Genomic DNA, 459073 nt, shown 5'->3' with positions numbered 1-459073 from the left:
TCGCCTGGCGGGGTCGGAGCAAGTCTCTCGGCGATGGTGTTGCTCACACTTCCGGCAGCCGTGTCCGACGCCTACGCGCCCGGCTCCGGACGCAGAATGCGGTGGTTGCATTCATTCTCGGCAGTGGATTCATTCTGGGTCTCTATTCGTTGCGTGTCGGCGGCGACTTCATGCACGGGCGCGTTCTCCTTCCCGTGCTGTTCTGTTTCCTCGTCCCGGTCGCCGTTATTCCGGTGCGAATTCCCGAGAAGGTGTCGTGGGGGAGAAATCGCGCAACCTCAGTGTTCTTCGCGATGGCATTCCTGTGGGTGGGCACGGTGGTGTGGGCATTCTTCGCGTCCAATACCACCGGAATGCCGGAAGGCGCCGTCGTCGGGCGATCCGGAATTGTCGACGAGCGCGCGTTCTACGTGCTCAATACCGGTCACGCCCATCCCATTCGTGCCGACGATTATCTGGATTACCCCCGGATGCGGGCCATGGCGGAAACCATTGCGGGCACCCCGGACGGTGGCCTGCTCATCCCGGCGCCCGACTACACGTACTGGTTCGTCGTTCCTCCGCCCCTTCCGATCCCAGAGGACGGTGCAGGCCACACGGTCTATTTCCTCAACCTCGGCATGACGAGCATGAATGTCGGGCTCGATGTGAAGGTTCTCGACCAGATGGGCCTCGCGTATCCGCTCGCGGCCCACACCGAACGTCTGGACGACGGCCGCATCGGACACGACAAGAACCTTTATCCCGACTGGGTCGTCGTCGACACTGGAATGATCGACAAGCACCCGTGGATGCCCGGATTCCTCGACGAGGAATGGGTGACGGAAGCGCGCGTGGCGCTGTCCTGCCCCGAGACACAGGAACTGTTGACCTCGTATAGGTCCGAACTGACCTGGCCGCGTTTCAAGCAGAATTTCAAGGATGCGTTGGATTTCGCGAGTTACCGTTTCGAGCGTGTGCCTGCGTACGAAATTCAGCGGTGCAATCTCGAGCCACCTTTTCCGGAACCGGTGAAATAGGCCGAATCGGGCAGGCGCGGTCTCCGGTAGCCGACCTGCAGATCTCGATGCCAGAACGTCACATCTCGTTTGTGTAACGCCGGGCGCTTCGGTCACGATGTACGTCGATGATGAGTCATCGGTGACGGTGGTCTAGAAAGTGCCCCGGCAAATGCTCCGCGAGCGTTTGTCAGGGAACTTTGTGTGACATACAGTCCACCGAGCGCAGTGTGACTTGGAAGAGGTCCGCTGCCGATCTGGAGTCGATCCGGGCCGGCAGGTCGCCTGTTCCCCGACGGAATCCGCCGGAACCGCCCCTTGGCGGAGTCCGCAGACGAAGAGAGAGAGCAGTATCCATGCGTTTTGCCAGAACGAGGTTGTCTCAGCGCCTCAAGCAGCGTGCGATGGCAGTAGGTGCCGCCGCACTTGTACTGCCTGTGGCCGCAGGAGTCGCTGGTGGAGCCGTCGCCGTGGCAGCACCCGCTCACGCCGCCCCCGTCCACACCGCACCGTCGGGTGGATACGAGGAGCTGTGGGTTCCTTCGTCGATGGGGAACATCAAGGTCCAGGTGCAGTGGGCAGCTCGTGGTGGTAGCGCCGCGCTCTACCTGCTCGACGGACTGCGTGCCCGCAACGACCGCAACGCGTGGAGCTTCGAGACCAACGCGCTGGACCAGTACCGCAACGACAACGTCACCCTGGTCATGCCGGTCGGTGGCGAGTCGAGCTTCTACTCCGACTGGTACGCGCCCAGCAACTTCAACGGCCAGCCCGTCACGTACAAGTGGGAGACCTTCCTGACTCAGGAGCTTCCCAACTTCCTCGCGAACTACGGTGTCTCCCGCACCAACAACGCGGTTCTCGGCCTGTCGATGGGTGGCAGCGCCGCTCTGACGCTCGCCGCATACCACCGCGACCAATTCAAGTTCGCCGGTTCGCTCTCCGGGTACCTGAACATCTCCGCTCCCGGCATGCGTGAAGCCATCCGGGTCGCGATGCTCGACGCCGGCCGGTTCAACGTCGACGCGATGTGGGGCCCGCCGTGGAACCCGGCGTGGCTGCGCAACGACCCGTTCGTGTTCGCTCCGCGTCTGCAGGGCCTGTCGATGTACATCTCGGCCGCCAGCGGTCTGCCCGGTGAGTTCGACCACCCGCGTGCACCGATCGACTACTACAACACCGCCAACGGCATGGGACTCGAGGCGCTCGCGCTGGCCAACACCCGCGCCTTCCAGGTTCGCCTGGCCACCCTCGGTGTTCCCGCCCACTTCAGCTTCCCCGCCAACGGCACACACTCGTGGCCGTACTGGAGCTCGGAGCTGTGGAAGGCCCGCGGACAGATCCTGGACACGCTCGGCGCCTGGTGATCTGAGCTCGACATCGATGCCGTCCCACCTTCCGGGTGGGACGGCACTCGTCGTTCGGACCGGGTCTGTCAGAAGTAGTCCCGAACCGGGGGAACGGTCGGAATTCGCGTACCCGGGAGTGCGCAACGACATGTTTTGTCAGTAAGGTGATCCCGTCGAGACGCCACCCGCGCAGCGATCGCTGCGCGGGTGGCGTCTGTACGTGAGATTTTCACGAGAGTTCGAGTGGTTGCCGCGTCCGCGGCGCGCGAGGGATCAACCGAAGGGAAGACGATTTCATGCGAGTTGGGGGTTCGACGAGAACGAGCGGGTGGGCCAGACGCACCGCCGCCGCGATTGCTCTGGCAGTAGCACTGCCGCTGGGCGTGACCATGGTGGGCGGCGGCGCGACCGCATCCGCGGCCTTCGACCCTGCAGCCCAGGACTTCTGGGTCGACTCGAGCATGGGCCCGGTCAAGAGCCGCATCTGGCGTGCAGCTGACGGCAACACCAGCCGCGTGGTGTACCTGCTCGACGGCCTCCGCGCCCAGGACGACCTCAGCGGCTGGGAAATCAACACCGACGCCGGGCCGTTCCTCGCCGCGCAGAACATCAACGTCGTGCAGCCGGTCGGCGGCCAGTCCAGCTTCTACTCCGACTGGTTGTCGAACTCGACCTTCAACGGTCAGAAGACCACCTACAAGTGGGAGACCTTCCTCACGCAGGAACTCCGCAACGCGCTCGCGGACCGCCTCGGGTTCCAGTCCACCCGCAACGGTGTCATCGGCTTGTCGATGGGTGGCAGCGCCGCTCTGACCCTCGCCGCGTACCACCCGGACCAGTTCAACTACGCCGGTTCGCTCTCCGGGTACCTGAACATCTCCGCTCCCGGCATGCGTGAAGCCATCCGGGTCGCGATGCTCGACGCCGGCCGGTTCAACGTCGACGCGATGTGGGGCCCGCCGTGGAACCCGGCGTGGCTGCGTAACGACCCGTTCGTCTTCGCCAACAAGCTCCGCGACAACGGCACCCGCGTCTGGGTTTCCGCCGCGAACGGCATCCCCGCCCCCGGCGGCGCCGCCCCCACCGGGGTCATGGACGTGTTCAACGCCACTACCGGCGCGAGCCTCGAGGCGTTGTCGCTGGCCAACACCCGTGCCTTCCAGGTGCGGATGGCGACCATCGGCGCCAAGAACGTCACCTACAGCTTCCCGCCCCGCGGCATCCACAGCTGGCGGTACTGGCAGCAGCAGATCCATGATCTGGCACCGGATCTCAGCAACACCATCGGCTAGCCGGAAATAGCTCGGAAGTAACAATTGCACCAGCGGTAACAGCGCGGCGCCCCCACTCGTCAGTTGATTGCGTGTAGAAAGAACCGGAACGTGAGGCAGTGTTCCGTGTTGTGGCCTCGACGCGCAGAGAGAGAGTGAACGCCATGCGAGTAGGCCTGCTCAGGGCAGAACGTCAGCGTGTGTCGGCCGGAGTGGTCCGCAGAAGGGTCCTCACCTCGCTCGCCGCTGTGCTCGTGGTGCCGGTGGCGGTCGGGTTCACCTCGACCGCCACCGCGTCCGCTGCGCCGGTTGCCGTGCATGCGGCTCCGGTGGCTACGCAGGCGCCGAGTGGCGCGACCATTCATCACGTCGACTGGCTGTCCGACCGCCGGGTCGCGCTGTGGGTCAACTCTCCGTCCATGGGTGTGCCGATTCAGGTCCAGTTGCTGCTCGCCCGCGATTGGAATTCCAAGCCGACCGAGAAGTTCCCGTCGGTCTGGATGCTCGACGGCCTGCGGGCGCAGGACAACGAGAACGGCTGGACACTCGAAACGGACGCCGAATCGTTCTTCGCGGACAAGAACATCAACGTCGTCCTTCCCGTGGGCGGTCAGTCCAGCTTCTACTCCGACTGGGTGGCGCAGGACAACGGCCAGAATTACCAGTGGGAGACGTTCCTCACCAAGGAACTGCCGCCGATCCTCCAGAGCGACTGGCGCACCACCCAGACGCGTGGAGTGGTCGGGTTGTCCATGGGCGGGACGTCGGCAATGTTCCTCGCCGCTCGAAACCAGGGATTCTTCGACTTCGCCGCGTCGCTGTCGGGCATGCTGACCACCACGGCGCTCGGAATGCCGCAGGCCGTCGCGTACGCCATGAGTGATGCCGGCGGGTTCGACGCGAACGCCATGTGGGGACCTCCGACCAGCTCGGCGTGGGAAGAGCACGACCCGTACCTCCTGGCCGACAAGCTCAAGGGTGTCAGCCTGTACATCTCCAGCGGCAGCGGAACCACCGGCCCGTACGACCAGCCGTCGGGCATTCCGGGCGTGAGCACCAATTACGCGGGCATGGGTCTGGAAATTCTTTCGCGTCTCACCTCGCAGACGTTCGCCACCAAGCTCAACAAGCTGGGCATTCCCGCGCAGGTCAATTACCGCCCGTCCGGGACACACTCGTGGCCGTACTGGCAGTTCGAGCTGCACCAGCTGTGGCCGCAGCTCGCCGCCGCCGTGGGCATCGAGGCAGACAAGCCGGTGTGCGGGACGGGTGGCTCCATTGCCGGGGTCGCGGCGGCCAGCCCGTGGATCGGGGACTGCCTCACACCCGAGTACAGCCTCGCGGGCGGCACGGTGCAGGACTTCCGCTTCGGCAGGATCTTCGCCAAGTCCGACACGGGCACGCATCCGGTTGCCGGGGTCATCGGCGGCGCCTACCAGGCGGCGGGCGGTCCGGCAGGGCCACTCGGCTACCCGACCACACCCGAGCTGGGCACACCGGACGGTCGCGGTCGTTTCAATCACTTCGAGCACGGGTCCATCTACTGGACACCGCAAACCGGTGCGCATGCCATCCGCGGGGCCATTCTCGCCGAGTGGGCACGCCAGGGCTGGGAAGGCGGGCCGCTCGGTTACCCGGTGGCCGACGAGGTGCCCACCCCCGGCAAGGACGGTGTCGTGCAGGGCTTCGAGATCGGCGCCATGTATTACAGCCCCGTCCACGGCACGCACCGCGTGCAGGGGATGATCATGGGCAAGTACGCCGAGTTCGGGTATGAAGGCGGATGGCTCGGGTTCCCGAAGACGAGCGAGATCGCCGTCAAGGACGGCGGCCGGTTCAACGAGTTCGAGGGCGGCAACATCTACTGGAGCCCGTTGTCCGGCGCCTGGGCTATCGAGAATGGCCCGATCTTCGACGCCTGGAAGAGCGTCGGCTACGAAGCCGGCCGGATCGGCTTCCCGATCAGTGACAAATTCGTCATCCCCGGCGGTGTGCAGCAGAACTTCCAGACCGGCTACATCACCCTGATCGACGGTAAGGCCGAAGTGCACTGATGTGCGTAGTGCAGCGGGCGGGACCGGTCCAGCGGACCGGGTTCCCGCCCGATCTGCGTCTGTACCCTGTCGAGAGACAACGACTTGGAAAACTAGGACGGAAATAGATGCCGCAGCATTCACGTATCAGCACCACCTTCGCACGAGCACTGGCGACCGGCGCGATTGCAGTTGCAGCAAGCGGATTGCTCGTCGGATGCGGCAGCGACGACTCCACGGCGACGTCCACTCCGTCCGCGACCACCACCACGGCAGCGGCCACGTCCAGTGCCACCGAGAGTTCGGCGCCTGCTCCCAGTGGAAGTGCCACCTCGTCGGCGCCGGTGACGAGCCCCGGCCAGGCGGCGACCGCGCCGCCGGAGCAGCCCGAAGAAGTTCCCGGTGACTTCCCCGGGCCCAGTGAGGTTCCTGTCAGCGCGGACGGTCAGCGGTTCCTCGCCGCGCTGAAGGACAAGGGCATCGAGCCGGCGGCCGACGGCACCATGGCCGTGAGCACCGCCGACTTCATCTGCCAGTCGAAGGCAGAAGGCAAGAGCGACGCCGACACGATGGTGTTCGTCACGGCGATGGTGGGCTCCGAGGCTGCTGCGGCGGGCAAGGAACTCAGCCAGGAGCAGGCGATAGCCGACGCGCAGACCTACGTGGACGTCGCGCACGCCACCTACTGCAAGTAAACGCCGATGACGGGGACCGGGCGCGGAACGCGGAAGAAGAAGAGCAGCCTCCTGCGCAAGCTCGTACTGCTGGCGGCCTTCCTGCTGGTGGTTCTGCTGGCACTGATCGCACTCTGGTATCTCCTTGCGGGGCGGCTCCCCGAACCCATCCCGAGCCCGCCCGGTCCGGATCGGCCCGATTCGCAATCCGCGAGCTGCCCGGACGTCCAGGTCGTCGTCGTCCCGGGAACGTGGGAGTCCAGCCCCACCGACGATCCGTACAACCCGTCCGCGAACCCGGCGTCGCTGATGCTCAACGTGTCCCGGCCGTTGCAGCAACAGTTTCCGCCGTCGCGGGCCGACGTCTACACGGTTCCGTACGTCGCCCAGTTCTCCAATCCGGTCGCGTTCCCGCCGGACGGCCAGCAGTCGTACAACAACAGCCGGGCCGCAGGGATGGCAGCCGCCAACGACATTCTCATCCGTCGCCACGCCGAATGCCCGCTGACGAGCTTCCTGCTGACCGGTTTCTCGCAGGGTGCGGTGATCGCAGGCGACATCGCGTCGAGCATCGGCGCCGATGACGGTCCGGTCCCGGAAGACCTCGTTCTCGGTGTCGGCCTCATCGCCGACGGCCGCCGCGACCCCTCGGCCGCCACGAATATCGGTGCTCCGGTCGTCGGTGTCGGCGCCGAGTTGTCGCTCGCCGGGTTGCAGATTCCGGGCATCACGATGACCGGTCCGCGTCCCGGTGGGTTCGGGGAACTTGCCGACCGCACGGTCGAGATCTGCGCACCGTCGGACGGCATCTGCGACGCGCCCGCCCGGGCTTTGGCGCCGGGCAATTGGATCGGCAGCGCGCTGCGCCTGCTCGAGTACAACAACAACCCCGTCCACGCGCTGTACAACTCGTACGTCGTGGACGGAAACGGCACCACGGCCACCCAGTGGATGGCGCGATGGGCAGCGGAGAAGATCGCCGCGGCGCCGACACCGCCGCACAGTTGAGTTTGTGACTGGTGGGTATGCCGGGGTCCCTGATCCGGAAATCGTCCCAAACAGAGACGCACGCCTCGTACTCGCCGGTAGTGTGCGTTTCTCGGCACCGGTAGAGTGCTGCACTGTTGCGGCACCACCCGTGCCCATCCCACCGATGTTCACGTCCTGTTGCGCGGGCGTTTCACCACAGGAGAAGCGATACATGAGTTCCGAGGCCAGCCCGCCCCGTAAGTTCCGATTCGCGGCCGGCGGCGAGGGCAACGCAGACGAGGGCGGCGCGCGCCGGTTCGTCAAACTGGCCCAGAAAGCCGAAGAACTCGGGTTCGACAGCTTCATGATCCCTGATCACCTCGGCAATCAGGTGGGGCCGATCGCCGCGCTCGGTGCGCTGGCCATAGCTACCGACAAGATCCGTTTGGGCACCGCGGTGCTCGCCAACGGCTTCCGGCACCCGGCGATCCTCGCCAAGGATGCGGCCACCATCGACGTGTTGTCGGGTGGACGCCTCGAGCTCGGTATCGGCGCCGGGTGGATGAAAGAGGAGTTCGACAAGGGTGGCATCGACTACGAGCGACCCGGCGTGCGCATCGCGAAGCTCGAGGAGTCGCTGCAGATTCTCGACACGCTGCTGCGCGGCCAGGAATGCAACTTCGACGGCAAGTACTACCAGATCAAGGGCCTGACCGGCAGTCCACGGCCCCGCCAGGGCCCGCGCCCGCCGATCGCCGTCGGCGGTGGCGGCCCCAAGATGCTGGCTCTTGCCGCCAAGTACGCGGACATCATCTCCGTCGCCACCCCCACCAGCAAGGAAGGCAAGTTGCTGCTGTCGGGGGTCACGCTCGAGAAGACGATGGAACGGGTCGAGCGGATCCGCGAAGCGGCCGGAGAGCGATTCGACGACATCGAGCTGAACTGGACGATCACGACCATCGTCATCACCGACGACCGGGAGCAGACGGCCGAGATGGCACTCTCGGCGCTCGATCAGGGCTTCCCACCCAACATCGAGGTGGACGCCAAGCTCTCGGTCGAGGACATCCTCAACTCGCCCTACCTGGCAATCGGCAGTTTCGACGAGATCGCCGATCAGATCCGGATGGTGCGCGAGAAGACGACAATGTCCTACGTCGGCGTGTTCCCCACACAGATGGATGCGTTCGCGCCGATCATCTCGCAACTGAAGGGCGAGTAGACGCAGCGTAGCGAGGGCGGCGATGCCAATCTGTAACATATCGATGGTTTGGAATCGATGCACTTATTCGGGTGAGTCGCGTTTCGCGTGATTCCCCACGAGTTGTACAAGATCCGATTCGGCGAAGGAAGTCTGGGGCGCAGGCATGCCGGTGGCGTGCCTGTGTGATCGCTTCGGAGGAGATGGAATGAACGCGAAGTTCGATGATTTTATCGACGAGAAGGGCCATATCCGGCTCGACTCGGACAGTACGTTGGTCGACTATGTCCAGCGTCACACGCGAGAGAACTCGGACGAGTTGGCGTACCGCTACATCGACTATTCGCGGGACCGTGACGGCGAAGCCCACGAGCTGACCTGGGAACAGTTCGGTCATCGCCTGCGTGCTGTCGCCGCCCGCCTCCAGCAGGTCACCAAGCCGGGCGACCGTGTCGCCGTCCTCGCGCCGCAGGGTCTCGACTACGTCATCTCGTTCTTCGCCGCAATCCACGCCGGCACCATTGCGGTGCCGCTGTTCGATCCCGACGAGCCCGGTCACACCGACCGCCTCCACGCCGTCCTCGGTGACTGCAAGCCCTCCGCGATCCTCACGGCCACCTCCTCCGCCGCGGGTGTTCGCCAGTTCTTCCGGTCACTTCCCGCAGCCGAACGCCCTCGCATCATCGCGGTCGACGCCATTCCCGACAGCGTCGGCGACAGCTGGGTTCGCCCCGAGATCGACCTCGACGACATCGCCTACCTGCAGTACACGTCCGGGTCCACGCGTGTTCCCGCCGGTGTCGAGATCACCCACCGTGCGGTGGGCACCAATGCCCTGCAGATGGTCGACTCCATCGAGCTCAACGAGAACTCGCGCGGCGTCACGTGGCTGCCCCTGTTCCACGACATGGGCCTGCTGACGGTCATCCTGCCTGCGCTGGGCGGCAAGTACATCACCATCATGAGTCCGCGTGCCTTCGTGCAGCGTCCGTACCGCTGGATCAAGGAGCTTGCCGCGGTTTCGGACGGCGCGGGCACCTTCGCCGCTGCCCCCAACTTCGCCTTCGAGCACGCGGCCGCCCGCGGTCTGCCGAAGAACGGCGAGAGCCTCGACCTGAGCAACGTGATCGGCCTCATCAACGGCAGCGAGCCGGTGACGACGTCGTCGATGCGCAAGTTCAACGAGGCGTTCGCGCCCTACGGTCTGCCCAAGACGGCGATCAAGCCGTCGTACGGCATGGCCGAGGCCACCTTGTTCGTGTCGGCTACCCGGCACTCGGACGAGGCCCGGGTCATCTACGTCGACCGCAACGAACTCAATGCGGGACGCGTCGTCAAGGTCGATCAGGACGCCGAGAACGCGATCCCGCAGGTGTCCTGCGGATACGTGGCGCGCAGCCAGTGGGCGGCGATCGTCGATCCGGAGACGGGCATCGAGCAGCCCGACGACCGGGTCGGGGAGATCTGGCTGCACGGTGAGAACATCGGCACCGGCTATTGGGGGCGCACCGACGAGACCGCGGAAACGTTCCACAACAAGCTGACCAACCGGCTCGTCGAGGGCAGCCACGCCGAGGGCACACCCGAGGATGCCAATTGGATGCGGACCGGGGACTTCGGCGTCTACATCGACGGTGAGCTGTTCATCACGGGCCGCGTGAAGGACCTCGTGATCGTCGACGGCCGCAACCACTACCCGCAGGATCTCGAATTCTCCGCGCAGGAGGCGAGTAACGCCCTGCGACCCGGTTTCGTGGCCGCGTTCGCCGTCCCGGCCAACCAGTTGCCGTCGGTCGTGTTCGAAAACACACAATCGGGGCTGTCGTTCGATCCCGACGATTCCTCGGAGCAGCTCGTCATCGTCGCCGAGCGTGCTCCCGGCGCCGGCAAGGCCGATCCCCAGCCCATCTCCGACACGGTGCGGGCAGCCATCTCGAGCAGGCACGGTGTGACCGCACGGGACATTCTATTGGTTCCGGCGGGATCGATTCCGCGTACGTCGAGCGGCAAGATCGCCCGCCGCGCGTGCAAGGCGAGCTACATCGAAGGGACCCTGCGTGGCGGATACACGCAGACGGCGTTCCCCGATAGCGTTTCCGACTAGTCCACTTTCTGACGGGTAGCTTGGTGAGTTGATGGCTGAATTGAATGAAGACCGGGGTAGCAGCGCGAGTGCGACCACGAGCGATGCGGACCGGGCGTCGGAGTCTGCCGGCGACATGACGGTTGCGCAGCTGCGTGAGTGGCTCCGTAACTGGGTCGCCGACGCCACCGGCCAGCCGGTCGCCCAGATCACCGACGACCGCCCGATGGAAGAGTTTGGCCTCTCGTCCCGCGATGCCGTCGCCTTGAGCGGCGAGATCGAGGAACTGGTCGGCGTGACGCTCACCGCGACGGTCGCCTATCAGCATCCGACCATTGCCTCGCTCGCCACGCGCATCATCGAGGGTGAGCCCGAGCAGATCGACGATTCGGCCGATGCTGCGTACTACGCGTCCGCGCCGACGTCGGACTCGCACGACATCGCGATCGTGGGACTCTCGACCCGGTTCCCGGGAGCGGGGGAGACCCCCGTCGAGATGTGGGAGATGCTCGCGCAGGGCCGCGACGGCATCACCGACCTCCCCGAGGGACGGTGGGAGGAATTCACCGCCGACCCGCAGATCAAGGCGGCGGTCGAGAAGGCCAACACACTGGGTGGCTACCTCGATGACGTGAAGGGTTTCGACGCGGAATTCTTCGCCATGTCTCCGCTCGAGGTCGTCAACGTCGATCCGCAGCAGCGCCTCGCGATGGAGTTGACCTGGGAGGCTCTCGAGCACGCCCGCATTCCCGCGAGCGATCTCAAGGGCGAGCAGGTCGGTGTGTTCATCGGCAGCTCGGCCAACGATTATCAGATGCTGGCGGTCAGTGCCGAGGGCGGCGCCCACCCGTATGCGCTGACCGGCACGTCGACGGCGATCGTCGCGAACCGTGTCTCCTACTTCTACGACTTCCGCGGGCCTTCCGTCGCGCTCGACACGGCGTGCTCCTCCTCGCTGGTCGCCGTGCACCAGGCGGTGCGTTCGCTGCGGACCGGTGAATCCGACGTCGCGCTTGCCGGTGGCGTCAACATGCTCATCGCGCCCCCCGGGACCCTCGGGTTCGACCAGCTCGGTGTGATGGCCGCCAACGGCCGCATCAAGGCATTCTCCGCTGACGCCGACGGCATGATCCGGGCAGAAGGCGGCGGACTCGTCGTTCTGAAGCGCCTCGAAGATGCCGAACGCGACGGTGACAAGGTTCTGGCCGTGATCGCCGGTAGCGCGGTCAACCAGGACGGCCGCTCCAATGGTCTCGCGGCCCCGAACCCGGACGCTCAGGCCGATGTGCTGCGACACGCGTACCGGGACGCCGGCATCAATCCTTCGGCTGTCGACTACATCGAAGCTCACGGCACCGGCACCATCCTCGGTGATCCGATCGAGGCCGACGCGCTCGGTCGCATCGTCGGGCGTGGGCGTGCCGACGACAAGCCTGCGCTCCTCGGGTCCGCCAAGACCAACTTCGGCCATCTCGAGGCAGCCGCCGGTGCGGCGGGGCTCATCAAGGTCGTGCTGGCAATGCAGGAAGACACCCTGCCGCCCACCCTGAACTATGCGGGACCCAACCCGTACATCGCGTTCGACAAGGCACACCTGCAGGTCATCCCGGAAGGTGCGGCCTGGCCGCGCTACTCGGGCGCCGCGGTGGCCGGTGTCTCCGGATTCGGATTCGGTGGCACCAATGCTCATGTCGTCGTGCGGGAATACACCGGGCCGGTTGCGGACGAGGAAACCACCGGCGCCGACAGCGCCGACGCGACAGACGTCGCCGCGCAGGTCGATGAGACCGCGGCTGTGGAAGAGACTGCGGCTGTGGAGCAGACCGTCGTCCTTCCGGTGTCGGGCGCGCTGCCTTCCCGACGTCGCCGTGCCGCCGCCGATCTCGCCGACTGGTTCGAGACGGAAGAGGGCAGCACCACGCCCCTCGCCGATGTCGCTCGTGCCCTCGCGCGCCGCAATCACGGTCGTTCCCGGGCCGTGGTGCTGGCGAAGACGCGTTCCGAGGCGATCACCGGATTGCGTGCGGTCGCCGCGGGTAAGCCGGGACATGGTGTGTTCTCGGCTGATTCACCGTCGTCGAAGGGCCCGGTGTGGGTGTTGTCGGGCTTCGGTTCACAGCACCGCAAGATGGCCAAGCAGCTGTATCTCGAGAATGCTGTGTTCGCTGCGGCCATCGACGAAGTGGACGCGCTGATCGAGGACGAGGCCGGCTACTCCATGAAGGAGAAGTTCCTCGACGACAGCGTCGACTACGACGTCGAGACGTCGCAGGTGGGCATCTTCACGATCCAGATCGGCCTGGCGGCGTTGCTCCGCCATCACGGCGCCGAGCCGGAGGCCGTGGTCGGTCACTCCATGGGCGAGGCCGCGGCGGCATTCATCTCCGGTGGTTTGCCGCTGGAGGATGCAGTCCGGGTGATCTGCGCCCGTTCGCGTCTGATGGGTGAGGCCGAGGCCACGCTCGAGGGCGACGACATCCGCCTGATGGCGCTCGTCGAGTACAGCGCGGCCGAGATCGAGACCGTTCTCCCGGACTTCCCGCACCTCGAGGTCTGCGTGTACGCGGCCCCGACCCACACGGTGATCGGCGGACCCGAGTCCGAGGTCAACGCAATCGTCGCGCGGGCCGAGGGTGAAGAGAAGATGGCCAGGGTCCTTCAGACGAAGGGCGCGAGCCACACCTCACAGGTGGACCCGCTGCTGGGCGAGCTGGCCGCCGAACTGGCCGGAATCGAACCCACCAAGCTGAAGTGCGGCGTGTACTCGTCGGTCGATCAGGACACCTTCTACCGCGCCGGCCATGAGCCGATCCACCGCGAGGAGTACTGGACCAAGGGTCTGCGGCACAGCGTGTACTTCACCAACGCCGTGCGCCTCGCCGTCGGAAGCGGGCACACCACGTTCGTGGAGCTCGCCCCGAACCCGGTGGCCTTGATGTCGGTGGCTGCCACGGCCTTCGACGCCGGTCTGCACGACATGCAGCTCATCCAGACGCTCAAGCGCAAAGAAGACGAGCCGCTCGGTGTGCTCGCCGCGCTGGCGCAGCTGTACGTCCACGGACACGCGGTCGACCTGTCGTCGTTGCTGCCCGCCGGCGACTACGCGTCCGTGCCGCGCACGGCGTGGCTCCGGAAGCCGTACTGGGTGCACAGCCGCATCACGTCGAGCGGCAACAACCGAGTTCCCGGTGCGCACGTGTCGTTGCCCGACGGTCGCCACGTGTGGGAAGTCCAGGCCGATGCGGTCACCGACCTGCCCGCGTTGGTCACCGCCGCCGCGGCCCAGGTGCTGTCGGATGTCGCTCTGACTGCGTCGATTTCCCATGCCGACGTTCCGGCGGACGGAACCCTCACCACCACGCTCACCACCCATCCCGGTGGTGCGTCCGTTCAGGTGCATGCCCGGACCGCGTCCGGTTTCACGCTGCTGTTCGATGCTGCGGTCTCCTCGGGAGCGGTGCTTCCGGAGCCTGTCGCTACCGCGGCGCCGGCGGCCGAGCCGGTGGAGGAACTGCCCGAAGTCGTCGAAGACATCGGGGACAAATGGGACCCGAACGGTTCGCAGTCGCTGGATGATCGCCTGGCGCTGATCGTTGCGGAGTCGATGGGTTACTCACCCGAGGATCTGCCTGCCGAGATCCCGCTCATCGAACTGGGCCTCGACTCGCTGATGGCGGTGCGCATCAAGAACCGCGTCGAGTACGAGTTCGACATCCCGCAGCTTCAGTTGCAAGCCGTCAAGGACGCGAACCTCATGGAGGTGGGCAAATACCTGCGATACGCGGTGGAGAACCGTGAAGAGGTGCAGGCGCTCGCCGACAAGCAGAAGGCCGAGAGGGAGGCCGCCGAGGCCGCTGAGGCTGCGGAGGCCGCCAATGATGCGGAGGCCGCGGAGGCCGCCAATGATTTGGAGGCCGCCAACGTTTCGGAGGCTGTGACCGAAGCCGCCGCTCCGGTGTCCGCGGCTGTGCCCGAACCCGCCCGACCGGAAAGCGTTGTCGCGAACGGCAATTCGATGGACAGCAAGGAAGCGTTCGCCGATGCGACGGGTTCGGACGTCCCACCGCGTGATGCGGCCGAGCGACTGACCTTCGCGACGTGGGCCGTTGTCACCGGTGAGTCCGCGAAAGGCATCTTCAACACGTTGCCGATCGTCGGTGACGAGGTGGCGGAGAAGCTGGCCGCACGCCTGTCCGAGCGTGCGAATGGGGACATCACGTTCGACGACGTCCTCGATGCCACCACCATCGAGGAGCTGGCCAATGTGGTCCGCGGATTCCTCGAGGATTCCGGCAAGATCGACGGGTTGGTGCGCACACTGCGTGCGCGTCCCGAAGGGTCCACTGCCGTACCGGTATTCGTGTTCCATCCGGCCGGTGGTTCGACCGTCGTGTACGAGCCGCTGCTCAAGCGACTGCCCGAGGGCACGCCGATGTACGGGTTCGAGCGCACGGAAGGTCCGATCGAGAAGCGGGCCGCCGAGTACCTTCCCTTGATCCGTGAGATCCAGGGCAACGGGCCGTACGTGCTGTACGGCTGGTCGCTCGGTGGTGTGCTGGCGTACGCGGTGGCGAAGCTGCTGCGGGCCGAGGGTGCCGACGTCCGGATCGTCGGCCTGATCGATACCGTCATGGCGGGTGAAGAGGTGCCGGAGACTCCGGACGAAATCCGGAAGCGCTGGCAGCGTTACGCGGCGTTCGCGAAGAAGACCTACAACGTCGACTACCCGCTGCCGTACGACAAGCTCGCGGCGGCGGGCAGCGACGAGGAACAGGTCAAGATCCTCACCGAGCTGCTGAAGCTGAGCGGCACCAAGATCCCCGGCGGCATCATCGAGCACCAGCGCACGTCGTGGCTCGACAATCGGGCCATCCAGACTGCCGAACTGGAGCAGTACGACGGCGAGGTGGTCCTGTACATGGCCGACCGCTATCACGACGACGTCATGCAGCTCGAGCCCGCTTTCAAGACTCGTAAGCCCGACGGCGGCTGGGGTGACGCGGTGGAGAACCTGGAGATCATCCACGTCGGTGGCGACCACCTGCAGATCGTCGACGAGCCGTACATCGCGAAGGTCGGGGCCGATCTCACCAAGAAGCTGGCGGCCATCCACGCCGTCGGAATCGGAGCACAGTAGTGACCACGACCACCGCAGAGAAGCTGGCGGAGCTGCGCGAAAAGCTCGACGTCGCCAAGGAACCGGCGGGAGAGCAGGCGATCGCCAAACGTGCGAAGAAGGGCATTCCCAGCGCACGGGACCGCATCGACATGCTCCTCGACCCCGGGAGCTTCATCGAGGTGGGCGCGCTGATGCGCCAGCCCGGTGACCCCAACGCCCTGTACAGCGACGGTGTGGTCACCGGCCACGGCACCGTCGACGGACGCCCGGTCGCAGTGTTCTCGCACGACCAGACCGTGTTCGGTGGTTCGGTCGGTGAGATGTTCGGCCGGAAGGTCGCGGCGATCATGGAATTCGCGGCCAAGATCGGCTGCCCCTGCGTGGGCATCAACGATTCCGGCGGCGCCCGAGTGCAGGACGCGGTCACCTCGCTGGCGTGGTACGCCGAGCTCGGCCGCCGGCAGGAGCCGCTGTCCGGGATGTGCCCGCAGATCTCGATGATCCTCGGTAAGTGTGCCGGTGGGGCCGTGTACGCGCCCATCAACACCGACATCCTGGTGGCCACCGAGGAGTCGTACATGTTCGTGACCGGACCCGACGTGGTCCGGAAGATCACGGGCGAGGACGTCAGCCTCGAAGAACTCGGTGGCGCCCGGAACCAGGCGCAGTACGGCAACCTGCACCATGTCGCGGCCGACGAGAAGGCCGCGTTCGAGTGGGTGCGCAAGTACCTCAGCTTCCTGCCGTCGAGCTGCATGGAGCAGCCGCCGGTGGTCAACCCGGGTCTCGAACCGGAGATCACGGACTCGGACCGCGATCTGGACACCTTCATTCCCGACGCCGACAACGCCGGCTACGACATGCACGACATCCTGCTGCGGATTTTCGACGACGGCGAGTTCCACGAGATCGGCGGGCAGGTCGCGCTCAACATCATTACCGGCTTCGCCCGCGTGGACGGACGCACGGTCGGCGTGATCGCGAACCAGCCGCTGGTCGCGGCGGGCGCCCTGGATGCCCAGGCCTCGGACAAGGCCGCGCATTTCATCCGCATCTGCGACGCCTTCGACATCCCGCTGGTGTTCGCCGTCGACACCCCGGGATTCCTTCCAGGTCTCGAGCAGGAGCGGATCGGCGTCATCAAGCGGGGCGGCCGGTTCATCTTCGCGTTCGTGACGGCGACGGTGCCGAAGGTGACCGTCGTGATCCGCAAGGCGTACGGCGGCGCGTACGCGGTCATGGGGTCCAAGCAGCTCGGTGCCGACATCAACTTTGCGTGGCCCACCGCCCGCATCGCCGTCATGGGCGCCGAGGGTGCCGTCGATCTCATCGGCCGCCGTCAGATCGAGGCCGCCGGCGAGAACGCACCCGCGGTCCGGCGTCAGCTGATCAACTTCTACAACGAGAACATCGCAACGCCGTACATCGCCGCCGAGCGCGGCTACATCGACGCGGTGATCGAGCCCTCCACGACCAGGCTCGAGATCCGTAAGGCGCTGACGATGCTGCGCGACAAGACGGTGCAGCGCAATCCGCGCAAGCACGATCTGATGCCTCTCTAGCTGATCCGCGGCGATCAAGGCCGATGTCACACAGTCCGATTCGATTGCTGTGACATCGGTTCGGCGCCGTCGCCACCGCCGAACCCTGCGGGAAGTCCCGGCGACCGCTGAGTGTGCCCGGTGACGGCGAACACCGAGGGACGCGGACGAGAAGCTGCGAGCGACCGGGCGGCGCGAAGGTCTGCCAGCACCGTCGCCGGTGCCGCCGAAATCTGCTCGGGCGAGTGACTGACCACGACGATGCCCTCCCGCTGCATGCGCGCCCGCCGAATGATGGTGGCCTCGTGCAGTTCCGGGGAGAAGTGATACCTCGGCGAGTCGAGCTCCCATGCCAGGGCCACGTCGTCGAGCCACCCCTCCGGGCGGGCGAGCCACTGCCCCGTCGCAGAGAGCACGTCGACGCCCTGCTGCAGTGGCGGAAGATCACTCGAGCCGTACAACATTCGGGCGTGAACCTCGGCGACGGAGTGCGCGTCTTCGCTGAGCTCCCGCAGTACCGCGCGCGGCACATGGCTTCCGCGGTGGCTGCCCGACGCCAGTTCGCGCGCCAGGTCGTCGACGGTGACGTCGCCGCGCTGGATTCCGTCGGCGAGCAGCGCACGACACCTGTCGGGTAGCAGGGTCCGCCGCGCCGCATCCAGGAGGCTGCGTTCGGGAGGTGCGAGCCGGAGCAGTCCACGCCGGACCGGGGTGGGCATCCGCCACGTCCGCTCGACCTTCACATACGCCCAGTCACGTCGATAGCAGACAGACGGAACGAGCAGCAGCACATCGTTTCTCGACGCCGACCGGTTGTACCCGAGAGCGGTGAGCGCCGCGTGCCCGGACAGCATCGAGTCGGGCCCGCCGTACTCGAGCGCCGCCAGGTTCCGTTGCAGCGTCGTCGGCGGCCCGCTGTGCAGCAGGATCACGCCGGGCAGGATGCGCTGCCACGGGCCACGCTCACCGCAGCGGGCGGAGATGGTTCCCTTCGCGATGCCCAGCCGTTCCAGCTCGGCCGTCCGCACCACCGCGTCCCGGCTGATCGAGGTGATGGCAGAAAGGTCGTCGGCCCACGTTCCACGTCGCATGGATCAGAGCATGCCGGGCCCTGCCGGTGTCACCTCCGGGAAAGTGCAGGTGGCACTTTTGCCCTGTGGATGAACCGGAAGTTGTGGATAACTCGCGCTACGGGCTGTCGTACACCCGCAGGGTGCCGGGCGACCACAGTCCGGACCTGGTGCTGGTGGCGGTGTCGACCGTGGCCGCGGTGGCGTCCGGGTAGTAACGGTCGAAACGCTCGAGCGAGCCCCAGTCCCGACCCCAGTCGTCCCGCATGTAGGTGGGGATGGCGGTGGCGCCTGCCAGCAGTCCGGTGAACCCGAGCGGGCCACCGTTCTCGGCGGACTGCCAGGTGTCGGTGGAGCTGACGGCGAGTGGCCGGTCGGGGAGGATGCGATAGTTCGGCATCTCCGCGACCCCGTTCTGGTGGTCGAACGGTCGCTGGCACGGGAATTGAAGCCCCACGGCCCAGTCGAGGAGAACCGGCTGCGTGCTGCCGATCGTCGAGTTGAGCGTGTCGAGCGTCGGAACCCGCGGCGGGGTGAACGCGAGCCACTGGTCGCCGGTGAGGTTGGGATCGTTCGCGATGATCCGGACCGCGTCGGTGTCGGGGGCGAGCTCGTCGATGGGGACCCGCAGGTTCCGCCACGACGGCGCGGGCCCGATGTCCTTGGGCAGGTAGGTGCCCTGGATCTGCACGGTGCCGTCGGGCTGACGCTTGCCGTACTCGACGAGGAGGGACTGCCCGTAGGTGGTGGCGCCGGTCGGGTCGACCGACCAGATACGTCCGGCGGCCGACATGACGACGAGCGGGGAGTTCTCGCTGCGCTCGGGAAGCGCGTACCAGCTGGACGACAATGTGGCCGGTTCCTGGACGCCTTCCTGGTAGCTGCCCATGACCGGGGTGGTGCTGGGGTCGAGTCCGAACGGCAGCTTGGCGGTGCTGCCGTTGACACCGGTGCGGCCGGTGCCGCCGCTGGTGCCGGCGCTGCCGCCGGTCTCGAAGCTGGGGCCGACGCTCTGGTTGTCGGTGTTGCCCATGCCCTGTTTGACCTCGACGTAATCGGCGGTGAGGTCGGCGGGCACACCGTTGGGGGAGAAGCCGGTGGGCGCAGCGCCGCCGAGTGGATCGGCGGGGTCGGCCAGCGGCGTCGTGGGGTCGGGGATGGGTGCGAGATTGCCACCGTTGGTGTCGCCTTCGACGAGGACGTCCTCGGCGAGGCCGCACGTCTGACCGGCAACGGAGTCGAAGTTGGATCGTGCCAGCGAATACGCCGGGTATTGGGACACCGCGCCCTTGAGCAGGGAGACCATCTCGAACAGCACCATGACCCCGGCAATGACGGTGAGCGGTGCGGCAGCGAACTTCCTGATGCGCCTGCCCTTTTCGGTGTTGGGCCGGACGGGCGGCGCGGCGAAACCTTCACGCAGGTACTGCCAGGCGGCGAGGGCCACCGCGAGTCCGAAGAGGACGAGGAATAGGGTGTTCGACTCGCGGCCACCCAGCGACACCGTCTTGTCGAACCACGGCACCCCGAAGCTCGACACATACCAGTACCCGTTGATGCCGGCGAAGGTCAGCGCGAGCATCAACAGCAGTCCGGCGAGGAAGATGGTGCGGTTGCGGCGCGACCGCAGCGCGGACGCCGACACCGCCACGGCGGTGAGCGCAGCGAGTGAACCGGCGATGCCCGCGTACGCCCCGAAGTGGTGGGTCCACTTGGTGGGGTTGAACATCATGAAGAAGATCGTTCCGAACACCACTCCGAGCAGGCGCCACGACGGTCCGGTTGCGGCACCGGGAATTCGCCTGCGCCGCAACAGAATGAACAGTGTGGTGAGCAGACACAGGATCATGGTGAGGAACGCGAACCGGCGAGCGACGGATCCGTCGACGGTCGGCACGAACAGGTAGTAGTAGCGCAGGAAGTCCTTGTACCACTCGAGGTTGGGGCCGATCAGAGTGCGGACCCGGGTGGCTTCGAGGACGGCCGCCAGGGTCTGATCGGCGAACACCACGACCAGGACGATGGTGCCGGCGGCGGCGATCGGCGCCAGCAACGGCAGCGTCCCCACCTGTCGGTGACGTTTGACGATGATGCGGACCAGCGGCCGGGTGCCGGCGAGGAGGGCGGCCACACACATCAGGCCGGTCGGGGCTGCCGCGAGTGTGAAGGCACCGATGAGCACGGCAACGGCTGCGGGCAGGAGCCGCCCGGTCGCGATCGCGCGCTCGATGGAGCACCAGGTGAGCAGCGCACCGAGGGCGACGATGGGTTCGGGACGCAGGCCGTTGTTGTAGGGCAGCCAGAACGCGAGGAAGACGAGTCCTCCGGTCCACAGTGCCACCTTGTTGCGGCGCACGGAGCGTCCGAGGCGGGGAGCCACCTCGCGGCTGATCACGAGCCAGCAGAGAATTCCGGCGATCAGGGCGGGCAGACGAATGAAGGGGCTGGCCGTCGAGATCTTCGCCATCGCGGCCAGGACGTCGTAGTACCAGCCGAACGGGGCCTCGGGGACACCGAACCAGCGGAAATAGTTGGCCATGTATCCGGCGTGGTCGGACACCCGCGCCATGGTGAGCAGATATCCGTCGTCCGACGTGTTGGCACCGATGAAGTGCCAGACGACGAGGGTGCCGACGACGAGGGTGTCGAGGCCGGTGAACTTCCACCAATGCGACGGGAAGAAGTTGCGGTGCCCCCGTCCGTCCGTGCCGTCGAGTCTGCCGAGGGCGACCATGGCGATGGCCGTGGTGAGGAGCGCCACGATCATGGCGACGAGCTTGATCAGCGTGGGGCTCGACGAGAACCGGGAATCGACGTCCATCGTGAACGAGAGGCCGGCCGGGGCCGCGCCGTTCGGGAGATCACTGAAGACCCCGACCACCTGCGGCCGCAGGTCGCCGGTCAGCTGACCGGCGATGGGAACCCCGGTGGGGGTGCGGAGGCCGACGAACTCCGCCGAGGTGGTGTCGATGTCGGACGTGATGCGGATCTCCGAGCAGGCGCCCGACTGCACCTGTTCGCGCGGTGCCGTCGCGATGGTGACGTTGCGGTCGAGGACGTCGACGGACTTGTCCGACACGCGCACGAACATCGCGTTCAACGCGGCGCCGTCACCCTGCGCGGGTGCGGTCGAGAGCAGGATGCCGCCCCGCTCGGGCAGCTCCGCGACGGCGGAGCACGGGATCGTGGCCGACAGGGCGACCGGTACCTGCGACATCAGCGGTGCCTCGAGGTCGCTGACCTGGCCGTTCTCCGGCCAGTTGACCGTTGCGGTGCTCTGCTCCACGGGCATGAACGGGGTGGCCAACGCCAGCACCAACCCGATGAGGCCGGTGACGACGGCGACCAGACGAGCGGTCCGGTACTCGCCCCGTCGGTCCTGCCGGGCAGGCGGCGGGGCAGCTGCGGGTTCGGACACAGGGATTGTCACGGCGTCGGGCACGGTTGTCGATGGTATGTCAGGAACCTGAGGAGTCATATCGGCGGTTCCCTACGCCAAGCAAGAACTTACCCGTCGGTAACGAGTGTGCAAACTAGTAGCGAACGGGTCCTGCCGACCAGGTGCCGGACCTGGTGACCTCTTCCGTGTCCACCTGTGCCGGGGTCGTGACAGCATCGCGCGGCGTGAACCGCTCGAGGGAGCCCCAGTCGCGGTCCCAGTCGTTCGACAGGTAGGTCGCGAGGGTGCTCGCCGACAGCAGCTGGTCGGTCCACCCCAGCGGGCCACCGCCGATTCTGTCCTGCCACGCGTTCGTGGACTCGGCGCCGATGCGGTCGGGCAGAACCCGCCACTGCGGCACCTCCGCGACGCCGTACCGGTGGTCGAAGGGGCGCTGGCAGGGGAATGCGAGCCCGACCGCCCAGTCCAGCAGCACCGGATCGGTCGATCCGACCACCGTCTGCAGTGTCTGCATCTTCGGCACCCGCGGTGGAGTGACGGCGAGCCACTGGCCGGGGTCGGTATCCGGGTCCTCGGCGACGAGCCGGACGGCATTCGCGTCGGCGGGCAGCAACTCGAGCGGCACACGCAGGTTTCGCCAGGACGGCGACGGTCCGATGTCGATCGGATCGATGCTGCCCAGTGTGGTGACGGATCCGTCGGGGCCGGTGGAGCCGTACTCCACCTTCAGGATCTGCCCGGGCGTGACGACACCGTCCGCATCGACCGACCGGATGCGTCCGGCAGCGGACAGGGTCACGATCGGTGCGTCGTCGGTGCGCTCGGGAAGGCCGTACCACCCCGTCGTCAGGGCGGCAGGCTGCTGTTCACCGGTCTGGAAGCTACCGAGGACGGGCGTGCGGGCGGGGTCGAGACCGAACGGCAGCGTGACGGTGCTCCCGTTGACGCCGGCGGTGGCCTCGGTGCCGCCGCCGGTACCGGAACTCGTGCCGGTGGTCGTCTCATCGGTGTCGGAATCGACGGTGTTGGCCCCGCCCTTGCTGATCTTCTCGGAGTCGGCGGTGAGGTCGCGGGCGATGCCGTTGGCCGTGAAACCGTCGGCGGCGGTGGCAGCGAAGGCGCCGGCTCCGTCCGGGTCGGTGATCGGGGCCAGCGGACGCAGAAGTGCCGCGTTGGGGTCGGTCTCCACGAGTACCTCGTCGGCGAGGGCGCAGGTGCCGCCCGTCATCGACTCGATGTTCGCCTTCCCGATGGAGTAGCCGGGGTACTGGGCGACCACTCCCTTCAGCAGCGACAACACCTCGAACAGGACAACGGCACCGGCGGCGATGGTCAGCGGTGACGGAGCCAGTACGCGGGCACGTTTCCCATCGGGCTCGGTGTCTTTCCTGTAAGGCTCTCGGACGTGGTACCAGGCGGCGAGGAGCAACGCGAGCACGGTGAGACCGAGGAACAGGGTGGAGAAACCCTTCCCGGCCAGCATCGGCGGCTTGTCCCACCACGGGACTCCGTAGCTCGAGACGTACCACCAGCCGTTGGATCCGGTGAAGGCGACGGCGAGGATGAAGAGGATGCCCGCGGCGAACAGGGTGCGGTTGCGTTTGGAGCGGATGCTTCGGGCCCCGACGCCCACCGCGGCGAGCACGGCCACCGATCCGGCCAGCCCCGCGTACACGCCGAAGTGGTGGGTCCACTTGGTCGGCGTGAACATCATGAGCAGGAGCGATGCGAAGACGATGCCGAGAATGCGGCGTGACGGGCCGATAGCCGTGCCCGGCACCTTGCCCTTGCGCAGGATGAGCATCACGCAGAGGACGACGCAGAGCAGCATGACGAACACACCGAACCGGCGTGCGAGCGAGCCGTCGGGGGAGATGCCGAGCAACGCGTCCCAGCGCACCCGTTCGTCGAACCAGGCAACGTTGGGGCCCACGGCTGTCCGCACGCGGGTCGACTCGAGCACGGTCGCCAGTGTCTGATCGGCGAAGACGGCTACGAGCACAACGGTGCCCGCAGCGAGGACGGGCAAGATCTGCGACGCGAACCCCACGCGGTGACCCCGCGCGATGACGATGCGCAGGATGGGCCTCGCACCCGCGATCAGTGCGGCGATGCAGATCAGACCCGACGGACCCGCGGCGAGGGAAAAGGCCGCGATCAGCACGGCCACCGCGCCGGGAAGCAGTCGTCCGGTCGCGATGGCGCGTTCGATGGAACACCAGGTGAGTAAGGCGCCGAGCGCGATCACCGGTTCGGGGCGCAGGCCGTTGTCGTAGGGCAGCCAGAACGCGAGGAAGACCAGCCCGCCCGTCCAGAGGGCAGTCCTGTTGCGCCGCACCGCGACACCGAGGCGGGGAATGACTTCCCGGCTGATCACCATCCAGCACAGCAGCGCCGCGAGGAGAGTGGGGAGCCGCATCCACATGCTCGCCGTGCTCACCTTGACGAGCGCCGCGAGAAGCTCGTACGACCAGCCGAACGGTGCTTCCGGCACCCCGAACCAGCGGAAGTAGTTGGCCATGTAACCCGACTGCTCGGACACCCGGGCCATCCCCAGCAGGTAACCGTCGTCGGACGTGTTGGCTCCGATCACGTGCCACAGCAGCAACGTCCCGATCACCACGGCATCGACGCCGGTGAATTTCCACCAGTGGGCAGGCAGGAAGCGGCGGGCGCGCCTGCCATCGATGCCGTCCACCCGGTGCAGCGCGTACAGCGACGACAGGGTCGCGAGGACGCACACGATCATCGCGAGAAGTTTCAGCAGAGTCGGGCTCGACGAGAACCGGGAGTCGAGGTCGACGTGCACGTTCAACCCGTCCGGGATGCTGCCGCGCAGGTCGGTGAAGATACCGACCATCTGCGGGCGGGCGTCTCCCTCGACCGACCCTGCAACGGGATCCGCGGTACCCGTCACCTCGGCGGACGTGCGCTGGTGGTCGGAGGTGACTTCGATCATGTCGCAGCCCTGCACCTCGGCGCCGGTCGCGGAGATCAGCGTGTTGCCCCGGGTGATGACCTTCACCGTGCCGTCGGCGGCCGCCCGCACCACCAGGCCGGCCGACTCGAAGTCGGGCGCGCCGTTCGGCAGCGTCGAGACGAGGGTGCCGCCCCCCTCGCCGAGCTGTGCCACAGCCGAACAGGGCACGGAGATTTGCATGTTCAGCGGCGCGTAGGACACCAGTGGGGCGTCGACGCTGCCGAGAACACCGTTCTGCGGCCAGTCGATCGAGGCGGCGTCCTGCTCGACCGGCAGCAACGGGATGGCGAGTGCCAGCACGAAACCGAGCAGGCCGGTGACGATCGCGATGAGCCGGGAAGTGCGGATGCTTCGAATGTCGGGCAGCGGCCGCCGCTCCGACGGCGAACGTGTGGGCTTCTCTGCTACTTCGGACGGCACACGACGATGGTAGGCGGTGACTCCCGGCGGGTGCTCCGTCCCCACGGCGTACCGGCCTCACGTCGTGCGGTGCACCGGAGACCCGAGTCCGCGGCCGACCGGCGTCAGGACGCGGCTATGCCTCCGGTCACCGAAGGGGTGAGGGAATCGGCCACCTCGTCGAGCGACAGGCCGAGGACCCGGGCCACTGCTGCGATGGTGAAGAATGCGGGAGTGGCGATGCGTCCGGTCTCGATCTTGCGCAGCGTTTCGACCGAGATGCCCGCGTCGAGCGCGACGGTGACCATGCTTCTGTCTCCCCGGGTGGCGCGCAGCAGCTCGCCCAGTCTCTGCCCGCGTTCGAGTTCTTCGGCTGTCAACGGCACACGCACCATGTGCCATATAGTAATACCGGTATAAAAATTGCACACAGGTAAGGGTGGGTCGTGGTCGAGCTGAAGACGTCAGCCGAGGTGCAGACGATGCGCGCGGCGGGGCAGGTGGTTGCTGCGGCACTGGCCGCGGTACGGAAGTCGGCCGCGGTCGGGGTGAGCCTGCTCGACCTCGACGCCCTGGCCGCCGACCTGATCGTCGGGGCGGGAGCGGTGCCGCTGTTTCGCGACTACCACCCGAGCTGGGCGCCCTCTCCCTTCCCTGGATCTCTGTGCACGAGTGTGAATGATGCTGTCGTGCACGGCATCCCGGATCCATATAGACTCCGCGACGGTGATCTGATCAGCGTGGACTGCGGGGCGCGGCTGGACGGATGGTGTGGTGACGCCGCGATCAGTTTCGTCGTGGGCACGGCGGACCTGGCGGACATCGCACTGGTCGCGGCCACCGAAGCGGCACTGGCTCATGGGATTGCGGCTGCGCGCCCCGGAAACCGGTTGGGTGACATCGGTGCGGCCATCGGACTGTATGCGCGCGGCGCCGGTTACGGAATGCTCGCCGATCACGGTGGGCACGGCATCGGCAGGCGTATGCACGAGGATCCACACGTGCCCAACGAGGGTCGCGCGGGCAAGGGTCTGCTGCTGCGCCCCGGAATGGTTCTCGCGATCGAACCGATGCTCATCGCGGACGGCAGTGACGACTACCGCTGCGACGCCGACGGATGGACGCTGCGCACCGTGACGGGAGCCCGCGCCGCTCACAGCGAGCACACGGTGGCGATCGGCGAAGACGGACCGGAAGTGCTGACCCGCTAACCGCTTTCCCGCGTCAGGGCGCGGACGTCCCACACCCAGACGCCGTCCACAGGCGTCGCCGGCTCGCCGATGAGCAGGCGGACCGTCTCACGCAGAACGCGATCGTTGCGGGTGTGTGGGAGCACCAGGACGTCGGCGTTCCAGAAGCGCAGATCCGCCAGCGCCTGGGTCCGCGTCTGCCCTTCGATGTCGGGCACCTTGCCGGACTTCTGCGCCGACGCCAGCAGCAGTGCGGTCGGGCGGTCGTCCGGCCCGTACTTACCCTTCGCATCACTGCCGGCGGGGCCGACGAAGTACCCCCCGGCGATGGGGAAGGCGAGGTCCTGCTCGGTCTGCCAGCGCAGCATTCGCGCATTCTCCGGTGACGGGAGCGGCACGGTCACCACCGATCCGTCGGTGACGTACTGCTTCCACGTTCCTTCGGCGAAGAAGTCGGGTGCGGTGTCCCGTTGCACGACGGCAAGGGGTGTGGGCGCCAACGGAAGCAGGGCGACGGCGAGCCAGCCGATCCACAGCAGAGTTATGGTTCGCTCCCCGGCCCGAGCGGACGCGAGGGCGCGGTCGGTGCCGAGTGCGAGGAGGAGCGCCGCAGCCGGGAGGCAGCCCATGGCGAAGCGTGACTCCAGAACGGATTCGAGGAGGGGAAGATGCGACACGTACTTCCACGGGAGTGGAATTCCCGTATCGGTTCCGCCGATGGTGAGGGTGGACCCGAGCGACAGGACGGCCATCGCCGCAACGGTCACGGTGGCTGCGCGCGCGAGCGGCATCCGCCACAACCACAATCCCGACAGCGTGAGAAGAATCAGGAGCGGCCAGCCGAAGTAGGCGTTCTCTTCGGTGGAGTTCATGCTGAACTCGGCTGTTCCCGGGGCTCCCGCCAGTGAGGAAGTGGGGAAACCGGTGAACGCCTCCGTGTCGTTGCCCACCGGACCGTGCTCGAGCGCGCGGTAACTGTCCGGCCCGAAGAACTGCCACCACAGGGGCAGGGCGGCGATGGACAGGGCGACGCCGCCTGCGATGGCAAAACCCTTGCTGCCCTTGCGTACCGACGTCACAGCGGCGCGGGGACGGGTCGCTGCGAACGCGAGTCCGAACACCGTGAAGGCCAGTGCATAGATCAGAAGTGGTTCTTCGCCCAGAAAGATCTGGTACGCGATCAGCAGGCCGAGGACGACACCGTCCCGCACCGGACGTCGTCCACTGCCGAGCCGGATCACGCCGAGTGCGATGAAAGGAAGGAGGAACAGGGCGACGAAGTTGGGGTGTCCGTTGCTGTGCGAGATGAGGGCGGGGGCGAATCCGCAGACGACGCCGCCGACGGCCGCAGCGAACCGCGAGGCGACGACGTGGCGCGAGAACAGCCAGTACCAGGCGATGGCCGTGCCGGACAGCCCCAGCGTGAGCGCGAGGGTGAACGTGACACCGGGGCCGAACAACAGGGTGACGGGTGCCAGGGGGATGCTGATGCCGAACATCGCCGTGTTGCCCATGAGGTTCACGCCGAGGGGATAGTTCTGGAGGTCGCTCGACAGTGGATTCTCCAGGTGCACCACCGAGTGCGCCGCGACGGCGAAGAACCATTCCCACATGGTCTGGTCCTGGCCACTGCGGACGAGGTAGCCGGTCCCGAGATGTTTCCACTGTCGAACCAGTACGAACACCGCCAGGCCGACGAAGAATGCCACCGCAGCGACATCGGCGGGGTGGGGGCGAATTCGAGAGCGTACGGGGCCGGGGGTCTCGGTGGGAGTGCTCAGGGACCGCTGCGGCGTTCCGACGTCGGTGAGTATCTCAGTCACGCAGGCGCGCCTCCGAATATCCGGGGTCGATGTCGATCGACCGAGGGTACCGGAGGGTCTGATGGGGTATTCGGGGCGTGACGGCAGAAGTGTTGCCCATGTCACAGGAAGTTCATTTGTGAACTTCTGATCAATACGGGGATATTGTTCGCTTCCTGTGGTTACGCTCAGCTTGCTTTTTCGTATCGGTTGCAGTGCACTCTGAATGGGGTCGGCATGACGGACATCACCACATCTCGGTATGGATACAAACGGTTCACGCGCGCAGTGGCTGTTGCAGGAATTGCAGTGCTCGGCATGGTCATGGGCAATGGGACTGCCTCGGCAGGGGTCGACAATTCCAGCTCCGTCGTCGACGCCGGTGGCAATCGCATCGAAGTCCTCCAGGGAGATACCTCCTATCACACGGTTCCCCCGCTCGACGGCGTGCCGACGTCGGTCGAGTTCTTCCACGACGGCTACGCCGCGGTGAACATCACCGGGCCGAACGCCGCGGAGTTCGAAGACACGCAGCTCACTCTCGGCTATCAGATCGGCTACCCGGTGGCGCTCGCCGGTGCGACGATCGTCCTCAACACGCCCAACCTCGACTGGTTCATCGAATCGAACAACGGGATCGATCTCGGGCTGGTTCCCGAGCTGGAACTCGGACTGAATGCCGGTACGGCCGCCGGTATCGGTGGCTCCATCATCCCGTCGCAGGAACTCGACATCGACCTCGAGCCGGGCGGCATCACCACCGTCCCGTTCCTCGAAGGCCAGGAGTTCGACGGACCTTCCGCTCTCGTGCGGATGCAGGGTATGCACGGGTTCATCTCCGGTGCGATCGGTCCGGTCACCATCCGGCCGTATGCGATGGCCGTCACCGCGAACGGTGACTCGGTCATGACCTACGGTGTGCCGCAGAAGCTCAACTAGGCAGCACGCTCGATCGAGTGACTGTGGGAGGCCGCCGGACCGACGTCCGGCGGCCTCTGCCGTGTGGTCTGGACGACGACACCACTGGTGATCCACAACGACACCCCGATCAGTGCGAGGACGAACAGCGCCCAGTGCCCCACGTAGACACCCAGGATCGCCCCGATCGTCAATGCGAGTCCGGCGTGCACCGCAACCTCACCACCCCCGGTGCCGAGCACATGATCTTCGGGACCGGAGAGGTCGCGCGGCGGCCTTCCTGCATCGGGCATGACCGCTCCTCGCCGCAACCTGCATTCCCCTCGAAGGGCGGATGCTTCCGCTCCTGGACTGGGTGCGGAGTTCCCTCGCTCGAGCCGGGATAAACGCGGACCGACCGATCAGTTTCGGGTGACCACCACGAAGGGTCCGGTCTCGGACACCGTGAATCGGGGGTCGTCGAACAGTTCCTTCGGAAACGTCACCGTGTAGCGGCGAACGTTCGGATCGTTGGGGTAGACATCCTCCGCGAGGCGCAAGGTATACCCGTCGGCGCCCTGGCGGAAGACGAAAGCGTCGGGCGCGCGCCACGGCGATGCGTCGAGGGCCGATACCAATTGGTCGGGCGTGTCGAGTTCACTCCAGTCGGCGATGGTCTGTGCGCGACCGGCGAAGTCGGCCAACGGGTTCGAATAGTGGGACGTCAGTGCCTGGAACCCGAGATACGGGTAGAAGCTGAGGAAGGTGGTGTCGGCGGTCAGGACCACCGTGTCGTCACGTTCGCGCGGGATCTGCTCCTGCACGAGTTCGTCCACCTCGGCGAAATGCGCGGCCGCACCGGGCGGACGTTTGTCGGCGCGCTCACCGTTGCCGTCGGTGTCGGTGTAGGCGACGGCGATGTCGGAATCGAGGTGCCGGGGAATGTTCTGGACGAAGGAGAGCCCGCCCAGCACGCCGATCACCAGAATCGCGCCGCGGACTCGGGGATTGTCGCTCGTGGCCAGCAGGAGCCAGCCGGCGAACTCGACGAATCCGAACACACCTGCCGCACCGAGCAGGACGATCAACACCGGCTCGAGCCGGAAGGACAGGAGGGTGTTGCCGAGAGCGGCGAGAGCCATCGACATCATCGACCACACGTAGATGGCCACCACCCCGACCCCGAGCGCCTGCGCGCGACGCGACGTGGTTGCCCGGCCGACCAGCCAGATGGTCCCGAGTAGGCACAGGGCGCCCGTCAGCGAGAAGTGGATCATCGGCAGTGGGAGACGCGCCCCCGCTTCGGGCAGGTAGTGCAGCGCAGTTCCCGACGCGGCAGGCGAGCCGTGGATCACTTCGAGGAGATACGGACCCCAGACCAGGAGGGCAATGAGCCCGGACACCACCGCCACCACGGCCAACCGGAGAAGCGGGTCGATCGCCCCCCGCCACGTCTTCTGCGATCGCACCCGGAGTGCGGCGGCGAGCACCGCAAGCAGGGTCACCGCGAAGGCGGCCAGGCCGAGGTAGAGCGTGTAGAACGTTGCGGCGAGACCGAGGAAGAGTCCGGTGCCGATCACCGCGCCCCAGCCGCCGCGCCCGGACACCCGGTGCAGCCCACCCCAAGCCAGAACGAGGGCGGGCCCGATCAGGAGTGCGATGATCGCCCCGTAGGGCTCGGGAGAACCGTATGCCACGACCAGCGCTGCGGTCGCGAGTGAGACGACGATCGCCAGGTCGTGCCGGATCAGGTTGCTCCACAACACGAGTGCCACCACGGCAGCCACGGCCAGCGACCCGATGGCGTAGGGCTTGAACGCCTCCCAGCCGTCCATACCGAGGAGGTCCGCGACCCGTCCACCGACCCAGAACCACCCCGCCGGGTAGTACGGCGGCAGGTCCGCGTACGTCATGTCGCGCAACGCGGGGGAGTCGGTGAGCCGTGTCAGGTACTCGGTGCGGAATTCCTGATCGACGGAGACACCGTGGAGGTACAGCCGGGTTGCGGCGAGCGGGAGGCCGAGCGTCACCGTCACGAACCCGGACAGGCTCGCCCACGACAGCAGCCTCGCGAACCGCACTGCCCGGTGGCGCCGCACGAGCAGCACCGATACGGCGATACCGGCGACGGCCAGTACCTGGCCGACGGTGGTGACGGCCTGCGTCACATTGGACGAGCTGAAGGCCGGCCACTGCACTCGCGCGAACGCGACGAGTCCGACCGCCGCGACCACTGCGGCGACGACCGCCGCCGAAAACATCTCGGCGGCGGTCGACAGTGCCCGACGGGCGGGGGCTACGCGTGCTTCCGTCACGAGGGCGAAGCTTAGATGGGCAGCTTCTTGAAGATCGGTCGCGGGATGTGCCGCAGGATCATCATCACGTACCGGAAGGCGCCCGGCGCCCAGACCAGCTCCTTGCCCTTCTCCGCCGACGCGACGGCCAGCTTGGCCACGTCTTCCTTGTTCACGGTGAGCGGGGCTTCCTTCACATCCGCGGACATCCGGGTGCGGACCTGACCGGGACGGATCACGAGGACGCGGGGCCCGAACTCGCGCAGTGCTTCACCGAGGCCCAGGTAGAAGCCGTCGAGTCCGGCCTTGGTGGAGCCGTACACGAAGTTCGACCGGCGTACACGCTCGCCTGCGGCGGACGACATGGCGATGATCTGGCCGTAGCCCTGCGCCTTCATCTTCTCGCCGACCAGCACGCCCACCGACACCGCTGCCGTGTAGTTGACCTCGGCGATCTGGACGGCCTTGCGCTGGTTCTGCCACAGTTCCTCGGCGTCACCGAGCAGGCCGAACGCGACGATGGCGACGTCGACGTCCCCCTTCGCCCAGGCTTCGTCGATGACTTTCGGGTGGCTCTCGGTGTCGACGGCGTCGAAGTCGATGACGTCGACGGCGTTCGCTCCTGCAGCCGTCAATTGCGCCACTGCGGCGTCCCGGCCGGGGTCGCCGGGCAGAGCGGCGAGGATCACCCGCATCGGAGCCTTCTTCAGGTACTCCTCGCAGATGGCGAGACCGATCTCGGAGGTGCCACCGAGGAGCAGGAGGGTTTGCGGGTTCCCGACGGCGTTGATCACAGTTCCAACCTTCTGGACATATCGGAGGCGAAGACATTGGTGGGGTCGTACTTGCGGCGGGTGGCGATCCACTCGTCGATCCGCGGGTACATGGAGTGGAAGGTCTCGGCGGTAGTCCGCGAATCCTTGGCGGTGTAAAGGCGTCCACCGAACTTCAGCACGCGCTTGTCGAGCTCGGTGACGAACTCGTTCAAGCCCGGCTTGATCCGGAAGTCGACGCAGATGTTCCAACCGGGGATCGGGAAACTCAGCGGCGCCTGGTTGCCCTCACCGAAGAGCTTGAACACGTTGAGGAAGGAGTGATGCCCCGACTTCTGGATGTCGCGGATAATCGCCTTGAACTCGTCGACTGCCTCCGGCGGCACCACGAACTGGTACTGCAGGAAGCCGTTGGAACCGTACGCACGGTTCCACTCCCCGAACATGTCGAGCGGGTGATAGAACTGCGTCAAGTTCTGCACCTTGCCGCGGTAGGTCCCGGACTTACGGAACCACAGCTCGCCGATCAGCGAGAAGTTGAACTTGTTGGCCAGCCCGTTCGGGAAGATATCCGGGAACGTCATCAACTGCGGTGCGTCGAACGCCAGCGGATTCTTCTGCAGCTTCTCCGGCAGCTGGTCGAGCTTGGCCAGGGAACCGCGGGAGATTGCAGCGCGGCCGAGCTTCGGCGGCGCCGCGATGGCGTCGAACCACGCGCTCGAGTACTCGTAGTTCGCCTCGCTGCCGTCGCTGTGCAGGGCGATCGTCTCGTCGAGGCTGCCCGTGACGTCGCCGTCGGCGATGAAGTACGCCGTCTCGGTGGGCGTCATCTTGATGGTCGCCCGGAGGATGATGCCCGTCAGGCCCATGCCGCCGATCGTCGCCCAGAACAGCGCGCCCTTGGGGTCGTTGCGGCCGCCCTTCGGCGTGAGCTTGCGCACCTGACCGTCGGCGGTGAGCAGATCCAGCGACACGACGTGGTTGCCGAAGCTACCCGCGCTGTGATGGTTCTTCCCGTGGATATCGGAGCCGATGGCGCCGCCGATGGTGACCTGGCGGGTGCCGGGGAGCACCGGGACCCACAGGCCGAACGGCAGGGCGGCCTTCATCAGCTGGTCCAGATTGACGCCGGCATCGACGTCCACCAGATGGGTCTCGCGGTCGATGCGGTGAATGCGGTTGAGCGCATTCATGTCGATGACCAGGCCGCCGGCATTCTGCGCTGGGTCGCCGTACGAGCGGCCGAGGCCGCGGGCGATCACCCCGCGCTGCAGGTGAGAGGGCTTCGACTCGTTCTTCTCCGCGACCTGGGCGACCGCTCGAGCGATCACGTCGACATCGGGAGTGGACAGCACCTGCGCCGTGGTGGGCGCGGTGCGTCCCCAGCCGGTGAGGGTGCGGGTCTGTGTGGGGAGCGCCTGGGTGGGCGTCTCTTCTGCTGTCGTGGACATCGAGATAGAGGCTACCTGGCGGTAGGACCCACCGGCCCTGTGCGTACTTATCAACAGTGGGGGGTTAACAAGTACGCACGGGTGGTTACTCTCGTCGTCGTGTCAGAAACCCAGCCGAGTCACGAGCACGAACATCACGTTCCCCTCCCGGTCGAGATTCCCGTCACCGAGAACATCGCGGACGACGCACTGGACCTGAAGACGCAGATCGTGCGGTTCGTCCTGACCGGCGGGTTGTCGGCGATCGTCGACTTCGGCCTGTACTGGCTGCTCCTCGAAGTGGTGGGACTGCCCGTCAACGTGGCCAAGTCGATCAGCTTCATCGCCGGCACCACCACGGCGTATCTCATCAACCGCCGGTGGACGTTCAAAGCGGAACCCAGCCGGGCCCGTTTCGTCGCGGTCGTGATCCTCTATGCGGTGACCTTCGCGGTGCAGGTCGGTCTCAACTGGGTCATGTACCAGGCATTCCCCGACGAGTGGTGGCGCTTGCCGTTGGCGTTCGTCATAGCGCAGGGAACGGCAACGGTCATCAACTTCGTCGTCCAGCGCGCGGTGATCTTCAAGATCCGCTGACCGCCCGGCCTCGAGACAGTTCCTGCGATGCTCTCGTCGTGATCGAGCCTGCGGTGCTTTCGTCGTGATCGAGATTGCATAACGACCCGGCGACAGCGGCTGCGCGGGTGGGATTCTCCTGCACAATCGGGCAATGCTCATCGTTCTCGATACATCGGCGGTCACGCGAGATTCGCGTTTCGAGACTTTCGTGCGCACGGCCGTGGACCGGGGTGTCCGGGTCGCAGTTCCCCGGCTCGTTCTCGTCGAGATCGCCGACCGGTACCAGCGGGAGTCAGCGGCGATGATCGAAGCGCTCACCGTCCAGGCCAGGATGTACGACCGGCTCGGACTGCGGGACGACCTGTCCCTGTTCGTCGATGTGGCCCGTGCGAAGGCCGGTGGGTACGTGGTCGCCCTCGCCCGCGAATTGGAGAAGATCGGCGTCGAGGTGGTCGAGCCGGTGGGGTGCTCGCACGTGGAGATTGCCCAGCGCGCCGTCCAGCGCCGCCGCCCCTACTGGGAGAAGAAGCGGTACGACGGCTACGCGGCGACGGTGAACTGGCTGACTGTCCTCGATCTGGCCGATCGTCACCCGGACGGTGTCGTGTGGGTCAGTGCCAACACCCGATCTTTCGGGGGCGGTGAACCCTCGGTATGGCACGACGACCTCGCAGCCGAACTACGGGAACGCCGACTGGACGGGCGTGTGTGGTGGGCCACGAGCCTGGCCGACGTGGACCTCCGCACCGAGGACCTACCCAGCCCGGAGCCCGAACCGGTCATCCTCGACAGTTCGGTGCAACCTCTGGTGCTGCCGGCGGAACAGTGGGTGCCGGCGGAACAGGAGCGCCCGGTGGTACCGAGCCCGCCGCCGGTCACCGTGCCGCGCCCACGCGCCGCACCTCAGCGCATTCCGCCGTCCGGGAAGGCAGACAACGGTGGGCGTCGCGGCCTCGGGAAGATGATCGGGGGGCGCACCCGGCGCGTGAGCATCGTCGAGGAACTCGACGACGTCGATTTCGGCTGATCCGGCTCGCTACCCGGCTGGTCACGACTCGATGCCGATGCGCCGATGTGGGACAAACGCGGCGCCCGATACTTCTACCGTGGAGAGACGCCCGTCAACGAAGACGGGCGTCGGCGACGAGGGAGCGGGCATGGATTCTGTGCCGAACGACCGCCACACACCTGCGGAACAGCGGATCGGGAAACCGACGGTGCAGTACCGGCCCGGTGCCCGACTCGCCGGGCCGAGTATGGAATCCCAGCTCCTCTACCAGGCCTGTCGCTGGTTTCTCCGCCCTGTCGTCCGAATGGCCCCGATCAACGAGTCCGCCATCCGCCGTGCGGCACTGCTCGACCTCGCCGCGGGAATGCGGCCCGCGTCCGGCATTCGCCGCCAGAAGGTTCGACTGCCCGGCTTCGACGCCGAGGTCGTGCGGGCTCCCGGAGTCTCGCCGGACCTGAGTGAGGGCGTCGTTCTCTACCTTCACGGGGGTGGATTCCTGTGTTGTGGCCTGAACACGCACCGGCCGGTGGTGGCGACCATCGCGAAACTCACCGGACTGCCGGTGATGCACGTGGGCTACCGGCAGTTGCCCGATACGAACATCAGCGGATCGGTCGACGACTGCCTGACGGCGTACAAGTGGCTGCTCGAGAACGGTGCCCGGGCGGGCGGGACGGTCTTTGCCGGTGATTCCGCAGGTGGGTTCCTGGTGTTCGCGACCGCGTTGAAAGCCCGTGAGGAGGGCGTCGATCTGCCTGCCGGACTCATCGGGTTGTCCCCGTTGCTCGATCTGGACTGCGCGGAGAAGTCGGTACACGTCAACGCGGCCAAGGACGTGTTCGCACCGATCGAGGCGCTGGTCACCATCGGGAAGCTCGGAGCCGAGGTCGACGGCGTGCTCGACCCCGCGTTGTCGCCGGTGAACGGCAATCTGGTGGGAATGCCGCCGTCGTTGCTGATCGCCGCGGAAGGTGAAGTGCTACGGTCTGATTCGGAGTTGATGGCGCACCGGCTCAGCGCCGCGGGGGTGGCGACCACGTTGCAGATCTGGGACGGGCAGGTGCATGCATTTCCGGCGCTGTGGCCGGGGCTGCCGGAAAGTCGTGCGGTGCTGCGGCGGATCGCCAGATTCGTGGCTGTCCGTGTCCGGCGTGACGACGGGATGGTGCAGGGCGCCACGGCGTGACGGTCAGCGCGGCGGACCCTCGTCGAGGACGATGGTGGCTGCCTGCGACTGCCCGTGGTCGTCGAGCCAGAGCACCGACACCGTGTCGCCGGGGTGTTTTGCGTTCATGCGTTCGCTCAGTTCTGTCGACGAGCGGACGGGTGCTCCATCGAAATCGGTAATGATGCTGCCGATCTCGAGCCCCGCGTCGTCTGCCGGGGTCCCGATGCCGACCCACAGCACTTCGGCGCCGCGCTCGTTGTTCGTGACGTTGATGCCGAGAAGTGCTGTGTCGCCGACGTGTACGGTGGATGACGTCCTGCCGGCACGGACCTGATCGACGACGGCCATCGCGGTGGTGATGGGGACGGCATACGAACGTGGTTGCGCGGGTGGAGGGGTCGACGGATCGGAGTCCGCGTTGCCCGCGGTGTTGACGCCGATCACGGTGGCGGTGGCGTCGACGAGGGGACCGCCCGAGTCGCCCGGGCGCACTGCGGCGTCCACTTCGATCAGGCCGCTCAACCGGTTCCGGGAACCGTCCGTCGAGCTTCTCGCGGTGATCGACTGGCCCACGTCGGTGACGAAGCCCCTTGCCGGCACCGGATATCCGTTGCCCTCGGCGTTGCCCACAGCTGTCACGGGGTCACCGATCCGGGTGGCGGGTGACGTCGCCAGCGTTGCCGTGGGCAGCGAATCCGCGCCTTGGAGTTGGAGCACCGCGATGTCGCGCGAGCTGTCGTAGCCAAGGACGTCCGTCACATATTCCGCACCGTCGGCGAGGGTGACCGCGCTGATGTCGAGTGCGCCGTCGATCACATGATGATTGGTGAGAACGACGCCGTCGGGTGTCACCACGATGCCCGTACCTGCGGTGTCGACGAGTCCCGAATCCGCGACGAGCGTGACGATGACCGGTACGACGCGTGCCTCGATCTCCTCGGGGGTGAGGACGACCGGCGGAGGTGGGGCGGGGGCGGGGGCGGCGGGCTGAGCCACGCTCACCGTGGGCACGCCCGCCTCCCGAACCGGCAGCGGGTTCAGGAGGACACCGCCGGCCACCGCCACCGCCACGGCGACGACCGATGCGGTGCGGGAGCTCGGCATGCCCGGCTACCTCCGTCGAGGGGTGCGGCTCACGACTGTTTCAGAGATCCCCAACCGTGCCAGGTGTCGATGTCGATCCACGCGCTTACCCGTGCCCGGTCCCGGACCGGATACGGGTTGCCGGTGTAGTGCCGGGCGATGCGGTCGATGTCGTCGAGATTCTCGTCGTCGACCAGCTTGACTACCCGGCCCTGGATGCTGACGTGGGTGATCCAGTCCTGTGGGTCCATCGCAGTGAGACTCACCCGCGGATCGTGGCGCAGATAATCGAGCCGCTTGCGCCCCGAATCCATGTTGACCAGTACTTTCCCGTCCTCGTAGAGGTACCAGGTGGCCACCGACACGGGCTGCCCGTCCGGTCGGACGGCGGTGATGGTGGCGTAATTGGGCCGCGCGAACATCTCCGCGGCTTCCTGCGGGAGGGGAGGCTTCGGCATGGTGACCTCTCGTCGGGTGGTGCGCTCACGTTCCAGTGCGAAAGATACCCCGACTACCCCGCGCTCACCCGCGGACCGGGAACCGACGTTCACCCCCCATCAGCGCAGCGCCGCGCATGTCCCGCGCCTAGCGGGTGTCGCGGAACCGGGGAGTGCGGTCCTCCTTGCGTGCGGCGGTGGCTTCCTCGAAGTTGTCGGTGAGCAGCCGCACGAGGAGTTGCCCGAGACCTTCCTGGTGGATGTGGGACTCCAGCGATGCCGCGTCGAGTCCCGACCACAGGGTGCGCTTGGTCAGCTCCAGGCCCGGCCGGGAGAACGTCGCCATCCGATCGGCCAGGTCGAAGCACGCGCCCAGTAGGTCGTCGGCAGGCACACACCGCGACACCAAGCCGATCCGCTCGGCTTCCTCGGCGTGGACGTCTCGGCCCGACAGCATGATCTCGAAGGCACGGGACGAGCCGATCGCGCGAGGAAGTAGGTAGCTGAGTCCCAACTCGCTCGCGGTGAGCCCGTTGTTGATCCCGGCGGCCCGGAAATAGGCGGCGTCCGAGGCGATCCGGACGTCCGATGCGAGCGCCAGGCACAGCCCACCGCCGATGGCGGCACCGTTGACTGCGCTGATCACCGGCTGGTGCATGCGGCGAAGCGCAAGTACGACGTTGTCCAGCATCTCCATCGCGCGCAGGGCGACGGTCGGCCGGGTCAGGCCGTCGATGTGCGGCGGGCTGCCCGCGGACGTCTGGTCGGCGCCGGAAGAGAACCCCTTTCCGGCGCCGGTGACCACGACCGCTCGTATCGCGTTGTCGTGGCTGATCCGTTCCAGCGTTTCGCGAAACGGCACCATGACATCGAACGCCATTGCATTCATGCGTTCCGGGCGATTGAGCGTCACCAGGGCGACGCCCGGCCGTGGATGGTCGACGAGAACGAAGCTCACAGCGTCTCCTTGGCGGGCGATACCGGTGTCCGGTCGCCTTCCATACTAGAACGCGTTTCAGTTATTGGGGCTCCGCTGCGACTTTTCCCGATACGCGTTCATGGTGACGGTGAGTGGTCGACCTCCGATGTCGCTGACAGCGCCGCCACCGAGCGCATCACCGGCCGCCACACTTCCTCGAGAACGGCGGGGTCGACGATCAAGCTCAGGTGCCCACCGTTCGCGAGACGCCGCGTGATGTGCTCCGGTGGGGTGGAGATGTGGCGTTCCAGCGCCCACACCTGCTCGGGTGGTGTGAACTCGTCCTCGGAGCCCGCTATCAAGAAGACGGGACACGAAATAGACTCGAGCGTAACGTTTCCCGTTTTCACGCGGAGCTCGTTCGAGATCAGCCGATTCGTCAGGAACAGCTCCTCGATCATCCAGTCGCGGAATCGGTCCGGTAACTGCTGCGACCATGCGAACCACCGTCTACGCTCGAGATAGCGTTCCACGGACTCCGGTTCATCAATGTGCGCAAGCAGCGTCATGGCGTGTTCGAACTCCGCAGTAGGTCTCCCCAGAGGGACGCCGGCCGCTTCACCGAGTCGATACTGCAATCCGGCGATTGCCACGGCGCACGTTCGCAACCATGCGGCGCTCGGATCACGCAACCAGCTGCCCATCACCTCGACGACGTGCGGTCGTCCGGCGTGGAAATCGATCGGCGCACCTGCGATGACGAGTGAGTGGGCCGCAGCGGGATGAAGAGCCGCAAAAATCGTGGCAAGCCATCCACCCTGGCTGAAGCCGACCAGGTTGATCCTGCCGCCCAAGAACTCGGTTGTCTCGGTGAGCAAGTCAAGGTAGTCGTCGATCGACGCGTTGATGTTGTCGGGACTGCGGCCGTGCCAGTCGAGGCAATAGAGGTTGTCGATTCCGGCCTCGCGGAGCGTGTGCATCAGACTCCGTCCGTCCGCGTAGTCCACGATCGAGGACGCGCGACCCGAGTGGGGTGGGATCACCAAGGTCGGGATCTGGTCGGTGGGTCCTTCGGTGGAGTAGTTCCGGCAATCGGCCAATCGACCCCGACGAGCAACGTCACTGTGATGCGCCCACTTCGGGTATTCGCGCGAGCTCACCGCTATCCAGAACGAAAGAACGTCGTCGGCGATGTCGAACGGATTCGCCCTTCGTCGACAGAGTCCTGCCCAGTACCCCGACCATCCCTCGACTGCCGCAGCCCCCACCTCGAGCGGGAGAAGAGCGAGGTCTCTCCAGTGCCTATTCCCTGCTGTCGTCATGCAGCTGGCTCCTGTCGGGTGCATGTGCGCGCTCTCACTGGCAGACGACGATGGCCGGGATGTGTCATCCCGGCCATCGCTGCTGTCACGTTATTTCAGCACTGAGCGTGCGGCGTCGGTGAACGCCGTGCTGAGCCCGTTGACGAGGGACACCTGTGCCTTCGTGAGGCTACTGATCCACTCGACGTTGCTGCTGGTGCCGATCTTCTCCTGGAATTCGAGGACACTGCCGAGGGCCTTCTCGTAGGTGTCGAGCGAGAGGTTTCCGCTCTGCTTCGCGGCGTCGACCACTTTCTCGTTGAGGGATGAGATCCGCTCGGTCGATTCGTCGAGTGCCTTGCTGAGGCCGGCAGCCGCTGCGGTGGTGGCGTCGGTGACTGTCTTGGCTGTGGTCACGTTCTTACTCCTTGGGTGGGGGTAACGTCAGTAAGCACATTAGCAGGTTAGCAAGCTGATTGCTAACGCACCTGTCGTCTGATTACTGAGAGACGTACGTCCCCGGGGCCTCGGCAAGGACGGGATGCTTGGCATTGCCCATTGCCGGCGGTGCCACCATGTCGCCCGCGCGAGAAGCTGACCACTGTGTCCAGTCCTCCCACCACGAGCCGGAATGCTTCTCGGACAAAATCTGCCAGTCCGCCGGATTTGCGGGCATGGTCCGGCGTTCGCTCGAGTCGGGTGCGCCGACGGTATGGAAGAAGCACCGGTTGTTCGGTGGATTGACCGCACCGGCGATGTGGCCCCCGTTGGTGAGGACGAAACGCACGTCTCCACCGAGTAGATGCACACTCTTATACGACGAGGTCCACGGCACGATGTGGTCGTTGACGGCACCGACGATGTAGGAATCGCACGTTACCTTCGTCAGATCCAGCCGCTGACCGTCCAATACGTATTCCCCAGAGGATAATTCGTTTCGGCCGTAGAGGGATCGCAGGTACTGGGAGTGCATCGTGGCGGGCATCCTGGTCTTGTCCTCGTTCCACGCGAGGATGTCGAACGCGGCCGGCTTTTCGCCCTTCATCCAGCGCGAGACCCAGTAGCTGAAGATCAACTCTTTGGCCTTGATCAGGTCGAAGGTGCCACTCATCTCTTCGCCGGACAGAAAGCCCTGCCGCCGCATACGCATCTCGACACGATCGAGGGTGTCTGGATCGACCAGAAGCTTCAGCTCGCCGACCTCGCTGTAATCGAGCAGCGTGTTCAACATCGTCAGTGAGTTGATGCGGTCGTCCCCGGTTGCAGCGAGACGGGCCGCTCCCATCGCGGCCATAGCGCCACCGAGGCAGATGGAGAGGATGTCGATCTTCCCCGAACCGGTGACCTCTTCGACGACGTCCATGGCGGCAGCGAACCCGCGAAGGTAGTAGTCGTCCATCGTGATGTCCATCATGGACCGGTCGGGATTGCGGTAGGAAATCGCAAAGACTGTGCGCCCGTGCGCGACCGCCCACTCGATGAGGCTGCGTTTCGGCGCGAGATCGAGTATGTAGTACTTGTTGATCCACGGTGGGGAGACAAGGATCGGGACCGCATGCACGGAGGGGGTCTGCGGTTGGTACTGGATCACTTCGATCAAGTCGTTGCGAAAAACGACTTTGCCCGGCGTGGCTGCAAGGTTGTCACCGAGAGTGAAGGCGGCCCGATCGACTTTCACCGGCTGCCCCTTCCGCTTGATGACGTCCTCGGCAGCGAAAAGGGCACCGCGAACGAGGCTCGCCCCGCCGGTGTCGAACGCGCGCGTCAGTACACCCGGATTGGTGAGCGGGAAATTGGTGGGCGACAGGGCGTCGAGCATCAAGTTCACGATTTGCCGTGCCTTGGCGTCCTGTAGTTCGTCTCCCGCGCCCGCCTCTGTGAGGTCTTCCGCGAGTTCACGAGTCGCGAGATAGCTTTGGTGCAGAGAGAAGAACGCGGGATTCTCGCGCCACGCCGCGTCTGCGAACCTCTTGTCGCTCGGGTCGACCGGGACGGGAGGTTGGGCGTCGACGTCGTTGAACACTCGAACAGCAGCCGCCGGAATGTGGGCGAGGTGAGTGGCGTAGTTCGTCGACGCGGCGACGACGGCCTGAGGATTCTTTGCTGCACGGCCGGCGACGGACGCCACCGCGGGGCCCCAGCCGATGGGGTCGATCCGCGAGGCGATCTTCTTGTGCAGGTTGTCGATCACACGTTGCTCCCCAAAAATCGAATCGTCATATCCGCCACGCACGCCGGACGTTCGGAGCCGTCGACGGACATGGTCAGGGCCGACGTCACCTGATAGCCGCCCCTACAGGCTTTCACGGTGGTGACCTCAGCGGTCAAACGCAGGTGAGAACCGACGGGAACGGGCGCCGTGAACCGTGCATTGCCTATACCGCAATTGATCACCTGCTCGCTGTCGACGACATCGATCAGTTGCCAGAATAAACTGGGTGCCAACGACAATGTGAGAAATCCGTGCGCAATTGTCGTCCCGAGCGGACCTTCCTTCGCGCGCTCGGGATCGGTGTGGATCCATTGGTGATCATTCGTCGCATCGGCGAACATGTTGATCTGTTGCTGAGTGATCTGTACGGCACTCGACGTGCCGAGTTCGGTACCGACGAGGGTGGGGAGGTCTTCGAGTGCGACGGCGCGCGCGGTGGTGTGTTCTGTCTGCACGGTATTCCTGTGAGGTGATCTTGCTGCGGATCCCGCAGAGGCGAAGAGTGGGACGGCGCCGGTGGCGCCCGATCACACGTTGACACAGGAACGTTTGAACTGCATATTACCGAGGGGTATACTGCACGGTCAGTTGCGTCGGCGTACTTTCATGGCTGCACGAGCTGGTCCATACGGCGTCTCTATCTGCGGGGACTCGTCGTCACACCTATGTTTACCAGTCCATGTGACATGCAACACAGTCGTGGGTGGTCGGTGATGTGCGAGACGCACTCAGTCTTGTGGTCCGGTGCTCGGACGCTTCCGTTTGGCGATGGTGAGCTGCCGGAAGGCCTCGTACATTTCCTCGATCGCCTTACGCTGCGCATTGGTGAGGTCCGGGTCCTCCCGGATCGCCGTTATCACTGCCGAGGCGGAGTCCTTCTGGGCTCGCGACGCTTCCGACACCAGCATGTCAGCGGACAGATGAAGCTGATCGGCGATGGCCTGCAGGACGCGGTCGCTCGGCTCCCGGAGGTTCCGTTCGATTTGTGACAGGTACGGATTCGAAATTCCCACCATCGCAGCCAACTGACGCATCGGGAGCTCGGCCATCTCCCGCTGGCGCCTGATCAACTCACCGAGCGTCAGTCCGCGCGGAGCCTCTCGATCCATGAGTGCATTCTAGGCCTTCGGCCTCGTGCGCCTTTCTGGTAGCTGGGACTACCAGAAAGGCGCACGGGCGCGGAGCGCCTAGAGCGTGCGAGAGATGAGCTCCTTCATGACCTCGTTGGATCCGGCGTAGATGCGCTGGATCCGGGCGTCGGCGTACATCTGGGCGATGGGGTATTCGAGGATGTAGCCGTATCCCCCGAAAAGCTGTACGCAGCGGTCGATCACGGAGCACTGCTGGTCGGTGAGCCAGTATTTGGCCATTGCGGCGGTGGCGACGTCGAGCTCACCGCGGAGATGCTTGACGATGCAGTCGTCGAGGAAGGTGCGCGACACCCGGGCGATTGTGGCGCATTCGGCCAGTTCGAAGCGGGTGTTCTGCAGGTCGAACAGGGTCTTGCCGAACATCGTCCGGGACTTCGCGTACTCCACGGTGAGGGCGACCGCTCGTTCGATCGCAGCGACTGCGGCAACACCGCAGATCAATCGTTCCTGGGGAAGCTGCTGCATCAGTTGGACGAAGCCGGCACCCTCGGTCGGACCGAGGAGATTCTCGGCGGGCACTCGGACGCCGTCGAAGAACAGTTCGGTGGTGTCCTGCCCTTTCTGTCCCACCTTGTCGAAGATTCGTCCCCGCGTAAAACCCGGAGTGTTGTCGTCGACTTCGGCGACGATCAGCGACACTCCTTTCGCGCCGAGTGCGGTGTCGGTCTTGGCGGCGACGATCACCAGATCACAGTTGTAGCCGTTCGAGATGAAGGTTTTGGTACCGGTGAGGAGGTAGTCGTCGCCGTCCCGCACCGCTTTGGTCGTGATGCTCTGGAGGTCAGATCCGGTTCCGGGTTCGGTCATGGCGATCGCACCCACCCATTCGCCACTCGTGAGGCGGGGCAACCACCGCAATTTCTGGTCTTCGGTCCCGTAGGCGTTCAGGTAGTGCGGGACTATTCCCGAATGCACGCCCAGCTGAAGCGAATGGTCACCGGCCAGAACCTGTTCATGGAACAGAACAGCGTCGTGCGCGAAAGTGCCCCCGCCACCCCCGTATTCGGCGGGAATCGACATGCCCGACAGGCCCAGGTCACCAAGAGTGCGGTAGACCTCCCGGTCGGGAAAGCCTTGCTGCGCGAAGCGGGATTGGTGCGGAGTCACCTCCCTGGCGAAAAAGTTGCGTGCGAGTTCGGCTACGGCGCCGAGGTCCTCGTCGATCCAGGCGGAGTTCGTCAGTGTGGAAGCGGGAGAGATGGTCATCGTCTTCTTTCGACATCGGTGGAGAGTTGCCCTCAGCCTGCGACTGCGGGCACAGCGTCCGCCCGGTGCAGCGCGGCTACCTGGACGCCCTCAGGCACGGGCTGGGCGTAGAGGTTTTCGATCTCGGGCGCGTATTTTGCGGCGATGGGCGTGCGTCGCAGCTTCATGGTGAGAGTCAATTCGTCACTGCCGGGCTCCCAGAAAGAGGGCAGAACAATGAACTTCTTGATCTGCTCTACCCGTGAGAGGCGGCTGTTTCCTGCCGCGACCGCGTCGGCAACCACGGCAATGACAGCGGGGTGTGCTGCCAGAGTCGCGGCATCCGCCTCCACGTGAAGCTGTGCCGCGTAGCCGGCTGCGCCGTCGGGGTCCAACGTGATCAGCGCGGTGTTGTACGGCCGCGCGTCACCGATGGTGGACACGTTCCCGATGAGCGAGGATTGGGCCTTGATTGCATTCTCGATCCCGGCCGGCGACATGTTCTTGCCCGATGAGTTGATGATCAACTCCTTCTTCCGGTCGATGATGGTGAGATATCCGTCGTCGTCGACGGTCACCACATCTCCCGTGGACAGCCAGCCGTCCGCGTCGACTGCCTCCGCTGTTTTCCCCGGCTCACCCCGGTAGCCCTTCATGACCAGCGGGCCTCGGACGAGGAGTTCGCCGTCGTCGGCGATCCGCATCTCCATGCCGGGGATGATTCTGCCGACCGTTCCCAGTCTGGTGGGGTCCGCCGCGGCGGCGCTCGCGATGCACGTCAGTTCCGACATGCCCCAGATTTCCGAGATGTTGAGACCGAGAGAGCCGAAGAATGCCAGGGTGTCAGCGGGGATGGGGGCCGCGCCCGATACGGCCCACCGGAGGGCGTCGAATCCGAGTTGCGCCCGCAGAGGTGCCAGCACTCGCGTTTCTGCAGAAACGAATTCGGCTTCGAGTTCCTCGGGTACGGGTTGGCCTGCCCGCAGCATTGCAAACCGGCGGGCGCCCACCGCGAGGCCCCATTGCAATCCCTGGCGCCGAGTTTCCTCCGGCTCGTCGGCTACCGCCCGCTCCACTGCGACCTGGAGCTTTTCCCAGACGCGTGGGACTGCACCCCAGATGGTCGGCCGGCAATCGGGGAGGGCGGCGGCGATCTGCGAGATGTCCTCGACAACGGTGATTTCGGTGCCGAAGACCATCTGGAAGTAGAGGCAGGTCATCCGGTCGGCGATGTGCGCGGAGGGCATGAACGAGGTGATCCGGTCGCCGAATTCGATCGGCAGGATCTCGCGCACTGCGCCGGCCTCGAACAGTAATGCGGCGTGGGTCGATTCGACGCCCTTGGGCTTTCCGGTGGTCCCCGAGGTGTAGATGAGCGTGGCAACGTCGTCCGGTTGCACGGCTCGCCAGGCCGAGGCGAAGTCGAAGTCAGCGGGACGCAGAGTTTTCATCTGGTCCAGCGAGAGGGTTCCGGTGGGTGCGCTCCCCGAGTCGACATCGACGACGACGATCCGCGAGGGCTGCACGCCGGATTCTCTGATCCGTTCGACGTACTGCGCCTCGCACACGACCACTTTCGCTCCCGCGTTGCGGAGGACATGGGCGATGGCGTCCGGCGGTGAGGTGTTGTAGATCGAGAACGAGGTGGCACCGACGTGTTGGGCACCCACGTCCACCGGGTAGAAGTCGAGGCGGTTTCCCATCATGAGTGCCACGGTGTCCCCGCGTCCGACGCCGAGCCCGGCGAACCCGGCCGCCACGTCCCGTACCTGTTCCGCGTAGTCCCGCCAGGTGAGTACTTCGTTGCCGCCCACGGTCCGGAGTGCGACCGAGTCGGGGGCGATGGCTGCGACGCGTTGGAAGGCCTCGCACAGGGTGATCGGAGCTCGAGTCGGGGTCATGGCATCTTCCTGCTGGCGGTGGGTGATCCGGGAGTGGTGGAGGTGGCGGGTCGGGCGTCGAGTTCACGGATGAGTTCGTGGCAGTCGCGGTCGGCGACGAGGTAACCGTCGGCGAGGACATTCACCAGTCCGCGTCCGAGCGCCCACGGTTGCCAGGCCGCGGGTGCCAGGGTGCGGCCGGCACGGCGGGCGATGGCGTCGGCGATGACGGTCGCGGCGTCCTCGGCACTGATGCGGCGGCGCAACGGCCGCGGCAGGCGGGCGTCGAGTTTTCGGCCGAGCTCGTCGTCGTCCAGGGTTGCGCGTGCCAGTTGGGTGTCGACCATGCCGAAGTAGGCGACACCGGCGGAGGCGCCGTAACCTGCGAGTTCGAGGCGCAGGGCGCGGCCGAGTTGCTCGACGGCGGCCTTGCTGATCATGTACGACGCCCCGCCGAGGCCGGGCGCGAACGCGGCCGCGGACGACACCACGACGATGTGACCACGTCGTTCGATCACTTCGTCGACGGCCGGACGAATGGTGTTGAACACTCCGGTGATGTTGATGTCGATGACCCGGTCGAAAGCGGCGGGGTCGATTCGGCGGAGAGTGCCCGGTGGCGGTGTCACACCGGCGTTCGCGACGACGACGTCGAGCCGCCCGGTCTGTTCGATCACGTCCCGCACGGCTGCGTTCATGCCGGCCCGGTCGCGGACGTCGGCCATGAGAGTCAGGACCCGTTCCTGTCCCAGTGCGCAGTCGGCGTCGGTGAGGGCCGCTGGATTGTTATCGATCAGTGCGACGGTTGCGCCGCGGGCGTGCAGCGCGCGCGCCGAGGCCAGTCCGATGCCGTCGCCCCCGCCGGTGATCAGGACGACCTTGCCGGCGACGTCGTACTCAGCCCCCTTCCCGGGTAACGGCAGGCCCAGGTCGCGCAACGTGCGAGCGTATGCAGTTCGTTTCTCGAAGATCGCCATCGTCAGTTCCTTCCGTGAAGCACGGTGATGAGGACGCGGACGAGAGAGTCCACCAGGCGTGTACGCCGAAATGTCGTGAGCGGCAGCACGGACGGGAATCGCTGTCTGGTCATCGCCCGTGGGAAAGTGAATTCCCTCAGGCCGTCCGCGCCGTGGACCCGACCGAATCCGGAATCATCGACACCGCCCAGGGGCAGACCGGGAACGGCCGCGTAGAGAACGTAGGAATTGACGGAGACGGCGCCGGTGCGAATTCGCCGTGCGATGTCCTCGCCGTGCTTCCGGGAGAAAACGCTGACACCCAGGCCGTATCGGCTCGCGTTGGCCCGTTCCACAGCCTCGTCCATGTTTCGGACCCTCGACACGACAAAGGTGGGGCCGAAGGTTTCCTCGGTGACCGCGATGCTGTCCTCCGGCACGTCCACGAGAACGGTGGGTTGCACGAACCGGCCCTCCACGGCGTCGGGCCCGCCGAGAACCGCCCGCCCGCCCTTGTCGAGCGCATCGTCGATGTGGCGACGGATCACGTCGACCTGCGAGGGCATCGTCATCGGGCCGATGTGCGCATCCGTGTCGGAACCGGCGCGAATGCGGGAGGCGAGGGTAACGACCTGATCGACGAACTCGTCGAATACCTTGTCGTGCACGTATACCCGCTCGACCCCGAGGCAGGTTTGCCCGGCATTGGACAGCCCGCCCCACACAGCGGCGTCAGCGGCAGAATCGACGTCTGCGTCGGCGTTGACGATCAGGGCGTCCTTGCCGCCGCATTCCATCAGGACGGGGGTGAGCGATTCGGCGCACGCGGCCATTACTTTCTTGCCGGTCGCAGTGGATCCGGTGAATCCGATCTTGTTCACCTTTGACCGGCACAGCGCGGCGCCGGTCGAACCATCTCCGGTAACGACCTGCAGCACTGGAAATTCCGGTACCGCTTCGGTGAAAGCCTCGATCAGCCACACGCCTACGCCCGGGGTGTACTCGCTGGGCTTGTAGACCACCGTGTTTCCGGCTGCGAGGGCGAACGACAGCGACCCGAGTGGAGTGAAGACGGGGTAGTTCCACGGCCCGATCACACCGACCACGCCGAGGGGAAGGTATTCGACGCTGGCCGATTGGTTGACGGTGAGCGCGCTCGAGCGTACCGAGCGACGCCCCAGTACCTTGCCGGAATTCTTCGCCGCCCACGCGAGGTGCTCCAACGCCATCGCGATCTCGAGCATCGCGTCTGCGGGTGGCTTCCCCATCTCCCGGTGGACGAGGTCTGCGAGTTCCGTTGCCCGCCGGGCGATGATGCCACGCCAGGCATCGAGCCTGCGGGCCCGTTCAGCGAATCCCAGTGATGCCCACCAGTCGGCGGCGCCACGCGCACGGGCTACGGCGTCCTCGACGTCGCGGGTCGAGCCGAGGGGGTGAACGCCTACCACCTGTCCCGTGGCCGGACTGGTCACCTCGAATGTGGCAGGTGCCGGCGTGGTAGTGGTCATCGGGTCGCGCCCTTCGGGTGGTCGAGTGCCTTGTGGGCGAGGCCGCGCGCCCATCCGCGCGTCACCCGGCGCAGCAGTGGCAGGGACAGCGCGAGGAAGGGCGTGAGCCCGGGTGCGGCCTCCATCGCGAAGGTCCAGGTGAGCCGGGTGCCGTCGGGGTGCGCGTCGAGGCTGATGTCTTCGGCGAACCGCCGGAATCCGGGCCTGGACGCGCTTTCGGCGGTGAACGTGATGCGTCTGCCCTCCTCCCAGCGGTAGAAGCGTTCTCTCAGGGCGGCGGCCCCGTGTCCGAGCGTCACGGTTCTGGTGGTGCCGATACCGAAGGGCCGATGCGAGGTCCAGTCGCTCGCCGTGATCAGCCGCGACCAGGACACCAGTGCGTCGTGGGCGGTGAGGACACTCCACACGTGCGCAGGGTCCGTCGACAGGTAGGCGACGTGCACGATGCGGAATCTGGCGGTCTGCAGGAACTCGTCGTCGGCGGCGGCGAGTGGGTACCAGCGCGTCACAGGTCGATCACCAGAGATCCACCGGCCGAGCGTGACAGGCAGATCAGCATCGAGTCCTGTCGCTCGGCGTCCGTCAGCGTGCGGTCGCGGTGCTCGACATCTCCGGCCAGAACCCGCACTCGACAGGTACCGCAGAAGCCCTGCTGGCACGAGTAGGCGACACCCGGTACTTCCCGGCGGATCGCGGCCAGCGCGGTTTCGTCGGCGCCCACCGACACAGTCGTTCCCCGCTGGGCGAGGTGTACGTCGAACTCCTGCCCGCCGACCACCGGCAGAGCCGAAAACCGTTCGGTGTGAAGGGAACCGGTGGGATTGAGCTGACCCATCACACGACGCGCGGTGCTCGTCAGCGGCGGTGGTCCACACAGGTAGACGGCTGCGCCAGGGGCTGCGGTGGTGAGGATCTCGGTGATATCGGGTTGACCGTTCTCGTCGTCGGGCCGGACCTCCACACAACCGGCATACCGCGCGAGTTCGTCGAGAAACGGCATGGTGTCGCGCGAGCGGCCCAGATAAACAAGCCGCCAGGGTCGTCCGCGCGCGTGGCACTTTTTCACCATCGGCAGGATCGGCGTGATGCCGATTCCGCCCGCGACGAACAGGTACGAGTCCGCAGCAACCAACGGAAAGGCGTTGCGCGGACCGCGTACGGTGACGACATCCCCGGCCTCGAGCGAATCGTGGACCTCCGCCGAACCGCCCAGTCCGCCGTCGATGCGGCGGACGGCGATGCGGTACGACGACAGATCGTCGGGGTCACCGCACAAGGAGTACTGACGCTGCCGGCCGGACGGTAGGAAGAGGTCGAGGTGCGCGCCCGGAATCCAGGACGGCAACGCATGTCCTTCCGGCGACGCCAAGGTCACGCCGATGACGCCCTCCGCCTCGGCTCTCACCTGCTCGATCACGAGACTCATGTCGAAACCTGTGTTGCGCACCGGCTTCGGACGCGACAGCCACGAGGCGGCGCGACTGGCCGCGAAGACGGTCCGGTAGGCGACGGTTGCCCGAGCCGCCAACCGGAGTGCGCGGGTGGGCTCGAACTCGCGGGCGGGGGAGTCCGGCCCCGATGCCCGTTCCGAGGTGGTCATCATGATGAGTGGTCTTTCTCGCTAGGAGCGGTTGGCGGCAGGGGACTGCGCGAGGTAGCGCATCGCGACGTCCATGTCGCCGATCTGCGACGGGTGGAAGCTGGGGCGCAGGTACGGCGGAATCTCCGTCACCAGGAAGGTGATGTTGGGTACCAATCCGCGTCTGATCGCGCTGATCAGCTGCAACGGCCAGAAACGGCCCTTGTCCGTCGACGGGTCCGCGCGGAACAGGTAGTTCATCGAGGTCAGGAAGAGCAGGATCAAGGTAAAACTGGCAATCAGGGCGGTGCGCACCCGCCGGGCGTAGCTGCCGTCCACGTACATGAAGGCGTCGAAGGCGACATTGCGATGCTCGACCTCTTCTGCTCCGTGCCACCGGACCATGTCCAGCATCACCGGGTGCATCCCTGCCCTCTCGAGCGCGGGGTCGGTCAGCAACCACTCACCGACGACGGCGGTGTAGTGCTCCATCGCAGCGAACAGGCCCAGGCGCTCGCACAACCATGCCCGCTTCGCCCGGCCGGACAACCCACGGTCACCCAGAATTCGATCGACGAGCCAGTCCATTTTGCGCGCCATCGGCCCGATGTCCATGCCGAGTTCCGCGAGATGCTCGCGCGCGCCCTTGTGCGAGGTGGCGTGGGTTGCCTCCTGGCCGATGAAACCCACCACTTCCTCGTGGAGTCGTTCGTCCTCGATCAGGGGCAGTGCCTCGGCAAGGGTCGCGGACATCGCCCGCTCACCTTCTGGAAGGACCAGGTGCATGAAGTTGATGACGTGCGTGGTCATCGGCTCGCCGGGAACGTAGTGCAAAGGCACTCCCTCCCAGGTGAATTCGACGTCGCGGGCGGTGATCGCGTGAGACTCGTCGGTGTACCGGCGCGCGCCCGCGGGGTCGACCACCGGTTTCCGGCCGATTCGGGGAAAAGTCATCATCCTGCTGTCCTCACGGTCGGGTGTGACGGGGTTCCTGCTCTTCGGGTGACGTATTGGGCGAGGTCCGCCCGCCGGGTGCGCGCCCGGAAGCTGTGGTTGAACCCCGGATAGAAGGTGAAGTTGCGGCCCGCACCGCTCAGGTAGTAGCTGGTACAGCCGCCGACATTCCACACCGACTTCTGCAAACGCCTGTCCACGTCGTCGACGAACGCCTGCTGCACCTCGGGGCGGATGTCGATGCTCGTCATGCCCTGCGCGTCCATCTGCCGGAGAGCGCTGAGGATGTACTCCACCTGGGCCTCGATTGTCACCACTTGCGAGGTGTATGTGACGGAATTGGGGCCGAGAAGCATGAAGAAGTTGGGGAAGCCGCTGATCGTCGTGCCGAGATATGCGCGGGCATTGCCGTTCCAGGCCTCGGCCAACGTGCGGCCGTCCCGCCCGCGGACCACGTCGAAGGCCGGGTTGTCGGTCAGCTTGAAGCCGGTGCCCATCACGATCGTGTCGAGTTCGTGCAGTGTGCCGTCGGCGGTCACGATTCCGCCCGGTCGCACTTCCCGTATTCCCGCGGTGACCACGTCGACGTTCGGTTGTGCCAGAGCGGGGTAGTAGGCGTTGGAGAATGTCGGACGTTTACACCCGAAGGCATACGTGGGAGTGAGTGCGCGTCGCAGTTCCGGGTCTCGGACCTGGCGATTCAAGTGCGCGCGACCGAGCGCAGCCAGACCTTTCAGCAGTGCGGGCCGGTAGACGAACCCCGGAACCATCGCCTCCTGCACCAGATCGAGTCCAGTCCGTGCCAGTCGCTGCGAGAGCGGTACACGTTCGAAAAGTCTTCGCGGCCAACCGGTCATCGGCTGGTCGGGATGCGGGAGTATCCAGGTCGGAGTCCGCTGGAACACCGTCATCGACCGGGCGATCGGCTGAATCCGGGGGACGATCTGCACTGCCGACGCGCCCGTTCCGACGACGGCAACTCTCTCGCCGGCCAGATCGTGCCCGTGATCCCAGGCTGCCGAGTGGAACACCGCGCCGTCGAAGCTGTCGAGTCCGGGTAGGTCCGGGACCGCCGGTTCACTGAAGGGTCCCATGGCCCCCACCAGAATGCGGGCCTCCCAGCGGCCTTGATTCGTCGCCACGTGCCAGACCTGGGCAGCATCGTCCCAGGTCGCCTCCCGTACCTCGTGGTTCAGGCGCAGGTGCGGCACTATTCCGAAGTCCTCGGCGCAGGCACGCAGGTAGTCGTGGATCTCGGGCTGCAATGGGTAGAGCCTCGTCCAGTTCGGATTCGGCGCGAACGAGAACGAGTACAGGATCGACGGGATGTCGCACTGTGCGCCCGGGTAGGTGTTGACCTGCCAGGTTCCACCGATCTCGCTCGCTCGCTCGAGCACGACGAAATCGTCGATACCGGCTTGTTTCAGCTTCATCGCCGTTCCCAGGCCACCGAAGCCTGCGCCGATGACGAGTACGTGGACCTTCTCGCGAGCGTCGTCGTCGACCGGGCTGGAAATCGATTGTGCAGAGCTGACCATGTGCCGCGTCCTCCTCGTCGATGCCGCCGTGTGACCTGACAGTAGAAGTGACATCAACCAATGTCAACAGCAGCTGATGTCAACATTGTGTTCGAGCGATCCCGTCGAAAGGTTCCCGGGTGCGCGGTAATGAGACGATGGAGGCATGACCGAGACCGAGACCGCTCGCGGCGCGCCCCGGAAATGGCGGGGCCGCGAGCCCGAGGATCGCCGGGCCGCACGTCATGAGCAGCTGATCGAGGCCGGTCTGGACATCATGGGCACGGAGGGTGCTGCCGCGACGACGATGCGCGCCACCTGCCGTCGAGCCGGTCTCACCGAGAGATACTTCTACGAGAGCTTCAAGAACAGAGACGAACTGCTGGTCGCCGTCCTGGATCGGGTCGTCCTCGGGGCCCGGGACACCTTGATCGCCGCACTACGCACGTCCCCGTCGGAACCCCGGGATCTCATCAGACACGTCGTGCGGTCCTTCACCGACTACGTGGCCACCGACCGACGTCGGGGACGGATCATGTTCGTCGAGTCCCAGAGCGTTCCGGAGCTTGCGCAGCGCGGCGAGCAGCTGGTGAAGGAGTTCACCGCGCCGATCGCGGCGTCGCTGGAAACGTTGGCCGGCGGCGCCGAACACGACTCCACCACGATCGCGCTCAACTCGATCGCCATCTTCGGTGCTCTCGCGTTCCTGTATCAGCACTGGCTCACCGGAAGTTCACGAATCTCCAAGCGGCGCATAGTCGAGCACGTCTCGCGGGTGATCGAGGCGCAGATCGGCGTCGACAGCACGCCGGCAGGGCGCCCGTAATTCAGGACTCGGTGTAGGTTGCTATCGCGTCCGCGCCGGAAACGTCGTGAAAGCGCCTGAACGGTATGGCATCCTCACGGGGTGCGGCGGTGCAGAGGTGAGAGTGGGGTAGCCGGTACGCCGGCTGCGACCACGTCAGGGGTAACCCCTGGCTCGGCATTGTTCACCGGAGGCACCGTCCGACGCACGACCGCACGCTCCGCGTGCTTCGGCGCGCCGCAGACGACAGGTATCGGTCGCCTCTCACCGTCGCACGCATGACAGGGCGTCGCGCCCTGTCCCCGGCTGTGGCGCGTCGCCTCGCCGCGGTGGCGACGTCGGGTTCCTGGACGCGAGCCGGGATTGCCCAGCGGTTCGAGGAGATCGGCACCCCGGACGCCGACCGGATCGCAACACGATTGTTCGACCTTCTGCCCACTCCTCCGGTGGAGGGGGTCGACAGCGTGTACCGGTTGCTGTCGGAACTGCCGCACATCGACGAGCCCGCTCCGGTGGTAGAGCAACCTGACCGCGAATGGAGGTTCGACGTTCCGAAGTGGACCCACACGGTCGCGGTGGCGCAGGCGGTCGGTCTCACCCCGGCGGAATTGGATTGGTTCGCCGATTCGGGTGAGTGGCTGCGGAACAAGGCGCCTACCCTGCAGCACTACCGCTACCGAATACGGTCGGATCACCGACTGCTCGAAGCACCCAAGGAACGGCTCCGCGAGGTGCAGCGCCGAATCCTGCGGGGTCTCCTCGATCGAGTACCTCCGCATGCCGCCGCGCACGGCTTCGTGCCCGGGCGCAGCGTTCACACGTTCGCGGCCCCGCATACGGGTCGAGATGTGGTGGTGCGGATCGATCTGCGCGCGTTCTTTCCGTCGATTTGCCAGGCTCGCGTGCGGGCGGTTTTCGACTCCCTCGGATATCCGCCACGGGTGTCGCGTGTGCTGACGGGACTCTGCACCACCTCCACTCCACCGGACGTTCTCGCGCGGCTGCCGTTCGACACGGCGAGCCGATTACGGGGGTCACACCTGCCGCAGGGGGCGCCGACGTCGCCGGCCCTCGCGAATCTCGTCGCGTATCGGCTCGATCGACGGCTGACCGGGCTGGCGCGATCGTCCCGAGCTGAATACACGCGGTACGCCGACGATCTCGCGTTTTCCGGCGTCGACCTCTCGGCGGACCGCCTGATCTCCGCCGTCGGCCGGATAGCAGCGGACGAAGGGTTCTCGGTACATCTGCGTAAGACGCGGATCATGCGAGCGCACCGACGGCAGCACCTGGCGGGACTCGTGGTCAACTCGCACGCGCAGGCCGCCCGCACGGAGTACGACCAACTGCGTGCGCTGCTCTTCAACTCCCTGCGCACCGGCCCCTATCTGCAGAACCGGGACGGGCGCTCGCACTTTCGTGAATACGTCTACGGGCGCATCGCCTGGATCGGGGAATCGAACCCGAACCGCAAGCGTGCGCTGCTCGCCCTCGCTGACCGGATCGAGTGGACGGGGTGAACCGACCCTTGCGGTGACAACCCGGCAGTTGTTCGATGGAGGGAGGCGCACCATGTGTTCGGGCGTGCCGGCGAGGAGAACGCTGATGCTGTACGTCGCGCTGTTCGGATTCATCCTCTGGGTCCTCTGTTTCGCCGATGCGATCACCACCGACGAAAACGAGGTCCGGAATCTGTCGAAAGACGGCTGGCTGGTGGTGGTGTTGCTCCTGCCGATCGTCGGCTCGATCCTCTGGCTGGTAGCGGGGCGGCCCGAGAAGTACCCCGGCGAGCGCCTGCCCGAAGACCCGGAGGAGGCCGAGTTCGTGCGCCGATGCCGTGAACGTGCCGAGGAGCAACGCCGAGAGTACCGGCGGCCTCCGCAGGAGTAACCTCGCCGCCCACCGGAACTCCGGCTACAGCGGCCGGGGCAACCCGGGTGCGACGGTGCGGGCGAGGATCCCCAGAGTGGCGCGCAGAGCAGTCTCGGAAATCACCGGGAAGATTCCGGCGTCCCGCCAGACGGGGTCGATGGACGACCAGTCGTAGAACGAGGTGACCATCGTGCCCTCCTCGATCGGCTCGAGGCGGTAGCCGTACACGTGGCCGATCTGCGGGCGAATCCGGCCGAGGACCTTCCACGAGATCTCGCGGTCGGGAACGAAGGTCTCGATCGTCACGGTCACGTCGTACAGACCGAGATCCACGTCGTTCAGCGCATCACGGTCCATGTGGACGACGAAGCTGTCACCTGCCGCGGTCACGGGTTCGCCCTCGGCGGACATCAACATGCCGGAACTGTCGATGGCCACGTGCCCGTTCGGGTCGCACAGCACGCTGAAGATGTCCGCCGGCTTCGCCGCGATCGCCCGCTGAACTTCCAGTCGTTCGCGTACCGGGGCGGTCTCGTTCGTGTCGCTGGTCATCCAGGCATCTTCCCACCCCTGGTCGGTGCCGCGCTGCGCCCGGCGCAGGGCCCGGTTACCCCACGTGCGCTTTGAGAGTCTCCAACACCTTCCGGGCCGCGGTCGGGCCGGTGTTGAGGTAGAAGACGTCGTCGTCCACCGGTATCGCCCGGCCCGACCGCACGGCCTCGAGCTGCGACCACAATGGTGCGTTCGTCAGGGTGGCGGCGTCGCCCTGCACCCCGTAGAACAGCCAGTCGGCGTCCGCGACGGTCAGTTCCTCCTCGCTGATGTCACGGGAGGTGTCGTCGAACTGTTGCGACTGCGGGCGGCCGAGACCGGCGTCCTCGCCGATGCTGCCGGTGAACGACGGAATGCCGAAGATCCGCAACCGGTTGCCGTTCTGGCGTGTGAAGGACACTGTCGGGGCAGTTCCGAGTGAGCGGCCGAATTCAGCTGTCTCAGCGTGATATCCGTCGAGCAGGGTCTGTGCCTGTTCTGTACGTCCGAGAGCATCGGCGGCGAGAAGGAAGTCCTGTTTCCAGTACACCCCGGTGCCCTGGGTGGCGACCGTCGGGGCGACGGCCGACAACTGGCCGTACAGCGTTTCGGCGTCCTTGCCTGCGGTGTTCATCAGGATCAGGTCGGGTTCGAGACGTGCGATGGCCTCGAAGTCGGGGGTGAACCGGGCACCGACGTCGACGACGGAGTCGAGCGCGACCCGGTGCTGTGGATAAGCCTCCTTCAGGTATTCCGGGACGAGTTCGGCGCCGTCCGCTCGCGTGGATGCCGTGGGCACGACACCCAGGGAGAGCAGGGCATCGGCCTGACCGGTGGAAATCACGACGACGCGCCGCGGTTCCGAGTCGACGGCGGTCTCCCCGGCGAAGTGGGTCACCGTCCGCGGGAATTCGCCGTCCGATGCGCCGCTGCCCATACCGTCCGGAAGGGTCCGGGGTGCGGCCACCTCACCGGCCACCTCACCGACCTCCGCATGGCCGGTTGTGGGCGACGTCGACGGTGCTGCCGTGTCCCCGCCGCCCGAACACCCCACCAGGGTGAGCGACACCGCGCCGATCATCAGTGCGCTCGCGTAGTGCTTGCCTCGACCGGCGAACATGGCAACTCCTGGAGGTAGTTAGGGAACCCTATCCTCGGGAGGGTAGACCAGTGCCGATCCGGCTGCGGACCCGACCTCAGGAGCTCACATAGACCGGCAGGACCCCGGCCTCGGCTGCCTGCATCAGCGTCGGCGCGGCCGAGTCCTTGCCGGACAGCTGGAAGTTCAGCGGCGAACCGTCACGTCCGACGGCGGGCCAGTCGATGGCGAGTTCGGGGTCGAGCGGATGGACGTCGTGGTCGAGTTCGGGAGTGTACTCGAGGGAGCACAAGTACATCACTGTGGACGCGTCCGCGAGCGACAGAATCGCGTGGCCCAGACCCGCCGGGAGATACACGGCGCGACGGTCCACATCGTCGATCAACACGGAATCCCACTGCCCGAAGGTGGGGGAGCCCACGCGCACGTCGACGATGACGTCGAGGAACGCACCTGTGACGCAGGTGACGTATTTCGCCTGACCGGGTGGGGTGTCGGTGAAGTGGATGCCGCGCAGCACGCCGGCAGCGGACACCGAGCAGTTGGCCTGCGCGAGGTCGAGTCGGTGCCCGACAGCCGCCTCGAACTCGGAGCCCTTGAACCACTCCAGGAACACGCCGCGGTCGTCACCGAACTGTCGTGGCGTGATCTCCCACGCCCCGGGGATCGTCAGCTCCCGATATTCCACGTCACCAGTCCTTGCCGCGTTCGAGGATTTCGAGGAGATAGTCGCCGTAGCCCGACTTGCCGAGAGTAGCTGCACGCTCGGCCAATTCGGTGTCGGTGATGAACCCGCGCCGCCAGGCGACCTCCTCGGGAACGCCGATCTTCAGTCCTTGCCGGTGCTCGAGCGTGCGGACGAAGTTCGAAGCCTCGAGGAGGGAGTCGACGGTGCCGGTGTCGAGCCAGGCGGTTCCGCGGGGCAGGACCTCCACCTGTAACCGCCCGGCCTGCAGGTACGCCTGGTTGACGTCGGTGATCTCGTACTCGCCGCGATCCGACGGGGTGAGGCCCCGCGCGATGGCGACGACGTCGTTGTCGTAGAAGTACAGCCCGGGAATCGAGTAGTTCGACTTCGGGGTGGCCGGTTTCTCCTCGATAGAGGTGGCACTGCCGCGCTCGTCGAACTCCACCACACCGTACGAACTGGGGTCGGAGACCCAATAGGCGAACACTGCCCCGCCGTCGATGTTCTCGAACCGGTTCAAACGGGAACCGAGACCGGGTCCGTAAAAGATATTGTCCCCGAGAATCAGGGAGACCGGCTGGTCACCGATGTGATCGGCGCCGAGGACGAAGGCTTGGGCGAGGCCGTTCGGCTCCTTCTGAACAAGGTACGAGAGGTTGACACCGAACTGGGAGCCGTCGCCCAGAAGCCGACGGAACTGCTCTTCGTCGTGAGGGGTGGTGATGATCAGGATGTCCCGGATGTTGGCCAGCATCAGCGTGGAGAGCGGGTAGTAGATCATCGGCTTGTCGTAGACAGGTACCAGCTGCTTACTTACCCCGAGAGTGATGGGATGCAGCCGCGACCCCGTGCCACCGGCCAGAATGATTCCGCGCATGTGCGCAGTGTTCCAGTGTTCGCCGCGGATGAAAACTCGGCGTCGCCGCTACCCTTGGTGCCCATGAGGCTTCTCGTGACCGGCGGGGCGGGGTTCATCGGCGCCAATTTCGTACATCTGACGGTGGCCGAGCGGCCCGACGTGCAGGTGACCGTGCTCGACGCCCTGACGTACGCCGGCAACCGACGCTCACTCGACCCGGTCGCCGATCGGATCGAATTCGTCCACGGTGACATCGCCGACGGTGCGCTGGTGAACAGCCTGGTCGCGGCGTCGGACGCGGTGGTCCATTTCGCGGCCGAATCACACAACGACAACTCGCTGGCCGACCCCACGCCGTTCCTGCACACCAACGTGATGGGGACGTTCAGCCTGCTCGAGGCGGTGCGTGCCCACGACGTCCGCTATCACCACATATCCACGGACGAGGTATACGGCGACCTCGAGCTCGACGACCCACAGCGGTTCACCGAATCGACGGCCTACAACCCGTCCAGCCCGTACTCCGCCACGAAGGCGTCGAGCGACATGCTGGTGCGGGCCTGGACACGATCGTTCGGCGTGCGGGCCACGCTCTCGAACTGCTCGAACAATTACGGCCCGTACCAGCACGTCGAGAAGTTCATTCCGCGGCAGATCACCAACCTCATCGACGGGGCTCGCCCGCGTCTGTACGGCAGCGGCCGCAACGTGCGCGACTGGATTCACGTAGACGACCACAACTCGGCTGTGTGGACGATCCTCGAGAAGGGCAGCATCGGCCAGACGTACCTGATCGGTGCGGACGGTGAACTAGACAACCGGACCGTCGTCGAAACACTGCTCGAGCTGTTCGGCCGCGATATCGACGACCTCGACTTCGTCACCGACCGCCCCGGGCACGACCTCCGCTACGCCATCGACTCGACGCGGCTCCGCACCGAGCTGGGGTGGACACCTCAATACGCCGATTTCCGCGGCGGACTCGAAGCCACCGTGCGCTGGTACCGCGACAACGAACCGTGGTGGCGGGCGCAGAAGGTATTCGCCGAGAAGGCGTACGCGGCTACGGAGTCTGTGATCGGCTGATCCTTCGTTGCGACCTCCGCACGGGCGGATCCCGGGGAACACCGCCGAAGATTCCCACCTCTGGTGATTGAGCGTCCAGCAAGTGGGGTAGACCCGAAGGGCGCACCCCTAACGCGCACGGCCCTCCGACACACAATTGCCGAAGCTGGCGTCGAGGTGCGTGTGGCTACGTGGACTAAGGGGTCGACGATGAAGGCAAAAGGTCAGGTTGCATTGGCCGTCGGCGCGGGCTACATGCTCGGCCGCACACACAAGATGAAGATGGCATTGATGCTCGCAGCCGCGGGCGCGACCGGACGCTTTCCGGGAGGGCCGCGAGTTCTGCTCGAACGCGGCACCAAGATGCTCGCCAGCTCCCCGGAAGTCGCCAAAATCGGGGAATCGGTGCGAGGGGAACTGCTCAACGCCGCGAGGGCTGCGGCGGTCACGGCGGCCAGTCAGCGGATCGATTCGCTGAACAGCCGCCTGCAATCGAGCGGTCAGGGTGTCACCGACACCGTGGGCGGCGTCGCGGACGTTGCCGGTGTGGGGGATGTCGTTCGCAAGAGGGGGCGGCGTTCCCGGAAGAACGACGTCGATGCAGCGACCGTCGACGCGGAGCTCGAGGACGAGTACGCCGACGAGGAAGCTGAGATCGAGGACGAGCAGGACGAGCCGAAGCCCGAGCCCGAGCCCGCCGTCCGCCGTCCGACCGCACGTCGCCGGGCGACAAGTGGAGCCGGCTCTCGAAACGGCGAGTCTCGTTCCGAGTCGGCCGCCGATGAGGGCGACGAGCCTGCGCCGCGCCGTCGTAAGACGAGGGCCCAGGCCCCCACCGATGCGGCGCCGGTTCGCCGCGGGCGGAGGTAAATCGATGACTACGAATCTGACTGACAAGGTGAAGGACACGGCGTCGTCCGGCGGGAAGAAAGGCGCCTCTTTGTCGTCCCCACTGCAGGATGCGGTGCAGAAGCTGGTCGGCACTATGGCGGAACGGGCGCTGACGTCCGTGTCGAGCAAGGTGCTGTCCACCTCCGGGCGGCTCAATGAGTACGCCGAAGGCGGCGGTGGCGGGCTCCTCGCGGCAGTCACCGGCTCCGAGAAACTGGCCGGGGGTGAATCCCCGGTCAAGTCCGCTGCCTCTGGCGCCACACAGTTCGTCAAGGACAAGGCGTCCGACCTGAAGGAAGCGCTCACGGGTGGTGGCGGTGGCGGCGGGAAAGGCAAAAAGCTCAAACTCACCAACATCATCGAAGAAATCGATGTCGGTGTTCCGGTGCAGCTCGCCTACGACCAGTGGACTCGGTTCACCGACTTCCCGCAGTTCATGAAGAAGCTCGAACAAGTGGAGCAGGTATCGGACGAGAAGCTCGAGTGGAAGGCGAAAGTCTTCTGGTCGCGGCGGACGTGGGAATCGACCATCATCGAACAGGTCCCCGCTGAGCGCATCATCTGGCGCTCGAAGGGCGCCAAGGGTTACATCGACGGTGCCGTGACCTTCCACGAGCTGACGCCGGACCTCACCCGCATCCTCGTCGTTCTCGAATACCATCCCAAGGGTCTGTTCGAGAAGACCGGGAACATCTGGCGTGCACAGGGTCGGCGAGTGCGATTGGAACTCAAACACTTCCGGCGTCACGTCATGACCCAGACGGTGCTGCACCCGGATGAAGTCGAGGGCTGGCCCGGAGAGATCCGCGACAGCCAGGTGGTCGAGCCGGAGGAATCCGAGGAAGAGGAACCGGACGACACAGGGCGAGACGAGGCGGAAGCCGACGAGTTCGACTTCGACGAGGACGAGCTCGAGGCGGAAGAATCTGAACCGGACGAGCCGGAACCGGAAGAGGCGGACGCGGGCGACACCGAGCAGGACGAAGTCGAAGAAGAACCCGAACCGGAGCCCGAGGAAGAGGAGGCGCCGCCGCCGAAGCGGCGAGCCCGCAGGCGCTCGACAGCCCCGGTCGGTAAGAAGCAAGGAGCGACCCGATGACCACGGCGATCCAACCGGCCGGTGGCGGCGGCGGTGGAGTGGGCGGTGGACCCAGTTCGAGCAGCCTCGCCGACGTCGTCGACACCATCCTCGACAAGGGCCTCGTGATCGATGCCTACGTCCGTGTGTCATTGGTCGGCATCGAGTTGCTGACCATCGACGCACGTGTCGTGGTCGCGAGCGTCGACACCTATTTGCGGTTCGCCGAGGCGGTCAATCGGCTCGAGATCGGTGACAACGAGCCGAAAGGCCTGCCGGACCTCGTCCAGGACGTCACGGAGGGAGGCGCCAAGTCGAAGACCCGCGGCGCTCTCGAGGCCGCCGGCGAGAAACTCGGTGATCTCCTCGGAGGTGAACAGGAACAACCGGAGCGAGTGACGCGAAAATCGAGTCGGGGAGACCGGTGATGACTACTTCGGATCAGACTACTGACGCGCCGGAACGGGAAGGCACGAAAGGTGTCTACGTGTACGGCATCGTCCCGGCAGACGTGGAGCCGGAAGCAGATGCCGTCGGTATGTGCGATGCGAAGGTCGATGTCGTGAAGCAGGGGGATATCGCGGCGCTCGTCAGCGAGGTGTCGGTGGATCGGCCGCTCGGCAAACCGGAAGATCTGCGAGTGCACGCACATATCCTCGACGGCACTTCTCGTGTGGCGCCGGTACTTCCGCTGAGGTTCGGCGCGGTCCTGACGGACGCCGACGCAGTGAAGGAGGAACTGCTCGGCGAGCACGCGGACGAGTTCGCGGCGGCGCTGCAGGAGCTCGAGGGCAAGGCGCAGTACGTCGTGAAGGGACGGTATGTCGAGAAGGCGATCCTTCGTGAGGTGATCAGCGAGAACCAGCAGGCCAGCGACCTCCGCGACACCATCCGTAATCAGCCGGAGGACGCCACCCGTGACGCCCGGATGGCTCTGGGTGAAATCGTCAACAACTCCATCGCGGCCAAACGGGAGCAGGACACCCGCACCGTGGTGGACGCACTCACGCCGCTGGCCGATTCGGTCAACGTCCGGGAACCGACGCACGAGGAAGATGCCGCGCAAGTGGCGGTGCTCGTCGAAGTCGAGAGGCAGGGTGAATTGGAAGAGGCCGTCGGAGAACTCGCCAAACAGTGGGAAGGCCGGGTCGAGATGCGCGTGCTCGGCCCGCTCGCACCGTACGACTTCGTGGTGACGCAGACACCGGAAGGCTGAGCGATGGGCCTGCTGTCGTTCGTGTTCACTCTGCCACTGGCGCCGGTGCGGGGCGTGATCTCGCTGGCCGAGGTGATTCAACGTCAGGTCGAACAGGAGATGCACAACCCGGCGACGGCCCGCCGCGAACTCGAAGAGTTGGAGGAAGCCCGGGAACGTGGCGACATCACAGCCGAGGAAGAAGAACACGCACAGCAGGCGATCCTCGATCGAATGACCTCCGGAGCCGCAACCCGCCCGGAGAACCCGCAGGAGGAGTGACCGATCATGACCGAGGATCAGCCGCCACCGTTGCCGGCGCCCGAGATCGCCCAGGTCGCTCTGCGGGATATCACGAAGCTGACCGGGAAACAGCCTCTCGGTGCCACCTCCGTCATGCCCAGCGACGACGGGTGGACCGTCGAGGTCGAGGTGGTCGAAGACCGGCGCATTCCGTCGTCCGCGGACATGCTCGCGCTGTACGAGGTGGTGTTGGATCTTGACGGACAACTGTTGTCCTACCGCCGGACTCGGCGCTACATGCGGGGCAGCACCGATAACGGGGGCGCAGCCTCATGACCGTCGCGGGGGGTGGGTCGGGGCCCATGTCGCAGGGCGGCGGCCTCGGCGGCGGCCATCAATCGACGAACCTGGGCGACATCCTCGAGCGGGTCCTCGACAAGGGTTTGGTGATCGCCGGCGACATTCAGGTGAATCTCCTCGATATCGAACTGCTGACCATCAAGGTGCGGTTGGTCATCGCGTCGCTGGAAACGGCGAAGGAGGTGGGCATCGACTGGTGGGAACACGATCCCTGGCTGACGGGCTCGAAGAGCAGCATCGAGATCGAGAACGCTCGGCTGCGTGAACGGATCGCCGAACTCGAGTCCGACCGTTCGGTGTCGCCCGCATTGGGAGGTGCCGAGTCGATCGAGGTGGAGGGGCAACGTCAGGACACCGACGATGACGCGCAGTGACGGGGTTTGGCTCTACGGCATCACTTTCGACGGCGTCGGTGATGCCCAACTGGCGGGCGTCACGGGCGTGGCCGGTGAACCGGTGCGGGCGGTCGCCTCGGAGGGGCTGGTCGCGGTGGTGGGGTCGGTCAGTCTCAGCGAGTTCGGGGAGGACTCCCTGCAACGGAATCTCGAGGACCTCGATTGGCTGGCGGCCACGGCAAGGGCACACGACCGCGTGGTGGCCGCGGTGTTGCGTTGCGGTCCCACCGTTCCGCTGCGACTGGCAACCCTGTATCTCGACGACGACCGGGTTCGTGGCCTGCTCGCTGATCGGCGGGAGGAATTCGCTGCCGCACTCGAGCGAGTGACCGGTCGCAGCGAGTGGGGCGTCAAGGCGTACGGGGACGCCGACGTGCTGGCTCAGGCGGCGACGGAGGAGCGCGTTGCGCAGGGCGCCGCCGGCAAGGGAACGGCGTATCTGCTGCGCCGGCGTGCGGAACTGGCCGCGCGGCAGAACGTCGAACGGCAGGCTGCCGAGCATGCCGCGAAAATCCATGCCGCGCTCGTCGAGAAGGCTGTCGACGGCCGGCGACAGCGGGTCACCGATCCGGCGCTGACCGGGAAGCGTGCGTGGATGATCTTCAACGGCACCTACCTCGTCGACGACGAGCGGGCGCAGGACTTCGGTGCCCTCGTCACCCGACTCGACGCCGAACATCCGGGTATCACCCTGGAGCTCACCGGCCCGTGGCCGCCGTACTCCTTCGCCACCATCGAGCAGGTGAACCCATGAGCGAGATGGTTCCTGCCGACGACACGCGGCAGATCGCCCTAGTCGACCTCCTCGATCGAGTGCTCGGCGGTGGGGTGGTGATCACCGGTGAGATCACGCTGTCGCTCGCCGACGTCGACATGGTCCGCATCTCGCTGCGCACGCTGATCGCCTCGGTGAGTGCCCTGGTGCCGGAAGTGCAGGAAGCCGGCGATGAGTGACACCCCACCTGGAAGCGACACCACGCCGCCTGCCGAGCTCGACGCGCTGACGGGCGAGGGGCGTCGGGTCTTGCCGCAGCGTATCGACGCCGACCCGGAGTCGGTCGAACGCGGCCTCGTCACCCTGGTGCTCACTCTCGTGGAACTGCTCCGTCAGCTGATGGAACGCCAGGCACTGCGCCGGGTGGACAACGGTGACCTGAGCGACGAGCAGATCGAGCGGATCGGCACGACGCTGATGCTCCTCGAGGAGCGGATGGCCGAACTGCGCGAGCACTTCGGCTTGACGCCCGAAGACCTCAACATCGATCTCGGGCCGCTGGGACCGCTGCTGTCCCACGAGTGACGGGACGCCCGTCCGGCTACCGCCCGGCTCTCGCTGCGACGGCGAGGCGGGTGTCCTCCGCGATCAGATCGGCATTGAGGGCCGCCGCAGCGTTGAGTCCCGCTGCAGCGGAAGCGATTACCTGTCCCTTGAGGTCCGCCACGTTTCCCGCGACCCACACGCCCGGAATGGCCGTGGCGCCCATGGCATCCGAGGCGATATAGGTGCCCACCACGTGTCCGCCCATCTGCTGCTCCACGGGCTCCAGCCCGAGTGTGGTCAGTACGTCGGCGCGCGCGGTGAAGACAGGCGCGACCACCACTGCGGCGCAGGCGAATTCCTCACCGGAATGCAACCGGACACCGGTGAGGCGGTCCTCGGCCACCGTGAGGCCCGACAGCTTTCCGTCGACCACGGAGATGTCCCGGGCGGCGAGTTGCTCGTACTCCTCACCGGTTGGCTCGATCGCGTCGTTGAGGAACAGCGTCACCTTGTCGGTCCATTGCCGCCACATCAGTGCCTGGTGAATCGAGAAGGGGCTGCTCGCCAGAATGCCGATCGGCTGGTCCCGCACCTCCCACCCGTGGCAGTACGGGCAGTGGAGCACATCGCGGCCCCAACGTTCGGACACGCCGGAAATGTCGGGCAGCTCGTCCACCAACCCCGTGGTCACCAGCAGTCGCCGGGCCGAGACCGAACGTCCGTCGGCAAGGGTGACCCGGAAGCCGTCGTCCTCGGCGGTCTCGGCGGAGGTGACGGTGCCGGTCACCACCTCGCCTCCGTAGGAAACGACCTCGCCGCGGCCGATGCCGAGCAATTCGGCCGGGGGAGTGCTCTCGCGGCCCAGGTAATTGTGGATGTGCCCCGCCGGGGCGTTGCGCGGGGCGCCGGCATCGATCACCAGCACCGACCGCCGCGCCCGGGACAGGGCCAGCGCACCACTCAGTCCTGCTGCGCCACCACCGACGATCACTACGTCGTATTTGTCCTTCACTGCGTCCTCCTTCGTTCGGGCTTCGTAATCGAACTGTCCAGCACTCCGTGCAGCACTGACAAACTCTTTTGCCGGGATGGCAAGATGAGGGTATGGGCGACGACATTCCCGACCTCGGCGGTGTCCTCGACGCCGTCGGTCCACGACTGAAGGCACTCCGTCAGCAGCGCGGCGCAACGTTGGCGCAGCTGTCGGACGCCACCGGCATCTCGGTGAGCACCCTGTCCCGCCTCGAGTCCGGTCAGCGCAAACCCACACTCGAGCTGATGCTGCTCCTCGCCCGAGCGCACCAGCTTCCACTCGACGAACTCGTCGACGCGCCCGCCACCGGTGACCCGCGGGTCCACCTGCGGCCGATCGAGCGTTTCGGCACGAAGATCATTCCCCTCACCCGCAGACCGGGCGGAATCCAGGCGTTCAAGCATGTCATCCCGGCGCGGGAGCCGTCGCCGAGCGAACCGCAGTTGCAAGTCCACGAGGGATACGAATGGCTCTACGTCCTCTCCGGGCGGCTTCGCCTACTGCTCGGAGAACACGACGTGATCCTCACCGCGGGCGAGGTGGCCGAGTTCGACACGCATGTACCGCACTGGTTCGGCAACCCTGGCCCCGAGCCGGTCGAAATCCTGAGCCTTTTCGGGCCGCAGGGGGAGCGGGCCCACGTCCGGGCCCGGCCCGCAGGTGATGCGGCGCTCTGACCGGCACGACCGCGCGCACCACCCCAGCAGGAAAGGCGGGCTGAGCCGCGGCGAAGGTCTCGATCGCGATACCCTGCCCGGGTGGATACAGCGAACGCTTCCGTTTCCGACGTCGAGCTGACCGAGCACCGGGCGGTGTCCGATCGACTCGTCGCGCAGCGAGGACCGTTCACGGGCACCTCACCGATCGTCAACGACGACCTGTACGCAGTGGTCAAGCGCGGCGGGTCGACCCGCACCCGATTCGCACTGCATCTGCACGCCGGCGCCACCGTCCACACCAACACCTTCTTCGGCCGGTTCCCGGCCAGCTACTGGCAGCGATGGACCACTGCGGCCGAGGTCACGGCCACAGCGCGGATCGACGCCGTAGACCACTGCCGGGCGCAGCTCCTGGCCTCCGACATCGGCGGGCACCGACGCATCATCGCCGCCGAGGTGATCACCGGCTCCGGCACCGTCACCCTCACCGCGAAACTCGACAAGTTCGCCGACGGCGGCGCCTTGTGGCTGCAGTTCGATGCGCTCGAGGGCGGCGTCACCGTTGCCGACATCGAATGGACGGTGGCCTCGCCCGAGACCGTCCGGCCGGTGGCCATTGCGATCTGTACCTTCAACCGGGCCGACGACTGCGCCAACACCGTGGCCGCTCTCGCGTCCGACGAGCGGGTGCTCTCTTCCCTCGACGCGGTGTACGTCGTCGACCAGGGCACCGATCCGGTGGAGACCCGCGAACTGTTCCAGCAGGTCGCCCCGAAGTTCGGCGACCGGTTGCACTACCTCCGCCAGGCCAACCTCGGTGGCGCGGGCGGGTTCAGTCGGGGACTCTACGAGGCGTCCGCCGCGGGTCCCCATGCCGATGTCCTTCTGATGGACGACGACGTTCTGTGTGAGCCGGAGAGCGTGCTGCGACTGAGCGCCTTCGCGAACATGACCACCGACCCGGCGCTGATCGGCGCCCAGATGCTGTTCCTGTACAACCCCAACTACCTCTTGGCGTCCGGGGAACGCGCCGATCTGACGACGCTGCGGCGCGGGCTACCGACCGACAAATACGGAGTCCGGAACAGCAACGTTCTGAAGAAGCTGCCCGAGCGCCGCATCGATGCCGAGTACAACGGCTGGTGGTCGTGTCTCATCCCGGCCGAAGTGGTCCGGCAGATCGGGATGCCACTGCCCGTCTTCTTCCAGTGGGACGACGTCGAATACAGCTTGCGGGCCGGCCGGGCGGGCATCCCGACGATCACACTGCCGTCGACCGGAGTCTGGCACGCCGATTTCTATTGGAAAGATGTCGACGGCTTCGCGCATTACTTCAGTACCCGCAACGGGCTGATCACCGCTGCCCTCGACCCCGGCTTCGCGCCGACATCCCTGGCCAAGCAGCTCAGCCGGGAAATCAGTCATTCGATCGTGAGCTTGCAATACGGCCTTGCGCACACGCAGCTGCGGGCGATCGAGGGCTTCCTCGAAGGCCCGAATGCCCTCGCGGATGGTGGGCAGGCAGCTCTCGCCATGATCAACAAGGAGCGCACCCGGTTCCCGGAGACCATCACCAGACCGGTGTCCGAGTTGCCGGCGGACGTCCGGTTCCGTCGAGCCGATCCGCCTCCGAAGGAGGGCTGGGACGATCTGGTGCTCGCGAAACGGGCGGCCGCCCACCTTCGTGGACGCCTCGAGCGTGGGCCCGTCGCGATCTCCTACGAGGACGCGCGGTGGTGGCATGTCGGACGGTTCGACCACGTGTATGTCACGGACGCGTCGCAAGCCGGTGTGCGCGAACGCAAATACGACAGGGAGCTCGCTGCCGAGATGGGTGGCCGCCTCGCCGGAGTGATGAAACGATTCCGCGCGGAGGCGCCGACCGTCGCGGAGGCGTTCCGTGCCGAGATGCCCACCCTCACCAGCCGTGAAAACTGGACCCGGCTCTACGAGCAGATGAACCAGGCGTCATCGTGATATCGGTTCGGTGATGCGCACGACCACCTGCTCGTGGTTGGCCGTGTAACCGAGGTACTCGAAACCGATTCCCGTGCGGTCGACGAATTCCTTCCACGCCCGGTATTCGTGTTCCTGCCAACCCGGATAGTTGAAGAATTCGTCGAAGACGATCACCGTTCCGGCGACAAGCCGGAGGCCGATCCGGTCCAGCACCGTCTTGGTCGACGAATACAGGTCGGCGTCGAGGTGCACGAAAGCCACCGGATCCGGATGTGTGTCGAGGAAATCGGCGAGCGTGTCCTCGAAGAGTCCCGGGACCAGCTGGGCGCCGCGTACCTGGGGCATCTTCTCCTGGGCGAACTCGCCCGCTGGGAAACCGGTACGCCAGGTCTGCGGCAGTCCCGAGAACACGTCGAAGCCGAAAACCTCGTGCTGGGCATCCTTGAGCTGTTCGACGATGATCCGCAGGGTGGTTCCCGACGCGACACCGAACTCGAGCGCCATTCCGGGAATCTGCACCTGGGACAGTCCGTACCGCAGCGTGTCGTGGGGATTCCAGAACACGGGAGCTTTCGGCATGTGCTCGAGCACGAACGCCGCCGACTGGTTGGTGGCTCCGACATCGAGGGCCTGCGTGATGTCGCGACGAGCCTGCTGTTCGAGTTCGCCGAGTCTTTGCTGAACGTCGGATACCTCCATCCGGGCATCCGACAGTTCCGACAGGACGCGCGAGAGTTCCTTATTGGTGGCGGACAGCTCGGCCAGCGTCTGATCGTGCTGGTTCTCGTGCAACTCGCGAGAACGCCGATCCGATTCGGCCACCACCTCATACACGGCGCGCTGAAGCTTGAGTCTGGCCTTTCGCCGAAATCCCTCGAACATGTATCCATGCTGCCAGGTCGCATCCCGGCTCAGGGCCGAACCGGGATGCGAGTTGGGCAGGTGTCAGTGACCGCGCGTTCGATACATCCGGCGATGCCCACGGGCGATGATCTTCCACTCCCGTTCCCGCTCGGCGCGTAGCCGGGCATCGGCCCGTGACGCGATCCGACCGTTCTCGCGAATCAACTTGCGGTAGCTCACAAGTCGTCGTTCGCGAAGATCGCCGCGCTCGACCGCGGCCAGCACCGCACAACCCGGCTCCGCCTCGTGTGAACAATCCCGGAACCGGCACTGCGCGGCCCAGTCGTCGATCTCGGGGAACGCCTTGTCGATGCCGTCCGCCGCGTCCCACATGCCGACACCGCGCAGGCCCGGCGTATCGATCAGGGCGCCACCCTGCGGAAGCGGCAGCAGTTCCCGGTGCGAGGTGGTGTGCCTACCCTTGTGATCGCCCTCGCGAACACGGCCCGTGGCGAGCAGATCCGCGCCGAGCAACGCGTTGGCGAGCGTCGACTTGCCCGCACCGGACGGTCCGATCAGAGCGATGGTGCCGTCGATCATTGCGGTCAGAGCAGCGACGCCGTCGCCGGTCTCGGCGCTCACCGCCAGCACCGCCGAACCGGGCGAGACCGCAGTCCCGGCGGTGACTGCGGTGGAAAGATCCTCGGCAGCATCGGCTTTGGTGAGAGCGACCACCGGCGTCGCGCCGCTCTCCCAGGCCAGTGCCAGCAGTCGTTCGATGCGGCCGAGATCGAGGTCGGTGTCGAGAGCGGAGGCGATCACCACCGTGTCGACGTTCGCGGCGAGCACGTGGCCGTCGGATCTGCCAGAGGCGGCGGACCGGACTATGGCGCTGCGCCGCGGGAGCAGGTCGGCGACAACGACGGTGTCACCGCTCGTACGGACAGTGACCCAGTCGCCGGTGCAGAGCGCATGCTCACCGTTCTCGGCACGAATGATGTCCGAAGACGTTGCGACGTCGCAACGTCCGCGGTCGACGCGGATCACGCGCCCGGGCTCGGAACCCCCGGTCGTGTAGTCGTCGAAGGGAAGGGTGTCGTTCCAGCCGTAAGCCAGGAGTTGTCCAGGGTTGAACATGATGAGTGGAATCCTCGGGTCGGTGAAGTGCCGACCGGACCACGATCAGGGTTCGGTCAGGCGAAGGAAGGGGGAGTGTGGACGCACGCGGCGTCGACCGACGAGACAATCATCGGACACTCACTCCTTCACGACACTTTCCGGACCGTTCGGGAATCAGGATCCCACCCGACAGAACGTCGGGCAACCGATTTTACGGCCGCTCGAAACGCTCCCGGCGTCCCAGCTTCCGCAGTCGCATCCATTCGCGCAGTCCCTGCACGTCACGCCGTGTGACGAGGAAGTACCACCCGAACCGCACCCATTCCTGGGGAACCAGCTTCCGCATTCCCGGCTGGGACAGCAGGTATCCCCGGTTGCGGTAGGTGAAGTAGCGCTTGACCTCGTTGTCCGGGTACTGCGTATGCATCCGGCCGCCGAGGATCGGTTTGAACTCCTCAGCGCCGTTCGGGTGCACGTACGCCGTCTGCAGGCACGTTCCGAAGGGCAGCCCGGACCGCACCAGCCGGCGATGCACCTCCACCTCGTCGCCGCGTACGAACAGGCGCAAATCGGGAACCCCGACCGCGTCGATCGTGGACGCACGGAACAGCGCGCCGTTGAACAGGGAGGCGATGCCCGGCAGCAGATCGGCGGAGTCGTCACCGTCCTTGTGTAGTTCCGACCGAAGCCGCCGCCATTCCACCCCGCGTCTCAGCGGAAACGCCAGGCGGTCGGGGTCGTCGATGTCACACACGACGGGCGACACTTCGGCCAGCCCGTGCCGGGTCGCGCAGTCGAGCAGGGTCTCGAGCACCTTGTCGCCCTCGGGGCGGCCGTCGTCGTCGGCCAGCCACACCCAGTCGGCGCCCAGCGACAACGCATAGAGGATGCCGAGTGCGAAGCCTCCCGCACCACCGAGGTTGTGCCGCGACCCCAGGTAGCTGGTCGGTATACCCGCAGACTCGACGAGGGTTCGCACCTCGTCCTCGGCGGCATTGTCGACGACCACCAGATGGTCGAGCGGCCGCGTCTGCGACGCCAGCACCTTCAGCGACTGCGCGAGCAGTTCCCGGCGCTTGTGCGTGACGACGACGCCGATGATCCGCTCGGCGGGAGCGCTCACGCGGACTCCGCCTCCGTGCCGGTGCTCGTGCCCGCACTTGTCCCCGTAGGAACGGAACGTTCGCTCGGTCCAGCGCTACCAGCGTCCCGTTTGTACGAACGCGAGGGAGCAGTCAAGCCGGCCTTCTCCCGCTCGAGCTCGTAGATCACGTGCCGGACGTGGTCGGCCGCGTCGTCCCCCTCGTACGCCCGGACGACGTCCTCGATGCCACCCTGCTGGCGAATCCGGCCGTGATCGATCCACATCGCGGTGTCGCAGAGCTGGGCGAGGAACTCGTTGGAATGGCTGGCGAACACCAGAATCCCGGACCGTTCGACGAGCGCCTGCAACCGGACGCGGGCCTTCTTCATGAACTCCGCGTCGACGGCGCCGATACCCTCGTCGAGGAGAAGGATTTCGGGGTCGATGCTGGTCACCACGCCCATCGCGACACGCACGCGCATCCCGGTGGAGTAGGTGCGCAGCGGCATCGACAGGTACTCGCCCAGCTCCGTGAACTCGGCGATCTCATCCATCTTCGCGAGCATCTGCTTACGGGTCTGACCGAGGAACAGTCCGCGGATGATGATGTTCTCGTAGCCGGAGATCTCGGGGTCCATGCCGACACCGAGGTCGAAGACCGGCGCCACGCGGCCGCGGATGCTCGCGCTGCCCCTGGTGGGCTCGTAAATGCCCGACAGCAGTCGCAACAGCGTCGACTTTCCGGCACCGTTGTGACCGACCAGCCCGATCCGATCACCCTCCTTCAGCGACAACGTGATGTCGCGCAGGGCCTCGACCACCACCACGTCGGAACTGTTCCGGCCGATGGAGCCGCCGGCCTTGCCGAGGAAGGCTTTCTTCAGCGACCGCGACTTGGCGTCGAAAATGGGGAAGTCGACACAGGCATCCCGCGTCTCGATACTCACATGTTCTGTCATAGCGGAACCCCTAAACCCAGTAGGGCACGCGGGCCCGGTACTTGCGAAGCGCGAGGATGGCGGCGGCCCACCCGGCAACGGTGATGGCCAGCACGATGTACCAGTGGTACGCCTGCTGGTCCTGTCCGATCATCGGCGCCCGGACGATGTCGAGATAGTGGAACAACGGGTTCAGTTCGGCGAGCTTGACCCGCTCGGCGGCCTGACCGCCCTGCGCCTCGAGGCTCTGGGTGGTCCACATGATCGGGGTCAGCACGAACAGCAGCAGCGTCAGGCTGGAGAGAATCGGCGCGATGTCCCGGTATCGGGTGGAGAAGATGCCGAACATGATCGACACCCACGCCGCGTTGAGAACGATCAGCGCCAGGGCCGGGATCGCGGCCAGCGAAGTCCACGTCAAGTCGCGCCACACGCCGAATGCCACGAGCATGATCACGTAGATCAACAGGTTGTGGGCGAACAGCAGCAACTGTCGCCACACCAGCCGATACACGTGCACGCTCAGTGCCGACGGCAACTGCTTGATCAGGCCCTCGTTGGCGATGAAGACCTCGGAGCCCTCGAGGATGCTGGCACTGATCAGGTTCCAGACGATCAGTCCCACCGTCACGTACGGAAGGAACTCCGGCAGCGGGATGTCCAGGAGCGCGGCGTACAGAATTCCGATGGCCGCAGCCTGCACGCCGGTGGCGATCGTGATCCAGAACGGGCCGATCACCGACCGGCGGTACCGCTGCTTGATGTCCTGCCAGCCGAGGCTCAGCCACAGCTCTCGCTGAGCGAAGCCGTCCCGGAGGTCCTTGAACGCACGACGGAAGGTCTGCGAGTCGGACACCGGGTGCGGAACGCCTGCGGCCTCGGATTCGATAGCGGATGCTGACACGGGCACCGAGCCTACCGGGAGTCGACTTCCACGCTGCGCCGCCCGTTGCTACAGGTACTGGCCGGTACCGCTCGATTGGTGTCCCTCGCCGTGGTTCTGCGGCGGGTGCGGGTTGCCGATGCTGATGCCCGGTGGGAGGGCGCCCTGACGCATCATCTCCAGCTGCGAGCGTGCGGCCATCTGCTGGGCGAAGAGCGCGGTCTGGATTCCGTGGAACAAGCCCTCCAGCCAGCCGACCAGCTGGGCCTGCGCAATGCGGAGCTCCGCGTCCGACGGGACGGTGTCGTCGGTGAAGGGCAACGTGAGGCGCTCGAGCTCGTCCCGCAACTCGGGGGCGAGCCCCTGCTCGAGCTCGCTGATCGACGACTTGTGGATGTCTTTGAGCCGGGTGCGGCTGGCGTCGTCGAGAGGTGCCGCCCGCACCTCCTCGAGGAGCTGCTTGATCATCGTCCCGATCCGCATGACCTTGGCAGGCTGCTCGACCATGTCGGCCACCGACTCCGGTTTCGCGTTGTCTTCGGCGCCGGCGTCGGCGTCGGCGGATCGCTTCGCGGCCTCTTCGACGGGTACGGCCACAGGCTGACCGTCGGGGCCGATCACGAGGACGTGTTCATTCTCCGAGTTCGTCATGACTCCATCTTGTCTGTTCGCGCTCGGGCATGCGCGGGTGCGTCCGATTTCTCCACATTCAGGGTTTGTTGCACACCACAACAAGAGGCGGCTGGCTTCGACCGTATTGACTCAGGGTCTTAGAGTGTCGGGCATGGCTTACGACGTTGCCCGCGTACGGGGACTGATCCCGTCACTCGGCGACGGTTGGATCCATCTCGATCCTCAGGCCGGCATGCAGATCCCCGACGCGGTGTCGCGCACCGTTTCGACGGCGTTCCGGGCGTCCGCCTCCTCGTCGACCGGCCGTCACGTGTCCAGCCGGCGGAGCGCTGCAGTGCTCGACGCTGCCCGCGCCGCCGTCGCCGACCTGGTCGGTGGTGATCCTGCCGGGGTGGTCCTCGGCCCCGACCGCGCCGTCCTGCTCGCCTGGCTGGCCGAGTCGTTGAGCACACGACTCGGACTCGGAACCGGGCTGGTTCTCTCCCGTCTCGACGAAGAAGCGAACGTGGCGCCCTGGCTCCGCGTGGCCGGCCGCTACGGCGCCCAGGTGCGCTGGGCCGAGGTCGAGATCGAGACCTGCGAACTCCCCAGCTGGCAGTTCCAGGACCTCATCACCACCACAACGCGGCTCGTCGCCCTCACTGCGGCATCCCCGATCGTCGGCTCCGCGCCCGACGTCCGAGTCGCCGCAGATCGCGTCCACGAGGTGGGCGGCCTGATGGTCGTCGATGCCATCGGCGCCGCTCCCTACGCCCACGTCGACATCAACGAACTCGGAGCCGATGTCGTCGCTGTCGGAGCCACCTCCTGGGGTGGGCCGCAGGTCGGCGCCCTTGTCTTCCGCGACCCCACCCTCCTCGACCGCATTCCCGCCGTCTCGCTCAACCCCTATGCGCGCGGCGTCGAACGACTCGAGGTCGGGGGACACCAGTTCGCCCTGCTCGCCGGGCTCACCACCTCGATCGACTTTCTCGCCGGACTCGACGAATCCGCCACGGGATCACGCCGGGAAAAGCTCGAGACGTCCATCAGCTCGTTGCAGAACTACCAGGACACCCTCTTCGACCACCTCATGTCGTCGCTCAAGAGACTCCCGCAGATCATGGTCATCGGCCGGTCACCCAGCCGGGTACCCACTCTCAGCTTCACCGTCGCCGGAGTCTCCGCCGACAAGGTGGCGTCTCACCTCGCCGACAAACGCATCGCCACAGTCAGCGGCGTCCACGGTGGATCCCGACTCCTCGACGCCCTCGGCGTCAACGACGAAGGCGGCGCGGTCACCATCGGCCTCGCCCCGTACACCACGCGGTACGAGATCGATCAGCTCGTCGGCGAACTCGCTTCGCTGGGCTGACGTACGCCCTGCCCTTGCACCGCCCCGGTCCGCCCCGCCGCTGACCCGATGGGGTACTCGGTCAGCGGGAGGCGGCGCGAGGGTGTCAGTGCCGCGGAATGGTGAGAATCACTTTGCCGACGGTCTCCGGCGAGTCGAGCAGCTCGTGGCCGCGCGGCGCCTCGGTGATCGGCAGTTCGGCCGACACCACGGGTTGTATCGCGCCCTCGGTGATCAGTGGCCACAGGCGGTTTCGGACGTCGGCGACGATTTCCGCCTTGCTCTCGCGCCCGTTTTCTGGACGGCCGCGTAGTCCGGTGGCAGTGATGTTGCCGCGCTTCGCGAACAGTCGGGTGAGATCGAGCTCGCCTTTGCGTCCGCCCTGGAAGCCGATGATGACGAGCCGTCCGTCCGACGCCAGCGCGTCGATGTTGCGGCCGAGGTACGAGCCGCCCATGTTGTCGAGAATCACATCGGCGCCGTGTCCGTCCGTCGCCTTCTTCACTTCTTCGGCGAACTCGGCTTCGCGGTAGTTGACGAGGATGTCGGCACCCAGCTCGCGGCAGCGTTCCAGTTTTGCCTCGGATCCCGCAGTGACTGCCACCCGCGCGCCCAACGCGACACCCACCTGGATGGCATGGGTGCCGATGCCGCCGCCACCGCCGTGCACCAGCAGGACGTCACCGCGCGACAACCCGGCCCGCATCACCACGTTCGACCACACCGTGCAGGCAACCTCGGGTAGGGAAGCGGCGACGAGGAGATCGACGCCCTTCGGCACCGGTAGTAGCTGGGTCGCGGGGACGGCCACCCGTTCGGCGTAACCACCGCCCGCGAGCAGGGCGCACACGTGGTCGCCGACGGACCACTCCGAGACGCCGTCGCCGACCTCAGCGACGATGCCGGAACATTCGAGGCCGAGAATGTCGCTGGCACCGGGCGGCGGCGGGTAGAACCCCTGGCGCTGGGTGAGATCTGCGCGGTTGACGGCGGTAGCCGCCACATCGATGAGAACGTGGCCGGGTAGCAGTTCGGGATCGGGCTGCTCCGCCCATCGCATGACTTCCGGACCACCCGGCTGATCGATCGTGATCGCATACATGAAGGACGACGTTAGCGAATCGAGGCGACGCACGGTCCCTGCGAGCGATCCCGCTTGTCACATCGAGGGATTGGGACCCGACGCTACTGGAAAGTAACGTCACGCTACTAGAATATGAACCTGTGACAGCAGAAACCTCCGACGCCGAAGTCGAGACCAATTGGTTGACCCCGGCCGAGATGCGCGCATGGCGCGGCTATATGGACGGCAACCAGCGGCTCATGGACGTCCTCAACAGGGATCTGCAGGAAAAGCACGATCTGTCGCTCGCCGACTACCGAATTCTCGTGCTGCTGTCCGAATCGCCCGACGGATCGCTACGGATGTCCGATCTCGCCGACGGGGTGCTGTCCTCGCGCAGTCGGCTCACGCATCAGATCCGGCGCATGGAGGCGCAAGGCATGGTCACCCGGGACACCTGCCTGGAGGACGGCCGGGGTGTTCTCGCCGTCATCACAGACGAGGGTCGGGCGCGACTGGCCGAGGCGGCACCCACCCACGTAGCCGGGGTCCGGCGCAACCTCGTCGACCAGCTCACCAAATCGCAGCTCAAAGTACTCGCCGAGGTGTTCGAGCGGGTAGACAAAGCCATCGGCGACCGCTGACCGGTTGCAATCGTCGACACCGTTACCGATAGGATCGCGCACGGAAGCGTGGCAGAGCGGCCGAATGCACTCGCCTTGAAAGCGAGCGTGGCGTTAAACCCACCGGGGGTTCAAATCCCTCCGCTTCCGCCGATGAAGCGGCCCCGGCCCGGCACCACACGTGCCGGGTCGGGGCCGCCTCTCATTCCTCTACCCGCCGGGGCGTGCAGTCTTCCGGGCTTTGGGCGCCTTCGGCGGCAGTTCCGCTACCTCCGCGAGCGCGCGTTCGAGCCACCGCCTGGCCTGATCGGGGGTGTCGCGCCACTGGTCCGGCAGGGCGAGGTATTCGTGCATCGGCTTTTCTCCGGGTCCGAACGGGCCGACGCCGTCCGCAGACGACAGCTCGTCGTTCGCCTGCTCGCTGAGGAGCCGGACCCCGACGCTCGGTCCGAGAAGTCCCGCGAACATGTTGCCGTTGACGAAGGCGCCGAGGTTGCCGAACATCGGCTTCACTCGGACACCGGGTCGGTCGGGAATCAGCGACCGGAAGAATTCCTTGTCCGCTTCGGTTGGCTTCGGCATCTCCATGGACAGTCCTTTCGCAGCGTCCGGATCTACTGTTCCGGGCGCTCTTCGGGGGTCATGATGCTGAAGACGGCGCCCTGGGGGTCGGCGACTCCGGCCATCCGTCCGACCGTCGGAATGTCCATGGCCTCTTCGACGATCGCGCCGCCGAGTTCGACCACTTTTGCGGCGCTGGCGTCGACGTCCTCCACTGCGAAATACACGCGCCAATGGTTCGGTGTATTCGGATGGAGCGGTGCACCGGCGCCGCCGACCTGCTCGTCACCGACCTGGAACAGGGTGTAGGTGTAGTCGGGTCCCATGGACATCTGTGTGGTGGTGGTCCCGAGGATGCTGTTGTAGAAGCGGACCGCCGTGTCGACGTCGGTGGTGTTCAGTTCGTTCCAGAGGCAGGCCCCCGGGTCTCCGACGAGGCCGGCACCGATGTGCTGTTTCGCTTGCCACAGCCCGACGCTCGCCCCGGTCGGGTCGGTGACGAAGGTCATGCGGCCGGCTTCCCCCACGTCGAACGCCGGCATCAGAACCTGGCCGCCGGCGCCGGCAACCTTCGCGACCGTCTCGTCGACGTCGTCGACTGCGATGTAGGTGTTCCAATTCGCCGGCGCCCCGGCCTGGGCCGCGTCGGGTTGTAGTGGCGCAATGGCGGCGACGTTCTCACCGCGCACGGTCGCCATCGAGTAGACGGGGCCTTCGGGCATCGGCCGGTCGTCGTATTTCCAGCCGAGCAGTTCCGCGTAGAACTTCTTGGCCGCGTCCTGATCGCTGGTCTGGAGATCTACCCAGCTCGGTGTTCCTTGAGGGTATTTCGTTTTGATCGGCATGGCGGTTCCTTTCGGTGAGGAGATCAGGCCGTCGGGAGTGGGCGACCGGTGAAGGCGATCAAACGCTCGAAGGGGTCGGCGGTGTGTTCGGCAGGTACCGGGTCGGCGAATCCGACGGCACCCCGGGCTTCCGGCCGGATGATGGTGTGTGCCAGTCCGAGTACGTACTCGGACAGTGCAGGATCGACATTGACATTCCGGTCGACGGCTGCTGCGAAATCCCAGGCGTGCACCAAGAATTCGATGGACAATATTCCTACGGCGATAGGTGCCGGGACGGTGTTTCCCCCGATGATCACGGTCCCGTCCAGTCCGCGGCGCCGCCACGCTTCCAATGCCTGTTGGGCTTCGTCGGCGATTCTGGTTTCTACCGGTTTTCCCGGTTCGTCGTCGATCTTCGGACCGGCGGCGGAGCCGATGGTCATGATCGATCCGGCGAGGTGGTCGGCGAGCTGCGCGACGGTGAACTCGGTGCACACCGTCTGGGCGGACATGTCGTCGGCAGTGAGATCGCGTAGCGCCCGCTGCACGACCGCCAGAGTTGCCTCTGCGCTCGACAATTCGTCGAGAGGCTGCGGGAGCGCCGCCCATTCGTCGGGTCCGGCGTCGCCCACGACGGCAGCTGCGGCGAGGCGATCGAGGTAGTGGGTCCAGCCCTCGGCGTGGCGGGCTGCCTGTTCGTCGCTCAGTCCTTCGTGAACCAGTCGCACCTCGGTTCCGCCTGCGGTAGGAGTGAGGGTCACGGTGACGGTCGAGGTGCCGGGCGGAAGGTCTTCGCTCTCTTCCCAACCCCACGTGAAGACAATTCGCCGACCGGGGTCAACCTCCTTGAATGTTCCCGCGGCCGAGTGTCCGGGCACGACGGTCCAGCGGTATCCGCCACCCGTTCGGAGATCGACCCGCGCTGCGACCGTCTGCCACCTGCGTAACCGTTCGGGCTCGGTGACGAGTGCGAAGGTGGCGTCCGGGTCGAGCGGAACGACAACGGTTTTGTCGAATGGCATCAGCGGTCTCCTTTGGAAGCTGCTTCCTCGGTGGCGTCCGCGACGAGCCGGTCGAGTTCGTCGATCCAGAACGAATCGAACAGCGTGCGGAGTTGGGCAAGGCCCTGTGGATCGAGCCGGTAGTACCTGAAACGTCCGTCTTTACGTGCGGTGACCAGCCCCGCGTCCATGAGCACCCGAAGGTGTTGAGAAATGGCCGACCGGCTCGCGGAAAAGTGCGCCGCAAGCGTGTTGACGGTCTGTTCCCCAGATGTCAGCAGATGCATCAAGCGTCTCCGGGTTGGCTCGGCTGCAACTTCCAACTGGTCGAGCACGTCCAATACGTTAGTCGCGACTAACGCGTTGTGCAATGGGTCACACGGTGCTGATGTCGCCACGAGTCGACCGGATCACCGGTCGGTCGCGGGCTCGTGCACCTCGATTCCGAACTCGCCGAACAGTGCGCTGGTGGCGCCGTCGGTGGCTCCCGTGATCAGCGAGTTCGTGAGCATGCCGACGTCGAATCCGTTCCGGCCACCGGTCACGATCTGCAGTGACTGGATTCCGCCGTCGAGCGCGACGCTCTGTGCTGCAGCGACTGCGGCTTGTTCGAGAACCGCAATGATCAGATCCCGAATGATCATGCGGATGGTGACCTGCGTTGCTGCTTCCGCCGCCATTGCACCTGCAGCGCTCACGCCGAGTGTCGGAACCGCTGCGGCGGCCATCGCCACGAGCTCCGCGAGCAATATGGCCAGTGCCGCGATGATCGACAATTTCGCGTATTCGACCTCGGTCGCCGTCGACTCGCACATCGCGGACAGGTTCTCGCACAGTGCCGCGAGGTCGTGGAGGGCGCCGGCGTCTCCGCCGTACTTCTGCCAGTGCAGCGACATGGCAGTGGCGACGTCGCCTTCGACGGCGGACAACGCGTCGCGCAGTGCGGCGTCACCGTCCGCCGTGAGGTTCTTCAGCCCCGTGGAGACTGTGCCCCAGGCGTCGGCGAGTCGGCGCAGTGACGTCTCGTCGGCCGCGGGCCAACTGGAACCGGACGCCAGCCAGGCCACCGGCTTCACGACCTCGGGAAGTTCGATGCCCATCAGAAAGCCTCGCCCAGTCGCCGGGAGAACCGCGTATCCGTTGCTTCGAAGGATTCGGCCGTCGCTCGCATCCCGTCACCGATCGCGGAGAATAGCGCGACGAGAGACAAGGCGGCGTGGACCGCTGACTCCGCCCCGGGAACGTAGTGCCGGGCGAATGCCGTCCCACCCTCGTCGGAGCCCCACGCAGTTCTTTCGGCGTCGAGCGTGCTCGTCAGCTCGGTCAGCAGGGCGTCGGCTGTGTCCGCGAGCGCATCGAATTGTGGCGCCACGGTCCGGAGATGGTGAGGGTCGACCCACAGTGCTCGACTCATCGGTCCGCTCCGCGCAGGATCGAGGCATTCCATCCGGGTTCGTCGGCGGAAGGCGGCGGGTCACCCGGGCCCGGAGCATCCGGAATCAGCTCTGAGAGGGCAGGCAGGTCGGCGCGGGCGTCGAATACGGGTGCCAGGACCTGGGCGGTTCGCTCGCGCACGTCCGCCAAGGCCAGACGTGCCGCTTCTGCCGTCGAGGACGCCAGCGCCTCGGGGCTGGTGCGCTTGAACGCGTCCGGCGACAGTTCGACCGCCGTCACGTTTCCGCCGGCATCGACGCAGACCCGGACCAGTCCGTTGCCCGAGGTACCCGAGCCCCTCGTGCGCTCGACCTCGGACTTCGCCCGGGCCAGGCTGTCGGCCTGCCGTCGCACGGCGTCCAGCATCGAATCGATCTGGTGACGCAATTCTTTGTTGCGGGCACGCAGTTCGTGGCGTGCGGCCTGGTCGACCATCGAGTTCCTCCCCCATGCGGTCAGCTCGGCGTCAGTGCCTGCTCACGGGGTTGGACGCAGCAATCCCGCAATCGGTTCCCCTCGGTCTCATATCGGTCTGGCCACAAGCGCACGCACCCGAATCACACAGCAATCACAAAACCTTTAAGCTCTGCTTGACCGGCCGCACTTTGTACTGTGCAATCGGGATTCACACGGTCCGGGAAGAGGGATTTCTTTATGCGTCGCCTAGCATTCGCTGCTGTCGGAGTGGCAGTGTCACTGACCCTGTCTGGGCCGGCGTTCACTGCTACGGCCGATCCGACGCCTTCTCCGGCGGCCCCCCGGGCGAGCAGTGCTGCCAGTGTCGACAAAATTGTGAAGATCACCCCTACCCGCAGTGCGATCTTCGTGAACTCGCCCGCCATGAACCGGGTGGTTCAGGTGCAGGTGCTGCATCCGGCTGGTGGCGCTGCGCGCCCGTCGCTGTATCTGCTCGACGGGGTGAGCGCAGGCGCCGAGTCCGACTTCCGGGAAAGTACCTGGACGCAGAAGACGGACGTGGTCCAGTTCTTCGCCGACAAGAAGGTGAACGTGGTCCTGCCGGTGGGCGGCACCGCGAGCTACTACACCGACTGGCATTTGCCGGACCCCACCCTCGGCGTCAACAAGTGGGAAACCTTCCTCGCCGACGAACTGCCACCGATCATCGATGCCCAGTTCAGCGGAAACGGAACCAACGCAGTTGCCGGCGTGTCCATGGGTGCCATGGGTGCGGCCAACCTCATGACCCGCCACCCGCACCTCTACCGTGGCCTCGCCGCCTACAGCGGCTGCCTCGACAACACTCAGCCCACTTCACGTGATTCGGTCCGCGGCACGGTCGCTTTCAAGGGCGGTAACCCGGCCAACATGTGGGGACCGGACTTCGACCCGGCCTGGGCGGCCCACGACCCGACGGTCAATGCCGAAGCCCTGCGCGGCAAGCAGGTCTACATCTCGACGGGTAATGGCCTTCCGGGACCGTACGAGATGGCGACGGGGGGAGACCTGGCCTCGACCATCGCGGTCGGCGGGCCCCTCGAAGCGGCGGCGAACCTCTGCACGCAGACGTTCCAGCAGCGGCTGAACGCGCTCGCCATTCCCGCCACCTTCGTCTACCGCAACTCGGGCACGCATTCGTGGCCGTACTGGCAGGACGAGCTCCGCACGTCGTGGCCGGTGCTCAGGGGCGCGCTCGGCATCTGATCAGGGCCGGCCGACCACCGCGATCCGATCGGTTCTCGGAGGTGACACGGGCGAGCCCGCGCCGAGGTAGGTGATCAAGGCGTCGAGATCGCAACCCGCGTGGACAGCCTCCGTGTGGGTGCGGAAGGCATCGAAGCCGTCCCCGCCGTCGGCGAGGAACTTGTTGACCGCGACACGGTAGACACCCTCCGGCGACACCGGTTCTCCGTTCACGCGGATATCCGAGATGCGGTTGCCGACAGTCGCCGACCGATCGATCGTGTACGTCAGCGAACTCGACGGCGACAGGATTCGCTCGGTGACGCTGCCATCCCCGCGGGGCTGGAACTGTTGCTCGAGCACGCTGCGGAGGGTGGCGCCCGGAAGCGTCAGAACCTCGAGGGAGTTCCCGAAGGGCTGGACGGCATACACCTGACCATAGGTGACGGTGTCTCCGACCAGGTCTGCGCGGAGACCGCCGGGATTGGTGAGTGCAACCTGAGCACCGAACGCTGTTCCGGCGGCCAGCTGGGCATCGGCCACAGCGTTGCCCAGCGCAGACTCGCCGCTGTCCGTCGTCTCCCGAGTGAGGTCGTGCTGCAGTGACGCCACCCACGTTCGGCTGACCTCGCCCGCCAGTTCTCCCGCTCGGTCGACAAGCAACCGAGTGTCGGGGTCGGGAGGTATGTCGTGCGTGACGACCTGATTGAACGAGGACGTGCGTTCCCGCAGGAGGTCGCGGGTGGTGCGATCGATCGCCACATCGACCACCGAGACGATACGGCCGTGCGAGGCGCCCTGCATCAGCACCCGCGGGTTTCCGGCCGGGTCGGGAAAGGTGCAGTTGTACTGCTGGTGCCCGTCGGCCGTGAAGATGACGTCCACCTTCGGGGAGGCGCGCAAGGCCACGTCGTGGGTGCGGCGGGATTCCACGTCGCACTCGTCCGGCCGATTGTCCTGGTCGACTTCGGTCTCTCGGTGCATGAGGAGGGCGACGGCCCGCACCCCGAAGAAGTCGAGTAGATCTGCCGTCCGGTTCACGGCCGCGAGCTCGTCCGTGAACCGCAGCCCGTCCGCACCGCCCGACGTCACCATGTGTGCGGTATCGGCGGGCATCGTAGCGATCACCCCGATCGGGATGCCCTCGACGTAGTTCACCGCGAAGGGCAACGTCGCGGGTGCGCCGTCCTCGAACTGCAGGTTCGCAGCCAACAGCGGGAAATCGGCGCCCTCGAACGTGTCGTCGAAACGGCAACCGTCCACGGGGTGACAGCCGCCGCGCTGGAGTCGTAGGAACTCGGCGTACCCCTCGTCGAGCTCGTGATTGCCGATGGCGGAGGCGTCGACGCCCATCCGGTTGAGCAGTTGCACCGTCGGCTCGTCGTGAAAGGCAGCTGATTCGAGAGCTGACGATCCCCAGTTGTCGCCCACCGAGTACAGCAAGGAGTGCGGGGATTGACCACGGAGTTGATCGACGTATGCCGCGAGATACGCGGCGCCGCCCGCGGGCACCCCTGATCCGTCAGCCTGCTTCACCTCGCTACGAGCGCCGAGGGGAGGTGTGAGACTGCCGTGCAGGTCGTTGAAGGCGAGGAACCGCAACGACACCGGCGGCTCCTGCGCCTGCACGTCGGGAAGGCCGGCGGTCACGGAGGTGGCGAGTGCCAACGACACCGCGGCGGCCACGACAGCACTCCGGGCCGCGACGCGATGGCGCATTGTGGGTGGCTCCCTTCGGCAAACCGCACTGAGTCTGCCAAGGGAGCATCACGGGAGCTATACCTGGACGTAACGTTTACATCTCAGGACTTACGCGCGAACACCGACCTTTGCGATCGAGCGGGCCTCTGCGCTCGTCGCAAAGGTAAGGAATGCGTCGTTCTCGTGCGGGTCGCCGATAGTGATCCGCACCCCGTCGTCGCCGTAAGGCCGAAGCAGAACACCCGCTTCTGCGCTGGCAGCGCCGAACGGTCGGGATTCGGTTCCCAGCGGAAGATAGACGAAGTTGGCCGCAGACTCCGGCACGTCGTATCCGGCGTCGAGGAGGGCGTCGCGGACGCGGTTTCGTTCGGCGACGACGCTGTCGGTGCGGGCGAGCAATTCGTCGGCGGCGGCCAACGATGCGATGGCGGCGGCCTGCGCGACGGTGTTGACGGCGAAAGCGATGTGCACCTTGCCGAGCGCGGTGACGATGGTCGGATCGGCCACGGCGTAGCCCACGCGGAGACCCGCCAGCCCGTAGGCCTTCGAGAATGTGCGCAGCACGACGACGTTGGGGCGTCCACGAAACAGCTCGATGCCGTCTGCGTCGGATCTGTTGTACTCGAAGTAGGCCTCGTCGAGTGCCACGACGACACGATCGGGTACGGCGTCGAGGAACCGTTCGAGCTCGGCCTTCGTCAGGGCGTTACCCGTCGGGTTGTTCGGGTTGCAGACGAAGATCAGCCGCGTGCGTTCGGTGACGGCGGCGGCCATGGCGTCGAGGTCGTGGCCGAAGTCGGCGGTCAGTGGAACCGTCACGGGAACGGCGCCGGCTACCTGGGTCACCACGGGGTACGCCTCGAAGGAGCGCCACGCGAAGATCACCTCGTCACCATCCTGGCAGGTGACCTGAACGAGTTCCTGGCACAGGCTGACCGAACCATTGCCTGCGGCGATGTTGTCGGTGGGGACGCCGAGGTGGCCTGCCAGCGCCTCGATCAAGGCCACGTGACCGTTGTCCGGATACCTGTTGGCGTTGCCCGCTGCTGCCGCGATGGCGTCCCGGACACTCGGCAGCGGACCGAGAGTGGTCTCGTTGCTCGCCAGCTTGATCGCACCCGGAAAGTTCTTGCCGGGTACGTAGGCCGGAATCGTGTCGAGGTCTGCCCTTGTTCGCGGAGTCACCAGGCGATTATGCGCCTCCGATCCGGTGCGTCGACGGCCAGTCCGTGCCAAGGTGGGGACATGTCGGGAATCTTCAGGGACACCGCGGTCCTGCAGGCGGTCGGCGGCGCACCGGCCGATCCGCAGGCGCGGGTTCCACTCACCGTGGCAGAGCCGGACGGCCCCGCACGTGGCGCGATTGTGGTGCTGCACGAGTCGCGTGTGTTCAGCGAGCCGCTCCTCGAGTTGATGCGCTCACTGGCCGAGGAAGGGTGGGTGGCGGCGGCCCCGCACCTCTTCCACGGTCGTCCCGCGCACAACGCAACCGAGGTCTTCGGCGAGTCGCTGTTCGCGGACTTCGACGCCACCGTGCACTGGCTGACGAGCCGCGGCGTCCTCTCCGATTGTGTCGGGGTTCTCGGTTTCGACGACGCCGGAACCGCCGCGCTGCTCGTCGCCACCAACCGGCCGATCGGAGCCGCTGTCAGCGTCTCCGCCCGCGGAATCGTCGAGCCGTTGTCCGACGATGCCCCCGCCCTGATCGACGCGGCGCCGTTGCTGCAGGCTCCGTGGCTCGGTCTGTACGGCGAGGACGATCCGTCCACCCCGCCGGAGCACGTCGAGCAGCTGCGGGATGCGACGGGAAAGGCATCGGTCGGGGCCCTCGTCATTAGCTACGCCGGACTGGCGCACCGGGCGGACGAACCACTCCAGGTGCCTGACGAGCAGGACGACGCCCCCGGCGTCGAGAACATCGTCGACGCTCAGCGCAGAATCTTCGACTGGTTCGACAGCAACCTGAGATAGCCCGCCCGCCGCTCTGACCAGCCGTTTTGTCTTGTCGTGGAAAGGTGTGTAATCTTTCGCTCCGGCGGTCCGAAGGGATCGGAACCACCCCAGGGAGGCGTGCCAGAGCGGCCGAATGGGACTCACTGCTAATGAGTTGTCCCTTTTACGAGGGACCGGAGGTTCAAATCCTCTCGCCTCCGCCACGCCGGTGCTAGTTGGCCGGTGCAGTTATAACTGAAGACTTGCGCCCGTAGCTCAACGGATAGAGCACTTGACTACGGATCAAGAGGTTAGGGGTTCGAATCCCTTCGGGCGCACAGATAAGCCCCAGGTGAGACACCGTTTACTCGGTCGAATCACCTGGGGTTTTTTTCGTGCAATCACCCCGAAACCACCCCTATTCGATTGGGGGTGCCAGCTTCCCGAGTACGTCCGCGACCTCCGGGCCGACGTCCGGCCGGTCGATGTAGTGCCGCTCGGTCACCGCGGTACCCGAGTGCCCGAGCTGTTGCGACGCGGCCTCGACACCGAGCGCGCGGTCGACCGTCGTCGCCGCGAGCCTGCGCAGCGACCGCAACGTGACGTCCGCGAGGTCGTCCGGCCGCGCTTCTCGGAGCTGCCTGTCGAGGTTCGCGCGACTCCGAACCGTTCCGGTCGCCGACGGGAACACCAACCCGGTCAGCTCGACGACCGGATCCTCGAGCCTGCGCCGAATCGCCTCGACGACGAACGCCGGCAACTTCACCGTCCGATGCCCCTTTCGTGTCTTCGGCGTCGGCTGCCGCTCACTGCCGACGACCGTCCCGGCCACCGTCAGCGTCCCGGCATCCACGTCGACGTCCTGCACCCGTAGTGCCAGCACCTCACCCGGCCGCAACCCGGTACCGAGCACGACGTCGACGACCTCGACGAGACCTTGCCCACGAGGCTTCCCCATCCTGTTCGCCCCGGACCATTCCACGATCGCTGCGCGGTATCTGTGCACGTCTGCGAGCTTGGGCACCTCTACGCCGTTCGACCGCTTCCGCACCGTGGTCGTGTCGCGCACTGGGTTCGCCGCAACGAGGTCCAGTCGTGCGGCGTACCCGAATGCCAGCGACAGCACCGTCCGCGTCCGCTTCCGGATTCCGTCGCCCTTGATACCGCGGAGGAACCTGTCGATCGTGCCGACCGTCGCCTCACGGATTCGAACCTGTCCAATGCCCGGCTTGATGTGCCCATCGACGGCGGATCGGTAGTCGGTGAGGGTCTGCGGTCGTCGACTGCCGTCGTCGGCGTTCCGTAGCCAGTCGTCGAGCAGGTCCGACACCTTTGAGTCCGGCGTCAGGGTGTCGCCGCCCGACTGTCGCCGTCGGTCCCGCAGGTACGTCGTCAGCGCGGTCTCGGCCTTCGCGCCGGTCGGTCCGAACCGCTCGAACCGCCGTGTCACGCCGTCAAGATCGCGGTACTTTGCGCGTGCTCGAAAGCGACCCGGTTCGACCTCGGATCGGGTGATGCGTCCCCAGGTTCCGAGGGGGAGAGGCTGCCTAGGCATCGGGGTCCATCAGCTTCGTGATGGCCGTACGCACCTCATCGCGTTCCTTGCGCGTGTTCTCCAACCTCTTTGTGTACGACTGTCCCGGCAGAAGGTTGTCCATCACCTCGTCGTCTTCATCGCCCGCGAGTGACTGAGCGTGCTCCAGCGCAGCCACATCGGCAACGAGAGCTCGCCACCGACGAGCAAGTCGAAGCAGCGCGATGCTCTCGCGCGTCTCGTCCACTACGGAACGTTCGCCCGCGAAAGCCTGCACGGCGTCGATGCTGCACAGCTCCTTTCCGGGGAGGTACTCGATCGCGGCGTCTGGTTGTCCAGGGTAGAGAAGTAGCGCCGGCGGCACGTTCAGTGCTCGCGCAATAACCACCAGATCACTGACTGGCATTGTCTTCCGCTTACCGGTCTCGTATTCCGAGATTGCCGTCCGGGATATGGGGTGTCCGAGCTCTTGGGTTCGATCGGCCACCCATTGCGCCGTTCGTGAGTTGCCTCGCGCCTCCTTAATGGCAGTGCCAATGCGTTGCGCGGTTCCGTCGGCCCATGTCGTCATTTCAGTCACTGTAGGCAAGTTCTTGCATTATTTCCAGACCGCGGCTAGGGTTGCGGATATTCCAGTCACAAAACCTAGATCGGTGACTGGAAAAGCCACAAAGGAGCTTGATGTGAACCGCGAAGAGTTCGAAACCCTGGGTGTCGCGACTGACTTGAGGACCGCGAATCGAGCGCTGGGAATCGGCGACTCGACCGGCTACGCGCTCGCGAGCAAGGGGGAGTATCCCGTCCCCGTAATCAGGGCAGGGAGTCGCTACATCGTCCCGACCAAGGGACTGCGCGAAGCCCTTGGCATCGGAGCTGCCTGATGGCCAGCTACTTCGGTGACGAGCCGACGTGCACGCGGTGTGACTACCCGGCGCGACTGCACCACCTGCTGAACATGGCCCACGAGTACACGCCTGGATCCAGGGACACCAAAACCAGCAACGGCACCGGTCACGCGGCTGCAACCGCATTTGTGACCAGTGCCGTTGAGAACACCCGTTCAGCGCCTTGAAGAGGAGCCCTACATGAACATCCTGACATATACCTCAGTCTTCGCGGGAACCGTCGTGCTCGGTAAGCGATCTGATGGCCGTTCGGTGCAGGTCAGCGTCACCGAGTCGGGCCGCATCGAGGTCACGTTCCCGCAGGCTGACCACCTTGACGGCGGCGACAACGTGGCAGGTCAGCATCATCTTGGCGATGCCAACAAGATGACCCTGACGTTCGATGAGGCCGAGCACCTGGCCCAGCTGCTGAACGACTCCGCTCTGATCGTGCGCGTCTCGCACGGTGCCGGATTCGAGGTGGCGTGATGAGCGGCTACCTCTGCAAGGTCTGCGACTTCCACATCGACGGCCCGCACGACGAGATTGCCGACGATATCGCCGATCACGAGGAATGGCACCGCGACCGGGAGGTACGGACGCCGACGCCTGCACCCCTGCGGATGCTCCGCATGCGGGCCGCCGCGACGAAGAACGCCGCACGCGTTGGCATCAACGATCTGACGGCGCGCGGTTGCCCGACGCCCCCGCCGGTCTGGGCTGAGTCCGTCGACGGCCAACTCCACCTCGGGTCGTCGACCTATCGATCGGCGCACGTCACGATCCCGCTCCGCGGCTACGAGGCGTGGTTCGACCACAGCACCGACCAGGACGACCGCATCCACATGGCCACACTCACCGCACAGCTTCAGCAGCGCGGCAACAGGTCCCATCCCTGCATCGCGTTCGAGCGCAACAGCGGTGAGGACGGCGATCCGAAGTGGCGGGGCGTCGCCAAATACGAACTGTCGATCGACGAGGCCGTGAGCCTGGCTCACACCCTCCTACTCCTCGTCGACGTCGCAACAGGGGTCACCGACGAGAGCAGCGAGGACTGACCCTGTGACTGAAGATCACCAGATTCCGGGCGTCGAGGAGGTTGCGTCGCCGTCACCCGATGGTTCGTTCCTCCTCGTGCGCCCGGAACTGGTGCGCCGAGTCGGCGCGAATGGTGCCCTCGTTCTCTCGGCGATCGAGTTCCGCTGCCGCGTCCCCGGTGCCGACCGAATCGAGGACGAGGCGGGCCGGTGGTGGCGGGCCTCTCAGCTCGCTCTGTCCGACGCGACGGGACTGTCTCGTCAGACGGTCGGTCGAGAGCTCCGCAAGCTGGAGCGCATTGACGAGATCGACGCGACGAAGCACAACCTCGGCGGCATCAGCGATCACACCCGCTCGTACCGAGTATCCGCGCGACCTGCCATTGTTCGGAATCGCCCAATCGATAGTTCGGAATCGAACAATGGCAGGTCAGAGTCTGTCCGGAATCGAACAATCGAATGGGCGGAATCGAACAATCATCATTGTTCGGAATCGAACAATCTTCCTTCTATAGAAGAAGGTAAAGAAGGGGGGTGGGTTCCCGAGGTCAGCTCACCTGATCCCGCGGAACCATCCCCCCACTGCCCTCAGCATCCCCAGGGAACCGATGCCCCGTGCCGCGCCTGCGGCGACGCACGACAGGCCTACGCGGCGTGGGAGATCAAGCAACGACGTCGCGACGCTGAGGCGCAATCGGCCGAAGCCCGTGAGCGGGCCCACATTCGAGCACAGGCGATCGCCGACTGCGACCTCTGCGACGACGACGGCTACAACCGGCTCGCCCTATGCAGCCACAACCCACACCAGGCCGAAACCAACCGCCGCGGCGCGGCACTCGCCCGCGCCGCACTGGAGAAAGCGAGGACAGCATGACCCTCGACCGCACGGGCGAACCGATCGACGACGAAACCAACCGTGTCGATCATCGTCACGGTTGCCGCGGCTGGCTCGGCGAGGACCAGGACGGGCGTCTCATCCCGTGCCTGATCTGCAAGCCGCACCTTGCCGGCGCATCACACGTCAACGACTGCGATCCGGAGATCCGGTGAGCAACACAGGCGGACGGCCGCCGTCCACCCCCCCGCTGATCGGTGGTCTCGTCGACCCACGCCTCACCGGGGCAGCCTGCCGCGGCCGCGCACCGTGGTTCGACGACTACGTCGAAGGCGAAAGCATCGGGGCCCGATCTGAACGCCTCGCAGCCGCGGAACGCATCTGCATCGGCTGCCCCGTCCGATCCGCCTGCCACACCGCCGCGGGCGAACACCAAGCCACCGGCGTATGGGCCGGACGCATCCGCGAGACACCAACCAAATTCGACAGCACGCGAAAGAAGGCTGCCTCATGACCGACAACATCCGCCACCTGCACGCCGTCACCGCAACCGTGGCCGCGACGCCCACTGACGTCCAGGTGTGGCGTGAGCTGCCCGACGACCCAGAGCACCCCACCTACGAGGGCGCGCCACGCCTGCTGATCGAACGCCACGACCACCAGCTGCACCACGACCGGGCGGACGAATGGCAGTCCGCGCCACTCACCGCGGTCTATGTCGACGACGGACTCAGCGGTGCACGCATCGAGTTCGGGCCATGGTCCCTCGAGGCGAGCGAGGCCCGCCTCCTGGCAGTCAGCCTCAACACCCTCGCCGATGCCTGCGACCCCAGCGGCAACCGGAGAGCCAAGTGACCCTCACCGAAGACTGCGTCAACTGACCTCGAAGGGACTGCAATGCGCCTACACCCGCACACCGTCGGCATCGACGTCACCCGAGGACCCGACCGCCGCCGCCCGATTCTGCTCATGTTCGCGGGACTGGCCGTGACCATGAGCAGCACCGAAGCACGCACCCTCGCAGACCAACTCGTCGACGCCACCGAGCAGACCTGACCGCCGCTACCCCTACCCGATTTTCTGGAGGGGTGGGGGGTCCATGACTCCTTCGGCCCAGTCAGGGGATTTTTTACAGGGGCCGAAACTCACGGGCGAAACCCGCCCCGGAAGGACAGCAATGATCTACGAAACACCTGATCAGGCCAAGTATCACCGCCGCGCGGCCGCCCTGGTGGTGCACATGATCGACGACAACGACGACGGCATTCGAGCGGTCATGGACGACACTCTCGCCGAAGGTACCTACGGCGCCGTGCGGTTCCCGATGGCCGTGGTCACACTGCTGACCGACGAATTTCCCCAGCTGTGGGGAAGTCGCGAGAAGCTGCGCGAACGGTTGCTCGAGTACGCCAGGATCGAGGCGACGGGTGGGTGAGATTCAGCGTCTCGACGGGGTGTTCCTGTCCCGGGCCGACGCGCGTACCCTGGTCGAGGCGCTGACCCTATTCCGGGACCTGTTGCCGCGGATGGGTTCACGCCCGACAGCGCGACTCGACCAACTGCGAATCCAGCTCGCATCTGCCGTCCGCGCAAGCGATTCTGACGCCCGCGTAAGCGATTCGGCCGACAACGCCGATCCTCGTGCATGGTTCGGACATGAGTTCATCGACACCGCCGCCGCGGCAACACTTCTCGGATGCTCCGCCGCGAACGTCCGAGACCTCGCCCGCCGCGGCACCCTCCCGGCCGTCCACGTCGGCGGCCGCTGGCTCGTCGCCGCTGACGCCGTCCGCACCCGCGCCGCATGACCGGATGGTGCGCAGATGACCGTGGATCTGCGCACCATTCCCGGCGTCGAGCTCGTCAAGGCCGGCACGTGGGACGCGTCGACCGGCAAGTGCGAGATCACCCGCGAGCGCTTGGCCTCAATGAAGGCTGCGCACGACTCCGGGCGCTTCCACAAGCCGCCCATCAAACTCGGACACCTCGACGCCCGATTCGACGGCGAACCGTCACTCGGAATCGTCGACAACCTGACCCTCACGGACGAAGGCGACACGCTCGTCGGGGATCTGGTGGGAGTTCCGGCATGGCTCGCCGAGATCGCACCATCCGCCTACCCGAACCGGTCGATCGAGGCCCTGTTCAACCTCAAGCTCGACGACGGCACCACCTACCCCGGCTTGCTGACCGGGCTGGCCCTCTTGGGCGTTGTCGATCCAGCCTGCAAGACCATCGCCTCACTCGAGGACGTCCGCGATCTGTACCAGGTCGCCGCGTCGGCCGGCACTCCCGTCGTCATCGCCACCCGCACCGCCGAACGCGTCTCCACGCTGCACACCCTGCCGCCCCGCGAACGCGTGAAGGTTCGTGTCGCCGCCGCCCGGCGTCGGCACCGCACCGCCGAACACCTACTCACCGCCCTCATCGAAGGAGACCCGAAGTGAAGTCCATCGACGTCTACAACCCCGGCCGCGACCTCACCGCAGCCGCCACCGCCCCTGTCACCGCCAAGCGGTTTGTCCGGATCACCGGCGACCGCAACAGCGACGGCAACCTCGTCGTCGATCACGCCACCGCCGGCGGCCGCGTCGCTGGCGTCGCCGCCGCCGACGCCGCCGCCGGCGCACTCGTCCCGATCGCCCGCGGCAAGGACCGCGTCGTCAAGGTCACCGCCGGTGCCGCGATCGCCGCGTTCGCCGAGGTCGAAGTCGGCACCGACGGCAAGGTCATCACCGCCGACACCGGCAATGTCGTCGGCTACGCCGTCACGGCCGCCGCACCCAACGCCGACGCCCACATCTCCCTCGCCTGAAAGGCACACCATGACCTACTCCCTGCTCCCCACCCTCCAGGGCCGCAGCCTCACCGTCGACGTCGCACTCAAGCAGCCGACCATCCTGCGCAACCGAATCGCCGAGCTGGCCGACCCTCAGCTCGTCTTGGACAAGTTCTTCACCAGCTCCGGAACACCCGTCGAGGGTGGCGGCATCCTGTACTCCGTCATCCGGGCCAGCGACTTCTACACTGCCGGTGACGTCGAGAAGCGCGCACCCGGCCGCGAGTACGCCGTCGTCGACGGCGTCGACCCCGAGCCCAAGCTCGCCACCGTCGACGACTGGGGAGGCAAGTTCCAGGTCCTCGACGAGCAGGTAACCCGCAACGATGTCTCGTACATCGACCAGCAGACCACCCAGCTCACGAATACGATCATCCGCAAGCTCAACGATGCCGCGCTCGCCGCGATCGAGGACAACCTCGGCGCTGAGAACACCCTGAGCGGCCACAGCTGGGATGACGTCATCACCGTGGGCCCAGATACGTCGCTGACCCCGAACGCCGAACGGCCCTCCGCGGACCTGTCCGCCGCACAGCTCGCCGCCACCCTGCAGGAACTCGGTGTCGTGCATGACCTGCTCGTCATGCATCCGAACCAGGAGCACGCTCTGAACGTGGCCTACGGCGACAAGCTCGCCGACATGCTCACCTCGGCCGGGGTCACCAAGTTCGTCAGCGCCCGCGTCGCTCCCGGTGTCGCATACGCGCTGCAGAAGGGTGCGGCCGGCGTCGTCGGTTTCGAGACCCCGCTGACCGTGGAGAGCTACGACGACCGCTCCACTCGCTCGAAGTGGGTGCAGGGGTACGCCGTCCCCGCGTTCGCCGTCGAGAAGCCCTACGCGGTCAAGAAGATCACCGGACTGGCGGGCTGACGATGCCCACACGCACCGTCGCCCACGCCCTCGTGCGGTGGACCGATCCGGACGGAAGGCACCGTATCGCCGCCCACGGCCAGACCATCGACGTCGACGAGCGAACCGCCGCAGAGCTCGACGCCGCAGGGGCAACCACGGTCGTCACTACCGTGGTGGAAATTGACACGGTTGCCGAAGGTGAGAGCCGCGAGGACAAGCGCGGCCGCATCGCCGCAGCGCTCAAAGCCGCACCCGAGCTGTCCAACCGTCGCCACGCCGACGCCATCGGTGTCGACCACAAGACCGTGGGCACCATCCGCAAGGCACTCGAGGACAGTGGGGAAATCCCCACACCCGACCGAACTTCCCCACCCACGCCGGTTGGGGACACCCCGAACCGCCCACGCATGACAGCCACCACCGAGAAGTGGATCACCTACGCCATCGCCCGCGGCATCGACCCCGGCGACGCCGCAGCGCTGCCAAAGGACCAGCTCATCGCCGCCATCAACCAACTCGACGAACAGGACACCAGCCATGACTGACACCACCATCCCCGAAGCACTCTGGACCCGACTGCTCGAAGCCCTCGGCCTCGACGCCGACACCGAGATCGAGACCGTCGTCGTGGCCGTCGAGGAGCTCACCGTCGCTCCCGGCAGCCAGAACGCCGTCGCCGCCGCCGCATCGCTCGCCGCCGCGGGCCGTGATGCACTCGACCAGCTCAAGGCCGACGCCGAACAGGGCCGCGTCCTCGCCGCGGCCGCCAAGAAGCGTGACATCGACGACCTGGTCACCGACTCCGTCCGCCGCGGCAAGATCCCACCGTCCCGCGCCCAGCACTGGACCAACCTCATCGCCGCCGATCCCACGATGGCCGCCACACTCTCCTCCATCGCCGACAACACGCTGCCGATCAAGGAACTCGGCTACGCCGGAAGCCAGGACGACAAGGACGAACTCGTCGAACCCGCAGCCTGGTTCCGCTGACCCCCATAGTCTTCGGCGTCAAACTCACCCACCGCAGGGGCTTCTGCTTTCCTTCCTGCCTGCGGACCGGGAATGCATGGCCTTAACAGAACAACCATCGGAACGGCCAGCGCCGAACACAGAACGCCCCGACCTCACCCGAGGCCGGGGCGTTCTGCCATACCTGCATGGCCATGAGAACCGCACAGACCCCTACCCGAAAATATCGAGGGGGTGGGGGTCTCCTGACTCACCGTCCCAGTCAGGCGTATCTCTCTCTGGCGTTTTTTCCACACCGCCCGCCCCGACCAGCCACGTTGCCGACGCCGACAAATTCGCAGGTCACTATCTCACCTCCGGAGGTCGGGGCATCGGGGATTGGTCAGAGGGCAGTGATAGTCGTGAATTCAAACTCCTGATCGAACGGAACGTGCCAGCGGTCGTCGTACCTCGGCCTACCGTCGATCTCCCCATGTCGGATCCACATGGTCACGCCCGGGGCGGAGCCCTCATTCACCACACGGAAGTTCAGCAGCTTGATCAGGTAGTTCACGCCGCTTTCGGGGTCGGAGTTTCCGATGAACTTGCCGACGTGGCTCGGCGTGAAATTTTCGGCGCGGACCATGACGGTCTCCGTCATGCCGTTCTCGTGCTCCCCGCTCTGCGTCAGCTTGGTCCAGCGCGTTGTGGAAATGTCGCCGCGGCGACTCTCCGCCTCGCTACCGTCTCCTGCCAGTTCGGCGGCTGCGGTGCCGGGGATCGGTGCAGCGGTTGAACTGTCGGTCAGTGTCACGGTGTCCGCGAACTTCACCTTCAGGCCCTTGACCTCTCCCTGGTCGACCGGGGTATCCACCCATTCGACAGTGAGAAGCCAGCTGCCTTCGGGGTCTGTGATAACCGGAATCAGGTCGAGTATCTTGCCGGGCCGGTGGTATCCGTTCAGCTCGCGGAGGATGTACCGCCCCACGTCTGTCTTACTGAGACCCTCACCGCGGACTTTACTGGCACCGTCGCTCAATGTTCCTCCAGGATGTATTCGGAGCTGGAACTGTCAGAATGCCCAACGCAAGCTTCGGGCAAATCGTTCCCATCGCGGAGCTGTCCGACCTGCCGGATAGGTTGTCTCCTCATGAGCGAATACACAGGCCCCGTTCCGATCTCTACCACAGACGGGCAATGGAAGGTCGGCGTCGCAGGGTCAGAGACTGGCGAGCAGATCGACGTCGAACTGTCGCTGTACCGGACCGACGACAACGGAGGCTTCCTCGAGCGCCAGGTCTTCGAGTTCCTTCCGTCAGCGGCACGAGCGATCGGCGAGATGCTGATCGGGTCAGCGGACGCCAAGGATTCCGAGTACCCCAATCAGCCGAATCGGTAGCTTCTCAACTCCAGGAGGACCGCACCGCCGAGCACCCCTTTACCACCCCGAATCTCCCGTAATTGACTGTGAACGGCCGGATCTGGCACTGATCGAACATGCTCTGGCCAGCAACGGAAGGAATCGCGAGGATTCTGAGTAAGCCCTTCAGCTTTCAAGAGGTTAGGGGTTCGAATCCCTTCGGGCGCACAACAGAAACCCCTCACCACAGTGGTGAGGGGTTTCTTCTGTCTGCGGTCGCACTCGAGGCGGCGTCAGGCGGTCGGCGGCACGAACTCCGGCTGGTCGAGCAGGCGAAGCCACGACCCGTCGGGCTGGCGACGCACCACCTGGGCGCGCGCCCCCGAACCGTCCTTCGGCGGGGTGGCGGTGAGAGCGATGTCCTCGCTGACGAGCGTGGGGAGGGGAGTTTCCGGCTCGAAGTGCGGCGCATGGGCGAGGACGGATTCCCACAACTGCCGGATCGCCTCGCGGCCGACGGTCCGACTTCCGGGCGGGTAGGCCATAACAGCGTTCTCTTCGTACAGTGCCGCGACTCCGGCTGCGTCGCCGGCGTTGCTCCGCTCGACGAACAGGCGGGTCAGGTCCTCGGGTTTCATGGCCTTCTCGTACACAGCAGTCCTCTCGTTCGAATCGTTCGAGTAAACCCAGCGTCGTACCCGAGCGAGCAGAAGTCCAACAGATAGTTCTGCTCACTTCTAGAATCAGAGGTTATGGAACTGCGTCAGCTCGAGTACTTCGTCGCCGTGGCAGAAGAGGCCAACTTCACCCGGGCCGCGTTGCGTGTGCACATCAGTCAGTCGGGTATCAGCGCGCAGATTCGCCAACTCGAGCACGACCTCGGGGCCACGCTCATCGACCGCTCGACTCGGACGGCCACGTTGACGGCGGCGGGAGAGGCCGCGCTCGTTCATGCCAGGGAGGCACTGGCCGCCGCCGCCGCGGTGCGCGACGCCGTCGACGCCGTGAACCAGCTGGTCCGTGGACGCCTGGTGGTCGGCATGGTCACCGCCTGCACCGTCACCGGTCTGTTCGACGCGTTGGCGACGTTCCACGACGCGCACCCCGGCGTCGAGATCACCCTTCTCGAAGAGAGCTCCGATCAGCTCGTCGACCAAGTCCGTGGCGGCGACATCGACCTGGCACTCGTCGGCACGGCCACCGCACCGCCCGACGGGCTCGAGGCGTTTCCGATCATTCGCGAACGGTTGGTGGCGGCCGTGCCGCCGAATCACCCACTCGCGGGTCGAACCAGCGTGGCACTGGCCGAACTCTGCGACCATGCGATCGTATGTATGCCCGCCGGAACAGGAATCCGCACCGTGTTCGACCAGGCGTGTGCCGCGTCGGATATCCGGCCCGGTATCGCATTGCAGGCCAGTGCCCCGGACACGGTCGCGGATCTCGCGCTCCGCGGACTCGGGGTCGCGATCCTCAGCGAATCGATGACCGCCGCCTTCGATGGGCTGACGGCGCTCGTCCTCGACGACGTCGACATCCCGGCGGTGCTGGCACTGGTGTGGAAAAGCGCTGCGAGTCCTGCAGTTCGCGAACTGGTCAGGCACACCCGACGTGCGTTCGCTGATGCGGAAGCGCCGCAGATTCCCGTGCCGCGGTAGCGGCTGGGCTCACGAGCCCAGAAGCTTCGCCTTCGCTGCGGCGAACTCTTCGTCGGTGAGAACGCCGGCGTCCTTCAAGCGCGCGAGTTCCTGAATACGCGACACGAGGTCGTCGCCGCCCGCGGAGGTGGGGGCCGGTGGCGGTGCCTGCGCCGCCTGCTGTTCGGCGTACGCCTGGTCGGCGCGAGCCTGTTGCTCCGCATCCTTGTCGGCTGCGCGGCGGTTCATCGCGTTGGACGTCGCCCGTGCAGTGCCGGTGATCACCGCGGTCCTGGCCACCACACCGAGCAGGCCGGGCCGTCCCACACGACGTGGACCTCGAAACACCATGTGAGTACTCCGTTCTCTGGGATGTCAGGTCGCCGCGGCGATCGCGGTCTCGACCACTTCGCGGGGAATGTGCAGATGGAGCGCCACCTCGCCGCCGGCTTCACGGGAAGCGGCGGCCAGCTTGCGCGCCCACGTCTGCTCGTACACCAGGGCCACCGCCGACGTGCCCGGTTCGAGTGATTCGCGGACCACATCGAGGTCTTCGTCGCTGATGAGCTCCTTGGCTTCGATGGACAATGCGGCGAGACCGACATTGTCGAGCTCTTCGTCCACCTCCACCTGTCGCAGCGTCCCGTCCTCCGACTTGGCGAGGAAGACGAGGTCGAGGATGGTGACGGTGCCCCGCTCGACGAGCTCTCGGAACGACTCGATCACCGCGGGGTCGGCGCGGTCACCAGGGAATGTCAGGAACAGGAACGCGACCGGTCCGACGTCAACAGCTGTATTCGTCATGTCTCTCCCTGTGCCGGGGATGTTCTGATGTCGATGTTCGCGACAGGCGGCAGGGTGCGCATCATCCACGACGGGTGATGTCGGCAGGCCCGGCCTCTGCGAAGCTCGTCGACAGCGCTGTTAGATGAAATGCCGGAAGAGACGGGGTGGTGTATGCCTTCACTCGATGCCTCAGGCACCGGACTGCCCGTGATCGTGGCCGTCACCTGGGTAGCCGTCGAATCGGGTGACATGACCGCGGCGAATGCGTCGGTGCTCGTCGCTGCGGGTGCGACCGACAGTGCAGCGACGAGCGACGACAAACGGAGGAGCTGACCGGTGACCAGAACCGCATCGACACAGGCGCCGGCCCGGGCAACGCTTATCCTGGCGACGCTGATACTCGTTGCCGCCGTAGCGAACTTGAATCTTTCGGTGGCCAATGTCGCGTTGCCCGACATCGGTCGCGCCTTCGATGCGAGTCAAACCCAGCTGAACCTGGTCGCGGTGGCGTACTCCTTGGGTCTGGCGGCCTCGGTGCTCTATCTCGGTGCGCTCGGCGATCGGTACGGGCGCAAGCAGATGCTGGTGCTGGGAATGGCGCTGTCGTTGCCGGCGTCGGCGATTGCCGGGTTCGCGGGCAGTGTCGAAATACTTTTTCTCGCACGCGTTCTCGGAGGAATCTCCGCGGGCCTCGCCTTCCCCACCACGCTGGCCATCATCACTGCCCTGTGGTCGGGTCCACCGCGCACCAAGGCCATCGCATTGTGGTCGGCTCTCGGCGGGGCGATCTCGTCGCTCGGCCCGATCGTGTCGGGTGCGCTCCTCGAGCACTTTCACTGGGGCTCGGTATTTTTCGTGACGCTGCCCCTCGCCGGTCTCGCTCTCGTCTGCGCCGCCGTCTGGGTGCCCGCCCACGTCAACGAGACCACCGACCCGGTCGACAACCTCGGCGGTGTCATTTCGGTGGTCTTCATCGCAGCGCTCATCCTCGCGATCAACTTCGCGCCGGTCGACGGCGCGGGGGCGACGGCCATCGGGCTGGGCGTGATCGCCTTGGCGGCCGGTGCGGCGTTCTTCCTGCAGCAGCGTCGCGCGGCGCACCCGTTGTTCGACCTCCATGTGGCGGCGAGGCCCACATTCTGGGTCGCCGCCGTGGGCGGGGTGATCGTGTTCGGTGCGCTGATGGGGGCCATGTTCATCGGACAGCAGTTCCTGCAGAATGTGCTCGGCTACTCCACGCTGGCTGCGGGATCTGCGATCATTCCGGCGGCGGTCGCAATGGTGATCGTCGCGCCTCGTTCCGCGAAGCTCGTCGAATCGCGTGGTGCGCGCTTCACTCTCCTGCTCGGATACCTGTTCGTGGTCCTCGGGTTACTCGTCGCGTTGCTGTTGTGGAACGAGAACGCTCATTACCTCGAGGTGGGGGTGGCGTACGCGTTCGTCGGAATCGGAGTCGGGTTCGCGGGTACACCGGCGTCGCGTTCGCTCACCGGATCGGTGCCGGTGTCGCGGGCGGGGATGGCGTCCGGCACCTCCGACCTTCAGCGTGACCTCGGCGGTGCGATCATGCAGTCGATCCTCGGCGCGGTACTCACCGCCGGGTACGCCAAGTCGCTGTCGTCGGCGATCGCGGAATCGCCTGAGGCGAGTCAGGTGACGCCCGAAACGCAAGCGGCGCTGACGAAGTCGTATTCCAGTGCAGAAGTGCTGGCCGAACGGTATCCCCAATACGCGGACCAGATCATCGCTGCCGCGCGCAATGCCTTTCTCGACGGGGACACCAAGGCGTACCTCGCCGCAATCCTGGTGGTGGGCGCGGGCGCTGTGGTGGTGTTCTTCTTCTATCCGCACCGGGAGGAGGAGAAGCGATTGATGGCGGAGTACGCGGAACAGCGCGGCACATAGGACGCATGTACCTTTCGGCGCGGTGGAAGCGTCGAAAGGTACATTCGCCCGGTGGCGGCGGGGTAAATTCCCGACAATCGGCACATCGACGAGGGGACCAGCACGATGACAGCTCGGGTCGTGACCAAGGCGAATCGTAAGCGAGGGCTGGTCGCGGCCGCAGCGGCTGTGCTGCTGGTCGCCACGGCAGCGTGTTCGGACGACTCCTCCACCGGATCGACCACGTCGGTGACACAGACAACGCAGGCGGGCACGTCGGCGGCCGGAGATGGCACGCAGATCGATTCCGCTGTCGCGCAGCGTCTCGACGAGGCCATCGTGAATACGATGGCGAGGGCCTCGATTCCCGGGGTGATGGTGGGAGTATGGGGCGCGGACGGCAACTACGTGAAAGCGTTCGGTGTTGCCGACAAGTCATCGGGCGCCCCGATGGAAACCGACTTCTACAGCAGGATCGGCAGCGTGACAAAGACTTTCACCGTCACCGGCGTGCTGCAGTTGGTCGACGAGGGAAAGGTCGGCCTCGACGACCCCATCGGGAAGTATATCGACGGTGTTCCCCTGGGTGATCAAATAACGATCCGCCAGCTGGCGCGGATGCAGAGCGGATTGGCCAACTACTCGGCCAACGAGGACTTCCAGAAGGCCCTGATCGCCGACCCGAAAGCGAACTTCACTCCCCAGCAGCTGCTCGGCTACGCATACGCACAGCCCGCGACCTTCCCGCCGGGGCAGGGATTCGAGTACTCCAACACCAACACGACGTTGCTGGGACTGGTCGTCGAAAAGGTCAGTGGAGTGTCGCTTGCCGACTATGTGACGCAGAAGATCATCGACCCGCTCGAGATGGCCGACACGAGCTTCCCGAACTCGAACGCCATCCCCGAACCGCATCCGCAGGGTTACACCGAGCAAACGGCGGACGGCAAGGAAACAACGGCCACCGACTGGAACCCGTCCTGGGGGTGGGCCGCGGGTGCCATGATCTCCACCCTCGAGGACCTGCACATCTGGGCCCCGGCGTTGGCCACGGGAACGCTGCTGCAACCGGCGACCCAGGAGCAGCGACTGCAGACGGTGACCGCGCCGGGTCTGTCGACCGATGTCGGGTACGGCCTGGGCATCTTCGACATCGCCGGCTGGATCGGACACAACGGAAGCATCCCCGGCTATCAGACGGTCAGCGTGTATCTGCCGGAGAAGGAGATGACGCTCGCGATCATGATCAACACCGACGTTCCCTACGAGGGCAGCGAGCCGAGTACAGCGCTGGCTACTGCCATTACGGAGATCATCTCACCCGATCACGTCTACCGGTTGCGCGCCGACGTGCAGGATCCCAGTGCCACGTCTGCGCCCTCGACTACGCCGGGGACGCCGCAGCCGTCGACGTCCGCCCCGGCTCCCACCAGCTGATCGCAACCACGACATTGAGATCTCCGGAACCCACGTCCGCCGGCGCGTACGGTGGTGCCGTGACGATTCTGGTGACCGGTGCTACCGGGAATATCGGCAGGATGCTCGTCGATCATCTTCTCGCGCGGGGTGCGACCGATGTCCGGGCACTCACCAACCATCCAGAGAAGGCGCACCTGCCCGCGGGAGTCGAGGTCGTGCACGGCTATCTCCGTAGGCTCGACACCCTTCCGGCCGCATTCGATGGCGTCGAGTCCATGTATCTGGCACCGACGCCCGACACGGTCGAGGATGTGCTCGCCGTGGCAACGCGTGCAGGAGTCCGTCACCTCGTCGACCTGTCCGGTCCGCACGACGGACACTGGGGTGACGTGGCGCGGGCGGTCGAGGCGTCCGGCATACCGTGGACCCATCTGTGGCCCGGCGAATTCATGGAAAACGCAGGAATACTTGCACCGCAGATCAAGGACGCCGGGGTGGTTCGCGAGCCGTTCCCGACGGCAGGCAATGCCCCCATCGCCATGGACGACATCGCCGAGGTGGCGGCGGTGACGCTGCTCGAGGACGGACACATCGGCAAGTCGTACGAGCTGACGGGGCCGGAGACGTTGCTTCGTGCGGAGCTGGTTCGCCGGCTGGGTGCGGCCCTCGGCCGCAACATCGAGTACCGGCAGGTCTCGTTCGAGGAGGCGGTCGAGGTCCTCACCCCCGCGATGGGTGAGTACGCGCGGTGGTATCTCGAAGGCATGGCGACCCTCGTCGATCATCCCCAGCAGGCCAATTCTGTATTCGAGGACATCGTCGGCCGACCGGCCACCACCTTCACCCGGTGGGCAGCGGAGCACGTCCACGAGTTCGGCGGATAAATTATCCGGGATCCCGATTGGTTGTCCCGTCACCAGATCAGCGCGAGGGGGTAAGAGCCGCAACGGGTATCGGGCACGGCGTCTATTTCTGGCAGTCGCTGTAGCGGCGTTCATGGTGGCCCACATGCGGTCGTAGCCAGGATCCCCGGGCAGATAGTGCGACCTACCGTGTGCAACAACGGAGTCGGCACACCGAACAGCAGACGATGGCCGGGCCATCCGCCGCATTGACGAACAGATCGGCCATCGTTCCTCGTTCCGGGGCAAGGGAGCTACGTATTGCCCCACCGTAGAGGCACGGTGGTCAGTGACGCCGGACCGCGTGCAGGACCGCGTCCTTGATGGTGACGAGGTTTCCGTCCGGGTCGGTGATCTCGCGCGCCGGGGCCGCGCACACGAGAATCTCCCAGTTCTCGGGGTCCAGTACGGCGGCCACCTGTTCGGCGGTGAACATGATGTCCGGCACATCGGGCCTGCCCACCGAGGCGTGCATATCGGTGGGGTGATGACCCACGATCAGCAGGTGCCCGCCTGGCCGCACGGCCGCGGCCAGGCGACGGTGCAGCTCGCCGCGCGCCGGCTCCGGCAGTTGCATGAACTGCGCGGATACCAGATCGAACTGTTCGGTGGGCGGCTCCCACGATCGAATGTCGACCTGCTGCCAAGTGGTGTGGTCCGCGATCGCAGCGCCGGCCGCTGCTGCCCGTGCGGCGGCGCGCTCGAGCGCCACCGTCGACACGTCGACTCCGGTGGCGTCCCAGCCGTTCGAGGCCAGCCAGATGACGTCCGCCCCCTCGCCGCAGCCGACGTCCAGAGCGCGGCCCGGGATCAGCGTCGCTGTCTGTTCCACCAGGCGCTGGTTGGGGTTCCCGCTCCACACCGCGCCGGTCGAGCTGTACCGCTCGTCCCAGAACTCTTGGCTGTAGAAATCGCTGGGGTCGTGCTCATGTACGTGCGTCATGGCTCCACTGTGCGGGCACCCGGCGCAAGAGGAAAGTTCTGTTGCCGAATCGGCAATGTGCGGCGACTACGAGGCCTGGAACGTGAAGATGCGGCAACCGCTCATGTTCGCCGAAGAGGCGACCCCGTCGGCGCGCGCGTAGTCGCCCTTGGCCGACAGATTGTTGGCGAGTGCTGCCTGATCGTCACAGAACGCCTGATCCGCCGGGTCGGTCACGGGATTGCTGATGTAGGTGTCTCCCGGTGCGGCCGCCGCGAACGGACCGACACCGAGCAAAGGTACGGCAGCCGCTGCGAGCGCAATGGAGGCCGCCGCGAAGAACTGGCGGATCATGATGCTCCTCCGGGAGTAAGGCGTGGGATTTTTCCGATGACCCCATCCTGCACCGAACTTTCCCGGGCAGCCATACCCCCGAGGGTGCAAAATTTCGCATCGAGCGGTTCAGGGCAGTTCGACGGTGCCCAAAGCCTCTTGCACACGGTCGGCGGCCTCGATGGGGTTCTCGTGCTCCCAGATGCGCACCACCGTCCAGCCGGACTCGATGAGTCGAGCGTCGGTATCTCGGTCGCGGGTGACGTTCCCGGCGAGTTTGTCGGCCCACCACTGGGCGTTGTTCTTCGGGAAGGTGGCGTGCTTCGGGCAGCTGTGCCAGAAACAGCCGTCCACGTACACCGCCACCTTGCGGCGTGGAAACACCAGATCGGCGCGTCGCCTGATGCCCTTCATCGGAGCCCGGTCCACGAAGTATCGGACCCCGCGGCGGTGCAGCTCCCGCCGCAACCCCAATTCGGGAGCGGTATCTCGCCGCCGCTGCGCCCGCATCCGGGCGCTGGTGGCGGGATCGGTGGACGGCATGGCGAACGCTTGGTGTCCGTCAGGCCGCAGCCTGCGGAAACCCGCCCATACGGTCGAGATGACTTTCGACGTCGTCGATGAAGCCCGGAATGAAACGCAGGTTGCCCATCCGCGCCCGTTTGAGGAAACCTGCAGTCGCGCGGGCGGACAACAGCCGGGTGTCCTCGAGGAACCCGCTGAGATCCTCGTAGGGTTCTTGGACCGGCCACGTCGACATGTGCACCCGAAATGCCTGCCGGTTCATCCCCCACGCCGCAGCGGGCCACGCGTCGCCGGGATTCAGGGGAGTCTCGACGCTGCGCTCGTAGGCGTCCGGCGCCACCAGACGTCCACCCACCCACGACGCCATCCGCACGCTCACGGCGTTGCCGACGAGTTTCCACCGATGGCTGTTGCGCAGGCCGGGGACGAGCGCGGCCGGAGCGGTCCAGTCGGGATCGAATCCCTGGAGCCGTTCGGCGTCGATCAGCCCCGGAGTGACGATTTCGCCCGACGGCAACCGCACGGCCGGCGGACTGGCGATCCCGACGGAAGAGCCACCTTTGAGCGTCGGGACCGCATTGACCGCCCAGCCGAGCCCACGGGTGCCCTCGGTCCAGTAGAAGCCGCAGGGATAGTCGGCCGGATCACCCACCGGGCGTTCCCCGGCATCCTCACCGAACAGCACCGGACGAGGGTCGTCGGTCCGCGAAGCGAGCATCAGGACCCGCTGACGTCGCTGCGGAAGTCCGAAGGCTCGGGCATCGACCACCCGGTACGCCCACATGTACCCGAGGTCCTCGAGGGCGTCGGTGATATGCCTCATAGCGGCGCCCCGACCGAGCTGCAACATGAACGGCACGTTCTCGATGAGCAGCCAACGGGGACCCTTGCGGCGTTTGACCAGTCGGAACACCTCGTCCACCAGACTCGAACGCGAGCCGGTGATCCCGGCCGTCCGCCCCGCCTGGGACAGGTCCTGGCAGGGGAAACCGGCGGCGACCAATTCGATGTCCTGGGGGAGGGACCGCAGCTTCGTGACGTCGGAATGCACCGGCACGTCCTGGAATCGGGTACGCAGAACCGCCTGGGCGCCCGGATCGATCTCACAGAGCAGTTCGGTGTTCCAGCCGTGCTCTCGGAGACCCAACTCGAGCCCGCCGATACCGGCGAACAGGCCCACCATGCTCCCGGTTGACGTCACGGCACCCTTCCTCACGAACCAGTCACCCGAGAACGTTACTCGAGATCTGCACCGACTTTGACCAACGACCCGTGAGTACTTGTTAACAGCGGGGCGTTAACAAGTACTCACGGGTGGCGGAGCCACCTAGACTTCGGGAGGGTGGGTACGCAGGGAGGCGCGATGATTCCCGGGTTTCGCGAGAGGTCGCTGTTTGTGCGCGACGCCCAGGGCAGCGGGCTCGTCGAGGCGTTCGTCATCATCGGCATCCTCACGATCCTGCTCACCCGCGCCTACCTGCACCTGACGGGCTATCCCCAGGTCGGCGGGTCTTCTCTGCACATCGCGCATGTGCTCTGGGGCGGGCTCGGCATGATCGTGGCTCTGGTGACGGTGTTCTCGTTCCTCGGCCGGAAACCGCGCGTGGTGGCCGTCGTCGTCGGCGGCATCGGTTTCGGCTTGTTCCTCGACGAGATCGGCAAGTTCGTCACCAAGACCAACGACTACTTCTACCGCCCGTCCGTCGCCATCATGTACGTGGTGATCGTGGTGTTACTGCTGCTCAATCGGTGGCTGCACGACGTGCGCCCGCCCACCGTCACAGAGGACGTCGCCAACGCTGCCGCCATCGCCCTGGGCGGCCTCGACCGCGGGCTGGACCGGGTGCGGCGAGAGCAGGCCATCGCTCAACTCCGCCGCGCGGGGGAGGCGGGAGCGGATGCGTCGACAGTCGCGTGCGTTGCCGATCTGCTCGACCGCTGTCCCGATCGGCAAGGCCGGGTAATGCCGTCGGTGCGCGAACTCGCGCGGCGTGCCACACCCGAGTTCGCGAGGGGCCCGGGAATGCTGTGGACGGCTGCCGTCGGGCTGACCGTCTTCTCCACGCTCGGTCTGATCAGCGCCGTCACCACCCTCGACGACGACCTGCGCGGCGCAGGAGCGGACATCACCACCGTCGGTCAGCTCGTCGGTTCGGCCATCGCATTCGTGCTGTGCTGGAGCGCGACGGTGCGGCTGCGCAACGGCAAGATGTGGCCGTTGCAGTTCCTGCGGTCCGCGGCGCTGGTCACCGTGCTGCTCACGGAGGTGTTCGATTTCGTGGCCCAGGAATTCGGCGCGCTGCTCAACGTGGCCGTCGGACTGGGCGCCCTGATCGTGTTCTCCGCGCGCATCGCGGCGATGGATCGGGCCCGTGCAGCCGATCTCGGCAACTCTGCTGCAACGAAACTCGGCCCATTGCCACCCCGCGAGCCGTCGTCGATTACCGTAGACAGGTGAGCATCCAAGACTCCGGTGCCCCGTCCTGGCCTGCAGTACTGACGTGGCGGGCGGAAAACGCACCCCGTATGGAATCTGTGCGTGTCCAGCTCAGCGGTGACCGCATCAAGGCTGCCGGCCGCATCATCGGCGGCACATGTCCCGAGCACCCCGCGTTCAGCGCCTCCTACGACCTCGTCACCGACGAAAGCGGCGTCACCCGCCGGTTGTCGCTGCGCACCTCGGTCGCCGCAGGTGAGCGGCAGATGTCGATCAGCCGCGACGAGGAAGGCACTTGGATGGTGCAGCACGGTGCCCACCATCAGCGCTCCACATTCGACGGTGCCCTCGACGTGGACATGGTGCTCAGCCCCTTCTTCAACACTCTGCCGATCCGGCGGTACGGGATGCACCTCGGCTCCGAGGACATTCAGGTGCCCGTCGTCTACGTCAACCTCCTCGACCTCCGGGTCGAGGGCGCCATCCTCACCTACAGCAGCGGTCCGGACGGGATTCACGTCCTGTCTCCGGTGTCCAGCTCGTCGGTCACCGTCGACGCCGAAGGGTTCATCCTCAACTACCCGGGGCTGGCGGAACGGATTTAGGCGCTTCGCGCCCGTGCGCCTTTCTGGTAGCTCTGGCAACCAGAAAGGCTCACAGGCGGCGGAGCCGCCCCCCGCGGCGGCCCGCGTCGCGCATCGCCTCGATCCAGCCCTCGTCGCCGGGCACGATGCCGGTGATGTCCCAGGTCTCCTGATTGTCGTATCGGGTGCGGGCGGCATGTCCGGCGTCGACGAGCGTCGCCGTGGACGACTCCTCGGCCAGTTCGGTCCGCGCGCTCTGCAGCAGTTCCAGCGCCTCGTCGAGGGCGATGAGCAGCGCACTCCGGTTTCCCTCGCACATGGCCCGGACCAGGCCGGGTGCGCTTCCGGCGACGCGAGTGCCGTCCCGGAACGACCCCGCAGCCAGCCCCAGTGCCAGCGGCCCACCTGCCGCACCGGTCACGGCCAGGGTTTCGGCGAGCAGATGCGGGAGGTGCGAGATCCGGGCCACCGCCCGATCGTGTTCGGCGGATTCGGCGGGCACGACGACGGAACCGCAGTCCAAGGCGAGCTGCGCCACCTGCATCCAGATTCCGGGGTCGACGCCGTCGTCGGTGCCGACCACCCACACCGCCTCCCGGAACAGGTCGGCGCTGCCGACGCTCCACCCCGACGCCGACGTTCCGGCCATCGGGTGCCCGCCCACGTACCGGTCGGCGAGTCCTTGACGGGCCGCCGCGGCCGCGACTTCAGCTTTGACACTGACCACATCGGTGATCGGGCAGTTCGGGGCGTAGAGGGCGATTGCGGTCAGGGTGGCTGCCACGGCGGGGACGGGTACGGCGATCACGATGAGCGCCGATTCCGCCGACGCCCTCTGGAGCACCGCGACCAGATCGGTGTCGGCGTCGAATCCGTCTGCCCGCGCGGCCTCGACGGACTGCGCGGAGCGATTGTGGCCCCACGCGTCGCGTCCCGCCCGTACTGCGGCACGGAGGAGGGATCCGCCGATCAAACCGAGGCCCAGGACGCACACCGGAGGTGCGGAAGCGGTATCTGACACCTGCTCAGGTTGGCACATTCGTGTACGGACTTCATTTACCGGCACCCCGCGGGCTACCGTTGCGCTCATGGGTGCACAGCGCGCGGGAAACAACAGCGCCTCGTCGGATCGGGCTGAGGATCTGGAGGGCTTCGGTGTCGCGGTAGTACACGAGGACGGCCGATGGAAGGTCAAGGCCCTCAGCTCGGCTGCTCTGACCAGTTTGAGCGCCGCGGAGGAGGAATTACGGTCCCTCCGCAGCGCGGGCGCGTTCTTCGGTCTGCTGGACGTGGACGACGAATTCTTCATCATTCTGCGGCCGGCGCCGTCGGGCACGCGACTGCTGCTGTCCGACGCGACCGCGGCCATCGATTACGACATCGCAGCGGATGTCCTGGATGCGCTGAACATCGAGGTGCCGGACATCGACCCGGACGACCTCGACGACGTCGAGCCGTGGGAGGAGGGTGATCTCTCGCTCCTCGCCGACCTCGGGCTCCCCGAACCGGTGCTGGCCGTGATCACCGCCGAAACCGACCTGTACCCGGACGAGCAGCTGGGCATGATCGCTCAGCGGCTCGGCTTCACCACGGAGCTGTCGGGGGTTCTCGACAAACTTCCGCGATAGTTCTCGTCCGGTGACACTCCAGGACGACGAGCGGATGATCCGCGTGGCAATCGAGGCTGCGCGCGCCGCCACCGACGCCGATGTACCAGTGGGCGCCGTGGTGTTCGACGCCGACGGGGTCGAGGTGTCGCGTGCGGTGAACTCACGCGAGGCGATGTCGGACCCGACAGCACACGCGGAGATCATGGCGCTCCGGGAGGCTGCCAGGGTCTACGGCGACGGGTGGCGCCTCGAGGGCACGACGCTGGCCGTAACCCTCGAACCGTGCACGATGTGCGCCGGAGCGCTCGTGCTCGCGCGGGTGTCGCGTGTCGTCTTCGGCGCGTGGGAACCGAAAACGGGAGCAGTCGGCTCCCTCTGGGACGTCGTCCGCGACCGCCGGCTCACCCATCGGCCGCAGGTCCGTGGGGGTGTTCTCGAAGACGAGTGTGCTGGAATTCTCGAGGATTTCTTCCGAGAACGGCGCTGACCGGTTTCAAACGTTTTCGTGGGGTACTCGACAGTGTGTAGCCGGGTCGCCACGATCCGTGCTTCTCTGGAGACAGGCGCCGAACGAGGCGCCGCCGGGCCCGGCACCGGGTCCGAAACGGATTCACGGAGGTATCTCATGGGAATCGCAGACAAAGCATCGAACAAGGCCGAAGACCTCAAGGGTCAGGCGAAGGAAACCACCGGCAAGGCCACCAACGACAAGGACCTGCGCGACGAGGGCAAGGCCGATCAGGCGTCGTCCGCGGTCAAGGACGCCGGCGAGAAGGTCAAGGACGCCGCGTCGAACCTCAAGGACAAGCTCACGTAAAGCGGCTCCACCTGGCGATTTCAGGCTCGGGCGTCACATCCGGTAAAGTCACCGGCGGTGGCGTGTCCGAGCGGCCTAAGGAGCACGCCTCGAAAGCGTGTGACGGGTAACCCCCGTCCGAGGGTTCAAATCCCTCCGCCACCGCCAAGGGCAAAGCCCCTGATCCGGTCCTCGAGACCGGGTCAGGGGCTTTCTCGCGTTTACGGGCCTGTTGCGGCGGGTGCGCCGGCGGAAGCAGTGTCGCTCCCTGCGGTATTTCTGCGCGGCACGGTGAAGGTGGCGACGAGGCACAGGACCGCGACGGTGAAGCAGGCGAGTGTGTACCAGAGGTTGCCCACCGGGTCGCCGTTGTCCGTGACGCCGTCGACCGCCCCGAAGTAGTCGGGCAACGCCGTGGCCCAGAGCAGCGCCATCACGCTCAGGTACACCACGCTGTAGCGCTGGACGAAGTGGTTGGTGTATGCGGGACCATCCGTGTTCTCCCCACGCAGCCGCATCCATTGACGGACGAGAATCCAGATCGCGACGACGGTGACGACGAGAAGTTCCGCTGCGTAGAGAACGGCGCGGGCGGTGGTGCTGCCCATTCCGAAGACCGTCGCCGGGAGCGGCAGGATGAACGTGCCCAGCGACGCCAGGACACCGATGACGACTGTGCGCCACACTAGTTCGGGACCGGAGAAGCGCCGGCCCTCGTCGACGTGACGGCCGACGAAGAATTGCACGCAGAACGCAAGCGACATCGGCCACAACGCAGCGAACACGACGACACTCGGCAGTGGCACGGAATCGAACAGCGGTTGATTGATCGGATTCTCGGTCGACCACTCCCACCACCGCAGTTGCGGGCCGAGATGGTCGAAGATCTCGTAGAAGGCGTGGTGGACGAAGCCCACGCAGACCGCGCCGGCGAGCACTCCGTACCGGCGGAAGACACCGAGCATTCTGACGATCTCGAAGGCCATCGTGGCCATCAGCGGGTAGATCGCGATGATGTACAGCGGGAGTCGGCCCCAGAGGAACTCCACGGTGAACACGTTGTGCGCGAACATCGTGTCCACGTGGTCCTCGATGCCGAAGGCGGCGGGGAAGTACAGCGGCGGCTCGATGATGAACAGGTAAGCGGTTGCGCCGAACCAGAGCACCAGGTTGGTGGGATCGCCCATCCGTCGCAAGCGCACGATCGCGACGACGAGCGCGAGCACAGAGCCGAGAACGATGGTGAGCTCGAGGACAGGCAGTGTCCAGTTTTCCAACGCCAGTGGGTTACGGACCTCGACGAGCCCACCGGCTTCCTCGCACGAGAAGCCGAGCGCCGATGCGAGTTGGTCGAATGTGGGTGAGCAATGATCGGCCATCAGCGCGCCTCCGAAGACGCGGCCGTGTCGGCGGAATACCAGTGCGTGACATCGTAGCCGGCCTCGTAGCGCTCGAACCACACGTCGGCGAGTGCGGGCAGCTTCTCGTGATCCGGGTTGTGCCGCGGCAGCTGGCTGCGGATGATGCCCACCAACGCGGTGAGTTGCTTGCCGAGCGGGAGATCGTCGAACGCGCGCATCATCGGGCCGTTGTCCTCGACGCGCAGCAGGGGCAACCGCTTGCGCAGGTTCTGCTGACGCCGGTACGAGGCGAACATCGACAGCGCATCGACCTTGCGATCCTCGAGCGGGACGTGCCGATTGAAGCCTTCGCAGGCGATCCGGATCACTTTCAGCACGTGCCGGAAGATCGACGGGGCCATCCGCATCCGGTACATGTCACTCCCGACGACGGAATCGAAGATGATGAGCGCAGAACTTCGGTGTTCCACTTCCTCGACGAAGTGCCAGATGAACAGGGACGCGACCCGGTCGTCTCCGGGCCGGAACAGAGTGGAATCGTTGTCGAGCATCAGCTTGAACACCGGAGTGAAGGTCGCTTCCAAGTCGGCGGTGTACGCCAGTCGATAGTTGAGCGAGGTCTGGGCGGTGAGCCGGTCGAATTCTCCGATCACCTCGTCCAGGGTCTCCTGAAGTCCCGGGTATCGATCGATCAGTGCCTTGACGTGCTGGCGGTGAGCCGTCGAGTGCTGCCCTTCCTGCCGCATGAAGGCGTCCGCCTCCTCGGCAACTGCAGAATCGGTGATGAGCGGCTTGGTTTGGAGAATCATTTTCACGATCATCTTCTCGAAGCCGATCGCCAGGAACGAGACCGCGTTGGCCATGCTCGAGAAGGCCGGATTCTCCTCGTTCCACACGAACGGCACGTCGTAATCCGCGAACGCGAAGCGCATCTTTCGGACTTGTAGATCGGTCACGGTGCGATACCTCGTCTTTCGAAACGGGCTGGATGGAAGCCTCAGTGGCGACGATCATACATACGGCGGCGTATCTGTATGATTACTTTCGAAGCTCGAGTTCGAAATGGCGACGGGGCTCTGTGGTAGCGTCGCCGTTCATCTGGATGGGCGCGCTCCCGCCGTGGGTTCTGCGCGCCCGACGGACAGAACTCGATCCGAGGAAGCGGCAGTGGCACGAAGGCGCGGCTGGGGCGGTAGTCCACCCGGTGACGATGACGAAGCGTCCCGCCGAATCGTTGCCGCCGCAGTCGAATTGATCGGACAAACGGGTTCGGCGATCAGCATCGCGGATGTGGCGGAGTCGCTCGGCGTCATCCGCCAGACGGTCTACCGATACTTTCCCAGCGCCGACGCACTGATGAGGGCGGCCGCCATCGCGTCCGTCGACGGATTTCTCGATCGCCTGACCCGGCAGGTGAAAGGCATCGAGGATCCGGTCGACGCGATGATCGAGGCAGTGGTGTACACACTGACCGAGGTGCGTCGCACACCCCACCTCGGCATACTGCTGTCGAGCTCGTACTCGAACGTCGATCCCGAGGGCATCACCTCGCACGAGGCGCGCACCTTCGGGATGACGATGATCAAGCGCTTCGACGTCGACTGGGAGGGCTGCGGGTACGACGACCCCGCTCTCGCGGATCTCGTCGAGTACGTCCTACGAACCATGCAGTCGTTCTTCGTTTCCCCGGGGAATCCGCCGAGGAGCGACGATGAGATGCGGCGATATCTCAGACGCTGGATGGGGCCTGCGATCGCCCCGCAGCAGCCCGTCGCACCGACTCGACGTGCTGCCGACAGCACTGCCCGCGGCGGCTCTCAGTTCCTGCAGTAGCAAGCGTGGCTACTTCGTGCGCGTTGCCGAGTTCGACGCCGCATGATCTCACCTTTCGCCGGTGAATTCTCTGTACGCCGACATATTTCCCGAGATCCTGGATCGATGTGCCGCTGCCTGTTTCGGGTCGATGGTGTGGGGTAACTGCAACAACACGTCCGCTTCGGACGGACCGACGCGTACACACGTTCACGCAGGAGGCAGGGCCAACACATGACTATTCCCGGTGGTAACCCCACACAAGACCAAGCGGGTGCGTGGGCCGGTCCCACGACGCACACGCCCACAACGCGCACACAGGACGAGTCGACGACGGACGTCGCGAAGCAGCAGGCGAGTGAGGTCGCGAGTGATGCGGCCGGGGCGGGTAAGCACGTCGCCGGTGTCGCAGGTGAACAAGCGCAGAATGTCGCCGGCGAGGCGACACAGCAGGCTAAAGACCTTCTGCAGCAAACACGGAGCGAATTGACTGATCAGGCGGCTACGCAGCAGAAGCGAGTGGCGTCGGGTCTTCGGGCCCTCGGTGACGAGTTCGGATCGATGGCGAGGAACTCGGACCAGTCCGGGATGGCGACCGATCTCACGAAGCAGGTCGCCGAAAAAACACACGCCATCGCCTCGTGGCTGGACGACCGCGAACCCGGGCACGTTCTCGATGAAGTGACACGTTTCGCGCGGCGCAAACCGGGCACCTTCCTCGCTCTCGCCGCCGGCGCCGGGTTGCTCGCCGGTCGACTGGGCCGCTCGTTGATGGCGGCGAACGACGATAGTGGTGCCGCCGCGCCGAACCGTGCCCGCGCAGGTCAGGGTGAACAGTGGCCGCCGGAGGTTCCGGATGCGGGAGCACTCCCTCCGGAGCCGCAGCGTCTGTACGACGCGCCGCCGCAGTACCCGCCCTCCCAATATCCACCTTCACCACAGCCCGGCTACACCCAGCAGCCGGGTTACTCGCAGCAGCCCGGATACACGGAACCGGGGTACGCCCAACCCGGATACACCGGGCAGCCCGGCTACACCCAGCAGCCCGGATACACGCAGGAATCCGGCTACCCCGAGACCGGGTACCCGCCGGCCGGCCCGGACGTGACGCGATGAGCGCACCCTACGGATCCCACACCGAAGGAAACGGCACAGAGCCGCCCTCCATCGGCGAGTTGCTGTCGAACGTCAGCGAAGATCTCACCGTCCTGATGCGTCAAGAAGTGGCGCTCGCGAAAGCCGAAGCGACGCAGACCGCCAATCGCGTCGGTAAGGGCGCGGGCATGCTGGCCGGCGCCGCGGTAGCCGCGCACTTTGCGGTGCTCTTCCTGTCCATTGCCGCATGGTGGAGCCTCGGCAATGCGATCGGACGCGGCTGGTCCGCGCTGGTTGTCATGCTCGTGTGGGCGATCATCGCCGCCGTTCTGGCCGTACTCGGCCGCGCGGCACTGAAGAAGGCGCGGGGCCTCCCGCAGACCACCGACACCGCCAAGAAAATTCCCGACGCGCTCACCCCTCACCCCCAGGAGTCGCCATGACCACCAGCCAGGACCCCGACCGTATCCGCGCCGACATCGAACGCACGCGCCGTAATCTCAGCGCCGACGTGGACACCCTCGCTCGGGAAGCGAACCCCACCACCATTGCGAAGAGAAAGGTGGGCAGGATGACCAGCGCGGTCGGCGGGGTGCGCGACCGCGTGATGGGGTCCGCGCAGGACGCCGGCTCCAGCCTCGCCGACGCGCAGAGTTCCGCCGCCGACGCCGCTCAGTCAGCTCCGCGCGCGGTGCGCCAGCACACGCAGGGCAACCCGTTGGCGGCCGGACTGATCGCCTTCGGTGCCGGGTTGCTGGTGGCATCGATGCTTCCCGCGAGTGAGCGCGAACAGGAGGCCGCTCTCGCGGTGAAAGAGAAGGCCGAGCCCCTTACGCAGGAACTGACCGACGTCGCGAAGGACGCGGCCCAGAACCTGAAGGAACCCGCCCAGAACGCCACCCAAGCGGTCAAGGAGACGGTGGCCGATGCCGCGGACACCGTGAAGTCGGAGGGAACGTCCGCCGCCCAGGACGTGCAGGGCCGTGCGGCCGATGCGAAGGACACGGTCCGAGAACAGCAACGCTGACCCGGAATACCGTCGCCCCGTTCGGGTTCCCACCCGAGCGGGGCACGCGTATGTCCCGGTGGGTTCGGCGATGCACCAGCGACTCCAACGCGCGAACCGAGTGACAGCCATTGAAGCTGCAACTACCCTGTCTGCATGAAGAAGCTGTGGTGGGCCATCGGCGGAGTCGTTGCCGTTCTCGTGCTCGCGGTCCTGGTCGGCCCGTGGGCATACGGTCAGTTCATCGCCGAGGACGACGCGCCGGCGGCATCGGTGTCGACCGAGGGCGCCGAGGCGGCTTCCGCGTCGGTCGACGGGCAGTGGACGGTCGTACCCGGTGAGGCACCGAACCAGACCGCCGCGGGATACACCGTCCACGAAATCCTCAACGGCGCGAGCGTGACGGTGGTCGGTTCCACAGGTGAGGTCGCCGGTTCGGCCACCGTCGAGGGCGAGAAGCTGACCGCCGGAGAGGTGAACGTGCAGGTCGCCGGTATCACCACCGATCAGTCGCGTCGGGACGATCAGTTCCGCGGCAACGTGATGGACACCGACACCCATCCGACAGCCACATTCACCGTCGACGAGCCGGTCGACCTGTCCGGTCTTCCCGAAGACGGTTCGGTGGGGACGGTGACCGCCCAGGGCACCCTGACGCTCAAGGGACAATCGCGCCCGGTCACGGTGGACATCGAGGTTCTGCGTTCCGGCGACGACCTCATCGCCTCAGGCAGCATCCCGGTCACCTGGACCGACTTCGGAGTGCAGCCACCGTCACTGGGCTTCGTGACCGTGGACGGCCGCGGCACGGTGGACTTCCTGATCAGCCTGGCGCGATCCTGACGGCGCCCATCCGGGCGGCCCGAACACGTAGCCGAGTTTGTCTCGCCACGACCGCGCGTTGCGCCAGTCCCGCCCGATCGCGGCGTACTCATTGGTCTGCAGCTTCCAGATGTTGTACGTCCCGACCGGCTTGGTGAGCTCATAAGTGGGGCAGTGGGTTTCGGCCCGGAAGGTGCCGAACATCCTGTCCCACACGATGAGGATTCCGGCGTAGTTGCGGTCGAGATACTCGGGTCGCAGCCGTGGCACGTTTGCTCCTTTTCATACTCAGGTGATAGGAATTCGGTGTGCACATCACCGCCAAGGTGGACTACGCCGTGCGGACCCTCATCGAATTGGCCGCGGCCGGGCCGTCACCGTCCAAAGCCGAGTTCCTCGCGCATGCGCAGACCATTCCGCACAAATTCCTCGAAGCCGTGCTCGCCGACCTCCGGCGCGGGGGGCTCGTGAACAGCAGGCGCGGACCCGACGGCGGCTACTGGCTGGCCCGTCCGGCGTCGGACATCTCCATCGCCGACGTGATTCGTACCGTCGAGGGGCCTCTGGCCTCGGTGCGCGGCGAGAGGCCCGAGGACGTGGAATACGGCGGGCCGGCGGCCAAGCTGCAAGACGTGTGGATCGCCGTGCGAGTGAACCTGCGTGCGGTACTCGAGAACGTGAGTGTCGCCGACATCGCGGAGCAGCGGCTCCCGGACTTCCTCACCGCACTCACCGCGGATCCCGGCGCGTGGGAGCGCCGCCCCCGTGTGGCTGCACCGGCGGCCGAGGACGCACAGCGCGGCTGATCGTGTGGGCTCAGGGCTTGCGTGCGAGGTACCCGAACATCGTCACGGACATGTGAAAGTCGCCGGTGTGGGCGCCGGACTCCAGCTGCTCGAGAAGGGCTCTCCGTTCGGCGGGGGAGATCGCACCTTCGGCCACCGCCGCATCCATCATCATCGTGACCAGTGGACCCGTGGCGTCGCCGGGTTCCTGCATCAGTGCCTGCGAACCTGTGTCCTCGACGACGAGTCCGGCCCGCGTCAACTGACCCGGCAGAAGCCGGCCCGAATACGGATTCGCGGTGTTCGTCAGCATCACGTCGGTGATGCGTGCGAGAACGTCGGGATCACCCGGGTGCAGTATCGCCGTTCCCCAGTCGCTGTCGAGGATCACGGCTCTTCCGCCCGGTTTCACGACGCGCGCCACTTCCGCTGCCGCTCGCTCCGGCTCGGTCAAATGCTGGAAGACCCGCTCGCAGCGCACGGCGTCCAGACTGCTCGTTGCAAAGGGTAGGGAATAGGCGGTGCCGACGACGAACTGCGCCGTCGACCGCGCGGCCTCCGTCCGTTCGCGCGCGAGGAGCACCATTCCGGGATTCGGGTCCAGCCCGATCGCTCGCCCCGCCGCACCGACGGCATAAGCCATTGCCCGCGTCTCCGATCCGGTTCCGGAGCCGATGTCGAGCGTGTGTTCACCCGGTTCGAGATGGAGGGCGTCGTGGGACCAGGCGCGCAGACGTCGGATTCCCGGCCGCTCGGCCTGGATGTCGAGGACGGAGGCGAGTTGTTCGAGGGCGTTTCGGTCAATTTCGTCGGACCGGAACGACAGCGGCACGGCCGAATCTGCCATGAATCCACGGTAGTTCAGCGGTGACGGCGAGCACAGCCGAACGGTCGAGTGGTCAACGTCATAGAAATTGCACTCCTCTGCAAAATTGCAGAGCTCTGCAAGTTCTGTACGGTGGATGGGGTGATTTCGGAAATGGGACTGCGGGACCGTAAGAAAGCCGCTACTCGCGCGGCTCTCAGCGGTGCCGCCGCGCGCCTGGCCCGGGCGCTGGGCATCGAATGCGTCACCGCCGACGCCATCGCGTCCGAGGCGGGTGTGTCGACTCGGACGTTTCACAACTACTTCTCCAGCAAGGAAGAGGCGGTACTGGCGCATTTCGAGGAGTCCGTTCACGACTGGGTGAACCTGCTCCGCGCTCGTCCGGAAGACGAGCCGATCTGGGATTCCCTCGAACACGTGGTGGTCCAGATCGTCACCGATCCCGCGAAACCCCTCGAAGAGACCGTCGTGATGATGGAGCTCGTCGAGACCAGCCCCGCGCTGCTCGCGAAGAAGCTCGAGGTGCATCTTCGGGTGACCCGCCTGGTCGGTGAGGTGATCGCCGAACGGACGGGCACCAATATCGACACCGACCTCTACCCCAACCTGCTGCACATGGCAGTCGGCTCGGCATGCAAGGTGTCGCTCGATCTGTGGATGAGCGGCAAATCGGGTGCGAGCGGACCCGAAGAGCTGGTCCGCGACGCCATGCGTCAACTCCGTCAGGGAATCCCGCAGCCGTAACCGGTTGCGCCCGAACCCCTCGTTCCACCGACTCAGAAGGAGCCTCCAGTGGCCACCTATCTCTATCGGATCGGCAGATTCGCCTACCGGCGAAAAGGTGCGGTCATCAGCGTCTGGTTGGTGATCCTCGTCCTCATGGGTGTCGGGGCGGCAACCCTGTCGGGTCCCACCAAGGACTCGTTCTCCATTCCCGGCACCCCCGCGCAGCAGGCGCAGGACTTGATGGCCGAGCGCTTCCCCGAAGCGGCAGGCAACAACCCCATGGAAGCGGTGAGCGCCAGGTTCGTCTTTGCCGCACCCGAGGGGCAGACCCTGGAGAGTGAACAGAGCCGGCAGGCGATGGACGCCGTGCTCGCCAAGGTGCGGGGAATCGAACAGGTCCAGGATGCAGCCAAGGTCGATCCCGCAGTCGCTTCGGGAGCCGACGCCGCGCAGGCACTGGTCAACCCGGTCGAGGCGAACACGCAGCTCCTCGACATGGCGAAGTCCTCCGCCGCGGACAAGGGGATCAGCGAGGAGACGGCCGTCGCGAACGCACAGGCGCTGTCACCGCTGAACGCGGACAGGACCGTCGGCTACGTCGAGGTGCCCTTCAAGGGCGACATGGGCGACGTGGACAAGGCTCTGCGCGAACAGATCTCGTCGGCGGCTGACGCCGGCCGCAACGCCGGCCTGACCGTCGAGATCAGTGGATCGGCCGCCAACGATGCCGAACCGCCGGGCGGCGCCACCGAGCTCGTCGGAATCGGTGTGGCGGCCGTGGTTCTGGCCTTGACGTTCGGCTCGCTCGTCGCAGCCGGTCTCCCCTTGATCACCGCGATCATCGGAATCATGATCGGCAGCCTGGGAATCACCGTGGCCACCGGGTTCACCGACCTGAGTTCGATGACGCCCACCCTGGCCATCATGATCGGCCTCGCGGTCGCCATCGACTACTCACTGTTCATCGTGTCCCGTTTCCGACACGAACTCTCCCTCACCTCGGATCGCTCGGAAGCGGCAGGACGTGCGGTCGGCACCGCCGGTTCCGCCGTGGTGTTCGCCGGTCTCACGGTCATCATCGCGCTGATCGCGCTGCGCGTCGTCGGAATCCCGTTCCTCACGGACATGGGTGCGGCTGCCGCGTTCACGGTGCTCATCGCCGTCATGATCGCGCTCACACTGCTGCCTGCCATCCTCGGGTTGTTCGGACGCAAGGCATTTGCCGGAAAGATTCCCTTTCTGCAGAGTCGTGACCTCGAAGACGACGAGGGTAAGCCGAGCTTCGCGCTGCGGTACATCAGCGCAGTGGTGCGCAGACCCGCCATTCCGTTGATCGCCGGTGTCGTGCTGCTGGGCGCACTCGCCATTCCCGCGACGGGACTCAGCCTCGCTCTTCCGAGTGAGGGCACAGGCGACCCCGCCACCAGCTCACGGCAGGCCTACGACCTGGTCGGCGAAGGATTCGGTCCCGGCAAGAACGGTCCCCTGCTCGTCGTCGTCGACGCCAAGGACCTCACCTCCGGCACACCGGCTGCCGCGTTCGACGAAGTGGTGAACACCATCTCGGCGCAGGACGATGTGTCGAACGCTCAGATCGTGGGCGTGAACCGGGCGGGTGACACCGCGCAAATCCTGGTGACACCGACCAGTGCACCCAGTGACCCGGCAACGATGGACCTGGTCAACAACATTCGCGGTGCGGAAACCGCACTGCACGATTCGATCGGCGTCAACTACGGCGTCACCGGGCAGACCGCCCTCGAAGGTGACGTGTCCGAGACGCTGCAGGATGCGCTGATTCCGTACCTCGCCGTGGTCGTGGGTCTCGCCTTCCTCCTGCTGCTGCTGGTGTTCCGCTCGATACTGGTGCCGCTGACGGCAACGCTCGGCTTCCTGCTCAGCGTCGCCGCGACCTTCGGTGCCACGGTCGCCGTATTCCAGGAAGGCTGGGGAGGCCTCATCGCCAACCCGCAACCGATCGTGAGCTTCATGCCGATCTTCCTGATCGGAGTGGTGTTCGGGCTCGCGATGGACTACCAGGTGTTCCTGGTGACCCGGATGCGCGAGGAGTACGTCCACGGTGCGACCGCGAAGCAGGCCGTCACCGTCGGCTTCAACCACGGCGCCCGCGTCGTCAGCGCAGCGGCCGTCATCATGATGTCGGTGTTCGCCGCCTTCATCGCCGAACCCAACTCGTTCATCAAGTCGATCGGCTTCGCCCTGGCGGTGGCCGTGTTCTTCGACGCCTTCGTGGTCAGGATGGTGATCATCCCGTCGGTCATGGCGCTGCTCGGCGACAAGGCCTGGTGGCTGCCCAAGTGGCTCGACAAGATCCTGCCCAACGTCGACATCGAGGGCGAGAAGCTGCGCCAGGCGCTCCCCGAGTCGGACGACGCGCTCCAGCCCACGCGGTAGGCGCTCCGCGCCCGTGCGCCTTTCTGGTAGCCCCAACTACCAGAAAGGCGCACGAGGCCGTAGGCCCGGTAACCTTCGAAGATCATGATGACGCGTCAGGATCGCAGCCCATGCTGAACCGTTTGCTCTCCACCTACCTTCGCCCGTACAAGCGGGAACTGATGCTGGTGGTCCTGTTCCAACTGGTCGCGACGGCGGCCGCGCTCTACCTCCCCAGCCTCAATGCCGACCTCATCGACAACGGGGTCACGAAGGGCGACACCGGTTACATCCTGTGGACGGGTGGGGTCATGTTGCTCGTCACCGTCGTCCAGATTGTGTGTTCCATCGGTTCCGTGTACTTCGGTGCGCGCGCGGCCATGGGCTTCGGGCGTGACGTGCGCCGGGCGGTGATGCATCAGGTCGGTAGCTTCTCGTCCCGTGAATTCGGCCGCTTCGGTGCACCGTCGCTGATCACCCGGAACACCAACGACGTGCAGCAGGTGCAGATGCTCGTCGTGATGAGCTGCACCATTCTGGTGATGGCCCCGATCATGTGTATCGGCGGCATTGCGATGTCGATACGCGAGGACGTCGGGCTCGCCTGGATTCTCGCCGTCACCGTGCCGGTCCTCGGATTGTCCATGGGGTTCGTGATCTCGCGGATGGTGCCCGCCTTCCGTGAGATGCAGACCCGGATCGACGGTGTCAACCGAGTTCTGCGCGAGCAGATCACCGGCATCCGCGTGGTCCGGGCGTTCGTCCGTGAACGCTCCGAGATCGAACGTTTCGAGACGGCCAACGAACAACTCACCCAGACCGCCCTGCGCGTCGGCCGCCTCACCGCGATCATGTTTCCCCTGGTCATGGTGATCGCCAATATCACCAGCGTGGCCGTCATCTGGTTCGGCGGGCACGAAATCGACAGCGGCAGTATGCAGATCGGTTCGCTGACGGCGATGCTCAGCTACATCATGCAGATCCTGATGTCGGTGATGATGGCCTCGTTCATCGCGATGATGGCACCGCGGGCGACGGTGTGTGCAGAACGCATCGGTGAGGTTCTGGCCACCGAGTCGACCGTGGTCCCGCCGGCCGAACCTGTCACCCGGATCGAGCATCCGGGGGTGGTGGAGCTGCGCGACGCGCAATTCAAGTTCCCCGGCGCCGACGAACCGGTGCTCCGCGACATCAGCTTCCGGGCAGAACCGGGCAAAACCACCGCGATCATCGGCGGCACCGGATCGGGTAAGACCACGCTGCTCTCGCTGATCCCCCGCCTCATCGACGCCACGGCCGGCACCGTCACCGTCTCCGATATCGACGTCCGGCGCCTCGACCTCGACGTTCTGCGGTCGGGGATCGGTTTGGTTCCGCAACGGCCGTATCTGTTCTCGGGCACCGTCGCCACCAATCTGCGGTACGGCAAACCTGACGCGAGCGACGAGGAGTTGTGGCACGCGCTGGAGATCGCGCAGGCCGCCGATTTCGTCCGGGCGATGCCGGAGGGCCTGGACACCCCCATCGCGCAGGGGGGCACCACCGTGTCGGGTGGGCAGCGACAGCGACTGGCCATCGCGCGGGCTCTGGTACGCCGCCCGTCGATCTATCTCTTCGACGATTCGTTCTCCGCTCTCGACCTCACCACCGACGCCCGCCTGCGCGCCGCACTCGAACCGGAAACGGCGGACGCCTGCGTGATCCTTGTGGCGCAACGGGTGTCGACCATCGTGGAGGCCGACCAGATCGTGGTGCTCGAGGACGGCGCCATCGTCGGAATCGGTACCCACGACCACCTGCTCGACACCTGCCCCTGTTACGTCGAAATCGTCGAATCCCAACGATCGATTCAGGAAGCCCTATGAGCGATCGCACGAGCACCGCCACCGCCGAGAAGCCGGCGGGCCCCCGGATCCCGGGGCCGGTCGCGCCGGGAGCGCCCGGCTCCAAGCCGCACGCTCTGTGGCCGTCCACCAAGAGGTTGCTGGGGCGGATGCGGCCGCATCGCATCGCCGTGAGCACCGTCATTCTGGTCGCCGGGGTGGCGGTGGTGCTCACCTCCATCGCGCCGCGCCTGCTCGGTCAGGGCACCAACATCATCTTCGACGGCATCGTCGGCAAGCAGTTGCCGGCGGGAATGTCGAAGGACCAGGCCGTCGCCGCACTGCGGGCCGACGGGCAGGGCACGTTCGCGGACATGGTGTCCGGCATGGCCGTGATACCCGGAGTCGGTATCGACTTCGGTGCACTCGGTCGTGTTCTCGCGATCGTCCTCGCGTTGTACGTCGGGTCGTCCGTATTCATGTGGCTGTCCGGGTACCTCCTCAACATCGTCGTGCAGGGAGTGGTGAAGAACCTGCGCGCCGAGGTGGAACGCAAGATCCACCGGCTTCCGCTGCGCTACTTCGATTCCCATTCCCGCGGTGACCTACTCAGTCGCGTCACCAACGACATCGACAACGTGTCGCAGTCGTTGCAGCAGACGATGAGCCAGCTGATCGTGTCGGCCATGACCGTGATCGGCATCCTGGTGATGATGATCGTGATCTCGCCGTTGCTCGCACTCATCGCCGTACTCACCGTCCCGCTGTCGGTGCTGGTGACAGCGCAGATCGCGAAACGGTCCAAGACGCATTTCGTCGCGCAGTGGAAATCGACCGGTGCGCTCAACGCCGAGGTCGAAGAGGCGTTCACCGGCCATGAACTGGTCACCGTGTTCGGCCGCAGCCGGGAGGTGGAGGCCCGGTTCGAGGAACAGAACGAAAACCTGTACCAAGCGAGTTACCGGGCGCAGTTCATCTCGGGCCTCATCATGCCCGCGATCATGTTCCTCGGAAACCTCAACTTCGTGGCCATCGCCGTCCTCGGCGGCATGCGGGTGGCGTCCGGCACGATGAGCCTCGGTGACGTGCAGGCGTTCATCCAGTACTCCCGCCAGTTCACGCAGCCGCTCACCCAGATCGGTGCCATGGTCAACCTCATGCAGTCGGGGGTGGCCTCCGCCGAACGGGTGTTCGCGATCCTCGACGAGGACGAGGAAGAGCCGGATTTGCTCGACGCCCGGACCCCCGAGCTGGCGAAGGGACACGTGGAGTTCTCGAACGTCTCCTTCAGTTACTCGCCGGAGAAGCCGCTGATCGAAAACCTGTCACTGGTGGCCGAGCCGGGACAGATGGTCGCGATCGTGGGGCCGACCGGCGCGGGAAAGACCACGCTGGTCAACCTCATTCTGCGGTTCTACGACCTCGACGGCGGCAGGATCCTCCTCGACGGTGTCGACATCGCCGAGATGTCTCGGGACGACCTGCGGTCCCGGATCGGCATGGTGTTGCAGGACGCCTGGTTGTTCGGGGGCACCATCCGCGACAACATCGCCTACGGCCGGCCCGATGCCACGGAGGAGGAGATTCTTGCGGCGGCACGGATCACCTACGTCGACCGTTTCGTCCACTCGCTGCCCGACGGCTACGACACCGTCATCGACGAGGAAGGTAGCAACATCAGCGCGGGTGAGAAGCAGCTGATCACGATTGCGCGCGCCTTCATCTCGCAGCCGTCGATCCTGATCCTCGACGAGGCGACGAGTTCGGTGGACACCCGTACCGAACTGCTGGTGCAGCATGCCACGGCGGTCCTGCGCAGCGACCGCACCAGCTTCGTGATCGCACACCGGCTGTCGACGATTCGCGACGCCGATCTGATCGTCGTCATGGAGGACGGACGCATCGTCGAGCAAGGCAGCCACGAAGATCTGCTGATCGCCCGCGGCGCGTACTACCGGCTGTACAACAGCCAGTTCGTGGGTGCCGACGTCTGACCGGTCTCCCTATTTGACGAGGGTGAACTGCATGACGTCGATGTGCCCGGACCGGAAATGGGCGGCGCAGCCGAGAAGATACTTCATGAACCGTTCATACATTTCCGATGAGGACAGCTCGATCGCCTCGGCGCGACGTGCCGTCAGAGCGTCGGCCCAGTGCTCGAGCGTCCGCACGTAGTGCTGCTGCAAGGATTGAATCCGCTCGATCCGGAAGTTCGCCTTGTCGACGGCTTCTTCGATCCACTGTGGTTGGGGCAGTTGGCCACCGGGGAAGATCTGCCGCTTGATGAAGATGTGGAAGAGGGCGTTCTCGCGGGTCACCGGGATACCCATCTCCTTCAGGGCCGACAGGGGATGGCCGATGATCGTGTGCAGGAGCATCCGGCCGTCGTCCGGCAGCATGTCGTGGCAGTTGGAGAAGAAGGTGTCGTACCGTTCGCGCCGGAAGTGTTCGAAGGCGCCGATGCTGACGATGCGGTCCACCTTTTCGTGGTATTCCTCCCATCCCCGGAGATGGACTCGGCCCGTCCGGGGACCAGGATGGTCCGCCAGCAGCCTGCTCACGTGGTCGTACTGATTACGGCTGAGCGTGAGGCCTTCGACGTTGACGTCGTACTTCTCCATCGCCCGCAACATCGCCGCGCCCCAGCCGCACCCGATGTCGAGAAGGGTCATTCCGGGGTGCAGATCGCACTTGCCCAGTGACAGATCGATCTTCGCGCGCTGAGCCTCCTCCAGAGTCATGTCCTCGCGTTCGAAGTACGCGCAGCTGTACGTCATGGTCGGGTCGAGGAACAGTGCGAAAAAGTCGTCCGAAAGGTCGTAGTGCGACTGCACCTGCCGATAGAAGGGTTTCAACGCTGTGTGCGACATACCTGACCCCTTGTCTCCTCGGGCCGGCCGCCTCCCGGGCGATCCGGAGGACTCCTCGCGCCGACTCTGCCGAGGGGATACCCAAACTTTCCCGGCTGACTCACCCGCGCATACCGGAGGTGAGGAAGTACGCACGGCCGGCCGTGATTGGATACACCAGTGAATGCTGTAGTCCCCACCCCGCCCGATCCGTTCTTCACCGTAGGCACGCGACTCGAGGGCCGGCTGGGCCGGACCGGGACCATTCACACGCCGCACGGGGACATCGCGACACCCTCGTTCGTCGCCGTCGGCACCAAGGCCACGGTGAAGGCGGTGCTGCCCGAAAGCATGCAGGACCTCGGCGCGCAGTCCGTGCTCGCCAATGCCTATCACCTGTACCTGCAGCCGGGACCGGACATCGTCGACGAGGCCGGGGGCCTGGGCAAGTTCATGAACTGGGACGGCCCCACCTTCACCGACAGCGGTGGCTTCCAGGTGATGTCGCTGGGGGTGGGTTTCAAGAAAGTCCTCGCCATGGAGGCCGTCGGCGTGCGATCCGACGACGTGATCGCGAAGGGCAAGGAACGTCTGGCCACCGTCGACGACGACGGCGTCACCTTCAAATCGCACCTGGACGGGTCGCGGCATCGGTTCACGCCCGAGGTGTCGATGCAGATCCAGCATCAGCTCGGCGCCGACATCATGTTCGCGTTCGACGAGCTCACCACCCTGCTGAACACCCGCGGCTATCAGGAGAGGTCCGTGGAGCGCACCCAGGCGTGGGCGGTGCGGTGCATCGCCGAACACGAGAAGCTCACGGCCGAGCGGGCGCACCGTCCCTATCAGGCCCTCTTCGGTGTGGTTCAGGGCGCTCAGTACGAGGATCTACGCAGGCTGGCCTGCCGCGGACTCGAGTCGATTCGCGGGGAAAGCGGACGCGGATTCGACGGGTACGGCATCGGCGGCGCTTTGGAGAAGCAGAACCTCGGCACCATCGTCCGCTGGTGCAACGAGGAACTGCCCGAGCACAAGCCCCGGCACCTGCTCGGCATCAGCGAACCCGACGACTTCTTCGTGGCCATCGAGAACGGCGCCGATACCTTCGACTGCGTCAACCCGTCACGCGTGGCACGCAATGCGGCGATCTATCACCCGGACGGCCGCTTCAATATCAACACCAGCAAGAACCGTCGCGACTTCACGCCGATCGACGAGAACTGCGACTGCTACACCTGCGCCAACTACACGCGGGCGTACCTCCATCACCTGTTCAAGGCCAAGGAGATGCTGGCGTCGACCCTCTGCACCATCCACAACGAACGGTTCACCGTGCGGCTGGTCGACCAGATCCGGGGAAGCATCGAGGGCGGCTACTTCGACGAGTTCAAGGCCGACACCCTGGGCCGCTTCTACGCCGCGAGGACGTAGGTCGGTTCGCGCTTCTTCACGTAGGCGATGACCCGATAGGTGATGGGCATGACCAGCACCTCCACCAAGGTCTTCCACAGGAAACCGACGATCACGTAGTTGACGAAGTCGGTCCACGTCGTGATGCCGATGGCGCCGGCTGCGATGGAGCAGAAGATCAGCGTGTCGGCGAATTCCCCGACGACGGTGGAGCCGATCAGCCGCGCCCACAGGTGCTTTTCCTTGGTGCGCTCCTTGATGAGGACCAGCGTCGCCGAGTTCAGCATCTGGCCCACCAGGTAACCGGCCAGTCCGGCGAGCAACAGTCGGGGATAGACACCGACGACGGCGCTGAGGGCGTCCTGGTTTTCGTAGAAATCGGCGGCGGGGAGCTCGATGAGGAGCCAGAAGCAGAACGCGGCGAGAATCAGGGCGCCGAATCCCAGATAGATGGCCCGACGCGTCGACTTGAACCCGTATACCTCGCTGAGGACGTCGCCGACGATGTAGGCGAGCGGGAAGAGGAAGAAGCCGCCGTCGGTGATGACGGGCAGGATCTGCAGCGGACCGAGGGTCAGCGACGAATCACTGAAGAATGCGACCCCCTTGGTCGCGCAGATATTCGAGATCAGCAGCGTCGCGGTGAACAATGCGACGAACGTGGGGTAGTACCCGCGACTGACGTGCGCGAACGTCGCATGGTCGGCTTGCTCTACGTGCTGATCTGAGGCTGTCACGCCGCAATCCAAGCACTTGCGGGTGGAGTGGCGCGAATCAGGATCGGATGAACGTACCTTTTGTCCGATCTGAAGCGACGAAAGGTACGTTCACCCGCAGGCGCGACACCAGTGGCAGCGCTCAGCCCTGAACGACGCGAGTACCGCCGGCGAGCTCGTCGTGCTTGCCCTGTTTCGTGGGGCTGCTGTTGATCGTCACACCGATGACGATGGCCGCGACCGTGCCGAGGAGTCCGAACACGAGCCCGATCAGGGGCAGACCGCCGAGCGCCGAAAGGACGTAGAAGCTGTTCCGGATCAGCGACTGCTGCTGTGTGGGCAGTCCACCGTTCGGTCCTACCACCCGAAGGCCGAAGAGCTGCTTTCCCGGGGTCTGCCCGCGCGTGGTCTCCAGCAGCACGAAGTACCCGATCACTGCGGCAGCGGTGAGAAGGGCACCGACGACACTACCGAGAACCGAACCGAGTGCCAGCGAGATGATCGTCGTGACGATGGCGGTGGGAATCCCCACGATCAGGCCGTCGATTACGCGCGCACCCAGGCGTGGAAGCAGCTCGCCCGGGCGGGACGTGTCGAACCCGAAATCGGGCTGGGCGAACGGTGCAGTACCAAAAGCCTGCCCCGAATCGAACTGCTGCTCACTGGATTGCTGCCCGTACCGGTGCTCCCCCTGCGGCTGGGCACCGAACGGTTGGTGCCCCTGGTTCGGATCGAATCCGCCAGTAGTCATATCTCCCCCTCGAATCTCGAGTCTGTGTGTCTCGGATGACGCCGAGCACATTACGCATGGGGAGAGTGGGGTTCCTGTGACGGATAGTGAAACGGGTGAGCGCGCTTGCCGTCCGGGTGGACGGGAAGCACGCTCACCCGCGGTGAGTTCAGGCCGTCAGGCCGAGACGTAACGACCGGTGAGCACGCGGTATGCGTACGTCGAGGCGATGATCGTGAGGGGAATCGTGACGAGCAGTCCGAGTCCGCACGGAATCGCGCCGAGAATGTTGATACCGACCAAGGCGAGAGCCAGCAGGAGAAGCGGTCCCACGTTCTGGGAAATGATTCCGAAGCTGGACTTGATACCAGTGACGGCGTCCTGATTCTGGTCGATCACGAACTGCAGCGTCCACCACGTGAGGAAGACGACGATCAGACCCGGTATGACGAGCAGGATGAAACCGATGGTGGACAGCACACCGACGATCAGGCTCGCGATGATGATCGCACCGATATTCGTGAACTGAAAGAACGATCCGAAGGCAGGCTTGTTGCCGTCCACCTCGTGAAGCGCTCCCCGCACGAGGGCGGCATTGATCAGGTAACCGACCACCGTGGTGACGAGCGTTCCGATGATTCGCCACACCGTGAAGGTGTCGGAGAGGTCGGAGGACGTGCTGAAACCGCCGAAAATCAGGTTCAAGACGACCTGGATGACCGCCGCGACCAGCATGATCCCGATCCAGATGAGCGCGTTGTCCTTGAACTTGTTCCAGCCGTAGCTGATCGCGTTGCCCACCGACAGCTGTCCCGGTGTCTGGCCGGGGGCGCCGTAACCCGTTACGGGCGGAGGCGGCGGATATCCACCCGGCGGCGGACCCTGCGGAGGCGGTGGGTAATTACCCTGCGGCGGTGGGTAATTTCCGCCCTGTTGGGGTGGATAATTTCCCCCCTGCTGCGGAGGTGGGTAATTCCCGGGAGGCGGCGGATATCCGCCGGGAGGTGGTCCCTGCGGCGGCGGTGGGTAATTCCCGGGGGGCGGCGGATATCCGCCGGGAGGTGGTGGGGGATTGCCCTGCGGAGGGTATCCGCCCTGATCACCGCCCTCTGGTTTGTCGTTCGGGTCGTATCCACCAGTCGTCATGTGTTCCCCTCAGCAAGAATTGAGTGCTTGCGTATGACAGTGCGAATAGACACTACGTGGACGAACCTTTACTTGCCCACCTTTGGACCGCTTCTTCTCGAGGCGATTTCATGCCTTACGCTGGTAAACGTGACTAATTCTGGGGGATCGGACAACTCGAATCCGGACGGCGGCCAATACCCGCCCGGCTACGGCGAGGTACCGGGTTTGCCGCGGGACGGATACGGGGTCGACGCCTCCGGCAACCCCACGTATTCGGCGCCCACCGAGAAGTATCCCGACTATCAGCAGCCGGGCGCCTACGGAACGTCGCCGGCGCCGGAGAGCCAGGGGCAGTACGGAAGCCCCAATCCCCCTGCCACGCCGAACCAGTACGGTGGCACCGATCAGTACGGCGGTTCGCCTCAGCCGTACGGGACACCAAACCCGTACGCGGCACCTAACCAGTACGGCGGCCAGGCACAGTACGGCGGGCAGAATCAGTATGCCGCCCCGAACCAGTACGGTGCCCCGACTCCGGGGTACGGGCCCCCGAATGCGTATGGCGCGCCGTATGCGCAGCAGCCTGGAACCAACGGGCTGGCGATCGCCGCACTGGTCGTCTCGATCGTCGGCGGCTGCGTCTACGGTCTCGGCGCCATCGTCGGCATCATTCTCGGGGTCGTTGCACTCGGTCAGATCAAGCGGTCCGGGGAACAGGGTCGGGGACTCGCGATCGCCGGTATCGCCCTCGGCGCGGCGTACATCCTCGGGTGGATTCTGTTCTTCCTCGTCATGGTGATTGCGGCGGCGTCGTCGGGAGTGTGATCACCCACGGCTCGCGCGGCAGCCGAGCCGGTTCGAAGCGGTCGAGCAGCCCGGCCAGGTCCACTTCCTCGTCGGGCGCGGTGAGTCGCAACGAGGTGGCCAGCATGGCGAGTACCTGACGAGGTGTGCGCCCCAAAGCCTTTTGGTCGCCGAGCGTGACGGCACCGGCGCGCTTGGCTAGTCTCCGGCCTTCCTGGTCGAGGGCCAGGGGGACGTGGGCGTACTGGGGCGCCGTCAGTCCGAGTAGTCCGGCCAGGTAGGCCTGACGGGGCGCCGACGACAGCAGATCGTCGCCGCGCACCACCTGGTCGACGCCCTGGGCCGCGTCGTCGACCACCACCGCGAGGTTGTACGCGGGCGTGCCGTCACCGCGCCGCAGCACGAGGTCGTCGACCATCCCGGAATAGCTGCCGTGCAGCAGATCGTCGATCGTGAACGACCCGACCTCGGCGCGCAGGCGCAGGGCGGGGGGACGGCCACCGGCTCGCCGCGCGTCGCGTTCTTCTCGCGTCAGGTTTCGGCAGATGCCGGGATACGCACCGTGCGGTGCGTGGGGTGCGGACGGGGCCTTCAGGATTTCCCTTCTCGTGCAGAAGCACTCGTAGGTGAGGCCGGCCGACTCGAGTCGGGTGACCGCGTCCCGGTAGTGCTCGAGCCGGTCCGACTGCACCATGAGGTCCTCGTCCCAGTCGAGGCCGAGTTCGCGGAGATCTGCCAGTTGCTGCTCGCGGGCGCCCGGGCGGACGCGGTCGAGGTCTTCGACGCGCATCAGGAAACGACGGCCGGTCGACCGCGCGAACAGCCACGCCAACAGGGCAGTGCGGAGGTTCCCGAGGTGCAGGTCTCCTGACGGGCTGGGCGCGAATCGGCCCGCACCGACGGTGGCGTTGTTCGGCTCCGCCTGGGAGGGCGGCGTTATCGGGTGCGGCGACTGGGACATCGGCGAGGCGGTGGGGTCAGCTGGCCAGTTCGATCGACGACGTCGTCGGCACGACCTCGGCGCCTTGCAGAACCATGGCAATCTGGATGTCGAGGGCGTGCTCGAGGTACTCCGGCGGGTACAGGGCGGGGCTGCCGAGCGCGTGGAGCGCGAGGCCGTCGACGGCGGCGAGCAGCAACGCCGCGCGTGTTTCGGCCTCGTGGACGCCCATGCCGATCAACACCGCGGACAGCTTGGTACGGATGGTGAACAGGGTCGTGCGGCGAATCTCGGCGAGCGAGGCCGAGGTGGCCGCACGGACGGCGAACCCGGCCATGACGTGGGCCTCGCGGGACCTGGCCGCGTCGAGCGGAAGTAGCTGCGACAAGGCCGAGAACAGGCCGCGGGCGGGGTCGCCGCCCTGATCCACGTCCGCCAGACGGGTGAGCAATTTGTCGACGAGAGTCCTCAGGGCGAAGGCGAACATCTCGTCCTTGGTGGAGAAATGATGCTGCACGGCGCCGATGGACACGCCGGCCCGCTTGGCCACCTCGCGAACGCTGGCACCCTCGAGGCCTGCCTGGGCCGCGACATCGAACAGGGCTGCCGCGAGGTGCTCTGGACTGGTCGAGGAGTATCGGCGTTCGCGCATGGATAGAACATTACTTGCGTATTGAATCAATACACGTGTCAGGTGCCCCTGTGTCGCAAAGTGTCGCGTGTGGCCAGTGGGTTCAGCGTTACTCGCAGGCCGGAAACGTGGGCCGCACGGTCACGCGGCAGCACATTTTCCGGTTCGCCGGCAACGATGACAAGGGTTAGTTTCTTCACGAGACTCATGCTACGGTTGCCGAGTTGCGTGAAACAACTCACATTGATGTGGAGCAGACCCTGATGGATACGACGACAACACCGCTTCTGGTCCGGCGAGGACAGCACCGGATACACGCGGAAATCACGGACGGACCGGGAGCACCACTGGTGCTCATGCACGGCTTTCCCGACAGCATGCACCTCTACGACCGCCTCATGCCGCACCTTGTCGGTCGCCGGCGCGTGGTGCGATTCGACTTCCTCGGGTGGGGCGAATCGGACAAACCGTCCGGCTACCCGTACACCGCGACCAACCAGGTCGGCGACATCGACGCGGTGGTCAACAGCTTGCCGGACGAGCGAGTCGTGCTGGTCGCGCACGACGCGTCCGGTCCGCCGGCCATCGACTGGGCGCTGCGGAACCCCGAGCGGGTCGAGGAGCTCGTCCTGCTCAACACCTACTACGAGTGGACGATCGGCCTTCGCCGGCCACATGCCATCGTGCTGTACTCGACGCCCGGGCTCAACGCGATCCCCCGTCGGCTTTCGGCGATGCGACCCGACCTCGAGCGGCGCCTCTTCCACTACCAGGTGGGCTCATTCATCCGCGACGGCGACGCACGCGCTGAACTCGTCCCGCAGCTGTTCGAGCAGTTTCGCGCGTCACGTCCGGCGTTCTGGCGGCACACCTCCGGCATGCTCGGCCAGGTGGTTTCCCGGCGGTTCAAGGCCCGCCAGCTGCAGCATTTCCACCGTCCCGTGCGGATCATCTTCGGCGTCAGCGACCCGTTCCTCAATCCGCGGTTGGCGAAGCGATTCGCCGGCCAGTTCCCCGACAACAACCTGCATCTGGTCGAAAACTCCGGGCATTACGTACAGGTCGACGAGCCCGAGCTGGTCGCCGACCTCATGACGGGCGAGTATCGTCACGCAACCTTGTCGGCGTAGAATCGGCGGATGCTCAACCGCACGTACGACGGCCAGGTGTGCTCCATCGCTCGCACGCTCGAAGTTCTCGGCGAGCGATGGACACTCCTGATAGTGCGCGACGCGATGCTCGGCCTGCGCCGCTTCGACGAGTTCCAGCACAGCCTGGGCGTCGCCCGCAACGTGCTCACCGACCGGCTCAAGCGGTTGGTGGAGGCGGGTGTGCTGGAGCGCGTCGAGTATCAGCAGCGTCCGCCTCGCTTCGAGTACCGGCTCACCGCGGTCGGCCTCGAACTCTGCACGCCGGTGGTCGGACTCATGCATTGGGGCGACCGGCACCGGTCGGGGCCGGACGGCCTACCGCGGCTGACCCGGCACCGTGAGTGCGGTGGTCAGCTGCACGCCGAGCTGGTGTGCGAGCAGTGCGGCGAGACTGTTTCCGGCACGGAACTGGAACTGCCGCCGGGGCCCGGACTACGAACAGACCCCCTCTCTGCCGGTTAGCTTGCGCGAAAGGGGTAGGAGAGGGACAGGATGATCGACGTGCGCCTCGAGTCAGACGTGCACGTCAGGTGGCCGGAATGACGGCGCGGGGCATGTCGGCCCGCAACTCCACATCGGTGACGAAATCACCGTCACCGGGCTCGTAGCGTCTTTGCGGGTCGAAATCTTCCACGCGGAAACTGTTCAACGCGGGGGAGTGCGTGGTCACCGCGAGGGTGCCGCCGTCGAGGTCGAATTGGAGCAGCCGCTGGAAGCCGGTCTCCCGACGGTTGTCGACCCGGAAGTTCTGGTAGTCGGCGAGCAATTCCACCACGGTGCGGTCGGTGTCCCCGACCTTTCTGTCGGTGACCGTCGTCTGCCCGTCGACATGTCCGGCGAGGACGAGGAACACCGTGTCGAACGGCGCGACGAGCCGGTTCCAGATCTGCTGTCCGGCGCTTCCGCCGATGTCGCCGAAGCCGCTCATCCGCAGGGAGCCGTCCTCGTCGAGGTAGTAGTGGCTGCCGATCATCACATTGCGATCCGGATGCGCGGCGAGAACGTCCTCCGCCCACTGCAGTACCCGCTCGGGCGGGTTGTAGCCGATGTACAGCATCAAGAACTTCGCACCTGCGAGGTCGAGCAGGTCGTAATGAGCCGAGTTGTCGGTGTCCGTCACCGACCCACCCCAATACGGCCTGTCCCGGTATCGCCACGGGCCGAAGAACTCGTTGTAGAGGGCGTGGTTCTTCTCATGCTCGCCCGGGATCAGGCGGCCGCCGACATTCCACAGATTGTCGTGATTGCCGGGCAGGACGCCGTGCGGAATGCCGGCGTCTTCCAAAGTCGACATCGCCTTGTCCGCCACTTCGAATTCGGGGCGGGCGCGAGTGTCGGGCGCCCCCGGCCGAATCCAGCTCTGGACCAGGTCACCGGTGTGCATCGAGTACGCGATCTTCCGGTCCGCGGCATTGTCGACCGTCCAGCGGGTCATGCTGTCGAACACCGCGGGATTGTCCCGGGACACGTACTGGGTGTCGGTGATGTGCTGAATCGCAAAGTCGTAGGACGCCGGATCTGCGAATTGCTGGTCGGCCTCGGAGTTGGCATCGCGGAAGGAACGGTCGCGGCGAGGACTGTCGATGACGAGGATCTGGGCCGAATCGGCACCCTCGATGCGGGTGCTCAGCCTCACCGGACCGCCCGGATTGTCGGGTCGCGCGGTGGCCACCGGCTCACCCCAGCTGTCCGCCTGCTCATCCCAGACATGCAGTGCCACGTCGTCGAGGTTGACCGAACGGCCTTCCCAGACCACCTCGTTGGCAAGAGTGCCCGGCGCGAACGTGACCTCGTATCGCATGTACGGGTACTCGTCGAAGCGGTGGGTGGTGGCCGATGTGCGGTCCGATTCGTCGCCGGGCACACGACCGGACGGCGTGAGATCGTCGGTGATGCCGGCGAACATGACCGCGGAGTGCAGTGGAGTCGAACTCAGCAGCCCGCGCGACGCCAGGCCCTGGGCGCCGCGCGGCTCCGGTTCTGCGCCGGCAACCCCGTCGCTGCTGAGCACACCGGCAACCAGCGACACGGCCATCAACGTGGCTAACCTGCCCGGCACACCCATGACCTGAGGTTACAAGTGTGGCCGGGACGGCGCCGATCGTCAGGCCTTGCGACCGAGGAAGCCCAGAAGTCGGGTCTGCTCGTCCGCGTCCGCAGGCACTTCGACGGCCGGCCCGCACACGCCTGCCATGCGAATGTTGTCGCCGAGTTGCTCGGCGACGGTGCGTACCCACGCGAGGTCATCGGCGGGGATCGTCTCGTCGAGGCCGGTGGCCCGCGCGAGGTCCCATCCGTGGACCACCAGGTCGAAGCAGTAGAAGCTGCCGACCGTGTCGGCGAGGGTGGTGCGGCCGAAGTGTCCTTCGTATTCGCGGCTTCCGCGCTCGGGGTCGTCGAGGATGTCCTGCATGCCGTCGCGGGTGGCCGCCCACGCGGCGGCCGGATCCTCGTCGACGGAAGGGCCGGCGGGCAGCTCGAGGTCGACCACGGTGACGATGTACCGCTGGGTGTCGATTACGTGGCGCAGGAGGTCGCGGGCGGTCCAGCCCTCGCACGGCGACACATTGTTCCAGCGGTCGGCGGGCACGGATTCGACGCGAGCGGTGAACTTCTCGGCCAGATCTCGGTAATGGGCGGCGGGGGTGTCCGTTGTCGAAGTCATGCTGCCGATTCTTCCCCTCCGAAGCGGTCGAGGGCTTGAACATTTCCGACATCGACGACGGAGGCGCTGCCGTGCCAGCCGGGTGCCTCGCTCGCAAGCAGGTCGGAGGGGGTCAGTGAGGAGATCCGGCGGCACTCGCGGGACAGATGCGCCTGATCGCTGTACCCCGAGGTGGCGGCGAGTTCGGCCAGGCTCCTTCGCTTTCCGGACTGGGCCAGCGCCATGAACCGCTGAAGCCGCAGGATTCCGCGCAGGGTCGCCGGGCCGTATCCGAACGAGTCGTTGCACCGCCGCTGTAGTTGCCGTTCGGTGACTGACGTGGCGTCGGCGAGCGCGCCCACGTTCCAGGAGTGACGAGCCAGCGCCCGGCGCACGTGGCCGATCAGCGGATCCGCTTCGCGTCGGCTGCCGCGCAAGGATCGCACGGCGTTCTCGAACAACGTGATTCGCTCGTCGCTTCCCGCCGCGTTGTCCAGCCGGTCGGTGAGTGTTCGTTCCCAGCTCGAGCCGAGGACGTCGCCCAGCCCGACGCGGATGTTACGTACCTCGGACGCCGGGGTTCGAAACAGTGGCGAAGCAGCGCCCGGCCGGAAACGCACGCCCACCGATTCGGTGCCCGGCGGCAGGGTGAACGACCAGGCCGATGTTTCGGGACCGCAGAGCCGGATGCCGATCCCGCGAATCCACAGAAGGTCCATGCAACCGTCCGGCACCAGCAGGTGCTCGCCCTCGGTTCGCGCCGACCAACCGCACACCAGGGTGTCGGTGAGATCGGACGACGGTGAGGTCGGCGTGTACCAGCCCATGACAGGGAGCGTAGTCACGCGCACCGACATCTGCCGCTGTCGCGGCATCACGCGAAACTGCCCGCACCGGCGGACAACTCGAGGTGAACTGTAGGCACGGGTCCGTCGAGGTTCCCCGGAGGCCCGCCATACCGCCGTCACAGAGAACGAGGACTCCATGAGACGAACATGGGCGCTGGCCGCAATCGCCGCCGTCAGCCTGGCTTTCTCGAGTTGCGCGTACGACAGCACCGACTCCGGCGATACGGGCGGAAACGCACCCGTGTCACCGACTCCGACGTCGCCACCTGCGTCCCCCGGTGAACCCGTTCTGAAGATGGGCCCGACGACCATCGGTGAAGTGGTCGTCGATACCGGTGGTATGACGGTGTATGTGTACGACAACGACGAGGTCGGGTCCGGTGCGAGTTCGTGCCGTGGCCCCTGCCTCGAATCGTGGCCGCCGGTCACCAGCGTCACCGAGAATCCTGTCGTCCAGGGTTTGCAGGAGGTCGTCGTCGACACCATCCCGGCAGCGGACGGTACCCACCAGCTGACCGTCAACGGGCGGCCGGTGTACCGCTACAAGGACGACAACGAGCCCGGGGACGCGTTCGGACAGGCTGTGGGCAGTGTCTGGTGGACCCTCGACTCCTCGGGTAACCCCGTCACGACGACCGCCGGCGGCGAGTAGCGCGGTCCACCGTCCGGTGGACGAGGACGGTCAGCGCAGTGGCCGGCACCGCCGCGAACCACAGGGCGTCCAATCCGACCCAGCGGTGGGCGAGGGTGCCCGTCACCGCGCCCACCACCAGCCCGACCCACAACGCGAAGTGACGTAGCCACGCCCAGCGGGAGCCGCCGAACATGACGGCCGCGAGTCGGTGGCCCATCTTCACGAGGGCACCGGTCATGTACGTGAGTCCGACGCTCACCTCGCCGTCGCGCTGGAAGAAGGAGTTCTCGGCCCCCATCGCGAGCAGCATGGCGCCGACCGCCACCGTGCTCGCATCGAGGCTCGCGGCGACAGACCCTGCGAGGAGCAGGCCCGACACCGCCGCGAGCACGGTGCTCTTCACCGGCAGGTTCCGCCGGTCGGCGAGGTGGACGATTGTTGCACCCAGCACGGTCCCCAGGACGAACACGCCGATGACGGCTGCGGCCGTCAGCGCATGCGCCCAGGTTCCTTCGGCGAATCCGACGCTGAAGCGGGTGAGATTGCCGCTCATGAACGCGACGAAGAACCCACCGAGGGTGATGAACCCGAGAGCGTCGACGTATCCGGCCAGGACGGACAGAACGACGGCGAGGGTGAGCATCCGCCTGCTGTCGTCGATCGGCACAGCACTATCCAACACCGTGCAGAAACACCGTGGCTGAGAAACACCGTGGCTGAGAAACACCGTGGCCTGAAATCACAGTGGCCTGAAATCACAGTGGCCCCCGATCCGAGATCGGGGGCCACTGTGGTGGAAGGTCAGGCGAGGGGAACGCTCGGCTCAGGAGGTGCCGAGGGCGGGCGCGATCGTGCCGGCCCAGGACTCGTGCAGCCGTTCCTGCCAGTAGTTCCAGGTGTGGAGGCCTTCATCGGTGATGCGCGTCTGCACCTTGGCGCCGGCGCGCTGCGCGGCGGGGACGAAGGTCCGGCTGCTCAGACCGGCGGCGGTCTCGAGGGGAACGGTCTGCGAGAACTTCACCGGGTCGAAGTGATCGCTGTCCGGGTCGACGGTGGGATCGCTCGCCGCGCCTGCACCGGAGGAGATGTAGACGGACTTGCCGCGCAGGGCGCCGACGTTGAGCAGCGGGTCGTTGCGAATCCACGCCGGTGACGGCCAGAAGCCCCACATGTTCGATGCGTTGCCGCCCATCTGGGCGACGGAAACCTGAATACCCTGGGCGAAGCCGGGGGAGCTGGCCGTCGGGTATCCGCTGTAGGAGGCGACCGCTTTGTAGAAGTCGGGACGATGGATGGCGAGGTTCAGCGCGGAGGTGCCGCTCATCGACAGACCGGCCACGGCGTTGTTCACCCCGTCGCTGCCGAACTGCGACGCCATCACCGGGGGCAGCTCGTTGGTGAGGAAGGTCTCCCACTTGACGCGGCCGAGCTTGGGATCGTCGCGCTGCCAATCCGAGTAGAAGGTGCCGCCGCCGCCGAACGGAATGACCACGTTGACGTGCTTGCCGGCGAAGAAGCTCTCCACGTCGGTCTCGATCAGCCAGCCGTTGTTGTTGTCCGGCGCCCGCAACCCGTCGAGCAGGTACAGGGTAGGGGCAGGACCACCGCCCGCGGCCTTCAGCACCTTCACGGAAATGTGCTTGTCCATCGAGGGTGAATACACCGAGATCAGGGCCGAGTCGGCATGGGCGATGCCGGCTCCGGTCAAAGCGGATGCGAGGCCCGACGCCAACACTGCGACGAGGCCCACGATCAACGCGCGGGTGCGACGAATCGCCATGGAATTGTCCCTTTATCTCGTACCGACACACACTGCGCCACGAACGATAACAGGAAGATAACTACTCTGCGTATTCAAGAAGGCGTGGATGCGAAGCGGAAAGAACCCCTGTGAACCGCTTTTCAGCAGTTCACAGGGGTTCCTGTGGCGGAGGATAGGGGATTTGAACCCCTGAGGGCGTTAACCCAACCCGCGTTCCAGGCGAGCGCCATAGGCCACTAGGCGAATCCTCCGTGGAGGAGCATACCCAACGACCCCGCCTCGGTGTTAAACGGCCAGGTGAAAGCGCGGTTCTACGCCCAATGCAGCACGGTCAGCGAGTGTTCGGCCAGCGGCACCGACCGGTTGCACGAGGTGTCCGGGTCCGCGACGGCGTCCAGGCCGAAAGTCGTGTCGATCAGGAGGGTGCCCGAGTCGGTGGTGAACTCGAGGATGCACTGGTACTTGCTCTCGGCAAGGGCGCGACCTTCTTTTCCGAGCACCTCGATTATGCGCAGGGGCTTGTCGGGGGCGGCGGTGTCTGTCGTGGTGACCGTGACGGTGTTCAGCGTCTCGGGCCGGCCCCACGTGCAGCTGCGACGCTCGTCGGCCTCGACCGGCGTGCCGTTGCCGACGTCGGCCCTCAGCAACGGGTCCAGCGTTGCCTCGTCGGCCAACGTGCACGGGTCCACCGCATCCCAACGCGCTGCGTCGTCCGAGGTCGGCTCGTCGTCGCCCCCTCCGCACGCCGACAGCGCCGCCACGACGCTGCCGAGTGCCACCGCCCGCGCGGCCCTTCTCCGATACATCCCTCAAATCCCATCGGTCTTTCGGCCCGAGGTGGCCGAATGCGGTGGCGACCGTAGCACCGGGCCCCGGTTCCGGGGTGGATCCCTGCGGCGGTTCGGGGCCGTCTACACTCTGTGGTGGATCCCGCGCGGCGCGCATCCTGTGAACTCCCCCAGGGCCGGAAGGCAGCAAGGGTCAACGGGCTCTGCCGGGTGCGCGGGGTCCCCTATCTTTCGCATACCCGACTCATCACGTCGGTGAAAGGCCGCTCCTGATGCCCAACCAGACCCAGATCGGGTTGATGAGCCATGAGGAACTACTTTCCGAGCACGAGCGTCAAACTGCGAATTATGCGCAGTTGAAGACCGAGAAGCTCACGCTCGATCTCACCCGTGGCAAACCCTCTCCCGAACAGCTGGACCTGTCGGCGGAGCTTCTGACGCTGCCGGGTGACGGCGACTTCCGGGACGGCAACGGCACCGACTGCCGCAACTACGGCGGCCTCGCCGGCCTGCCCGAACTGCGGGCCATCTTCGGCGAGTTGCTTGGCATTCCCGTCGAAAATCTCCTCGCCGGAAACAACGCGAGCCTCGAGATCATGCACGACGCGGTGGTGTTCTCGCTGCTGCACGGAAATCCGGATTCCCCGCGACCGTGGTCGCAGGAGCCCAAGGTCCGGTTTCTCTGCCCGGCGCCCGGATACGATCGCCACTTCGCGATCACCGAGTCCTACGGCATCGAGATGATTCCGGTGCCGATGCGACCGGACGGCCCGGATGCGGACCTCGTCGCCAAGCTTGTGGCAGGAGACCCGCAGATCAAGGGCTTGTGGGCGGTCCCCAACTATTCCAACCCCACCGGTGTCGTGTACTCGGAGGAAGTGGCGCGGACGTTGGCCACGATGCCCACCGCAGCTCCGGATTTCCGGTTGTTCTGGGACAACGCCTACGCGGTGCATCCGCTGTTCGGGGAGACGGCGCCGTCGCTGGACATCCTGGGCATGGCCGCCGAGGCCGGCCACCCGAACCGTCCGCTGGTGTTCGCGTCGACCTCGAAGATCACGTTTGCGGGCGCCGGTGTCAGCTTCTTCGGTGCCTCTACCGAGAACCTGGCGTGGTATCAGAAGTACTTCGGCAAGAAGAGTATCGGTCCCGACAAGCTCAACCAGCTTCGTCACCTGCGATTCTTCGGCAACGCGGACGGTGTCCGGGCGCACATGGAGAAGCACCGTGAGCTCCTCGCACCGAAGTTCGCGTTGGTGCTGAAGATCCTCGAGGACCGTCTGGGGGCGTCGAAGGTGGCGTCGTGGACGGAGCCGAAGGGTGGTTACTTCGTGAGCCTCGACGTCGTGGAGGGCACGGCCAAGCGGGTGATCGCCCTGGCGAAGGAAGCGGGTATCGCGCTCACCGCTGCCGGATCCGCGTTTCCGTACGGCATCGACCCCGAGGACAAGAACATTCGGCTCGCGCCGAGCTTCCCGTCCACCGAGGAGTTGGGCAAGGCGATGAACGGCGTCGCGACCTGCGTTCTCCTCGCGGCCACCGAGGCGCGTCTCGACGGAACGCACCCCTAGTCATTGCTGTACTAGGGGTGCGCCCGGCTACATCCGGGCATTGCGCGCCATCACGAAGCTGTACACACCGTAGGCGGCGATGCCCAGTGCGGCGAGGACGAGAAGCACCTGACCGTACGGCGCCGAGCCGAGGGTTTTGACTGCGCCGTCGAGGCCGGTGGCCTTGGAAGGGTCGGACTTCAGCACGGCCACGATCACGAGGACGCCCGCACCGGCGATCACCAGCCCCTTCGCGACGTACCCGATGACGCCGAGCGGCTCCACGAGCTTCGAGGGCTGCCCTTTCAGATCGTCGCAGAAATTCTTCGACGCCCCCTTGTAGATGTGATACCCGCCGATCGCGATGGCCACCAGCGCGACCACGATGAGAAGTGCCTTGCCTGCCCCGGACTCCATGAGCCGAGCGCTGAGTCCCGCATTCTGCTGACCGCTCGACTTCCCGGCGCCGCGGGCGAACTGGACCGCAGAGAAGGCGAAAGCGAAGTAGACCAAGGCCAAGCCGAACGCCTTCGCGCGGTCCATCAACGACGGACCTTCCGGATCACCCTGCGATCCCTCGGTGACATGCGGTCCGAGCACGGTCTCGGCCAGCCGCCACAGAGCCATTGCGACGAACGCCACCGCGGCTACCCACAGGACGAACCGGCCACCCGGTTTGGAAGCGAGAGTGCCCAGCGCCCCGGACTGGTCGGCGTCGCCACCGCTTCCGAACGCCAGCTGAATGATGATGTACGCAACGAGGAGATGGACGAATCCGCTCATCACGTGGCCGGCGCGGGCAACCCGTTCGAACGTGGTGCTGTCTGTCGCCCGATCGACTGCTCCACTGAATCCGCTGGCTCGGTTGGCTTCGTTCTGGGCCATCGGGTGTCCTTCGGGTCGCGCGAATGGACCGTAGTCCCTGGAACCTAGAGGTACCCGGCAACGGCCGCGCCGACACGCGGTGTGGTCAGCGGCGTGGAGGCTGCGTCCCGGATTGGGGTGCGCCGGGATCGATGGTGAGGTCGTCGGTGTCGGCGAAAACCAGGCGTCCGTCGTCGAGGGCGATGGCCCATCGATGCACAGGCGCCCATTCGTGCCCACGTTCGACGTCGGTCAACGCGGCGTAGTCCTCGATGACATGACCGGTCTGTGCCTCCTCGGACTGCCGGCGTACTAGCACCCGCACACCCACAGCGACGTTTGCGGGCGCCGGTTTCTTCTCGCTCGTGTTTTCGGGCATTGTCCTCACCCTCTCGCTCGGCGGATACCTCGGATCATATGCACATTTCCGCATGAGCGACGCTGTCTGTCGAGACGCGGGACGGTCCGGTTCACGGAAATACCCCCGCAGTCTCGAGGGTCTGCGGGGGTATCCCCATAAAGTCATACCGGGTCAGGCCATTCAGCGACCGCGCCCGGCGAGCGTTTACTCGGCGAGTTTCGCGACTGCCTGCGCCCAGAGAAAGTACTTGTTGGTACCCAGGTCGGCGACGGTCTTGATGTTGAACGCCGCCGCGAGATGTTCGGCGTCGGACTCGCTCACCCCCTCGAGCGCGGCGACCGGGGCCTGTGCGAGTTCCTCGATCGGAAGGGTTTCGTAGGCCTTGTCGAACTTCGACGCTATACCTGCCATGTGCTGACCTCCACTACTCGTTTTGGTTCCATGGTTGAGGCCGCGCACCCTTGCGTTGCGCCGACCCGTAGGCCAGTTAATCGTGCTCCCACACACGAGCGCACGGTTTTGGGCACGGCGAGTCGTCCACCGGCCCCAGTCGACGGTTGCGCGTCGGCCACCTTTCCGGCGCAGTCACGGCTCGATCAGCCCGGCGCGGATCGCGTAACGAGTCAACGCGAGTCGGTCCCGCAGTCCGAGCTTCTGCAGAATGTTCGCGCGGTGCCGGTCGACTGTCTTGGCACTGATGCTCAAGGTGTTCGCGATCTCCCGGGTGGTGTCGCCCTCCGCGATCAGTTTCAGAATTTCCTCCTCACGGGGCGTCAAAATGGTGGCCGGCAGTGATTCTCCGGTCCGGTCCCGGTGGAGGTAGTCGCGGATGAGGGCGGTCACCGCACCGGGGTAGAGGAATGGCTCCCCTCGCAGGGTGGCCCTGCAGGCCTCGAGGAGGTCGCGGTCGGCCACAGATTTGAGCACGTAACCGGACGCGCCGGCCTTGAGTGCTTCGAAGAAGTACTGCTCGTTGTCGTACATCGACAAAATGAGGATCCGAACCTGCGGGTGGGACCGGTTGATCTCTCGCGCTCCTTGCAGCCCCGTCATCCGGGGCATCGCGATGTCCAGAATCGCAAGGTCGACCAGGGTGTCGTCGAGCGCACCGATTGCCTCATAACCATTTGCGGCCTCGACCACCACCTGGAGGTCCGGCTCGGCATCGAGGATCATCCGCAGACCGCTCCGCACCATCGCATGATCGTCGGCGAGCAGTATGCGAGCACCTCGACAATTCATCGCACGCTCGATTCCACGCGCAAGGGGACGACCAGCCGAACCTTCGTGCCCTCACCGGACGGCGAGTCGATGCCGAGCGTGGCGCCGACCAGCAGGGCACGTTCGCGCATCCCCTTGATCCCTGCCCCGTCGGCGACGACGCCGCCCTTGCCGTCGTCCACGATGCACAACGTCAGGTGATCGTCGGCGACGTGCAGGTCCAGGTGCACTTCCTGGGCCCCGGCGTGGCGGGCGATATTGGTCAAGGCCTCCTGCGCGACGCGGTAGCAGACCAGCTCGATGTTCGGATTCAGGCGGGCGAGCCTGGGGTAGATGTGTCTGACGACATCAATCCGCGTCGCCTGCGTGAACTCACTGCACAGGGCGTTGAGTGCGCTGTGCAGTCCGAGGTCCTCGAGCACGTCGGGGCGCAACCGGCTGGCGATGCCCCGGACCTCGTCGAGGCTGGCGCGCACCGCCTCCTGGGCGTGGTGAAGGTCGCCGCGCAGCTCGATCGGCGCCTTGTCGACCGCGCGTTTGAGGGCGAGTAGAGCCACGGTGAGGCTTTGGCCGATCTCATCGTGCAGCTCCCGCGCAATCCGCGCTCGCTCACCTTCCTGCGCTGCGAGTGCCGACCCGGTCGCCGAACTCCGTTCGGTTTCGAGCCGGTCCAGCATGGCGTTGAACGAGGCGATGAGATCGTGCAGATCGCCGTTCCCGCGATCGTCGAGGCGGTCGCTACGGTGTGGCGGATCCACCCGGCTCATCGAGCGGGCGAGGTTGTCCAACGGGGCGAGGCTCGAGCGCAACAGAAACGCGTTGGCAGCGAGGATCACAGCCAGCCCCACCACGAGCACCGGTATCTCGGTCAACCTGATGCGGGCCGACACCGTCGCCGGTGACAGCGCGAGCGCGAGGGTTCCGAGGGTGAAGACCAGTCCGTTGATCACGAAGAGTCGCCGGAACAGCGCCCCGGCGGGTGTCCGTGTCCGCCCCCGACACCTGCTCACGACCGATACGCGACGGTTCACCCCACCAGAGTGACCGCACAACGACGGCATTGTCCATACATGTCATTCACCCACAGAAATGGGTGTCGCGGCCGATTGTGGCGGGATCGGTAGTCGGAGAACACTCGAGACCATCTCCAGCAGGGAGGCGTTATGCACATCAATCGGACGACGATCGCGCATCGACTCGCCGCGGTGGAACGACAGGTCCGCGAACTGATTCGAGAACGAGGACGATGATGATGACGACCACTCCAGCCTGCACGCAACGGAACGAAGCCATGCAAGCACACGAGATCGCGGTGAGCCCACCCACCGTTCGGACGAATGATCCGGTGTCGAATGCGGTCCGGCTCATGGTCGTCAACCGGCTGCCGGGGCTGATCGTCGTCGACGACGCGGACCGTCCGATCGCCGTTCTACCGGGTACACAGGTGCTGCGGCTCGCCATTCCCGAGTCGTATCAGGACGACCCCGCGCTGGTCCGCACCATCGACGAAATGCACGCCGACCTGTTCTGGCGGGAGGCCGGCCGGCTGACCGTCGGTGACTGCCTGCCCAATCCCATTGCCAAGCCGACCAGTGTGCCTCCGGAGGCGACGCTGCTCGAGATCGCCACCGTCATGGCGAAGAAGCACAGCCCCCTGATTGCCGTGGTGGACCAGACCGGCAAGCTGGTCGGCGCGGTAACGCTGGAGCGGCTTTTGACCAGCCTGGCGGTCGCCGGGCCCGGTGACTGATCCCGAACCAGCAGACCCGGTCGCGACGACAGGTTGAGCGATGGCCCCCGTACTCGCATTGTTGATCTTCGTCGGGTCTCTCTGGTTCATCGCGACCGAGCGTGCACACAAGGTCAAAACGGTCCTCGTCGCCGCGGCCCTGATGGCCGTGCTCGGGCTGATTCCCGGCGAGCAGGTGTTCTACTCCGAGCACGAAGGGATCGCCTGGAACGTCATCTTCCTTCTACTCGGGATGATGATCATCGTCGGCGTCATCAAACAAACCGGCGTGTTCGACTACCTCGGGATCTGGGCGGCGAAACGTTCCCGCGGCAAACCCTTCCGGCTCATGGTCATGCTGATGTTGATCACGGCCATCGCATCGCCGGTCCTCGACAACGTCACCATCATCATGCTCATTGCACCGGTGACCATCGTCGTGTGCGCGCGCCTGCGCATCGCCCCGCAGCCCTATCTGATCGCCGAAGTGCTCGCCTCGAACATCGGCGGCGCCGCCACCTTGATCGGAGACCCGCCGAACATCATCATCGGAAGCCGGGCAGGCCTCACGTTCAACGACTTTCTCATTCACATGGCTCCTGCCGTGATCGTGATCTTTGCCCTGTTCGTGGTTTCCACCAGGGTGCTGTTCCGCTCCGCGCTACACACCGACGAGGTGCAGGTGGGTCAGGTGATGGCGCTGAAGGAACGACGCGCGATCAAAGACACTCGGCTGCTGATGCGGTCGCTGGCGGTGCTCGGTCTCGTCATCATCGGATTCGGGCTGCACTCGGTGCTGCATGTCGAGCCGTCGATCGTTGCTCTCGTCGGGGCCGGCGCAATGCTGGTGGTGACCGATATCGACGTGGCCGAAGTACTGCCCGAAGTGGACTGGGCGACCCTGGTCTTCTTCATCGGATTGTTCGTGATGGTCGCCGGCCTGGTGCACACCGGCATTGTCGAAGCCGTCGGCACTGCCGCCGTCTCAGCGTTCGGCGACAACTATTTTTCGGCTGCCACCTCGCTGATCTTCGGATCCGCGATCCTCGGCGCGTTCATCGACAACATCCCCTACACCCGCGACAATGGCCCCCGTCGTCGAGGGCATGGCCGGTCAGGCGCCGGACGCCGAAACCGGCCGTGCGCTGTGGTGGGCCTTCGCTCTCGGCGCATGCTTCGGCGGCAACGGCACGGCAGTCGCCGCCAGTGCCAACGTCGTCGCTATCGGTATTGCGCACCGCGCAGGGCATCCCATCACCTTCTGGCATTTCACCAAGTACGGAATAATCGTCACCCTGCTGAGTACCACCCTGGCATGGGGGTACGTGTGGCTCCGCTACTTCTGACCACGGGGGCGCACGCCAGCCTGGAGTAGGGGCAACCTCAAACCCTACGCGCGAGTAATGCAGTGCTGTGGACAACTCTGTGGACAACTCTTGTATCGAACCTGTTGACTCCCGGCCGAATGGGCGTGGTGGCAGGATCGACCTCATGGCACGCACGTTGAATCTCGTCGGTGATCCGGAGGCGGACGCTCTTCTGGCGAGTGACCCCCTTGCCCTGCTGATCGGAATGCTGCTCGATCAGCAGGTTCCGATGGAGACGGCGTTCGCGGGCCCGAAGAAGCTTGCGGATCGTCTCGGCGGGCTCGAGGTGCATCGCATCGCGGAGATGGATCCGGAAGAATTCGCCGCCGTCTGTGCACAGACTCCCGCGGTGCATCGGTTCCCCGGTTCCATGGCCACGCGCATCCAGTCGCTGTGCGCGTTTCTCGTCGAGAACTACGACGGCAGCGTCGAAGCGCTGTGGACCGACGGCGATCCGGACGGCAAAGAGGTTCTGAAACGGTTGAAGGCGCTGCCCGGCTACGGCGACCAGAAGGCGCGGATCTTCCTGGCACTGCTCGGCAAGCAGATCGGGGTGGAACCCCAGGGCTGGCGGGAAGCCGCCGGTGACTACGGTACGGACGGTTCCCGCCGGTCGATCGCAGACGTCGTCGACGAGAAGAGTCTGCACGAGGTCCGGGAGTTCAAGAAGGCCGCCAAGGCCGAGGCGAAGAAGGAAGCCGCCGCGAAGAAGAAGTAGCCGCTACTCGGAATCCTTCCGTTCCTCGTCCAGGTGGCGACGGCGTTCGCTCTCGTGCATCCACGGGAACACACTGTTGCCCTGGCCGCCGCCGACAGGTCCGTGGCCGAGGACGCCGTGCTCGTACGCCGATTCGGCGTGCAGGGCCAGGTCGATTCCCGAGGATTCGTCCTCCGCACTCACCCGGAACCCGAAGGCGCGGTCGATGAGCTTGCCCAGCGCGTAGGTGACACCGAAGGCGTAGAGGGCGACGACGACCACGGCTACTACCTGCTTGCCGAGTTGCGCGAACCCGCCGCCGTACAAGAGGCCCTCCGCACCGCCAGTCATCACTTCGGTGGCGAGCAGGCCGATCAGGATCGTGCCGACGATGCCGCCGACCAAGTGGACGCCCACCACGTCGAGGGAGTCGTCGTAGCCGAGGCGGAACTTCCATCCGACGGCGAACGAACAGACCACACCGGCGACCGCCCCGACGACGGACGCGCCGAGCATGCTCACCGTTCCGCACGAGGGCGTGATCGCGACCAGGCCGGCGACGACACCGGACGCGGCGCCGAATGTGGTGGGGTGTCCGTCTCGCTTCTGTTCCACGAGGAGCCAGCCGAGCAGGCCGGTGCAGCCGGCGACGAGGGTGTTGAGGAAGATTGCGGCCGCGGTGCCGTCGGCGGCGAGGGCGGAGCCTGCGTTGAAGCCGAACCAGCCGAACCACAGCAGCCCAACACCCAGCAGCACCAGGGGCAGGTTGTGCGGGCGCATCGATTCCGAGCGGAAGCCGAGGCGCGGGCCCAGAACCAGGGCCAACGCGAGGCCGGACGCGCCGGAGACGATCTCGACGACCAGCCCGCCCGCGTAGTCGAGGGCGCCGAACTGCGCGATCCAGCCCTCCGGGTTCCACACCCAGTGGGCGACGGGCGCATACACGAGAAGGGCCCAGATCGGGACGAAAACCATCCATGCCGAGAACTTGGCGCGGTCGGCGATCGCTCCGCTGATCAGCGCGGCGGTGATGATGGCGAACGTCAGCTGGAACGTCGCGAACAGGATCTCGGGAACCTGCCCGTGAACCGTGGTGGGGTCGATGCCCACCATCCCCAGATGCTCGAAGCCGCCGATCAGGCCGCCGCCGATGTCGTCACCGAAGATCAGGGAGTACCCCGCCACCAGCCATGCCACGGTGACCAGGGCGATCGACACGAAACTCATCATGATCATGTTCAGGACACCGGTGGATCTCACCATCCCGCCGTAGAACAGGGCGAGACCCGGGGTCATCAACAGGACCAGCGCGGTACTGATCAGCAGCCAGGCGGTTGCTCCGGCGTCGATTGCAGGCACGACATTCTCCTCACACGCTCGGACGGAACCGTGCGCGGAAAGTCACGATGACCGTGACCCGTTTCAGGTGTGCTGCCGACGCGTTGCGAACGTGTTACGCAATTCACTCATTCGACGAGTCCCGGGTGTGAAGTGACTGGTGTGACGACGACCGATCGGGCATGGCTGTGGACCCGACCACCCGCACCTGACCTGTCGGGGTCCGCCGGTAGTCTTTCCGCGTGGCCCTGTACCGGAAGTACCGACCCGCATCCTTCGCCGAGGTGGTGGGGCAGGAGCACGTCACCGAACCACTGAGCACCGCACTCGATGCCGGACGGATCAACCACGCCTATCTGTTCTCCGGTCCTCGTGGCTGCGGCAAGACGTCCTCTGCCCGCATCCTCGCGCGCTCGCTCAACTGCGTCGAAGGCCCGACGTCCACCCCGTGTGGTCAGTGCCCCTCCTGTGTGGCTCTGGGACCGGGCGGTTCCGGCAACCTCGACGTCACCGAACTCGACGCCGCCAGCCACGGTGGTGTCGACGACACGCGTGAGCTGCGCGACCGCGCGTTCTACGCACCCGCGGAGTCGCGGTACCGGGTGTTCATCGTGGACGAGGCCCACATGGTCACGACGGCCGGATTCAATGCCCTCCTCAAGATCGTCGAGGAACCGCCGGAGCACCTCATCTTCATCTTCGCCACCACCGAGCCGGACAAGGTGCTGCCGACCATTCGTTCGCGTACTCACCACTATCCGTTCCGGCTACTGGCGCCGTCGACCATGCGTGGACTGCTCGAGAAGATTTGCCGGCAGGAAAACGTTCCGGTGGCGGATCCCGTATATCCGCTGGTCATCCGTGCGGGCGGCGGTTCCCCGCGAGACTCGCTGAGCATCCTCGACCAGTTGCTGGCCGGTGCGGGCGACGACGGGGTGACCTACCCGCGTGCGCTTGCGCTCCTCGGTGTCACCGACGTGGCACTCATCGACGACGCAGTCGACGCACTGGCCACCGGTGACGGCGCTGCACTGTTCGGAACCGTGGATCGTGTCATCGACGCCGGCCACGATCCGCGGCGGTTCGCCGTCGACCTGCTCGAGCGTCTGCGTGACCTGATCCTCATGCAGGCGGTGCCGGACGCCGCCGAGCGCGGCCTGGTCGACGCACCCGGCGATGTGCTCGAGCACATGCGCGCACAGGTGAAGCGGATCGGACCGGCAACGCTCACCCGATACGCGGAGGTGATCCACGCCGGACTCGGCGAAATGCGCGGCGCCACTGCACCGCGTCTGTTGCTCGAAGTGATGTGCGCCCGCATGCTTCTGCCGTCGGCGTCCGACGCGGAGTCCGCGGTATTGCAGCGGCTCGAGCGAGTCGAACGGGGACTGCCCCCGGCCGGTGCGGCACCGGCGACTGCGGCGGCCGGACATCCGGCCCAGGCGCCCGCGGCGCCGAACACTTCCACGGCAGATCCTGCGGCGCAAGCCAATTCGTCCCCGCAGCCCGAACTCAAGTTCCAGCGGCCCTCGATGATGACGGCCGAGACAGTGCCTGCGCCATCCGAACCCGAACCGGCGCCACACCCGGTTCCGAAGCCCGAGCCGGCGCCCGAGCCTGCCCCCGTGCCGGAGCCGACACCTGAGCCCGCCCCGGTTCCGGCGCCCGAGCCTGCTCCCGTGCCGGAGCCGACGCCGGAGCCCGCCCCGGTTCCGGCGCCCGAGCCTGCTCCCGTGCCGGAGCCGACACCCGAGCCCGCCCCGGTTCCGGCGCCCGAACCGGCTCCCGTCCCCGAGCCGGAACCGACGCCGCAACCGGTAACCGAACCTGATGCGGCCCCGGCTCGCGAGGTCGCGGCGCAACCGGACGCGTCCGGCGGCCCCGACGTCGCTGCGTTGCGAGAGGCATGGAACAGCCTGCGCGAGAAGGTGAGCCAGCGGAACAAGATTCTTCCGGCGATGCTGTCGGCGGCGACGGTGCACGACGTGCAGGGCAATCGCTTGATCCTCGCGCATCCCGTTCCCAATCTGGGCGCACGCATCGCCTCACCCCACAACGCGCAGGTCATCGCGGAGGTGCTCGCCGAGATATTCGGCGGCGACTGGGAAGTGGAGTATCAGGCGGGCGCCCCGGCACCCCCGCCGCCGCCGGTCACGAAGGTCACCTCGGCACCTACCCGGCCGGCCGGCACACCGCGATTCTCGCGGCCCAGCCAGGACAAGACCGCGCAGCGTGCAACTTCACCATCGTCGGAGCCGCGAGCTGCAGGCGCAGAAACCGCCCGGCCGCAGCCTCGTTCGTCGTCCGTACCGGACGACGACATTCCGCCGCCGGAGGCACCCGACTATCCCGACGATCCTGCACCCCCGATCGACTACGAATCCGCGACCCCTCCTGTCACCACCCCGGAAGACGAAGAGGAGATGTTCGCCGAGGCGGCGGAACCCGCTGATCCGTCCACACGTCGTGACCCGGAAGTCGTGGCGTTCGAATTGCTCAAGGACATGCTCGGGGCGAAGAAACTCGAGGGCTGATCGTCCCGCCGGTTCGGGACTCCGGCCCCTGGTGCCCGGGACGCAGGGTAACCGATTCTCTTTCCATGAGCACAGTGAATGTTCCTGAAGGCGTGCAGAACGAGGTCCCGGCGGCTGCACGACGTGGCCGGTGGTGGGCGTATGTCGGAATTCTCGCGGGGGCGGCCGGCATTCTCGGCATCCAGGCGAGCATGTCGATCGACGCGGTCTATGCGGAGTCGTCGGCAGGCGACGCGGTAGCGATCATGAACCACCTCGCCGGACAGCGAACCAGCATCCTCGTGATGCACGTGTCCATCATGACCACGGCGCTGCTCCTGCTCGTCTTCGCAGCCGGGTTGGCTCAACGGCTGCGGGCGGCGCTACCCACGGACAGCATTCTCCCGTCGGTTGCGGCGTTCGGGCTGGTCCTGACGTCGGCGGCGTGCCTGCTGGGGACCGGCCTGACGACGGAGCTGGTGTTCGGCCTCGGTGAGACGGATCAGCTGGTGCCGGAGTTCGCGGTGATCGGAGCCCACTGGATGGGCACGATCCCGTGGTTGTGGGCGGGCGCGGGCGTCAGCGCGCTGGCGGTGGCTGCCGCGCTGCTACGCGGACACGCCGGGCCCCGGTGGATCGGCTGGGTCAGTCTGGTCCTCGGTCTGGTGACTGCCCTCATCGGCGTGTCACCCCTGCAGTACATGGCCGGGTTCACCGGACCGCTGTGGGTGTTGGTCAGTGCGGTGGGATTCGCGTTCGCACCCTCCCCGCGTGAGTGATACTCGTTCGCACGATGAGCGAGACGAGGGCATGTCGAATGATCGAGGGGTCGGCGGGTACCGGCGGTGCGCCGGTACCCGCCGCAGTCATGGCGGTGTCGTCGTGGGTGCTGGTCGTTCTGTCCGTTGTGGCGTTCGTCGGCGCAGACCCGGGCATCGATTCGAACCAGCTGTTCTTCTTGGTAGATGTCGTCGGCGCTGCGGTGTACGGGACCGTGGGCGGGGTCGTCCTCGCTCGGCGTGTGCACCCGGTACCGATCCTCCTCGGCCTCACCGCGATCGGAGTGGGCGTCGCCGCGCTGAGCTACAGCTACTCGCAGCTCGCGCTGGTCCGTCCCGGGCTTCCGGGAGTCGTTGTGCTGGAACCGCTGCAGAACACGGCGTGGATTCCGGGCACACTCAGCCTCTTCCTTATCGTCCCGTGGCTGATCCGCGACCATCCGCTGGGGCCGATCGCGAAGGCAGGAGTCGTGGCGGGTGTCGGCGCGACCGCGTGGTACTTCTGGTCGCGGACCTTCACCGACATTGCACCGATCTGGGTGCTTCTTCCCGTCCTCGTCGTCGGGGCGCTTGCGTCGGCGGATTGTGGTTGGCGGTGGCGACACGGTCCGCAGGCCGAGCGGGTAGGTCTCGGATGGATGTGTCTGGGCACCGGTCTGATGACGGCCGCGTACATTCCTCTCGCGCTGCCGGCGTCGCTACCCGGGCTGTGGGTGCTCAATCCATTGGTGCACCTCGCCGTGCAGGCGTTCTACCCGGTCGCGATTCTGGTGTGCGTTCTGCGGCAGCACATGTGGGGGATGAACCTGGCGGTCAGCCGTGCGACGGTGGCCGGGACGCTCACCGTCCTACTGCTGGTGTTGTACGTCGTGGTGGCGACGCTCGTGTCGGCGCTGCTCCCCGCGGGTGAATCGGTGGGTGCGCAGGTGGTGGCGGCGGGAGTCGTCGCTGTCGCTGTGCAGCCCGCGCGGTTGTGGCTCCAGCGGCGAGTGCACCACCTGGTGTACGGCGAGGGCGCAGATCCGGCCCGAGCGGTCCGCACACTGGGGCGGCGATTCGGCAGTGCCGAGTCACCAGAGGAACTACTCGCGGAACTCGCCGCCGGTGTGGGTGTCGCGTTGCGACTCGAATCGGTATCCATTCGCCGTGGCAGCGGTGTTGCCGCAGTGTGGGGTCACGCGACGGGACCCACAGAGTCGGTGGAGTTGGTACATCATGGAGCGGTGTTCGGCACGATGATCGTCACCGCCCCTCCCGGGGAGACGCTCGGTTCGCGGACGCGCAGATCGCTCACCGAGCTGTCTGCCGTGGTCACTGCGGGCCTCGTGGTCATGCAGTCGGCCGACGACCTGCGGGAGGCCCGGCGGCAGCTGGCGTCGGTTCGCCTCGAGGAGCGCCAGATGATCCGCCGTGAACTGCACGACGGCCTGGGACCGTCGCTGGCAGGCATCCGACTCGGCCTGCAAGGGGCCCGGAACCTGCTCACCAGCGATCCCGATTCGGCAGCGGCGCTCATCGATTCGCTGCAGGGGGAACTCGACCACCAGGTCGAGGGTGTCCGGCAGCTGTCCCGCAGCATGTTTCCGCCGGTGCTCGACGAACTCGGCCTTCTCCCCGCTCTGCAAGAATTGGCGGAAACACACTCCCGCAGTGGTTTCACGCTGCACATTCGAGCAGACCCGCCGGCCGGTCTCGGTACGCAGATCAGCGCCGCTGCGTACGGAATCATCGTCGAGGCCGTGACCAACGCACGACGGCACAGTGGCGCCGACGGTTGCCGTGTCGACGCCACACTCGGTCAGGATCCGGAAGCCGGCGACGTCCTCGAAGTGATGATCCGGGACGACGGCTGTGGGTTCGATCCCACGGGAGGTGCCGGGGTGGGGACCCGGTCGATGCGTGAGCGCGCCCGCGAACTCGGCGGCACCCTCGACGTCGAATCGGGGAGTCCGACAGGCACAGTGGTCACCGCCCGGCTACCGTTGTCACCACTATGAGCGCGAGTATTGCCAGTCCTTCACCCTCGCCCATCCGGGTCGTCGTCGTCGACGATCACCCGGTGTTCCGGCTCGGAATGGTGGCGCTGCTCTCGACACTCGACGGCATGGAGGTGGCTGCTCAGGCCAGCTCCGTCGCCGAAGCGCTCGACGTCGTCGACGCCGAAGTCGATGTGGTGCTCATGGACCTCGAACTCGGTGACGGGTCGGGCGTGGACGCCACCCGCCGGTTGGTCCAGGCGTATCCGGCGTTGCGGGTGCTCGTGGTCACGATGCACGAGGACGACGAGTCGCTCGTCGCTTCGGTGCGTGCCGGGGCGAGGGGTTATCTCGTCAAGGGCGCCGATCCCGCCGAAGTGGAACGTGCTGTGCGAGCCGTCGCGAACGGCGAAATGATCTTGGGCGCCGCGGTCGCCGCCCGGGCGATGACCTTCATGGCGGCCTCACACCGGGTGCGCTCGACGGTGTTTCCCGAGTTGACCGACCGGGAACGTGAGGTTTTGGACCTCGTGGCTCGCGGGCACGACAACGCGAGCATCTCCCGGCGACTGGTGCTGAGCCCGAAGACCGTGCGCAACCATGTGTCAAATGTGCTGGCCAAGCTCGGTGTGCCGGACCGTTCCGCCGCCATCGTGCGCGCGCGGGACGCCGGGCTCGGACTCGATGCGTGAGTGTGGCAGCTAGACGGCCGCGGTGGACGTCGTCGGCACGAATCTGAACCCGGGGCCGGAGTCGTCCGTGTTCGTGGGACTCGGCCCGGGCCCGGGGCGGGAGGCGCGGACGTCGGGAATCCGGCGAGGAGACGAGACGAGTGGCGGGGTGTCGCGCCACACCGGATCTGCTTCCTGCAGTTCGAGTGCCGTCGAGATCAGCGACTCCTCGGCCCACGGGAGACCACCGAGTTGCACGCCGAACGGAATGCCGGTGGCGGCGGACCGGCCGGCGGGAACGCAGATCACGGGTGCCCCGGTGTAATTGGCCCAGAAGTAGTTTTCCCTGGCGCCGGCGAACACGCTCGTATCAGCCAGTGTGTCGCGGCGGATTCCGTCGGTCAGGGCCCCGGGTCGCAGAACCCCGTCCAAGGCGTGCTCGGCGAACATGCGGTTGTACTCGTGCTGGTAACGCCGTCGTTCGCGTTCGAGCGAGAAGTAGTCTGCCACCGGCACGCCGAGACTCGCGACAGCCGCAGCCGCGGCAACAGCCGAATCCGGCCTGTACGACGGGAGCCGATCGACGAACTGCTGGTGGTACAAACCGAATTCGGCCAGGTCACCGGTGAGAAGTCCGGTGGGAACCGTCGGCATCCGGACGTCGACGATCACCCCGCCGAGACGACGGATCAGGTCGAGAAATGCCGAGAACAACACTCCCACAGACTCGGGCAGCTCCTCGGTTGCCGTGCTCGGCAGGCCGAAGCGTATGCCGGACAACGGCTGTGGGCCGCCTACGGCGGAGAGTGGGTACCCGTTCGCGGGTACGTCGGGTCCCACCGACGTGCTGGGGTCGTCGACGTCGACGCCCGCCATGTAACTGAGCAGAAGGGACGCGTCGGCGACACTGCGCCCCATCGGTCCGGTGTGATCACGCGTCCACGTCAGCGGGATCACCCCGCTGGTGCTGCACCGGCCGAACGTCGGCTTGATGGCGGTGATCCCGCACGCGCTCGCGGGGATGCGCAATGATCCGCCGGTGTCCGTCCCGACAGCGCACGGAGTGAACCGGGCGGCGAGTGCGGCGGCACTGCCGCCCGAGGAACCGCCCGGCGAGTACTCGGTGCCCCAGGGGTTGCCGACCTGGGGTGTGGCGGTCCCGATAGCGAACTCATGCGTGTGCAGGTGTCCCATGAGGACCATTCCCGCATCGCGGAGCCGCCGCCATACGCCCGAATCGCCGGCGGCGATGTTGCCGGCGAGGGCGCCGCTCGACGCCGTCAGCGGCAACCCGGCCACGGCGAAGACATCTTTCATGCCGATCGGCAATCCGCAGACGAGTGGTGCCGATCCGGTAGCCAGTCGCTGCGCTGCCAGGTCAGCCGCGGCGTATGCCTGCTCCGAATAGATCCGGATCCACGCCTCGACCGAGCCGTCGTGTTCCGCGCTGCGAGCGAGGCACGCGTCGAGCAGATCCCGCGGGTGCAGGGCACGCGACTGCAGAAGAGTCGCCGCCTCGATCGCACTCAGCAGAGCGGGGTCGGTCTCCGTGACGGACGTCGGCGGCGGAAGACGCCGACGGGCCGAGGCGGATCGGCCGCCGAACCCGGCTGCAGTCACGGCGCCCACCGCCGCGGCCCCGAAGAGACGTCGCCGGGACAGCGGGGTCGGCACGAGGGGTCTCTTCTCTTGTCGCGGGACTGCGGGCGCGCGTCATTACAGCACGAAATTGTTGCCTCGGCGCGATGAGAAGGGGAGCCGTGATCGCCTGGGTCACGATCCTGGATCGCTTCGGTCCTTCCTCCGGTTTTGCAACAGGTTCTAAGGTGAAGTTGACGGGGTATGCCCCGCGCAGAGCGCCGTGTGCACTGTCGGCGTCGACGCAGATAAGGAAGGAACACCCGAAGTGACCACAGAGGCATTCATTTATGAAGCCATCCGCACCCCGCGTGGCCGCGGAAAGAAGACCGGTTCGCTCCATTCGGTCAAGCCGATCTCGCTGGTCACCGGCCTGATCGACGAGCTCCGCGTCCGCTTCCCCGACCTCGACGAGGACCGCATCTCGGATCTGATCCTCGGTGTCGTCACCCCGGTGGGCGACCAGGGCATGGACATTGCACGCATCGCCGTCAACGACGCCGGGCTGCCCGACACCGTTGGTGGTGTCCAGCTCAACCGGTTCTGCGCGTCGGGCCTCGAGGCCGTCAACACCGCCGCCCAGAAGGTGCGGTCGGGCTGGGACGAACTGGTGATCGCCGGTGGCGTCGAATCGATGTCCCGCGTGCCGATGGGCTCCGACGGCGGACCGTGGGCACTCGACCCGGCCACCAACTACGACAACTACTTCGTGCCGCAGGGTGTGGGCGCCGACCTGATCGCCACCATCGAGGGCTTCTCCCGCGAAGACGTTGACGCGTACGCCGTCCGCTCGCAGGATCTCGCCGCGAAGGCGTGGGCGGGCGGGTACTTCACCAAGTCCGTCGTCCCGGTGAAGGACATCAACGGCATCACCGTCCTCGACCACGACGAGCACATGCGTCCCGGCACCACGGTGGAGAATCTCGCCGGCCTCAACCCGTCGTTCGCCGGTGTCGGTGAGATGGGCGGCTTCGACGCGGTGTCGCTGCAGAAGTACCACTGGGTCGAGAAGATCAACCACGTCCACCACGGGGGTAACAGCTCCGGCATCGTCGACGGCGCCGCGCTGGTGCTCGTCGGGTCGGAGCAGGCCGGCAAGGACATGGGTCTGCGGCCGCGTGCCCGCGTCGTCGCCACCGCCACCTCCGGCGCCGACTCCACGATCATGCTCACCGGTCCGACCCCGGCGTCTAAGAAGGTCCTCGCCGCAGCCGGACTGACCGTCGACGACATCGACCTGTTCGAGATCAACGAGGCGTTCGCATCGGTGGTGCTGAAGTTCCAGAAGGACCTGAAGATTCCCGACGAGAAGCTCAACGTCAACGGTGGTGCCATCGCGATGGGTCACCCGCTGGGTGCTACGGGGGCCATGATCACCGGCACCATGCTCGACGAACTCGAGCGGCGGAACGCCCGGTACGCCCTCATCACCTTGTGTATCGGCGGCGGTATGGGTGTCGCCACCATCATCGAGCGCGTCTGACGCCCGGATCAACAGGAGACTTGAAGCAGTGAGCGAGCAGAACATCATCAACTGGGAGCAGGACGCCGACGGCATCGTCGTGCTCACCATCGACGACCCCAACCAGGGTGCTAACACCATGAACGACGCCTACATCTCCTCGATGAAGGCGACCGTCGACCGCCTCGTCGACGAGAAGGACTCCATCACGGGCGTCGTCATCACGTCCGGCAAGAAGACCTTCTTCGCCGGCGGCGACCTGAAGAACATGATCAAGGTCGGGCCCGAGAACGCCCAGGAAATCTACGACCACAGCGTCGCGATCAAGTCGGACCTGCGTCGCCTCGAAACCCTCGGCAAGCCCGTCGTCGCCGCAATCAACGGTGCCGCACTCGGCGGCGGACTCGAGATCGCCCTCGCCACCCACCACCGCATCGCCGCGGACGTGAAGGGCGTCAAGATCGGCCTCCCCGAGGTGACCCTCGGCCTGCTGCCCGGTGGTGGCGGAGTCGTGCGCACGGTCCGGATGCTCGGTCTGCAGAACGCGCTCATGCAGGTTCTGCTGCAGGGTCAGCAGCGTGGACCGGTCCAGGCCAAGGAGGTCGGACTGATCGACGAGGTCGTATCCTCCGTCGAGGAACTGGTACCCGCTGCGAAGGCGTGGATCAAGGCCAACCCAGAGGGCGGCGTGCAGCCGTGGGACAAGAAGGGCTACCGAATTCCGGGCGGAACCCCGTCCACCCCCGCGTTCGCCGCCAACCTGCCCGCCTTCCCCGCGAACCTGCGCAAGCAGCTCAAGGGCGCCCCCATGCCCGCGCCGCGCGCGATCATGGCGGCCGCTGTCGAGGGCTCGCAGGTCGACATAGACAACGCGCTGCTCATCGAGGCGCGGTACTTCACGTCGCTGGTCACCGGCCAGGTCGCGAAGAACATGATCCAGGCCTTCTTCTTCGACCTGCAGGCCATCAACTCCGGGGCCTCGCGTCCCGAAGGCATCGAGAAGACCCCGATCACCAAGGTCGGTGTACTCGGCGCCGGAATGATGGGCGCTGGCATCGCCTACGTGTCCGCGAAGGCCGGCTTCGACGTCGTCCTGAAGGACGTCAGCATCGAGGCCGCGAACAAGGGCAAGGCGTACTCCGAGGGCATCGAGGCCAAGGCGCTGTCGCGTGGCAAGACCACCGAGGAGAAGTCGAAGGCGTTGCTCGACCGGATCAAGCCGACCGCCGACCCGGCCGACTTCGCCGGTGTCGACTTCGTCGTCGAGGCCGTGTTCGAGAGCCAGGAACTCAAGCACAAGGTGTTCCAGGAGATCGAAGACATCGTCGACCCGAATGCGCTGCTCGGCTCCAACACTTCGACCCTGCCGATCACCGGCCTGGCCACGGGTGTGAAGCGGCAGGAAGACTTCATCGGCATCCACTTCTTCTCACCCGTCGACAAGATGCCGCTCGTGGAGATCATCCGCGGCGAGAAGACGTCCGACGAGGCCCTCGCCCGCGTCTTCGACTACGTGCAGGCCATCCGCAAGACACCGATCGTCGTCAACGACTCGCGCGGCTTCTTCACCTCACGCGTCATCGGCACGTTCATCAACGAGGCCATCGCCATGCTCGCCGAGGGCATCGAACCGGCCACCATCGAGCAGGCAGGTCTGCAGGCCGGCTACCCCGCCGCGCCGCTCCAGCTGTCGGACGAGCTGAACCTCACGCTGATGCAGAAGATCCGCAAGGAAACCGCGGAAGCTGCAAAGGCCGAAGGCAAGGAACTGCCCGCCGATCCGGCAGGCGACGTCATCAACACGATGGTCGACAAATTCGACCGCAAGGGCAAGCTCGGCGGCGCCGGCTTCTACGACTACACCGACGGCAAGCGCACCGGCCTGTGGCCCGGCCTGCGGGAGAACTTCGGTTCCAAGGAACTCGACGTCCCGTTCCAGGACCTCATCGAACGCATGCTGTTCATCGAGGCCATCGAAACCCAGAAGTGCTTCGACGAGGGTGTTCTCATGACCACCGCCGACGCCAACATCGGCTCCATCATGGGTATCGGCTTCCCTGCCTGGACCGGCGGTGTGTCGCAGTACATCCAGGGCTACACAGGCGGCCAGGCCGGCTTCGTCAAGCGCGCTGAAGAACTCGCCGCCAAGTACGGTGAGCGCTTCACCCCGCCGGCGTCGCTGAAGTAGGCGGCTCCGCCGCCCGTGCGCCTTTTTGGTAGCTGGGACTACCAAAAAGGCGCACGGGGCGGGTTATCCACAACCTGGCGGTTATCCACAGGCGACGTGGATAACCGCGTTTTTGTCGGGTCGGCGTCGTATACCCGGCACACGATGTGCCGCATGACCGACATCGATCTCACCGATTTTCAGCGACTTGTCGACACCCAGTTCGGGATTGTCACGCGACCCCAGCTTGAGCCGTTCGGCTTCTCTCGCGGCCGTGTTCGCCATCTTCTCGACTCCGGGCAGTGGCGCCGTGTTCTGCAAGGCGTCTACGCCATCACTAACGGCCCACTCACCCGAGACATGCTCCTGTCCGCCGCAGTGCTCTACGGAGGTGGCCACTCGATGCTCAGTCATGCGACGGCAGCCGAGGAGTGGGGGATGGCTCTTCCCTGCGACGGCGAGCCGATCCACATCACGGTGCCGTACGGCAAATCGTCGCGGTGCCAAAGCCACACGGGCATGCGGCCCTCGAGGAAGCCCGGCAATCCGATCGCTCTGTCCTCAACGCTGCATCCGGGCGTCGTCGTCCATAGGTCCCGCGCGCACGATTACATCGCGGTCGACACCGACCCGCCTCGGACAAGTCGCGCCGACACTGCGCTGGACCTTGCGATCGCCGAACCCACGGCACGGGACGCCTACACCCGGCTCATCGCTCTCGTGACCAATGGCCGGATCCCTCTGCGCGACATCCGACGACGTATGGAGGAGCGACGGCCACGCCGATACCGCAAGGCACTCGCGGACGCGGTGCGACTCCTGGCCGACGGCGTCCAGTCGATCCTCGAGTACCGCTACGCCACCGACGTCGAGGATGCGCACGGTTTGCCGCGCGCCCGACGGCAGTCGCCGGTGGTTGTGGACGGACGCACCCTGTTCGAGGACTGTGATTACTCCGATCACGGTGTGCCGCTCATCGTGCGACTCGACGGTCGCCGTGCACACGCCATGGCGGAGGTCGCCTTCCGGGATCGTCGACGCGACAACGCAGCAGAACTGCAGGGAAGGCCGCGGCTTGTCTACGGGTTCGACGAGGTGACGAAGAGTGCGTGCGTGGTGGCCCGCGAAGTGGAGACCGTCCTGGTGCGTGAGGGGTGGGTGAGGTCCGGCGAGAGGCCCTGCCGGGCTTGTGCGCCTTTCTGGTTGCTCTAGCTACCAAAAAGGCGCACGGGCGGCGGAGCCGCCTAGGACCACCACGGGCGGAGCGGGACATGCGCTTCACCCTTCGGCCCGAGCTTGACTGCGAGGACCTGGTGCAGCTGCACGACGTTGCGTTCGAACCCGAGACGCGACCCGGCCATGTAGAGGCCCCACACGCGTGCGGTTCCTTCGCCCACGTCGGCGACGCAGGCGTCCCAGTTGTCGACGAGGTTCTGACACCACCCGGCGAGGGTGAGTGCGTAGTGTTCGCGCAGGTTCTCCTCGTGCCGGACTTCGAGGCCCACGTTCTGGATCTCGGAGATGATGCGTCCGGAGCCGGTGAGTTCGCCGTCGGGGAAGACGTACCGGTCGATGAAGCCACCGGCGCGCGCCTGACTGCGATTGTCGGGACGGGTGATGCAGTGGTTGAGAAGCCGCCCGCCCTCCCGCAGTTTGTCTTTCAGCAGGGTGAAGTAGGCAGGATAGTTGCCGACGCCGATGTGCTCGGTGAGGCCGATCGACGAGATGGCGTCGAAGCCGGTTTCGGGCACGTCCCGGTAGTCGGAGAACCGGACTTCGGCAAGGTCGGACAGGCCCTCTTCGGCGATGGCTTTCTGCGCCCACTCGGCTTGCTCGCGCGACAGGGTGGCGCCGATGACTTTGACGCCGCGCCGGGCCGCATATCGAACCATCGAACCCCAGCCGCACCCGATGTCGAGCAGCCGGTCACCGGGCTGGAGGCCGAGCTTCTCGAACACCAGCCGGTACTTGTTGTCCTGCGCTTCTTCCAGGGTCTGCTCGGTGTTCTCGTAGCACGCGCACGTGTACGTCATGGAGGGACCGAGGACGTACTCGTAGAAGGTGTTCGAGACGTCGTAATGGTGGTGGATCACTTCAGCGTCGCGCGCCTTGGAGTGCCGCAGGCCTTCGGCGACGCGACGCCACCGCGGGAGATGCTCCTGCGGGGGAGGGGCGATGGGCCGTAGGAGGTCCCAACCGAGCGAACGGGTGATGGCCGCGAGCGTCAGCGCCGACGGACGACGGAAATGCAGTTCGTCACCCATAACCCGGAGAATTTCGTAGGGGTCGCCGGGGTGGACGCCGCGTGCTTCGAGGTCGCCGGACACGTAGGCCCGGGCCATCCCGAGATCACCGGGTGCGGTTGCAAGGTAGGTGGTTCCGCGGGTGGACTTGAGGTGCAGGCCGTAGGGCGCATCCTCGGGTCCGGCGGCACTGCCGTCGTATGCGGTGAACCGCAACGGGAGCATGCCGTCGGAGAGAGTCTCGAGAATCTCCGCGATGGTCAGCTTCCGGTCTTGTGTGCGGGGAGCTTTCAGAGTTGTCATCGACGTTGCACCGCCTTGGAGAAGAGGTCCAGTAACCGGGAATCGGGATCGTAGTGCTTTTTCAGTTCGGTGTATCGATCGCCGCCGTAGTAGAGGCGCTCGAAATCCGCTCGTGAGTAATAGGAATCAGAGTAGAGGGACTTGTGTCCGTCGAAGTCACTGACCTTGTCCTCGATGAGCCGGTTGGCCGCCCCCTCGGGCTCTCCGGGCCGGATGGGCACCGACGACCAGAAGCCGATGTTCACATAGGTGCGTTTCGGTTCGAGAGGATAGAGAGGCCACGGTCGCTGCGACGACGCTCCGGCGGGCGCAGGCTCACGCAAGCGCAACGGGCACAACCACAACGGTTCGATGGGGATCTCGTCGAGAAACCATCGAACGAAGTCGGCGGTGCGCTCGATGGGTACTTCCACGTCCTGCACGACCCGCTCACGTGGGGGATTGCCCTTCCGCTTCTCGAGACGGTCACCGATGTCGTACTTGTGGTCGAGCGCGATGAGCTTCCAGTAGAAGCTGCTACGGAGAAGCTTTTTCGGCCACAACCTGCGGATCGTCGGGTTCTGGGCGCCGAACGCACGCGAGCACCAGAACCAGTCGGTATCCCACCGCCACAAGTAATCTCGGGTGGTCAATTTGTCCGTTTTGGGATGGTTCACCGAAGCGTGCTGAATGGACCGGTAGAAGATGTTGCGACCGGTGTAATCGCTGACCGCACCGCCCTCGTCGGTCTGGTTGCCCAGCGTCAGATAGCTTTCGGATGCGGTGAACACCACGCCGTCCACGTAGTCGACGGGGATTCCGTCGTAGGTCCGGTCGCCGACGATCCGGTCCATCGTCGACTGCAGCTCGTCGAGTGAGTCGAAACGCAGGTGTCGCAGTGCCACATACCGTTTGACGGGCTCGAGCTGGATCCGCAGGCGGGTCGAATATCCCAGTGTGCCGTACGAATTGGGGAAACCCCAGAACAGATCGGAGTGCCGGCCCTCCGGCGTGGCGGTGATGATGTCGCCGCTGCCGGTCAGAACATCGATCTCGAGCACGGACTCGTGGGGCAGACCGTTGCGGAACGACGTCGACTCGATCCCGAGCCCGGTTACCGCGCCCCCCAGTGTGATTGTCTTGAGCTGCGGAACCACCAGCGGTGCCAGCCCGTACGGCAGGGTGGCGTCCACGAGGTCCTCGTACGTGCACATCCCCGCGACATCTGCTGTCTGCGCCTGCGGATCGACGGAGATGACCCCGCCGAGGCCGGAGACGTCGAGTCCTGGGGCGGTGGTGTGTGCGCGAGCCCGAAACAGATTGGACGTCTTCTTGGCGAGTCGTACGTCGGCGTCCGAGGGGATCGCGCGGTACGACGCGAGTAACCGTTCGACACCGGCGCGGTGAGCATCGATCCCGGTCAGGGGCGATGTGCGATGCGCACGGGAGGGGCGTCCACCCTCCCGCATGCTTTTCAGTAGTTCAACCGAAGAGGCAGCCACACCCTGACGCTATCCCTCTCCGGGGATTGAAGCCACGCATATCGCCGCGGCGGGCCGAAGATTCACACAAATGTCTCACCAACGCGCGGGTCGTGACAGCGATCCGGTGACCTAGCTCACAATCGATTGCTGCGCCGTCACCGATGTCCGCATTCGAGAGGCAGGATGGTGAGGGAAGATGCCGTACGAACCGTACTAGAGGAGTCAAACAGTGGGCCAGGTCAGCGCGAGCAGTTCGATTACCGTCGCAGCCACGCCGGAAAAGGTGCTTGCGGCCTTGTCGGACTACGAGACGGTGCGTCCCCGCATCCTGTCGGAGCACTACCGGGACTACCGCGTTCTCGAAGGCGGGCAGGGCACCGGCACCGTGGCGCAGTGGACGTTGAAGGCCACCGAGAAGCGGTCGCGTGACATCAAGGCGACCGTCACCGTGGCAGGCGACACGATCACGGAGACGGATGCCAATTCCTCGCTCGTCACCACCTGGGTGGTCGCACCGAGCGGGTCCGGCTCGACCGTCACGACCACCACGCAATGGAAGGGTGCGGGCGGCATCGGCGGCTTCTTCGAGAAGACCTTCGCCCCGCTGGGCCTGAAGAAGATCCAGGCAACGGTACTCGCCAACCTGGAGCGTGAACTCGCCTGACCGTCCCTTCCTGCCCGGCGCCTGCCGGGCAGGGGGATGAGGCCGCCGTGCGCGCTGTCTGGTTCGTCGGCGTGGCGCCACGCCGACGGCGACCGTCTACGCTGGCAGGGTAACCGCAGAAAGGACCACGTCAGTGCAACCAGGTGGACAGCCCGACATGTCGCAGCTTCTGGCGCAGGCACAGCAGATGCAGCAGCAGCTGATGGCCGCGCAACAGGAGATGGCCGAAGCCGAGGTCACCGGGCAGGCCGGTGGTGGACTCGTCACTGCGACCGTCAAAGGCACGGGTGAAGTAGTCGGTCTGAGGATCGACCCCAAGGTCGTCGATCCCGACGACGTCGAAACGTTGCAGGACCTGGTGATCGGCGCCATCGAGGACGCGTCGAACAAGGCGCAGCAGATCGCGGCGGAGAAGCTCGGTCCGCTGGCAGGTGGATTGGGTGGAGGCCTGCCCGGTCTTCCCGGCTTCTAGAGGTCCGGCGTGTACGAGGGGCCGGTCCAGGACCTGATCGACGAACTCGGCAAGCTGCCCGGTGTCGGGCCGAAGAGTGCCCAACGCATCGCGTTTCACCTGCTCAGCGTCGAACCTTCCGAGATTCAGCGGCTCGAGAACGCCTTGGAGCGGGTCCGTGACGGCGTTCAGTTCTGCGTGGTGTGCGGCACCGTTTCCGACAAGGAGTACTGCCGGATCTGCGCCGACCCCCGCCGGGACCGCACGGTGATCTGTGTGGTGGAGGAACCGAAGGACGTGCAGGCGGTGGAGCGGACCCGTGAGTTCAAGGGTCGGTATCACGTGCTCGGGGGTGCCCTCGACCCACTGTCGGGTATCGGCCCCGACCAGCTCCGTATTCGAGAGTTGCTGGGGCGCATCGCGAATCAGGAGGACGGGGTCGACGTCTCCGAGGTCATCATCGCCACCGATCCCAACACCGAGGGTGAGGCCACCGCCACGTATCTGGTCCGCATGCTTCGGGACTTTCCGGGGCTGACGGTCAGCCGGCTCGCATCGGGGCTGCCGATGGGCGGCGACCTCGAGTTCGCCGACGAACTGACCCTGGGCCGAGCGTTGTCCGGAAGACGCACACTGTGACGTCCGAGCCGACCGCGATGCCCGAACGCGCTGCGACCGCACCTGCGAAACGCACAGCCGAGCAGTCGAGGTCGCTCATCGTCGATGCGGCGGGGCGGGCATTCGCCACCAGGCCCTATCGGGAGATCACACTCAAGGACATTGCCGACGATGCGGGGGTCAGTGCCCCGCTCATCATCAAATACTTCGGGTCCAAAGAGCAGTTGTTCGACACCCTCGTCGATTTCCGGGGGGCCGCCGACATGGCATTCAATGGCCCACTGGACGGGCTGGGCGAGCGGATGGTGTCGATGTTCGCGCGCCCGATGGAATCGTACAAACCGCTGTCGTTGAACATTCTGTTCATGAGCGGGGCCAGCGAGGAGCGGGGCCGCAAGCTGCGTGCCAACTACTCGTCGCAGATGATCGATGCGCTGGCGACACGCTTGACCGGCCCGGATGCGCGGCTGCGCGCGGAACTGGTGATGTCGATGTTGACCGGTCTCGCGGTTATGCGCCGCAAAATGATGCAGGAGTATGCCTCCGGTTCGCCGGAGGAGGTGGTGGCGCACTACGCCCCCCTGGTGCAGCAGCTGCTCGACCCCTGAGAGTTCAGCTTGCGTGGTAAATGACTGTTCACCTAGAGTGGTGAACAGCCATTTACCAACTGTGCGGGGGTGACGCGTGACGATTTCGTTGCCACGGCCACTGTCTTCGTTGCCGCGGGCGTTGTCGGCACGCACGACGGCCAAGCCGCAGTCCCCTCCACTCCCGGTCGGATCGAGGTTCCTTCTCCCCATTCTCGCCTTCGCCGGAGTGTTCCAAGCTGTACTGCAGACGGTGATGGTGCCGCTCCTCCCGAGCATGCCGGCGTTCACCGGCGCCGGGACGACGTCGGTGTCCTGGCTGATCACGGCGACTCTGCTCGTCGGCGCGGTGGTCACTCCCATTTTCGGGCGCCTCGCGGACATGTATGGAAAGAAGCGAATGCTGATGGTGGCGTTCGTCATCATGACGTTGGGCGCAGTGCTGTGCGCGGTGACCTCCGACATCGGTCTGCTGATCTTCGCGCGCGGACTGCAGGGCGTCGGCGGCGCGGTGATCCCGATCGGTATTTCGATCCTCCGCGACGAACTGCCGCCGGAGAAGGTGCACCGCGCAATCGCGATGATGAGTTCCACACTCGGCATCGGCACGGCCCTGGGCCTGCCGTTCGCGGCTGCCATCGCCGAATACTCCCATTGGCACGTTCTCTTCTGGGTGATCGCAGCGATCGGGTTGGCGGTCACCACGGCGGCGGCGTTGTTCATCCGCGAATCGGCGGTGCGCTCAGGCGGACGCTTCGACGGGGTCGGCGCGGTCGGGCTGACGGCCGCACTGGTCAGCTTGCTGGTGCCGATCACACAGGGCAGTTCGTGGGGCTGGTCGAGTCCCGCGGTGCTGGGCATGTTCGCGTCTTCGGTGTTTCTGTTCGCGTTGTGGGGCTACCAGCAGTTGCGTAACCGGAATCCGCTGATAGACCTGCGAGTCTCTGCGCGCCGGTCCGTTCTCCTGCCGCACGGAACCGCACTTCTCGTCGGGTTCGCCTTCTATGGCAACGCGCTCATCACGACACAGTTGCTACAGGCGCCGCGGAGTGGAGCCGGATACGGGCTGACGATCCTGCAGGCTGCGGTGTGCCAGCTGCCCACCAGTCTGTCGATGATCGTTTTCGCCCAGGTCGGGGCGAGTGTGACCGCGCGGTTCGGGTCGAAGGTGACGATCCTCGCCGGCGCCGTGTGTCTCGTTGCCGGTTACTCGCTGCATGCTGTGCCGGGTAAGGAGTTGTGGTTGGTGATCACGGCGTTGGGTGTCGCGGCCATCGGCACGGCACTGGTCTACAGCACGCTGCCGATGCTGATCGTGCGCGCCGCACCCGCGACGCAGATGGCCGCGGCCAATGGTGTGAACGTCCTGCTGCGGACGATGGGCACCACCATGTGCAGCGCAGTGGTCGCGTCGGTTCTCGCGGCCGGCGTGGTGGGCGGGTCCGCCACTTCAGGGTCGTTCTCGCTGGCGTACGGGGTGTGTGCGGTGTTGGCCGTCTTGGTGTTCGCCGTCTCGCTCGCGTTGCCGGGTCATGACCGGGCGCAAAAAAATGTAATGGAACCTCTTGTGACGTAGATCACTCGGGGGTATCGTAAGTAGTGCGGATCGAGGAAATGTACCTGTGAGCAGAGAAAACTCGTGAAGCAGAGATCCGGCCGAGAATGCAGAAGCATTCCCGGCCGAACCCCTGTCTGGGGTCCTTACATCGATTCTGCGATGTTCTTGATAGCTGCCAGCCGTCGGTCCCACTCGGCACCGATTCGCTCCAACGTCCGGGCCGTCTTGCCGAGTTCGGCGCCGAGCGCCCGATAGCGAACCTCCCGACCCACCTTCACCGATTCGACCAACCCACAGGCCTGCAGGGCGGTGAGATGCTTGGCGATCGCCTGTCTCGACACCGGCAGTCGGGTGGCGAGGGACGACGCGGAATGATCTGCCCGTCCGAGCTCGGTCAGGATCTCCCAGCGGGTTTCGTCGGACAGGGCCGCGAACACCGAAGCGAGTTCGGTATAGGTGCCCACGGTCATGCCTTCACGCCATGCAGGTAGGCGACCAGTTCGTCGAGTTCGGCGTGCCAACCCTGGATGTTGCCTTCGCGCTGCTGGTTCCGTGCGTCCGCGTCGCGGTCGAGGGTGTCGAATCCAGTCTCGGTCACCGTCAGCTCGGTTCCCGACTCGTGCTCGGCGAGGGTGAACCGGACCAGCGTCGAATTGCCTTCTACAGGATCGGTGTCTCTGTCGGCCGCCCAGCGGAAACCGAAGCAGTTCGGCTCGTCGACTTCGGTCACGATCGCACGGGACGTTCCGTGCCCGTCCCAGGTGAACTCTGCTCTGCCGCCCACGGCGAGGTCGATCTCGGCCTGCTGTCCGAACCATTGGGCGACCTTGTCGGCGTCGGTGATGGCAGCCCAGACTGTCGATCGCGGGGCGCTGATCACAACGCTTCGGGTGATGCTCGTCGAATCCATGTCGATTACCTTCCTTCGCGTGGCTCTGCAACTCAATGGTTGCACGCACACCCGACTTCTGCAACCCCGCGGTTGCATCAAGTGGCATCACGAACGGTTATCCACAGCCTGTGGAGAGGCTGTGTGTGATTTCTGCCGCCCGAGCGCGCCGTAGATCGGCGGGATCGTCGCAGTGCAGAACGGCGAATGAATGGCATCGTCGGCACAGGGAACCGCCCTCGGACCCGTCCCGGGTCAGAGGGTTCGATCGGCGCAGCGTGGGACTACTCCCGCTGGACTACACGCGCAGGCGTTCCCGGCGCAGCTGTTCGACTTCGGGGAGGTCGAGGGTGGGGAGTTCGTCGACTCCGAGGGCTCGCTTCAAGATGAGGTCGGCGAGTTCGGGATTGCGGGCCAGCGCCGGTCCGTGCATGTACGTGCCGATCACGGAACCCTGGACGACGCCCTCTTGTCCATCTCCGACCCCGTTGCCGACGCCGTGGGTCACGCGGGCGAGGCCGCGCGCGTCGGCGCCGAGAGTCGTTCCGCCGCGGTGATTTTCGAATCCTGTGAGCGGCAGAGTCAGGCCGTCGAGGTGGGGCTTGGTGATCACCTCGCCGATGGACCGGGTGGCCTGCGGAGAGGTGGTGACGTCGAGCATCGACACACCGTCGACGCGTTCACCGCTCGATGTCTCGTACCAGTTGCCCAGTACCTGGATGGCGGCGCAGATCGCGAGCACGGGGGCACCGCGTTCGGCGGCCTTCTGGAGTCCGGGATATTTGGTGAGGTGGCGGGTCGCGAGCCGCTGGGCCGAGTCCTCGGCGCCGCCGAGGGTGTAGGCGTCGAGCGATTCGGGGACCGGGTCGTTCAGGGTGATGTCGACGATTTCGGCGTCGTATCCGCGCATGCGCAGTCGCTGCCGCAGGATGAGAGCGTTGCCGCCGTCGCCGTAGGTGCCCATGACGTCGGGGAGTACCAGTCCGATGCGCACGGTGGAGTCAGACATTGCGCGCCTCCTTCGCGATGGCGTTGTTCAGGTCGCGGAATGCGGTGTAGTTGGCGAGCACCTCGACACGTCCCGGCGGGCAGGAAGCGATGGCGCGCAGGGGATTCGGTTCGAGGGTGTGGTCGACGCCCGCGTAGGTGAGGCGCACGGCGAGGTCGGTACCGCGTTCACCGGCGGCCACCACCTTGACGCCTTCGAAGTGCTCGAAACGCACGTCCCACAACCACGAGAGGTCTTCACCGTCGGGCACCTGACCGTTGACCGCGATCACCAGTCCGTCGACGGTGGGGTCGATCATCGACAGCGCCTCTTGCCAGCCGGCCGGGTTCTTGGCGAGCAGCATGTGGACCGAATGGGGCCCGACTTCGACGGTGCTGTAGCGGCCGGCCACTTCTTGCACGGTGGCTGCGGCGGCGACCGCGTCCTCCGCTTTCGCGCCCATTGCGACTGCGGCGGCCACTGCCTGGGCCGCGTTGCCTCGGTTCGCGCGGCCGGGTAATGCCAGCGTCATGGGAATCTTCAGGCCCTCCGGCCCGTAGAGGTTCTCCTCGTCCAGCCACCAGTCGGGGGTGGGGCGCGCGAAGTCGGAACCGGTACTGCGCCAGTGCGGTCCTTCCCAGACGATCGGTTCACCGGTGCGCGGACAGCTGGCGGCGTCGCTGGCCCAGCCGCCGCCCGCGGCCACCCAGACGACGTTCTTCGCGTCGTAGGCCACCGACGTGACGAGAACGTCGTCGCAGTTGGCGATGACGGTGGCCTCGGGATGCGCGGCGACGCAGGCGCGGAGTTTGCGCTCGATCATGTTGATCTCGCCGACGCGGTCGAGCTGGTCGCGGCTCAGATTGAGGAACACCAGGACTTCGGGATCGACCGCGTCACTGACATGGGGGACGTGCAGTTCGTCGACCTCGAGCGCGGCGAGGGGTGCGTGCACCCGGTTGCTCAGGGCCGCGACGATCCCGGCGTCCATGTTGGCGCCGTCGGCCTGGCTGGCCACCTCGCCGAGGGTGGAGAGCGCGGCGGCCGTCATCCGGGTGGTGGTCGACTTGCCGTTGGTGCCGGTGATCACCGCGGTGCGGCGGCTACGGCCGAGCTGTTCCATCAGCGTGGGGTCGATCTTCAGGGCGATCAATCCGCCGATCATCGAGCCCTTGCCGCGTCCCGCCTTCTGCGATGCCCAGGAGGCGGCCGCTGCTGCCCGGAGGGCGACCTTGCCGCGTGTCGTGATCCCAGTTCCAGTACTCACTCCGCGAGTTTTGCACAGGGTCCGGTCAGACGCCGACTCGCGCCGGTGGACGGACGTGCGGAAATGGTCCCTGGCGTGCCTTGCCGCTCACCTGGGTGGCTGCCGCACCGGCGATGACCACCGCTCCACCGATCAGCGACACGACGCTCGGTTCCTCGTGCAGCACCAGCCACGCTGCCCCGATGCCGACAACGGGAACGAGGAGGGACAACGGCGCGACGGTGCCCGCCGGATAGCGGCTGAGCAGAGCCGTCCAGAGGCCGGAGCCGACGATGGTGCCGAGGATCACGATGTAGGCGAGTCCGGCGAGCGCCAGCGGGCCGTTGCCGTGAAGCGAAGACGTCAGCGCGTTCCAGCCGGACGAGGGTCCTTCGACCGCGAACGAGAGTGCGAGCATGGGCAGCGGGGGAATGACGCACATCCACAGCATCAGGCGCATCGGCTGGTCGGAGGCCGCCTTCCGGTTTCCGAGGTTGCCCAGCGCCCACGACAGGCCGGCGAGCAACGTCAGAACCACGGGGAGGAGGGCGGCGTGCTGGGACCGGTCCCAGCCGATGAGCGCCATCCCCGACATCGCCACGAGGAGCCCACCCACCTGCACCGGCCGCAGTCGCTCGCGGAGCAGGATTGCGCCCAGTACGACGGTGAACGGCGCCGACGACTGCAAGACCAGTGACGCCAGCCCGGTGGGCATCCCGACGTGCATGGCCCAGAACAGGAACGTGAATTGCCCGACTCCGAAGCCGGTGCCGTAGAGGAGCAGCCACGTGGTGGGGACCTGCGGCCGCGGAACGAACCAGACCACCGGGATCGCGATGAGAAGAAAGCGCACTGCCGCGAAGAAGAACGGCGGGAAGTGATCGAGACCGGCGCGAATGGCGAGAAAGTTCAGACCCCACAACACGACGACGGTAAGTCCGAGGAGCCGATCGCGGGTGGTCATGTGCTCCATCGTGAGCCTGCCGAACCATCAGGACAAGCACTTTATAGTGCATTGTCCATGTAGTTTTACTTCATGGATGCGACCCGCCTGCGAGTCCTGCGTGAGCTGGCGGACCGAGGGACGGTGGCCGCCACTGCTGCGGCATTGTCGATGACCCCGTCCGCCGTATCGCAGCAATTGAAGATCCTGGGTCGGGAAGCAGGCGTGACCCTGCTCGAACCCGACGGCCGGCGCCTGCGGCTCACCGACGCCGGACAGGCCCTCGTGGTGCGGGCCGACGACGTCCTGGCCGCCCTGGACCGGGCAGCAGCGGAGATGGACGCCTACCGGGGGTCGCCGCGAGGCCGCGTCCGGGTGGCGCTGTTTCCCTCCGGCGCCGCGTTGCTGCTGCCCCGGCTGCTCGACGTCCTCGCCGGAAGCGGCGTGGACGTGCAGCCGCGGGACGAGGATCTGCCCTCGTCGGCAGTGCCGACGCTGCTCGCCGACTACGACGTGGTTCTCACTCACCGGGATGAGCGTGCCGCCGACACGTCGTCACCGCGGGTGACCGCCGAACCGCTCATGCGTGAGCCGATCGATCTGATCCTGCCGCCCGGGCATCGCTTCGCGGGGCAGAAGTCGGTGCGACCGGAACAGTTGGCCGACGAGAGCTGGATCAGCGTGCGCGGAGGATTCCCCGTCGATGACGTTCTGCTGTCGGTGGCCGCGGCAACCGGAGTGCAGCCGCGTGTGGTGATGCGTATCAACGATTTCCGGGTCATCGAGGAACTTGTGGCCGGCGGGCACGGCGTCGCGCTGCTGGCCCGCCATGCCGTGACCCACCCGTCGGTGGTCCGGTTGCCCCTCGCCGGTGTCCGGGCGGCGCGCATGTACGAACTGGCGCGTCGTCCGGCGGCCGATGCCATTCCTGCCGTCGCAACGGTGCTCCAGGCGTTCCGCGACGTCGCGGCGGAGCTCACGGACTGACACGGCACAGGGACCCGCACGAAAGCGGGTCCCCTCGGGAAGTGGCCAGTGGTCAGCCCAACGCCTTCGCCTTCAACGTCTCGTACTCCTGTTGATTGATGGTTCCGGCATCGAGCAGAGTTTTCGCGTCCGCGATCTGCTCCGCTGACGACTTGCCCGCGACCTCGCGAATGTAGCTGTCCTGGGCCTGTTTGACCTGCTGAGCCGCGGCCATCGACCGCTGAGCCATGCCGTCGCTCCTGACGATCAGGTACACCAGCGCGGTCAGGAAGGGGACGATGAACAGGAAGATGATCCAGATGGCCTTGACCCAGCCCGACGACTTATGGTCGCGGAACAGGTCGGTGATGATGGAGAACAGCAGGATCAGGTAGGCCACGAAGGCGAACGTGGTGATGATTACCCAGAGGAAGTCCCAGAACGAGTCCATTGCAGCGCTCCATTTCACACAGTCGAAGGAAGTCTGCGCCGACTATCGCAGCTTCCGGCACCGCCCGCGTCATCCGAAACAGGTGAAATGGGTATGGCCCAGTACACGAAACGGCCGCGACACCCGAAGGTGCCGCGGCCGTGTCGCGTCGTTCTAGCTCGCTGATTCCACCGCTCGTCGCATACCGCGCTCGACGGCACCGATGATGTAGGGGCGGAGTTCGACGGCGGGGATGACCGCGTCGACGGAGCCGACCTGCTGCGCGCGCTGGATGTTGTGCACGGCCTCGAACTCGGCGGCGACTTCACCGAGCTTCTCGTTGCGGACCGCAGCCTGCTGGGCGGCCAGCTCGACGCGCAGGTGAGCCTGCTGGGCGTCGGTCTGGGCGCCGGCCAGGTTGGCCTCGAGTTCCCGGATCGTCGGGTCGGCGGCCACCCGCGAGTTGACCTCGCGGGTGAACACCACGGCCGCGGCGGGCGCGCCACCGAGCACCGACGCGAAGGAACCCTCGACCGCGAGAACTTCCATGTTGTCGTTGAGCGCCCCGGAGAACACGACGAACGCGCCGCCGTGGTAGCGGGAGATGACGCAGAACACGATCGGGCCGTCGAAATTGACGATGGCGCGGCCGATTTCGGCGCCGTACTCGAGCTGGATGTGCCGCAGCGAGTCGGGGGACCCGTCGAAGCCGGACAGGTTGGCCAGCACGACGAGGGGACGGCTTCCGCTGGCGGCGTTGATTGCCCGCGCCGTCTTCTTCGACGACTGCGGGAACAACGTTCCGGCGGTCCACTGGTCGGGGCCGTTGGCCGGCGACCATCCCTTACGAGCGATGGCCCGCGACTCGATGCCGATGACACTCACCGGGTAACCGCCCAGGTGCGCATCCATGACGACGGACGTGTCCGCGTCCGCCATGTCGGCCCACCGCTCCAGCACCTGGTGGTCCTGGTCGACGAGCGCCCGCATCACGGTGCGAATGTCGAACGGCTTCTTGCGTTCCGGGTTCGTCTCTGCCGAGAAGATGTCACCGACCGTGGTGAAGTCGCTCGACGGGTGGACGTGCGGGAAGGTGCGCACGTCGCGGCCGATGGGGTCGGCGGTGTGGGCCCGACGCGGGAACCGTTCCCCGGCAACCACATACGCATGGTCGTAGTGGGCGAACAGGATCTGGCAGGCCGCGGGCAGGTTGGGAGCCCAGTACTGCGCCTCGCCGTTGGGTCCCATGACGCGGTCGTAGCCACCGATACCGAAGTTGTCCTCGGCCGAGACACCACCCGAGTAGTCGAGCGAGTTCTTACCGGTGAGCACCATGGCGCTGTCGGGCGTCATCACGAGGATGCCCTTGGTGTGCATCAGCATCGTGGCTTCGGCGTTCCAGTAGGGCTGCGCGCCGACGTTGATACCGGCCACGATCACGTTGACCTCGCCACCGTTCTGCGTGAACGTGATGATGCGACGCAAGCCGCGGGACACCCAGTCCATGTTCTCGGTGCCGCTGTCCATGGAGATCGTCGCCCCGGACGACAACGCGAACCACTCGACCGGCACACCCAGCTCCTCGGCCAGGTCGACGCCCGCCACGAGACGCGCGCACTCGGCTTCGGCGACGGTGCCCAGCGCCTTGGTCGGATCGCCGAAGAGCGCGACCCGGGTCATGCCCTCAGGGTGCCGTTCGGTGCGGGCGGTGACCAGACCGACGATGAGGCCCGCGCGGTTCTGTCCGTACGGACGGTCCACCGGAACCAGTCGGCCCGACTCGTCCAGGTCGTGCTCGACGAAGGTTCCGTCGCGACCGGTGAGCAGGGGAATCAGCTCGTACGGGTAGACGGTGCCGCGGGCGCGGGAACTGCGGACCTTCTGGGTGTACGCGTCGAGCGGCTGCAGCGGCTCGGTCGGCGGGTCGGTGACCTTGACGACGACGCCGCTGCCGGTGCGGTAGGAGAATCGCAGTGCCTTCTCCTGCGACTCCGTTCCGGCCGGGCCCTGGAGCCGGGCGATCACGGTGATCTCCTCGAGTCCGGCGCCCGCGGTGAGTGGGGCCGCGACCCGCGCGAATTCCTGCAGGTCTTCCACCGGAGCGTCGATCTTCGGCCACACGTACAGCACGACGCGGTTGGCGTCGAGCTTGCGCTTGCTGCCACGGGCCGCCTGAGCTCGCCGGATGCCGTCGAGGCAGGACTGGAGCACGCGCTCGGCAGCGGGAACGCCGATCACCTGGCCGTCCTCGTTGCGGACGGGGGTGATGTCGCGGATTTCGGCGAGTGCGATGAGGCGCTCGTCGGTGGGGTTCTCGGGCGACACCAGGTGGAACAGGAACGTGTCCGCCGCCGCGGGCAGGCGGGTGCCTTCGAAGTTCTTCAGGCGCCACAGATCGAAACGCTGACCGGTGAGCGGGTGCATGTCCCGGATCAGTGTCTCTTCCGCGAGTACACCAGCGTCCGGCCGGTAGGTGAACTTGCGGACGTCGATGCCGACGCCACCGAAGACGGACACCGTGACACGGCGGCAGGAGGCGATCAGGGGCAGCGTCGCCAGCGTCTTGCGCAGGTCCTCCGACATCGTGTCGGGATCAGCCGGCGGCTCGGACCACGACAGGTACAGGTCGAGGACGAGATTGTCGGGGGTCTCCGAGGCGACGTCACCGATTTCGGTGAGCGCACCGGGCAGTTCGGCGTAGTCTGCGACGGCCGACACGAGGTGCAGACGCTCCCCGAGCAGGTCGAAGTTGCCGGTGACGAAGTGCCGTCCGCCACGATCGAACGCTGCGACGTCTTCGAGCGTGCGGATGTCGTAGTAGCGGCGGGTGACCACCTCGAGCAGCGGGCCCACGGTGGCGCTCTTGCGGGCGATGCGCTGTCCGAGCAGCTCGGTCAGCGACTGCGGGGTGGCGACCAGCGCTTCGAGACGTTCCTGGTAGTCGTCGGCGCCGGGATGCTCGGCGAGGTACTCGAGGCTGCCGCGGACACCGTCGTACACCTGTTCGCGGGCCTTGCGGATCTGCGGCTCGTCGAAGAAGCGGAAGCGGACGTTGCGGGCGACGTTGCCGATCACCGGGTAGCGGACCTGGGTGGCGACGATCAACCGGTCCAGGACCTCACCGAGTCCGCTCGGGGCGCGGCCGGGTGCGTTGCCGTCGTTGAGCCAGCGGTCGAGCAGTGCGGCGATGACGGGAACCTGATTGTCCATCCGCTGCTGCGCGAGGAAGAGGCGGTAGACCGCTTCCTCGAGCTCGGCGGTGCGCTCGAGATCGGTGACGTCGTAGTGGCGCAGAGCGCGCGACAACCGGGTCTGGAAGGACTCCGGAAGCCCCTCGAGCTCGACGTCCAGGGTGTGGAGATAGGTGTGGAAATGCTCGCGCGGGCTGTGCACCCGCTCGTCGCCGTCTTCCTCGGCCACCGTCGGACGGTTACGGCCGATCTCGCAGATGTCGGCGAACGTGGTGAGCAGCGCCAGCTCGGCCTGCACGAGGTCGGGATCGCCGGCGATCTGTGCCCGCAGCTTCTCGTACTGGGCGAGCAGCACGCCGGCCCGCTTCGCGCTGACGTCGTACCCGGTGAGCAGCGCGCCGAGCGCATCGATCTGCGCAAGGGCATCGAGGCGCGCGTCACCGTGGGGTGCGGGGGCGCCGAGGTCGAATTCGACGCGGGGCGACTGCTGCGCCGTGGACTCGTCGGAGCTTTCCTCCACCCGCAGCAGCGCCGTTCCGGCGTCCACCTGCGAGTTGACCATGGCCAGCACTTCCCGGACACGGCCGGCGACGGGCGCGCGGACCGCGGTTTCCATCTTCATGCTCTCGAGGACGACCAAGGTGGCGCCGACCTCGACCTCGTCACCGACGGACACCGGCACCGCGACCACGACTGCCGGGGCGGGGGCGCGCACGACACCGGCCTCGTCCTGGCTGATCTGGTGGCTGATGCCGTCGACCTCGACGAGGTACTGGGCGCGTCCAGCGACGGAGACGACGTGGTGGCGGCGGTCGCCGATCACCAGGCGGCTCTCGAACTCGCTGAGCCGGTCCACCTCGACCTCGGTCTCGGGGGCGTCCCCGTCGACGCGGTAGCGGTGGGCGCCGACCTGGGTGACCGTGAGTCCGTATGCCTGACCCTGGTAGCTGAGCTCGACCTTGCGGCCGATGGCGTGTCCGGCGCGGGGCCGCCCACCGCGGGCAGACGAGAGGAATGCCTGACGCTCGAGCTTCTCCTCGGCGTCGTAGACGTCGATGGCGGCGGCGATCAGCGCGACATCAGCGGTGCGGGACGGCACGTTGGACGTGCCCGCGTCGGTGCGGTCCAGCCAGCCGGTGTCGGCGGACGCCGTGATGACCTCTTCGCGGTCGAGCAGATCGAGCAGGAAGGACTTGGTGGTGGTGCCGCCGCGCAGCACGACCGTGGTCTCCCGCAGCGCCGTGCGCAGCCGGGCCAGTGCCTCGGAGCGGTCGCGGCCCCAGGCGATGACCTTGGCGACCATGGAGTCGTAGTCGGGCGGGATGACGTCGCCCTGCGCGATGCCGGTGTCGACGCGCAGGCCGCTGCCGAGCGGGAACTTGAGCAGTTGCACCGCGCCGGGGGCGGGTGCGAATCCGTTGGCGGCGTCTTCCGCGTTGAGTCGGGCTTCGACGGCGTGGCCGAACTCGGGCGGGCAGTCACCCACGAGGGGTTCGCCGCTGGCCACGAGGATCTGCAACTTCACCAGGTCGATTCCCGTGGTGGCCTCGGTGATGGGGTGCTCCACCTGCAACCGGGTGTTCACCTCGAGGAAGGTGAAGGTCTTCTGCTCCGGCTGGTAGAGGTACTCCACAGTGCCTGCGCCGCGGTATCCGGCTGCACGCACGAGTTCGCTCGACACGGTGCGGAGGTGATTCGACTGCTCTGCGGTGAGGAGCGGCGAGCTGGACTCCTCGATGACCTTCTGGTTCTTGCGCTGGATGGAGCAGTCACGCACACCAGGAGCCCAGACGTTGCCGAAGTTGTCGGCAATGACCTGTACCTCGACGTGGCGCGCATCGGTGACCAGCCGTTCGATGAAGACGACGGGGTCGCCGAACGACCGCTGGGCCTCACCCTGGGTCCGCTCGAGCGCGAGTTCGAGTTCGTCCTCGGACCACACCTTGCGGATGCCGCGGCCACCGCCACCACTGCGGGCTTTGATGATGAGCGGGTAGCCGATCGCCTGGGCGTGGCGACGTGCGTCGGCGCGGGTGGCGACGGGTCCGCCACTCCACGGTGCGACCGGGACGTCGACCTTCTCCGCGAGGAGCTTGGCCTCCACCTTGTCACCGAGCAGACGCATCGCTTCAGCGGGCGGACCGATGAAGGTGATTCCCAGCTGTTCGCACACCTCGACGAAAGCGGGATCCTCGGCCACGAAGCCCCAGCCCACCCACACGGCGTCGGCCTTGCTCTCACGCAGGGCGCGGGCCAGCTCGGCGTGGTCGAGGTAGGCCGTTCCGCTCTTGACTGTGCGCAAGCACACACCTTCGTCGGCCTGGCGCACGAACATCGCGCGGCGCTCCGCCTCGGTGTGCAGTGCAACCGTCGTGATGCCGTAGTTGTGCTCGGCATTCAGTTCACGCACGGCTCGAATCAGGCGGACCGCAGCCTCGCCGCGATTGACAATCGCTATTCGCTTGAACATCAGTTAGCGCTCCGTTTCCGTAAAACTCATTGATCCGCAGAGTGTTTCGATGGCCAAGGCCATATCCGCCGTGGACTGGGTGCCGCCTTCGCGGACACACGCACCCCTGCACAACCCACTTGTCCCCTCCAGAGGTGCCCCGAATGCGATCATCGGGTCCTGCCACTCTGCAGGACCCGATGCCCGGGAACTGGAGCATAACGTCGATTTTTTGTACCCGCGCGTAACTTCAGCGCGGGTCACGTTCGGTTTGTCAAGTGTTCAAGAAGTTACCTGTAACGCATTGTCACGTCGTGAGTTTCGGGGCGAACAACGAAAACGTCACGCCGCAGCGCACTTTCACCTCAAGTTACCGAGCGGTTCGGTCCGCCGGCGCAGAGGCCCGGAAAAACGCGAACGCCGCGAGCACGCACGGGGCGCACTCGCGGCGATACGGACGAATCGGTCAGTGAGCGCGATTGACTGCCGAGACGACGGCGCGCAGCGACGCCGTGGTGATCGACGTGGCGATACCGACACCCCACACCACCGTGCTCCGGCCGTCGGGCGCAGTAACGGCGCACTCGACGTACGCAGCGGCCTGGGCGTCGTCACCCGCCGACATCGCGTGCTCGGAGTAGTCGAGCACCCGGACATCGAAGTCGATGGTGGCGAGCGCGTCGACGAACGCGGCGAGCGGGCCGTTGCCCGAACCCGAGATCTCCTGTTCCTTGCCGTTCACCTTGACCGTTGCGGTGATGGAGTCGGTGCCGCCGTCCTCTTCGGACGCGGTGACCTTCTGCTTCATCCGCTCGAGTGGGGTGATCGGAGCGAGGTACTCCTCGTGGAAGACGTCCCACATTTCCTTCGGGGACACCTCGCCGCCCTCGCCGTCAGTGATCCGCTGGACCGCCTGGGAGAACTCGATCTGCAGCCGGCGCGGCAGCACCAGCCCGTGGTCGGCCTTCATGATGTACGCGACGCCACCCTTGCCCGACTGCGAGTTGACGCGGATGACCGCCTCGTAGGTGCGGCCCACATCCTTGGGATCGATCGGCAGGTAGGGAACCGCCCACTGAATGTCGTCGACGTCGGCATCCTGGGAGTCGGCGTCGATCTTCATGGCGTCGAGGCCCTTGTTGATGGCGTCCTGGTGGCTGCCGGAGAAGGCGGTGTACACGAGGTCGCCGCCGTACGGGTGGCGTTCGTGGACAGGCAGCTGGTTGCAGTACTCCACCGTGCGGCGGATCTCGTCGATGTTCGAGAAATCGATCTGCGGGTCGACCCCGCGGGTGAACAGGTTCAGACCCAGCGTGACCAGGCAGACGTTGCCGGTGCGCTCGCCGTTGCCGAACAGGCATCCCTCGATGCGGTCGGCGCCCGCCTGATAGCCCAGTTCCGCGGCCGCGACACCCGTGCCGCGGTCGTTGTGGGGGTGGAGCGAGAGGATGACGGAGTCGCGTCGGGCCAGGTTGCGGTGCATCCACTCGATCGAGTCGGCGTACACGTTGGGCGTAGCCATCTCGACGGTGGCCGGCAGGTTCAGGATGACCGGGTTCTCGGGGGTGGGCTGCAAGACCTCGGTGACGGCGTCGCACACCTCCTTGGCGTACTCGAGTTCCGTGCCGGTGTACGACTCGGGCGAGTACTCCCAGCGCCACTGCGTGTCCGGGTACTTCTTCGCCTCTTCCAGGGCCAGAGCGGCCGCATCGGTGGCGATCTTCTTGATGACGTCGCGCTCGGCCTTGAACACCACTCGGCGTTGCAGGATGGAGGTGGAGTTGTAGAAGTGCACGATCACCTTCTCGGCACCCTCGCACGCCTCGAATGTGCGCTTGATCAGCTCGGGGCGCGACTGCGTGAGCACCTGGATGGTGACGTCAGCCGGGATGGCGCCGTCTTCGATGATCTCGCGGACGAAGTCGAAGTCCGTCTGGCTGGCCGACGGGAATCCGACCTCGATCTCCTTGTAGCCCATCCGCACGAGCAATTCGAACATGCGCCGCTTGCGGGCCGGGCTCATGGGATCGATCAGAGCCTGGTTGCCGTCGCGGAGATCGACCGCACACCATTGCGGGGCGCGGTCGATGGTCTTGTCGGGCCAGGTGCGGTCCGGCAGCGACACCGGTTCCACTTCTTCGGCGAACGAGCGATACCGGAACGTCGGCATCGACGAGTTCCTCTGGGTGTTCCACGCCGGCTGGTCGGCGGGAGCAGGCTTGGAAGGCGGCGTGATGGTGCGCGTTCCGGTGGTGAAAGCGTCAGCGGGGGACATGGGATTGATCTCCAGATTCGTTGCGGACTTTGTGAGCCCAACGGCTGTGTCGACCGGCGCACGAGAACCCCGCGACGGGAAGCCAGTCTGGATCAGACCCCGTCGCGGCAACCAAGGAGAAGCGCGCGATGCATAACGAGCACTCTACTCCTGAGCCTATTCTCCGTGTGTAGGGGTTCGGCACGTTTCCGGATGTGCCGCCGTTCGACACGTCGAGCGAGGGAGGTGCAGTGCGTCACATCTCGCGGGTCACTCCGGTGGTTCTCGCCATCGTTTTCGCAGCGTGTGCCCTGTCCTGCGGGGTGAACGTGGACGGCTCGCCGCGTGTCGTCGGGGTGGGTGCACCGGTCTACGGCCGGCCTGTCAGCGACTTCGTCCGTGCAGAGCTCGCGGTGGCTGCGGCGGCCAGAGCCGTCGAACCGTGCGGACTGCTCGATGCAGCCGGGGTGGCGTCGTTCGGCGTCCTCACCGCATACGGTCCGGCAGGCGACCTGTCGACGTGCCATGCCGAGGTGATCCCGCCCGGCGGTACACCGGTCGATCCGTCCTGGATCGAGGTCGTGGTGGGGGAGCGTGAACCGTCCGAGGGAGTCGGCCGCGGCCGCGCCGCCGGTGGCATCGAGGTGCGCCCGGCGCTGTCGCCGCTACCCGGTACATGCACGCTCTACTTCTCGCTGCCACCGGTTCCGGGAGGCGCCGCGCCGGAGCGCTGGGGTCACGTCTCCTATCTCGACGGAACTGCCGGTGTGGTGAGGGATGCCGGTGACGACTGCGCGGAGGCGAGAGCCGTCCTCGGGGCGGTGACGGCCAGGCTGCATTCGGCTCCGCGGGGTACCGCGAATATCCCACTGGCGCAGCAAGACCCGTGCCGGGTGGTCGAAAAGGTGACCGAACCCGAGATCGCGACGTTCGCCCCGGGCAGTCGGCCGTACGAGTGCCGCCTGACCCTCGGACGCGGTGACGAGGCGTCCGTGCGGTTCGCCCTGTCCACCCCACCGCCGCGGACCGGGGGACCGGAGGTGGTCGAGATCGACGGAGAGTCGTTCGCCTTCTTCGAGGACGGGCTCGAATGCCATTACTACTTCTATCCCGGAGAAATTGTCGACACCAACGTGCCGCACAGCCCGATGAGCGAAATTGCCCGACGCGGCAACAGACTGACCGCCTCGGTGGCGGCAACGGCGCGTGATTGCGAAGACGCGCAAATGCTGGTGCTCGCCGCGGCAGAAATGTTCGACTACTGACATGAACACTCAGGTCGAGGTGGCCCAGGCGTACCTGGATGCGTTGGTCAGTCACGATGGGAACGCGGTGCCCTTCGATCCCCGGGCCGTCCGCTACGAGGCGGGAATCAAGACGGCGTTCTCCGGAAACCATCTGCGGCGCAGTCTCTCCCGAGGTCCGCAGTTCCGTCTGATCCGCGCCGTTCGTGAGGTGGCGTGGTCGGTGGCCGGGGACGACGTCACAGCCGATTATCTTTTGGACGCCGGACTGTTCGGCCGAACTTTCGTGACCGTGCGGGTGATCGAGACCTTCCGCATACCGCAGAACGATCTCCGAATCCGCCGCATCGACGCGAAGATCCGGCGTCCCTGAAGACGTGGTGAACACCGCAGTCCGGCGTTCACCTGCCTCGATCGCCGCGACGGGCCGGAACTAGCCCAGCGTCTCGTGCGCCGCGGGAATGGATCCCAGGCGACCGGCCTGAAAGTCCTCGAACGCCTGCATTACCTCGGCCTTCGTGTTCATCACGAACGGTCCGGCCATGGCCACCGGCTCGCGGATCGGCTTGCCGCCGAGGACGAACACCTCCAGCGAGGAGGTACGCGAGTCCTGGGTGTCTGCCGCGGAGATGGTCAGGGTGTCGCCGCGCCCGAAGACGGCGGTCTGCCCCATCCGGAACGGCCTGCGCTCCGAACCGACCAGACCCTCACCGGCGAGGACGTACGCAAGGGCGTTGAATTCCGGATTCCACGGCAGCGTCAGGCTCGCCCCGGGGGCAACGGTCGCGTGAACCAGGCTGATCGGGGTGTATGTCGAGCCGGGGCCGGAGTGTCCGTCCACCTCGCCCGCGATGACCCGCACCAGGGCGCCGCCGTCGGGGGAGGACAGCAGGGCCACCTTCTGCCCGGTGATGTCCTGGTAGCGGGGTGCGGCCATCTTGTTGTCGCGGGGCAGGTTCACCCACAATTGGACGCCGTGGAATAGCCCACCGCTCATGACCAGGTGCTCGGGCGGGGTCTCGATGTGGAGGATGCCTCCACCGGCCGTCATCCATTGCGTGTCGCCGCCGCCGATGGTGCCGCCGCCGCCGTTGGAGTCCTGGTGTTCCATGATTCCGTCGATCATGTAGGTCACGGTCTCGAACCCGCGATGCGGGTGCCACGGCGTTCCCTTGGGCTCGCCGGGCGCGTAGTTCACCTCACCCATCTGGTCCATGTGGATGAAGGGGTCGAGCGCGGCCAGATCGATGCCGGCGAAGGCGCGGCGAACGGGGAAGCCCTCGCCCTCGTACCCGACCGGAGCCGTGGTCAGGGAGCGGACCGGCCGGTCGACGGCGTTTGGGGTAGCGGCGTCTATACGCGGCAGGGCAAGGATGTTGTCGACAGTCACGGCAGGCATCGGGTATCTCCTCGAACTCGTGTAATTGATTCTTCAACTACCTTACGAGGTGTAACACCGGAGCTGTGCAGGTATTCCCGCTTAGGCGGCTCCGCCGCCCGTGCGCCTTTCTGGTAGCTGGAGCAACCAGAAAGGCGCACGGGCGCGAAGCGCCCTCAGTTGAGGACGCCCTCGTGGTCGGGGCAGTACCGGGTGATCGCACCGATGATGTAGTAGTAGACGCCGTCGGCGGTGAGCATGGGCGTCCACTCCTCGCGCACCCGGTCGAGGGGTTTGCCGGCGTCGAGGGCGGTGCAGATTTCGCCGGCCTGGTGCACCGCGGTCTCGTCGTTGGTGACGTTCTGATTCATCGACCTCAGGTAGGTCAGGTAATCGGCGGCGGCGGCGGGGTCGTCGGCGACTGCGAAGATGCGCTTCCCCGGTGCGGAGGCGGCGGTGGTCCTGGCAGCGGCGGAGGTCGTGCTCGACTCCGGTGCCGCGGAATCGGCGCTGTCCCCACCGCAGGCGGCCAGGAATGTCGCGGAGCAGAGGGTGAGGGCGGTCAGAGCAAGAGTGCGGCGCATGTGGTGACGGAGTCCTTTCGAGGCTGGTGCGGCGACGATCGTATCGCCCGTGGGGCGAGAGCACGCGGTGTGTGTTCGCGGCGTTCGCCTGTTCGCCCGAGTGCCCGGCAGGTAGTGTTGCCCTCTCCAGTTGGAGTGGTTCGAGGAGGTGAGACCCGTGTTCGTCAGTTCAGTCCGGGTGCTCTCACCCCGCGACCGCGCGGTGGTGCCGACCTAAGGTGGCCGAGAGAGCGCCCATCGGCAATCCGAAAGGCACTCTCATGTCAGTTTCCGTCGAAGATGCTCTCGTTCATGAATTGCGCTCTGCCGGCTGCATTTTCGCCGAAGATGAAGCACGGTTGATCCTCGCGGCCGCGAGTGATCGGACGAACCTCGTGTCGATGGTCCAGCGGCGCGTTTCCGGTGTGCCACTGGAACACGTGCTCGGCTGGGCAGAGTTCTGCGGTCTGCGAATAGCGGTCGACGCCGAGGTTTTCGTGCCTCGCCGGCGTACCGAATTCCTCGTCGACCGGGCGGCGGCTTTGATGCGTGAAGGCGCTGTCGTGGTCGACCTGTGCTGTGGGTCGGGAGCGGTCGGGGTTGCGCTCGCCGCCCTCATCGACTCCCCCGAGTTGTATGCGGTCGATATCGACCCCGCCGCGGTCTGCTGCGCTCGTCGTAACATGCCCGCGGAGCGCGTGTTCGAGGGCGACCTCTACGACCCGTTGCCTGCTTCCTTGCGCGGACAGGTCCATGTTCTGGTGGCCAACGCCCCGTATGTGCCGACCGAGGCGATTCGGTTGATGCCCCCCGAGGCGCGACTGCACGAGCCGCGTGTGTCACTCGACGGTGGTGCCGACGGCCTGCACATTCAGCGGCGAGTGGCGGCCGGGGCGCAGCACTGGCTCGCCCCCGGCGGTCACCTTCTGATCGAAACAAGTGAGAGCCAGGCAACGCGGACAGTCCAGGCCTTCACCGACGCGGGGTTGAGCGCGCGAGTCGAGTCCTCCGCCGAGCTCGGCGCCACCGTCGTCGTCGGAACGCGGGCGTGAGCGCCTCGACACAATGCTGGACCGACCTCGCGGGGCGCAGCTGCGTTCTGCTCTCCCGAGGCCGGAGTTTTCGTTAGGGTCTCGAGATGGGTCGTGGCACAGGAGTCGGCATCGGAATCCGGGCAACGCTGGCGGCAGCACTCTGCGCCGGCATGGTGGCGGCGTGTTCGTCGGACGAGGCGCCACCGAGCGACCCCGCGGCCACCTGTGCCGATGTTCCCAACGGCACGACGGTCGCAGCGCCGCCCGCCGGGCAAGCTCCGCCGCCGGCAGGCACGCCGCCGACCACTCAGAACCTCGCGACCAATCCGGAGATCGCGACGGTCTACCGCTCCGGGATGGTGCCCGTCGACACCGCGTCGTATGCGGTGTCGACCGCCAACCCGATTTCGACACAAGCGGCTTGCGACGTTCTGCGCGAAGGGGGAACCGCGGCCGACGCGTTGATCGTCGCGCAAACGGTGCTCGGCATCGTCGAACCGCAGTCGTCGGGAATCGGTGGTGGTGCTTTCCTCCTCTACTACGACGCGGAGAAGAACAGTGTCGAGGCGTACGACGGACGCGAGGTCGCACCGATGGCGGCGACGGAGAATTATCTCCGCTGGATCAGCGACACGGACCGCACCGAACCGAAGCCCGACGCGCGTGCGAGTGGACGGTCGATCGGAGTGCCCGGCGTCGTCCGGATGCTCGAGCTGGCACATCGCGAACATGGCAGGAATGAGTGGCGGGAACTGTTCGATCCCGCAGTCTTCCTGGCGGATCAGGGTTTCGAGATCAGCCCCCGCATGGCCGGGCAGATCGCCGCGTCGGCTCCCGACCTGGCAATCGACGAGGCGTCGAAGGCGTACTTTCTGAACCCGGACGGCAGCCCCAAGGCGGCGGGCACCAAGCTGACCAATCCCGCGATGGCCAAAACGCTCGGGGCCATCGCTTCGGGCGGAGCCGATGCCTTCTACACCGGCGCGATCGCCCAGAGCATCGTCGACTCCACGGCGACGACCTCGGGAGGACGGACCCCGGGGCAGATCACGCTCGACGACCTCGCGAACTACCAGGCGAAGAAGCGCACGGCCCTGTGTACGCCGTACCGTGACCACGAAGTCTGCGGTATGCCGAACCCGTCGTCCGGGGGAACGGCGGTGGCGGCGACCCTCGGCATTCTGGAGAACTTCGACCTGTCCGCCGTGGGGCCGACGAACCTCGACGCCAATGGTGGAAAACCGACCGCGGAGGCCGTGCATCTCATCGCCGAGGCGGAGCGGTTGGCGTATGCGGACCGGGACAAGTACGTGGCCGACTCGGATTTCGTTCCGCTGCCCGGTAATTCGGTGGACACCCTGCTGAACGACGACTACCTGAAGCAACGTGCCGACCTCATCGATCCCGGCAAGAGCATGGGCACCGCGAAGCCGGGTGACTTCGGTCCGGTGCCGCTCGGGGTGCAGCCGCAGGACAAGGAGCACGGGACCAGTCATATTTCGATCGCGGACAAGTACGGCAACGTCGCGTCGATGACCACCACGGTGGAGTCGGCGTTCGGAGCTTTCCACATGACCGAAGGTTTCGTGCTCAACAACCAGCTCACCGATTTCTCGGCGCAGCCCGTCGGTCCGGATGGTACGCCGCTGGCCAACCGGGTGGAGCCGGGGAAGCGGCCCCGCAGTTCGATGGCCCCGACACTGGTCTTCGGTCTCGGCGAGGACGGCGCGCGAGGTGACCTCGAATTCGTGACGGGCTCACCCGGTGGCTCGGTCATCATCCAGTTCGTCGTGAAAACACTGGTGGGCATGCTCGATTGGGGTATGAACCCGCAGCAGGCTGTCTCGGGCGTCGACTTCGGCGCCGCCAACACCCCGGTGACCGGGGTGGGCGGTGAACATCCGAACATCAATGCTGCCCGGGACGGCGCCGATGACCCGCTGATCGCCCAGTTGCGGGCGATGGGCCACCAGGTCTCGGTTGCTCCGCAGTCGAGCGGGCTCAGTGCACTGCAACGCGTCGACTCCGGGTGGGTCGGCGGCGCCGATCCCCGACGCGAGGGTGCAGTGATGGGTGACGGTACCGGCTAGCTCACGTCACGCCTGTTCGGCGAGTGGCGCAACTTTGGTTCCGAGGAGTTCGATGGCGCGCATCACCTTGTCGTGCGGCAACGGCCCGACGCTGGGGTGCAGCATGAACCGCTCGATGCCGAGGGTCTCGCGCATGTCGACGATCTTCTCCGCCACCTGCTCGGGGTTCCCGAGGACCAGTGAGCCGCCGGGGCCCTGCATGGCGTCGAAGGACTGGCGATCCATCGGCGCCCACCCGCGTTCGCGACCGAGTCCGGTCATGGCCGCAGCATAGGACGGGTAGAAGTCGTCGGCGGCTTGCTCGGCCGTGTCGGCGACATAACCGTGGGCGTGGACGGCGATCGGCTGCGGTTCGTGACCGCCCTCCGAGACCGCACGCCTGTGGAGGTCGGCGAGCGGGGCAAAGCGTGCCGGGCGGCCTCCGATGATCGCGAGCGCCATCGGGAGACCGAGCAGCCCGGCACGGACCACGGACTCCGGGTTGCCGCCGACTCCGACCCACACAGGCAGGGGACGCTCGGGCCTCGGGTACACCGGCTGATCGGTCAAGGCCGGCCGGAATCGTCCTGACCACGACACCGATTCGGAGTCGCGGAGTGCGAGGAGCAGCCCGAGCTTCTCGACGAACAGGTCGTCGTAGTCGGCGAGGTCGTACCCGAACAAGGGGAACGATTCGGTGAAGGATCCGCGACCGGCCATTACCTCGGCGCGACCGTCGGAGATGAGGTCGAGGGTGGCGAACTCCTCGAACACCCGCACCGGGTCATCGGAGCTGAGCACGGTGACCGCGCTGGTCAACGCGATGCGGGAAGTTTTCGCTGCTGCGGCGGCGAGTACGACGGCGGGCGCGGACGCGGCGAAGTCGGCTCGGTGGTGCTCCCCGACGCCGTAGACGTCGAGACCGACCTGCTCGGCGAGCACGACCTCCTCGAGCAGGTTCTTCAGGCGCTGCCGTGGTGAGACGGTTCCGGTCTCACCGGGGCCGACCTCGGCGAATGTCGTCAACCCGAGTTCCATGGCTGCACTCCTTCTAGATAGTTGAACTATCAATCAGTGTGGTAACCGTGGAAGCCTGCTGGATATTCCGACGTTGGTTCGGATCGGCGCGCTCGGGGAATACCGACACCATGGCGACTTATCGAGTAATCGACCCCAAAGGTGACGTGGTAGAGACCCGAGAAATCGACGCAGCCGACGACGCGCACGCGTGGTTCGTCGATGTCCGGGCCGACAACAGCGAACTCGGGTGGCGGATGGAAGTCGAGCACGACGGCGAATGGTCGTTCTTCGATGACACCGAGGGCGTATCGAAGCAGTAGAGACCCCACCGTGCTCGCCAGCAGCCCAAGGAAATTGGGCGTCGAGGAAGAATTTCACCTCATCGACTTGAAGACCCGGCGCCTGACGACCCGTGCGCCGGAACTGCTGGCGCGACTGCCCGACGACGCCTACGTCGACGAGCTGCAGCGGTGTGTGGTGGAGGTCAACAGTGGTGTGTTCACCGACCTCGCCGACCTCAGGTCCGACCTGGCCTGGCACCGCTCGCTGCTCGTCGACGCGGCCGAGGGGCTCGGTGTCGGGGTGGCGGCCGCCGGATCGATGCCACTCGCCCTTCCGACGGAGATGCAGGTGACAGGGTCACTGCGCTACCAGCGCATGCTGGCCGACTATCAGATGCTCGCCCGCGAACAACTGATTTGCGGCACCCAGGTGCATGTCGATGTGCCCGACCGGGACGAGGCCGTCCAGGTGGCCAACCGCATCGCTCCCTACCTGCCGGTTTTCCTGGCGCTCAGTGTGAGTTCCCCGTTCCGGGCCGACGGTTCGGACACCGGTTACGCGAGCGCGCGGACCCTGCTGTGGTTGCGGTGGCCGAGTACCGGTCCGGCGGCGCCCGTCTCCTCGGCCGCCGAGTACGACACCCTGATCGACGACCTGGTGTCGAGCGGCGTGATCAGCGACCCCGGCATGGCGTACTTCGACATCCGTCCCTCGGCCAAGCTTCCGACGCTGGAACTGCGGGTGTGTGACAGCTGCCCGCGACTCGACACAGTCATCCTTGTTGCGGCCCTCTTCCGCGCCCTCGTCGAACGGGAGGTCCAAGGTCTGCGGGCCGGCGACAAGGGTCTGAAGATCGTCTCGACGATGACTCGGGCGGCGCTCTGGCGGGCTGCGCGTTCCGGTCTGGAAGCGGACTTGGTAGACGTCACGGTTCCACGCTCGCGGCCCGCTGCGGACATCGTCGAGGACTTCGTGCGCTCCTTGAGGCCCCAGCTCGAGGAGACAGGTGACTGGGACACCGTCCTCGAACTGTCTACCGCCGCCCTCGCGACGGGAAGCTCGGCTGCGCGTCAGCGTCAAGCATTCCAACGACGGAATCGGTTGACCGACGTCGTCGACCAGCTTCTCGCCGAGACGGCCGACCGGGTGTCACCGCTTCCCGAGGGCGAAACCCTGGTGCCGAGCGTGCACGCGGGACGCTCGCACTCGAGCGTGGCGACCCGCCCGCGGAGGCACTGGGCCGCGCGATTCGCCCGGCGTGACAGCGAATCCGAGCTGACCTGGACCGGGTCGGGAGAACTCGACGGACAGCAGCTGCTCGCGTGGCGTAGAGATCTCCACGCCCATCCCGAGCTGTCGTTCGAGGAGCGACGAACCACTCGGGTCGTGCGCGATCACCTCGAGAGTCTCGGTGTGGAGCCCGTCCTCATGCCCGGTGGAACCGGACTGTGGTGCGATATCGGACCCGAGACGGAACACTGCATCGCCCTGCGCGCCGATCTGGATGCCTTGCCGATCACCGAGGCGACCGGTCTCGAATTCCAATCCACGGTGCCCGGGGTTTCACACGCCTGCGGCCACGACGCGCACACCGCAATGCTGATGGGCGCCGCCGCCGTCCTCGTCAAGTACCCACCGACGTGCCGTGTGCGATTGATCTTCCAGCCGGGGGAGGAAACCACACCAGGCGGTTCGGTCGACACGATCGCCGCCGGCGCACTGGAGGGTGTCTCCAAGATCTACGCCCTGCACTGCGACCCCAACCTCGAAGTCGGGAAGCTCGCCACCCGGAGCGGTCCCATCACCTCGTCGAACGCATCGGTGACCGTGCGCCTCTGGTCGCAGGGTGGACACACCGCGCGCCCGCACCTGACGGGCGATCTCATCCACGCCGGTGCGGTACTCATCACCGGGCTGGCCTCTGTGCTCGACCGCCGCATCGACGCCCGTACAGCGACGGTCCTCACCTGGGGGAAGGTCTCCGCCGGTCAGGTGGGCAATTCCGTGCCGGAGTCGGGGGAACTCGTCGGGACCCTCCGCAGTGCGTCCCACGAAACCTGGGCCAACCTCGAGCCCCTGGTCACCGACACGATCGGGGAACTACTCGCTCCCTACCACGTGCGCTACGAGCTCTCCTACCTGCAAGGCGTGCCACCCGTGGTCAACGACCCCGACTGCACGGCGGATCTACGGGAAGCGATCGAGTCCGTGGTCGGGTTCGATCACCTCGCGGAAGCCGAGCAGTCGAGCGGCGGGGAGGACTTCGCGTGGTACCTCGAGCAGGTTCCCGGTGCGATGGCCCGCCTCGGCGTCTGGGACGGCGTCGGCGAACGTCATGAACTGCACCAGCCCGGTTTCCGGCTCGACGAACGCGCGATGATTCACGGTTTGCGCACGCTGGTGGCGCTCACACGGCTCGGCGATCAGACCGAGTGAGACCTACATCTGCGGCGGGTACGGCGGCATCGGGTCGGGTGGCTGGGGTCCGGGTGGTTGGGGTCCTGGCGGTTGCGGTCCGGGTCCGGGTTCGGGTGGCCGCTCGGGTTCGGGCGGACGTTCCGGTCCGGGCTCCGGCGGGAACGGATGAGGCGGCGTCGGAGTGGGCGGTATCGGCGGCTGCGGTTCCGGCTCGGGAGGTTCGGGCCCCGGTGGCACCGGTCCCGGGTCGCGGTTCAGGGGCTCGTCACGGTGGCTCGTCATCGCCTCGATCACTTTCCTGTCGGCTGATTGAGGAGTACCCCGATCGGGCATACCACAAGCGGCATGACATAGACCGGTGGTTGGGGAACAAAATCGGGAGCCGGTGCGTTGTCTAGCAACCATGCCCCGCAAGCGCGGGAATGTCCGGCAGGGGAGACCCGAGCCGAAGGGAGGAAGTCATGGCAACCGACTACGACGCACCACGGGTTACCGTCGACGACGAACTCGCGGAGGACTCGCTCGAAGAACTGAAGACGAGAAGGAACGAGTCGCAATCTTCCGTCGTCGACGTGGAAGAGGCCGACACCGCGGAGTCCTTCGAACTGCCCGGCGCAGACTTGTCCGGCGAGGAACTCACGGTACGGGTCGTTCCGAAACGGGCCGACGAATTCACCTGTAGTAGCTGCTTCCTGGTGCACCATCGTTCCCGACTCGCCTCGGACGAGGGTGGCCAGCTGATCTGCCGCGACTGCGCGTGAGACAGGTGAGTGCCGAAGTGCCGTACTTCGGCACTCACGTCCGTCGTTCGCGCGGGCACAGCGCCTACGGCTGATCGAACTGTCGCCGCTTGTGGTCACCGAACGGTTCGTCCCGTTCCCTAACAGCCTCGCGGAATCCCGCGGTGGCCGAACGCAACTGAAACGCGTATCCCTCACGGGTGTGCCGGGAGACGCCGTCGAACACGGTGCTGATCATGCCCGAATTGGCCACCCCCTGGGCGAGGAGAGCGCTGTTCAAGGCGAGCTTGACCATCATCAGCTGATTGATCGGCATCTGAGCGATCCGGCCGATGAGGTCCTCGGTGCGCTGGTCCAATTCCTCGGCGGGCGCAGACTCCACCGCCAGCCCCCACTCGGCTGCCTGCTTTCCGCTCAGGCAATCACCGGTCAGCAGTAATCGCTTGGCCCGTTGATCGCCGAGGCGGTGCGCCCACATCCCGGCGGCAGGCACCCCCCACACCCTGGTCGGGGGGTAGCCGATCTTCGTGTCGTCGGCCGCGATGATCTGGTCGCAGTAGAGGGCGATGTCGGTGCCGCCCGCCACGCAGAAGCCGTGCAATTTCGCGACGGTCGGTTTGTTCGAATGCAGCAGACTCGCGAACCCACGATTGAAACGGCTCATCATCGCGTAATCCGCCATCGGATCCCAGTGGCCGAACGGATTGTGATTGCGCGCCTGCACCATCGGATCGAGCACCGTGCCGGTGGTCCTGTCCGGTCCGTCTCCCGGATTGCCGCCGCTCTCGGCGAACACTCCGAGGTCGTATCCGCCGCAGAACCCCTTCCCTCGTCCAGACAGCAGGATGACGTGGACGCGGGGATCGAGGTCGGCCCGTTCGACGGTAGCGGCGAGCTCGAGCGGGGTGTCCGCGGTGATGGCATTGCCGTGCTCCGGCCGGTTGAAGGTGATCCGCGCAATCCGCCCGGTCACCTCGTAGGTGAGTGTGCGGTACTCGGTGTGGTCCTCGGCCTGTTCCCGGTCCGCGAACAGCGAATCGGCTCCCTCGTCCCAGCCTTCCCGCCACGCGCCGGGACGCATGCCGGCGTGGTTCTCGTAGTCGGTCACGACCCCACCTTGGGGGTGGCGCGGTCGATGATCGCCGCGGTGTCGATGCCCGTCGGGAGTGTCCCGAACACGGTGCCCCAGTCTCCGGACAACCTGCTGACGCAGAAGGCGTCGGCCACCGCCGGATGTCCGCGGCGGACGAGGAGTGAACCCTGCAGGGCGAGTGCCATGTCGCCGACGACCCGGCGGGCGCGGTGCTCGAGGCTGTCGAGGTCGCCGAAGCTCGACTTCAGCTCGGCGACCGCGGTATCGAGCCGGGAATCGACTCCGGCAGTGGAGTCGAGTTCGTCGAAGAACACCTGCAGCGACTCCGGTTGTTTCGCCATCGCCCGTAGGGTGTCGAGGGCGGCGACGTTGCCGGAGCCCTCCCACACCGACAACAGGGGCGCCTCCCGATAGAGCCGCGGCATCCGCGACTCCTCGACGTAACCGTTGCCGCCGAGGCATTCCAGGGCTTCCGCCGCATGGATCGGCCCGCGTTTGCAGACGAAGTATTTGCTCACCGACAGGGAAATCCGGCGCAGCATCGTCGCCTGTTCGTCACCGGCCGTCGCGCGGTCGGTGAGTGCGGCCAGCCACAGTGCGACCGTGGTGGACGCCTCCGACTCCACCGCCAGGTCAGCGAGCACATTTCGCATCAGGGGCTGATCGACCAGGTGGGCGCCGAACGCGCTGCGGTGCACGGCGTGGTGCGCTGCCTGCGCTGTGCCGACCCGCATGCCGGTGGCAGTCCCGATCGTGCAGTCGAGGCGGGTCATGTTGACCATCTCGATGATGGTCCGAACACCACGGCCTTCCTCACCGACGAGCCACGCCACGGCCTCGTCGTACTCCACCTCACTGCTCGCGTTCGAGTGGTTGCCGAGCTTGTCCTTGAGGCGCTGCAGGTGCATTCGGTTCCGGCCACCGTCCGGGAGGACGCGGGGAAGCAGGAAACACGACAGTCCGCCCGGGGCCTGCGCGAGGACCAGGAACAGGTCCGACATCGGCGCGGAGGTGAACCACTTGTGCCCGGTCAGCAGGTAGCTGCCGTCGGACTGTGGCACCGCGCGGGTGGTGCCCGCGCGGACGTCGGAGCCGCCCTGCTTCTCCGTCATCGACATTCCGGCGATCAGCCCGGCCTTGGTGAGGGGCGGACGCAACACCGGGTCGTAGACGCGGGAGGTGAGCAGGGGTTCGTATCGTGCGGCGAGTTCGGGGTTGTGACGCAACGCGGGAACGACGGCGTAGGTCATGGAGATCGGGCAGCCGTGCCCGGCGTCGACCTGTCCCCACACCGCCATCTTCGCCGCTCTGATCAGGTGAGCATGCGGATTCGGATCCGCCCACGGACTGCCGTGTAACCCCATCTCGACTGCGGTGGTCATCAGCCGGTGATACGACGGGTCGTACTCCACCTCGTCGATGCGGTGACCGTAACGATCGTGCGTCCGCAGCACGGGTGGGTGCGCTTCGGCGAGGTCGCCCCACCGCTGGGCTTCCTCGCTGCCCGCCAGCCGCCCGAGGTCGTGCAGTTCCTCGAGCGCGTCGTGTGCGCCCTCCCGTTGCAGCGCTTCGAGTATCGGCGGGTAGTAGGCCGCGTCGAAGTCGGTGAGGGGTGGCACCTGATTGAAAACCTCGTGCGTGGCGGTCATGTCGGGCTCCCGAGAGATCGAAGGGTGAAGGTGAGCAGGGCGGGGATGATGGCGGAGTCGCCGGCTCCGCGGGCCAGCGGCAGGATCAAGGCCTCACCGATGGCCCCGACGATGCAGGCTGCGGTCACCGACGCATCCTGATCCGGGATTTCCCCGGCCTCGACGGCGGCGGCGATGGCGACTGCCAGCGCATCGCGGAACGATTCACGGAACAGCAGTCGCTCCGTGTCCACCTGGGGGTCGACGGGTTCGACGAGCAGTGCGTAGGCGAGTGTCGGTGCGCGCAGGGCGCGTTCGGCGAAGGTGTGCACAGAGGCCGACACGGCTGCGACATAGCGCCCTTCGGTGGATTGCGCGGAGTTGCCGGCCTGGACCGCAGCGCTCACCTCGCGGCTGCACACGATTCGGAAGACCTCGGCGAACAGTTCGCCCTTGTTCGCGAAGTGGCGGTAGACGGTGCCGGTGCCCACTCCTGCCTCGGCTGCGACGGCCGAGATGGAGCACCCTGCGTAGCCGTGCCGGGCGATCAACCCGAGTGCGGAGTCGATCAGGGTGGTACGGAGGGCGTCCAGTCTTTCCTGAACGGCAGGAGTGCGCCGATAGGCCATATCAAAGAAGTGAACACCCGTTCCGTTCTTCCGTCAAGGGTGCTAACGTCGGCCGGACCAGCGAGGAAAGGCGCATCCGATGGCTTCCGACGTGGTACTCGTCCGACGGGACGGCCCGGTCACGACGATCAGTCTCAATCGGCCGGAAGTGCGCAACGCGGTAGACAGGCCCACCGCCGAGGCGCTCGCCGACGCCTTCTGCGAGTTCGACCGCGACGAAGACGCCTCCGTCGCAGTTCTGCACGGTGAGGGCGGGACGTTCTGCGCAGGGGCAGACCTGAAGGCGATCAGCGCAGGCCGGGGTAACCGGGTCGCCCCGGACGGAGACGCCCCGATGGGGGTGTCCCGCATGAGGCTGTCCAAGCCCGTCGTCGCCGCGGTCGCGGGTCATGCGGTGGCCGGTGGACTCGAATTGGCACTGTGGGCCGACCTGCGGGTCGCCGACGAGAACGCGATCTTCGGGGTCTACTGCCGTCGTTGGGGTGTCCCCCTGATCGACGGGGGGACCGTTCGCCTCCCGCGGCTCATCGGTGAGAGTCGCGCGATGGATCTGATTCTCACCGGCCGTTCCGTCGACGCCGACGAAGCCCTCCTGATCGGGCTGATCAACCGGAAGGTCCCGGCCGGTGACGCGCTTTCGGCGGCGCAGCAACTCGCCGCCGACATCGCTGCCTTCCCGCAGGTGTGCATGCGGCAAGACCGGCTGTCGGTCCTCGAACAGCACGGCCTGTCCGAGGAGATCGCGCTCCTGGCGGAACTACGCCACGGCGCAACCTCGTTGGCGAACGGAACAGTCGAGGGTGCGTCGCGGTTCGCCGCCGGTGCGGGGCGGCACGGATCGTTCGACACGCCCGACGCGGATCGCTCCTGACCGAGCCCGGTGACGATGACAGGTGCGTAGCATCGATTAACCGGGCTCGAAGGTGGGGTGCACGTGAACGACTGGGTAAAGGAGCAGTTCTTCCGGGCCGCACCGACCGAGACCGAGGAAACGTCGCGGCGCAGGATCCGACTGCGGCAGGTGGTGTGGTTCTCGTACCTGTCGGCGCTGGTGCTGGTGATCTGGTTCGTCGGCCTGCCCACCGATCGTCTTTATCAGGCCGCCTGGATCATCGCCGGGCTGATTGCCTTCACCATCGACCGCAGCTGGCGTGAACACCTGAAGGTACTGACCGATTGGCTCCCGCTCATTGCCGCGCTGGTGGTGTACGACCTCAGCCGGGGAGTCGCCGACGAACTCGGAATGCCCATCCGCGTCACGGAACTGGTCACCGCGGAGAGCTGGCTGTTCGGCGGCGCGATCCCGACGGTCTGGTTGCAGGACCAGCTGCTCGGGCCGCACGGTGTGCCGCCGTGGTGGACTCTGCTCACCGGCATCGTCTACACCAGTCATTTCCTCGTGCCGTGGCTGGTCGCGGCGGTCTTCTACGCGTACTCCCGGCCGATCTGGGCGAAATACATGAGGCGGGTGCTGGTGCTCTCGTACCTCGGGTTGACCACCTACATCCTGCTGCCGGCCGCGCCGCCGTGGTTTGCGGCCGAGGTGGGCGCGATCGATGATCCCGTGGGCCGTGTCGCCGGCTTCGGATTCGGCATCGTCCCGCTGGACGTGAGCACGCGGTGGCTGGAGGCACAAGGCAATCCGGTGGCGGCAATGCCCTCCCTGCATGCCGGTTTCGCTTTCCTGGTCGCGATCGCGTTGTGGCCGCTGACCACCAGGTGGTGGCTGCGTATTCCACTCGTGCTGTACCCACTGGCGATGGCGTTCGCGCTCGTCTACGGCGGCGAACACTATGTGGTGGACGTGCTCGCCGGCTGGGCCTGCGTCGGACTCGCCATCGTCCTGTGCAGGATGTGGGAGGGGCGGGCCGGACTGCGCGGGGAAGGGGAACGCACGGACGTCTCCCTCGCTGCGTGACCACCGTAGAAAACCGGCACGCGTACCGTCGGAAGAGATGCAACAGTACGTCCCTCGCCCCCCGTCCACCGTCGGCGACTGGAGTGATGCCCGACGGAAAATGCAGTTGCGCCGAACCCGCCCGGGACACTCGTGGCGCCGCTTCGGCCGCACCCGCCGAATGCTGATGTGGCTCGGACTGTCGATGGTGCCCGTGCTCATCGTCGGTGGGCAATATTGGGTCCAGGACGTGCAACCCGAGAGGGAGCGGCTGGCCCAGACCCTGCCCGCCGTCCACGAGGTCTACGAGGCGAAAGATCCGGCCGATCAGAAAACAGCAGTGGTCGACATGGTCGGGCTCGGCAACGTCGACGCCACGGATACGGCACGGTCGCTCGCGGCCTACACCGACCTCGGGCAGGTGTGGGCAGTGGAATATGACAACAGCGGTATCGACACCAAGGTGATCAGCGACCTGATCGTCGACCATGCTGCCGCCACGGGAACCGACAACATCATCCTGTCGGGGCACAGCATGGGTGGGGTGGTCGCGCTGGAGGTGGCTCAGCACATCTACGAGGACACCGACACCGTGTTGGCAGGGGTCGTTCTCGACTGCACGCCCGTCGATCTGCACGCCGTGCGGGGAGATGCGCGCGACGCCGGGGAGGACATGCTGCGGTGGATCGGCTGGTTGCCGGGCGCGCGGGAGAGCAGGAGCCTTCGCGTGCTCGTCGAAACAGCCGCCCGCAAGGACCGCTTCCTCGACAGCAACTCGTGGTACCCGCGCGTCGATCTGTCCGCTCTCGGCAGCGTCGTCGAGGAGGTCCTGCACGACAAGGTGTTCTCGGATGATGCCGCCAGTAACGGGTTGATCGAGTCCCAGTTCAAGGTAATTGTCGCCTCCGGTGCCATCGACAATTTGAAGTCGCTTGCCGTGGAGCGGGATGGGAAACCCCTGCCGGCAGTCGTTTTCGTTCGCCCGCGGGACGGTCGATTCGATCCCGTGGTCGACGTCGACTACACCCAACGCATACTCGTCGAGCAGTCCGGCGGCGTGGACGGCACGCTGCTCGTCGCGAAGCTGGATGGGATCGGGCACGCCAATCCCATCCAGCAACCGGCCGCCTACAACGCGGCTATCGAGAACCGAATCGCACCGTTCCTCCGGCCGCTCCTCCCGTCCCCACCCGTGCGTACTTATTAACCGCGGAATGTTAATAAGTACTCACAGGTGCGGAAGCGGCTTCCCAGTGCACACTGCGCCGCGACTGGTCCGAGATCGGCGGCGTGATCGACGTCGCGCAAGGTCGGTAGCAGGCGCACCGACGCGCCCGCGGCGATCAGCGCCTCGTAGGTCTGCCGACCGGTTTCGGAACTCGACGTCGGCACCGGGAGGATCGCCTCCGCGACCCCGGGGTCGGGTACGCCCAGAGCCCACCAGCCGCCGTCCTCGGCAGGCCCGAGCACACACGTCGGTGCCTCGTCGGCAAGTAGTGCGGCCGCATCGCCGAGCAGATGCGCGGTGACCTGCGGCGTGTCCATCCCGATCTGCAGAACCGGTGATTTGGTCATCGTGAAGGTGTCGGCGTGGGCATTGACCAGGCGTTCCCCAAAATTGCCGCCGCGCTGTTCGAGGACGGTGACGCCCTTCAGTGCTGCCGTGATCTCTCTGCTCCGCGTCGCCCGCGCGAGATCACCGGTCAGGGCCACGACACGATGGGCAACTCCGGTCGAGGTGACCGCGTCGAGAGTGTCCAGCAGTGACGCCGCCGCCAGATCTGCGGCCGCGCCGTTCCCGATCTCCCGGGCGAGGCGAGTCTTCGCGAACCCCGGCACCGGAACCTTCGCGACCACGAGAACGGCCACGCCGATGCTCACCGCATCACCCTCCAGAAGTCGTGGACGGCGCGCAGCGTCCCCTTGACCGACCCCGACACCTTCGACGACCCCGCGGTGCGCGGTCGGTAGGTGATGTCACATTCGGTGATCCGCCAGTGCGCGCGGCCGGCGAGAATGAGGAGCTGCAGTGGGTAACCCGAACGCCGGTCGCCGACACCGAGGTCGAGAAGGGCCTGCCGCCGAACCACTCTCATCGCACCGAGGTCGTGGATGGGGATACCGTAGCGGCGTCGGAGGCGGGCAGCGACGACGGCGTTGCCGATCCGGCTGTGCAGGGGCCAGGTGCTGCGTTCGACCGGGCGGCGGCGGCCGACGGCGAGATCCGCACCGGATTCCACGGCAGCGACGAGTGCGGGGAGCTCGCGGGGGTCCATCGAACCGTCGCCGTCGAGCACACACACCACCGGCGTCCGTGCGGCCTCCACGCCCGCGTGGACGGCGCTGCCGTACCCGGGCCTGGCCTCTGCCGCGACGGACGCACCGTGCGCCCGGGCGACGTCAGCGGTGCCGTCGGTGGAATTGTTGTCCACCACCAGCACTCGGTAGCCCGGCGGGATCCCGGCGAGTACACCCGGCAACGATCCCGCCTCGTTCATGCAGGGAATCACCACGGTGACGTCCGCGGGAGAGATGGTGACGCCCTCAGGCATGAGGAGAACCCATCGATCGGGCGTTGCGCAGCGGTGCGTGGGCAAAGGCGGTGAGTCCGTCGTGCGGCCGGATCCGGGCCCGGAATCCCAAGAACTGTTCGGCTCTTCGTGGATCGGCCACGATGTGCCGGACGTCGCCGGGGCGATATTTCCCGGTGACGACAGGCTCGGGCCCGCCGCAGGAACGTGCCAGTGTCGTGGCCACCTCACCGATCGTGATCGGCTGACCCGAACACACGTTGAACGCCGCAAATTCCGGTAACTCCGCGTCGAGTGCGGCAATGTTCGCCGCCGCGACATCCCGGACATGGACGAAGTCCCGTGTCTGCCGTCCGTCCTCGAACACCCGAGGTGGCTCGCCGTCGTCGAGAGACGACCGGAACATCGCCGCGACACCGGAATACGGTGTGTTGCGAGGCATTCCGTCGCCGTACACGTTGTGGTAGCGCAGCGCGGTGACGGATCCGCCCGTGGCCAGCGACCAGGCGAGTGCGTAATTCTCCTGAGCCACCTTGCCGGCGGCATAGAAGCTACGCGGACGCAGCGGCGCATCCTCGTCCACGAGGGCCCACTCGAGCGGCTCCCCGGTGTCGGGCTCGATGTGGTCGAACACTCCCGCGTCGAGATCGGTCCTACGGCGTGGTGCCGGTTCGACGTCATCGCCGCGCCGGTTGCGATAGCGCCCGACGCCGTACACCACCATCGACGACGCGACTATCATTCGGGTGCACTTGGTTGCGTACATCGCGGCCAGGAGTACTGCTGTTCCGAAGTCGTTGTGACTGGCGTATGCGGGGGTGTCGCTCGCGTCCACTCCTGCCCCCACGACAGCGGCCTGGTGGCACACCACGTCGATGCCGTTCAGCAGTCGGGTGATGGCTTCCTGGTCGCGGACATCGATGTGCCGAACACCGTCCGGAATGTCCGCGTCGGCGCCGTGCGCGGACGGCAGCAGTGCGTCCACCGCCACGACCTCGTGTCCCGCATCCTGCAGAGCCGTGAAGACGTGGCTGCCGATGAATCCTGCTGCGCCCGTGAGCAGCACTCGTCGAGAAGTCATGGCAGTTCGATGGGCAAGGTCGCGCCCTCGTGCACGCGACAGGTGTCGCACGGACCTTCCGGCGCCGCGGCGATCGCCTTGTGAACCAGTGATGTCAGGGAACCGAGGTTGCGTTCGAACTCCGCGAACACATCTACGGCGCGCACACCGTCCCCTGCATCGATCCCGGCGTCGAGGTCGGTGACCAGAGCGATGGTGGCGTAACACATCTCGAGCTCCCGGGCCAGAACGGCCTCAGGGTGTCCGGTCATGTTCACCAGTGACCAGCCCTGCCGTGCGAACCACTGGCTTTCCGCCCGGGTCGAGAAGCGTGGGCCCTCGACCACCACCAGCGTCCCGCCGTCTACCGTGCCGGTCCGCAGGGCCGCCTTGCGCAGGTCGGCGCAGTACGGATCGGCGAACTGCACGTGAATGCCGCCGCCATCGAAGTACGTCTGGGTGCGGCCACTGGTGCGGTCGACCAGCTGGTCCGGGATCACCAGCGTTCCGGGACCCCAGTCGGTGACGAGGCTCCCGGCGGCGCACGGTGCGAACACCCGCTGCACACCCAGTGTGCGCAGCGCCCACAGATTGGCGCGATACGGGATCGTGTGGGGAGCGAACTCGTGACGCCGACCGTGCCGCGGCAGGAAGGCAACGCGCCTGCCGTCCACTTCGCCTACCGTGATGGGGGCGCTCGGGCTGCCATAGGGGGTGACGAGCTCGACCTCCGCTGCTCCTTCGTCGAAAAAGGAATAGAAGCCACTCCCGCCGATGACGGCAACCTCCGCACGGGGGCGTTCGGTGGAACTCATTGCGGCCATAGAGACATCCTCCGTCGTTATGCTGGGCGCGAGTGCGACTTTCGCCGAAGGAGATGACGTCATCGGACCCGAGCAGCGAGCAGCGGGACGGCGCTTCGCGTACCGGGATCTGACGGCTGCCGGGCTCGCGCTGCTTCTCGTCGCCGCGGCGTTCGTCGTCCCGCGCCTGGGCAACGAGACGATGACAGCGATTGTTCACCGGGCGGCGGAGAGCGTGCGAGACTTCGCGGATGCCGCTCCGCTGTTCGGGTTCCGCGACGTGCACGTCGGCTGGGGGACCCCGGTCGCGATCGTGCTCGCGGTGGCGGTCACGGTGTGGGGTCCCGGCCTGGCCTCGCGGCTGTCGTGGCGGCACCTCACGCTGGGAGCGTGGCTCGTCTCCGCCGCATGGGCGATGTCGCTGGCGATGGTGGACGGCTGGCAGCGCGGGTTCGTTCGCAGATTGACGTCCGAGGACGAGTATCTGCACGAGGTTCCCCGGATCACCGACATCCCGACGACGCTGCGCGGCTTCACCGAACGGATTCTGGACAACCAACCGGAATCGTGGACCACCCACGTGTCGGGGCATCCGCCGGGTGCGCTCCTGACGTTCGTCTGGCTCGACCGGATCGGCCTCGGCGGCGGCACCTGGGCCTCGGCATTGTGTGTCGTGGTCGGGGCGAGCGCGGCCGCTGCCGTGATCGTCACCATCCGGGCGCTGGGCGACGAGTCGATGGCGCGGCGCGCGGCCCCATTCCTCGTGCTCGCGCCCACCGCGATCTGGGTGGCGGTGTCCGCGGACGCCTTGTTCGCGGGAGTGGTGGCGTGGGGGATCGCCTTGCTCGCCCTGTCCGCCCGTCGCGCGGTCCGGTGTCCGACCACAGCCGCGGTCGGTGGTGGCGTGCTGCTCGGATTCGGGATCTATCTCAGCTATGGCCTGGTTCTGATGGCATTGCCCGCGGTGGCCGTCCTGGTGATCGCCCGCACGGCGAGGCCGCTGGCCGGCGCCATGGTCGGTGCCCTTGCGGTGGCGGCAGTGTTCACTGCGTACGGCTTCTGGTGGTTCGACGGCTATGTGTTGGTGCAGGAACGCTACTACCAGGGCATCGCGTCGGATCGGCCGTTCCGGTACTGGGCATGGGCGAACTTCGCCTCCCTCGTGTGCGCCGTCGGAGTGGCGGTACCTGCGGCCCTCCCTCGGGTGTTCACGTGGCCGCGGCTGAAGGAGCTGTCCCCGGTCAACGTGCTGGTGGTCGCCGCCCTGCTTGCCGTGGTGATCGCGGACCTCAGCGCGCTGAGCAAAGCCGAAACCGAACGCATCTGGCTGCCGTTCGCGGTGTGGCTGCTCGCCGCTCCTGCGCTGTTGCCGCGGCCAAGTCACCGGTTCTGGCTTGCACTACAGGCTTTCGGCGCACTGGCCGTCAATCATCTGTTCTTCACGAACTGGTGACAGCCCGTGCGTACATATCCACCGCGGAGTGTTAACAAGTGCTCACGGGTGGGCGTGACGAATCTGGTCGCGGGGCTCGTCGTAGCGGATCGTTTCGAAACCTATCAGCGCGAGGAGGACCGCAGTGAGAATCCCCAGCGTCGCGAGGGCGGGAACGTGCCAGACGAGCGGGATCAGTGCGAGCAGGATGACCGCCGCCACCACCCGGGGCACCGTCACGGACCCGGTGGCGTACGCCTTGAACCACACCAGTGCGAGCAGATAGAGCCCGGCGCCACCGAACAGTGCGATCAGCGGCCAGCCGTACAGAGGATCTGTCAGCCGGTGATCGTTACCGTCGCCGACATACGACAGGATCTTCTTCAGTCCCAGCGACAGCATCACGACACCGATCACCATCGGAAGATGCAGGAAGCTGTAGCAGTTGCGGGCGATCCGGATCTGACGGGCACCTGTGGCTCGTTCGAACGCGTGCTCCACGGCCAGGGACGTCACGTCGAAATACGACCACCACAGCAGCCCCGACACCGCGAGGCCGAGCAGCGACGCCACGATGATGGCCCAGGAGATCGGGAGGTCCGCGACGCCGATGCCGATGGACACGATCGACTCACCCAGGGCGACGATGATGATGAGTCCGTGCCGCTCCGCGAAATGGGTGACCGATCGCAGCCGCCACCCGGTCCCCCCGATGAGGGTGCCGATGTAGTCACCGGCGAGGGCCAGGAACCACATCACGGTCTGTGCGTTTCCAGTGAGCTGGGAGGCGATCAAGAGGAAGGTCGTGCCGATCAACATGCTCGGCGTGAACCGGAGAACCTGGCCGCGCAGCTGCGGATCGTCGCGGCTGATCACCCAGAACATCAGCAGATGTAGGGACCGCACCACGAAGTAGCCGAGGGCGAAGACGACTGGGCCGTCCAGCCCACCGGCTAGATCGTCGAATGCTTCGGGGATGGTCAGCGCGGTGATGAAGACGCCACCCATCGCACCGAACATCACCACCCGCACGACTCCTTCGTCGGCGCGCACGAGGTTGCAGATCCACGCGTATCCCACCCAGCTCCACCACAGAACGGCGATCACCAGCGAGCCACGCAGCAGATTGACGCCCGTGGGGTCGTCTGCCATGAAACCGGTGACGCCCGTGATCGCAAAGACGAACACGAGGTCGAAGAACAGCTCGAGCGTCGAAACCGACTCGCGCTCCTGGACGAGGCGCGGACGCAGACGATGGGCGAAGGTCACGGATGAATGGTGCCACCTCGTAGCACACCGCGGAAGTCGGGCCAGATCGGCTTTGTTCGTAAAAAGACGGAAGTATGTATTGATGTCGGTCTTAAGTTGCTCTACTGTCAGCGTGACACCGCTCACTCGTATGGAGGACAAAAACCATGGCTCTGACGATCGGCATCGACGTGGGTGGCACCAAAATCGCGGCCGGAGTCGTGGACGGCGACGGAGTCATCCATCGGATGGAGCGCCGGCACACCCCGTCCCACGATGCGCGGGAGGTCGAGAACGCCATCGCCGAGCTCGTGCGTGAATTGGCGGCCACGTATCCCGTGCAGGCGGTCGGTATCGGCGCAGCCGGTTTCGTGGCTGCCGACCTCAGCACCGTGCTCTTCGCCCCGAACCTCGCCTGGCGCAACGAGCCTCTGGGTGAAGTCGTCCAGGCCTCCTGCGGACTGCCGACCATCGTCGAGAACGACGCCAACGCCGCAGCCTGGGGCGAGGCGCGATTCGGGGCCGGACGCACCGGTCGCACCGTTGTCGTGCTCACGGTCGGAACCGGAATCGGCGGTGGCATCGTCGTGGACGGCGTTCTGCACCGCGGGCGCTTCGGAGTGGCTGCGGAATTCGGTCACCTCAATGTCGAACCGCACGGCCGCCGCTGCGGTTGCGGGAACAACGGATGCTGGGAGCGCTACGCCAGCGGACGCGCGCTCGTGCGGGAGGCGCAGGACCTCGCGGTGGTCTCGCCCGCATTCGCCGCGGAACTCCTGGCCCGCGCAGGTGGACGCGCCGAGGCCATCACCGGACACCACGTGACCGCCGCAGCACAGCACGGCGACGCAGCGGCGCTCGAGTGTTTTCGGGAGATCGGTTCCTGGCTCGGACACGGCATGGCGGACATCGCCGCGTTCTTCGATCCCGACCTCTTCATCATCGGCGGAGGGGTGTGTGAAGCGGGCGAACTGCTTCGGGCCCCTGCCGCCGCCGCGTTCGAGAACCGCCTCACCGGACGCGCACACCGGCCGGTCGCCGAAGTCCGGCTGGCCGAACTCGGCGCGAACGTCGGCATCGTCGGCGCCGCCGACCTGGCTCGCGAGCACCTGCTCGGGCTCGCTCATGACGGCTCACAAGTATCTGGAGGAGTGCAATGTCCAATCGGCTGAGTCTTCCCGTTCCGGTCGCCGAAGTGTGGGACTGGCAACGAGACGCCGCGTGCCGCGGCTACGAATCGTCACACTTCTTCCACCCCGACCGCGAACGCGGCCGGGCACGCGAACTGCGTGACTTCCGCGCCAAACAGACCTGCCGAGGCTGTCCCGTGCTGGTCGAGTGCCGCGAGCATGCACTCAGGGTGGGCGAACCGTATGGAATCTGGGGTGGGCTCGCCGCGCACGAACGCGAAGAACTCCTCGCCAACCACCAGGGCCGGGTGGACGACGCCGTCGCAGAATCGTTCGGCCTCGATCTGGCACGCCACGCCTGACGCCGTTCGATCTAACGCGCCGCGCCTGACGCCGTTCGATCTGGCACTCCACGCCTGACGCTGTTCGGCATCAGTTACCGGCCGGAAGCATGAGCACCCGGCCGTTGTCGGTATCCGCGACATAGACGTCGCCACGGTTCGACACGGCGATGCCCTCGGGTTCGCTGAGTCCGGTGAACGGCAGAACTTCCTGTTCGTCCGAGCCGGCCCGAAGTCGCAGCACGCGGTGATGGTTCTGGTCGATGGCGTACACCGTCCCGTTGTCGTCGACGGCCACCCCGCCCACGCTCTGCAGGTCGGTGAGGGGCAGAAAGCTCTGCGCACGTGTCGCCGCGTTCCACGCCAGAACCTTGTTCGGGGTGCCTACATATAGGTCGCCCTGCTTGTCGACGGCCACGGTGAACGGGCCGATCACCGTCAGCGGTACGTCGACGGGGGTCGCCGTGACGTCGTGCAGGGACACCACCCGGTTGTTCAGCGTGTCGGCGACATACACGGTTCCGTCCGGCCCCACCGCGACGCCGAACGGCTGGTTCAGACCGGTGAACGGCAGTGGCAACGCGGTGTCGTCGTGCAGCAGTGTCACCGTGTTGGTCACCAGATCGGAGACGTACACGTCACCGGAAGCACTGACGGCCACGCCCTGCGGCACCGCGAGTCCGGTGAACGGGAGAACGGTCTGCTGTCCGGAGCCGGCGTGCACCCGCACAACCTGCTTGGCCGAGCTGTCCGCGATGTAGAGGTCCCCGGCGTCGCTGACCGCGAGTCCCGCAGGACTCGCCAGGCCGGTGATCGGAAGGACCACCTGCTCGCTTGTCGGCTGTTCGTCCGGCCATGCGAAGAAGGCGACACCGGCCAGGATCACGGCGCCGGTCAGGGCCGCGGTCACCGCCACCGGTGTGCGCCACCACGGCCGGCGCCGCGGCGCCGGGACGGTCTCGGTGAGAGTCCCGCCGCTGACATGGGTGGTTGCCGCGGGATCGACGGGCCGGGACGGGCCGGGGGCGGGTGCGCTGCGTGACGCGGCGTCGATCGCGTCGCTGAACTCACGGCAACTCGAATACCGGTCGTCACGGTCCTTGGCCATCGCCCGCGCGACGACATCGTCGAATCCGGCGGGCAGATCCGGCCGCACCCTGCTCGGCTTCGGGATCGGACCGTTCAGATGACCGTGCATCACTGCGGAGGCCGTGGTGCCCGGATACGGCGGTTCGTTGGTCAGAAGGTGAAAGAACGTGCATCCCAGCGCGTAGATGTCGACCCGGTGATCGAGTGTCGCACCCTCGATCTGCTCGGGTGCGGCGTAATGCAACGTCGCGACGAGCATCCCCGTCCGGGTCAGTTGATGTGTTTCGTCCAGCGCCTTCGCGGTGCCGAAATCGGCCAGCAGGATCCGTTCGGGATCACCCTCGGCAAGCAGGATGTTGGCGGGCTTCACATCGCGATGCAAAATGCCGGCCCTGTGTGCATGGTCGAGGGCGTTCCCGGTCTCGGACACGATGCGCATCGCCCGCGCGACATCCAGTCCGCCGGACGCGAGGGCTTTCCGCGCGTCGACGCCGGGAACGTACTGCATCGCGATCCACAACCGGCCACGCTCCCGGCCGCGGTCGTGGATCGTCACGATGTTGGGGTGTTCGAGTTTCGCGGCGTGGTCGGCCTCCGACTCGAAGCGTGAGCGGACGTACTCGTCGCTCGCCCACACCGAGTCCAGCAATTTGAGGGCGACCTTGCGTGGCAGGTTCGGATGCTGAGCGAGGTACACGGTGCCCATGCCGCCTCGTCCCAGAACCCGTTCGATCACGTAGCCGGCAAACACCGTGCCCGGTTCGAACTCGCCACTCACACCGGCTTCACCGCCTCCCGGGTCCCTCCACCCATTGAACCCCGACCCCGGGTCAGTCCGGTAGCCGCCGCATCTCGATGACGGTCAATCCCAGCGCGTCGAAACGGGCCAGCATCCCTCGCAGGTCCGTCGGGCTGTCGACCCGGCCGTACAGCGTGGTGTCACCGGTTGTCACACCCGACACGTCCAACTCGGGGAAAGCCGCAATGACCCGCTCGGACAAGGTGCCGCTGATCAGGAAGGCGTACCTGACATTGTCGGGCCAGGTCGATTGCTCCACGGCGGCTCCTTCATTCGCGGATGGGCAGTCCTTCGACAAGCGGTCAGCCAATGAATCAAGGGTGACTCGAAAGACGGCGGCGCGCCTCACCCGCAAGTGGTGAATCGCGCTCAGAGCAAGCCGGCCTGTTGCGCCGCCGCGATGGCGTCACGTCGGGAGGTGACCCCGAATTTGCGGTAGATCCCGCGCAGGTGCGTCTTCACGGTGTTCACGGACACGCACAGGTCGGTAGCGATCTGCTCCGCCGTGCGCCACGACGGAAGCTCCACGAGCAGTTCCAGTTCGCGGGGAGTCAGCATGTCGGACGCCGCGGTTCCGGACCGTGGAAACGACGCGCGTAGCCGCTCCGCGAAAGTCTCGAGCACCCCGAACCGGCCGGTGCTCCGGATCAGTAATTCTCGGATCTGCGGTCCGCAGTCGTGGAACGGACGCAGCACCGAATCGGGCTCGGCCAGGCGGAGCGCCTCGGTGAGGGCACTGTGCGCCCGCGAATCATGCTTGCGTGCAAGCGCTATTGCCGTGTCGACCAGCCACGCCGCAATCAGATTGGTGCCCGCCGCGCACACCACTGTGCCGTCCAGCACGGGTTGCAGGGTTTTGCGGGCCTGATCGAGACGGTGGGCGTGGACGGAAACGATGGCGTCGAGGACCGCCGTGTCACCGGTCGATCCGATCAGGGTCCGCGCGTCCGCCGCGAGTTCGTGTGCCCACCCGACCTCGCCGGCGGTGAGGTACGCGTACTGGATCGCCGGCAGCAACACCGCCCGGATACCCGGCGGCACGGGAATCGACGACGAGACAGGGCTGTGCGCATGGAGCGTGGTCACCGCACTGTGCCGATGGTCCGACCCGTCCAGTCCGAACAACACCGCGGCGCCGTCCGCGAGCGTTGCGGTTCCGGCGTTCTCACGGTGCAGAACTACGGCCGATTCGGCGGCGATCTGCGCGGCGTCGTCGTCGAGACGGACGTACCGGCACCACGAATCGACCAATCGCACCAGGTGGAACGTCGGATTGTCCGTGGCGGACTGCTCCGCTCCGATTTTGAGCGACTCGCTCACGAGGGTGGCGGCGCGAACTACCTCGCCTCTCGACATGGCGAGGGCCGCGAGAGAGCCGAGGCAGTACATGACGGTGAGCGACGCATCGGCGAGGCGGGCATGAGCCAACGCCCTCCCGAGCACGTGCTCCGACTCCTCGGTTCGGCCGAGGAACAGTAGCGCCCTGCCTTCCTGAAGAAGTACGAACGCGTCCAGTTCGGATTCGCCGGTCGATTCCGGTCCCACCGACCGCAGCCGGGTCAGCGCGTCGTCGATGTCGCCGGTCTGAACGGCGGTCTGCACGCGGAGCGACTCCCGAAGCAGCAGGTGCCGTCGCGGATCCATTTCGTCGATCGCGGTCTCTGTCCGTGTGCGGTCGAGAACGTCGAGCGTAGACCGCGCCACGGGAACGTTGCCCGCGGCCAGCGCCGCCGCCGCGCGGATCAAGCGCGCCGACGGATGCTCCTGGGTGGTTCGCGGCGCCCGGGTGAGGAGACGATCGACCGCCTCACCGTGACCCCCGACGATCAACGACAGCGACGTCCGGGAGAGCAGCGCGACGATCGCATCGTGGTCGCCCGAGTTGACCGCATGTTCGAGCGCCACCAGCGCATCCCCGAATTCCGCGTGCCAGTGCGCGGCGGTGAGTTCGAGATGCTCCACCTCGACGTGCCCGACGCGGCTGATCTCCGCCCGCAGATAGCTACGCAGCAGCGGGTGGTACCGGTACTCCGTCGGGGAGCCGTCGATTCGGTTGATCAGAAAATTGTGGTGTTCGAGCCAATCCACCTTGTCGTGCGCGTCGGTGCAGCCGGTGAGAATCTCCGCGAAGTGGGTTGTGAACGATGCGGGCACGGAGGTGCGGAGAAGGAAGTCGCGCATCTCGTCGGTCTGGCCGGCGAGAACTTCCTCGATGAGATAGTCGGCGACCGCTCGTCGATTACCGGAGAACTCGGCGATCAACCGACTGGGATCGGAATGACCTTCCAAAGACATTCCTGCCAAACGGATTCCGGCTGCCCAACCCTCGGTGCGCTCCATCAGGGCGTCGAGGTCGCCGGAATCGAGCCGCACATCGTGCTCGGTGAGCATCGCGGCAGCCTCCTCGGCGGTGAAGGCGAGATCGCGGGCCGTGACGGTGAACAGCTTGCCGTCCAGCCGAAGTCGCTGCAACGCGAGTGGCGGCTCGAATCGTCCGCAAATGATTGTCCGGAGCATCGGCGGTTGCCAACGCATGAACGACTCGAGGTCGTTCAGTATGTCGGTGTCGAGGAGTAGGTGAGCGTCGTCGATCACCATCCAAAGGTTCTCCCCGAGTTCACCCAGCTCCGCGGACATGTGCGCACCGAGGTCGGGGGAATCGGGGTCGAGGCGGTCACACAACGCACGCAGCCGAGGATTTCCGGTTTCGTTCAGTGCCCGCAGAATGGCGCGGTGTATGACGCCGATGTCGTTGTAGCGTTCTTCGATCGTGATCCATGCGATGGTCGGTGAATCCGCGCCCGCCAGAACTTCGGATGCCCAGTCGGCGGCCAGTCGGGTCTTGCCCGACCCGGCGGGCGCGCACACGAGGACGACAGGATAGGGGTGATCTTCGCTGGTCAGGGCATCGGTAAGGAGGTTGTGCAATCTGGTGCGGGTGACCGTTCGGCCCACCGCATCCGAAGGTATTCGGATACTCGAATGAAACTCGCCGAAATGTACTGCCGTCACGCCGACCCCCAATTCTCGCTGCACCGAGAAACGATCTTCGACAAACGCCAATCTCCGACGCCGTGGGCCGGTGCGGTGATTTTAGCGAGAAAGCGCTGTTCGTGTCGGTGAACGGCAGGGCGCTCCGCGCCTCCGTGCGCCTTTCTGGTTGCCCCAGCTACCAGAAAGGCGCACGAGCCCGAAGGGCCTATGCGGCCGGTTCTGGGGGCGGGGGAGCGTCGCTGAGAATTGTGTTCACCCACCTCGTGGACGGGTCGATATCGATCAGCAGCGCCTTCGCCATCAGTGTCAACGGAATCGCGAGAATCGCGCCCAGAGGACCGAGTATCCACGTCCAGAAGACCAGCGACAGGAAGGTGAAGGTCACGGACAGGCCGACGGCGTCGCCGACGAACTTCGGTTGGATCACCGACTGGATGATGACGTTGATGACGCTGTACACGACGATGACCGTCAGCATCAGTCCCGGACCGCCCTCGAGCAACGCGAGCAGAGCCGGTGGAACGAGCCCGAGGACGAAGCCGACGTTCGGAACGTAATTGGTGATGAACGACAGCAGTCCCCACAGGATCGGCAGCGGAATCCCCAACGCCCACAGCGCCGCGGTGTCGATGACCGCGACGATCAATCCGAACACCGTGGACACGATCAGATACTTGCGCGTACCGGCCGAGAAGGCGGTGAGGGCGGTAGCGATGTCGGGGCGCATCTGCGTGACGATGGACATCCGCGAACCGTAGGAGCTGCCGTCGACGGCCATGAACAGCAGGAGTGCGAGGACGAACAGCAGGTTCGAGAAGACACCCAGCATCGCCTGCAGAATTCCCTCGACCAGTCCGAAGACCTTGCCGTAATCCACCTGGGACAGCAGCGTCTGGGCGTCGGTGGAGTTCACCCCGTTGCTGTTCAGGAAACTCTGGGCGTCATCGATCAGGCCGGTGAAGTCGTCCGCGTATTCCGGTAGGAGCGTGGCGAGTCGCGCGACGGACAAGGCCAACGACAGCACGAGGACGAGAAGAATGCTGTTGACCACCACGATCGCCGCGATTGTCGCGAGCCAACCCGGGACACCCTTTCTGTAGAGCCATACGGGCAGCGGGTGGACTGCGACGGTCAGCATGAGAGCGAGGAAGATGGGGCCGACGATCGACGCAGCCACCTGGATCCCCGCCACGGTGACGACGAGCGCGGCCAGCCCGAGAATGACGATCAGACCACGCGGCATCGACCATTGGGTGTCTGCCGGTTTACCGGACCGGTCCTGAGGTTCCGTCATCTCGTGTCCCCTTCGCAAAGGTCGGCCGCATCGACTCTCGCATTCGGTGCGCCGACGCACATCATCCGTTGCAGATGAGGATCACCCGGCGCGGATGATGTCCACGACCGAACGAGGCCGGACCATTCACTTGTTCGCAAACACACTTTCGAGAAGGGCATGGACATGACGACCAATCCCGAGTCCAGAACGAACAGCCCTGTAAAGCAGGGTTTTGCAGCAGGAACGTCTCTGGCAGCGGCGATTCTGCTGCTGACAGTCGGCGTGATTTCGTTCTTCCAGGGAATTGCCGCAGTCGCTTCCGACGACCTGCTGGTCATCGGCGTCGAATACACTTATCAGTTCGACACCACCACGTGGGGGTGGATTCACATCGTTCTGGGCCTCGTCCTGATCGCTAGTGCCGTAGGTCTGATGACGGGTGCCACCTGGGCGCGAATCGTGGCCGTCTGTATTGCCGCACTGTCCATCCTCGCGAACTTCCTGTGGCTTCCCTACTACCCGCTGTGGTCGATTCTCATCATCGCCCTCGACGTGGTCGTGATCTGGGCAGTCACCACTTGGGACACCAGCAAGTACGACACCGCCACGTACTAGGACGAGGGAGTGGTGAGTCCCCGGGCGGGCGCTTGGCCGGTTTTCGGCTCACTGCGGGAGTATCGAAAGGGATGGGTCAGGCCCGATGTGCTCGCGGGCCTGACCGTCTGGGCTGTTCTGGTCCCCGAGGCCCTGGCCTACGCGACCATCGCGGGTGTGCCGCCCGTCGTCGGCCTGTATGCGGCGGTCCCCGCGCTGATTCTCTATGCGGCGGCGGGTAGTTCGCGGCACCTGGTGGTGGGGCCGATGTCTGCGACGGCCGCGCTGTCTGCGGCCATCGTCGCACCCGTCGCCGCCGCCGACGGCGGGAAATATGCAGCACTGTCGGCGGTCCTGGCGATCGCGACCGGAGTCGCGGGACTGCTCGCCGCCCTGCTCCGTCTCGGCTTCATCGCGTCATTCATCTCCGAACCCGTGCTCAAAGGCTTCATAGTCGGTCTCGCCCTCACCATCATCGTCGGGCAGGTGCCGGCGATCTTCGGGATCGAGAAGACGACGGGCAACTTCTTCGAACAGACCTGGGGGGGGTGATCGCTCACCTCGGGGACACGGACTGGGGCACCCTCGTCGTCGGCGGGCTCAGTCTCGCCGTGGTGCTGGGGCTCAGGCGCTGGGTGCCGGTCGTCCCCGGCTCGCTGCTCGTCGTCCTTCTCGGAATCGCCGCGGTCTCGCTGTTCGACCTGGATGGCAAGGGCGTCGACATCGTCGGACCCATTGATTCCGGTCTGCCGACGCTCGGGTTACCGGAAGGCGTCGGATTCGACGACTTCCTCGATCTGATGGGCCCGGCTGTGGGTGTGTTGCTGATCGGGTTCGCGGAAGGACTGGGCGCCGCGAAGACATATGCGACGAAAGAGGGCTACGAGGTCGACCCGAATCGAGAGTTGTTCGGTCTCGGCGCCGCGAATCTCGGCTCCGGTCTCTGCTCGGGAATGGTGGTCAACGGCAGCTTGTCCAAGACCGCCGTGAATGGTGGGGCAGGGGCGAAATCGCAGGTGAGCGGCCTGGTAGTGGCCGCGTTGACCATCGTCACGCTGCTGTTCCTCACCGGACTCTTCGAGAAGCTGCCGGAGGCGACGTTGTCGGCGGTGGTGATCGCGGCCGTCATCGAGCTCGTCGACATTCGAGCGCTGCGCCGGCTCTACGGCGTGTGGACCGAAAGGCTCGGCAACATCTACGGATACGCCGCGCGTGCCGATTTCGCGGCCGCGCTCGCCGCGATGGTCGGGGTGCTCCTGTTCGACACTCTTCCCGGACTCGTCATAGGAATCGGCGTGTCCATGCTGCTGCTTCTCTACCGAGCGTCGCGTCCCCACGTCGCAGCGCTGGCGAAGGAAGGATCGCTGTGGGTGGACGCGGAGCGTCACCCCGGCCTTCCGACCGCACCGCACGTGGTGGTGGTGCGCGTGGAGGCGGGACTGTTCTTCGCCAATGCCGAGCACGTCAAGGACCGCATCGAGGACCTGTGCGCCGACGACACACGGGTGGTGGTTCTCGACGCCGAGACGTCACCTTTTGTCGACGTCACTGCCGCGCAGATGCTCGGACAATTGCGGAGTGTGCTCGCACGCAGGGGAATCGAACTCCGAGTCGCGCACGACATCGGACAGTTCCGGGACACGCTCCGGCTGTCCGGCTCTGATGCGACACCCGTCAACCTGTACGCCACCGTGCAGGACGCGCTCGACGCAGGCGCTTCGCGCCCGTGAGTGGTTGACGAGTGCAGGGACTCCTCAACCACTCACGGGTGGCGGAGCCGCCGGTAGTGTTCGGGCGGATTCGAGGGGGGTCGAGTGAAGAGAATTGCCGGGGCGCTCCTGTGCGCCGTCATCACGTCCGGGTGTGCGCACAACGTGTCGGGGACTGCGGGGGCGTCTCCGCTGGACGAGTCGAGTCCAGGGCAGCAACGTCACATCGACGTCGAGGACGCCCTACGCGCCGCCGATCCGTGCGGACTTCTGGACGAGGCTGTGGTGCGGCAGTTCGGGACGGTTCAGCAATTCGGATCCGCTGTGCAGTTGCCGGTGTGTTCGGCGCTGATTGCAAGGCCCGGCGGCGCGAAGACCTATGTGGACGTGTCTCTGCTGCCATCGATGCTGTCGGACGCAGCGCTGACCCGGCCGGACACGGTCGACGGGGTCACTGTCTACCGCGGCCCGGGCGCGGACCTCGCGCGCGGGACGTGTGAACGCGTCTTCCAGCTGAACCTCGGAACGCTGGAGGAACGCGCGAAGCCCCAGTTCGCGACTGTCCGCGTCGGAACCGTCGCCGGGGAGGACGCCTGCCCGCTGGCCGACGCGGTGCTGGACTCCGCGATCGACAGCATGCGGCCGGGACTGCCCGCCCGTGACGCCGCGGCCCGGAATCAGGTGGCACTCGCGGTCCACGACCCGTGCGAAGTCCTCGACGTGCTGGGCAACGCCGGCGGACGCGTCGTCGATCCGGACGCACCGCCGACACCGTTCGACTGCGTCCTGTTTCCGGACCCGTATCGGGCGCCAGGAAGTGAGGTGACCGTGTCGTTCACCGTGTCGCCGGTCAAGGAAAACCGACCAACCGTTCCCACCGGACCGGAGACGATCGGCGACCGGTGCCGCTGGACGAGCCCGATGGGTGAGCCGATCGACATCACGCGACCCGGAGCCGAGGTCGACCAGTTCACCCGCAGGCTCGGTTTCACTGGTGCAGTCGTCACTGTTCACGGGCCGAACTGCACCGCAGTCGCGAGGGTCGTGGAGGCCGCGACCACGGTGTTCGGATAGGCGGCCCGACGGACTCACCCGGGATCACATTGGACTGCGCCGGTAAGCTCGACAGCTGGACCAGTACAGATTCTTCGACCTGGAGGTAGAAACGCGTGGCTCTCGTCGTCCAGAAGTACGGCGGATCCTCGGTGGCAACCGCCGAGCGAATCCGACGAGTGGCTGAACGGATCGTCGAGACCAAGAAGGCCGGCAACGATGTCGTCGTCGTGGTTTCAGCGATGGGGGACACCACCGATGAGCTGCTCGATCTGGCTCAGCAGGTGTGCCCAGCCCCACCCGCCCGCGAAATGGACATGCTGCTGACCTCCGGTGAGCGCATCTCCAACTCTCTCGTCGCGATGGCGATCCATTCGCTCGGTGCCGAAGCCCGTTCGTTCACGGGCTCGCAGGCAGGTGTCATCACCACCGGTGCGCACGGCAACGCCAAAATTATCGACGTCACACCCGGTCGCGTTCGCGACGCGCTCGACGAGGGTTCGATCGTCCTCGTCGCCGGATTCCAGGGCGTCAGCCAGGACAGCAAGGATGTGACGACGCTCGGACGCGGCGGTTCCGACACCACCGCTGTGGCTCTCGCGGCTGCCTTGAAAGCGGACGTCTGCGAGATCTACACCGACGTCGACGGCATCTTCAGCGCGGACCCGCGCATCGTTCCCGACGCGCAGCGTCTCGAGACGGTGTCGTTCGAGGAGATGCTCGAACTCGCGGCGTGCGGCGCAAAGGTGCTGATGCTGCGCTGCGTCGAGTACGCCCGCCGTTACAACGTGCCTGTGCACGTCCGCTCGTCATACACGACCAAGCCGGGCACCATCGTGTCCGGATCGATGGAGGACATCCCCGTGGAAGAAGCAATTCTCACCGGAGTCGCGCACGACCGCAGCGAGTCCAAGGTCACCGTCGTCGGCCTCCCCGACACCCCGGGCTACGCCGCGCAGATCTTCCGGGCGGTCGCCGACGCGGAGATCAACATCGACATGGTGCTGCAGAACATTTCCAAGGTCGAGACCGGGAAGACGGACATCACGTTCACCCTGCCGACGGCCGACGGGCCGCGCGCCGTCGAGAAGCTGTCCAAGCTGCAGGGCGAGATCGGTTTCACCCAGATCGTCTTCGACGATCACATCGGCAAGGTGTCGCTCGTCGGAGCCGGCATGAAGAGCCACCCCGGCGTCACCGCCACCTTCTGTGAGGCGCTCGCCGAGGCCGGGATCAACATCGACCTCATCTCCACGTCCGAAATTCGCATCTCGGTGCTCGTCAAGGACACCGATCTGGACAAGGCTGTGAAGGCGATCCACGACGCATTCGAACTCGGCGGCGACGAAGAAGCTGTCGTGCACGCAGGAACGGGACGGTAAATCATGACCACCATCGCTGTCGTCGGTGCCACCGGTCAGGTCGGCATCGTCATGCGTACTCTCCTCGAGGAACGAAACTTTCCGGCGGACACGGTGCGGTTCTTCGCGTCGGCGCGGTCGGCGGGCAAGAAGCTGCCGTTCCGCGGTGAGGAAATCGTCGTCGAAGATGCGTCCGCCACCTCCGACGAGGACTTGAAGGGCATCGACATCGCCCTCTTCTCGGCCGGTGCGACGCTCTCTCGCGAGCAGGCCCCACGGTTCGCCGCTGCCGGCGCCGTCGTGGTCGACAACTCGTCCGCGTTCCGCAAGGACCCCGACGTTCCCCTGGTCGTCAGCGAGGTCAACCCGGAGCAGGCGAAGAACCCGCCGAAGGGCATCATCGCCAACCCCAACTGCACCACGATGGCCGCGATGCCGGTCCTGAAGGTGCTGCACGACGAGGCCGGACTGCAGCGACTCATCGTGTCCAGTTACCAGGCGGTGTCGGGCAGCGGTATCGCCGGCGTCGAGGAACTGGTGAGCCAGGCGCGCGCCGTCATCGACAATGCGGAGAAGCTGGTCCACGACGGCAGCGCCGTCGATTTCCCGGCCCCGAACAAGTACGTCGCGCCCATCGCGTTCAACGTGCTCCCGCTCGCCGGCTCTCTCGTCGACGACGGCAGCGGTGAGACGGACGAGGATCAGAAGCTTCGCAACGAGAGCCGCAAGATCCTCGGCCTGCCGGACCTCCTGGTGTCGGGTACGTGTGTCCGCGTCCCCGTCGTCACGGGGCATTCGCTGTCGATCAACGCCGAGTTCGAGCGTCCGCTGTCGGTGGAACGCGCGCAGGAGATTCTGTCGAAGGCTCCCGGGGTGCAGCTCGTCGACGTGCCCACCCCGCTGCAGGCCGCGGGCAGCGATCCGTCGCTGGTCGGGCGCATCCGCCAGGATCCGGGTGTCCCCGAGGGCCGCGGTCTGGCGCTGTTCGTGTCGGGCGACAACCTGCGTAAGGGTGCCGCGCTCAACACCATTCAGATCGCCGAACTGCTGGTGTGATCTCCCCACGTGAGTGGTAGGGCACGCTCTGCCACTCACGTGCGATTCACCCGGCACGTGCGAGGCGCACACGAGTTCACCGACCCTAGGGTTCGGACATGGGCTCAGTTCTCGGAGAAATGCTCCCGCTCGCAGTCGGTGTCGCCATTTCACCGATCCCGATCATCGCGGTCATCCTGATGTTGTTGTCGAAGCGCGCCGGCGGTGCGAGTGCGGGCTTCGGTGTGGGGTGGCTCGCCGGAATCCTTGTGGCTACCGGCATCGTCGTGCTCTTCGCCGGCGGTATCGACACCACCGACTCCGACGGTCCGTCGGCGACCACGTCATGGATCAAGATCGTCCTCGGCGTGCTCCTGCTCGTGCTCGCCGGACGGCAGTGGAGAAGTCGCAATGCCGACGCGGAACAACCGAAGTGGATGCGGGCAATCGATGACCTGAACATCGTCAAGTCGATCGGACTCGGATTCGTCCTGGCGGCAATCAATCCGAAGAACCTTCTGCTGTGTGTCTCCGCGGGCGTGGTGATCGGCTCGTCCGGTGTGAGTGGCGGTGAGCAGGCGATCGCGCTGGCGGTGTTCACCGTGCTGGCCGGGTCGACGGTGATCGTTCCCGTGGTCGCCTACGCAGTCGCCGCCGACAAGATGCGCGGCTCCCTTGACAACCTGAAGGTCTGGCTGCAGGCCAACAACGCCGCGGTGATGAGCGTGCTCTTACTCGTGATGGGAGCCGTCGTTCTCGGGAAGGGACTCGGCGGAGCGTTCTGAGGCGACCGCGTCCGGCCCGCGGAGGTACCGACCGATGTAGGCCTCGTCCAGCGCGAGCGCCTTGGTGATCACCGCTGCCCCCACGATGACGACGGACATCACGAAGAGCCAGCTGATCGCGGTGAACACCAGGCCGAGTGACCCGAATTGATGCTGTGCCGAGGCGGTGATCCGGGGGAGAAGGATACGTCCGCCGACGTGGAGAGTGGTCAGTGCTGCGGCGGTCAACGCCCCAGTGGCCCAGAGCACGCGGCCCTCGAGGGTGCCCATCGTCAGCAGGTACGGGCTGAGAGTCCAGACGGCCATCCACACCGCGAACTCCCCGGCGACTGCGAGCGGTGGTCCGATGAACCGGACGCTCGTGAGCTCACTCGCCAGGCCGATCGCTGTACTCGACAACGCAACGGCGAACAGGACCACCAGCCACCGCCAGGCGTCCCGGAGATTGATCGACGGGACGTTCCAGATCTTCCCGTAGATCCGGGCGAGGGCCCGGGCAAACGACGTGCCGCTGATCGCGATCATCAGCAGGCCGACCACCCCGAAGGCCGCGAACGACGGGTCCGTGGTGTCCACGGTGCCGGACGTGGAGGACAACTCCGCGGGGTCGAAACCGAACTGGGTCTTGATGGTGCGGGCGGTCAGGTGCCAACTGCTCAACGTCGAGGCCGCAATCATCACGGGGAGCACCGACGTGAAGATCCGCGCGGCAAGTGTCATCGACCGGTCGACGAGTTCGATCTCGATCAGCCCGTCTATGACCCGTCGAACCGTGCGGCCCGGAGGAGTGCCCTGCATCCAGCCGTTGGCCGATTCGGTCCGCGCCGCGAGAGCTTCCCGAGCCAGCATCACTGACAACTTGGTCGACCGCACCTTACTTACTCAACCGCAGTGAACGCGGTCTGTCTTCATCCGCGTCAGGTGAGTCCGGCCCGCGTTCACTCGCGGACGACGCATCGGAAACCGATGTGGCAGGTCGACGTCTCCTCGGTGTCGCCTTGCCGAGCCGACGGCCGGTAACGGAGGCAGTAATTCGGTGCGCAGAGGTGTGAACCCCCCTTGATCACTCGCCGCGCATAGGGTTCGCCGGGGTTCTCGGCGCGCGCGGTGTCGACGCGCGGGTTGGTCGGAATGCAGCAGGAACTGGTCGGCGCGACATCTTTCCCGCTCGCGGAATGATTAGCGGTGAAGTGGTCGGTGGTCCACTCCCACACGTTGCCGGCCATGTCGGTGAGCTCGTATCCGTTGGGCCGGAAGTGACCCACCGGCGACGTGCGGGCGAAGCCGTCCGCGAGCAGGTTCTCCCAGGGGAACCGGCCCTGCCAGACATTTCCGCCGGGCCTGCCACCCGGCTCGTGCTCGTCACCCCACACGAACGGTTGCCGGTCCAGTCCGCCGCGCGCCGCGAATTCCCACTCCGCTTCCGTGGGCAGATCTTTGCCTGCCCACTCCGCGTACGCGCGGGCATCGAACCACGACACATGGGTGACGGGATGGCGTTCACGTCCGCCGACGTTGCTGCCCGGACCCTCCGGATGACGCCAGTCCGCCCCCGGCGTGAACGACCACCAGCGGGTGTAGTCGTCGAGCGGCACCGGTCCCGGTGTCGGGGTGAACACGAGGGAGCCGGGGACCAGCAACGACGGGTCCGCGTCCGGGTACTGTGCGGGGTCGGGGGCGACCTCGGCGGTGGTGACGTGACCGGTGTCTTTCACGAACCGCCGGAACTCGGCGACGGTTACCGGGTGCGAGTCCATCCAGAACCCGTCGACCGTCACCTGGTGGACCGGGCGCTCCTCGGGATAGAAGTCCTCCGATCCCATCCAGAACGTGCCACCCGGAATCCATGCCATGTTCTTCGGTACCGCTCGAGTCATGAGGCCAGCGTGGCATGGTCGGCGCGCGGGTGCGACAGAATCCCCGGTGCCGAAACCGGGCTGAGGGGTACCCCACTCGAGGTACCGTCGGCTTTCCGAGTCGCAACAGGATATTCATCGTGCAGGGGGCGCCGGCGAATGGATGGACGAATTCCGCGCAGGTCGTTCGTTCGTGGACTGGCACTGACGGCCGGGCTGGGCGCCGTAGGGGTCGGCTCGGCAAGCGCCTTTCCCTTCGGCATCGACCCCCTGCGGCCCTTCGTTTTCCGGTCACCGCCACTCGAACCGTTTCGGGACCCACTTCCCCTGCTGCCGACACTCGGTGGCACTTCCGTCGAGGTGCACGCGAGCAGCACGATGCACACGTTCCACTCCGAGCTTCCCGCCTCCCCGGCGCTCGCGTACGGCGGTGTCGACTACCTGGGACCGACGATCGAGGCCCGGGTCGGCGAACGGACATCGCTCGTCTACCACAACGACATCGCGAGCAATCCCCTCGCCGCCGATGTGGACACCAGACTGCACGGCGTGACCGAAGCGGACCGCACCGACGTGGCGACCGCGCTGCACCTGCACGGGGGGTCCAATCCGCCCGAGTTCGACGGGCACCCCGAGCACACGCTGCGGCGCGGGCAAGGGCTGGTGTACGAGTTCCCGAATCAGCAGGACGCGTGCACACTCTGGTATCACGACCACGCAATGGGGGTTACCCGGCTCAACATTTTCGCTGGACTGGCCGGTCTGTACCTGCTCCGCGACGAGTTCGACACCGGTACCGTGGGCAACCCGCTCGGGCTGCCCGCCGGCGAGTTCGAGGTTCCGCTGATTCTGCAGGACAAGAATTTCACGGAGGACGGCAGGCAGAGCGTTCGCTCCAACCCGCTGAACCCGCAGGGCAGCTGGGAAGCGGCGACCCCCGGCGACACCGGCGTGGTGAACGGCAAGGTGTGGCCGGAGATGGCCGTGGCGCGCGGGCTGTACCGCCTGCGCATGGTGAACGCCGCCTCGTTCAGCGTGTGGAACCTCTTCTTCGACAATCGAATGCGGTTCTGGGTCATCGGCGCCGAAGGCGGATTGTTCGATGCCCCGGTCCCCGTCGACCATGTTCGCCTCGGACCGGGTGAGCGCGCCGACCTGCTCGTCGACTTCGGTGCTCTGGCGCCCGGCACGACCGTCGAGCTGCGCAACGACGAAGCGATTCCCGACCAGGTGGCTCAGCGCGGGGTCCTACCCATGCCGCGTTTCTGCCGTTTCCGCGTGGGAGCTGCGGCGGGGTTCACCGGCCCGGTGCCGCAGACCCTGCGCGGCGGCCGCCGGCAACCGCCGCTGCTGGCGCCGGTCGCGCAACCTCAGATTGTCCGCAACGTCTCGGTACTGCAGATCGGCCAGGGCCTCGGGCAACCGTCACCGCTGATGTCGCTCAATAACCTGCGCTACACCACCGACGACATCGAAATGCCGCGCCAGGGCGCGGTCGAACAGTGGAACATCGTCAATGCCACCCCGGAGCCGCACCCGATCCATCTGCATCTGGTGAGGTTCCGCGTACTCGGGCGGCAGGCGGTCGATACGGCCGCATTGATGTCGGCGTCGCCGCTCCCCGCGGTCGGGACACGGTGGACGCCGTCTCCGGATCCGTTCACCCGGGGACCGGTGCTGTCACCCCAGCCGTGGGAGTCCGGTTTCAAGGACACTGTGATCGCTGACGCCAATTCCGTCACCCGGGTGGTTGTGCGGTTTCCGACAGCCGAGGAACTGGGTTTCGATCCCGACGCGACCTTCGGCATGTCGGCCCATGCCACGGATCACTCGGGTGGACACACCGGGCAGGCACCCCAACCTCTGCGGGGCTACGTCTGGCACTGCCACATGCTCGATCACGAGGACCACGACATGATGCTGAAGTACCGCCTCGTCCCGTGAGTACTTCTTAACCTCCCGTTGTTTGTGCTGTCTACGTTGATATGAGACACGGGTGTCTACGTAGATGCGAGACAGATTTTAGGCGGGTTGGAGTTGTCCTTGGTAGCGCTTGGTGTGGTCGAGGTGTAGGTGTCCGATCACGTTGCCGTCGGCGGTGTAGGCGGTGACGTGGTCGTCGTCGTGGAGCAGGGTGATGGTCTGCCCGGCTCTGCGCCGGCCGACGCTCAGTCGGGTGTGGGAGTCGATGCACACGGTGCCGGCGGAGGAGACGATCAGGGCGTGCACGGTGGCGTCGTGTTGGATCGGAAGTGCTTGTGGCCCACCGAGGAGTGGCGCGTTCTGCCAGGCCTGCAGTGGCGGCATCTTGACCGCACTGTGCGGGCGGTCGGTGTTGTAGAACCGCTGGTAGGTGTCGCAGAGCTGCTGCAGTTCGATCAGAGTGGTCGGTTGGGTGGGGTGAGTGGCCAACCATTGCTTGAAGGTGCGGTGGTGGCGTTCGACCTTCCCGCAGGTCTGTGGGTGGTATGGGGTGGAGTGGATCAGCCGCGCCCCGGCCCGCTTCACGACTCGGGTGAAGCCCGAGGTGCCGCCCTTGGTGCGGCGGGAGGTGAACGCGCTGCCGTTGTCGGCGAGTACCAGTGCCGGAACCCCGAAGTCGGTGAACGCGGCGGTGATCGCCGCGATCGCCCCGGCGGCGGTCTCGGCGTCCGCGACCCGGGTGGCGACCAGGGTGCGGGTGCAGTCGTCGAGGACCTCGAAGACGGTGGCCTTGGCTCCGGTCGCCAACCGAACTTCGGTGGCGTCGATCTGATAGCAGTCGCGGGGTTTGCGGTAGCAGAACCGGCGGTAGGACGATTTCGGGCGTTTCTTCGGCTCGGGGACGACCAGGTGGTAGCGGGTGAGGATCTTGTTGATCGTGGCCCGGGACGGGATGGTCCAGCCCTGCTCGGACCAGTGTTGTTTCTCGGCGACCGCGTTCAGGTGGTAGGCGATGGTGTCGGCGCCGCGCTCGTGATGGGGCAGGTTGAGGCGAAGCCGCACGATCTCGGCCTCCACCTCCCACGCGGTGGCGTGTGGGCAGGAGGTGGGCCGGCGGGACCGGGCGGTCCACCGGCCGTCCTCCTCGATCCGTTTCTTGTGCCGGTAGGCGGTGGCGCGGGAGATCCCGTGGTCGGTGCACCAGCGGGCGAAGTTCCCGTCGAACATGTCGGCGCCGGTGGTCTGAGAGACCACCAGCAGGGCGTGGAGCAGTTCCATGACGGCTTCCGTTCCGGTCATGAACCAAGTCCACGACCAGTCAGGTGCCTCATACCTCAATCGACAGCAGCGTGTCTCACATCTGGGTGGACATCATCTGTCTCACATGTCCCCAGACTCAACAAACCTCCCGTTGTTGACAAGCACTCACAGGCGCTTGTGCAAATTAAAAGCAGTCTGGACTGTTTTGATTTTTCGGCCTACAGTGCAGATGTGACCAGTGCAGATGTGACCTCCGACATAGCAGTCGCCAAACCGACCCGCACCCAGGCCGAGCGCACCGCCGCGATGCGCACACGATTGCTCGAGGCTGCGGTCGACTCGCTGGTCGAGCTCGGCTACGCGGGCACCACCACCCAGGGCATCGCCCGCCGGGCGGGTGTGTCGCGGGGAGCCCAGCTGCACCATTTCCCCACCAAGGAGTCGCTGGTGGTGGCGGCAGTGGAGTACCTCGTCGACAAGCGGATGGCGGAGATTCTCGCCGCCGAGGTGGACACCGACCGTGGCATCGACGTGCTGGCCGACGCCTTCTCCGGCCCGTTGTTCTATGCGGCACTCGAGTTGTGGGTGGCCGCGCGCACCGACCCCGCGTTGTTCGAGGCGATGGTTCCGCTGGAGCGGAAGGTCACCGAGGCCCTGCGACACGGGTCTGCGGAGGTGTTCGGCGATCGGTACGACGCCGACACCATTGAGATCGGTATCGAATTGGTTCGCGGTCTCGCAGTGTCGGCATTGTTCCGGACACCCGAGGCCGATCGCTCACTACGCGCGCGGCTGCTGCCGGCGTGGGAATCGAAGGTGAAGAAGTCGTGAGTCTTCCGCAACATGTACACACACTGGTCGTGGGAGCCGGTTTCGCAGGAATGGGTCTCGCTGCGCGGATTCTGCGGTCCCGTCCGGAGGCCGACGTCCTGATCATCGAGCGCGGCCACGATGTCGGCGGAACGTGGCGCGACAACACCTACCCGGGGTGTGCGTGCGATGTCCCGACGTCGCTGTACTCGTTCTCCTTCGCGCCCAGCGCCGACTGGAGTCACACCTTCGCCCGGCAACCGGAGATCTACCGGTACCTGAAGAAGGTCGCGGCCGACACCGGCATCCTGTCCCGGGTCGTGACCGACTGCGCCTTGGAGCAGGCAGACTGGGACGACGACAAGGCGGTGTGGCATGTGCGCACGAGCCGTGGTTCGTTGACCGCCGATGTGGTGGTGGCGGCCACCGGTGCCCTGTCGACCCCGAGCATCCCGGATATGCCGGGACTCGACACGTTCGGCGGCACCACCTTTCACTCCGCGACGTGGAATCACGATCACGACCTCACCGGTGAGCGGGTGGCCGTCATCGGCACGGGTGCCTCGGCGGTGCAGTTCGTTCCGGAAATCGCGCCCCGCGCGAAGCATGTGACGGTCTTTCAGCGCACGCCGGCGTGGGTCATCCCGCGGCTCGACCGAGTGCTCTCCGATCCCGAAAAGCGTCTGTATCGGCGAATGCCTCTGGTGCAGAAGGCTGTCCGTGGTTCTGTCTACAGTTTCCGGGAAGCGCTCGGCGGAGTCCTGGCCCATGCCACCGGACTGCTGCCGTTGTTCGAAATGGTGGCCAAGGCACATCTGCGTCGGCAGGTGCGCGACCCGGAACTGCGACGGAAGCTCACCCCCGATTTCACTATCGGCTGCAAGCGGATGCTGTTGTCGAACGACTGGTTGCGGACGCTCGACCGGCCGGACGTCACGCTCGTCGACGCAGGCCTGGCGGGTATCACCGAGGATGGTGTGGTCGACGCGGTCGGCAACGAACACAAGGTCGACACCATCATCTTCGCCACCGGTTTCACTCCTACGGAACCTCCTGTCGCGCATGCGCTCCGGGGCACCGACGGGCACACGCTGGCCGAGCACTGGAAGGGCAGTCCGCACGCCTACAAGGGGACCACGGTCGCCGGATTCCCCAACCTCTTCCTGATGTACGGACCCAACACCAACCTTGGGCACAGCTCCATCGTCTACATGCTCGAATCGCAGTCTGCGTACATCACCGATGCGCTCGATGCCATGCGCAACAACGACATCGCGGCATTCGAGGTCGCAGAGGAGGCGCAGCGACGGTACAACACGCGGATTCAATCGGGCTTGCAGAGCACCGTCTGGAACAAGGGTGGTTGTTCGAGCTGGTACTACGATGCGGAGGGCCGTAACTCGGTGCAGTGGCCGACGTTCACCTTCAGATTCCGCTCGCAACTTCAGCGCTTCGACAGGGAGAATTACGTGGCGCGCCGGAAGTCGGAGAAGGAGGCCGTCGCGTGACCCACTACGACGTGGTGGTGGTCGGCTCAGGTTTCGGCGGCAGTGTGGCTGCGCTGCGGCTCACCGAGAAGGGCTACAAGGTCGGAGTGCTGGAGGCGGGACGGCGTTTCGCCGACGACGAAATGCCGGAGACCAGCTGGAGATTGCGACGCTATCTGTGGGCTCCGTGGATGGGTTGCTATGGCATGCAACGTATCCATTTACTTCCCGATGTGCTCGTGATGGCGGGTGCCGGTGTCGGCGGTGGATCGCTCAATTACGCCAACACCTTGTATCAGCCGCCCCGGCGCTTTTTCGAAGACAAGCAGTGGGCGCACATCACCGACTGGCAGTCGGAGTTGGCGCCGTATTACGAGCAGGCCAAGAGGATGCTGGGCGTGCGGACCAACCCGCTGTTCACCCCGGCCGACGCGATCATGCGCGAGGTGGCGGAAGAGATGGGGGTCGGTGAGACGTTCACATCCACGCCGGTCGGTGTCTTCTTCGGCGAGCCCGGAGTCGCGGTCGCGGACCCGTACTTCGGTGGCAAGGGGCCTGATCGGGCCGGCTGCACCGAGTGCGGTGGCTGCATGACCGGCTGCCGCGTGGGCGCCAAGAACACACTGGTCAAGAACTACCTGTATCTGGCGGAACAGGCCGGTGCGCAGATCCATCCGCTCACGACGGTGAAGGAACTGCGTCCAGGTCAGGGCGGCGGATACGAGGTGCGTACTCGTCGAACGAACGGTATCCGTAAGCGGGAGAGCACCTTCACCGCCGACCAGGTGGTCGTGGCTGCCGGCACGTACGGAACGGCCCGGCTGTTACTCGCGATGAAGGAGGCCGGAACCTTGGCGCGGTTGTCGCCGCGGCTCGGAACGGTCGTCCGGACCAATTCGGAGGCCGTACTCGCGGCCACCGCGAAGAACCGGAGCACGGACTTCACGCGCGGCATCGCCATCACGTCCTCGTTCCATCCCGACGACCACACCCACATCGAACCTGTCCGATACGGCAAGGGCAGCAATGCGATCGGGCTGCTGCAGACGGTCCTCAGTGATGGCGGCGGCCGGACACCTCGACTGCTGAAGACCGTCGGTGTCGCACTGCGCCGACCCGACGCCTTCCTGCGCAGTCTGTCGGTGCGGCACTGGTCCGAGCGGACGGTCATTGCGCTGGTGATGCAGACCGACGACAATTCGTTGGAACTCACCAAGGGGCGGGGACGCTTCGGGCGTGCGGTCACCAGTCGGCCCGGTCCCGGCGCTCCGCCGCCGGAGTGGATACCTCAAGGGCACACGGCCATCCGCAAGGTCGCCGACAAGATCGACGGAGACCCCGGTGGCTCGCTGGGCGACGTGGTGAACATCCCGATGACCGCCCATTTCCTGGGTGGCTGCGCGATCGGCGACTCGCCCGACACCGGAGTTGTCGACCCGTACCTGCGGGCCTACGGGCACGCCGGACTCCACGTGGCGGACGGATCCGTGGTCAGCGCGAACCTGGGCGTCAATCCGTCGCTCACCATCACGGCGCAAGCGGAGCGGGCATTCGCGTTGTGGCCGAACAAAGGAGAGCTGGACCCCAGACCTGATCCGGGCGAGCCATACGTACGTATCGACCCGACGCCGCCGCGCTTCCCGGTAGTACCGGCCGACGCGCCGGGAGGCCTGCGACTTCCCCTCACTGTGACGACCCGAAAGGAGGCCGTCGATGTGGAGCGTGCCTGAATCGACCACCGACCGCACCGAATGGCCCGAGAGTGCGCCGCCGCCGTGGCCTGCCGGGGTGCGTGCAACGCTGTGGTGGCATCGCGCGACCGCCGCCGCCCGTGAACTCGGACCCGAGGGTGCGGTGCTGCCGGTGACCCTCGCCATGATGGTCGACTACCTCGACTCGCCCGTCGGGCCGTATCGCGAGATCCTGGCCAGCCCGGTGCTGCGGGCGCCCGGGCGTCGCAGCGGTCCCTTGCCGCGCATGGCCGTGCCGTTCATCGCGGTCGACTCGGAACAGTCCGTCCACGGCGGACGCGTGCACTGGAGCCTGCCCAAGGTCCTCGCCGCGTTCGACGGCGACGTCCACGGTGTGTTCGAGGCGTCAGCCGGGCCGTCCGCGTCGTCATCGGAAGGCCAGTGGCGTGTGTCGACCACGGCGCACCCGCGCGGTCCGCGGCTGCCGATCGCGGGCGCCTTGGGGTTCGCCCAGCCCGCAGAGTCGGGCGGACGCCTGGTGGCGGCGTCGGCCCGGCTGCGCGGGCACTTCCGGTATGCCCGTGTGAGCGTTCGGGCAGAGGGTCCCACTCTGGCCGACTGGCTGGTGGCCGGAACTCATCATGGTGTCGTGATCACAGATGGCCGTATGACCACCGGGCCTGCAGAGCTGCGCTGAGCAATCGCTTTTCTTGACTAATTCCAAAAAAGGGCCATACTGGAACACATGCGACACGACCACGATCCCCGAGCGCAATTGCGTGACGTGGGCCTCCGTGTCACTGCACCCCGGGTGGCGGTGTTGAATGCGGTTGCCGCGCAGCCGCATTCCGACGTCGACGACATCGCTGCCGTGGTGCGCGACCAGCTGGGTTCGGTGTCCACGCAAGCCGTGTACGACGTGCTGAAAGCGTGTACGGCCGCCGGTCTCCTTCGCCGTATCGAACCCGCGGGGTCACCCGCACGGTTCGAGACACGAACCGGAGACAATCACCACCACCTCGTGTGTCGATCGTGCGGCACCGTTGCAGACGTCGATTGCGCCGTCGGTGAGGCGCCGTGCCTGGAGCCGTCGCAGTCGCACGGTTTCCAGATCGACGAGGCCGAAGTCGTCTTCTGGGGTCTGTGCGAACAGTGCCGGCCCGGGCCGACGGCATCCCAGTCCTGACCCGTCTTCATCTACCACCCTCACAATGAAGCACTCTGGAGGCTTTGCCATGCCTGAAACACAGCGCGCTACCACCACCAACGCCGGAATTCCTGTCGTCAGCGACAACGAATCGCTCACCGCGGGACCGCAGGGCCCCATCCTTCTGCACGACCACTACCTCGTCGAAAAGCTCGCCCAGTTCAACCGCGAGCGTGTCCCGGAGCGGGTGGTCCATGCCAAGGGTGGCGGTGCCTTCGGTGAGCTGGTCGTCACGCACGACGTGAGCCGGTACACGAAGGCCAAGCTCTTCCAGCCGGGAGCGAAGACCGAGTCGCTCGTGCGCTTCTCCACGGTGGCGGGCGAGCAGGGCAGTCCCGACACGTGGCGTGACCCCCGCGGATTCGCGGTGAAGTTCTACACCGAGGACGGCAACTACGACCTCGTCGGCAACAACACGCCGGTCTTCTTCATCAAGGACCCCATCAAGTTCCCCGACTTCATCCACTCGCAGAAGCGCCTGCCGGGTTCCGGCCTGCGCGACCACAACATGCAGTGGGACTTCTGGACCCTGCGGCCCGAGTCGGCACACCAGGTCACCTGGCTGATGGGTGATCGCGGGATTCCGAAGACGTGGCGTCACATGGACGGATTCGGCTCCCACACCTATCAGTGGGTGAACGCCGAGGGTGAGCGGTTCTGGGTGAAGTACCACTTCAAGACCGACCAGGGCATCGAATTCCTCACCCAAGCGGAGGCCGACGAGCTGGCCGGCACGTCGCCCGACCACCACCGCGCCGACCTGTACGACTCGATCACCCGCGGCGAGTTCCCCAGCTGGACGCTGAAAGTGCAGGTCATGCCGGTCGCCGAGGCGGAGGGGTACCGATTCAACCCGTTCGATCTCACCAAGGTGTGGTCCCAGAAGGACTACCCGCTGATCGAGGTCGGCAAGTGGACTCTGAACCGCAACCCCGACAACTTCTTCGCGCAGATCGAGCAGGCCTCGTTCGAGCCGTCGAATGTGGTTCCGGGGATCGGCTTCTCGCCCGACAAGATGCTGCTCGGGCGTGTCTTCTCCTACGCCGACGCACACAGGTACCGGATCGGCGCGAACTACGCCCAATTGCCGGTCAACGCACCGAAGAACCAGGTCAACTCCTACTCGCAGGACGGGGCGATGCGGTACGCGACCAACTCGCCGGAAACGCCGGTGTACGCGCCCAACTCGTACGGCGGTCCCCACGCGGACGCGTCCCTCGCCGGGGACGAGGGCCTGTGGGCCTTCGACGGAGAGTCGGTGCGCGCCGGCTACATCCAGCACTCCGAGGACGGCGACTTCACCCAGGCCGGCACGCTCGTACGTGAGGTTCTCGGCGACGACGAACGCGAGCGCTTGGTGAACAACATCGTCGGGCACGCGCTCGATGGCGTCAGCGAGCCGGTTCTGCTGCGCGTCTTCGAGTACTGGAAGAATGTCGACGCCGACCTCGGCAAGCGCGTGGAAATCGGTGTCCGCGAAGGACAGAACAAGGCCTGAGGCGCACCACCGGCGTCGGTGTCGATGCGCCCGCAACGAAACACGACCACTGAGGAAATACATCATGACTAATCCCATTACCAGCACGTTGGATCCCGCTCAGCAGAAGACCGCCGGCGACGCACTACAGGCCACCGTCGTGGATCTGATCGACCTCACCCTCATCGCCAAACAGGCGCACTGGAATGTGATCGGCCAGAACTTCCGATCGGTGCATCTCGCGCTCGACGAGCTCGTGAGCGCGGCCCGCGACTTCACCGACGAGGCGGCGGAACGCGCGACCGCGATCGGCGTCAGTCCCGACGGCCGCGCAGCCACGGTCGCACGGGATTCCGGGGCCAAGGGCATCGGCGAAGGGTGGACCAAGGATGCGGAGATCACCGCGTCGATCGTCGGTAACCTCGCCGCCCTGATCGACCGACTCCGTGAGCGTATCGCGGCCACCGAAACGGCCGACCCGGTGACGCAGGACCTGCTGATCTCCATCACCGCGCGGCTCGAGCAGTTGCATTGGATGTGGCAGGCGCAGGGCGTCTGAGCACTTCGGGTCCGGACGTACTTCGTCGCCGCCGACGGTGCCGGAGTACGTCCGGCGTGTGACTGGAGTGTCGGATGGTGTTGCTAGGTTGAGCGGTGTCAGGACACCGGCTCGGATGACCGTGTCCCGGGTCGGGTTCGAAAGGTGCGTTCTTCCATGGTGATGGGTCCCACCCACGCAATGTCCGGTGCTGCCGTCGGTTTGGCGACGGCAGATCTGCTCCCGCTGGAATGGGGTGGGCCTACCTCGACGGCCGAGACGTTCACGTTCGCGGCCGTATGCGCAGGCGCGGCGTTGCTACCCGACCTCGATACCAGCCAGTCGACCGTTTCGCGGTCCTTCGGCCCCGTGAGCAGCATTGCTGCCAAGGGCGTCGACGCGGTGTCGCTCGGCTTCTACACGGTGACCAAGGGCAAACGAGACGGTAAGCGCCGCGGCGGGCACCGCACGCTCACGCACACAGCATTGTTCGCCGCCGGGCTCGGAGCAGGCGTGTCGGCGCTCGTAGTGCAGTTCGGCAAGCCGGCCATCATCGCCACGCTGTTTCTCTGTCTGGGGCTGGCACTCCGCGGCCTCGCCGGTGAGTTCGCCAAAGAAAAAGGCTGGCTCGCCGTTTCGGCCGTGGCCGCGGTGCTGTCGGCGCTCACCTGGCAGTCATATCCCACGGAGGCCGGTTCCACCGGGCTCGGAGTCGCGGTGGCGCTCGGCTGCGCCACCCACTGCCTCGGCGATGCCATCACCAAGGAAGGCGTGCCCTTCCTCGCCCCGTTCCTGCCGCTGGGCAGAGAGCGGTGGTGGGAGTTCCGCCTGCCGTCCTTCCTCTCCATCCGGGCGGGCGGGCCCTTCGAGAAACTCGTTCTCGGGCCCGCCCTCACCATCACCGTCGGGCTGATGATGATCTGGGCAGTCGACGGTGCACCGGAGGCGATCTACGACGCGTTCATGCCCGTAACCCAGTAGGACGCGTCACGCGGCGAGCATCTTCTCGAGGTCGTCGAGTACCAGCATGGCACCGGTGGGACCGAGGGCCAGGAACCAAGTTTCGTCGCTGACGTGCACGGCGTGGCCGTCCTTGACCGCCTGAAGCTGGTTCCACAGCGGTCCACCGACCACAGCGGACTCGTCGGTCGTCTCGGGTGCGCCATAGCTGGAGTAGAAGATTCGGTCGCCATCGGCCTGCGAGATGGTCTCCTGGCTGACCTCGACCGCGAGTTCGTCGACGTCCTGCACCTGCGGGCGGGGCAGCCCCACATCCTCGAGAATGACGCCGATGAACGACAGGTTGCCGTACAGCCGGATCTTTCCGGACATGAAGCGCACCAACGAAATCGTGGGCTCGCCGGTGATCGCGTCCCGGACCTCCCCGGCCCGGGTCTGATATGCGTTGAGCACCTCTTCGGCCTTCGCTTCCTCACCGAGCGCGTCGGCGGCCAGGAGAAAGTTCTCCTTCCACGGGAAGCCGGGACGGATACTGAACACCGTCGGTGCGATCGAGGAGAGCTGCGGGTAGAGCTTGTCGGCCCGCAGCTTGCTGCCGAGGATCAGATCAGGCTGCAATGCGGTGATCGCTTCGATGTTCAGGTTGTTGGTCGTTCCCACGTCGGGCACACCCGCCAGCTTGTCGGCAAGATACGACGGCTGACCCGCCGCGCTCTCCGGACTCGCCAATCCCACGGGCGTGATTCCCAGCGACAGGACGTCGTCGAGTTCGCCGCCGTCGAGGACGACGACCCGTTCCGGCTTCTTCTCGATGACCGTCTCGCCCAGTGCGTGCGTGACGGTGCGCGGGAATGCGCCGGGTTCGGCATCACTGCCCAGTTTGGCGGTCTCCTCGTCGGCGGTGGCGAACAGCCGTCCGCCCGTGGCGACGTCGGTGTTGCCGGAACTGGACCCGGTGTCGGTGGTGCCGCAGGCGGCGAGAAAGACGGTGGCCAGGGCGACGAGCCCGGCCTTCAGGGGAGACCTCGTAGACATGAGGGCAGGCTAGCCTACCGACCTGGCGGCGGGCGTCCGGGAGTCGTTGGCCCCGGGTGCGGGGAAAGAGAAAGACCCCCTCCGCCTGAGCGGAAGGGGTCTCACATCAATCCCACACTGTCGGGGTGGCGGGATTTGAACCCACGACCTCTTCGTCCCGAACGAAGCGCGCTACCAAGCTGCGCCACACCCCGTGTCGAACCTCGGCTAGCTTACAGCACAGAGTCAGCCGCGATTAAATCCGCAGTTCAGCGGCGTATAACCGAGCTTTCCGACGGCTGCGTCCGACCTTCGCCCGCACCGCTGTCCGAGCCACCACGCTTGGCTGGTACCAACGTCAGCAGCGTCGCCTCGGGGCGGCAGCAGAAGCGTGCCGGAGCCCACGGCGACGTGCCGATTCCAGCGGACACGTGCAATCGGGTGTGGGCACCCCACTTCGACGGACCCTTGACCCGAGAACGGTCGATCTGGCAATTGGTGACCAGTGCCCCGTAGAACGGCAGGCACAGCTGACCGCCGTGGGTGTGGCCCGCCAGCACTAGGTCGTACCCGTCGTCCGCGAACCGGTCGAGCACCCGCGGTTCGGGGGAGTGGGTGAGGCCCAGACGTAGATCCGCTAACGGATTCGGCGGCCCGGCGATGGTGTCGTAACGGTCGCGTTGCAAGTGGGGATCGTCCACCCCGGCCGACGCGATCCGGACCCCCGACACCTCGAGGTCGCGGCGCACATGTGTGACGTCGAACCAGCCCCGCTCGGTGAAGGCAGCGCGGAGATCACCCCACGGCAAGGGGTCACCCAGGACGCGCTTGTGCTCCCTGCTGAAGTACTTCAGCGGGTTCTTCGGCTTGGGCGCGAAGTAGTCGTTGCTGCCGAACACGAACAGGCCCGGGCGCGCGAGCAGATTCCCCAGCGCCTGGACCACTGCGGGGACGGCCCGCTGATGGGACAGATTGTCGCCGGTGTTCACCACCAGGTCGGGTTCGAGGTTGTCCAGCTCACGCAGCCAGTTCTGCTTCAGGCGCTGTCCGGGCATCATGTGCAGGTCGCTGATGTGCAGCACCCGCAGCGTGGACGACCCGGGCGCCAGCACCGGCATCGTGACCTCACGGAGCGCAAACGCATTGCGTTCGATGAGGGAGGCGTAGCCGACACCGAGGGCGGCGGCGCCCGCTGTACCCAGCGCGGCACGGGTCAGGGTGGTGCGGAACTCGTTGGACACCCTTTCAGGATACGGGTGCGCGCGATCGAGGTGCAGGGTACAAATTGATGCTCCGCATTCCCGTGCGTGGGACGCGGCATTCCCGTGCGTGCGAGCGCGTAGCGTTTCGGCCATGCCAGATTCACTGAAAGCAAGACTGCGCTCCGACATGACGGCCGCCATGAAGGCGAAGGACTCGCTGCGCACCGCCACTATTCGCATGCTCATGGCCGCCGTGCAGACCGAGGAGGTCTCCGGCAAGGCAGCCCGTGAACTCACCGACGACGAGGTGCTGAAGGTCCTTGCGAAGGAGTCGAAGAAGCGCGGAGAGTCCGCCGAGATCTACACCGAGAACGGCCGCGGGGAACTGGCGGCGCAAGAACGCGCCGAAGCCCAGATCATCGACGAATATCTGCCGACCCCGCTCAACGATGCGGAACTCGTGGACGTCGTGGACACGGCCATCGCTCAGGTGGCGGAGGAGATCGGGGAGCGCCCCGGCATGCGCCAGATGGGTCAGGTCATGAAGGCGGCCACCGCACTCGCCGGCGGCAAGGCCGATGGCTCGAGGTTGTCCCACGCCGTCAAGTCCCGCCTCTGAATCGACGTGCGTGGGAAGTGTGTGTGCGCACTTCCCCCGCACGGATGGTCAGCGCGGTATGGGCGGCAGCTGGATCGGCGGCAGACCGGGCAACTGGATGGGCGGTAGGGGGATGCCCTGGCCGGGTACCTGCTGCGGCGCCGCCCGCACCGATCCGTCGCTGACGTAGATCGTGATGGTCGAACCGGGGATGGCCGATCCGGAGGGCGAGGCGCCCGTCACCGTTCCCTTGGCCGCCTGAGCCTGCGTGGTCACTGCGTTGACGGTGAAGCCTGCTGCCTGCAGCCGCGAGGTGGCGGCCGACTGGCTGAGTCCGACGACATCCGGAACCTGGCCGTTCTGGGATCCCCGCACATATTTCTGGTCGATCGGCGGCAGGGTCGTCGGGCCGAAGTTGTTGACGATCGGGTTGATCGCCGCGTACCACGTGCGGGCCGGTTCGTTACCACCGAAGAGGTTGCCGTCACCGCAGGGGCGTAGCGGGCTCGAGCAGATCTCGCCCGGTGTGGGGGAGTCACCGAACACGTATACGGCTGCCGCGAGGTTGTTCGTGAACCCGAGGAAGCCCGAGGACATGTGCGACTCGGTGGTGCCGGTCTTGCCGGCCATGGGGAGCGTCCAGCCGACGCTGCCCGCCGCGGCCGCCGAGGTGCCACCGGGCTTGTCGTCCTTGCTCATCGCGTTGGTGAGGGTATCGGCCAGTCCTGGCTCGACAACTTGCTCACAGGCCTGCTGGGTCACCGAAACGGGCTTGCCTTCGCGGTCGAACACCGAGTCGATCGGGGTGGGCGGGCACCACTTGCCGTGCGAGGCCAGCGTGGCGGCGACATTCGACAGTTCGAGGGGGTTGATCCAGGTGGGCCCCAGTGTGAACGACCCGAGATTCTGATCCTTCTGGAAATCGGCCATGCTGCGCTCGTCGAAGCCGGAAGTGCCGGGCTGGGCGTAGGAGCGCAGCCCCAGGCGTACCGCCATGTCGACGGTCGGGGCAACGCCGGTGGCCTGGATCAACTTCACGAACGCCGTGTTCGGCGACTGCGCCAGCGCATCGGTCACCGACAGTGCCGCCGGATACCGGCCGGCATTTTCGACGCAGTAGGTGGCCGCAGGGCATCCTCGCGCGCCACCGCTACCCATGCCGCGGGCCTCGAATCGACCGGGAACGTCCAGGACGGCGCTGGTGCCGAGGCCCTTCTCCATGGCGGCGGCCGTCGTGAAGATCTTGAAGATCGATCCGGCGCCGTGACCGGCCAGTGAGTACGGCTGCGCCTGGACGGTCTCACTGGCGTTTGCGTCGAGTCCGTAGGTGCGGCTACTACCCATCGCCAGGATCCGATGCGAGTCCTGTCCGGGCTGGACGACGTTCATCACGTTGGCGATGCCGTCGAGGTTCGGCCTGGCATTCGCGGTGAGCGCTGCCTTGGTCGACGCCTGCACGGCCGGGTCGAGCGTGGTCTTGATCAGGTAGCCGCCCTTGTCGATCTGCTCGCGACTGATTCCGGCGTTGGCCAGATACTGCAGGGCGTAATCGCAGAAGAAGCCGCGATCACCCGCGGCGATGCACCCCCGCGGCAACCGGTTGGGCTCGGGCAGCACCCCGAGCGGGGTCTCCTTGAGGGCCCGGAACTCCGAGGCGCGGTCGGGGATGTTCGCGATCATCGTGTCGAGGACGACGTTGCGGCGCTCGAGTACGCCCTCCGGATTGGTGTACGGGTTGAGCGCCGAGCTCGACTGCACCATGCCCGCGAGCATCGCGGCTTGGCCGGCGTTCAGTTCGGACGCGTCGATGCCGAAGTACGTCTGCGCGGCGTCCTGAATGCCGAACGAGGCGTTGCCGAAGGGGACCAGGTTGAGATACCGGGTGAGGATCTCGTCCTTGGTGAGCTCCTTGTCGAGCGTGAGCGCCATCCGGATCTCCCGGATCTTGCGCGCCGGAGTGGTCTCGATCGCCGCGCGGCGTTCGGCGTCGGTCTTCGCGACGACGAGCAGCTGGTAGTTCTTCACATACTGCTGGTCGAGCGTGGACGCGCCCTGCTGCACCTCACCACTGGTCGTGTTGGTGAGGAACGCGCGCATGGTGCCCTGCCAGTCGACGCCCTTGTGCTCGGGGAATCGGCGGTCCTCGACCGAGACGATCGCGAGTTTCATCTCGTTGGAGATCTTCTCGCTCGGGACTTCGAACCGTCGCTGCTCGTACAGCCAGGCGATGGGGTTGCCCGCGGAGTCGACCATCGTCGAGACGGCCGGCACGGTGCCCTCGACCAATTCGGCGGAGACGTTGTCGACGGTGTCAGCCGCTCGGTTGGACATGAAACCGAAGCCGCCGGCGAGCGGAAACATCACGCCGGCGAGCAGTACACCTGCCAGGGCGGAGGATCCGGCGAGCTTCCCCACTGTTTTTGCAATCGACACGATCTACAGACTACGTGGGCTCCGCGGGTGCCCTGGTTGGGCGCGGATTTCGACGAAGAAACTGCCCTGAGCACGGGGTATGGACGGGCGTACCAAAAAAGCGTCTTCCCCGTCTTGCGCGTTGCGGTTTCTTTACTTAAGTTGTTGGAACAGTGTGATGGAGGTAACACTCTATTGCGAATGTGGTGCAGCTCTTCCGTGATAAGTGCTGGGCTGCGCAGACTCGAAAAGGGGAAACGAATGCATATGACCACCCCAACCAGCCGTCTGGACGTCGAGCAAGCAGAAGCCCGAATCGCCTGGGTTACGCAGGCCCGTTGCCGGGAAGTCGATCCCGATCAACTTTTTGTACGTGGCGCAGCGCAGCGCAAGGCTGCGACGATTTGCCGGCATTGCCCGGTGTTGATGCAGTGTGGAGCCGATGCTCTCGACAATCGGGTCGAGTTCGGGGTGTGGGGCGGCATGACGGAACGTCAGCGTCGGGCGTTGCTCAAGCAGCATCCCGAGGTCGAGTCGTGGTCCGACTTCTTCGAAGCGCAGCGGCAGCACCAGTCCGCCGTCTGACCTCCCACTTCGGGTGGGCTGACGGAAGAATTTCGCTAGGTGGGTGAGCCGTTTCTCCGGCGGAGCTGATCAGCTCCTGCGGGTGAGCTGATCACCCACCGCTCTCAGCGCCTCGAGATCCGACACCTCGAACGGCAATGAGGGAACGCCGACGATCGGCACCCGAGGGTGGGCGGCCGTGAACCGGCTCAGTAGTTGTACCTCTCGCTTCGCTATCACTGCTCGGTGGGCATGAATCCGCAGGACAGCGGAGGTGAGGGGATCCTGTTCCCCCAGTTGATCGGCGGCTGTGGCCGCGTGATCGGCGGGCAGGGAACTGAGGGTGGGATGCGTCCGATTCAAGACCAGGCCCGCGAGCGGCATGCCGTCGCTCGCGAGCCGGTCCACGAAGAACGCCGCCTCCCGCAGGGCATCCGGCTCGGCCGCTGCGATCACCAGAAAACTGGTGCCGGGCTGTCGGAGCAACTCGTAAGTACGCGTTGCCCTTTCGCGGAAACCGCCGAACATGGAGTCGAGTGATTGCACGAAACTCGATGCGTCGGACAGCATCTGACTACCGACGATGGTGGACACGCCGCGTAGCGCCAGGCCCATCGCGCCGGTCACCAGCCGGGTGAGGCCGCGTCCGGGCGCGGTCAGCAACCGGATCATGCGACCGTCGAGGAAGGTGCCGAGACGCTGTGGGGCGTCGAGGAAGTCCAGCGCGTTGCGGGACGGGGGGGTGTCGACCACCACGAGGTCCCATTCCTTGCTGGACGCGAGCTGGCCCAGCTTCTCCATCGCCATGTACTCCTGCGTTCCCGAGAACGAGGTGGCGACGGTCTGATAGAAGGGATTGGCGAGAATCTGCTGCGCCTTTTCCGGCGTGGAATGCTCGATCACCATCTCGTCGAACGTGCGGCGCATGTTGAGCATCATCGCGTGGAGTTCGCCGGTGGCACCGGGTCCGAGCTGCACCGGCTGCGGCGAGTTGTCGAGTTCCTGGACGCCGAGAGCCTGGGCGAGCCTGCGGGCCGGATCGATGGTCAGCACGACCACCTTCCTTCCGCGTTCCGCCGCCCGCAGCGCCAGCGACGCAGCCGTCGTCGTCTTGCCGACCCCACCGGCTCCGCAGCACACCACGATCCGGGTGGCCGGGCTCTCCAGAATGCCGGCCATGTCGAGGGCGGGAGCGGTTCGACGCCGCTCGTGTTCCATCGTCTGGGTCATCGGACACCCTGTTCCGTCAGAATTTCCGCGAGTTCGTACAACCCGCCCAGGTCCACACCGTCGGCGAGGGAGGGAAGGTGCAGCCGCGCCCCGTCCACTTCGCTGAGCTGTCCGGCACTCTCCTGCTGGGCTTCGAGTACCGAGGCGTGCTCGATGGTCTCGGTCAGCAGTCCGGCAAAGTCCTCGTCGGTCACCGTAATTCCGCTCTTCTCCAGCCCCGCACGAACGGCGTCCGCGTCGATGCGTCCCTTCGCGACCTCGGCCAGGGTCTCGTCCGGAAGGAACTGCGGGCTCGTCCGGTTCACGATGATGGTTCCCAAGCGGAGATCGGCCCGGGCGAGTTCTTCAGCCGCGTCCGCCGTCTCCTGCACAGGCAGTGCCTCGAGCAGTGCGACCAGATGCACCACGGTGTCGTCCGAATGAAGCAGCCGCACCACGCCTTCGCTCTGCGAGCGAACCGGGCCGCCCTTGGCTAGGTCCGCCATAGCCTTGGTGACGTCGAGGAAATTGCTGATGCGACCCGTCGGGGGAGCGTCGACGACCACGGCGTCGTAGACCTGCCGTCCGGACTTGTCGGTGCGCACGACGCATTCCTTGATCTTGCCCGTCAGCAGCACGTCGCGAAGTCCGGGCGCGATGGTGGTGGCAAATTCGATGGCACCGAATCTGCGCATCGCCCTGCCCGCGAAGCCGAGGTTGTAGAACATTTCGAGATACTCGAGGAAGGCGGTCTCGATGTCGATGGCCAGCGCCATCACCTCGCCGCCTCCTTCGGCCGCCGCGACCTTCGTCTCCTGCGGCGGCAGTGGAGGCACGTCGAAGAGCTGGGCGATGCCCTGCCTGCCCTCGACTTCGACCAACAGCACACGACGCCCGCCCTCCGCCAGTGCGAGGGCCAACGCGGCGGCGACCGTGGACTTTCCGGTGCCACCTTTTCCGGACACGAAGTGCAGCCGCGCGCGCGCCGCCTTCTCTGGCCATGTCGGGGTGAACCGCTCTGGGGATGCAACCACGCGTCGAGCCTATAAGTCTGGGAGCCGGGATGTGCGGGGGATAGGCTCACCGGCATGAGTGAATTGACTTCCTGGGAGTACGCCACCGTTCCGCTGCTCACACACGCCACCAAGCAGATCCTCGACCAGTGGGGAACCGACGGCTGGGAACTGGTCACAGTTCTCCCCGGACCCACCGGTGAGCAGCACGTTGCATACCTGAAGCGTCCGAAGGGCTGAGAGCGTGACGGAAACACAGAACTGGTCGGCCCGCCTGACCGAGCTGGGTGTGACGCTGCCGCCCGTCGTGCCACCGGTCGCCGCCTACGTCCCGGCCCTGCGCACCGGCAACTACGTGTACACCTCGGGACAGCTGCCGATCGTCGACGGCAAGCTCACCACCAAGGGCAAGGTCGGCGCCGACGTGTCGGAAGACGACGCCAAAGCGGGAGCGCGCACGTGTGCACTCAATGCGCTGGCGGCAATCGACGCGCTGGTGGGCATCGACTCCGTGGTGCGCATCATCAAGGTCGTCGGCTTCGTCGCGTCCGCCGAGGGATTCACCGGTCAGCCCGGCGTCGTGAACGGCGCATCCGAGTTCTTCGGTGAGATCTTCGGTGAGGCCGGCGCGCACGCCCGGTCCGCTGTCGGTGTCGCGGAACTGCCCCTCGGTGCACCCGTCGAGGTGGAAGTCATCGCCGAAGTGCGGACGGAAGCGTAAAGCGATGACGCTTGCCCATCCCGCCTACGGGCAGGTCCGTGCGGTCACCCCGATCGTCTCGGTCGTGCTCGAGAACAATCCCGGCATGATGACGCTCGACGGCACCAACACCTGGATCCTGCGAGCACCGGGTCGGGACGAGTGCGTGGTGGTGGATCCGGGCGATCAGGACGAAGAGCACCTCGCCCGGGTCGCCGCCCTCGGTCCCGTCGCCGTGACGTTGATCACCCATCGTCACGTCGATCACACCGGCGGGGTGCAGCGTTTCTTCGAACTGACCGGAGCCCCGGTGCGTTCGGTCGACCCCGAGTTCCTCCGCGGAGGCGGGGAGCCGCTCGTCGACGGCGAGATCATCGACGTCGCCGGGCTCACCATCAGGGTTGTCGCGACACCGGGTCATACCCGTGACTCGGTGTCCTTCACGGTCGAATGCGAAGGCACGGTCCTCACTGGGGACACGATCCTCGGGCGCGGCACCACAGTCCTCGACGACTCGGACGGCGACCTCGGCGACTATCTGTCTTCACTGCGTCGTCTACTCGCGCTCGGGCCCGGTCACCGCGTCATGCCCGGGCACGGACCCGAGTTGCCCGACTTGCACACCGTCGCCCGGCAGTACCTCGATCATCGTGAGGAGCGTCTCGCTCAGGTTCAGGCAGCGATCGCGGACCTGGGCGAGGAAGCCACGGCCAGGGAGGTGGTCGAGCACGTGTACTCGGACGTCGATCCGCAGCTGTGGCCGGCGGCCGAGAAGTCGGTCAACGTGCAGCTCGCCTACTTGCGGGCACCCAACTGAGAAACGCTTCGGCCACCCCTGATCGCAGGGGTGGCCGAAGCGTTGTCGAGCGTGAAAGCTACCGGGCGCGACGCGCCAGACGCTCGGAGTCGGAGATCAGCACGCTCTTGCCTTCGAGGCGCAGCCAGCCGCGGTGAGCGAAGTCTGCAAGCGCCTTGTTGACCGTCTCGCGGGAGGCGCCGACGAGCTGGGCGATCTCCTCCTGCGTGAGGTCGTGCGTGACGCGCAGCGAACCGGCTTCCTGCGTGCCGAACCGCTGAGCGAGCTGCAGCAGGGCCTTGGCGACACGGCCGGGAACGTCCGTGAAGATCAGGTCGGCAAGGTTGTTGTTGGTGCGCCGCAGACGGCGCGCGAGCACCCGGAGGAGCTGTTCGGCGATCTCGGGACGATGGTCGATCCACGCCTTGAGTGCTTCGCGATCCATGCTCACGGCGCGAACCTCGGTCACCGTCGTCGCGGTGGACGTACGCGGGCCGGGGTCGAAGATGGACAGTTCGCCGAACATGTCCGACGGCCCCATGATCGTGAGCAGGTTTTCGCGGCCGTCCGGTGAGCGGCGGCCGATCTTCACCTTGCCCGAGACGATGATGTACAGGCGGTCACCGGGCTCACCTTCGTTGAAGATGACATGTCCGCGGGGGAAGTCGACAGGCTGCAGCTGCTTTGTCAGCGCCGCTACTGCTGAGGGCTCGACTCCTTGGAAGATGCCGGCTCTTGCCAGGACGTCGTCCACGTGCGCTCCTTGGGAATATTCGTTCGTCTGTAGTCATATTGTGCGCGATTTGCTGCACGGCGACGGCGCCCCGGTCATCGGCGGCGTGTCGCTGTGCAACAGGTACGGCTCTGAAGTCTACGTTGAGACGGCTCGGTCTGAGTGACCGATACCACGCAAGTCGGAAAAGTTGACCGTACGTACGTGCTCCGAAACACATTCTCCGGTGGTCAGCTGGCGCGACGTGAGCCGACTTCCGTCACCGCAGCGTCGTCGCTGTCGAACCGCGAGTGCCCTCTGCGCCGCCGGTGGAAGCGGGCAAGGGCATGCGGGAATCCCTCATGTGCCAGGGTGGCCACTTCGTCGTGACTTGCCTGGTCGAGAAACTCTTCCACCTCTTGCTGCCGAACGGTGAGCCGGCGGAGCCGGAACTCCACACGTTCCATGGCCAGCGCAAACAGCATCAGCAGCACTGGGAAGAGGACCACAGCGAGACCTTGCATACCGGGTAGTAAACACTGCGAATGTCTCAGATGCGACACAGCGGCGATTCGGATTGCGGCCATGTCCGTAGAGTTGGACCCGTGCATGTGACCCCCAGTGACGGCTCCAGTCTGCGTGGACGCGCCCGTTCCCGGGCCGCGAATCAGGAGGAATCCCGGCTCGGCCTCGTGCGACGCGCCCGGAGGATGAACCGCCGCCTCGCGGAGGCTTTCCCGCACGTCTATTGCGAGCTCGACTTCACCACTCCACTGGAACTCGCGGTCGCGACCATCCTCTCCGCGCAGTGCACCGATGTGCGGGTCAACATGACGACGCCGGCGTTGTTCGCCCGCTACCCGGACGCGAAGGCGTATGCGGAAGCCGACCGCACGGAGCTCGAGGAGTACATCCGGTCCACCGGTTTCTACCGCAACAAGGCGACGTCGCTGATCGGGCTCGGGCAGGCTCTGCTCGAGCATCACGACGGAGAGGTTCCGAACACCCTGAAGGAACTGGTGAAGCTTCCCGGTATCGGCCGCAAGACCGCCAACGTGATTCTGGGCAACGCCTTCGATGTCCCGGGCATCACCGTCGACACTCACTTCGGTCGGCTGGTCCGGCGCTGGCAATGGACCGACGAGGAGGATCCCGTCAAGGTCGAGCACGCGGTCGGGGCAATCATCGAACGCAAGGAATGGACTCTGCTGTCCCACCGGGTGATTTTCCACGGTCGGCGCGTCTGCCATGCCCGCAAGCCGGCATGTGGCGTGTGTGTACTGGCCAAGGACTGTCCGTCGTACGGTCTGGGCCCGGTCGACCCCGACGTCGCTGCCGAGCTGGTGCGCGGACCGGAGACCGAGCATCTGCTTCGTCTGGCCGGCCGGTGAGGATCGATACGAGTGTCTAGTGCAGCGCGGTGGAGTGTGGCCGCCCTCGTCGTTGTTGCAGCTCTCGTCGTCGCGATCTGGCCGCGCGGGAACGATGCGCAGGCGCCGTCGTACGAGGACCGTTTCGGTCCGGGCGGAAGTCCGCCGATGTCCGTTGGCGCCGATCCCGGCGCGCTCTCCGCGCTGCGTTCGGATGCGGCGCTCGAGCCCTGTCCCGCACCCTCCTCGGCGCCCGCTGCCGACTCGGTATTGGCCGGCATCACGCTCGAATGCATGGGTGACGGCAGCGGGGTCGATCTCGCATCCGCTCTCGCCGGCCGGCCTGCGCTATTGAACCTGTGGGCGTACTGGTGTGGTCCCTGCGCGGAGGAGCTGCCCTACATGCAGCAGTTTTCCGATCGGGCCGGTGACGCCGTTACCGTCCTTACCGTGCACACCGATCCCCAGCAGGCCAGCGCATTGTCGCGGCTCGTCGACTACTCCGTCACCTTGCCCGGTGTGCAGGACGCTGACGGGCGGGTCGCCGCTGCGGCGGGGGCGCCCGCGGTCCTGCCTGTGTCCGTGCTGATCCGGCCCGACGGCAGCGTGGCGAAAATCCTGCCGCAGCCGTTCCGCAGTGTCGAGGAGATCGCCGTCGCCGTCGAGCAGAACCTGGGGGTTGCGGCATGACCGCGTCCGTCGACGGCGCAGCCGTTCCGACCTGGTTGCGTGAGGTCGTGCGGCGCACACCGGCCGACCCGCATCGCATCAATCCGGTCCTGAATCGGCGTGCCCCCAGCGGGGCAGCCACGCGCGAGGCTGCGGTACTCGTGTTGTTCGGCGGTCCTGCCGAGGCAGACCCCCTGATGTCCGGGGGACTGCCCGCGGGCGCCGACGTTCTGCTCACCCAGCGCGCGGCCACCATGCGTCAGCACAGTGGGCAAGTCGCGTTTCCGGGCGGTGCCAGCGATCCCGGCGACGACGGTCCCATCGCGACAGCTCTGCGCGAGGCGCAGGAGGAGACGGGGCTGGATCCGGCCGGGGTGCAGCCGCTCGCCGTTCTGGAACAGATTTTCGTCCCGCCGTCCGGCTTCGAGGTCACCCCGGTTCTTGCGTACTGGGAGAAGCCGAGCGCAGTGGGAGTCGTCGATCCGGCGGAGGCGGCGCGGGTGGCACGGGTTCCGCTGCACACCCTGATCGACCCGCGGAACCGGTTCCAGGTGCGTCACCCCGCCGGTTACCAGGGTCCGGCATTTTCGGCCGACGGCATGCTGGTGTGGGGATTCACGGCGGGCATCCTGGCGGCGTTGTTCGCGATCTCGGGCTGGGAACAGGAGTGGGACCGCCGGGACATCCGGGACCTCGACACCGTCCTGGCCGAAATGGAGAACGACATCGACGACGACCATCTGCCTCACAAGCACGGACATCGGGTGGGTGAGCGATGACGGGGTCGCGCTGGATCGATTTGGCGATCGTGTTGATCGCGTTCATAGCGGCCAGCTCCGGTTGGAGGCAGGGTGCGGTGGCGTCGGTACTCGCCTTCGTCGGTGTGCTGCTCGGTGCGGTCGCGGGCATCCTCATCGCCCCGCACGTGCTGGTGCACGTCGACGAGGGACGCGGCCGGGTGCTCGTCGGCATTGCGTTGATCGTGGTGCTGGTGATCATCGGGGAAGTGGCGGGCATGGTCCTGGGCCGAGCCGCCCGCGGGAGTATGCACAGTCCGGCGGCGCGCTCCGTCGACAGCGTCATCGGTGCCTGTGTGCAGGCGGTCGCGGTATTCGTGGCGGCGTGGCTGTTGGCCATTCCGCTGACGTCCTCGTCTCAACCGCAACTCGCAGCCGCGGTGCGCGGCTCGAGCGTGCTCGAGACCGTCGACAACCTTGCACCGGCGTGGATGCGCCAACTCCCCACCGAGTTCTCCGCGCTACTCGATACCTCCGGCCTCCCGGACGTCATCGGTCCGTTCGGACGCACCCCGATCACCACGGTCGATCCGCCCGACGCCGGTGTTCTCGAGAGTCCGGTGGCGTCCTCCCTGCAGTCCAGCGTGCTCCGTATCCGGGGTGTGGCGCCCAGTTGTCAGCGTGCGCTCGAGGGATCCGGCTTCGTCGTCGCGCCGGAACGGGTGATGACCAACGCGCACGTCGTGGCGGGCACGGCGGGAATCGTCGTGGACACCGCAGACGGACCTCTGGACGCCGAGGTGGTGCTGTTCGACCCGTCGACTGACGTGGCCGTTCTCGAGGTACCGGGTCTCGACGCTCCCGTGCTGAACTTCGCGCCGGAGCCGGGACGAACAGGTGACAGTGCGCTGGTTCTCGGATACCCGGGCGGCGGGTCCTACACGGCCAGTGCCGCGCGGATACGCGAGATACTCGACCTCAGCGGTCCCGACATCTACCGGGCCGGAACGGTTCAGCGCGAGGTGTACACGGTGCGCGGGTCCATCCGGCAGGGCAACTCGGGTGGACCGCTCGTCGACGGTGAGGGCATGGTGCTCGGGGTGGTCTTCGGCGCCGCGGTAGACAACAGTGACACCGGCTTCGTTCTCACCGCCGCCGAGGTATCGCGTCAGCTGGAGACGGCGTCCGGCGCGACCGCCGCTGTGGACACCGGAAGCTGCATCCTCTGAGCGAGCCCTACACGCGGCGCGTCGAGACCAGCCCCTGCAGGGCGGAGTTCACTCGCTCGGGCGCTTCCCAGTGCGCGTAGTGCCCGACACCGGGAATCGTGTCGAGCTGCTGTGTGGGGGCGAAGCGACGGCTGCGCCGCACGGTGTCGGCGAGCACGTAGGGGTCGAGGTCACCGTGGAGGTGGAGTACGGGTATCCGCAGCGTTTGATCCATCGAGGCCATGAACCGGCGGCCGTCCGGGCGGAACTGGCTACGGAACGCCCATCGCTGATATTCCAGCGTGCAGTGCGCGGTGCCGGCAATCTGGATCGCCGACCGCATCCGGGACATCACGAGGTCGAATTCCGGAGACTTCGGCCACGCCGGCCCCGACCGTTCGACGATCACACGCTCGACTTCGGCCCCACCGTCACGCGTGAGCCGCCGTTCGGGCCGCCACGGCAACTGGTAGGACACGAACGGGGGCAGAACGGCCTTGCGTTGGTGACGGTCGCGGAGAACCGCCTGCTTCAGGGCGATCGGGTGTGGGGAGCTGATCAGTGCGATCGACCGCACCAGACGCGCGTGGAGCACCGCGGTAGCCCAGCAGACCAAGCCGCCGTCGGCGTGTCCCACCAGCGTGGCCTCGCTGTAGCCCATCGCCCGGATCAGGCCCGCGATGTCACCGGCCAGGGTCCAGCCGTCATAGCCGCGGGGAGGTTTGTCGGAGTCGCCGTAACCGCGGAGGTCGACGGCCACGGCGCGGACACCCTCGTCGGACAAGGCGATCAGCTGATGTCGCCACGACCACCAGAAGTCCGCGAATCCGTGCAGCAGGACGACGAGCGGCGCATCCGGGGCGGATGCGCCGACCTCGACGGTGTGGAAACGGATTCCGTTGGCATGGATGTCACGGTGAATCCACGGGCCGTCGAAACGGACGGTTGACGGATCGGGTCGTGCCACCGGACGGAACTATCGTGCGTGTCGTCCGCTGGGAGACGCGAGGTGGGCCTCCGCATCGGAGTACGACGTCGGGAGCACGGATCTGGCCTGCTTGAGGGAATCGATCGTCTTTTCCGGTGCACGTAGTTTGCGGACCCGCAGATAGCCGAGCAGACCCAGAATCGCCGTGACGACGACCATGATCAGGAAGACGATGAGGAAGGCCAGCCAGCGTGCAATCCAGACGTCGAGGAGTTCGGCGAGGAAAAAGAAGAAGAAGAACGAGCTGAACAGCAGCACGGTGAACGCGAGAATGAAGAACAGACTGCCCTGCAGACCCTTCTTGACCTCGCCGGTCACCTCGGCCTTCGCGAGCTCCACCTCGGCGCGCACGAGCGTGGAGACCTGCGCGGTTGCGTGCTTGACCAGTGTGCCGAGGGTCACCTCGCCGGACGGTGAAATGTCCGCGTCGGTGAGCGGGATCGACGACACCGTGTTCGGCACCCCGTCTCCCGTGTAACGCGGGCTGTCTCCCTTGCCGTGAGTGATGCTCACTTGTCGACCCCTCCAGGTAGCTCTTGCACGTCCGAGTCTTCGTTCTGGCCATGTGTGCCCGACACCGTCGTCACAGTAACTGCCGACGATGTCACGAGCAGCCCGACCTTCATCGCGTCGGCCGTGCTGCCGTCACCGATTCCCGCGTTTGCGAGATTCGCTACGAGAAGGCTAGCGGTCAGTGGGCTGCCCGGGTGTAGGCGGCTCCGCCGCCCGTGCGCCTTTCTGGTAGTGGGAGCTACCAAAAAGGCGCACGGGGCGCGAAGCGCCCTACTTGCCGCGGATGGCGTCGAAGACCTTGGGGTCGACGAGGGTGGAGGTGTCGCCGAGGTCGCGGCCTTCGGCGATGTCCTTGAGCAGGCGACGCATGATCTTGCCGGAGCGGGTCTTGGGTAGTTCCGGGACGACGGTGATCTGCCGCGGCTTCGCGATGGGGCTGATTTCTCGCGCGACCTCGGCTTTGAGTTCGGCGATCAGGTCGTCGCCGGTGTTCTCGACACCTTCGCGGAGGATGACGAACGCGACGATGCCCTGGCCGGTGGTCTCGTCGGCGGCTCCGACGACGGCGGCTTCGGCGACTCCGTGGTGTCCGACGAGGGCGGATTCGACCTCGGAGGTGGAGATGCGGTGGCCGGAAACGTTCATGACGTCGTCGACGCGGCCGAGGACCCACAGGGCGCCGTCTTCGTCGTACTTGGCGCCGTCACCGGCGAAGTACCAGCCCTGATCGGGGTAGCGGGACCAGTAGGTGTCGCGGTAGCGGTCCATGTCGCCCCAGATACCGCGCAGCATCGCCGGCCACGGCTTGTCGAGCACCAGGTAGCCGGATTCGCCGTTGCCGAGTTCCTTGGCGTCGTCGTCGACGATCTTGGCGGAGATGCCGGGCAGCGGTGCCATGGCGGATCCGGGTTTGGTGGCGGTGATGCCGGGGAGCGGGGAGATCATGATCGCCCCGGTCTCGGTCTGCCACCAGGTGTCGACGATCGGTGCCGTGTTTCCGCCGATCACCTCACGGAACCACTTCCACGCCTCGGGGTTGATGGGTTCGCCGACGCTGCCGAGGAGCCGGATCGAGGACAGGTCGTGGGCGTCGGGGATCTCCCGGCCCCATTTCATGAAGGTGCGCACCAGGGTGGGAGCGGTGTAGTAGATGCTGACACCGTACTTTTCGATGATCTGGAAGTGGCGGTGCTCGTCGGGGGAGTTGGGGGTGCCTTCGTAGACCACCTGGGTGACGCCGTTGGACAGCGGTCCGTAGACGATGTAGGTGTGCCCGGTGACCCAGCCGATGTCGGCGGTGCACCAGTACACGTCCTGTCCGACTTTGTGGTCGAAGACGTTGTGGTGGGTGTAGGAGGCCTGGGTGAGGTAGCCGCCGGAGGTGTGGATGATGCCCTTGGGCTTTCCGGTGGTGCCGGAGGTGTAGAGGATGAACAGGGGATGTTCGGAGTCGAACGGCTTCGGCTCGTGGGTGTCGGAGGCTTTCTCGACGGTGTCGTGCCACCACAGGTCCCGGCCCTCGGCCATGTCGACGTCGATGCCGGTGCGTTTGACGACGAGCACATTCCTGACGGATTCGGCGCCGTCGACAGCGTCGTCGACCGAGGGTTTGAGGGGGGCCGCCTGGCCTCGGCGCCATTGGCCGTCGACGGTGACGACGAGTTTGGCTTCGGCGTCGTCGATGCGGGAGCGCAGGGCGCTGGCGGAGAAACCGGCGAAGACGACGGAGTGGGTCAGGCCCAGGCGTGCACAGGCGAGCATGGTGACGATGGCCTCGGGGATCATCGGCATGTAGATGGCGACGCGGTCGCCGGGGACCAGTCCGAGGTCGCTGAAGGTGTTGGCCGCCTTGCTCACTTCGGTGAGGAGGTCGTGGTAGGTGAGGTCGCGGGTGTCGCCGGGTTCGCCCTCGAAGTGGATGGCGACGCGGTCGCCGTTGCCTTCGAGGACGTGGCGGTCGACGCAGTTGAATGCGACGTTGAGCCGGCCGCCGACGAACCACTTCGCGACTGGGGCATCGGACCAGTCGAGGACTTCGGTGAATGGTGCGTGCCAGTGCAGTCGCTGCGCCTGTTTCGCCCAGAATGCGAGGCGATCGGCATCTGCCTCGGCCTGGAGTTCGGGTCCGGCGTTCGCGGTCGCGGTGAACTCGGGGCTCGGCGGGTACACCTGCGGGACGGCATCCGGCTGTGCGGATTTCTCCGTCGATCCGTTCGCCTGTGCTGCACTGGTCATTGTGGCCCGGCCTTCTTTCCAGTCTCGAAAACGGCAGTTCTAGCACGTGTGAGGGTAGTCACAAGGGCTCGGGAGCGCACCGTTGCACGAGGTTGCATGCGCGTGTTCTGCGACGATCGGTCCTTTCGGCGCGCCGGACGGTATTCCTCGGCGGCCGAACGGCCGAACTGTCCCGGTCGAAGATTCGCCGAGACGGCATTTCGACGAGATTCTGCGTCTCCGGCCCCGCGGAGCCGTAACGTGACTATCGTCGTCCCATCATTCCACCGGGGCTGGAGGACCGTTGTGCGTAGGACACGCGTGGCAACTGCTGTTCTGGCGGTGGGCATTGCAGCGGGAATGCTGTCCGCCTGCTCGTCCGGTGAATCCTCGGGCGGAGGAGGAAGCGGGATCGTCAATGCGTGGGCGGGTGAGCCGCAGAATCCTCTGATCCCCACCAATACGAGTGAGAACCAGGGCGGCCGTGTCATCGATGCCCTGTTCGCCGGCCTCGTCTCGTACGATGCCCACGGTGCAATTACCAACGAAGTGGCCGAGTCCATCGACACCACGGACGGTAAGACATTCACTGTGACGCTGAAGGACGGCTGGACCTTCACGGATGGGTCACCCGTCACGGCATCGTCGTTCGTCGACGCATGGAACTACGGCGCGCTGTCCACCAATGCGCAGCTCCAGGCATCCTTCTTCGACCCGATCCAGGGCTACGACGAGGTGGCGGCCGAGAACCCGACGGCCCAGACGATGTCCGGACTGAAGGTGGTGGACGACACCACCTTCACGATCGAGCTGAAGCAACCGGAGTCGGCGTTCCCCGATCGACTCGGATTCGCCGCGTACTTCCCCCTGCCCCAGGTGGCGTTCGAGGACATGGCAGCGTTCGGCGAGAACCCGGTCGGAAACGGGCCGTACAAGCTGGCCGGACCCGGTGCTTGGCAGCACAACGTGCGGATCGACACCGTCACCAACCCCGATTACGACGGCAATCGGAAGCCGAAGAACGACGGTGTCGACTTCATCATGTACAACAGCCTCGACACCGCCTACACCGATCTGCTGGCCGGCAACGTCGATGTTCTCGACCAGGTTCCGCCGAGCGCAGTCACCACCTTCGAGTCGGATCTGCCGGGTCGCACCGTGAACCAGCCGTCCGCGACCATCGAGACCTTCACCATTCCGGGGCGTCTGCCGCACTTCAGTGGTGAGGAAGGCACCCTCCGTCGTCAGGCCATCTCGATGGCGATCAACCGCGACCAGATCACGGAACAGATCTACAACAACACCCGTACTCCGGCTCTCGACTTCACCAGTCCGGCCATCGAGGGTTGGTCGGATTCGCTCGCCGGTAACGGCAATCTGAAGTTCGACCCCGAGGCTGCGAAAAGACTGTGGGCGCAGGCCGACGCCATTGCGCCGTGGACCGGCAGTTTCGAGATCGCGTACAACGGCGACGGCGGGCACAGGGAATGGGTGGATGCCACGGCCAACAGCATCCGCAACACGCTGGGCATCGACGCGAAGGGCAAGGAATACCCGACCTTCGCTCAAATCCGGACCGAGGCCACCAACCGCACGATCCCGTCCGCATTCCGTTCGGGATGGCAGGGCGACTACCCACAGCAGTACGGCTTCCTTGCGCAGAACTACCAGACAGGCGGCAGCTCGAACGACGGCGACTACTCCAATCCGGAGTTCGACCGGCTGCTGCGCGCATCGGCCGGCGAGGTCGATCCGGGTAAGGCTCAAGATCTGCTCGACCAGGCGCAGGAAGTTCTACTGAGGGATCTTCCCGCTGTTCCCACGTGGTACCGCAATGCCGCGAGCGGCTGGTCGGAGAACGTGTCGAACGTGACGATCGACTGGAAGGGTATCCCGATGTATTCGGACATCGAGAAGAACTGACACCGGAGTCGCCGACGGGGTGGGGCGAGCTTCCGCCGTCACCGGCCTGCGGAGAGGAAGGGACCCGATGCTCTGGTACATCGGCCGCCGTGTGCTCCAGATGATTCCTGTGTTCCTCGGGTCGACCTTCCTGATCTACGCGATGGTGTTTCTCCTGCCCGGTGACCCGATCGCCGCGCTCGCCGGTGACAAGGCGCTGAGTCCCGCCGTCACAGCCCAGCTCCGCGCCCGGTACCACCTCGATCAACCGTTCCTGATGCAGTACTTCCTCTATCTCGAAGGCATCTTCACGCTCGACTTCGGCACATCCTTCTCGGGTCGTCCGGTCAGTGAGGTTCTGGCGCAGGCGTTTCCGATCACCATCAAGCTGTCTCTGATGGCACTTGCCATCGAAGGGGTCTTCGGAATCGGGTTCGGGCTGTTTGCGGGACTGCACAAGGGCGGCCTCTTCGACAGCACCGTGTTGCTGGTCAGCCTCGTGATCATCGCGGTCCCGATCTTCGTCATCGGGTTCCTTGCCCAGTTCTTCATCGGGGTGAAGTGGGGATGGGTACCGCCGACGGTGGGGGGCAATACCAGCTTCGTCAATCTTCTGCTCCCGGCCTTCGTCCTCGGGTCGGTGTCTTTCGCGTACGTGCTGCGGCTCACCCGCACCTCGGTGGCCGAGAATCTGACGGCCGACTACGTGAGAACAGCCACCGCCAAGGGGCTTTCGCGGCGCAGAGTCGTGCAGGTGCATGTATTGCGGAATTCGCTCATCCCCGTCGTGACCTTCCTGGGTGCCGACCTCGCCACCTTGATGGGTGGGGCGATCGTCACCGAGGGCATCTTCAACATCAACGGAGTCGGCGGCACGATTTACCAGGCGGTCACCCGGGGGGAGGCGCCCACGGTCGTTTCGTTCGTCACCGTCTTGATCGTCATCTACCTGCTGGCCAACCTGATCGTCGATCTCCTGTACGCCGCACTCGATCCGAGGATCCGTTATGTCTGAGAAAGTGGTCAACGACGAGTCGCCCCGGACCGGAGACCGGAAGATTCGCCAATCACACTTCGTCGCTCCCGAGGAGGTCGCGCCGCCGGGGGAGACCGACACCGTGTCCCTCGATCAGCCGCCCACGAGTGTGTGGTCGGATGCCTGGCGCGATCTTCGTCGACGTCCCCTGTTCGTCGTCGCGTCCGTTATCATTCTCGTCGTCATCGCCGTAGCCGCCTTCCCGAGCCTGTTCACCGGCACCGACCCACGGTTCTGCGACCTTGCGTTCAGCATGCGCGGCCCGTCCTCCGGCCACTGGTTCGGTTTCGACAAGCAGGGATGTGACATCTATTCCCGCACCATCTACGGGGCCCGCGCGTCGGTGCTGGTCGGCGTGGGGGTCACCACGATCGTCTTACTTGTCGGCGTCGTATTCGGCTCCCTCGCCGGATATTACGGAGGCTGGGCCGATTCGTTGCTGTCGCGGGTAGCCGACATCTTCTTCGGTGTCCCGCTCATTCTCGCTGCTATCGTTCTCATGCAGTTGTTCGCGAATCGCAGTATCTGGACGCTGATCGTCGTACTCGCCCTCTTCGGCTGGCCCCAGATGGCGAGAATCGCTCGCGGGGCGGTCCTCTCGGCCAAGAACAACGACTATGTCATGGCGTCGAGGGCGCTCGGCGTCTCGAACTTCCGGACGCTGCTGCGTCACATCCTGCCGAATTCCCTGGCGTCGATCATTGTCATCGCGACCATCTCGCTGGGTGTCTACATCGTGGCCGAGGCGACGCTGTCGTTCCTGGGTATCGGCCTCCCGTCCTCCGAGATCTCGTGGGGCGGAGATATCAGCACTGCGCAGGTGACACTCCGTCAAGGGTCGGCGATTTTGTTCTACCCGGCTGCCGCGCTGGCGATTACGGTGCTCGGCTTCATCATGATGGGCGACGCTCTCCGGGATGCGCTCGACCCCAGGGCGCGGAAGCGGTGAGCGTGATGTCCCCGAACGAAACCACCGGACCGATGGCTACGGCCGACGAGGCGCCGCTGCTCGATATCCGAGACCTGGAGGTCACCTTCGCGTCCCGTTCGGGTTCGGTTCCGGCGGTGCGGGGGGTGAGTCTCACCGTGTATCCAGGGCAGACGGTGGCGATCGTCGGTGAGTCGGGGTCGGGAAAGTCCACGATTGCGCACGCCGTCATCGATCTGCTGCCCGGTACGGGGAAGGTCACCGGCGGTCGGATTCTCTTCGCAGGACGTGACCTGGCGGGTGCCCCGGAGCGAGACTTCGTCGCCTTGCGTGGACAGAAGATCGGCCTCGTTCCGCAGGACCCGATGTCCAACCTCAATCCGGTGTGGAAAGTGGGCTTCCAGATCCGGGAAGCGCTGTCGGCCAACGGGATCGCGGAGGGGAAGGCCGCGAGGATCCGCGCGGCCGAACTCCTCGAAGAGGCCGGGCTCGCCGATGCCGAAGACCGGTTGGGGCAGTATCCACACGAGTTCTCGGGTGGCATGCGACAGCGGGCGCTCATCGCCATCGGACTGTCGGCCCGCCCGCAGTTGCTCATCGCCGACGAACCGACGTCTGCCCTCGACGTCACCGTCCAGCGACAGATACTCGATCACCTGGACGGGCTCACCAGTGAGCTGGGGACGGCAGTACTCCTCATCACCCACGACCTCGGTCTCGCGGCCGAGCGGGCGGAGCATCTCGTCGTGATGAGCAAGGGCCGCGTCGTGGAGTCCGGGCCCGCCCTCGAGATCCTGCAGCGCCCGCAACACCCCTATACGCAGAGACTCGTCACCGCAGCGCCCTCGCTGGCCTCCCAGCGACGCAGCTCTTCGCTCGCGCGGGCCGACATCCGGGATCAGGCACTCGAGGTGGTCGGTGAGGCGGAGCAGCACAGTGCGCTCGAGGGCGAGTTCGGTGAGGTCACCGATGATGTGGTGGTGGTGACCCGACTGAACAAAGTCTTCACCATCCGTCACGGCTTACGGAGATCCACCGAGTTCAAGGCCGTCGACGACGTCTCGTTCGCGGTCCGCCGGGGAACGACGACCGCACTCGTCGGTGAGTCCGGGTCGGGCAAGTCGACCGTGGCGCACATGGTGCTCGGACTGTTGGCCCCGACGTCGGGCCACGTGGTCTTCGACGGTAAGGATGTCGCGACACTCGACCGGAGGGAGACGCTGGCTTTCCGGCGCCGCGTACAACCCATCTTCCAGAATCCGTACGGCACCCTCGACCCGATGTACTCCATCTTCCGCACCATCGAAGAACCTCTGCGCACGCACAAGGTGGGTACCCGCAAGGAGCGGGAGGCCCGGGTGCGGGACCTGCTGGACAAGGTCGCGTTGCCTGCGTCGGTGATGCGGAGATTCCCGAACGAGCTTTCCGGCGGGCAGCGCCAGCGTGTGGCGATCGCCCGTGCGCTGGCGCTGCAACCCGAGATGGTGGTGTGTGACGAGGCGGTGTCGGCGCTGGACGTGCTGGTACAGGATCAGATCCTCACCCTGCTCAACGACCTGCAGGCAGAACTGGGGTTGACGTACCTGTTCATCACTCACGACCTCGCGGTGGTGCGGCAGATCGCCGACGACGTCGTGGTCATGTCGGCGGGCGCCATCGTAGAGAAGGCCACTACCGACGAGGTGTTTCGCTCGCCCAAGGCGGCCTATACGCGGAAACTGCTCGCGGCCATCCCGGGTGGATCGATCCGGCTCGGCGCCTGAGGACGACTCGGCGCCGGGTAGCGTTCTCAGACGTGAGTGACCCGTTGCAACCCCTCGTCGACCTTCCCGGTGTCCGCGACGCCGCCGACCGTGCGCGCGACGCGCTCGGGGAGGTGCATCGCCACAAGACCAACCGCCGTGGTTGGCCGACCACGGCGGCGGAGGCAGCCGTCCGGGCTGCTCGCGCGTCGGCCTCACTCGACGGTGGACGCACGGAACTGCCGGCGCCGGGCGAGGTCGCGGATCCGATCCTGTCGGGTGCACTGCGTGTCGGTCAGGCGCTCGACGGGGATGCGCTGGGTCTACTGCAGTCGACGTGGCAGCGCGCTCCGCTGCAAGCGCTCGCGAGGCTTCACCTCCTCGCCGCCGCAGACCTCGTGGAGGATCCGGAGCTGCTGGGCAGGCCCCGCCCGGCCGCCGGGGTGGCCGAGCGGTTGGATGGTCTCGCGCAACTCGTCACCGGAGAGACAACGGCACCGGCACCGGTCCTTGCCGCGGTGGTGCACGGCGAACTGTTGGCGTTGAAGCCCTTCGGTGTCGGCGACGGTGTCGTCGCCCGAGCGGCATCACGGTTGGTGTGCGTGTCCAGCGGCCTCGACCCCCACAACCTCGGTGTGCCGGAAGTGAGCTGGTTTCGCCGCCAGCAGGCGTACCGCAACGGGATCGGCGCCTTCGCATCCGGTGCCGCGGAGGGGGTCGGCAGCTGGGTGATTCTGTGCTGTGGGGCGCTGGAGGCAGGTGCGCGGGAGGCGATGTCCATCGCCGAGGCGGCAGCGACCTGACCCGAGCGTCACACGAAACGGGCGGCGCTGCCGACTCTCGTCGACTTCGCCGCCCGTCAGCGCGGACTACCGGTTACCAAGCGTGCTCGGTGGGTTGTGTGGGTGGCCTCGGCGAGAGTTCGACGATCGTCGGGTCGTCCCTGCAACCGGTGCAGGGTCCTTGCCGATGAAACGCGAGTCTCGCAGGCCCACAACGCTTCTGCCCTTATAGTGGCTTGTGCTCCGCGTGGGTACCTAGTGCCCGTGCCGGGAATCGCGGTCGGGAGATCGATCCTTCTCTTCCGGGTCGATCTTGGCCTTCCGTTCTTCCGTAACTCCTTTGTACCCCGTGACCCACCTCACAGCAAGTGTCAAATTCGGTTTGTGGCCGTGTCGGGTGTTGTCACCCGTCAGCGCTTGCGGCGCATTACTCCGTAGGTGAATGCGCCAGCGACGAGGGCGCCGATGCTGACCGCTGCGGTGGTGGCGACCGTCGTCGCCGACGGGGACTGGAGGCGTGCTCGGAGGGACACCGGATTGGAGAAAGTCAGTATGGGCCAACCGTTTCCGGACGCTACTTTTCGTAGGGCACGGTCGGGATTGACCGCGGTCGGGTGCCCCACTGACGTCAACATGGGGAGGTCGGTGACGGAGTCGGAATAGGCATAACAGGACGACAGGTCGTAGCCGTTCTTCTCGGCCAGTTCGACGATGGCTTCCACTTTTCCTTCGCCGTAGCAGTAGAACTCCACCTCGCCCGTGTAGAGCCCTTCCTTCACGGCCATGCGCGTGGCGATGCTGCGGGTAGCTCCCAACGCTTCGGCGATCGGTGTCACCACCTCCTCGCCCGACGCCGACACCACGACCACGTCGTGGCCCCGCAGCTTGTGATCCGCCATGAGGTCGGCGGCCTCGGCGAACACGAGGGGGTCGACGATGTCGTGCAGTGTCTCGGCGACGACGGCCCGGACCTGTTCCACATTCCACCCCGTGCACATGCTCGTCAGGTAGGCACGCATGCGCTCCATCTGATCGTGGTCGGCCCCGGACAGAAGGAACAGGAACTGGGCGTAGCTGCTCTTGAGGACGGACCGCCGGTTGATGAGACCTTGGTCGAAGAACGGCCTGCTGAACGCGAGGGTGCTCGATTTGGCGATGATCGTTTTGTCGAGGTCGAAAAATGCGGCCACGCGACCCGTCTCGGTGTGTCGACCTGTCTTTGCACTTATCTGTGGCTTCACGGTCACAGCTGCCAGGATATGCGCTGTTCGGGAGGGAAGCTGTGTTCCGGACGCCACCGCGAGTGGCCTCGAAACATTCGTGCGACACGGCACAATCGTTCGACAGTTGAACTTGCAAATACACATCCGGGGAGGTGTACTATCAAAGATGTCCGGATTTGATTCGGACATGTTCAGCCCGACCCCCCGGGGCTGAACGCCGACGACCCTCGCCTCCTCCCCCCCTGGCGAGGGTCGTCCTCTGTCTGCAGCAGGTATGGCTTTCGCGGCCGCTGTGGCCAGGATTCTCTGATATGTCCATACCTCGAAATGGTACGGACGTACCTATTTCTATCCACAGGGCCGAAGTTGTCCACAGATCGTTTCGTGCCCCTTTCGCGCATATGCGGTGCCGGGCACGCTCACTGCATGGACACGGACATCGGTGGCGAAGTGCTGGTTCTGATCGAAGACCCTGCACTGCTGCACAGCATTCGACGGGTCGCCGCCGCGGCGGACCGCAGGATCGACGAAGCCGAGGTCGCCGATGCGCACCACACCTGGGGGAATGCTCCCCTCGTCGTACTCGACACCCGGGCCGCCATCGCGTGTCACCGCCTCCCTCGCCGACGTCGGGTGGTGTTGCTGTGTGACGGAACGCCGGGGATCGACGAATGGCGGATCGCGACCGCGATCGGTGCGGAGCACGTCCTCGCGGTACCGGAGGACGAAGCCACTCTGGTCACGGTGCTCGGTGAGCAGCCTCAAAAGCCGGAGGCGGACGGCAGCGTCGTCGCTGTCGTCGGAGGCTGCGGTGGTGCCGGCGCGTCCACCATGGCAACGGCGGTAGCCCTGTGTGCCGCCACCGGTGCGCAAGCGGAAACGACACTGCTGGTGGACACCGACGCGTGGGGGTCGGGTCTGGACGTGCTCCTCGGCCTCGAGGACGTCCCCGGCCTGAGGTGGTCGGGCCTGTCGATCGAGGGTGGACGGATTTCGTCCGACGCACTCCGAGACGCGCTCCCCGCACGCGGCGAGCACTTACGGGTTCTGTCCTGCAGTCGCAGCGGCCCCGGAAGCTCGGGGCCCACACCGGCAGCGGCACGCGCAGTGATCGAGGCGAGTCGGTACGCCGGGAATCTCGTCGTATGCGACGCGTCGAGATTTCCGGGACCGGTCACCGAAACGGTCCTCGAACTGGCGGATCTGGTAGTCCTCGTCGTGCCGGCGACCGTCCGTGCCTGCATCGCTGCCGGCAAGGTCGCGCAGTGGATTGCCGAGCGAAACCCGAACCAGGGCGTCGTGGTGCGCGGCCCGGCGCCGGGAGGTCTGCGGGGCGCGGATGTGGCGGAGGTGCTCGAACTGCCTCTGATCGCGTCCATGCGCGCCGAGCGCTCCCTCACCGCAATGCTCGAACACGGCGGCTTGAAGCCCGGCCGGCGCTCAGCGCTCATCGCTGCGGCATCGGCGATCCTCGAGACGGCGGCCGAGAGGCCGCGTTCGCGGGAGTGGGCGGCGTGAGTTCCCTCGTCACGCCCGACCTCCTCGACCGGGTCCGCGAACGCCTCGCCCACACCTCGGGGGAGCCGACCCCGGCAACGGTCGCTGCCGCCATCCGGACCGAGTCCGGTGGTGTGCTGGGTGACACGGATCTTCTCGGTGCGTTGCGCGTGCTGATGACCGAGCTGACGGGTGCCGGTCCCCTCGAGTCCCTGCTCACGCGTCCCGGCGTCGCGGATGTCCTCGTCACTGCTCCCGACGAGGTGTGGGTCGATCAGGGTCGCGGTCTCGAACGCACCGACGTACGATTCGCCGACGAGGCGGCGGTACGCAGACTCGCTCAACGCCTCGCCCTGTCAGCCGGTCGCCGGCTCGACGACGCGCAGCCCTGGGTCGACGGGCGCCTGCGCGGGGTGGGCAATGGCTCGTTCGGAGTGCGGCTCCACGCCGTGCTCGCCCCCGTGGCGCACGGTGGAACCTGCCTGTCGCTGCGTGTGCTGCGGCCGGCCACTCAGGGCCTCGACGCGCTGCTGTCGGGCGGTGCGCTCACCGAAGAAGCCCACGCGCTGCTCGGAACAGTGGTGCGCGCGCGGCTCGCCTTTCTGGTCACCGGGGGCACGGGCGCCGGAAAGACCACGCTGCTCGCCGCGCTGCTCGGCGCCGTCGATCCGGCCGAACGCATCATCTGTGTCGAAGACGCCGCCGAGCTGGCGCCCAGACATCCGCACGTGGTCCGGCTGGTGGCGCGGGCGGCCAACGTCGAAGGAGTCGGCGAGGTGACCGTCCGGGATCTGGTGCGCCAGTCCCTGCGCATGCGTCCTGATCGAATAGTTGTGGGGGAGGTGCGCGGCGCGGAGGTCGTCGACCTTCTCACGGCTCTCAATACCGGCCACGACGGCGGTGCGGGAACCGTCCATGCCAACTCGCCCGAGGAAGTGCCCGCCCGGCTCGAAGCCCTCGCCGCGCTGGGCGGAATGGACCGCAGCGCCCTGCACAGTCAGCTGGCCGCTGCGGTCCAAGTGATCTTGCACGTGCATCGGTCCTCGAATGGAACTCGGAAGCTGATGCAGATCGGTGTGGTCACCAGTGACGACCGGGGATACGTCTCCATCGTCCCGGCTTGGACTTTCGGCACCGGGTCGGACGCGGGCGCCGCGGTCCTGCAGCAACTCTGCGCCCGCCGCATCGGAGAAGAATCTGCCGAACGTGTGGTGGCGACGTGATCGCAAGTCTCGTGGTGCTGGCCGGCGCTGTCCTCGCGATGCCCTCGGCGTTGTCCCGTACTCGGTTGCTCGCGGTTGTCGGGCGACGGCCACCGCGGAGGCGCGCCAGGGTGTCCGGCATAATTCCGGCTGCTCTCCTCGTCCTTCCCGTTTCCTACGAACTGGGCGGTGTCGCCGTCGTACTCGCGGCGATGATTGCGTGCGCCACAGTTCGTTTCAGATATGTGCGGCGGCGAGCGGCTCGGGCGAGAGATGCCGACCTGCGCGTGATCCTGTCGAGTCTCGAGGTGGTGACTGCCGAACTTCGCGTCGGTGCGCATCCTGCGACGGCGTGCGACACGGCCGCAGACGAGGGTTCCGGTGTCGTGTCGGTGGCCTTCCGATCCGCATCGGCACGCGCGCGTCTCGGGGGTACCGCAGCAGATGGACTGCGTATCAACGACTCCCGAGTCGGAGTGGAGCTGGCGCGCATTGCCGACATCTGGGACGTCGCGGAGAAGCACGGTCTTGCGCTCGCCGAGTTACTCGAGGCGGCGCGCGCTGATCTGCTCGGTCGACGGCGATTTCGTGGGCGCACCGAGGCGGGGCTGGCGGGCGCGAGGGCAACGGCGAGCGTGCTGGCTGCTCTTCCGGTCCTGGGCATCGGCCTCGGCCACATGATGGGTGCTGCGCCACTCGAAGTGTTGCTCGGCGGCGGACTGGGCGGTGGTCTGGCCGTGCTGGGGACGGGCTTGGTGTGTGCGGGACTGCTGTGGACCGATCGCATCACCGCGCAGGTAACACAATGACCTGGATCACGCTGTCGCTCATGGCCGGAGCACTTCTCATCCTTCCGGGTCGCCGGCCTTCACGGGCGCGCCTGCAAGGCGAGCGTGGCCAGGTCGTGCAGAACGACGGCGAGGATCTACACCGGCGCGAGGATCCGCTCGCCGTCGCTGCCACCTTCGACCTGCTGGCCGCGTGCCTACGCTCGGGGCTCCCTGTCGCGGTCGCTGCCGAGGCGGTGTCGCTCACGGCTCCAGCACCGCTGTCGGAGTCGTTGCGCCGAGCGGCGGATCTACTGTCCCTGGGAGCGGACGCGGCCACCGCATGGGAGTCGGCGGCGTCGGATCCGGCCACTGAATCACTTGCCCGAATGGCTCGACGCTCGGCCATGTCAGGATCGTCGTTGGCAGGCTCGATGACCGAGTTGGCTACAGAAAGTCGCTCCCAGGCCGAGGATTCGGCGGCGGCTTCGGCCGAACGCGCCGGTGTGCTGATCAGCGGTCCGCTGGGTCTGTGCTTCCTGCCTGCCTTCATCTGCCTCGGGATCATTCCCGTCGTCGTCGGTCTCGCCTCCCGGGTTCTCGATGGCGGACTGCTCTGACTTCGCACTCCCGGTGCAGATCCACTGCGCCGGTACAACAAGGGGGAAACATGATGGTAAACACGATGCGTGCTCTGACGGCTCGCCTGACACTGCTCGCGGTCGAGGAGGAGGGGATGTCGACCGCCGAGTACGCAATCGGCACGATCGCCGCGGCGGCGTTCGGTGCGGTGCTCTATTCGGTGGTCACCGGTGACAGCATTGTGACCGCGCTGACGAATATCATCGACAAAGCGCTGAGTACCACGGTCTGATGACACAGTCGAGGGGGCTGCGGCGTTCGGATGCGGGGGCGGTCACGGTGGAGGCGGCCATCGCAATCGCGTCCATCGTGGTGGTGGTCGTCCTGTGCATCGGAGCGATCACGGCGGCGACGCTCCATGTTCGCTGTGTCGACTCGGCCCGTGAAGCGGCTCGTCTCGCTGCTCGCGGGGATCGGGAGTCGGCGATGTCCGCAGCGGCGAGGGTGGCTCCTGAGGGCGCCGACGTGGTGTTGCGCGAGGAGGGGGATCTCGTCGTCGCCACCGTACGCGCCCGCAGTCCGCTCCTTCCGCTCGTGCATATCTCGGCGGAAGCGGTCGCGGTACGCGAGCCCACCGCCGCTGGGTGGGGTGGGCGATGAATGCTCGCGACGAGCGTGGTTCCGCCACAGTGCTCGCGTGTTTCGGGCTCGCGGCGCTGGTGGTGATAACGGCGACTCTGCTGCACCTCGGTTCGGCGGTGTCGGTGCGGCATCGGGCTCAGTCCGCGGCGGATCTTGCGGCCCTGGCCGCTGGAGTGGGACTCGACCGGGGCAGCGAGTCCGCGTGCGCTGCCGCGCGTGCCGTGGCGGAGCGGATGCACGCCGAGGTGGTCGACTGCACAGTCGACGACTGGGATGTGGTGGTGACGGTCACGGCCCCGATGTTGCTGTCCTCGCTGGGCATTCGAGATGCCCGGGCAGTGGCTCGGGCCGGACCTGCGGAATGAGACGGCCGCTCATCCGAGCGCGTCGAGCACCGCCGCGAGGACTCGGATAGCACCGTCCTTGTCGAGGGGGTCGTTTCCGTTTCCACACTTCGGTGAGTACACACAGGAAGGGCAACCGGAGGTGCACTCGCAGGAAGTGATCGCGTCCCGGGTCGCGCCCAGCCACCGCGCGAGCTCGGCGTGGCCCCGGTCGGCGAATCCGGCACCGCCGGCGTGTCCGTCGTAGACGAACACGGTGGGCAAGCCGGTGTCGGCATGCAACGCCGTCGAGACGCCGCCGACGTCCTCGCGATCGCACACCGCGACCAGGGGCAGGAGTCCGATGGCTGCGTGCTCAGCGGCGTGGAGAGATCCGGGCACTCGTTCGGCCGCGACACCGGCTCGGGAGAGCAGCTCCGGGGTCATCGTGTACATCACGGCACGGGTACAGAGGGTCTGCTCCGGCATGTCCAACTCCACCGAGTCGAGTACTTCACCGGACGGCAGTCGGCGCAGGTACCCGATCACCTGGTGCGTTACCTCTACCTCGGCGAGCGCCACTTCGACGTCACCGAAAAGTTTCTGCTCCAGCACAGCCGTCACGGTGATCTCGGTGGTTTCCCGGGCCGAGGTCGTCCAATCGGGGTCCTCGGCGTGAACCAGGGCAAGACCCTGATCGAGATCGAGTTCGTCGATGACATACGACTCCCCCTGATGGATGTGTACGGCGCCGGGATGGACGGTCGCCGGGGCGCGACCGGTGTCGACGGTTCCCAGCAGACGTCCGGTTTCCGACACCACTATTGCTACTTGCGTACCGATTCCACCCCGGATATCCAGTGCGCCATGCGGATTTGTTCCCGCAGTCACGAACCAACCGTGGGCGCGCCTGCGAATCAGGCCCTGTTCGGACAGCTTTGCGAGGACGTCGAGACCGCCGAATTTTTCTGCTTCGGCATCGGAAAGCGGCAATTCCATTGCTGCGCAGAGCAATTGTGGACCGAGGACGTACGGATTGGACGGGTCGGTGACGGTGGCCTCCACCGGCTTGTCCAAGAGTGCGGACGGGTGGTGCACGAGGTAGGTGTCCAGCGGATCGTCGCGGGCTACCAGGACGACGAGCGATCCTTCACCACGCCGGCCGGAGCGGCCTCCCTGCTGCCAGAACGAGGCGACCGTCCCGGGAAATCCCGCCACCACCACGGCGTCGAGTCCGGCGATGTCGACACCGAGTTCGAGCGCGTTCGTCGTTGCCGCACCGAGCAGTGTGCCGTCGGCGAGGGCTGCCTCGAGTTCGCGTCTGTCTTCGGCCAGGTAGCCGGCGCGGTACGACGCGACCCGTGTGGCAAGGTCGGGATCAACCTCCGCGAGTAGGCGTTTGGTGGCCATGGCAGTCAGCTCGGCGCCGCGCCGCGAACGGACGAAGGTGAGAGTACGTGCCCCCTCGGTCATCAGGGTGGCCATGATGCGTGCGGCCTCCGAACCTGCAGGCCTGCGGACCGGACTCCCGTTCTCTCCCGTCACCTCCCGCATGAGGGGTGGCTCCCAGAGGGCGATGGTCCGCGGGCCGTGGGGCGACCCGTCGTCCACTATCTCGGCGCACGGGGCCCCGATGAGGCGGGACGCGGCGGAGCCGGGTTCGGCGGTGGTGGCGGAGGCGAGGATGAAGACAGGGTCGGCCCCGTATCGCGCCGCGATGCGTCGGAGTCGGCGCACGACGAGAGCCACATTGGAGCCGAAGACACCACGGTAGGAGTGGCATTCGTCGATTACGACAAACGCCAGATTGCGGAAGAAGTGCGACCACCGTTGATGGGTCCGGAGAAGGGAGATGTGCAGCATATCGGGGTTGGTGAAGAGCCACCGTGAGTTCTCGCGCGCCCACTGACGCACCTCAGACGGTGTGTCACCGTCGAACATGCAAGGGCAAGCGCCCCGAAGGTCGTCCGTAGCGTCGATGATCGAGGTCACCGCCCGCAACTGGTCTGCGCCCAGGGCTTTGGTCGGTGACAGGTAGAGGGCAGTCGCCCGCGGATCCATTGCCAGAGTGGTGAGTACCGGTAGCTGGTAGGCGAGCGACTTTCCCGATGCCGTTCCGGTCGACACCACCACGTTCGTGCCCTGGTGGGCAAAATCGGCGGCAGCCGTTTGATGGCTCCACGGGCGGGCGATCCCGTTCTGCTGGAGGGCCGAGACGACCGAGGGGTGCGCCCACGTGGGCCAATCCGTCAGTGCCGACGTCCGAGCAGGCATTTCGGCGGCGAATGTCAATGGCGTTTCGCTCGGCGGGACGCCATCGAGCACCCTGTCGAGCAACTCGCGACCGTATGTTTCGCCAGTATTTCCACTGTCGTCACGGGGCGAAAACGGTGTGCTCACTGATCTCTCCGGGCTGTCGATGGAGCGGGGCGAGGAGCTTCTACACCGCCACGACCTGCATATATGATGATAGCGAGTCGACTCCTCAGGATGTTTCCGGGGGTACGGCACGTGCCGACCGGATACGTCGATTCGCGGCTGTTCGCTACAAGATCAACATTTTGTGTGAATTGTTCCGTTTTCGACTGTTGCGTTCGCGGAGTTCATGGTTGACTACATCTTGGTCGCAGCTTCTGTGTTCGTGGGCTTGAAAGAGTGAGCGTTCGCAGGATCGATGTTGCGAACGCGGTGCTCTGCTTTTCCTGAGGGGGAAATCAAGAAGTACAGCGGTCGGAACCGGCCCGGCGGACTGTACGTGCTGTCCGCCGAATCCGGTGGTTAGAAAGAGAAGGAAAAGCATGGCACAGGGCACTGTGAAGTGGTTCAACGCGGAAAAGGGCTTCGGCTTCATCGCACCCGAGGACGGCTCCGCTGACGTCTTCGTTCACTACTCCGAGATCCAGGGCAGCGGTTTCCGCACCCTCGAGGAGAACCAGCGCGTGGAGTTCGAGGTCGGCCAGGGCACCAAGGGCCCCCAGGCAACCGGCGTTCGCGCAGTCTGATTCTGCCGTCCATTCCGTGGACACGAAAATCAGATAGGCGGGATCTCGCGATTCCGTCCGAATCGTCCCCCATCGCCCGAGGCGGTGGGGGACGATTCGTTTTCCATGCTGGTGGCCACAGTGACGTGGCAGAAGGGGGTAGGTCGATGAGTCAGCTCTCCTTCTTCTCTGCGGAGGCACTTCCACCGGCGGTTGCGGATCTGGGTGGGCTTCTCGCAGCGTCGGGCCAGGTGGTCTCCGGCGGCGGCCGCGCGCGGATTTCCATCGTGGTGGATGCGCTGTGGCGCGCGGAAGGAATCGCCGAGCTGATCGCCGAGGCGGGGCTGGAAGCCGAGATCACCCGGAGCGACGAGGGCAGCCCGCTCGTGCGCACCGCTTCGGTAGTCGACTTGCGGCCCCTCGCGGAGCAGTGGACGAGGGGCGCGGTGAAGGCGGTGCCGCCGGGCTGGGTGCCGTCCGGGAGGCAGCTGCGGTTCTGGGCTCTGGCTGCGGGCCACGGCGAAGCGGACGGAGAACGCTTCGTTCTCGGACTCGATTCGCACGCCCCGGACACCCACGCGCCACTGGCTCAGGCCTTGATGAGGGCGGGTATGGCGCCGACGTTGATAGGCACGCGCGGGTCAGGTCCCGGCCTTCGAATATCGGGTCGGCGTAGGCTCGGCAGACTCGTCGAGAGTATCGGCGAAGCACCCGGAAATATGGACGACCGTACCGGTTGGCCCCACATGTAGGACCGCGTAGGCAGTACTGATCTGCGAGGACGGCTCCCCGGTATGTCACTCTAGTAATAGGCGAACCCGGTATAAACGGTTTGTCTGCACAACTGTCGGGTGGCAGCGATCGACTTCAGGAAGGTTCGGGCAACAGGTGGCAAAAGGTGACAACGGCAGTGCGCAGGATGCGGCGGGAGCGTCCGGCCAGCCTCGCCGCCTCGTGATCGTCGAGTCGCCGACCAAGGCCCGCAAGATTGCTCCTTACCTCGGAAAGAACTACGTCGTCGAGGCGTCGGTGGGGCACATTCGTGACCTTCCTCGCGGCGCCGCCGATGTTCCGGCCAAGTACAAAGGTGAGCCGTGGGCCCGACTCGGTGTCGATGTCGATCATGATTTCGAGCCGCTGTATGTGGTCAGTCCGGAGAAGAAGTCCAAGGTCACCGAACTGAAGGGCCTCCTCAAGGACGCCGACGAACTGTTCCTCGCCACCGACCCCGACCGTGAGGGCGAGGCCATCGCCTGGCACCTGCTCGAAACTCTCAAGCCGAAGATTCCGGTTCGGCGGATGGTCTTCCACGAGATCACCGAGCCGGCCATCCGAGCGGCCGCCGACGACACCCGCGAACTCGACACCGACCTGGTCGACGCGCAGGAAACTCGGCGCATCCTCGACCGTCTCTACGGTTACGAGGTCAGCCCGGTCCTGTGGAAGAAGGTCATGCCGAAGTTGTCGGCGGGCCGTGTGCAGTCCGTCGCCACCCGTGTCATCGTTCAGCGTGAACGCGAGCGGATGGCATTCCGGTCCGCGTCCTACTGGGACATCTCGGCCACCCTCGACGCAGGCGCCGACGCGAGCCCGCGCAGCTTCGGGGCCCGTCTGGTGAGTGTCGACGGTTCACGAGTCGCGTCGGGTCGCGATTTCGGCTCGGACGGCCAGCTGAAGACCGGCACGGTCACGGTGCTCGACGAGGCCCGTGCACAGAGGCTCGCCGAATCCCTCGCCGGTGTCGACCTCACCGTGTCGTCCGCGGAGAGCAAGCCGTACACGCGCAAGCCCTACCCACCGTTCATGACGTCGACCCTCCAGCAGGAAGCGGGACGCAAGCTTCGATTCACGTCGGAGCGGACGATGCGCATTGCCCAGCGGTTGTACGAAAACGGCTACATCACCTACATGCGTACCGACTCGACGACGTTGTCTGCATCGGCCATCGCCGCAGCGCGTGCGCAGGCCACCGAGTTGTACGGCGCAGAGTACGTTCACGCGTCGCCGCGCCAGTACACCCGCAAGGTGAAGAACGCCCAGGAAGCTCACGAGGCGATCCGTCCTGCGGGCGACGTCTTCCAGACTCCGGGGCAGCTGCACTCACGGCTCGATACCGACGAGTTCCGGCTCTACGAATTGATCTGGCAGCGCACCGTGGCGTCCCAGATGGCCGATGCCCGCGGCACCACGCTCACCCTGCGGATCTCGGGTACGGCAGGTACGGGCGAAGAATGCACGTTCTCCGCGTCGGGCCGCACCATCACGTTCGCCGGCTTCCTGAAGGCATACGTCGAAAGTGTCGACGAAGAAGCCGGCGGCCAGTCCGACGACGCGGAGTCGCGCCTGCCGGTGCTCGTCGAGGGCCAGGCGGTCACCGCGACGAAACTCGATCCGGACGGCCACACCACCAATCCCCCGGCCCGGTATACCGAGGCGAGCCTGATCAAGACCCTCGAAGAGCTGGGCATCGGTCGCCCGTCCACCTATTCGTCGATCATCAAGACCATCCTCGACCGTGGATACGTCTACAAGCGCGGTAGTGCGTTGGTGCCGTCCTGGGTCGCGTTCGCCGTCATCGGCCTCCTCGAGATGCACTTCGGTCGGCTCGTCGACTTCGACTTCACCGCCGGGATGGAGGACGACCTCGACGCAATCGCCGGTGGCCGGGAACAGCGCGGCAACTGGCTGAGCAGTTTCTACTTCGGCGGTGATCACGGCGCCGAGGGTTCCGTCGCCCGCGAGGGTGGCCTGAAGAAGATGGTCGGTGTCAATCTCGAAGAGATCGACGCTCGCGAGGTCAACTCCATCCGACTCTTCGACGACGCCGAAGGCCGCGAAGTTCATGTCCGTGTCGGACGCTTCGGTCCTTACCTCGAGCGGATGGTTCGCAACCCGGACGACCCCGAGGGCGACCTCATCTCGCAGCGTGCAAACCTGCCCGACGACCTTCCGCCGGACGAGCTGACACCCGAGTACGCCGAGAAGCTGTTCTCGACCCCCCAGGAGGGCCGCAAGCTCGGTGTCGATCCACTGACCGGGCACGAGATCGTAGCGAAGGAGGGCCGGTTCGGCCCTTACGTCACGGAGATTCTTCCCGAGCCGGAACCCGAGCCCGAACCGGCCGTGGTGCCGGTCACCGAGCCGGAGCCTGCCGAGGGCACCACCAAGACCAAGACGGCTGCGAAAAAGGCCCCTGCCAAGAAGGCGGCGAAGAAGGCAGCGGGTCCCAAGCCGAGAACCGGTTCGCTTCTCAAGTCCATGGATTTGGCCACGGTCACCCTCGACGACGCCCTGAAGTTGCTGTCGTTGCCGCGTGTGGTGGGTATCGATCCCGAATCGAAGGAAGAGATCACCGCCCAGAACGGCCGGTACGGTCCCTACCTCAAGAAGGGCACCGATTCGCGGTCACTCGCCACCGAGGACCAGATGTTCACGGTCACGCTGGAAGAGGCCTTGAAGATCTACGCGGAGCCCAAGCGCCGCGGACGGCAGGCATCGGCGACGCCGCCCCTGCGGGAGCTGGGCGTCGACTCGGTCAGTGAGAAGCCGATGGTGATCAAGGACGGCCGGTTCGGACCGTATGTAACGGACGGCGAAACCAACGCCAGCCTTCGCAAGGGCGATGAAGTGGAAAGCATCACCGACGCTCGGGCGTCGGAACTGCTGGCGGAGCGTCGGGCGCGCGGACCTGTCAAGAAGAAGGCTCCCGCCAAGAAGGCCCCGGCCAAAAAGGCTGCGGCGAAGAAGACTGCTGCCAAGAAGGCACCGGCGAAGAAGGCTGCTGCGAAGAAGGCCGCGGACAAGAAGGCGTGAGCCGGTACGGCGGGGCGTCGGGGGTGTCGCAGGTGCGGGATAGTCTGACGTCGTGACCGTATTCGACCGGTTGGTGGGCCAGGCAGACGTCGAGGCCGAACTGACAGCCGCTGCTACGGCGGCCCGTCTCGGACTCGGCTCAATGGGGTCGTCGATGACGCATTCGTGGCTTTTCACGGGCCCCCCAGGCTCGGGCAGGTCGGTGGCCGCACAGTGCTTCGCTGCGGCCTTGCAATGCACCAGTGACGGCGTCCCTGGCTGCGGTGCGTGCCACTCCTGCACCACTGCAATGGCAGGCACCCACGGTGATGTGCGGCGGGTGGTTCCAGAAGGACTGAGCATCAGCGTGAGGGAGATGCGGGCCATCGTGCAGACGGCCTCCCGCAGGCCCAGTACCGGTCGCTGGCAGATCGTCGTTGTGGAGGACGCAGACCGTCTCACCGAGGGCGCGGCCAACGCTCTCCTCAAGGTTGTCGAGGAGCCGCCGGATCGCACCGTGTTCCTGCTGTGCGCTCCTTCCGTCGATCCCCAAGACATCTCGGTGACCCTGCGGTCGCGCTGCCGGCACGTCGCCCTTGTCACTCCGTCGGCGGACGCGATCGCTCAGGTTCTGCGCGAGAGGGATGGTGTGGAGCCCGAAGAGGCGCGCCTTGCCGCGTCGATCAGTGGCGGTCATGTCGGGAGGGCACGGCGACTGGCGACCGACCTGAATTCCCGCATTCGTCGCAAGGAAGCCCTGGACCTTGCGGTCGCGGCATTGCGACCCGCGACTGCGTTCGCGGCTGCCGAGGAGTTGGTGCGCTCAGCCGATGCCGAAGCGAAAGAGATGAGTGCGGCGCGAGACGAGCAGGAGACGGAAGAGTTGCGCACCGCCCTGGGTGCAGGAGGCACCGGCAAGGGCGCTGCCGGGGCAATCCGAGGATCGGCCGGTGTACTCAAGGATCTGGAGAAGCGGCAGAAGTCGAGGGCTACCCGCACGGGACGTGATGCGCTGGATCGCGCTCTCATCGATCTCGCGGGTCTCTACCGCGACGCCCTCGCCGCCACGTGGGGATCGGCAGCCGCAGCAAACCATCCCGACATGGCCGACCGAGCTGCGGAACTCGCGTCGAGAACCTCGCCGGAAGGCCTGCTGAAGTGCATCGAAGCGGTACTCGAGTGCCGTGAGGCGATCGCTGTCAACGTCAAACCACAGTGGGCGGTCGACGCCATGGTGGCCAGCCTCGGCGACGCGTTCAGGGAGCCGTTTTCGCATACTCGGGGTTGAGGCGCTAGACTCGCCACCGCCGAAAGGCACCGCTGCCTTAGCTCAGTCGGTAGAGCATTTCACTCGTAATGAAAAGGTCGAGAGTTCGATTCTCTCAGGCAGCTCAGCGGTTCTCTGGCCCTTCCCGATTCCTCGGGGAGGGCCAGAGTCGTATTCGGATCCGACACGTCGAGGACGGGGATCCGTGTCGTTCGCAGTCCCGACCCGCCGCGGCGGGGAAAGATCCGGAAGACTGGAAGCGTGGACATCGAGAATCGGACCCGTACCTCACAGGTGGCGGGTCTACGTGCGCTCGGTGCGCCCGCAACGGTTGCTGCAGGGGCGGCCGCCGCCGTCGCTCTCCTGCACTTTCGCGATCCACATCAGTCGGGTGCGTACGGCTTCTGCCCCGTGTACGCATTGACGGGATGGTGGTGTCCGGCCTGCGGGGGCCTTCGTGCTGTCCACGACCTCACCGATCTGGACATCGGGGCCGCGTTGTCGAGCAACGCCTTGATCGTTCCGTTGCTCGCTGTCTCGGTGTACTTGTGGGTGCGGTGGGGGCAGCGCCGCTGGGCGGGAGCGCGCGCTCGATCGATCGGCATCCGTCCATATGTGATGGTCGGTGTGCTGATCGCTCTCGCGGCGTTTACGGTCACGAGGAATACATCTTGGGGAAGCTGGCTGGCGCCGGCTTGACGACGGTCGCCGCCGGCATGAAACAGAGAGTCGGTTCACAGATGGCAATGCAGGTTTTCTCGTTGATTGCGATCCTCGGAGCATTGATCGTGCTCATTCCGACAGCGCTCCGAGTCTTCGGTAAGAGCGACAACGTGAAGGCACCCGACGACGCCGAAGAGTGACCGGGCGCTGCTCTCGACAACCCTCCGCCCCACGGTCATGATTCGTGTATGAGTGATTCGCTGAAGGACCGGGTCCGGGAGAAGTTGCTCCGCCAGCTCGCCGAAGACGGAGGCCACCCGGTCCAGGAGGCGGAAGGTGACGATCCCCGGCTGGTGTCGATCGATGCGGATCTTGCCGCGCTGGAGCAGGCAGCCGACGGCGATGTGGTCATCGAGGAACTCGCCGCGAAGTACTGGGTTCCGTAAAAAGGCGCTCCAGCAGGCTGACCAGGCAATTTGGCGTAGCGGGTGTTCGTCGCGTAACTTATTCCAAGTCAGAGCGACACGGACACCGACCCCGGCCGGAAGGCGGGGGACACGAGGTTGGACGAAGGCGCCTGAACTTCCCGAAGATGCTGATCTTGATTGGTGTGTTCGAGATGTCCTGGAGGTTCCCGTTTGCATCGGGGGTTGGCAGGAGTTAGGCTGGAGCGGTTGCCCCGGATCGGCTAGCGAGTGTGCTGGTGGTGATGGTGTGTGCGTGTTCTTTGAGAACTCAACAGTGTGTCGATGAATGTCAGTGCCAAATGTTTTTGGTACTCCGCATCACGGGTGATCGGCTGGGCCTTTTGGGGTTTGGTTGTGAGTGGTGTGGGTATTTGCTGGCTCTTTCTCCTTCTTCCGTCGGAGAGGGGGTCGGTGTTTGATTGAGCTAGTTTGAGTTTTTGATCGCTAGTGATTTGACTCGATGTCTATGACTGATTGGGGTTCGCCTCTTTCTAGAGTCTTCAACGGAGAGTTTGATCCTGGCTCAGGACGAACGCTGGCGGCGTGCTTAACACATGCAAGTCGAGCGGTAAGGCCCTTCGGGGTACACGAGCGGCGAACGGGTGAGTAACACGTGGGTGATCTGCCCTGCACTTCGGGATAAGCCCGGGAAACTGGGTCTAATACCGGATACGACCTTCGGCTGCATGGCTGGGGGTGGAAAGGTTTACTGGTGCAGGATGGGCCCGCGGCCTATCAGCTTGTTGGTGGGGTAATGGCCTACCAAGGCGACGACGGGTAGCCGACCTGAGAGGGTGACCGGCCACACTGGGACTGAGACACGGCCCAGACTCCTACGGGAGGCAGCAGTGGGGAATATTGCACAATGGGCGAAAGCCTGATGCAGCGACGCCGCGTGAGGGATGAAGGCCTTCGGGTTGTAAACCTCTTTCAGCAGGGACGAAGCGCAAGTGACGGTACCTGCAGAAGAAGCACCGGCTAACTACGTGCCAGCAGCCGCGGTAATACGTAGGGTGCAAGCGTTGTCCGGAATTACTGGGCGTAAAGAGTTCGTAGGCGGTTTGTCGCGTCGTTTGTGAAAACTCACAGCTCAACTGTGAGCTTGCAGGCGATACGGGCAGACTTGAGTACTGCAGGGGAGACTGGAATTCCTGGTGTAGCGGTGAAATGCGCAGATATCAGGAGGAACACCGGTGGCGAAGGCGGGTCTCTGGGCAGTAACTGACGCTGAGGAACGAAAGCGTGGGTAGCGAACAGGATTAGATACCCTGGTAGTCCACGCCGTAAACGGTGGGCGCTAGGTGTGGGTTCCTTCCACGGAATCTGTGCCGTAGCTAACGCATTAAGCGCCCCGCCTGGGGAGTACGGCCGCAAGGCTAAAACTCAAAGGAATTGACGGGGGCCCGCACAAGCGGCGGAGCATGTGGATTAATTCGATGCAACGCGAAGAACCTTACCTGGGTTTGACATATACCGGAAAGCCGTAGAGATACGGCCCCCCTTGTGGTCGGTATACAGGTGGTGCATGGCTGTCGTCAGCTCGTGTCGTGAGATGTTGGGTTAAGTCCCGCAACGAGCGCAACCCTTGTCTTATGTTGCCAGCACGTAATGGTGGGGACTCGTAAGAGACTGCCGGGGTCAACTCGGAGGAAGGTGGGGACGACGTCAAGTCATCATGCCCCTTATGTCCAGGGCTTCACACATGCTACAATGGCCAGTACAGAGGGCTGCGAGACCGTGAGGTGGAGCGAATCCCTTAAAGCTGGTCTCAGTTCGGATCGGGGTCTGCAACTCGACCCCGTGAAGTCGGAGTCGCTAGTAATCGCAGATCAGCAACGCTGCGGTGAATACGTTCCCGGGCCTTGTACACACCGCCCGTCACGTCATGAAAGTCGGTAACACCCGAAGCCGGTGGCCTAACCCCTTGTGGGAGGGAGCCGTCGAAGGTGGGATCGGCGATTGGGACGAAGTCGTAACAAGGTAGCCGTACCGGAAGGTGCGGCTGGATCACCTCCTTTCTAAGGAGCATCTCCAGTCATGTACCGCTGAACAGTCAGTGGATGATGGTCTGGCAGAGGCCATTTCGGATGCGTATGTTATCCGGTGGTTGCTCATGGGTGGATCGCTGACAAGTATTGGTTCTCAACTGCCGGCCTGTGTGCTGGTGGGAGGGCGAATTATATCGACATACTGTTGGGTCCTGAGAGAACACGTGAGTGTTTTTTCTTTCAGGAAAGTGACGATCCGGTTCGGAGGTCAGGCAGACCGCATCACTTTGGTGGTGGGCATGGTGCTGGCGAGTTCGAGGCGGGTGTGTTGTTTGAGAACTGCACAGTGGACGCGAGCATCTTTGTTGTAAGTAATGAAGAGCGTACGGTGGATGCCTTGGCACCAGGAGCCGATGAAGGACGTAGGAGGCTGCGATAAGCCTCGGGGAGCTGTCAACCGAGCTGAGATCCGAGGATGTCCGAATGGGGAAACCCAGCACGAGTGATGTCGTGTTACCCGCATCTGAATATATAGGGTGTGTGGAGGGAACGTGGGGAAGTGAAACATCTCAGTACCCACAGGAAGAGAAAACAATAGTGATTCCGTGAGTAGTGGCGAGCGAAAGCGGAAGAGGCTAAACCATGGATGTGTGATAGCCGGCAGGCGTTGCATTCGTGGGGTTGTGGGGTTCATCTTGTCAATGCTGCCGTGTTGGCCGACAGTAAGAAATCATGGTGTTAGTGGAAGTGGTCTGGAACGGCCTGTCGTAGAGGGTGAGAATCCCGTACACGAAAACATTGTGACTGTCGTGATGGAAACCCAAGTAGCACCGGGCCCGTGAAATCTGGTGTGAATCTGTCGGGACCACCCGATAAGCCTGAATACTCCCTGGTGACCGATAGCGGACTAGTACCGTGAGGGAAAGGTGAAAAGTACCCCGGGAGGGGAGTGAAATAGTACCTGAAACCGTGCGCTTACAATCCGTCAAAGCCTTCGAACACTTCGGTGTTGGGGGTGATGGCGTGCCTTTTGAAGAATGAGCCTGCGAGTTAGTGGCATGTCGCGAGGTTAACCCGTGTGGGGTAGCCGTAGCGAAAGCGAGTCCGAATAGGGCGTTCATAGTGGCATGTTCTAGACCCGAAGCGGAGTGATCTACCCATGGCCAGGTTGAAGCGACGGTAAGACGTCGTGGAGGACCGAACCCACTTAGGTTGAAAACTGAGGGGATGAGTTGTGGGTAGGGGTGAAAGGCCAATCAAACTCCGTGATAGCTGGTTCTCCCCGAAATGCATTTAGGTGCAGCGTCGCGTGTTTCTCATCGGAGGTAGAGCTACTGGATGGTCTAGGGGGCCCACAAGCTTACCGAAATCAGCCAAACTCCGAATGCCGGTGAGTGAGAGCGCGGCAGTGAGACTGCGGGCGATAAGGTTCGTAGTCGAGAGGGAAACAGCCCAGATCGCCAGCTAAGGTCCCTAAGCGTGTACTAAGTGGAAAAGGATGTGGGGTCGCGAAGACAACCAGGAGGTTGGCTTAGAAGCAGCCACCCTTGAAAGAGTGCGTAATAGCTCACTGGTCAAGTGATCCTGCGCCGACAATGTAGCGGGGCTCAAGTACACCACCGAAGCTGCGGCATTCACACAATGCACCCCCATTTTCCTGCGGGAGGGTGGGCAGTGGTGTGGATGGGTAGGGGAGCGTCGTGTGGCCATGGAAGCGGCGGGGTGACCCAGCCGTGGAGGCCACACGAGTGAGAATGCAGGCATGAGTAGCGAAAGACGAGTGAGAAACTCGTCCGCCGAATGACCAAGGGTTCCTGGGCCAGGTTAATCCGCCCAGGGTGAGTCGGGACCTAAGACGAGGCCGACAGGCGTAGCCGATGGACAACGGGTTGATATTCCCGTACCCGTGTGAACGCGCCCCTGGTGAATCAGTGATACTAACCACCCTGAAACCGCGTGTGGACCTTCGGGTTCGTGCGTGGTGGATGCGTGGGACCTGATCTGGTAGTAGCCAAGCGATGGGGTGACGCAGGAAGGTAGCTGAGCCAGTCAGTGGTAATACTGGTGTAAGCCTGTAGGGAGTGACCTAGGCAAATCCGGGTCACACATATCCTGAGAGGTGACGCATAGCCGAATGAGGCGAATTCAGTGATCCTATGCTGCCGAGAAAAGCCTCTAGCGAGCTTTCACACGGCCCGTACCCCAAACCGACACAGGTGGTCAGGTAGAGAATACTAAGGCGATCGAGATAACTATGGTTAAGGAACTCGGCAAAATGCCCCCGTAACTTCGGGAGAAGGGGGGCCTCGTCTGGTGATCACTCTTGCAGTGTGAGCTGGGTGGGGCCGCAGAGACCAGTGAGAAGCGACTGTTTACTAAAAACACAGGTCCGTGCGAAGTCGTAAGACGATGTATACGGACTGACGCCTGCCCGGTGCTGGAAGGTTAAGAGGACCGGTTAGCCATTTCGGTGGCGAAGCTGAGAATTTAAGCCCCAGTAAACGGCGGTGGTAACTATAACCATCCTAAGGTAGCGAAATTCCTTGTCGGGTAAGTTCCGACCTGCACGAATGGCGTAACGACTTCTCAGCTGTCTCAACCATAGACTCGGCGAAATTGCATTACGAGTAAAGATGCTCGTTACGCGCGGCAGGACGAAAAGACCCCGGGACCTTCACTACAGCTTGGTATTGGTGTTCGGTTCGGTTTGTGTAGGATAGGTGGGAGACTGTGAAGCGCTCACGCCAGTGAGTGTGGAGTCGTTGTTGAAATACCACTCTGATCGTATTGGACCTCTAACCTCGGACCATGATCTGGTTCAGGGACAGTGCCTGGTGGGTAGTTTAACTGGGGCGGTTGCCTCCCAAAATGTAACGGAGGCGCCCAAAGGTTCCCTCAGCCTGGTTGGCAATCAGGTGTCGAGTGCAAGTGCACAAGGGAGCTTGACTGTGAGACTGACAAGTCGAGCAGGGACGAAAGTCGGGACTAGTGATCCGGCACCGGCAAGTGGAAGCGGTGTCGCTCAACGGATAAAAGGTACCCCGGGGATAACAGGCTGATCTTCCCCAAGAGTCCATATCGACGGGATGGTTTGGCACCTCGATGTCGGCTCGTCGCATCCTGGGGCTGGAGTAGGTCCCAAGGGTTGGGCTGTTCGCCCATTAAAGCGGCACGCGAGCTGGGTTTAGAACGTCGTGAGACAGTTCGGTCTCTATCCGCCGCGCGCGTTAGAAACTTGAGGAAGGCTGTCCCTAGTACGAGAGGACCGGGACGGACGAACCTCTGGTGTGCCAGTTGTTCCACCAGGAGCACCGCTGGTTAGCTACGTTCGGAAGGGATAACCGCTGAAAGCATCTAAGCGGGAAGCCTGTTCCAAGATGAGGTTTCTCACCCCCTCGAGGGGGTAAGGCCCCCGGCAGACCACCGGGTTGATAGGCCAGAACTGGAAGCCCAGTAATGGGTGTAGGTGACTGGTACTAATAGGCCGAGGACTTACCACAAAGAAGCTACGCGTCCACTGTGCAGTATCTGAAACAACACACACGATTCACCATGTTCTTCGGGGAATCGGGTGCGGGCGAAGCCCCCCACGTTTTGTGGATGGGTTCCGCGTTCACTCGAAAATTTTTCCCTCCGGAGGACGATGGGTGTGACAGTTTCATAGAGTTACGGCGGCCATAGCGGAGGGGAAACGCCCGGCCCCATTCCGAACCCGGAAGCTAAGCCCTCCAGCGCCGATGGTACTGCACTCGACAGGGTGTGGGAGAGTAGGACACCGCCGAACATCCGTTACCGGAAGCCCCCCAACACCTGTTGGGGGGCTTCCGGCATTCCACCACAAAAAATCCAGTAGGTGAGCGCGCCGCATCCGGACGGATTTGATATATCGCGGGCGGTCAAGGGACGGTTTCCAATTCGAATCCCGGTTTCGCTTGACCAATGGAATCGATGTTGCTCGTGGAATAACTGCACCGATTGAGATCACGCCTTGTGGGCATTTGGGGTTGTGCCAGACAATGATTTGTCGGCGATATTTTGTCACGTAGGAGTTCGTCGGCTCGTTCAATGCGGTCTTGGTCACGGTCGTAATCGATGCTGCCTTCAGGCGCAAATGCGCGGTCACCGGCGTCATCAGTCGGCGCGGCCGGCCGAAACCGTTGTCGTACTACGACAGTGACTACATTGCACCAGTACCGATCGCGCGCACGACATCGTGGTGCCGACCAGACCCATACCGGACCTACGAAGAGTTCCGGGCCTCGGCCGCAGCCGGAATCCGCGGCGCCCAAAAGGCCATGAGGTAAATCTCATCCAGCGGCATACTCTTGAGCCGCGGACAAAGAGAGATTTGCAGCAGTCATCTGCGACGCCAGAGCTCCGCGCTCGGCTTCGCTACCGCCGAGAGTGCCAGCGGCATTTGTAACTGACTTCGTTCCGGCAACCGAAAATTGGCCCCTGGGTTGGCCTCGTCACCGAAGGCCTCAACCAGCGGCCAAAGGGGTTGTTCGAGGTGATGAGAGCAATAAAAAGACCCGTGGATCGATTTTGCCGTTGGCTGGCGTGTCCCTCATGTGGTCAGCGGGACGAGTCGGCTAGCGGGCTACGCGGTAGCGGAGGTAGACCACTTTCGAATTGAGGGTGCGGGACTCGAGGAGGTCGAGGTTCACCCGATGCTGGCTAGAGGAAAGAAGGTGCGGCCACCGCCCAGCAGCACTGGGTAGACCCTGGCCCGGTACTCGTCGATGAGACCCAAGGCGGCCGCCTCGGCGGCGAGAGTCGCTCCGCCGATCGCGATGTCGCCCACCGCCGGTTCGGCTCGCAATCGCTCGATCTCATCCGCCAGACCGCTGGACGCGAGGCGGGCGTTTCCCTGCACCGCCGACAGCGTGGTGGAGAACACCAACTTCGGGAGCCCCCTCCAAAGCGCGGCGAATTCGAGCGTTGAGTAGTCGAGCGACGGGTTCTGGTCGGCGGTCTCCCAGTACAGCATGGTCTCGTACAGCCGTCGTCCGAGCAGATGGACGCCGACCCGGCGTACCTCGTCAGTGGCGAGGTTGAAGACCTCTTGGTCGGGTGAGCTCCAGTCGAAGGACCCGTCCGGCCCGACGACGTAGCCGTCCAGCGACACGGCCATCGAGTAGGTCACGCTGCGCATCAGGAGCTCCCCTCAGTAGCGGATTCGACTCCATGGTGAGTTGACCATCGCGCGACCAGTCGTGTCACGCGACTTGCCCGATGACCTCCTGATTCGTGGTCGTCGGGTTTCCGACGAGGACGCCCTTCTCGAACTTCGCGTCGGCGCGGACGAGGGTGACGAGGTGGGGTGCGTTCACGGCACACCATCCGGGTGGGTGGGCTCATGAGTGTGAACACCTTCGCAATACCGGCCGCGAAGGTGCCGGGTCCCTTGGTGACCCAGTGCCGGAGCCGCACGGTGGTGAAGGTCGGCTTGATCGGGTGGTGTGCAGGTGGATCCAGTGCTCGGCCGATAGTCATAGAAGAGAAGGCGAGCAGCAGATTGAGGTGGTCGGTGACCTTTGCGGTCGCCTTGGTGCACTTGGAGGTGTAGTCGTCGGCGAACGTCTTCGCCGTTGCCCGGGCGTGCTCCTTATTCTTTGGCGTTCCAGATCTCGGCTAGTGCAGCCTTCGCGTCAGGCTGGGCGAACCTGGGCAGCGCGTTGAGCACGTTGGCGATCTTGTGGAACCAACACCGCTGCTCGCGGGTGTCGGGGAGCACCTACCGCAGGGCAACCCAGAACCGCCGCCGCCGATGCGAGCACCGGGGCCCGCAACCTGCGACGCTTGCACGAGCGGAGCAGGTCGAGCCAGGGCTCCGAAAATTCGCGTTGTCCGTCGTCGAAGGAGACCAGTTCCCTGGTGCCGTCAGCACGCACGCGACGATGACCAGCAGGCACACCTTGGTCCTGCGCGAGTCGGACCTCGGGTGGATCCCGTCGACCCCCCCACATGCAGACGAAGTCGGTGTCCGTCAGCGAGCGCTTATTGAACGCCTTAGCCTCCTCCTGCCAGTGCCTGGTCATCCGGGTGATGGTGGCCGTCGACAGGCCGCTGCTGCTGCCAAGGAACTGCCCCAACGCCGGGCCGAAGTCCGAGGAGTACAGGCCATGCGGGTACAGCAGCGGCATCACCGCGGCGACCTCGGCCTGCAGTGCCGCCGCGAGCATCAATCTCGCTCGGGAGGTGCGCCAGCTTCAGGTCACCCGCCGAGGGTGATCCACAGATTTTGATTATCGCTCGGTGGTGATCGAGCGGTGCTCACCCTCGAAGGCGCGGATCGCGAGCCGATCGACAGAAGGTCTTGCTCTGCCGGGCGGTCCGAAGACCACGTTGCCTTTCGCGGTCACGAAGCCGAGGGTTCCCGGGTGCGCGAAGGTGTCTCGCTCGGGGCCGCGGGCGTAGTCGAAGTCGAAGTCCTTCAACGAGTTGCGGGCGGGGAATCGCGCCGCCCGCATCCGCGGTCCACCGTCGTGGCTTCCACGGCCGGGACCTCCCGCTGCAGGCAAGCGACCAGGAATACTTCGTGGGTCCAGTTCTCGGACGGGCGCGCTCGACCGATCGGCCGGCAGCGCCACGCAGGGTCGGCTCTTTCAGAGCGCGGGTGAGAAGGCGGCTCAACCCCGCTGTCAGGTCCCGATGCGACGTTCTGGTATTCGCGGTCATTTAGCCACCGCTCCGTCGTAGTCGCGATCCATCTCCGTGGTCCGGCCTGTCGGTAGACCAATGCGATGCGGTCCCGGCATAGTGCCGCAGTGGCTTTCACATGATCGGGGTTGCAGATGTTTGTTGCCGTTGGAGTCGAGGCGGATGTAGTGATCGCCATGACCGTCGCACGTTTCGTCCACCGCATCGCCGCCATCATCGCGGGCCACCAGGTCAACTGGTTCCCCCCGGTGACTGGGGGACCGGGGGGAGGGCGAGCATCGAAGCCCTGGTCGGCGTCGATCCGTTGCCGCGGAAACCCTGCTGGGTCGGTTCGCGTTTTGCGTGTGCCGACATGACCGGCCAGCGCCTTCGCCATCCCGCACCAGCACCCTGGGCGCCGTACCGAGGCTGATGGAGGCGAAGGCCTATCGCAGTGAGTCACCAATCAAACTGTCGCGCAATAGCGTTCGGCGACCTCATGTTCTCGGATCAAAAGGCTTCCTTGTCTATGGTCGTTCGAGGTGGCTCGGTTCAATGCCCCTACCGACTCCTCGTCCCGGCATCACCCGGTTGGCCGTGCGTGCCGAGGAGTCTCCTGGGAAGTTGAGAACGCCCAGCGCCGTATGACGCGAAGACGTCTGCGTTCATGACTGGTTTCTCCAAGTCGGCGCCGACCAACGGCACGGTCACCTGCACGGCCGGGGTGTCGGAATCGGCGTATTCATCAGCGGCTTGGGCAGATACCAGCGGCCGCATCGCTGGAATCCGCTGGCCCCTCCGGAAGGCGGGAACTGAGGTCTGCTGCGCCGCTTTGGAAGGTTCGAGTGCCTCCTCCGTCCCGGTCCTTTGCCGCGGTCACCGGGTGCGTTATCTCAGTCACCACGCTGAGAGCAGACGCCGACATACGCGGGCAGCGTGACTGCATCGAAGGTCTGCCCGCGCTGCTTCGCTAGGTATCCGACCCTGTCGCGCTCGATGAGCCGGCGTTCTGGCGATAGCGGTGTCGATCGCTCTCGGCTCGTTGTCGAGGGTGACCATGTCGTCCGATCAATCCCGCTCCACCGGCGGGCTGGATGGTTGCCTCGTTCGGCGCGACCAGCCTCGGCCAGAACATGGATGAAGCAGGTGAGTTCGGGTTCCGCATCGGGGCCGAGAGCTCTCAGAAGGTCATAATCCGCGTGCGACCTGGCGATTTGGAATGTACGCCCCTGTCGCGTAACTTATTCGAAGTCAGAGCGACACGGACACCGACTCCGCCCGCAGGGGCTGGGACACGAGGTTGTACGGAGTGCCTGGCGAAAAATCTTGAAGTCGGCCGTCGTGTATGGTTGTGCTTCTTCCCCGGATTGTGTTCATGGAGTACTGGTTTGCGCTGGTGCTTCCGGGGAGATAAGATGGAGCGGTTGCCCCGGATCGGTCGGAGATGTTGTCTTCGGGTGTGATGGTGTGTGCGTGTTCTTTGAGAACTCAACAGTGTGTCGATGAATGTCAGTGCCAAATGTTTTTGGTACTCCGCATCACGGGTGATCGGCTGGGCCTTTTGGGGTTTGGTTGTGAGTGGTGTGGGTATTTTGCTGGCTCTTTCTCCTTCTTCCGTCGGAGAGGGGGTCGGTGTTTGATTGAGCTAGTTTGAGTTTTTGATCGCTAGTGATTTGACTCGATGTCTATGACTGATTGGGGTTCGCCTCTTTCTAGAGTCTTCAACGGAGAGTTTGATCCTGGCTCAGGACGAACGCTGGCGGCGTGCTTAACACATGCAAGTCGAGCGGTAAGGCCCTTCGGGGTACACGAGCGGCGAACGGGTGAGTAACACGTGGGTGATCTGCCCTGCACTTCGGGATAAGCCCGGGAAACTGGGTCTAATACCGGATACGACCTTCGGCTGCATGGCTGGGGGTGGAAAGGTTTACTGGTGCAGGATGGGCCCGCGGCCTATCAGCTTGTTGGTGGGGTAATGGCCTACCAAGGCGACGACGGGTAGCCGACCTGAGAGGGTGACCGGCCACACTGGGACTGAGACACGGCCCAGACTCCTACGGGAGGCAGCAGTGGGGAATATTGCACAATGGGCGAAAGCCTGATGCAGCGACGCCGCGTGAGGGATGAAGGCCTTCGGGTTGTAAACCTCTTTCAGCAGGGACGAAGCGCAAGTGACGGTACCTGCAGAAGAAGCACCGGCTAACTACGTGCCAGCAGCCGCGGTAATACGTAGGGTGCAAGCGTTGTCCGGAATTACTGGGCGTAAAGAGTTCGTAGGCGGTTTGTCGCGTCGTTTGTGAAAACTCACAGCTCAACTGTGAGCTTGCAGGCGATACGGGCAGACTTGAGTACTGCAGGGGAGACTGGAATTCCTGGTGTAGCGGTGAAATGCGCAGATATCAGGAGGAACACCGGTGGCGAAGGCGGGTCTCTGGGCAGTAACTGACGCTGAGGAACGAAAGCGTGGGTAGCGAACAGGATTAGATACCCTGGTAGTCCACGCCGTAAACGGTGGGCGCTAGGTGTGGGTTCCTTCCACGGAATCTGTGCCGTAGCTAACGCATTAAGCGCCCCGCCTGGGGAGTACGGCCGCAAGGCTAAAACTCAAAGGAATTGACGGGGGCCCGCACAAGCGGCGGAGCATGTGGATTAATTCGATGCAACGCGAAGAACCTTACCTGGGTTTGACATATACCGGAAAGCCGTAGAGATACGGCCCCCCTTGTGGTCGGTATACAGGTGGTGCATGGCTGTCGTCAGCTCGTGTCGTGAGATGTTGGGTTAAGTCCCGCAACGAGCGCAACCCTTGTCTTATGTTGCCAGCACGTAATGGTGGGGACTCGTAAGAGACTGCCGGGGTCAACTCGGAGGAAGGTGGGGACGACGTCAAGTCATCATGCCCCTTATGTCCAGGGCTTCACACATGCTACAATGGCCAGTACAGAGGGCTGCGAGACCGTGAGGTGGAGCGAATCCCTTAAAGCTGGTCTCAGTTCGGATCGGGGTCTGCAACTCGACCCCGTGAAGTCGGAGTCGCTAGTAATCGCAGATCAGCAACGCTGCGGTGAATACGTTCCCGGGCCTTGTACACACCGCCCGTCACGTCATGAAAGTCGGTAACACCCGAAGCCGGTGGCCTAACCCCTTGTGGGAGGGAGCCGTCGAAGGTGGGATCGGCGATTGGGACGAAGTCGTAACAAGGTAGCCGTACCGGAAGGTGCGGCTGGATCACCTCCTTTCTAAGGAGCATCTCCAGTCATGTACCGCTGAACAGTCAGTGGATGATGGTCTGGCAGAGGCCATTTCGGATGCGTATGTTATCCGGTGGTTGCTCATGGGTGGATCGCTGACAAGTATTGGTTCTCAACTGCCGGCCTGTGTGCTGGTGGGAGGGCGAATTATATCGACATACTGTTGGGTCCTGAGGGAACACGTGAGTGTTTTTTCTTTCAGGAAAGTGACGATCCGGTTCGGATGTCAGGCAGACCGCATCACTTTTGGTGGTGGGCATGGTGCTGGCGGAGTTCGAGGCGGGTGTGTTGTTTGAGAACTGCACAGTGGACGCGAGCATCTTTGTTGTAAGTAATGAAGAGCGTACGGTGGATGCCTTGGCACCAGGAGCCGATGAAGGACGTAGGAGGCTGCGATAAGCCTCGGGGAGCTGTCAACCGAGCTGAGATCCGAGGATGTCCGAATGGGGAAACCCAGCACGAGTGATGTCGTGTTACCCGCATCTGAATATATAGGGTGTGTGGAGGGAACGTGGGGAAGTGAAACATCTCAGTACCCACAGGAAGAGAAAACAATAGTGATTCCGTGAGTAGTGGCGAGCGAAAGCGGAAGAGGCTAAACCATGGATGTGTGATAGCCGGCAGGCGTTGCATTCGTGGGGTTGTGGGGTTCATCTTGTCAATGCTGCCGTGTTGGCCGACAGTAAGAAATCATGGTGTTAGTGGAAGTGGTCTGGAACGGCCTGTCGTAGAGGGTGAGAATCCCGTACACGAAAACATTGTGACTGTCGTGATGGAAACCCAAGTAGCACCGGGCCCGTGAAATCTGGTGTGAATCTGTCGGGACCACCCGATAAGCCTGAATACTCCCTGGTGACCGATAGCGGACTAGTACCGTGAGGGAAAGGTGAAAAGTACCCCGGGAGGGGAGTGAAATAGTACCTGAAACCGTGCGCTTACAATCCGTCAAAGCCTTCGAACACTTCGGTGTTGGGGGTGATGGCGTGCCTTTTGAAGAATGAGCCTGCGAGTTAGTGGCATGTCGCGAGGTTAACCCGTGTGGGGTAGCCGTAGCGAAAGCGAGTCCGAATAGGGCGTTCATAGTGGCATGTTCTAGACCCGAAGCGGAGTGATCTACCCATGGCCAGGTTGAAGCGACGGTAAGACGTCGTGGAGGACCGAACCCACTTAGGTTGAAAACTGAGGGGATGAGTTGTGGGTAGGGGTGAAAGGCCAATCAAACTCCGTGATAGCTGGTTCTCCCCGAAATGCATTTAGGTGCAGCGTCGCGTGTTTCTCATCGGAGGTAGAGCTACTGGATGGTCTAGGGGGCCCACAAGCTTACCGAAATCAGCCAAACTCCGAATGCCGGTGAGTGAGAGCGCGGCAGTGAGACTGCGGGCGATAAGGTTCGTAGTCGAGAGGGAAACAGCCCAGATCGCCAGCTAAGGTCCCTAAGCGTGTACTAAGTGGAAAAGGATGTGGGGTCGCGAAGACAACCAGGAGGTTGGCTTAGAAGCAGCCACCCTTGAAAGAGTGCGTAATAGCTCACTGGTCAAGTGATCCTGCGCCGACAATGTAGCGGGGCTCAAGTACACCACCGAAGCTGCGGCATTCACACAATGCACCCCCATTTTCCTGCGGGAGGGTGGGCAGTGGTGTGGATGGGTAGGGGAGCGTCGTGTGGCCATGGAAGCGGCGGGGTGACCCAGCCGTGGAGGCCACACGAGTGAGAATGCAGGCATGAGTAGCGAAAGACGAGTGAGAAACTCGTCCGCCGAATGACCAAGGGTTCCTGGGCCAGGTTAATCCGCCCAGGGTGAGTCGGGACCTAAGACGAGGCCGACAGGCGTAGCCGATGGACAACGGGTTGATATTCCCGTACCCGTGTGAACGCGCCCCTGGTGAATCAGTGATACTAACCACCCTGAAACCGCGTGTGAACCTTCGGGTTCGTGCGTGGCGGATGCGTGGGACCTGATCTGGTAGTAGCCAAGCGATGGGGTGACGCAGGAAGGTAGCTGAGCCAGTCAGTGGTAATACTGGTGTAAGCCTGTAGGGAGTGACCTAGGCAAATCCGGGTCACACATATCCTGAGAGGTGACGCATAGCCGAATGAGGCGAATTCAGTGATCCTATGCTGCCGAGAAAAGCCTCTAGCGAGCTTTCACACGGCCCGTACCCCAAACCGACACAGGTGGTCAGGTAGAGAATACTAAGGCGATCGAGATAACTATGGTTAAGGAACTCGGCAAAATGCCCCCGTAACTTCGGGAGAAGGGGGGCCTCGTCTGGTGATCACTCTTGCAGTGTGAGCTGGGTGGGGCCGCAGAGACCAGTGAGAAGCGACTGTTTACTAAAAACACAGGTCCGTGCGAAGTCGTAAGACGATGTATACGGACTGACGCCTGCCCGGTGCTGGAAGGTTAAGAGGACCGGTTAGCCATTTCGGTGGCGAAGCTGAGAATTTAAGCCCCAGTAAACGGCGGTGGTAACTATAACCATCCTAAGGTAGCGAAATTCCTTGTCGGGTAAGTTCCGACCTGCACGAATGGCGTAACGACTTCTCAGCTGTCTCAACCATAGACTCGGCGAAATTGCATTACGAGTAAAGATGCTCGTTACGCGCGGCAGGACGAAAAGACCCCGGGACCTTCACTACAGCTTGGTATTGGTGTTCGGTTCGGTTTGTGTAGGATAGGTGGGAGACTGTGAAGCGCTCACGCCAGTGAGTGTGGAGTCGTTGTTGAAATACCACTCTGATCGTATTGGACCTCTAACCTCGGACCATGATCTGGTTCAGGGACAGTGCCTGGTGGGTAGTTTAACTGGGGCGGTTGCCTCCCAAAATGTAACGGAGGCGCCCAAAGGTTCCCTCAGCCTGGTTGGCAATCAGGTGTCGAGTGCAAGTGCACAAGGGAGCTTGACTGTGAGACTGACAAGTCGAGCAGGGACGAAAGTCGGGACTAGTGATCCGGCACCGGCAAGTGGAAGCGGTGTCGCTCAACGGATAAAAGGTACCCCGGGGATAACAGGCTGATCTTCCCCAAGAGTCCATATCGACGGGATGGTTTGGCACCTCGATGTCGGCTCGTCGCATCCTGGGGCTGGAGTAGGTCCCAAGGGTTGGGCTGTTCGCCCATTAAAGCGGCACGCGAGCTGGGTTTAGAACGTCGTGAGACAGTTCGGTCTCTATCCGCCGCGCGCGTTAGAAACTTGAGGAAGGCTGTCCCTAGTACGAGAGGACCGGGACGGACGAACCTCTGGTGTGCCAGTTGTTCCACCAGGAGCACCGCTGGTTAGCTACGTTCGGAAGGGATAACCGCTGAAAGCATCTAAGCGGGAAGCCTGTTCCAAGATGAGGTTTCTCACCCCCTCGAGGGGGTAAGGCCCCCGGCAGACCACCGGGTTGATAGGCCAGAACTGGAAGCCCAGTAATGGGTGTAGGTGACTGGTACTAATAGGCCGAGGACTTACCACAAAGAAGCTACGCGTCCACTGTGCAGTATCTGAAACAACACACAGATACCCTTTTCCCTTTTACGGAACCCCCGACAAGTTCCGCACCCACCCGGGTGCGTGGCCACGGAGGGGAAACCGGCAAAGCGACGATGGGTGTGTGACAGTTTCATAGAGTTACGGCGGCCATAGCGGAGGGGAAACGCCCGGCCCCATTCCGAACCCGGAAGCTAAGCCCTCCAGCGCCGATGGTACTGCACTCGACAGGGTGTGGGAGAGTAGGACACCGCCGAACATCCGTTACCGGAAGCCCCCCAACACCTGTTGGGGGGCTTCCGGCATTCCACCACAATTCCTTTCGCCGACGTTCATCGCGCTGCGGCAAATTCCGTCGTTTAGCGCGCAGTGACTCGTTCGCCTGCGTAACGTGACCCGGGCAGATCCGAGTCGGATCGTGCCACGTGGTGCGCCCGGCCGGATCACCCAGGCAACGAAGGGAATCTGTGGTGAGCAGCACCAACTCGAAACGACGTCCTACGGTCCGGGCCGCTGTCGCAATGGCGGGACTCGTCGTAGCAGCGGGCTCGGTCGCAGGGTGCACGAAGACCGACTCGAGCAGCGGCGAATCACTACTGGAACAGCTCCGTTCCGAGGGAACGGTGACCGTGGGATTCGCCGGCGAGGCCCCGTACAGCTTCGAGCAGGACGGGAAGCTGACCGGCGCCACCGTGGCCCTGCACCGGGAAATCTTCAAGAACCTCGGAGTACACAATGTCGAAGGCGTCAGCACCGACTTCGGAGCCCTCATTCCAGGACTGCAGGCGCGCCGATTCGACGTTGTCAGTGCCGGAATGTCCATCCTTCCGCAGCGCTGCGAACAAGCAGCGTTCAGCGAGCCCGAATTCAACTACACGACAGCGCTGATGGTGCCCAAGGGCAATCCGGCGAAGCTCACCGACATGCAGTCGGTCAAAGACAGCGGCGTCCGGATGGCCGCCATGACCGGCGCAATCGAGTCCGACTACGCACAGGACCTCGGCATCGAGGCTACACAAGTGGCATCCCCGCAGGATGGCATGGATGCCATCGCCAATGGCCGCGCCGACGTCTTCGCACTGACGGGAATCTCGCTGAACTGGCTGGCGCAGAACAACCCGCAAGTGCCTGTGGAGGTGACTGATTCCTTTGTCGCAGAAATCAACGGGGTCCCCCAGGTAGGCGCCGGCGGCACCGTCTTCCGCAAGGAAGACACCGAGCTGAGGGACGCCTACAACGCCGAACTGGCAAAGATCACGGCGGACAAGGACAAGTACCTCTCTATCGTCGGTCCCTTCGGATTCACCGAGGCAGAGCTTCCCGATCCGCAACTGACCACGGCGAAGCTGTGCGAAGGGCAGGGCTAAGTCGGACGGGACTCTGTTGTGAAGGAGGATTTCGATGCCCTCTTCGATGCTTGGCCGGGCATCCAGGAGGGAATCATCATCACCCTCGAACTCACTGCGGGAGGTGCTCTCCTTGCCTTCGTGCTTGCAGTGGTGCTCGGGTTGGCAGCTCGTTCACACCAGGTAATCGTCAGAGGTTCGGCGCGGGTTTTCATCGAGTTCTTCCGCGGCACGTCACTGCTGGTGCAGTTGTTCTGGCTTTTCTACGTGGTTCCGCTCTTCGGATATCTCATCGACCCCGTACTGTGTGGGATACTCGCCCTCGGCCTCAACTATGGCGCCTACGGAGCGGAAGTTGTGCGGGGAGCGATCAATTCGGTACCGCAGTCGCAATGGGAAGCTGCCACGGCGTTGGATTTCACGCACTGGCAGAGGCTTCGACGGGTGGTGTTTCCACAGGCCTGGGCCGAGATGATTCCTCCCCTGACGAATCTTCTGATCCAACTGCTCAAGGGCACTGCCCTGGCCAGTTACATCCTGCTGCAGGACCTGACATTCGAGATAGATCAACTTCGGCGTACGACGGGCAACACGCTCTTCGCGTTCGGGGTCGGGCTCGTCATCTACTTCATTATCGGCTACGTGCTGACGCTGTTGATGAATGCGCTCGAGGTTCGGGCGAAGAACAGGCTGGGTACCGGTCCCTCCTTGCGTGAGATCTTCTCGCTGGCGCCCTCGGACCCGCGCGGACTGGAGGCTGCTGAAAAATGAGCGTCCAGTGGAGTTGGGATCGCGCGTTCGAGGCGCTACCCGTGTTGCTCGACGGATTCAAGATCACCCTCGTCGCAACCGTATTGGGCTTCCTCATATCCGTGGTGCTCGGTCTTGTCATCGCGCTGATCCGGCAGGCCGCCCCGCGCTGGATCGCAATGCCGGTGCGGGCGGTGAGCGAATTCATCCGTCTCACACCCCTCGTCGTGCAGTTGCTGTTCGTCTATTACACGTTTACGGCACTGTCACCCTTGCAGATCGGGGTAGTGGTCCTCGGCATCCACTACTCGACCTACATGGCGGAGGTGTATCGGGCAGGGATCGAGGCGGTACCCGTCGGCCAGTGGGAGGCAGCGAGAGCACTGTCCATTGCACCGGCCCGTACGTGGCGGGCGATCATCCTGCCGCAGGCAATCCGCCGGGTAGTCCCGGCTCTCGGGAACTATGCCGTGTCGATGTTCAAGGACACCCCGTTGCTGTTCGCGATCACGGTGATCGAAATGGTGACAGCGGCCCAGCAATTCGGGGCCCGGCATTTTCAGTACCTCGAGCCGTTGACCCTCGCCGGTGTGATCTTCCTGATCGCCAGTTACCCGACCTCCCTGCTCATACGGCGATTGGAGAAGCATCTTGCCGGATAAAGCGAACTCAGGCACCCCGATGATCAGGTTCGACGACGTCGTGAAGCGGTTCGGCGACCACGTCGTGCTCGATCACCTCGACTTCCAGGTGGAGCGTGGCGACCGGGTCACGTTGATCGGCCCGAGTGGTTCGGGTAAGACGACGATTCTGCGATTGCTCATGACCCTCGAAAAGGTGAATGACGGCATCATCTGGGTCGACGGGGCGCGCCTCACCCACGAGGAGCGGGGAGGCAAACTCGTCCCGGCGTCGGAGAAGTACATTCGTCGCATACGGCGTCGGATCGGAATGGTTTTTCAGCAATTCAACCTGTTCCCCAACATGAACGTGATCGAAAACATTACCGAGGCACCCATCCACGTCCTCGGGCTCGACAAGGCGGCGGCAGTAAAGCGCGCCCGTGAACTGCTCGACACAGTAGGGCTGTCGGACAAGGAGACAGCGCATCCGACGCAGCTGTCCGGTGGCCAACAGCAGCGGGTTGCGATCGCCCGAGCGCTGGCGATGGATCCCGACATCCTGCTGCTCGACGAGGTGACGTCGGCTCTCGATCCTGAGTTGGTGGCGGACGTGCTGGACGTCTTGAGGAACGTGGCCCTCACCACGGACATCACGATGCTCATCGTCACACATGAGATGCAATTCGCACGCGACGTATCGAACCGGGTGATGATGTTCGACGCCGGCCGCATCGTGGAAGAGGGGGATCCGGTAACCATGTTCTCCGCACCCAAACACGACCGAACCAAGTCGTTCCTCAAGGCTGTGCTGGCCGACTGAGCCGGGGTCCGATGCCCCGCTCTGGCAGCGAGGGCGTATAAATACATCTTGTGTCTATGTTGTATTCGGCCGCGGAGCAGGTATACCGCGAGGTGAAGGAGCTCATCCTGTCGGGTGGGCTGCCCGGTGGTGAGTTGATCAGCGAAGGCGAGATCGCGGAGCGCATGGGCCTCAGTCGCACACCCGTCCGCGAGGCCTTTCTTCGTCTCGAGGCCGAGGGATGGATGCGGTTGTATCCGAAGCGGGGCGCTCTCGTCGTCGCGGTGGCCGAGGGGGAAGCCGAGCACATCGTCGATGCGCGACAGCTCGTCGAGACACACGCCGTTCGGATCCTGGCGGAGCGGCCGCACGCACGTGAGGTGCTTGTCGCTCGGTTGCGTGTCAATCTCGAGGAACAGCGGCAGATCGCCGCACGAGGGGATGGGGCTGCCTTCAGTGCGTCGGATGCCGACTTTCATCGCCTGATCGTCGATGCCGCCGAGAATCCACTGCTCGCGACGTTCTATTCGAGCCTTCGGGAGCGGCAGCGCCGGATGACCGCCCACTCGATCGCCCGCGACCCCGGGCAATTGCCGAGGATTCTCGCGGAGCACGAGCAGTTGACCGATCTGGTGAACGACGGTGACGCGGACGGGTTCGAGGCAGCGGTGCTCGCCCACATGCGTCGAGTTCACGCTCTGAATCCGAGGGGAGTGGCTCGATGACCTCCGTGCGTGAGTCGCAAGCCGCACTGCCCGACACCGTGGTGTCCACGCGGGTGTGGTTGCAGGTCGCCGCGACGATGTTCGCGGTCGCGTGGGGAGGCAACGAATTCACGCCGCTCCTGGGCATGTACCGCGCCGACCACGGTTTCTCGCCGGTGACCGTCGACCTCTTCTTGTTCGCCTACGTTCTCGGGATCGTTCCCGCGCTCCTCCTGGGCGGACCCCTGTCCGACCGGCTCGGCAGGCGTCCGATTCTGCTGCCCGCTCCGGTGCTGACGGTGGCAGGTTCGGTACTGCTCGCACTCGGCGCGGACTCCGCGGCCATGCTGATCGCAGGCCGCATCCTGTGCGGCGTTGCGCTCGGGCTCGGAATGGCAGTGGGGGGAAGCTGGGTGAAGGAGCTGTCGACCGCGCCGTGGGATCCCACGGCGACGGAAGGAGCCGGTGCCAGACGGGCCGCGATGAGCCTCACCGGTGGGTTCGGTCTGGGCGCCGGGGTCGCGGGCGTCCTTGCGCAATGGGCACCACTGCCCAGTGTCCTGGCGTACCTCGTCCACAGCGGAATCGCGATCGCCGCGGCCATCGCACTCGTGCGTGCACCGGAAACCCGTGCAGCTCAACCGCTCTCCGAGCGGGTGTCGCTCGCTCGGGATCTGGCGATTCCCTCGGCGGCACACCGGCGTTTCCTTCTCGTCATCGCACCCCTCGCCCCTTGGGTGTTCGGGACCGCGGCCGCCGCGTATGCGGTACTTCCGGCGCTCATGTCCCAGCACGGCGGTGGGGTGCCCCTCGCGTTCTCGGCACTGATGTGCATGGTGGGCTTAGGGTCCGGCTTCGCGATCCAGGCGCTGGGCCGCAAGATCGATACGCCTCGCAATACGCGAGCAGTCGTCGTTGCCCTCGTCTTCGTCATAGCTGGGATGGCGATGGCAGCGGCCGCGTCTTCCGCGTTGACCGTTCCGCTCGCACTCGTCGCTGCGGTGGTGCTGGGTTGCGGATACGGGATGGCCTTGGTGTCCGGGCTGCAGGAAATTCAGCGCATTGCCGGACCCGACGATCTGGCCGGCCTGACCGCGGTGTTCTACTCGCTCACCTATCTGGGCTTCGCGATGCCTGCGGCAATGGCATTTCTCTCCGAGAACTTCGCCGCGGTGACCTACCCGCGAATGTTTACCTTCGGCGCCATCGCGGCCGCGGGATGTCTCCTCCTCGCCGTCGTCCACTGGCGCTCGCATCTGCCCTCTGCCCGCGAAAGCTCGTAACAGCGTGCGCCATCGAATCGGTCGTTCGGGCGCACGCGGAAGGGCACAGTTTGGTTTCGGTTCGACGCATCGGAGAACTCAACTCTTAACCTGAGCCTCAGCCGTATACATTTGCCACATTCCGCTCGGCTGGGGTCCACGGTAGGGAGCAACGTGCAGAAATCTGATGGCGTCGAGGCGGAGTCATGCGTGCGGCCCCCCATGGGACGGCGAAGACTGCTGCGACGGGGATGGATCGTGACGACGCTGTCGCTGCTCGCTTTGATGATGGTGCCCGCGTCCCCGGTGGCGGCGAACCCCGTCGTAGAGCCCGTTGCCGCAGACCCGAGCGTGGTCCGTGCGGCCGACGGTATGTACTACATGTACACCACCGCGGACGACTGGGGCGACGGCCAGGGCATGCACAACATGTCGATGTTCAAGTCCTTCGATCTCATGGACTGGATGTATGTGGGGGACGTGTTCCCGGACCTGCCCGAGTGGCATCCGGAGGGAAAACTTGCCTGGGCCCCGCACGTCCTGGAATCGGGCGGCGGATACAGCCTCTACTACTCGCTCTACGACGAGTCGAATCCGTGTATCGGACTCGCGACGGCTCCGGGCCCGACCGGGCCGTGGACCGATCTGGGTCGCCCGGTGTTCTGTGCGCAGGACGTGGGCATCGAGGGCACGATCGACCCGTTCGTCTGGGACGACGGAACGTCGAAGACGATGGTCGTCGGCAACTTCCGCGGCATCTACGCAATCCCGCTGGACGGGGACGGTGCGGCGCCGGTGGGCGAACCGGTGCAGATCGCGGACGACCGGTTCGAAGGCCCCTTCATCACTTTCCGCAACGGCTACTACCACCTGTTTCTGTCCGCCGGGAACTGCTGCAACGGCGGGGACACCGCGTACCGCGTGGTGGCCGGCAGGTCCAGATCGCTGACCGGGCCCTACCTCGACCGCAAGGGGCAGGACCTCAACGAGGGGGGCGGCGCGCTCATCCTCGCGGGCAGCGACCCGTGGGCCGGACCCGGACACAACACCGTGGTGACGGACGACGCCGGGAACGATTGGATCGTCTACCATGCGATTCCGCGCGACGACGTCACACTGCCCAGTGGAGCTCAGCGCCGGGAAGGGATGATCGACCGGATCGTCTGGGCAGACGACTGGCCCGACGTCGGTGACGGCTCGCCTTCCTCGACACGACCCCAGCTACCCGACACCGACCTTCCGGTGCGGGTGTCGCTGACCGCGGACGACTCGACGACCCTGCACGAGAACGGGGGAACCATCGCGGCGACGATGGTGGTGGCGGCACCCGAGGATCAGCCCTATGCGGGGCAGGTCTGGGCAAGCGTGACGTCGCCGGACGGCGGGATCAGTGATCCGATCTTCGGGCCGATCGACGTCGACCTGGCTGCCGGAGAGGTATACGAAGAGCCGATCAGTTACGCCGTGTCGGCAGACGCCCCGAACGGAACCTATGACGTGTACGCCTTTGCCGGCATCTTCGACACCGACACGGTCGAATTCGGGGCGCTCAACGGGGTGAAGTCCGGCCCGCAGATGACGGACGTCGCCAAGCGCGTCTCCGCCGTCGTGTGGCGGGACGGTGCGTGATCGTCGGCGTCTCTAGAGAGGTGGCAGCGCTTTTTCACCCAGCCAGGTGTCCCAGAGGGTTCGTAGCGACTCATCGGTGTACCGCGCGGCGAGATCGGTGAACTGTTCCGCGCTGACGCTGGAGTGGCTGTGCGACTGGGTCCACTGCTGCAGCAATGCGAAAAACCGTTCGTCACCTAGCCGAAGTCGCAGTGCGTGGAGAGTGATTGCGCCGCGCTTGTAGATGCGGTCGTCGAACATCCACTGCGGCCCAGGATCCGCGACCACCAGATCCTGCGGTTTCCGGGACAGACCCTGGTGGGCCTGTAACGCGAGTTGATGCGCTGCGGGTCCGCCGGAATTCTCCGACCAGAGCCATTCGGCGTAACAGGCGAACCCTTCGTGCAGCCAGATGTCCCGCCATTGACCCAACGTGAGGCTGTTACCGAACCACTGGTGGGCGAGCTCGTGGGCCACCAATCGTTCGAAGGCGCGGCTGCCCGTGCAGTGGTTGGCGCCGAAAATCGACAGTCCCTGTGCCTCGACAGGAATCTCCAGGTCGTCGTCGGTGACGACGACCGTGTAATCGGCAAACGGGTACGGGCCGAACAATCTGCCGAACACATCCATCATCTCGGGTTGGCGTCCGAAATCGACATCGAACGACGAGCGAAGTCGCGGCGGGTGCACGGCGAAAATCTTGACGCCGCCCGAATTCACTCGCCGTCGTTCGTACGGGCCGATCTGAATCGTGGCCAGATAGCTCGACATCGGCTCGGCCTGCTCGTACACCCACGTGGTCTGGCTGGCTCGGGTCTGCTTGCTCACCAACGCACCGTTGGCCACCGTGTAGTACGGCGAATCGGTGGTGATGGATATGCGGTAGCTGGCCTTCGAGCTCGGGTGATCGTCACACGGAAACCAGGATGCCGCGCCATTCGGCTGACTGGCGACAAGACTGCCCTCGGTCAGTTCCTCCCAGCCGACCTCGCCCCACATGCTGCGGATCGGCTTCGGGGAACCGCCGTATTGCACCGTGAATACCAGTGCACCGCCCGCCGGGATCTTCTGCGCAGGGGTGACCATGAGCTTGCCGTTCCGATGAACCCATTTGGTGTTCCGTGCGCCGTTGGCAGCGACCTTGGTGACGTGGAGGTCGGACGCCAGGTCGAGCGCGAACCGGGACCGCGCCTCGGTGGTGACAGCAGTGATCGTGGCCTTCCCGGTAAGCCGGTTGCTGTGGACCTTGTAGGTGAGGTCGAGTTCGTACCGTGAAACCCGATAGCCTCGGTTGCCGTTCTGAGGGAGATACGGGTCGAGGGGTTCGTCGAGCTCTTTACCGGGCTTCACGTCGCCGCCCACGGTGCGATGGGGTTGCCCTGCCACCTGGTGGAGGGCGGAACGGTGTCGCCGCGCATGACCAGTGACGCAGGTCCGACCGTGGCGCCTGCACCGATTCCGGCGGCGGGCAGCGCGACGCAGTGCGGGCCGAGCGTGGCGCCGGCTCCCAACGTGACGGTGTCCATGGACATGATCCGATCATGGAACAGGTGAGTCTGCACGACGCACCCCCGTTCCACGGTGGCGCCGTCACCGAGGGTCACCAGATCGGCTTCCGGGAGCCAATAGGTTTCACACCACACCCCCTTGCCGATGGTCGCGCCGAGGCCGCGCAGCCACACGTTGAGTACGGCGGTGCCCGTGGCGGCGCGCGCGAACCACGGTGCGGCGACGGTCTCGACGAACGCGTCCGACACCTCGTTACGCCAGACGAAGGAACTCCACAGGGGATGCTCGACCTTTCCGATGCGCCCCACCACCAGCCACTTGGCAGCCACGGATATCGATCCGGCCACAGCGCCGGCGCCGAGGAGGACCACGCCGCTGGCCAGGGCGGCCAGCCAGAAGCCGATCAGGTCGGCCATCACCTCGAGCGTGAACAGCACCCCGAGCCCAATTCCGAACGTCACCATCACCGGGATCAAACGGCACGTCTCCACGATCGCCCGGGCGACCTTCAGCCGGAACGGCGGATGGAACGTGCGTGCGGCGTCGGTGTCGCCCGGGGCCCTGCGCAGGCGGACGGGTGGGCTCCCCAGCCAAGAAGAACCGGACTTGGCCTTGGATGGCGCCGCCGACAGCACCGCGACGAGCCCGTTCTTGGGCACCCGTCGTCCCGGGCCGGTCATTCCGGAATTGCCGAGGAACGCCCGCTTGCCGATTTTTGCGTCCTCGATGTGCATCCAACCGCCGCCGAGCTCGTAACTCGCGACCATCGTGTCGTCGGCCAGGAACGCGCCGTCCGCGACCGTGGTGAACTTCGGCAGCAGCAACACTGTCGAGGCTTCGACGTTCTTGCCGATCCGGGCGCCCAGCAATCGCAGCCAGCCGGGTGTCAACAGGCTCGCGTACAAGGGGAACAGGAACGTCCGGGCCGAGTCCATGAGCCGCTCGGTGGCCCACACCTGCCACCCGGTGCGACTGCGGACCGGGTGGTACCCCTCTCGCAACCGGATCGACAACAGCCGAACGGCGATCACGGTGAAAACGGCGAACACCGCAAGGCTGAGAACAGTGGCGATCGGGAGAACCATCAGCGACTGCAGTACGGCGGATCCGATCGTCCCGGCATCGCGGATCCGCCAGCCGATCAGGGCGATGCCGGACAGGAGGGCAAAGATCGGGAGTCCGGCGATCAGCATCGACGTGACCCCGAACACGGGCACCCAGTACGACGCGCGTCGCGGGGTTTTTTCGGGCCACGGGTGTGCGGCCTTACCTACCTTGACGGCGGGTGAACCCGCCCAGTGCTGACCCGCCTTGACCCGTCCGAACACCGCCGAACCGGCCTCGACCTCCGCGCCTCGTCCGATGCGGGCGCCGGGCAGCAACGTGGACCGGGCACCGACGGTGGCCCCGGGACCGATCTTGATCTCGCCGATGTGCACGACGTCACCGTCCACCCAGTGACCGGACAGATCCACTTCCGGCTCGACCGAACAGCCGTCACCGAGTTCGAGCATGCCGGTGACGGGCGGAAGTGTGTGCAGGTCGACGCCCTTCCCGACGGTGGCGCCCAAGGCCCGGGCGTAATAGAGCATCCACGGTGCGCCCGACAAGTTGGCCGCGCCGCTGGCCTCGGTGAGTCTCAGCGCCACCCACAGCCGGAGGTGTTCACTGCCCCCGCGGGGATAAGTCCCTGGCTCGAGCCTCCGGAGAAGGATCCGCGAGCCGATCACCGAGATCGCCATCCGGCCCACCGGGCTGATGAACACGACGAATGCGGCGAGGACCCACCACCACGACACGGTGGGTGCCCACGACGCGTCCGCGACGTACGCGAAGACGTTGTTGGCGATGGCAAGCCAGGTGACCCACTGCAGACCGGTGAGGGTAGTGAGCGGAACGGTGGCCGCGATCTGCAGCAGTTGGCTGCGCCGCGGAGTGGGGGTGACGAGACGGGGTTCTGCGGCATCGATGGGTGCGAGTTCGTCGAGATACTCCGCCAGCGAGCCGAGCCGCGGATGGTCGTAGAGTTGCGCCACGGTGACCTCGGGGAACCGTTCCCGAAGCGCAGTGACCAGCTGGGCGGCCGCGAGGGAACCGCCGCCCAGCTCGAAGAAGTCGTCGGCAGGGCCAGTAATCTGCGCGCCGAGAATCGACGTCCACAGCTCCGCCACCCACGCCGATGTGCCGTCGAGTCCGAGGTCCTCCGCCGAGTCGTCGATCCCGGGCGGCGGCCAGGGCAGTGCATTTCGGTCTACTTTGCCGGACGTGCGAGTGGGAAGCTCGCCGACCAGAACCAGCCGGGGCACCAGCGCGGCCGGTAATTGCTCGGCGAGCGTCGCGTGGGCTGCTTTCAGATCGAAGTCGGGATCCGTGCTGGCGAGATAGCCGACGAGAATCTGATGACCGGCGCCGGTCCTGCGTACGGCCGCGGCCGCACCCCCGACTCCTGGCAGATTCTGCAGGGCATTGTCGACCTCGCCCAGTTCGATACGCCGGCCACCGAGTTTCACCTGATCGTCGGCGCGTCCCTGGAACAGCAGTCCGCGCCGATCCAGGCGGACGAGATCACCGCTGCGATAGGCGCGATCCCATCCGAGGGTCGGCATGGGCGCGTACTTCTCCGCATCCTTCGCAGGGTCGAGATAGCGGGCCAGACCGACACCACCGATCACCAGTTCGCCCACCTCGCCCTCGGCCACCGGCTCCCCGGAGCCGTCGACCACCGCGAGATCCCAGCCGTCCAGGGGAAGGCCGATGCTGACAGGGCTCCGTCCGTCCATCAGCGCACCGCACGCGACGACCGTGGCCTCGGTGGGCCCGTATGTGTTCCAGACTTCTCGTCCGTCGACGGCCAGGCGCTCCGCAAGTTCGGGTGGGCATGCCTCGCCTCCGAAGATGAGGAGACGGACGGCCTCGAGCGCCTCCGCCGGCCACAGCGATGCGAGCGTCGGCACCGTCGACACGATGCTGACGTCTCGGGCAACCAGCCAAGGACCGAGGTCCATACCGCTGCGCACGAGCGATCGCGGTGCGGGAACCAGGCAGGCTCCGTGTCGCCACGCCAGCCACATCTCCTCACAGGACGCGTCGAAAGCCACCGACAGTCCGGCGAGTACCCGATCGCCGGGCCCGACGGGTTCGTCCTGCAGGAACATTCGTGCCTCGGCATCCACGAATGCCGCGGCATTCCGATGGCTGACCGCGACGCCCTTCGGTGTGCCGGTGGATCCGGAGGTGAAGATGATCCACGCGTCGTCGTCGACCGTCGGTGGGCGGGCGGCCGGAATTTCCGACCGCTCGGAGGCGGTTCCCGGCGTGATGCCGGAGCCCGTCACCACACAGCGCACCCGAGCCTCGCCGAACACGAGGGCGGCGCGTTCCTCGGGATCGTCCGCGTCGACGGGCACATACGCGGCGCCGATCGCCAGCGTCGACAAAATGGTGACATACAGAGCGCACGACCCCGAAGGCATGCGAATGCCGACCCGGTCGCCGGCCCCGACTCCGGACTCGGCCAATTGCTCCGCGCCGCGGCCGATTCCCTCGAGCAGTTCCCGGTAGGTCAACGACGTCGTGCCGTCGTCGATCGCTGCGGCGTCCGGATACTCCTCTGCGGTGGCGTACAGAACGTCGATGAGGGTGCGCGGCGCCGGTGCGAACTCGCGGCGAAGGAATTCCTGGGGTATGCGGAGCGAGCGATCCGAATCCGTCGGTGACTGGAGAGACAAACCAGGATTCCTTCTCTGAGCGGGCGGTTGATGCGTACTGCTCGTTATCTCACGATCAAGTAGACAGTTGGTGAACAGGGGGTGCTCGCTGTCGGGCGCCTATGGTCATTCTTCACCCCGGCGATTTCCGGCGAATGTCGGGCGGGCGGCGAACGAAGCACTCACGCGTGATCCCTCCGTGGAAGCTGAGGTGAGCCGCGAGCCGTGAGGAACCCCGTCAGGCCGGAAGCAGTGGACATCACTATTCCGCCAGGTAGTGATCACGGTCACCGTGCGCAGCAGAACGTGTGCGCTGACCTGTGGGTTTCGCCACCGGTCGGCCATACAGCGACGCGCGCTGCCCGCTCTGGCCGACCCAGGGCCCGACGCGGGGTTTGCGCAGCCGAAGCCTTCCGGCTAGGTATATATGTGACTGCTCGTCCCACATAAAAATACCTCCCGGAGTGCCCTGTGACTGCCATTATCGAGACAGCCCGCGCCGAGCATGTGCAGCACAAGAGCGCGAGCCTCGCCAAGAGATGACCTCCGCACTCGTCAAGTGGCAGCTGGCCGGGCTGATTCTCATCGCCCTGGCCGGTCTGGTGTACGTCGGCGCCCAATATGTGCGTCTCGACAATCTTCTCGGGTTCGGCGAATACACCGTCAGCGTCGAGCTCGCGAATTCCGGGGGGATTTTCAGCAATGCCGAGGTCACGTACCGGGGAGTTCCCGTCGGCCGCGTGGGTGAGATGTCGCTGACCTCGGACGGTGTCGATGTCGAGTTGAAGATCGACAAGAGCGCGCCTGCCATCCCTGCGTCCGCGAAGGCCGTCGTGGCCAACAGGTCGGCGATCGGCGAGCAATACGTCGATCTCCAGCCCGACACCGATCGTGGGCCGTTTCTCGAAGATGGATCCGTAATCACAGTGGGCAGCACGGCAACTCCTGTCCCGGTCGAGGAACTGCTTGCCGGAACACAAGAACTGGCCGACTCGGTCCCGGTCGATGCGCTCCGTACGGTCGTGACCGAACTAGGGGTGGCGTTCAACGGCAAAGGCGAGGACATTCAAGTCCTCGCGGATGCGCTGGCGGGACTGTCACAGTCGGGCTCCGAGTCGCTTGACGAGACACTGGCGCTGCTGCGCGACGGCCGACCTGTGCTGGCGACGCAGTCCGAACAGTCCTCGGCCATCGAGCAATTCAGCACCGACCTCGACGCTCTCGCAGCACAGCTGCGCGCATCCGACCCCGACGTGCCGGCCCTGATCGAGAACGGAACGGCGGCAAGTGATCAAGTGGGCGCGTTCGTCAGTGAATCCGGAGGGGCGGCGACCAGGAACCTCACCAGCCTCGGCATGACCGTCGAGACGCTCTCGGTTCAGGCGGACGCCCTTCGCACCCTGTTCGTATACTTGCCGGGGATTGCCGCGGCATCCTCCACCATCGCCCCCGGAGACGGCACCGTGCACCTGGGATTGGTGGGCGAGGTGAACAACCCACCTCCGTGCACGGTCGGTTACGAGGGTACGCAGGCGATACTCGAGGAAATGAAGCGCCAGGATCCCGACTTCGACGACACCCAGCAGGACTTCCCTCAGAACACGGCGGCGAACTGCGAAACGCCGCAGGGAAGCGTGACCGGTGTGCGAAGCGCCAACCGGATCGTCCTCGGTGACCCCGCAACGGTCCAGCCGTGGGATTCCAAGCCGAAGAAGGACCCGAATCGTCTGAACCTCAACCCGATTGCGACTCAACTCGCACCACTTCTGGGGGTGAGCCCGAGATAGTGGGTTGACAACCTCGCGTCGATCCTGCAATCTTCGAATCAGGTCACGAGTACCAGCGTCAAGCCCCGGCTAGCTGGTCGGCAACCCTCCACCGCGGTGGGGTGCTCCGGGTGACGACCAGGCTGAGGTTCATACCGGACCCGGCAAGCGCGGACTCCGAGGGCTATCCCTGTGACGAGTCCCTGAGTACGAGGGATGTCGTGATGACTGCTGTATTGACCGCTGATGTGTGCGGAGCCCCCCTTGCCCCGGTTTCGGGCTCGGACCTGCGGGTTCCGCTGGTGCAGGGAGGTGACTGCACCTACGTCAACTTCGACTACGCGGCAAGCGCACCCGCACTGGCGCAGGTGACTGATCGAATCAGTGCATTGCTGCCGACGTACTCGAGCGTGCACCGCGGGGCCGGGTACGCATCCCGGGTGTCGACCGCCTGCTACGAGAAGGCGCGCGCCTCGGTTGCGCAGTTCGTGGGAGCTTGCGACGACCAGGTGGTGGTATTCACCCGGAACACCACTGATTCCCTCAACCTGCTGGCGGGGTGCGTTCCTGGTAGCACGGTGGTGCTCGATATCGAGCACCACGCTAATCTGTTGCCCTGGAAGAACTCCCGTGTCGTCCGGGCAGCTGACACCCTCGCCGAAACCGTTCGGTTGCTCGTGGCGGAATTGTGCTCGAAGCCCACTGCCCTTCTCGCTGTCACCGGTGCATCCAATGTCACCGGTGAGGTGCTGCCGATCGCGGTTCTGGCGGATGTCGCGCACCGTTGCGGTGCAAGGATTCTCGTCGATGGGGCGCAACTCGCGCCGCACAGGCGGATCGACCTGGAGGCATGGGGCGTCGACTACCTGGCGTTCTCCGGGCACAAGTTGTACGCACCCTTCGGGTCGGGCGTGCTGGTAGGAAAGCGTGACTGGCTCGATGCGGCGGAACCGTACCTCGCCGGCGGTGGGGCGGTGCGCAACGTGACCGTCGAATCCACCGAGTGGGCACCGGCTCCGGCCCGGCACGAGGCCGGCACTCCCAACGTCCTCGGCGCCGCAGCCCTCGCTGCGGCATGCGACGCGCTGGCCGAGTTGGACTTCGGTCGAGTAGCCGAGCATGAAGCGGCGTTGACGTCCCGACTTCTGTCCGGACTCGCGGACGTGGACGGTGTGGAATTTTTGCGGCTGTGGTCGGACGCGCCGGACACCGTGGGAATCGTGACGTTCACGATCGACGGGTACGAGCCCGGGGAGATCGCCGCCTACCTGTCTGCCGAGCACGGAATCGGAGTGCGTGACGGCAGGTTCTGCGCGCATCCGCTGCTGACGCGACTCGGCCGGCCAGACGGAGCAGTTCGGGTCAGCCTCGGTCTCGGCAGTTCCTCCGCCGATGTGGATCGGCTGGTGGACGCGGTCGCCGCATTGGTGGCCGGTCGTCGCAGTTGGGGCTATGCCAAGACCGACGGTCAGTGGAATCCGGTGCCGGAGACCCGTTTTTCGCACGACGCGCTACTATGAGCGCATGGCATCGCAGGCTGGGAGCGCAATGATTGCTCACTGGTGCCGTCGGCACGTCGATCTGTGCCGAACCGCCTCGGGTATGTGTTCGAGCTGACCGTTCTTTTCGGCTCCTGACATCGGCACACATTCTCCGAGGAAACCCCACATGTCTTCAGGCAACGTTTTGTCCTCCCGTACCCTCCGCGTCGCCGTCGAGCTGACCGGATCGGGTCACCATCCGGCAGCCATCGGGGCCGCAGGCACGCGGCCCATCAGCGGTGCGGACTACTGGGTGGAGCTCACCGCCGATTCGGCGGACCCGCTCGACCTGACCTCCTTCCCGCCCGATGTGGTCCGGATCCGCGCCACCGATCTGCGGGGAGCGCAGCAGGAACGCGCCCGGGTGCGCGCCGAAACTCTCGCCGCGGGGCGCGATCCCGACAGCGTCACAGTGCTGGTCGATCTCGAGGTACTGATCGCCGCGGAAGCTCGCACCGCGCGCAAGGAGCTGGCACTGCTCGACAGCGCACTGGAAAGCCCACGAACCCCCGAGTCACTGCAGTACGTCGGGACTCCGGTGGGGCTCGCCGGGCTGATCGCCGACATCCAGGCTGCCGGGGTGGCCGACGGTGTGACCCTGCTTCCGCTGACTCTGCCCAGGGTGCTCGAGCAGCTGGTCGACGGCACATTGCCCTGGTTGGAGCAGCGCGGGCTCGTCACGTCCGCGGAAGCTGTCGACGAGGCCTTGCGACGTTTCGACCTTCCACGCCGACAGCGTGAACTCGCTTCCTGAGGTTTCGACGCGCAGTCGCATACGACGCCGTGGGCCGGGAATCTCAGGATTCCCGGCCCACGGCGTCGTGCGATGTCAGTTGTCGAGCGGGGTCGGCCGGTAGTACCGCCCCTCGTGATACAGAAGGGGTGCGGCGGCGGACTCGTCGTCGTCCTCGGCGTGAACCCGCGTGACCAGCCCGATGACCAGCGTGTGATCACCGACCGGAATCAACTGGTCCACGGTGACCCGGAGCCAGCTCGGGGTCCCGTGCAGCACCGGCTCCCCGGTGTCGAGCCGAGCCCAGAGCGACCGGTCGGCGAATCGTTGGTCGGCGCTGCGTGCGAATCGCTGCGCCAGATGCTGCTGATGTTCGCCGAGCAGGTGGATCACCAGGGAATCGGCGGAATGCAGCGCGCCGATGCTGGATGAGGAATGCGCGATGTTGAATGACACCAGCGGAGGATTCAGGGAGACGGACGCAAAGGACGTGGCCGTGAACCCCACCGGCCCGGCCTCGGAATCGAGCGTCACGATAGTGACTCCCGCCGGATGACGCCGCAGCGCGGCGCGGTAGTCCTCGGCGCTGATCCCGGTAGCAAGTTCGGCCTCGGCCTCGCCACCCGCGGCGCGGACGGAATCGGTGTTCTTCGCCATGATGGCGTCAACTATAGGCGGATGGCCGATCGAGGGAATCAGTCGACGTCGATGGCGAGGCCCGCGGTAATGCGCACCAGCTCGGAGAAGGACGTGCGGAACACGGTGTCGGGGTGTCCGGCGGCGGCCCACAACTCCGAATGCTTGGCCAGCGCGTTGTCCACGTACGTCGGCAGGTTGGTGGGGTGCCCGAGCGGGGCGATGCCACCGATCGGCTGTCCGGTGGCGATCCGCACCATCTCGAGCGGTGCCCGCGTCAGGTTTCCCTGCAGTCGTTTGCCGGTGTTCGCGAGGTCGACCTCGTGTGCCCCCGACACCAGGAGGAGAATCGGGTCGTCGTCCAGAAGGAACACCAACGACTTGGTGATGGCCCCGATGTCCACACCCAAAGCCTTTGCTGCCTCGTCGGCGGTGTGAATGGACTCCGGCTGGGTGACGATGACCCCGTGGTGTCCTCGCGCGATCAGAGTTTCGGCGACATGCGCGGCGTGGGGGTGCAGGGGCGTCGGCATGAACCAAGAGTAGGGCCATAACTCCGGAACGACACGTGGACGCGTCGTCCGAGACGACATCGACACGGGGCGTGGTCTATTCCGGCCTGGAAACCCGGCGGGCGGTGAAGCCGAAGAGCAACGCAAGTCCGAGCAGGGCGTAGAGCGCCAGTGTCAGCGCAGGCGCCCCCGCGCCCACATCGTCGAAGTAGACGATGCTGCGGACACCCTCCGTCCCCGCACCCGGGGTGATCCACCGCCCGATTGCCGCATAGAAGGTGGGGATGACGTTGGAACCGAACGCACCGCCCGCACTCGGGTTGCCGAGGATCACGAAGACGGCGATGGCGAGCGGCACGGCAAGGACTCCGATCGCCGCCCGCAGTCCCAACGTGAACACGGCTGTCCCGAAGACGACCCCGGTACCGAGGAGCCAGAGGGGAAACCAGTGGCCGGCGAAGGTGCCCAGCACGTGCGTGGTGATCAGCGCACCCAGAGCGCCGGAGATCACGGCGTATCCGAAGAGAACGCCGACGTGTGCCGCCGCCTGCCGCAGCGACGTAGGTGCTCCGATGAACAGCCCGATCGCGGCCGCAAGGAGGTAGCCGCCGACCACCCAGCCGACCGACAGATAGAAGCCGGACAGTCCGCGATTGTCGTGGACGCCCACCGGGATCTCGTCACGAACCGTGAACTGCCGTCCCTGCGCATTGTCGACCTGTGTGAACACCGACTCGAGGGCGGAGGAGATAGAACTCCCACCGGCGCTTGCCGTGATCAGCGTGTCCGCACCGACTGGTTCGATCACGTAGGCGCCCTGAATCTCGCGGGCATGCAGGAGCCGCCGCGCCTGCGCCGCGTCGGACACGATGCGCGCGTCGAGTGGGCGTCCGTCGATCCCATTGAGCCGGTCGGCGACCTGCTGGTCGACGCCGGGCGGCAGTCCCGGGGCGGCCACGACCGCAATCTCGATACCGCGGGGAGTGGGCTGATGGAATGCGGCCACATAGCTGAGGATGAAACCGAGCTGCAGTACGAGAACACCGAGGACGAGTGCCACCATGACCTGCGGTGTGCCGTACCGGGACGCGGGGCCGTCCGGGTGTTGTGGCGAGAAAGGGGCTTGTTCGGTCTCGGTCGTGGTCATCAGTAATCCTCATCCTTGTCGATACCTCGGGTATTCAATACCGTAGGTATCGTGCCCGAACATGGTCAACACGACAGTCGTCACACCGAATGGACGCCGGCGACGCGTCCCGGCCGTGATGTAGTGCGGCAACGACTGCTCGACGCGGCGGCGGAAGAGTTCGCGGAACGAGGCTTCAACGCCGCGCGTCTCACCGAGGTTGCGCGGCGCGCGGGATTTACCAAGGGTGCCGTGTACTCGAACTTCGAGTCGAAACAGGACCTGTTCGCCGAACTCTTCGCCCAGCGTTCACTCGAACTCGCCGGCCGCGCCCTCGCCGAAATAGCGGGGCTGAACCCGTCGGCCGCAGTCGAAAGAGGCGGCGAGGCGATCGCCTCATGGATGATGCGCGAGCCGGGGTGGTCGCTGCTGGTGCTCGAGTTCGGCGTACTCGCTGCACGGGACCCACAGATCGCGCAGGCCTACCTTCGCGAACGACGACACCTACGGTCGCGGCTCGTCGAGCTGATCGGTGAGCGCGCCCGCGAATGGGGAGTCGAAGACACCCTCGACGTGCGAACCACCGCCATTTCTCTGATGGCACTGATCTCGGGCTTGGTGCTCGAGCACTCGGTCGATCCCGAAGAGGTGGATCACACGACGATGGGAGCGGCCGTCGCAGCGCTGTTCGCTGGCGCTGTCGCAGGCGCCGGCCGGGCTTGACCCGTCATGCGATGCGTGCGACGGCGTCGTCCAGGAACGCGTCGATGTGCGCCCAGGTGGTCGTGCGCGCAGTCGGTCCGGCCACCAGGCCCAGGTGACTACCGGGAGCTGACTCGTACCGCGCCGACGGCGATCCCGTCAGCACGTCGGTAGCGGCCCGAACGGAGGCGACGGGGGCGATGACGTCCTCGGTGCCGCCGATCGCGAGCACCGGAACGCTGATGTCCGCCAGCGACACCGGGCCGTTCCTCGTCTCGAATTTCCCTGCGACGAGCGCATTCCCGAGGATCAACTGCGTGCAGACCTGCTGGAAGAATCGCGCGGGGTAACCCGGCATATCTGCCATGAACCGGTCGATGGACTCCATGCGGGCGAGGGTCTCCGTGTCGTGCAGATTGCGCGCGATGAACCATGGCTTGGTGAGTTCCCGCTGCAGTGCGGTGAATCGATAACTCGCCTGGACGAGTGGCGCCGGAAGGCCGCCCATCATCCCGGTCACGGCGGTGAGCGGCCGGTCTCCGGTGAAACGGCCCACGGTCCGCAACGGCGCGATCATCGAGACGGCGCGGTAGTCGATCGGTGTTCCGATCGCGGTGACCGAACCGATGGGAAGGTCGCCGCGGCCCGCGGCCGTCAACAACGACAGGGTTCCGCCGAGGCTCCATCCGATCAGGTCGACTGGAGCTTCGTCGTGGAAACGGGACACCTGCTCGAGCGCGGTCGGGATGATGTCTTCGATCCAGTCCTCGAACCCGAGGTCGCGGTCGGCGTAGCCCATCGACCCGTAGTCCAGGAGGTACGTCGCCTTGCCGGAGTCGACGAGGTGCGCGGCCAGGCTCTGTCCCGGCCGGAGGTCGAAGCACTGCGCGGGCGCGGCCAACGGGGGGACGAGAAGGACGGGGCGGGCATCAGTGATCGAGTTGCCGTCGAAGCGGTAGAGGTCACGATGGGGACCTTCCGAGATCAGGGTCGAGGGTGTGCGCTCCACCGGTGCGATACCACCACCGAAGGACAGTCGCCACGCGTTGCGGGTGAGCGTGTCGAGGGTGGGGGTCCAGGCGATGTCGAGCACGGGGGTCCTCTCGTGGTGATGCCGATCCGAGATCAGATAACTGTGACGACAACATACAGTTAGTTCGACCTCTCGCGGACACCGACCGTCGCGGCTGGGACCGATGGTTACTCTTGAGTAATGACCGAATCGAAGACCTGGAACGCGTTCACCGTCGATCGAAAGGATCGCGTCGCGCGGGTGACACTCATCGGGCCCGGGAAGGGCAACGCGATGGGTCCCGATTTCTGGAGTGAACTCCCCGACATCTTCGGTGAGCTGGACGCCGACCCGGAGGTGCGCGCCGTCGTCATCGCCGGTTCGGGCAAGCACTTCTCCTTCGGCCTCGACCTACCGGCCATGAGCGGGAGCTTCGGAGCCGTCCTGGCGGACAAAGCCCAAGCCGGCCCGCGGACGGCCTTCCACGACACGATCAAGCGCATGCAGTCCGGCATCAACGCGGTGGCCGACTGCCGCAAGCCTGTTATCGCTGCAGTTCACGGCTGGTGCATCGGCGGCGGCGTCGATCTGATCTCGGCGGCCGACATCCGCTACGCCAGCGCTGACGCGCGGTTCAGCATCCGCGAAGTGAAGGTCGCGATCGTCGCAGACATGGGTAGCTTCGCCAGGCTTCCCGCGATCATCGGTGACGGACACTTGCGCGAACTCGCGCTCACCGGCAAGGACATCGATTCGGCACGCGCCGAGAAGATCGGATTGATCAACGACGTGTACGAGGACGCTGACGCCGTGCTCGCGGCGGCGCACGCCACCGCCGACGACATTGCGGCGAACCCACCGCTGGTGGTTCACGGGATCAAGGACGTTCTCGACCACTCCCGCTCGGCCGCGGTGAACGACAGCCTCCGTTACGTCGCCGCCTGGAACGCAGCCTTCCTCCCGTCGCAGGATCTGACCGAGGCGATCACCGCCGTCTTCGAGAAGCGGGAGCCCGAGTTCACGGGCGAATAGCCCGTTCGCTGACACAGCCGCACCCTCCGGGGTGCGGCTGGTTGCGTTCACAGACCCTTATCCGCAGGTAAAGCCCAGTTCATCAGTTGCCCGGAACCTCGCCGCGCTCGCATACTTGCGGACTACAAGTAAACGACAGCGCAGCGAGGAAACAGTGTCGAATTCGGTCGAAACGCCGGTGGCCTACACCCACCGGCAGATCTTGGCTGTACTCAGTGGGTTGATGCTCGGCATGTTCCTGGCCGCGCTCGACCAGACGATCGTGGCGACGGCGATCCGGACGATCGCCGACGACCTCGACGGGTATTCACTGCAGGCGTGGGCGACCACCGCGTACCTCGTCACCGCCACCCTGGCGACGCCGCTCTACGGCAAACTGTCCGACATCTACGGCCGCAAGCCGTTCTTCATGTTTGCGATCACGGTGTTCGTGATCGGCTCGGTCCTGTGCACGTTCTCGACGTCGATGTACATGCTCGCGGCCTTCCGCGCAGTCCAGGGACTCGGCGCCGGCGGCCTGTTCTCATTGGCGCTCACCATCATCGGCGACATCGTCTCCCCGCGTGAACGGGCCAAGTACCAGGGCTACTTTCTGGCCGTGTTCGGCACGTCCAGCGTCCTCGGGCCGGTCCTCGGCGGGGTGTTCGCCGGACAGGACGAGTTCCTCGGAATCGACGGCTGGCGTTGGGTTTTCCTCGTCAACGTGCCGGTGGGACTCGTCGCGCTCACCGTCGTCTCCCGGGTGCTGCACCTGCCGCGACGACCGAGCGGAAGCCGGCGGATCGACTGGTGGGGTGCGATCGCTCTCGCGGTGGGTGTCGTGCCGTTGCTCGTGGTCGCCGAACAGGGGCGCAGCTGGGGATGGGACAGCTCGAAATCGTTGGCGTGCTACGTCATCGGCGTCACCGGAGTGCTGGCATTCGTGCTCGTGGAGCTGGCGATGAAAGACGACGCACTCATCCCGATGCGCTTCTTCCGCAACAGCACGTTCGCGCTCGGCGTCGTCATCAGTCTCGTCGTGGGCGCCGTCATGTTCGGCGGCATCACCCTCCTACCTCAGTATTTGCAGGTGGTGAAGGGCTCGAGCCCGACCCTGGCGGGTTTCCAGATCCTGCCGATGGTCCTCGGTCTGATGGCCGGATCGGTGGTCAGCGGTCAGATGATCTCGCGGACAGGTCGTTACCGGTATTTCCCGATCCTGGGTACCGCCCTGATCGTGGTAGGCGCGTTCCTGCTGCACACGCTGGCCGCCGACACCCCGATGCCCGTGGTGATGGTGTTCATGCTGATTCTCGGGCTCGGTCTCGGAAACCTGATGCAGCCCCTCACCCTCGCCATTCAGAACGCGCTGCCCCCACAGGACATGGGGGTGTCGACCGGAGCGGCCACCTTCTTCCGGCAGATCGGCGGCACCGCCGGCGTCGCGATCTTCCTGTCGATCCTCTTCTCCCGCCTCACCCCGGCCATCGGCGAGCGAGTGACCGCCGCAGCCGGCACACCCGACTTCCGTCGAGCCGTCGCCGCGGCCGCGCAGAGCAACGACCCCGCCGAGGCCGCCATGGGCCGGGGAATGCTCAGCCCCGACCACGCCGGCGTGAGCGGCGTCCTCACGGACAGTTCGGTGATCGGAAAACTCGACGAAGTGCTGGCCCTTCCCTTCCGGGAGGGATTCGCCGACGCAATCGGATCCGTCTTCTTCAGCGTGTCGATGCTCGCCGTCGTCGCCTTCGTCCTCACCGTCCTGTGGAAGGAAGTTCCGCTCCGCAGCGAGTCCGGACTTCAGGCAGCGGCGCGGGGAGAAGCGGAGGTGTGAGACGACAACGGCGCCCACCCCGCGGGGATGGGCGCCGAGCGTTGGCGGGACCGGTCAGTGCCCGCCGTTGTCCTTCAGACGCTTGAACGACGCCTCGACCTCGGCCTTGGCCTCGGACAGCCCCACCCAGTCGGCGGCCTCGACGTGCTTGCCGGGCTCCAGGTCCTTGTAGTGGACGAAGAAGTGCTTGATGGCGTCCAGTTCGAACTGGGGAACGTCGCCGATGTCCTGAATGTGGTCCCAGCGCGGGTCACCCGCGGGCACGCACAGCACCTTGTCGTCGCCGCCGGCCTCGTCGACCATCTTGAACATGCCGACCGGCCGCGCCTCGACGATCACGCCGGGGAACACCGACTCCGGAAGCAGCACAAGTGCGTCCAGCGGGTCGCCGTCCTCGCCGAGCGTGTTCTCGATGAAGCCGTAGTCGGCCGGGTAGCCGAATGCCGTGTAGAGGTAACGGTCCAGCTTTACGCGACCGGTCTCGTGGTCGACCTCGTACTTGTTTCGCTGACCCTTGGGGATCTCGATGGTGACGTCGAACTCCACGCCGATTCCTCGCTGTCGTGTCGGTGATGATTCCGGGGAAGGATATCGGGTCGAGGATAAGGTTGGTGTGCTGACCACCCACGAGATGCAAGTGAAGAACACGGAGGCGCGTTGCCGGGCCAGGGAAAGAAGAAGATGGGCTCGTTAGCGGGACGTCACCGTCGGAACATGCGGATACTCCTCGCAGCGGTAGTCGTGGCGGTGCTCGCCGTGGCCGCCGTCCTCGTGATCGCCGTCAGCACGCAAGGCGCCTCGGCGAGCCGTGGTGAGCTGACGATCGCGCCGGTCCCTGCGCCGATCACCGCCGCGCCGCAGGTCAGGCCCGTTCCGGACGACGCGCCGTTACCGACGCCGCAGGGAATCGCCTCTGCAGTCGGCCCGGCGTCCGCCGATCCGGCGCTCGGAAAGTTCAGCGGCACGGTGGCCGATGCCGTCACCGGTCAGGTGTTGTGGAGCGTCGCCCCGCAGACGCCGATGACGCCCGCCTCCACCACCAAGGTGCTCACGGCGGCGGCGGCGCTGCTGTCGTTGCCGTCCGATCACCGGGTGACCACCAAAGTTGTTCAGGGCGCGAAGCCCGGAGAAATCGTGCTCGTCGCAGGGGGTGACCCCACGATCACCGCGAAACCGGTGGGCGAGAACGGCTATTACCCCGGCGCGGCGCATCTGTCCCAGTTGGTGGATCAGATCCGGGCGGCGGGCGTCGCCGCCACCGACATCGTGGTCGACACCGGCATCTATACGGGCGGGACCATGGCGCAGGGCTGGTTCCCGGCTGATGTCGGCGCCGGCTTCATCACTCCCACCGAACCGATCATGATCGACGGCGGGCGGGCAGATCCTCTGGTGGACGAGTCGCCGCGAACCACCACGCCGGCGCTGGACGCCGGGCGGGCGCTGGCAAGCGCGCTCGGGGTGAGCCCGTCCGCGGTCACGACCGGTGTCGCAGCACCCGGTGCGGCCACCATCGCTTCCGTGGACTCTGCGCCGCTCCGTGAGCGGTTGCGGCAAATGATGGAACACTCGGACAATGTGCTTGCCGAAGCGATCGGGCGGGAGGTTGCCATGAATGCCGGCGCAGACGCTTCATTTGCGGGAGCCGTCGCCACGATCGGCCAGAAGCTGTTCGAGGCCGGATTCGACATGTCGGGCCTCACTCTGCACGACGCAAGCGGGTTGTCCGTCGACAACCGCATCGCACCCCAACTGCTCGACCAGGTTCTGACCGCCGCCGCGGGAGACGGCACGCCCGCCCTGCGGCCCATGCTCGACTACTTGCCCGTGGCCGGAGCGACGGGAAGTCTCTCGGACCGCTACGCGTCGGGCAACCGCACCGGTGCCGGGTGGGTGCGCGCGAAAACCGGCACGCTGTCCACTGCGAGCGCGCTCGCCGGGTACGTCGTGGACCAGAACGGCCGGGTGCTGACCTTCGCGCTGATGTCCAACGATCGGCCCCCGGAGGTCAGTCGCCCCGCTCTCGACGCGCTGGCGGCCGCCCTCCGCACGTGCGGGTGCCAGTGATGGCCACCGACAAGAATGCGTTCAGTGGAGTCGTCGACTGGAAACTCGCTGCCCGGACGGGTGTGAAGCTGGCCCGGAGCGGTCCGGCCACCTCGCGGTACACGGCCGAGGCCGTCGTCGCGGAGTTGGCCGACGCGTCCATGCGCGCGGAACTGCCGGTTCGGGAAGTGACCGGGCTGGCCGACGGACTGCCCGTACCGACGGCCCAGATCCTCGACCGGGCGGGGTGGATCCACGCCGCTGCCCATTCGATGTCGCAGCTCACCGGCGGCGACTCCGCACCCGGACTCCTCCTGGGAAAGCCGGCCGGTATCCAGGCCGGTGCCATGCTCGCCTACCTGTCCTCGGCGATCCTCGGCCAGTACGACCCCTTCACCGGGGACAACGGAACCCTACTGCTGGTGGCACCGAACGTGGTGACCGTCGAGCGGGCACTGCGCGTGAACCCGAGCGACTTCCGGCTGTGGGTGTGCCTGCACGAGGTGACCCATCGGGTCCAGTTCTCGTCCTCGCCCTGGCTGACGCAGTACATGCAGGATGCGGTCGACACCCTGGGAACCTCCGACGACGAGTCGGTGGCCGATGTCGTCGGACGGCTGTCGGCCGCGGTGCGGGACCGCGGGCGCCCGGCCCCGGATGCGTCCGGCGCCCCCGGCGGAATCGTCGGACTGCTGCGCGCCACCCAGGCCGAACCGCAACGCGAGGCCCTCGACCGTCTCCTGGTTCTCGGCACCCTCCTCGAGGGGCACGCCGATCACGTGATGGACGCGGTCGGGCCGGCCGTGGTCCCGTCGGTGACCACGATCCGCGCTGCCTTCGACAACCGGCGTCGCCGCAAGAGCAACCCGGTGCAGCGTCTGATCCGGGCGCTGCTCGGGATGGACGCGAAGATGGCGCAGTACGTCCGCGGCAAGGCGTTCGTCGACGCCGTCGTCGGCGAAGTCGGCATGGACCGATTCAACGTGATCTGGACCGGCCCCGACACCCTGCCCCGGCTGGCCGAGATCGATCGCCCGGCCGACTGGGTGTCGCGGGTACTGGGCTGAGACTCGCCGTGCTGCTTCCCGAGGAGCCGGCGATTCTCGAGGTGCGTCACGCAGTGCGGCGCTGGCTCGCGCAGCACTGTCCCGGCGGTGTGGTCGCCGTGGCGCTGTCCGGCGGTCCCGACTCGCTGGCGCTGACGGCCGCAGCGGCGGCGGAAGCGCGCACGGTCCGCGCCCTGGTGGTCGATCACCGGCTGCAGACCGGTTCCGCCGACGTGGCACAGGAAGCAGCCGCCCGCGCCCGCGCACTCGGGTGCGTGTCCGCCGAGGTGCTGGCCGTCGACGTGACCGGTTCCGGCGGACTCGAGGCGGCCGCCCGCGACGCCCGCTACCGTGCTCTCGACTCGGCCCGTCGGAGCGATCCGGTGTTGCTGGGCCACACCCTGGACGATCAGGCCGAAACCGTGCTGCTGGGCCTGGCCCGGGGATCGGGCGGCCGATCCATCTGGGGAATGAGTGCCTACGACAGCCCGTGGGGACGCCCACTGCTCGGCGTCCGACGAGCCGTCACCCACCAGGCGTGCACCGAACTCGGACTCCTCCCGCACGAGGACCCGCACAACGCATCCCCGGACTTCACCAGGGTTCGGTTGCGCACGGAGGTACTGCCGCTGCTCGAGGACGTCCTCGGCGGCGGTGTCGCGGGCGCGCTCGCCCGCACCGGCGAGCAGTTGCGCGAAGAGGGCGCCGTCCTCGACTCGGTCGCGGACACGGTCGGTGCGCGTGCCGTGGTCGACGGAGAGCTCGACGTCGCAGTCCTGGCGGATGCCGCACCCCCGATACGCCGGCGGGTGTTGCGAACGTGGCTTCTCGCGGCGGGCGCGCGGGGGCTCGGCGACAAACAGTTACGGGCCGTCGACGACCTCGTCGTGCAGTGGCGTGGGCAGGGTCCGGTCGCAGTCGGTGGCGGGACACCGGACGCCAGGTTGGTGGTCTGCCGACGACGTGGCAGGCTGAACGTCGGATTGGACGACCGACGAAGGGTTTGACCGCGTGTACGAAGGCGACATCGCATCGGTACTGATCTCCGAAGACGAGATTCGTCGACGCACCGTCGAGCTGGCCGAGGAAATCGCGAAGCGATACCCGGAGGGGACCCCTGAAGGGGATTTACTCCTGGTCGGTGTCCTGAAGGGCGCCATCTTCTTCATGACCGACTTTGCGCGGGCTCTGCCCATCCCCACGCAGATGGAATTCATGGCCGTCAGCTCCTACGGATCGTCGACATCGTCCTCGGGCGTCGTCCGCATCCTCAAGGATCTCGACAAGGACATCGCCGGTCGGCACGTGCTCATCGTCGAGGACATCATCGACTCCGGACTGACGCTGTCCTGGCTGATGCGTAACCTGTCGAGCCGCAATCCGGCATCGCTCGAGGTGGTCACGTTGCTCCGCAAGCCTGATGCCATCAAGGTCGACGTCAACGTCGCGAATGTCGGCTTCGACATCCCCAACGAGTTCGTGGTCGGATACGGACTCGATTACGCCGAGCGGTACCGCGACCTGCCCTATATCGGGACTCTCGAGCCTTCCGTCTACGGCGGCTGAGCATCCGCTAGCGCACGGACTCGTGGGACACGACGGGTTCGAGCGCCCGCAGGTCCTCCTCCAGTTGGCGGAACAGCCAATAGACACCGACGAACGCGACGATCCCGCCGAGGCACAGGATGCGGACTGCGATGATCACCAGAGTGATCTCGTCGGGCGACAGGAAGGTCACGCCGGCCACACCGGCCAGCGGAACAGACGCGGCCACCGCGAGATACAGGGTGCTGCGCCGATCCAAACCCCGAAGTTTTTGCGCATCGGCACTGCTGGCGATGTCCTGCGGTAGCAGGCTGGGATAGATGCAGCGCACCGCGAAGAAGGCGACGACGAAGAACGGGTACGCCACCGACACCGCGCCGCACACGATCAGTGACGCGATGAAGTGCACGTATGCGCCCGGCGGAACGCCCCCGGCCGCCAGCTGCAGCGAAATCGGATATGCGACCCCGGCGACGAACCACAACCCGAACACGACCAGCACGACGCGGTCGCCGAGGAGCAGGGTGTCGGTGCGCGCGCGGGTGAGAGTGTGCCGGTCGTACGTGCGCCCCTTGCGCAGTCCGCGCGGCACCAGCAGGGGATAGCGGCACCAGTACAGCAGCAGGATCGCGCCCAGCGGAAACGCAATCGAGTTGATCACCAGCTGTATCTGCTCGAAGGATTGTTGCGCCTCGGGAGTGAGCGCACTGATGATCAGCATCTTGTTGTGGTGATAGTTGTAGATTCCGGCCAGAGCGTTCGGCGCCGCGATACCGACGACGAGGATCGGCAGGGCCCAGCGGCGCAACCGCATGCGCCAACTGTGTGGCGGCGGGTCGACGAGGTCGCGGGCACGCGGATTGAGGCAGAGGTCGAACTGCTTGGCCAGCTCCGCTCCGCTCGACCAGCGTCCTTCGGGCTTCGGCGACAGGCAGGTCAGCAACACGCGCCGCAACGATGCGGGGCAGTCGTAGGGCAGGTGGTCGAGAAACTCGGGATCGATGGCGCGACTGCGGTGATCCAGCATCGCCTCGAGCCCGACCAGCGACTCACTCGACACGTCCTCGTCGGGGAAGGGGCGTCGCCCGCACATCAACTCCCACAGCATTACGCCCAGCGCGAAGATGTCGCTGCGGGTGTCCAGATCCGCCGCGGTGCCCGGCATGCCGCGATGACACGCTTCGAGCTGCTCGGGCGACATGTAGGCGAGGGATCCACCGAAGTACGCCAGCGGTGACGCTCCCGAGACGGAGTCGCTGAAACTGATGTTGAAGTCGGCAAGCTTGGGCACACCCTCGGCCGTGAGCAGGATGTTGGCCGGTTTGATGTCGCGGTGCAGAACCCCGCGTTTGCCGGCGTAGTCGAGGGCGTCCGCCAGCCGCCTGCCCAGCCACGCGATCGTTTCCGGCCAGGTCAACGACGCTATCTCCGCCCGGACACTCGAATCGGTGGGCCGGATCTCACCCTTCTCCCGCATTTCCTCGTCCACTACCTCGAGCAGGAGGCTGCCGTTCCGCTCGCGTTCGGGTGTGACGCGGACACGCCGCAGCACCCGCAGCAGCGTCCCACCCGGGAGGTACTGCATATAGAGCAGGCGGAGCTTGCGGTCCTCGAGTAGTCGCTGATCGAACACCCGCACGATGTAATCGTGGTCGAGTTGCGCGAGAGTTTGCGGTTCGTTGCCGTGGTCGTGCGAGATCTTCACCGCAACGAGGCGTTGCATCGAACGCTGCCGGGCCAGGAACACCCGGCCGAACGCGCCGCTGCCCAAACCCATCAGCAGATCGAAGTCGTCGACCTGCTGACCGACCTCGACATCGTCGAGGGTCTCTCGGGTCGGCGGTCTGGTGATCAGAGTGTCGACGGGAACCGCGGTGACAGTGCGGCTACCCTCGCTCGGACGCTCGGCGCCCAGTGTCGGAGCGGCAGCCGTTCGCTCACCGTCAATCGTCGGAGCAGCAGCCGTTCGCTCACCGCTCAGCTGTGCAGAAACGGTTCGCTCACCGCCGAGCTGTGCAGACATGGTTCGCTCACCGCTCACTGGCGACGGGCCGGCCGCGACCGTCGCTTCACTGCTCTCGTGGTCGGAGTTCTGGACTCCGACGGTCTCTTCGGCAGAGGTTGATTCAGCGGCTGATCTGTCTCTGCCCGACCCGTTTCCTCTGGTCATAGCGCTTCGAGGTTCTACTGGGCGGGTGTAGCGAGCCCCGTCCGGGGACAAGCGAATGGTAACCCCGCGGACCTACCGTATCCAGCGCGAATAGTCGAAATGATGGAGTCGCCGAAACCTATACTCGAATGATGGGCGATCACCCGCTCTCCTCGGCCATCGGCATCGCCGACCGTGTTCGCTCCGGCATGTCGAGTCCGGTCGAGGCCGTGGAGTCGGCTTTGGCCGTCATTGCGGAACGAGACCCGAAGATCCACGCATTCGTCAGCGTCCTCGCCGAGCAGGCCCGCGCCGACGCTCTCGCCCTCACACATCGTGCCGATCTGTCCTCGCTGCCGCTCGCGGGCGTACCTGTCGCGATCAAGGACGACATTCCGGTCGCCGGCCAGCCGATGAGAGAAGGATCGCACGCGACGAGCTCCGAGCCGAAGGCCTCCGACCATTCCGTCGTGGCCAGGCTGCGGGCAGCGGGAGCCGTCGTCGTCGGGCTGACCGCCCTTCCCGAACTTGCCGTGTGGGGCACGACCGACGCTCCCGGCGTCATCACCCGCAATCCATGGAACCTCTCGCGCACGTGCGGTGGCTCGTCCGGGGGGTCGGCTGCGGCGGTCGCTGCCGGAATGGTCCCGATCGCCCACGGGACGGACGGTCTGGGTTCCATACGCATCCCGGCCGCGAATTGCGGCGTGTTCGGTATCAAGCCGGGGCGTGGGGTGGTGCCCTCGGAACTCGGTGCGACGTCCTGGTTCGGCATGGCGGAGAACGGCCCGCTGGCGACGACGGTGGCTGATGCCGCCTTGATGCTGTCCGTACTGGCGGATCGCCCTGAACTAGCGCAACTCGCCCAGCCTGCACCCCTGCGGATCGCGGTGGCGCCCGGATCGCCGACCCACTTGTCCGTCGTGGATCCGCATTGGCGGGCGGCAACCGAGCGGGCCGGCACGGAACTGGCTTGCTCCGGCCATCGCGTGGAGTCGGCGAAGCTGCCGTACCCGGTGAACCTTCTCCCCGTCCTCGCCCGGTGGACTGCCGGAACGGCAGCCGACGCGGAGGAACTCGACTTCCGGCAACTGCAGCGTCGCACCCGGCGACACGTGGCCGTCGGCCGAGGGCTCCGACGAGTGGTCCGTTCGCAGCAGGTGGTCCGGCTCGAGCAGACGATGTTCGCCTTCTTCGCCGATTACGACGTCGTGATCACGCCCACACTCGCCCAGCCGCCGCTGGCCGCCGCGGCCTGGAGCGAGCGATCCTGGACGTCGAATATCGTCGCCAACGTCCGGTACGCCCCGTTCACGGCGCTCTGGAACCTCGTCGGGTGGCCGGCGGCAAGCGTCCCGGTGGGCACGCATCCGCAGTCGGGCACCCCGCTCGCGGTGCAGATCGCCGCGCCACCGGGAGGCGAGGCACGCATTCTGGCACTCGCCGCCCACATCGAACGTGTCGCGGCCTGGCCGAGAGTGGCGCCTGCGCGGTGAGCGACGGCAGTGGTCCGCGCGCCGACGGGGCCGAGGGAACCTGGGGGCGGTCGCATGCGTTGACGTAGAGATACCGTCCCCACGGGCGGTTGGCTGCTACCTGGAGTCGCCGGCGTGCCGTCGCGGTAACCTGGATTGTCCGGTTGGCAGCCGGAAGGCGCACTCGGTAGACCCGCACTCTCGAAAGGACCGGCCACTTCGGCCGACCTGTATGAACCGTAAGACAGTGTTTCGTAACCTGGCGATAGTTGCCGGCATCCTGCTGGTGATCTACGCCTTCAGCTACTTCGGCAACGACACGCGCGGATTCAAGGGTGTCGATACGTCCGTGGCCATTGCGCAACTCGACGCGAACAACGTCGAGAAGGCGCAGATCGACGACCGCGAGCAGCAGCTACGCCTGTGGCTCAAGGACGGCAACGACGCCACCGGCGGTGAGACCGAGATCCTCGCGAAGTATCCCGAGGCGGCATCCGAGCAGATCTTCACCGAGATCTCCGACAAGGGCCTGGCGAGCTACAACACCACGGTCACGCAGGAGAGCTGGCTCACGTCGATCCTGCTGTTCGTGCTGCCGATGGTGATTCTGCTGGGCATCTTCTTCTTCGTGATGAGCCGAATGCAGGGCGGCGGCCGCGGCGGCGTGATGGGCTTCGGCAAGTCGAAGGCCAAGCAGCTGAACAAAGACATGCCGAAGACGACCTTCGCCGACGTCGCGGGTGCAGACGAAGCGGTCGAAGAGCTGTACGAGATCAAGGACTTCCTGCAGAACCCGATGCGCTACCAGTCGCTGGGCGCGAAGATCCCGCGCGGTGTGCTGCTGTACGGGCCTCCCGGAACGGGTAAAACCCTCCTCGCCCGCGCGGTCGCAGGGGAGGCCGGTGTCCCGTTCTTCACGATCTCCGGCTCGGATTTCGTCGAGATGTTCGTCGGTGTCGGCGCCTCCCGTGTCCGCGACATGTTCGAGCAGGCCAAGCAGAACAGCCCGTGCATCATCTTCGTCGACGAGATCGACGCCGTGGGCAGGCAGCGCGGTGCGGGTCTGGGCGGTGGCCACGACGAACGCGAGCAGACCCTCAACCAGTTGCTGGTGGAGATGGACGGATTCGGCGATCGGACCGGCGTCATTCTCATCGCCGCCACCAACCGCCCCGACATCCTCGACCCTGCGCTGCTGCGTCCGGGACGTTTCGACCGCCAGATCCCGGTCGGTGCTCCCGACCTCGCAGGTCGCCGCGCGATTCTCAAGGTTCATTCGCAGGGCAAGCCGATCGATCAGCATGCCGACCTCGAAGGTCTGGCCAAGCGCACCGTCGGAATGTCGGGTGCCGACCTCGCCAACGTCATCAACGAGGCCGCGTTGCTCACCGCCCGCGAGAACGGGACGGTCATCACCGAGGCCGCTCTCGAGGAGTCGGTCGATCGCGTGGTCGGCGGTCCTCGCCGCAAGAGCCGCATCATCAGCGAGCACGAGAAGAAGATCACCGCGTACCACGAGGGTGGGCACACGCTGGCCGCGTGGGCAATGCCCGACATCGAACCCGTCTACAAGGTCACCATCCTCGCTCGCGGCCGCACCGGTGGTCACGCGATGACGGTTCCCGAGGACGACAAGGGCCTGATGACGCGGTCCGAGATGATTGCCCGACTCGTGATGGCGATGGGTGGCCGTGCCGCCGAGGAATTGGTCTTCCACGAGCCGACCACCGGCGCGTCTTCCGACATCGACATGGCGACGAAGATCGCCCGCTCGATGGTCACCGAGTACGGCATGAGCGCCAAGCTGGGTGCGGTCCGTTACGGGCAGGAGGGCGGCGACCCGTTCCTCGGCCGGTCGATGGGTCAGCAGTCCGACTATTCGCACGAGGTCGCGCGGGAGATCGACGAAGAGGTACGAAACCTCATCGAGGCGGCGCACACCGAGGCGTGGGCCATTCTCAACGAGTACCGGGACGTCCTCGACATCCTGGCAACCGAGCTTCTCGAGCGTGAGACTCTCACCCGCAAGGACCTCGAGAAGATCTTCCACAGCGTGGAGAAGCGTCCGCGCATCACGGCATTCAACGACTTCGGCCACCGGACTCCCTCCGACAAGCCGCCCGTCAAGACCCCGAGGGAGCTTGCGGTCGAGCGCGGCGAGCCGTTGCCCCAGCACCAGCCCGAGCCGGTGTTCGCTCATCAGCAGTCGTCGCAGCAGGCCCAGCCGCAGCAGCAGTACCCGCAGCCGGTGGCGCCGGCAAACGGATACCCGCAGCCGGGCCCCTCGCGACCGCAGGGCGGGATCGCACAGCCGCGACCGGACTACGGCGCACCCGCGGGATGGTCGGCTCCGGGATGGCCGCCGCGTGATTCGGGTGGGCAGGGCCAGGAAGGCCGGTACTCCGGCACCCCGAATCCGGGCAACGAGTGGAACCCTCCGCACGAGCAGCGTCCCAGCGGGGACGAGGATCCGCAGACGCGGCCCTGGCGAGGACCGGACGGATCGAACTGATCTGCCCGAACTAGGCTGATGTTTCGGGACACATGTTCCCGATAGTGGAGGAGTTTCGGTTGTCGGTAGATCATCTCGATAGTGAACCCGTGGCACTCGAAACGGGACGGGTGTTCGATCAGCCGCGGGCTGAAGCTGCTGTGCGCGAACTGCTGATCGCGATCGGCGAAGATCCCGACCGGCCCGGTCTCATGGACACTCCTGCCCGGGTTGCCCGGTCGTATCGCGAGGTCTTCGCAGGCCTCTACACCGACCCCGACAGTGTCTTGAACACCACATTCGACGAGGGCCACCAGGAACTGGTGCTCGTTCGGGACATTCCGCTGTACTCGACGTGTGAGCATCATCTCGTCTCCTTCCACGGGGTCGCCCATGTCGGTTACATCCCCGGGACGACCGGCAAGGTGACGGGTCTGTCGAAACTGGCTCGCGTGGTCGACCTGTATGCCAAGCGTCCGCAGGTCCAGGAGCGTCTGACCAGTCAGATCGCCGATGCAGTGATGCGCAAGCTCGATCCGCGCGGAGCGATCGTCGTCATCGAGGCCGAGCATCTGTGTATGGCGATGCGGGGCATCCGCAAGCCGGGAGCGAGCACCACCACCTCGGCGGTGCGGGGACTTCTCCAGTCCAGCGCGGCCTCACGTTCCGAGGCTCTGGACCTTATTCTGCGCAAGTGACCGCAATCGAGCTGCCCTCGCCCGGCCGGACCGTGGTGATGGGTGTCCTCAACGTCACCACCGATTCGTTTTCGGACGGGGGTCGGTTTCTGGATCGAGACGCGGCCCTGGCTCGCGGACTCGAACTGAAGCGTCTCGGGGTGGACATCGTCGATGTGGGCGGTGAATCGACTCGTCCGGGGTCGGCGCGGGTCGACCCCGAGATAGAGGCGGGGCGGGTGGCTCCGGTCATCGCAGATCTGGTGGCCGAGGGCATCTGCGTCAGTGTCGACACGATGCGGGCCTCCGTCGCCGAAGCGGCAATCGAGGCGGGCGCCTCCATCGTCAACGACGTCGCCGGAGGGCGCGCTGACGCGAAGATGGCATCCGTCGTGGCAGACGCCGGTGTTCCGTGGATCTTGATGCACTGGCGATCGGCCGGTGACTACGTTCACCGAGGCAACGCGGACCATTACGAAGACGTGGTGCGTGAGGTTCGAGACGAACTGATGACGCAGGTGGACCTGGCTGTCGAAGCCGGTGTCTCGGCGAGTTCGCTGGTGCTGGACCCGGGACTCGGCTTCGCGAAGAATGCCGCCCACAATTGGGCGCTTCTCAAGGCATTGCCGGAGTTCACCGACCTGGGATTCCCCGTCCTCATCGGTGCCTCGCGCAAGAGATTCCTGGGTTCGCTGCTGGCGGAACCCGACGGCACGAGTCGGCCACCGGCGGGACGCGAGGTCGCGACCGCGGTCGTCTCGGCACTCGCCGCCACGTACGGAGCGTGGGGCGTGCGTGTGCATGATGCCCAGGGTTCGCTCGACGCCATCGCGGTGGCCGAGGCGTGGGCACGAGGTGGCGTCGGTGAGTGACCGAATCGAATTGCGCGGTTTGAAGGTTCGCGGTAATCACGGAGTCTTCGATCACGAGAAGCGGGACGGCCAGGACTTCTACGTCGACATCACCGTGTGGATCGATCTCGCGCCGGCGGCAGCGTCGGACGCTCTCGAGGACACTCTGGACTACGGCGGACTGGCGGAGCGGGCCGCGGCGATCGTCGCCGGGCCGTCCCGGGACCTGATCGAGACCGTGGCCGCAGAGATCGCCGACGGTGTCATGACGGATCCTCGCGTGCAACGGACCGAGGTGGTGCTGCACAAGCCGTCCGCGCCGATTCCGCTGACCTTCGCGGACGTGGCGGTCGTTGCGCACAGGTCACGGCCATGAGCCGCGCCGTGCTGTCCATCGGGTCGAACGTCGGCGACAGCGTCGCCCACCTGCAATCCGTTCTGGATGCGCTGGGAAGCAGTGTGGTGGCGGTCTCGCCGGTGTATTCGACCGAGCCGTGGGGTGGGGTCGAGCAGCAGGACTTTCTCAATGCGGTGCTGGTGGTAGATGATCCGGCCCTCAACGCCGCCGGATGGTTGCGACGGGGACAGCAGATCGAGGCGGCCGCGGACCGCGTGCGGACGCAGCGATGGGGCCCGCGGACGCTGGATGTCGACGTCATCGTGTGCGACGGCGTCCGTAGCGACGATCCCCACCTGACCCTGCCGCATCCGAGGGCGCACGAACGCGCCTTCGTCCTCATCCCGTGGCTCGACGCGGATCCCGATGCAGTCCTGCCCGTCGGAGGGGAGTCGCACCGGGTCGACGAACTCCTGGCATCGCTCGACGACGGTGAACGCGAGGGTGTGCGTCGCACGGAGTTCGCCCTGAACCGGCGGTCGCGATGAAACCGGAACCGACCGGCACGATGAAGCCCACCCGGATCTGGGACCTGTTGTTCCTGGCGGCCCTGGCCGTGGCGGCCACCTGGATTCTGGTCCGGGTCTTCTACGGCTCCTTTCCGCCCATTCCCGTGTACGCGGGGGCGTCGTTGTATCCGGTGGCGGTGATCGAGGTGATCCTCGCGTTCATGGTCCGGTCCAGGGTCAGCAATCATCAGGTCGGTGACGGTCCGCGTCAGCTGCATCCGATCACCGCGGCCCGGGTTGCCGCCTTGGCGAAGGCCTCCGCGCTGGTCGGTGCCGCGACCGCGGGAGTGTGGGGCGGCTTCCTGCTCTACCTTCTCCCGCAGCGTTCGGTGTTGCGGGCCGCAGTGTCGGACACGCCGGGAGCCTGGGTCGGGTTGGTGGCCGCGCTCGCGCTCGTCGGCGCTGCCCTGTGGTTGGAGCACTGTTGCCGCACCCCGGACGACCCGTCCGACGAGCCGGCGCACTAGCACGTGGGGGATCGCCGGACGTGTCCTGCGAATGCGCAGTGCACCGCTGACGGCCAAGTACCCTGGCAAGCATGACGAATCCTGGTCGCCTCAAGTCTGCGCGCCGCAACCAGCGCAGCGCGAGCCAGATGATCGTTGCGGCGTTGCTCGCGCTGGCCGTGGTCGCGTCCCTTTTCCTGATCTTCAGTGAGAGCGTGCCACTGCTGAGAGTTGGCGTGGTGGTGGCACTCTGGGCGGCCACTCTCGGCGCTATCGCGATGACGAAGTATCGGCGCGAGTCCGCTCTCGACAAGGCGAAGGTCAACGATCTGCAAACCGTGTACGAGCTCCAGCTCGAACGGGAGATCTCCGCAAGGCGTGAATACGAGCTGACCGTCGAGAAGCGGGTACGCAGCGAGGTGCGCGCCGACGCCGAGGAACTTGCGGCTCTACGGGCCGAGCTGTCTTCGCTGCGGAAGAGCCTCGAAGCACTGTTCGACGGCGCCATGCCGACCGAAAGGATCGCGCTGCGTGCCGACTCGACGCGGGTTCAGGAACTCGCGGGCGGTTCGTACAGCAGCTACCAGCCGGCGCCGTCCGGGCTCTATATCCCCGGGGCGGGATACTCCGGTCACCAGGGGCAGCAGAGCGGCGGGCAACACAACTTTGCGAATCCCGACGACGAGCCGGTCACCGCCGAGACCTCCATCGTCGACCCCGATAACCGGGGCTACGCAGAGGCGGAAATCGAGGTCGAGCCGGAGCCGGAGGCGGCACCCGAGGCCCAGCCCGAGTCGGAAGCCCAGCCGGAGCAAGAGCCGGAGGCGGAAGCCCAGCCGGAGGTAGAAGCGCAGGCGGAGACCGAACCCGAGAAAGAGCCGGAGGCGGCACCTCAACCGGAGGTAGGAGCTCAGGCGGAGGACGAGCCGGTGCCGGGGTCGCGGCGCGCTCGTCGACAGGCGTCCGAGGACGACGAACCTTCCGGCGCACACGCGAGTGGTTTGTCCGTGGCCGAGATCATGGCCAACATGCACTCGACGGCGGGCACGGCGCAGGGCACCGGGCGTCGACGGCGCCGCGAAGCCGAGTAATGAGGCACAGATCACTTCGCCGGCGCATGGCGGGGTGAACTGGAAGCGGGCTATTCTCACTCGAGAACGTCTGGTACCCGCCGAGCGGGACTGGAACGAACGAGAGGACGAAGGTGACCTCTTTCGGGATCACTAATGGCCCTGCGCCTGCGCGATTGTCGGTAGGAATCGTCTCCGCCGGCCGGGTCGGTACAGCTATCGGGGCGGCGCTCGAGCGGGCAGGTCACGTCGTCGTTGCCTGTTCGGCGGTGTCCGACGTGTCCCGTCATCGAGCGCGCACCCGTCTGCCCGACACCGAAATTCTTCCGGTTGCCGATGTCGCTGCCCGCTCCGAGCTGCTGATTCTGGCTGTTCCCGACGCGGAGCTCGCCTCGCTGGTAGCGGGGCTGGCCTCCACCGATGCGGTGCCGAATCGCACGATCGTCGCCCACACCTCGGGGGCCAACGGCATCGGCATCCTTGATCCCCTTGCCCGGCAGGGCGTGGTTCCTCTCGCGATTCATCCGGCTATGACTTTCACCGGTCACGACGAGGACACCGTGCGCCTCGCGTCGGCATGTTTCGGGATCACCGCGGCCGACGACATCGGTTATGCCATCGCGCAGTCGCTGGTGCTCGAGATCGGCGGCGAGCCGGTGCGGGTGCGCGAGGACATGCGACCGCTCTACCACGCGGCTCTCGCGCACGGCAGTAACCACCTGGTCACGCTGGTCGTCGACGCTGTGGCCGCCCTGCGTGTCGCGCTCGAAGGCCAGGAGCTCCTGGGGCAAGAGCTGATCGGCAACGAGCCGAACGGCGTCGCGGAACGAGTTCTCCAACCCCTGCTCTCCGCTGCCCTGGACAACGCGCTCCGCCGCGGCCCGGCCGCGCTCACCGGGCCGGTGGCACGGGGCGATTCGGAAGCTGTGGCCACGCACCTGCGGGTACTCGAAGAGGTCGATCCTCGGATCGCTGCGGGTTACCGGGCGTTGTCGCTTCGGTCGGCCCAGCGGGCAGGCGCTACACCTGAACTACTCGACATCCTGGAAGAGCGGAGGTGAGTTCCGTGAGTGAACTGCAAGGCGGATACAAGCGCGGGGAACTCACCGTGCACCACGACCCCAAGGTCCTGACCAGGGTGTCGAAGGCGCTTCGGGGCGTCGGCCGGCAGATCGCACTGGTGCCGACCATGGGAGCCCTCCATGCCGGACACCTCGAGTTGGTGCGTCAGGCGAAGTTGACGGGCGCGGTGGTGATCGTGTCGATCTTCGTCAACCCACTGCAGTTCGGCGCCGGGGAAGATCTCGACTCTTATCCGCGCACGCTCGATGCCGACCTCGAGTTGCTGCGGGAGGCCGGGGTCGAATTGGCATTCGTGCCCACTGCCGCCGCGATGTACCCGGCAGGACAGCGGACCATGATCCACCCGGGCCCGCTCGGTGCCGAACTCGAAGGAGCGGCCAGGCCGACGCATTTCGCGGGCATGCTGACCGTTGTGGCCAAGCTGCTCCAGATTGCCGCGCCGCATGTTGCGTACTTCGGTGAGAAGGACTACCAGCAGCTCACGCTGATCCGGCAGATGGTCACCGACCTCGACTTCGACGTCAGGATTCTGGGCGTGCCGACGGTCCGCGAGCACGACGGTTTGGCGTTGTCCTCACGTAACCGTTACCTCGACGAGAAACAGCGGGCTGCGGCGACAACGTTGTCCGCGGCCCTCATCGCCGGCGCCCATGCCGCCGCCGGCGGAGCCGAAGCGATTGTCGCCACCGCCCGTGAGGTGCTGGCGTCGGCGCCGGAAGTAGATGTCGACTACCTCGAAGTGCGGGGCGTCGATCTCGGTCCCGCCCCCGAACGGGGGGACGGTCGCCTGCTCGTCGCAGCCCGAGTGGGGTCCACCCGGCTGATCGACAACGTCGGGGTCGCGGTCGGCACCGGATTCCTCGAACGTGCAACCGAACCGCCGTCCGGCACGGCAGTCTCCGAAGAGCTCACCTCCCGATAGAGAAGCGTCGAAACTTCCGTCTGTGGAAGAGTAAGGACCAGAACATGTTTCGCACCATGATGAAGTCGAAGATCCACCGCGCCACCGTGACGCACGCCGATCTCCACTACGTCGGTTCGGTCACGGTGGACCAGGATCTGATGGACGCCGCCGACCTTCTCGAAGGGGAGCAGGTGTGCATCGTCGACATCGACAACGGTGCGCGGCTCGAGACCTACGTCATTGCCGGCGCACGCGGTAGTGGTGTGATCGGAATCAATGGCGCTGCAGCGCATCTGGTCAAGCCTGGCGACCTCGTCATCCTCATTGCGTACGGAGTCATGAACGAGGAGGAGGTGCGGGACTACCAGCCGCATGTCGTCTTCGTCGATGCGGTCAACAAGCCCATCGAGCTCGGCACCGACCCGGCGCACGCACCGGAAGGCTCCGGCCTCATCACGCCCCGCATGCTCGGGTCGCTCGACGCCGAGCGTGAATCCAGCCTGGTGTAACCGGTGCTTCTCACCGTCGACGTCCGGAACACGAACATCGTTCTCGGGCTGTTCACCGGATCCGGCGAACACTCGAAGCTGGTGCAGGACTGGCGGATGCGTACCGACCAGCGGATGACGGCAGACGAGCTGGCGCTGATCTTCCGCGGACTGCTCGGCGTGCACGTCGACCAGATCACCGGTGTGGCCGCGTTGTCGACGGTCCCGTCCGTGTTGCGCGAGATTCGGGTCATGTTGACGCGGTACTGGGGTCACGTTCCGCACGTGCTGGTGGAACCGGGAGTCCGAACCGGTGTCCCGCTGCTGGTGGACAACCCGAAGGAAGTCGGTGCCGACCGGATCGTCAACAGTCTTGCGGCGCACCACCTGTACGGTGCGCCGTGCATCGTCGTGGATTTCGGCACGTCCACCTGTGTCGACGTCGTGTCGGGCAAGGGGGAGTTCCTCGGTGGGGCTATCGCCCCCGGGCTCGAGATTTCGTCGGACGCTCTGGCGTCGCAGTCGGCGGCGTTGCGCAAGGTGGAGCTGCTCCGCCCCCGCTCGGTGGTCGGCAAGAACACCGTCGAATGCATGCAGTCGGGTGCGGTGTTCGGTTTCGCGGGTCTCGTCGACGGTTTGGTACGTCGGGTCCGCAGAGAGCTGCCGGCTTTCGCAGGCTCCGATGTGGTGGTGATCGCGACCGGTGATCGCGCGCCGCTGATCATGCCCGAGACGGAGACCATCGACGAGCACGAACCGGACCTCACTCTCGAAGGCCTGCGGCTGGTGTACGAGCGGAATCAGGCCCGCCGTGGGACGTCCCGTCGAAGTCCGCTCGACTGACGGGTTCCGTCCGCCCGGAAGATGTGCCACAATGGTCGGCGTGAATCGCTGCACGAGTGCTCAGGAGTGTTGTCGAGGCTGAACGCTGCCTTGACCAATTCACACTTCTGGAGTCTCTCTCGTGCTCGCAACGTATTCTTCTGCAGCTGTACCCACCCGTCTTCGTCCGGCCGATCTGCTGCGCATCACCGATCAAGGTGCTGCCGAGGTCCTCGACGGCCGGCACGACGACCTCCTCCCACATCGATGGCCGACCGATGAACGCTGGTCCTCGCGGCTGTACAGCGACGACGACGTCGATGTCTGGCTGATCAGCTGGGTTCCGGATCGAAACACCGAATTGCACGACCACGCAGGCTCTTTCGGGGCGCTCACCGTTCTCAGTGGGGCTCTCTCCGAGTTCCGCTGGGCGGGTGACCGCCTGCGTCACCGGACGTTGGAAGCAGGCGATCAGGCTTCGTTCCCGCTCGGATGGGTTCACGACGTCGTGCGAGCCCAGGACGTGCCTGGAGCGAGTGTTTCGACGCCGACTCTCAGCGTGCACGCCTACTCGCCGCCGCTCACGGCCATGTCCTACTACGAGGTCACCGAGCACGGCACCCTCCGCCGCACCCGCAGTGAACTCACCGATCTCCCCGAGGGCGGTTCGAAATGACCATCGATCAGATGCTCGAAGAGGCTCGCACACAGATCGATCGGATGTACGCGTTCGAGCTGCCCGAGGCGGTGGCGCGCGGTGCGATCGTCGTGGACATCCGACCACAGGCGCAGCGGGCCGTCGAAGGCACACTGCCCGGCGCTCTGGCCATCGAACGGAACGTGCTCGAGTGGCGCCTCGACCCCACCAGCTCGGCGCACCTGGCATTGGCGGTCAACCACGATGTGGAGTGGATCATCGTCTGCTCCGAGGGCTACACGTCGAGTCTCGCTGCCGCGTCATTGCAACAACTGGGCCTGCACAAGGCGACCGACCTCGTCGGCGGGTACAAGGCGATCAAGGCGGCGGGACTTCTGGGAGCGCTCATCGGCTCGCAGCACTGCACGCGCGAGCTGGCCACCGTTTCGGCCCATTGACCCGAAGCCGGCCGACGCCCGGAGACTCCTGAATAGGGGCGCCGCGGGCGGTCGATTAGGCTGGTGACCCGTGAGTGAAGCAGCAGACCAGCCAGTCGACGACACCCCCGAGCAGCTCCGGATCCGTCAGGAGAAGCGTGCGCGGATCCTCGCGGAGGGGCGCGAGGCGTACCCGGTGTCGGTTGCGCGCACCCACACGCTGTCGGAGATCCGCGCGAAGTACCCGGAGCTGGCACCCGACACCACGACAGGTGACGTGGTCGGTGTCGCGGGTCGTGTCATCTTCGTCCGCAACACGGGCAAGTTGTGCTTCGCGACGCTGCAGGAAGGCGACGGCACCCAGCTGCAGGCGATGATCAGCCTCGCCTCTGTCGGGGAGGAGGCGCTCGCGTCCTGGAAGGCCGATGTCGATCTCGGTGATTTCGTGTTCGTCCACGGTGAGGTGATCAGCTCCCGTCGCGGCGAGTTGAGCGTGATGGCCGATTCGTGGCAGATCGCCGCGAAGTCGCTTCGTCCGTTGCCGGTGGCGCACAAGGAGATGAGTGAGGAATCGCGCGTCCGGCAGCGTTACGCCGACCTGATCGTGCGAGCAGAGGCGCGCGAGAATGCGCGCAAGCGGGTGGCCGTAGTGCGAGAACTGCGCAATGGTCTCGAGCGCCGCGGATTCCTCGAGGTCGAGACACCGATGTTGCAGACGCTCCACGGTGGCGCCGCGGCCCGGCCCTTCGTCACTCATTCCAATGCCCTCGACATCGACCTCTATCTGCGTATTGCGCCGGAACTGTTCCTGAAGCGGTGCGTCGTCGGCGGTATCGAGAAGGTTTTCGAAATCAATCGCAATTTCCGTAACGAAGGCGTCGATTCCACCCATTCGCCGGAATTCGCGATGCTCGAGACCTACGAGGCCTACGGCACGTACGACGATTCCGCCGTCATGATCCGTGAACTGGTTCAGGAAGTCGCCGAGGCGGCTTTCGGGTCGACCGTGGTGACACTTGCGGACGGCACCGAATACGACTTCGGTGGTGAATGGAAGACCCTCGAGATGTATCCGTCGCTGTCACAGGCGATCGGTGTCGAGGTGACCCCCGCGACCACCGTCGACGAATTGCTTGCGCTCGCTCAGAAGGTAGGCCTCGAGGTACCCAAGGACAAGGGGTACGGGCACGGAAAGCTTGTGGAAGAACTGTGGGAGCACCAGTGCGGTGACCAGTTGTACGAGCCCACGTTCGTTCGCAACTTCCCGGTCGAGACGTCTCCGCTCACGCGGGACCACCGGACCGAACCGGGAATCACGGAGAAGTGGGACCTGTACGTGCGCGGCTTCGAGTTGGCCACCGGCTATTCGGAATTGGTCGATCCGGTGATTCAGCGTGAGCGTTTCGTCGATCAGGCCCGGCTGGCCTCGGCCGGTGACGACGAGGCGATGGTCCTCGACGAGGAATTCCTCGCCGCGATGGAGCAGGGAATGCCTCCCACCACCGGTACCGGAATGGGAATCGATCGACTGCTCATGGCATTGACGGGATTGGGAATCCGGGAAACAATCCTCTTTCCCATTGTTCGCCCCTCGTCCCGCTGATTCACCTCGGCGAAATCGTGCGAATAAAATAAGTCCATTCTCCGTATTCCGAGACGACGAATCAAGGGTATGGTTACCTCCGGGTAGTAGCTCGCGTTGACGATGACACGTTCGCTTCATTCGAGAGGAAATTCATCCCATGGCCAAGAAGGTTACCGTCACCCTGATCGACGACGTCGATCAAGAGGCATCTGCTGATGAGACCGTCGAGTTCGGACTCGACGGTGTCCAGTACGAGATCGACCTTTCCTCGGAGAATGCGGCTAAATTGCGCGAGCAGCTCGACGTGTGGGTTTCGCATGCCCGAAAGGTCAGTTCGCGCAAGCGTGGCAAGACCGTGGCGGCAGCCCCGGCCGCGACCAAGTCCCGCGTTTCTGTCGACCGGGAACAGAGCGCGGCGATTCGTGAATGGGCGCGTAAGAACAACAAAAAGGTTTCTGCACGCGGACGGATCTCCGCCGAAATTATCGACGCGTACAACAAAGCGAACTGAATGTCGGCTGGGAACAGAATTCGCTGAATCGGTCCCCGGGAGCCTTCTCGCCTGTTACGGTCCACGACTGATCGGATAATCGGTTAATGCGGGACCGGCCACGCCTCGTTGCGTGCGGATTCGGCAATTCTGTTCCTGGCGTTCGGGCTGTAGGCCGACAGGGGACCGACCTCGGCGTAACAGCCACTTCCAGTAGCGGAATCTTCCCTGTCCGGTGTGCTGCGCGAAGCGACAACATAGAGGCTCTCGCCCACACCGATCTGGACCGTCGTGTGCTCGCCGACCCTCCGGCCGTGGCCCGGACCCGACTTTCCCGCCCCATCGTCACCGCCGGTTTCCGGCGAGCTTTCGGATGCTTCCTCGAGGCGCCGCAGGATCTGCTCTGGCCTCAGTCGTGTCGGGGGGACTGCGTCGGCAGGGAGTGGGTGGCGAACACACAGGTCATCGACATACCCTGTCGGGACAGGCCGGACTGGCGGGCTTTCTGTTCGTGCGGCAACGCTGCGACGGAAACGACTGCATGCGGGTTGCGGACTTCGCCGGACTGTCGAAGCTTGGCAGCTGTCGTCGACCCATCCGGCAACGTCCTTGCGACGAACAACTGGACAGAAGTATCTGTTCGAGCCCAACCCCGGCGGCTACGAAACGGTGGCCTCAGCGGACGTGCGGTCCTTGTTCGCTCCCGGCGTACAGGGAAGCGAAACGATTGCCGGAGCTGGGGCGTTGAATACGATAAGCAGGCTCGCCCGCTCACCTAAAGGGGTGGAGGGGCAGCAGGTCGATCGGCAGCCAACTAGAGTATGAGATGGGGTCGTGGAACCTTCGTCGGTTCGAGGCTGAGGCGCCAGTTCAGGGCTGAGGCGTTCGAGCAGGCGGCGGCGATCTGCTTGTTGTGCCGGAGCGAAACGCGGCGAACAGGGACGAGACACCCGGTCTCGTGACTGCTCGTCGGAAAGTGTGAGGGAGAGCGATGTTCGAGAGGTTCACCGATCGCGCACGGCGCGTTGTTGTCCTGGCTCAAGAAGAAGCCAGGATGCTCAACCACAACTACATCGGTACGGAGCACATCCTGCTCGGCCTCATTCACGAGGGCGAAGGTGTCGCTGCCAAGTCGCTGGAGTCGTTGGGCATCTCCCTCGAAGGAGTGCGCAGCCAGGTCGAGGAGATCATCGGCCAGGGCCAGCAGGCCCCGTCCGGCCACATCCCCTTCACCCCGCGTGCCAAAAAGGTCCTGGAGCTCAGCCTGCGCGAGGCGCTGCAGCTCGGACACAACTACATCGGTACGGAGCACATCCTGCTCGGCCTCATCCGCGAGGGTGAAGGTGTCGCGGCGCAGGTGCTGGTCAAGCTTGGTGCCGATCTCAACCGCGTGCGCCAGCAGGTCATCCAGCTGCTGTCCGGTTACCAGGGCAAGGAGCCGGCCGAAGCGGGCGGCACTCGCGGCGAGGCGGGCACCCCGTCGACGTCGCTGGTGCTCGACCAGTTCGGTCGTAACCTCACCCAGGCAGCCCTCGAAGGCAAGCTCGACCCCGTCATCGGCCGCTCGAAGGAAATCGAGCGTGTCATGCAGGTGCTGTCGCGCCGTACCAAGAACAACCCCGTGCTGATCGGCGAGCCCGGTGTCGGTAAGACCGCCGTCGTCGAGGGTCTGGCCCAGGCCATCGTCAACGGTGAGGTCCCCGAGACGCTCAAGGACAAGCAGCTGTACACGCTCGACCTCGGGTCGCTCGTGGCCGGCAGCCGCTACCGCGGTGACTTCGAGGAGCGCCTGAAGAAGGTCCTCAAGGAGATCAACACCCGCGGCGACATCATCCTTTTCATCGACGAGCTGCACACCCTCGTGGGTGCCGGCGCGGCCGAGGGCGCCATCGACGCGGCCTCGATCCTCAAGCCCAAGCTCGCTCGCGGTGAGCTGCAGACCATCGGTGCCACCACCCTCGACGAGTACCGCAAGTACATCGAGAAGGACGCCGCACTCGAGCGCCGGTTCCAGCCGGTGCAGGTCGGCGAGCCGACGGTGGAACACACCATCGAGATCCTGAAGGGTCTTCGCGACCGCTACGAGGCGCATCACCGCGTGTCCATCACGGACGGTGCACTCGTTGCTGCCGCCACGCTGGCCGACCGCTACATCAACGACCGCTTCCTCCCCGACAAGGCGATCGACCTCATCGACGAGGCCGGAGCGCGGATGCGTATCCGCCGGATGACCGCACCGCCGGACCTGCGCGAATTCGACGACAAGATCGCCGATGCCCGCCGGGAGAAGGAATCTGCGATCGACGCGCAGGACTTCGAGAAGGCCGCGAACCTGCGGGACAAGGAGAAGACCCTCGTCGCGCAGCGCGCGGAGCGGGAGAAGCAGTGGCGTTCCGGTGACCTGGACGTCATCGCCGAGGTCGACGACGAGCAGATCGCCGAGGTTCTGGGCAACTGGACCGGCATCCCCGTGTTCAAGCTCACCGAGGAGGAGACCACGCGTCTGCTCCGCATGGAGGAGGAGCTGCACAAGCGGATCATCGGTCAGGAAGACGCGGTCAAGGCTGTCGCCAAGGCCATCCGTCGTACCCGCGCCGGCCTGAAGGATCCGAAGCGTCCGTCCGGTTCGTTCATCTTCGCGGGCCCGTCCGGTGTCGGTAAGACCGAGCTGGCCAAGTCTCTCGCCAACTTCCTGTTCGGCGAGGACGACGCTCTCATCCAGATCGACATGGGTGAGTTCCACGACCGCTTCACCGCGTCGCGGCTGTTCGGTGCCCCTCCCGGCTACGTCGGCTACGAAGAGGGCGGCCAGCTCACCGAGAAGGTGCGCCGCAAGCCGTTCAGCGTGGTGCTGTTCGACGAGATCGAGAAGGCACACCAGGAGATCTACAACACCCTCCTGCAGGTGCTCGAAGACGGCCGTCTCACCGACGGCCAGGGCCGGACCGTGGACTTCAAGAACACGGTGCTCATCTTCACCTCGAACCTCGGAACCTCGGACATCTCCAAGGCTGTGGGCCTCGGATTCACATCGGGCAAGGGCGACGAGTCGAACTACGAGCGGATGAAGCTCAAGGTCAACGACGAGCTGAAGAAGCACTTCCGGCCCGAGTTCCTCAACCGCATCGACGACATCGTCGTCTTCCATCAGCTCACCACCGAGCAGATCGTCAAGATGGTGGACCTGATGGTGGCACGCGTCGAGGTGGCGCTGAAGAACAAGGATATGACCATGGCGGTCACCGACAAGGCCAAGTCGCTTCTGGCCAAGCGTGGCTTCGATCCGGTCCTGGGTGCACGGCCGCTGCGCCGCACCATCCAGCGCGAGATCGAGGACCAGCTGTCGGAGAAGATCCTCTTCGGCGAGGTCGGCCCCGGTCAGATCGTGTACGTCGACGTCGAGAACTGGGACGGCGAGGGTGCGGGCGAGGACGCGAAGTTCACGTTCCGCGGCGAGACCAAGCCGGTCACGGTGCCCGATGAGGTTCCGATCGACCTGGCCAAGTCGGGCGCGTCCGACTCGGAGTAGGTAACTATCACACGAACGGGCCGCCGGTGGATTTCCACCGGCGGCCCGTTCGTCGTATGCGAGGTCAGAAGCTCTTGCGTCCGGACCAGTTGGCCAGGCGCTCGGTCGGGCCCGCGGCAGGCTGGGGATCGACCACTTCGGCAAATGGAACATGTCCACCGCGGACTTCGGCCGGAATCGCCTGGCGGGCGACGGCGAGCGCCGCTTCGGCGAGCGCGGGCCCAGTTTCGGAGTGCTGACCGGTGGCGACAGCGACGTCCCAGCCGTGCACCAGTGTCTCGTTGATGTATCCCCACACGGCCGCACGGCCGGGCACCGTCCCCCACGGCGCTCGAACGTCGGCGTCCAACCGGTCGTCGCCCCAGGCCGGCCACATCCGTTCGATCGCGGACCGATAGGCGGCTGCGTAGTCCCCGTCGGAGAAGTCGGTGACGACGAGGGGGATCGTGCTCGGATCCCCGCCTTCGCCGATGACCCGGGCACGTTCCACGGTGGCCACCAGATGGCCGAGAAGGGTGCGGACGTCGAAGTCGGCGCACGGGGTGGACGCCGCCAGCTGGTCTTCGCGGACCTGGTCGATGAGGCCGGCAGTCCAGGCGAGTGCCTCGCGGTAGAGGGGACGGGGATCGGTGGTCTGTGTCGTCATGCGGCAACTATCGCCGCGAAACACGACATCTCCTGTCATGTATTTCTGCGAGACTTTTCCCATGCGTGCCGACCGTCTGCTGTCGCTGGTGCTGTTGCTCCGAAACCGTGGTCGGATGTCCGCGTCGGCGCTCGCCCGCGAGCTCGAGGTATCACCGCGTACCGTGCTGCGTGACATCGACGCTCTGTCGACGGCGGGGATACCGGTGTATGCCGAGCGTGGCCGGGACGGCGGCTTCGAACTGCTCCCCGGATTCACGACGGACCTCACCGGGCTGACCGTCGACGAGGCGAAAGCTCTGCTGGCGGCCGGTTCCGCCGCCACCTCGCAGTCACTGGGCATGGCTCCGGCCTTTGCGTCGGCGATGCGCAAGGTGGTGGCGGCGATGCCCGACGCACACCGCGCAGCGGCAACCAAGGTCGCCGAACGGATTTTCGTCACTCAGGGAACCTGGCTGTCGGACCCGGACCAAGCCGTGGAACATCTCGGCCTGATCCAGCAGGCCGTGTTCGTCGGACGTCGCCTGAGCATTCTGTACGCGTCGAGAGGCGCGGCGGCGGTCCGGCGAATTGTCGACCCGCTGGGACTCATTTATGCGTCCGGACGGTGGTACCTCGTCGCCATGGATGCCGGCAGGGAGAGGATGTACCGACTCGAGCGCATCGAGGAGGCAGTGGAACTGGAGGAACCTGCGCACCGGCCGGCCGACATCGACCTCGCCGCCATCTGGCAGCGTCGCCGCGCAGCGTTCCGGGCGAGAACGGAACCGGTTGTCGCGGACGTACTCGTGCGTGTGGCCCGCCGGGACGATCTCGCGGAACGGGTGTTCGGTGTGCGCTCCCAGTCCGTGTTCGACCGTAGTCGGGTTCGCGTCGAGGTGGTGTTCGGCGACCGCGCCCATGCCCACGGTGTGCTCTGGGCGATGGGGGACGATGTCGAGGTCCTGGAACCTCCGGATTTGCGGACAGAACTGCGGTCCAGAGCGATGCGCATGCTCGCACGGTACGAGTAGGTTCGAGGAGAACTGACGTCACACGAGAGGATCGGCATGCCGACACGTACCGCACGCACCGCCTGGAACGGAACGCTCGAACAGGGAGGGGGGCAAGTCGAACTCACCAGCTCGGGAGTTGCCACGTTCGACGTGTCGTTCCCCAAGCGAGCGGCCGACAACGCGGACGGAACCACCAGCCCCGAAGAGTTGATCGCCGCAGCGCACTCGTCCTGCTTCGCGATGCAGTTGTCCGCGCTGATCGCGGAGGCAGGCGGAACTCCGCAGAGTCTCGAGGTGAAAGCCGATGTGTCCCTGGGCCCGGACACTCCGGGTTTCAAGCTGACCGGCATCCTTCTCACCGTGCGAGGTGAAGTGGAGGGCCTGGACGCCGACGGGTTCGCCAAAGCCGCACAGGCGGCCAAGGAGTCGTGTCCTGTCAGCAAGGCGTTGACCGGTGTCGAGATCACGCTCGACGCGGCCCTCGAGTCCTGAGCCGCGTCACTGCCGGTTGAATCGGGTGCGGATCTCTTCCATCTTGGCCTGCAGCTCCTCTTGACTGATCACGCCCCTGTCCATCAGCGCATGGGCAGTCGCGATGACGGAGCGGCTGCGGACCGGGAAGTCGCGGTAGACGGTCTCGCCCAGCTCGTCCTCGGTGTGGCGCCTCTCGAGGTTGTCGAAGGCGCCACGCCAGGACAGGCATTCAGCCGTGGCCTGCATTCTCGATTCCCAGGGGTCGGGTTTACGGTCGAGGTCGGGAAGCGTGGCATCGTCACGGGTCGCGGACGGTGTCAACGTGTTCAGGAGTATCTCGTAACCTTTGTCGGTCATCACTGTGGTCCTCCGACCGAGGGTGGCGTGGTCGCCGTCCAGTCCACCTGAGGTACTGCGACACCGATCATGGTGTCGCGGGTAACGATCGATGCGAGTTGCTCTTCACTCCAATCCTCGGTTCCGGACGGCCGCATCGGCATCACCATGAACCGGGATTTCTGATTCGAGTCGTGGACGCGCACTTCTACATCGGGCGGAAAGTGCAAGCCGAACTCTGCTATGACTTCCCGGGGCCAGCGGACCATCCGGCGCCGGTAGTTGGGCGTGCGGTACCAATCGGGTGACATGCCCAGGACTGGCCGCGGGTAGCAGGAACACAGCGTGCAGACGATGACGTTGTGCACCTTCGGCGTGTTTTCCAGCACGTAGAAGTAGGTGTAGTCGCTCGGTGTCCCGGACCCGGTGGGATCGCGCCAGTCGATCCCGACTTCCTTGCACGTCTCGGTTCCGTCGGCCAACAGCCGCTTCTTGAATTCGGGGTCGACCCATGCTTTGGCGACGAGCTTCGACCCTCCGGAGGGCCCGACGGATTCGGCCCACTCCGAGAATCTGCGATGGTCCTCGTGGGAGAACAGGCCGTGCTCGATGGACAGTTCGCGGATCGCCGTTTCGAGGATCTCGAATTCGCTGATCTCTTCCGACGCTTGGATCGGGGTGTGGTCGTCGTGCGAATGCGTCATGTCTCAGCCTCCCCTGCAAGCTCGAGCCAGCGCTCGGAGCATTCGGTTTCCAAAGTGTCGACGTCGAAGCCGGTGTAGCGAGGCCACAGGTCGGTCTGCTTGAACCGCACTACATAGAACGGTTCCGTTCGTCCGTCGTCCACCCTTCCCCACGCCTCGTCTTCGGGTATCACCCATTCCGGGCGATATTCGACGATCACGCCGGTGTGCCCGCGGATGAACGCTTGAGTTCTGGTGTGGAACATCGACGTCGCGTCCCGGACGGTGACCCGATCGCCGATCCGGAACTTACTCATGACGGACTCCCACCTGCTCGTTGGTCACTCGACCGCCGGCGAACCTCGTCGATCTTCGCGGAAAGTTCGTCAGGGGTGATGAGGCCTTTGTTGATCAGTGTCTTGGCCGCCACCGTGATCCACCGGGCGTAGTACGGCAGACCGAAATAGAGTGTTGCACCCAGATCGTTCTCGGCACGACGGCGCTCTTCCGAATTCCACACACCCCGCCATCCGAGGCATTCACAAGTGACGTAAGTGCGCATCTCCCAGTCTTCTTCCACCTTCTCCTCGTACGGAACGGGAAGAGCGGGCTGGCCGCCGACATCGTGTAGGACATGCCGCAACGCGTCGAAGGCAGCGTTGGAAAGGTAATAGGGCGAATCCATTTCGGCGTGGTGGACTGGGGTGAATTCGGCGACGCGATTGGCCTGTGCTTCGAATTCCGCTCTAGGGTTCATCTCCGGCTCCGGTCCTGGATGGAACTAGTGGCAGGGAAGTCCCAGTAGGTGGCGTCCGTCGTGCATCAGTTCGTGCAGGTACATGCCACTTCGAGAGATCACGCCCTGGTCGAACCCGACCAGGTAGAGCATGAGGAGGGAAAGAAGGACGACTCCGACGGTTATCGACACGACTCCGAGAGTTTCGACAGTCCTGCCCGGCGAAGCGACGTACACCATGATTTCCCCTGGATGAGTGCGGGTTCGAGAACTACGTCCACTGCCGATCTTCCGGGCATTGCGGCGAGCGCCCCTCGATCAGCGGCACGACCGTTTCGACGTTACTCCCGGTACCGAAGACCGACTACTGTCCCGGCGGGCCGAATCCCGGGTGCGCAAATGCGGCGCGGCGGACCAAGACAAACCCAACTTCTGAGGTCGACGTCACGGAACAGAAAGCGGCTTCGCACTGTTTTCTGAACTGTGACGACACAACTCGACGACTCCGCTCGTACCATCGAGATCGAAATCTGGTCGGACGTGGCGTGCCCGTGGTGTTACATCGGCAGGCACCGCTTCCTCGATGCCCTCTCGGACTTCGAGGGGAGTGAGCGGGTGCGGGTGACGTGGCGGGCGTATCAGCTGTCGCCGGAAACACCGGCAGGGGAACGTCGCAGCGAGCTCGACGCCCTCGTGCAGAGCAAAGGTCTGCCCGCAGAACAGGTGCGTCAGATGTTCGAACATGTGTCGCGTACTGCCGCAGAGGAAGAGCTCAGGCTCGACTTCGACACCGTGATCGCCGCAAACACGTTCGACGCGCACCGCCTGATTCACCTCGCGGGCGACTCGCGCGACGCGGTGGTGGAGGCGCTGTTCCGCGCGCACTTCCGTGAGGGCGCGGTGATCGACGATCGGGCCGTTCTCGTCGACATCGCATCGAGTACCGGTCTCGACCCTGAAGTCGTGCGGAAGCAGCTGGACTCCGACGTCGGTTCGGATGCCGTACGCGCCGACCTCGACACTGCACGACAGTTGCAGGTATCGGCGGTGCCGTTCTTCGTCGCAGACCGCCGAATTGCGGTGTCGGGTGCTCAACCGAAGGACGTGTTCCTTCAGCTGCTGACACAGGCGAGCGCAACGCCGGTGGACTGACGAGGCCAGTGTCCGCGCCAGTGGGGTCCACCCCTACCCGGGCGTCGGTGCGACGCGCTTGCCATCGCCATGGCCGAAGAGCACATTGAAATGCACGTCATCGGCTGGGAGGCACTGTGCGCGAGCAGACACGATCCAGAGACACATGGCCCGCGTTGAAAGTGGACGACTGGACCTCGACACGGGACACCCTGCACATGTGGACGCAGATAGTCGGGAAGATCCGCTTGGCCCACGCACCGTTGATCAATCACTGGTGGCAGGTCCCGCTGTACGTGAGCCCCCGCGGTCTCACGACGTCGACAGTCCCGTACGGCACCGAATGTTTCGATATCGAATTCGACTTCGCCGACCATCGACTGGTGATCCGCACGAGTACGGGCGGCAGCGGGACGGTTGCCCTCGAACCGAAGTCGGTGGCCGATTTCTACACAGAGACGATGGACACGCTGGCCGAACTGGGTGTGGCGACGACCATTCGGGCCCGGCCCAACGAGGTGAACCCAGCCGTTCCGTTCGCGGAGGACACCCAGCACTGCTCGTACGACAGTGAGTCGGTGTACCGGTTCTGGCGTCAGCTCGTGCAGGCGGATCGGGTGCTGCACGAATTCCGTTCGCATTTCATCGGGAAGGTCAGTCCCGTGCACTTTTTTTGGGGTGCGCTCGACCTGGCCTGTACCCGGTTCTCCGGGAAAACCGCGCCGACTCACCCTGGGGGAGCGCCGAACTGCGGAGACTGGGTGATGGTCGAGGGCTACTCGCACGAGCTGAGCAGCTGCGGTTTCTGGCCCGGTGGTGGCGCCGAAGGCGCGTTCTATGCGTACGCCTACCCGGAGCCGGATGGCTTTGCCGACTACCCGGTCGGGCCCGACGGAGCCCTCTACAGCGGAGAGTTCCGGCAGTTCTTGCTGCCGTATGAGGCCGTGCGAACTGCAGACGATCCAGATCTGGCACTGCTGACGTTCCTGCACAGCACCTACGACGCGGCTGCCGAACTGGGTGGCTGGGACCGGGCCGCCCTGGAGGCGGACCCGGCCCGATGGAACAAATTCCGTTGACGCCCTGAGAGGCGGGTCAGCCGGCGTTCGCCGACGCGGGCGCCTGCGCCCGGCTGGCACGCTCGGTGAGGAAGGCGAACACGAGACCCAAAGCGAGCCACAGGGTGGCCTGGGTGGCGAGGGATGCGAGGCGGAAATCCCACAGCAGGCCGGCAGGGAAGTCGTCGCCCACCTCGTCGACGGTAGGCAGAATCAAATATCCGACCGTGACCACGACCAGGAAAGCGGCCACCGGGGCCGCGATGCGCGTCGACAGGAATTCCTGAGCAGCTACCGCCTTCGCGGCGAATACCGAGGCGACCACGGCGAACAGTCCCAGTACCACCACGGCGAGCCACAGCCAGGTGCGACTGGTGACGGTCTCGGGATCGCCGACGGCCGGCGGATTGGCCGGGTACTTGAAGAACGGAACGGCTTCGATCGCCAGCCATCCGAGTGACGCGAGCACCATACCGAGCACCGGACCCGAAAGAGTGGTCACCCTGCGCGCGTAGTGCGCGACGACGGCAAATATCGCCCCGAGCGCCAGTCCGGCGAGTGACGTCGCGAGGAACAGACCGAACCGCTGTCCGTTGCGACTGACCAGGGCTTCTTCCTCGTCGTGCGAGTGGCCTGCCGGTGCACTCGACTCCGCCCCGCCGTGCGAGTGGTCGGCGCTACCCGCTTCCTCGATCGCGATGGCGGCGTCGATGTGCGATTCGCCGAGGACGAATGCCACGCCGCCGGCGAGGATTCCGGCAATCAAGCCTGCAAGCAGACCGCGAATCAGTAACTTCCCGAAGGACTCGCTCAGTGTCATGTTCGCGGATGACCCGCTCAGTGGCATGTTCGCGGACGACTCGCTCAGTGGCACGGAAGGCCCAGCAGGTGGCGCCCGTCATGCATCAGTTCGTGCATGTACATGCCACTGCGCGAAATCGCGCCCTGGTCGAATCCCACGAGGTAGAGAGCAAGCATCGCGAAAAGTACGATCGCGAACGAAATGACGGCGAGCCGGGTCGAATCGACCGATGCGCCGGGTGCGTAGACGAGTGCCATGGTTCCTCCTGGGATGTCGCGTCCCCTAGGTTCGTGCGATGGCCGCAGTATCTGGCTGTCGAGGTGGTTCCCGCATCTTGCCGTGGCCTAGCTGAGGGACTACTCCGATTTACAGTGGCGCGACCGCTCCGGTTTTGCACCGGATTCCTGCCGAACCATCGCTTTGTCTTGCGAACTTTCGCACCCGGCGGGCCGCCGTGTCAATGTTCGCCTCGAGGTTTGTGTCGAGCAGGTCCTCAGCGGTCGGCCGCGGCCGAGACGTCGAGAACCACTTCGAACTCGAGCAGAGACGCGCCGGACGCCACCGGCTTCTGCCGCTCACCAGCGTGCGCTTCCCGTGCAGGGCCGTCGCGCCACGCCTCGAACGCCTCTTCGCTCTCCCACTGGGTGACGACGAAGTAGCGGTTCTCGCCCTTGACCGGGCGCAGAAGCTGGAACCCGAGAAAGCCCGGGGAATTCTCGACGGCATGCGCGCGTCCTGCGAAGCGCTTCTCCAGTTCGGGGCCCGCACCCTCGGGAACTTCGATTGCATTGATCTTCACCACTGCCATGCTTGGGGAGGGTACTCCGCTAGCGTCGCAGTCGTGGTGGGTGAGAGTGCGTTGCACGACGAGGGCGGCACCGGACGACCGATTCTGCTGCTGCACGGGTTGATGGGCAGTGCGCGGACGTGGCGCAGGCAGGTTCCGTGGCTGCGCGAACACGGCCACGTCTACACGTTCGACGCTGCAGGCCACGGCCGTCCCACTCCGCCCGTGCTGTCGACGGAATCATTCGTCGAAGACCTGGCGGCGGCATTGCGTCCGGTCGCCGAGCCGCTGGTCGTCATCGGGCATTCGATGGGCGCCTTGCACGCGTGGTGCCTGGCCGCCGAGTTCCCGGAGAAGGTCGCCGCTCTCGTTCTCGAAGACATGGCGCCTGATTTTCGTGGCCGTACCGCCGACGACTGGGCGGCGATGATCTCGAACTGGCCGCAACCGTTCGAGACGCGAGAGGCGCTCGTCGAGTACTTCGGACCTGTCGCGGGTCAGTACTTCCTCGACTCGTTCGAGCAGCGTGAAGACGGCTGGTACCTGCACGGCGAGGTCGAAACGTTTCGCGACATCTCCGCCGAGTGGGGCGACCGGCACTTCTGGGCTCAGTGGGCCTCGATCACGGTGCCGGCGCTGCTGATCGAGGGCGAGTACACCATCACCCCCGAGGGGCAGATGCGGAAGATGGCAGAGCGGCATCACCGTGCCGAGTACGTCCGCATCGAGCAGGCCGGGCACCTCGTCCACGACGATCAGCCCGAGCAGTACCGGAAAGTGGTCGAGGAATTCCTGCACGGACTGACCTGAGCGCACGGTTGCGCAGAGGTTGGTCAGCTGCGGACGCAATCGTGAAGGTTTCCAGCAATTTCCTCAGCTTCTGTGCCCGGTCGCGTGGGCTGCTAGCTTCCCTCACCCGCGAGGGCGAAGAGGCCGTCGTCGGTCTGCTCCACCAGTCCGTCGAGCAGTAACGAGTGCAGAGCACGATCACGCTGACCGGGGTCGTCGAGCCACACCTGGTCGAGGCGAACCCGCTCGACCGGACGCGAACTGTCACGCAACACCGCCATGAGCTTGCCGCGAACCTGACGGTCCGTGCCTGCAAACTTCTGCACCTTCCTGCGTTCGCCGGTGTGCGCTGGTCGCCCGGCGTCCATCCAGGCGCAACTCGGCAGCGGACACCGCGAGCATTCGGGGGAGCGTGCGGTGCAGATCGTCGCACCGAGTTCCATGAGTGCCGCCGAGAACGTGGCGGCGCGGGCGCGGGTCCGGGGCAGCAGCGCGGACACGTCCGCCAGGTCGCGCACCGTCGACGGGTTGCCGGGCTCCGCGTTGCCGTGCACAGCGCGCGCCACCACCCGTCGAACATTGGTGTCGACGACGGGGACACGCTGCCCGTAGGCGAAGCACGCCACTGCGCGAGCGGTGTACGCGCCTATCCCGGGAAGCCCGAGGAGCGTGTCGACGTCGCTCGGGACCACGTCACCGTGCTGGGTGGCCAGCACTTCGGAACACTGGTGCAGTCGCAGCGCTCGCCGCGGATAACCGAGCTTTCCCCACGCGCGCAGGACGTCGGCCTGGCTCGACGCCGCCATCAGGGACGGGACGGGCCAGCGCTGTACCCATTGCTCCCAGATGGGAGCAACGCGGACGACGGGTGTCTGCTGCAGCATGATCTCGCTCATCAGAATGTGCCAGGCGGTCACACCCTCGCGACGCCACGGCAAATCCCTGGCCTCGGCGTCGTACCACCTGATCAGCGCAGACGAGTCCACGGTCACTTCTTCTCACAAGTCCCTTCGCCGCAGTGCCAACCGGATTTTCCGTCGACGTAATGCTCCCGCAGAGCCGGTGCAACAGGAGGGGTGCACAATATGCTCATGCCTAACTCCAACCCGGTTTCTGCATGGAAGTCCCTACGCCAGGGTAACGAGCGGTTCGTCAACGGCACCTCGCTCCATCCCAGTCAGGGCGTCGCCGATCGTGCGAAGCTCGTCGACGGCCAGCACCCCACGGCCGTTCTGTTCGGTTGCGGAGACTCCCGCGTCGCCGCCGAGATCATCTTCGACCAGGGGCTCGGCGACATGTTCGTCGTCCGCACCGCAGGTCACGTCCTCGACGACGCGGTTCTCGGGTCGATCGAGTACGCCGTCGGGGTGCTCAACGTGCCGCTCATCGTCGTGCTCGGTCACGACAGCTGTGGCGCCGTCAAGGCGACGCTCGACGCCCTCGACGACGGCAACATCCCCCCCGGATTCATCCGCAGCATCGTCGAACGTGTGGCGCCGTCGATCCTGAAGGGACGCCGCGAGGGCCTCAGTACCGTCGACGAACTCGAAGGTCGCCATGTGGTGGAGACCGGTGCGCTGCTCATGCAGCGGTCGCGCATCATCGCGGAGAAGGTGGAGAGCGGCGCGTGCGCCATCGCCGGTGTCACGTACAAGCTGTCCGACGGCCGCACCCACCTGCAGGGCGCCGTCGGAGACATCGGTGAGCTCACGGACTGACCGCGACACGCCGCACCCGCTGAGCCGTACCCGCACGCTGCCGAACTACCGTTGACGTCGTGCTGGAACCGAATGGACCGTTGCCCCCCGAGATTTACTGGCGCCGCAGGGCGCTGGCGATCGGCGGCGCCATCGTCGTGCTGCTCTTGGTGGTCTGGTTGATCAGTTCCCTCCGCGGTGGGGACGATTCCGGGACCGACCCCGCGGCGGCCAGCTCGTCGTTGACCACGCCGGTGTCGATTTCACCGACTGCGTCGGGTTCGCCGTCGAGTGGTGGTTCCGGCGGCTCGGGTGGGGGCGGCGGAGCTGCCGCGGCCGGCGATGAAGGCTCCGGCACGGCAAGTGCCTCGGGCTCCTCGACCAGTGGAGCATCGAGGAGTGCCGGGTCGACGAGTGCAGCTGCCAGCGGTCAGGCCGTTGCAGCCGGCCAGTGCCCGGACCAATCCCTGGCCATCAAGGTCGCTGCCGACAAGCCGACCTACCTTCCGGGGGAAGAGCCGAGTTTCACGACGGTCATCACCAACATCGGCACCACGCCGTGCCAGCGCGACCTCGGTAGCAGCCTGCAGCAGGTGCTGGTGTACACGATCGACGGCAGCGTCCGGCTGTGGTCCAACATCGACTGCTTCCCGCAGTCCGCGGCCGACCTGCGCACCCTCGCCCCCGGCGAGCAGGCTCAGTTCACGGTGAAGTGGTCTGCCAAGACGTCCGCACCGGATTGCCTCACCCAGCCGGAACCGCAGCGCGACCCGGTGGGTCCCGGCGCATACACCGTGGTGGGGCAGCTGGGACAGCTGCGCAGTGCGCCGGAACCGTTCAACCTGAGCTGACCGGGCTACAGCTCGATCCGGGATCGGCGATCGAATTCCTTCTCCAGGCCGGTCAGGTCAGGGTCGGCGAGCAGTGCCGCGAGAAGAATGCGGGCCTGTCCGGCTCTGAGGTCGGTCGAGAAGAGGGCCCCGGCCGCGACGAGATCGGAGCCGCCTCCACCTCCGCCGTAAGTGGGGGAGATCGACCCGTACGGAACGCGGGTGGATACGGCGACCGGCACACCCGCCGCGACGCATTCGCGTACCGCCTCGACGATTCCGGGGTTCGCATTGCCGGATCCGAGCGCATCGAGAACCACGCCGTGCGCGCCGGCGCTGCGACACGCGTCGAACTGCACACGATCCGTCCCAGGGTAGATCGCGACGACGTCGACACGGACGCCGGAGATCGGACGCCAGGGCAGTGGCTCGGGCCGGTGTCGGTGCATCGGGGTGCGGACGGACCGGAACGCATCGAGCGCGGTCGTGTCTGCCTTGCGGACCCCCGGAACCGGATGAAGCTTTCCGCCGAAGGAAATCAACACTCCCCGCCCACGCATGGCCGAATCGGTAGCCGCCGACAATGCGGCCGTGAGATTGGCCTGCGCGTCCGATTCGGGATGATCGAAGGTCCGTTGTGCCCCGGTGAAGACGACCGGCCGGGGATCGGCGTGATGCAGATCCACCAGAAACGCGGTTTCCTCCATGGTGTCGGTTCCGTGGAGAACGACCACCCCGGCGACAGTGGGGTCGCGGAGTTCCGCTGCGATTGCCTCGCATACCCGATCCATGTCGGCGAAGGTCATGCACGAGCTGTCCTTCGACAGCACATCGGTGACGCGGACCTCGGTGGCCGCCCGCTCGGCTCCGGTCGCGAGCAGATCCGGGCCGGTGACGACGGGACGGCTCACACCGTCCTCGTCGCGTCGGCTCGCGATGGTGCCCCCGGTGGTGACGACGGCGACTGTAGGCACTTACTGTCCTCCCTGCGAGGCGGTCGGGTAGTCATCGATGGACATGCTGCCATCTCGTGCGGCGGCCAGGTCGCGGATGCGGTTTCTGCAGGCGTACCAGCCGATCACCAGGAGCGGGGCGATGATGGCGATCGATCCGACGGTCCACGTTCCGACGGGGTGGTCGAAGGCCATCAGCACGACTACCCCGACGAGGAACGCCAACGTCAGAAGGCCGGTGTAGGGGGCGCCGAACATCCGGAAGCTCGGCCGGACGAGACGCCCCTCCTTCGCGAACTTCCAGAGTTTCAACTGGCACAACACGATCACGGCCCAGGCGCTGATGATCCCGAGGGCGGCCAGGTTGAGGACGATCTCGAACGCCTGAGTGGGAACGATCGCATTGAGTCCGACACCGAGGAGAATGACGAATCCCGTGAGAGCGATGCCGCCGTAGGGGACGCCCGCCTTGTTCATCCTCGCCGCGAACGCGGGCGCAGACCCCGCCATGGCCATCGAGTGCAGTATTCGTCCGGTCGAATACAGTCCGGCATTGAGTGAGGACAGTGCGGCGGTGAGTACGACGAGATTCATGATCGCGTCTGCGCCTTCGACGTTGATCGTTCCGAAGAAGGTGACGAACGGGCTTTCGCCGGCGTGATATTCCATGTAGGGGAGGAGTAGCGCCAACAACATGACGGATCCGACGTAGAAGACGAGAATCCGGAGGATCACCGTGTTGATCGCCTTGGGGATCACCTTCTCCGGATTCTTGGTTTCCCCGGCCGTGGTGCCGACCAATTCGATGGATGCGTAGGCGAATACGACGCCCTGAATCACCACGATCGCGGGCAGGATGCCATTGGGGAACCACCCGCCGTTGTCGGAGATCATGCTGAAGCCGGAGGTGTGGCCATCGATGGGGGTACCGAACAAGACGAAGTAGACCCCGAAACAGAGGAAGGCGGCCAGCGCCACGACTTTGATGAGCGCGAACCAGAATTCCAATTCACCGAACACGCGTACCGACACCATGTTCAGTGTCAAAACGAGCGCTACTGCCGCCAAGGCGAATACCCATTGGTCGACGTCCCCCAGTGGCGCCCAGTATTTCTTGAAGAAGTTCATGTAGAGCGCTACTGCGGTGACGTCGACGACCGCGGTCATCGCCCAGTTCAGCCAGTAGAGCCAGCCGGCGGCGAACGCCATTTTCTCGCCGAAGAATTCGCGCGAGTACGAGACGAACGAACCCGACGTGGGACGGTGCATCACCAGCTCGCCCAGTGCCCGCAGAATCAGGAAGGCGAAGAATCCGCAGAGGGCGTAGACGAGAACAAGGGCGGGTCCTGCTTGATGAAGGCGTCCACCGGCGCCCATGAACAGACCGGTACCGATCGCACCACCGATGGCGATCATCTGAATCTGCCGAGGGCCGAGTGCCTTTCGGTACCCCAGATCTTCCTCGACGAAGATGTCGTGTGTCTGACTCGGGCCGTCTTTTTCGATCGTCATGACACCACTCCAGCGGTCGTCGGAACGGGAGCCTGAGTTGCCGTACCAGCCCTCAGGTTGGCGAGGTGCTCCGGACTGAGTAGTCGATCGAGTTCGTCTCGGTCGAGTAGTCCGGCCTCGATCACGAGGTCGGCGACCCTACGGCCGGACACCAGCGCTTCCTGCGCGATACGGGTCGACGCGGTATAGCCGATGTACGGATTGAGCGCGGTGACGAGTCCGATCGAGTCTTCGACCCGGGCACGCAGAAGTTCGGTGTTGGCGGTGATCCCGAGAACGCACTTGTCGGCCAGGATGCGGCAGGCGGCGGCCAGATGCCGCATTCCGTCCGACAGCGAATGCACGATGATCGGTTCGAAGGCGTTGAGTTGCAGCTGGCCGGATTCGGCGGCCATCGTGATGGTGACGTCATGACCGATGACCTCGTAGGCCACCTGGTTGAGCACTTCCGGAATCACGGGATTGACCTTGCCGGGCATGATCGAAGATCCCGCCTGCACCGGCGGCAGATTGATTTCGTTGAGTCCCGCCCGCGGCCCGGAGGACAGGAGACGGAGGTCGTTGCAGACCTTCGACAACTTCACCGCGATCCTCTTCAGGACGCCGGACAGGTGCACGAACTGGCCCACATCCTGGGTGGCCTCCACCAGGTCGGTGGCGAGTACGAGGGGAAGTCCGGTGAGTTCGCGCAGCTTGTCGCACGCGGCCTCGGCGTACCCGGCGGGGGCGTTGAGACCGGTCCCGATTGCGGTGGCTCCGAGATTGATCTCGTGGACCAGTAGCGCTGCTTCCCCGAGTCGTGCGCGGTCCTCGTCGATCATCACCGAGTAGGTGGCGAATTCCTGTCCGAGCGTCATCGGGACCGCATCCTGAAGTTGGGTGCGGCCCATCTTCACCGTGCCGGCGAACTCGACGGCCTTCGAAGCGAACGCCTCCTGCAGCACCCGCAGGGCGTCGAGCAGATCCTCGATCGTCAGAATCGTGGCGATGTTGACTGCCGTGGGATAGACGTCGTTGGTCGATTGGCTGAGGTTGACGTGCTCGTTGGGGTGCAGGTGCTGGTACTCGCCGCGATCGTAACCGAGAATTTCGAGCGCCCGGTTGGCAATGACCTCGTTGGCGTTCATGTTGGTCGACGTCCCGGCGCCACCCTGGATCACATCGACGACGAACTGCTCGTGCCAGCGGCCCTCGACAATTTCGCGGCAGGCCTGGCCGATCGCCTCGGCGCGGCGGTGGTCGAGAATGCCCAGCTTCTCGTTGGCGCTCGATGCCGCCCATTTGACGAAGGCGAGTCCGCGAATCAACGAGGGGTTCGTCGAGATCGGCCGACCGGTGATCGGGAAGTTCTCCACCGCACGGAGCGTGTGAATACCCCAGTACGACTCTGCGGGCACCTGGCGGTCCCCGAGTAGGTCGTGTTCTGTTCTCGTTTCGAGCACTTGACTTCATTCCTCACGTGGATTCGCGCTAGCAGTGGTCCCGCGGCGCTCGGAGAGGCAGTTGGTAGAGCTGCCCACCTACCTACCTGCCAGGCTGTCAGACAGGTGACATTGTTACTTGGCTCACTTGCGGTCGTCAACCCCTCGATTCGCGCAGGTTGACGCATTTGCCTGGTCGTGAGAAGAATGTTGCCATGAACCTGTCAGACAGCTGGGCAGCCAGGCGTCCCGTGACCGCGCGGGTCAGCGCCGCCGAAGCTGTTCTCGCGGACCTGCGCGCCGCCATCACCTCGGGTGAGCTGGCGGTTGGTGAGCGGCTCCCGTCGGAAGCGTCGTTGGCGACGCGGCACGGGGTCAGCCGTTCGGTCATCCGCGAGGCACTGCGGTCATGTCATGCGCTGGGTCTGACCGAGACCAAATCGGGTCTGGGCACGTTCGTCATCAGTGATTCGATCGCGCGCGACCTCGACTTCGGGAATTACGCCGCCAACGAGCTCGTCGAGGCGCGCCCCCATGTGGAGATCCCCGCTGCCGGATGGGCGGCGCAGCGGCACTCTGCCGAGGATCTTGCGGCATTGCGCGGCTTGGCCGGTCAGATGCGCGACGAGGACGACCCCTTGGTGTGGGTGTCCCTGGACGCCCAGTTCCACGCGCTGATCGCCCGGACCAGTCGCAATCGTGTGTTCGAGTCGGTCGTCGTCGATATTCGTGAAGCGCTGACCCGGCAGTCGGAAACGCTCAACCTGGTCGCCGGCCGGCAGCAGAGGTCGAACGACGAGCACGACCGGATAGTCGACGGGATCGAGTCCAGAAGCTACGAGGTGGCCGCCAAGGCTATGGCGGAACACCTCGATGCCGTGCGTGTCGCACTGGAATCCGTTGTCGGCGAGGCCTATTCGGCGGATCGATCGTAGGAGTTCGGCTCGTACGTTCCGGTCGGGCGAAAACTAGTCGTAGGGACCGGATATCGACGTTTCGGCGAGCCGGGACAGGCCCTCCCTGATGTGTCGAGCCCACAAGCCGCCGATCCCCTCCACCGACTGCAGGTCGGCGGCGGTTGCGGCAAGCAGCGACTGCAGAGTCCCGAACGAGCCGACGAGCCGGTGAATTTGGTTGAACTGCAAGCGGGGAACTCGGGTGAGAACGCGATACCCACGTGGACTCATGGGGGCCTCGAGCGCTTCGATCGTTCCCGGGTATCCGAACGCACGAGCCAGAGTCGTCAGGTCCAGCAGGTCGGCGTCGGTGATCTTGTCGAGGGCAGTCAACGACTTCTCGACATCTGGTGCAGGGGCGGGTCCCGAACCGGCGAGATAGTCGCGGACGATCAGTTCCCGTGCCACATCGTTGTCGCCGACGAGCTCCTCGAGTTGGAGGGCGAGCTGTCGGCCGTCGGTGCCCAGTTCGAGTACGTCCTGCTCGATCTCCACAGACACGCGGCGCACCATCTCGAGCCGCTGCACTACGGTGAGCGCGTCGCGGAGGGTGACGAAATCCTCGATTTCGACGACCGACAACTGATGGGTGACCTCGTCGAGGCGCGCCTTGTACCGCTCGAGGGTGGCCACCGCCTGATTGGCCCGGGACAAGATGGTGGCAGACCCGTCGATGACGTGGCGTATTCCGCCGACGTACACGCTGACGATGCTCATCGACTGGCTCACGGACACCACGGGATATCCCGTCTGCATCGCCGTGCGTTCGGCGGCGCGGTGCCGGGTGCCGGACTCGACGGTGGGAATCTTGTGGTCGGGAACCAGCTGGACGTTGGCGCGGACGATGCGCGAACCATCCGTGGACAGGACGACGGCACCGTCCATCTTCGACAGCTCACGCAGCCGGGTGGGAGCGAACTCGACGTCGAGCTCGAAGCCGCCGTCGCAGATTTCTTCCATCTGCTCGTCGTAACCGAGGACGATCAGTGCGCCCGTGCGGCCGCGGAGAATACGTTCGAGGCCGTCCCGAAGCGCCGTTCCGGGAGCCAGCCGGGCAATGGTTTCGCGCAGTGCAGACGACGACTCTGCATCGTTCATCGCGAAACACTCCCCGCTGAGGTAGACGTCACTTTGTACAGGGCCGTCGGGGAATAGGGCCCGGACCCGCGTTTAGATTACCTATCCATGAGTAGTACCTGGACTTTGCCCGACGACCTGACCCTGCCGGAACCGGTCGGCACCTTCCCCGCTGCAGGTCAGCCCGTGCCGCAGCACTGGAGTCGGTGCTTCGGGTGCGGCGACCAGTCGCCGGCCGGTATGTCCATGAGCTTCACCGCCGGGGAGAACCTCGACGTGTGGGGACGTCTCGAGGTGGCCCCTCGCTATCAGGGCGGTCCGGGAGTGATCCACGGCGGCATCCTGTCGACGGCGTTCGACGAGGCACTGGGCATGGCGTGTCGGGCGACCGTGGACGGTCCGGTGGTGACCGGTCATCTGGAGATCGACTTCGCGCGGCCCATTCCGCTGGGCTCGGTGCTCGAATTTCACGCGCGCATCGACGGAATGATCCGCCGCAAGGTCTACGCCAGTGCGGAGGCGCGCATCGTCGAGGGGCCGAACACCGACCCCGACGTGGTTGTGGCCACGTCGCGGGGGTTGTTCCTCACCGTCACGGCCGAACACTTCGAGAAGACCAAGACCTTCGTGGACGGGGTTCCGGACATGCCGTTCGGCACGTCGTCGATCTAGTTGTCTAGATGCGCGGTCAAGCGACGGCTTGCTCATGTGCGCGGTCAAGCGACGGCTTGCTCATATGCGCAGGGAAGCGATGGCCGCTCCCAGATTCCCGACCTCGGTGACCTTCATTCCGGGAGGGGCCGCACCGGAGTCGAGCGGAACGAGGGCCCGGTTGAATCCGAGTCGGGCCGCTTCGGCGAGCCGGCGCCCGACACCGGGAACCCGCCGGACCTCACCTGCCAGCCCGACTTCGCCGAGGATCACCAGCCCGTCGGGAACGGGCTTGTCCTTGACCGCGGAGGCGACGGCGAGTGCCAGCGCCAGGTCTGCAGACGGTTCGGTCATCCGCATGCCGCCGACCGTAGCCGCGTAGACGTCGTTCTTGGCGATCGGTACTCCGCACCGGCGGTCCAGCACGGCCAGCACCATGGCCACACGTGCGCTGTCGAGCCCGCTCACCGCGCGCCGGGGTGCGGGCATGGATGTTGCGGCCACGAGCGCCTGGACTTCGCCGAGCAGAGGCCGCTTGCCGTCCATCATGACCGTGACGGCGGTTCCGGGCACAGCTTCGGCGCGGTGGTGCAAAAACAGTCCCGACGGGTCGCTGATGCCGGCGATGCCGTCTTCTCGGAGTTCGAAGCACCCCACCTCGTCGGCGGCACCGAAGCGGTTCTTGACCCCGCGCACCATGCGGAGTGTGGAGTGCTTGTCGCCCTCGAAGTGCAGGACCACGTCTACGAGGTGTTCGAGCGACCGCGGACCCGCGACGGCGCCGTCCTTCGTGACGTGGCCGATCAGCAGGACCGGGACACCGCTGGCTTTCGCGAGCGAGGTGAGCGCACTGGTGACGGCCTTGACCTGGGTGACGCCGCCGACGACACCGTCGACGTCGGCGGCGAGCATGGTCTGCACGCTGTCGACGATCAGCAGGGTGGGACGTACCTGTTCGACGTGACCGAGGATGGTCGCGAGGTCGGATTCGGCGGCGAGATAGACCCGCTCGTGCACCGCGCCCGTCCGGTCGGCGCGTAGCCGTACCTGACCGGCGGACTCTTCACCGGTGACGTAGAGCGATCGGTCGTCCGGGCCCCGCCGCGCCCACTGGTGCACGACCTCGAGAAGAAGCGTGGACTTGCCGACGCCCGGTTCGCCCGCGAGGAGAACGACCGACCCGGGGACCACGCCACCGCCGAGGACGCGGTCGAGTTCACCGATGCCGGTGGGTTTGGCCTGAGTGGATGTGCTGTCGATCTTCGTGATGGGGGTCGCCGGCGTGGACGGGAGAACGGCCCCCGCCCCGGCCTTCGCGAGCGAGGCGCCCGGACGACTCGCCACCGGCGCGAGGATCGGAGCCTCGTCCATCGATCCCCAGCTGCCGCACTCGGGACAGCGGCCGACCCATTTGGGCACGGTGCACTGACACGACGAACACCGGAAACTGGACTTGAGTTTGGCCACCGACGCAGCCTAGAGAGCCGGTCCGACAGACCGGCCTCGGGCGGCTGTCAGTGCCCGCCGCCGCCTTCGGCCTGCGTGCCCGCGGACTTGTCGGACACGTGACGCTCGGTTTCGTGACCGGCGTCGACGGGAACGGACACCGTGACCTCACCGGCCTTCTCGAACGTGAAGGTGACGGGGAAGGTGAGGCCGGGGCGCACACCCTCCTTCAGATCGTCCAGCGTGACCAGGACGACATCGCTCGGAACCTCGGCAGCCTGGTCACGTTCTTGCTCGGCTTGACCACCCTCCACGGCGTCCTGCGCGACGTCTCCGGCCACGAGCGCCGTCTGCGGGGGAATCTCCTGGCCGCCGGTAGCATCACGAATGGTGACGGTCTTGGCGACGTCGGTGCTGATCTTGGTCAGCTTGTCGGCGGCATCTTCGTTGTTGTTGATCGCGGTGAACGCGAGGACCGCTTTTCCGCCGGCCTCGATGCTGTACTCGTCCGAGTTGGGGTACACGACGTGCACGTTGCGCAGAGCGATCGATCCGAGGTCGGCGCCGTTGCCGTTGACCGCGGCGACCTGATTCGAGGTCTGGGTGATCTGTCCCGCACCGCAAGCGGACAGCGTGAGGGCCGCGCCGGCAGCGAGAGCAACGGCGGTCGCGACTCGGCGAGTCGGCTTGTCGAGAGCAGTCACGGGTTGTCCTCCAGTGTCAGGTTCGCACTCCAACTAGGCAGAGTAGTAGTTCCCTCGTACGGCCCGGTCGCTGGGTACTCACAACGGTTGTCTGCGTGCACTTTCGGCCTCGAAGAACCGCCAGTTCGGAGCCCCTGAGATGCACGTATCGCAGGCGCTGTCAACCCCTACGATCAGGCCTCGGTGCCCCTGACCTGCACCGTTGATGCGACCTGGAACCGGTCACGTGTTAAACTCGAAAGATCGAAAGGGGCACGGGACAGATGATTTTTAAGGTCGGAGACACCGTCGTATACCCCCATCACGGTGCGGCGCTGATCGAAGCTATCGAAATCCGCACCATCAAGGGTGAGCAGAAGGAATATCTCGTTCTCAAGGTTGCTCAGGGCGATCTCACCGTACGGGTTCCCGCAGACAACGCAGAGTATGTAGGCGTACGTGACGTAGTCGGTCAGGAAGGTCTCGACAAGGTCTTCCAGGTCTTGCGGGCACCGCACACCGAAGAACCCACCAACTGGTCTCGCCGTTACAAGGCGAATCTCGAAAAGCTCGCGTCGGGTGACGTGAACAAGGTCGCCGAGGTCGTTCGTGACCTGTGGCGTCGCGAGCAGGACCGCGGCCTGTCCGCGGGGGAGAAGCGCATGCTCGCGAAGGCCCGGCAGATTCTTGTCGGAGAGCTGGCGTTGGCCGAAGGTACCGACAGCGACAAGGCCGAGACAATCCTCGACGAGGTCCTCGCGGCCGCGTCCTAGACAGCGGCGACGTCGCAGTGACCGAAGACCGAGGTCCTGTAGTCGCGCTGGTTCCCGCCGCTGGTCAAGGAGTGCGTCTGGGCGAGATGACGCCCAAGGCATTCGTTGATCTCGGTGGGAAGACCATGCTTGTACGCGCGGTCGACGGGCTCCTCCAGTCGGGGGCTGTCGACCGCGTCGTCGTGATCGTGCCGGAAGAGCTCGTCGATTCCACGCGCGGCACTCTGCCTGATGGAGTCGTCGTCGTGCCCGGTGGCAGCGAACGGACAGATTCGGTGCGCGCGGGCCTCGCTGTCGCGGACGACGCAGAATACGTGCTGGTCCACGATGCTGCGCGTGCGCTCACGCCCCCATCGCTCATTGCCCGGGTCGTTGCGGAACTGCGCTGCGGGCGCAGCGCCGTCATCCCCGTCCTCCCGGTGACGGACACGATCAAGACCGTCGACGTTCTCGGGGCGGTGACCGGAACACCCGAACGGTCCGAACTGCGGGCGGTCCAGACGCCACAGGGCTTCGTCGCACCACTGCTCCGGCGTGCCTACGCCGCCGCGGATGGCATCGCGACCGACGATGCCGGCCTGGTGGAGCGCCTGGGTGAGCAGGTTCGCAGCATCGTCGGAGAACCCACCGCATTCAAAATCACCACACCGCTGGATCTCGTGCTGGCCCGCGCGCTGGTGGAAGAGGGAGCGAACTAGTGCGCGTCGGCATCGGTACGGACGTCCATCCGATCGAGCAGGGACGGCCGTGCTGGATGGCAGGTCTTCTGTTCGAGGGCGAGGACGGGTGTGCCGGTCACTCGGACGGCGATGTCGCGGTCCACGCTCTGTGTGACGCATTGCTGTCGGCCGCGGGGCTCGGGGACCTGGGTTCGGTTTTCGGCACGGGCAGGCCCGAATGGTCGGGAGTGAGCGGTGCCGCAATGCTCGCCGAGGTGCGACGACTCCTCGGCGAGGAAGAATTCGGTGTCGCCAATGCCGCCGTCCAGGTGATCGGGAATCGGCCGAAGATCGGCCCGCGCAGAGACGAAGCGCAAAAGGTGTTGAGTGACATTCTGGGCGCACCGGTTTCGGTGTCCGCGACCACCACGGACGGTCTCGGACTCACTGGGCGGGGCGAGGGGATCGCCGCGGTGGCCACCGCGTTGGTCATCCCTACTCAAAGCGCCAGGTAAGATCGCTGGTCGTGACCCTGCGCCTATTCGACACCGAGACGCGGGCCATGCGTGACTTCGTTCCGCTGGCCCCTGGACACGCATCGGTGTATCTGTGTGGAGCCACGGTGCAGGGCGACCCCCATATCGGGCACGTGCGCAGTGGCGTCGCCTTCGACGTACTGCGACGCTGGTTGCTCGCCCACGACTTCGACGTGGCGTTCGTGCGCAACGTCACCGATATCGACGACAAGATCCTGAACAAGGCCGCCGAAGCCGGGCGCCCCTGGTGGGAATGGGCCGCCACATTCGAGCGATCCTTCACCTGGGCGTATCAGCAGCTCGGAGTCCTTCCGCCGTCGATCGAGCCACGGGCTACCGGGCACGTCACCCAAATGGTCGAGATGATGCAGCGACTGATCGACAACGGTCACGCGTACGCCTCGGGAGGTGACGTCTACTTCGACGTGCGCAGCTACGCGAGCTACGGCAGCCTGTCCGGGCACAAGCTCGACGACGTGCATCAAGGCGAGAGTGCCGGCGAGTGCAAGCGGGATCCCCGTGACTTCACGCTGTGGAAAGCGGCCAAGCCCGGTGAGCCGTCGTGGCCGACGCCGTGGGGTCGTGGCCGCCCGGGATGGCACCTCGAGTGCTCGGCAATGGCCGAGTTCTACCTCGGTGCCGAGTTCGATATTCACTGCGGCGGACTCGACCTCGTCTTCCCGCACCACGAGAACGAGATCGCACAGGCCAAGTGCGCCGGCGACGGTTTCGCGCAGTACTGGTTGCACAACGGCTGGGTCACCATGGGTGGCGAGAAGATGTCGAAGTCGCTCGGCAACGTGCTCTCCGTGCCGAACGTGCTGAACAAGGTTCGGCCGCAGGAACTTCGGTACTACCTCGGCAGCGCCCACTACCGGTCGATGCTCGAGTACTCCGACACCGCTCTCGACGAGGGGGCCGCGGCGTTCCGCCGGGTCGAATCATTCGTGAACCGGACCTGTGAGCGTGCCGGTGAGGTTCCCGTCGGTCGTTGGACGGAAACGTTCGGTCGCGCTCTCGACGATGATCTCGCCGTCCCGGCCGCGCTCGCCGACGTACACGGCCGTGTGCGTGAGGGCAACATCGCTCTCGAAGGGGGAGACCTCGAGGGTGCCCGCGAGATCGCGTCGCAGGTGCGGGCCATGATGGGAATTCTCGGTGTGGACCCCCTCGATCCGCACTGGACTCAGGACACCGCGGATGCGTCCGCGGCAACCGACGCCCTGGACGTACTGGTCCGGGCCGAACTCGAGCGCAGGCAGAGTGCCCGGGCCGAGAAGAACTGGGCTGTGGCCGACGAGGTGCGTGACCGCCTCATCCGGGCGGGCATCGAGGTCACCGATACCCCCAACGGGCCCGAGTGGTCTCTCAAGGCAGGACAGTAGTAATGGCTGGAAATTCGAGCAGGCGCGGAGCCGTCCGCAAGTCGGGTACGAAGAAGGGGCAGGTCGCCGGTTCCGGTGGCCAGCGTCGCAGGGGACTCGAGGGACGGGGCGCCACTCCGCCCGCCGAGGCCCGCACCAAACACCCCGCGGCCAAGCGGGCAGCCAGGGCCAGTCGTGAGGCCGAGAAACAGCCGGGTCGCGGCAGGCAGACCGCCGGGCGCAAGGTCCTCGACGGACCCGAAACCGTGCTGGGCCGCAATCCGGTCGTCGAGTGCCTGCGCGCCGGTGTCCCGGCGACCGCACTGTATGTCGCGGTCGGCACCGAGAGCGACGACCGCCTGAAGGAATCGGTGCAGCGGGCGGCCGACGCCGGCATTTCCATCCTCGAGGTTCCGCGAACCGATCTCGACCGGCTCAGCGCCAACGGCCTGCACCAGGGAATCGCGCTGCAGGTGCCGCCGTACCGTTACGCGCACCCCGACGATCTCCTCGCGGAGGCACGTAAGCATCAAGAGGCGCCGTTGCTCGTGGCCCTCGACAACATCACCGATCCGCGCAACCTCGGTGCCGTCGTTCGATCGGTGGCTGCGTTCGGCGGACACGGTGTGGTCATCCCGGAGCGCCGTAGCGCAGCGGTGACCGCGGTGGCCTGGCGGACGAGTGCGGGAGCGGCGGCCCGGTTGCCGATCGCCCGCGCCACCAATCTGACTCGTACGCTGAAGGATTGGGCATCCAAGGGTGTTCAGGTCGTCGGTCTCGACGCGGGCGGTGACACCACTCTCGACGACTTCGACGGCAGCGGTCCCGTCGTGGTCGTGGTCGGCTCGGAGGGCAAGGGCCTGTCGCGTCTGGTTCGGGAGAACTGCGACGCCATCCTGAGCATTCCCATGGCCGGGCCCGTCGAGTCGCTCAACGCCTCCGTCGCCGCAGGCGTCGTACTCGCCGACATCGCGCGTCGCCGCCGGAGCTAGCCGGATCGCGATCACCGAAGTGTCGTGGGCTCCGGCCGCCGTATCTTTGTGACACTCGTGGGGGTCATCGCGGGATCGTCGGCGCGACCATCCGGTGGAAGCGCATTCGGTGGCCGGGGCGCAATTGTGCGGCCATCGGCAGGTCGTCCTCGACGACGACCGCGATCACCGGATACCCACCCGTGACGGGATGATCGGCGAGGAACAGGATCGGCCGGCCGTCGGGAGGCACCTGCAAGGCTCCCGCCACCATCGCTTCACTGGGCAGTTCACGGGTAATCGCTCGATGCAGAGGTCCCGGCCCGGAGAGACGTGCGCCCACGCGGTTGGTGTCGGAGCTCACCGTCCAGGTTTCCCGCAGGAGCGCGTCGACCGATGCCTTGGTGAACCAGTCGTCGCGGGGTCCCAGTCGAACCCGCATCATCAACGGATTCTCGGGAGCTGCGGGCGGGGGCGCGAATTCGTCGGCAGGCCAGTCGGTGCAATCCGCTCCGACGAGGATTCGATCGCCCTCCGCCACCGGGTCCGGGCCGAGATCCGACAACGTGTCTCTCGAGCGGCTGCCCATCACCGGCGGAATATCGACACCCCCGCGCACCGCGAGGTAGCTACGTAAACCTTCCGACGCGTACGCCACCTCGAGCAGATCACCGGACTCGAGGTGCAGCATCGTGTAGTCGGGCTGCGGTCGCGAGTTGACGGTGACGGGCGCCCGCGCACCGGTGACCGCAACCGACACGGTGCCCGCGACGCGCACGGCGAGGCCGCCCAGTGTAATTTCCAGAGTGGCGGCCCCGGACCTGTTGCCTACGAGCCGGTTTGCGCAGTCGTGGGCGACGCGGTCGGCAGCGCCGGACTCACCGACTCCCACCGAGGCGTATCCGGGCCTGCCCCGATCCTGCACGGTGGTGAAGGGTCCGGTGCGCACAACCTCGAGCCAAGCCATGGGCCGATTGTCTCGCACCACCACCCCCCGTGAGTACTTATTAACATGGGGTGGTTAAGCCTGAATCCACCGATGGTTTGAGGTGGTGGGTGGGTCGTAACGGCGAGATGCCCTTACGTTTTGGAAAGATTGGGCTTGTCTAAGGTCCGATCCTCCCCATAACGAAGGGCATCTCTAGGGTGCAACTATCTCATACCCGCCCGGTACGGGCGGCGGTGTTCGATGACCGCAACCTCCTCGCCTCGGCCGGCCTGATTCCGGTGCTGGAGTTGGCCCAGGAAAACGGGCTCGCTGACCTGGCGGACGAGCACGTGTCGGTGCCGACCGACAAGGGCGCCAATGCGGGGCGGAAGGTGACCGCACTGGTCGCGGGCATGGTCGCCGGCGCCGACAGCATCGACGACATGGCGCTGCTGCGGCACGGCGCCATGGCCACCGTGTTCGACCGCCCGTACGCGCCGTCGACGCTGGGCTCGTTCCTGCGGTCGTTCACCTTCGGGCACGTCCGCCAACTCGACGCGGTCGCCGCCCGATTCCTGCGTGGCCTGGTCGAACGGACACCGCTGACCGGTGCTCCCGACGCCGGTGGGCGGGTGGTCGTCGACCTCGACGATACGATCGTGCCGGTGCACGGGCCCGGTAAGCAGGGCTCCGGGTACGGATATACCGGGGTCCGTGGGTTGAACGCCCTGATCGCCACCGCCACCTACGAGGGGCAGGCTCCGGTGATCGTCGGCCAACGCCTGCGCCGCGGGGCCTGCGGATCGCCCCGCGGGGCGGCGCGGATGGTCACCGACGCCCTCGCCGCCGTCCGCGGCCTGCACCCATCGACACCCGGTGGGGCGAAGGAACGGGTGTTGGTGCGGGCCGATTCGGCGTTCTACGGTTATCCGACCGTGTCCGCGGTAATCGGGGCCGGCGCGGACGTGTCGGTGACCGTGCGGATGACCGCGAAGGTGAAGAAAGCGATCGCCGCGATCGAGGAGTCGGCGTGGACACCGATCGAGTACACCGACGCCGTCTACGACGAACCGAGCGGGCGGTGGATCTCGCGGGCCGAGGTCGCCGAGATCGAGTTCACCGCGTTCGGCTCACGACTCGCACCCGAGCGGACACCCGGCCGGTTGGTGGTGCGTCGCATTCCCGACCTGCGTGAGCACACCGACGGTCAGGGCACCTTGTTCGAGACCTGGCGGTTCCACGCGTTCTTCACCACCACGGACCCGGCGGTGCTCGATACGGTGACCGCGGACAAACTTCACCGCAGGCACGCGATCATCGAACAGGTCCACGCCGACTTGAAGAATTCCGCGCTCGCGCATCTGCCGTCGGGGCGGTTCGCCGCGAACAGTGCCTGGCTGGTGCTGGCGGTGATGGCGTTCAATCTCACCCGCGCCGCTGCCAGCCTTACCGGGAAGTCGCTGGCCAAGGCGACGACCGCCACCATCCGCCGCACCCTGATCACCGTCCCGGCCCGGATCGCGTCCTCGGCCCGTTGCCTTACCCTGCATCTGCCCCGGTGCTGGCCCTGGGAAACCGAGTGGAACCGGCTCTTCACTCACACAGGGAGACGAAAACCGCAGGCCACCTAATCCGCCCCGCCATCTCCGGCCCGACGTGAAAGACCCAGTGGAACAATCCGACACCGAGGTCGGACGATCACCCACACCCACAGAGCCCCTCAACGCCCACAACCGGATCCGCTACCCGAACCACACCCGTTCGGTGGATCGAGGTTAAGAAGTACTCACGGGCGCGAAGCGCACAACGACGCCGGGAGTCAGGAGCGCTGGAGGAGTCCGCTGAACATCCCAGATGCGTTCGTCCGTGCTGCCGATGAGCTGCCACCCGCCGGGTGAGCTGCGCGGATAGATTCCCGTGAACTCACCGGCGAGGCCGACAGCACCGGCCGGAACGGATGTTCGCGGCGTGGATCGCCGCGGAACGTGTAATTCCGGCGCACCTCCGGTGAGGTAGCCGAATCCCGGCGCGAAGCCCGAGAAGGCCACCGTCCAGGGTGTGCCGGTGTGCGCCTCGATCACCCCGTCGACCCCGAGGCCGGTCAGCTCGGCCACTTCCTCGAGGTCGGGCCCGTCGTAGCGGACGCTGATCTGTAGGTGCTCCGACGTGTCCTCGGGTGTGCCCGTTCGCGGTTCGGTGGTTCGCAACCATCGGACGACGCGGTCGCGGCTGGTTGCGGCACGATCGAATCTGACGAGGAGGGTGCGGGCGGCCGGAACGATCTCGCCGACCCCCGGCGGCCTGGCCTCGTCGAGGGCACGGAAATGGGCGAGGACGGTGTCGAGGTCTTCGAACTCGGCGAGGACCGCAGCATCTCCGACGTCGAGTACCCGCATCAGACGAACGGTTCCACTGTGATGCCCTCGGCATCGAGCAACTGCCGGATGGACGCGGCCATCTCCACGGCCGCGGGGGTGTCGCCGTGTACGCAGACGGATTCGGGTGCGATCGCCAGCAGGGTGCCGTCGACGGCTTCGAGTGTGGAGTCGAGCGCCAACCGGCGTACCCGCTCGGCAACGACCGCCGGATCGTGAAGCACGGACCCAGCTGTCGTGCGCGGTACCAGCGTGCCCTCGGGTGTGTAGGCACGGTCGGCGAAGGCCTCGGCGACGGTCCGCAGGCCAGCGGCCTCCGCTTCCTCCAAGAACACCGAACCGGGCAGGCCGAGAACTGGGAGAGTGTCGTCGTAGGCACGGATTGCGGCGACCACCGCGCGCGCCTGCTCACGGTGATGGACGATCGCGTTGTACAGCGCGCCGTGCGGTTTCACATACGCCACCGCTGAACCGCACACCTGCGCGAGCCCGTCGAGGGCGCCGATCTGATAGACGACGTCGGCGGTGAGGTCGCGTGGTGCGACGTCGATGAATCGTCGTCCGAAGCCGGCGAGATCGCGGTAACCGACCTGCGCGCCGATACGCACGGTCAGGTCGGCCGCCGATCTGCACGTGGACAACAGCGTCGTGGGGTCACCGGCATGGAAACCGCACGCCACGTTTGCACTGGTCACGAGTTTCAACATCGCGAGGTCGTCGCCGAGAGTCCACGCCCCGAAACTCTCGCCGAGATCACTGTTCAGATCGATGGCCGGCACATATTCGATACTAGGGTTCTCGCCCCCGTCTTGTAGATTCTCTGGCGGGGGCGGGTGGAACCGATGTGGGTCCTGCTGCGTCGAAACAAATAAGTGTGTTCGGCAGTGCGTTGATCGGGAGGGGACTCGTGGCTGATCCGGAGTACATCAAAGACCCGGAAAATTTTCACTCCGACGGATGGGACCACGCACGCATCGTGAATGCCGTCGCCGGCATGGACGGAAATCAGATCAGTGCCGTCGCCCGAGCATGGACCGAATTGGGTTCGGCAGCAGGCGAAACCATCATCGCCTTCAGTGACGCCGTCAAGAAACAGATCCGCGAGAGTTGGCAGGGCGCCGCGGCCTCTGCGGCGTACGCCGAAACGGAGCGTTACGCCGGCTCCGCACCTGAGGCGCGCGACCAACTACACGGTGTTGCAAGCGCGCTGACTCCGCTCATCGACACCGTCACGGCTCTTCGAGGCAGAGTGCCTCAGACGGTGGGCACCGGGCTCTGGGACAAGCTGACACCCTGGGATACCGATACGGAAGACGAGGTCTACCGCCGCGAAGGCGAAGCGCGGGACGCGATGGCCACCGTCTACAACCCGGGCCTCGCCACCTCGGACGGCTCCGTTCCCGAGTTCACAAAACCGGAGAGCAGGGTCGACGTCCCCTCGGGTCCGTCCGGTCCCCGTGTCGACCACGGAAGCAGTGCCCCGAATTCGAGCGATCGGATTGGTGGACCGAGCGCAGTGCAGCCGCTTTCCGGCGAGGCTCCCGCGGGCGAAACCACCGCTGCGGACAGCGCGCCCACCGCAGATGGCACTGAGCAGAACGCGGCAACCGCGCCGACAGCGGCCACAGCACCGGCCACGATGGCCCCGGCCTCCGCGACGGGTGATCAGGCGCAGAGCCGGACGGGTATGCCGCACGGTGTCGATTCGTCCTCGGGCGGTGGCTCGCGAGCAGGTGGTGTGGGCGGCGGTGGCGCGGGTGGCGCTCTCGGGGTCGGGTCCGGCGGACTGGGCGGCAGTAGCGCGGGCGGTGGACGATCGGGTTCGGTCGCGGGGACGGGTGGAAAACCAGGTGTCGCTGGGGTCGCCGGTGGCGGGCGCGCCGGTTCCGGTGTGCGTGGAACCGGGCCGATGGGCGCCGGAATGATGGGCGGGGGAGCCGGAGGAGCCAGGGGCACCGGCGAGGACAAGGAGCACAAGACCCCCGACTACCTGATCACACTCGACAACGGCAACGAGTTGATCGGCAAGCTGCCCCTCGTGTCACCGCCGGTGATCGGTGCATGAGCATGCGCAATTGGCAGCTGCGACCGGAGCTTTTCGACGCACTGTGGTCCGGTACCGGGCAGGACCGCATGCCCTACCCGTTTCGGATCGTCAGCCCACATGCCGGGCTCAATGCATATCTCGCAGAGCAGAACCGGATACGAGAAGCTTTCGGGGGAGCAGAGCACGACGATGTGCGCGCGGCGTTGGAGATGCTTGCCGAACCCGACGTGTATGTCGAAATCTCCGGTTCCACCGCCGACGAGGCGCCGATCCGAATCATCGGCGCGCAGCACCGACAATGGTCGGTGATCGCGACACAACTCCCCGGCCGGGCACCGCAGGTCGGTGGCGACGTGGTGATCGGGACCGGCGCGGCGGGGCAACTGGGCGCCCAGCTGATCGGCCTTATCCCACCGAACGCCGCCGGCCGCCGCCGATTCCAGCGGCGCGACGACGACGGCACCCACTTCTCACAAGGAATCTTGCAGGAGGTCAATCGGGTCGCCCCCGCCCGACTCGAAACCGCCGTGCAGAAGGGATACGCGGGCCGCGGCAAGATCCGAGTCTTCCGCGGTCCCCGCTACGGCGCCGGCAGGGACATCGGAGCTCTGCACTGGATCGACATCGCGGGCGACGGACGCTATGCCATCGGCCGACACGATCCCGGCGCAGCCAACCCGGCAGGACCTCGTGAACTCGTATCGGCGCTCGACACCCTGATCCGAGTAGGCACCACCCAGCGAGCAGGCTCGACGACCGCCCGCGGTTGGTAGATTTGCCACGACGTGCAGGGTGGGGACGACAACCAAGGGGGGACACGAACATGGCTGGTCCGGACGCACCGGAAGCCGGATGGAAGGCTTTCACCGAGAACGTGGTCGGGGGCGGCAGGCTCGAACTCGACCCCGCCGGCATCGAGCAGTGCATCAAGCTGTGTGATGATCACGCACGTCGCATGGGCGAACTCGCTAACCGCGCCCGATTCGAATTACGAGCAGCGAATTTGGGAATCGGTGAGAACGACATCGAGTCCGCGAAGGTCTTGGCTCGGAAGTTCGATGAGAAGGCAGTCGGCGGCAGCGAGATCAGCGTCTCCAACACGGCGGTCGGGCTGTTTACAGCGCACCAGTCTTACGCGAAGGATATGAAGTCCATGTTCGAAGCGGTGCTGGCCCGGTATACCGAGCAAGATGACGCGACAGCTGTGGCCTTCGGATCCTTGGGAACCACGCTGTGAGTGGTCGTTTGTGGCGAAATGCAGTTTCGATCGCCAGCACCGCTATTGCGTTGGGCGTTAGTGGCTGTACCCAGTCCGTGGACGGACACGCAGCAGAACCGCCGAATCCTCGCATTTCATTCCATCCGTGTGATGGCTTCCCCGAGGAAGCTATCGTGACGGCGCGTCTGAATGCATCACCGCCCGACCGTATGCCCGAACGGCACAATCCTCAGGTCTACGGGTGCGGGTACCAGTCGCCGGACTCCTATTCGGGCGTCGTCATCTCCGCCATCGCCGAGACTTTCAGCAGTGTCGAGTCGAGTGACCGCTTCACCGTCCTGAGCGAGACGACGATTGGCGGCCGCCCTGCGCTGGTGTCGGACTTTCGTGGTGGGAGTGCGTGCACGGTGTCGGTGGCGATCGAGCCGGGGATTCTCGAGTTCATGATCGGGTACAGCGAGTTGGAGGAGTTCACGACGGTCGACGCTGCGTGCGATCAGGCGACGAAGGTGGCGACGACGCTGGCGCCGTACTTCCCCGACCATTTGTAGGCCGCACTGTACTGAGTCGCCACTCGTCGACCTGTGCGGGCTGATTCGGCCGTCGAGGCGCGGGGAGTGGCGGCTCAGTGCGTGTGCGCGGCGACGCGTCCCGCGGCGACGCGTCCCGCGTTCTTCCGACGCCTGGAGCCGCCGAGGCGGCAGATCAGGTAAATCACGAAGGAGATCGTCGTCACGAAACTCGAGACGGGGACTCCGGGGGCCAGGGACAGCAGGATGCCGCCCACTGCCGCGAGTTCCGCGAAGGCGATCGACAGAATGGTCGCTTTCACCGGGCTCGCCGTGACGAAGGCTGCAGCCGCCGCGGGCGTGATGAGCAGAGCCATCACGAGCAGCGCCCCGACGATCTGCACTCCGAGGGCCGCGGTGATGCCGACGAGCACTGCGAACACGATCGACAGTGCACGCACCGGCACCCCGCGCGCCTCGGCGACGTCGGGGTCGGTGCTGGCGAACAGTAGAGGCCGGTAAATGAGGGCGAGAACCCCGATCACCACGACAGCGCAGAGCAGCAGCAGCGCAAGCCCACTATTTCCGGGCGCCACGATCTGACCGATCAGCAAAGAGAAGCTCGTGCCGGTACGGCCTTCGTACGACCAGATGAACAGCACGGACAGTCCCAGACCGAAGGCCATGATCACGCCGATCACCGAGTCGCGGTCGCGTGCCTTCGCTCCGAGTAAGCCGAACAAGATCGCAGCCACCACCGAACCGACGATGGCTCCTGCACCCACACTGATACCGACGAGCAGTGCGGCCGACGCACCGGTCAGCGACAGCTCGCTGGTCCCGTGAACCGCGAACGACATCTGCCTGCTCACGATCAGGGGCCCGATGACGCCTGCCAGCAAACCGAGGATGGCACCGGCGATCAATGCCTGCTGGACGAAGTCGTACTGCAAGAGGTCGATGGTGGCGGAGACATCGAACAGGTGCGACATCGCATCGGTGAACTTGTTGCTCATGCGTGTTCCTCGCACGTGTGGTGGACACCTTCGCCGGGGCGAAGTCCGCCGGCGCTGCCGAGTGCGTCGATGGCGTCGCCGGTGCCGATCACGATGAGACGTCCCCGCACGTGCAGGACCTCGACTTCGGTGCGATACAGCTCGGACAGCACCTCGGAGGTCATCACCTCGCCGGGTGTGCCGATTCGGAATTGGCCGTCGACGAGGTACAGCACCCGGTCGACCAGCGGCAGAATGGGATTGATCTCGTGGGTGACGAACAACACCGCGGTGTCGTGCGTGCGCCGGCGCCGATCGATGAGGCTCGACACGAGACTCTGATTAGCCAGGTCCAAGCTGAGGAGAGGTTCGTCGCACAGCAGTATCTGCGGATCTCCGACGAGTGCCTGAGCGATCCGTAACCGCTGCTGCTCGCCGCCGGACAGCGAACCGACGGGTGCGTCGGCGTAACTTTCTGCACCGACCTCGGCGATCGCTGCGTCCACGATCGCCCGGCGATGTCCCCGGCGCAGCAGCCCGGTTCCCCACCGGTGGCCGTCGACACCGAGACCGACGAGGTCACGTCCCCGGAGGGGAAGCCCGTCGTCGAGCGACTTCTGCTGAGGGATGTACCCGACGTTCGAATTTCCGGCTCGGGCCGGTGATCCTGCGATTCTCGCGGTCCCGGAATCGAGGCCCAGCTGCCCGAGCAACACCTTGAGCAGTGACGTCTTGCCGGAGCCGTTGGGTCCGAGAACGGCGACGAACTCGCCGGGCTCGACGGTGAGATCGAGATGCTGCCACAAAGTGCGTTCGCCGAAAGACAGTCGCGCCCCCGTCAGTTCGACTGCGGGGATGCGACTGCTGTGTTCGGTGTTCGTCGAAGAGAGTTCCGTCACAAGCCGATCAGTTCTATTGCAGCGCCTTGGCGAGGGCCTGGGCGGTGTTGGTCTGCCACTGAATGTAGTCCAACCCCTCGGGCAGGGTTTCGGTTACCTCGACGACGGGGACGCCTGCGGCCTCAGCGGTGGCCCGCACGTCCTCGGTGACCTTGTCCTGCGTCTGGGTGTTGTAGACGACGGCCTTCACCTGCTTGTCGGTGATCAATTGGCGCGTGGCTGCGATTGCGGCGGGCGCGGGATCGTTGCCGTTCTCGATGGCACTGGTGAAGTCGGCGGGGGTGACGTCGTTCAATGCCGCCGACTCGACGAGGTAATGCGCGATGGGCTCGGTCTGGGCGATCGGCGCGTCCTTGTGTGCGGCCGCGATGCCGTCGGTGACGGCAGTGATTTCCGCGAGCCGGCCGTGGAAGGTTTCGGCGTTGGCGGTGTAGACGTCGGCGTTGTCGGGGTCGAGTTGGCCGAGCTTCTCCGCGATGGCATGTGCGGTCGCGTCGACGGTCGCGACGTCGTACCAGACGTGCTCGTTCACCTCGCCGTGTTCGTGCACGTCACCTTCGTGGCCGGCCTCTTCGCCTTCGTGCCCGGCCTCTTCACCCTCGTGCGCGGTCTCGCCTGCGTGTGCACCGGCCCCGAAGAGTTCGAATGCGTTGACCGAGAGCTGTTCGCCGTTGCCGGTGTTGATGATGTCATCGACGAAGTGGTCGTATCCGCCGCCGTTGTAGACGATGAGGGACGCGTCGGTGAGCTTGGCCGCGTCGGTGGGGCTCGCCTCGAAAGAGTGCGGATCCGAGGACGGCTCGGTGATGATCGAGCTCACCTCGACCTTGTCACCGGCAACTGCCTGCGCGACGCTGCCCCACACGTTCGTCGACGCGACGACCGTCAAGGCGCCGTCGCTCGACGTGTCGGAGCTGCACGCAGTGAGGGTGAGGGCAGCGGCGAAGGACAGCCCGACGGCGGCCGTTGCGACACGAAAGCCTGAGGAAGCGCGCACAGAAAACTCCTGACAGAAGACGAGCTAAATGCTATTGGAAACCGTTACCGTTGCACTTTAGCGGATACGTCGCTGGTAGTGCACTTTCGGCCGAGCCCCGCCGAACCGTCGAACACTTCGGGTACTAACGTCCCCCTATGCCCAGGTCTCGACAGCCGCGCCGCCAAGCCACGCTGGCGTCGCTCGCGGCCGAGCTCAATATCTCCCGCACGACAGTGTCCAACGCCTACAACAGGCCCGACCAACTTTCCGCGGAACTCCGCGACCGGGTACTGCAAGCCGCGAAACGCCGCGGCTATCCCGGGCCGGATCCGGTGGCTCGTTCGTTGCGCACACGTAAGGCGGGTGCTGTGGGGCTCCTGCTGACCGAGGCGCTCAGCTATTCCTTCCGTGACCCGGCAGCGATGAGCTTCCTGTCCGGGCTCGCGGAGTCGTGTGAGTCGGCGGGACAAGGCCTGCTTCTGATCCCGGCCGGGCCGGGGCGTGACGACGCCGACGCCGCGGCCGTCGTGCAGCAGGCCGGTGTGGACGGGTTCGTCGTCTACTCGGTGGCGGACGACGATCCGTACCTCGCAGCGGTGTGCGAGAGGCACCTTCCCGTCGTCATCTGCGATCAGCCCCGGGAGATTCCTGGAGCATCACTCGTGGGAATCGACGATCGGGCCGCGATGCGGGCGCTCACCGACTACCTCATCGGGCTCGGGCACTGCGACTTCGGGGTGCTCAGCATGCGATTGGGCCGCGACCGCTCAGATGGAATTGCCGACGCCGAACGGTTGCACTCGCCGAATTTCCATGTGCAACGCGAGCGCATCGGTGGAGTTCGCGACGCGATGTCCGATGCCGGCCTGAACCCCGAGACACTCACCGTGGTCGAGCGTTTCGAGCACACCGGACGATCCGGTCACTCGGCAGCCGCCCAAGCGCTCGGCGCGAATCCGAACATCACCGCCCTCGTCTGCACCACCGACGTGCTCGCGCTCGGCGCCGTGGACTGGGCGCGCTGGCAGGGAATCGACGTTCCCGGCCAACTGTCGATCACCGGATTCGACGGCGTCGACGAAGCGCTCCGCGAGGGAATCACCACCGTGCGGCAGCCTCAGGAGGACAAGGGCCGGCGTGCCGGCGCCCTGCTGATGTCTCCGTCGCACTCCGGCGTCGCAACGGTCGAAATGCTCGACACCGAGCTGTCACGCGGATCCACCGCCGGCCCCGCACCTCGCTGAGGCGGCCCTACGGCCCGCTCACGCCAACAGCTGTGCGCAGCGGAGCAGGCCGAGGTGGCTGTATGCCTGCGGGTGATTGCCGAGCGAGCGCTCCGCGACGGGGTCGTACTCCTCGCTGAGAAGCCCGGTCGGTCCCGCCACGTCGACGAGCTGCGCGAACAAGGCCTCCGCCTGTGATCGCTGACCGATCAGCAGGTAGGCCTCCACCAGCCACGCCGCGCAGAGGTGGAATCCGCCCTCGGTGCCCGGCAAGCCGTCGTCGTGGTGGTACCGGTACACCGTCGAACCGCTGCGCAGTTCCGCTTCGGTGGCCGTGACGGTGGCGGCGAACCGCTCGTCGTGCGGGTCGATCAGCCCGGACAGCCCGATGTGCAGTGTGGCGGCATCGAGGTCGGTGCCGTCGTAGGCGGCGGTGTACGAGCGGACCTCGTCCTTCCACCCCTTCTCGCGCACCTCGTCCGCGATCTTGTCCCGCAACGGCGTCCACCCCGGTTCGATGGGGCGGCCGAAGTGCTTCGCCAGCGCCACCGCCCGGTCGACGGTCACCCAGCCCATCACCTTCGAGTACACGTGATGGCGCGGGTTGTCGCGGATCTCCCAGATTCCGTGGTCCGGTTCGAACCATCGGCGCTCGACGGCCGCGACCATCGCGCACACCAGTTCCCAGTCGCGATCGTTCAACGCCACTGCGACGCCCTGCTTCTCGCGGGCACGCGACAGATCGGCGATCAATTCGACGATGGGACCGAACACGTCGAGCTGGACCTGCTGATTGGCGGCGTTGCCGATGCGCACCGGACGCGACCCGGCATACCCGGGCAGTGAGTCGATCACGGCCTCGGGAGGAAGTCCGGTGCCGTGGAGGGTGTAGAGCGGATGCAGACGCTCGGGGCCGGGAATGGTCTCCAGCACGTCGTGCACCCAGTCCAGGAAACCCTCGGCTTCGCTCAGCGAGCCGAGGCTGACCAGTGCGGACGCGGTGAGCGCGGCGTCGCGGAGCCAGCAGTAGCGGTAGTCCCAGTTGCGGACGCCGCCGATTTCCTCCGGCAACGAGGTGGTGGCCGCGGCCATGATGGATCCCGAATCGACGTGGACGAGACCGCGCAGGGTCAGCGCCGAGCGCTTCATCAGATCGGGCTTCAGTGTGGGCAGGGTCAGCCCCTTCGCCCAATCCGACCAGTACGCTTCCGACGCGGCGCGGCGTTCTTCTTCCGGTGTCTGCGACGGGCCGATGTCCTCGGTGCCACACCGCAGTTCCAGAACGACGTCACCTTCGGACGGGTCGACGACGGCGTGGGCTGTCTGCTGATTCCCGTCGGAGGTCACGTTCCAGCGCACGCCCGGCGAGCGCAGGACGATCGGCTCGTTGGTGCCGTGCACACGCAATCCTTCGGCGACCGCCTCGAGGATCACCTGACCCTGGCCGAACTCGGGCCGCGGTGCGAATGTGACGACCGCGGCGGCCTGCCCGCTGATCACCCGGGTCAGATCGGTGCGACCGGGACACACGTCGTGCGGCAGGTAGTCGGTGACCGAGAGGCTGGCCCACCGTGTCTGCACGGTCATGGTGCTGTCGACGTAGCGCTGGCTCAGCGGCAGGGCGCTGCGGTGCGGGCCGACACTGAAGTGGCCGGCTTCCGGTCCGCCGAGCAAATGCGCGAAGACGGAGGCGGAGTCGGGTTCGGGGTGGCACAGCCAGGTGAGGGTCGCATCCGGGGTGACGAGGGCGACGGTCCGGGGGCTGGCGAGCATGGTGAGCCGCTCGATCGGTGGGGCATGCGCGCCCGACAGCCAGGTGCGACGCTCCTCGAGCAGGAACGCGAGGGCGGTCGCGACCTCTTCGGTGGTGTCTACCCGGAACTCGGCGAGGCTGTCGCCCGACCCGACCTTGACGCCGACGTCCGGGCCCTGCAGTCGCGAGAACGCTTTCTCGTCGGTGACGTCGTCGCCCACGAAGACGGCGGCGGTGGCACCTTCCTGATGGCGGATCAGGTCGAGGGCGTGACCCTTGTCGGTGGCGACCACGGCCAGTTCGATCACCGACTTGCCCTCGGTCACCTGCACGCCCACGCGCTGCGCGGCGTCGGCGCGGACGGCGGCCAGTGCCTTCTCGCCGTGCTCGGGGTCGGCATTACGGACGTGCAGTGCCACGCTGGCGGGCTTGGTCTCCACCCCGGTGCCGGGATGCAGTTGGGAGATCTGTCGCAGATCCTCGGTGATCTCGGCGAGCAGTTGGCGCGCGTCGGCGTCGATGGCGTGGATGAATCCGATATCGAATTCCGATCCATGACTGCCGACGAGCTGAACCTCGGCGGGCAGGCGGGACAGCGCCGCGAGATCCTTCAGCGCCCGACCCGAGATGACGGCCGCCGTCGTTCCTGCCAGGCCCGCGAGGCCGCGGAGGGCTCGCACCGATTCGGCGTGCGGAAATGCTCTTTCGGGGTCGGACACGATGGGGGCCATCGTGCCGTCGTAGTCGGAGGCCACGAGGAGACGAGGCGTCCTCGCGACCCGGGAGAGGGCACGACGGAGTTCGATGGGCAGATCTTGAGCGCTCACGCGTTCAAATCTAGGTGATGCAGCGGCGGAGAGCGCATTGTCGCTTCCGGATGTGCGCGGTTCGTCCCTTATTCGGGTCTGCGGCTTCCGTCACCGAGGAGCAGTTCGACGGTGAGTTCCAGCCGATTCGCCACATCTGTGGCGGAGGAACGGCGTGTGAGCCAGGCCACCAGATTCGACAACCAGACGTCGGAGATGACGCGAGCGACGGCCAGCTGGTCCTCGGTGGGCTCGGTGTCGGTCATGGCCCGCGCGAACAACCGGTCCATGAGCTTGCCCACCTGATCGACCTCGGCGGCGGCGGAGGCGTCGGCGAACATGAACGCCCGTGTCATCGCCTCGGTCAGCAGCGGGTCCCGCTGCATGGCGCGGGTGATCTGGCTGAGGATGAGCTGCATGCGCTCGAGTGGATTGCTGCCCGGCGGATTCTTGCCCCGCGAATCGATGCGCTCGAACTCGCGCGCCAGTGCCGAGACCAGCAGGTGCACCTTGGACGGGAAGTAGCGGTACAGGGTCCCGACCGCAACGTCCGCACGTTCCGCGACCGCGCGCATCTGCACGGCTTCGTATCCGCCTTTGGAGGCCAGGGCCAGGGTGGCGTCGAGGATCCGCTTGCGCCGTTCCTTCTGCGCGTTGGAACTGAGGTCGTCCTCGCCCAGCGTCGCCGCAGCGACTGTCGTGGGACGGGATCGAGAGCTGGTCGTCATACCTGTTTTCCTTCGCGCCTTGACTCATGGCCAGGTGACATATTAGAACACGTTCTAGACGAATGTGTCATTCAGGAGAGGCGGAAACCCGTTGTGACTATCGCCACCACCGAGGAACAGAGGGCTGCAGCGGGTTCGATCCAGGCGTGGGCGCGGTCCACGGACCCGCTCGTCACAGTACGCCAGGGACCAGCGGATTCGTGGCGCACGTCCTGGTCGTCCTTCGCGTCGCTCGGGATCTTCTCCGTTGCCGTACCCGAGGCGGTCGGTGGTTCGGGCGCGGAGATCGTCGACCTCGCCGCGATGATCGAGCAGGCTGCAACTGAACTCGTCCCGGGTCCTGTTCTGCCCACCGCGCTGGCGGCTCTGGTCGTCGGGCGCGGTTCCGGCGCGGCCGCGAAGACCTGGTCCGAAAATCTCGCCGACGGGAAGATTCCGTGCGCGGTCGCTCTCGGCAGTCCGCCGGTGAACGCCACCCTCGCCGACGACGGGGGGCTGGTGATCACCGGAGACGCCGGTTTCGCGATCGGTGCCGACTCGGGAATGTCGGTGTTGCTGGCGGCCGACGCCGGCGACGGCGTCGTGTGGTGCCTGGTCGACGGCGAGTCCGTCGGACTCGAGGTGGCTCCCGCCGACACGATCGACAAGAGCCGGCCGCTCGCCCGCATCCGGTGCACAGGCGTTGCCGTCGCACCGGACCGCGTGATCACCGGGCTGCGGGAGGGGTTGGTCCGGGATCTCGCGGCCACACTGGCTGCGGCGGAGGCATCGGGGGTCGCGCGCTGGTGCCTGCGCACCGCGGTGGACTACGCCAAGATTCGCGAGCAGTTCGGTAAGCCCATCGGCTCGTTCCAGGCGATCAAGCATCTGTGCGCCGAGATGCTGTGCCGCGTCGAAGCGTCGAGTGCCGCGGCCTGGGACGCCGCGGTGGCGGCCGAAGGCGCGTGGGACGCAGACGGCGGTGAACTGCCCATCGCCGCTTCCGTCGCTGCGGCGGTCACACTCGACGCCGCGGTGGAGACCGCCAAGGACTGCATCCAGGTGCTCGGCGGGATCGGCTTCACCTGGGAACACGACGCCCACTTCTATCTGCGCCGGGCGACGTCGCTGCGGCAGTTGCTCGGTGGGTCGACGAGGTGGCGCGCGAGGGTAGCCGAACTCACCCGCGGCGGCGCCCGCAGGCACCTGTCCCTCGATCTCTCGGAACTCGCCGACGAGCGGGCCCGGATCCGGGCCGAGGTGACTGAACTGGTCGCGCTGCCCGACTCCGAGCGTCGCGCCGCACTCGCCGAGTCGGGCTACCTCGCGCCGCACTGGCCCGAACCGTACGGGCGGGGCGCGCGGGCCGCCGAACAGATCCTCATCGAGCAGGAGCTGGCCGCAGTCGGTGTGGCACGGCCGGACCTGGTGATCGGGTGGTGGGCGGTGCCCACCATTCTCGAGCACGGAAGTCCGGAGCAGATCGAGCGATTCGCGATGCCCACTCTGCGCGGCGACATCATCTGGTGCCAGCTGTTCAGTGAGCCGGGGGCCGGTTCCGACCTGGCGGCCCTGCGCACGTCCGCCGTGAGGGTCGACGGCGGATGGACACTGTCGGGTCAGAAGGTGTGGACCTCGCGGGCTCACGAGGCGGACTGGGCGATCTGCCTCGCCCGCACCGACCGGGATGCGCCGAAACACAAGGGCATCACTTACTTTCTCGTCGATATGACAAGCCCGGGAATCACGATTTCACCGCTTCGCGAGATCACCGGCGACGCCCTGTTCAACGAGGTCTCTCTGGAAGACGTGTTCGTGCCCGACGATCTCGTGGTCGGCAATCTCGGTGACGGCTGGAAGCTGGCCCGTACCACCCTGGCCAACGAGCGAGTCGCGATGGGCGGTGGGTCGTCGCTGGGCGCGGCAATGGAAGAGCTGCTGACACTCGCAGGTGAAGGCGATCCGGTGACGGACGATCGGCTCGGCCGATTGATCGCAGGCGCGCTCGTCGGGTCCGTGCTCGAACTGCGCACCACCCTTCGGCAGCTCGACGGCCAGGATCCTGGAGCGGAGTCGAGCGTGCGCAAGCTGGTGGGTGTGCGCCAACGCCAGGAAGTGGCGGAATTCGCGATGGAACTCGGCGGCGTCGACGGCTGGGTGGACGGTCCGCTCTCGCGTGAGTTCCTCAACACACGGTGCTTGTCCATCGCCGGCGGCACGACGCAGATTCTTCTGACCGTCGCGGCGGAACGCATTCTCGGACTGCCCCGATCCTGAGCACCTCCCGCGATGGCCTTTCGCGAGTTCCGCGATGGTGATACAACTAGAACACGTTCTAAATCGAAAGTGGGAATGCCAGGTGGACTTCACCCGAGACGAGACTCAGGAGGCGATCGCCCAGGTTGCGAGGGGACTTCTGGACCGCGACCTCGAGGGCGACGCTCTGTGGCGCGCCTTTGCCGAGGCCGACCTGCTCACTCTCGCGCTACCCGAACGTCTCGGTGGGGAGGGCCTCTCGGTCACCGACGTCGGTGCGCTGCTCACCGAGGTCGGGCGCAGGGCGGCGGTCGTCCCCGCCCTCGCGACGCTGGGCTTCGGGGTGTTGCCCCTCGTTGCGCTCGGTGACGACAGGCAACAGGACGAGTTGCTGAGCGGGCTGGCGGACGGACGAACCTTCACCGCGGCGCTCGCCGAGCCCGGGAGGCCGTTCCCGACGCCGCCGTCGGTGACCGCGGTGGCGGAGGGGAACGACTACCTCGTCACCGGACGCGTCGTGGCCGTCCCCTATGCGGACGGTGCCCACCGCATCCTCGTGCCGGCCGACGCCGGCGTCGTGCTGGTGCAGCCGGGGTCGGACGGGGTGTCGCTGACTGCCACACCCTCGTCGTCCGGCAGTCCCGAATTTGCCGTCACCTTCGACGGAGCGCGGGGTGAACTCCTCGCCGGTGGACCGGAAGCGGTCCAGCAGCTCTATCGGATCGCCCTCGCCTCCATCGGTGCCGTGGCCGACGGATTGCTCTCTGGAGCAACACTTCTGGCGGGTGAGCATCTCGCCACCCGGCATCAGTTCGGCAAGCCGCTGGCGACGTTCCAGGCGGTCGCCCAGCAGATCGCCGACGTCTATGTCACCTCCCGCACCTTGCACGTATCCGCACTGTCGGCATCGTGGCGGGTGTCGCAGGGGCTCGACGCTCAGGACGACCTGGATGTGATGGCGTACTGGATCGCCGCGGAGGTTCCCGCAGCCATGCAGGTGCTGCACCACCTCCACGGCGGAATCGGCGTCGACGTCACCTATCCGCTGCACCGCTACTACTCGACTGCCAAAGACCTGGCGCGCCTCGTCGGCGGCGCCTCGTACCGACTCGACCTCGTGGGGGCCCGGTGTTCATCGATCTGACCGACGAGCAGCGAGAGTTGCAAGCGGAACTACGACGTTACTTCTCGGGCCTCGTCACGCCTGCCGAGGCGGAGATCATGCGCACCGAACGGCACGGCCCCACCTACCGTGAGGTGATCCGGCGGATGGGCAAGGACGGCTGGCTCGGCGTGGGCTGGCCGGTGGAATTCGGCGGCCGTGGATTCGGCGAGATCGAACAGCAGATTTTCGTGAACGAGGCGACGCGCGCGGACATTCCACTTCCGGCGGTCACCTTGCAAACGGTGGGCCCGACCCTCCAGAAGTACGGAACGGACGAGCAGAAACGCAAGTTCCTGCCGGCAATCCTCGCGGGCGAAGTGCATTTCGCGATCGGCTATACCGAACCCGAGGCCGGCACCGACCTCGCGGCCCTGCGGACCACGGCCCTCCGGGTGGGCGACGAATACATCGTGAACGGCCAAAAGATTTTCACCACGGGCGGCCACGACGCCGACTACCTGTGGCTCGCCGTCCGGACGGGTTCCGCGGATTCGCGTCACCGTGGGATCTCGATCCTGATCATGGACACGAAGGATCCGGGCTACAGCTGGACACCGATCATCACCTGCGACGGGGCCCATCACGTCAACGCCACCTACTACTCCGATGTTCGAGTACCGGTGAATATGCTTGTGGGTGAGGAGAACCAGGGGTGGCGACTGATCACGACCCAGCTCAACCACGAGCGGGTCATGCTCGGTCCGGCGGGACGCGTGGGCGGCCTCTACGACCGCATTCGCGACTGGGTGGTAGCCCACGGTCTTCTCGCCGAGCCCGACGTGCGGCGCGCGCTCGGAGAGATCCACGCAACGTATCGGCTGAACGAACTGCTCAACTGGCAGGTCGCCTCGAGTGACGCGGAGGCCATCGACATTGCCGATGCTTCGGCAACGAAAGTGTTTGCCACCGAGCGGATCCAGCGCATCGGAAGGCTCGTGGAGGAGATCATCGGACGCTACGGCGACCCGTCCGACCCGGATACCGCCGACCTGATGACCTGGCTCGACATGCAAACGAAGCGAAACCTGGTCATCACTTTCGGTGGGGGAGTCAACGAGGTGATGCGCGAACTGATCGCGACGGCAGGCCTGAAGCTTCCCCGAGTACCGCGATAGGAGCGCCGCGCATCATGAGTGCCGAACAGATCCTCGCTGCAGCAGAGAAGGTCCGATCCGCCGGTCCCAGCGCACCGCGGCCCGGACGGGACCCGATCAACCTCCCGATGATTCGCAACTGGGTAGAGGCGATCGGCGACCGGAACCCCATCTACGTCGACGAGGACGCCGCGCGGGCAGCAGGCCACGACGGTATCGTCGCCCCACCGGCGATGGCGCAGGTATGGACCATGCAGGGGCTGCACGCCGAACGCCAGCCCGACGACCCGCTGGGCCGCATGACGACCATCCTCGACGAGGCCGGGTACACGTCCGTCGTCGCCACCAACTGCGATCAGACCTACCACCGCTACCTGCGGCTCGGCGAGAGGGTCACCATCTCCACGACGCTCGAAGACGTCGTGGGACCGAAGAAGACCGGCCTCGGCGACGGGTGGTTCTTCACCACCCGCAGCCGGTGGACGGTCGCGAACGACGAGGGCGCCGACGAGGTCGTGGCCGAGATGGTGTTCCGCATCCTGAAGTTCGCCCCGAAACCCGCTGAACCGGTGGGACCTTCGGCGAACGGTCAGGGCGCGTCCTTCGACGATCTGGACCCATCGAAGATGATGCGGCCGAGTGCATCTCAGGATACCCAGTTCTTCTGGGACGGTGTAGCCGCGCACGAATTGCGTATCCAGAAGCGAGCGGACGGGTCCTTGCAGCATCCGCCGGTACCGGCGCTGTGGAAGGACAAGGCGGAGTCGACGGACTACCTCGTGGCCTCCGGCCGCGGCACCGTGTTCAGTTTCGTCGTTCATCACGCGCCGAAGGTGCCGGGGCGCTCACTGCCCTTCGTGGTGGCCCTCGTCGAACTCGAGGAGGGTGTCCGCATGCTCGGTGAATTGCGCGGCGTGGAGCCGTCCGTGGTGAGCGTGGGAATGCCCGTGGAGGCGATCTACCTCGACTTTCCCGGCGACGACGACACCGGCGGGGCGCCGTGGACCCTGTACGCGTGGCAGCCTGCGACGAAGGAGCACTGATGACCTCTACTCTCGACGTCACGGTCGGCACCACACTGCCGGAGCTCGCGATTGCAGGTGATCCCACCTTCGTGGTGTCGTCCGCGCTGGCCACCCGCGATTTTCAGGACGTCCACCACGACCGCGATCTGGCGCAGAAGCGAGGGTCGAAGGACATCTTCGTGAACATCCTCACCGACACCGGTCTGGTGCAGCGGTTCGTGACCGACTGGGCAGGTCCGACCGCCGTCATCAAGTCGATCGCGCTCCGGCTCGGAGTTCCGTGGTACGCCTACGACACCTTGATGCTCAGCGGAACGGTGGCCGCGATCGACGACGGTGTCGTCAGCCTCGACGTGGTCGGCAGGAACTCGCTCGGTAACCACATCACGTCGCAGGTGACGCTCGTGCTGAACGGAACCACGAACGGAGCCGGGGCATGAAGGGATTGTCGGGGAAGGCTGTCATCGCCGGCATCGGCGCCACCGATTTCACGAAGGATTCCGGTCGCAGCGAATTGCGGTTGGCGGCCGAGGCCGTGCTCGCCGCACTGGACGACGCCGGCCTGACCCCGGCCGACGTCGACGGGCTCACCTCGTTCACCATGGACACCAATACCGAGGCGGCCGTGGCCCGTTCGGTCGGAATCCCGGACCTGAAATTCTTCAGCCGCATCCACTACGGCGGCGGAGCGGCGTGTGCGACGGTGCAGCAGGCCGCGATGGCCGTGGCCACCGGGGTCGCGGACGTGGTGGTGGCATACCGGGCATTCAACGAGCGTTCCGGAATGCGGTTCGGCCAGGTGAATTCGGGTCTGGTGCAGCAGGTGAATTCCTCGGGGACCGACAACGCGTTCTCGTACCCGCACGGCCTGTCGACTCCGGCCGCATTCGTCGCGATGGTGGCCCAGCGCTACATGCACGAATACGGCGCGACGAGTGCCGACTTCGGCCGGATCGCCGTTACCGACCGGAAGCACGCGGCCAACAACCCGCAGGCCTTCTTCTACGGCAAACCGATCACCCTCGAGGATCACCAGAACTCCCGGTTCATCGCCGAACCCCTGCACCTCCTCGACTGCTGTCAGGAGTCCGACGGCGGCATCGCGATTGTCGTCACCTCGCCCGAGCGAGCCAGGAATCTGAGGCAGAAACCCGCTGTGATCGCGGCAGCAGCCCAGGGGAGCGGCAGCGACCAGTACATCATGACGAGCTATTACCGCCCCGAACTCGCGGGATTACCGGAAATGGCACTGGTGGGCAGGCAGCTGTGGGAACAGGCCGGGCTCGGGCCGCAGGACATCGATATGGCGGTGCTCTACGACCACTTCACTCCGTACGTATTGATGCAGCTCGAGGAACTCGGGTTCTGCGGTCGCGGCGAGGCCAAGGACTTCATCGCCGACGGTGCCATCGACATCGGCGGCCGGCTACCCCTCAACACTCACGGCGGCCAGCTCGGCGAGGCCTACATCCACGGGATGAACGGCATCGCCGAGGGCGTCCGGCAGATCCGCGGCACGTCGGTGAACCAGGTGAAGGACGTGCAGCACGTGCTCGTCACCGCGGGGACGGGTGTCCCGACATCAGGTCTGGTGCTGACGGCCTGACCTCCGGCCTGTTGCTCCGCCGCGCAATGTGTTTCGCGACGTACTCGGCGTCTCTGCCGACACCGCCGGTGAGCATCGAGGCGAACGCCTGGAGGAACGGGAGACCCACGAAGTACAGTCCGGGCTTGTCCGGCGAGACACCGCGGGATTGCTCGGGCCATCCGTCGGCGCCGCTCACCGGGATCCGGATCCACGAGGTGTCCTTGGTGAAACCCGTGCACCAGATAATGTTTCGGACGTCCAAATCGGTTCCGTCGTCGAGGACGGGCCTGCCGCCGCGCACGGCCGTGACTTTCGCGGGGAAGTGTTCTACCCCGGCATCGGCAAGGTCGGCTCGCTTGACCCGTAGGAGTGGGCCGCCCCCGGACCGGACGTGCGGGCGCATCTTCCGTCCCATCGGAGTGCGTTCCGTGAGAATGTGATTGGCCATGAACCACATGATCGGGATCGCGATGTGCGCGGCGCGTCCCTCGATGTCGAACGGCAACTCGCCGCGGACAGGGCCGCAGATCGTGGTCCGATGTGCAGCAGAAACCTCCAACGCGATGTCCGCGCCGGAGTGGCTGCACCCGACCACCAGCACGGGTCCGTCCTGCAACTGGGCGGGGTTGCGGTAGTCGCTGGAGTGCAGTTGCTTGATCCGGGGGTCGAGTTGCTCGGCGAGATCCGGGATCACAGGTGTCTGCCAGGTTCCGGACGCGACCACGACATTGGTGGCCTCGAAAGTCTGGGCCCCGGCAGTGACGACGTACCCGTCACCGCCCCGCGAAAGTCCGTCCACCGTGACACCGGTGCGAACGGGGAGGGAAAATCTGTCTGCATACGCCTCGAAGTAGTCGGCCACCTCGTCTTTGCCGGGCCATGTCCACGAACGTGCGGGAATGCCCCAACCAGGCAAGCCGTCGTATTGGGCTGGGCTGTAGAGACGGAGCGAGTCGAACCGCTCCCGCCACACGTCACCCACCCGGTCGTGGGCGTCGAGAATGACGAACCGCTGCTTGCGCCTGGCGAGGTGGTATCCGGTCGCGAGACCGGCCTGCCCGGCGCCGATCACGATCGTGTCGAACTGTTCTGTAGTCATGGTCATTGCCTCTTCGTCGAGGGTGGAAATCGTCAGCTACGACGCTATGACCGCACCCGGCCGGGGAGCTTCGGGAGAATGATGCAGAATTCTCCACCCGGCATGGGTAGTTCTATGCAGACGGCTCCACGAGCCGATGCTCGTAGGCATACGCGGTCGCAGCGGAGCGGGAAGAGATTCCCAGTTTGAGGAAGATGTTGCTCAGATGCCGGGCCACCGTCTTCTCGCTGAGGAACAGGTCCTCGGCGATGGCGCGATTCGTCTTCCCCGCGGCCACGAGGCGGAGCACATTCAGCTCACGGGGAGTCAGGGGCGAAGCCGAGGATTCGGTTCCGACTTCCGTCCGTACCCGTTCCAGATCGGGAGCAGCCGCCAGGTCGCGGTAGATCGCGGCGGCGAGATCGAACTCCATCCGTGCGGTGTCCACGTCGCCGAGCTCGCGGCACGCCCGCCCGATCAGCTCCCGCACGCGTGCCGCCTCGTACGGCGCCCCGATCAGGTTCCACCGTTCCCACGCCTCGCGGAGGACGGCCACTGCGTTCTGCGCCCGGGATTCCGCGAGCAGAACCGACCCCGATGCCTGCGCCGCCACGGCGTGGAGGTAGGGGATGTCGAGGCGTGCGGCGAGGGTTTCGAGCGCTGCTGCGGCGGCGCGGGCCGATGCGACGTCGTGCGCGGCGAGCATGATGTCGACGCATGCCGGGAGGAGTCGTGCCTGCTCGAGTGGGTCGAGTGTCTCGTCCACCTCACGCCGAATGCAGGCCACCGCGCTGCCGACCCGGCCCTGCATCATTCGCAGCAGGGCAAGCCCGGGCCGCGGCGGCCTACCCCATTTGTTCGCTTCCGTGTACAGCTTTTCGGCCTGCGCGAACTCACCGCGCAGTCGATGGAGCTCAGCCATCAGATAGCTGGCGGACCCCACCGCGGCGTGCACCGTCGGCTGGGTGAGTCTTCGGTGTGCACGCCGGGCCGCCTCCATGGACTCCGCCCATGCGCCCTGCAGTTGCAGGATCTCGGCGCGGTGGACGAGGCATTGGCCGCGGTAGGGCACCAGGTCCGGCTGCGCCGAACACCACCGCGTCAGTGCGGCAGTCCATTCCTGCGAGCGGCGCAGGTCGAAAATGCGCTGGCACTGTTCGATCACAGCGCAGTACACGATCCCGGTAACAATGGGAGACACCTCCTCTGACGTCACCCGGATCATGGCCTCGTCGAAGGCCGCAACGCCGTCGAGATGGCGCCCCAACACGATCAGCGCATGACCCGTCCCGAGCGCGCCCAGCGAGATGAGGTCAGGGTCGGCGAACCGTTCACCGATGACTGCTGCAGTGGAGAACACCTCCCGCGCTGCGGCGCCGTCTCCCTCGGCCAGGCGCCGGAGCCCCAGGGGAACCAGGAGGTAGCCGCGTTCGGGGCAGTCGACACCTGTGGTGTCCAGTAGCTTCCGAGCCCTGCCCAACCAGCCGCCACCGCGAACCTGCTCACCCCTGAGGGACAGGGCGAGTCCCAGCCAGAATGCGCAGCGCGCCGCACTCACGGGATCGCTGCTGCGTCCCCACTGGTTCACGGCCCGCGTCCAGAACTCGGTAGCGGCGTCGTCCTCACCGATCAGATAGGCGGCGACCGCGAGTCGCTCGAGATCCGTACCCTCGAGCGGTTCCTGCCGATCGGCGTTCGACAGTTGGGTGTAGGCGACGCTCCAGTCTCGCCGGGTGTAGGCCTCGCGGCCGGCCCGGAGCGCCGACGTGTCGTCGGACATCACCTTCTCCTGCCGGTTTCGCAGTGTCGTGGAGGCGCTCGCATCCAGATTACCGCCGCGCTCGCTGCCCTCGCGTGGTCGCTGTGGAGTCGTCGCATCGCGCCTGAAGACGGGTTCCCGGTCCGCAGACCAGGAGGCGGGGGCCTATATTCCCTGCACCCTGTCGGCGCCTCGAGTCACACTGGGTTCACACGCCGAGGAACGGGGAGTTCTGATGGTCGACGCGATCGCAGCCGAGGGGCTGGTGAAACGGTACGGAAAGGTCACCGCGCTCGGCGGTGTAGATCTCGCGGTCCGCGCGGGCAGCGTCATGGCCCTGCTGGGGCCGAACGGTGCAGGCAAGACCACCGCGGTACGCGTCTTCACCACCCTTCTCATCCCGGACGAAGGATGGGCCAGGGTGGCGGGTCTCGACGTCATCCACGACGCCCGGGCTCTTCGGTCGCGGATCGGTGCGTCCGGCCAGTACGCCGCGGTCGACGAATACCTCACCGGTTTCGAGAACCTCGAGATGGTGGGCAGGCTCTACCACCTCGGTGCCAAGCGAAGCAAAGCCCGGGCCCGCGAGTTGCTCGAACAGTTCGATCTGGTGGAAGCCGGGGACCGGCCCGTGAAGGGGTACTCCGGCGGCATGAGACGCCGCCTCGACCTGGCGGGCGCGCTGGTGGCCGAACCGGAGGTCCTTTTCCTCGACGAACCCACCACCGGACTGGATCCCCGGGCCCGACTCGGATTGTGGGACGTCATCGACGGCCTCGTGGCCAAGGGCACCACCCTGTTGCTCACCACCCAGTACATGGAAGAGGCGGAGCGGCTCGCTGATCAGATCGCCGTCATCGACCGCGGCAGCGTGATCGCGCGGGGAACCGCCGACGAGCTGAAGGATCGCGTCGGTGGCGAGCGCATCGAACTGACCGTCCGGGAAGGTGCCGATCTCGAGGTGGTGCGAAACGAACTCACACCGCTGGCCGCGGGAGCGATCACCATCGAAGACAACGTCCGCCGGGTCACCGTCCCGGTGTCCGGGGGTTCGGACGCACTGGTCGAGGCCCTGGGGCGGCTGTCCGATCGTGGGGTGAAGGTATTCGACGTCGGACTGCGCCGGCCCACGCTCGACGACGTGTTCCTCACCCTCACCGGGCACGAGGCCGAGGAGGAGCAAGTCTCATGACCGCACCACCGACCACCGCCCCGATGCACACCGCACTCGCCGACGGTCTCACCATCGCCAAGCGCAACATGATCAAGATCAAACGCGTGCCCGACCTCATCGTCTTCACCACGCTGTCGCCGATCATGTTCGTGCTGCTGTTCGCATACGTATTCGGAAGTGCCATCGAAGTTCCCGGGATGTCGTATCGCGAGTTCCTGATTGCCGGAATCTTCACCCAGACGGTCATCTTCGGGGCGACGTGGACCGGACTCGGCATGGTCGAGGATGTGCAGAAGGGGATCATCGACCGGTTTCGATCGCTCCCGATGGCGCCGTCAGCGGTTCTCCTGGGACGGACGTCCACCGACGTGCTCATCAACATCGTCAGTCTCGTGGTGATGTCGCTGACGGGTCTCGTCATCGGGTGGCGTATCCACTCGAGTGTGGGCGAGGCCGTACTGGGCTACCTGCTTCTGCTGCTGTTCGCCTATGCGCTGTCGTGGGTGATGGCGGTGGTGGGGCTGTGGATCCGCACGCCCGAAGTGTTCAACAATGCCAGCTTCATCGTCATCTTCCCGTTGTCCTTCGTCGCGAACACGTTCGTCGAAACCACCAACCTGCCGGGACCGCTCAAAGTGATCGCGGAGTGGAACCCGGTGTCCGCACTCACCCAGGCCGTGCGCGAATTGTTCGGAAACACGAACCCCGCCATGGCAGTTCCCGACGCCTGGCCATTGCAGAATCCCGTGATCGCGTCGCTGGCATGGACGGCGGTACTGCTCGTCATCTTCGTTCCGTTCGCGATCCGGCGTTACAAGAAGGCGGTCAGCCGCTGACTGTCGCCGGTTGCCGCTGCTCCCGGTGACCGCCGCTGCTCTGATGCACCAACGGGACGCTCGTTGCGTTGGATGGAACGAACGTCCCGTTCGTTCAGGGGGAAGGGCGGGAGGGACCACTGGGACCATGACTAGGTTCTGTCTGCTAATTGCGCAGACGGTGCGTTGTGACTGTTGAGGCGAGGAGTACGCCACCGAGGTAAGTGATGGCGTACTTGTCATACCGAGTGGCTATACCGCGCCAGTGCTTGAGTCGATTGAAACCCCGCTCAACGGTGTTGCGGTGTCGGTAGAGCGCCGGGTCGAAGGCCGGTGGTCGCCCGCCTCGGGAACCTTTCTCCTTCCGTCGTGCAATCTGATCGGATCGTTCCGGAATCGTGTGCGAGATGCGCTTTTCCCGCAGGAAGTTTCGAGTCGAAGGATGGGAGTACGCCTTGTCTGCCAGCAACCGCATCGTGCCACCGTGCCGATCCGGATAGATCTCGAGCAGCGGCGCCAGCTGTGGGTTATCGCCGACCTGCCCGGCAGTCAGCAACAGGGCGACCGGAGCGCAGGTGCCGTCGATGAGGGCGTGGATCTTCGTCGTCCACCCGCCTCGGGACCGTCCCAGGGCGTGATCGGTGGGCTCGCCCGCAAACGTGTAATTCGACTCAGCCCCCTGTGGATCTGGGAGCTGGAGCACCCGCCGCATGCTGATGGGCACGCACGCTGGTCGAGTCGATCGAGACCAGAGCCGCCAACGCCTCATCGTCGACATCACGGACCGCATGCACGGCGCGGAACATTGCCTCGTAGGTTCCGTCGATCGACCAGCGCTTGTGTCGTTCCCAGATCGACTGCCAGGCACCGAACTCGTCGGGAATATCCCGCCATGGGGAACCGGTCCGGAACCGCCAGCAGATCGCCTCGAGTGTCACGCGGTGGTCGTTCCATGGCCGACCACGCCGCGGACACGACGTGGGCATCACTTCCGCGAGCACCTCCCACAAGTCATCGGAAATCACACCTGAACGAGTCACCTGTCCACCATGAACCATCTTCGCCTCGCGATTTAGCAGACACGCCCTAGTCGCGGGAATCGACGTCCCGGCCGGTTCCGAGGTCGGAGCAGTCGACCATTTCGACTCCGTGAGCGGCGAGGTACTGCCTCGCGCCGGTGTCGCCGGTGAGGCTGTGGCGTAGAGCTTTCCAGTGGTCGCGGCCGATGAGGACGGGATGTCCGGGTGCGTCGGTGTAACGGGCTTGCCGCAGGGCCGCTCGTGCGCTGCCGGGCGGAACGGAGGCGATGCGGCGTACAGCGTCGGCGTCCAGGTCGGGCAGATCGACGAGGGTGATGACGACGGCGTCGACGTTGTCGAACGTCTCCGCAACCTCCAAACCTCGCCGCAGCGACGCCGACATGCCCTGGTGCCAGTCTTTCGCCACACCCACGACCACCGGTACGCCGTCGGGTAGCAGGCTCTCGGCCTCGTCGGCGCGGGCGCCGAGGACTACGACGACGGGACGGCATCCGGCCTCCGCGAGGATGCGCGCGCCACGCCCCAGCCAGGGTTCTCCGTCGACGCCGACGACGAGCGCCTTGGGCATACCCATCCGCGAGCCGCCCCCCGCGGCGAGCAGCACGCCCCCGATCGTCACGGCTGGACGACCGCGGCCCGATCGGCCGTCGACACCGCGATCGGCTCGCTGTCGGCGTCCTCGGAACTGGCAGCTAAGTACGGCACGCGTTCACGCTACTTCTCCATCGGAGAGTTTGCTCCGCGGCCTGGGGGAACAGCGGTCGTAGACTGACCGACACCGGCCTCCGGACAGCGAGAGGCGCGACGCCGAGACGACGCATCGAAGGGGATGGACGCATGCTTGATCCGAAACGAGGTGGCTCGCCGGCCGGTCAGACGTTCGCGCGGTCGTGGGGTGGCTCGGGCAGTGTCATCGACATCGACGGACCCGTCCACTGGGTCGAGTACGGCGATCCGCAAGCAGGGTCGCTGCCGGTGGTGATGGTGCACGGCCTCGGCGGGTCCCATCTCAACTGGGTCCGGGTGGCCCCGGCCTTGGCGGAACGGACGCGGGTTCTGACGGTGGATCTCCCCGGTTTCGGACTCAGCCCGGCGGGGAAGCGTCAGACAGGGATCCCCGCCAACGTCGCGGTACTTCACCGCTTCCTCACCGAGGTGGTGGGTGGGCCGGTGATTCTGATGGGCAATTCCATGGGCGGCATGATTTCGATGTTCGAGGCGTCCGCCCACCCCGACACTGTTGCTGCACTCGTGCTCGTCGACCCGGCGCTTCCTGCGGCGCAACGAATGCCGCATCCGCGGATCGCTGCGCAGTTCGCGATGTATATGACGCCCTTCGTCGGGGAGCGTTACCTCCAGTATTCGAGCCGGCGGATGACCGACCGTCAGCTGGTCGAGCGGGTCATCGACCTGTGCTTCGCCGATCCCGCACGGGCCTCCGAGGACGTCCTCGAGGCAGCAACGGAGCTGGCGAAGTACCGGCGCGAGCAGCCCTCGCAAGATGCCGCGTTCCTGCAGGCGAGCCGGTCACTGATGCGGGTGATGGCGCGTCCGCAGCGTTACCTGCAGGCCATGCGCGCCCTCGAACAACCGGTTCTCCTGCTCCACGGTGACCGCGACCGCCTGGTTCCGGTCGCCGCGGCGCGCAAGGTCGCTGCCGACAACCCGCGGTGGGACACCGTCGTACTGCCCGGCGTCGGGCACACCCCACAACTCGAGATGCCGGACGCGGTACTCGACCACGTGCTGACCTGGATCGACCGGCACGGGCTCGTCTAGCGTCTTCGCTCCCGTCCGGGTGTCGCCGGCGGCCGGCAGGTAACCTCACTCACATAACTCGCATACTAAATGCGAATTAATGTACTTTCAGATCATGCAGCTCACCCGGTTCACCGACCTCGGCTTGCGGGTCGTCATGCGCCTGGCCGTCGCGGCAGAGGGGGACCGTCCGGGGAGCCGTCAGGTCGCCGAGGAATTGGCGGTGTCCTACACGCACGCGACAAAAGTGATCACCCGGCTCGCTGAACTCGGCATCGTCGACGCGCGCCGCGGCCGCGGGGGCGGCCTCGCCATTACCGAACTCGGCCGCACCGCCTCGGTCGGGTGGCTCGCCCGCCGCCTCGAGGGAGACGGGGAGGTGGTCGACTGCGACGGCGCCCAGCCGTGTCCGCTGCGGTCGGGTTGCCGGCTGCGGTCGGCGCTGCGCCGTGCGCAGGAAGCGTTTTTCGCGTCGCTCGACACTGTCACCATCGACGACCTCACCCAATCACCGACCCGCGCCGTCCTGCTCGGACTGCCCCGGCCGGCCGACACAGATTTCAAGTTCTCTTCCGCGATCGGAGAATGACATGCTCTCGCCCACTTCCACGGAAATCATCCGCGCCACGCTGCCCGTGGTCGGTGCCGCCATCGGCGACATCACTAGCCTGTTCTACCGCAAGATGTTTGCCGCCCACCCCGACCTCGAACGCGACTTGTTCAACCGGGGCAACCAGAAGCAGGGTGGTCAGCAGAAAGCGTTGGCGGGGGCAATCGCCGCGTTCGCGGCTCTGCAACTGGAACCCGATCGGGCTCGCGTCGATTTGATCCTCTCGCGGATCGCGAACAAGCATGCCTCGCTGGGAATCGAGCCCGCCCAGTACGCGATCGTGTACACCCATCTGTTCGACGCCATCGTCGAGGTGCTCGGTGACGCCGTCACTCCGGAGGTGGCCGCCGCCTGGGACGAGGTGTACTGGACGATGGCCGAGACTCTGATCGCGATGGAAGCCGGTCTCTACCGCGCAGCGGGGGTCGCGCCCGGTGACGTCTGGCGGCAGGTGCGTGTCCGTGAGCGCCGCCACGAGTCCGCCGACACCGTCTCCTTCGTGCTCACCTCGGTGGACGGTGCGCCCCTGCCCGCCTTCGCCCCGGGGCAGTATCTCTCGGTGGGGGTTCATCTTTCCGACGGCGCCCGGCAGATCCGCCAGTACAGCCTCTCGTCCGCTCCGTCGCAGAAGGACTGGCGGATCACCATCAAGCGGGTGGACGGGCAGATGCTGTCGGACGGATCGCACTCGCCTGCGGGCGAAGTCTCGAACTTCCTGTACCACAATGTTTTCGAGAATGACCTGCTGGACGTGACCACCCCGTTCGGTGACCTGGTTCTGCAGGACGACGACGCGCCGCTGCTGCTGATTTCGGCCGGCATCGGGTGCACGCCGATGATGGGAATGCTCAGCCACCTCGCCGACACCGAGGACACCCGCCCGATCTCGGTGCTGCACGCCGACCGATCGCCCAGTAACCACGCCCACCGGGCGGAACTGGCCGAACTCGTCGAGCGGCTGCCGTTCGCGGTCATGCACCGCTGGTACGAGGATCTCGGCGCGCGTCGCCCCGAGGCGGACCTGCGGAAGGGGCGAGCCGACCTCGGGGAGATCACCGTCGCCCCCGGCACCCGGGCCTATCTCTGTGGGCCGCTGCCCTTCATGCTGGGCATGCGCGAAGCCTTGCTCGAGAAAGATGTTGCGGCCGAGAACATTCACTACGAGGTTTTCGGCCCGGACAGCTGGGCGGCCGCCCCGGCATGAACTGCACCTCACCCGCACACCTCGGTACACGAGCAGGGTGCGAGTGGGACTGGGTATCGGTCGGCTCGTCTTCCGCGCCCTCAATTCCATCGAAATGCTCTGGGCGGCACGCTGGTTGCCGCGATCGTCGTCGACGCCCCACCCGCCCATGTTCTACCTGATCACCGGAATATTCCTCCTCGGCCAGTAGGTCGCGCGCCGATCGTGCCAGCCTAACTGTCGGTTGGGGATTCGGCGTCGGCAGCTCCCCGTGATCCTGCGATCGACTGCGCGAGCGCACGAAACAAGTGAGTGAGTTCGGGGCGGGTTGCCGTTCCGCTGCGGACTACCCCGCACACCGGGATGCGCAGAAGGTCGTGCGACTCGCGCATGAAACTGAGCCCGCGCCGGGGAGTCGCGTCGGCGGTGTCGGCGTACAACACGGTCCACGACAGGGGAGTGGTGAGGACGTCGAGGGTCGCCGTGTGGTCGCTGGGAATGGATGGCCCGAGCTTTACGCGTTGCCCGACCTGCCGGAATGCATCCTCGACCACGGTGTGGATCAGCACCTGACTACTGCGCGGCGGCAGCAGTAGCGGATAGGGCGCCAGTTCGCCGAGGTCGACGGTCGAAAACTTGGACAGCGGATGTTGAGCCGAGGTGACGATCACCAGATCCTCGAGGCCGAATTCGATTGTTTCGAGTCCTGGTCTGTCGACGCCGCCGCGGATCAGGGCCAGGTCTGCATCACCGGACGCCACCGCGGTCATGCGGTCGGTGAAATCCTTGATGACGAATTCGATGTCGAGCTGTGGGAACTCCTCGCGCACAAGCGATATCGCCTCCAGGCTTTGGGTGGCGAAGCTCATGCTGGCGCTGATTCGCAGCCGATTGCGGGGGTCGAGTCCCACCGAGAGTGCGCGCGCCTCGAGGCTCATCATTTCTGCCGCGATAGGCATGAGGCGTTCGCCGGCCGCGGTCAGGCGCGTCGCACGGGTGGACCGTTCGAGTAGGGCCGTGCCGAGTTCGTGCTCGAGCTTGGCTATCTGGTGGCTGATCGCCGACTGCGAGATGAAGCATCGCTCCGCCGCTCGGGAAAAACTGCCTTCTTCACCGACCGCGAGGAAGTAGCGCAACTGCCGGAACTCCATGACCCCAGGCTACAGCGCCGACGAGCATTTATGAGCAATCGAGATAACACAATTTCGATTTCCCCAGGTTATTGGCAATCAGGCTCATCGGATCCATAAGGTGGGCTCATACGCAACGCTAAGCACAGGAACGCTGGCAGAGGAGGTTTTCGGTGGATCGCACACAGGTCGTCATCGTGGGATCGGGTTTCGGCGCCCTCGCGGCGGCGAAGAAGCTCGGCAAGGCAGGCACGCCGTTCGTGCTGATTTCCGAGACCACCGAGCATCTCTTCCAGCCACTGCTCTACCAGGTGGCCACGGGTGTGCTCTCGCCCGGCGAGATCGCGCCGTCCATCCGCGCCATCCTCGCCAAGTATCCCAGTGGTGACGTCCGGCTCGGCCGCGTCGTCGACGTCGACCCGGACAAGCACGAGGTGGTCTACGAGGCAGGCGGGATCCGCCACACCCTCGGCTACGACACTCTGATCGCCGCGACGGGTGCTCGTCAGGCGTACTTCGGCCGCGACGAGTTCGCCGAGGTCACGTACGCCCTCAAGACCGTCGCCGACGCCGACCGGTTGCGCCGCCAGATCGTCCGCTGCTTCGAAGAGGCGCACACCACGTCGGACCCGGAACGTCGCCGGGATCTGCTCCACTTCATCGTGATCGGCGCGGGGCCCACCGGGGTCGAACTGGCAGGTCAGATCAAGGAACTGGCGGGACGCTACTTCGAGAAGTCGCTGCGGGACGTCACCGCCGAGGACGTCACCGTGACCCTCGTCGAGGGTGCGGGGGAGACGCTGCCCGTGTTCGGCGGCAAGCTCAGCAAGTACACGCAGGACTCCCTCGAGCGTGCAGGGGTCGAGGTGGTCCTCGGCACCATGGTGACCGATATCGACGAGCACGGTGCCACCTTGTCGTCGCCCGGTAACGGGTTCGAGAAGCGACTGACGGCGGAGACGATCATCTGGTCGGCCGGCATTCAGGCCAACGACTTCGCGGCGGTGCTCGCGGAACGGACCGGGTGTGAGACCGGCCGCGGCGGTCGACTGCTGGTCGACGAAGACCTCACCGTGGGCCGCTACGACGACATCTATGCCATCGGCGACATGGCTTCGCTGAACAACCTCCCGGCTCAGTCGCCGTTCGCGATGCAGGGTGGCCGTCACGTTGCGGCGATCATCAACGGAAAGCGCACGGCCGGAACACCCTTCACCTATCGGGACAAGGGCAGCATGGCGATCATCAACCGGTTCCGCGCGATCACCCGCGTCGGCAAGATCGAGTTGACCGGTGTACTCGCCTGGTTCCTGTGGCTTGCCGTCCACCTCGTCTACCTGGTCGGATTCCGGAACCGCTACGTGGCAGTGATGTCGTGGTGTGGATCGTTCCTCGGTCATCGGCGCCCGCACTTCCACTACGCGCAGGAGATCGAACCTGCCGACTCGAACGAGCTGGACCGGGCGGCCTAGAACTCAGGACGCCCCGGCCCGCCGGCCCGCGACATAGACCTCGGCGATGGAAGTATCGCGTATCCCCATCAAGAGCGCGAACAGGGTCTGATCGCGGGCCAGGTCGGGGTCGGCGGCGCGGATGCCGTGGCGCAGTAGTCCGTCGAGCGCCGGGGTGCCGGACGGATCGACGACGACGAAGTCGGCTTCCTTACCGACGTCGAAATTGCCGAATCGGTTCTCCATATCCAAGGCTCTGGCACCGCCGAGGGTACCGATGAACAGCATTTCGGCCGGATGCATCGATACTCCGTCGTCCCCGGGTTCGTTGATGTGCACTTTGAACGCATCGCCGAGCACCCGCGGGATCAACCATTCGTCGCCGCCGCCGAAATCTGTGCCCGCGGAAATGTTGACACCCGAGGCGACCGTCCGCTTCCACGGCATCGCTCCGGATCCCAGGAACAGCTGCGAGACCGGACAGTGCGAGACGGACGTACCGGTCTCGGCCATCCGTTCGAGCTCGACGTCTTGACAGTGCACGCAGTGCGCAAGGATGGTGCGTCGGCCCAGCAGGCTCTTCCCTCCCACCTGGGAGCCGGGCAGGAACTTCCCGTCGTAGGTGTCCAGGTATGAATTCACCTGGTACACCTCTTTGGTCGAGTCCACCTCTCCGGTTCCCGGGCGATTGTTCTCGTTGAGATGCGAGTGCACATACACCCCGCGGTCCCGTACTTCGTCGTACAGTTCCCCGAGGTTTTTCAAGGTCTCGGTCGTCACCGACAACGAGAACCGCGGGACGATAGCCACATGCAACAGTGCGGTGGCGACATCACCGGTGTCCGCGCCGTGCCACTTGTCGATCTCTTCGCGGGTCAGCCGGATGGCGTCTTCTTCGGATGTCATCAGTGGCTGGGCGGTGCCGACACCGACAGTCTGAATGCCGCGGCCGCTGACGATACGTAGACCGGCCTTCTTCGTCTCGGTGAACAGGGCGTCCTGTGCATGCGGAAACGCCGACCCGAACACCATCGCGGCCGTAGTGCCCGCCGAGATGCGACGGTGGGTGAACTCGACGGCGGCTTGCTGCGCGAACTCCGGATCGGCGAACTTCGTTTCCGACGGGAACATGCACAGGGTCAGCCATTCCAGCAGTTGTCCGCCGCCGTAGGAGTCGCCGGCGTAGGTCTGCGGGAAATGGATATGGGTGTCGACGAACCCCGGCAACAGGAACCCGGGCCGGTGGTCGTGCACGGTGCCGGACTCATATTCCGACGGAATCTCGGTTCGGTCGCCGCAGAACGCGATTCGCCCGGAATCGTCCAGGACAAGCGCGCCGTCGGGAATCGATACGAGAGCGGCCGCGGCTTCGGTCACTGTCGGTGCGCCGGCGATGTGGAAGATGTGCCCGAGGTGGATGTGCGTTGCCATGTGATGAACTCCCGTCCAGTAGCGGCCAGTACTCACAATGCCACCGATCCGACCCATATCGTGGCGAAACAGACCGAGCACCCGACCGGACGAACAGGTGCAAGTGCACAACCGGGACGGGCTACGGGGCCTCGAGGTGACCGACACGGGCCGTGGTCATCTCTCGCCACACCCGTGCCGGAGTCATCGGCAACCGTCGCAAGCGAACGCCGGTGGCGTCGGCAATGGCGTTGGCCAAGGCCGGGGCCACCGGGTTGTACGGCGACTCGCTCATGGATTTGGCGCCCAGTGGACCTAATTGGTCGTAGGTGTCCGCGAAATACACCTCGGTCTCCGGGATATCGGCCAGTTGAGGGATGTGATAGTTCCTCAGCTGAGGTCCCAGGACTGTTCCGGCGCCGTCGAGGCGGATCTCTTCATGCAGCGCACTGCCGATCGCCTGAGCTACGCCTCCCTCGACCTGCCCACGGCACTGCTGCGGATTGAGGACGGTCCCCGCGTCGGCGGACTGAACCGACTGCAGAATTCGTACCTCACCGGTGACCGTGTCGACGGCGACCCGGAATGCATGCACGTTGAAGACCACTGAGCGGGGAGTGCCGTCGTGCCGACCCTCGGCTCGAAGAACGCCCTCGGCTGCGAGCTTGTCCCATTCGATCACCTGGGTGCCGATCCGGACGCCCTCCGGTGTCAGCGAGCATTCCGCGTCCTCGGCGACACCGGCGATGCGGCACGCGGTTCCGGACAGAAGTGCGCGCAGACTGTTGCATGCCTGATCGACTGCCTTCCCGGCAACCACACTTCCGGCCGACCCGAACGCTCCCGTGTCGTGCCCAGTGAGGTCGGTGTCGGACTGGCGGACGATGATTCGATCGACGGTGGTACCGAGCGCGGTTGCCGCGAGCTGCGCGTGCACGGTCGTGGTTCCGTTGCCGAATTCGGCGGTTCCTACCCGCACTTCGTAGCGGCCGCCCGCGACGAGAGTGCAGGACGCCTCGGCGAAGTGCCCACGCGGCGGAATGGTTGCGATCATGGACGCCGCCATGCCCTCGCCGACTTTCCACCGCGGGCCCTCCGGCGCGGCAACTCCATTGCCCCGGCGCAGGGCTGCCTCGGCGAGGTCGAGGCATTGGTCGAGCCCGTAGCTCCCGTAGGTGAGGTCGTCGTGCGCCACCTCGGCTTCGACGAAGTCGTCCCCCGGAACGATCACGTTACGGCGGCGGAAATCGAAGGGGTCGATGCCCAGCTTTCGGGCAAGCTCGTCCAACGCCGACTCGATACCGAAAATGACCTGTCCGAGCCCGTATCCGCGGAAGGCGCCCGACGGCAGGTTGTTGGTGTACACGGCGCGGGCATCGACCCGCTTGTTGGGAGAGCGGTACAGCGCGACCGACTCTCCGCAGCTGTGGAACATCACCCCCGCGGAATGATTCCCGTAGGCTCCGGCGTCCGACAGCACGTCCACGGCGAGCGCGGTCAGCCTTCCGTCTCCATCGGCCCCGGCCCGCACTGCGACCCGCATGGGATGGCGGCACGGCGCGGTGGTGAACTGGTCCGAGCGGGTGAACTCGTACTGCACGGGCTTACCGGTGCGCGAAACCGCAAGCGCGACGAGGTCCTCGACGAGCATTTCTTGTTTGGCGCCGAATCCACCACCGATTCGGGCGGTGAACACCCGGACCCCTGAACGGTCCAGCGCGAAGAGTCGTGCCAGTTCGTCGCGTACGAGGAAGGGAACCTGAGTGCTGCTCCGGAGGGTCAGTCGCCCCTCGTCGTCGAGCCAGCCGATCGCGGAATGCGTCTCAAGATGGACGTGTTGCACGCGCTGCGTCTGCCACGTCCCCTCGACCACCGCGCCCGACGCCCGGGCCGCCTCGAGTCCCGATTCGATGTCGCCGACCTCACCGTGTAACTCTGCCACCAGGTTCCGGGTGGGATCCGCGATGCGCGACTCGGCGCCCTTGTCGGAATGGAGCAGGGGCGCACCTGCCCGGTGTGCCAGGTCCGGGTCGAATACAGGCTCCAGAATGTCGTAGTCGACGTCGATCAATTCCGCTGCGCGGCGGGCAATGTCGACCGAGTCGGCGACCACCGCCGCGACACGCTGTCCGACGAACCGCAGCACGGTGTCGAAGACGTAGGTGTCGTCCGGGTCGTCGGTGCGGAGTTCGTGGCGTGCGGTGGAGAAGGCGATGTCCGGGCTGTCTCGGTGGGTGAGTACCGCGTGGACGCCGGGCACGCCCTCCGCTGCGGCGGTGTCGATGCGGGTGATCCGCGCATGGGCGTGCGGGCTGCCGAGGACATGGACGTGGAGCAATCCCTGGACCCTGACATCGAGGGTGTACGGTTCGGCCCCGCACACCACCCGGGTGGCGGCGGGGGCAGGAATCGAACGGCCGGAGGAGTGACCGCTCGAGTCGTCCTCGGTGGTGCAGATTCCGCCGACTGCATCCCGGATCGCGCGGTAACCCGTGCAGCGGCACAAGTTTCCCTTCAGGGAGCGGGGAAGGTCGGCCCGTTGATCGGCGGTGAGCGCAGAAGCAGTAACTACCATTCCCGGAGTACAGAATCCGCACTGGAAGCCGGCCGCAGCGACGAACTGCTCCTGGACGGGATGTAGTCGTTCGGGGCTCCCCAGCCCCGCGGCCGTCGTCACCTCGAGGCCCTCGGCACGGTGCGCCGGAATGACGCACGAATGCACGGGGTGGCAGTCGAGCAACACCGTGCAGGCGCCGCAATCACCGGCGTCGCACCCCTTCTTGACCGCGAAAACCTCGTGGTCCCGCAACAGCGTGCGCAGGCACTGACCGGGCCGCGGGTCGGCGTTTACCGGCTGCCCGTCGACGGTGAACTTCATGCCAGTTCCTCCCTGATCTCCTCCGCGAGGACGGCGGTGACATGGCGCCGCCAGTCGACGACACCGTGTGCATCCGTGAAGTACGCCTCGAGTGGAATATGTTCCGCCAGTGCAGTGTCGAGTGCGTGAGGGTCGGGAACGTCGGGGAAGCGCAGTACGAATGGGCGCAGGGTCGACGCGGTGACGGCGAGCGTGAATCCGTCCGGTCCGAGTCGTCCCGCCAGGAGTGCGCCGGACCGGCCGAGCGGCGAATAGGCGATCTTGCGGAGCGTCGTGCGGCTCCGGAGTGCCGATCCCGGGAAATGAATGCTGCGGATCAGTTCGCCCGGATTCAGCAAGGTGCACCCGGCGCCGGTAACGAAGTCGAGCACCGGGATTCGCCGTTCGCGCCCGTCGGGCGCCCAGAGCAGCACCTCGGCGTCGAGTGCGCAGCAGGCGGTGATCATGGCGCCTGCCGGCAGCGCGAGCGCGAGGTTTCCCCCGACGGTGGCGGTGTGCCAGATCTTCCACGACGCGACGAGCGCTTCGGCGCACGGGCGGAACAGGCTTGTTCCGATCCATTGATCGTAATATGCGGTGTGGCAGAGTGTTTCGATGGTGCACGTGGCGGCCACCTCGAGCTCGTCGGGGTGCACCGTGACTGCCTGCCAGCTCAGAGTAGTGAGATCTACCAGGTGGGTGAGGCCCGGTTGCGGTTCCGAGTACAACCAGGTTCCGCCGGCCAGGTACGCCGATCCCGGTTCCGGCACGGGAAGTTCCGCGCGCGTGCGCGGTGTGGCGATGTCGGTGACGAACGAGAGGTCCACGGTGTCACCCTCCCACGCTCGACCACCGTGCGCCCGTCGACGAGCAGTTCCTGGGGCGGCCGTTCGGCGTCAACTCAGCCAACCTGTGTAGGCAGACCACGCCGGCCCGGGGTCCGGAGCGTCGGAACGCTGAACCGTCGCCTGGATCAGGCCGTAGGGGCGGTCGGCGGCGTGGAACACCTCGTTGTCGTTCTCCACACCGAAGCGCCCGAGGTCGTGCGCGAAGTGATGCTTGTTGGGCGCAGACAGACGCACCTCCGCGAGTAAAGGACAGCGCTCGAGGACGGCCTTTCCGATTTCGTAGAGTGTCTGCTGCAGGGCCAACGAATGCACTGTCGCGAACGTGGACACGATCTGTTCCTTGATATCGGTGTACACGCTGTTCCAGTCGACCTCGGTGGTGACGAACCGCCATTGCACGACGAGTGACGTGGCCATCACCCGGTCGTGGGTCTCTTCGAGGACGGTGTACTCGTCCTTCAGGAACCCGAAGAACTCGCTGCCCGTGGATTTCAGAATCACCAGATCTTTCAGGCCCCCGACCACCCATGTTCCGTCGGCGTCGACCGTGATGGCCGCGGTACGCACCTCCTCGCCCTTTCGCACCCAGGTGTGATCGTGCTCGGCACCCTCGACCACGGCCCGCGCCCACGAGTACTCCTCGATCTCGATGCGCGCGCCCTCGACAGGTTGGACGTCGTTCACGAAATGCCGCGCCAACGCCAGTCCGTATTCCTCGATGGAATCGAGTCCCTCCTCCTTCGCGTAGGAGAAGGCGGTCTGCTTCTGACTATCCGTGGGCAGCACGGTGCTCTGATCGCCCTCGAGGTGCGCGGCGGAGAAGTCACCTCGAAGACAGGTGGAGACGCTCACGTCCCGGATCTCGTGCCGAGGGGTGTCGCGGTAGATCCGGACGATCCGGTTCTCAGCCTTCCCATACTGGTTCTTGCCCAGGACGATCTTGCCCCCGAGGTGGGGGCCGTTGTTCGGATTGCTCACGTTCAGCTCCCGCGATAGGTGGAATAGCCGTAGGGGGACAACAACAACGGAACGTGGTAGCCACGCTGGGGATATCTCAACTCGAAGGTGACGGTCACCACCGGGTAGAAGGTGTCCTGGCCGCGCCGACCGAAATAATCACCGGTGTCGAACACGAGGCAATACGTCTCCGCGATCAGGCCCTCGGGTGCAATCTCGGGGATGCGGCCGTCGACGCCGGTCATCGCGGAGGCGATCGGTTCACCCTTGAGGGATTTGAGCCGCACGTGCAGTCCGGCCGCCGGCTCACCGGTCGTTGCGTCCAGCACGTGCGTGCTGAGGATTCTGGTCATCAACGTCCTCCTTCGGTGGAGTGGTTCAGCAACCGTACGAGACGCAACCGGTTGATCGCGGCGAGTTCCGCCCGCAAAACCCTGCGCTCGGTGCTGCTGTCGTTGTCGAGGCGTCGGTGCAGCACGTCGAGCAGTTCCTGCGCAGAACGTCCGGACGCGCACACGAGGTAGACGTGCCCGAACTTTCTCTCGTACTCCTCGTTTCCCGCGCGAAGTTTCGCCCGCAACTCGCGGTCGGCGGAAGCGACTGCGGACTGCTCACGCGCCGACGACGCATTGTCGGGGCGGTCGCCGATGCGCGGATGCCCGGCCAAGGCCTCGTCGATCTCGGCTTCGGTGAGTTCGGCGAGAACCTCGTCGGCGCGGGTATAGAGCTCTTCGGTCGTGCGGAACGGCCGCGCGGCGGCCACCCGGCGAGCCCACACCGTCGACGAACAACACTCGGTCAGCAAGGCGACGGCCTGCTCGTCGCTCCACTCGTTCACGGTGCTCAGGCCGGGCGGTTCGGTCATCGGTGCTCCTCCCGTGCGCCTTTCTGGTACCTCTGGCTACCACAAAGGCGCACAGGTGGCGCGTCGACTTACCGATCCAGTTACACCCGAGCGATTTGACGACCTTATGTAGGTTATGCAACCCTACGTAAGTTGTCCCACGGGGTGTAACCACCGCAGGGCACACGTAGTCGGTCACCGGAGCAAGAGTCGTCTCGCCGCTCCTAGTAGATAAGAGAACGATTCGTGGAACCGGCAGAGTTCGCGGCTGGTACGTCCGCCCGCGTTGACACCAGTGTCAACGAGAACGATTCGCACTTTTTCGCCCTCACCGCCGCTCAGCGCGGTATCTGGTATGCCCAGCACCTCATGGGCGAAGTGCCGATCACGATTGCGCAGTACATCGACGTCGAGGGCGCTCTGGATGTCGATGCTTTTCGACGTGCAGGTCAGGTCGCTGCCCGCGAGATCGGTAGCGGGATGCTCCGGATCGTCGAAATCGACGGCGAACCGCTCCAGACTGTCGACCTCACTCTCGACGACGGGGTGGGACACCACGATTTCCGGGCGGAGCCGGACCCCCACGCTGCCGCAGTCGAGTGGATGCGCGCCGACTACACCGCACCGCTGGATCTGCTCTCGGACCGGCTGATCCGGGCGGCCACCCTGCAGATCGGTGATCACCACCATCTCTGGTACTGCCGTATCCACCACATCGCGCTCGACGGCTACGGCGCCATGAAGTTCATGAGCCGCGCCGCCGAGTTGTACACGGCCGAGATCCGGGGTGTGGAGCCGACGCCGTCGGTGGCGGGTGACCTCCGAGAGGTTTCGGCCGCCGAGGACGCATACATCGGTTCTTCCCGGTACCTCACCGACCGCGACTACTGGGCGACCCGATCCCGGAACCTCCCCGTCCCGGTCAGCCTCGCGGGCCGCACTGCCCCGGCGCAGGCTCGGTCCCGCTGGCACGGCGGGCAGGTGCCCACCGACGTCGCCCGGTCGGTGGACGGGGCGACCTCGCGTCTCAACTCCGCCTTCGCGGCTGTCGCCGTGGCCGCGACCGCAGCTTTCGTCGCCCGGATGACAGGTTCGGACGACATCGTTCTCAGTCTGCCCGTGTCGGCCCGCACCAACGCCGTGCTGCGTCGATCGGGCGGCATGGTGTCCAATGTGGTGCCGCTGCGGGTGTCGATCACCCCGGACACGACGGTCGCCGCGCTGGTCTCCGCCGTCCAACTCGAACTCACCGGTGCGTTGCGCCACCAGCGCTACCGCAGCGAGGACATCCGCCGCGACGCCGGCGCCGCCCAGGATCAGCGGGGCTTCTTCGGTCCCGCGATCAACATCATGAACTTCCATTCCGAAATCACCCTCGCCGAGCTCACCGGTCGGTTCCACGTCCTGTCGACCGGACCCGTCGAGGACCTCTCGGTCAACCTGTACCCGAGCGTGGCGGGAAGTTCGTCGCGCATCGATTTCGAGGCGAATCCCGCCCTGTACGGGGCCGAGGAACTCGCCGGACACCACGCGCGGTTCCTCGACCTGCTGGCCCGGTTCGCCGACGCGGACCCGGACACCCCGGTTGCACACCTGGACGTGCTGACGGCGGACGAGCACGCACAACTCGTGCCTGCCGCCGGCCCGGCGGCACCCGACCCGTTGCTGCTGGTCGACCTGTTCGAAGCCGGGGTCCGGGCGAACCCCGACGGCACGGCACTGATTTTCGATGGAGCAACGACCGGCTACCGCGAACTCGACGAGAGCAGCACCGCGCTCGCACGTCTGCTGCTGACCCGTGGAGTGGGCCCCGGTGACTTCGTGGCGGTGTCGTTCACTCGGTCCGTCGACTCCGTCGTGGCGGTGTGGGCCGTGGCGAAGTCGGGGGCGGCGTTCGTCCCCGTCGACCCGGCCTACCCGGCCGAGCGCATCGCCCACATGTTGTCCGATTCGGGCGTGAGTCTCGGTTTGACGGCCACCGCGCACCGCGACCTGCTCGAGGGAACCGGCGTCGAATGGCTCGCCCTCGACGACCCCGCGCTCACGTCTGCGTGCGCGAAGCTGTCGGTCGCACCGGTGACGGACGCCGATCGCCCGGTACCACTGACACCCCACCACCCGGCGTACATGATCTACACCTCGGGTTCCACGGGCACGCCGAAAGGTGTGGTGGTCACGCACACCGGCCTGGCCGCGTTCGCCGCGTGGGCCCTGCCCGAGCTCGGCGTGACGCGCGACTCGCGGGTGCTGCGCTTCTCCTCGTCGAGCTTCGACGCGTCCGTGTTCGAGATGGTCCAGGCGTTCAGCGCGGGCGCGACGATGGTCATCGTGCCACCGGGCGTGTACGGCGGCGACGAACTCACGGCTCTCCTCCGTTCGCAGCGGGTTACCCACATCATCAGTGCACCCGCGGTATTGGGAACCGTGGACGCCGCCGGCCTCGACTCGCTCGAGGCCGTGGTCGTCGGTGGCGACGTGTGCCCGCCGGATCTCGTCGAGCGGTTCGGCAGCCGCTGCCGTCTCTACAACAGCTACGGCCCCACCGAGTCGACGATCGTGATCACCATGGAGGGTCCGCAGACCGACCCCGCCGCGATCACCATCGGCGGCCCGATGCAGGGCGCACGAGCAGTCGTCCTGGACCGCTGGCTGCGGCCGGTGCCGCGCGGGGTGACCGGGGAGCTGTATCTCGGGGGCCCCGGGCTCGCCGAGGGCTATCACGGCCGTTCGGGTCTGACGGCGTCGCGATTCGTCGCCGATCCGTTCCCCGGGGGCGGTGGTAACCGCCTGTACCGCACCGGCGACCTCGTGCGGTGGAGCCGCGGCGAGCAACCCGTCCTCGAGTATGTGGGGCGCAGCGACTTCCAGGTACAGCTGCACGGACTGCGCATCGAACTCGGTGAAATCGATGCGGTGCTGTCGGGGCACGAGTCGGTGGACTTCGCGGTGTCCGCCGTGCGGGAACGTGAGGGCGGCACCTCGGTGCTGGTGTCGTACGTGCGAATGCGGCCGAATTCGCGTTTCGATCAGGCCGCGCTCGCCGCGCACGCTGCCCGCCTCCTGCCCAGCTACATGGTGCCGTCCACCGTGATGGAGCTCGACCGGGTTCCGCTCACCCCGGCGGGCAAGGTGGATCGCGAAGCCCTACCCGAACCGGTCTTCGCGGTCCGCGAGTACGTGGCCCCGCGTACTGACACCGAACGGCTGGTCGCGGCCGCCTACGCCGGTGTGCTCGGTGCCGGCGTGGTCGGAGCCGAGGACGATTTCTTCGATCTGGGCGGCGACTCGCTGAGTGCCACCCGGGTGATCGGCCGGGTCAACGAGTCGGCAGGCACGTCGTTGGCCGTGCGGGTGATCTTCGAGTCGCCGGGAGTCTCGACTCTCGCCGCGGTGGTCGACGCCGCCGAGCGCGGGGACCGCCCGGCGCTGGTGGGCATCGAACGACCTGATCGTATTCCACTGTCCGCGGCGCAGTCCCGGATGTGGATCCTCAACCGCTACGACCCCGAGTCGGTGGCCTACAACATTCCGCTCGTACTGCGGCTGTCCGGCGACCTCGACACTGCTGCCCTCGGGGCGGCGCTGCGGGACGTCCTGGGGCGCCACGAGGCGCTGCGGACCGTGTATCCCGACTCTGCCGACGGCCCGTATCAGCGGATCGTCCCCCTCGACGACCTCGCGCTGGACCTCGAACCGCGCCGCGTCGACGACGAAGAACAGCTGTTCGCAGTGCTGACCGCCGAGCTGTCCACCGGTTTCGACGTGACGGCATCGGTCCCGTTGCGCAGCAGCGTATTCGAGCTGTCGCCGGGCGAACACGTTCTCGTCGTGGTGGTGCATCACATCAGTGCGGACGGCGCGTCGATGGGGCCGCTCGCCCGCGACCTGATGCTGGCGTACACCGCCCGCGTCGGCCACCAGACCCCGGACTGGACACCGCTCGCCGTCCAGTACGCCGACTACAGCGTCTGGCAGCGGCAGCTCCTCGGCTCCGAGTCCGAAGAGGGAAGTGTTGCCGCACGCCAGGCTGCGTACTGGCGTCAGCAACTGCGCGGCGCCCCGGAGCTGCTCGAGTTGCCCACCGACCGGCGTCGGCCGGCCGTGGCGTCACTGCGCGGGGAGATCTCGACGTTCCGTCTCGACAGCGCACTCGTCGAGCAAGCCACGGCGTTCGGACGCAGCCACGGCGCCACCCTCTTCATGGTGGTGCACGCGGCCCTGGCCACACTGCTCGCGCGCCTCGCCGCGACCACAGACGTGGTGGTGGGCACTCCGGTCGCGGGACGCGGCGAGCAGGCCCTCGACGACCTGGTGGGCATGTTCGTCGGCACGCTCGCATTGCGGACCCACATCGATCCGGCGTCCTCGTTCGCGGAGGTGCTCGGGCACGTCCGCGAGACCGATCTTGCGGCGTACGGCAACGCGGACCTGCCGTTCGAGCGGTTGATCGACCTACTGCAACCGGCACGCTCCCAGGCGTATTCGCCGATCTTCCAGGTTGCGCTGTCGCTCGAGGATCAGAGCGTCAACCAGCTCACGCTTCCCGGTCTGTCGGTGTCGGCACTGGATCTCGGTGTGGTGCCGGCGAAGTTCGATCTGCAGTTGACCCTCCGCCCCGACGGTGCCGCAATGGCGGCGTCCTGGATTTTCGCCACCGATCTGTTCGACCGCGACACGATCGACTCGTTCTCCGTCCGCTTCGAGAATTTTCTGCGGCAGGGGATCACCGATCCGAGATGCGCGGTCGGCGATCTGGACCTGCTGACCGCAGACGAACACGCCGCACTGACCGCGCCACCCGAACCGCCTGCCGTGGTCGCGCGCACGTTGCCGGACATCTTCACGAGCGGTGCCGGGCGCGGCGGGATCGCACTCGTGTCGGAGGAGGGGGAGCTCTCCTACGCGGACCTTGACGCGCAATCGAATCAATTGGCGCGCGTACTCATCACACACGGCGTGGGTCCGGAAACGGTGGTAGCGCTGGCACTTCCGCGGACCGCCCAGGCCGCCCTCGCCGTGTGGGCCGTGACCAAAACGGGCGCTGCGTTCGTGCCCGTCGATCCGAGCTACCCGCGCGAACGCATCGAGCACATGCTCTCCGACTCGGGTGCGGCGCTCGGGTTGACCGACACCGCCAGCGGGGCGGGGCTGCCCGGCGGCACCGAGTGGCTGCTGCTGGACGACGTCGCACACGTCACGTCGGCATCACCGGTCACCGATCGCGACCGCACTATGCCGCTGCGCCTGCAGCATCCGGCGTATCTCATCTACACGTCCGGCTCCACCGGAACACCCAAGGGCGTCACGGTCACTCATACGGGATTGAGCGCCTTCACAGCGGAGGCACGCCCGGAACTGGGCACTACGTCGCAGTCCCGCGTGCTCCGGTTGTCGTCCGCAAGCTTCGACGCCTCCGTCTTCGAAATGATTCAAGCGTTCAGCGCCGGGGCCACCCTGGTGATCGCACCGCCGTCGGTGGTCGGTGGCGAAGACCTCACCGCCCTTCTCCGCGACCAGCGCGTCACCCACGTGCTCACTGCCCCAGCCGCATTGAGCACCGTCGATGCGAGCGCACTCGGTGACCTGCGCACCGTCGTCGTCGGGGGTGAGGTGTGCCCACCGCAGCTGGTCGAACAGTTCTCCCCGGGGCGGCGTTTCTTCAACAGTTACGGTCCCACCGAAACGACCATCGTCGTCACCATCGGTGAACCGCTCACCCCGGGCGCCGACATCACCATCGGCAGCCCACTCGACGGCACGCAGGCGCTGGTCCTCGACTCCCGGCTGCGGCCCGTGCCGCGCGGTGTCACGGGTGAGTTGTACCTGTCCGGTCCCGGCCTCGCCCGCGGATATCACGCCCGGCACGGACTGACGTCGGAACGGTTCGTCGCCAATCCCTCTGGACCCCAGGGCAGCCGGATGTACCGGACCGGTGACCTGGTGCGGCTGCGATTCGACGGGCAGCTCACCTATGTGGGCCGCGCCGACTCGCAGGTGAAACTGCGGGGTCTGCGCCTCGAACTCGGTGAGGTCGAGGCCGCGCTGTCCCGGCACGGCGACGTGGTGGCCGCGGCAGCGTCCGTCCATCACCACCCCCGGCTCGGCGATCAACTCGTTGGTTACGTCGTGCCAGCGACGGGAGCCAGCCCCGACGTCTCCGGCATCCTGGCGGCCGCGGCAGAACTGCTGCCCCGCGCGCTCGTGCCGGCAACCGTCACAGTCCTCGACGCCCTTCCGCTCACCCCGGCCGGGAAGATCGACCGCCCGGCGCTGCCCGCCCCGACATTTGCGGCGCGGACGGTGTTCCGGGCGCCGTCGACCGCCTCCGAACTGCTTGTCGCGCGGGTGTTCACGGAGATCCTCGACGTCGACAGGGTGGGAGCCGACGACAGCTTCTTCGAGGTCGGCGGCAACTCCCTGTCCGCCACCCAGGTGATCGCCCGCCTGCGCGCGGCCACCAGCACGTCCCTGTCCGTGCGGTCGCTGTTCGACGCACCCACCGTCGCGGCGCTGGCCGCCGCCGTGGACACCGCCGGACGGTCCGACCGCCCGGTCCTGGAGGCACGTCCGAGACCGGATCGGATTCCGCTGTCTCCGGCGCAGGCGCGGGTGTGGTTCCTCAACCGTTTCGACCCGGGTTCCACCGTCGACAACCTGCCGCTCGCCCTCCGCCTGACCGGGACGCTCGACGTCTCCGCTCTGCAGGCAGCGCTCGGCGACGTCCTCGAACGGCACGAGGCACTGCGCACGATCTATCCCGACTCACCCACCGGCCCACACCAGGTCCTGGTCTCCATCGAGTCGGCGCTCCCGGACCTCACCGTGCTCGAGGTGACCGAGAGCGAGGCGCTGCAGCGGGCAGTGGAGTTCGCGACTACGGGATTCGACCTCACCGTGGAACCACCCCTGCGCGCAGGCCTATTCGCGGTCTCCGAGAACGAGCACCTTCTCGTCGTCGTGGTCCATCACATCGCCGCCGACGGTTTCTCGCTCGCGCCGCTGGCCCGCGACGTGATGCTCGCGTACACCGCACGTGCGCAACAGGACGAGCCTGCGTGGTCGCCACTCCCGGTCCAGTACGCCGACTACAGCCTCTGGCACCGCGAACTGCTCGGCAACGAGGACGACCCCGCCTCGCTGTTGTCCCGCCAAACCGAGTACTGGGTGCGCAGTCTCGCCGAGCTGCCGGACGAGCTCACCCTGCCCACCGATCGGCCGCGTCCACGCCGACAGTCACACCGCGGCAGCGAGCTGACGTTCGATGTCGACGCCCACACCCACGAATTGCTGCGTGAACTCGCGGCTGCTCGCGACGCCAGCCTGTTCATGACCGTGCACGCCGCCTACGCGGTGTTCCTGAGCCGGCTCTCGAACTCGGCCGACATCGTGGTTGGAACTCCCGTTGCCGGCCGGGGCGAGCAGGCCCTCGACGACCTCGTGGGCATGTTCGTCAACACCCTCGTCCTGCGGACCCACGTCGCGCCGGAGGCCACGTTCGACGAGTTGGTGGAGCGCACCCGCGAAGCCGATTTGGGTGCGTTCTCGCATGCCGACGTGCCGTTCGAGCGGCTGGTAGAAGTTCTCGATCCGGTTCGCTCGCAGGGTCGGCACCCTCTGTTCCAGGTCGCCCTGTCCTTCCAGAACCTAGCCCCCACCACGTTCGACCTGCCGGGACTCGCAGTCTCGACCGTCCCGGCGGAGCTGCAGACGGCCGAGTTCGATCTGCATCTGACCCTCACCGAACAGGCTGACGGCGGAATCCACGCGTCCTTCACCTACGCCACCGACCTGTTCGACGCGTCGACCATCGCAACGTTCGCCGAACAGTTCACCCGCATCCTGCGGGCCGTGGCCGCGGACCCATCGACACCGGTCGGTGACGTGGCCGTGCTCGATGCGTCGGAATACACAGAGTTGGTCGACATTCGCAACCGGACGGACCATCCGCTGCCCGAGGCCCTGCTGCTCGACGCCTTCGCGGACCAGGTACGCAGGACCCCGGATGCGCCGGCACTCGTCTTCGAGGGTGAATCGCTGACCTACCGGGAGTTCGCGGGTCGGGTGAACCGGTTGGCGCGGGTTCTGATGTCCGAGGGCGTGGGTCCGGAATCTCTGGTGGCGTTGGCCATGCGCCGATCTGTCGACCTGGTCGTCGGCATGTACGCGGTTCTGACCGCGGGCGGTGGTTATGTTCCCGTGGATCCGGACCATCCGGCCGACCGTATCGGGTACATCCTCGATGCGGCCGATCCGATCTGTGTCCTGTCGACCTCTCGCGACGCATTTGCGAGTGATCGGTCCGTCATCCTTGTCGACACCCTCGATGTCGACGCCGTTTCGTCGGCACCGCTGACCAATTCGACGGTGCACCCGGATGGTGTCGCCTATGTGATCTTCACGTCGGGCTCGACCGGCAAGCCCAAGGGCGTCGCGGTGACGCACCGGGCGATCGTGAACCAGATCGCCTGGATGCGTTCCGAGTACGCACTCGACGCGTCGGACGTGTACTTGCAGAAGACCGCAACGACATTCGATGTGTCCCTGTGGGGTTACTTCCTTCCGCTGGCTACCGGCGCGACGTTGGTGGTCGCGACACCGGACGGGCACCGCGACCCGCAGTACCTCGCCGAGACCATTCGAGAGCACCGGGTGACGGTCACCGACTTCGTGCCGTCCATGTTGTCCGTCTTCGCCGACGGTGTCGGACGTGAGGCGTTGACCACGCTGCGGCACGTGTTCGTGATCGGTGAGGCTCTGCCCGCGGCGACCGTTCGGGACTTCACCGAGATTTCGGCGGCCCGGATCCACAACCTCTACGGGCCCACCGAAGCCGCCGTCTCCATCACCTACGCCGACGTCACCGACACCCCCCAGGGCGGCGCCGTCAGCATCGGCGTCCCCGAATGGAACAGCCGCGTCTACGTCCTCGACTCGAGGTTGCACCCCGTCCCCGCCGGAGTCCCCGGCGAGCTCTACCTCGCCGGCATCCAACTAGCCCGCGGCTACCACGGCCGTGTCGACCTCACCGCCGACCGCTTCGTCGCCGACCCCTTCACCAGCGCGGGGGAGCGGATGTACCGCACCGGTGACCTCGTCCGCTGGACCACGACCGGTGAACTCGTATACATCGGGCGCACCGACTTTCAGGTCAAGTTCCGTGGCCAGCGCATCGAGCTCGGTGAGATCGAGACCGCTCTGCTCGCCCATGCTCAGGTGTCGCAGGCGGCGGTGCTCGTCGTCCCGACCGGCACCGGCGATCATCTCGTGGGCTATGTCGTCCCAACCGCGGGTTCGGACGTCGACGTCGACGAATTGCGCACCGCGATCGCACACACGCTGCCCACCTACATGCTGCCCGAGACCGTCCTGGTCCTCGACAGTTTCCCCCTCGGCACGTCCGGCAAACTCGACCGGAAGGCCCTGCCTGCACCCATTTTCGAGGCTCGCGTTTTCCGGGCGCCGGTCACCGCGACCGAAAGCGTTGTCGCCGAGGTGTTCGCCGACGTCCTGGGTGTCGAGCGGGTCGGCCTCGACGACGACTTCTTCGCCCTCGGTGGCAATTCTCTGATCGCCACCCAGGTCGCCGCCCGACTCGGCCGTGCACTCGACAGCAGAGTTCCCGTGCGGGAGCTGTTCGATGCTCCTACCGTCGAGGCACTCGCAGCGCGCGTTGCCCTCCTCGCTGGAACGGGCGGCGGAACGGCACTCGTGGCCGCTCCGCGTCCCGAGCGAATCCCGTTGTCGTCGGCGCAGAACCGGATGTGGTTCCTCAATCGCTTCGATCCGGAGTCGGCGGCGTACAACCTTCCGCTCGCGATCCGGCTGACGGGGACGCTGAACGTCGCGGCCCTCCACACCGCGGTCCACGACGTGCTGGAACGGCACGAGTCGCTGCGCACGGTCTTTCCCGACAACGGTGACGGCCCCGTGCAGGTGATCCTGCCTGCCGACCGGGTCGACCTCGATCTCACCCCGGTCGACGTGACCACCGACCAACTTGTGGGTGAGGTGACCCGCGTCCTGCACGGCGGCTTCGACGTGACCGCGGGAATTCCCCTTCGCGGGAGACTTCTGCGCACCGCCGTCGACGAGCATGTCCTTGTCATTGTCGTTCACCACATCAGCGGCGACGCCGTGTCCATGGGTCCGCTCGCTCGCGATGTCATGGTCGCCTATACCGCCCGAAGTGCGGGACACGCCCCGAACTGGTCACCGCTTCCGATGCAGTACGCCGATTTCGCGATCTGGCAGCACGCGGCACTGGGTTCCGAGTCCGATCCCGAATCACTGGCCGCACAGCAGATCCGGTACTGGACCGAGACGCTGTCCGGGCTGCCGGACGTGCTGGAGCTGCCCACCGATCGGCCCCGCCCGGCCGTGCCGTCGCAGCGCGGCGACACCGTGCGCTTCGACGTTCCAGTGGACACCGCCCTGGCGCTCGAGCAGACGGCCCGCGATCACGGCGCCTCCGTGTTCATGGTGCTGCACGCGGCGCTGGCGGTCGTGCTGTCGCGGGTGTCGTCGACGTCCGACATCGCCGTCGGCACCCCGGTCAGCGGTCGCGGCGAGCAGCACCTCGACGACCTGGTCGGAATGTTCGTCAACACCCTGGTCCTGCGTACGCACGTCGCTGCGCACGAAAGCTTCACTGAACTCCTGACACGGGTGCGCGACACCGACCTCGGCGCGTATGGGCACGCGGACATTCCGTTCGAGCGGCTCGTCGACGTCCTCACTCCCGTCCGCACTCAGGCCCACACACCCCTGTTCCAGGTGGCGCTGTCGTTCGAGCACCGCGGTGTCACCCGCTTCGAATTGCCGGGCGTGACCGTGGAACCCGTTCCGTTCGAGGCGGACACCGCGCAGTTCGACCTGGCGTTGGTCCTGACCGAAGGCGATTCGGCGAGTGCATTGTCGGGCGCGTTGCGATTCGCCACCGACCTCTTCGACCGGGCGACCGCCGAGGACATCGCCCGGCGATTCGTCCGTGTCCTCGACGCAGTGGTGGCCGATTCGGGCGCGATCGTCGGCGACATCGACCTCCTCGATCCGAGCGAGTGGGCGGCGGTGTGCGTACGGGGTGCGCCGTCGGCGACTCCGACGACACTCGCCGGCCTGATCGACGTCGCTGTCCGGACCGACCCGAACGCGCCTGCGCTGAGCTGGAACGGTCGCGAGTACACGTATCGCGAGGCGGACGAGTGGTCCACGCGCCTGGCCCGGCTACTGCTCGAGCACGGGGTGGGACCGGAATCCTTCGTGGCCCTCGCTCTCCCGCGGTCGCTCGAATCGGTGCTGGCCGTGTGGGCGGTGGCCAAGACCGGTGCGGCGTACGTGCCCGTGGACCCGACATATCCGGCGGATCGCATCGCGCACATCCTCACCGATTCCGGCGCCGCCCTCGGCGTCACGCTGTCCGGTGAACGGGCCGCGCTGCCGGACACCGTCGTCTGGCTGACCCTCGACACCGAGGATGTCACCGCCCGACACCAGTCGGCGAGCGCCGAGCCGATCACCGACGCAGACCGGATCCGCCCGGTCCGCGTCGAGAACCCGGCATACATGATCTACACGTCGGGCTCGACGGGTCTGCCCAAGGGTGTCGTGGTCACGCACGGCGGCGTTGCGAACCTCGCCGCCGAACGTCGCGAGCATTACCGCATCGAACAGTCGTCCCGGTTCCTGCACAAGGCATCGCCGAGCTTCGACATGGCCGTCGGCGAGATGGTGTCGGCGCTGAGCGCCGCCGCCACCTTGGTGATCACACCGACCGAGGTCGTGGGCGGCGACGAACTGTCCGGCCTCCTGGACCGTCAGCAGGTCACCCATGCGCTGATCACCCCGGCGGTGCTGGCCACGATGGATCCCGGCGGACACCCGCAGTTGCGGGTGCTCGGGGTCGGTGGCGAGGCCTGCACTCCCGAACTGGTGGCCCGCTGGCAGCCCGGACGCACCATGCTCAACGGTTACGGACCCACCGAGGCCACCGACATCTCCATCGTCGGCGACCTCGTAGCTGGTGCGCCTGTCACGATCGGGCATCCGGTGCGTGGATTCGAGGTCATGGTTCTCGACGCCCGCTTGCGGCCCGTTCCGGCTGGTGTTTCCGGTGAGCTGTATGTCGCGGGACCGGCATTGGCGCGCGGCTACCATGCCCGGCACGGCCTGACCGCCGAACGGTTCGTCGCCAACCCCTACGGCGCACCCGGTGAGCGCATGTACCGCACCGGCGACATCGTCCGCTGGACCGGAACGCACGGACTCGAGTACTTCGGCCGGGGCGACAGTCAGGTGAAGATTCGGGGCAACCGGATCGAGCTGGGGGAGATCGAGTCCGCGGCGACCCGCCACGACACGGTGGGCCAGGCCGCCGTCGTCGTCCACGACACCCCGTCGGGGCAGCGTCTCGCGGCCTACCTCGTGCGTGCTCCCGGTCACGCACTCGACACGGACGCCATCCGGCGCCACCTCGAGGACGCCCTGCCTGCGCCCATGATCCCGGACGCCTACATGGTGATCGAGGCGCTGCCCGTGACGGTGAACGGGAAGCTCGACCGAGAAGCGCTGCCCGAACCGGTCTTCGTCACCGCGACCGCGCGTTTCCGGGCGCCGGTCACCGACAACGAGAAGATCCTGGCGGGCGTGTTCGCCGAGCTACTCGGCGTCCCGACGGTCGGTGTGGACGATTCGTTCTTCGGTCTGGGTGGCGACAGCATCGCGTCGATCCAGCTCGCGTCGAGGGCGAAGGCGCACGGGTTGATCATCTCGCCCCGGGACGTGTTCGAGCACAAGACCGTTGCGTCCCTCGCGCAGGTGGCGGCCCACGCCACCGACACCGAACCCGTCGTGCTGGAGGAACTTCCGGGCGGTGGTGTCGGCCGGATGCCGCTCACTCCGGTGATGCATCTGGTCACCGAACGCGGTGGCACTCTCGACCGCTACTCGCAGTCGGTCGCACTGGAGTTGCCGGTGGGCATCGACCGGGCAGGTCTGATCGCGACCCTGTCGGCCGTGATCGAGCACCACGACATCCTGCGTGCCCGCCTCGTCGGCGAAAACACGCTCGAGGTGGCACCGGCAGGCGCCGTCGACGTCGACTCTCTCGTGCACCGGATCGACTGGGATCCGCGGACGGATCCGACCGAACCGGCTCGGCGTGAACTGGATTCGGCGCTGAACCGCCTGAACCCGCGGGCCGGCATCATGCTGCAGTGCGTCTGGCTCGACCCGGTCGGCGTACCCGGACGGAGCGGCCGTCTGATCGTCTCCGCCCACCACCTCGTGGTCGACGGCGTGTCCTGGCGCATTCTGATTCCGGATCTGATCGCCGCGTGGGCGCAGATCTCGTCCGGTGAGGCTGCGACGCTCCCGCCGGTCGGCACGTCGATGCGCCGGTGGGCGCACGCCCTGACCGAGGACGCGCACACCCCGGAGCGAGTTGCGGAATTGCCGTTCTGGCAGGGGATTCTCGACGGTCCGGACCCGACGCTCGGGTCCCGGCCGTTCGACCCCGCAACCGACGTCCTGGCCACGGTCGACCACGTGCGCGTCGAACTCGACGCGGCGGTGACGCGATCACTGATGACGTCCGTTCCCGCTGCCTTCCGGGGTGGCGTCGGCGACGGGCTGATCGCCGCGTTCACACTGGCCGTGAGCGCCTGGCGGCGTCGCCGGGGAATCGACGAGTCCTCACTTCTCCTGCAACTGGAGGGCCACGGACGCGAGGAGGAGGCGGCGCCCGGCGCCGACCTCTCCCGCACGGTCGGATGGTTCACCAGCGTGTATCCGGTTCGGATCGACCTCGGTGGAATCGACGTCGACGCCGCCCTGGCCGGGACAGGCGACACCTCCCGCGCCGTCAAGGCCGTCAAGGAAAACCTGCTCGCACTACCTGCCCGCGGGCTCGGCTACGGGCTGCTGCGCCATCTCAACTCCGAGACCGTCGCGGCGCTGGACAACCTCCCCACCCCTCAGGTCAGCTTCAACTACCTGGGCCGGGTATCGGCGGCGGACATTCCGGAGGAGTTCGCGCACTTGGGCTGGACGCCCACCACTGACTTCGGCGACCTCGGGGGCGTTGGCAACGACGACATGCCCGCCGCCGCCGTTCTCGACATCAACGCGATCGTCACCGGTGTGGACGGTGAGTCCAGGTTGACGGCCACCTTCTCGTATCCCCGGGAAGTGCTGTCGGCGGCCGACGTCCGGGAGCTTGCGGACCTGTGGACCAGTGCGCTCATCACGGTCGCGGCGCATGTGGACAGCGGAACGGCGGGCGGGCTCACGCCGTCGGACGTGCCCCTCGTCGCGGTGGGGCAGCGGGACCTCGAACTGTGGGAAGAGCAGTACCCGGCGCTGTCCGACGTCTGGTCGCTGTCGCCGCTGCAGCACGGGCTCGCCTTCCATGCGCAGCTCGCGCAGGACACGGTGGACGTCTACACGACGCAGACGGTGCTGAAACTCGGTGGCGTCGTGGACGCCGACCGGATGCGTACAGCGATCTCCGCCCTGCTCGACCGGCACGCAAACCTGCGCACAGCGTTCGTCGGTGCGAGTACCGGCGAACTCGTGCAGGTGGTCCTCGACAGCGTGGAGATCCCCTGGCGCACCATCGATCTCGGGGCCGTGGACGAGTCCGCTCGAGCCGCTGCGCGGGACGCGGCGCTCACCGCAGACCGCGAGCGCCGGTTCGACCTCGCTGAGCCGCCGCTACTGCGGTTCACGCTGATCGACGGCGGCGACGGGCACCACGTCCTGGCCGTGACTCTGCACCACATCCTCGTCGACGGCTGGTCCATGCCGTTGCTGTTGAAGGAACTCCTCGTTCTGTACGCCACCCGAGGTGACGCGTCCGTGTTGCCGCGGGTGCCGTCGTACCGCACGTTCCTGTCGTGGCTGGCATCGCGAGACCGCGCCGCCTCCCAGGACGTGTGGGCCGAGGCGCTCGCCGGTATGGAGCAGCCGACTGTCGTCGGCTCCGACGGTTCCGGACAGGCGGGACCGACCGCAGTGACGGCGGTGGACGCAGACGCCGGACCTGAGCTGTCCACCCGGCTTACCGCACTCGGGGCGGAACTCGGTGTCACGCTCAACACGCTCGTCCAGGCCGCATGGGGAATTCTGCTGTCCCGCATGCTCGGCCGCGAAGACGTGGTGTTCGGGGCGACGGTATCGGGCCGCCCCGCGGAACTCGAGGGCGTCGAGTCGATGGTCGGCCTGTTCATCAACACCCTGCCCGTGCGGGTGCGCATCGACCCGGACGAATCGGCGGCCGGCCTCCTGATCCGAGTGCAGCGCGAACAGGCGACTCTGCTCGATCACCACTACCTCGGCCTGAGCGAAGTCCAGCAGATTGTGGGCAGCGGCGCCCTGTTCGACACGCTGACGGTGTTCGAGTCGTATCCCGTGGACACCGCAGCACTGGCCGAGGTGACCTCGATCGACGGCATGACCGTCCTCGGTGTATCCGGCGAGGAAGCCACCCACTACCCGCTCAATCTCACGGTGTTCGCCGACGACGGGTTGCGGTTCACGCTCAGGTACCGCACCGATGTGTTCGACGAGACGTACGTGACCGCGCTCCGCACACGGCTGCTGAGGGTTCTCTCCGCACTGGTGGCCGACCCCGCCGCACCGATCGGCCGGATCGAAATCCTCGACCCCGACGAGCACGCGGCCCTCGCGCCTGTGCGCGGTCTTCCGGCCGCGGCGCCGACCACCCTCGCCGGGATCATCGACGCCGCCGCACGTACCGCCCCGGAACGGGTCGCGCTGTCCTGGAAGGGCCGAGACTGGACGTACCGCGAGGCCGATGCCTGGTCGAATCGTCTGGCCCGGTTGCTGCTCGCGCAGGGTGTCGGACCCGAAACGTTCGTCGCTGTGGCGTTGTCGCGGTCGGTGGAATCGGTGCTGTCGGTATGGGCGGTGGCTAAAACGGGTGCCGCCTACCTCCCCGTCGATCCCACCTACCCGACGGAGCGCATCGACCACATGCTGTTCGACTCCGGCGCCCGCATCGGCATCACCGTCGCTGCGGATCGGGATGGATTGCCGGACAATACCTCCTGGCTCCTTCTCGACGAGATCACAGACACGCTCGACGCCATCCCGGCCACCCCGGTGACCGACGCGGAACGCGCGCGGCCTGTGCGTATCGAGAACCCGGCGTACATGATTTACACGTCCGGTTCGACAGGACGGCCGAAGGGTGTCGTCGTCACCCATGGCGGCCTTGCGAACCTCGCCGCCGAACGCCGTGAGCACTACCGCGTCGAGCAGTCGTCCCGGTTCCTGCACAACACCTCGCCCAGCTTCGACATGGCGGTGGGCGAAATGATGTCCGCCCTCTCCGCCGCAGCGACCCTGGTGATCACCCCACCGAGCGTGATCGGCGGGGACGAATTGGCCGCCTTCGTCCGGGACGAGCACGTGACGCATGCGCTCATCACCCCGGCGATGCTGTCCTCGATCGACCCTGAGGGGCTGGAGGAACTGCGCGTCCTCGGTGTCGGTGGTGAGGCGTGTACTCCCGAACTGGTGGCCCGTTGGCAGCCGGGACGCATCATGCTCAACGGTTACGGACCGACCGAGGCGACCGATATCTCGACCGTCGGTGACCTCGTGGTTGGCGCGCCGGTCACGATCGGGCATCCGGTGCGTGGATTCGAGGTCATGGTTCTCGACACCCGCTTGCGGCCCGTTCCTGCCGGTGTTTCGGGTGAGCTGTATGTCGCGGGACCGGCATTGGCGCGCGGCTACCATGCTCGGCACGGCCTGACCGCCGAACGGTTCGTCGCCAACCCCTACGGCGCACCCGGCGAGCGCATGTACCGCACCGGCGACATCGTCCGCTGGACCGCAGCGGGCGAACTCGAGTACAGCGGCCGCTCGGATCACCAGGTCAAGATCCGGGGTTACCGCATCGAACTCGGTGAAATCGACGCCGCCGTACTGGCACACCCCGACGTCGACTACGCGATCACCCTCGGCCGCCGCGGCCCGTCGGGTGACACCGTGCTGGTGTCCTACGTGGTCCCCGCCGCGGGGTCCGCGCCAGACCCCGCTCGGGTGCGCGCATTCGTGTCAGAGTTCCTTCCGACGCACATGGTGCCGTCGGCGGTGGTGTGCATCGATTCCGTCCCGCTCACCCCCACCGGGAAGCTCGACGTCGATGCGCTTCCGCGCCCCGATTTCGTTGCTGCCGAATACCGTCGGCCGAACGAGGGACACGAGAGCACGGTCGCGGCTGTGTTCGCCGAAGTCCTGGGAGTCGACAGGGTCGGCGCCGAGGACAACTTCTTCGACCTCGGTGGCACATCGCTGTCCGCGATGCGGGCGGTGAGCCGACTACGGGCCGGCAGCGACGTGACCGTGTCGCTGCAATGGCTGATGACCGAGCCGACACCCGCCGCGATCGCCGCCCGCATGGACGCGGCCGACGACGACACCGAGGACCCCGCGCTCGACGTGGTCTTCCCGATCCGCGCGGGTGGGGCGGGTGCGCCGATGTTCTGGATCCACCCGATCAGCGGACTGGCCTGGTGTTACACGGGATTCACCGAACACATCGACGAAAACCGCCCCGTTTTCGGCATTCAGACCCCGGCCGTCGTCGGAGAGGTGCTGCCCGGCTCGATCGAGGAACTTGCCGACCGGTATCTCGTCGAGGTGCAGCGGATCCAGCCCGAAGGCCCCTACGATCTGGCCGGCTGGTCGATCGGTGGCGTCATTGCCCATGCGATGGCGGTGCGACTGCAGGAGACCGGCCACGTGGTGGGTTCACTCGTCATGCTCGACAGCTTCGCGGAAAAGCAGCAGTCGGAGGGCAGCGGTGAGGCGGCGGTTCGCGAGGAGGACACGGCGGACGTGCTGTCGGCCCTGAACCCCGAGCACCTGCATCGCCTGACCGCGGCCGCGCACCACAACGCCACCCTCATGAGCGACTACCGGCCAGGGTTGTTCGACGGCGACGTGCTGTTCTTCACGGCGGCGCACGACGATCCGACGCTGCGGCGTGCGGTCGGCACCTGGCGTCCCTGGGTGAACGGTCGGATCGCGAACCATCCTGTGGCTGCGAATCATTGGCAGATGACCGAACCTTCCGCGGTCAGTGTGATCGGCCCACTGCTCGCCGCACACTTGGCGGACGCCGTGCATCACGCTTGGAGAATGGAGATCGACCGATAAGACCCGCCGGGCGGTGATGCGACGGCTGGTGCTGACGTCACAAGCTCTTCATTTCTTCCGCTTTCGGACGATCTGAGTCGACTCGAGCGCCTTCTCTCGTTTCTCCGCCCGACGCTCTTTGAGGGCACGTGCGGACTGTTTCGAACTTCTGACGGTGGACTTGTCAGCCATTGTCGGTCCTTTCCGAATCGGCAACCGCGAACTGACCTCGACCATACCCAACACAAGAATTAAGTCCAGTTCAGCTCTTCGTGACGACGGATCGTCGGTGACTCCGAGGTGCAAGGCGCGCAGCGAATTTCATGTAACTTGCTTATTCCTCACCCACGGCTATGGTGCATGGCAGCACTAGTCGCACCTACTTGGAGGACCGAAATGTGAACGCAGCTACCGATCGTCAGTGGGCGGTTCGTGACGCTGTTCTGCGTTGGCTTCTCGCGAAGACAACGGAGGGATATCGGAGTCCGATCCTGGACGCGGATGCCATCGGAGCGGAAGTCGGCTGGGTGGCCTCGAAGCTCACCAGTGACGAAGTGGCCGACGCCTCGATGTTCCTCTTCAAGGAGAACTATGTGACGGGCGTGCCGGTAATGGGTATCGGGATTCCACGACCGATGCTGACCGTCGCCGGACGTCGGGTGGCCAAGGCAGGCAAATCCCTCAGGTACAAGGACGACGCTCAGCAGGCGAAGTTGCGCCGGCGTCTGACCGCGCCGCTCGCAGAGACCTCCGCAACGACGGCAAGCTCCGGCGCATCAGGGACGGAGTTCGATCGGTAACGGATCTCGCGCGCGTCACCGCCGCCATGTCGACCCACATTGAATCACCGTCTGGGATCCACCGGGTGCGTGTCGCGCCAGTGGCGGGCGATCTCGATCCGCCTGGCTACCCACACCTTCTCGTGGGACTGCACGTGGTCGAGGAACCGTTCCAGCGCGGCAGTGCGCGCGGGCCGGCCAACGATGCGGCAGTGCAGACCCACGGACAGCATCTTCGGCGCCCCCTCGGCGCCCTCCGCGTAGAGCACGTCGAAGGCGTCCCGTAGATGAGCGAAGAACTGCTCACCGCTGGGAAAACCTCCCGGCGAGGCGAACCGCATGTCGTTCGTGTCGAGGGTGTACGGCACCACCAGGTGGTCGACCAGTCCCTTGCCTGGCGAATCCACCTTCACCCAGTACGGCAGGTCGTCGGCGTACGAGTCGGAGTCGTAGAGGAAACCGCCGTGTTCGACTACCAGTTCCCGGGTGCGAGGGGAGTCGCGGCCGGTGTACCAGCCGAGCGGCGACTCACCGGTTAGATCGCGCAGGATGTCGACCGCCTCCGCCATGTCCTTGCGTTCGGCGTCCTCGTCGGAAAGCTGATACGACTTCCACCACAGACCGTGGCTGGCGATCTCGTGGCCGAGTTCACGAAAGGCGCTGACGGCTTGGGGGTTTCGCTGCATGGCCTTGGCCACCGCGAAAATCGTCAGCGGCAGTCCTCGCCGCTCGAACACCCGTAGCACACGCCACAGTCCGGCGCGGGAACCGTACTCGTAGATCGACTCCATGCTCATGTGCCGGTTCGGGAACGGCTGCGCCCCCACCATCTCGGACAGGAACGTCTCCGACGCCCCGTCTCCATGGAGGACGTTGCTCTCGGCGCCCTCCTCGTAGTTGAGGACGAACTGGACGGCGATCTTCGCGCCGCCCGGCCACTGCGGGTCGGGGGGCTTCGGCCCGTACCCGACCAGGTCACGGGGATATTCGGAGTCGAATCCGTGGGTCATGACTGCAACCCTGCCCGACCGGCTTCGGTCAGGGAACCCCACAGCCGCAGCCGTGCCATGCCACCGTCCGGAAAGATGTCGAGCCGGGCCTGCGTGACCGGCTGATCGTTGTCGACGACGAACCGATGCCTGGTGTCCGGCTGCAGGCGTGTCCGGGGGAGGAGCTCCACCCAGTCGCCGTCGCCGTCGCGTCCCTGAATACTCGCCTCACCCGGCGCATTGCCGAGGAAGTACGAGGTGTCCAGTTCGGCCAGCGACACGATGCCCTGAGCGGCGAGAAGAATCTCCACCCAATCGTTGTTGTCGTCTCGGCGCCGAGAGGTTTCCCAGCCGTCGCCCATGACGCGGGCCGATCCGGGGAGCAGCATGTTCTGTGGTGACCCGTAGAACATGTTGGAGCAGGACATCACTCGTGCCCCGTTCTCCAGGGCAGCGAGATCTACCGGTCCGGCGTCGAGGAAGCGAAGATCCGGACGGCCTTCGCCGTGCACGCGCAACCGGGCCACCCCACCGTCCGGGTACAAGGTCAGTTTGACGTGCGTCCACCGCCGCTCCGAGTCCACCGGAAAGGGATTCTCGGTGTCCCCTCGAACTGGACTGCGGCCGACGATGGTGGTCCACTGTGCGCCGACCACTTCGTCGGCCGACGGGTATCCGTCGATCGCCGCGGCTTCGACGGAAATCTCCGGTGGATAGTTGCCCGTGAACCATGCGGTGTCGACCACCACGCCCCGAATGACACCGGGAACCCCGAGGCGCACGATGGCCTCGTCGATGCCCGCGATCCGGCGCCGGCGCGTCTCCCAGCCGTCGTAGATCTGGCCCTTGTGCCCGAACGTGGCCGACTGGTACACGGCCGCAGTCGGGCGGATCAGATTCTCGCGCTCGGCGAACAATTCGTCGTTCGCCCACACGACCGCGCCGCCGAGCGTGCGGACGGCCAAGTCCGGAAGACTGCGAAAGCTGGGCGGGGCAGGAGTGTTCGGAGTCACGATGAGTACCTCCTGATCGGGCGTGGAGCAAGTGTAGGGCGTCGGTGATGCCGCCGGAGCGTCGCCGACCGGTTCCGGCCGCTCAGGTACCCGGGAGCACCGCGCGGGAGACGAGGTTGTGGAGGACGTCGACCGTGCATCCGAGGGCTTGCGCCAGTACCACGTCCTCGTCGAACGCGCCGCAGGCGAGCCCGCGGAGAACGACGGTGGCGAGGGCTTGTGCCGTGGCCGGTTCGTCCACCACGCCGCCGCCCTGCCGATCGAGGTAGGCCTGCAGGCGCGTGGCCGCGGTGGGCAAGGCACCCCGGTAGAAGTCGAAGGTGGCGAGCCAGCGGGTGATCAGATGCCCGGGATGCATGTCCCAGCCCTGGTAGTAACCGCGCTCGAGCGACCGGGTGACGAGCCGGTAGTGCCGGGACAATGCGGCGCGGACGTCATCGTCGCTGCCCTGCGGGACGACCTGGGTGGAGCCGTCGCAGACCCACACCCCGGTCTGGGCCGCCGCCACCAGCATCACGGACTTCGCGTGGTCGGCCACCGGATGCTCGAGCGATTGGAAGCGAGACGCGATGCCGCAGGCCGCGCTGTAGTCGTAAGTGCCGTAGTGCAATCCGGTGCACCGCCCGTCGGCGAGATGAATTGCCTTGGCGACGGTGACGGTGCCGTCCGGGCCGATGACGGCCTGGGGGCTCTCGATCTGCAATTCGAAGTGCAGTGACCCGTCCGGCAACCCGTAGGCGCGCTCGAGTTCCTCGCACAGTGCCACGACTGCGGTGACCTGCGCCGCGGCGCGCAGCTTCGGGACGGTGAACACGAAACCGTTCGGAACGCCGCCCGCACCTTCGAGGACGAGTTCGAGAGTGCGAATCCCGCGGCGGCGTTCGTGGGGCGCCAATCCTTTGGCGCGAATCCCGAGGGATCGCGGGCCGTCGGGGTCGGACGAGAGCAGGCGCAGTGTGTGTCCCGCGTCGAGCGCGGCGGCGTCCTCGATGTCATCGCTCCGCCATCCGTACCCGTCCTCGAAGTCGATGCGCAAGTCCATGACCGGACGGTTCTGCAACACCGTGCGGACATCGGGCAGAGCGTCGGTGGTTCCGAAGGATTCGAGCGCATCGGCGTAGCGGTCCAGCAGCGCGACCGCCTGTTCCGACCAGCGCCGCGGGGTGTCGGGGCGCGCATCCGCCGCACTCACATAGACGGTGTGGATGGGCTGAGACTGCGGACGATCACCCGGAAAGTGTTGTGCAAGAGAGGTATCGATGGGCCCGAGGAGGGCGTCGACGCGGTCGAAGCCGCTGTCCGGGAGCCGACTGAGGTACTGGGGGTTCACAGCACGATCTTGGCAGACATGCCGGCATCGCGAGGAGTGGCAGATCCGAACTCCTGCCCTGGAGAGAAACCCTGCCCCGAAAGAACCCCGGCCCAGGGGAAACGGGCCGGGGTTCGATGACGGTGAAGGATATGGAGAGGAGGGTCAGTTGCTGCCCGGCCCGCTTCTCGTCGTCGCCACAGTGGTGGCAGGGCGGATTTTTGCGGCATTCGGGCCGCTCCACGCGCCGGCCGGTTGCGAAGAAATTGCGGGCGGGGCAGCAACGCCCTCGGGAAGTAAGCTCACGCTAGGGCATCACCATCCTTTCGACTCCGTGTTCCCTCTTCGTCGAGCGGTCATCATCCGCGCGGAGGGGAGCGCTGCGTCGCGTCGACTTCCGCTCCCGTGGCCTGCGCAGCCAGTTCCGTTCGCGTAGAGGGGACTCGGCCTGCAGAGGGAACGCGCTCGGCGCGGATCGCGACTCGTACCAGCGATACCACGGCGCGTGGCGTCAGCGCCTCGGCGAGAAGTCGATCAGAGTCGGCGATCGACAGGTCGTAGTCGATATCGCACCATCGGCGTTCGCTGCACAGCATTGCGTCGACCTCCGGAAACCCTCGTTGCTGACAGGTTACCTACAGCAGAAGCTGTAGATTCGTTATAGCAAACGCTTCAGCGTGCTGCAAGGGGCTGTGGCCGCGATTTTGTCCCAAATGAGAACATCCGGACATCTCACGCGGACTTGCTGCCGACTCCGGGGCGGGTGGGTTGCTGCAGCTCGTAGGTGATCAGGCGGGAGCTGTTGGCGACGACGGCGACGGAGGAGGCGTTGTGCAGAATGGCGGCGAGGACGGGCGACAAGGCGCCGCCGGCGCTGACGAGTAGGCCGATCGCATTGACCGCGATGGACATCGCGTAGTTCTGCTGAACCAATGCGACCGCGTGGGCACCGAGGTCGCGGACATCGAGGAGGCGGCGCAGGTCGTCGCTCGCGAGCGCCACGTCGGCGGTTTCGACGGCGACGTCGGTACCGGCCAGGCCCATGGCGATTCCGATGTTCGCGGCGGCGAGCGCCGGCGCGTCGTTGGTGCCGTCACCGACCATCGCGACGGTGTACCCGTCGTCCTGCAAACGGCGGACCGCGTCGAGTTTGTCTTCCGGCATCACCTCGGCCTGCCACTCGTCGATGCCCAGTTCCGCCGCCACCGCCGCGGCCGTCATCGGATGGTCGCCGGTGAGCATCACGATTCTTCGGATACCGTCCGCCCGCAACCGCGACAACACCTCGAGCGCCTCGGGCCGCACCTCGTCACGGAGACTGATCAGCCCCACCAGCTTGCCGTCGACCGCCAACAGCAGCGGCGTCTCGGCCCGCTGCTGGAGTTTGCGTACCCAGTCGGCGGCCCGCTTCGACACGCGGACGTTCTCGTCGCGCAGCAATCCTTCGCTGCCCAGGAGCAGCGTCCGCCCGTCCGCCCACGTGCGCATACCGAGGCCGACGAGGACCTCGCACTCTTCGTGCGGTGGGATCACGATGTGCCGTTCCTCGGTCGAGCGGATCACCGCCTCGGCGAGTGGATGCCGGGAATGAATTTCCGAGCTCGCCGCATAGGCAAGGACCCGTTCCGGCTCCCAATCCTTCGCAAAAGCAACCACATTCGTGACGATGGGGCGACCGATGGTCAGAGTGCCGGTCTTGTCGAAGACCATCGCATCGACGCATCCGGCCTGCTCCAGGTGTGATCCGCCCTTGATCAGGATGCCGCGCCGGGCACCGTTGCCGATAGCGGCGCTGATCGCCGTCGGCGTCGACAACCCGACCGCGCAGGGGCACGCGATCAACAGCATCGTCATGGCGCGGCGGACATCACGGGTCAGGACGAGGGTCAGCGCGGACAAGGCGAAGGATGCCGGCACGAAACGGCGGGAGAAATTTTCACCGACGGTCTGGATCGGGGCGCGGTGCTCCTGCGCCTGCTCGACCTGAGAGATGATGCGTCCGATCGTGGTTTCGTTTCCCACCGCGGTGGCCCGGATGACGAGCCGTCCGCGCAGCACCACCGAACCCGCGTGCACGAGGTGTTCGGCCGAGGTGGCGATCGGCAGCGTTTCACCGGTAATCGCGGACTGGTCGACGATCGCCTCACCCTCCATCACGACACCATCCACGGGTATCGCGACGTGATCGTGGACCACGACTTCGTCCCCCACCTGCAGCGAATCGACGTCCACCGAAACCTCGGTGCGGTCGGCCAGACGAATCCACGCGGTGTCCTGAGTGCCCTTGAGGAGATCGGAGATGGCGCGCCGGGTACGGCGCAGGGTGAGTTCTTGGAGGTACTCCCCGATGTTGAGCAACCACAGCACCGTCAGGGCCACCACGTTCTCCCGGAGAACCAGGCTGGCCACCGTCGCGGCGGAGACCAGAGCGTCAGTGCCCGCCGTGCGGTTTCCGGTCAAAGTGCGGAGTGCTCCTTTGAGGAAGGGGTAGCCGGTGAAGATGGTCGCGCCGGTGGCGAACACGCGGCTGGTCGGGCCGAGTAGCGGTGCGCGGCGCAGTCCGTATCGGCGGACTCCGAGCACGAGCAGGGCGGCGCCGCCGATGGCCATCCGCACGATGTCGGCGTTACCGACGTCGGCCGAGCGAGGGGAGCGGTCCGGGACCAGCGCCCAGGGCGTCTCCTCGCCTGCAGCGATGGTGTCGAGCAACTCGGTGCGATCGAGCCGTTTCGGCGAATACCAGACCACCACCGACGCGGTCCGCGGATAGGCGTGCACGGCACGCACCCCGGCGAGCTTTTCTATCGAATCTTCCAGGGCGACGGCCCGTCCCACACTCGCGCGGAGCCACGGCAGATGCACGCGAATTCTGCCCGCCGCATCCGACAGGACTGCGACATCGTGCGAGACATGCGAGGCCGGCTCGGCGGACATGTCAGTGTGTGTGACCGTGACCGGTGTCGGGCTCCGCCGGCGGGGGAACTTCCTCGCCGATCCTGCCCTTGGCCTCGGCGATGACGTCGGCCACCTTCAGCCTTGCCGACTCCGCGCCCTCCTCCGCCTTCCGGGTCCCGCGTAGTCCCCACGCGGTCACGGTGACCGCAGTCTCGTGGAAGGGCGCCTTCGCGACCGCTTTGCGGGCCGCGTTGTACGCGGCGACACCGACAGCGCCGGTGACCACGGTGGAGGCAGCTTTGGCGAGCAGAATGTGAAGGGCCATGACCTATCGTTGCACCCACAGCTCGAAAATGGGATCTATTGCAGTAGCCGCGACATCATGCATCGCGCAAAGCTGACGTTTCCGCCGGTCGAGGCCTCCGCGAGGATGGGGGCCGGATCGCCTGCGTTCTAGGTCTTCGCGTGTGTTACATCCACGAAATATGGTTCGACGAGCACTATCTCGCCGAAGTGCGGCCAGCGCTGGCGCCGCAGGCTTACCCGGCGCTGTGGGCGACAGAACGAGTGAGCCGAATCGCGCGCCGCGCTCGATCAATGACGCCTACATGACCGCTCGAAACGCCGCAGCACTGGAGGCGGCGCTTGATCTGCATTGTCTGCGCCACTCCTATCTGCTCGCGAGCCGGGAGCTCACGCCACCAGGTGCCGGCGGCTTCCTACGCCAAAGGCACTCGAAGTGCCAGGGGGACCTTGCTTGCGTCCCCTGAATCAATTCACCGTTTCACACTGCCCGAACTCTCACGTCGACACGACGCGTCGAGCGGGACCGACTGGGGTAATACGAGGACAGGCGTGCCCGGTAGTCCGGAGTATCGGTCGTGCCCAGACCGCGCCGGTTCAGCATGGAGCCGGTGCGGCCGCCCACTCCTGCACCTCGCGGGCCTGTGACCCAGGCCTTCGTCGTCTCCGTCGTCGTGGGCGGCGGCCGTCGAGGTCCGCGAGAAAATGATCGGCGGCAAAATGTCCGGCGACAAACTCGAAGACCTGCTCAACCAGTACGCCCAGCAAGGATGGCGTCTCCAAGCAATAGCCTCGTCCGATGTCAAGGGCAGAATCGGCCCTGGCAGCGTGGAGGGACTGATGATCACCTTCGAACGCGAAGGCTGAGCAGGTCCGGCCACCGATCAGCCGACGTGTTTTACGCGCCGAACATCACCTTCGCCGTGAGGCGGGGACCAGGCGAGGCCCCGGGAGCGAGGGAGTGGCTGCCATCCGATCGAGCACCGAGGTGCCGCATCCGCGGACCTTTCTCGACCGTGAGGTGGCGGTGCGCGGGTGGAAAGTGCGCAGCGAGAACTCGACGTTGCGGAGCACCGTGCGGCGTGCCAGCCCCATCAGTACCGCCATGCCGGTCACGGCCATCCACATCGGCAACGGGTAGAGAGCGAGACGCTCCCCCAGGCCGAAATGCAGCGCCTGTCCCAGCATGAGGCCGGCGCCGACCACGCCCACGAGTGCGCACAGTGCGGACCACAGGGCGACCAGCCGCTTCTCGTGCCACATATGCCAGGCGATGAGCACGAGCACCACGTGGCGCGCCACGAAGCCCGGCAACACGGCCGACCAGTGGATGATCGTTCCATCGTTCGCCGGAAACAGTCCGGTGGCAGCAGTGCTGACCGCGATGATCACGGCAAGGGAGAGTATCCACTTCTTCTCCCGGCCACTTCGTATGTGTCGATGAAGAAACAGTGCACCGAGGAGGGTGAGCACCCCGAGCGCGACGAATGTCGAATTCATGACGTCGTGCATCGGTGAGCAGGATCCGACTTCGCAGGTCGTCACGCCCAGGGAGCTGATCGAGTCGTGCGCGAAGCTGTAAGGCGTGCTCCACGCCGCCGCGGTGAACACCTCCGCCAGCAAGTAGGCGAACGAAAGTACCCAGGCCGTGCCAGCAGCTGCGTGGCGCAGATTATCTGTTCTCGGTGATGGTCCGGCGCCGTGAGGATTGCTGATAGTGGATTCTCTCTGTCGAACCAGATATGTCGAGTGAGGCCGGAAAGCGGCCCGGATGATCTGCGTGGCCCTACGACCCGAACCTGAGGATGCTGCCCGAAATGTCTGCATGGTCAGCCTCCACTGTGTATCGGGTCGTACTACTGGCGCGCAATCGATCCGCGGTGTCTAGGTTGCCGACCTCTCCGCTCGTATTGGGGACCAAACCGTCCCCTCAGCCGTTTCGTCCGCTGACGACTGCTGACCGAGCGTGCCACAATGACCGCCAGTACGGCGATCACGACAATGACCGCGATCAGGATCCATCTCTTCAGACGTCCTCGTCCTTCGTACGGAATACCCAACCGACTCTTTCGGAAACGGCGATTGCAGTATGCACCCCGCGGGTCGGCGAGAATCAATGCGGCAACCACCGGCACGCCCGATGTTCGAAACCTCGCTACGAAGAGGCCAGCGCTGCCGGCCATCCTGATACAACGAGACTCCCGGGGTGAGCTGGATGGCGTCGGGGGTCAGAACGGAACGGTGCAGTGGTGGAGGGATGGGTTCAGTTCACCGGTTCCGGAGCCGCGCGGCCGCCGGCCTGCCGCTTACCGTGTAGTAGCCGTCGTTCGCTTCTGCTCCGAGGGTCGAAAGGCGCGGAAGGGTTGCAGATCAAATCGCGTCGGTCCTCCAGGTCGCGACCGCCCAGATCACCACGGTGTTCAGGGCGATGATTGTCAGCGCCCACGCCGGGTAGTGCGGCAACCAAAGGAAATTGACGAAGATCGACACACCGCAGATCACCACGACCCCAGGCCGTGCCCATGTCGCATCGGCAAACAGGGCGATGCCAGTGACGATGCCGATCACGCCGAGCACCAGATGAGTCCATCCCCACACGATGAGGTCGAACTGGTAGGTGTACTCGATGTCGGTGACGATCATCTCGTCCGCGAAGATCACGGAAATGCTCTGCAAGACTTCGAGGATCCCGACGGCAATGAGTAGAATAGCTGCGCCCCAGGATGTTCCCTGTTCCAGAACCTGTTTGACCCACGATTCCTTGGACATGACCGTTCCCTTCCCGGGAAACGTACAAAGTGCTCTGGTCTCGCTCATTGTTCTCCCTCAAAGCGGTGACGGCAGCATTGTTTCCGAAATCCGGCGATCTTGTGCACTCGATCTCCGGCGCACGCCAGGCCTGGTCACCACCGTGATCGCCCTGCTTTACGCCTTCATCCCGGATGGGATCACGCGCAGGGTCCCGCGCCCGCGACGGCCCGGCGGTCAGGCATCCGTCGCATGATCGGCGTAACGGTTGGACCGGACCCGTCACAGCGAGCGATCTCCGGGCCGATCGCTCAGCAGATCGGTAGTCAGTTGTGAATACATCAGGATGACGCCCATGCGGATCAAGTTGCACGAACAGCTCGAGGACCTGACCAATCAGCTTGCACTGATGTGCCACCTCGCTGGCGAAGCCATCGAGTCGGCCACCGGCGCCCTGGTCCACGCCGATCTTCCGCTGGATGGGACTGGGCTGATCTCTTCGAAACATCTCGATGCCGATCGAAACAAATACTGCATATTTCGAATGCCGCACCTCCCCCCAGACAATCGCGCGAATACGGGCTCTCGTCGTGCCCGGATCCGTCCTCACCCTAACGTTTCGGTTCCTTGACTCTGTTGCGCAAAAAGATGAGCGGGAGGACGAGCGTGGCGACGGCGGTGACGAGCCACACGATCAGTGTGGCGAAAACCCACGACTGCCACCCGGTGATGGACATGGCACCGAACAGGTTGACCAACACCAGCGAGACGAAGGTGGATACCAAACCGATTCCCCCGAGGAAAGCCGGAGCGTTTCGTTCGGTCACTTTGGTGATGAAGGGCGCGAGGATGCTTTGCGCCAACGCGAAGAGCACCACCGTGCCGATGAATCCTGCGGCGGTGATCGATACCTCGGGCAGGAGCCACACCGCCGCGAGAAGGCCGATCGCTGCCGAGCCGAGGAAGATGACGGCCTGGATGAGAAATCGAATCATGAGTCGATCCTTTGCGTCGCAGGGTCAACAGATCACGGTCAGGAGTACGCCCTCGCGGTGAAGGATCAGCGGTTCGGCAGGGGGCCGAGGGCCGCTGGTTTCTGACATACGTCATTGTCTCTCCCACGTGACCGTCTCGCGGCAAGTTGACGATCTCTGCGACTCGACCAGCGGCCGCGCGGCCCCCGCCGAATCCGGGAGGAATGCCTGACGTTCCGGCGCCTGCGTGCGACGATGGGAAGTACTTCGGGAGTGATGGGGTATGTCGAACCGCCGTGTGACGGGTGCAGCGATCTACACGGCCGCGCTGCTGGCGGCCGTAGCGACGGTCACGCTTGCCGTACGAGTGGTGCCCGCCTCGGATGCCGGGAGAAGCGCTCCCGAGCCGGGAACGGGTGCCACTCGGGCACTGATCGTCATTGCTGTCGTCGCAGTCGTGATCGCGGCGATCGCGCTCGCGGCTGCTCTGCAAGGTGGGCGCCCCCGGATGGCCCCCGACGAGCCGGCGGCCGATGCGGTCGAGCGGGCACTCTCTGCGAAGTCGCGCAGACAGATCCTCGCGTGGACGGCCGGTGCCTGTGTCCTCGTGATCGCCGCGTATCTCCTCGGCTCCGCCGGTGGCAACGAGCCCCCGGCCCAGGAGGCTCCGGCCGCCGCCGAGTCCGGGGGCAACTCCGAATCACCGTCCGAAGCCACTCTGCCCGAGGAGTTGCGTCCCACGTCCGACAGCGCGCAAGCCCGCAGCGATCAAGCCGAATTATGGACTGCCGCAGCCATAGTCGGACCCGTGCTGGTCACCTTGCTCATACTCGGTGCGGCGGCCCGACGCCCTGTGGTCGTGGGCCGTGAGGTACCGACGCCGGTCGATATCGACACCGCCTCGGCCGCGGCGCAGTCGCTGGTGCGTGCGGCGGAGGAGGGTCTCGCGGCGGTCGTCACGACGGAGATGCCGCCACGGGAGGCCATCATCGCCAGCTACGCCGCCATGGAAGACGCCCTTCGGCGGGCGCCGGGCGCCGAACCCCGAGATTCGGATACGCCGTCGGAAGTGCTTGCCCGGGCGGTGCAACTCGGTGTACTGCGCTCGGAGGCTGCAGCGCCGTTGGTTCGACTTTTCGCCGAGGCCCGGTTCAGCCGGCATCCGATGGACGAACGTCACCGCGCGGAGGCGGTCGACCTGCTCAGGCGCGTGCTGGACGATGTCGGGGCGCAGCGCCGTGCGAATGACCTCGGGAGCAACACGTGCTCGCCATTGCCGTGATCGGGATCGCGGCAGTACTGGCCGTGGAGATTCCGCTCGTCGTATCCGGTCGGGACAACGTTGCGGTCGTGGTGGCGGGGGCCGTGACCGCCCTCGTGCTCTTCGAGGTTCGGCGGCGGATGTCGCAGGAGGACGACGACGATGTGGTGGCGGGTCCGGAAGCCGATCGGGCCGAGGCGATGAGCCGCTGGCTCACGCGCACGGAGTCGCTGATCAGCTGGGCGGACGGCACCCGCGGAGACTGGGACCACCATCTGCGTCCACTGCTTGCCCGCGAATTCCAACAGTCCACCGGGCAGCGAAAGGGCGTCGACCCGGCCGCAACTACCGCCGCCGGGCGAGTGTTCTTCGGTGACCTGTGGCAGTGGGTGGATCCCGACGACGTCCGCCGCTCCGACCGGACCGAACCCGGCCCCGGTCGCGACGTGCTCGACCGGATACTTCAACGGCTGGAGTTGCTATGACCCTCCCCGCCCAGATGACCACCGCCCGCGCTCAGGCCGTTCTGGCGGAAGTCGAACGTGCCGTGGTGGGGAAACACGACGAACTGACGTCGATACTGCTCGCGGTCCTCGCCGGTGGCCACGTACTGATCGAGGATCTGCCGGGGCTGGGAAAAACTCTGGTTGCCCGGTCGTTCGCAGCCGCACTCGGGCTGGACTTCACCCGCGTGCAGTTCACCCCGGACCTGCTGCCTGCCGACCTGCTCGGCGCCACCATCTACGACATGCCGTCAGGTCGGTTCGAGTTCCGTCCCGGTCCCATCTTCACCAACCTTCTCCTGGCCGACGAGATCAACCGCACCCCGCCGAAAACCCAGGCTGCCCTACTCGAGGCGATGGCAGAGGGGCAGGTCAGTGTCGACGGCACGACGCGGATCCTGCCCCGACCGTTCATCGTGCTGGCCACCGACAACCCCATCGAATACGAGGGCACGTATCCGTTGCCCGAGGCCCAGCTCGATCGCTTCGCCCTGCGGTTGCGGCTCGGGTACCTGACCGAGAAGCACGAGCAGGAGATGCTACAACGCCGTCTCGACCGGGGATCGGCTCCGGTGGTGGTCCAGCAGGTGGTCGACGCCGCGGATCTGCAGGCGATGCGCGAATCGCTCGAGGAGGTCAGTGTCCATCGTGACGTCCTCGGCTACGTGGTCGCTCTCGCGAATGCCACGCGTCAGCACCCGCAGGTCGAAGTGGGGGCCAGCCCACGTGCCGAATTGGACCTGGTGCAGTTGGCCCGGGCCCGGGCGCTCCTCGCGGGGCGCGATTTCGTGATTCCGGAGGACATCAAGGCGCTGGCAGTCCCCGCGGTCGCCCATCGGATCAGTCTGCGACCGGAAATGTGGGTGCGGCGTGTCCGCAGCGAGGATGTCCTGACCGAATTGCTCCGACGGCTGCCCGTGCCGAGGGCACGATGACCGAGCACGTTCTCACCCGGCACGACCTGACGTGGCGGGCGTCGCCCGCAGCCCGCGCCCTCGCGACCTGTGCGGCCGTCGCGCTCACGGTCGCCGTGGTGGGCCGCTGGTGGGAGCTGATCGCGTTCGCGGCACCGATGCTCGGCGCTCTGGGCGCGGTGGTGTGGTTGCCGCCGCGGGCCACCGGAATCCGCGTCCGATCGGACACTCCCGCGTTGCGGTGCTTCGAATCGGAATCGGTGCAGTGCGAAGCCGAGGTGACGACGGTCGGCGGCGGCGCGCGGCTCGACGTGTCGCCTGCGCGCTCCGACGGCTACACGGTCGACGACGTCGGCGACGGGTATCGGATCACCGCCCACCGGTGGGGTCGCTACGAACCTGCACTGCACATCACGGCGCAGGCGTGCGGAGGTCTGCTCAGCGCAGCACTCGAGGTACCCGTGACCGAACTCCGGGTATTTCCGCTGGCGCCGCCGCTGCCGACCCCGTTGCCCCATCGCGCGCTTCCCGACCGGATCGGAGCGCACCGCACCCGCCGGTACGGGTCCGGCGTCGAGTTCGGTGACATCCGGCCGCATGCACCGGGAGATCCACTGCGAAGCATCAATTGGCGGGTCAGTGCACGACGTGGGCGACTGCACGTGACGGAGCGGATCATGGACCGCGCAGCCGACGTCGTCGCCGTGCTCGACACCACGCCGCAGGCGCCCGGCCCTGCAACGGACAGCCTGCAGCGCACCGTCCGTGGCGCCACCCAGGTGGTGCAGTCGGCACTGCAACGGGGAGATCGGGCCGGGGTGGTGGTCAGTGGCTCGCGCCTGCGGTGGCTCGGTGCCGACATCGGGCGTCGCCAGTTCTACCGCATTCTCGACACTGTTCTGGACGCCGGCGGCACGTCCGGTGGCACCCTTGTTCCGCGGGCAGCGCTACCACCCACTGCCGTGGTGATCGCCTTCTCCACCATGCTCGACACCAACTTCGCGCTGTCGCTGCTCGAGCTGCGCCGCCGGGGCCACGTCGTCGTCGCCGTCGACGTACTGCGAGGTCCGCCGTTCGAGGTCGAACTCGATCAGATGTCCGCCCGGATGTGGAAGCTCGAACGACGGAACATGTACCGGAACATGAGTGTTCTGGGTGTCCCCGTGGTCGCGTGGGAAGACGACTCGGCATTAGATCTCGCCCTCACTCTTGCGGATCGAGCTCAGCGCCCTCAGGGGGTGGCCAGGTGAAGTGGGCCGCATTTCTGGCAGTGCAGGGAGCGATGGTCGCACTCGTCCTGGGCGATGCGTCCGTTCTGGCAGCCGCGACGGCGGGTATCGCGGCAACCGCGCTGCTTCTCGTCGCATTTACGGGACCGGCACCCGGATTTTGGACGCTGATGGTGTGCGCGGCAGTGGCGGGTGCTCCCGCCTACCTCGTCACCACAGTCCCGGTGGGTCCGCGATGGTGGTCGTTGCTCGGACCGGTTGCCGTCGTGGTGTTGTTCTGCATCGCCGTGGCTCCCTACGTCCGGAAACGCAGCACCGCTCAGAATCGGCGGATGCTATAGACGTGGAACTGTGACAGCGGGGCAAGGCCCACAGGCACTCCGCGTCCGTAGGCATTGAAGACCTGGCCGAAGCCGGCATAGATACCGATGTGCGACGCATCCGGATTGAGAACCACGATGTCGCCGGGAGCGAGCGCCCACAACGGTATCCGGGCGCCCACCTCGGCCTGCTCCCATGTGGTACGCGGAAGCCTGACTCCCGCTTGCCGGAATGCCCACTGCACGAGTCCCGAACAGTCCCAGGCATCCGGGCCCGTTCCGCCCCAGAGGTAGGGCTTACCGGTCTGGGTGACCGCTGCCGCCAGCGCGGCGAGACCGGTGGGCGTCGGAATCGGCGTGGGAAGAATCGCGGATCCGCTGGAACTGCCCGCTGTGCTTCCACTGTCGGCGCTGCCGGCGACCGGTGCCGCATGGGAGGGAAACGCCGTCAGGGCGGCCGCGCAGAAGGTCAGTGCTCCCGCTATCACTGCGCGTCGTACGGGAAGATGCCAGCGCTGGGACACGGAGTCCCCCTTCGTTTGCTCCTGCTCCGTGGAAGGCGTGCACCACCTGTTCCCCCGGCGGTACACGCCCATATTGCGTCACGGGAAGCGTACAAAGTGTCGCGCGAGTGTGCTTGGCGTTTGCCGATATCCGCGCCGGAGCGCCGGTACGGCCCCGGCCGTCACCGCTCGGCGATGGTAAGCACCACGTCGGCCAGGGCAGGGGCGTGATCACGCTCGGGAACGGTGGCCGAGATCAGCAGGAGCCCGGGCTCTTTCCAGATGCGGGCGCGCAACGTCTCGCCGGGAAACACCACACCTGCGAATCGTGCTCGGAAGCCCGCGACCAGCGACGCGTCGGAGTCCAGCATCGTGTCGACCACCGCCTTGCACACCATCCCGTAGGTGCACAGCCCATGAAGAATCGGCGCCGGAAAACCGGCGGCGGCCGCGAACTGCGGATCGGAATGCAAGGGATTGCGGTCACCACACATTCGATACATCAACGCCTGTTGCGGCAGCACAGGAATGTCGACCTCGGCGTCGGACGGGCGGTCCGGCAACTCGACGGACTGCGACGGCCCGCGCTCGCCGCCGAATCCACCCTCGCCGCGGGCGAAGATGGACGAGCGGCTGGTCCAGAGGGGCGCACCGTCGACGCCGGTGGTGGCCGACTCCTGGACAATGACCGCGGCCTTTCCCTTGTCCCACACCTCCGCGATGCGGGTTGTCGTGCGAGCCTTACCCTCCGGCGGAAGCGGCCGGTGCATGGTCACCTCCTGGCTGCCGTGGACCACTTTCGCGAGATCGATGTCGACACCGGGGAAGGACACCTGCGGAGCGTCGACGGCATGAAAATTGGCCGCGACCGTCGCGAAAGTCGGTAACACCTGAGGAGTGCGGTCCGTGAGGTAGCACAACTCCTTCTCATCCAGCGGACGGGAACCCGCACCGAGGGCGAGATGGTAGTGCTGCACGTCGGACGCGGTCCAGGCGAACTCGAGCGTGGGCAGTTCGGCGCCGATGGCGATCTTCGGGTCAATAGGCATGCGGGGCGTCCCCCTTCTGTGTGAGGGGGATGGTCGAGACCACCGTGTCGGATTCGTGCTTGCTCATGTAGAACACGTTATAGAATGATGGGGTTGTCGGTCCATTCTCACTGCCAGGAAGTGTCGGGGACGACAACGCACCGAACAAGAACACGTGGCATCGAATGTTTCGGGCGTGCGCACTCACGTCAGTTTTCAGGGAAGGCACACAGAACATGCTCTCGAACCAACTACGCACCGAGTTGGCCGATCAGCTCGACGCCGCAGAGCGCAGTCGCATTCCCGTCGGGCCCCTGACCGCCGCCCATCCGGACATCGACGTCGTCGACGCATACGAGATCGCGTTGATCAACATCCGCCGCCGGCTGCAGCACGGCGCGAAGGTTGTCGGGCACAAGGTAGGTCTGTCGTCTCTCGCCATGCAGCAGATGATGGGTGTCGACGAACCCGACTACGGACATCTGCTCGCCGACATGGAGGTGTTCGAGGACCAACCCGTCGACACGGCTCGGTTCTGCTACCCGAGAGTCGAGGTGGAGGTGGCTTTCGTCCTCGGCGCCGATCTTCCGGGAGCGGACTGCACCGAGCAGGATGTCGTCGATGCCACAGTGGCGTACGCGCCGTCCATCGAGTTGATCGACAGCCGCATCAAGGACTGGAAGATCGGCCTGGCCGACACTATCGCCGACAACGCGTCTTCCGCAGGGTTCGTGCTCGGCACCGACCGGGTGCGCCCGTCCGACATCGACATCAAGGCCATCGACGCCGTCCTGACCCGCAACGGTGAGCTCATCGCCGAGGGCCGCAGCGATGCGGTGCTCGGCAACCCGGTGACGGCCGTCGCCTGGCTGGCGCAGAAGGTCGACAGTTTCGGCGTTCGATTGAGAGCCGGCGACATCGTGCTTCCCGGTTCGTGCACCCGCGCCATCGACGCTCGTCCCGGCGATCACTTCCGAGCCGAGTTCAGTGGACTCGGAACCGTCTCTCTGCAGTTCAAGTAGGAGTTGTATTCATGACCAAGGCAAGTGTGGCGATCGTCGGTTCGGGCAACATCAGCACCGACCTGCTCTACAAACTGCAGCGATCCGAGTGGCTCGAGCCGCGATGGATGATCGGCATCGATCCTGACAGCGAGGGCCTCGCCCGGGCACGCAAGCTGGGTCTGGAGACGTCCGCCGAGGGCGTCGACTGGTTGCTGAACCAGCCGGAGAAGCCCGACCTGGTGTTCGAGGCGACCTCCGCCTACGTGCACCGCGAGGCAGCGCCCCGATACGAGGCAGCAGGCATCCGGGCGATCGACCTGACACCGGCCGCGGTCGGGCCCGCCGTCGTTCCGCCGGCCAACCTGCGTGAACACCTCGGTGCCCCCAACGTCAACATGATCACCTGCGGGGGGCAGGCAACCATCCCGATCGTGTACGCGGTGTCCCGGGTCGTGTCCGTGCCCTACGCCGAGATCGTCGCCTCGGTCGCGTCGGTCTCCGCCGGCCCCGGCACCCGCGCCAACATCGACGAGTTCACCAAGACCACCAGCCGTGGCATCGAGACCATCGGCGGAGCGCAGCGCGGCAAGGCCATCATCATCCTCAACCCGGCCGACCCGCCGATGATCATGCGCGACACGATCTTCTGCGCGATCCCCGAGGACGCCGACCGGGCCGCCATCACCGAATCCATCCACCGCGTCGTCGCGGACATCCAGCAGTACGTCCCCGGTTACCGGCTGCTCAACGAACCGCAGTTCGACGACCCCAGCGTCGTGTCCGGCGGACAGGCCACGGTCACCACCTTCGTCGAGGTCGAGGGCGCAGGTGACTTCCTGCCCCCGTACGCGGGCAACCTCGACATCATGACCGCAGCGGCAACCAAGGTGGGCGAAGAGATCGCCCAGAAGCTCCTGAGCGTGGAGGCGTGAGCACGATGGTCCATTTCGACCCCAGCTGGGACATTCGCGTCACCGACACGTCGTTGCGGGACGGCTCCCACCACAAGCGTCATCAGTTCACCGGTGACGAGGTGCGGGCGATCGTCGGCGCCCTCGACAATGCGGGAGTGCCCGTCATCGAGGTCACTCACGGTGACGGGTTGGGCGGTTCGTCGTTCAACTACGGCTTCTCCAAGGTGCCCGAGCAGGAACTCATCTCCATCGCCGTCGACACGGCGAAGAACGCGAAGATCGCCTTCCTGATGCTGCCCGGTCTGGGGATCAAGGACGACATCATCGTCGCCCAGGACAACGGCGCGTCGATCTGCCGCATCGCGACCCATTGCACCGAGGCGGACGTCTCGATCCAGCACTTCGGACTGGCCCGCGAGCGCGGCCTCGAAACCGTCGGCTTCCTCATGATGGCCCACTCCATTGCGCCGGAGAAGCTCGCCAAGCAGGCGCGGATCATGGCGGACGCCGGATGCCAGTGCGTCTACGTCGTCGACTCGGCCGGTGCCCTCGTCCTCGAGCAGGTGTCCGACCGGGTCGAAGCGCTGGTGCAGGAACTGGGGTCGGACGCGCAGGTGGGGTTCCACGGCCACGAGAACCTCGGTCTCGGAGTGGCCAACTCGATAGCCGCGGTGCGCGCGGGAGCTAAGCAAATCGACGGCAGCACAAGACGGTTCGGAGCCGGTGCCGGCAACGCCCCCGTCGAGGCGTTCGTGGGAGTGTGCGACAAGATCGGCGTCAAGACCGGTATCGATTTCTTTGCGATCGCCGACGCCGCCGAGGACGTGGTCCGGCCGGCGATGCCGGCCGAGTGTCTCCTCGACCGCCAGGCGCTGATGATGGGGTACGCAGGCGTGTACTCGAGCTTCCTCAAGCACGCCGAACGCCAAGCCGAGCGGTACGGCGTCTCGTCCGCCGAACTCCTCGTCCGCGCAGGCAAGCGCAAGCTCGTCGGTGGGCAGGAAGATCAGCTCATCGACATCGCGCTGGAGCTGCAAAAAGAGCGCCTGTGAGTGCGGCTACGCCGCCTGTGAGTACTTATTAACCGCGGGCGGTTAATAAGTACTCACAGGTCAGCGGGCGGTTTCCCAGAGCCCGACGACGTTGCCCTCGGTATCGGTGAAGTAGGCGGCGAACCCCATCGTGCCGACGGGTGTCCTGCCGGTGACCGTCTTCCCGCCGAGCGATTCGACCTTCTCCAGTGCGGAGTCGATGCTCTCGACGTCGACGACGACGACGGGGGAGGCCACCTCGTCGCGCTGCATCATGCCGCCGTTGATGAACCCGGGCTCGGTGGGCATTCCGCTCTCGCCCACCGGTCCGGTGGTGACCATGCTGTAGTCCATCTCTGGGATCTCGGCGATGGCCCAGCCGAACGCGTCACGGTAGAAGGCGCGGGCGCGCTCACCGTCGTCGAAGGGGATCTCGAAATGCACGATTCGGCCTGTCATGGGTTGCCTCCGGCTCGGCGGAAACCGCCGTGTCCGACGGCACTTTCAGCGTAAGTCGCCGGGTTCGCAGGCGAAAGGGGTACGCACAGCTTCGCCCGATGTGCCATCGGGCGCAGTCGAACTGCACCCCTGTCACATCGGGCGAGAGCAGGGTGGAACCGGACGGCTACTCGAGGTGATCGCGCACGTCGATGAACCCCTCCATCACCGCGTGGTTGATGCTGTCCCACAGCCGCGGGCAGCCGTCCTGAAGGGCGGTGGGCTGCCCCTCCGCGGCCCGGTCGCGAAACGTCGGACACGTCTTCGCCGGGTCGCTCGTCCATTGGACGCTGGTGTGTTTGAGACTGTTCTTGCGCACCAGGACGCAGGTGCCGCAGGTGCGGCACTCGACCTCGTTCATTCCGTCGTCGAGGTAGTTGGCCTTGTCGGCCATCGTCTGCGCATGAATGGCCTCGAGCCGAGCAGGTTGCCCGGCGTAGTCGGGAGCTTTGGCCCATTCGGTCGAGGCACTCATGATCAGACCTGCGCTTCCTTGTTCTCGGAGCCGGCGGTCACCGTCTGTTCCGCGGCCTCTCGCTCGGCCTTCTGCCGGGCCAGGTTTTCCTCCACCTCGTGCTGCCAGGCCTCGTTGGCCTTGGTGGTGTCGACCTCGAACTCGAAACGCTGCGTCATCTTCTCGGTGACGTCGGCGACATCGACGTAGAACTGGTCGTACCACCGTCGCAGCTGGTAGACCGGGCCGTCCTCGTCGCACAGCAGGGGGTTGTCGATCTTGGTCTTGTTCTTCCAGATTTCGACGTCCTGCAGGAAGCCCTCGGCGATGCCCTCGGTGAACTTGGTCGCCAGCTTGTCGGCGGTGTCGTCGTCGATGCCGGTCGGCTTCTTGACGGTGACGCCGTACTGGAGCATGAACGAATTGTTCGTCACCGGATAGTGGCAGTTGATGAGGACGCTCTCGACCTCGTACCCGCCGTAGCTGTTCCACAGCGGATTGATCATGTAGGACGGCCCGTAGTACGCGGCCTCGGAGCGCAGCAGCGACTCCATGCCGTACTGCGTCGCCATCCCCACGTCGGGGCGACCCTTCGTGTTGAGGTACTGGGTCGCGATGTGGCCTTCGAAGACGTTCTTGAAGTACGTCGGAAATGCGTAGTGGATGTAGAAGAAGTGCGCCATGTCGACCACGTTGTCGATGATCTCGCGGCAGTTGGCGCCCTCGATCAGCATCGAATTCCAGGTCCAGTCGGTCCATTCGTCGCTGTACGCGCCGTCGATCCGGGGGATGGTCACCTCGTCTGGCGGCGGATTGCCCTCGGGGTCGTTCCAGACGAAGAGCTGCCCGTTCCGCTCCAGCGTGGTCCACGACCGCGTGCGCGCGATCGGCGGCACCCGGCGTGCGTAGGGAATGCTCGTGCACTTGCCGTTGCCACCCCAGCGCCAGTCGTGGAACGGGCACGCGACGGAATCGCCCTTGACCGAGCCCTGGGAGAGGTCACCGCCCATGTGACGGCAGTAGGCGTCCAGAACTTTCAGTTCGCCTTTGCTGTCGGCGAAGACTACGAGCTTGGTGCCGAAAGCCAGGACCGAATGCGGATTGCCGTCCTTGAATGTCTTGGTCAAGCCGAGGCAGTGCCAACCACGCGCGAAGCGGGTCTGGACAGTGCCTACATCGATCTCGCGAATCTGCGCCATTGTGCCCTCACATCCCTTCATGCTGTCAGTAGAACACGTTATAGAAGTTCCCCACGATTCGCCAGATTTCGAGCGGCTTTCTTCGAGCGCTGGGCCGTCGAACTGCGTCTTTCCGTGAGTCTCGACAGAAATGGGAACGTGTTCTAGTCTCAGAGAGTGAGTGAACCATCGACGAGACAGGAGCGTCCTGTGGGTGACCATGACAGTCACGAGGTGATGCAGCGGCTCGAGGCGCTACTGCCGACACTGCGCGAGCGTGCGCAGGAAACCGAGGATCTACGTCGCATCCCCGACGAATCGATCAAGGCACTCCAGGAGTCCGGCTTCTTCAAACTGCTTCAGCCGGAGCAGTGGGGCGGCTTCCAGGCCGATCCGGTGCTGTTCTACTCCGCGGTGCGGAAGATCGCGAGTGCCTGCGGCTCCACCGGATGGGTCTCGTCGATCATCGGAGTTCACAACTGGCATCTCGGTCTCTTCACCCAGCAGGCGCAGGAAGACGTGTGGGGCAAGGATACCGATGTGCGCATCTCGTCCTCCTACGCCCCGATGGGCGCCGGCCAGGTGGTCGACGGTGGTTACACGGTGAACGGTGCCTGGGCATGGTCGTCCGGGTGTGACCACGCCAGCTGGGCAGTGCTCGGTGGTCCCGTGATCAAGGACGGGCGGCCGGTCGACTTCGGCAGCTTCCTCATTCCCCGCGAGGACTATCGCATCGACGACGTGTGGAACGTGGTGGGACTGAGGGGAACCGGCAGCAACACGGTGGTGGTGAAGGACGTGTTCGTTCCCCGCCACCGCTTCCTGAGTTTCAAGGCGATGAGCAACCTGACAGCTCCGGGGCTCGAGCAGAACACCGCCCCGGTGTACAAAATGCCGTGGGGGACGATTCATCCGACCACGATTTCCGCTCCGATCGTCGGTATGGCCTACGGCGCGTACGACGCACACGTCGAGCATCAGGGCAAGCGTGTCCGCGCAGCATTCGCCGGTGAGAAGGCAAAGGACGATCCGTTCGCCAAGGTCCGGATCGCCGAGGCGTCCAGCGACATCGACGCCGCCTGGCGGCAGCTGTCGGGCAACGTGGCCGACGAGTACGCGTGTCTTCTCGCGGGGCGCGACGTGCCTTTCGAGCTCCGTCTCCGCGCGCGACGTGACCAGGTACGCGCCACGGGCCGGGCCATTTCGTCGATCGACAAGCTGTTCGAGAGTTCCGGTGCCACGGCGCTGGCCAACGGCACACCGTTGCAGCGTTTCTGGCGAGACGCGCATGCCGGACGCGTGCACGCGGCGAATGATCCCGAGCGGGCCTACGTCATGTACGGGACCGGTGAATTCGGTTTGCCGATCACGGACACGATGGTTTAGGAGAACATGTGACGACGACCGAGGAAGCCCTCACGTTCGAGTCCACATCGAAGTTCGCGCAGGTACGGCCCGACCTGAGACTGCACTATCACGAGGCCGGCGTCGGGAACGGCCCCACGATCGTGCTGCTGCACGGCGGTGGACCCGGCGCGTCGTCGTGGTCGAACTTTGCGAGAAACATTCCGGTTCTTGCCGAAAAGTTCCACGTCTTGGCGGTTGATCAACCGGGTTACGGGTTGTCTGACAAGCCCACCGAGCACCCGCAGTACTTCGTGCACAGCGCCTCGGCGCTGAACGATCTGCTCGGCACCCTCGACATCAGCGGACGCGTCCACCTGCTCGGCAATTCCCTCGGTGGCGGTGCCGCAGTGCGGTTCGCTCTCGACTATCCCGACCGCGCAGGACGTCTCGTCCTGATGGGCCCGGGCGGGTTGAGCGTCAACCTGTTCGCCCCCGACCCGACCGAGGGCGTCAAAAACCTCGGCAAGTTCAGCTACGAGCCCACCCGCGAAAACCTCGAGGCGTTTCTGCGCATCATGGTGTTCGACCAGAAATTGATCACCCCCGAATTGGTGGACGAACGCTTTGCTGCAGCAAGTACCCCGGAGTCGCTGGCGGCGGCGAAGGCGATGGGGAAGTCGTTCTCCTCCGCGGACTTCGAGCAGGGCATGCTGTGGCGGGACGCGTACAAGCTCCGTCAGCGGGTCCTGTTGATCTGGGGACGAGAGGACCGGGTCAATCCGCTCGACGGGGCGCTGGTGGCACTCAAGCTGATCCCGCGCGCGCAACTGCACGTGTTCGGTGGGTGCGGGCACTGGGCGCAGCTCGAGAAGTTCGACGAATTCAACCGATTGGCAGCCGATTTCCTCCTGGACGGGGGCAAGTGATGGGTATTCGGTCACTGGCATACATGCGTATCGAAGCCACCGACATGGCCGCGTGGCGTGAGTACGGACTCAAAGTTCTGGGCATGGTCGAGGGGAAAGGCAACAACCCCGATGCCCTGTATCTGCGGATGGACGACTTTCCGGCTCGGCTCGTCATCTTCCCCGGCGACCACGACCGACTGTCGGTGTCGGGATGGGAAACCGCGAATGCCGCAGAGCTCGAACAGGTCCGGAACAACCTCTCGACGGCAGGCGTGCCCTTCAAGGAGGGAACGGCCGAGCAACTGCAGGATCGCAGGGTAGACGAGCTGATCACCTTCGAGGACCCGTCGGGCAACACACTGGAGGCATTCCACGGTGCGGCCCTCGAGCACCGCCGCGTGGTCAGCCCCTACGGGCACAAATTCGTCACCGGCGAACAGGGGCTCGGCCACGTCGTCCTTTCCACCACAGACGACGACGCTTCGCTGCGCTTCTACCGCGACGTCCTCGGGTTCCGTCTGCGCGACTCCATGCGATTGCCGCCGCAGATGGTCGGGCGGCCGGCCGACGGGAAACCGGCGTGGCTGCGGTTCTTCGGCTGCAATCCGCGCCACCACAGCCTCGCGTTTCTGCCGATGCCCACGCCCAGCGGGATCGTGCACCTCATGATCGAGGTGGAGAACTCCGACGATGTCGGGCTCTGCCTCGACCGCGCACTGCGGAAGAAGGTGAAGATGTCGGCGACCCTCGGCCGCCACGTCAACGACCTCATGCTCTCGTTCTACATGAAGACCCCAGGCGGCTTCGACATCGAGTTCGGCTGCGAGGGAAGACAGGTCGAAGACGAGAGCTGGGTGGCGAGAGAGAGCACGGCGGTCAGTCTGTGGGGTCACGACTTCGGTGTCGGGATGCAGTCGTGAGCGAGAGGGCGGACAGTGCGGACCTTGCGGAGCAGGCGATCGACCCGCGCCGGTTCCGCACGGTGCTGGGTCAGTTCTGTACGGGTGTCACCATCATCACCACGACCGACGACGGCACACCGGTTGGTTTCGCGTGCCAGTCCTTCGCCGCGCTGTCCCTCGAGCCTCCGCTCGTGCTGTTCTGTCCCACCAAGACGTCGAGGTCGTGGGCGGCCATCGAACGCAGTGGTGTCTTCTGTGTGAACGTGCTCGCCGAGGAGCAGCAGTCGACGTGTGCGCGATTCGGGTCCCGCGACCCGGACAAGTTCGCCGGGATCGACTGGACGGAGTCGCCGCTGGGTTCACCCATTCTCACCGGTTCGCTCGCCCACATCGACTGCACACTCGAGACCGTGCACGACGGCGGCGATCACTGGGTGGTGTTCGGCCGCGTGTCTTCGCTCAGCGAGATCCGCGAGGAGCGACCCCTGCTGTTCTACCGCGGGCAGTACACGGGCATCGAACCCGACAAGACTGTGCCCGCGCCGTGGCGTGACGACCTCGAGGCTTTTCTCACGACGTCGTCGGAAGACACCTGGCTGTAGGGCACCTGCCGGCCGGAGTCGCACTCACATCGCGACTCCGATGTACTTGGTTTCGAGGAACTCGTCGATGCCGGTGAGCCCACCCTCGCGGCCCAGCCCGGATTCCTTCACCCCGCCGAACGGTGCCGCCGGGTTGGACACGACTCCCTGGTTGAGGCCCACCATTCCCGTTTCGAGAGCTTCGCTGACTCGCAACCCGCGTTTGAGGTTCTCGGTGTAGACGTACGCCACCAGCCCGTACGGGGTGTCGTTGGCCCGCTCGATCGCCTCCGCCTCGGTGTCGAAGGTGCTGATCGCCGCCACGGGCCCGAAGATTTCGTTGTGGCACATCTCGGCGTCGTCCGGCACACCCGTCAACACGGTCGCAGGGTAGAAGTTGCCGGGACGGTCGAGTGGTTCACCACCGGTGAGGACGGAGGCGCCGCGCCCGACCGCGTCTGCGACGAGAGTGCTCACCTTCGCCACTGCCGCCTCGTCGATCAGGGGTCCGACCACGACGCCGTCCTCGGTACCGCGCCCGACGGGCAGTGCCTCCATCCGCTGTGTGAGCTTGCGCGTGAACTCCTCGGCGACCGAACTGTGCACGAGGATTCGGTTCGCGGCCGTGCATGCTTGGCCGATGTTGCGCATCTTCGCCGCCATGGCGCCGTCGACGGCGTCGTCGAGATTCGCGTCGTCGAAGACGAGGAACGGCGCGTTCCCGCCGAGTTCCATCGAAGTGCGCATCACCGTGCGCGCGCACAGTTCGAGGAGGTGCTTGCCCACCGCGGTCGATCCCGTGAACGACAGTTTGCGGGCGCGGCCGTCGAGGATCAGCGGACTGATCACCTCGTCCGGTCGAGAGGTGGTCACCACGTTGACCACACCATCGGGCAGTCCGGCTTCGGTGAGGATGTCGGCGAGGGCGAGGATGGAGAGTGGAGTCTGCGCGGCGGGCTTGATCACCGACGTGCATCCGGCAGCAATGGCCGGCCCGATCTTGCGGGTCCCCATCGCCATGGGGAAGTTCCACGGAGTGATGAGCAGGCTCGGTCCGACGGGCTGCCGGGTCACCACGAATCGCGACCCACCTCCGGGTGCGGTCATGTAACCGCCGTCGATACGGACTGCTTCCTCGGCGAACCACCGGAAGAACTCTGCTGCGTAGGCGATTTCGCCGCGCGCCTCGGCCAGCGGCTTACCCATCTCGAGGGTCATGACGAGGGCGAGCCGATCGGTGTTGTCGAGCAGCAGGCGGTGCGCGTTCATGAGGATGCTGCTGCGTTCGCGGGGAGTGGTGGCGGCCCACGACGGCTGCGCCGCCACCGCCGCGTCGAGCGCCTCGCGGGCCTCCGTGGCGTCGGCATCGGCGACCGTGCACAGGATCTGTCCGGTCGACGGGTCGTGGACCGGCATGGTGCGGGCGCTGTCACGCCACTTCCCGCCGATGAAGAGACCGGTCTGCACCGAACGAATTGCTGCTTCCTCGAGCATGTTTCTTCCCCATTCTCCGTTGCCGAAGTGATGCCGCCCATGATATACAGATTGTCAACAATCTGACAATGCAAACTGCTGCGGCACGATCGGCGGCATCTACGCGTGGGAGGGTTCTCGTGACTCGGTTATCTCCGCTGCTCGCACAAGCCACACCCGTGACGGTCGACCACGGCGAGGGGTGCTACCTCTACGGCACGGACGGCCGCCGTTACCTCGACTTCACCGCGGGAATTGGGGTAACCAGCACCGGCCACTGCCACCCCCACGTGGTCGAGGCTGCCCGCCGGCAGGTCGGCTCGCTCATCCACGGCCAGTACACGACAGTCATGCACCAGCCGTTGCTCGAACTCACGGAGCGGCTCGGCGCGGTGCTGCCCGAAAACCTCGACTCGCTGTTCTTCGCGAACTCGGGAAGTGAGGCAGTGGAGGCGTCCCTGCGCCTCGCCCGTCAGTCGACCGGCCGGCCGAACGTGATCGTCTTCCACGGTGGCTTCCACGGCCGCACCGTGGCGACGGCGACGATGACCACCTCGGGTACCCGGTTCTCGGCCGGGTTCAGTCCGCTGATGGGCGGTGTCCACGTTGCCCCGTTCCCCAACGCCTACCGCTACGGCTGGTCGGAGGAAGAAGCTACGGCCTTCGCGCTGAAGGAGCTGGACTACATCTTCGCCACGCTGACCGCGCCGAACGAGACCGCGGCTTTCGTGGTCGAGCCGGTACTCGGTGAGGGCGGCTACGTGCCCGGCAACACGACGTTCTTCCACGGGCTGCGCGAGCGCGCCGACCGGTACGGAATCCTCCTCGTCATCGACGAAATTCAGACCGGATTCGGCCGCACCGGCAAGTTCTTCGGGCATCAGCATTTCGACGTCCGGCCCGACATCATCACCATCGCCAAGGGCCTCGCCAGCGGGTTCCCGCTGTCGGGAATCGCGGCGTCGGCCGAACTCATGGCCAAAGGATGGCCGGGATCGCAGGGCGGAACGTACGGCGGCAACGCCGTGTCCTGCGCTGCCGCGATCGCGACGCTCGAGGTGATCGAGAAGGAGGGGCTTGTCACCAACGCTGCGGAGCGAGGGGCTCAACTCCTCGAGGGTGCTCGCCGCACCGCCGGTGCGGGCGTCGGAGACGTGCGGGGACTGGGACTGCTCGTCGGTAGTGAATTCACCGCGCCCGACGGAACACCGGACCGTGCGACGGCGACCGCAGCCCAGCAATTAGCCGCTCGGAAGGGCCTGCTGCTCCTGACCTGCGGTGCCCACATGAACGTGGTACGCATGGTCCCACCGCTCATCGTGTCCGAGCAGCAGGTCGAAGACGCGCTCGCGATCTGGTCCGAGGTGCTCGATGAGGTGTAACCCCCTGTGAGTACTTATTAACCGCCCGCGGTTAATAAGTACTCACAGGGGCTACGAAGGAGGAAACGTGGCTCGCTACATCACTATCACTCTGGACAAGCGCGGCGTGACGTGTCGCGCCCGACTTCTCGACGACGACGCCCCGCGCACCTGCGACGCGGTGTGGAACGCGCTTCCGCAGAGCGGGGACGCCTACCATGCCAAATACGCGCGGAACGAGGTGTACACCTTGATCCCGCGCATCACCGCGGCGCCGCACCGCGAGAACCCCACCGTCACACCGATTCCCGGCGACGTGTGCCTTTTCGACTTCGAGCCCTGGGAGATCGGGAACTCCGCCTACGGGTACGAGCCCGGCTCCGAGGCACACGCCGAACAGGGTGCCACCGACCTGGCGATCTTCTACGGCCGCAACAACCTACTGCTCAACGGTGACGTCGGATGGGTGCCGGGCAATGTGTTCGCCGCCATCGAGGACGGCCTCCCCGAATTGGCGGCGGCGTGCAACGACCTGTGGATGCGCGGAGTCGAGGGCGAAACAATGAGCTTTGCCCGGGCTTGACACCGCCGGACCCCGATCCGCGGACCTTCCGTACGCATCGCGCCGGTTGAGGAAGGTGCGACGCGCTGCGAAGGTCCGCGGATCGAATTCAGCCCAGCACGTGCTCGGCGAACCGTGCGACTGCGAGTACGAGGTCGTCCGAATGCCGCGGTCCGACGATCTGCAGCCCGACAGGTAGTCCCGCGGTGGTCTTGCCCACGGGGATGCTGATCGCCGGCTGCTGCGTCAGGTTGAACGGGTAGGAGAACGGGGTCCATTGGGGCCAGCTAGTGAGGTCACTGCCCGGTGGGACGTCGTATCCGGCCTCGAATGCGGGTATGGGGACGGTGGGCGTGAGCAGCACGTTGTGGTTGAAGTGGAACTTGCCCATCGTGATGCCGACGTCCGCGGCAACCGCCCGTGCGTCGAGATAGTCGACGGCGCTGAACGTCTCGCCGCGCTCCCACACCCGTGCCAGCCCTGGATCGACCTTGTCCCGCGCACCTTCGGGGAAGTTCTTCAACATCGCGGCCGCACCGGCCGCCCAGAGGAGTTCGAAAGCGTCGAGGGGGTCGGTGAATCCCGGATCGGCTGCAGTGACCGGAAGACCGGCCGAGTCGAGATACCGGACCGCCCGATCGACGATCGCCCGCACTTCCGGATCGACGGTGACGTAGCCGAGTGTCGGCGAGTAGGCGACACCGAGTCCGACGACGTCGCGGCCGATCTCACCACGAAAAGTGGTGGGGAAGGGGGCGAGTGACGTGGGGTCGCGGGGGTCGGGCAGCGACATGATGTCCATCAGCAGGGCGGCGTCCTCCACGGTTCGGGTGAGGGGACCGGCGTGTGCCAGCGGCCCGAACGGGCTCGCCGGGAACAACGGAATCCGCCCGTGAGTGGGTTTGAAGCCGACCACCCCGCAGAACGACGCCGGAATGCGCACGCTGCCGCCGCCGTCCGTGCCCACCGAACAGGGGCCGAGACCGGCTGCCACCGCCGCCGCGCTGCCCCCGGAGGAACCACCGGCCGTCTTGGTCGGATCGGCGGGGTTGCGGGTGATTCCGCACAGGGCGCTGTCGGTGACCGCTTTCCACGCGATCTCGGGAGTGGTGGTCTTGCCGAGAAAGACCATCCCGTCTTCGCGGAGCCGGGCCGCGACAGGACTGTCCACATTCCACGGCTGATCCTCGTCGATCGCCTGGGAACCGCGGAGCGTCGGCCATCCGTCGGTGAGGAAGATGTCCTTGATGGAGATGGGGACTCCGTCGAGCAGGCCCTTGGAGTAGCCGGTGTTCCAGCGCTCCTCCGACTTCTTCGCCTGGGCGAGAGCTCGTTCCGCGTCGACGAGGCAGTACGAATTGATGTCGCGGTCACGCTCGGTGATGGCGTCGAGAATCGCCTGCGTTGCCTCTACGGGCGACAGCTCTCCGGACGAGTAGGCCGTGACCAGTTCGACGGCGGTCATGTCGGTGGGATTCATGGAGACTCCTTCATCCTGGACGGTCGGCCCCTGCTTCAGCGGCTCGGGACGTACCCGAGCTGCTTGTCTACGACGTTCTCGAGGGGGTGCCCCGCGACCCATCGTTCGAAGTTGTCGGTGAACACGGTAACCAGCGCATCGCGCCACCCGGCGAAATCACCCGAATTGTGTGGCGTGATCGAGACATTCGGCATGTCCCACAACGGGTGGTCCGCCGACAACGGTTCGGAGTCGAACACGTCGAGTGCGGCGCCGGCGATCGTCCCCGACCGCAGCGCCTCGACCAGGTCGTCGGTGCGGACGAGTTCGCCGCGGCCGACGTTGACGAACCGTGCCCCCGGCTTCATCGCCGCGAAAGTCTCTGCGCAGAACATGTGCCGTGTCTGTTCGGTGAGCGGCGCCACTGCGACGACGTAGTCAGCGTCGGCGAGCTGTGCGGGCAGGTCGTCCGCCGGCAGAACGACGCCGAAGTCGGGATCGGACTCGTGCCCCCGGCGCCCCGATCCGCGGACTGTCATTCCGGCAGCGCGGAGCAGTCGGGCCACCGCACGTCCGATGGGACCGGTGCCGACGACCAACGCGGTGCGCCCCGCGATGCGTTCGGACTCCCGGTGTTTCCAGGTGTGGGACTGCTGCAACCGTTGCGATCCGGGAAGGTCCTTGGCGAACGAAAGAATCTGCGCCAGCACGTACTCGGCGATGGCGCCGTCGAATACGCCCCGTGAATTGGTGATGGTGACGTCGCTGTCGCGGGCCTCGGGAAACATCACCGGGTCTACCCCGGCGGCGGCGATGTGGAGCCACTGCAGCGAGTCGGCCGCGTGCCAGGCTGCCGGGACGGCGCCGCTCAGGAAGTCGTAGAGGAACAAGACGTCGGCGCCGTCGAGCGCACGAGCCAACCCGGCCTCGTCCGTGTAGCGGACCTCGGCGCGCGAGTCGACCGGCGCCATAAGGTCGTTCCGCGGCAGGACCTGCGCATGGAGCACCGCGACGATCGGTTTTCGACTCACGTTGACACCGTAAGAGTAGCTCGTATGATTGTCAACAATCCGAAAAGGCTCAGGCGTTGCCGAAGCGAAGGTGAGGCCCGGTATTGGAACTGAACATTCCCGAATTCGAAGGGCCAATTGCGCAGCGAGGAATCGGCATCATCGCCCCGTTCGACCTGGCGCTCGAACGCGAGCTGTGGCGATGGGCGCCGCTCGAGGTGAGCCTGCACCTCGCGCGCACCCCTTACGAACCGGTTCCGGTGAGCCTGGAGATGGCAGAACTGGTGTCCGAGCGCCGGCATCTCATGACGGCAACCCGTGACGTGATGCATGTGGAACCCGAAGTCGTCGCCTACCTCTGCACGTCCGGGAGTTTCATCAAGGGCATTGCGCACGAACGGAAGCTGTGCGACGCCATCTGTGAGGCAGGCGCCCAGCACGCGATCACGACGTCGGGCGCCCTCCTCGAGGCGATCGAACATCTGGAGCTGAGCAAGGTCTCGGTGATTACCCCCTACGACGCGGCGCTGACCGAACGGCTGCACAGTTTTCTGCACGAGGCGGGAACCGACGTGGTGCGGTCCGATCACCTCGGACTCGGCGGCGGAATCTGGAAGGTCAACTACCGGACGATCGCCGAACGCATCATCGCCGCCGACGACCCGAAATCGGAAGCCATCTTCGTCAGCTGCACCAATCTCCCCACCTACGACGTGATCGCCCCGCTCGAGGCGGAACTCGGTAAACCCGTCCTCACCGCCAATCAGCTCACGATCTGGGCATGCCTCGGCCGGATGAAGCTCCCGATGTCCGGACCCGGCAAATGGCTCCGCAACGTCTTCTGATCCGACCCCCCGACCCCCGCAGAGGAGAACGCATGACCCGCCTCCAGGCCCCCACCGTGGGATTCATCTACCCCGACCACGCGGCCGAGGACGACTACCCGTTCGCCGCGGACATGCTCGGGGTAGACCTGCCGGTCGTGCACATCTACGGCACCGACCTGCACGCCGTGCCCGAACTGCTGGACCTCGGCAGTCCCGAGAAGCTCGCCGGCGGCGCCACCCTCCTTGCGGAGCAGAAGCCGGACGCCGTCGTGTGGGCGTGCACCTCGGGCAGTTTCGTCTACGGACCCGACGGCGCGAAGCAGCAGGCCGATGCCCTCGCCGCGGCCACCGGTGTGCCCACGTCCAGCACCAGTTTCGCGTTCGTCCACGCGCTGGCGGCCCTCGGGATCACCCGCGTCGCGGTGGCCGCGAGCTATCCGGAGGACGTCGCGAAGTTGTTCGTCGACTTCCTCGCCGCTGCCGGCGTCGAGGTGCTGTCCATGTCGAGCGCCGGCATCGACACCGCCGCCGAAGTCGGATCGCTGAGCCCGGAGGAAGTGGTCGAGCTTGCGGTCGAAAACGATCACCCGGATTCGGAAGCACTCCTCATCCCCGATACGGCGATGAGGACGCTGGGCGCGCTGAGTACTCTCGAGCAGCGCCTCGGCAAGCCGGTCCTCACGGCAAACCAGGTGACCATCTGGGAAGGCCTGCGCCTCGCGGGCCACACGGCGGTGCATCCGTCGTTAGGAACCTTGTTCGAGAAAGGCCACAGTCATGGCTCTGACTGACTTGGAACCCGTCAGTCGTCAATCGACTGCCGAGTTCATCGCGGATCGTCTGCGTGACGCCATCATGAAGGGCGCACTCGAGCCCGGCACGCAGCTGGGGGAGGCGGATCTGGCCGCGCACTTCCAGGTGTCGCGCGGGCCGCTACGCGAGGCCATGCAGAGGCTGGTGTCCGAGGGAATCCTTCACAGCATCCGTCACCGGGGCATCTTCGTGACGGAGCTGACCCTCGACGACGTCATCGACGTCTACCGGAGCCGATCGGTGATCGAGCGAGGTGCGCTCGAGATGATTTTCGACGACGGGCTGAGGGAAGACGTCTATCGCGCTCTCGAAGCACCTGTCATCGCGATGAAGGCCGCCGCCGAGCGGGGTGACGCCGCCGCCGTATCGGACGCCGACCAGCTGTTTCATCAGGTTCTGGTGGAAAGCGCATCGAGTCCCCGGCTGGTTCGTGCGGCCCGGACCTTGCTGATCGAGACGCGGATGTGCCTGGGCGCCCTGCAGACCACCTATGAGGACATTCGGGAGCAGGCCCAAGAACACGACGAGCTGCGAGAAGCGATCAGAACGGGTACACGTGAAGAGGTGCAGGAATTACTGGCCGAGCATCTCGACGATGCCGTTCAGCGCCTGCGCGCCGATCAGAGGACTTTGTCCTCGTAGAACACCGAAGTAGAGGAACGCGCCGAGGAGGGCATATGACTCAGGTAGCTGAGATCCAGGAACAGACGAACAGCCGCGACCACTACCCGACCCGGATCAGCACCGAGCCGTCCATGATCGCGCGCAGTGAACCTGCTGTGTGGGGAACGCCCTCCGACGGCCCCTTCGACGCCGCAGCCCTAGAGCGTCACGAGGCCCGAGGTTTCACCATCGTCGAGAACCTGCTGGGTGCGGACGAGGTCGCCGTCTACCGTGAGGAGCTCGGCCGGCTGTCCCACGACGCGCAGATGCGCGAGAGCGGGCGGGTCATCACCGAACGCGGCACGGACGAGGTCCGTTCCGTTTTCGACGTCCACCGGTGCAGTGCGATGGTCGCCGAACTCGTTCGCGACGGCAGAATCCTCGATCGCGCGCGGCAACTCCTCGGCTCCGACGTCTACATCCACCAGAGCCGGATCAACTCGATGCCCGGTTTCAAGGGCACGGGTTTCTACTGGCATTCCGACTTCGAGACCTGGCACGCCGAGGACGGCCTCCCGATTCCCCGGACGGTCAGCTGTTCGATCACGCTCACCGAGAACTTCCCGTTCAACGGCTCGCTGATGGTGATGCCCGGATCGCACAAGAGTTTCGTCCAGTGTGTAGGCGCCACACCGGAGAACAACTACGCGTCCTCGCTGGTCTCCCAGGAAGTCGGGGTTCCTCGGCGGGAGGATGTGACCGACATGGCCGCGGAGTACGGGATCGAGCAGTTCACCGGCGCTGCGGGCACCGCGCTGTGGTTCGACTCCAACGTGATGCACGGGTCGGGAAACAACATCACGCCGTTCCCGCGGTCGAACATCTTCCTCGTGTTCAACAGCGTCGAGAACACTCTCGTCGAGCCGTTCGCCGCTGCGCGTCCCCGGCCCGACTACATCGCGTCGCGCGACTTCACGCCGCTCGGCTGACCTCCGGTGGGCGGCGACGCGTGCCGATGCGCGCTTCGCCGCTCACCCGGGCAGCTCGTGCAGGACACGGGCGAGATGGGCGAGCTCGGGAATCTCGGCAGCCTGATCGAGCGCCGCTTCCAGCGTGGCATCGTGAGTGGGGCGCGCCGCGTCCAAGGCGGCTCGGCCCGCAGGTGTGAGCTCGGTATAGATACCGCGACGGTCGTCGTCGCACAGAATGCGGGTGAGTAGGCCCCGGTTCTCCAATCGATTCACCAACCTGGTGGTGGCACTGCTGCTGAGCGCCGCGGCCCGCGCGAGCTGCGCCATCCGCATATGCCAGCCGTCCTGGCGGTTCAGGGCGTCGAGCACCGTGTATTCGACCACGGAGAGGTCGTGGTCGCGCTGCAGTGCACGTTCGAGCTCCGACTCGAGCAATCCGTGCAGGGCGGCGAGCGTGCGCCAGCCTTGCGACCGGATCTCGACGGCATCATCGGCGACTGCCACTGACCAACCTCCTGTTGTGCGGCTCCATACCAAGATTACCAGCTTGCGCACATAGAGCGCGTATGCAACTATTTATCACGCGCCTGCAACTACTGCAGGCGCGTGATTAAAGCGCTCGCTCGCATTCTCCGAGTCTGTACGAAAGGGGTGGCTGCGATGCCACTGGGCCTACTCGCCCTCGCCATGGGCGGTTTCGGTATCGGACTCACCGAGTTCGTCATCATGGGACTGCTGCCGGAAGTGTCGGCTGACTTTCAGGTCAGCGAATCGGTGGCCGGTTACCTCATCTCCGGTTATGCCATGTCGGTGGCAGTCGGAGCCATCGTCATCACCGCGGCCGTCACACGCTTCGACCGCAAGCGTGTCCTCCAACTACTGATGGTGTTGTTCATCGGCGGAAATCTGCTGTCGGCGCTGGCCCCGACCTACGAGGTCATGATGGCCGGGCGGGTGCTCGCCGCCCTGTGTCACGGCGCGTTCTTCGGCATCGGCTCCGTGCTCGCGGCAGATCTGGTACCCGCGAGCAAGAAGGCGGGCGCCATTGCGACGATGTTCGCCGGACTCACCGTCGCCAACGTTCTCGGAGTCCCCTTCGGTACCTTTCTCGGTCAGCAGTTCGGATGGCGTTCGACCTTCTGGGCCATCACCGTCATCGGTGTGATCGCGCTGTTCGGGATCGCGACCCTGGTGCCGGCGGTGGATCGTCCGAGCGATCCTGCCTCAGCCGGACTTCGGGGCGAACTGCGCGCCTTCCGCTCACCCCAGGTGTGGTTTTCGATCGCCGTCACGATTCTCGGGTTCGGCGGCATGTTCGGTGCCTTCACCTACATCGCCTTCACCCTCACCGAGGTCGGTGGATTTGCCTCCACCAGTGTTCCGTGGCTACTCGTCCTCTTCGGTGGCGGCTTGTTCGTCGGCAACTTCCTCGGTGGGCGTGCCGCGGACAAGGCACTGACCCGCACGCTGATCACCATTCTTGCGGTGCTGACCGTGGTCCTCGTCGTTTTCGCTCTCACCGCCGACAACAAGCCCATGACCGTCGCAGCACTGTTTCTGATGGGTGCATTCGGATTTGCGACCGTGCCGGGACTGCAGATGCGCATCATGAACTATGCGAAGGAAGCTCCCACTATGGCGTCCGGCGCGAATATCGCGGCCTTCAACGTGGGGAACGCACTCGGCGCGTGGCTCGGTGGCATGACTATCGCTGCGGGACTCGGATTCATTTCGCCGATCTGGATGGGTGCCGCACTCACGGTGGGTGCTCTCGCTGTTCTCGGTCTTGCCACCGTGCTCGATCGGCGTCCGGTGTGGTCGGAGGATGAGACAGTGTCGACGGTGTCGGTCTAGCGACACTTCTCGGTCAGCCGAGCGGTGGAACAGAATTCGTCTGTTGCGCAAGCTCACTCAGGCGCTGCGCACGGGCCACCTCGGCTGGTGTGAACGGCTCGTCGACAGCCCGTGTGAAGACGAGCATGTCACCGTCACGGACCGGGATTTCGAGGAACGTCGTGTTGGCGGGGTGGGCGTTCGAGCGGGTCCGGTCGCTGACCGTGTCGACGTACTGCGCGCCGAGAAGTTCCGCGATAGACAGGGGGAGCTCGGACGGATCGGCCGCCACCCGCGCCGCCAACGTCAACGCCTTGGTCTGGCCGTCGATCAACGCGAGCGCCGAAGCGGGCCAGACGCCGACGTCGAGGCCGCCCGCGGACTCGACGGCAGTCGACAGTGCGTCCGGTGACGTGTCCCGGCACGCGCCGACAATCAACTCGTCGAGCGACCCGCCCTCGAGGTGATGGACATGCACCGTGAGGATGTTCGCGTCGAGCTTCGCAAGGTTGTGGGCAAGCGATTCGAGCTGTCCCGGGCGGTCGCTCACCCGGACGCGGATGCGCCAGAGCGACTGTCCGGTCGCGAAATGGCTATGCCTCCCCTCGGGCGGGCCGTGCAACCATCCGCTGAGCAGTCTCATCGCGGACGGCTCGACGACCCAGATCACCAACACCGTCGTGCTGACGGTGAGCACTGCGACGGTGACGAGGTAGGACACGTGGACATGGACGACCAAGGCATGGAGCACTAGTTCGACGGGAAAGACGGCGCACAGTTTGGCAAGTGCCAGGCGGACGCGGCGGGGGTGCGGGAGCCGACCGCACGCCTCGCACGCGTTGACATGAACTCCGGGTTCTCTCGCGGCATCGTTCATACACACACTGTCGGCGCACCGTGTTGCGACGTCGTTTCACCGCACGTCGGTGATGTGACAGAGGGGCGTGAAATACGTTGGGTCACAGGGCCGAGGTGGCTGTCGATACAGAACTCCGTTGTTGTGAGTTGGAGCACGGGGTTCCCGGTCAGACCGGTTGCGCGTCGCCGAAGGTCATTCGGAGGTTGGGGATGGACGACGTGACCAACGCCCGCTTCGGGAGGCCCAGCGACCGCAGTTCTTCGGCAATCGGGTGGCTGCCCAGTTTGAGTTCCGCGCCACCTGGCCGGGATCGGACACCACTCGGGTTCATGTCCCAAGTGGTGAACCGGGTGATCCCATCGAGGTGTGAGTACGCCGTAAGGGAGGCACCGGAACCGGGAAGCGGTATGCCTTTGGCAACGCTCAACTGAGCGATCAGCCGGCCATCCTGGCTGACCGACGCCCGCTTGACGGAGCTGACGTGATCGACGTCGAAATCGGCCAGCACCTTGGGGAAACCCCAAATTCCCCTACCGGCTGCGAGGGTGAACTCACCGTCGACGGGCAGCCGATGGATCAAGGCACCTGCCCGGCCCTTGGCCAGAGCCTTCACATCCTGTGTGACCGAGGTGCTGTCGGTTCGGTGGTCGCGGACGAGAAAGGTCACGCCGAATTCGTTGTAGGGGCCCAAATCTCCGTCCACGTAGTCGACGAACACCAGCGCGCAGATGCCGCGTCCGGGCCGGAACTGCAGTATCTCGAGGCCGGTGTAGTCGATCAGTTCCTGCGCGGCACCGGTCGGCACCGAGTACATCGCCGTGAATGCCGACGCCTGCCGAATCTCCACCGGCATGTCGACTTGCTTGCCCAGCACCTGATGTGAGTTCACGGCGCGACCACTCCACGCAGTGCGTCCGCACCGAACATGGGCTCGAACATCGAGCGGAAATCGGGTCCACGTCGCAACATCTGGCCACCATCGACGTTGATGATCTGGCCCGTGATCCACGTGGATGCGGGCCCGAGTAAAAACTTGGCGAGGGCGGCGATGTCGGTCACTTCACCGACTCGGGCAATGGGTGTGTTGGCCATGTAGTCGTCGAGGACCGGGCCGCCGTCGGTGATGAGCGCGACGAGATCGGTGCGGGTCAGGCCGGGCCGGATGCAGTTGACGCGCACGTGGGACGCACCCAGTTCGTCCGCGGCGAGTCGGGTGAGGTGGTCGACGCCGGCCTTGGACGGGCCGTAGGCGCCGAACCACCGGTGCGTGTTGCTGCTGGCGATCGACGAGATGGTCACGATGGATCCACCACCCGCGGCGACGAGGGCGCGTGCGGAATGCTTGATCGTCAGCATCGTGCCGGTGACGTTCAGATCCACCGTCCGTCGCCACGCGTCGACGTCGAGTTGCGTCACCGGTCCCACGGTTTCGTTTCCGCCGGCGCAGGCAACGACCCCGTCCAGCTGTCCGGTGCGCTCGCTCGCCTTCGCGACCGCGCGGACGACCTCGTCCTCGGCGGTGACGTCGGCGACGACCGTGTCGACGGTCCCAGGCGGGCTGTCGGCCTCGATCCCGGCCGCCGCAGAGGACAGTTTCTCCCCATTGCGCCCACAAATCGTGATGTGCGCGCCTGCCGCCACCAACGCCGTGGCTATGCCCAACCCGATGCCGCTTCCGCCGCCGGTGACGAGCACCGACATCTTGGCGAGTCCGCTGTCGCTGTCGTTGTTACCCACGTGCCGACCTCCAGTTGTGAGAACTCGTGTCAATTCCGAGGCGCCGATCAGCGAGAACTTGCCGCTATACCCCTGTGTCATAGTAAGAACACGTTCTATTATCGGGGCACGGTTCGCAGGATTCAATGCTGAGGAGCACGTCGATGGGGAACAGGCCGGAATTCGATCTGATCGACGGGCGGTTCTACTCGGGCGAACTCGGAGATCCGCGGGAGGCTTACGCCTGGATGCGCGCCCACGAACCGGTGTACCGCGCGGACGGCATCCTCGGGGCGGCCAGCTACGAAGCGGTGCTCACCGCGGAGCGGGATCCGGAGTTGTTCTCCAACGCGGGCGGGATCAGGCCCGGAGTCGGTCCGCTGCCACAAATGATCGACATGGACGACCCACAGCACCTGCAACATCGTCGCCTGGTCAACGCGGGCTTCACCCGCAAGAAGGTAGAAGCCAAGATCGACCGGATTCGCGAGATCTGCGACCAGTTGATCGAGGCGGTGTGCGACAAGGGCGAGGCGGACTTCGTCCGTGATCTGGCGGCCCCGCTACCCATGGCCGTGGTCGGCGACATGCTCGGTGTTCGCCCCGAAGAACGCGACACCTTCCTGCAATGGTCCGACGATCTCATGAATGCACTCGGCAGCAACGTCACCGAAGAAAGCCTGCAGGCCCAGCTGAACGCCTACGTGGCATTCACCGAATTCACGCACCGCACGATCGCCGACCGCCGGAAGAATCCGACGGACGATCTCACCAGCATTTTGGTGCACAGCGAAATCGACGGACACCGCCTCAGCGACGAGGACATCGTCGGAGAGACCCTGCTCATATTGATCGGCGGCGACGAAACCACGCGGCACGTCCTGAGCGGCGGGATGGAACAGCTGATGCGTCACCCCGATCAGCAGGCGAGTCTGGTGCGCGACCCGGACGGTATTCCGGCGGCCATCGAAGAAATGCTCCGCTGGTCCTCGCCCATCAAGAACATGTGCCGCACGGTGACCCGCGACGTCGACTTCTTCGGCACACAGCTGCGACGCGGCGAGAAGATGATGTTGCTGTTCGAATCGGCGAACTTCGACGACACCGTGTTCGACGACCCGAACCGCTTCGACATCGCACGGTCACCGAACCCGCACGTCGCCTTCGGTTTCGGCACCCACTTCTGCCTCGGCAACCAGTTGGCCCGCCTCGAGGCCAGGATCATGTTCGAACAGCTGCTGTCGAGGTTGCCGGACATGACGCTCGTCGACGACGGCCCGTTGCGCCGCCGCCCCGCCAACTTCGTGTCCGGGCTGGAGGAGATGCCGGTGAAGTGGTGAGGCGCTTCGCGCCCGTGCGCCTTTCTGGTAGCTGGAGCAACCAAAAAGGCGCACGAGCCCGGAGGGCCTACTCGGGGGCGCCGATGTTCAGCTCGTCCGGGTGGGCGCCGACGCGTGTGCCGTCGTCCATCGTCTCGATCTCGCTGAGGTCCTGCTCGGTGAGCTCGAAGTCGAAGACGTCGATGTTCTCGGCGATGCGTGCGTCGTGCACCGACTTCGGGATGACGATCAGCCCGTTCTGCAGATGCCAGCGGATCAGGACCTGCGCCGCAGTCTTGCTGTGCCGGTCGCCGATCCGGGTGATGATCGGGTCGGTGAGGAGCGTGTTGGGCTTCGAGTCGCTGCCCCAACCGGAATTGCTGGTGCCGCCCAGCGGGCTCCACGACTCCACCGCGATGCCGTGTTCGGCGCCGTACTTGCGGATGTCCAGCTGCGCGAGATGGGGGTGCAGCTCCACCTGGTCGACGGCGGGTACGACACCACCCCGATCGACCAGCAGCTGCAGATGTCGTGGCTCGAAGTTGCACACCCCGATTGCCTTGGCCTTCCCCGATTCGGCGATCTTCTCCATCGCATCCCAGGTGCGCAGGATGCGGTCGTCGTCCTGGAGCGGCCAGTGGATGAGGTAGAGGTCGACGTAGTCGAGGCCGAGCCGGCCGAGGCTGGCGTCGAAAGCCTTCAGCGCCGGCTCGTAGCCCTGGTCGGAATTCCACAGCTTGGTGGTGAGGAAAATATCTTCCCGGTCGACACCCGAGCCGGAGATGCCGCGCC

General features: G+C 65.8%; 421 protein-coding genes, 7 tRNA genes, 6 rRNA genes, 1 other RNA gene, 7 pseudogenes and 2 riboswitches (2 of these 444 cut by a window edge). Of the genes and pseudogenes, 250 read left to right on the top strand and 192 right to left on the bottom strand.

What is annotated here, in order from left to right; all coding sequences use genetic code 11:
* The 10 genes from zomB to L1080_RS23760 form a co-directional block, all read left to right on the top strand.
* Positions 1–1019, top strand: the 3' portion of a protein-coding gene (zomB, locus tag L1080_RS23805; protein ID WP_308202101.1) for a flagellar motor control protein ZomB. 898 nt of this gene lie to the left of the window's left edge; the window shows 1019 of its 1917 coding nt (coding positions 899–1917); the start codon falls outside the window, past its left edge; the stop codon is at positions 1017–1019.
* A 335-nt stretch (positions 1020–1354) separates the two neighbouring features.
* On the top strand, positions 1355–2365 hold the full coding sequence (locus L1080_RS23800) for an alpha/beta hydrolase (protein ID WP_159918802.1): 1011 nt from the start codon (positions 1355–1357) through the stop codon (positions 2363–2365).
* A gap of 278 nt (positions 2366–2643) precedes the next feature.
* On the top strand, positions 2644–3639 hold the full coding sequence (locus L1080_RS23795; RefSeq protein ID WP_159918803.1) for an alpha/beta hydrolase: 996 nt from the start codon (positions 2644–2646) through the stop codon (positions 3637–3639).
* Between the two features lie 143 nt (positions 3640–3782).
* A complete protein-coding gene (locus L1080_RS23790; protein ID WP_250765663.1) occupies positions 3783–5672 on the top strand; it encodes an alpha/beta hydrolase-fold protein in 1890 nt (629 codons plus the stop codon).
* 107 nt (positions 5673–5779) lie between these two features.
* Positions 5780–6346 (top strand): DUF732 domain-containing protein, encoded by a 567-nt coding sequence (locus L1080_RS23785; RefSeq protein WP_250765608.1) that lies wholly within the window; start codon positions 5780–5782, stop codon positions 6344–6346.
* A gap of 6 nt (positions 6347–6352) precedes the next feature.
* Positions 6353–7333, top strand: a complete 981-nt coding sequence (locus tag L1080_RS23780; protein ID WP_250765605.1) for a cutinase family protein — start codon at positions 6353–6355, stop codon at positions 7331–7333.
* Positions 7334–7526: 193 nt separating this feature from the next.
* Positions 7527–8516, top strand: coding sequence for an LLM class F420-dependent oxidoreductase (locus tag L1080_RS23775; protein WP_109326047.1), 990 nt, complete (start codon positions 7527–7529; stop codon positions 8514–8516).
* A gap of 187 nt (positions 8517–8703) precedes the next feature.
* On the top strand, positions 8704–10599 hold the full coding sequence (fadD32, locus tag L1080_RS23770; protein WP_250765602.1) for a long-chain-fatty-acid--AMP ligase FadD32: 1896 nt from the start codon (positions 8704–8706) through the stop codon (positions 10597–10599).
* A gap of 115 nt (positions 10600–10714) precedes the next feature.
* Positions 10715–15715 (top strand): polyketide synthase Pks13, encoded by a 5001-nt coding sequence (gene pks13 / locus L1080_RS23765; RefSeq protein ID WP_250766531.1) that lies wholly within the window; start codon positions 10715–10717, stop codon positions 15713–15715.
* A complete protein-coding gene (locus tag L1080_RS23760; protein WP_109326052.1) occupies positions 15715–17259 on the top strand; it encodes an acyl-CoA carboxylase subunit beta in 1545 nt (514 codons plus the stop codon). Before pks13 ends, L1080_RS23760 begins: the two co-directional genes overlap by 1 nt.
* 26 nt (positions 17260–17285) lie before the next feature.
* Here the strand turns inward: L1080_RS23760 and L1080_RS23755 are convergent, their stop codons facing one another.
* The 4 genes from L1080_RS23755 to L1080_RS23740 all read right to left on the bottom strand — a co-directional run bounded on the left by L1080_RS23755 (position 17286) and on the right by L1080_RS23740 (position 25482).
* The gene (locus L1080_RS23755; RefSeq protein ID WP_250765597.1) at positions 17286–18329 is read right to left on the bottom strand and encodes a hypothetical protein; all 1044 of its coding nucleotides are present in this window, start codon (positions 18327–18329) and stop codon (positions 17286–17288) included.
* 97 nt (positions 18330–18426) lie between these two features.
* Complete coding sequence (locus tag L1080_RS23750; RefSeq protein WP_250765594.1) at positions 18427–21750, bottom strand: arabinosyltransferase domain-containing protein; 3324 nt, start codon at positions 21748–21750, stop codon at positions 18427–18429.
* A gap of 91 nt (positions 21751–21841) precedes the next feature.
* Entirely contained in the window at positions 21842–25108 is a 3267-nt protein-coding gene (locus L1080_RS23745; protein WP_374432648.1) for an arabinosyltransferase domain-containing protein, read from the bottom strand.
* 104 nt (positions 25109–25212) lie between these two features.
* Positions 25213–25482, bottom strand: a complete 270-nt coding sequence (locus tag L1080_RS23740) for a helix-turn-helix domain-containing protein (protein ID WP_250765591.1) — start codon at positions 25480–25482, stop codon at positions 25213–25215.
* A gap of 51 nt (positions 25483–25533) precedes the next feature.
* On the opposite strand from L1080_RS23740, the gene map reads away from it, so the two are divergent.
* Entirely contained in the window at positions 25534–26298 is a 765-nt protein-coding gene (gene map / locus L1080_RS23735) for a type I methionyl aminopeptidase (protein ID WP_250765588.1), read from the top strand.
* Here map and L1080_RS23730 read toward each other — a convergent pair.
* Positions 26295–28100 carry a glycosyl transferase gene (locus L1080_RS23730; RefSeq protein ID WP_250765586.1) on the bottom strand — a complete coding sequence of 602 codons (1806 nt, stop codon included), beginning with the start codon at positions 28098–28100 and terminating at the stop codon, positions 26295–26297. The genes map and L1080_RS23730 overlap by 4 nt on opposite strands.
* Positions 28101–28316: 216 nt before the next feature.
* On the opposite strand from L1080_RS23730, the gene L1080_RS23725 reads away from it, so the two are divergent.
* Positions 28317–29018, top strand: a complete 702-nt coding sequence (locus L1080_RS23725; protein ID WP_109326058.1) for an MspA family porin — start codon at positions 28317–28319, stop codon at positions 29016–29018.
* On the opposite strand, the gene L1080_RS23720 is transcribed toward L1080_RS23725, so the two are convergent.
* From L1080_RS23720 to L1080_RS23705, 4 genes are all read right to left on the bottom strand, one after another.
* Entirely contained in the window at positions 29015–29290 is a 276-nt protein-coding gene (locus L1080_RS23720) for a hypothetical protein (RefSeq protein ID WP_159918812.1), read from the bottom strand. The genes L1080_RS23725 and L1080_RS23720 overlap by 4 nt on opposite strands.
* A 108-nt stretch (positions 29291–29398) precedes the next feature.
* On the bottom strand, positions 29399–31237 hold the full coding sequence (locus L1080_RS23715) for a galactan 5-O-arabinofuranosyltransferase (protein WP_284707410.1): 1839 nt from the start codon (positions 31235–31237) through the stop codon (positions 29399–29401).
* Between the two features lie 65 nt (positions 31238–31302).
* Positions 31303–32064: a decaprenylphospho-beta-D-erythro-pentofuranosid-2-ulose 2-reductase gene (locus L1080_RS23710; RefSeq protein ID WP_159918813.1), complete on the bottom strand. Its 762-nt coding sequence runs from the start codon at positions 32062–32064 to the stop codon at positions 31303–31305.
* On the bottom strand, positions 32061–33494 hold the full coding sequence (locus L1080_RS23705) for an FAD-binding oxidoreductase (protein ID WP_109326061.1): 1434 nt from the start codon (positions 33492–33494) through the stop codon (positions 32061–32063). Before L1080_RS23705 ends, L1080_RS23710 begins: the two co-directional genes overlap by 4 nt.
* Before the next feature lie 99 nt (positions 33495–33593).
* Here L1080_RS23705 and L1080_RS23700 point away from each other — a divergent pair, with 99 nt between their 5' ends.
* The 3 genes from L1080_RS23700 (at position 33594) to L1080_RS23690 (ending at position 36247) form a co-directional block, all read left to right on the top strand.
* Positions 33594–34070 carry a GtrA family protein gene (locus tag L1080_RS23700; RefSeq protein ID WP_159918814.1) on the top strand — a complete coding sequence of 159 codons (477 nt, stop codon included), beginning with the start codon at positions 33594–33596 and terminating at the stop codon, positions 34068–34070.
* Positions 34071–34203: 133 nt separating this feature from the next.
* A complete protein-coding gene (locus tag L1080_RS23695) occupies positions 34204–35079 on the top strand; it encodes a PIN domain-containing protein (protein ID WP_250765580.1) in 876 nt (291 codons plus the stop codon).
* Between the two features lie 130 nt (positions 35080–35209).
* Entirely contained in the window at positions 35210–36247 is a 1038-nt protein-coding gene (locus L1080_RS23690; RefSeq protein ID WP_159918816.1) for an alpha/beta hydrolase, read from the top strand.
* A gap of 3 nt (positions 36248–36250) precedes the next feature.
* On the opposite strand, the gene L1080_RS23685 is transcribed toward L1080_RS23690, so the two are convergent.
* The 16 genes from L1080_RS23685 to L1080_RS23610 form a co-directional block, all read right to left on the bottom strand.
* Positions 36251–37333: a S1C family serine protease gene (locus L1080_RS23685; protein WP_250765577.1), complete on the bottom strand. Its 1083-nt coding sequence runs from the start codon at positions 37331–37333 to the stop codon at positions 36251–36253.
* Positions 37334–37362: 29 nt separating this feature from the next.
* Positions 37363–37770 carry a TIGR03618 family F420-dependent PPOX class oxidoreductase gene (locus L1080_RS23680; protein ID WP_250765574.1) on the bottom strand — a complete coding sequence of 136 codons (408 nt, stop codon included), beginning with the start codon at positions 37768–37770 and terminating at the stop codon, positions 37363–37365.
* A gap of 127 nt (positions 37771–37897) precedes the next feature.
* Entirely contained in the window at positions 37898–38707 is an 810-nt protein-coding gene (locus tag L1080_RS23675; protein WP_250765571.1) for an enoyl-CoA hydratase, read from the bottom strand.
* A 98-nt stretch (positions 38708–38805) separates the two neighbouring features.
* On the bottom strand, positions 38806–39990 hold the full coding sequence (locus L1080_RS23670; RefSeq protein WP_250765568.1) for an alpha/beta fold hydrolase: 1185 nt from the start codon (positions 39988–39990) through the stop codon (positions 38806–38808).
* Between the two features lie 90 nt (positions 39991–40080).
* Positions 40081–40386, bottom strand: coding sequence for a hypothetical protein (locus L1080_RS23665; RefSeq protein ID WP_250765566.1), 306 nt, complete (start codon positions 40384–40386; stop codon positions 40081–40083).
* Between the two features lie 82 nt (positions 40387–40468).
* Positions 40469–42160, bottom strand: coding sequence for a PHA/PHB synthase family protein (locus L1080_RS23660; protein ID WP_250765563.1), 1692 nt, complete (start codon positions 42158–42160; stop codon positions 40469–40471).
* Complete coding sequence (locus tag L1080_RS23655) at positions 42157–42636, bottom strand: MaoC family dehydratase (protein ID WP_250765560.1); 480 nt, start codon at positions 42634–42636, stop codon at positions 42157–42159. Before L1080_RS23655 ends, L1080_RS23660 begins: the two co-directional genes overlap by 4 nt.
* A 273-nt stretch (positions 42637–42909) precedes the next feature.
* Positions 42910–43290, bottom strand: coding sequence for a helix-turn-helix domain-containing protein (locus L1080_RS23650; RefSeq protein ID WP_159918822.1), 381 nt, complete (start codon positions 43288–43290; stop codon positions 42910–42912).
* Between the two features lie 78 nt (positions 43291–43368).
* Positions 43369–44538, bottom strand: a complete 1170-nt coding sequence (locus tag L1080_RS23645; protein WP_250765558.1) for an acyl-CoA dehydrogenase family protein — start codon at positions 44536–44538, stop codon at positions 43369–43371.
* Between the two features lie 32 nt (positions 44539–44570).
* Positions 44571–46418 carry a fatty acid--CoA ligase FadD11 gene (gene fadD11, locus L1080_RS23640; RefSeq protein ID WP_250765555.1) on the bottom strand — a complete coding sequence of 616 codons (1848 nt, stop codon included), beginning with the start codon at positions 46416–46418 and terminating at the stop codon, positions 44571–44573.
* Positions 46415–47374, bottom strand: a complete 960-nt coding sequence (locus L1080_RS23635) for an SDR family oxidoreductase (protein ID WP_250765551.1) — start codon at positions 47372–47374, stop codon at positions 46415–46417. Before L1080_RS23635 ends, fadD11 begins: the two co-directional genes overlap by 4 nt.
* A 2-nt stretch (positions 47375–47376) precedes the next feature.
* Positions 47377–48861, bottom strand: coding sequence for an aldehyde dehydrogenase family protein (locus L1080_RS23630; protein WP_250765549.1), 1485 nt, complete (start codon positions 48859–48861; stop codon positions 47377–47379).
* Positions 48858–49370 (bottom strand): SRPBCC family protein, encoded by a 513-nt coding sequence (locus L1080_RS23625; protein ID WP_159918827.1) that lies wholly within the window; start codon positions 49368–49370, stop codon positions 48858–48860. Before L1080_RS23625 ends, L1080_RS23630 begins: the two co-directional genes overlap by 4 nt.
* A complete protein-coding gene (locus tag L1080_RS23620; RefSeq protein WP_201453586.1) occupies positions 49367–50461 on the bottom strand; it encodes a PDR/VanB family oxidoreductase in 1095 nt (364 codons plus the stop codon). Before L1080_RS23620 ends, L1080_RS23625 begins: the two co-directional genes overlap by 4 nt.
* Positions 50462–50482: 21 nt before the next feature.
* Complete coding sequence (locus L1080_RS23615; RefSeq protein WP_159918828.1) at positions 50483–51397, bottom strand: metal-dependent hydrolase; 915 nt, start codon at positions 51395–51397, stop codon at positions 50483–50485.
* Positions 51394–52932, bottom strand: a complete 1539-nt coding sequence (locus L1080_RS23610; protein WP_159918829.1) for a flavin-containing monooxygenase — start codon at positions 52930–52932, stop codon at positions 51394–51396. The genes L1080_RS23615 and L1080_RS23610 overlap by 4 nt, the downstream gene beginning before the upstream one ends.
* Before the next feature lie 145 nt (positions 52933–53077).
* On the opposite strand from L1080_RS23610, the gene L1080_RS23605 reads away from it, so the two are divergent.
* From L1080_RS23605 to L1080_RS23595, 3 genes are all read left to right on the top strand, one after another.
* Positions 53078–53737, top strand: coding sequence for a TetR/AcrR family transcriptional regulator (locus L1080_RS23605; RefSeq protein WP_159918830.1), 660 nt, complete (start codon positions 53078–53080; stop codon positions 53735–53737).
* A 257-nt stretch (positions 53738–53994) separates the two neighbouring features.
* A complete protein-coding gene (locus tag L1080_RS23600) occupies positions 53995–55236 on the top strand; it encodes a reverse transcriptase family protein (protein ID WP_250765546.1) in 1242 nt (413 codons plus the stop codon).
* Between the two features lie 85 nt (positions 55237–55321).
* The gene (locus L1080_RS23595; protein ID WP_250765543.1) at positions 55322–55606 is read left to right on the top strand and encodes a PLDc N-terminal domain-containing protein; all 285 of its coding nucleotides are present in this window, start codon (positions 55322–55324) and stop codon (positions 55604–55606) included.
* A 24-nt stretch (positions 55607–55630) separates the two neighbouring features.
* Here L1080_RS23595 and L1080_RS23590 read toward each other — a convergent pair whose 3' ends face one another.
* The 4 genes from L1080_RS23590 to rfbA form a co-directional block, all read right to left on the bottom strand.
* Positions 55631–56140 (bottom strand): SRPBCC family protein, encoded by a 510-nt coding sequence (locus L1080_RS23590; RefSeq protein WP_159918833.1) that lies wholly within the window; start codon positions 56138–56140, stop codon positions 55631–55633.
* Between the two features lie 55 nt (positions 56141–56195).
* Entirely contained in the window at positions 56196–57239 is a 1044-nt protein-coding gene (locus L1080_RS23585) for an ABC transporter substrate-binding protein (RefSeq protein ID WP_250765540.1), read from the bottom strand.
* A 76-nt stretch (positions 57240–57315) separates the two neighbouring features.
* On the bottom strand, positions 57316–57906 hold the full coding sequence (locus L1080_RS23580; protein WP_250765530.1) for a dTDP-4-dehydrorhamnose 3,5-epimerase family protein: 591 nt from the start codon (positions 57904–57906) through the stop codon (positions 57316–57318).
* A 1-nt stretch (position 57907) separates the two neighbouring features.
* Positions 57908–58783 carry a glucose-1-phosphate thymidylyltransferase RfbA gene (rfbA, locus tag L1080_RS23575; protein WP_159918836.1) on the bottom strand — a complete coding sequence of 292 codons (876 nt, stop codon included), beginning with the start codon at positions 58781–58783 and terminating at the stop codon, positions 57908–57910.
* A gap of 63 nt (positions 58784–58846) precedes the next feature.
* On the opposite strand from rfbA, the gene rfbB reads away from it, so the two are divergent.
* The 11 genes from rfbB (at position 58847) to L1080_RS23520 (ending at position 65292) form a co-directional block, all read left to right on the top strand.
* On the top strand, positions 58847–59851 hold the full coding sequence (rfbB, locus tag L1080_RS23570) for a dTDP-glucose 4,6-dehydratase (protein WP_250765527.1): 1005 nt from the start codon (positions 58847–58849) through the stop codon (positions 59849–59851).
* A gap of 189 nt (positions 59852–60040) precedes the next feature.
* Positions 60041–60700 (top strand): hypothetical protein, encoded by a 660-nt coding sequence (locus tag L1080_RS23565; protein ID WP_250765525.1) that lies wholly within the window; start codon positions 60041–60043, stop codon positions 60698–60700.
* A gap of 4 nt (positions 60701–60704) precedes the next feature.
* Complete coding sequence (locus tag L1080_RS23560; RefSeq protein ID WP_250765522.1) at positions 60705–61820, top strand: SRPBCC family protein; 1116 nt, start codon at positions 60705–60707, stop codon at positions 61818–61820.
* A complete protein-coding gene (gene gvpJ, locus L1080_RS23555) occupies positions 61817–62227 on the top strand; it encodes a gas vesicle protein GvpJ (RefSeq protein WP_159918840.1) in 411 nt (136 codons plus the stop codon). Before L1080_RS23560 ends, gvpJ begins: the two co-directional genes overlap by 4 nt.
* Complete coding sequence (locus tag L1080_RS23550; RefSeq protein WP_159918841.1) at positions 62227–63015, top strand: GvpL/GvpF family gas vesicle protein; 789 nt, start codon at positions 62227–62229, stop codon at positions 63013–63015. Before gvpJ ends, L1080_RS23550 begins: the two co-directional genes overlap by 1 nt.
* A 3-nt stretch (positions 63016–63018) precedes the next feature.
* A complete protein-coding gene (locus L1080_RS23545; RefSeq protein ID WP_250765518.1) occupies positions 63019–63276 on the top strand; it encodes a gas vesicle protein GvpG in 258 nt (85 codons plus the stop codon).
* 6 nt (positions 63277–63282) lie between these two features.
* The gene (locus L1080_RS23540) at positions 63283–63573 is read left to right on the top strand and encodes a gas vesicle protein GvpO (protein ID WP_159918843.1); all 291 of its coding nucleotides are present in this window, start codon (positions 63283–63285) and stop codon (positions 63571–63573) included.
* Positions 63570–63971, top strand: a complete 402-nt coding sequence (locus L1080_RS23535) for a gas vesicle protein (RefSeq protein WP_159918844.1) — start codon at positions 63570–63572, stop codon at positions 63969–63971. Before L1080_RS23540 ends, L1080_RS23535 begins: the two co-directional genes overlap by 4 nt.
* Complete coding sequence (locus L1080_RS23530) at positions 63958–64746, top strand: GvpL/GvpF family gas vesicle protein (protein WP_159918845.1); 789 nt, start codon at positions 63958–63960, stop codon at positions 64744–64746. The genes L1080_RS23535 and L1080_RS23530 overlap by 14 nt, the downstream gene beginning before the upstream one ends.
* On the top strand, positions 64743–64946 hold the full coding sequence (locus L1080_RS23525) for a gas vesicle protein (protein ID WP_159918846.1): 204 nt from the start codon (positions 64743–64745) through the stop codon (positions 64944–64946). The genes L1080_RS23530 and L1080_RS23525 overlap by 4 nt, the downstream gene beginning before the upstream one ends.
* A complete protein-coding gene (locus L1080_RS23520) occupies positions 64939–65292 on the top strand; it encodes a gas vesicle protein K (RefSeq protein WP_250765515.1) in 354 nt (117 codons plus the stop codon). The genes L1080_RS23525 and L1080_RS23520 overlap by 8 nt, the downstream gene beginning before the upstream one ends.
* Before the next feature lie 16 nt (positions 65293–65308).
* On the opposite strand, the gene L1080_RS23515 is transcribed toward L1080_RS23520, so the two are convergent.
* Positions 65309–66265, bottom strand: coding sequence for an NAD(P)/FAD-dependent oxidoreductase (locus L1080_RS23515; RefSeq protein ID WP_250765512.1), 957 nt, complete (start codon positions 66263–66265; stop codon positions 65309–65311).
* Positions 66266–66357: 92 nt separating this feature from the next.
* Here L1080_RS23515 and L1080_RS23510 point away from each other — a divergent pair, with 92 nt between their 5' ends.
* Together L1080_RS23510 and L1080_RS23505 are read left to right on the top strand one after the other, a co-directional pair.
* Positions 66358–66963 carry a helix-turn-helix domain-containing protein gene (locus tag L1080_RS23510; protein ID WP_250765509.1) on the top strand — a complete coding sequence of 202 codons (606 nt, stop codon included), beginning with the start codon at positions 66358–66360 and terminating at the stop codon, positions 66961–66963.
* An 81-nt stretch (positions 66964–67044) separates the two neighbouring features.
* Positions 67045–68922 (top strand): glycosyltransferase, encoded by a 1878-nt coding sequence (locus L1080_RS23505; protein ID WP_250765507.1) that lies wholly within the window; start codon positions 67045–67047, stop codon positions 68920–68922.
* On the opposite strand, the gene L1080_RS23500 is transcribed toward L1080_RS23505, so the two are convergent.
* The 6 genes from L1080_RS23500 to L1080_RS23475 all read right to left on the bottom strand — a co-directional run bounded on the left by L1080_RS23500 (position 68914) and on the right by L1080_RS23475 (position 74422).
* Complete coding sequence (locus L1080_RS23500; RefSeq protein WP_159918849.1) at positions 68914–69786, bottom strand: TylF/MycF/NovP-related O-methyltransferase; 873 nt, start codon at positions 69784–69786, stop codon at positions 68914–68916. The two genes, L1080_RS23505 and L1080_RS23500, sit on opposite strands and share 9 nt — an antisense overlap.
* Positions 69787–69849: 63 nt before the next feature.
* Complete coding sequence (gene rsgA, locus L1080_RS23495; protein ID WP_250765505.1) at positions 69850–70884, bottom strand: ribosome small subunit-dependent GTPase A; 1035 nt, start codon at positions 70882–70884, stop codon at positions 69850–69852.
* A gap of 193 nt (positions 70885–71077) precedes the next feature.
* Positions 71078–71989: a galactofuranosyltransferase GlfT1 gene (glfT1, locus tag L1080_RS23490; RefSeq protein ID WP_250765503.1), complete on the bottom strand. Its 912-nt coding sequence runs from the start codon at positions 71987–71989 to the stop codon at positions 71078–71080.
* Positions 71986–72909, bottom strand: coding sequence for a galactan export ABC transporter ATP-binding subunit Wzt/RfbE (gene wzt, locus L1080_RS23485; RefSeq protein ID WP_236603352.1), 924 nt, complete (start codon positions 72907–72909; stop codon positions 71986–71988). Before wzt ends, glfT1 begins: the two co-directional genes overlap by 4 nt.
* Before the next feature lie 10 nt (positions 72910–72919).
* Positions 72920–73792, bottom strand: coding sequence for a galactan export ABC transporter permease subunit Wzm/RfbD (gene wzm / locus L1080_RS23480; protein WP_250765501.1), 873 nt, complete (start codon positions 73790–73792; stop codon positions 72920–72922).
* 48 nt (positions 73793–73840) lie between these two features.
* Positions 73841–74422: a bacterial proteasome activator family protein gene (locus tag L1080_RS23475; protein WP_159918853.1), complete on the bottom strand. Its 582-nt coding sequence runs from the start codon at positions 74420–74422 to the stop codon at positions 73841–73843.
* 133 nt (positions 74423–74555) lie between these two features.
* Here L1080_RS23475 and L1080_RS23470 point away from each other — a divergent pair, with 133 nt between their 5' ends.
* On the top strand, positions 74556–75758 hold the full coding sequence (locus tag L1080_RS23470; protein WP_109326121.1) for a cysteine desulfurase-like protein: 1203 nt from the start codon (positions 74556–74558) through the stop codon (positions 75756–75758).
* Between the two features lie 85 nt (positions 75759–75843).
* On the opposite strand, the gene L1080_RS23465 is transcribed toward L1080_RS23470, so the two are convergent.
* Complete coding sequence (locus tag L1080_RS23465; protein ID WP_250765499.1) at positions 75844–76839, bottom strand: NAD(P)H-quinone oxidoreductase; 996 nt, start codon at positions 76837–76839, stop codon at positions 75844–75846.
* 122 nt (positions 76840–76961) lie between these two features.
* Here L1080_RS23465 and L1080_RS23460 point away from each other — a divergent pair, with 122 nt between their 5' ends.
* Both L1080_RS23460 and L1080_RS23455 read left to right on the top strand, forming a co-directional pair.
* Complete coding sequence (locus tag L1080_RS23460; protein ID WP_109326123.1) at positions 76962–77444, top strand: MarR family winged helix-turn-helix transcriptional regulator; 483 nt, start codon at positions 76962–76964, stop codon at positions 77442–77444.
* Between the two features lie 42 nt (positions 77445–77486).
* Positions 77487–77573: transfer RNA gene (locus tag L1080_RS23455), tRNA-Ser, on the top strand.
* A gap of 60 nt (positions 77574–77633) precedes the next feature.
* Here L1080_RS23455 and L1080_RS23450 read toward each other — a convergent pair.
* The 7 genes from L1080_RS23450 to L1080_RS23420 all read right to left on the bottom strand — a co-directional run bounded on the left by L1080_RS23450 (position 77634) and on the right by L1080_RS23420 (position 81681).
* Positions 77634–78005 (bottom strand): TfoX/Sxy family protein, encoded by a 372-nt coding sequence (locus L1080_RS23450; RefSeq protein WP_250765497.1) that lies wholly within the window; start codon positions 78003–78005, stop codon positions 77634–77636.
* A gap of 32 nt (positions 78006–78037) precedes the next feature.
* Positions 78038–78829 carry a VOC family protein gene (locus L1080_RS23445; RefSeq protein ID WP_250765495.1) on the bottom strand — a complete coding sequence of 264 codons (792 nt, stop codon included), beginning with the start codon at positions 78827–78829 and terminating at the stop codon, positions 78038–78040.
* A gap of 23 nt (positions 78830–78852) precedes the next feature.
* Positions 78853–79833, bottom strand: coding sequence for a TIGR03086 family metal-binding protein (locus L1080_RS23440; RefSeq protein WP_250765492.1), 981 nt, complete (start codon positions 79831–79833; stop codon positions 78853–78855).
* Positions 79833–80147 carry an ArsR/SmtB family transcription factor gene (locus tag L1080_RS23435; protein WP_236603354.1) on the bottom strand — a complete coding sequence of 105 codons (315 nt, stop codon included), beginning with the start codon at positions 80145–80147 and terminating at the stop codon, positions 79833–79835. The genes L1080_RS23440 and L1080_RS23435 overlap by 1 nt, the downstream gene beginning before the upstream one ends.
* A gap of 75 nt (positions 80148–80222) precedes the next feature.
* Positions 80223–80912 (bottom strand): WXG100-like domain-containing protein, encoded by a 690-nt coding sequence (locus L1080_RS23430; RefSeq protein ID WP_250765490.1) that lies wholly within the window; start codon positions 80910–80912, stop codon positions 80223–80225.
* Positions 80912–81226 (bottom strand): WXG100 family type VII secretion target, encoded by a 315-nt coding sequence (locus L1080_RS23425; protein ID WP_159918860.1) that lies wholly within the window; start codon positions 81224–81226, stop codon positions 80912–80914. Before L1080_RS23425 ends, L1080_RS23430 begins: the two co-directional genes overlap by 1 nt.
* Positions 81223–81681 (bottom strand): YbaB/EbfC family nucleoid-associated protein, encoded by a 459-nt coding sequence (locus L1080_RS23420; protein WP_250765487.1) that lies wholly within the window; start codon positions 81679–81681, stop codon positions 81223–81225. Before L1080_RS23420 ends, L1080_RS23425 begins: the two co-directional genes overlap by 4 nt.
* A gap of 219 nt (positions 81682–81900) precedes the next feature.
* Here L1080_RS23420 and L1080_RS23415 point away from each other — a divergent pair, with 219 nt between their 5' ends.
* Positions 81901–82908 (top strand): alpha/beta hydrolase, encoded by a 1008-nt coding sequence (locus tag L1080_RS23415; protein WP_250765485.1) that lies wholly within the window; start codon positions 81901–81903, stop codon positions 82906–82908.
* On the opposite strand, the gene L1080_RS23410 is transcribed toward L1080_RS23415, so the two are convergent.
* Entirely contained in the window at positions 82909–84606 is a 1698-nt protein-coding gene (locus L1080_RS23410; RefSeq protein ID WP_250765478.1) for a bifunctional metallophosphatase/5'-nucleotidase, read from the bottom strand.
* A gap of 90 nt (positions 84607–84696) precedes the next feature.
* The gene (gene hisC, locus L1080_RS23405; protein WP_250765476.1) at positions 84697–85773 is read right to left on the bottom strand and encodes a histidinol-phosphate transaminase; all 1077 of its coding nucleotides are present in this window, start codon (positions 85771–85773) and stop codon (positions 84697–84699) included.
* A 60-nt stretch (positions 85774–85833) separates the two neighbouring features.
* On the opposite strand from hisC, the gene L1080_RS23400 reads away from it, so the two are divergent.
* From L1080_RS23400 to L1080_RS23390, 3 genes are all read left to right on the top strand, one after another.
* Positions 85834–86559 (top strand): dienelactone hydrolase family protein, encoded by a 726-nt coding sequence (locus L1080_RS23400; RefSeq protein ID WP_250765474.1) that lies wholly within the window; start codon positions 85834–85836, stop codon positions 86557–86559.
* Between the two features lie 93 nt (positions 86560–86652).
* Positions 86653–86744, top strand: a tRNA-Ser gene (locus L1080_RS23395).
* Positions 86745–86785: 41 nt separating this feature from the next.
* Positions 86786–86858 (top strand) — tRNA-Arg (locus L1080_RS23390).
* 80 nt (positions 86859–86938) lie between these two features.
* On the opposite strand, the gene L1080_RS23385 is transcribed toward L1080_RS23390, so the two are convergent.
* A complete protein-coding gene (locus tag L1080_RS23385; protein WP_250765472.1) occupies positions 86939–87970 on the bottom strand; it encodes a site-specific integrase in 1032 nt (343 codons plus the stop codon).
* A gap of 97 nt (positions 87971–88067) precedes the next feature.
* Positions 88068–88625, bottom strand: coding sequence for a helix-turn-helix domain-containing protein (locus tag L1080_RS23380; protein WP_250765469.1), 558 nt, complete (start codon positions 88623–88625; stop codon positions 88068–88070).
* An 82-nt stretch (positions 88626–88707) separates the two neighbouring features.
* Between L1080_RS23380 and L1080_RS23375 the strand changes: the two genes are divergently transcribed.
* From L1080_RS23375 to L1080_RS23365, 3 genes are all read left to right on the top strand, one after another.
* Positions 88708–88935: a DNA-binding protein gene (locus L1080_RS23375; RefSeq protein ID WP_250765467.1), complete on the top strand. Its 228-nt coding sequence runs from the start codon at positions 88708–88710 to the stop codon at positions 88933–88935.
* 204 nt (positions 88936–89139) lie between these two features.
* Positions 89140–89427: a hypothetical protein gene (locus tag L1080_RS23370; protein ID WP_250765464.1), complete on the top strand. Its 288-nt coding sequence runs from the start codon at positions 89140–89142 to the stop codon at positions 89425–89427.
* Positions 89427–89996: a hypothetical protein gene (locus L1080_RS23365; RefSeq protein WP_250765462.1), complete on the top strand. Its 570-nt coding sequence runs from the start codon at positions 89427–89429 to the stop codon at positions 89994–89996. Before L1080_RS23370 ends, L1080_RS23365 begins: the two co-directional genes overlap by 1 nt.
* Before the next feature lie 52 nt (positions 89997–90048).
* Here L1080_RS23365 and L1080_RS23360 read toward each other — a convergent pair whose 3' ends face one another.
* Entirely contained in the window at positions 90049–90324 is a 276-nt protein-coding gene (locus tag L1080_RS23360; RefSeq protein WP_250765460.1) for a hypothetical protein, read from the bottom strand.
* Between the two features lie 521 nt (positions 90325–90845).
* Here L1080_RS23360 and L1080_RS23355 point away from each other — a divergent pair.
* The 11 genes from L1080_RS23355 to L1080_RS23305 all read left to right on the top strand — a co-directional run bounded on the left by L1080_RS23355 (position 90846) and on the right by L1080_RS23305 (position 95492).
* The gene (locus L1080_RS23355) at positions 90846–91025 is read left to right on the top strand and encodes a hypothetical protein (protein ID WP_250765458.1); all 180 of its coding nucleotides are present in this window, start codon (positions 90846–90848) and stop codon (positions 91023–91025) included.
* The gene (locus L1080_RS23350) at positions 91022–91324 is read left to right on the top strand and encodes a WhiB family transcriptional regulator (RefSeq protein ID WP_250765457.1); all 303 of its coding nucleotides are present in this window, start codon (positions 91022–91024) and stop codon (positions 91322–91324) included. The genes L1080_RS23355 and L1080_RS23350 overlap by 4 nt, the downstream gene beginning before the upstream one ends.
* Entirely contained in the window at positions 91321–91665 is a 345-nt protein-coding gene (locus tag L1080_RS23345) for a hypothetical protein (RefSeq protein WP_250765454.1), read from the top strand. Before L1080_RS23350 ends, L1080_RS23345 begins: the two co-directional genes overlap by 4 nt.
* A gap of 42 nt (positions 91666–91707) precedes the next feature.
* Positions 91708–91866 (top strand): hypothetical protein, encoded by a 159-nt coding sequence (locus tag L1080_RS23340; RefSeq protein ID WP_250765452.1) that lies wholly within the window; start codon positions 91708–91710, stop codon positions 91864–91866.
* Positions 91867–91987: 121 nt separating this feature from the next.
* Positions 91988–92245: a hypothetical protein gene (locus L1080_RS23335; RefSeq protein ID WP_250765450.1), complete on the top strand. Its 258-nt coding sequence runs from the start codon at positions 91988–91990 to the stop codon at positions 92243–92245.
* A complete protein-coding gene (locus tag L1080_RS23330; RefSeq protein WP_250765448.1) occupies positions 92238–92618 on the top strand; it encodes a helix-turn-helix domain-containing protein in 381 nt (126 codons plus the stop codon). Before L1080_RS23335 ends, L1080_RS23330 begins: the two co-directional genes overlap by 8 nt.
* Before the next feature lie 15 nt (positions 92619–92633).
* Positions 92634–93257: a hypothetical protein gene (locus L1080_RS23325; RefSeq protein ID WP_250765446.1), complete on the top strand. Its 624-nt coding sequence runs from the start codon at positions 92634–92636 to the stop codon at positions 93255–93257.
* Complete coding sequence (locus tag L1080_RS23320; protein WP_250765444.1) at positions 93254–93625, top strand: capsid cement protein; 372 nt, start codon at positions 93254–93256, stop codon at positions 93623–93625. The genes L1080_RS23325 and L1080_RS23320 overlap by 4 nt, the downstream gene beginning before the upstream one ends.
* Positions 93626–93635: 10 nt before the next feature.
* Positions 93636–94520, top strand: coding sequence for a major capsid protein (locus L1080_RS23315; protein ID WP_250765442.1), 885 nt, complete (start codon positions 93636–93638; stop codon positions 94518–94520).
* A 2-nt stretch (positions 94521–94522) separates the two neighbouring features.
* Positions 94523–95047: a hypothetical protein gene (locus L1080_RS23310; protein WP_250765440.1), complete on the top strand. Its 525-nt coding sequence runs from the start codon at positions 94523–94525 to the stop codon at positions 95045–95047.
* Positions 95040–95492: a hypothetical protein gene (locus tag L1080_RS23305; protein WP_250765438.1), complete on the top strand. Its 453-nt coding sequence runs from the start codon at positions 95040–95042 to the stop codon at positions 95490–95492. The genes L1080_RS23310 and L1080_RS23305 overlap by 8 nt, the downstream gene beginning before the upstream one ends.
* A gap of 361 nt (positions 95493–95853) precedes the next feature.
* Here the strand turns inward: L1080_RS23305 and L1080_RS23300 are convergent, their stop codons facing one another.
* Positions 95854–96438 (bottom strand): hypothetical protein, encoded by a 585-nt coding sequence (locus tag L1080_RS23300; protein ID WP_250765436.1) that lies wholly within the window; start codon positions 96436–96438, stop codon positions 95854–95856.
* A 162-nt stretch (positions 96439–96600) separates the two neighbouring features.
* Here L1080_RS23300 and L1080_RS23295 point away from each other — a divergent pair, with 162 nt between their 5' ends.
* Positions 96601–96849 carry a hypothetical protein gene (locus tag L1080_RS23295; protein ID WP_250765434.1) on the top strand — a complete coding sequence of 83 codons (249 nt, stop codon included), beginning with the start codon at positions 96601–96603 and terminating at the stop codon, positions 96847–96849.
* Positions 96850–97103: 254 nt separating this feature from the next.
* Here L1080_RS23295 and L1080_RS23290 read toward each other — a convergent pair whose 3' ends face one another.
* On the bottom strand, positions 97104–97448 hold the full coding sequence (locus L1080_RS23290; protein WP_250765432.1) for a YybH family protein: 345 nt from the start codon (positions 97446–97448) through the stop codon (positions 97104–97106).
* Positions 97449–97562: 114 nt separating this feature from the next.
* Between L1080_RS23290 and L1080_RS23285 the strand changes: the two genes are divergently transcribed.
* Positions 97563–98468, top strand: a complete 906-nt coding sequence (locus L1080_RS23285) for a LysR family transcriptional regulator (protein WP_250765430.1) — start codon at positions 97563–97565, stop codon at positions 98466–98468.
* Positions 98469–98477: 9 nt separating this feature from the next.
* On the opposite strand, the gene L1080_RS23280 is transcribed toward L1080_RS23285, so the two are convergent.
* Complete coding sequence (locus L1080_RS23280) at positions 98478–98798, bottom strand: SHOCT domain-containing protein (RefSeq protein ID WP_250765428.1); 321 nt, start codon at positions 98796–98798, stop codon at positions 98478–98480.
* A 24-nt stretch (positions 98799–98822) separates the two neighbouring features.
* Positions 98823–99251 (bottom strand): DUF6325 family protein, encoded by a 429-nt coding sequence (locus L1080_RS23275; RefSeq protein WP_250765425.1) that lies wholly within the window; start codon positions 99249–99251, stop codon positions 98823–98825.
* A 153-nt stretch (positions 99252–99404) separates the two neighbouring features.
* Here L1080_RS23275 and L1080_RS23270 point away from each other — a divergent pair, with 153 nt between their 5' ends.
* From L1080_RS23270 to L1080_RS23255, 4 genes are all read left to right on the top strand, one after another.
* The gene (locus L1080_RS23270) at positions 99405–99566 is read left to right on the top strand and encodes a hypothetical protein (protein ID WP_159918870.1); all 162 of its coding nucleotides are present in this window, start codon (positions 99405–99407) and stop codon (positions 99564–99566) included.
* Between the two features lie 3 nt (positions 99567–99569).
* Positions 99570–101138 carry an MFS transporter gene (locus tag L1080_RS23265; protein WP_159918871.1) on the top strand — a complete coding sequence of 523 codons (1569 nt, stop codon included), beginning with the start codon at positions 99570–99572 and terminating at the stop codon, positions 101136–101138.
* Between the two features lie 105 nt (positions 101139–101243).
* Positions 101244–102554, top strand: coding sequence for a serine hydrolase domain-containing protein (locus L1080_RS23260; RefSeq protein WP_250765422.1), 1311 nt, complete (start codon positions 101244–101246; stop codon positions 102552–102554).
* A 59-nt stretch (positions 102555–102613) separates the two neighbouring features.
* Positions 102614–103420 carry an NmrA family NAD(P)-binding protein gene (locus L1080_RS23255; protein ID WP_250765420.1) on the top strand — a complete coding sequence of 269 codons (807 nt, stop codon included), beginning with the start codon at positions 102614–102616 and terminating at the stop codon, positions 103418–103420.
* Positions 103421–103724: 304 nt separating this feature from the next.
* Here L1080_RS23255 and L1080_RS23250 read toward each other — a convergent pair whose 3' ends face one another.
* The 4 genes from L1080_RS23250 to L1080_RS23235 form a co-directional block, all read right to left on the bottom strand.
* Entirely contained in the window at positions 103725–104381 is a 657-nt protein-coding gene (locus L1080_RS23250) for a class I SAM-dependent methyltransferase (RefSeq protein ID WP_250765417.1), read from the bottom strand.
* Between the two features lie 66 nt (positions 104382–104447).
* Positions 104448–104714 (bottom strand): hypothetical protein, encoded by a 267-nt coding sequence (locus L1080_RS23245; protein WP_236603355.1) that lies wholly within the window; start codon positions 104712–104714, stop codon positions 104448–104450.
* 108 nt (positions 104715–104822) lie between these two features.
* Positions 104823–105236 (bottom strand): very short patch repair endonuclease, encoded by a 414-nt coding sequence (locus L1080_RS23240; protein WP_159918875.1) that lies wholly within the window; start codon positions 105234–105236, stop codon positions 104823–104825.
* Positions 105237–105255: 19 nt separating this feature from the next.
* The gene (locus L1080_RS23235; RefSeq protein WP_213577398.1) at positions 105256–106401 is read right to left on the bottom strand and encodes a DNA cytosine methyltransferase; all 1146 of its coding nucleotides are present in this window, start codon (positions 106399–106401) and stop codon (positions 105256–105258) included.
* Between the two features lie 180 nt (positions 106402–106581).
* Between L1080_RS23235 and L1080_RS23230 the strand changes: the two genes are divergently transcribed.
* Positions 106582–107676 (top strand): hypothetical protein, encoded by a 1095-nt coding sequence (locus L1080_RS23230; RefSeq protein ID WP_250766527.1) that lies wholly within the window; start codon positions 106582–106584, stop codon positions 107674–107676.
* Complete coding sequence (locus L1080_RS23225) at positions 107673–108260, top strand: putative glycolipid-binding domain-containing protein (RefSeq protein ID WP_159918876.1); 588 nt, start codon at positions 107673–107675, stop codon at positions 108258–108260. The genes L1080_RS23230 and L1080_RS23225 overlap by 4 nt, the downstream gene beginning before the upstream one ends.
* Before the next feature lie 49 nt (positions 108261–108309).
* Here the strand turns inward: L1080_RS23225 and L1080_RS23220 are convergent, their stop codons facing one another.
* Positions 108310–109278 carry a prephenate dehydrogenase gene (locus L1080_RS23220; protein ID WP_250766524.1) on the bottom strand — a complete coding sequence of 323 codons (969 nt, stop codon included), beginning with the start codon at positions 109276–109278 and terminating at the stop codon, positions 108310–108312.
* A gap of 49 nt (positions 109279–109327) precedes the next feature.
* On the opposite strand from L1080_RS23220, the gene L1080_RS23215 reads away from it, so the two are divergent.
* The 4 genes from L1080_RS23215 (at position 109328) to L1080_RS23200 (ending at position 110813) form a co-directional block, all read left to right on the top strand.
* The gene (locus tag L1080_RS23215) at positions 109328–109867 is read left to right on the top strand and encodes a tRNA adenosine deaminase-associated protein (RefSeq protein ID WP_159918877.1); all 540 of its coding nucleotides are present in this window, start codon (positions 109328–109330) and stop codon (positions 109865–109867) included.
* A gap of 10 nt (positions 109868–109877) precedes the next feature.
* Positions 109878–110336, top strand: a complete 459-nt coding sequence (locus L1080_RS23210) for a nucleoside deaminase (protein WP_109326169.1) — start codon at positions 109878–109880, stop codon at positions 110334–110336.
* Positions 110337–110474: 138 nt separating this feature from the next.
* Entirely contained in the window at positions 110475–110666 is a 192-nt protein-coding gene (locus L1080_RS23205; protein ID WP_159918878.1) for a CsbD family protein, read from the top strand.
* A 56-nt stretch (positions 110667–110722) separates the two neighbouring features.
* Positions 110723–110813 (top strand) — tRNA-Ser (locus L1080_RS23200).
* A 53-nt stretch (positions 110814–110866) separates the two neighbouring features.
* Here the strand turns inward: L1080_RS23200 and L1080_RS23195 are convergent.
* Together L1080_RS23195 and L1080_RS23190 are read right to left on the bottom strand one after the other, a co-directional pair.
* Positions 110867–112024 carry a hypothetical protein gene (locus L1080_RS23195; RefSeq protein WP_250765414.1) on the bottom strand — a complete coding sequence of 386 codons (1158 nt, stop codon included), beginning with the start codon at positions 112022–112024 and terminating at the stop codon, positions 110867–110869.
* Complete coding sequence (locus L1080_RS23190) at positions 112024–112962, bottom strand: metal-dependent hydrolase (protein WP_159918880.1); 939 nt, start codon at positions 112960–112962, stop codon at positions 112024–112026. Before L1080_RS23190 ends, L1080_RS23195 begins: the two co-directional genes overlap by 1 nt.
* Positions 112963–113173: 211 nt before the next feature.
* Between L1080_RS23190 and L1080_RS23185 the strand changes: the two genes are divergently transcribed.
* The 5 genes from L1080_RS23185 (at position 113174) to L1080_RS23165 (ending at position 116762) form a co-directional block, all read left to right on the top strand.
* Complete coding sequence (locus tag L1080_RS23185) at positions 113174–113839, top strand: TetR/AcrR family transcriptional regulator (RefSeq protein ID WP_159918881.1); 666 nt, start codon at positions 113174–113176, stop codon at positions 113837–113839.
* Positions 113840–114052: 213 nt separating this feature from the next.
* Positions 114053–114934 (top strand): hypothetical protein, encoded by an 882-nt coding sequence (locus L1080_RS23180; protein WP_250765411.1) that lies wholly within the window; start codon positions 114053–114055, stop codon positions 114932–114934.
* Positions 114931–115356, top strand: a complete 426-nt coding sequence (locus tag L1080_RS23175; protein WP_159918882.1) for a phage holin family protein — start codon at positions 114931–114933, stop codon at positions 115354–115356. Before L1080_RS23180 ends, L1080_RS23175 begins: the two co-directional genes overlap by 4 nt.
* Complete coding sequence (locus L1080_RS23170; RefSeq protein WP_250765409.1) at positions 115353–115940, top strand: DUF3618 domain-containing protein; 588 nt, start codon at positions 115353–115355, stop codon at positions 115938–115940. Before L1080_RS23175 ends, L1080_RS23170 begins: the two co-directional genes overlap by 4 nt.
* Before the next feature lie 135 nt (positions 115941–116075).
* Positions 116076–116762: a YceI family protein gene (locus L1080_RS23165; protein WP_250765406.1), complete on the top strand. Its 687-nt coding sequence runs from the start codon at positions 116076–116078 to the stop codon at positions 116760–116762.
* Here the strand turns inward: L1080_RS23165 and L1080_RS23160 are convergent.
* A pseudogene (locus L1080_RS23160) lies at positions 116694–117010 on the bottom strand (sterol desaturase family protein); the annotation flags it as partial. The gene L1080_RS23165 and the pseudogene L1080_RS23160 sit on opposite strands and share 69 nt — an antisense overlap.
* Before the next feature lie 39 nt (positions 117011–117049).
* Between L1080_RS23160 and L1080_RS23155 the strand changes: the two are divergent.
* Positions 117050–117547: an RrF2 family transcriptional regulator gene (locus tag L1080_RS23155; protein WP_159918885.1), complete on the top strand. Its 498-nt coding sequence runs from the start codon at positions 117050–117052 to the stop codon at positions 117545–117547.
* Between the two features lie 10 nt (positions 117548–117557).
* On the opposite strand, the gene L1080_RS23150 is transcribed toward L1080_RS23155, so the two are convergent.
* Positions 117558–118373, bottom strand: a complete 816-nt coding sequence (locus L1080_RS23150; protein ID WP_250765401.1) for a class I SAM-dependent methyltransferase — start codon at positions 118371–118373, stop codon at positions 117558–117560.
* A 120-nt stretch (positions 118374–118493) separates the two neighbouring features.
* Between L1080_RS23150 and L1080_RS23145 the strand changes: the two genes are divergently transcribed.
* The 4 genes from L1080_RS23145 (at position 118494) to L1080_RS23130 (ending at position 125289) form a co-directional block, all read left to right on the top strand.
* Positions 118494–119096, top strand: a complete 603-nt coding sequence (locus tag L1080_RS23145; RefSeq protein WP_109326193.1) for a TetR/AcrR family transcriptional regulator — start codon at positions 118494–118496, stop codon at positions 119094–119096.
* A 48-nt stretch (positions 119097–119144) separates the two neighbouring features.
* Complete coding sequence (locus tag L1080_RS23140) at positions 119145–121493, top strand: MMPL family transporter (RefSeq protein ID WP_250765399.1); 2349 nt, start codon at positions 119145–119147, stop codon at positions 121491–121493.
* Positions 121494–121603: 110 nt separating this feature from the next.
* Positions 121604–123337 carry an ABC transporter ATP-binding protein gene (locus tag L1080_RS23135; protein ID WP_250765397.1) on the top strand — a complete coding sequence of 578 codons (1734 nt, stop codon included), beginning with the start codon at positions 121604–121606 and terminating at the stop codon, positions 123335–123337.
* Entirely contained in the window at positions 123334–125289 is a 1956-nt protein-coding gene (locus tag L1080_RS23130; RefSeq protein ID WP_250765396.1) for an ABC transporter ATP-binding protein, read from the top strand. Before L1080_RS23135 ends, L1080_RS23130 begins: the two co-directional genes overlap by 4 nt.
* Before the next feature lie 9 nt (positions 125290–125298).
* Here the strand turns inward: L1080_RS23130 and L1080_RS23125 are convergent, their stop codons facing one another.
* A complete protein-coding gene (locus L1080_RS23125) occupies positions 125299–126165 on the bottom strand; it encodes a cyclopropane mycolic acid synthase family methyltransferase (protein WP_250765393.1) in 867 nt (288 codons plus the stop codon).
* A 159-nt stretch (positions 126166–126324) separates the two neighbouring features.
* Between L1080_RS23125 and tgt the strand changes: the two genes are divergently transcribed.
* Entirely contained in the window at positions 126325–127575 is a 1251-nt protein-coding gene (gene tgt, locus L1080_RS23120; protein ID WP_250765391.1) for a tRNA guanosine(34) transglycosylase Tgt, read from the top strand.
* Here tgt and L1080_RS23115 read toward each other — a convergent pair.
* The 3 genes from L1080_RS23115 to L1080_RS23105 form a co-directional block, all read right to left on the bottom strand.
* Positions 127557–128291 (bottom strand): queuosine precursor transporter, encoded by a 735-nt coding sequence (locus L1080_RS23115; RefSeq protein WP_159918892.1) that lies wholly within the window; start codon positions 128289–128291, stop codon positions 127557–127559. The genes tgt and L1080_RS23115 overlap by 19 nt on opposite strands.
* 121 nt (positions 128292–128412) lie before the next feature.
* Entirely contained in the window at positions 128413–129021 is a 609-nt protein-coding gene (locus L1080_RS23110) for an RDD family protein (RefSeq protein ID WP_159918893.1), read from the bottom strand.
* 156 nt (positions 129022–129177) lie between these two features.
* Positions 129178–130146 (bottom strand): DUF2189 domain-containing protein, encoded by a 969-nt coding sequence (locus tag L1080_RS23105; RefSeq protein WP_250765389.1) that lies wholly within the window; start codon positions 130144–130146, stop codon positions 129178–129180.
* Between the two features lie 207 nt (positions 130147–130353).
* Here L1080_RS23105 and L1080_RS23100 point away from each other — a divergent pair, with 207 nt between their 5' ends.
* Positions 130354–130953, top strand: a complete 600-nt coding sequence (locus L1080_RS23100) for a DUF4190 domain-containing protein (protein WP_250766522.1) — start codon at positions 130354–130356, stop codon at positions 130951–130953.
* Here L1080_RS23100 and gluQRS read toward each other — a convergent pair.
* Positions 130919–131893 carry a tRNA glutamyl-Q(34) synthetase GluQRS gene (gluQRS, locus tag L1080_RS23095; protein WP_284707345.1) on the bottom strand — a complete coding sequence of 325 codons (975 nt, stop codon included), beginning with the start codon at positions 131891–131893 and terminating at the stop codon, positions 130919–130921. The genes L1080_RS23100 and gluQRS overlap by 35 nt on opposite strands.
* 16 nt (positions 131894–131909) lie before the next feature.
* Complete coding sequence (locus tag L1080_RS23090) at positions 131910–132524, bottom strand: TetR/AcrR family transcriptional regulator (RefSeq protein WP_250765386.1); 615 nt, start codon at positions 132522–132524, stop codon at positions 131910–131912.
* A 242-nt stretch (positions 132525–132766) separates the two neighbouring features.
* On the opposite strand from L1080_RS23090, the gene L1080_RS23085 reads away from it, so the two are divergent.
* Together L1080_RS23085 and L1080_RS23080 are read left to right on the top strand one after the other, a co-directional pair.
* Positions 132767–133633 (top strand): alpha/beta fold hydrolase, encoded by an 867-nt coding sequence (locus L1080_RS23085; RefSeq protein ID WP_250765383.1) that lies wholly within the window; start codon positions 132767–132769, stop codon positions 133631–133633.
* A gap of 9 nt (positions 133634–133642) precedes the next feature.
* Positions 133643–134116: a winged helix-turn-helix transcriptional regulator gene (locus tag L1080_RS23080; RefSeq protein ID WP_250765380.1), complete on the top strand. Its 474-nt coding sequence runs from the start codon at positions 133643–133645 to the stop codon at positions 134114–134116.
* A 64-nt stretch (positions 134117–134180) separates the two neighbouring features.
* Here L1080_RS23080 and L1080_RS23075 read toward each other — a convergent pair whose 3' ends face one another.
* The 3 genes from L1080_RS23075 to L1080_RS23065 are packed head-to-tail and all read right to left on the bottom strand — an operon-like array spanning position 134181 to position 137125.
* Complete coding sequence (locus L1080_RS23075; RefSeq protein WP_250765377.1) at positions 134181–135719, bottom strand: metallophosphoesterase family protein; 1539 nt, start codon at positions 135717–135719, stop codon at positions 134181–134183.
* A 39-nt stretch (positions 135720–135758) separates the two neighbouring features.
* The gene (locus tag L1080_RS23070; RefSeq protein WP_250765374.1) at positions 135759–136319 is read right to left on the bottom strand and encodes a TIGR03086 family metal-binding protein; all 561 of its coding nucleotides are present in this window, start codon (positions 136317–136319) and stop codon (positions 135759–135761) included.
* Positions 136316–137125 carry a helix-turn-helix domain-containing protein gene (locus L1080_RS23065; protein ID WP_250765371.1) on the bottom strand — a complete coding sequence of 270 codons (810 nt, stop codon included), beginning with the start codon at positions 137123–137125 and terminating at the stop codon, positions 136316–136318. The genes L1080_RS23070 and L1080_RS23065 overlap by 4 nt, the downstream gene beginning before the upstream one ends.
* Before the next feature lie 157 nt (positions 137126–137282).
* On the opposite strand from L1080_RS23065, the gene L1080_RS23060 reads away from it, so the two are divergent.
* The gene (locus L1080_RS23060) at positions 137283–137798 is read left to right on the top strand and encodes a COG4315 family predicted lipoprotein (protein ID WP_159918899.1); all 516 of its coding nucleotides are present in this window, start codon (positions 137283–137285) and stop codon (positions 137796–137798) included.
* Here L1080_RS23060 and L1080_RS23055 read toward each other — a convergent pair.
* The 4 genes from L1080_RS23055 to L1080_RS23040 form a co-directional block, all read right to left on the bottom strand.
* Positions 137773–138423, bottom strand: coding sequence for a YoaK family protein (locus L1080_RS23055; RefSeq protein WP_250766520.1), 651 nt, complete (start codon positions 138421–138423; stop codon positions 137773–137775). The genes L1080_RS23060 and L1080_RS23055 overlap by 26 nt on opposite strands.
* Before the next feature lie 180 nt (positions 138424–138603).
* Complete coding sequence (locus L1080_RS23050; protein ID WP_250765368.1) at positions 138604–139560, bottom strand: alpha/beta hydrolase; 957 nt, start codon at positions 139558–139560, stop codon at positions 138604–138606.
* 145 nt (positions 139561–139705) lie between these two features.
* Positions 139706–139793: transfer RNA gene (locus L1080_RS23045), tRNA-Ser, on the bottom strand.
* Between the two features lie 60 nt (positions 139794–139853).
* The gene (locus L1080_RS23040) at positions 139854–140348 is read right to left on the bottom strand and encodes a hypothetical protein (protein WP_250765365.1); all 495 of its coding nucleotides are present in this window, start codon (positions 140346–140348) and stop codon (positions 139854–139856) included.
* Between the two features lie 116 nt (positions 140349–140464).
* On the opposite strand from L1080_RS23040, the gene ffs reads away from it, so the two are divergent.
* Positions 140465–140559: signal recognition particle sRNA small type (gene ffs / locus L1080_RS23035), an RNA gene on the top strand.
* A gap of 43 nt (positions 140560–140602) precedes the next feature.
* Positions 140603–141901, top strand: a complete 1299-nt coding sequence (locus tag L1080_RS23030) for an aminotransferase class I/II-fold pyridoxal phosphate-dependent enzyme (protein ID WP_159918902.1) — start codon at positions 140603–140605, stop codon at positions 141899–141901.
* A gap of 27 nt (positions 141902–141928) precedes the next feature.
* Here L1080_RS23030 and L1080_RS23025 read toward each other — a convergent pair whose 3' ends face one another.
* The 5 genes from L1080_RS23025 to L1080_RS23005 all read right to left on the bottom strand — a co-directional run bounded on the left by L1080_RS23025 (position 141929) and on the right by L1080_RS23005 (position 145387).
* A complete protein-coding gene (locus L1080_RS23025) occupies positions 141929–142765 on the bottom strand; it encodes a DUF1206 domain-containing protein (RefSeq protein WP_159918903.1) in 837 nt (278 codons plus the stop codon).
* A gap of 85 nt (positions 142766–142850) precedes the next feature.
* The gene (locus L1080_RS23020) at positions 142851–143123 is read right to left on the bottom strand and encodes a hypothetical protein (protein ID WP_159918904.1); all 273 of its coding nucleotides are present in this window, start codon (positions 143121–143123) and stop codon (positions 142851–142853) included.
* Between the two features lie 186 nt (positions 143124–143309).
* The gene (locus tag L1080_RS23015; RefSeq protein ID WP_159918905.1) at positions 143310–143516 is read right to left on the bottom strand and encodes a hypothetical protein; all 207 of its coding nucleotides are present in this window, start codon (positions 143514–143516) and stop codon (positions 143310–143312) included.
* Positions 143517–143690: 174 nt separating this feature from the next.
* A complete protein-coding gene (locus L1080_RS23010; protein ID WP_250765362.1) occupies positions 143691–144347 on the bottom strand; it encodes a response regulator in 657 nt (218 codons plus the stop codon).
* Positions 144344–145387, bottom strand: a complete 1044-nt coding sequence (locus tag L1080_RS23005) for a sensor histidine kinase (protein ID WP_284707343.1) — start codon at positions 145385–145387, stop codon at positions 144344–144346. The genes L1080_RS23010 and L1080_RS23005 overlap by 4 nt, the downstream gene beginning before the upstream one ends.
* Before the next feature lie 191 nt (positions 145388–145578).
* Between L1080_RS23005 and L1080_RS23000 the strand changes: the two genes are divergently transcribed.
* The 3 genes and pseudogenes from L1080_RS23000 to L1080_RS22990 all read left to right on the top strand — a co-directional run bounded on the left by L1080_RS23000 (position 145579) and on the right by L1080_RS22990 (position 148140).
* Positions 145579–146076 (top strand): CBS domain-containing protein, encoded by a 498-nt coding sequence (locus L1080_RS23000; protein ID WP_236603359.1) that lies wholly within the window; start codon positions 145579–145581, stop codon positions 146074–146076.
* A 40-nt stretch (positions 146077–146116) separates the two neighbouring features.
* Positions 146117–147401: pseudogene (locus L1080_RS22995) on the top strand (ArsB/NhaD family transporter).
* A 145-nt stretch (positions 147402–147546) separates the two neighbouring features.
* Positions 147547–148140: an HhH-GPD-type base excision DNA repair protein gene (locus L1080_RS22990; protein WP_159918909.1), complete on the top strand. Its 594-nt coding sequence runs from the start codon at positions 147547–147549 to the stop codon at positions 148138–148140.
* Between the two features lie 3 nt (positions 148141–148143).
* Here the strand turns inward: L1080_RS22990 and L1080_RS22985 are convergent, their stop codons facing one another.
* Positions 148144–149478, bottom strand: a complete 1335-nt coding sequence (locus L1080_RS22985) for an ammonium transporter (RefSeq protein ID WP_250765358.1) — start codon at positions 149476–149478, stop codon at positions 148144–148146.
* A gap of 221 nt (positions 149479–149699) precedes the next feature.
* Here L1080_RS22985 and L1080_RS22980 point away from each other — a divergent pair, with 221 nt between their 5' ends.
* From L1080_RS22980 to L1080_RS22965, 4 genes are all read left to right on the top strand, one after another.
* A complete protein-coding gene (locus tag L1080_RS22980; protein ID WP_159918911.1) occupies positions 149700–151991 on the top strand; it encodes a DNA polymerase III subunit gamma and tau in 2292 nt (763 codons plus the stop codon).
* A gap of 65 nt (positions 151992–152056) precedes the next feature.
* A complete protein-coding gene (locus L1080_RS22975) occupies positions 152057–152749 on the top strand; it encodes a hypothetical protein (RefSeq protein ID WP_159918912.1) in 693 nt (230 codons plus the stop codon).
* Between the two features lie 38 nt (positions 152750–152787).
* The gene (locus L1080_RS22970; protein WP_250766516.1) at positions 152788–154746 is read left to right on the top strand and encodes a sensor histidine kinase; all 1959 of its coding nucleotides are present in this window, start codon (positions 152788–152790) and stop codon (positions 154744–154746) included.
* Positions 154743–155417 (top strand): response regulator, encoded by a 675-nt coding sequence (locus tag L1080_RS22965; protein WP_250765356.1) that lies wholly within the window; start codon positions 154743–154745, stop codon positions 155415–155417. The genes L1080_RS22970 and L1080_RS22965 overlap by 4 nt, the downstream gene beginning before the upstream one ends.
* Before the next feature lie 9 nt (positions 155418–155426).
* Here the strand turns inward: L1080_RS22965 and L1080_RS22960 are convergent, their stop codons facing one another.
* The gene (locus tag L1080_RS22960; protein ID WP_250765354.1) at positions 155427–157070 is read right to left on the bottom strand and encodes an amidase; all 1644 of its coding nucleotides are present in this window, start codon (positions 157068–157070) and stop codon (positions 155427–155429) included.
* Between the two features lie 232 nt (positions 157071–157302).
* Between L1080_RS22960 and L1080_RS22955 the strand changes: the two genes are divergently transcribed.
* From L1080_RS22955 to L1080_RS22945, 3 genes are all read left to right on the top strand, one after another.
* On the top strand, positions 157303–158517 hold the full coding sequence (locus L1080_RS22955) for an acetyl-CoA C-acetyltransferase (protein ID WP_159918915.1): 1215 nt from the start codon (positions 157303–157305) through the stop codon (positions 158515–158517).
* Positions 158518–158545: 28 nt separating this feature from the next.
* Positions 158546–160684: a 3-hydroxyacyl-CoA dehydrogenase NAD-binding domain-containing protein gene (locus L1080_RS22950; RefSeq protein WP_250765352.1), complete on the top strand. Its 2139-nt coding sequence runs from the start codon at positions 158546–158548 to the stop codon at positions 160682–160684.
* A gap of 153 nt (positions 160685–160837) precedes the next feature.
* Positions 160838–161875: a type IV toxin-antitoxin system AbiEi family antitoxin domain-containing protein gene (locus L1080_RS22945; protein WP_159918918.1), complete on the top strand. Its 1038-nt coding sequence runs from the start codon at positions 160838–160840 to the stop codon at positions 161873–161875.
* Positions 161876–161907: 32 nt separating this feature from the next.
* Here L1080_RS22945 and L1080_RS22940 read toward each other — a convergent pair whose 3' ends face one another.
* Together L1080_RS22940 and L1080_RS22935 are read right to left on the bottom strand one after the other, a co-directional pair.
* Entirely contained in the window at positions 161908–163209 is a 1302-nt protein-coding gene (locus tag L1080_RS22940) for a class I SAM-dependent methyltransferase (protein ID WP_109326246.1), read from the bottom strand.
* The gene (locus tag L1080_RS22935) at positions 163206–164657 is read right to left on the bottom strand and encodes an FAD-binding oxidoreductase (RefSeq protein ID WP_159926819.1); all 1452 of its coding nucleotides are present in this window, start codon (positions 164655–164657) and stop codon (positions 163206–163208) included. Before L1080_RS22935 ends, L1080_RS22940 begins: the two co-directional genes overlap by 4 nt.
* 244 nt (positions 164658–164901) lie before the next feature.
* On the opposite strand from L1080_RS22935, the gene L1080_RS22930 reads away from it, so the two are divergent.
* The 5 genes from L1080_RS22930 (at position 164902) to L1080_RS22910 (ending at position 168568) form a co-directional block, all read left to right on the top strand.
* Positions 164902–165336 carry an SRPBCC family protein gene (locus tag L1080_RS22930; protein WP_159918919.1) on the top strand — a complete coding sequence of 145 codons (435 nt, stop codon included), beginning with the start codon at positions 164902–164904 and terminating at the stop codon, positions 165334–165336.
* Between the two features lie 133 nt (positions 165337–165469).
* A complete protein-coding gene (locus L1080_RS22925) occupies positions 165470–165808 on the top strand; it encodes a YbaB/EbfC family nucleoid-associated protein (protein WP_159918920.1) in 339 nt (112 codons plus the stop codon).
* 9 nt (positions 165809–165817) lie between these two features.
* Complete coding sequence (gene recR, locus L1080_RS22920; RefSeq protein WP_109326261.1) at positions 165818–166426, top strand: recombination mediator RecR; 609 nt, start codon at positions 165818–165820, stop codon at positions 166424–166426.
* A 17-nt stretch (positions 166427–166443) separates the two neighbouring features.
* The gene (locus tag L1080_RS22915; RefSeq protein WP_250766513.1) at positions 166444–167013 is read left to right on the top strand and encodes a TetR/AcrR family transcriptional regulator; all 570 of its coding nucleotides are present in this window, start codon (positions 166444–166446) and stop codon (positions 167011–167013) included.
* Between the two features lie 76 nt (positions 167014–167089).
* Entirely contained in the window at positions 167090–168568 is a 1479-nt protein-coding gene (locus tag L1080_RS22910; RefSeq protein ID WP_250765350.1) for an MFS transporter, read from the top strand.
* A gap of 125 nt (positions 168569–168693) precedes the next feature.
* On the opposite strand, the gene L1080_RS22905 is transcribed toward L1080_RS22910, so the two are convergent.
* The 5 genes from L1080_RS22905 to L1080_RS22885 form a co-directional block, all read right to left on the bottom strand.
* The gene (locus L1080_RS22905; RefSeq protein WP_159918921.1) at positions 168694–169020 is read right to left on the bottom strand and encodes an ArsR/SmtB family transcription factor; all 327 of its coding nucleotides are present in this window, start codon (positions 169018–169020) and stop codon (positions 168694–168696) included.
* Positions 169017–169460, bottom strand: coding sequence for an SRPBCC family protein (locus L1080_RS22900; protein WP_109326271.1), 444 nt, complete (start codon positions 169458–169460; stop codon positions 169017–169019). The genes L1080_RS22905 and L1080_RS22900 overlap by 4 nt, the downstream gene beginning before the upstream one ends.
* A 277-nt stretch (positions 169461–169737) precedes the next feature.
* The gene (locus tag L1080_RS22895; RefSeq protein WP_159918923.1) at positions 169738–170448 is read right to left on the bottom strand and encodes a type 1 glutamine amidotransferase; all 711 of its coding nucleotides are present in this window, start codon (positions 170446–170448) and stop codon (positions 169738–169740) included.
* The gene (locus tag L1080_RS22890; protein ID WP_109326273.1) at positions 170441–171694 is read right to left on the bottom strand and encodes a Mur ligase family protein; all 1254 of its coding nucleotides are present in this window, start codon (positions 171692–171694) and stop codon (positions 170441–170443) included. Before L1080_RS22890 ends, L1080_RS22895 begins: the two co-directional genes overlap by 8 nt.
* A 25-nt stretch (positions 171695–171719) precedes the next feature.
* Positions 171720–172637: an EamA family transporter gene (locus L1080_RS22885; RefSeq protein WP_250765349.1), complete on the bottom strand. Its 918-nt coding sequence runs from the start codon at positions 172635–172637 to the stop codon at positions 171720–171722.
* A 72-nt stretch (positions 172638–172709) separates the two neighbouring features.
* On the opposite strand from L1080_RS22885, the gene L1080_RS22880 reads away from it, so the two are divergent.
* Positions 172710–173603 carry a LysR family transcriptional regulator gene (locus L1080_RS22880; RefSeq protein ID WP_250765347.1) on the top strand — a complete coding sequence of 298 codons (894 nt, stop codon included), beginning with the start codon at positions 172710–172712 and terminating at the stop codon, positions 173601–173603.
* A 52-nt stretch (positions 173604–173655) separates the two neighbouring features.
* On the opposite strand, the gene L1080_RS22875 is transcribed toward L1080_RS22880, so the two are convergent.
* From L1080_RS22875 to leuA, 3 genes are all read right to left on the bottom strand, one after another.
* Positions 173656–174033 (bottom strand): SHOCT domain-containing protein, encoded by a 378-nt coding sequence (locus L1080_RS22875; protein ID WP_250765345.1) that lies wholly within the window; start codon positions 174031–174033, stop codon positions 173656–173658.
* Between the two features lie 153 nt (positions 174034–174186).
* Positions 174187–179673, bottom strand: a complete 5487-nt coding sequence (locus tag L1080_RS22870; RefSeq protein WP_159918927.1) for an ATP-binding protein — start codon at positions 179671–179673, stop codon at positions 174187–174189.
* A gap of 445 nt (positions 179674–180118) precedes the next feature.
* Positions 180119–181927 carry a 2-isopropylmalate synthase gene (gene leuA / locus L1080_RS22865; protein WP_159918928.1) on the bottom strand — a complete coding sequence of 603 codons (1809 nt, stop codon included), beginning with the start codon at positions 181925–181927 and terminating at the stop codon, positions 180119–180121.
* Positions 181928–182157: 230 nt separating this feature from the next.
* On the opposite strand from leuA, the gene L1080_RS22860 reads away from it, so the two are divergent.
* Both L1080_RS22860 and L1080_RS22855 read left to right on the top strand, forming a co-directional pair.
* A complete protein-coding gene (locus tag L1080_RS22860) occupies positions 182158–183171 on the top strand; it encodes a hypothetical protein (RefSeq protein WP_250765295.1) in 1014 nt (337 codons plus the stop codon).
* Position 183172: 1 nt separating this feature from the next.
* A complete protein-coding gene (locus L1080_RS22855) occupies positions 183173–183523 on the top strand; it encodes a hypothetical protein (protein WP_250765293.1) in 351 nt (116 codons plus the stop codon).
* A 60-nt stretch (positions 183524–183583) separates the two neighbouring features.
* On the opposite strand, the gene L1080_RS22850 is transcribed toward L1080_RS22855, so the two are convergent.
* Positions 183584–184549 (bottom strand): pirin family protein, encoded by a 966-nt coding sequence (locus tag L1080_RS22850; RefSeq protein ID WP_250765291.1) that lies wholly within the window; start codon positions 184547–184549, stop codon positions 183584–183586.
* Positions 184550–184704: 155 nt separating this feature from the next.
* Positions 184705–185112, bottom strand: a complete 408-nt coding sequence (locus L1080_RS22845; protein ID WP_250765280.1) for a DUF732 domain-containing protein — start codon at positions 185110–185112, stop codon at positions 184705–184707.
* 260 nt (positions 185113–185372) lie between these two features.
* On the opposite strand from L1080_RS22845, the gene L1080_RS22840 reads away from it, so the two are divergent.
* Both L1080_RS22840 and ggt read left to right on the top strand, forming a co-directional pair.
* Positions 185373–186143: a putative protein N(5)-glutamine methyltransferase gene (locus tag L1080_RS22840; protein ID WP_250765277.1), complete on the top strand. Its 771-nt coding sequence runs from the start codon at positions 185373–185375 to the stop codon at positions 186141–186143.
* A gap of 86 nt (positions 186144–186229) precedes the next feature.
* Positions 186230–188215 carry a gamma-glutamyltransferase gene (ggt, locus tag L1080_RS22835; RefSeq protein ID WP_250765274.1) on the top strand — a complete coding sequence of 662 codons (1986 nt, stop codon included), beginning with the start codon at positions 186230–186232 and terminating at the stop codon, positions 188213–188215.
* A gap of 6 nt (positions 188216–188221) precedes the next feature.
* Here the strand turns inward: ggt and L1080_RS22830 are convergent, their stop codons facing one another.
* Entirely contained in the window at positions 188222–189232 is a 1011-nt protein-coding gene (locus tag L1080_RS22830; RefSeq protein ID WP_250765273.1) for an LLM class flavin-dependent oxidoreductase, read from the bottom strand.
* A 110-nt stretch (positions 189233–189342) separates the two neighbouring features.
* Here L1080_RS22830 and L1080_RS22825 point away from each other — a divergent pair, with 110 nt between their 5' ends.
* From L1080_RS22825 to L1080_RS22815, 3 genes are all read left to right on the top strand, one after another.
* Entirely contained in the window at positions 189343–189534 is a 192-nt protein-coding gene (locus tag L1080_RS22825; RefSeq protein WP_109326290.1) for a hypothetical protein, read from the top strand.
* A gap of 10 nt (positions 189535–189544) precedes the next feature.
* On the top strand, positions 189545–191932 hold the full coding sequence (locus L1080_RS22820; protein ID WP_250765271.1) for a glutamate--cysteine ligase: 2388 nt from the start codon (positions 189545–189547) through the stop codon (positions 191930–191932).
* A 443-nt stretch (positions 191933–192375) separates the two neighbouring features.
* Positions 192376–192675, top strand: coding sequence for a DUF4193 domain-containing protein (locus L1080_RS22815; protein ID WP_109326292.1), 300 nt, complete (start codon positions 192376–192378; stop codon positions 192673–192675).
* Between the two features lie 64 nt (positions 192676–192739).
* Here the strand turns inward: L1080_RS22815 and L1080_RS22810 are convergent, their stop codons facing one another.
* Genes L1080_RS22810 through L1080_RS22800 form a run of 3 tightly spaced genes read right to left on the bottom strand, consistent with a single transcriptional unit; the run spans position 192740 to position 196004 of the window.
* Positions 192740–193735, bottom strand: coding sequence for a crotonase/enoyl-CoA hydratase family protein (locus tag L1080_RS22810; protein ID WP_284707379.1), 996 nt, complete (start codon positions 193733–193735; stop codon positions 192740–192742).
* 23 nt (positions 193736–193758) lie between these two features.
* Positions 193759–195396, bottom strand: a complete 1638-nt coding sequence (locus L1080_RS22805) for an acyl-CoA dehydrogenase family protein (protein WP_250765269.1) — start codon at positions 195394–195396, stop codon at positions 193759–193761.
* The gene (locus L1080_RS22800; RefSeq protein WP_159918938.1) at positions 195393–196004 is read right to left on the bottom strand and encodes a TetR/AcrR family transcriptional regulator; all 612 of its coding nucleotides are present in this window, start codon (positions 196002–196004) and stop codon (positions 195393–195395) included. The genes L1080_RS22805 and L1080_RS22800 overlap by 4 nt, the downstream gene beginning before the upstream one ends.
* A 79-nt stretch (positions 196005–196083) precedes the next feature.
* On the opposite strand from L1080_RS22800, the gene L1080_RS22795 reads away from it, so the two are divergent.
* The 3 genes from L1080_RS22795 (at position 196084) to L1080_RS22785 (ending at position 199108) form a co-directional block, all read left to right on the top strand.
* Positions 196084–196875: a crotonase/enoyl-CoA hydratase family protein gene (locus L1080_RS22795; RefSeq protein ID WP_250765267.1), complete on the top strand. Its 792-nt coding sequence runs from the start codon at positions 196084–196086 to the stop codon at positions 196873–196875.
* Positions 196876–197028: 153 nt separating this feature from the next.
* Positions 197029–197922 (top strand): phosphatase PAP2 family protein, encoded by an 894-nt coding sequence (locus L1080_RS22790; RefSeq protein ID WP_159926827.1) that lies wholly within the window; start codon positions 197029–197031, stop codon positions 197920–197922.
* Positions 197923–197959: 37 nt separating this feature from the next.
* A complete protein-coding gene (locus tag L1080_RS22785) occupies positions 197960–199108 on the top strand; it encodes an alpha/beta fold hydrolase (RefSeq protein ID WP_250765265.1) in 1149 nt (382 codons plus the stop codon).
* Here L1080_RS22785 and L1080_RS22780 read toward each other — a convergent pair.
* Genes L1080_RS22780 through L1080_RS22765 form a run of 4 tightly spaced genes read right to left on the bottom strand, consistent with a single transcriptional unit; the run spans position 199105 to position 202316 of the window.
* Entirely contained in the window at positions 199105–199782 is a 678-nt protein-coding gene (locus tag L1080_RS22780; RefSeq protein ID WP_250765263.1) for a TIGR04282 family arsenosugar biosynthesis glycosyltransferase, read from the bottom strand. The genes L1080_RS22785 and L1080_RS22780 overlap by 4 nt on opposite strands.
* Positions 199779–200453 (bottom strand): glycosyltransferase family 2 protein, encoded by a 675-nt coding sequence (locus L1080_RS22775; RefSeq protein ID WP_250765260.1) that lies wholly within the window; start codon positions 200451–200453, stop codon positions 199779–199781. The genes L1080_RS22780 and L1080_RS22775 overlap by 4 nt, the downstream gene beginning before the upstream one ends.
* The gene (locus L1080_RS22770) at positions 200446–201513 is read right to left on the bottom strand and encodes an NAD-dependent epimerase/dehydratase family protein (RefSeq protein WP_250765257.1); all 1068 of its coding nucleotides are present in this window, start codon (positions 201511–201513) and stop codon (positions 200446–200448) included. Before L1080_RS22770 ends, L1080_RS22775 begins: the two co-directional genes overlap by 8 nt.
* On the bottom strand, positions 201510–202316 hold the full coding sequence (locus L1080_RS22765; RefSeq protein ID WP_250765254.1) for an S-methyl-5'-thioadenosine phosphorylase: 807 nt from the start codon (positions 202314–202316) through the stop codon (positions 201510–201512). The genes L1080_RS22770 and L1080_RS22765 overlap by 4 nt, the downstream gene beginning before the upstream one ends.
* Before the next feature lie 19 nt (positions 202317–202335).
* On the opposite strand from L1080_RS22765, the gene L1080_RS22760 reads away from it, so the two are divergent.
* A complete protein-coding gene (locus L1080_RS22760; protein ID WP_250765250.1) occupies positions 202336–203748 on the top strand; it encodes a hypothetical protein in 1413 nt (470 codons plus the stop codon).
* A gap of 42 nt (positions 203749–203790) precedes the next feature.
* Here L1080_RS22760 and L1080_RS22755 read toward each other — a convergent pair whose 3' ends face one another.
* Entirely contained in the window at positions 203791–204996 is a 1206-nt protein-coding gene (locus L1080_RS22755) for a low temperature requirement protein A (protein ID WP_159918946.1), read from the bottom strand.
* A 146-nt stretch (positions 204997–205142) separates the two neighbouring features.
* Between L1080_RS22755 and L1080_RS22750 the strand changes: the two genes are divergently transcribed.
* The gene (locus L1080_RS22750) at positions 205143–206147 is read left to right on the top strand and encodes an ROK family glucokinase (RefSeq protein ID WP_250765248.1); all 1005 of its coding nucleotides are present in this window, start codon (positions 205143–205145) and stop codon (positions 206145–206147) included.
* Positions 206132–206467 (top strand): WhiB family transcriptional regulator, encoded by a 336-nt coding sequence (locus L1080_RS22745; RefSeq protein WP_109326306.1) that lies wholly within the window; start codon positions 206132–206134, stop codon positions 206465–206467. Before L1080_RS22750 ends, L1080_RS22745 begins: the two co-directional genes overlap by 16 nt.
* A 70-nt stretch (positions 206468–206537) precedes the next feature.
* Here L1080_RS22745 and L1080_RS22740 read toward each other — a convergent pair whose 3' ends face one another.
* The 4 genes from L1080_RS22740 to L1080_RS22725 form a co-directional block, all read right to left on the bottom strand.
* Positions 206538–208313 carry a protein kinase domain-containing protein gene (locus tag L1080_RS22740; RefSeq protein ID WP_250765222.1) on the bottom strand — a complete coding sequence of 592 codons (1776 nt, stop codon included), beginning with the start codon at positions 208311–208313 and terminating at the stop codon, positions 206538–206540.
* Positions 208314–208365: 52 nt separating this feature from the next.
* Positions 208366–208593, bottom strand: coding sequence for a hypothetical protein (locus L1080_RS22735; RefSeq protein ID WP_109326312.1), 228 nt, complete (start codon positions 208591–208593; stop codon positions 208366–208368).
* Between the two features lie 110 nt (positions 208594–208703).
* Complete coding sequence (locus L1080_RS22730) at positions 208704–211370, bottom strand: LuxR C-terminal-related transcriptional regulator (RefSeq protein WP_250765219.1); 2667 nt, start codon at positions 211368–211370, stop codon at positions 208704–208706.
* Between the two features lie 163 nt (positions 211371–211533).
* Positions 211534–212622: an AI-2E family transporter gene (locus tag L1080_RS22725; RefSeq protein WP_159918949.1), complete on the bottom strand. Its 1089-nt coding sequence runs from the start codon at positions 212620–212622 to the stop codon at positions 211534–211536.
* 159 nt (positions 212623–212781) lie between these two features.
* On the opposite strand from L1080_RS22725, the gene L1080_RS22720 reads away from it, so the two are divergent.
* The 6 genes and pseudogenes from L1080_RS22720 to L1080_RS22695 all read left to right on the top strand — a co-directional run bounded on the left by L1080_RS22720 (position 212782) and on the right by L1080_RS22695 (position 219141).
* On the top strand, positions 212782–213219 hold the full coding sequence (locus tag L1080_RS22720; protein WP_159918950.1) for a DUF7144 family membrane protein: 438 nt from the start codon (positions 212782–212784) through the stop codon (positions 213217–213219).
* A 9-nt stretch (positions 213220–213228) separates the two neighbouring features.
* Positions 213229–214928, top strand: a pseudogene (locus L1080_RS22715) (SulP family inorganic anion transporter).
* Positions 214929–215012: 84 nt separating this feature from the next.
* Positions 215013–215981: a hypothetical protein gene (locus tag L1080_RS22710; protein ID WP_250765216.1), complete on the top strand. Its 969-nt coding sequence runs from the start codon at positions 215013–215015 to the stop codon at positions 215979–215981.
* Between the two features lie 95 nt (positions 215982–216076).
* Positions 216077–217342, top strand: coding sequence for an aspartate kinase (locus L1080_RS22705; protein ID WP_159918953.1), 1266 nt, complete (start codon positions 216077–216079; stop codon positions 217340–217342).
* Between the two features lie 3 nt (positions 217343–217345).
* Positions 217346–218377, top strand: coding sequence for an aspartate-semialdehyde dehydrogenase (locus tag L1080_RS22700; protein WP_109326324.1), 1032 nt, complete (start codon positions 217346–217348; stop codon positions 218375–218377).
* 98 nt (positions 218378–218475) lie between these two features.
* The gene (locus tag L1080_RS22695) at positions 218476–219141 is read left to right on the top strand and encodes a GAP family protein (protein ID WP_250765214.1); all 666 of its coding nucleotides are present in this window, start codon (positions 218476–218478) and stop codon (positions 219139–219141) included.
* On the opposite strand, the gene L1080_RS22690 is transcribed toward L1080_RS22695, so the two are convergent.
* A complete protein-coding gene (locus L1080_RS22690; RefSeq protein WP_250766510.1) occupies positions 219088–219993 on the bottom strand; it encodes a hypothetical protein in 906 nt (301 codons plus the stop codon). The two genes, L1080_RS22695 and L1080_RS22690, sit on opposite strands and share 54 nt — an antisense overlap.
* 86 nt (positions 219994–220079) lie before the next feature.
* Positions 220080–221018: a formylglycine-generating enzyme family protein gene (locus tag L1080_RS22685; RefSeq protein WP_250765211.1), complete on the bottom strand. Its 939-nt coding sequence runs from the start codon at positions 221016–221018 to the stop codon at positions 220080–220082.
* Positions 221019–221156: 138 nt separating this feature from the next.
* Here L1080_RS22685 and L1080_RS22680 point away from each other — a divergent pair, with 138 nt between their 5' ends.
* Positions 221157–222941, top strand: a complete 1785-nt coding sequence (locus L1080_RS22680) for a multicopper oxidase family protein (protein ID WP_250765208.1) — start codon at positions 221157–221159, stop codon at positions 222939–222941.
* A 78-nt stretch (positions 222942–223019) separates the two neighbouring features.
* Here the strand turns inward: L1080_RS22680 and L1080_RS22675 are convergent, their stop codons facing one another.
* The gene (locus L1080_RS22675; protein ID WP_459031576.1) at positions 223020–224219 is read right to left on the bottom strand and encodes a DDE-type integrase/transposase/recombinase; all 1200 of its coding nucleotides are present in this window, start codon (positions 224217–224219) and stop codon (positions 223020–223022) included.
* 267 nt (positions 224220–224486) lie between these two features.
* Between L1080_RS22675 and L1080_RS22670 the strand changes: the two genes are divergently transcribed.
* The 8 genes from L1080_RS22670 to L1080_RS22635 all read left to right on the top strand — a co-directional run bounded on the left by L1080_RS22670 (position 224487) and on the right by L1080_RS22635 (position 232371).
* A complete protein-coding gene (locus L1080_RS22670) occupies positions 224487–225011 on the top strand; it encodes a TetR/AcrR family transcriptional regulator (protein WP_213577381.1) in 525 nt (174 codons plus the stop codon).
* Positions 225008–226498, top strand: coding sequence for a flavin-containing monooxygenase (locus L1080_RS22665; protein ID WP_250777248.1), 1491 nt, complete (start codon positions 225008–225010; stop codon positions 226496–226498). The genes L1080_RS22670 and L1080_RS22665 overlap by 4 nt, the downstream gene beginning before the upstream one ends.
* Positions 226495–228207 carry an FAD-dependent oxidoreductase gene (locus L1080_RS22660; protein ID WP_250777249.1) on the top strand — a complete coding sequence of 571 codons (1713 nt, stop codon included), beginning with the start codon at positions 226495–226497 and terminating at the stop codon, positions 228205–228207. The genes L1080_RS22665 and L1080_RS22660 overlap by 4 nt, the downstream gene beginning before the upstream one ends.
* A complete protein-coding gene (locus L1080_RS22655; protein ID WP_250777250.1) occupies positions 228191–228865 on the top strand; it encodes a hypothetical protein in 675 nt (224 codons plus the stop codon). The genes L1080_RS22660 and L1080_RS22655 overlap by 17 nt, the downstream gene beginning before the upstream one ends.
* A 48-nt stretch (positions 228866–228913) precedes the next feature.
* Entirely contained in the window at positions 228914–229354 is a 441-nt protein-coding gene (locus tag L1080_RS22650; RefSeq protein WP_159918961.1) for a Fur family transcriptional regulator, read from the top strand.
* Positions 229355–229403: 49 nt separating this feature from the next.
* Positions 229404–230873 carry a catalase gene (locus L1080_RS22645; RefSeq protein WP_109326337.1) on the top strand — a complete coding sequence of 490 codons (1470 nt, stop codon included), beginning with the start codon at positions 229404–229406 and terminating at the stop codon, positions 230871–230873.
* 64 nt (positions 230874–230937) lie between these two features.
* On the top strand, positions 230938–231411 hold the full coding sequence (locus L1080_RS22640; protein WP_159918963.1) for a Dps family protein: 474 nt from the start codon (positions 230938–230940) through the stop codon (positions 231409–231411).
* Between the two features lie 156 nt (positions 231412–231567).
* The gene (locus L1080_RS22635; protein ID WP_250777251.1) at positions 231568–232371 is read left to right on the top strand and encodes a metal-dependent hydrolase; all 804 of its coding nucleotides are present in this window, start codon (positions 231568–231570) and stop codon (positions 232369–232371) included.
* A gap of 6 nt (positions 232372–232377) precedes the next feature.
* On the opposite strand, the gene L1080_RS22630 is transcribed toward L1080_RS22635, so the two are convergent.
* The 3 genes from L1080_RS22630 to L1080_RS22620 all read right to left on the bottom strand — a co-directional run bounded on the left by L1080_RS22630 (position 232378) and on the right by L1080_RS22620 (position 234605).
* Positions 232378–233385, bottom strand: coding sequence for an ABC transporter substrate-binding protein (locus tag L1080_RS22630; protein ID WP_250777252.1), 1008 nt, complete (start codon positions 233383–233385; stop codon positions 232378–232380).
* A gap of 120 nt (positions 233386–233505) precedes the next feature.
* A tRNA-Pro gene (locus tag L1080_RS22625) sits at positions 233506–233579 on the bottom strand.
* 54 nt (positions 233580–233633) lie between these two features.
* Positions 233634–234605: a metallophosphoesterase gene (locus L1080_RS22620; RefSeq protein WP_159918965.1), complete on the bottom strand. Its 972-nt coding sequence runs from the start codon at positions 234603–234605 to the stop codon at positions 233634–233636.
* A gap of 112 nt (positions 234606–234717) precedes the next feature.
* On the opposite strand from L1080_RS22620, the gene L1080_RS22615 reads away from it, so the two are divergent.
* A complete protein-coding gene (locus L1080_RS22615) occupies positions 234718–235185 on the top strand; it encodes a GatB/YqeY domain-containing protein (RefSeq protein WP_250777253.1) in 468 nt (155 codons plus the stop codon).
* Between the two features lie 48 nt (positions 235186–235233).
* Here L1080_RS22615 and L1080_RS22610 read toward each other — a convergent pair whose 3' ends face one another.
* On the bottom strand, positions 235234–237579 hold the full coding sequence (locus tag L1080_RS22610; RefSeq protein WP_159926837.1) for a penicillin-binding protein: 2346 nt from the start codon (positions 237577–237579) through the stop codon (positions 235234–235236).
* 258 nt (positions 237580–237837) lie between these two features.
* Here L1080_RS22610 and L1080_RS22605 point away from each other — a divergent pair, with 258 nt between their 5' ends.
* Positions 237838–238161, top strand: a complete 324-nt coding sequence (locus L1080_RS22605; protein WP_005248496.1) for a WhiB family transcriptional regulator — start codon at positions 237838–237840, stop codon at positions 238159–238161.
* A 69-nt stretch (positions 238162–238230) separates the two neighbouring features.
* Here the strand turns inward: L1080_RS22605 and L1080_RS22600 are convergent, their stop codons facing one another.
* Both L1080_RS22600 and L1080_RS22595 read right to left on the bottom strand, forming a co-directional pair.
* Positions 238231–239370: an ArsA family ATPase gene (locus L1080_RS22600; RefSeq protein WP_159918967.1), complete on the bottom strand. Its 1140-nt coding sequence runs from the start codon at positions 239368–239370 to the stop codon at positions 238231–238233.
* Positions 239367–240383 (bottom strand): ArsA-related P-loop ATPase, encoded by a 1017-nt coding sequence (locus tag L1080_RS22595; protein WP_159918968.1) that lies wholly within the window; start codon positions 240381–240383, stop codon positions 239367–239369. The genes L1080_RS22600 and L1080_RS22595 overlap by 4 nt, the downstream gene beginning before the upstream one ends.
* 54 nt (positions 240384–240437) lie before the next feature.
* Between L1080_RS22595 and L1080_RS22590 the strand changes: the two genes are divergently transcribed.
* The 3 genes from L1080_RS22590 to L1080_RS22580 are packed head-to-tail and all read left to right on the top strand — an operon-like array spanning position 240438 to position 241879.
* A complete protein-coding gene (locus L1080_RS22590) occupies positions 240438–240602 on the top strand; it encodes a DUF4177 domain-containing protein (protein ID WP_005248493.1) in 165 nt (54 codons plus the stop codon).
* A 4-nt stretch (positions 240603–240606) separates the two neighbouring features.
* A complete protein-coding gene (locus L1080_RS22585) occupies positions 240607–241083 on the top strand; it encodes a RidA family protein (RefSeq protein ID WP_250777254.1) in 477 nt (158 codons plus the stop codon).
* Between the two features lie 4 nt (positions 241084–241087).
* A complete protein-coding gene (locus L1080_RS22580; RefSeq protein ID WP_250777255.1) occupies positions 241088–241879 on the top strand; it encodes an MBL fold metallo-hydrolase in 792 nt (263 codons plus the stop codon).
* A 58-nt stretch (positions 241880–241937) separates the two neighbouring features.
* On the opposite strand, the gene L1080_RS22575 is transcribed toward L1080_RS22580, so the two are convergent.
* Positions 241938–242612 (bottom strand): Crp/Fnr family transcriptional regulator, encoded by a 675-nt coding sequence (locus L1080_RS22575; RefSeq protein ID WP_005256089.1) that lies wholly within the window; start codon positions 242610–242612, stop codon positions 241938–241940.
* Between the two features lie 209 nt (positions 242613–242821).
* Positions 242822–243094: a hypothetical protein gene (locus tag L1080_RS22570; protein WP_109334827.1), complete on the bottom strand. Its 273-nt coding sequence runs from the start codon at positions 243092–243094 to the stop codon at positions 242822–242824.
* An 81-nt stretch (positions 243095–243175) separates the two neighbouring features.
* On the opposite strand from L1080_RS22570, the gene nth reads away from it, so the two are divergent.
* Genes nth through L1080_RS22550 form a run of 4 tightly spaced genes read left to right on the top strand, consistent with a single transcriptional unit; the run spans position 243176 to position 246575 of the window.
* Positions 243176–243961, top strand: a complete 786-nt coding sequence (gene nth / locus L1080_RS22565; protein ID WP_159918972.1) for an endonuclease III — start codon at positions 243176–243178, stop codon at positions 243959–243961.
* A 12-nt stretch (positions 243962–243973) separates the two neighbouring features.
* Positions 243974–244630, top strand: coding sequence for a TlpA family protein disulfide reductase (locus L1080_RS22560; protein ID WP_250777256.1), 657 nt, complete (start codon positions 243974–243976; stop codon positions 244628–244630).
* Positions 244627–245388 (top strand): NUDIX hydrolase, encoded by a 762-nt coding sequence (locus L1080_RS22555; RefSeq protein WP_159918974.1) that lies wholly within the window; start codon positions 244627–244629, stop codon positions 245386–245388. Before L1080_RS22560 ends, L1080_RS22555 begins: the two co-directional genes overlap by 4 nt.
* Positions 245385–246575 carry a MarP family serine protease gene (locus tag L1080_RS22550; protein ID WP_250777257.1) on the top strand — a complete coding sequence of 397 codons (1191 nt, stop codon included), beginning with the start codon at positions 245385–245387 and terminating at the stop codon, positions 246573–246575. The genes L1080_RS22555 and L1080_RS22550 overlap by 4 nt, the downstream gene beginning before the upstream one ends.
* Before the next feature lie 7 nt (positions 246576–246582).
* Here the strand turns inward: L1080_RS22550 and L1080_RS22545 are convergent, their stop codons facing one another.
* The 4 genes and pseudogenes from L1080_RS22545 to acs form a co-directional block, all read right to left on the bottom strand.
* Positions 246583–247521, bottom strand: a complete 939-nt coding sequence (locus tag L1080_RS22545) for an alpha/beta fold hydrolase (RefSeq protein ID WP_250777258.1) — start codon at positions 247519–247521, stop codon at positions 246583–246585.
* A gap of 9 nt (positions 247522–247530) precedes the next feature.
* Positions 247531–248055, bottom strand: coding sequence for a phage holin family protein (locus L1080_RS22540; protein ID WP_109326364.1), 525 nt, complete (start codon positions 248053–248055; stop codon positions 247531–247533).
* Positions 248052–248234: pseudogene (nhaA, locus tag L1080_RS22535) on the bottom strand (Na+/H+ antiporter NhaA); the annotation flags it as partial. The gene L1080_RS22540 and the pseudogene nhaA, both read right to left, overlap by 4 nt.
* A 91-nt stretch (positions 248235–248325) precedes the next feature.
* Complete coding sequence (acs, locus tag L1080_RS22530; RefSeq protein ID WP_250777259.1) at positions 248326–250290, bottom strand: acetate--CoA ligase; 1965 nt, start codon at positions 250288–250290, stop codon at positions 248326–248328.
* Between the two features lie 285 nt (positions 250291–250575).
* Between acs and L1080_RS22525 the strand changes: the two genes are divergently transcribed.
* From L1080_RS22525 to L1080_RS22505, 5 genes are all read left to right on the top strand, one after another.
* Complete coding sequence (locus tag L1080_RS22525) at positions 250576–252192, top strand: peptide ABC transporter substrate-binding protein (RefSeq protein WP_250777260.1); 1617 nt, start codon at positions 250576–250578, stop codon at positions 252190–252192.
* Positions 252193–252259: 67 nt separating this feature from the next.
* Complete coding sequence (locus L1080_RS22520) at positions 252260–253186, top strand: ABC transporter permease (protein WP_250777261.1); 927 nt, start codon at positions 252260–252262, stop codon at positions 253184–253186.
* Positions 253179–254156: an ABC transporter permease gene (locus tag L1080_RS22515; RefSeq protein ID WP_250777262.1), complete on the top strand. Its 978-nt coding sequence runs from the start codon at positions 253179–253181 to the stop codon at positions 254154–254156. Before L1080_RS22520 ends, L1080_RS22515 begins: the two co-directional genes overlap by 8 nt.
* The gene (locus tag L1080_RS22510) at positions 254153–255898 is read left to right on the top strand and encodes a dipeptide ABC transporter ATP-binding protein (RefSeq protein ID WP_374436115.1); all 1746 of its coding nucleotides are present in this window, start codon (positions 254153–254155) and stop codon (positions 255896–255898) included. Before L1080_RS22515 ends, L1080_RS22510 begins: the two co-directional genes overlap by 4 nt.
* Positions 255899–255930: 32 nt before the next feature.
* The gene (locus L1080_RS22505) at positions 255931–256680 is read left to right on the top strand and encodes a Fic family protein (protein WP_159918982.1); all 750 of its coding nucleotides are present in this window, start codon (positions 255931–255933) and stop codon (positions 256678–256680) included.
* A 389-nt stretch (positions 256681–257069) separates the two neighbouring features.
* Here L1080_RS22505 and L1080_RS22500 read toward each other — a convergent pair whose 3' ends face one another.
* Entirely contained in the window at positions 257070–257906 is an 837-nt protein-coding gene (locus L1080_RS22500) for an HAD family hydrolase (RefSeq protein WP_159918983.1), read from the bottom strand.
* A 402-nt stretch (positions 257907–258308) separates the two neighbouring features.
* Here L1080_RS22500 and ssd point away from each other — a divergent pair, with 402 nt between their 5' ends.
* Genes ssd through L1080_RS22465 form a run of 7 tightly spaced genes read left to right on the top strand, consistent with a single transcriptional unit; the run spans position 258309 to position 262937 of the window.
* Positions 258309–259400 carry a septum site-determining protein Ssd gene (gene ssd / locus L1080_RS22495; RefSeq protein ID WP_250777264.1) on the top strand — a complete coding sequence of 364 codons (1092 nt, stop codon included), beginning with the start codon at positions 258309–258311 and terminating at the stop codon, positions 259398–259400.
* Positions 259397–260602 (top strand): TadA family conjugal transfer-associated ATPase, encoded by a 1206-nt coding sequence (locus L1080_RS22490; protein ID WP_374436120.1) that lies wholly within the window; start codon positions 259397–259399, stop codon positions 260600–260602. Before ssd ends, L1080_RS22490 begins: the two co-directional genes overlap by 4 nt.
* The gene (locus tag L1080_RS22485; RefSeq protein WP_236603365.1) at positions 260599–261390 is read left to right on the top strand and encodes a type II secretion system F family protein; all 792 of its coding nucleotides are present in this window, start codon (positions 260599–260601) and stop codon (positions 261388–261390) included. Before L1080_RS22490 ends, L1080_RS22485 begins: the two co-directional genes overlap by 4 nt.
* Positions 261387–261968, top strand: a complete 582-nt coding sequence (locus L1080_RS22480; protein WP_250777265.1) for a type II secretion system F family protein — start codon at positions 261387–261389, stop codon at positions 261966–261968. The genes L1080_RS22485 and L1080_RS22480 overlap by 4 nt, the downstream gene beginning before the upstream one ends.
* A 50-nt stretch (positions 261969–262018) precedes the next feature.
* Positions 262019–262222 (top strand): DUF4244 domain-containing protein, encoded by a 204-nt coding sequence (locus L1080_RS22475; protein ID WP_159918987.1) that lies wholly within the window; start codon positions 262019–262021, stop codon positions 262220–262222.
* The gene (locus tag L1080_RS22470) at positions 262222–262590 is read left to right on the top strand and encodes a TadE family type IV pilus minor pilin (protein WP_159918988.1); all 369 of its coding nucleotides are present in this window, start codon (positions 262222–262224) and stop codon (positions 262588–262590) included. The genes L1080_RS22475 and L1080_RS22470 overlap by 1 nt, the downstream gene beginning before the upstream one ends.
* Positions 262587–262937 (top strand): Rv3654c family TadE-like protein, encoded by a 351-nt coding sequence (locus L1080_RS22465; protein WP_159918989.1) that lies wholly within the window; start codon positions 262587–262589, stop codon positions 262935–262937. The genes L1080_RS22470 and L1080_RS22465 overlap by 4 nt, the downstream gene beginning before the upstream one ends.
* 9 nt (positions 262938–262946) lie before the next feature.
* On the opposite strand, the gene L1080_RS22460 is transcribed toward L1080_RS22465, so the two are convergent.
* On the bottom strand, positions 262947–265295 hold the full coding sequence (locus L1080_RS22460) for a DEAD/DEAH box helicase (protein WP_250777266.1): 2349 nt from the start codon (positions 265293–265295) through the stop codon (positions 262947–262949).
* A gap of 398 nt (positions 265296–265693) precedes the next feature.
* Here L1080_RS22460 and L1080_RS22455 point away from each other — a divergent pair, with 398 nt between their 5' ends.
* From L1080_RS22455 to rrf (L1080_RS22405), 11 genes are all read left to right on the top strand, one after another.
* Positions 265694–265897: a cold-shock protein gene (locus L1080_RS22455; RefSeq protein ID WP_005248460.1), complete on the top strand. Its 204-nt coding sequence runs from the start codon at positions 265694–265696 to the stop codon at positions 265895–265897.
* Between the two features lie 146 nt (positions 265898–266043).
* Complete coding sequence (locus L1080_RS22450; RefSeq protein ID WP_159918991.1) at positions 266044–266628, top strand: hypothetical protein; 585 nt, start codon at positions 266044–266046, stop codon at positions 266626–266628.
* Between the two features lie 136 nt (positions 266629–266764).
* Positions 266765–269689: a type I DNA topoisomerase gene (gene topA / locus L1080_RS22445; protein ID WP_159918992.1), complete on the top strand. Its 2925-nt coding sequence runs from the start codon at positions 266765–266767 to the stop codon at positions 269687–269689.
* Between the two features lie 52 nt (positions 269690–269741).
* Complete coding sequence (locus L1080_RS22440) at positions 269742–270956, top strand: DNA polymerase III subunit delta' (RefSeq protein ID WP_109326390.1); 1215 nt, start codon at positions 269742–269744, stop codon at positions 270954–270956.
* 31 nt (positions 270957–270987) lie between these two features.
* A tRNA-Thr gene (locus L1080_RS22435) sits at positions 270988–271060 on the top strand.
* A 136-nt stretch (positions 271061–271196) separates the two neighbouring features.
* Complete coding sequence (locus L1080_RS22430) at positions 271197–271634, top strand: DUF2752 domain-containing protein (RefSeq protein ID WP_250777267.1); 438 nt, start codon at positions 271197–271199, stop codon at positions 271632–271634.
* Between the two features lie 41 nt (positions 271635–271675).
* Positions 271676–271798, top strand: a complete 123-nt coding sequence (locus L1080_RS22425; RefSeq protein ID WP_257792467.1) for a hypothetical protein — start codon at positions 271676–271678, stop codon at positions 271796–271798.
* A 48-nt stretch (positions 271799–271846) separates the two neighbouring features.
* Complete coding sequence (locus L1080_RS22420; RefSeq protein ID WP_159918994.1) at positions 271847–272044, top strand: hypothetical protein; 198 nt, start codon at positions 271847–271849, stop codon at positions 272042–272044.
* Between the two features lie 521 nt (positions 272045–272565).
* Positions 272566–274083: ribosomal RNA gene (locus L1080_RS22415) — 16S ribosomal RNA — on the top strand.
* A gap of 335 nt (positions 274084–274418) precedes the next feature.
* A 23S ribosomal RNA gene (locus L1080_RS22410) occupies positions 274419–277553 on the top strand.
* 167 nt (positions 277554–277720) lie between these two features.
* Positions 277721–277837, top strand: a 5S ribosomal RNA gene (gene rrf, locus L1080_RS22405).
* The 16S, 23S and 5S rRNA genes sit together here, the layout of an rRNA operon.
* Positions 277838–278716: 879 nt before the next feature.
* On the opposite strand, the gene L1080_RS22400 is transcribed toward rrf (L1080_RS22405), so the two are convergent.
* From L1080_RS22400 to L1080_RS22390, 3 genes and pseudogenes are all read right to left on the bottom strand, one after another.
* Entirely contained in the window at positions 278717–279208 is a 492-nt protein-coding gene (locus L1080_RS22400) for a dihydrofolate reductase family protein (protein WP_250778053.1), read from the bottom strand.
* A gap of 496 nt (positions 279209–279704) precedes the next feature.
* On the bottom strand, positions 279705–280238 hold the full coding sequence (locus L1080_RS22395) for a transposase (protein ID WP_250778051.1): 534 nt from the start codon (positions 280236–280238) through the stop codon (positions 279705–279707).
* Between the two features lie 174 nt (positions 280239–280412).
* Positions 280413–280734 (bottom strand): annotated as a pseudogene (locus L1080_RS22390) (ATP-binding protein); the annotation flags it as partial.
* A 1682-nt stretch (positions 280735–282416) separates the two neighbouring features.
* On the opposite strand from L1080_RS22390, the gene L1080_RS22385 reads away from it, so the two are divergent.
* From L1080_RS22385 to L1080_RS22340, 10 genes are all read left to right on the top strand, one after another.
* Positions 282417–283934: ribosomal RNA gene (locus L1080_RS22385) — 16S ribosomal RNA — on the top strand.
* A gap of 337 nt (positions 283935–284271) precedes the next feature.
* A 23S ribosomal RNA gene (locus L1080_RS22380) occupies positions 284272–287406 on the top strand.
* 156 nt (positions 287407–287562) lie between these two features.
* Positions 287563–287679, top strand: a 5S ribosomal RNA gene (gene rrf / locus L1080_RS22375).
* Positions 287680–287941: 262 nt separating this feature from the next.
* The gene (ehuB, locus tag L1080_RS22370; protein WP_250777180.1) at positions 287942–288787 is read left to right on the top strand and encodes an ectoine/hydroxyectoine ABC transporter substrate-binding protein EhuB; all 846 of its coding nucleotides are present in this window, start codon (positions 287942–287944) and stop codon (positions 288785–288787) included.
* A gap of 18 nt (positions 288788–288805) precedes the next feature.
* Positions 288806–289537 carry an ectoine/hydroxyectoine ABC transporter permease subunit EhuC gene (gene ehuC, locus L1080_RS22365; RefSeq protein ID WP_250777176.1) on the top strand — a complete coding sequence of 244 codons (732 nt, stop codon included), beginning with the start codon at positions 288806–288808 and terminating at the stop codon, positions 289535–289537.
* Positions 289534–290178 carry an ectoine/hydroxyectoine ABC transporter permease subunit EhuD gene (gene ehuD / locus L1080_RS22360; protein WP_250777175.1) on the top strand — a complete coding sequence of 215 codons (645 nt, stop codon included), beginning with the start codon at positions 289534–289536 and terminating at the stop codon, positions 290176–290178. Before ehuC ends, ehuD begins: the two co-directional genes overlap by 4 nt.
* A gap of 19 nt (positions 290179–290197) precedes the next feature.
* Positions 290198–290959: an ectoine/hydroxyectoine ABC transporter ATP-binding protein EhuA gene (gene ehuA / locus L1080_RS22355; protein WP_250777174.1), complete on the top strand. Its 762-nt coding sequence runs from the start codon at positions 290198–290200 to the stop codon at positions 290957–290959.
* Positions 290960–291015: 56 nt separating this feature from the next.
* Positions 291016–291663, top strand: a complete 648-nt coding sequence (locus tag L1080_RS22350; RefSeq protein ID WP_250777173.1) for a GntR family transcriptional regulator — start codon at positions 291016–291018, stop codon at positions 291661–291663.
* Complete coding sequence (locus L1080_RS22345; protein ID WP_250777172.1) at positions 291660–292925, top strand: MFS transporter; 1266 nt, start codon at positions 291660–291662, stop codon at positions 292923–292925. The genes L1080_RS22350 and L1080_RS22345 overlap by 4 nt, the downstream gene beginning before the upstream one ends.
* 201 nt (positions 292926–293126) lie before the next feature.
* A complete protein-coding gene (locus L1080_RS22340) occupies positions 293127–294533 on the top strand; it encodes a family 43 glycosylhydrolase (RefSeq protein WP_250777179.1) in 1407 nt (468 codons plus the stop codon).
* A gap of 12 nt (positions 294534–294545) precedes the next feature.
* On the opposite strand, the gene L1080_RS22335 is transcribed toward L1080_RS22340, so the two are convergent.
* Together L1080_RS22335 and L1080_RS22330 are read right to left on the bottom strand one after the other, a co-directional pair.
* A complete protein-coding gene (locus L1080_RS22335; RefSeq protein ID WP_374436026.1) occupies positions 294546–295874 on the bottom strand; it encodes a M1 family metallopeptidase in 1329 nt (442 codons plus the stop codon).
* Positions 295859–299749, bottom strand: coding sequence for a Pls/PosA family non-ribosomal peptide synthetase (locus L1080_RS22330; protein ID WP_250777170.1), 3891 nt, complete (start codon positions 299747–299749; stop codon positions 295859–295861). Before L1080_RS22330 ends, L1080_RS22335 begins: the two co-directional genes overlap by 16 nt.
* A 518-nt stretch (positions 299750–300267) precedes the next feature.
* On the opposite strand from L1080_RS22330, the gene L1080_RS22325 reads away from it, so the two are divergent.
* The 3 genes from L1080_RS22325 to L1080_RS22315 all read left to right on the top strand — a co-directional run bounded on the left by L1080_RS22325 (position 300268) and on the right by L1080_RS22315 (position 303789).
* Positions 300268–301515: an MCE family protein gene (locus tag L1080_RS22325; protein WP_250777169.1), complete on the top strand. Its 1248-nt coding sequence runs from the start codon at positions 300268–300270 to the stop codon at positions 301513–301515.
* A 41-nt stretch (positions 301516–301556) separates the two neighbouring features.
* A riboswitch (SAM riboswitch) is annotated at positions 301557–301671 on the top strand.
* 47 nt (positions 301672–301718) lie between these two features.
* Entirely contained in the window at positions 301719–303014 is a 1296-nt protein-coding gene (locus tag L1080_RS22320; protein WP_250777168.1) for an aminotransferase class V-fold PLP-dependent enzyme, read from the top strand.
* Between the two features lie 148 nt (positions 303015–303162).
* On the top strand, positions 303163–303789 hold the full coding sequence (locus tag L1080_RS22315) for an LLM class oxidoreductase (protein WP_159919007.1): 627 nt from the start codon (positions 303163–303165) through the stop codon (positions 303787–303789).
* A gap of 75 nt (positions 303790–303864) precedes the next feature.
* Here the strand turns inward: L1080_RS22315 and L1080_RS22310 are convergent, their stop codons facing one another.
* From L1080_RS22310 to L1080_RS22300, 3 genes are all read right to left on the bottom strand, one after another.
* Positions 303865–304425 carry a flavin reductase family protein gene (locus L1080_RS22310; RefSeq protein ID WP_109326417.1) on the bottom strand — a complete coding sequence of 187 codons (561 nt, stop codon included), beginning with the start codon at positions 304423–304425 and terminating at the stop codon, positions 303865–303867.
* A gap of 38 nt (positions 304426–304463) precedes the next feature.
* On the bottom strand, positions 304464–304937 hold the full coding sequence (locus L1080_RS22305; RefSeq protein WP_159919008.1) for a YbaK/EbsC family protein: 474 nt from the start codon (positions 304935–304937) through the stop codon (positions 304464–304466).
* 76 nt (positions 304938–305013) lie between these two features.
* Entirely contained in the window at positions 305014–306063 is a 1050-nt protein-coding gene (locus L1080_RS22300) for a hypothetical protein (protein ID WP_250777167.1), read from the bottom strand.
* Positions 306064–306186: 123 nt separating this feature from the next.
* Between L1080_RS22300 and L1080_RS22295 the strand changes: the two genes are divergently transcribed.
* A complete protein-coding gene (locus L1080_RS22295) occupies positions 306187–306765 on the top strand; it encodes a TetR/AcrR family transcriptional regulator (protein WP_250777178.1) in 579 nt (192 codons plus the stop codon).
* Between the two features lie 4 nt (positions 306766–306769).
* Here the strand turns inward: L1080_RS22295 and L1080_RS22290 are convergent, their stop codons facing one another.
* Positions 306770–307837 (bottom strand): alpha/beta fold hydrolase, encoded by a 1068-nt coding sequence (locus tag L1080_RS22290; RefSeq protein ID WP_250777166.1) that lies wholly within the window; start codon positions 307835–307837, stop codon positions 306770–306772.
* Positions 307838–307957: 120 nt separating this feature from the next.
* Between L1080_RS22290 and L1080_RS22285 the strand changes: the two genes are divergently transcribed.
* Complete coding sequence (locus tag L1080_RS22285; protein WP_250777165.1) at positions 307958–308788, top strand: crotonase/enoyl-CoA hydratase family protein; 831 nt, start codon at positions 307958–307960, stop codon at positions 308786–308788.
* Between the two features lie 115 nt (positions 308789–308903).
* Complete coding sequence (locus L1080_RS22280; RefSeq protein WP_284708955.1) at positions 308904–310601, top strand: MDR family MFS transporter; 1698 nt, start codon at positions 308904–308906, stop codon at positions 310599–310601.
* Positions 310602–310655: 54 nt separating this feature from the next.
* Here the strand turns inward: L1080_RS22280 and L1080_RS22275 are convergent, their stop codons facing one another.
* Entirely contained in the window at positions 310656–311147 is a 492-nt protein-coding gene (locus L1080_RS22275) for an inorganic diphosphatase (RefSeq protein WP_159919013.1), read from the bottom strand.
* A 135-nt stretch (positions 311148–311282) separates the two neighbouring features.
* Between L1080_RS22275 and dacB the strand changes: the two genes are divergently transcribed.
* Genes dacB through hpt form a run of 4 tightly spaced genes read left to right on the top strand, consistent with a single transcriptional unit; the run spans position 311283 to position 315259 of the window.
* On the top strand, positions 311283–312668 hold the full coding sequence (dacB, locus tag L1080_RS22270) for a D-alanyl-D-alanine carboxypeptidase/D-alanyl-D-alanine endopeptidase (protein ID WP_250777177.1): 1386 nt from the start codon (positions 311283–311285) through the stop codon (positions 312666–312668).
* Positions 312668–313714, top strand: coding sequence for a zinc-dependent metalloprotease (locus L1080_RS22265; protein ID WP_250777163.1), 1047 nt, complete (start codon positions 312668–312670; stop codon positions 313712–313714). The genes dacB and L1080_RS22265 overlap by 1 nt, the downstream gene beginning before the upstream one ends.
* A gap of 8 nt (positions 313715–313722) precedes the next feature.
* Entirely contained in the window at positions 313723–314700 is a 978-nt protein-coding gene (gene tilS, locus L1080_RS22260; protein ID WP_250777162.1) for a tRNA lysidine(34) synthetase TilS, read from the top strand.
* 4 nt (positions 314701–314704) lie between these two features.
* A complete protein-coding gene (hpt, locus tag L1080_RS22255) occupies positions 314705–315259 on the top strand; it encodes a hypoxanthine phosphoribosyltransferase (protein ID WP_109326452.1) in 555 nt (184 codons plus the stop codon).
* Between the two features lie 7 nt (positions 315260–315266).
* Here the strand turns inward: hpt and L1080_RS22250 are convergent, their stop codons facing one another.
* Complete coding sequence (locus tag L1080_RS22250) at positions 315267–317408, bottom strand: serine/threonine-protein kinase (RefSeq protein ID WP_250777161.1); 2142 nt, start codon at positions 317406–317408, stop codon at positions 315267–315269.
* Positions 317409–317539: 131 nt separating this feature from the next.
* On the opposite strand from L1080_RS22250, the gene L1080_RS22245 reads away from it, so the two are divergent.
* The 17 genes from L1080_RS22245 to L1080_RS22165 all read left to right on the top strand — a co-directional run bounded on the left by L1080_RS22245 (position 317540) and on the right by L1080_RS22165 (position 335278).
* Positions 317540–318883, top strand: coding sequence for an amidase (locus tag L1080_RS22245; RefSeq protein WP_250777160.1), 1344 nt, complete (start codon positions 317540–317542; stop codon positions 318881–318883).
* Between the two features lie 211 nt (positions 318884–319094).
* A complete protein-coding gene (gene ftsH, locus L1080_RS22240) occupies positions 319095–321374 on the top strand; it encodes an ATP-dependent zinc metalloprotease FtsH (protein ID WP_159919018.1) in 2280 nt (759 codons plus the stop codon).
* 32 nt (positions 321375–321406) lie between these two features.
* The gene (folE, locus tag L1080_RS22235) at positions 321407–322051 is read left to right on the top strand and encodes a GTP cyclohydrolase I FolE (RefSeq protein ID WP_374436011.1); all 645 of its coding nucleotides are present in this window, start codon (positions 321407–321409) and stop codon (positions 322049–322051) included.
* Positions 322048–322902 carry a dihydropteroate synthase gene (gene folP / locus L1080_RS22230; RefSeq protein ID WP_159919019.1) on the top strand — a complete coding sequence of 285 codons (855 nt, stop codon included), beginning with the start codon at positions 322048–322050 and terminating at the stop codon, positions 322900–322902. Before folE ends, folP begins: the two co-directional genes overlap by 4 nt.
* Positions 322895–323257 carry a dihydroneopterin aldolase gene (folB, locus tag L1080_RS22225; RefSeq protein WP_159919020.1) on the top strand — a complete coding sequence of 121 codons (363 nt, stop codon included), beginning with the start codon at positions 322895–322897 and terminating at the stop codon, positions 323255–323257. Before folP ends, folB begins: the two co-directional genes overlap by 8 nt.
* Complete coding sequence (gene folK, locus L1080_RS22220) at positions 323254–323766, top strand: 2-amino-4-hydroxy-6-hydroxymethyldihydropteridine diphosphokinase (RefSeq protein WP_250777159.1); 513 nt, start codon at positions 323254–323256, stop codon at positions 323764–323766. The genes folB and folK overlap by 4 nt, the downstream gene beginning before the upstream one ends.
* A 20-nt stretch (positions 323767–323786) precedes the next feature.
* Complete coding sequence (locus tag L1080_RS22215) at positions 323787–324254, top strand: DUF3180 domain-containing protein (RefSeq protein WP_201453587.1); 468 nt, start codon at positions 323787–323789, stop codon at positions 324252–324254.
* 71 nt (positions 324255–324325) lie between these two features.
* On the top strand, positions 324326–325324 hold the full coding sequence (locus tag L1080_RS22210) for a DUF6779 domain-containing protein (protein WP_201453497.1): 999 nt from the start codon (positions 324326–324328) through the stop codon (positions 325322–325324).
* Positions 325325–325437: 113 nt separating this feature from the next.
* A complete protein-coding gene (locus tag L1080_RS22205; protein WP_250777158.1) occupies positions 325438–326364 on the top strand; it encodes a Rossmann-like and DUF2520 domain-containing protein in 927 nt (308 codons plus the stop codon).
* Positions 326365–326369: 5 nt separating this feature from the next.
* Positions 326370–327308 carry a pantoate--beta-alanine ligase gene (panC, locus tag L1080_RS22200; protein WP_250777157.1) on the top strand — a complete coding sequence of 313 codons (939 nt, stop codon included), beginning with the start codon at positions 326370–326372 and terminating at the stop codon, positions 327306–327308.
* 44 nt (positions 327309–327352) lie between these two features.
* Complete coding sequence (panD, locus tag L1080_RS22195) at positions 327353–327799, top strand: aspartate 1-decarboxylase (protein WP_159919024.1); 447 nt, start codon at positions 327353–327355, stop codon at positions 327797–327799.
* 3 nt (positions 327800–327802) lie between these two features.
* The gene (locus L1080_RS22190; protein ID WP_250777156.1) at positions 327803–328621 is read left to right on the top strand and encodes a type III pantothenate kinase; all 819 of its coding nucleotides are present in this window, start codon (positions 327803–327805) and stop codon (positions 328619–328621) included.
* A 121-nt stretch (positions 328622–328742) separates the two neighbouring features.
* Entirely contained in the window at positions 328743–329276 is a 534-nt protein-coding gene (locus L1080_RS22185; protein WP_250777155.1) for a cysteine dioxygenase, read from the top strand.
* The gene (locus L1080_RS22180) at positions 329273–329695 is read left to right on the top strand and encodes a rhodanese-like domain-containing protein (RefSeq protein ID WP_159919027.1); all 423 of its coding nucleotides are present in this window, start codon (positions 329273–329275) and stop codon (positions 329693–329695) included. Before L1080_RS22185 ends, L1080_RS22180 begins: the two co-directional genes overlap by 4 nt.
* A gap of 70 nt (positions 329696–329765) precedes the next feature.
* Positions 329766–331277, top strand: coding sequence for a lysine--tRNA ligase (lysS, locus tag L1080_RS22175; protein ID WP_159919028.1), 1512 nt, complete (start codon positions 329766–329768; stop codon positions 331275–331277).
* A 139-nt stretch (positions 331278–331416) separates the two neighbouring features.
* Positions 331417–331770 (top strand): histone-like nucleoid-structuring protein Lsr2, encoded by a 354-nt coding sequence (locus L1080_RS22170; protein WP_109326469.1) that lies wholly within the window; start codon positions 331417–331419, stop codon positions 331768–331770.
* Positions 331771–332740: 970 nt separating this feature from the next.
* Positions 332741–335278 carry an ATP-dependent Clp protease ATP-binding subunit gene (locus L1080_RS22165; RefSeq protein WP_109326470.1) on the top strand — a complete coding sequence of 846 codons (2538 nt, stop codon included), beginning with the start codon at positions 332741–332743 and terminating at the stop codon, positions 335276–335278.
* 64 nt (positions 335279–335342) lie between these two features.
* Here L1080_RS22165 and L1080_RS22160 read toward each other — a convergent pair whose 3' ends face one another.
* Positions 335343–335924, bottom strand: coding sequence for a TIGR03086 family metal-binding protein (locus L1080_RS22160; protein WP_250777154.1), 582 nt, complete (start codon positions 335922–335924; stop codon positions 335343–335345).
* Positions 335925–335985: 61 nt separating this feature from the next.
* On the opposite strand from L1080_RS22160, the gene L1080_RS22155 reads away from it, so the two are divergent.
* Both L1080_RS22155 and L1080_RS22150 read left to right on the top strand, forming a co-directional pair.
* A complete protein-coding gene (locus L1080_RS22155) occupies positions 335986–336936 on the top strand; it encodes a helix-turn-helix transcriptional regulator (RefSeq protein WP_250777153.1) in 951 nt (316 codons plus the stop codon).
* A gap of 36 nt (positions 336937–336972) precedes the next feature.
* The gene (locus tag L1080_RS22150; RefSeq protein WP_109326478.1) at positions 336973–337410 is read left to right on the top strand and encodes an OsmC family protein; all 438 of its coding nucleotides are present in this window, start codon (positions 336973–336975) and stop codon (positions 337408–337410) included.
* Positions 337411–337416: 6 nt separating this feature from the next.
* On the opposite strand, the gene L1080_RS22145 is transcribed toward L1080_RS22150, so the two are convergent.
* The 5 genes from L1080_RS22145 to L1080_RS22125 are packed head-to-tail and all read right to left on the bottom strand — an operon-like array spanning position 337417 to position 339387.
* Positions 337417–337752: an SH3-like domain-containing protein gene (locus L1080_RS22145; RefSeq protein ID WP_250777152.1), complete on the bottom strand. Its 336-nt coding sequence runs from the start codon at positions 337750–337752 to the stop codon at positions 337417–337419.
* Complete coding sequence (gene scnC, locus L1080_RS22140; protein ID WP_109326480.1) at positions 337749–338432, bottom strand: thiocyanate hydrolase subunit gamma; 684 nt, start codon at positions 338430–338432, stop codon at positions 337749–337751. The genes L1080_RS22145 and scnC overlap by 4 nt, the downstream gene beginning before the upstream one ends.
* Positions 338429–338728, bottom strand: coding sequence for an SH3-like domain-containing protein (locus L1080_RS22135; protein ID WP_109326481.1), 300 nt, complete (start codon positions 338726–338728; stop codon positions 338429–338431). Before L1080_RS22135 ends, scnC begins: the two co-directional genes overlap by 4 nt.
* The gene (locus L1080_RS22130) at positions 338725–339168 is read right to left on the bottom strand and encodes an SH3-like domain-containing protein (RefSeq protein WP_109326484.1); all 444 of its coding nucleotides are present in this window, start codon (positions 339166–339168) and stop codon (positions 338725–338727) included. The genes L1080_RS22135 and L1080_RS22130 overlap by 4 nt, the downstream gene beginning before the upstream one ends.
* 24 nt (positions 339169–339192) lie before the next feature.
* Positions 339193–339387: a CbtB domain-containing protein gene (locus L1080_RS22125; RefSeq protein WP_159919034.1), complete on the bottom strand. Its 195-nt coding sequence runs from the start codon at positions 339385–339387 to the stop codon at positions 339193–339195.
* A 243-nt stretch (positions 339388–339630) separates the two neighbouring features.
* Here L1080_RS22125 and L1080_RS22120 point away from each other — a divergent pair, with 243 nt between their 5' ends.
* Entirely contained in the window at positions 339631–340299 is a 669-nt protein-coding gene (locus L1080_RS22120; protein ID WP_159919035.1) for a DsbA family oxidoreductase, read from the top strand.
* Positions 340300–340415: 116 nt separating this feature from the next.
* Positions 340416–341357, top strand: coding sequence for a DUF5996 family protein (locus L1080_RS22115; protein ID WP_250777151.1), 942 nt, complete (start codon positions 340416–340418; stop codon positions 341355–341357).
* Between the two features lie 16 nt (positions 341358–341373).
* Here L1080_RS22115 and L1080_RS22110 read toward each other — a convergent pair whose 3' ends face one another.
* The 3 genes from L1080_RS22110 to mhuD all read right to left on the bottom strand — a co-directional run bounded on the left by L1080_RS22110 (position 341374) and on the right by mhuD (position 342946).
* Positions 341374–342156, bottom strand: a complete 783-nt coding sequence (locus L1080_RS22110; protein WP_159919037.1) for a CbtA family protein — start codon at positions 342154–342156, stop codon at positions 341374–341376.
* A gap of 44 nt (positions 342157–342200) precedes the next feature.
* Positions 342201–342395, bottom strand: coding sequence for a CbtB domain-containing protein (locus L1080_RS22105; protein WP_109326489.1), 195 nt, complete (start codon positions 342393–342395; stop codon positions 342201–342203).
* Between the two features lie 23 nt (positions 342396–342418).
* A riboswitch (cobalamin riboswitch) is annotated at positions 342419–342570 on the bottom strand.
* Positions 342571–342631: 61 nt separating this feature from the next.
* Positions 342632–342946, bottom strand: a complete 315-nt coding sequence (mhuD, locus tag L1080_RS22100; protein WP_109326490.1) for a mycobilin-forming heme oxygenase MhuD — start codon at positions 342944–342946, stop codon at positions 342632–342634.
* A gap of 33 nt (positions 342947–342979) precedes the next feature.
* On the opposite strand from mhuD, the gene L1080_RS22095 reads away from it, so the two are divergent.
* The gene (locus tag L1080_RS22095; RefSeq protein ID WP_159919038.1) at positions 342980–343735 is read left to right on the top strand and encodes an alpha/beta fold hydrolase; all 756 of its coding nucleotides are present in this window, start codon (positions 342980–342982) and stop codon (positions 343733–343735) included.
* Positions 343736–343827: 92 nt separating this feature from the next.
* On the opposite strand, the gene L1080_RS22090 is transcribed toward L1080_RS22095, so the two are convergent.
* Positions 343828–344706 (bottom strand): HhH-GPD family protein, encoded by an 879-nt coding sequence (locus L1080_RS22090; protein WP_109326497.1) that lies wholly within the window; start codon positions 344704–344706, stop codon positions 343828–343830.
* 99 nt (positions 344707–344805) lie between these two features.
* On the opposite strand from L1080_RS22090, the gene L1080_RS22085 reads away from it, so the two are divergent.
* Together L1080_RS22085 and L1080_RS22080 are read left to right on the top strand one after the other, a co-directional pair.
* Positions 344806–345432, top strand: coding sequence for a carbonic anhydrase (locus L1080_RS22085; protein WP_159919039.1), 627 nt, complete (start codon positions 344806–344808; stop codon positions 345430–345432).
* Between the two features lie 59 nt (positions 345433–345491).
* The gene (locus tag L1080_RS22080) at positions 345492–346262 is read left to right on the top strand and encodes a hypothetical protein (RefSeq protein ID WP_159919040.1); all 771 of its coding nucleotides are present in this window, start codon (positions 345492–345494) and stop codon (positions 346260–346262) included.
* A gap of 5 nt (positions 346263–346267) precedes the next feature.
* On the opposite strand, the gene L1080_RS22075 is transcribed toward L1080_RS22080, so the two are convergent.
* Genes L1080_RS22075 through L1080_RS22065 form a run of 3 tightly spaced genes read right to left on the bottom strand, consistent with a single transcriptional unit; the run spans position 346268 to position 350148 of the window.
* Positions 346268–347215, bottom strand: a complete 948-nt coding sequence (locus L1080_RS22075; RefSeq protein WP_250777150.1) for an asparaginase — start codon at positions 347213–347215, stop codon at positions 346268–346270.
* Entirely contained in the window at positions 347216–348706 is a 1491-nt protein-coding gene (locus tag L1080_RS22070) for an amino acid permease (protein WP_159919042.1), read from the bottom strand.
* Positions 348703–350148 carry an aspartate ammonia-lyase gene (locus L1080_RS22065; RefSeq protein ID WP_159919043.1) on the bottom strand — a complete coding sequence of 482 codons (1446 nt, stop codon included), beginning with the start codon at positions 350146–350148 and terminating at the stop codon, positions 348703–348705. The genes L1080_RS22070 and L1080_RS22065 overlap by 4 nt, the downstream gene beginning before the upstream one ends.
* Before the next feature lie 194 nt (positions 350149–350342).
* Here L1080_RS22065 and L1080_RS22060 point away from each other — a divergent pair, with 194 nt between their 5' ends.
* On the top strand, positions 350343–351062 hold the full coding sequence (locus L1080_RS22060) for a FadR/GntR family transcriptional regulator (RefSeq protein WP_250777149.1): 720 nt from the start codon (positions 350343–350345) through the stop codon (positions 351060–351062).
* A 33-nt stretch (positions 351063–351095) separates the two neighbouring features.
* Here the strand turns inward: L1080_RS22060 and disA are convergent, their stop codons facing one another.
* Positions 351096–352181, bottom strand: a complete 1086-nt coding sequence (gene disA, locus L1080_RS22055) for a DNA integrity scanning diadenylate cyclase DisA (protein ID WP_250777148.1) — start codon at positions 352179–352181, stop codon at positions 351096–351098.
* An 87-nt stretch (positions 352182–352268) separates the two neighbouring features.
* Between disA and L1080_RS22050 the strand changes: the two genes are divergently transcribed.
* Positions 352269–352832 carry a PaaI family thioesterase gene (locus tag L1080_RS22050; protein WP_250777147.1) on the top strand — a complete coding sequence of 188 codons (564 nt, stop codon included), beginning with the start codon at positions 352269–352271 and terminating at the stop codon, positions 352830–352832.
* 60 nt (positions 352833–352892) lie between these two features.
* Here the strand turns inward: L1080_RS22050 and radA are convergent, their stop codons facing one another.
* Entirely contained in the window at positions 352893–354278 is a 1386-nt protein-coding gene (radA, locus tag L1080_RS22045) for a DNA repair protein RadA (protein ID WP_159919046.1), read from the bottom strand.
* A 47-nt stretch (positions 354279–354325) separates the two neighbouring features.
* A complete protein-coding gene (locus L1080_RS22040; protein WP_250777146.1) occupies positions 354326–354961 on the bottom strand; it encodes a copper chaperone PCu(A)C in 636 nt (211 codons plus the stop codon).
* A 263-nt stretch (positions 354962–355224) separates the two neighbouring features.
* Between L1080_RS22040 and carD the strand changes: the two genes are divergently transcribed.
* Genes carD through rlmB form a run of 5 tightly spaced genes read left to right on the top strand, consistent with a single transcriptional unit; the run spans position 355225 to position 359264 of the window.
* The gene (carD, locus tag L1080_RS22035) at positions 355225–355713 is read left to right on the top strand and encodes an RNA polymerase-binding transcription factor CarD (protein WP_109326516.1); all 489 of its coding nucleotides are present in this window, start codon (positions 355225–355227) and stop codon (positions 355711–355713) included.
* A gap of 17 nt (positions 355714–355730) precedes the next feature.
* Complete coding sequence (gene ispD / locus L1080_RS22030; RefSeq protein ID WP_213574301.1) at positions 355731–356411, top strand: 2-C-methyl-D-erythritol 4-phosphate cytidylyltransferase; 681 nt, start codon at positions 355731–355733, stop codon at positions 356409–356411.
* Positions 356411–356887 (top strand): 2-C-methyl-D-erythritol 2,4-cyclodiphosphate synthase, encoded by a 477-nt coding sequence (ispF, locus tag L1080_RS22025; RefSeq protein WP_159919049.1) that lies wholly within the window; start codon positions 356411–356413, stop codon positions 356885–356887. The genes ispD and ispF overlap by 1 nt, the downstream gene beginning before the upstream one ends.
* A gap of 11 nt (positions 356888–356898) precedes the next feature.
* On the top strand, positions 356899–358293 hold the full coding sequence (gene cysS / locus L1080_RS22020; RefSeq protein WP_250777145.1) for a cysteine--tRNA ligase: 1395 nt from the start codon (positions 356899–356901) through the stop codon (positions 358291–358293).
* A 2-nt stretch (positions 358294–358295) separates the two neighbouring features.
* Positions 358296–359264: a 23S rRNA (guanosine(2251)-2'-O)-methyltransferase RlmB gene (rlmB, locus tag L1080_RS22015; RefSeq protein WP_109326520.1), complete on the top strand. Its 969-nt coding sequence runs from the start codon at positions 358296–358298 to the stop codon at positions 359262–359264.
* 64 nt (positions 359265–359328) lie between these two features.
* Here the strand turns inward: rlmB and L1080_RS22010 are convergent, their stop codons facing one another.
* Positions 359329–360210: a 5-oxoprolinase subunit C family protein gene (locus L1080_RS22010; RefSeq protein WP_250777144.1), complete on the bottom strand. Its 882-nt coding sequence runs from the start codon at positions 360208–360210 to the stop codon at positions 359329–359331.
* Between the two features lie 179 nt (positions 360211–360389).
* On the opposite strand from L1080_RS22010, the gene L1080_RS22005 reads away from it, so the two are divergent.
* Positions 360390–361802 (top strand): IS1380 family transposase, encoded by a 1413-nt coding sequence (locus L1080_RS22005; RefSeq protein WP_459031529.1) that lies wholly within the window; start codon positions 360390–360392, stop codon positions 361800–361802.
* A gap of 144 nt (positions 361803–361946) precedes the next feature.
* Here L1080_RS22005 and L1080_RS22000 read toward each other — a convergent pair whose 3' ends face one another.
* Positions 361947–362567 carry a 5-oxoprolinase subunit B family protein gene (locus L1080_RS22000; RefSeq protein WP_250777795.1) on the bottom strand — a complete coding sequence of 207 codons (621 nt, stop codon included), beginning with the start codon at positions 362565–362567 and terminating at the stop codon, positions 361947–361949.
* Entirely contained in the window at positions 362567–363325 is a 759-nt protein-coding gene (locus tag L1080_RS21995; protein ID WP_109326523.1) for a LamB/YcsF family protein, read from the bottom strand. The genes L1080_RS22000 and L1080_RS21995 overlap by 1 nt, the downstream gene beginning before the upstream one ends.
* A 128-nt stretch (positions 363326–363453) precedes the next feature.
* Here L1080_RS21995 and L1080_RS21990 point away from each other — a divergent pair, with 128 nt between their 5' ends.
* The 4 genes from L1080_RS21990 to L1080_RS21975 are packed head-to-tail and all read left to right on the top strand — an operon-like array spanning position 363454 to position 366363.
* Positions 363454–364611: a hypothetical protein gene (locus tag L1080_RS21990; RefSeq protein ID WP_250777797.1), complete on the top strand. Its 1158-nt coding sequence runs from the start codon at positions 363454–363456 to the stop codon at positions 364609–364611.
* Positions 364608–365366: an ESX secretion-associated protein EspG gene (locus L1080_RS21985; protein ID WP_250777799.1), complete on the top strand. Its 759-nt coding sequence runs from the start codon at positions 364608–364610 to the stop codon at positions 365364–365366. The genes L1080_RS21990 and L1080_RS21985 overlap by 4 nt, the downstream gene beginning before the upstream one ends.
* 50 nt (positions 365367–365416) lie before the next feature.
* Entirely contained in the window at positions 365417–365830 is a 414-nt protein-coding gene (locus L1080_RS21980) for a hypothetical protein (protein ID WP_250777801.1), read from the top strand.
* Entirely contained in the window at positions 365827–366363 is a 537-nt protein-coding gene (locus L1080_RS21975) for a DUF3558 domain-containing protein (protein WP_308202223.1), read from the top strand. The genes L1080_RS21980 and L1080_RS21975 overlap by 4 nt, the downstream gene beginning before the upstream one ends.
* A gap of 74 nt (positions 366364–366437) precedes the next feature.
* Here the strand turns inward: L1080_RS21975 and L1080_RS21970 are convergent, their stop codons facing one another.
* The 3 genes from L1080_RS21970 to L1080_RS21960 are packed head-to-tail and all read right to left on the bottom strand — an operon-like array spanning position 366438 to position 369212.
* On the bottom strand, positions 366438–367337 hold the full coding sequence (locus tag L1080_RS21970; RefSeq protein ID WP_159919056.1) for a metal ABC transporter permease: 900 nt from the start codon (positions 367335–367337) through the stop codon (positions 366438–366440).
* Positions 367334–368215, bottom strand: coding sequence for a metal ABC transporter ATP-binding protein (locus L1080_RS21965; protein ID WP_250777804.1), 882 nt, complete (start codon positions 368213–368215; stop codon positions 367334–367336). The genes L1080_RS21970 and L1080_RS21965 overlap by 4 nt, the downstream gene beginning before the upstream one ends.
* Before the next feature lie 13 nt (positions 368216–368228).
* Positions 368229–369212, bottom strand: coding sequence for a metal ABC transporter solute-binding protein, Zn/Mn family (locus L1080_RS21960; protein WP_250777806.1), 984 nt, complete (start codon positions 369210–369212; stop codon positions 368229–368231).
* 137 nt (positions 369213–369349) lie between these two features.
* Here L1080_RS21960 and L1080_RS21955 point away from each other — a divergent pair, with 137 nt between their 5' ends.
* Positions 369350–370438, top strand: coding sequence for a LacI family DNA-binding transcriptional regulator (locus tag L1080_RS21955; RefSeq protein ID WP_159919059.1), 1089 nt, complete (start codon positions 369350–369352; stop codon positions 370436–370438).
* An 18-nt stretch (positions 370439–370456) separates the two neighbouring features.
* Here the strand turns inward: L1080_RS21955 and otsB are convergent, their stop codons facing one another.
* Together otsB and kstR are read right to left on the bottom strand one after the other, a co-directional pair.
* Positions 370457–372997: a trehalose-phosphatase gene (gene otsB, locus L1080_RS21950; RefSeq protein WP_159919060.1), complete on the bottom strand. Its 2541-nt coding sequence runs from the start codon at positions 372995–372997 to the stop codon at positions 370457–370459.
* Positions 372998–373065: 68 nt separating this feature from the next.
* Positions 373066–373704 carry a cholesterol catabolism transcriptional regulator KstR gene (kstR, locus tag L1080_RS21945; RefSeq protein WP_109326538.1) on the bottom strand — a complete coding sequence of 213 codons (639 nt, stop codon included), beginning with the start codon at positions 373702–373704 and terminating at the stop codon, positions 373066–373068.
* 93 nt (positions 373705–373797) lie between these two features.
* Here kstR and L1080_RS21940 point away from each other — a divergent pair, with 93 nt between their 5' ends.
* The 6 genes from L1080_RS21940 (at position 373798) to L1080_RS21915 (ending at position 380829) form a co-directional block, all read left to right on the top strand.
* Positions 373798–375960, top strand: a complete 2163-nt coding sequence (locus L1080_RS21940) for an acyl-CoA dehydrogenase (protein WP_159919061.1) — start codon at positions 373798–373800, stop codon at positions 375958–375960.
* Positions 375961–376042: 82 nt separating this feature from the next.
* A complete protein-coding gene (locus L1080_RS21935) occupies positions 376043–377083 on the top strand; it encodes an acyl-CoA dehydrogenase family protein (protein WP_250777808.1) in 1041 nt (346 codons plus the stop codon).
* The gene (locus L1080_RS21930) at positions 377068–378219 is read left to right on the top strand and encodes an acyl-CoA dehydrogenase family protein (protein WP_250777810.1); all 1152 of its coding nucleotides are present in this window, start codon (positions 377068–377070) and stop codon (positions 378217–378219) included. The genes L1080_RS21935 and L1080_RS21930 overlap by 16 nt, the downstream gene beginning before the upstream one ends.
* A gap of 14 nt (positions 378220–378233) precedes the next feature.
* On the top strand, positions 378234–379241 hold the full coding sequence (locus L1080_RS21925; RefSeq protein WP_250777812.1) for a bifunctional MaoC family dehydratase N-terminal/OB-fold nucleic acid binding domain-containing protein: 1008 nt from the start codon (positions 378234–378236) through the stop codon (positions 379239–379241).
* Positions 379241–379663 (top strand): MaoC family dehydratase, encoded by a 423-nt coding sequence (locus tag L1080_RS21920; protein ID WP_250777814.1) that lies wholly within the window; start codon positions 379241–379243, stop codon positions 379661–379663. Before L1080_RS21925 ends, L1080_RS21920 begins: the two co-directional genes overlap by 1 nt.
* Entirely contained in the window at positions 379660–380829 is a 1170-nt protein-coding gene (locus L1080_RS21915; protein WP_250777817.1) for a lipid-transfer protein, read from the top strand. Before L1080_RS21920 ends, L1080_RS21915 begins: the two co-directional genes overlap by 4 nt.
* Here the strand turns inward: L1080_RS21915 and L1080_RS21910 are convergent.
* Together L1080_RS21910 and L1080_RS21905 are read right to left on the bottom strand one after the other, a co-directional pair.
* Positions 380780–381910, bottom strand: coding sequence for a flavin-containing monooxygenase (locus tag L1080_RS21910; protein ID WP_250777819.1), 1131 nt, complete (start codon positions 381908–381910; stop codon positions 380780–380782). The genes L1080_RS21915 and L1080_RS21910 overlap by 50 nt on opposite strands.
* Before the next feature lie 112 nt (positions 381911–382022).
* Positions 382023–383669 (bottom strand): helix-turn-helix transcriptional regulator, encoded by a 1647-nt coding sequence (locus L1080_RS21905; RefSeq protein WP_250777821.1) that lies wholly within the window; start codon positions 383667–383669, stop codon positions 382023–382025.
* A 214-nt stretch (positions 383670–383883) separates the two neighbouring features.
* Between L1080_RS21905 and L1080_RS21900 the strand changes: the two genes are divergently transcribed.
* Positions 383884–384840 carry an ATP-binding cassette domain-containing protein gene (locus tag L1080_RS21900; RefSeq protein WP_250777824.1) on the top strand — a complete coding sequence of 319 codons (957 nt, stop codon included), beginning with the start codon at positions 383884–383886 and terminating at the stop codon, positions 384838–384840.
* Positions 384837–385658 (top strand): ABC transporter permease, encoded by an 822-nt coding sequence (locus L1080_RS21895; protein WP_374436226.1) that lies wholly within the window; start codon positions 384837–384839, stop codon positions 385656–385658. The genes L1080_RS21900 and L1080_RS21895 overlap by 4 nt, the downstream gene beginning before the upstream one ends.
* A gap of 145 nt (positions 385659–385803) precedes the next feature.
* On the opposite strand, the pseudogene L1080_RS21890 reads toward L1080_RS21895, so the two are convergent.
* Both L1080_RS21890 and L1080_RS21885 read right to left on the bottom strand, forming a co-directional pair.
* A pseudogene (locus L1080_RS21890) lies at positions 385804–386677 on the bottom strand (IS5 family transposase).
* A gap of 46 nt (positions 386678–386723) precedes the next feature.
* Positions 386724–387296: a nucleotidyltransferase family protein gene (locus tag L1080_RS21885; protein WP_250772853.1), complete on the bottom strand. Its 573-nt coding sequence runs from the start codon at positions 387294–387296 to the stop codon at positions 386724–386726.
* Between the two features lie 218 nt (positions 387297–387514).
* On the opposite strand from L1080_RS21885, the gene L1080_RS21880 reads away from it, so the two are divergent.
* From L1080_RS21880 to L1080_RS21865, 4 genes are all read left to right on the top strand, one after another.
* Positions 387515–388456 carry an alpha/beta fold hydrolase gene (locus tag L1080_RS21880; protein WP_159919071.1) on the top strand — a complete coding sequence of 314 codons (942 nt, stop codon included), beginning with the start codon at positions 387515–387517 and terminating at the stop codon, positions 388454–388456.
* Positions 388457–388550: 94 nt separating this feature from the next.
* Positions 388551–389024 carry an RrF2 family transcriptional regulator gene (locus tag L1080_RS21875; protein WP_250772855.1) on the top strand — a complete coding sequence of 158 codons (474 nt, stop codon included), beginning with the start codon at positions 388551–388553 and terminating at the stop codon, positions 389022–389024.
* Between the two features lies 1 nt (position 389025).
* Entirely contained in the window at positions 389026–390249 is a 1224-nt protein-coding gene (locus L1080_RS21870) for a globin domain-containing protein (protein ID WP_250772856.1), read from the top strand.
* A 43-nt stretch (positions 390250–390292) separates the two neighbouring features.
* Positions 390293–390439, top strand: a complete 147-nt coding sequence (locus L1080_RS21865) for a hypothetical protein (RefSeq protein ID WP_250772858.1) — start codon at positions 390293–390295, stop codon at positions 390437–390439.
* Positions 390440–390461: 22 nt separating this feature from the next.
* Here L1080_RS21865 and L1080_RS21860 read toward each other — a convergent pair whose 3' ends face one another.
* Positions 390462–391379 carry a LysR family transcriptional regulator gene (locus L1080_RS21860; protein ID WP_250772861.1) on the bottom strand — a complete coding sequence of 306 codons (918 nt, stop codon included), beginning with the start codon at positions 391377–391379 and terminating at the stop codon, positions 390462–390464.
* A 152-nt stretch (positions 391380–391531) separates the two neighbouring features.
* Here L1080_RS21860 and L1080_RS21855 point away from each other — a divergent pair, with 152 nt between their 5' ends.
* Positions 391532–392830 (top strand): NAD(P)/FAD-dependent oxidoreductase, encoded by a 1299-nt coding sequence (locus L1080_RS21855; RefSeq protein ID WP_250772863.1) that lies wholly within the window; start codon positions 391532–391534, stop codon positions 392828–392830.
* A gap of 3 nt (positions 392831–392833) precedes the next feature.
* On the opposite strand, the gene L1080_RS21850 is transcribed toward L1080_RS21855, so the two are convergent.
* From L1080_RS21850 to uraD, 6 genes are all read right to left on the bottom strand, one after another.
* A complete protein-coding gene (locus tag L1080_RS21850; RefSeq protein WP_250772865.1) occupies positions 392834–394240 on the bottom strand; it encodes a guanine deaminase in 1407 nt (468 codons plus the stop codon).
* Positions 394241–394361: 121 nt separating this feature from the next.
* Positions 394362–397097: a molybdopterin-dependent oxidoreductase gene (locus L1080_RS21845; protein WP_250772868.1), complete on the bottom strand. Its 2736-nt coding sequence runs from the start codon at positions 397095–397097 to the stop codon at positions 394362–394364.
* Complete coding sequence (locus L1080_RS21840) at positions 397094–397903, bottom strand: FAD binding domain-containing protein (protein ID WP_250772870.1); 810 nt, start codon at positions 397901–397903, stop codon at positions 397094–397096. Before L1080_RS21840 ends, L1080_RS21845 begins: the two co-directional genes overlap by 4 nt.
* Positions 397904–397972: 69 nt before the next feature.
* On the bottom strand, positions 397973–398902 hold the full coding sequence (gene pucL / locus L1080_RS21835) for a factor-independent urate hydroxylase (RefSeq protein WP_250772873.1): 930 nt from the start codon (positions 398900–398902) through the stop codon (positions 397973–397975).
* A gap of 2 nt (positions 398903–398904) precedes the next feature.
* Entirely contained in the window at positions 398905–399234 is a 330-nt protein-coding gene (gene uraH / locus L1080_RS21830; protein WP_250772875.1) for a hydroxyisourate hydrolase, read from the bottom strand.
* Positions 399234–399746, bottom strand: coding sequence for a 2-oxo-4-hydroxy-4-carboxy-5-ureidoimidazoline decarboxylase (gene uraD / locus L1080_RS21825; protein WP_250772883.1), 513 nt, complete (start codon positions 399744–399746; stop codon positions 399234–399236). The genes uraH and uraD overlap by 1 nt, the downstream gene beginning before the upstream one ends.
* A gap of 225 nt (positions 399747–399971) precedes the next feature.
* On the opposite strand from uraD, the gene L1080_RS21820 reads away from it, so the two are divergent.
* A complete protein-coding gene (locus L1080_RS21820) occupies positions 399972–417911 on the top strand; it encodes a non-ribosomal peptide synthetase (protein WP_250772885.1) in 17940 nt (5979 codons plus the stop codon).
* 377 nt (positions 417912–418288) lie between these two features.
* On the top strand, positions 418289–418690 hold the full coding sequence (locus L1080_RS21815) for a serine recombinase (RefSeq protein ID WP_250772887.1): 402 nt from the start codon (positions 418289–418291) through the stop codon (positions 418688–418690).
* Between the two features lie 44 nt (positions 418691–418734).
* On the opposite strand, the gene puuE is transcribed toward L1080_RS21815, so the two are convergent.
* The 6 genes from puuE to L1080_RS21785 form a co-directional block, all read right to left on the bottom strand.
* Positions 418735–419679, bottom strand: coding sequence for an allantoinase PuuE (gene puuE, locus L1080_RS21810; protein WP_250772889.1), 945 nt, complete (start codon positions 419677–419679; stop codon positions 418735–418737).
* Entirely contained in the window at positions 419676–420671 is a 996-nt protein-coding gene (gene alc, locus L1080_RS21805; RefSeq protein ID WP_250772891.1) for an allantoicase, read from the bottom strand. The genes puuE and alc overlap by 4 nt, the downstream gene beginning before the upstream one ends.
* An 82-nt stretch (positions 420672–420753) precedes the next feature.
* A complete protein-coding gene (locus L1080_RS21800; RefSeq protein WP_250772893.1) occupies positions 420754–422001 on the bottom strand; it encodes a DUF6986 family protein in 1248 nt (415 codons plus the stop codon).
* A gap of 338 nt (positions 422002–422339) precedes the next feature.
* Positions 422340–422576: a hypothetical protein gene (locus L1080_RS21795; RefSeq protein WP_159919085.1), complete on the bottom strand. Its 237-nt coding sequence runs from the start codon at positions 422574–422576 to the stop codon at positions 422340–422342.
* A 136-nt stretch (positions 422577–422712) separates the two neighbouring features.
* Complete coding sequence (locus L1080_RS21790) at positions 422713–424914, bottom strand: heavy metal translocating P-type ATPase (protein ID WP_250772895.1); 2202 nt, start codon at positions 424912–424914, stop codon at positions 422713–422715.
* A 1-nt stretch (position 424915) separates the two neighbouring features.
* A complete protein-coding gene (locus L1080_RS21785; protein ID WP_159919087.1) occupies positions 424916–425200 on the bottom strand; it encodes a DUF1490 family protein in 285 nt (94 codons plus the stop codon).
* A gap of 665 nt (positions 425201–425865) precedes the next feature.
* Between L1080_RS21785 and L1080_RS21780 the strand changes: the two are divergent.
* Positions 425866–426045: pseudogene (locus tag L1080_RS21780) on the top strand (DUF4177 domain-containing protein); the annotation flags it as partial.
* 45 nt (positions 426046–426090) lie between these two features.
* On the opposite strand, the gene L1080_RS21775 reads toward L1080_RS21780, so the two are convergent.
* The 3 genes from L1080_RS21775 to L1080_RS21765 form a co-directional block, all read right to left on the bottom strand.
* Positions 426091–426678: a DUF998 domain-containing protein gene (locus L1080_RS21775; protein ID WP_250772897.1), complete on the bottom strand. Its 588-nt coding sequence runs from the start codon at positions 426676–426678 to the stop codon at positions 426091–426093.
* A gap of 870 nt (positions 426679–427548) precedes the next feature.
* Positions 427549–427947: a DUF7144 family membrane protein gene (locus L1080_RS21770; protein ID WP_250772900.1), complete on the bottom strand. Its 399-nt coding sequence runs from the start codon at positions 427945–427947 to the stop codon at positions 427549–427551.
* A gap of 590 nt (positions 427948–428537) precedes the next feature.
* Positions 428538–428921, bottom strand: coding sequence for a hypothetical protein (locus L1080_RS21765; protein WP_159919090.1), 384 nt, complete (start codon positions 428919–428921; stop codon positions 428538–428540).
* Between the two features lie 262 nt (positions 428922–429183).
* On the opposite strand from L1080_RS21765, the gene L1080_RS21760 reads away from it, so the two are divergent.
* From L1080_RS21760 to L1080_RS21740, 5 genes are read left to right on the top strand one after another with little or no spacing between them, the layout of a single operon-like run.
* Positions 429184–430182 carry a DUF4129 domain-containing protein gene (locus L1080_RS21760; protein ID WP_250772901.1) on the top strand — a complete coding sequence of 333 codons (999 nt, stop codon included), beginning with the start codon at positions 429184–429186 and terminating at the stop codon, positions 430180–430182.
* Positions 430164–430646, top strand: coding sequence for a hypothetical protein (locus L1080_RS21755; RefSeq protein ID WP_109326645.1), 483 nt, complete (start codon positions 430164–430166; stop codon positions 430644–430646). The genes L1080_RS21760 and L1080_RS21755 overlap by 19 nt, the downstream gene beginning before the upstream one ends.
* Complete coding sequence (locus tag L1080_RS21750) at positions 430643–431599, top strand: AAA family ATPase (protein ID WP_159919092.1); 957 nt, start codon at positions 430643–430645, stop codon at positions 431597–431599. The genes L1080_RS21755 and L1080_RS21750 overlap by 4 nt, the downstream gene beginning before the upstream one ends.
* A complete protein-coding gene (locus L1080_RS21745; protein ID WP_250772903.1) occupies positions 431596–432828 on the top strand; it encodes a DUF58 domain-containing protein in 1233 nt (410 codons plus the stop codon). Before L1080_RS21750 ends, L1080_RS21745 begins: the two co-directional genes overlap by 4 nt.
* Positions 432825–433148 carry a hypothetical protein gene (locus L1080_RS21740; RefSeq protein ID WP_250772906.1) on the top strand — a complete coding sequence of 108 codons (324 nt, stop codon included), beginning with the start codon at positions 432825–432827 and terminating at the stop codon, positions 433146–433148. The genes L1080_RS21745 and L1080_RS21740 overlap by 4 nt, the downstream gene beginning before the upstream one ends.
* On the opposite strand, the gene L1080_RS21735 is transcribed toward L1080_RS21740, so the two are convergent.
* Together L1080_RS21735 and L1080_RS21730 are read right to left on the bottom strand one after the other, a co-directional pair.
* A complete protein-coding gene (locus tag L1080_RS21735) occupies positions 433127–433651 on the bottom strand; it encodes a C40 family peptidase (RefSeq protein WP_236603370.1) in 525 nt (174 codons plus the stop codon). The genes L1080_RS21740 and L1080_RS21735 overlap by 22 nt on opposite strands.
* A 161-nt stretch (positions 433652–433812) precedes the next feature.
* Entirely contained in the window at positions 433813–434679 is an 867-nt protein-coding gene (locus L1080_RS21730) for a MaoC/PaaZ C-terminal domain-containing protein (protein WP_250772913.1), read from the bottom strand.
* Positions 434680–434894: 215 nt separating this feature from the next.
* On the opposite strand from L1080_RS21730, the gene L1080_RS21725 reads away from it, so the two are divergent.
* The 3 genes from L1080_RS21725 to dmpG are packed head-to-tail and all read left to right on the top strand — an operon-like array spanning position 434895 to position 437628.
* Complete coding sequence (locus L1080_RS21725) at positions 434895–435680, top strand: 2-keto-4-pentenoate hydratase (RefSeq protein WP_250772915.1); 786 nt, start codon at positions 434895–434897, stop codon at positions 435678–435680.
* Between the two features lie 11 nt (positions 435681–435691).
* The gene (locus tag L1080_RS21720) at positions 435692–436594 is read left to right on the top strand and encodes an acetaldehyde dehydrogenase (acetylating) (RefSeq protein ID WP_159919098.1); all 903 of its coding nucleotides are present in this window, start codon (positions 435692–435694) and stop codon (positions 436592–436594) included.
* Between the two features lie 5 nt (positions 436595–436599).
* Positions 436600–437628, top strand: coding sequence for a 4-hydroxy-2-oxovalerate aldolase (gene dmpG / locus L1080_RS21715; protein WP_159926855.1), 1029 nt, complete (start codon positions 436600–436602; stop codon positions 437626–437628).
* Positions 437629–437688: 60 nt separating this feature from the next.
* Here dmpG and L1080_RS21710 read toward each other — a convergent pair whose 3' ends face one another.
* The 3 genes from L1080_RS21710 to L1080_RS21700 all read right to left on the bottom strand — a co-directional run bounded on the left by L1080_RS21710 (position 437689) and on the right by L1080_RS21700 (position 439758).
* Positions 437689–438066, bottom strand: a complete 378-nt coding sequence (locus L1080_RS21710; protein WP_250772917.1) for a VOC family protein — start codon at positions 438064–438066, stop codon at positions 437689–437691.
* Between the two features lie 166 nt (positions 438067–438232).
* The gene (locus tag L1080_RS21705) at positions 438233–438580 is read right to left on the bottom strand and encodes a hypothetical protein (protein WP_159919100.1); all 348 of its coding nucleotides are present in this window, start codon (positions 438578–438580) and stop codon (positions 438233–438235) included.
* Between the two features lie 2 nt (positions 438581–438582).
* The gene (locus L1080_RS21700; RefSeq protein ID WP_250772920.1) at positions 438583–439758 is read right to left on the bottom strand and encodes a Rieske 2Fe-2S domain-containing protein; all 1176 of its coding nucleotides are present in this window, start codon (positions 439756–439758) and stop codon (positions 438583–438585) included.
* A gap of 216 nt (positions 439759–439974) precedes the next feature.
* On the opposite strand from L1080_RS21700, the gene hsaA reads away from it, so the two are divergent.
* From hsaA to hsaB, 4 genes are read left to right on the top strand one after another with little or no spacing between them, the layout of a single operon-like run.
* Positions 439975–441123: a 3-hydroxy-9,10-secoandrosta-1,3,5(10)-triene-9,17-dione monooxygenase oxygenase subunit gene (gene hsaA, locus L1080_RS21695; RefSeq protein WP_201453588.1), complete on the top strand. Its 1149-nt coding sequence runs from the start codon at positions 439975–439977 to the stop codon at positions 441121–441123.
* Between the two features lie 8 nt (positions 441124–441131).
* Positions 441132–442010 (top strand): 4,5:9,10-diseco-3-hydroxy-5,9,17-trioxoandrosta-1(10),2-diene-4-oate hydrolase, encoded by an 879-nt coding sequence (hsaD, locus tag L1080_RS21690; protein WP_159919102.1) that lies wholly within the window; start codon positions 441132–441134, stop codon positions 442008–442010.
* A complete protein-coding gene (gene hsaC / locus L1080_RS21685; protein ID WP_159919103.1) occupies positions 442010–442912 on the top strand; it encodes an iron-dependent extradiol dioxygenase HsaC in 903 nt (300 codons plus the stop codon). Before hsaD ends, hsaC begins: the two co-directional genes overlap by 1 nt.
* Positions 442909–443496 (top strand): 3-hydroxy-9,10-secoandrosta-1,3,5(10)-triene-9,17-dione monooxygenase reductase subunit, encoded by a 588-nt coding sequence (gene hsaB, locus L1080_RS21680; protein ID WP_283254036.1) that lies wholly within the window; start codon positions 442909–442911, stop codon positions 443494–443496. The genes hsaC and hsaB overlap by 4 nt, the downstream gene beginning before the upstream one ends.
* 24 nt (positions 443497–443520) lie before the next feature.
* Here the strand turns inward: hsaB and L1080_RS21675 are convergent, their stop codons facing one another.
* The gene (locus L1080_RS21675; RefSeq protein WP_250772922.1) at positions 443521–444969 is read right to left on the bottom strand and encodes an NAD-dependent succinate-semialdehyde dehydrogenase; all 1449 of its coding nucleotides are present in this window, start codon (positions 444967–444969) and stop codon (positions 443521–443523) included.
* A 119-nt stretch (positions 444970–445088) separates the two neighbouring features.
* Here L1080_RS21675 and L1080_RS21670 point away from each other — a divergent pair, with 119 nt between their 5' ends.
* Both L1080_RS21670 and L1080_RS21665 read left to right on the top strand, forming a co-directional pair.
* Complete coding sequence (locus L1080_RS21670; protein WP_213574017.1) at positions 445089–446330, top strand: aspartate aminotransferase family protein; 1242 nt, start codon at positions 445089–445091, stop codon at positions 446328–446330.
* A 67-nt stretch (positions 446331–446397) separates the two neighbouring features.
* Positions 446398–446892 (top strand): DUF3830 family protein, encoded by a 495-nt coding sequence (locus L1080_RS21665; RefSeq protein WP_109326674.1) that lies wholly within the window; start codon positions 446398–446400, stop codon positions 446890–446892.
* A gap of 88 nt (positions 446893–446980) precedes the next feature.
* Here the strand turns inward: L1080_RS21665 and L1080_RS21660 are convergent, their stop codons facing one another.
* Together L1080_RS21660 and L1080_RS21655 are read right to left on the bottom strand one after the other, a co-directional pair.
* On the bottom strand, positions 446981–448351 hold the full coding sequence (locus L1080_RS21660) for an amidase (RefSeq protein WP_250772925.1): 1371 nt from the start codon (positions 448349–448351) through the stop codon (positions 446981–446983).
* A 35-nt stretch (positions 448352–448386) separates the two neighbouring features.
* Positions 448387–449361, bottom strand: coding sequence for a D-2-hydroxyacid dehydrogenase (locus L1080_RS21655; protein WP_250772927.1), 975 nt, complete (start codon positions 449359–449361; stop codon positions 448387–448389).
* A gap of 83 nt (positions 449362–449444) precedes the next feature.
* On the opposite strand from L1080_RS21655, the gene L1080_RS21650 reads away from it, so the two are divergent.
* Genes L1080_RS21650 through thpD form a run of 4 tightly spaced genes read left to right on the top strand, consistent with a single transcriptional unit; the run spans position 449445 to position 452572 of the window.
* Complete coding sequence (locus tag L1080_RS21650) at positions 449445–450185, top strand: maleate cis-trans isomerase family protein (RefSeq protein WP_159919109.1); 741 nt, start codon at positions 449445–449447, stop codon at positions 450183–450185.
* A gap of 32 nt (positions 450186–450217) precedes the next feature.
* The gene (locus tag L1080_RS21645) at positions 450218–450958 is read left to right on the top strand and encodes a maleate cis-trans isomerase family protein (protein ID WP_250772929.1); all 741 of its coding nucleotides are present in this window, start codon (positions 450218–450220) and stop codon (positions 450956–450958) included.
* Entirely contained in the window at positions 450945–451622 is a 678-nt protein-coding gene (locus L1080_RS21640) for a GntR family transcriptional regulator (protein ID WP_250772931.1), read from the top strand. Before L1080_RS21645 ends, L1080_RS21640 begins: the two co-directional genes overlap by 14 nt.
* 35 nt (positions 451623–451657) lie before the next feature.
* On the top strand, positions 451658–452572 hold the full coding sequence (gene thpD / locus L1080_RS21635) for an ectoine hydroxylase (protein WP_250772933.1): 915 nt from the start codon (positions 451658–451660) through the stop codon (positions 452570–452572).
* Between the two features lie 42 nt (positions 452573–452614).
* Here the strand turns inward: thpD and L1080_RS21630 are convergent, their stop codons facing one another.
* Positions 452615–453058: a MarR family winged helix-turn-helix transcriptional regulator gene (locus tag L1080_RS21630; protein ID WP_250772942.1), complete on the bottom strand. Its 444-nt coding sequence runs from the start codon at positions 453056–453058 to the stop codon at positions 452615–452617.
* Positions 453059–453214: 156 nt separating this feature from the next.
* Here L1080_RS21630 and L1080_RS21625 point away from each other — a divergent pair, with 156 nt between their 5' ends.
* Positions 453215–454408 carry an MFS transporter gene (locus L1080_RS21625; RefSeq protein ID WP_250772944.1) on the top strand — a complete coding sequence of 398 codons (1194 nt, stop codon included), beginning with the start codon at positions 453215–453217 and terminating at the stop codon, positions 454406–454408.
* Between the two features lie 13 nt (positions 454409–454421).
* On the opposite strand, the gene L1080_RS21620 is transcribed toward L1080_RS21625, so the two are convergent.
* The 3 genes from L1080_RS21620 to L1080_RS21610 all read right to left on the bottom strand — a co-directional run bounded on the left by L1080_RS21620 (position 454422) and on the right by L1080_RS21610 (position 456947).
* Positions 454422–455264, bottom strand: a complete 843-nt coding sequence (locus tag L1080_RS21620; RefSeq protein ID WP_250772946.1) for an ACT domain-containing protein — start codon at positions 455262–455264, stop codon at positions 454422–454424.
* 148 nt (positions 455265–455412) lie between these two features.
* Positions 455413–456135, bottom strand: a complete 723-nt coding sequence (locus L1080_RS21615; protein ID WP_250772949.1) for an acetoacetate decarboxylase family protein — start codon at positions 456133–456135, stop codon at positions 455413–455415.
* Positions 456132–456947, bottom strand: a complete 816-nt coding sequence (locus L1080_RS21610; protein ID WP_250773162.1) for an SDR family oxidoreductase — start codon at positions 456945–456947, stop codon at positions 456132–456134. The genes L1080_RS21615 and L1080_RS21610 overlap by 4 nt, the downstream gene beginning before the upstream one ends.
* A gap of 179 nt (positions 456948–457126) precedes the next feature.
* Here L1080_RS21610 and L1080_RS21605 point away from each other — a divergent pair, with 179 nt between their 5' ends.
* A complete protein-coding gene (locus L1080_RS21605) occupies positions 457127–458302 on the top strand; it encodes a cytochrome P450 (RefSeq protein ID WP_250772957.1) in 1176 nt (391 codons plus the stop codon).
* 67 nt (positions 458303–458369) lie between these two features.
* Here the strand turns inward: L1080_RS21605 and L1080_RS21600 are convergent, their stop codons facing one another.
* Positions 458370–459073: the 3' portion of an aldo/keto reductase gene (locus L1080_RS21600; protein ID WP_250772960.1), read on the bottom strand. Its footprint extends 178 nt past the window's final position; only the last 704 of its 882 coding nucleotides appear in the window; its start codon lies off the right edge, out of view — the gene reads right to left on this strand; it ends in the stop codon at positions 458370–458372.

Source organism: Rhodococcus sp. MSC1_016, assembly GCF_023667485.2.
GTDB classification, from domain to species: Bacteria; Actinomycetota; Actinomycetes; order Mycobacteriales; family Mycobacteriaceae; genus Rhodococcus_F; species Rhodococcus_F oxybenzonivorans.
Note: the sequence above shows the minus strand (reverse complement) of the source record. Positions and strands in the feature narration are given on the sequence as shown.

What these genes read in the sequence shown, in the direction of transcription:
- L1080_RS23800 (WP_159918802.1), top strand. Translation starts at nt 1,355, where the DNA reads ATGCGTTTTGCCAGAACGAGGTTGTCTCAGCGCCTCAAGCAGCGTGCG.
- L1080_RS23795 (WP_159918803.1), top strand. Translation starts at nt 2,644, where the DNA reads ATGCGAGTTGGGGGTTCGACGAGAACGAGCGGGTGGGCCAGACGCACC.
- L1080_RS23790 (WP_250765663.1), top strand. Translation starts at nt 3,783, where the DNA reads ATGCGAGTAGGCCTGCTCAGGGCAGAACGTCAGCGTGTGTCGGCCGGA.
- L1080_RS23785 (WP_250765608.1), top strand. Translation starts at nt 5,780, where the DNA reads ATGCCGCAGCATTCACGTATCAGCACCACCTTCGCACGAGCACTGGCG.
- L1080_RS23780 (WP_250765605.1), top strand. Translation starts at nt 6,353, where the DNA reads ATGACGGGGACCGGGCGCGGAACGCGGAAGAAGAAGAGCAGCCTCCTG.
- L1080_RS23775 (WP_109326047.1), top strand. Translation starts at nt 7,527, where the DNA reads ATGAGTTCCGAGGCCAGCCCGCCCCGTAAGTTCCGATTCGCGGCCGGC.
- fadD32 (WP_250765602.1), top strand. Translation starts at nt 8,704, where the DNA reads ATGAACGCGAAGTTCGATGATTTTATCGACGAGAAGGGCCATATCCGG.
- pks13 (WP_250766531.1), top strand. Translation starts at nt 10,715, where the DNA reads ATGACGGTTGCGCAGCTGCGTGAGTGGCTCCGTAACTGGGTCGCCGAC.
- L1080_RS23755 (WP_250765597.1), bottom strand. Translation starts at nt 18,329, where the DNA reads ATGCGACGTGGAACGTGGGCCGACGACCTTTCTGCCATCACCTCGATC.
- L1080_RS23740 (WP_250765591.1), bottom strand. Translation starts at nt 25,482, where the DNA reads ATGGTGCGTGTGCCGTTGACAGCCGAAGAACTCGAACGCGGGCAGAGA.
- L1080_RS23725 (WP_109326058.1), top strand. Translation starts at nt 28,317, where the DNA reads ATGACGGACATCACCACATCTCGGTATGGATACAAACGGTTCACGCGC.
- L1080_RS23720 (WP_159918812.1), bottom strand. Translation starts at nt 29,290, where the DNA reads ATGCCCGATGCAGGAAGGCCGCCGCGCGACCTCTCCGGTCCCGAAGAT.
- L1080_RS23715 (WP_284707410.1), bottom strand. Translation starts at nt 31,237, where the DNA reads ATGTTTTCGGCGGCGGTCGTCGCCGCAGTGGTCGCGGCGGTCGGACTC.
- L1080_RS23705 (WP_109326061.1), bottom strand. Translation starts at nt 33,494, where the DNA reads ATGTCCACGACAGCAGAAGAGACGCCCACCCAGGCGCTCCCCACACAG.
- L1080_RS23695 (WP_250765580.1), top strand. Translation starts at nt 34,204, where the DNA reads ATGCTCATCGTTCTCGATACATCGGCGGTCACGCGAGATTCGCGTTTC.
- L1080_RS23690 (WP_159918816.1), top strand. Translation starts at nt 35,210, where the DNA reads ATGGATTCTGTGCCGAACGACCGCCACACACCTGCGGAACAGCGGATC.
- L1080_RS23685 (WP_250765577.1), bottom strand. Translation starts at nt 37,333, where the DNA reads ATGCCGAGCTCCCGCACCGCATCGGTCGTCGCCGTGGCGGTGGCGGTG.
- L1080_RS23680 (WP_250765574.1), bottom strand. Translation starts at nt 37,770, where the DNA reads ATGCCGAAGCCTCCCCTCCCGCAGGAAGCCGCGGAGATGTTCGCGCGG.
- L1080_RS23670 (WP_250765568.1), bottom strand. Translation starts at nt 39,990, where the DNA reads ATGACGACAGCAGGGAATAGGCACTGGAGAGACCTCGCTCTTCTCCCG.
- L1080_RS23650 (WP_159918822.1), bottom strand. Translation starts at nt 43,290, where the DNA reads ATGGATCGAGAGGCTCCGCGCGGACTGACGCTCGGTGAGTTGATCAGG.
- L1080_RS23645 (WP_250765558.1), bottom strand. Translation starts at nt 44,538, where the DNA reads ATGACCATCTCTCCCGCTTCCACACTGACGAACTCCGCCTGGATCGAC.
- fadD11 (WP_250765555.1), bottom strand. Translation starts at nt 46,418, where the DNA reads ATGACCCCGACTCGAGCTCCGATCACCCTGTGCGAGGCCTTCCAACGC.
- L1080_RS23635 (WP_250765551.1), bottom strand. Translation starts at nt 47,374, where the DNA reads ATGGCGATCTTCGAGAAACGAACTGCATACGCTCGCACGTTGCGCGAC.
- L1080_RS23630 (WP_250765549.1), bottom strand. Translation starts at nt 48,861, where the DNA reads ATGACCACTACCACGCCGGCACCTGCCACATTCGAGGTGACCAGTCCG.
- L1080_RS23620 (WP_201453586.1), bottom strand. Translation starts at nt 50,461, where the DNA reads ATGACCACCTCGGAACGGGCATCGGGGCCGGACTCCCCCGCCCGCGAG.
- L1080_RS23615 (WP_159918828.1), bottom strand. Translation starts at nt 51,397, where the DNA reads ATGATGACTTTTCCCCGAATCGGCCGGAAACCGGTGGTCGACCCCGCG.
- L1080_RS23610 (WP_159918829.1), bottom strand. Translation starts at nt 52,932, where the DNA reads ATGGTCAGCTCTGCACAATCGATTTCCAGCCCGGTCGACGACGACGCT.
- L1080_RS23605 (WP_159918830.1), top strand. Translation starts at nt 53,078, where the DNA reads ATGACCGAGACCGAGACCGCTCGCGGCGCGCCCCGGAAATGGCGGGGC.
- L1080_RS23600 (WP_250765546.1), top strand. Translation starts at nt 53,995, where the DNA reads ATGACAGGGCGTCGCGCCCTGTCCCCGGCTGTGGCGCGTCGCCTCGCC.
- L1080_RS23595 (WP_250765543.1), top strand. Translation starts at nt 55,322, where the DNA reads ATGCTGTACGTCGCGCTGTTCGGATTCATCCTCTGGGTCCTCTGTTTC.
- L1080_RS23590 (WP_159918833.1), bottom strand. Translation starts at nt 56,140, where the DNA reads ATGACCAGCGACACGAACGAGACCGCCCCGGTACGCGAACGACTGGAA.
- L1080_RS23585 (WP_250765540.1), bottom strand. Translation starts at nt 57,239, where the DNA reads ATGTTCGCCGGTCGAGGCAAGCACTACGCGAGCGCACTGATGATCGGC.
- rfbA (WP_159918836.1), bottom strand. Translation starts at nt 58,783, where the DNA reads ATGCGCGGAATCATTCTGGCCGGTGGCACGGGGTCGCGGCTGCATCCC.
- rfbB (WP_250765527.1), top strand. Translation starts at nt 58,847, where the DNA reads ATGAGGCTTCTCGTGACCGGCGGGGCGGGGTTCATCGGCGCCAATTTC.
- L1080_RS23565 (WP_250765525.1), top strand. Translation starts at nt 60,041, where the DNA reads ATGAAGGCAAAAGGTCAGGTTGCATTGGCCGTCGGCGCGGGCTACATG.
- L1080_RS23560 (WP_250765522.1), top strand. Translation starts at nt 60,705, where the DNA reads ATGACTACGAATCTGACTGACAAGGTGAAGGACACGGCGTCGTCCGGC.
- gvpJ (WP_159918840.1), top strand. Translation starts at nt 61,817, where the DNA reads ATGACCACGGCGATCCAACCGGCCGGTGGCGGCGGCGGTGGAGTGGGC.
- L1080_RS23550 (WP_159918841.1), top strand. Translation starts at nt 62,227, where the DNA reads ATGACTACTTCGGATCAGACTACTGACGCGCCGGAACGGGAAGGCACG.
- L1080_RS23545 (WP_250765518.1), top strand. Translation starts at nt 63,019, where the DNA reads ATGGGCCTGCTGTCGTTCGTGTTCACTCTGCCACTGGCGCCGGTGCGG.
- L1080_RS23540 (WP_159918843.1), top strand. Translation starts at nt 63,283, where the DNA reads ATGACCGAGGATCAGCCGCCACCGTTGCCGGCGCCCGAGATCGCCCAG.
- L1080_RS23535 (WP_159918844.1), top strand. Translation starts at nt 63,570, where the DNA reads ATGACCGTCGCGGGGGGTGGGTCGGGGCCCATGTCGCAGGGCGGCGGC.
- L1080_RS23530 (WP_159918845.1), top strand. Translation starts at nt 63,958, where the DNA reads ATGACGCGCAGTGACGGGGTTTGGCTCTACGGCATCACTTTCGACGGC.
- L1080_RS23525 (WP_159918846.1), top strand. Translation starts at nt 64,743, where the DNA reads ATGAGCGAGATGGTTCCTGCCGACGACACGCGGCAGATCGCCCTAGTC.
- L1080_RS23520 (WP_250765515.1), top strand. Translation starts at nt 64,939, where the DNA reads ATGAGTGACACCCCACCTGGAAGCGACACCACGCCGCCTGCCGAGCTC.
- L1080_RS23510 (WP_250765509.1), top strand. Translation starts at nt 66,358, where the DNA reads ATGGGCGACGACATTCCCGACCTCGGCGGTGTCCTCGACGCCGTCGGT.
- L1080_RS23500 (WP_159918849.1), bottom strand. Translation starts at nt 69,786, where the DNA reads ATGTTCGAGGGATTTCGGCGAAAGGCCAGACTCAAGCTTCAGCGCGCC.
- rsgA (WP_250765505.1), bottom strand. Translation starts at nt 70,884, where the DNA reads ATGTTCAACCCTGGACAACTCCTGGCTTACGGCTGGAACGACACCCTT.
- wzt (WP_236603352.1), bottom strand. Translation starts at nt 72,909, where the DNA reads ATGACAGAACATGTGAGTATCGAGACGCGGGATGCCTGTGTCGACTTC.
- L1080_RS23475 (WP_159918853.1), bottom strand. Translation starts at nt 74,422, where the DNA reads ATGACGAACTCGGAGAATGAACACGTCCTCGTGATCGGCCCCGACGGT.
- L1080_RS23470 (WP_109326121.1), top strand. Translation starts at nt 74,556, where the DNA reads ATGGCTTACGACGTTGCCCGCGTACGGGGACTGATCCCGTCACTCGGC.
- L1080_RS23465 (WP_250765499.1), bottom strand. Translation starts at nt 76,839, where the DNA reads ATGTATGCGATCACGATCGATCAGCCGGGTGGTCCGGAAGTCATGCGA.
- L1080_RS23450 (WP_250765497.1), bottom strand. Translation starts at nt 78,005, where the DNA reads ATGCCGAAGCCAACCGAAGCGGACAAGGAATTCTTCCGGTCGCTGATT.
- L1080_RS23445 (WP_250765495.1), bottom strand. Translation starts at nt 78,829, where the DNA reads ATGCCGATCAAAACGAAATACCCTCAAGGAACACCGAGCTGGGTAGAT.
- L1080_RS23440 (WP_250765492.1), bottom strand. Translation starts at nt 79,833, where the DNA reads ATGCCATTCGACAAAACCGTTGTCGTTCCGCTCGACCCGGACGCCACC.
- L1080_RS23430 (WP_250765490.1), bottom strand. Translation starts at nt 80,912, where the DNA reads ATGGGCATCGAACTTCCCGAGGTCGTGAAGCCGGTGGCCTGGCTGGCG.
- L1080_RS23425 (WP_159918860.1), bottom strand. Translation starts at nt 81,226, where the DNA reads ATGAGTCGAGCACTGTGGGTCGACCCTCACCATCTCCGGACCGTGGCG.
- L1080_RS23420 (WP_250765487.1), bottom strand. Translation starts at nt 81,681, where the DNA reads ATGGTCGACCAGGCCGCACGCCACGAACTGCGTGCCCGCAACAAAGAA.
- L1080_RS23415 (WP_250765485.1), top strand. Translation starts at nt 81,901, where the DNA reads ATGCGTCGCCTAGCATTCGCTGCTGTCGGAGTGGCAGTGTCACTGACC.
- L1080_RS23410 (WP_250765478.1), bottom strand. Translation starts at nt 84,606, where the DNA reads ATGCGCCATCGCGTCGCGGCCCGGAGTGCTGTCGTGGCCGCCGCGGTG.
- L1080_RS23400 (WP_250765474.1), top strand. Translation starts at nt 85,834, where the DNA reads ATGTCGGGAATCTTCAGGGACACCGCGGTCCTGCAGGCGGTCGGCGGC.
- L1080_RS23380 (WP_250765469.1), bottom strand. Translation starts at nt 88,625, where the DNA reads ATGACGACATGGGCCGACGGAACCGCGCAACGCATTGGCACTGCCATT.
- L1080_RS23370 (WP_250765464.1), top strand. Translation starts at nt 89,140, where the DNA reads ATGAACATCCTGACATATACCTCAGTCTTCGCGGGAACCGTCGTGCTC.
- L1080_RS23365 (WP_250765462.1), top strand. Translation starts at nt 89,427, where the DNA reads ATGAGCGGCTACCTCTGCAAGGTCTGCGACTTCCACATCGACGGCCCG.
- L1080_RS23355 (WP_250765458.1), top strand. Translation starts at nt 90,846, where the DNA reads ATGACCCTCGACCGCACGGGCGAACCGATCGACGACGAAACCAACCGT.
- L1080_RS23345 (WP_250765454.1), top strand. Translation starts at nt 91,321, where the DNA reads ATGACCGACAACATCCGCCACCTGCACGCCGTCACCGCAACCGTGGCC.
- L1080_RS23340 (WP_250765452.1), top strand. Translation starts at nt 91,708, where the DNA reads ATGCGCCTACACCCGCACACCGTCGGCATCGACGTCACCCGAGGACCC.
- L1080_RS23335 (WP_250765450.1), top strand. Translation starts at nt 91,988, where the DNA reads ATGATCTACGAAACACCTGATCAGGCCAAGTATCACCGCCGCGCGGCC.
- L1080_RS23325 (WP_250765446.1), top strand. Translation starts at nt 92,634, where the DNA reads ATGACCGTGGATCTGCGCACCATTCCCGGCGTCGAGCTCGTCAAGGCC.
- L1080_RS23315 (WP_250765442.1), top strand. Translation starts at nt 93,636, where the DNA reads ATGACCTACTCCCTGCTCCCCACCCTCCAGGGCCGCAGCCTCACCGTC.
- L1080_RS23310 (WP_250765440.1), top strand. Translation starts at nt 94,523, where the DNA reads ATGCCCACACGCACCGTCGCCCACGCCCTCGTGCGGTGGACCGATCCG.
- L1080_RS23305 (WP_250765438.1), top strand. Translation starts at nt 95,040, where the DNA reads ATGACTGACACCACCATCCCCGAAGCACTCTGGACCCGACTGCTCGAA.
- L1080_RS23295 (WP_250765434.1), top strand. Translation starts at nt 96,601, where the DNA reads ATGAGCGAATACACAGGCCCCGTTCCGATCTCTACCACAGACGGGCAA.
- L1080_RS23290 (WP_250765432.1), bottom strand. Translation starts at nt 97,448, where the DNA reads ATGAAACCCGAGGACCTGACCCGCCTGTTCGTCGAGCGGAGCAACGCC.
- L1080_RS23285 (WP_250765430.1), top strand. Translation starts at nt 97,563, where the DNA reads ATGGAACTGCGTCAGCTCGAGTACTTCGTCGCCGTGGCAGAAGAGGCC.
- L1080_RS23280 (WP_250765428.1), bottom strand. Translation starts at nt 98,798, where the DNA reads ATGGTGTTTCGAGGTCCACGTCGTGTGGGACGGCCCGGCCTGCTCGGT.
- L1080_RS23275 (WP_250765425.1), bottom strand. Translation starts at nt 99,251, where the DNA reads ATGACGAATACAGCTGTTGACGTCGGACCGGTCGCGTTCCTGTTCCTG.
- L1080_RS23270 (WP_159918870.1), top strand. Translation starts at nt 99,405, where the DNA reads ATGCCTTCACTCGATGCCTCAGGCACCGGACTGCCCGTGATCGTGGCC.
- L1080_RS23260 (WP_250765422.1), top strand. Translation starts at nt 101,244, where the DNA reads ATGACAGCTCGGGTCGTGACCAAGGCGAATCGTAAGCGAGGGCTGGTC.
- L1080_RS23250 (WP_250765417.1), bottom strand. Translation starts at nt 104,381, where the DNA reads ATGACGCACGTACATGAGCACGACCCCAGCGATTTCTACAGCCAAGAG.
- L1080_RS23245 (WP_236603355.1), bottom strand. Translation starts at nt 104,714, where the DNA reads ATGATCCGCCAGTTCTTCGCGGCGGCCTCCATTGCGCTCGCAGCGGCT.
- L1080_RS23240 (WP_159918875.1), bottom strand. Translation starts at nt 105,236, where the DNA reads ATGCCGTCCACCGATCCCGCCACCAGCGCCCGGATGCGGGCGCAGCGG.
- L1080_RS23235 (WP_213577398.1), bottom strand. Translation starts at nt 106,401, where the DNA reads ATGGTGGGCCTGTTCGCCGGTATCGGCGGGCTCGAGTTGGGTCTCCGA.
- L1080_RS23230 (WP_250766527.1), top strand. Translation starts at nt 106,582, where the DNA reads ATGATTCCCGGGTTTCGCGAGAGGTCGCTGTTTGTGCGCGACGCCCAG.
- L1080_RS23220 (WP_250766524.1), bottom strand. Translation starts at nt 109,278, where the DNA reads ATGTGCCAACCTGAGCAGGTGTCAGATACCGCTTCCGCACCTCCGGTG.
- L1080_RS23215 (WP_159918877.1), top strand. Translation starts at nt 109,328, where the DNA reads ATGGGTGCACAGCGCGCGGGAAACAACAGCGCCTCGTCGGATCGGGCT.
- L1080_RS23205 (WP_159918878.1), top strand. Translation starts at nt 110,475, where the DNA reads ATGGGAATCGCAGACAAAGCATCGAACAAGGCCGAAGACCTCAAGGGT.
- L1080_RS23195 (WP_250765414.1), bottom strand. Translation starts at nt 112,024, where the DNA reads ATGGCCGATCATTGCTCACCCACATTCGACCAACTCGCATCGGCGCTC.
- L1080_RS23180 (WP_250765411.1), top strand. Translation starts at nt 114,053, where the DNA reads ATGACTATTCCCGGTGGTAACCCCACACAAGACCAAGCGGGTGCGTGG.
- L1080_RS23175 (WP_159918882.1), top strand. Translation starts at nt 114,931, where the DNA reads ATGAGCGCACCCTACGGATCCCACACCGAAGGAAACGGCACAGAGCCG.
- L1080_RS23170 (WP_250765409.1), top strand. Translation starts at nt 115,353, where the DNA reads ATGACCACCAGCCAGGACCCCGACCGTATCCGCGCCGACATCGAACGC.
- L1080_RS23165 (WP_250765406.1), top strand. Translation starts at nt 116,076, where the DNA reads ATGAAGAAGCTGTGGTGGGCCATCGGCGGAGTCGTTGCCGTTCTCGTG.
- L1080_RS23150 (WP_250765401.1), bottom strand. Translation starts at nt 118,373, where the DNA reads ATGGCAGATTCGGCCGTGCCGCTGTCGTTCCGGTCCGACGAAATTGAC.
- L1080_RS23135 (WP_250765397.1), top strand. Translation starts at nt 121,604, where the DNA reads ATGCTGAACCGTTTGCTCTCCACCTACCTTCGCCCGTACAAGCGGGAA.
- L1080_RS23130 (WP_250765396.1), top strand. Translation starts at nt 123,334, where the DNA reads ATGAGCGATCGCACGAGCACCGCCACCGCCGAGAAGCCGGCGGGCCCC.
- L1080_RS23125 (WP_250765393.1), bottom strand. Translation starts at nt 126,165, where the DNA reads ATGTCGCACACAGCGTTGAAACCCTTCTATCGGCAGGTGCAGTCGCAC.
- L1080_RS23110 (WP_159918893.1), bottom strand. Translation starts at nt 129,021, where the DNA reads ATGACTACTGGCGGATTCGATCCGAACCAGGGGCACCAACCGTTCGGT.
- L1080_RS23105 (WP_250765389.1), bottom strand. Translation starts at nt 130,146, where the DNA reads ATGACGACTGGTGGATACGACCCGAACGACAAACCAGAGGGCGGTGAT.
- gluQRS (WP_284707345.1), bottom strand. Translation starts at nt 131,893, where the DNA reads ATGTCCCAGTCGCCGCACCCGATAACGCCGCCCTCCCAGGCGGAGCCG.
- L1080_RS23090 (WP_250765386.1), bottom strand. Translation starts at nt 132,524, where the DNA reads ATGCGCGAACGCCGATACTCCTCGACCAGTCCAGAGCACCTCGCGGCA.
- L1080_RS23085 (WP_250765383.1), top strand. Translation starts at nt 132,767, where the DNA reads ATGGATACGACGACAACACCGCTTCTGGTCCGGCGAGGACAGCACCGG.
- L1080_RS23080 (WP_250765380.1), top strand. Translation starts at nt 133,643, where the DNA reads ATGCTCAACCGCACGTACGACGGCCAGGTGTGCTCCATCGCTCGCACG.
- L1080_RS23075 (WP_250765377.1), bottom strand. Translation starts at nt 135,719, where the DNA reads ATGGGTGTGCCGGGCAGGTTAGCCACGTTGATGGCCGTGTCGCTGGTT.
- L1080_RS23070 (WP_250765374.1), bottom strand. Translation starts at nt 136,319, where the DNA reads ATGACTTCGACAACGGACACCCCCGCCGCCCATTACCGAGATCTGGCC.
- L1080_RS23065 (WP_250765371.1), bottom strand. Translation starts at nt 137,125, where the DNA reads ATGGGCTGGTACACGCCGACCTCACCGTCGTCCGATCTCACCGACACC.
- L1080_RS23060 (WP_159918899.1), top strand. Translation starts at nt 137,283, where the DNA reads ATGAGACGAACATGGGCGCTGGCCGCAATCGCCGCCGTCAGCCTGGCT.
- L1080_RS23055 (WP_250766520.1), bottom strand. Translation starts at nt 138,423, where the DNA reads ATGCTCACCCTCGCCGTCGTTCTGTCCGTCCTGGCCGGATACGTCGAC.
- L1080_RS23050 (WP_250765368.1), bottom strand. Translation starts at nt 139,560, where the DNA reads ATGGCGATTCGTCGCACCCGCGCGTTGATCGTGGGCCTCGTCGCAGTG.
- L1080_RS23040 (WP_250765365.1), bottom strand. Translation starts at nt 140,348, where the DNA reads ATGTATCGGAGAAGGGCCGCGCGGGCGGTGGCACTCGGCAGCGTCGTG.
- L1080_RS23030 (WP_159918902.1), top strand. Translation starts at nt 140,603, where the DNA reads ATGCCCAACCAGACCCAGATCGGGTTGATGAGCCATGAGGAACTACTT.
- L1080_RS23025 (WP_159918903.1), bottom strand. Translation starts at nt 142,765, where the DNA reads ATGGCCCAGAACGAAGCCAACCGAGCCAGCGGATTCAGTGGAGCAGTC.
- L1080_RS23020 (WP_159918904.1), bottom strand. Translation starts at nt 143,123, where the DNA reads ATGCCCGAAAACACGAGCGAGAAGAAACCGGCGCCCGCAAACGTCGCT.
- L1080_RS23015 (WP_159918905.1), bottom strand. Translation starts at nt 143,516, where the DNA reads ATGGCAGGTATAGCGTCGAAGTTCGACAAGGCCTACGAAACCCTTCCG.
- L1080_RS23010 (WP_250765362.1), bottom strand. Translation starts at nt 144,347, where the DNA reads ATGAATTGTCGAGGTGCTCGCATACTGCTCGCCGACGATCATGCGATG.
- L1080_RS23005 (WP_284707343.1), bottom strand. Translation starts at nt 145,387, where the DNA reads ATGCCGTCGTTGTGCGGTCACTCTGGTGGGGTGAACCGTCGCGTATCG.
- L1080_RS23000 (WP_236603359.1), top strand. Translation starts at nt 145,579, where the DNA reads ATGACGACCACTCCAGCCTGCACGCAACGGAACGAAGCCATGCAAGCA.
- L1080_RS22990 (WP_159918909.1), top strand. Translation starts at nt 147,547, where the DNA reads ATGGCACGCACGTTGAATCTCGTCGGTGATCCGGAGGCGGACGCTCTT.
- L1080_RS22975 (WP_159918912.1), top strand. Translation starts at nt 152,057, where the DNA reads ATGAGCACAGTGAATGTTCCTGAAGGCGTGCAGAACGAGGTCCCGGCG.
- L1080_RS22970 (WP_250766516.1), top strand. Translation starts at nt 152,788, where the DNA reads ATGATCGAGGGGTCGGCGGGTACCGGCGGTGCGCCGGTACCCGCCGCA.
- L1080_RS22965 (WP_250765356.1), top strand. Translation starts at nt 154,743, where the DNA reads ATGAGCGCGAGTATTGCCAGTCCTTCACCCTCGCCCATCCGGGTCGTC.
- L1080_RS22945 (WP_159918918.1), top strand. Translation starts at nt 160,838, where the DNA reads ATGACCGACATCGATCTCACCGATTTTCAGCGACTTGTCGACACCCAG.
- L1080_RS22940 (WP_109326246.1), bottom strand. Translation starts at nt 163,209, where the DNA reads ATGACAACTCTGAAAGCTCCCCGCACACAAGACCGGAAGCTGACCATC.
- L1080_RS22935 (WP_159926819.1), bottom strand. Translation starts at nt 164,657, where the DNA reads ATGCGGGAGGGTGGACGCCCCTCCCGTGCGCATCGCACATCGCCCCTG.
- L1080_RS22915 (WP_250766513.1), top strand. Translation starts at nt 166,444, where the DNA reads ATGCCCGAACGCGCTGCGACCGCACCTGCGAAACGCACAGCCGAGCAG.
- L1080_RS22905 (WP_159918921.1), bottom strand. Translation starts at nt 169,020, where the DNA reads ATGACCGTGGGCACCTATACCGAACTCGCTTCGGTGTTCGCGGCCCTG.
- L1080_RS22900 (WP_109326271.1), bottom strand. Translation starts at nt 169,460, where the DNA reads ATGGATTCGACGAGCATCACCCGAAGCGTTGTGATCAGCGCCCCGCGA.
- L1080_RS22895 (WP_159918923.1), bottom strand. Translation starts at nt 170,448, where the DNA reads ATGTCTGACTCCACCGTGCGCATCGGACTGGTACTCCCCGACGTCATG.
- L1080_RS22885 (WP_250765349.1), bottom strand. Translation starts at nt 172,637, where the DNA reads ATGACCACCCGCGATCGGCTCCTCGGACTTACCGTCGTCGTGTTGTGG.
- L1080_RS22880 (WP_250765347.1), top strand. Translation starts at nt 172,710, where the DNA reads ATGGATGCGACCCGCCTGCGAGTCCTGCGTGAGCTGGCGGACCGAGGG.
- L1080_RS22875 (WP_250765345.1), bottom strand. Translation starts at nt 174,033, where the DNA reads ATGGACTCGTTCTGGGACTTCCTCTGGGTAATCATCACCACGTTCGCC.
- L1080_RS22870 (WP_159918927.1), bottom strand. Translation starts at nt 179,673, where the DNA reads ATGTTCAAGCGAATAGCGATTGTCAATCGCGGCGAGGCTGCGGTCCGC.
- leuA (WP_159918928.1), bottom strand. Translation starts at nt 181,927, where the DNA reads ATGTCCCCCGCTGACGCTTTCACCACCGGAACGCGCACCATCACGCCG.
- L1080_RS22855 (WP_250765293.1), top strand. Translation starts at nt 183,173, where the DNA reads ATGAACACTCAGGTCGAGGTGGCCCAGGCGTACCTGGATGCGTTGGTC.
- L1080_RS22850 (WP_250765291.1), bottom strand. Translation starts at nt 184,549, where the DNA reads ATGCCTGCCGTGACTGTCGACAACATCCTTGCCCTGCCGCGTATAGAC.
- L1080_RS22845 (WP_250765280.1), bottom strand. Translation starts at nt 185,112, where the DNA reads ATGCGCCGCACTCTTGCTCTGACCGCCCTCACCCTCTGCTCCGCGACA.
- L1080_RS22840 (WP_250765277.1), top strand. Translation starts at nt 185,373, where the DNA reads ATGTCAGTTTCCGTCGAAGATGCTCTCGTTCATGAATTGCGCTCTGCC.
- ggt (WP_250765274.1), top strand. Translation starts at nt 186,230, where the DNA reads ATGGGTCGTGGCACAGGAGTCGGCATCGGAATCCGGGCAACGCTGGCG.
- L1080_RS22830 (WP_250765273.1), bottom strand. Translation starts at nt 189,232, where the DNA reads ATGGAACTCGGGTTGACGACATTCGCCGAGGTCGGCCCCGGTGAGACC.
- L1080_RS22825 (WP_109326290.1), top strand. Translation starts at nt 189,343, where the DNA reads ATGGCGACTTATCGAGTAATCGACCCCAAAGGTGACGTGGTAGAGACC.
- L1080_RS22815 (WP_109326292.1), top strand. Translation starts at nt 192,376, where the DNA reads ATGGCAACCGACTACGACGCACCACGGGTTACCGTCGACGACGAACTC.
- L1080_RS22810 (WP_284707379.1), bottom strand. Translation starts at nt 193,735, where the DNA reads ATGCGTCCCGGCGCGTGGCGGGAAGGCTGGGACGAGGGAGCCGATTCG.
- L1080_RS22805 (WP_250765269.1), bottom strand. Translation starts at nt 195,396, where the DNA reads ATGACCGCCACGCACGAGGTTTTCAATCAGGTGCCACCCCTCACCGAC.
- L1080_RS22800 (WP_159918938.1), bottom strand. Translation starts at nt 196,004, where the DNA reads ATGGCCTATCGGCGCACTCCTGCCGTTCAGGAAAGACTGGACGCCCTC.
- L1080_RS22795 (WP_250765267.1), top strand. Translation starts at nt 196,084, where the DNA reads ATGGCTTCCGACGTGGTACTCGTCCGACGGGACGGCCCGGTCACGACG.
- L1080_RS22785 (WP_250765265.1), top strand. Translation starts at nt 197,960, where the DNA reads ATGCAACAGTACGTCCCTCGCCCCCCGTCCACCGTCGGCGACTGGAGT.
- L1080_RS22775 (WP_250765260.1), bottom strand. Translation starts at nt 200,453, where the DNA reads ATGCCTGAGGGCGTCACCATCTCTCCCGCGGACGTCACCGTGGTGATT.
- L1080_RS22770 (WP_250765257.1), bottom strand. Translation starts at nt 201,513, where the DNA reads ATGACTTCTCGACGAGTGCTGCTCACGGGCGCAGCAGGATTCATCGGC.
- L1080_RS22765 (WP_250765254.1), bottom strand. Translation starts at nt 202,316, where the DNA reads ATGGCCGCAATGAGTTCCACCGAACGCCCCCGTGCGGAGGTTGCCGTC.
- L1080_RS22760 (WP_250765250.1), top strand. Translation starts at nt 202,336, where the DNA reads ATGCTGGGCGCGAGTGCGACTTTCGCCGAAGGAGATGACGTCATCGGA.
- L1080_RS22750 (WP_250765248.1), top strand. Translation starts at nt 205,143, where the DNA reads ATGGCTCTGACGATCGGCATCGACGTGGGTGGCACCAAAATCGCGGCC.
- L1080_RS22745 (WP_109326306.1), top strand. Translation starts at nt 206,132, where the DNA reads ATGTCCAATCGGCTGAGTCTTCCCGTTCCGGTCGCCGAAGTGTGGGAC.
- L1080_RS22725 (WP_159918949.1), bottom strand. Translation starts at nt 212,622, where the DNA reads ATGACGGAACCTCAGGACCGGTCCGGTAAACCGGCAGACACCCAATGG.
- L1080_RS22720 (WP_159918950.1), top strand. Translation starts at nt 212,782, where the DNA reads ATGGACATGACGACCAATCCCGAGTCCAGAACGAACAGCCCTGTAAAG.
- L1080_RS22700 (WP_109326324.1), top strand. Translation starts at nt 217,346, where the DNA reads ATGACCACCATCGCTGTCGTCGGTGCCACCGGTCAGGTCGGCATCGTC.
- L1080_RS22695 (WP_250765214.1), top strand. Translation starts at nt 218,476, where the DNA reads ATGGGCTCAGTTCTCGGAGAAATGCTCCCGCTCGCAGTCGGTGTCGCC.
- L1080_RS22685 (WP_250765211.1), bottom strand. Translation starts at nt 221,018, where the DNA reads ATGACTCGAGCGGTACCGAAGAACATGGCATGGATTCCGGGTGGCACG.
- L1080_RS22680 (WP_250765208.1), top strand. Translation starts at nt 221,157, where the DNA reads ATGGATGGACGAATTCCGCGCAGGTCGTTCGTTCGTGGACTGGCACTG.
- L1080_RS22675 (WP_459031576.1), bottom strand. Translation starts at nt 224,219, where the DNA reads ATGACCGGAACGGAAGCCGTCATGGAACTGCTCCACGCCCTGCTGGTG.
- L1080_RS22670 (WP_213577381.1), top strand. Translation starts at nt 224,487, where the DNA reads ATGCGCACACGATTGCTCGAGGCTGCGGTCGACTCGCTGGTCGAGCTC.
- L1080_RS22655 (WP_250777250.1), top strand. Translation starts at nt 228,191, where the DNA reads ATGTGGAGCGTGCCTGAATCGACCACCGACCGCACCGAATGGCCCGAG.
- L1080_RS22650 (WP_159918961.1), top strand. Translation starts at nt 228,914, where the DNA reads ATGCGACACGACCACGATCCCCGAGCGCAATTGCGTGACGTGGGCCTC.
- L1080_RS22645 (WP_109326337.1), top strand. Translation starts at nt 229,404, where the DNA reads ATGCCTGAAACACAGCGCGCTACCACCACCAACGCCGGAATTCCTGTC.
- L1080_RS22640 (WP_159918963.1), top strand. Translation starts at nt 230,938, where the DNA reads ATGACTAATCCCATTACCAGCACGTTGGATCCCGCTCAGCAGAAGACC.
- L1080_RS22635 (WP_250777251.1), top strand. Translation starts at nt 231,568, where the DNA reads ATGGTGATGGGTCCCACCCACGCAATGTCCGGTGCTGCCGTCGGTTTG.
- L1080_RS22630 (WP_250777252.1), bottom strand. Translation starts at nt 233,385, where the DNA reads ATGTCTACGAGGTCTCCCCTGAAGGCCGGGCTCGTCGCCCTGGCCACC.
- L1080_RS22615 (WP_250777253.1), top strand. Translation starts at nt 234,718, where the DNA reads ATGCCAGATTCACTGAAAGCAAGACTGCGCTCCGACATGACGGCCGCC.
- L1080_RS22605 (WP_005248496.1), top strand. Translation starts at nt 237,838, where the DNA reads ATGCATATGACCACCCCAACCAGCCGTCTGGACGTCGAGCAAGCAGAA.
- L1080_RS22600 (WP_159918967.1), bottom strand. Translation starts at nt 239,370, where the DNA reads ATGACCCAGACGATGGAACACGAGCGGCGTCGAACCGCTCCCGCCCTC.
- L1080_RS22590 (WP_005248493.1), top strand. Translation starts at nt 240,438, where the DNA reads ATGAGTGAATTGACTTCCTGGGAGTACGCCACCGTTCCGCTGCTCACA.
- L1080_RS22580 (WP_250777255.1), top strand. Translation starts at nt 241,088, where the DNA reads ATGACGCTTGCCCATCCCGCCTACGGGCAGGTCCGTGCGGTCACCCCG.
- L1080_RS22570 (WP_109334827.1), bottom strand. Translation starts at nt 243,094, where the DNA reads ATGCAAGGTCTCGCTGTGGTCCTCTTCCCAGTGCTGCTGATGCTGTTT.
- L1080_RS22555 (WP_159918974.1), top strand. Translation starts at nt 244,627, where the DNA reads ATGACCGCGTCCGTCGACGGCGCAGCCGTTCCGACCTGGTTGCGTGAG.
- L1080_RS22550 (WP_250777257.1), top strand. Translation starts at nt 245,385, where the DNA reads ATGACGGGGTCGCGCTGGATCGATTTGGCGATCGTGTTGATCGCGTTC.
- acs (WP_250777259.1), bottom strand. Translation starts at nt 250,290, where the DNA reads ATGACCAGTGCAGCACAGGCGAACGGATCGACGGAGAAATCCGCACAG.
- L1080_RS22520 (WP_250777261.1), top strand. Translation starts at nt 252,260, where the DNA reads ATGCTCTGGTACATCGGCCGCCGTGTGCTCCAGATGATTCCTGTGTTC.
- L1080_RS22515 (WP_250777262.1), top strand. Translation starts at nt 253,179, where the DNA reads ATGTCTGAGAAAGTGGTCAACGACGAGTCGCCCCGGACCGGAGACCGG.
- ssd (WP_250777264.1), top strand. Translation starts at nt 258,309, where the DNA reads ATGGACACGGACATCGGTGGCGAAGTGCTGGTTCTGATCGAAGACCCT.
- L1080_RS22480 (WP_250777265.1), top strand. Translation starts at nt 261,387, where the DNA reads ATGACCTGGATCACGCTGTCGCTCATGGCCGGAGCACTTCTCATCCTT.
- L1080_RS22475 (WP_159918987.1), top strand. Translation starts at nt 262,019, where the DNA reads ATGATGGTAAACACGATGCGTGCTCTGACGGCTCGCCTGACACTGCTC.
- L1080_RS22470 (WP_159918988.1), top strand. Translation starts at nt 262,222, where the DNA reads ATGACACAGTCGAGGGGGCTGCGGCGTTCGGATGCGGGGGCGGTCACG.
- L1080_RS22465 (WP_159918989.1), top strand. Translation starts at nt 262,587, where the DNA reads ATGAATGCTCGCGACGAGCGTGGTTCCGCCACAGTGCTCGCGTGTTTC.
- L1080_RS22455 (WP_005248460.1), top strand. Translation starts at nt 265,694, where the DNA reads ATGGCACAGGGCACTGTGAAGTGGTTCAACGCGGAAAAGGGCTTCGGC.
- L1080_RS22450 (WP_159918991.1), top strand. Translation starts at nt 266,044, where the DNA reads ATGAGTCAGCTCTCCTTCTTCTCTGCGGAGGCACTTCCACCGGCGGTT.
- L1080_RS22425 (WP_257792467.1), top strand. Translation starts at nt 271,676, where the DNA reads ATGGCAATGCAGGTTTTCTCGTTGATTGCGATCCTCGGAGCATTGATC.
- L1080_RS22420 (WP_159918994.1), top strand. Translation starts at nt 271,847, where the DNA reads ATGAGTGATTCGCTGAAGGACCGGGTCCGGGAGAAGTTGCTCCGCCAG.
- L1080_RS22400 (WP_250778053.1), bottom strand. Translation starts at nt 279,208, where the DNA reads ATGCGCAGCGTGACCTACTCGATGGCCGTGTCGCTGGACGGCTACGTC.
- L1080_RS22395 (WP_250778051.1), bottom strand. Translation starts at nt 280,238, where the DNA reads ATGCTCGCGGCGGCACTGCAGGCCGAGGTCGCCGCGGTGATGCCGCTG.
- ehuB (WP_250777180.1), top strand. Translation starts at nt 287,942, where the DNA reads ATGGCGGGACTCGTCGTAGCAGCGGGCTCGGTCGCAGGGTGCACGAAG.
- ehuD (WP_250777175.1), top strand. Translation starts at nt 289,534, where the DNA reads ATGAGCGTCCAGTGGAGTTGGGATCGCGCGTTCGAGGCGCTACCCGTG.
- ehuA (WP_250777174.1), top strand. Translation starts at nt 290,198, where the DNA reads ATGATCAGGTTCGACGACGTCGTGAAGCGGTTCGGCGACCACGTCGTG.
- L1080_RS22350 (WP_250777173.1), top strand. Translation starts at nt 291,016, where the DNA reads ATGTTGTATTCGGCCGCGGAGCAGGTATACCGCGAGGTGAAGGAGCTC.
- L1080_RS22345 (WP_250777172.1), top strand. Translation starts at nt 291,660, where the DNA reads ATGACCTCCGTGCGTGAGTCGCAAGCCGCACTGCCCGACACCGTGGTG.
- L1080_RS22340 (WP_250777179.1), top strand. Translation starts at nt 293,127, where the DNA reads ATGGGACGGCGAAGACTGCTGCGACGGGGATGGATCGTGACGACGCTG.
- L1080_RS22325 (WP_250777169.1), top strand. Translation starts at nt 300,268, where the DNA reads ATGACCTCCGCACTCGTCAAGTGGCAGCTGGCCGGGCTGATTCTCATC.
- L1080_RS22320 (WP_250777168.1), top strand. Translation starts at nt 301,719, where the DNA reads ATGACTGCTGTATTGACCGCTGATGTGTGCGGAGCCCCCCTTGCCCCG.
- L1080_RS22315 (WP_159919007.1), top strand. Translation starts at nt 303,163, where the DNA reads ATGTCTTCAGGCAACGTTTTGTCCTCCCGTACCCTCCGCGTCGCCGTC.
- L1080_RS22310 (WP_109326417.1), bottom strand. Translation starts at nt 304,425, where the DNA reads ATGGCGAAGAACACCGATTCCGTCCGCGCCGCGGGTGGCGAGGCCGAG.
- L1080_RS22305 (WP_159919008.1), bottom strand. Translation starts at nt 304,937, where the DNA reads ATGCCGACGCCCCTGCACCCCCACGCCGCGCATGTCGCCGAAACTCTG.
- L1080_RS22300 (WP_250777167.1), bottom strand. Translation starts at nt 306,063, where the DNA reads ATGACCACGACCGAGACCGAACAAGCCCCTTTCTCGCCACAACACCCG.
- L1080_RS22285 (WP_250777165.1), top strand. Translation starts at nt 307,958, where the DNA reads ATGACCGAATCGAAGACCTGGAACGCGTTCACCGTCGATCGAAAGGAT.
- dacB (WP_250777177.1), top strand. Translation starts at nt 311,283, where the DNA reads ATGGGCTCGTTAGCGGGACGTCACCGTCGGAACATGCGGATACTCCTC.
- L1080_RS22265 (WP_250777163.1), top strand. Translation starts at nt 312,668, where the DNA reads ATGGCCACCGACAAGAATGCGTTCAGTGGAGTCGTCGACTGGAAACTC.
- L1080_RS22250 (WP_250777161.1), bottom strand. Translation starts at nt 317,408, where the DNA reads ATGACCAGAGGAAACGGGTCGGGCAGAGACAGATCAGCCGCTGAATCA.
- L1080_RS22245 (WP_250777160.1), top strand. Translation starts at nt 317,540, where the DNA reads ATGGGCGATCACCCGCTCTCCTCGGCCATCGGCATCGCCGACCGTGTT.
- ftsH (WP_159919018.1), top strand. Translation starts at nt 319,095, where the DNA reads ATGAACCGTAAGACAGTGTTTCGTAACCTGGCGATAGTTGCCGGCATC.
- folE (WP_374436011.1), top strand. Translation starts at nt 321,407, where the DNA reads ATGTTCCCGATAGTGGAGGAGTTTCGGTTGTCGGTAGATCATCTCGAT.
- folK (WP_250777159.1), top strand. Translation starts at nt 323,254, where the DNA reads ATGAGCCGCGCCGTGCTGTCCATCGGGTCGAACGTCGGCGACAGCGTC.
- L1080_RS22215 (WP_201453587.1), top strand. Translation starts at nt 323,787, where the DNA reads ATGAAGCCCACCCGGATCTGGGACCTGTTGTTCCTGGCGGCCCTGGCC.
- L1080_RS22210 (WP_201453497.1), top strand. Translation starts at nt 324,326, where the DNA reads ATGACGAATCCTGGTCGCCTCAAGTCTGCGCGCCGCAACCAGCGCAGC.
- panD (WP_159919024.1), top strand. Translation starts at nt 327,353, where the DNA reads ATGTTTCGCACCATGATGAAGTCGAAGATCCACCGCGCCACCGTGACG.
- L1080_RS22180 (WP_159919027.1), top strand. Translation starts at nt 329,273, where the DNA reads ATGACCATCGATCAGATGCTCGAAGAGGCTCGCACACAGATCGATCGG.
- L1080_RS22170 (WP_109326469.1), top strand. Translation starts at nt 331,417, where the DNA reads ATGGCCAAGAAGGTTACCGTCACCCTGATCGACGACGTCGATCAAGAG.
- L1080_RS22165 (WP_109326470.1), top strand. Translation starts at nt 332,741, where the DNA reads ATGTTCGAGAGGTTCACCGATCGCGCACGGCGCGTTGTTGTCCTGGCT.
- L1080_RS22160 (WP_250777154.1), bottom strand. Translation starts at nt 335,924, where the DNA reads ATGACGACACAGACCACCGATCCCCGTCCCCTCTACCGCGAGGCACTC.
- L1080_RS22155 (WP_250777153.1), top strand. Translation starts at nt 335,986, where the DNA reads ATGCGTGCCGACCGTCTGCTGTCGCTGGTGCTGTTGCTCCGAAACCGT.
- L1080_RS22150 (WP_109326478.1), top strand. Translation starts at nt 336,973, where the DNA reads ATGCCGACACGTACCGCACGCACCGCCTGGAACGGAACGCTCGAACAG.
- scnC (WP_109326480.1), bottom strand. Translation starts at nt 338,432, where the DNA reads ATGACGCATTCGCACGACGACCACACCCCGATCCAAGCGTCGGAAGAG.
- L1080_RS22135 (WP_109326481.1), bottom strand. Translation starts at nt 338,728, where the DNA reads ATGAGTAAGTTCCGGATCGGCGATCGGGTCACCGTCCGGGACGCGACG.
- L1080_RS22130 (WP_109326484.1), bottom strand. Translation starts at nt 339,168, where the DNA reads ATGAACCCTAGAGCGGAATTCGAAGCACAGGCCAATCGCGTCGCCGAA.
- L1080_RS22125 (WP_159919034.1), bottom strand. Translation starts at nt 339,387, where the DNA reads ATGGTGTACGTCGCTTCGCCGGGCAGGACTGTCGAAACTCTCGGAGTC.
- L1080_RS22110 (WP_159919037.1), bottom strand. Translation starts at nt 342,156, where the DNA reads ATGACACTGAGCGAGTCCTTCGGGAAGTTACTGATTCGCGGTCTGCTT.
- L1080_RS22105 (WP_109326489.1), bottom strand. Translation starts at nt 342,395, where the DNA reads ATGGCACTCGTCTACGCACCCGGCGCATCGGTCGATTCGACCCGGCTC.
- mhuD (WP_109326490.1), bottom strand. Translation starts at nt 342,946, where the DNA reads ATGGCAGTGGTGAAGATCAATGCAATCGAAGTTCCCGAGGGTGCGGGC.
- L1080_RS22085 (WP_159919039.1), top strand. Translation starts at nt 344,806, where the DNA reads ATGCCTAACTCCAACCCGGTTTCTGCATGGAAGTCCCTACGCCAGGGT.
- L1080_RS22070 (WP_159919042.1), bottom strand. Translation starts at nt 348,706, where the DNA reads ATGACGATCGAAAAAGACGGCCCGAGTCAGACACACGACATCTTCGTC.
- L1080_RS22060 (WP_250777149.1), top strand. Translation starts at nt 350,343, where the DNA reads ATGAACCTGTCAGACAGCTGGGCAGCCAGGCGTCCCGTGACCGCGCGG.
- disA (WP_250777148.1), bottom strand. Translation starts at nt 352,181, where the DNA reads ATGAACGATGCAGAGTCGTCGTCTGCACTGCGCGAAACCATTGCCCGG.
- L1080_RS22050 (WP_250777147.1), top strand. Translation starts at nt 352,269, where the DNA reads ATGAGTAGTACCTGGACTTTGCCCGACGACCTGACCCTGCCGGAACCG.
- carD (WP_109326516.1), top strand. Translation starts at nt 355,225, where the DNA reads ATGATTTTTAAGGTCGGAGACACCGTCGTATACCCCCATCACGGTGCG.
- rlmB (WP_109326520.1), top strand. Translation starts at nt 358,296, where the DNA reads ATGGCTGGAAATTCGAGCAGGCGCGGAGCCGTCCGCAAGTCGGGTACG.
- L1080_RS22010 (WP_250777144.1), bottom strand. Translation starts at nt 360,210, where the DNA reads ATGGCTTGGCTCGAGGTTGTGCGCACCGGACCCTTCACCACCGTGCAG.
- L1080_RS22000 (WP_250777795.1), bottom strand. Translation starts at nt 362,567, where the DNA reads ATGCGGGTACTCGACGTCGGAGATGCTGCGGTCCTCGCCGAGTTCGAA.
- L1080_RS21985 (WP_250777799.1), top strand. Translation starts at nt 364,608, where the DNA reads ATGAGCATGCGCAATTGGCAGCTGCGACCGGAGCTTTTCGACGCACTG.
- L1080_RS21980 (WP_250777801.1), top strand. Translation starts at nt 365,417, where the DNA reads ATGGCTGGTCCGGACGCACCGGAAGCCGGATGGAAGGCTTTCACCGAG.
- L1080_RS21970 (WP_159919056.1), bottom strand. Translation starts at nt 367,337, where the DNA reads ATGAGCAACAAGTTCACCGATGCGATGTCGCACCTGTTCGATGTCTCC.
- L1080_RS21955 (WP_159919059.1), top strand. Translation starts at nt 369,350, where the DNA reads ATGCCCAGGTCTCGACAGCCGCGCCGCCAAGCCACGCTGGCGTCGCTC.
- kstR (WP_109326538.1), bottom strand. Translation starts at nt 373,704, where the DNA reads ATGACGACCAGCTCTCGATCCCGTCCCACGACAGTCGCTGCGGCGACG.
- L1080_RS21925 (WP_250777812.1), top strand. Translation starts at nt 378,234, where the DNA reads ATGAGTGCCGAACAGATCCTCGCTGCAGCAGAGAAGGTCCGATCCGCC.
- L1080_RS21920 (WP_250777814.1), top strand. Translation starts at nt 379,241, where the DNA reads ATGACCTCTACTCTCGACGTCACGGTCGGCACCACACTGCCGGAGCTC.
- L1080_RS21915 (WP_250777817.1), top strand. Translation starts at nt 379,660, where the DNA reads ATGAAGGGATTGTCGGGGAAGGCTGTCATCGCCGGCATCGGCGCCACC.
- L1080_RS21910 (WP_250777819.1), bottom strand. Translation starts at nt 381,910, where the DNA reads ATGACTACAGAACAGTTCGACACGATCGTGATCGGCGCCGGGCAGGCC.
- L1080_RS21905 (WP_250777821.1), bottom strand. Translation starts at nt 383,669, where the DNA reads ATGTCCGACGACACGTCGGCGCTCCGGGCCGGCCGCGAGGCCTACACC.
- L1080_RS21900 (WP_250777824.1), top strand. Translation starts at nt 383,884, where the DNA reads ATGGTCGACGCGATCGCAGCCGAGGGGCTGGTGAAACGGTACGGAAAG.
- L1080_RS21895 (WP_374436226.1), top strand. Translation starts at nt 384,837, where the DNA reads ATGACCGCACCACCGACCACCGCCCCGATGCACACCGCACTCGCCGAC.
- L1080_RS21880 (WP_159919071.1), top strand. Translation starts at nt 387,515, where the DNA reads ATGCTTGATCCGAAACGAGGTGGCTCGCCGGCCGGTCAGACGTTCGCG.
- L1080_RS21875 (WP_250772855.1), top strand. Translation starts at nt 388,551, where the DNA reads ATGCAGCTCACCCGGTTCACCGACCTCGGCTTGCGGGTCGTCATGCGC.
- L1080_RS21870 (WP_250772856.1), top strand. Translation starts at nt 389,026, where the DNA reads ATGCTCTCGCCCACTTCCACGGAAATCATCCGCGCCACGCTGCCCGTG.
- L1080_RS21860 (WP_250772861.1), bottom strand. Translation starts at nt 391,379, where the DNA reads ATGGAGTTCCGGCAGTTGCGCTACTTCCTCGCGGTCGGTGAAGAAGGC.
- L1080_RS21850 (WP_250772865.1), bottom strand. Translation starts at nt 394,240, where the DNA reads ATGGCAACGCACATCCACCTCGGGCACATCTTCCACATCGCCGGCGCA.
- L1080_RS21845 (WP_250772868.1), bottom strand. Translation starts at nt 397,097, where the DNA reads ATGAAGTTCACCGTCGACGGGCAGCCGGTAAACGCCGACCCGCGGCCC.
- uraH (WP_250772875.1), bottom strand. Translation starts at nt 399,234, where the DNA reads ATGACCAGAATCCTCAGCACGCACGTGCTGGACGCAACGACCGGTGAG.
- uraD (WP_250772883.1), bottom strand. Translation starts at nt 399,746, where the DNA reads ATGACCGAACCGCCCGGCCTGAGCACCGTGAACGAGTGGAGCGACGAG.
- puuE (WP_250772889.1), bottom strand. Translation starts at nt 419,679, where the DNA reads ATGACCCACGGATTCGACTCCGAATATCCCCGTGACCTGGTCGGGTAC.
- L1080_RS21795 (WP_159919085.1), bottom strand. Translation starts at nt 422,576, where the DNA reads ATGCTGTGCAGCGAACGCCGATGGTGCGATATCGACTACGACCTGTCG.
- L1080_RS21790 (WP_250772895.1), bottom strand. Translation starts at nt 424,914, where the DNA reads ATGTCCGCCGAGCCGGCCTCGCATGTCTCGCACGATGTCGCAGTCCTG.
- L1080_RS21785 (WP_159919087.1), bottom strand. Translation starts at nt 425,200, where the DNA reads ATGGCCCTTCACATTCTGCTCGCCAAAGCTGCCTCCACCGTGGTCACC.
- L1080_RS21775 (WP_250772897.1), bottom strand. Translation starts at nt 426,678, where the DNA reads ATGAATTCGACATTCGTCGCGCTCGGGGTGCTCACCCTCCTCGGTGCA.
- L1080_RS21770 (WP_250772900.1), bottom strand. Translation starts at nt 427,947, where the DNA reads ATGTCCAAGGAATCGTGGGTCAAACAGGTTCTGGAACAGGGAACATCC.
- L1080_RS21765 (WP_159919090.1), bottom strand. Translation starts at nt 428,921, where the DNA reads ATGATTCGATTTCTCATCCAGGCCGTCATCTTCCTCGGCTCGGCAGCG.
- L1080_RS21760 (WP_250772901.1), top strand. Translation starts at nt 429,184, where the DNA reads ATGTCGAACCGCCGTGTGACGGGTGCAGCGATCTACACGGCCGCGCTG.
- L1080_RS21750 (WP_159919092.1), top strand. Translation starts at nt 430,643, where the DNA reads ATGACCCTCCCCGCCCAGATGACCACCGCCCGCGCTCAGGCCGTTCTG.
- L1080_RS21745 (WP_250772903.1), top strand. Translation starts at nt 431,596, where the DNA reads ATGACCGAGCACGTTCTCACCCGGCACGACCTGACGTGGCGGGCGTCG.
- L1080_RS21730 (WP_250772913.1), bottom strand. Translation starts at nt 434,679, where the DNA reads ATGCCTATTGACCCGAAGATCGCCATCGGCGCCGAACTGCCCACGCTC.
- L1080_RS21725 (WP_250772915.1), top strand. Translation starts at nt 434,895, where the DNA reads ATGCTCTCGAACCAACTACGCACCGAGTTGGCCGATCAGCTCGACGCC.
- L1080_RS21720 (WP_159919098.1), top strand. Translation starts at nt 435,692, where the DNA reads ATGACCAAGGCAAGTGTGGCGATCGTCGGTTCGGGCAACATCAGCACC.
- dmpG (WP_159926855.1), top strand. Translation starts at nt 436,600, where the DNA reads ATGGTCCATTTCGACCCCAGCTGGGACATTCGCGTCACCGACACGTCG.
- L1080_RS21710 (WP_250772917.1), bottom strand. Translation starts at nt 438,066, where the DNA reads ATGACAGGCCGAATCGTGCATTTCGAGATCCCCTTCGACGACGGTGAG.
- L1080_RS21705 (WP_159919100.1), bottom strand. Translation starts at nt 438,580, where the DNA reads ATGAGTGCCTCGACCGAATGGGCCAAAGCTCCCGACTACGCCGGGCAA.
- L1080_RS21700 (WP_250772920.1), bottom strand. Translation starts at nt 439,758, where the DNA reads ATGGCGCAGATTCGCGAGATCGATGTAGGCACTGTCCAGACCCGCTTC.
- hsaA (WP_201453588.1), top strand. Translation starts at nt 439,975, where the DNA reads ATGCAGCGGCTCGAGGCGCTACTGCCGACACTGCGCGAGCGTGCGCAG.
- hsaC (WP_159919103.1), top strand. Translation starts at nt 442,010, where the DNA reads ATGGGTATTCGGTCACTGGCATACATGCGTATCGAAGCCACCGACATG.
- L1080_RS21675 (WP_250772922.1), bottom strand. Translation starts at nt 444,969, where the DNA reads ATGCTCGAGGAAGCAGCAATTCGTTCGGTGCAGACCGGTCTCTTCATC.
- L1080_RS21660 (WP_250772925.1), bottom strand. Translation starts at nt 448,351, where the DNA reads ATGAATCCCACCGACATGACCGCCGTCGAACTGGTCACGGCCTACTCG.
- L1080_RS21645 (WP_250772929.1), top strand. Translation starts at nt 450,218, where the DNA reads ATGACCCGCCTCCAGGCCCCCACCGTGGGATTCATCTACCCCGACCAC.
- L1080_RS21640 (WP_250772931.1), top strand. Translation starts at nt 450,945, where the DNA reads ATGGCTCTGACTGACTTGGAACCCGTCAGTCGTCAATCGACTGCCGAG.
- thpD (WP_250772933.1), top strand. Translation starts at nt 451,658, where the DNA reads ATGACTCAGGTAGCTGAGATCCAGGAACAGACGAACAGCCGCGACCAC.
- L1080_RS21625 (WP_250772944.1), top strand. Translation starts at nt 453,215, where the DNA reads ATGCCACTGGGCCTACTCGCCCTCGCCATGGGCGGTTTCGGTATCGGA.
- L1080_RS21620 (WP_250772946.1), bottom strand. Translation starts at nt 455,264, where the DNA reads ATGAACGATGCCGCGAGAGAACCCGGAGTTCATGTCAACGCGTGCGAG.
- L1080_RS21610 (WP_250773162.1), bottom strand. Translation starts at nt 456,947, where the DNA reads ATGTCGGTGCTCGTCACCGGCGGCGGAAGCGGCATCGGGTTGGGCATA.
- L1080_RS21605 (WP_250772957.1), top strand. Translation starts at nt 457,127, where the DNA reads ATGGGGAACAGGCCGGAATTCGATCTGATCGACGGGCGGTTCTACTCG.